The following is a 461,373-nucleotide window of genomic DNA, read 5'->3' as shown; positions in this document are numbered from 1 at the left end:
GCCGAGCGACGCGACCGGCGCCGTGCGGGAGTCCGAGTCCGAGGTCGTCGCCGGAATCGACCACGCGGTGGTGACCGAGCACGCGGACATCATCTCCGAGTCCTACGGCTACACCCCGCGGCCCGGCCGGTACGCGGTCTTCTACGCAGCGAACGACGCCGCCATCGCGGCGGGCGTGACCGTCGTCGTGTCCTCCGGTGACAGCGGCGACTCCGGCACGGTGTCCTCGCCGGCCACCGACCCGCTGGCCATCGCCGTCGGCGGTACGAACACGCTGCGCCTCCAGGCGCAGGCCACCGGCTTCTCCCGGTGGACCAACAACAACATCACCCCGCTGTCCTCGGGCGGCACGACGCCGAACAACCGCTTGGTCGACCTGGTCGCCCCGGGCTACGGCGGTGAGGCCGCGTGCAGTCCGACCGGCAGTGACTGCCCGGCCAACACGCAGACCGAGGCCTTCGGCGGCACGAGCCAGTCGTGCCCGCTGGTGGCCGGCGCCGCCGCCGACGTCATCCAGGCGTACGCCGACACCCACCACGGCGCCAAGCCGACTCCCGCGCTGGTCAAGGAAATCCTGACCAGCACCGCGACCGACATCGGCGCGCCCGCCGACCAGCAGGGCGCCGGCCTGCTCAACGTCGACGCGGCCGTCAAGGCCGCCCAGCAGGAGCCCGGCGGCACGCTCTCCCACCAGGGCAAGCCGTCCGACGCCGGCCTCGTCGTCACCTCGCCGACGCAGCTCGACATCACGGCCAAGGCCGGTCCCAGCACGCAGTCGGTGACGCTCTTCAACACCGGCCGCAAGGACACCGAGGTGCGCGCCGCCTACCGCTCGCTGGGGCAGGCGCGGCAGATCGGCCGGACCGTGACCGAGCCGGTGAGCGCTCCCGACCCGGGTCTGCCGGTGCCGGCCCAGGGCGCCCGGGCCGCGGCGCCGATCACGTTCGAGGTGCCGAAGGGCCTGGACCGGCTCAACGCCGACATGCTCATCGCGGACCCGACGAACTCCACGGTCCTGTCGTACACGCTGATCGACCCGAAGGGCGCGCTGACCCAGATCTCGTACGACTACGGCACGGCCCCGACCCGGGCCGGCCGGCTGGGCACGGTGTCCGATATCCAGCACGTCGAGGTCACCGCACCGGTGCCGGGCAGGTGGACCGCCCAGATCCTGTGGGCCAACGGCCGCGCCCACTTGCAGGAGCCGCCGAACGTGCCGGGCACGTTCACCGGCGACATCTCCTTCCGGGTCACGGGTCAGCACTACGTGACCAGCCGGGCGGCGCGTCCGGTGCGGATCAAGGCCCACTCCAGTGCCACCGTCCCGCTCCGGGTGTCCTTGCCGACGGCGCCCGGTGACCACCCGGAGTCGATCGAGTTCGTCGCGGACAACGGTGGCCGGACCTCCGTGCCGGTCGCCCGCCGGACGCTGATCCCGTCGGCCGGCGGCGCGTTCGACACGACGATCACCAGCAGCGTCGGACGGCAGGTCGGCCAGATCAGCACGTTCAACCTGGACGTGCCGGCCGGCAAACAGGACCTGGACGTCAGCTTCACCACGCCGGACGCGAGCCCGGACAACCCGATCACCTTCTGGCTGCTCGACCCGGCCGGCGCGGTCGTGCAGCAGGTTCCGGCGAATGCGGTCACCGACGCGGCGGGCAACACGACCGCCGCGGCGAACCTGGTCGCGCCGAGTCCGGCCGCGGGACGGTGGGAGATCGACGTCGAGCTCAATCTGACCACCAGCGGCAAGGAGTTCACCCAGCTTGTCCACGGCGTGGTCGGGTACGACCAGCCGCCGGCCCCCGCCGTCAACTGACGGCAGCAGACGGCAGCGCACGGCACGTCATAGCCGGTGGCCGGGAAGCCTTCGCCTCCCGGCCACCGGCCGTCACCCGCTGGTGGTCGCCTCGTCCGATCCGGCGGACCAGGTGCCCGGGACCGTCTTCCGGCTGACGCGTGAGGAACTGGCAGCGGCCGACGCGTACGGGGTGGACGGCTACGCCAGAGTGGCCGTCACCCGGTCATCGGGGACGACGGCGTGGGCCTGCCTCGGGGCGGCCGGGGCCGCACGGCCCGCGACGGACTGATGCCGGGTCCGCCCCGGGTCCGGGCTCTCGGCCCCCGCTCCCGCTGACGACCAGCACGCCCCCGTCCGGCGGGATGCGCCACATCACGCGTCCGCCGGGTGAAGATGAGTCCACACGCCTCCGGCGGGAGCGCAACAGGACGACGGGCTCTTGGTCGATCCTCCGGCCGACCGCCCCGCGGACCGCGGTTTTCCGTCTCTTCCGCCAGTGGCGCGGCGGCCCGGCCCGTTGCTTGACTGGGCGGGTCAGCGGTCCGTGCGAGCCGGGGACCGACGGACGGGGAACGGGAGGGGGAACGGCATGGACCTCAACACCGTGCTCGAGGTGTGCGACGGGCGCGAGCAGGCGCCGTGGCGCCCCGGCGACGCGTGGCTGGCCGGCGGCACGTATCTCTTCTCCGAGCCGCAGCCGCGGCTGCGGCGGCTGCGGGATCTGAGCCGGATGGGCTGGGAGCCGTTGGCGCGGCTGCCGGACGGCTCGCTGGAGATCGCCGCCACCTGCACGATCGCCGAGCTCTCCCGGTTCGGGAAGGCGCTGGACGCCCGGGCGGCGCCGCTGTTCGAGCAGTGCTGCCGTGCCTTCCTCGCCTCGTTCAAGATCTGGAACATGGCGACCGTCGGCGGGAACCTCTGCAACGCCCTGCCCGCCGGCCCGATGATCTCGCTGGCCGCGGCGCTCGGCGGGCGCTGCGCCCTGCTCGCCCAGGACGGCTCGCGGCGTGTCGTGCCGGCCGCCGGCTTCGTGACCGGGCCGGGTACCAACGACCTGGCCGAGGGCGAACTGCTGCGCTCGATCATCCTGCCGGCCCGCGCCCTGGCGGCGCGCACCGCCTTCCGCCAGGCATCGCTCTCCGCGCTGGGCCGCTCCGGGGTCCTGGTGATCGGCGTCGCCGACCCGCTGGACGGATCGCTCGCGGTGACGATCACCGCCTCGACCGTACGGCCGTTCCGGCTGCTGTTCCCGCAGCCGCCCGCGGCCACCGCGCTGCGGGCGGCGATCGAGGGGGCCGTCGACGAGGCCGAGTGGTACGACGACCTCCACGGGCTCCCGGCCTGGCGCCGCCATATGACGCTGCGCCTGGCCGAGGAGATCCGGTCCGAACTCACCGCGAGCGGTGGGCGATGACCATCGACAAGCCCCGCCCCGACGAGGACCCCCCGGCCGCCGAGAGCACCTGCGAAGGCGGTGTCCCCCGGGTGCGGGGCACCGGCTTCGAGATCCGCGTCAACGAGCAGCGGTCCGACGTGCGGCCGCGCCCTGGTCAGTGTCTGCGCACCTACCTGCGCGAGCGCGGCTGGTTCGGGGTGAAGAAGGGCTGCGACGCCGGGGACTGCGGGGCTTGCACGGTGCGGGTGGACGGCGAGCCCGTGCACAGTTGTCTGTATCCGGCGGTGCGGGCCGACGGGCGCAGCGTCACCACGGTCGAGGGGCTGGCCGGGGACGGCGGACTCCACCCGGTCCAGCAGAAGTTCCTCGACGCCCAGGGGTTCCAGTGCGGGTTCTGCACCGCCGGTTTCCTGATGACCTCCGCCGCCCTCGACGACGAGCAGCTCATGGACCTGCCCCAGGCGCTCAAGGGCAACCTGTGCCGCTGCACGGGATACCGGGCGATCGAGGACGCCCTGCGCGGGGTCAAACATGTGGAGGCCCCCGGTGCGGGAGAGGCGGTCGGGCGCAACCTGCCCGCTCCGGCCGGCCCGAAGGTCGTCACCGGCACCGCCCGCTACACCTTCGACATCGACGTGCCCGGCCTGCTGCACATGAAGCTGCTGCGCTCGCCGCACGCCCACGCCCGGATCACCGCCATCGACACCGCCGCGGCGCTGCGGGTGCCCGGCGTCCGGGCGGTGTTCACCCACCACGACGCACCGGACCGGCTCTACTCCTCCGCCCGGCACGAGCACCCGGAGGACGACCCGGCCGACACCCGGCTGCTCGACGACACCGTGCGGTACGTCGGGCAGCGCGTCGCGGCGGTCGTCGCCGACAGCGAGGCCGCGGCCGAGGAGGGCTGTCGCGGGATCGAGGTGACGTACGAGGTGCTGCCGGCCGTACTCGATCCGGAACAGGCCATGCGGCCGGGCGCGCCCGTGGTCCACGCCAAGGACGCTCGCACCGCCAGGATCGCCAGGCCGCCGGACAACGTCGCCGGTGAGGTGCACGGCGAGGTCGGCGACGTGGCGGCCGGTTTCGCCGCGGCCGACGTCGTGTACGAGGAGACCTTCCGCACCCAGCGGGTGCAGCACGCCAGCCTGGAGACGCACGGCGCGGTGGCCTGGCTGGAGCGGGCGGACGACGGCGCGGACCGGCTGACCGTGCGGTCGAGCACCCAGACACCGTTCCTGACCCGGCGGGCGCTGTGCGTGTTGTTCGACCTGCCGGAGAGCCGGGTGCGGGTGGTGGCGGGCCGGGTCGGCGGCGGATTCGGCGGCAAGCAGGAGATGCTGGTGGAGGACATCGTCGCCCTCGCCGTGCTGCGGCTGCGGCGGCCGGTGAAGCTGGAGTACACACGTGCCGAGCAGTTCCACGGCGCCACCACCCGGCACCCGTTCACCGTGACGGTCGGGCTCGGGGCCCGCCGCGACGGTGTGCTCACCGCGATGCGGCTGCGGGTGGTGTCCAACACCGGGGCGTACGGAAACCACGGCCCGGCCGTCCTGTTCCACTCCTGTACGGAGTCCATGTCGGTCTACCGCTGCCCGAACAAGAGGGCCGACGGCTACGCGGTGTACACCAACACGGTCCCGGCCGGGGCGTTCCGCGGCTACGGCCTCGGCCAGGTGACCTTCGCCATGGAGTCCGCGCTGGACGAACTCGCCCGCGGGCTCGGCGTCGATCCCCTCGTCCTGCGGGAGCGGAACATCATCGGCCCCGGCGAGCAGATGGTCGCTCCCGGCGGCGAGGAGGAGGATCTGCAGGTCGCCAGCTACGGCCTCGACCAGTGCCTGGACGTCGTCCGCACCGCGCGCGCCGAACCCGCGCCGCGGGCCCCGGCGGGCTGGCTGGTGGGTGAGGGCGCGGCGCTGGCGATGATCGCCACCGGTCCGCCCGGCGGCCACATCGCCGACGCCCGTGCCGCCCTGCTGCCCGACGGCAGCTACGATCTCGCGGTCGGCACCGCCGAGTTCGGCAACGGCACCACCACCGTGCACAGCCAGATCGCGGCCGGTGAGCTGCGCACCACCGCGGAACGGATCACCATCCGCCAGTCGGACACCGATCTCGTCCGCCACGACACCGGCGCCTTCGCCTCCACCGGCATCGTGGTGGCGGGCAAGGCCTCGCTGCGCGCCTGCCAGGCCCTCGCGGAGTCGATGCTGGGGTTCGCCGCGGCGCACCTGGGGGTGGAGCGGGCGCGGTGCGCCCTGACGAAGGAGGCGGTGACGGCCCCCGGCGGGCGGCGGCTGCCGCTGGCGGACCTGTACGCGGCGGCGCACGCGGCCGGCCGGGAACTCGCCGCGGACGGGCACTTCGGGGGCACGCCGCGGTCGGTGGCGTTCAACGCCCAGTGGTTCCGCGTCGCGGTGGACCCCGGGACCGGGGAGATCCGTATCCTGCGCAGTGTGCACGCGGCGGACGCCGGACAGGTGATGAACCCGATGCAGTGCCGCGGCCAGGTCGAGGGGGGTGTCACGCAGGCGCTCGGCGCGACGCTCTTCGAGGACGTGCGCGTCGACGAGACCGGGGCGGTCACCACCACCGCCTTCCGGCAGTACCGGCTGCCCGCTTTCGCCGATGTGCCCCGCACCGAGGTCCATTTCATGGAGACCGCGGACGCCATCGGCCCGCTTGGCGCCAAATCGATGAGCGAGAGCCCCTTCAACCCGGTGGCTCCCGCGCTGGCCAACGCGCTGCGCGATGCCACCGGCGTGCGGTTCACCGATCTCCCGCTGACCCGCGACCGCGTCTGGCTCGCGATCGACGGCCGGGAGCGGTCTGCCTGGTAAGGTGCCCGGCCGACCCGCGGAGGCCTCGGCTGGGTGCGGGGAGCAGCCGGGGCGCCGACGCTAGGATCGCGCGGGTGGACATGGCCGCTGAGGGAACACCGGACAGTCGCCGCAAGGACAGCGCGGAGCTGCGGTTCGGACGGGCGCCGGGAGCGCTGCCGCTGCTCGGCCACGCCGTCGAGCTGCTGCGCCGGCCGCTGGCGTTCATGGAGTCGCTGACCGCCCACGGCGATCTGGTGGAGATCAGGCTCGGCCCCCGGCCGGCGTTCGTCCTGGCCCATCCGGACCTGGCCCACCGGGTGCTGACCGACTTCCGCACCTTCGACCGCACCGGGGCGGTCTACGACAGGTCACGCGCCGCCCTGGGGTCCGGGCTCGCCACCAGCACCTACGAGGACCACCGCCGCCAGCGGCTGATCATGCAGCCGGCCTTCCGCCACGAACATCTGCGCGGCTACGTCGAGGTGATGCGGCAGGAGATCGCCGAGGCCATGACGCGGTGGCGGGACGCCGGCCAGGTCGACCTGGTCGAGGAGGTCTTCACCCTCACCAACGCCGTCTCCCTCAAGGCCCTCTTCTCCTCCAGCGTCGGCGCACGGGACGCGGAGGAGCTGCGGGAGGCGTTCGACCTCTTCCTGCGCGGCATCTACGCCCGTGCGGCGCTTCCGCTGGTGGGCCGTATCCCGTCGCCGGCCAACCGCAGGTACGCGAGGGCGCTCAGCCGCTGGCGGTCCATCGTCGCGCGGCTCATCGAGGGTTACCGGCATGACGTGGGGGGACGCGACGACCTGATGGCCAAGCTCGTCGCCGCGCGGGACGACGAGCAGCAGGCCATGTCCGACGAGGAGCTCTCCGACCAGGTCGCCGTGCTGCTGCTCGCCGGCGGCGAGACGACATCGGCGTCGGTGCTCTGGACGCTGCACCTGCTGGCGAACCACCCCGGTGTCCTGGCGGCGCTCCGCGCCGAGACGGGGGCGGTGCTCGGCGGCGAGGTCGCCGGGTGGGAGCACCTGCGCCGGCTGGATCTGACCGCGCGGGCGGTACGGGAGGCGATGCGCCTTTATCCGCCGGCCTGGATCCTGCCGCGCACGTGTGTCCGCGAGGTGGTCCTCGCCGGACACACCCTCCCGGCGGGCAGCATGGTGGTCTTCAGCCCCTACGTGCTGCACCGCCGGGCCGACCTCTACCCGGAGCCGCACACCTTCGACCCGGACCGGTGGCTCCCTGCGGAGGACGGCGGCGCCCCGCACCGCGCCTCGTACCTCCCGTTCGGCGCGGGTGCGACCAAGTGCGTCGGCGAGGACTTCGGGACCGCGGAGGCCGCGCTCATCGTCGCGACGATCGTGGAGTTCTGGGACCTGTCCGCGCTGGCCGGCACGCCGGTGTCCCCGGCCGCGAGAGCGGTGCTCGTGCCCAGGTCGCTGCCGGTGCGGCTGACGCCCCGGCGCTGACGCCGCCCGCCGGCGAGTGAACCCTCGGCGCCGGGAGGTACGTGCTTGAGGTGTGGACGACACCCGGTACGAAACGATGACCGCTCATGCGCGCGCCGCCTATCCCTGCCGGCCGGGCACCCCATGACCGGCGGCGGAAGCGGCGACCCGCGGGGGCACGGGGCCGCGGCGGTACGCACCCGGCGCGGCTGTCCGGCGGACCTGGACCAGGTCAACGCCCTTCACGGGCGGTGCACTCCGTCCAGCCTCAGCTCCCGGTACCACGGCGCCCTGCGGCGGATCTCCCCGGCCGACTGGCGGCGCCTGGTCGACCCGGCCCACGGCGTCACCTGGGTGATGCAGGAGGACCGCTGCCCGGACGACGTGATCGCGGTGGCGCACCTGATGAGGACCGGCGTGGACGGGGTGGCCGAGTTGGGGATCCTCGTGGAGGACTCCCGGCAGGGCCGGGGGCTCGGCACCCGGCTGGTCGGGCAGGTGCTCGACCACGCCGCCGCGGCCGGCTGCCACACGGTGACCGCCACGGTCCAGGCGGGCAACGTGCCCATGCTGCGTATCGCGCTCGGATTCGGGGCGCCCCGGCCCCGCGGCGCGGCCGTCATGGACCTCCGGATCCCGGTCGGGCCAGGCGGTGTGCCGGGGTCCGCGAGCAGGTAGCCGCCGGGGCGGCAGGCGTCAGACGCGCCAGCTTCTGACGTGGTCCGCGGCTTCGAAGAGGCCGGCCTTGCCGGACCGGATGTCGCGGACCAGGTCGACCAGGGCCCCGTACGGGGGGTCGATCCCCTCGCCGGAGGCGTGCATGTAGGCCGCCGTCACCTGGCAGGCGTAGAGGCTGTTGCGGTACGGCAGGGGTTCCAGGCGCACCAGCGTGTGCAGCAGCGCCGCCGCCCGCCAGGCGGCGTCGGGCCCGGCGGTGTCGTGGCGCGGGATCTTCGTCCGGTGCCGGGCGGCGGCCGCGACCAGCGCGGAGTAGTCGGCCACCGACACGTCCTCGGGCAGCGCCTGCTCCTGGACGTCCAGCAGCCAGGGCACATCGATGTAGAGCAGCATCAGGCCGCTTCGGCTCCCCCGGCGCCCGCGGCGGCGGGCGGGACCTCGTCGGGGAACGCCTCGTCGAACTCCGCGCGGTGCTGGTCGCCGAAGGCCGCGGCGTACCGGACGAAGAGGGCGCGCTGGCGTTCCCGGAGCGGCAGGTCGTGCACGTACTGCTTGAGCGACTTGCCTTCGGCGGCGGCGGCGGCCCGTACGGCGGCCAGTTCCTCGTCGCTGAAGTTGATGTTCAATGCGGGCATGGCTCGATGGTACCGGATTGGTACCCGGGTGGGGCGGGGCCGGCTCGGTGTCAGGCGGGCTGGCCCTCCGGACTCTCGGCACTCTCGGAGTTCTCGCGCACCGCCGAACGACCGGGGGCCGTCACCAGCGCCACGCCCACGGCCAGACCGAGCGCGGGCAGGACCGGGAACCGGCCGTCGTACGCGAAGCCCCGCACGGCGAAGCGGGTCAGCGCGGCGACGCTCGCCGCCAGGCCGAGCCACAGGGTCCAGGAGCGGCGCGACCGGGCGTCCGGCCGCGTCCGCTCGTACACCAGCGTCAGCCGGCGCTCCAGCGGTCGCAGCGCCACCAGCACGCCGGCCAGCACGATACCGAGGATCAGCAGCCACGGCGCCCGCAGCCCCCACCACGCCCCGGACCCGAACGCCGGCTCGGGCGCGAGCCCGGTCAGGTAGAAGGCGGCGGCGACGATCAGGACCGGCAGCATGTGCCACAGGTACAGCGTCATGCTGGCGGCGCCCACCGGCCCGACCGCGCGCCACACCCGCGCCCGGTCGAGCAGCCGCCGCGCCGCCGGGGCGGCGAGCAGGCACAGGCCGACCTGGGCCACCACCCACGCCAGCATGGCCGCCGACGGCGGGTTGGTGTTGCTGGGGTCCTGCCCGGTCACCAGGATCAGGCTGACCGGGAACGGCCCGAGGGTGATCAGCCCGGCGAAGGCCAGTCCGCCACCCGCGGCCATCGCGGCCGGGACGGGCCGGCGCTCCGTCAGCAGGCCGTCGCGCCAGCAGAAGCCGAGCTGGTAGGCCACGCCCCACACCAGTACGTAGTTGAGCAGTCCGGCATACGGCGCGTCCACCGTCACCACCAGCACATCGGCGGCCAGCGCGACGCCGCCCAGCACGACCGGCAAGCGAAGGCCCCAGCGGCGGTGCGCCGCGTGCAGCGCCGGCGTCAGGGCGCTGAGGATCAGATACACGGGCAGGAACCAGAACTGCATCGCCATCGCCCACCCCACCAGCGCGAGGGTGTCCCGGTCGACGCCGACCGCCGAGCAGATGCCGACCGCGAGCAGCACCAGCCCGCTGTAGACGGCCGCCGGCAGCAGCAGCCGCAGCGCCCGCCGGCCCACCCACCCGGCCGGCCTATCGCCCACCGCGCGGGCCCGCGCCCAGGAGCCGCCGGCCGCGTGGCCCCCGGCCAGGAAGAAGAGCGGCATGACCTGGAATCCGAGGGTCAGCCACTGGGTCCAGCCGATGGTCGCCAGCAGCTCGGGCGCGGTGATCTCCCCGCCGGGCGCCCTGACCAACGCGGTGATCAGCCAGTGGCCGAACACGACCAGGACGATCGCCCACGCGCGCAGGAAGTCGACGTAGCGGTCTCGGCTCATGCTCCGTCATGCTGCCGCAGCGCCGGGGCAACTATGGCGGGAAGCCGAGGCCGTAACCAATTCGTGCCCCGTGCACCCACCGTGCGGCGGGCCCCCGGCCAAGATCGTCCAGGGCCCGGACCAGGCGCCGCGCCGCACCGGTCCCGACACCCTGTGCACCCTGTGCACCCTGTGCACCCGTCGATGGTGCGGCCCTCGTAGCCCGCCGAGACGATCGCGGTCGGACGGCGCGCCGGCGGATCGGTCAGCGGTTCTCCAGCCATGATCACGATCGTGGTACCGCCCGCGGGCGGACGGAGGGGTGATGCTCCGAACGGATCGTTCGGCGGCCCCCGGAGTGGGGACCGGGGCGGGAGCGGGGTAACGTCGCGGCGTGATTCGCGTTCTGCTCACCCGTCGCTGGGTGCTTCTGACCCTGGTGTTCATCGCCATGGTGTTCGCCATGTACCGGCTGGGACTGTGGCAGTTCCACCGCTACCAGCAGACCAATCGCAGCAACCACCGGATCTCCCTGGCCATACACGCGAAGCCGGTCTCCGTCGAGACCCTCACCCGGCCCGGCGCGACGGTGCCGGCCGACCAGCGCTACCGGCCCGTCACGGCGACCGGGCGTTTCGACACCCGGCACCAGTTCGTGATCAGGCGCCGGACCAACGCGGACGGCACCATCGGCTTCTTCCTGGTCACTCCGCTGATCACCTCGGACGGCGACGCGGTGCTGGTGAACCGGGGGTGGGTCGCGCCGAACGACGAGGACGGCGCCGCCTTCCCGGCCGTCCCGAAGACGCCGGCCGGGACGGTGACCCTGACCGGGCGGTTGCAGCCGGACGAGACCTCGCACCTCAGCGGCATCCGTGAGGTGAAGGGGCTGCCGCCGCGCCAGTTCATGCTGATCAGCAGCCAGGAGCAGGCGAAGTCGCTGCCCGAGCCGGTGGTGGGCGGCTACCTGGAGCTGGCCAGGAGCAGCCCCGCGCTGACCCGGGCCGAGTCGGCGCAACTGGTCCCGGCCCCCGGCGCCAACAGCCAGTCCACCAGCGACGCGGCGATCGTCGGCCAGGGTGTCCACCTGCCCTACGCGATCCAGTGGTGGCTGTTCGCGCTGATGGTCCCGGTCGGCTGGTGGATCCTGCTCCGGCAGGATCTCAAGGACCCCGAGAAGACAGGCCCCGCCGCCCCCGCTCCGGCCGAGCCGGAAACCGTCCAGGGTTAGGGCCTGGGGCAGCGGCCCGGGTCGCGGCCGGTCACGCGCGGCCCGTAGGCGGCAGGGTGAATCCGGGTTCCCGGCCCCAAGCGGGCAAGGTTCGATCATCGCAGGCCAACGCCGCGAACGCAGGCAGGCACTTTGAGGGCGACCACGGTCTTTGTGCCTGTTTGAGTTTTTAGGGTGCCCGACTGGTGGCATGCTTCACGCTGGGACTGTGGGACCACTGATCTTGGGGGTAGTCGCATGTCATCGTTGGCAAAGAACCCGGGCAACGCGGAATTCGGCGGTGCTCGAGTCGCTCGCCAAGTGGCTGCCGTCATAGAAGGTCTGCTGGCCGAACAGGGTCTTTCGCACGCCGATCTGGCGAACAGGCTGGGCGTGACGTCCGCCCGGGTACGGCAGATACTGGCCGGTGAGGCCGATCTGACCGTGCGTTCGCTGGCGATGCTGGCCGAGGGGCTGCGGGCGCAGGTGGAGATCCGGTTCCTGCCCCGGCCGGCGAACGGCGCCCGGGCCGACCAGGTCCACGAAGGACATCAGGGACACCAGGGACACGACGGGGACGAGGGCGCCGGCGAGGACGACGGCGCGCGCCAGGGCACGGTGCTCGCCAGGGGCCGCTGACCCCGGTCAGCGGCGGCGGCGCAGCAGAGCACGCGACTCACGCTGTTGCGGCATGGCCGGATGGCGGAAGGCGGTGTCCGGCGCCGCCTCCTGGCGCAGTCGCCGCAGGATCGCGTCCTCACTGCGCCGCCCGTGGTCGTAGACCAGCGCCAGCACCTGCTTGCAGCGGGTCAGCGCCACCGTGTGGACGCGTCGGTACTCGCTCTGCTCGGTGGGCGTACGCGGCCGGGGGTCGTCGGCCGGCCGGGAGCGGCGGCAGGCCGCCTCGATCCGCTCGTGCGTCTCGGCGGCCTCGGTCAGGGCGGTGACAGCGGCCGCCAGCCGCTCCCTGGCGTCTTCGTAGACCTTGGCGTCGAAGCGGGGTTCGATGTAGGACTCGGTGACCTCGTGGACGAAGCTCCGCATCTGGTGGAAGTCGGTGAACCCCGCGAGCAGGTCCTCGCACCAGCGGGCCCGGTCCAGCCGCATCCGGTCGTCCAGCCGTTCGATCACGAACGCGATCCCCAGGGACATCACCTTGGCCAGGGGTCTGACGCTCTCGGTGTGGTGGCGGGTGCGCGGCGCGACCCCGATGCCGGCCACCACACCGGCCGCGACGGCGGGCAGGCTCTGGGTCTGGCAGAGGACGACGTTGGTGGTGACGGCCACGGTGGTCATGCAGGCGACGGTCGCCACCGTCAGGCAGGCAGCGTACCGGGAGCCGAACAGCCGGCCCTTGCCGGCGTAGCGACGGGCCAGGGTGAGCCAGGAGAACCCGGCGCTGAGCACGGCGGTCAGGCAGGCGTAGAGGATCAACGGGGTTTCAGGCGAGGCCAAGGCGACCCCCTGGACGCGGTGCGTGTCCGGTCGGCACGGCCGAGAGCCGTGACCGGGCCGGCCATCGCGGGCCGGGCTCCCCCGGCGGGTGGATGGAGGGTGTGAACGTCCCTGTCGATGAGGCGGCGCGGCCGGGCCGGACCGACCCGGTGGCCGGGTCGGCGGGCCCGCGCCGGCCGCGGGAGCGGCGGGCGTATGCCCGGCCGGGCGTCGTCCCGCGGGCCGGCGGCGCACGCGGTCGGCGGGCACGGCGAGGCGCCCGGCAGCGTGCGGTGGACCGGTGCGAGCCGGTCGGCGGCGGGGCCGCCGGCCGGTCGGCCGGGAGGATCTCCGGCCGGGTCGGGGAGCGCCCCGCCGGGAGGGAGACCGCGGCCGGGTGCCGGGCCGCGCAGAAAGCTCCGCAGGCGGCGGGCGATCCGCTCGGGGGTGTAGCGGTGCCGCGCGGTGTCCTCTCCCATGGTGAGCGCGTGGCCGATCACCGACCAGGTGAGCCGCTGGTCGCGGGCCTGGGCGACGATTCCGGCGGTCACGCACTCGACGTGCCGGGCCAGCTTCGCCGAGGCGTGCAGGGCGTCCAGCGCGTTGCCGGGGGCGGACACGGTACGGGTGAGCCTACGGACGTCCTCCTGGAGCGCTGTGACCATCTCCTCGACGGTCCGGTCGAGGTTGGGGTGTTCGGGCCCGGCCGGGGCCGCCGCCCTGTGCCGGCCGCGGTGCGCCGCCTGACGGCACGCGGTCGAGCAGAAGGCGGCACGCCGGCCCCGAGCGGACTGCTCGAACGGTGTGTCGCAGCGTTCGCAGACCACGGGCTGACGGTTGAACATCAAGGGCGCGTCTCCTCACTGTCACGAAACGGGGCTCCCCGGAAGAGGAATCGAAGGTGCCGAGGGACAGGGCAGGCACCCGGCGGAGGCGGGCAAGCGTGCGTCCGGGCCGGGCGGCCATGGGGAGCCGGGGAGGCCAAGGGGACGACGGGGCAACGCCGCTTCTTCGAGGTGGCGTGGCCCGGGCCGGGCCGCCGCGCGGGCAGGGGTGCCTGACGATCGTTCGGGCGCCGCCGGGGGTTGCCGCATGAAGTGGCCTCCCTGCTCGGTGTCCGGCGGAGACGCGCGGGCCTCTGGGTGTTCTGGGCTCTTGCCGAAGTCCCGGCGTTCCACCGTGAAACGCGTCGATATACCGTACAGGGCTGGAATACTCTCAAATCGCCCTGACTCGGCGCATTCTACCGCCGCTCACGGGCGTACCGGACGATTCGTCGCCGACGATCGGTCAACGTGGCCCGTTTTCCGTTACCGCCCGGCGAGCCCGGGGGCTGGTCTGGTAGGGAGCGACCGGGTTTCCAGGAGGCGGACGCGGCCGCCGATGTCGATCGTGCCGCCGGCTCCGGGGGCGGTGAGGATCTGCGAGCCGCCGCCCTGGCTGATGTTGAGGGACCGGCCCAGCCGGTGGGTGAGCAGCAGCGCCGCGGCGCCGGTGGCCTCGTCCTCGTCGATGCCGTCGCCGCGCCCGGGGAAGCCGCGTGCCCGCACCCGTCCGGCGGCCTCGTCCTGCCAGCTCCACGCGTAGAGCCACTCCCCCGCAGCCGGCACCTCCAGCGCGTCGACCTCGGCGGGGTCGCGGTACTGCCGCAGGGTGCGCGGGGGCGCCCACTGGGCTCGGGCGGTTATCCAGGTGAACTCGCCGTCGTCGCGGACGAAGACCTCGCCGACCGCCGGCTCCAGGACCTCGAGGTCGAGCAGCCAGGCCGCGCCGACGAGTGGGTGGCCGGCGAAGGGCAGCCGCTGTCCCGGGGTGAAGATGTCCACCACGCCCCGCTCGGGGTCGTCCACGAACACCGTCTCGCTGAAGCCGAGTTCCGCGGCGAGGGCCTGCCGGGACGCGTCGTCGGGGAAGCGCGCGCCGTCGCGCACCACGCCGAGGGCGTTTCCGTGGCTCCCGCCGGGTCCGCAGAAGACCCGCAGGACGTCGACGCTGACGGCGGGCGCGGTGCGTGGGTAGTTCACGGAAGCATTAAACAGGCGGGTGCCGTCACCCGTACGCCCCGCCGAGGTGGGCCTGTTCACCCCATCGGGAGGCCTAGCGTGGACCACGACGGGCAGGCGAGCCGGACAGGGGCCGGTACCGGGTCCGGAAAGGCCCGGCCCGATCGGCCGAGCCCCGGCGGGTACGGAGAAGTCTCCGGCGGGGAAGTCGCCGGCCGACCAGCGGAGGAGTGCGCGGCGTTGAGGATCGATCTGTCCGGCAAGACGGCCCTGGTCACCGGGTCTTCGCAGGGTATCGGGCTGGCCATCGCCGAAGGCCTGGCGGCGGCTGGCGCCCGGGTGGTGCTGACCGGCCGCAACGAGGACCGGCTCGCCGAGGCGGCGGCGCGCCTTCGCGACGCGGGTCCTGAGGCGACGACGGTGGCGGCGGACATCACCTCGGACGAGGGGCACGCGCGACTCGTCGCGGCGGCGCCGGATGTGGACATCCTCGTCAACAGTCTCGGCGTCTTCGGTGCCCGCCCGGCGCTGGAGATCACCGACGACGAGTGGCGCCGCATCTTCGACACCAACGTCCTGACCGCGGTCCGGCTGACCCGGCACTACCTGCCCGGCATGACCGCCCGCGGCTGGGGCCGGGTGCAGTACCTCGCCAGCGACTCCGCGGTGGCCGTTCCGGTGGAGATGATCCACTACGGCATGACCAAGACCGCGCTGCTCGCGGTGAGCCGCGGCTTCGCCAAGGCGGCGGCCGGCACCGGCGTCACCGTCAACAGCGTCATCGCCGGGCCCACGCACACCGGCGGTGTGGAGGACTTCGTCCACCAACTGGTGCCGGGCGATCTGCCGTGGGAGGAGGCGCAGCGGACCTTCATGCGCGAGCACCGTCCGACCTCGCTGATCCAGCGGCTGATCGAGCCGGTGGAGATCGCGAACATGGTGGTGTACCTGAGTTCTCCGCAGGCGTCGGCCACGACGGGCGGCGCGCTGCGGGTCGACGGCGGCTACGTCAACTCGATCCTTCCCTAGGCCGTGTCTGACAAATAGCGTCGTCCGCCCGCAGGGCGGGGCCCGCGGCGTCTGGTGCGTGCGCTCGCAAGGCGGAGGGTCGTCCTCGTAGTGGGCCTACTCGGACGACTCCGACAACGCAGCGAGCGTGCGTGCCAGGCGTCGCGGGGCAGGCGGGATTTGTCAGACACGGCCTAGGGGGCGTGCGCCGGCGCGCGCCCGCCGGGGCCGCGGCCGACCCGGGCGCGCGTCTGGAGGGGACGTTGTGAGCGACGTGATCCTCGTTACACGTCACGGTCGGCGCGCGGCGTCCGCCGGGTGGCGCCGACGGATCACCGGTCGCCCCGGGTCGGCGCGGTGCGTCGGCAACGTACCAGCTCAGTGGTGTTTTGCCCGCCCTTGGATGGCCGGGTGCCGGATCCGGCGGCTCCCGCCGGGGAAGCCCGGAGCAGACCGGCCGCCGGTGGGCGACGGAGCGTACGAGGCGCGCGGAGGCGTGTACGGGGCGCAAAAGGGGCAGGCACCCCATACAGCCGTGTGCGCGTTTGCGAGCGGCTGCTCCGAGGAGGAAGTCATGATGTGGGCCCACCCCGCTGTTCTGCGGGAACTGATCGAGCGTTACGAGCGCCTGAGTGACCAGGTCGGCAGTGGCGACGCGACCCCACAGGTGAGCACCCGATTGCGGGACACCGCTTACACCCTGTGCGTCTCCACCGGCACGCGCGATGTGGACGCGGCGCTCGCCGCGGCACGGAGCCGGCTTGTCGTGGCCGAGGCGGCCGGCGGCCAAACCGCCGGCGCGGCCTGAGCCGTCGCCCTTCGAACTCCCTGGGTCCCACGGTGCCGGCATCGGCGGCGGCGCCGCGGGACCCAGGGAGTTCTTCATGCCCTGCTCAGGTGGTCTCGGTACTCGCGACCGGAGCCGGGGCGGTTCTCGCGCTCGCCCGGCTGACCAGCCAGGTCAGCGTCCAGGCGCCGGGTCCGGTGATGGCCAGCAGCAGGAAACTCCAGCAGAACAGGACGGAGAGTTCGCCGCCGTTCTGGATCGGCCACACCGCGTGCTTCTGGTGGACCGTGAAGTAGGCGTAGGCCATCGAGCCGGAACTGACCACGGCGGCGACACGCGTGCCGACTTCTCCGATGCCGAGGAACACCAGGATGCCGCCGGTGAGCTGGATCAGTCCGGCCCACCAGCCCGGCCAGGCGCCGACGGAGGGCTTGCCGCCCTCCGGGCCGCCGAAGGCGCCGAGCACGGTCGCCGCTCCATGGCAGACGAAGAGCAGACTGATCACCATGCGGTACAGCGATAGGACGGACGGGTGGGCGTCGTCGAGTTTCTGGCCGACGTCTAGCACAGGATCTCCTACGAGTCGGGTGCGGCGCTAGCGAGCTGACAGCACGACCGGCGGACCTGACGGAGTGCCAGGGCCTGCGGATCACGGTCCGTGCACGGTTTTCTACGCAGCCGATACCCGTGGTGTTCAAGTGACTGGATGATATTTCCAGCCAAATCCGGAACCCCGCGCCCGCGAGGCGGCGGAACCCGTTCTGATCGCATCACCGCAGGTCAGCGCGCCAGTGTAGGAGCGGGCCGGGGGGCGACCGCGCGACCGGCCCCGGGGCATCGGCTGCCGCAGGGAGGGCGATCGAGCACGCTCACAGGGCGGCGGCCAGCGACTTTTCACCGGTGATCCGTGACACCCTGGGACGGATCGGACACAGCGGGTACGCGTCGGCGCCCGTGGCCGGTTTACCGGTCCCGGGACGGCGGTCGGGATCGTGACCGCGGCCCGCCGAACGAATGGTGTGAGGGCGGGCGGTGGGGTGCGAGCTGAGGCATGATGACCGCATGGCAAGCGATGGGGGTGAAACGGCCCCCGGCTCCCCGCCGCGCGACATGGTCGCCGACCGGTACCGGATCACCGGGAGACTGGGCCGCGGCGGCATGGGTACGGTGTGGCAGGCCACCGACGAGCTGCTGCGGCGTCAGGTGGCGGTCAAGGAACTCCATCTGCCCGACACCGGGTTGTCCGCGCGTCAGGCCGCGCTGCGGCGGGAGCGCGCACTGCGGGAGGCGCGCACGGCGGCGCTGATCCGGCACCCGCACGTGGTGGTGGTGCACGACGTGGTCGAGCACCAGGGCCACCCGTGGATCGTGATGGAGCTGGTCGACGGGCTCTCGCTGGCGCACCTCCTGGACAAGGACGGGCCGTTGCCGCCGCGTGAGGCGGCCAGGGTCGGCGCCGCGGTGGCCGGCGCGCTGCGGGCCGCTCACGCCAGCGACATCCAGCACCGTGATGTGAAGCCGGCCAACGTCCTGGTCGAGCACGGGACCGGCCGGGTGGTGCTGACCGATTTCGGCATCGCCCGGCTGCCCGGCAGCGGCACCATCAGCGAGACCGGCGCCTTCATCGGCTCCCCCGAGTACACCGCGCCGGAACGCATGTCGGGACGTGGCACCGGTCCGGCGTCGGACCTGTGGTCGCTGGGCGCGCTGCTGTGCGCGGCGGTGCACGGGGAGTCGCCGTTCCACCGGGACTCCATCGGCGAGATCGTGCACGCGGTGGCGATCGACGCCTTCGTCCCGCCGGAGGAGTTGGGGCCGCTGCTGCCGGTGGTGCTCCGGCTGCTCGACCGCGATCCCGAGCGCCGGATGGGCTCGGCCGAGGCGCAGCGGCTGCTGGCCTCCCTGGCGGAAACCGGGGCGGAGCCGGTGGTGGCGGCGGTCGAACTCCCTTTATCCACGCCGGAGACGACCGAACCGGACGCGGCACCTGAAGCCGCGCCGGAAGCGGACGCGGAGCGGACACCGGACGGATCGCCTTCGCGGCGGCGGGAGTCCACCGGGGACGCGGTCGGGAACGTCAGCGGGAACGCCGTCGGCGGTGAGATCGAGGCGGTCGCCGGCCGGCCGGTGGTGCCGGGCGCGCCCGGGCGACCCTCCTCCCGCGCCCGCGGGGTGCGCGATGCCCGGTCCAGGGGCGGCATCCAGATGATCGCCGTCGGCGCGCTGGTCGTCATCGCGGTCAGCGCGGGCGCCGGAGCGACGTATCTGGTGAGCCGGCACAGCTCCGGCGACGGCCGGACACCGACGGCCGGGCCGAGCGCCTCCTCCCCGGCCCCGGCTTCGACCGCCCCCTTCCGGACGCGGGGCGGCTCCTTCCCACCGCCGGACGGCAGGTTCCCGCCGCCGATGGGCTGGAACGGCCCGCCGGGTCCGCCGCCGGACGGCATGGGGCCACCGCCGGGAGCGCCCGGCACACCACCGTTGCCCGCGGGCTTTCATCTCGTCCACGATCCGGCGGGCTTCTCCGTCGTGCTGCCCGGCGGTTACGTCCGCGATCCGGAACCGCCCGACATCTTCTACTGGTCGGCCGACCACTCCTTCCGTTTCGGCGAGAGTTCGGGCCGACCGGACCCGCACGGGGCGTACGCGGCGCTGCACCGGCGCCACCTCGCCGGACCGAAGACGTATGTCGCCTACCGGGACGGTGTGGTGACCACGACCGAGGAGCACGGGCAGCAGGCCGCGCTGTGGGAGTTCACCTACGACCACGCGGGTGCGCGCCGCGCCTTCGAGCTGTGCTGGACGGAGAACGGGCGGATGTACGAGATCTCCTTGTCCGCGCCGATCGCCCATGTCGAGCAGGCCCGGAGCGCCTTCGACACGGCCCGGGCCACTTTCCGCGCCGGCTGATCCGGGTCGGCCCGGGACGATCAACTGGGCCCGGCGGGGTCGGAGTCGGGGGCGCGGGGCCGCGCTGTCAGGGGTCACGGGTACCGTGGAGGACGTTCGATCGGGCTGTTCGGGGAGGGGACATGGGGTTTTCCGGCGACTTCGTACTGGCCCGCAGCGATCGCCCGCTGCACGCCCTGCCGCCGCTCGCCGTGGAGAGCGCCGCGGGCGGGCAGCCGGGCGAGGGATTGCGTCCGTGCGCACCGCGGCCCGGCGGCTGGCAGACCCTGCGCCTCGGCGAGGGAGTGATGACCGGCAGTCGGTCCGCCTGGCTGCGGGGCCTGGTGACGGTGACCGGCGCCCCCGCCATGGTCGCGACGGTCTTCGACAGCGACGTCTGCCAGGTCTGGGGAGCGGCTCCGTCCGGCGCCTCATGGACCGCGTTCCTCGATCCGGTGCTCGCCGCGGACTACGCGATACCGATGCCCGGGCCCGAAGAGGTGCGCGCCGCCGCGGGCGGGATCGCCGGCTGGGCGGCCGAGGCCGGCTTCACCGCCGACCGCGAGGCCCTGCTCGCCGTGCTGACCAGGCGGGCCGACCCGCTGGTCGAGGACCTCTTCTTCGCACTCGTCGACGCCTGCGGCCTGCCCCCGGCGGACCCGGAGGGATCCGCCGCCGACCGGCCGGCCGGCGCCGCGCACCCGGGCCACCAGCCGGAGGAGAGCTGTCCGCGCGGGCCCGGGCTGGGAGCGGCCGTGCGCGGCCTGCCGCGTGACGGGCATCTGGTGCTGGACTGCGCGGGCGACGAGCAGTGCTACGCCCAGGTCTGGCTGCGGCCGGACGGCAGCTACCAGTTGGAGTACCGCGACTGCGACCCGGCAGAGCACTACTGGACGCGGACGGCGTCGGTGGAGCAGGTCGTCACGGCCCTGACCGGCTGGGCCGAGGGCGAGACCGCCTGGCGGAATTCGTTCCAGTGGACGCCGCTCGCCCCGTGGTTCACCGAACCTACGGCGTGACGGGGACGGTTCGCAGGGTCACACCCGCCGCGGTCAGCGCCTCGATCTCCCGGCGCGGCGCGCTCTCCTCGGTGACCACGGTGTGCAGAGCGGTGACCGGGGCGACGAAGGCGAGCGCGGTCCGGGCGAGTTTGGCCCCTTCGGCGACCGCGATGACCCGGCGGGCGGAGGCGATCGCGGCCCGTTTGGTGGCGGCCTCGGCGAGATCGTAGGCGGTGAGTCCGTCGGCCGTGGTCAGCCCGCAGCAGCCGAGCACGGCGGTGTCGAAGCGGAGCGCGGCCAGAGACGCCTCGGTGAGCGGTCCGGTGAGGCCGAGTTCGCCGGGACGGGGTTCGCCGCCGGGCACGAGCAGCCGCAGCAGCGGGGCACCGGTGAGAGCGTTCAGGGCGTGCAGCGAGAGCGGCATGACGGTGAGCCGCCGGTGCTGGAGGGCGCGGGCCACCTCCAGGCAGGTGGTTCCGCTGTCGACGAGCACCGTCTCACCGTCGGCGATCATCGCGGCCACCTCGGCGGCGAGCAGGCGCTTGGCCTCGATCCCTTCGGTGGCGCGCAGGGCGAAGGGTGGTTCCTCGCCGCGCAACAGCAGGCTGCGGGCGCCGCCTCGATACCGTTCGAGCACGCCCTGCTCGGCCAGGATCTCCAGGTCGCGGCGGACGGTCATCTCCGAGGCGCCGGTCATGGCGGCCAGTTCGGCGACGCTGAGCCGCCCCGCCTCGCCCACCGCCTCGGCGATCCGCCGATGTCGTTCGGTACTCACCATGGCCCCCATTGAACACCGAACACCACCGCTCACCATGGTTGTTCAAAGTGCCCCTTAACGAACATCTATGATGTGCGTTATGTTCGCCGGCATGCAGAGTTCCCTCCGTGCCGCGCGGATCGCCACCTTCGCCTACTTCGCTCTGAACGGACTCGTCCTCGGGATGTGGGTGGTCCACATCCCGGTCATCGAGCACCGGGCCGGGATCAGCCACGCCGTGCTCGGCTCGCTTCTGCTGCTGCTCGGCGGCGGGGCCTTCGCCGGTATGCAGCTCGTCGGTCCGCTCGCCGACCGCTTCGGTGCCCGCAGGGTGGTGCCGGCCAGCGCCGCGCTGTGTGCCGCCGCCGTCGTCCTGCCGGGGCTGGCGACCAGCGGCTGGGCGCTGGGCGCCTCGCTGCTGGTCCTGGGGCTCGGCAACGGCTGCCTGGACGTCAGTATGAACGCGCACGCCGTCCAGGTGGAGCGCGCCTACGCGCGGCCGGTGATGTCCGCCTTCCACGCGGTCTTCTCGCTGGGCGCGGTCGCCGCCTCGCTGATCGGCGCGCGCACGCTGAGCTGGGGGTGGAGCGCTTCCGCGACGCTGGGCGGGACCGCGCTGCTCGGTGTGGTCGCGGCGGCCGCGGCCGCGCCGGCGCTGCTGCCCCGCGAGCCGGGAACCGCGGTGCCACCCGGCGCCGCGGACACCGGCGGACCGGTGAAGCCGGCCCGTCGCCGTACTCCCCCGCGCATCTGGGGGCTGGCCGCCGTCGCCCTGATGGTCATGCTCTGTGAGGGGGTCGCCAACGACTGGAGTGTGCTCTCGGTACGGGACGTGCTCGACGCCTCCGCTGCGACCGCCGCCCTCGCCTACGGCGCCTTCTCCACCGCCATGACCGCCGGCCGGCTCGTCACCGACCGGGTGGCGGCCCGGTTCGGCCCGGTCGCGGTGGTGCGGGTGGGCGCCGCCACGGCGGCGGTGGGGATGGCCGCGGTGGTGTTCACCCCCTGGATCCCGCTCGCGCTGGTCGGCTGGACCGTGTTCGGGATCGGTCTTTCCGGGTGTGTGCCGCAACTGTTCAGCGCGGCCGGGCACAGCGACCAGGAGGCGGCGGGCGCCAACGTGTCCCGGGTGGCGGGCCTCGGCTATCTCGGCATGCTCGCGGGGCCCGCCGTCATCGGCGCGCTGACCCGGCTGATGCCGCTGAACGTGGCCTTCGTGCTTCCGCTGGCGTTCTGCGTGGTCGCGGCCTCGGCGGCCGGGCTGCTGGCCGCCCCGTCCCCGCTGACGGGGCGGCCGTCGACCGGCGCCGCCGACCCGGCCGATGCGAGCGACGCCGCCGACGCCGTACAGGCCCCGGCTTCCTGACCGGCGCGGGCGGCCCCGTACCCGAGCCGCCCGGGGCCTTCACAGCCGGCCGAACCGGCCCAGCCGACTGAGGGGTTCTTCCGTCGGCCGGTCGGTCAACCGCTGACCGGCGCCGCCTTGGCCGCCTCGACCGTGGGATAGATCGTCAGTACCTGGTCCATGCCGACGATGCGGATCAGCCGTTCCAGAACCGGCCGGGGAGCGGCGATCCGCAGATCGGTCTGTCGGCGGATCGCGAGCAGCACCCGCAGGAAGCTGGAGTCGCCGAAGGTGATCCCGCTGGCGTCGAGGACCACGGCGGGCCCGGCCAGGGCGGCCCGCTCGAGCTGGAGGGTGAGCGGCAGCAGATTGTGCAGGTCAAGCTCGCCCTGCGGCACCACCACCTCGATGTCCTCTTCGCTGGTCGTCGGTGCGGGGGCGTCCTCGTTGATCGTCATGCGCGGGAGTATGCCCCCGGAATCCGGATTCAAGGCGGCCCACCGGATCCGCCTTTCACCATGACGGGAGTGACGGGGGTCGCGTGCCCCGGCGGGTGTGCGGCCGGATGGGGAGGGTACGCGCCATGTCGCCCGTGGCCGGCCCTCGACAGACGGTCCGCCGGACGGGCGATGGACTGGTCCGGCGGTGCGGATGTCGCCGCCCACCGGATCGGGCGGCCCTTGGGAGGCGACGGTTTTGCGCATCAGCGAGGTCTACGGCGGCGAGACGACGGCCATCCCCGCCGCGAGAAGACTGGCCGCGGGATTCTTCGGCCGCGTTCACTCCGAACGCGCCCTGGCGGTGTCCGCGCACGCCGTCGAGACCACGCAGCTCGTGGTCAGCGAGCTGGTCACCAACGCGGTCCGGCACACCGCGGGGCCGTGCCGGCTCGATCTGGAGCTGGTCGACCACGCGGTGGACATCACCGTGTGGGACACCTCGCGGACCGCCCCCGGCATAGCCGACCCCGACCCGGCGCGGGTCGGGCGGCACGGCATCGAGGTGGTTCTCGCGCTGTGCGGCGCGGTGCAGGTCACCCACCAGGCGTTCGGAAAGCAGATCAGCGTACGGGTCGCGCTGGAGCCGGCCGGCTGACCGCGATCCGCACGGCCCCGCAACGCCCGCGGGCCTCTCGGAGCGCGCGCCGGCGAAGGCCGCGTGAGGATGGAGGGGCCAGGGGCCGCCGACGAGGGGATCACGCGATGAGCCGAGCCGAATCGCAGTACCCGGCGCGCGAGGAGTACCTGCCCATCGCCGAGCACGGCCTCATCGGCGATCTGCGCACGGTCGCCCTGGTGGGCACCGACGGGCGGATCGACTGGTTCTGCGCGCCGCGATTCGACTCGCCGAGCGTCTTCGGCTCGCTGCTCGACTCCCGCAAAGGCGGCCACTGGACCATCCGGCCGATGTGCCAGACGGCCAGCACCCAGCAGTTCTACTTCCCCGAGACCAACATCCTGGTCACCCGGATGCTCACCGAGGACGGGATCGTGGAGATCCAGGACTTCATGCCGGTGGTGCGCGAGCACGATCCGGCGCACCAGCAGCGACTGGTCCGCCGGGTGGTGGGGATCCGCGGCCGGATGCTGATGGAGGTGGAGATCGCGCCGCGCCTGGACTACGGCCGCGGCCGGCACGACACCATCCTGCTGCCGTCCGGTGTGCGCTTCCGCGGGGACCAGCTCGGCGTCACCGTGCACAGCGACGTACCGCTGCGGGCGGAGGGCGACGACGCGCGCGGGACGTTCAGCATCGACCAGGGCCAGACGATCCTCTTCGTCCTGCACACCGGGGAGCCGTCCACCGCGCCCGTCGGCGACCCGGAGACGGCGGACGCCTCCGGGGTGGACGAGGATGCGGTGGAGGCGCTCTTCCACGGCACCATCGCCTTCTGGCACAAATGGCTGCGCCAGTGCACGTACACCGGGCGGTGGCGGGAGATGGTGGAACGCTCGGCGCTCACCCTCAAGCTGCTCACCCACGAACCCACCGGGGCCATCGTGGCCGCGCCGACGCTCGGTCTGCCGGAGCAGTTCGGCGGTGAACGCAACTGGGACTACCGCTATGTGTGGATCCGGGACGCCGCCTTCTCGCTGTACGCGCTGTTGCGTCTGGGGTTCACCGAGGAGTCGAAGGCGTTCATCGCGTGGCTGACGACCTGCCTGCGCGACGCGGACGGCGGCGACAACGGGCCGCTGCGGGTGCTCTACTCGATCGACGGCCGGCCACGTGTGCCCGAGGAGATCCTCGACCACCTGGAGGGGTACCGGGGCTCGCGTCCGGTACGGATCGGCAATGACGCCTCGGGGCAGCTCCAGTTGGACATCTACGGCGAGCTCATCGACTCGATCTATCTGTTCAACAAGTACAGCGTGGGCATCTCGCACGACAGTTGGACCGACCTGTGCACCATCGTGGACTGGCTGCTCGACAACTGGGAGCGGCCGGACCACGGCATCTGGGAGACCCGGGCCGGCCAGCAGCCGCAGACGTACTCACGGCTGATGTGCTGGGTGGCGGTCGAGCGGATGATCCGGATGGCCCGGCAGCGCGGTCTGCCCGGGGACATCGTGCGGTGGGGGCAGGTCAGGGACCGGATCTACCACGACATCATCGACCACGGCTGGGACGACGAGGCCGCCACCTTCGTCCAGCGGCTCGGCGCGGGGCCCGACCACGAGGCGCGGCCGGTGGTGGACGCGGCGCTCCTGCTGCTGCCGATGGTGAAGTTCCTGTCCCCCGACGACCCGAGGTTCCGCGCCACGATGGAGACCATCGAGGAGCAGTTGGTGATGGACAGCCTGGTCTACCGGTACGACCCGACGATCTCGCCCGACGGCCTGTCCGGCGCGGAGGGCACCTTCTCCATCTGCTCGTTCTGGTGGGTGGAGGCGCTGACCCGTACCGGGCAGACCGAACGGGCCAGGCTGGCGCTGGAGAAGACCTTCACCTACGCCAACCACGTCGGCCTCTACGCCGAGCAGATCGGGGTGACTGGTGAACACCTGGGCAACTTCCCGCAGGCGTTCACCCATCTCGCCCTGATCAGCGCGGCGACGAATCTGGACCGGGCGCTGTCGTGAGCGGGTGGCCGCCGTCGCCTTCCACCACGATCCGCTCCGGGGCGGCGTCCTCGTCGCGCTCGTCAGGCTCGTCGCGCTCGACTATGGTCACGTCGATCTCACCGTCGCCGGTGGTGTCGAACTGGTAGAGATCGGCCTTGCCGTCGCCGGTGGTGTCGGTCATCCACACGTCGGGCTTGCCGTCCCCGTTGGTATCCGCGCTGAGCAGCACATGGTGCTCGTCCCCGCGGGTCTCGACCGCCTCTGCGTCATTGTTCATGAGGGCCTGTTGCCCTGCGGCCGAGGGGGGAAACCGGCCCGGTGCCGGCAATGGTCACCCCTTCGGCCCCGTTTCGGGAGCTGTCCGGCGGCAAGGCGCTTCCTGTGAGTCGGAGTGACCGGCCGACCGAAGACCCCGGCCCGCTTGGAAGGCATGAGGGAAGCCATGTGCGCAGACCAATGGGGGCCCGATCAGCCGCTCCAGGACGGGCCGATGATATCCCCGCTGTCCCCAGCATCCCCACCCTCCGGATCGCCCCTGACGTCCGGAACATCTCCCGCGGCGGCGTGGTCCGCCGCCGCGACGCGATCCGACACCGAGGGTCCGCCGGATGACGCGGCGGGTGTCCGCAACCGGGTCAGGCAGGCGCTGCTGGGCAGCGGCGAGCGGTGCGATCTGCGGCCCGCGCAGGACGCGCTGCTGGTGGCGTCGGAACTGGCCACCAACGCCTTGATGCACGGCGGCGGTATCACCGGCTTCCGGGCGCAGGTCGTCGCCGACGCCCTGGTGCTGGCCATCAGCGACCGCGCCGACGCCGGCCCGGTCAGACGTCTGCCGGGCGATCACCGGCCCGGCGGGTTCGGGTGGCCGATCATCGAGCATCTCGCCCGCGAGGTGGTGGTGGAGCCCGGTCCGGCCGTCGACGGAGCGACCCGTGCCGCCGGTGCCGGGGGGCAGGCTCCCGCTTCCGGCCGCCCGGTGGGCAAGACCATCACTGTCACGCTGCCCTTGCGCTGAGCCGGCCGCGCCACGTCCCAGCGGTTCGGCCCGGGTGTCCTTCCCGGGGGCCGGGCAGTACCCCTCAGCGGTGGTCCGCCGGGCAGCACCGCGTCGTAGCGTGGGAAGCATGACCGATCCCCACTCCGCAGCACGCGACAACGGCGAGCTACGGGAGTTCCTGCGTACCCGGCGGGCCCGGGTCACCCCCGAGGAGGCCGGGCTGGCTCCTGGCCCCGGCACCCGCCGGGTGCCGGGGCTGCGCCGCGAGGAGGTCGCCCAGCTCGCTGGGGTGAGCGTCGACTACTACGTACGGCTGGAGCGCGGGCGCGGGGTGAACGTCTCCGAGGCCGTCCTGGACGCGATCGCCCGCGCCTTGCGCCTGAACACCGACGAGCGCGAGCATCTCTTCGCACTGGCCAGGCCCCGTCGCGGCACACCACGCCCGTTGCCCCCGCAGCGGGTGCGCCCCGGGCTCTACCGGGTGCTCGACACGATGACCGAAGTGCCGGCGCTGATCACCGGCCGCCGTACCGATGTACTGGCCACCAATCGGCTGGCCCGCGCCCTCTACACCGACTTCGACGCGCTGCCGCACCGCGAGCGGAACATGTCCCGCTTCGTCTTCCTGGACGAGGGGGCCCGCGAGCTGTACGCCGACTGGGAGGCCGTCGCCCGGGCGAGTGTCGCCTCGCTCCACCTCTACGCCGGGCAGCATCCGCACGACCCGAGGCTGGCCGAACTGGTCGGTGAGCTGTCGGTGCGCGACCCCGACTTCCGCCGCTGGTGGGCCGATCACGATGTCCAGCGCCGCACCACGGGCACGAAGCACTTCCACCACCCGCTGGTCGGCGATCTCACGCTCGGCTACGAGGCCCTCGCCGTCGTCGGCGACCCCGAGCAGGTGCTCGGGATCTACACCGCGGAACCGGGCAGCGCCTCCCAGGAGGCGCTGCGGCTGCTGGCGAGCTGGACCAGCGAGGCCGCCGTCCCGCACCGGCCGGGCCTGTCGGCATCGGGCTGACGCCCGCGCTCGCTCGCCGGGGCCCCGGCCGGTGGTTCAGGCCGGTGGTTCAGGCCGCCGGATTCTCGGCCGGCCGGCTCGGCAGAGCGTCCGGGCGGGGGGCGATCTCGGGGCGGCGGTCGCGGTAGGCGGGCCTTCCGAAGAGCAGCCGCTGGATGAGGAAGCCGAGCGACAAGGTGACCGCGCCGCCCACCGCGTCGGCGAGGAAGTGGTTGCCGGTGGAGAGGATGACGGTCAGGGTGGCCAGCGGGTAGAGGGCGCCGATCACCCGGATCCAGGTGTGGCGGGCCAGGAAGGCCACGGTGAGGCCGCTCCAGGCGGCCCAGACGATGTGGACCGACGGCATCGCCGCGTAGAGGTTCGACACCGTCGAGACATGGCCCGAGCCCCAGGAGCCCCAGGTGTGGTGGGTGACCACCGTGTCGATGAATCCCTCGTCGGGCAGGAAGCGGGGCGGGGCCAGCGCGAAGAAGGCGAAGCCGATGAGGGCCAGCAGGGTCGCGCAGTACAGCGCGGTGCGCCCGGCCCGGTAGTGGTCGGGGCGGAAGGCGTACAGCCAGATCAACACCAGCGGCGTGACGATGAAGTGCAGCGTCGCGTAGTAGTAGTTCATGCTGACGACCAGCCACGACACCTTGTCGACCGCGTGGTTCAGCGTCAGCTCGAAGTTGACGTGCAGCAGCCGTTCCGCGTGCCAGATCTCCCGTGCGCGGTGCAGGGCCGCGCTCCGGTGGGAGGGCACGTAGCGCCGGGTCCGGCTGTACGCCAGATAGAGGCCCACGGTGAAGACCAGCTCCACCAGGAGGTTCGGTCTGCCGGTACGGCGCAGGCGGTCCGGCAGCAACGGCCCGAACTTCGGATGCTGTTCGGATGGCGGCGGACGGTCTGCGACGGTCTCGACCGGGCGCGTCGCGGTCACAAACGCTCCCCTCCTCGCACTGCTCATGGCTCACGGCTCTTCCGGTACGACACCGGACAGGCGCCGCGCGCATGACGCGGTCTCTTCCGAGGGGCGCCCAGACGACCCGCAAGACAATACATCGGTGAGCGAAGCCCGCCGTCAGTGCCCTGTTCATCTCGCGGCTGAAATCTCACCCATTTGTCCCAACAACTGCGCGCCGTCGCCCGCGGTCGGGGTGACGGCGGTGAGAGCGGTGACCGTGGTGACCACGGTCGCGGCCGGGCCCCGGAAAACGGTTCGGCTGCGGCCCGGGACGGTCCCGGACGTCCGGCAGCGGTCCGGCGGGCCGGGGATCTCACCCGTCCGTCGTGTGTCGCCGGGCTCCCCCGGTGGCCCGCGGGGCCTTCGGGCGCGGCCGGTCCGGTTGAGTCACGCCCGGTTCGGTGCGTCACGCCCGGTTCGGTGGAAGGGTCACCGCGCCGCTCGGGTGGGCCACCCGCGCCGTCAGCCGGACAGAGCCGAGCAGGCCGCCCAGGCCAGTGCGAGCGTGGCGGCGTCCTCCAGCAGGGCGGCCGGCCAGTCGGGCAGGCCGCGGTCGGCCGCGGCCTGCCGCCACCGGGCACCGGCCCGCGCGCCGGCGAAGGCGGCGGTCGCGCCGATGGCGGCGGCTGGCAGCAGCGGCAGGGCGGGCGCGCCGGGCCGCTCCCGCGCGGCCAGCAGCGTGGCGGCGAAGGCGCCGAGCGCGAGCCGGGGTAGGAGACCGCCCGGTGCCAGCCGGCTCGGGGTACGCGGCAGCTTGTCGCCCACGAGTTCGCCGAGCGCCGCCGTCACCGAGACGGCGGTGGCCTTGCGGCCGGCCAGCAGCGAACCGGGGCGGCCGGTCGCCGAGGAGTCGGTGGTCAGCGCGACCGCGGCCACGCCCGACTGGCTGCGCAGGCCGGACACCAATCCGATGAGTCCGGCGCTCGCGAGCGCCTTCGCCGTGCCGCCCCTCGCGGGGCCGCGGGCACCCCGCGCCCAGGGCACCGTCCCGGGCAACCGTGATCCGACCATGCGGAGGTCATGCCCGGCGAGCCGGGCCGCTAACACCCGCGCGGCCCCGAACACTCGGTCGGCCGCGATTTCCCGTGGGCCGACGCGAACCGCCGGGTACGGCCGTTCGGATGAATCTGCGCCGGACCTCCGGTGAATCCGGGCGCGGCGCGGAATAGCGCGCTGCCCGCGGCTGGTTGCGCCCTGCATGACTCTTGAGACGTACGACCGCTTCGGCCGGGTCGGTATCTGGTCCGGCGCGCTGACCGGGAGCGCGGGGCGGGACGCCGCGGCCGAGCTGGAAGAGCTGGGTTACGGCACGATCTGGCTCGGCGGTTCACCGGACTTCGGGGACGCGCTGCCGATCCTCGACGCCACCGAGCGGATCACGGTGGCGACCGGGATCATCAGCATCTGGGAGCAGGACGCCGCCTCGGTGGCGGCGGAGATCGCGAAGCTGGACGGCCCGACGGGTGAGCGGTTCTTTCTCGGGCTGGGGGCCAGCCACGAGTCGCTGACGCCCGGCTACACGCGTCCGTACTCGAAGATGGTGTCCTACCTCGACGAGTTGGACGCGGCCCCGGTGCCGGTGCCGGTCGAGCGGCGGGTCCTGGCCGCGTTGGGGCCGAAGATGCTGAGGCTCGCGGCGGAGCGGTCGCTGGGCGTCCATCCGTATCTCGTGACGCCCGAGCACGTCGCGCAGTCCCGCGCGGAGATCGGCCCGGAGGTGCTGCTCGCGCCGGAGCTGGGCGTGGTGCTCGACCCGGACGTGTCGCGGGGGCGGGAGGTCGCGCGGCGCGCGATCGCCCGGTATCTGTCGCTGCCCAACTACACCGACAACTGGCTGCGCCGCGGCTTCGCCGAGGACGACCTCGCCGACGGCGGCAGCGAGCGGCTGGTCGACGCGCTGTACGCGGTGGGCGATCTGGAGACGATCCTCGCCCGGGTGGCGGCCTTCCACGCGGCGGGCGCTGACCATGTCGCGCTCCAGGTGCTGCCCGCGACGCCGGGCCTCCCGTACGCCGAGTGGCGCGAGCTGGCCGCCGCGCTTTCTCTCTGAGGACGGGGTCCGCTGCCCGCCCGCGCCGGGGCGGTCCGCCCGGGGCGGGCGCGGCGCGAAACGGTCCGAGGGTATGCGCGGCGCCGGTCGGGGAAGACGTTGGACCTGCACCTTCCGCCGCACAAGGAGTCGCCCGATGCCCCACATGCCGCATCTGCACCACACACCCCACAGCCTGCTTGAGGACCAGGAGGCCCTCAAGCACTCCCCCGTGTACGACATCGACGGGCAGCGGGTCGGCACGGTGACCGAGGTGTACCTGGAGTACGCGAGCCGCCGCCCGGAGTGGCTGGCCGTGCGGCTGACGCCGCCTGGGCCCGCCGACACCTTTGTGCCGCTCCAGGGCGCCGAGCCGGCCGAGGGGGGCGGGCTGCGGCTGCCGTACACGCTGGAGCGGCTCGCCGGGGCGCCGCGGGAGAACGCGGACCAGCACCTGGGGCTCGACCAGGAGCAGGAGCTGTACCGCTACTACGGTCTGGCGATCCCGGAGGTGGAGCCGTCCGGTGCTCCCGGTGTCGGCGACCAGCGGCCGAAGGTGCCGCTGACCGAGGACGAGGAGCTTCCGGAGGTGGCGGAGCTGTCCCCCGAGACCTCGCCGGAAGAACCGCGGCTGCGGCTGTACGTCCCCGAGGGACAGGAGCAGACCCCCCATGACCCCGCCGCGGCGGGCGAGGGCGGCGACGAGGCGCGCTGATCGCTCGGCGGCGGTCGTGGCGGGCCCGGACCCGCGGCGACCGCCGCCGCCGTCTCGGGGCGGGGTCATTGGGGGCTGCTGACCGTGCCCGGCGGCCCGTCGCGGTGCGGCCCCGGGCATCTGGTGAGACGTTGGCGGTTATGCCGCCCCGGTCTCTGCTCCCCGTTTCGCTTCTGCTGCTGACGCTGGCCACCGGAGCGGTCAACGCCATCGCGTTCCTGGCTCTGGGCGGGGTGTTCAGCAGCGTGATGACGGCCAATCTCGGGCTGATCGGCCTTTCGGCGGCCAGCCGTGACGCGATGCTCGCCATGCAATCGGCGCTGGCGCTCGCCGGGTTCGCGGTCGGGGTGCCGATCGGCAGCCGGTTCACCGCGGCCGGTTTCCGGTGGGCGGGGGCGCGGGGCGCGCTCGCGGCCGAGCTGGTGATTCTCTGCGGGGTGCTGGCCGGCTGGGCCGCGCTGGGCGGCGAGCCGCACGGCGGCGCCCGGCACGCGCTGCTCGCGGCGAGCGCGATGGCGATGGGCTGCCAGAGCGGCACCGTCCAGGTGACGGGTCCGGCCGGGATGTCGACCACCTTTGTGACCGGCTCCCTCACCCAGGTGATCGGCGACGTGGCGACCGGCACGTTCCGCGCCGGCCAGGCCCTGCTGATCCTGATGCTGCCCCTCGGCGCCCTGCTCGGCGGCCTCGCCGTGATCCACGCCCGCCAGGCCGCCCCGGCGGTCCCGGCGGCCTTCGTGGCGGCGGCCCTCGCCTCGACCTGGCGGACCTAGAAGGCTGATGAAGATCTTGTTGGGGGCTGTCCGGCCGTGGGCCGGGCGGCCCCCAACAAGATCTTCATCAGCCTTCTAGGGTCTGTTCCGCCGCCCGCGCTCCCCTGCCGCATGTGCCGTCATGCCACGGAACCCGTGGACGTGCTGGGCGGTAGCCGGCGCGGACGGGGGTAACCGCAGCAGCGACGACCCCCTCGCACGCTCTTGAGGAGCCCCATGTTCCCTTCCCACCGCCTGCGCCGCATCGCCCGACGGGTTTTCGGGTGGGAGCGGCTGCGCCCGGCGCAATTGGCGGCGATGAAGGCCGTGTTGCGGGGGCGGGACGTGATCGCGGTGATGCCGACCGGCGCGGGGAAGTCGGCGATCTACCAGGTGCCGGGGGTGCTGCTGAAGGGGCCCGTGGTGGTGGTCTCGCCGCTGGTCGCGCTGCAACGGGACCAGGTGCGCGGCCTGGTGGAGCGCGGCGGCGCGCGGGCGGCGGCGGTCAACTCCGTACAGCGGCGCGCCGACAACGAGCTGGCGTGGGAGCGGCTCAGCGCCGGGGAGATCGACTTCGTCTTCCTGGCGCCTGAGCAGCTCGCCAAGGACGACGTGGTCGAGCAGTTGGCGGCGCTCCGCCCGGCGCTGTTCGTGGTGGACGAAGCGCACTGCGTCTCGTCCTGGGGCCATGACTTCCGCCCGGAGTACCTGCGGCTGCGGCACGCGGTGGAGCGGCTGGGCCGGCCGCCGGTGCTCGCGCTGACCGCCAACGCCGCCGCGCCGGTACGTGCCGAGATCGCCGAGCAGCTCGGCATGCGCGAGGTCCAGGAGATCGTGGCGGGCTTCGACCGGCCCAACATCCACCTGGAGGTGGTGCCGTTCCAGGACGACGCGGCCAAGCGGCGGTTCGTCGTGGAGCGTGCCGCGGCCGAGCCGAAGCCGGGGATCGTCTACGCGGCGACCCGCCGGGACGCGGAGGCGTACGCCGCCGAACTCGCCGAGCTGAACCTGTCGGCGGCGGCGTACCACGCGGGGCTGCGGGCGGGTGAGCGGTCGGCGGTGCACGACCGTTTCACCGCGGGTGAGCTGGATGTGGTGGTGGCGACCTCGGCGTTCGGCATGGGGATCGACAAGGCGGACGTACGGTTTGTCCTGCACGCGTCCGTGCCGGGGTCGCTCGACGCCTACTACCAGGAGATCGGCCGCGCCGGGCGGGACGGGGAGCCGGCCCGGGCGGTTCTCGCCTACCGGTCGCAGGATCTGGGCATGCAGCGCTTCTTCGCGGCCGGCGGCGCCGACGCCGGGATCCTTACGAAGGTGGCCGACGAGATCCGGGGCGGGTCGGGGCCGGTGGCCGCCGCCGATCTCCGCACGCGGTGCGATGTCTCGGCGACCCGGCTGTCGGCCGCGCTCAACCTGCTCGAACAGGCGGACGCGGTACGGAGCGCCCCGGAGGGGAGCGTGTGGGCCGAGCCGGGGCTGGACGCGGCGGCGGCCGTCGAGCAGGCGCTGCGCGTCGCCGAGGGGCATCGGCTGCTGGAACGCTCCCGTGTCGACATGATGCGGGGGTACGCCGAGACGACGGGGTGCCGGCGGCGCTTTCTGCTCGGGTACTTCGGCGAGGAGGTGCGGGTGCCGTGCGGCGGGTGTGACATCTGTGCGCCGGGGCGGGCGGAGCGCGGCGAGCCAGGACCGGTCGAGCGCGCCCCGGCGGCGCCCGTGGCGGCCGTGCCCGCCGCCCGCCACCCCTATCGGCCCGGCGTGCGCGTGGCGCACACCCAGTGGGGTGAGGGCGAGGTGATGAGCGAGGACGACGGCAAGGTCACGGTGCTGTTCACTTCGGTCGGCTACCGCACGCTCTCCCTCTCGGTGGTGACCGAGAACAAACTGCTCACAACGGTGACCGGCGGCCGCTGACATTGCCGGTCCGGCGCGCCGTACGGGCCGGCCGGACCCTCGTGGCGGGCTCACGGTGGTGGTCGGCGGACGCCGAGGGCGGACGCCGGCCCAGCCCGCACCAGAGAGCGGCACTCATGCCGGGGCGGCTGTTCGTACGGTCTGCCGGGGCGGATCGGTCCGGCGGGTCGACGGGGCGGCGGGCTCGGGCTGTGGTCCGCCGGCCCGGACGCCTTCGCCGGGCTGGCGGGAAAGCAGCGCCTGGGCGGTGGCTCTCCTACCCGCAACCTCCGGGGGCCTCCTCCGCCGGGGCGGTCGGCGGAGGGCGGACTCGGGTGGGAAGGTCTCAGCCGCGGCCGAGGAGGCGGGCCTTGGACTGGCGGAACTCCTCCTGGGTGATGGCCCCGGTCTGGACGAGGTGGGACAGGCGGGCGATCTCCTCGGCGGTGTCCGCCGCGTCCTGGGCGGGGAGGGCGTCGCCGCGGGCGGCGGACACCGCGCGCTCGACGGCGACCTTGAGCTCGGCGAAGTGCGGCTGTTGTCCGGCCCGGAAGGCGACGGCGTTCTCGGCGGCCGCCGTCTTCGCCGCGTCGCGGCCCATACGGGCCAGGCCGCGGGTGTGCTCGGTCTCGAACCGGATGGAACCCCTGGCCAGGCCGGCCGGCTGCCAGCCGATCGCGACGATCTCCGAGACGTGCAGGCGGCGCTCGACCGCCTCGGACCCCCATCGGCCCAGTCCCCCGCCGCGGATGATCGTCAGATGCTCGCCGTCGAAGACGACCCGCCCGCCCGCGCCCTTCACGTCGATGGTGTCCACTCTGCCCCCTGACGTGTCGTGGACTGGTCATCATTTCACGTACATGCCGGTGATGGCGGGGTATGGGGGGTAATTCGCCACCCCGGGCCCCATCGGACTCCTCGGGAAGGACGCCGAGGCCGGGCCGGCCGTATCCGGACTAAAGTGGAGGCACCGCTCCGGGAAGGCGGTGGGCGCTCCCCCGCGGACTCGGCTCCACCCGGACCCGGGCTCCCGCCGGGCGCCGGCCCGCGGACCCCACCCCCCACCGGGCGGCCCTACCCAGGCCGGACCGACCGGAGGATGACCCGTGGTGACCTATTCCCTTCCCGTGCCGCCGGACCGGCCGACCCGGGCCGACGCGCGGCGCAACTACGACGCCTTGCTGGCGGCGGCCCGGGACACCTTCGCCGAACTCGGCTCGAAGGCGCCGCTGGAGGAGATCGCCCGGCGGGCGGGCGTCGGCATCGGCACGCTCTACCGCAACTTCCCGAACCGCCAGACCCTCTTCGACGCGGTCTACGTCCACGAGGTCGAGGTGCTGTGCGCCTCCGCCGCCGGGGCCGGCGAGATGGCCCCGTGGGACGGGCTGGAGCGATGGCTGCGCGGCTTCGTCGCGTTCATCACCAACAAGCGCGCCTTCACCGAGGAGATGGCCCGGCAGTCGCCGGTCGTCCGCGAGTGCCGCGCCGCCATCTACGCCGCCGGCGGCCCCCTGCTGCGCCGCGCCCAGCAGGCGGGAGGCGCGCGCGCCGACGTGGAGATCGACGACGTGCTGCGGCTGCTGACCGGCATCGCGCTGCTGGACTTCCCCGGCGGCCGCGGCCAGATCGACTTCGTCGCGGCGGTGGCGATGGACGGTCTGCGCTATCCGCCCGCGCTCCGCGGAACCGCCGCCGCCGACGGGTGAGCCACCTCGCGCTTCCTTGACCGGAGGCTTCCCTCCGCTATAGTGGAGATATGCCTCCGGTAAGGCGGAGGTGCCCCTCCGATCCAGCGCCGACCACGTCGCTCCGTCTGGGGCCGGAGCGGGAGCCCTCTGAGGAAGGACAGACCGATGGCCAGGACCTGGCTGATCACCGGCGCGTCGCGGGGCCTGGGCCGCGCGCTCGCCCACGCCGTTCTGGAGAACGGCGACCGCCTGGTGGCGACCGCCCGCCGCCCGCAGGACCTCGCGGAGTTCACCGGCCGCTACGGAGACCGGGTACGGGCGGTGGCACTCGACGTCACCGACGTGGACGCCGCTCAGGCCGCGGTGCGGACCGCCGTGGAGGCGTTCGGCGGCCTCGACGTGGTGGCCAACAACGCCGGATACGCCAACAGCGGCGCCATCGAGGAGACGTCGATCGAGGAGTTCCGCGAGCAGATCGAGACCAACCTCTTCGGCGTCATCAACGTCACCAAGGCCGCACTGCCGGTCCTGCGCCGGCAGCGTTCCGGGGTGTTCCTCCAGTTCTCCTCGATCGGCGGCCGCGTGGGCGGCACCCCGGGCCTCGCGCCCTACCAGACGGCGAAATTCGGCGTCGAGGGCTTCTCCGAGGTGCTGGCGGCCGAGACCGCGCCGCTGGGCATCAAGGTCGTCATCGTGGAGCCGGGCGGCTTCCGGACCGACTGGGCCGGTTCGTCGATGCGGATCGACGCCACCGGCGAGGACTACGAGGAGACCGTGGGGCTCATGCACCGCTACCGGCTCGACACGGCCGGCAACCAGCCCGGCGACCCGGACCGCGCGGCGCGGCTGCTGACGCGGATCGCGGCCCTCGCCGATCCGCCCCGCCGGCTGCTGCTCGGCACCGACGCCGTGGCCATCGCGCTCAAGGCCGGCGACGCCCGCCAGGACGAGTCCAGGACCTGGGCTGCGGCCGGCCGGGCCACCGACTTCGCCAGCGAGATCGACCTCGTGCTGACGCCGGTGACCGACCTGCTGGACCAGGCGGGCTGACCGGCTCGTCGGACGCCGCGTGGCTCGCCCCCGCTGGACCGGGGGGCGAGCCACGAGCATGCTGGAAAAACAGGATTCCCCGCGTTTCCGCCCGGAAGCGCCGGGACAGATCTTCCGGGACGTGACGGAAGCCCGGTTGCGCGGAGGAAGGACGCCGGAACATGCCGATCATCTCGCGCGGGTTCCATGGCCGCAGGCCGGAGTCGGGCCACAAGCTCCCGCCCGGCCAGTACGAGACCTTCGATTTCCCGGTGCTGTCGGCCGGGCCCACCCCCCGGGTGGCCCACGACGACTGGGAGTTCACCGTCACCACCGAGACCGGCGCCCGCCACCGCTGGGACTGGGGCGACCTCATGGCGCTGCCCGTGGAGAGCCCGACGGTGGATCTGCACTGCGTGACGAAGTGGTCGAAGTTCGGCACCCACTGGCAGGGTGTCTCCCTGGACGTCCTGCTCGAGGACGTGGAGACCGCGGCGGACTACGCGCTGGTGCACTCCTACGGCGGCTACACCACCAACCTGCCGCTGGAGGACCTGCTGGACGGCAAGGCGTGGATCGCCCACCGCTTCGACGGCGACGAGCTGGCCGCCGAGCACGGTGGGCCGGCCCGGCTGCTGGTTCCGCACCTGTACCTGTGGAAGTCGGCCAAGTGGGTGCGCGGCATCGAGCTGCTGATGGAGGACGAGCCCGGGTTCTGGGAGAGCGCCGGCTACCACGACTACGGAGACCCATGGCGCGAACAGCGGTATCAGGGCGACTAGGGGCGCGGCTGCGCTGGCAGGCCGCCTCCCTGGTGGAGCGGCAGGCCGAGTCGCCGTCGGCGCAGACCCTGGTCTTCGACGTGCCCGGCTGGGCCGGGCACCTTCCCGGCCAGCATGTGGATGTCCGGCTGACCGCCGAGGACGGATACAGCACGCAGCGCAGTTACTCGGTGGCCTCGGCGGCCGCCGGGGACCGGGTGGAGCTGACCGTTCAGCGGGTGCGGAACGGCGAGGTCTCCCCGTATCTCGCCGACGAGCTGGCCGTCGGGGACGCGGTGGAGATCCGCGGACCGGTCGGCGGCTGGTTCGTCTGGCGTCCGGAGCAGAAGGAGCCGGTGCTGCTGGTGGCGGGCGGCTCGGGTCTCGTTCCGCTGATGGCGATGGTCAGGGCCCGGGCGATGCTCGGCAGCATGGTGCCGTTCCGGCTGCTGTACTCGCTGCGCGAACCGGCCGACCGGCTGTACGGGGCCGAGCTGGACCGCGGCTCGCCCGGTCTGGACACCACCTACGTGTACACGCGTACCGCGCCGCTCGACGGTGTCCGGCCGGCCGGGCGACTGGCCGCCGAGGACCTGGTGCGGTGGGGGTGGCCCGCCGACCTCGAACCGACCTGCTACGTCTGCGGGCCCACGGGTTTCGTGGAGTCGGCGGCCGGGCTGCTGGTGGCGCTCGGCCACGACCCGGAACGTATCCGCACCGAGCGCTTCGGCCCCACCGGAGGATGACATGGACCCCAGCACCGAGGCGGCGCGGGACGACTACCAGGACGGCAACACGCTGGCCGGCCCGCTCTCCGAGATCTTCGCGGTCGACCTGACCGCCGCACTCTCCCGCTGCGTGCACTGCGACAGCAGGGGCCCGGTGGCGGGCTTGCGGGTCTACGGGCGGGGGCCCGGCCTGGTGGCCCGCTGCCCGGACTGCGGCGGCGTGGTGCTGCGGATCGTCCGGGCCGGCGGTACGGCCTGGCTGGACCTGCGCGGCACGGTCGCTCTCGGCGTGCCCCTCGACACCGTGTGACGGCGGGGCGCGCGCCGCGAACGTGCGATGCTGTGCGTGCTCCGACCTGGCAGGGGAACGCGACGGCACGATGACGAAGATCGGCAGGACCCGCAGAGGCATCTGGGACCGGTACGCGGCGTCCGACCCGGGGCTGCTGCGCTTGGTGGCGGGGCTGCGAACCGTCGGGGCGGTCGCCGTGACGCTGCTGGCCCTGCGGATGCTGGGCATCGGCGTGACCGAACTCGTGGCCGGCGCCCTGGCCGCGGCGGTGGCCACCATCGCGATCCGGGACAGGCGGGTGTCCGACCAGGCCCTCACCCTCGGTCTCGCGCTGCCGGCCTCGCTGTTGTCGGTGACGCTGGGTTCGGTACTCAACCCGCATATCGTCGCCGGCGACATCTTCTTCGTCCTGCTGATCTTCGCGGCGGCCTATCTCCGCCGCTTCGGCGACCGCGGCGGCGCGGTGGGTCTCGTCACCTTCCAGAGCTACTTCCTCTCGCTCTTCGTGCACGCCACCGTCTCCAAGCTGCCCGGGCTCTATCTGGCGGTCGCCATCGCCTTCGCGGGCAGCGCGATCATGCGCTTCGCGCTGATCCCGGAGTCCCCGGAGCGGACCCTGGGCAGGCTGAGCCTGGCGTTCCGGGCCCGCACCGGGCAGTTGATCGCCACTCAGCTCGATGTCCTAGAAGCGGAACCGGACCGGTTGGAGGGTCTGGTGGCGGATCTCCGCAAGGACACCGCGCGCCTGCACGAGACGGCGCTGATGATCCAGACCAGGCTGGACGACGGCAGTGTGGACGAGGCGACCGCGTCGATCCTGCAACGGCGCGTCGCCGACGCCGAGATCGCCGCCGAGCGGCTCGGCGTCCAGGTGCTCGGCACCAGGACCGAGACGCGCGGCCCCACCCTGCTGCTCCATCTGCCGCAGGAGCGGGCCGCGGAGCCGGGCTGGCGCCCCCGCGACCAGGACGGCGAGCTGCGCGTGCTCCACGACGAGGTACGGGCGCTGTACGGGCAGGTGACCCGCGCCGGGGACGAGGACGGCGGCGCGGGGACCGGCCTGGTCCGCGACCGGCTGCTCGCCTATCGCGCCGAGGAGAACGTGCCGCGGGCCGCGCCGGCCGTCCAGGAGGCGTTCCGGGCCATCGGTGAGACCACCCGCGCGGTGCTGGCGCTGGGGACGGCGCTCGCGGGGCCGGGGGACGAGTCCGGCGACGCGCCGGAGACGGTCCGCTCCCGCGAGGAGTTCGAGGCGGAGGACGTGTCGCTCGCCGGGGAGGCGGCGGCGGAGCCCACCGGCCTGGACCGGGCCACCACCCGGGTGGCGATCCAGGTGGCGGTGGGCTCCTCGCTCGCCATCGTGGGCGGTGAGTTCCTCTCCTCGCAGCGCTGGTACTGGGCGGTGCTGACCTGCTGGGTCGTCTTCCTCAACAGCCTGTCCAGGGGCGAGATCCTGATCAGGGGATACCGCCGGCTGACCGGCACGATGGCCGGCGTGCTGGCGGGTGTGCTGCTGGCCGGCGCCGTGGGCCGGCACACCTGGACGGCGTTCGCGCTGGTGCTCGCGCTGATCTTCGCGATGTTCTTCACCGCGGCGCTGTCGTTCACCCTCACCTCGTTCTTCGTCACGGCGATGCTCGGCCTGCTCTACTCGCTGCTGCACACGTACAGCCTGTCCGTCCTGCTGCTGCGGGTGGAGGAGACGGCGCTGGGGGCCGCCTGCGGGATCATCGCGGCCCTGTTCGTGCTGCCGGTCCGTACCGACCTCCACACCGACGAGCTGCTCGTCACCGCGCTGACGAAGCTGCGGGACGTCACCACCAGCGCGGTCGGGCAGCTCAGCGGCGCGCCGCCGGTGGATCTGCTGGACCTGGCCCGGGAGCTGGACACCGCGCTGGACGAACTGCGCACTTCCACCCGGCCGTTGACGTATCCCTTCACACCGCTGCGGGTGCGGCGGCGCACGGTGCGCTATCTGGTGGCGCTGCTGGAGACCTGCGCTTACCACACCCGGTCGCTCGCCGCGACGGCCGAACTGGTCCCGTACAGCCGGAGTATCGCGGCCGATCCCCGGCTCGAGGCGGTGGGCCGGCGCATCTCCCACAACATCGACGTGCTGATCGCCTCCGTCCAGCAGGAGGAGCGGGGCGAGGAGCCGACCGGCGGGATCGAGACAGGCCCCAGCATCGCCTCCATGCTGGAGGATTCGGGGTCGGCGGCCCGCTCGGGTTCGGTCACCCACCGGGTGCTGCGGCATCTCCAGCGGCTCGACGAGGCGGTGGTCGGCCTGGCCCGGCCGCTCGGCGCGCGGCTGCTGGACGGGAGCGCGCGCCGGGCGCGGAACTCGGCCTGAACCAGGCCGGATCGCGCTCGCATGAGCAGCCGCGCGGTGGGGTACTTAGCCGGTGGGCGTTCCGTCGAGGGCGTCCCCCGGGCCGCGGACCAGCGGCTCGTGACAGCGGACCAGAGGGACAGACAGTGGCCAGTGGCACGGTGAAGTGGTTCAACTCCGAGAAGGGTTACGGGTTCATCGCCCAGGAGGGTGGCCCCGACGTCTTCGCTCATTACTCCCAGATATCGGGCACGGGCTACCGCGAACTCCTTGAGGGCGAGGCCGTGACCTTCGATGTGGCCCAGGGCCAGAAGGGACCGCAGGCGGAGAACATCGTCCGCGCGCACTGACTCCTGCCGCACGGCGCCGCCCGCGGTGTCGGGGCCCGACCGGCCCCACCGCGCGGCGGCGCCTGCTCAGTGCGGAGCGCGCAGGGTACGGCGGACCGGCGGGCCCGGCTCGGTACGGGCGATGCGGGAGACCGCCTCGGCGAAGGCGGCGAGGTCGATCCCGCGGAGGTGGTCCATGACATGCCTGCGGACGCCGGCGAGATGCGTCGGCCAGGCCTCTTCGAGCCGTTCCAGGCCGGCCGGGGTGAGCTTCGCGATCTGGCCGCGCCCGTCGGACTCGGCCCGGACCCGCTCGACCAGTCCCCGCCGGGACAGCCTCTCGACCACCCGGGACACCCCGCTGACGGTGATCGACACATAGCCGGCCAGTTCGCTCATCCGCAGCGAACGGCCGGGCGCCTCGGACAGGTTCATCAGGACCGAGTACTCGGTCCCGTTCAGTCCCTGGGACTCCAGCAGATCCGCGTCGAGGACCCTCGGGATCACCACGACGGCCCGGCTGAGCGCACGCCAGGCGGCCTCCTCCTCCGGAGTGAGAGGGACGACCGGCTCCTCGTCGGATGAACTTGTCATGCACTCACGGTACTTGCGTGATCCGGCAAGCACAACGAAGAGTGACGCGGAGGGCCCCTGCGGCAGGTGAGCCGCATGCGCTTGGATGTGGGCGTGACTGTTCATGACACTGCTCGGCAACTGCCCGAGATCGCCGTACTCCGCGACCACTGCCGCTCGTTGGCGACCTTGGAGGCGGTCCTCAGTCCGGAGTGGGAGTACCGCTATCACTCGTTCGACTCGCGATGGTCGGACACCGAGGAGATGGCCTCGATGCGCAACGGGTCCGGCGACGAGTACTCCATCGTCTTCTCGTCGGCCGGCGCCTATGTGCGCGGCCACGCCCACGAGTCGGCGATGAACCCCTACCGGGAGGGTGCGCCGTGGCCGGGTGTGCTCGACGAGGTGCCGCACGTGTTCCGGTCGTGCGTGGCGGAGCCGGCGTTCGCGGACGAGGACGGGATGCCCGTCGTCACCGCCTGCCTGTGGCGCGAGGCCAAGGACGACACGTGGCACGCCGGGACGATCGACTTTCCCGAGGACAGCGCGGGCGACCCGGACGGCTCCGGCTACCTCTTCCAACTGCTGACGGACCGTTCGGCGGAGGCGTTCCGGCGGTTCGCCGAGGACTACTACCAGATACCGGTCGAGTTGACGGCGGTCCGGCATGTCTACACGCTGAGCCCACTGACGGACCAGGTGATCAGGGCCCTCAATCCGTCGGTCACCCCGGCCGATCTCGCCGCGGATCTGTCGCGGATCGGCTACCCCGCGGGCTGAGCCCGGCCCGGCCGCTCACCGCCGGCCCACGGCCGCGCAGACCGCCGCCGGCCCACGGCCCGCCGTTCCGCGAGGACAGCCGGCCGGGCGGTCAGTGCAGGCAGATCGACAGAATGCAGACGTGGTCGGGCGCCGTGGTGGCCGGGGACGTCGGCGGCCGGGTGCTCGGCGGCGCCGTGGTCGTGCCGCGCGCGCTCGTGGTGGACGGCGACGCCGGAGTACGGGACGGCGGGGCGGGGACGGCGCCGGACGCGGAGTGCGCGGCGGCGCCGGTCGACGCGGACGTGCCCGCGGAGGTCGGGGCCAGGGCAGTCGTCGTCGGCGCGGTACGGGACGTGGAGGTGCCCGCGCCGCGGGCGGCGGACGGGGACGGTGCCTCGCCGGCCGGCCGGGGCGGTGTGGGGGACGTGGGGTCCGGGGCGGACACCGGAGCGGGGCCCTTGGCGGAGCCCGCGGAGACGGCGGCGAGGGTCAGGCCGCCGCCGAGGAAGGCGACGGCGGTCGCGACGACGGCCCGCCGGCGGTTCCTCTTCCGGCGGGCGGTCTGCACGCGTCGGCCCGCGCGGCCCTCATGGAGGACGGGGAGGGCGGGGAGAGCGAGTCGGGCGGGGAGGACGGAGGTGCCGTCTTCTGGTGCGGCTGTCCTCTCGCGGACATCGGGCCCTGGTTCCGGCTCGGCGTGGTCGGACGCGGACTCGGCGGGCTGATCGTCTTTCCCGGGCGCGGTGTCGGCCGATGCGGCGGCCGGCCCGGCCTCGATGGCCCGCGGTATCTCCACCGGTCCGGTCCTGATGGCCGCGGGTATCTCCGGTGCGCCGGGTCCCGCGAGCGCGGGTGCGTCCGGGTCCGGGTCCGGGTCCGGACCTGGGCCCGCAAGAGTTTGCGCCGCTGCTCCGGCGGGCGCGGGCGGCGGCCCCCCGGTGTCGTCGTCCGGACGGGCTTGCGCCCGGCTCAGGCGCCGCGCCGTCCTGGCCTTCGCGATGGCGCCCTTCGGGTCGATGTCGGGGGCGTAGGCGCCGCAACCGGGGCACACCAGGGCACCGTTCAGGGTCCGACGGCAGGTGAAGCAGTAGTCCATTCGCGGTCTTTCTGTGCCGGCTGCGCCGCCAGGGAACATCAGGGAACGGGAGTCGTGCTCACGTTCGCCCGCGAGCGGGCAGCCGGTAACGCTAACAGCCCGGCCGGGAAAGAGCGGGTCATAGTTGTGACGCTTCTGCAAAGATCGCGCCGCGCCCACGTGTCCCGCGGCGGCGGGCCGGACCGGGGCCGTACGGCTGAGGCGCCCCGCGTTTTGTCGGGGGGTCGCGCTACGGTTGCCGGGATAACCGGCAAGACACTCAGGACACTACGGGAGCGGGAGAGAACGGCATGGAAGGTCCGGACGAGCCTGTCCTGGTCCGCGTGAGCCGACCGGGCGGCCGCTGGTGACCGCCCGGGTGCCCGGCCACCGGCTGCACATCGCCGTACCCCCCGGCGCCGCCCTCGGCGAGGGCCCGACCTGGGACGCGGCGGCCGGCCGGCTGATCTGGGTCGACATCCTCGGCGCCGAGGTCCACACCTACGACCCGGCCACCGGACACCGTACGGTGCTGGCCACCGGCAGCCATGTCGGGGCCGCGAAGCCCCGCGCGGCCGGTGGCCTGGTCGTGAACCTCCGGGACGGGGTGGGGCTCTACGACACCGACGGCACCTTCCGCTGGCTGCTTCACGAGCCGGTCCCGGGGCGCCGGGCCAATGACGCCGCGGTGGACGAGCGGGGCTTTCTGTGGGCGGGCACGATGCGCTACGACGGACGGCCCGGCGGCGGCACCCTGAGCCGGGTCGCGCCCGACGGGACGGCCGTGGTGGTCCTCGACGACGTCACGGTGAGCAACGGCACCGGCTGGAGCCCCGACGGCGGGCTGATGTACTACGTGGACACGCCCACCGGCCGGGTCGATGTGTTCACCGTGGACCCCGGCAGCGGACTGGTCCGCGACCGGCGGCCGTTCGCCGTCGTGGAGGAGGGTGCCGGTTCCCCCGACGGCCTCACCGTGGACGCAGACGGCTGTGTGTGGGTCGCGCTGTGGGACGGCGGCGCGCTGCGGCGCTACACGCCGGGCGGCGCGCTGGACCGGGTGGTCGAGGTCCCGGTCGAGCGGCCCACCGCCTGCGCCTTCGGCGGGCCGGAACTGCGCGACCTCTACATCACCTCGGCCGCCGGTCCGGCCCCGCACGGGGCCGGCGGGACGCTCTATGTGCTCCCGGACGCCGGGCAGGGTCTGCCCGGCCATCCGTTCGCGGGCTGAGCGCGGGTCGGCACCAGACTGTTCCAGGGGCCGAACGGGAGCCCCCCGCACCACCGCGCCGTCACCGACGGCGTCGCCGGGGCGGCTTCGTCGGCCCCCTAGCCGATGGGCAGATGGCTCTTCACGCTGTCGGTGACGCTGTCGGCGGTCGAAGACAGGCCGTCCCAGGCGGCGTGTACCCGCTCGGTCGCCGCGTCGCTCGCGTGGCGGGCACCACCGCGGGCGCGGTAGGCCACCGAGGGCTTGCCGTGGGTGTCGGCGGCGGCGAGCAGCAGACCGCCCAGCATGGAGAGGTTCTTGAGGAAGTGGACCCGCTGCCGGGCCCGTTCCTCGGGATCCTCGATCGTCCAGTAGGGGTGCCCCGCCAGTGTGGTCGGCACCAGGGTCGCGGCCAGCGCGAGCGCGGACGCCCGGGGGAAACGGCCCAGGGCGAGCAGCGTGCCGGCGCCGAGCTGCACCGCTCCGTTGATGGCGACCAGTTGCTTGGGGTCGTTGGGCAGCCGCTTGACCCGTTCGGCGATGGGGAGCGCCACCGGGGCGGCGGCCGGGGCGACCGCGCCGGGATGACGCAGCGTCGTGTAGCCGCCGGCGAGGAACATCGAGGCGAGCAGGGGGCGGGCGAGTCTTCTGAGAACGGCCATGGGGAGCGGGTTCCCCTGGGCGGGCCGCGCACACCCGCGCGGGAAGCCGCGGCCGTCGCGTGCCACCCGAATGGGCTCCGGCGGTTCCGGCCGGGTCCGGCGGCGCGGGCGGTTCCGCGTTCAGCGTCGCGAGCCTGGCGTAGGCCCGGGCGGTGACGGCGGCGGCTCCTGTACTGCTCCCGGTGCCGGCGTTGCCGTCGTCGTCCGCACCTTGCTCGAAGATGTCGTCAAACTCGGGGCCGGCGAAATACTCGGCGATTGTGGCGTGCATCCCCTGGCGGCCGGCAGTGAGCAGTGCGGTCAGCACCGCCCGCGCCGCGTCGGCCGCCGCCGCCGAATCCGCCGGGCCTCCCCCGGCCGCGGCACGCCCCCGATCAGGCGGCCCGGTCATCCGTCCGGCACCGGATGCGCCCGGACGTAGTCCAGGACGTCCCGCGGCGTGGCGATGCGGTCGAGTTCCTGGTTGGCGATCGGGATGTTCAGCCGCTCCTGGAGAGCCTCGGCGAACTGCACCATCGCCGGTGAGTCGAAGCCGAGTTCACGGAACGAGCGGTCGAGCAGGCCGTCACCGGTGGTCGGAAGGGTCCGGGTGTGCGGCAGACACTCCCGCATCAGTTCCGCGAGTGCGCCGACGGATAAGGTTTCCAGAGCTCTGCACCCCCGCGGCCGGGCTCTGGGAACCTTCACCGCTGGTGGCCTGCCGCGCCCTCTCTTGTCGTTGACGGCGAGACGTCGTGTCCATGCTCAGCCACGCCGCGGTGCGGCCGGCCGGGAAGTGGCCCATGGATTGTGCCGTCGGCACGTGCCGGGGGGACGCGCCGCACGGTGTCGGCCAGTACGCCGAACCGGGCGGCCGACTGGGGTCGGCCGCCCGGTGCCGGCGGTGGTGCTGACGGTCGCGTCAGTGGGCCTGCGCTACGCGACGTCCACCCAGTCCAGGGTGCGCTCGACCGCCTTCTTCCAGCCCTTGTAGCCGTCTTCGCGCTGCTCGTCGGTCCAGCTCGGCTCCCAGCGGCGCGACTCGTGCCAGTGCTCGCGCAGCTCATCGGTGTCCCGCCAGAAACCGGTGGCGAGACCCGCCGCGTAGGCGGCTCCCAGGGCGGTGGTCTCGGCGACGACCGGCCGGCTGACCGGGACGCCGAGGACATCGGCCTGGGTCTGCATGCACAGCTCGTTGGCGGTGACTCCGCCGTCCACCTTGAGCACGTCCAGGTGCACCCCGGAGTCCTGCTCCATCGCCTCGACCACGTCGCGGCTCTGGTAGCACATGGATTCCAGCGTGGCCCGGGCCAGGTGGCCATTGGTGTGGAAGCGGGCCAGGCCGACGATGGCGCCGCGGGCGTCGGACCGCCAGTAGGGCGCGAAGAGGCCGGAGAAGGCCGGTACGAAGTAGATCCCGTCGCTGCTGTCGACGGTCTTCGCGAGCCGCTCGCTCTCCGGGGCGCTGCTGATGACGTGGAGCTGGTCGCGCAGCCACTGCACCGCCGAGCCGGTGACGGCGATGGAGCCCTCCAGGGCGTAGACCGTCGGGGCGTCGCCGAACTTGTAGCAGACGGTGGTGATGAGCCCGTGCTCCGAGCGCACCGCCTCGGTGCCGGTGTTGAGCAGCAGGAAGTTGCCCGTGCCGTAGGTGTTCTTGGCTTCGCCGGGGGCGAAGCAGACCTGGCCGACGGTGGCCGCCTGCTGGTCGCCGAGCACGCCGGTGATCGGTACCGGGGCGCTGAGCGGCCGGGAGGTGCGGGTGGTGCCGAAGGCCTCGGGGTGCGAGGACGGGTTGATCTTCGGCAGCATCGCGCGGGGGATGCCGAAGATCTCCAGCAGTTCGTCGTCCCAGTCCAGCGTCTCCAGGTCCATCAGCATGGTGCGGCTGGCGTTGGTGACGTCGGTGGCGTGGATGCCGCCGTTGGGGCCGCCGGTGAGGTTCCACAGCACCCAGGAGTCGGTCGTGCCGAAGATGGCGTTGCCCTGCTCGGCGGCCTGGCGGACGCCGTCGACGTTCTCCAGGATCCACTTGATCTTGCCGCCGGAGAAGTACGTGGCCGGGGGCAGCCCCGCCCGGCGGCGGATCAGATCGCCGTGTCCGTCCCGCTCCAGCGCCTTGGCGATGGAGTCGGTGCGGGTGTCCTGCCATACGATCGCGTTGCCGTACGGACGCCCGGTGCGGGGATCCCAGACGACGGTGGTCTCGCGCTGGTTGGTGATGCCGATGGCGGCGAGGTCGGACGCGGAGATCCCGGCAGAGCGCACGGCGTTCTGGATGGCGACGTTGGTGCGCTCCCAGATCTCCACCGGGTCGTGCTCGACCCAGCCGGCCCGGGGCAGGTACTGGGTGTGCTCCAGTTGGTGCTTGGCCACTTCGTTTCCGTCGTGGTCGAAGATCATGAAGCGGCTGCTGGTGGTCCCCTGGTCCACCGCGCCGACGAAGTCCGCCATGGCTTGCTTCCTCTCGTGGGTGTGCGGTCGTGGTGGTCAGACCTGCTCAGACCTGCTCAGACCTGCGAGGTCTCGGACCGGGGCGCACGTCCGGGCGGCTCGGGGGCCGCGCCGGGCAGGAAGAACCCGATGAGGACCTTGTAGATGAGTCCGCCGATCAGCGCGCCGACGAGGGGGCCCGCGATCGGCACCCAGAAGATGAGGTTGCCGAATTGATCTCGCCAGGCGTGGTGATAGCCGGTGATGTAGCTGGCCAGTCGGGGGCCGAGGTCACGCGCCGGGTTGATGGCGTATCCGTCGTCGGTGCCCCAGGCCATACCGATGGCGACAACCGCGAGACCGACGATGAAGGGGCCGATGTTGGCTCCCGGCGGGGTGTTCAGCACGTCGGTGATGGCCAGGATCACGATCAGCAGGATCGCGGTGCCGATGATCTGGTCCCGGAAGGCCCCCAGCTCGTGCACGCCGAAAGCGGTCGACCCGTTGCCCGGGAGGGTGGAGAAGACCGTCTGGGTCTTGATGGTGTGGCCCGGGTCCGCCCTGGCCAGCACTTCGCTGTAGTTCCAGCGCACCAGCAGCGCGGCGGTGAAGGCGCCGAAGAACTGGGCGACCCAGTAGGGCAGGACCTTTCTCCAGGGGAAGCCCCGATAGGTGGCGAGCCCGAGGGTCACCGCCGGGTTGAGGTGGGCACCGCTCAGCCGCGCCGCGACGTAGACGCCGAGCATGACGCCGAGCCCCCACGCCCAGGAGATGCTGTCGTGGTCGCCCAGCCCGCCGGGCGGCTTGGTCAGGGCGCCGCCGGCGGCCACCTGGGCCACCACGCCGGTGCCGAAGAGAATCAGGATCATGGTGCCGGCGAATTCGGCCGACACCTCACCGATCCACGCAGAACCACGTAGACGTGCTGTCATTGATGCCCGCTTCCCGCCGGTCGTACGGAGCCGGCTGGCTCGTGTTGCCCCCGGTTTTCCCTTCACACTGGAGCACGCGGCGGGGTCTTCAGCACGTCGGGTTGGGCCCTTAGAAGGACATGCGGCCGGCGGGTCCCAGGTCATGCCGGGCGCGGCGCGGACAGGTGTCCGGGCGGGGATCCAGGTGGCCGGATCCGGCCTTCTCGGCTCATCACCCGTTCCTGGTAACGGAGTTCGGGTAGGCGAGCGGCACTGCCGGTCGAACCTCGGACCGGATGACCGATCAGGACACCCGAAGGAATGGGGACACGTATCATGACGAAGGCCAAGAATCCGGCGAAAACGCACGCGAAGGCGGCCACCGCGGCCGGGAAGACCGTCAAGGGCGCGGGGAGCGGCAAGGCGGGGAAGACCGCCGCGGCCAGCGCGCTGTCCCAGACGCCGGGCAAGGGCTCGACCGGGTCGAAGACCACGGGGTCGAAGCCGGCCTCGGCGGCCGGCACGACGGTGAAGAGCGGCAAGGCGTCCAAGACCGAGAAGACCGCGGCGGCCAGCGCCCTCGCGCAGGCGCCGCACAAGGAGAAGGCCCCGGGAAAGAAGGCGCTCACGGAGGCCGCCAAGGTGCTGGGTGACAAGAACTCCACCAAGGCGGAGCGTTCCAAGGCGGCCGGCACCCTCGCCCGGGCGGGCTCGCACGGCGCGAAGTGATCGGTGGTCCGAGCCGGCACGTGCCGCTCGCCGACCCGCGGCCGTGCGGTGACCCGTACGGCGGACGGCGCGGCACGGGTCGCAGCGCGGCGCCTCGCGGGCGGCCGGGATCGCGCCCGGCCGCTCCGCTCGCGGTCGCGGCGCCGGTTCCCGGCCGTTCCCGGCCTTCGGGGCCGCACCTGGCCGCTCGGGCCGCCGGCACCAGGCGAACCGCGCCGATCAGGTGACCCGCGGGCCATGCTGGGCAGGCGAGGCCTATGAGCGGTGCGAGTGATATGAGTGGCATGAGCGGGCTTGAGGACGATCTGCCGACCGAGACGTATATCGGCCCGGCGAGCGTGGTGACGAGCAGCGGGGTCATCCCGGTGGAGGCCGAGCTCTTCATCCGGCGGGCCCCGGCCGGGGCGACCGCGCTCAGGACCTGGTCGGGGCAGCTCGAGGCGCCACCGGACGTGAATCTGTTCGCGGTCGGCACCAGCCCGTGCACGCTGCGTCTGCCGGACGGCCGCGAGGGCACCTTCGCGCCCGGTGCGGTCACCGTGGGGACCGGCGTCATCCCGGTCACCGGCCGGGGTCTGGCCCCGTTCGGCGCCGAATGACCGGGACCGGATAACCGGCCTCATCCAACCGGCCTCATCGGTTTGGCCGACGATTCAGCGGCAAGGCGCATGGTCGGGACGGATGGGACAGAAAGCAACTGCTGAACAACCGCAGGGAGTGAACAGCATGTCTGAGCACGAGAAGACCGACGCCAAGGTGGAGCAGGCCAAGGGCAAGGCCAAGGAGACCGTCGGCCGCGCCGTGGGGAACGAGTCCATGACCGCCGAGGGCCGCGCCGAGCAGGCGAAGGGCGACGCCCGGGAGGCCAAGGAGAAGGTCAAGGACGTCTTCAAGGACTGACCGGACGATCGTCTGATCGCCGGTACACGCGGAGGGGCCGCCGGGATTCCCGGTGGCCCCTCCGCGTTCCCGTCGGCGCTTCCGCAGTGCCGGGGCCCGGACCCCCGTCCCACGGAATACCGGCGTCCCGAACCCCGTTCCGTGGAAGCCGGACGGAATCCGAACCGTGCGGCGGGAACAACAACGACAGGGAGGACCGAGATGGCCGCGCAGACGCAGAAGGCCGTGCTCGCGGGCGGATGCTTCTGGGGCATGCAGGACCTGATCCGGCGGCAGCCGGGGGTCCTCGCGACCCGGGTCGGCTACACCGGTGGCGACGTGCCGAACGCCACCTATCGCAACCACGGCACCCACGCGGAGGCCATCGAGATCGCCTACGATCCCGAGAAGACGGACTACCGCGCGCTGCTGGAGTTCTTCTTCCAGATCCACGACCCGAGCACGAAGAACCGCCAGGGCAATGACATCGGCCTGAGCTACCGGTCGGCGATCTACTACCTGGACGACGAGCAGAAGCGCGTCGCCGAGGACACCATCGCCGATGTGGACGCCTCGGGACTGTGGCCGGGCAAGGTCGTCACCGAGGTGGAGGCCGCCGGCCCGTTCTGGGAGGCCGAGCCGGAGCACCAGGACTACCTGGAGCGCTACCCCGACGGATATACCTGCCACTTCCCGCGCGCCGGGTGGAAGCTGCCCGTACGGCAGCGGGGCTGAGCAGGGACGCCGCGCCCTGAGAAGGGGGCGGCGGAGCGGCGGCCCGCCCGTGGGGCGTGTCTCCCGGGGCAGGCGGCGGCAGCGGGCCGGACCGGCGGAGCGGCGGGCCCCGGCCGCGGCGACGGGCGTCAGGGCCGCTGGGTCAGCAGCAGGATCGCCACGTCGTCCAGGTGACGGCCCGCGTCCAGCTCGCGGGTGACCGTCGTGAGATGGTCGATGAGCGGCTGTCCCTGCGGCTCCGGGGCGTTCTCGATGATCGAGATCAGCCCCTCGGTGCCCAGGCGCCCGTTGCCGGGTCCGGTGTGGCCCTCGGTCAGACCGTCGGTGTAGAGCAGCAGCGCCGCCTCGGGCGGCAGATCGAGCCGGGCGGTACGCCAGTCGGCGATGCCCGGGATGAGGCCGAGCGCGACCCCGCCGGGCGCCGGCAGCGGCTCGGCCTTCCCCGCTTCGATGAGCAGCGGGGTGTCGTGCCCCGCCAGGGTGACGTCCAGCCGGCGGCCACGGGGCTCCAGCGAGAGCGTCGCGACGGTGGCGAACATCGCCGAGTAGGTCCGCTCCGCGACCAGGATCTGCTCCATCAGCGCGAGCAGGTCGCTGCCGCGGTGACCGCCGAGGATCAGGGTCCGCCACGCTATCCGCAGACACACCCCGATGCCGGCCTCGTCCGGCCCATGGCCGCTCACATCGCCGATCACGGCGTGCACGGTGCCGTCCGGGGTCTCCACGACGTCGAGGAAGTCGCCGGCCAGCAGTGCGCCCTCCCGCCCCGGCAGATAGCAGGAGGTGGGGGTGACCGAGGTGCCGCCGAGCATCGGGACGGGCAGCAGGCTGCGCTCCAGCCGGCTGTTCTCCTGGGCGCGGTGCTGGTTGACCCGCAGTTCGGCGGCGGTCCGCTCGGCCTGCTTGCGGTGGACCGCGTACCGCACCGCCCGATCCAGCAGTTCACCGCTGACCGACCCCTTGACCAGGTAGTCCTGGGCGCCGGAGGCGACGGCCTCGATACCCGCCCGCGCCTCGGCCAGTCCGGTGAGGACGATGATCGCCGCGGCCGGGCAGGCGTTCTGCAGCCGGGTGACCGCGCCCGTACCGGACGCGTCCGGCAGATGCAGATCGAGCAGCACACAGTCCGGCACCCGCCGCCCGACGCTCGCCATGCCGTCGGCCAGCGTCTGGGCCCACTGGAGCTCGACGCTGAGCGAGGTGTCGGCGAGGTACTCCTCGACGAGCAGCGCGTCGCCCGGGTCGTCCTCGATGAGCAGGATCCGGTAGCTCACCGCGGTGAGCTGCGGGGTCTCCGCGGTCTCGCCCGCGCTCATCCGGCCACCACCTCGGGGGCGCCGTCCGCCGGAGCCGCGGCGGGTCCTGACAGGGTGAAGGTGAAGCGGGTGCCGGGTGTGTGCTCGTTGTCGATGGCGATAGTGCCGCCGTGGAACTCGACGATCTTCTTGCACAGCGCCAGGCCGATCCCGTTGCCCGGATAGGCGTCCCGGGTGTGCAGCCGCTGGAAGATGACGAACACCTTGTCGGCGAATTCCGGCGCGATCCCGATGCCGTTGTCGCTGATCGCGAAGGACCACAGGCCGCCCTCACGCCGGGCGGACAGATGGACCCGGCAGGGGCGCTCCGGCGAGCGGAACTTGATCGCGTTGGAGACCAGGTTCTGCAGCAGCATGCCCAGTTGGGTGGGGTCTCCGGTGACCACCGGGAGCGGGTCGTGGGTCACCTCGGCGCCGGCCTCGCCGACGGTGAGGCTCAGCGAGTCGGCGATGCGCTCGAAGAGCTGCTCCAGGTCGACGGTCGCGGAGTCGGAGTGCAGCCGGCCGACCCGGGAGAAGGCCAGCAGGTCGTTGATGAGGGTCTGCATCCGGTTGGCGCCGTCGACGGCGAACTCGATGTACTGCCCCGCGCGGTCGTCGAGCTGGTCGCCGTAGCGGCGCTGGAGGAGCTGGCAGAAGCTCGCCACCTTCCGCAGCGGCTCCTGGAGGTCGTGCGAGGCCACGTAGGCGAACTGCTCCAGCTCGGCGTTGGAGCGGCGCAGATCGGTGGCCTGTTCGTCCAGCCGGGAGCGGGCCGCGTCGCTGAAGGCGAGTTCGGCCACCAGGCGCTCGCGCATCGATTCGACGTCCTGGGCCAGGCTGCGCAGGTCGGCCGGGCCGACGGCGGACACGGTGTGTGCGAAATCTCCCTCGGCGACCTGCTGGACGTCCGTGGAGAGCCGGCCGAGCGGGAGCGTCACGCCGCGCCGCAGACCGGCGAAGACCAGTCCGGTCATCACCAGGATCAGCAGGGCGATCAGCGAGAAGATCCAGTTGCGGAACTCCCTGGCCGCGCGCAGATCGTTCCTGGCCTTGGCGCTCGCCTGCTGGAGCGTGTTCTGAAGCCGCGAGGAAGCCGAGCGGACCTTGTCGAAGTCCTGCTTCCCCTCGTCGGCCCGCGCCGCGGCGACCGGGATGGGGCCGCCGCCGGGTGCCGCCGCCACCGGCAGCGCGAACCGCTGCTGCCAGCTCCGTGCCTGCTCCAGGAGCTGCCCGAGATCCCCCCGCGAAGCCCGGTCGTGGCGCAGCAGGGTCCGCAGCCGCTCGGTGCTCTGTCTCTGCAGGATCAGTCCCGAGGTGTACGGCTCCAGGAACGACCGCTGTCCGGTCAGGCCGTAACCGCGGACGCCGGTCTCCTGGTCGGTGAGGGACTTCTCCAGCTGCACCGCGGCCACCAGCGCGGGGCTGCTCTCGTCCACGAGGTGGTTGGAGATCTGGGTGGACCGCGCGAACACCCAGGCGCCGGTGATGGACAGGCCGGCCAGCACCACGAGGGCGACGCAGGCGCCCACCGCGAGCCACCTGCGGGTCGTCCAGCCCACCGGGCGGGCGGCCGGTCTTCCCGCCGGCGGCCGGGCATGGACCTGCCCGGCCTCGTCCGTTGTTATCACGCCCGTCACTTCAGACTCCTCGATGCCAGCGCGCCGCGCAGCGGCGAAACCGTGGTGCCGTTCGACCGACCACGGCCGCGCCATGTTACCGAGCGGGACAATGTCGGTTGTCACCAGCGTCGACCGACTCTAAGGTGAGCGGGTGCCACCTGAGCAGTCCACTCCGCAGCTCGACCACGGCGCACTGACCGCCCTGGCCGAACGGGCCGTTGAGGATCTGGCCCGGCGACTCGCCGCGGAGGCCTTCCCCGCCCGGCACGCCGCGGTCGCCGCCGGGGTTGCGCACGACCGCGGGACCGGTGCCGGGGACCCGGCGGAGGGGGCCGGCGGCAGCGGAGTCGTCGCGGGGGTGGTCGGGACCGCGCGGGCCGCGGGGAGCGGGATGACCGCTGAGAACCGTGAGGTCCGTGAGAGCGGGGACGCAGCCGCGGCCGTGGCCGGCGAGAGCGCCGAGGGTGACGGGGCCGAAGGGGCCGAAGGGGCGGACGCCGGAGAGCCCGATCCGCGGGCCGACGATCCGCTGATCCGCCTCCAGGTACTGTCGTACATACTCAAGGCGGTGGACAGCCGTGCCGCGTACGAGGCCTCGGCCGCCGCGCGGCAGGGTGCCACCTATCCCGATCTCGGCCGCGCCTGGGGGATCACCCGCCAGGGTGCCCGTCGGCGCTGGCCGGGACTGGTCTTCACCGCACGGCCGCCGTCCCGTCCCGTGCCCGCCCGGACCAGCAGGAGTGTCGCCGTGAACGCCCTTCTCCCCACCCGCACGTTCAGTGTCCTGCTGGTCGAGGACGACCCGGCCGACGCGCTGCTCGTCGAGGAGGCGCTCACCGACCGGGGCGTGGCCACCCGCGAGATCCGCCGCGCCATCGACGGCATCGCCGCCCTGGAGCACCTCAGGTCGCCGGCCAACCAGCGTCCGGACCTGATCGTGCTGGATCTCAACATGCCGCGGATGAACGGCCGCGAGCTGCTCGCCGTCCTCAAGGACGACGAGGAGCTGCGGACGATCCCGGTGGTGGTCCTCACCACCTCCGCGACCCCGGACGACATCGCCGGGGCCTACAGCCAGCACGCCAACGCCTACGTCACCAAGCCGGTCAACCTGGACGACTTCCTCGAAGCGGTCCGCGGCATCGACGACTTCTTCTTCGAGACGGCCACCGTCCCCGACCAGGACTGACGGCGAAGGCGCGGCCCGTCAGCGGGTCCAGCGGATCAGCCACTCCCCCGCGGCGGCGTAGAGGCGTTCGCGGTTGACGCGCCGGGCCAGGTCGTGGCCCTCGTCGCCGAAGAGCAGCAGCTCGGCGGGGACACCGCGGGTCCGGGCGGCCCGGACGAACTGCTCGGACTCCCCCGGCGGCACATTGGTGTCCAGCGCGCCGTGCACGGCGAGCACCGGGGTACGGAGCGCGTCGATGTGGGTCATCGGGGAGAGCAGCGCGAGCAGGTCCTCGTCATGCACCGGGTGCCCGTACTTGACGGCCGCCGACTCGGCGATCCACGGCTCGGTGCCGGCGAAGAAGGTGGCGAAATCGGACATGCCACACACCGCGACCCCGGCCCGGAAGAGCGCGGGGTGCCTGACCAGGGCCGACATCACCAGGTAGCCGCCGTAGGACCGGCCCATGACGGCCAGCCGGTCGGGGTCCGCGAGTCCGGCGGCGACCAGGTGGGCGGCGCTGTCGGCGACGTCGTCGACGGCGGCGAGGCGTCCGGCGCCGAGGTCGGCGGTCATGAACGCCCTGCCGTGTCCTGACGATCCGCGGACGTCGGGGGCGAAGACGTGCAGCCCGTGGGCGAGAAGCGCCTGGTAGAGGGGGTCGAGCACCGGGCGTTCCTGGCTCTCCGGGCCGCCGTGCAGGTGGACGACGCAGGGCCCGGCCGCCCCCGCGCCGGGAGCCCGGTGGAACCAGCCGGTCAGCGGGGTGCCGTCACGGGCCTCGAACTCCAGCAGCGTGGGCGGCTCGGGCGCCGGGCCGCGGGCCCCGGGAGATGTCCAGGCCGTACGCAGCGCCCGGCCCGCGGCGGTCGTGGTCCACACGCCGGGCTGCCGCACCGAGCCGGAGAGCGACAGCAGCCAGCCGCCGGCCGCGTCGGCGTCCGCCCGGGTCACCACCTCGTGCGGCAGCGGGATGGCGCGGACCTCGGCGGGGGCGCCGTCGGCGCCGAGCACGGCGCTTTCCAGGACCGTACGGCCCCGGTGGTTCCAGGCCAGGGCGGCCCGCCGCCCGGTCCGGTCGGCGGCGAGGAGTTCCAGGTCGGCGTCGGGCCGGGCGGTGACGGACCTGATCCCCCCGTGGCCGCCGTCGGGCGTCAACTCGACGGCGACCAGCGCCGCGTATTCGCGGTCCTCGTCCGTCCGCAGCCAGAGCAGCCGGGAGTCCGGCGAGAACCGGCCAATCCACGGGTCGCCGTCGGCGGCGGGCAGCAGGCAGGTCTCGCGGCCGTCCAGGGCGTCCATCACGACCGCCTCCCGGTGACCGCGCGGACCGCGCCGCAGCAGGAACCAGCGCCCGTCCGTACTGACGTCGACCACCCGCAGCGTGGCGGAGCCCGCCTCGACCGCCACCCGCCGGGGCGGGCGCAGTCCGTCGGGGTCCACCAGCGAGGCCACCAGCACGCCTTGCGAGGCGTCCTCGGCCAGGCCGGCGAGCCGGTCGGCAGGACCGATCGCGTCGGCGCCGAGGGGCTCGTGCCCGGCGGCGGTCGGCGGCGGGACGCGATCCGCGGCGACCGCCTCGGTGACGGCGAGCGCCGCGCCGTCCCTGGTCCAGCAGCCGAAGTGGGCGGCCGCGAGGGTGCCGGCGCCGGCCAGGTCGTGGCGGCCGGTGCCGTCCGGGCGCACGCAGCGCACCACGGTGTGCTCGCCGCCGCCCGGCGCGGCGGTGTAGGCGATCCACCGGCCGTCGGGCGACCAGCTCACCGTGTACACCGGATCGGGGCCGGGGTCGAGCAGCCGGGGCGCCGGGTCGTCGGGCACCGCGAGCCAGAGCTGCGGTGTGCCGTGCCGGTCGCAGACGAACGCGGCGGACGGTCCGGCGGGATCGGCCGCCGCCTCCCGGCAGCAGTGGTCCCGGGTGCCGGGGGCGTCGTGCGGGCGCGAGGTCCCGGCGGGACGGGAGGTGATGCTCATGCGACTCCGTGGGTCTGAAGCCAGATCTCCAATAGCGCCGCCTGCCACAGGGCGTTGGCGCCGAGCGTGGTCCGGTGCTCCTCGGGGGCCGACAGCAGCTCCCGCAGGTAGTCGTCGCGGAAGATGCCCCGGGCCTTGGCGGACGGCGCCGACAGGGCCTCCTGGACGCGTTCGAGCACCGGCCCGGCCATATGGCGGATCGCCGGGACCGGGAAGTAGCCCTTGGGCCGGTCGGTGATCTCCACCGGCAGCAGCGTACGGCCGGCGGCCTTGAGTACGCCCTTCCCGCCGTCCGCGAGCTTCAGCTCCGGCGGGCAGGCCGCGACGAGTTCGACCAGTTCATGGTCGAGGAAGGGCACGCGGGCCTCCAGGCCCCAGGCCATGGTCATGTTGTCCACCCGCTTGACCGGGTCGTCGACCAGCATGATCTCGGTGTCGAGCCGGAGCACCGCGTCGAGCGCGGTGTCCGCGCCGGGCCGGGCGAGGTGGTCGCGGACGAAGTCCCCCGAGACGTCCAGGGCGGTCGGCGGGCCGGCGTCGAGCATCCGGCCGAGTTCGTCGTGCGGCCGGTCCACGAAGACCTTCGCGTAGGTGGCGGCGGCGTCCTCGCGCGGGATACCGGCCATGGGCGGGTACCAGTCGTATCCGGCGAAGACCTCGTCGGCGCCCTGCCCGCTCTGCACCACCTTCACATGCCGGGAGACCTCCCGGCTGAGCAGGTGGAAGGCGACCGCGTCGTGGCTGACCATGGGTTCGCTCATCGCCGCCACGGCGTCGTCCAGCGCGTCGGGGAGGTCTGCCGAGGGGACGACGATGCGGTGGTGCCGGGTGCCGTAGCGGCGGGCGACGATGTCGGACCAGTGGAACTCGTCGCCCGCCTCGCCGCCTTCGCTGTCGAAGCCGATGCTGAAGGTGGCCAGGTCCTTCGCGCCGGACTCGGCGAGCAGCGCCACCACGAGGCTGGAGTCGAGGCCGCCGGAGAGCAGCACGCCCACCGGCACGTCGGCGACGGTACGGCGGCGGACCGCGGTACGCAGCGCGTCGAGCACCGCGTCGCGCCAGTCGTCCGCGTCCATACCGGCGTGGGCGTCCTGCCGCCCGTACACCGGCGCCCAGTAGCGGTGGTCGTGTTCGGTGCCGTCGGGTTCGACGACGCGGACGGTGGCGGGCGGCAGCTTCCGTATCCCCGCCAGGATGGTGAGCGGGGCGGGGACGACGGAGTGGAAGCTGAGGTAGTGGTGGAGGGCGACCGGGTCGAGGGCGGTGTCGACGTCGCCGCCGGCCAGCAGCGCGGGCAGCGAGGAGGCGAAGCGCAGCCGGCCGGGGCGGCGGGCGGTGTAGAGCGGCTTGATGCCGAGCCGGTCGCGGCCGAGGACCAGCCGCCCCGAGGCGTGTTCCGTGACGGCGAAGGCGAACATGCCGGCGAAGCGGTCGACGCAGTCCACCCCCCACTCCCGGTAGGAGCGCAGCAGCACCTCGGTGTCGGAGGCGGAGTGGAAACGGTGTCCCGCCCGCTCCAGTTCGGCCCGCAGCGCCCTGTGGTTGTACAGGCAGCCGTTGAAGACGACGGTGAGACCGCTTTCCGGGTCGGTCATCGGCTGGGCGCCGCGTTCGGACAGGTCGATGATCTTCAGCCGCCGGTGGCCGAGGGCGATGGCGCCCTGCGACCACAGGCCCCGCCCGTCCGGCCCGCGGGCCGCGAGACGGTCGGTCATCCGCTCGACGGCGGCCAGGTCGGGGCGGGTGCCGTCGAATCTGATCTCACCGGTCAGACCACACATGTGCACCTCCGAGGGGGGCGGCTCATCATGAGTCGCCGCGCAGTATCCAGGTGTCCTTGGCGCCGCCACCGCGTGAGGAGTTGACGATGAGGCTGCCGCCGGCCGCGACCCGGGTCATGGCCGCCGGCAGCACCGTGGGACTGAGCCCGACGGCGCCGAGTCCGTCGCCTTCCCGCTCGTTGCAGACGAACACCCGCAGGTCCACGACGCGTGGTTCGAGCCGTTCGCCGTCGAAGGTGGGGTGGCTGGTGAGCTGCACCACGTCCTGGGCCACCCAGTTCTGCGGCGAGACCAGCAGCTCGGCCCTGAGCCGGGCGAGTTCCTCGGGCGAGGCGTGCGGGCCGATGACGACGCCGGCGCCGCCCTGGCCGTCGACCGGTTTGACGACGAGTTCGGCCAGCCGGTCGAGCACCTCGTCGAGCACACCGGGATCGCCCGGCAGCATCGTGGGCACCTGGCCGAGCAGCGGCTCCTCACCGAGGTAGTAGCGGATCAGCCGGGGCACCAGCGCGTACAGCGCCTTGTCGTCGGCGATGCCGTTGCCCCAGGCGTTGGCGAAGGCGACGTTTCCGGCCCGGGCGGCGGCGGTGAGGCCGGGCCACAGCGGTCCGCCGTCGGCGCCGATCGCCTTGGCCAGGTCGTCCTCGTCGATCCGGCGGTAGACGACGTCGAACGGGCGGTCGTCGACGGGCGCGCCCTCGGGACCGGTGCGGCCGGCCCTGACCGCGTGCACCCGGCCGTCGCGGACCACCAGGTCGTCCGTGGTGTGCAGGGCGAAGCCCATCTCCTTGGCGAGGGTGCGGTGTTCGTACCAGGCGGAGTTGCCGGGGCCGTCGCTGAGCACCATCACCCGCGGGTCGGCGCCGGGCGCGGCGCCGCGCAGCGTACGGGCCAGGATCGCGGCGACGTCGTCGACGCCGGCCACCGTGGGCCACGGCCGGACCGGACCGAGCCGCCGGGCGGCGAGGGCGTAGGCGATGCCGGAGGGCACCCGGAGGTTGTCCTCAAGCACCAGCCAGCCCTTGGTGGCGTCCTTGACCAGGTCGATGCCGGCCACGCCGATCCGGATCAGGCCGGGCCGGGAGAGCAGGGCGCCTTCCCTGGCCGCCTGCGGCTGCGGCAGGAAGCGGGCCGGGACCACCTGGTCGCGCAGGGAGGTCTGTTCTCCGTAGGCGTCGTGCAGGAACGCCTCAAGCGCGCGGACCCGCTGGATCAGGCCGCGTTCGAGCATCGCCCACTCCTCGGCCGGTACCAGCCGGGGCACCACGTCGAAGGGGAAGAGCTGATGGGTGTCGTCACCGTCGGTGCGGAAGACCACCTCCTGCGCCCGCTGCTTCTTCTGCTGGGCGCGGATGGCCCGTTGCAGCCCCCCGACGCCGGACCGGTCGAGTTCGGTGAGCATCGGCCGGTAGAGCGGCCGTACCTCGCCGGCCAGGTCGACCATCTCGTCGTGGTCGGCGCGGTAGCCGCGCAACAGCCCGCTGTGGTGCGCGGCATGATCGCTGCCGCGCTCGCCGCGGGTCTGCGCGACCAGCATCTCGACCGCCGCGGGCAGCCCGTCGGACTCGGCCACCCGCCGAACCCGGTGCGCGGCGCTGCCCAGGCCGAGTGCCTCCTCGGTGAGTTCCACCACATCGGTCCAGTCCCCGATGCGTTCGAGCGCGGGCCGCAGCCGGGTCACCAGCGACCGTACGACGCGGGGCGCCGGACGGGGCACTCCGTCGGCGGGGTGGACCAGGTCGCCCTCGATGCCGGAGCGCGCCGCCCGCCAGGTCGCGGCGCGCAGCCACTCCAGGCGTTCGTCGCCGCGCTTGCCCTCGGCCACCGCCTCGCAGGCGTCGACCACGAGGGCGCGGAAGAGGCCGGCGATCATCACCGCGGTCTCGGCGCGCGGCACGGCGTCGCAGATGCGCAGTTCCAGGGTCTGGAGGTGGGCGGACGGGCGGACATCGTAGTAGACCATGCCGGCGTCGCTGATGACGCCCGACCTGACCAGTCCCGCGATCACCTCGTCGTAGTGCTCGGCGGAGCGGAAGTGCCCGGCGGGGCCCGTGGTGGGCCAGCGCTGCCAGAGCAGGGTGCGCCAGCTGGCGTACCCGGTGTCGGAGCCGAGCCAGAACGGTGAGCTGGTGGAGAGCGCGAGCAGCGCGGGCAGCCACGGCGCGACCAGGCTCATGGCCATGATGCCGGTGTCCCGGTCGGGTACGTCGACATGCACCTGGAGCCCGCAGATGAGCTGCTCCTCGGCGACGACCCGGTAGTTCTCGGTCATCCGCCGGTAGCGCGGGTCGGCGGTGGCGTCGATGGTGCCGAGCCGGGCCATCGGGGCGGTGCCGGCCGCGACGACGCCCAGGCCGAGCGGTTCCGCCGCGGCCGCCAGGGCGCGCCGCGACGCCTGGATGTCCTTGAACAACTCGTGGAGCGATTGGTGCGGCCTGCTGTTGGCCTCCACGATCGACTGCTGCAACTCGGTGGTGAAGCCCCGTTCGGGCAGCCGGTCGAGCAGCGCCCTGGCTTGGGGTACCAGGGTGCCCGACTTGAGCTCCACGACATGGAATTCCTCTTCGACTCCGACCGCGACGGCCACGCCGTCTCCTCTCGACGTCAGATCCTCACGCTGGGGTCACCGGCGTCGGACATCAGAGGTGTCTCCTGCCCCGCCGGCATGGCTGTGCACGTGGGGTCGTTGACCGCACCCGGTAACGAGCGGTGACCAACCGCCTTGGTCGCCGCCTCGTTGCGGTGGACTACCGGAGTGCCCGGTGCGAATGCGATCGAGCAGTCGCTGTCCGAGACAGTCTCGGGCCGGCGGCCGCTTGATTCAAGAGCGCCAGGAATGCTGGGCGGTGAAGCCCAGGAGTTCCTGGCCGCGGCGGATGGAGAAGGGCACGGCGAAGCCGTCGAGGGGCGCGTCGAGGCGGGTGGTGGGGTGGTAGCGGCGCAGGAGTTCTTCGGTCGGTTCCAGGGCGGTGGTGTCGGGGGCGGCGACGTTGATGACGGTATGGCCGGTAGCGCTGGTGTGACCGGTATCACCGATCCGACTGGCCAGGCCGGTTGGGCCCGTCGAGCCGGCGAGCGGCGCGGTCAGCGCGGCGCCGACGGCCCGGGCCGCGTCGCGGGTGTCGAGCCAGCCCCACAGCGAGCCGCGGTCGTACCCGGGGTCCTGGTGGACGCGGGCGATGTGCTGTCGCAGCCGCTCGCCGGTGCCGAGGAAGGGGAAGCGCAGGCTCACGACGGTGGTGCCCCAGCGGCGGACGGCCGCGTCCGCGACGATCTCGCCCAGGTACTTGGACAGGCCGTAGACGTCGTCGCCGGCGAAGGGGTGCTCCTCGGTGACGGGCACGCCGCGCGGGGACGCGCCGTGCCGGGAGAAGGCGAAGCCGAGAGCGGAGAGGCTGGAGATGTTGACCACCCGGCCGACGCCGTGCCGCCCCGCGGCGTCCAGCACGCGGTAGGTGGCCTGCACGTTGTTGCCGAACACCTCGTCGTGGGGCGCCGAGTTGGGCGACGGGATGGCGGCCGTGTGGACGACCGCGTCCATCGCCTCGACCGCGGTGTCGAGCAGCCCGGGGTCGAGCAGCTCACCGGTGAGCACCTCGTCGGCGGCGTCCGGATCGACCGGAGTGCGGTCGTGGGCCCGCACGCTCCACCCCTCGCTCCGCAGCCGGGCGACCACTTCGCGCCCCAGCGCGCCACCGGCGCCGGTGACCAGAACCTTCACGCTGAACTCCCTCCGCGCGCGGCCGGACCGCCCCCGGATGAAACCCGGCGCCCGGCATGGTGCCGGGAATTTAACATGCCCCTAGCATCGACCCGTTGTTGTTGACCGGCGGGCCGGCGATCGAGGGGTCCGCCCACTGATGCGCACCGGAGGGTGAGATGACCGGATCCGACCCGAATCGGCTGCTCGACGCGACCGGCGGTCTGCCGCAGGCGATACCGCCGTGGCCGTCCCGCGACGGACTGCGGGTCACCGCGGTCAGGGCGATCGTCACCGCGCCGGAGGGCACGCCGCTGGTGGTGGTCCGTGTCGACACCTCGGAGCCGGGTCTGTACGGGCTGGGCTGTGCCACCTTCACCCAGCGGTACGCCGCGGTGGTCGCCGCGGTCGACGAGCACGTCGGCCCACTGGTCGTCGGACGGCATCCGGCGGACATCGAGGACATCACCCGGTCGGTGCACTACTCGTCGTACTGGCGGAACGGCCCGGTGCTGAACAACGCGCTGTCCGGCGTCGACCAGGCGCTGTGGGACATCGCGGGCAAGCGCGCCGGGATGCCGGTGTACGAACTGCTCGGCGGTCGCAGCCGGGCCGCCGTCGAGGTGTACTCACACGCCGCGGGCGGCACCGTCCCGGAGACGCTGGAGGAGGCGGCGGCGCTGCTGGAGCAGGGCTACCGGCACATCCGGCTTCAGGTCGGCGGGCCCGGGCTCGGTACGTACGGCGCTCCCGGCACCCTCGGCGGCTACCCGCGCTCCCCGCACCCGGACGGCTGGGACGTGGCCCGCTATCTGCGGGACACGCCGGGGCTGTTCGCGGCGGCGCGCGAGCGGCTCGGCGACGAGGTGAGCCTGATGCACGACGTGCACAGCCGGCTGACGCCCAAGCAGGCGGTCGTACTGGCACGGGCCCTGGAGCCGTACCGGCTGTCCTTCCTCGAGGACGTGATCCCGCCGGAGTTCTACGACCGGCTGCCGGAGGTACGTGCGGCGTCGCCGGTGCCGATCGCGGTCGGCGAGCAGATCGGCTCGGTCACCGACGCGGTCCGGCTGATCCGGGACGGCGGGATCGACCTGCTGCGGCTGCACACCTCGGCGGTCGGCGGCCTCACCCCGACCCGCAAGCTGGTGGCGCTGGCCGAACTGGTCGGGGTGCGGACCGCCTTCCACTCCCCCGGCGACATATCGCCGGTCGGCGTGGCCGCCAACCTCGCGGTGGACATCTCGACGCCGGCCTTCGGCTACCAGGAGTCCCACCCGTACAACGACGCGACCCACGAGGTCTTTCCCGGCACGCCCGTGGTGCGCGAGGGGCATCTCGCGCCGTCGGAGGCGCCGGGGTGGGGCGTCGAACTCGACGAGAAGGAGGCGGCCAAGTACCCGCCGACGAAATTCCTGCACGAGCGGTGGTCGACGGGGGTGCGCCGGCCCGACGGCGGCCTCGACGCGCCCTGAGGCACGCGCGGGCAGGCGGCTGCGGGCGCGGGCCGGGGCGGTGAGCCGCCGGTCAGGCGGTCAGGCGGTCAGGCGGTCAGGCGGTCAGGCGGTCAGGCGGTCAGGCGGTCAGGCGGTCAGGCGGCGGATCTTCACCGTGCTGTCCGTGCGGACGTCGGGCTGTCCGTCCGGTCGGCGCTGCTCCGTGGTGTGCTCCGCGCAGCGCAGCACCTCCCAGGCCCCCTCGGCCAGTTCGAGGGCGGCCAGCGTCTCCTCCGGCGTGGGGAAGCGCACGTGCTCGTGGTCGGGCCCGGCCTCCCAGTGCGGGAAGCCGGCGTGGCTGACCACGAGCAGCGTGCCGCCGGGGGCGACCGCGGCCACCGCGGTGCGCAGGATCTCCTCGCGCGGCATGTCACCGCGTGAGTGGAGGTAGCACGCGGAGATCAGGTCGAAGGTGCCGGCCGGGAAGGTCTCGCCGAGGGTGTGCCGCTGGAAGGTGACGCGGTCGGCCACCCCTTGGGTCCGCGCGTGTTCGGCGGCGCGCCCCAGCGCGACCTCGGTGATGTCCACCGCGGTGACCTGCCAGCCGTGCTCGGCCAGCCAGATCGCGTCGGCGCCCTCACCGCAGCCGAGGTCGAGCGCGCGGCCGGGCGCGAGGCCGGTGATCTCCCGGACCAGCGCCGCGTTGGGCCGCCCGCTCCAGATGCGGTCGCTCTCGCGGTAGCGCTCGTCCCAGAACCGCTGGTCGGTGGCGCTTTCGGCCATGGTCGGCCTCCTTCGGGGTATGCCGGATGTCAACAGCGGTGGACCAGGATCGACACGGGTCGACACGGGTCGTCACGGGTCGACAGGTGTTTACCTCGGTCTCACCGCTCTCATCGGTCAGCCTCGGACGGCCGGGCACGATTTGACAAGCTCCGTTGCCGTATCGGCAAATGGTGGGGATGACGGACGACGAGGAGTTCTCGGCGGTGCTGGCCGCCGTGGGGCCGCGGCTGCGGGCCCTGCGGCAGAGCCGCGGCATCACCCTGGCGGAGCTGAGCGAGACGACCGGGGTCTCGCTCAGCACCCTGTCCCGGCTGGAGTCCGGACTGCGCAAGCCGACGCTCGAGCTGATGCTGCCGCTGGCCAAGGCGTACCGGGTACAGCTCGACGAGCTGGTCGGCGCGCCGCCGACCGGCGACCCGCGGATCCATCCGCGCCCCTTCACCCGGGACGGCCAGACCTTCGTCCCACTCACCCGCCACCTCGGCGGGATGCACGCCTACAAGCAGATCATGCCGCCGTCGAAGAACCCGGACGCCCGCCCGCGGCAGTCCACCCACGAGGGGTACGAATGGCTGTACGTGCTGGCCGGGCGGCTACGGCTGGCCCTCGGTGAGCACGATCTGATCCTCACCCCCGGCGAGGTGGTGGAGTTCGACACCCGCACACCGCACGGATTCGGCAATCCGGGGCCGCTGGCGGTGGAGTTTCTCAGCCTCTTCGGGACCCAGGGGGAACGGATGCACGTCAGGGCGCGCCCTGCCGAGGGCTGAGCCGGCGGGTCGGCAGAAGGGTGGGGGCGGACCGGTACGACGGCGTGTCGTCGGGTAGGCGCCTGACAAGGGACGCGCCGCGTCGGCACGGCCGGGCGGTCGCGGCCCCACGCATCGTGTCACCAGTGGAAGGAGCGGCCCATGCAGGCGGTACTCGACGGAACGGTGCTGGCGGAAGCGGACGATGCCGATGTGGTCACCATCGAGGGCAACTGGTACTTCCCGCCGGACGCGGTGACCTCGCAGGCCCTGAACGAGAGCGACACGCCGTACACCTGCCCGTGGAAGGGCAAGGCCCAGTACTTCGACGTGCAGACCTCGGAGGCGCTCCACCCGGACGCCGCCTGGTCTTACCCGGAGCCCCAGGCGTCCGCGATCGGACGGGTCGGGCGCGACTTCACCGGTTTCGTGGCTTTTGACAAGCAGGTGACCGTCGGCTGACCCCGACGCCCGGGGACGCCGGGAGCACGGCGGCCCCGGGCCGAGGAGCGTGCGGGTGCGGGAGGTGGCCGCCGGCCGTACGGCGGCCGGCGGGAGGCCCGGGATTCTCCCCTTTGCACGGACTCATCCGCGCCCCCTCCTCGACGCGCCGAGACCCCCGGTAACCCCCTCGGCGCATGCGTTTTACCTGATCACACGGTGACGTGGTGACCGATTTTCGGGGATTCGCTCATATTGGAGCCACTCGGCCACTGGTTGCAGGACAAACAACCTGCTAATCAGACTCCCCAACGACCACATCGTGGGCTTAACTTATGGCTCATGACCACCCCCCGCGGTTCGTACGGTGGCGGCTACGGCGGCTACTACCCCTCGTCTTCGTCCTTCCCGGACACCCCGATCTACGACAGCCTCGTCGCCGAGCGCGGCACCCCGCAGATCGCTCCCATCCGCGTACCGTCCGCTTACACTCCGTACGAGTCGGGCAGTTACAACAACTCCTACGGCGGCGGCAGCAATCTGCCGGCGCTGCCCGCCGCGCTGCCCGCGCTGCCGCCCGGTCCGTCCGCGCCCTCGCAGTATCCGCAGGCACAGCCGCCGATGCCGAACTCGATGCAGCACTCCATGCCGAGTCCCGCGCAGAGCCCGATGCAGAGCCCGACGCAGAACGGATACCAGCAGGGCGGCTACCCGCAGCAGCAGCAGCCGACCGCGTACATCCCGCAGCAGGCGCCGGCCCCGCGGACCGGTTACAACGGCTATGGCAACGGCGGGGGTTACCAGGGGGCGCCGCAGCAGGCCCCGCAGCCCGCGCCGACCGGGTACGAGGCCGCCCGCCCGGTGCCGCCGCGTCCGACCCAGTCGCGGCAGATGCCCGGCGGACATCCGGAGGAGCAGTACCCCCGCCGCAACCTCGGTCTGGGCGTTCCCCCGCAGCAGCAGGGCGGGGGCTATTACCAGGGCTGATCCTTCCCCGGGCGCCATCGGCGAGGACGACGGCGGCACCGTCCCCCGTACCGCCGCCCCTGGTCATCACACACCCGGTACGACCGTCCGCGGTCCGCGTGCCGCATGCGTACCCGGTTGTCAGGTCACGTTGCCGCGCGGTGGCGGTGAGGGCGAGGTGGTCGTCGAACCGTGGGGGCTCGCGGGCGACCGCCGCTGAACGCCGCTGGACCGCGCACGAGAAAGCCCTGGAACGGCGGGAGGATGCCCGTATCGCAACGCTGAGCGCCGAACCCGTGGGGGGTGACGGCGTTCGGCCGCGAGCACCGGGCCGGTGACACCGTGAGCCGCGCCGACGGCTTTCCGCCGCTGCTCACTTCCGGCCCCCGGCCCGCCGCGCTCAACGAGCCGATGGCAGAGGGCGATCGGACCGCGAGGGCCCGCCGCCGATAAACCGGTTCAGGCCGAACATCGTCGTGGCCGGGCACCCGTCCCCTGGGCCGACGACGGCCCGCGCCGGGCGCCGATCGGCGCCCCCGAATTCCCGCTGGCCCAACCCCGCGTGCGCGGTGGGGTGACCAGGACCGGCCAGTTGACAGGGGTGCTCCGCGAGGAACCGCCGCACACACCGGCCCGGCGTCGCGGGTTCGGCGCCCGGCTGGTTTTCGGCCAGAATCTGATTCCCGGGCATTCCGGAACCCTGCGGGCCGGTGACCCGTTCTTGGTGGTGGAGTAGCGCGCCTGTCGCGCGCCGTGCATGAGTCGCTCCGTTCGCGGTAATCGAACGGTTGTGAAGGGGGTGGCTGCGAGTGAGCCGGTCAGGGAGCCCGTCAGCGCGTCGCCGCGGGAGACTGCGGAAGTTCGGGTGGCGGTGGCGGCGCAACAGCCTGCGCCGGCGCACCGATGTCGTCGAGACGTGGCTGGGCGTACTCACCACGCTGCTGTTCTGTCTGGCTCCCGCGTTCGGCTGGTGGGCGGGGCAGTCGGTGGACCGCACCCTCCAGCGGGTGGTGCGCACCCAGCGCTCCGAACGCTATCTGGTGACCGCGACCTTGGCGCCGGCCGCCAAGGCGTCGGGCGGCGCGGCGGCCGCGTCGGCCGCGTCGGCCGCAGCTTCGTCGGGGAGGACCCGGGAAAAGGCGTCGGACCCCGAGAGCCGGCCGGCCGGTGCCGGGCGCGGCGATGTGCTGCGCTGGACCGCGCCGGACCACTCCACGCACACCAGCACGGTCTCGGTGGATCTGGAGGTCTGGCACCGGGGCCGGATCCAGCTCTGGACCGACCGCGCGGGCCGGCTGGTGCCCCCGCCGCTGGACGCGGCGACCGCCGCGACGCATTCGGTGCTGGCCGGTACGGCCGCCGCCGCCTCGGCCGCCGGTCTGGTGCTGATCGTCCGCCAGGTGCTGATGTGGCGTCTGATGCGCCGCAGACTCGACGGCTGGGCGCAGGAGTGGGCCCGCGTCGGCCAGGACTGGGGCCGGGCCGGCGCCGGCGGATGACTTCCGGCCGATCACCGGAGGTCCGGGCGTCAACACGGAGCCTCGGCGCGCGCTACGGTTGCATCCCCGGTCGGCCGACGCAAGAGGTGGGGGCAGAGCAGCCCGATGGCACATGGCGTGGTGCAGGTCACCAATCAGAACAGCTCGCGGTGGCGCCGCCGCACTGGTGAGTACGAGACTCTCGCCGCCGCGCTCGCGGCGGCCGGCGAGGGTGATGTGCTGTCGGTGAGTTCCGGCACCTACCGGGAGAACCTGGTGCTGGAGCACGCGGTGACCCTGCGCTGCGCGGACGGTCCCGGCACCGTGCGGATCGCGCCCGCCTCCGGGGTGGCGCTCACCGTGCGGGCCGCCGCCACCGTGCAGGACCTGCTGGTGGAGGGTCAGGACACCGCGTCGGCCGCGCTGCTGGTGGAAGGCGGCACCCCCGAGCTGTCGGGCCTGCGGATCAGCACCCGCTCGGCCGTCGGCCTTGAGGTGCGGGACGGGGCGCGCCCCACCGTGCGGCGCTGCTCGGTGGACAACCCCGCCGGGCTCGGCATCAGTGTGCTGGGCGGCGCGGGCGGCCTGTTCGAGGAGTGCGAGGTGGTCGCCGCCGGCCAGACCGGTATCTCGGTACGCGGCGGGGCGGGGCCCCGGCTGGAGCGCTGCCGGGTGCACCACACCTCGGGCGCCGGCCTCTCGGTGACCGGTGAGAACAGCTCCCTGGAGGCCGTCGGCTGCGAGGTGTTCGAGATCCGCGGCACCGGGGTGCAGATGTCGGCACGGGCCACCGGGCACTTCACCGACTGCCAGGTGCACCGCACCACCGGGGACGGCATCACTCTGGACACCGACGCGGTGCTGTCGCTCGCCGACTGCGACATCCACGACATCCCGGAGAACGCGATCGATCTGCGGGCCCGTTCGGTGCTCACCCTCACCCGCTGCGCGGTCCACCGCTTCGGCCGCAACGGCCTCTCGGTGTGGGACCCGGGCACCCGCGCGGACGCCAACAGTTGCGAGATCCACGACAGCACCGGGGACTACCCGGCGGTGTGGGTGAGCGACGGCGCGGTCGCGATACTGGACTCCTGCCGGGTCCACGACGTGCCCGACGCGCTCTTCGTACTGGACCGCGGCTCACGGGCCGACGTGGTCGACAGCGACTTCTCGCAGATCCGCAACACCGCGGTGTCGGTGAGCGACGGGGCCGCCATCCAGCTCGACGACTGCCGGATCAGCAAGGCCGCGACCGGTGCCTGGTTCCGCGACCACGGCAGCGGCGGCACCCTCGCCCAGGTCACCATCGACGAGACGGCGACCGGGGTGATCGTCACCAAGGGCGCCGATCCGTCGCTGGAACGCTGCACGGTCACCAACCCGGTGGAGTCCGGGGTGTACGTCTCCGCCGAGGGTCGCGGCACCTTCACCGGCTGCCGGATCACCGGCAGCCGCGGCTACGGCTTCCACATCATCGACGGCTGCCGCTCCACCCTGACCCGCTGCCGCACCGAGCGCTGCGCGCGCGGTGGTTACGAGTTCGCCGAACCCGGTCCGGTCACCGAGGACTGCACCAGCGACCAGGCGGCGCCCGCGGAGGCCCCGCTCCCGGTGCCGTCGGCTCCGCCGGCCGACGGCGGGGTGCTCGGGCACGCCACCTCCGCGCAGTCGTACGGCCTGCTGGGCGGCGTACCGCAGCAGCGGAAGGCCGACGAGCCGCAGGCGGCGCCGCCGGCCCGGGAGAGCGACGTGGTGCTGGGCGATCTGGACGCGCTGGTCGGTCTGGACAGCGTCAAGCGCGAGGTGCGCACCCTGATAGACCTGATCTCGGTGGGCCGCAGACGCGAGCAGGCCGGCCTCAAGGCACCGTCGGCGCGCCGGCATCTCGTCTTCACCGGTTCGCCCGGCACCGGCAAGACCACGGTGGCCCGGCTCTACGGGGAGATCCTGGCGTCACTGGGCGTGCTGGAACGCGGCCACCTGGTGGAGGTGTCGCGGGTGGACCTCGTCGGCGAGCACATCGGCTCCACCGCCATCCGTACCCAGGAGGCGTTCGAACGGGCGCGCGGCGGGGTGCTGTTCATCGACGAGGCGTACGCGCTCGCACCGGAGGACGGCGGCCGGGACTTCGGCCGGGAGGCCATCGACACCCTGGTGAAGCTGATGGAGGACCACCGGGACGCGGTGGTGGTGATCGTGGCCGGATACACCGAGGAGATGGCGCGTTTCCTGGCCTCCAATCCCGGTGTCGCCTCGCGCTTCTCCCGGACGATCACCTTCGGTGACTACACCTCGAAGGAACTGCTGCGGATCGTGGGCTCCCAGGCGGCCGAGCACGAGTACCGGCTCGGTGACGACACCGGCGAGGCGCTGCTGAAGTACTTCACGGCGTTGCCGAAGGGTCCGGCGTTCGGCAACGGGCGTGCGGCGCGGCAGACGTTCGAGGCGATGGTGGAGCGGCACGCGGTGCGGATGGCGCATGTCGACGAGCCGACCCACGAGGAGTTGCAGCTTCTCTACCCGGAGGATCTGCCGGAGTTGCCGTGACCGGCCCGCCAGGTCCGCGGCGGCCGCACCCGGTGCACCGGGGAGGGCGCGCGTGGAAGGATGAGCGCAGCGGGGGCGCTACGGCAGGGTGCGACGACAACGGATAACGAGACGTACGAGACGGGGTCACGGGTGAGCGACAACCAGAACCTCCTCGCCGAGCAGCGGCGGGCCCTGATCCTGGACGAGGTACGACGACGCGGCGGGGTCCGGGTCAATGAGCTCACCCGGCGGCTCAATGTCTCGGACATGACCGTGCGCCGCGATCTGGACGCGCTGGCCCGGCAGGGCGTGGTGGAGAAGGTGCACGGCGGCGCCGTGCCGGTGGTCGAGGCCAGTAGTCACGAGCCGGGCTTCGAGGCCAAGTCGGGGCTCGAACTGGGTGCGAAGGAAGCCATCGCCCGCGCCGCGGCGCTTCTGGTCCCGCCGGGCAGCGCCATCGCGCTGGCCGGCGGCACCACCGCCTTCGCCCTCGCCCACCATCTGCTCGAGGTGCCCGATCTGACGGTGGTCACCAACTCGGTACGGGTCGCGGACGTCTTCCAGTCAGGGCAGCGGCGGCCCGCCGGCCAGGGCGACGCCTCGGCGACCGTGGTGATCACCGGCGGAGTGCGTACGCCGTCGGAGACGCTGGTGGGCCCGGTGGCGGACCGGGCGATCCGCTCGCTCCACTTCGATCTGCTCTTCCTCGGTGTGCACGGCATCTCGGTGGAGGCGGGTCTGTCCACGCCGAACCTGGCGGAGGCGGAGACCAATCGGCAGTTCGTGCGCTCGGCCCGGCGGGTGGTGGTGATCGCCGACCACACCAAGTGGGGGACGGTGGGCCTGAGTTCGTTCGCCGCCCTGGAGGACGTGGACACGCTGGTGACGGACGCGGGCATCCCGGAGGTGCTGCGTGCGGAGATCGCCGAGCATCTGGCGGATCTGATCGTCGCGGGCGAGCCGGGCGAGCCCGGCGCGGAGGGCACAGAGCGCTGAGCCGGCCCGGGGGTCCCGGGTGGATCGGCCGGTCCGCTCCCGGTCCGCTCCCGGTCCGCTCCCGGTCCGCGCCCGCCGACGACAGGTGGGCCGCTTACTCGCGGGCCGCGGCGGTCGGGGTGGCCGCGGCCGAAGCGGTGCGGCTCCGGCCCGCGTCAGGTAGCGCGCCCGCCGGAGCCAGCCGTACCAGCCGCGCCGGGACCTGCGCCGCGGAGCCGTCGTGCCAGCCGTTGCCGCGCACGAAGGACCAGCTCCGACCGGGCGCGAGCACGATCAGCACCAGGATCACCACCAGCACGATGCCGAGCAGAGCGCGGACCCGGCCGCGCCGCCGGAGCCTTCTCTCGGCGGCGTCGGTGGCGCCGGATCGCCAGGCAGAGGAAGTGGACGACCGGCCGCGCCGCACGAGACCGGCACGGGTGATCGGCAGGCCCCGCCACCGCCGGCGCCGCTTGCTCGCGGCGGCCGCCCGTTCCTCCTCCTCGCGCAGCCGGCGCGCGACGAGCCTGGCCCGCGCGGAGGGCTCTTTGGGCGCGCTGGCCCGGATGTCACGCTCGTTGTCCTGGAGGAACTGATCCCACACATCGTCCGGGATGGCCGGTTCCCCTTCGGGGGCGGGTGATGAATCGGTGGTCACGGTGCTCGTCCCGTCTCGTCAAGGCGTGGTTGAGGACGGCGAGCCGGTCGCCTGGCGCCCCCCACGGGCGAATCAACAGTTCCGAAGCCACTATTACCGCCCGAACACACGAACCCACAAATCGCGACCGCGGCGGGCCGTACCGGCGGCACTCCGGCGGCACTCGGGGGGGTCGGGGACTGTTCGGGCGGCGGGACCGGCCGAGCCGGCCACCGTCAGCGGTATTCGGCGAGCCTCGGCCGTACGGCGAGCAGGACCAGCGCCCCGGCGAGGCCCAGCGCTCCGGCGGGGAGCGCGGGCCAGCCGTCCAGCGCGCCCCCGGCGTCGGTGGCGTGCGTGGTGAAGTCCGCCAACTGCCGCCCGGCCAAACGGTCGAGGGTGGTGGCGAAGTCCCAGAAGTCGAAGGCGACATCGCCCCGGCCGATCTCGGTGAGCACCCTCGCCGCCCCGTCGGTGTCGCCGGACTTCTTCAGCGCCCGCAGCCGGGTGTCGTCGGCGCGGAAGTGCCCGTAGCGGACCAGCACGTCCTGGTAAGCGGGTCGTTCCGCCGCGGTGGCGAAGCCGTCCGGCGACAGAAGGGTGTCGAGTCGCTTGGTCAGCGCGGTGAACTCGACGGCGTCGGCGGCGCCGAAGGCGGAGCCGTGCACGAACCAGCGGCTCTCGGTGGCGGCCGCCTGGGCGGCTACCGCCCTGGCCTCGGCCAGCCGGGTCCAGGGTCGCAGTCCCTGGCTCACGGCGGTGTCCACGGCGCCGGCGCAGGCCGTCATGGCCAGGGTGCCCGCCAGCGTCGTCACCAGCACGGCGACGGTGGCGACAGCGAGCGGCGGGCTGATCAGACGCCGGTAGTCGCGGCCGAGTCGGCGCTGCCACCCCAGCAGGAAGAGCAGGGTCGCCAGGCCGAGCAGGGCGACCGCGAGCGTCCACCGTACGGCCGCGTCGTGGACCCGGGCGTGTCCGGCGGCGGCCTGCCGCTGGTAGGCCGCGGCGAGCGCGGTGGCGGCCGGCAGCAGGTCGTCCCGCATCACCTGGCCCGCCTGGACGTTCATGGAGACGGCGACGCTCGGCGGCCGGCCCGCCTTCCGGTCCGGCCGCAACTCGTCCACGTAGGCGGCGCGACCGCTGAGGTCGTCGTACCGGCCGAGGGCGTCGAGCAGCGCGCGGGCCTGCGCGCCCTGGTCCCGGTCGGCGCCCAGCTGGCGCAGCAGGTCGCTGATCTCGGCGCGGCGCTGCTGCGCGGTGATGAGGGCGACGAGTTTGTTGCCGACGTCCACCCCGGGATCGGCCTCGGACTCCCCCGGCGCGAGGGTGTCGGCGCGCTGGGCGTCCAGGTCGGCGAGGGTGAACCGCAACTGCTCTGCCGCCGCCGCCCGTTCGGTGACGGCGGTGCGCAGGGCGTCGGTGTCGCGGCGGACCTCGACGGAGCCGATGACCGCCAGTGTGCCGAGCGCGCCGAGCAGCAGCAGGGCGACTCCCGTGCGTATCCCCAGCCCGCGCGGGCCGGCGCGCCGGGTGAGGCGGCGGGCCGGCCGGTACCTTTCGGCGGGAGGTGACACCGCCCCCGAGCTTTCCCCCACCCGCTCCTGACGGTGCGTCACCTGTGGCGTGGTCATGGGGCGACGCTAGGGTCGGTCCGCGAAGGCGGGGCGACCTGAGGGCGACCTCCCGGCGTCCTCGGTGTAACGGAACCGCTACGAGGTGCGACGTATGACGTACCGTCAGACGGCTGGGGTCGGCCGACCCGCCGCTACTCGGCGGCGCGCTCCGGCTCGGGCCGGTCGGCCCCGTCGCGGGCCGGACCGGGCCGGGGCGGATCCGGCCGCCACAGCGGGTGCTCGGCACGGATCCACCAGCGTGCGACGTAGCCGGTGCGCAGGCCGCTGCGTGCCTCGGGGTCCTTCGCCGCGAAGCGGACATGGCCGGCGATCGCCACCACGATGAGCAGGAAGAGCCAGTCGTGGACGAAGGTGGCGCCGGTGCGCCAGAACAGCGGGGTCATCCGGGGGAACCACATGATCAGCCCGGTGCCGGCCATGACCAGGATCGCGCCGACGGTGAAGGCGGCGTAGAGCTTCTGCCCGGCGTTGAACTTGCCCGCCAGGCTCGGTTCGCGTCTGCGGCGCCGCAGCGAGACACGCAGCCAGCGCCAGTCGTGCGGGAAGAACCGGCCGAGCCGCCCGGCGTCGGCCCGGAAGGCCCGGGAGACCAGGCCGAGCAGCGGGGGCAGCGGAAGCGCGATGCCCGACCACTCGTGCACGAGGAGCACCAGCCGGCGGCGGCCCACGATCTCGGCGAGCGGCGGGAAGTACAGACTGGCGGCGGTGAAGACGCAGATCCCCATCAGCCAGGCGAGCGAGCGGTGCACCCATGTCTCGGCGCGGGTGAAGCGCCGTACCCCGTTCGCCGCCCTGGACGCCTCGATCCGGGCCATCGACTCATGAAGTCGGGTCATCATGCCGGCCGTTCGACTTGCCGACCCACCCATCCACGTCATATCCGTAGCGCTCCCAGTAACCCGGTTCGACGTCCTTGGTGACCGTGATACCGGACAGCCACTTCGCGGACTTGTAGAAGTACATGGGCGCCGCGTACAGCCGCACCGGGCCGCCGTGCGCGGCGGTGACGGGCGCGTCGTTCATGGTCAGCGCGACCAGCATGTCACCGCGGCGGGCCTGGTCGAGGGTGAGGCTCTCGGAGTACACCCCGTCGAAGCAGGTGAAGCGGACGGCGGTGGCCTTGTCCCGCACTCCGGCGGCGTCCAGCAGCGTGGACAGCCGCACCCCGGAGAAGGCGGTCTTCGGCACCCGCCAGCCGGTGACGCACTGCACGTCGTGGACCATCCGCACCTGCGGCAGCGCCCTCAGGTCGGACAGCTTGTAGGACAGGGGCTTGTCCACCAGCCCGCCGATGGTGAGGCGGTAGTCGGCCTCGCCGCGGTGCGGGATGGAGTCGGACACCGAGTAGAAACGGAATCCGCCGCCACCGGGCAGCAGATCGGTGAGACCCGTGGGGTCCTTGGTGGTGACCGAGGCCAGGATCGTGTCGAGCCGGCCCTGCACGCTCGCGCCGACCGCCACGCCCGCGGCGCCGAGACCGAGCATGCCGAGGACCAGTCTGCGGCCCACGGGAGTGCCGCCCGCCTTCTCTTCGGGGTCCTGCTGCGAGAGCGGCTCCGGCGTCTTCACCGGTCCGGTCCTATGGTCGTCCATGGGCCGATTCGAGCACGTCCGCACCCTGCTGGCCAGGGGCAGTCGCGAATCGTCAGACTTTCGTCATATCCGCGCGTCCGCGACGGCCGCCAGCAGACCGTCGAGCGCCCGGTTGAAAGCGGCCGGGCGCTCCAGGTTCGGCAGATGCCCGGCGCCTTCGATCACCGCCAACCGGGCGCCGGGGATCCGCTCCCACAGGAACTCCGCGTCCGCGACGGGGGTGAAGACGTCCTCCCGGCCGACCGCGATCACCGTCGGTACGTCGACACCGGCCAGCGTCCCGCTGTAGTCCGGCCGCTCGGCCCGGCCCCTGAGTGCGGCGGCGGCCCCCTCCGGCGGCGCGGCGAGCATCATCGTGAGCACATGGGCGGCGACCTCCGGCAGCGCTTCGACGTTGGCCGGTGTGATCATGGAGTCGAGCACGGTGTGCGCGTATCCGGCCATCCCTTCGGCCAGCAGCCGGTCCGCCCGGTCGTTCCGCTGCCGCTTGCCCTCGGGTGTCTCCCCCTGGGCGAAGGTGTCCGCGAGCAGCAGTCCCGCCACCCGCTCGGGGAAGAGCCGCCACAGCTCCAGCACGATCTGTCCGCCCATGGACAGCCCGCCGATCACCGCGCGCTCCAGTCCGAGGACGTCGAGCAGCCCGACCAGATCGCGCGCGAAGGTCTCCAGCGGCGTCTTCCCCGGTACGACGGTCGTCTCTCCGTATCCCCGCAGATCGGGCACCACCACGCGCGCCCCGCGCCGGGCGAGTTCCCGCGTCTGGGGGCGCCACATCGTCCGGTCGAAGGGATGCCCGTGCACCAGCAGCACGGGCGGACCGGCCCCGGCGCCGTCCCCGCCGCCACCGGTGTCCTCGTACGCGATGGTGATGCCGTGGACGAACGCGGTTGCCACCTGGGTGTTTCCCCCCTGTCGAGCGATGAACTCGATGCTATGGCCCGGTATTCGGCGGGACAATCCACGGATGGGCGACGATGTTCGGGGAGTTGACGGGCCGCCAGCCGGGTGATTCGGCCCGCTCCGGGTCGGCGCGCCGTGCGCCCGGCCCATGGTGCGGCCGAGGGTGCGGCGGTGACCCATCTCACTCTCGCGCTCCCTCCGGCCACCCGCCGCGTGGGCCCCACCGCTGCGGGTCAGGACAACCTTCAACGACGTGATCCCCCGGCCAAACACGCGATTCCACCAATCGGAGATCCCGCGGAACGTCACTTCCGGGAGTTGCGCCGCGCTCTCGGCCGGGTCACCCTGAATTAAGCATCACGGAGTACTGCAGCAGTCACTCTACGCTTTGTCGCTCAGGTGTTCCCATTGGAGCGGCGCACGGCCGGGTTCCGCATGCGCGGGGACCGGTTCTCGCCGCGGAGGGAGTCGCAGCCGTGATCATGCAAGTCGACCAAGCCGATCCAAGCGCCAGGGAGTGTGCGCTGGAACTCGAAGCGCACCCGTACCGGATCCAGCAGATCCGGCGCATCGTCTCAGCCCAGCTACGCTACTGGCGTCTCGACCCGCTCATCGACGCGGCGTCGACCGGCATCAGCGAACTGCTCGCCAACGTCCATCGCCATGCCAGACCTGACAAACGGTGTGCGGTGACGCTCACGCTGGCGGTCGACCGTCTCACCGTAGCCGTCAAGGACCACGATCCGCGGCTGCCGTATCCGCAGCCGATGGAGCCGACCGCCACCACGGGGCGCGGTCTGGCCATGGTCGAGGCGCTGACGGACGGCTGGGGTACCGACCTGCTGCCGGGGGAGGCGGGCAAGGTGGTGTGGTTCGTTCTGCACACCCCCAGCGCGGCGCCCACCCTGGTCCCGCTGAAGTCGGCGACCGTACCGCTGGAGCGGATCGCTCCGGAGCGCGTGGCGGTCGCGGCCGTCGCTTGACGATCGCGTCCGGCTTCCCGCCCTCCGCGGCTCGCACACCGTAGTTCCACGACCGGTCGAAGCGGACCGGCTGGCGCCTCCCGCCGACGGAGACGGCAGCCGGTCCGCGGTGTTGCGGCGCGCGGCGGCGACCGGACGGGACGCGGACCGCACGCGGCCACGAGCCCCCGGCACGGATGGCGCGGGGCGCTTCCGTAACCGGACCGGCCGGCCGGCGGGTTTCACCCGGGGCCGCGAGATCGTCGCGATCTTCACCCGATCGGCCTAACGGAGGACCGTGGTGGCGGCGTTTGCCGTCGGCGGCGGCTCATGAGGGCGTAGCCGACCGGCGGGCGGGCCGCCGGCCAGCAACGCCGGATAGGTAGGCCCGGCTAGATGATGCTGCCCTTCCTCCGGCGCGGGTCGCGCCCGAAGTGCTCATCGAGGACGGACAGCCGCCGCCAGTACTCGTCCTCGTCGATCTCCCCCGCCGCGAACCGCCGCGCGAGCACCGCGATCGGCGAAGGCTCCCCCGCGACCGCCCGGCCCGGCCATCCGCCACCCCGCCCGCGCCACTCCGTGCGCCGCACCACCGTGACCACGGCGACCACGGCGACCACCGCGAACCCCCAGACCACCGGAAAGACCAGCACCCACGGCCCGGGCCCGCCACCATGCCACGCCAGGTTGTCCATCGCTCACCATCTCCCCACTCCCCCGCCCAATCCGACACCCCGAGCCTGACCCCCCACCGCCCCGAAGTCGTCCTCCCCCCGGCGACACCGCATCTCCTCCACCGGAAGCACCCACCCCCTACCTCGCCGCACTGCGTGCGCCAGCCGCATAGCCCAGCAGGGGAGAACAGACAGCCGGGGCACGGCCCCCGAACCAGCCCACCCCGCCCCGCACCCGGCGCCGGCCGCACCTCCCGGCCGGGGAGAACAGACGGCCGGGGCGCGCCCCCGTGGGGGCAGCCGTATCGCCCCGCGGGGAGCCCGCGGCTCCGGTGTCAGAGGGTGGCCCTACCGTGGGAAGCATGTGGCGCTGTACGGGGGTTCGGTGGTGGGGTGGGGCGGCCGGGTGGGGGTGGTGGGATCCGGAGCGGGGGGAGCGGACGAGTCCGCTGCGGGTGGGCGACGCGTTGTCGCTCACGCCGGGACCGGGGGCGATACGACGGTGCGTGGGGGTGTGGCGGGCCGGCCGGTGGACGCCGTGCCCGTACGAAGCGGCGCTGCCGCACGACGCCAGGCGGGACCAGTGCGAGTCGTGCGCCGCGCTGGACCGTTCCTCGTCCGTCGCGGCGGACACCCGGGTGGATGACCCGCGCCCGTACGCGGTCTACCTCGCCTCCTTCGGCCCCGGCCTGCACAAGGTCGGGATCACCGCGGTGGCCCGCGGTACCGCCCGGCTGCTGGAACAGGCCGCCGTGTGTTTCACCTTCTTGGGCGAGGGCCCGTTGATGACGGCGCGCCGCACGGAGGCGGTGCTGGGCGCCGCGCTGGGCATCCGCGACCGGGTGCCCGACTCGGCGAAGCGCGCCGCCCGGCACACCCTGCCGGAGGCACCGCACCGGGCGGACGAACTGCGGCGGCTCTACGACGACGTGACGGCCGTCCGGGACCGCCTGCCGGACTCGCTGCGGCTGCGGTCCTTCCACGCGGTGGACCACGGAGCTCTCTTCGGCCTGCCCGCCGCGCCCCCGACCGCCGGGATCACGGCGCTCGCCCCGGGCCGTACGCTCGCCGGCACGGTCCGGGTGGTCGCCGGCCACGACGTGCAAGTCGAGACAGCCGGCGGCGTCCTGCTGCTCGACACCCGGCTGACCGCCGGATGGCCGCTGCGCAAAGGCCCCGCCGACGCCGTTTCCGACGTACCGTCCGCGCCGCTCGGGCGCCCGGCGGAGGCACCCGAGCCGCTCTTCTGACCACCGCGCGCCGCCAGCGAAGGCCGGGCCGGCGCGCACGGGAGTCCGCCGGCGTCAGCCGCCGAGCACCGCCAGCGGATCATCGAGCACCGGCTGCCAGGCCAACTCCGCCGCCCCGACCAGGCTGTTGTGGTCGAGCGCGCAGGCCAGCACGGGCACGCCCCCGCTGCGTCCCCACAAGCTGTGGTCGGCCACCACGGCCCGCAGCGCCTCGGGGTCGGCGTCCAGCAGGTGGCGGTGCAGGCCGCCGAGCAGGATGCGGTCCGGGTTGAGTACGTTGACCAGCCCGGCGAGCCCCCTGCCGAGCCGGTCGATCAGCACCCGCGCGGCCGTCCGTACCGACGGGTCGGCGTACTCCTCCCGGAGCAGGTCGATGGACTGCTGGAGCAGCGAGACCTCGGGGCCGGGGGTGCGGCCCGCCGCCTCCACGAAGGCCAGCGGGTCGGCCTCGACATCGAGGCACCCACGGCTGCCGCAGTGGCACGGCCGCCCCTCGGGCAGCACCGTCAGATGGCCGACCTCCAGGGCGAGCCCCGAACTGCCGGTGTGCAGACGGCCGTTGAGTACCAGCGCGCCACCGACGCCGCGGTGCCCCGAGGCGACGACAAGGAGTTGCTGAGCGTCCCGGCCCGCGCCGTGCCGGTGTTCGGCGAGCGCGGCGACGTTGACGTCGTTGCCGACGAAGGACGGCACCGGCGCGCCGTCGGGGCCGAGGACACCGACCCGGGCGATCTGTTCGGTGAACACCTGGCGCACCGGCGCGCCGGCCGGCCAGGCGAGGTGCAGGGGGTTGAGCGCGGTGCCCTCGGGTTCCGCGACCGCCGACGGCACGGCGAGTCCGGCCCCGACGCACACCCGGCCGGAGGCCCGCAGCAGGCCCGCGCCCGCCTCGACGACCGCCCCCAGCACCTGCGCCGGGTCGGCCGGCACCGTCATGGCGCCGGGCGCGGTGGCCACGATCTCCCCGCCGAGTCCGACGAGCGCGGCCCGGAAGCCGTCCGCGTGCACCTGCGCGGCGAGCGCCACCGGCCCGCCGGGGGCGACCGCCAGCCGGTGCGAAGGACGGCCCTGGGTGCCCGCCGGGCCGGTGGGCCGGGTGTCGACCCTGATCAGACCGAGCGCCTCCAGCTCCGCGGCCACGGCTCCCGCCGTGGCGCGGGTCACGCCCAGTTCCGCGGTGAGCAGCGCGCGGGTCGCCGCGTGGCCGGTGTGCACCAGGGAGAGCGCGGGGCCGAGCGCGCCCCGGCCTCGCTCAAGCCTTGTCCGAATCTGTGTCACCCCCCTATTCTGACTTTGTGCCGACGCTAAACAAAATAGGGACTGTTCTCGCGGCGTTTCCCGCGTTTCCCCGATCCCACCACACTCCCGCCACGGATCCCGCCTTGCGACGGCTGCGGATCGCCCTCACCGTCTTCTTCGCCGTCGACGGTTTCCTCTTCGCCGGCTGGGTGGTCCGCATCCCCGCCATCAAGGCGCAGGTCGGCGCGTCGGCCGGACAGCTCGGCCTGGCACTGCTCGGCGTGTCCGCGGGGGCGGTGGCCACCATGGTGATCACCGGGCGGTTGTGCCGGATCTTCGGCAGCGAGCGGGTGACCGTCGGCACCGCCCTCCTGCTCTCGCTGAGCATCGCCCTCCCGCCGCGCACCCATTCGGCCCTCGCCCTCGGCCTGGTGCTGCTCTGCTTCGGCATCTCCTACGGCGGTCTGAACGTCGCGATGAACAGCGTCGCGGTTGACCTGGTGGCCGCGCTGCGCCGACCGGTGATGTCCGGCTTCCATGCCGCGTACAGCCTGGGCGGCCTGGTCGGCGCGGGTATCGGCGGCCTGCTCGCCCCCCATCTCTCCCCCGCCACCCATCTGTTGCTGCTCACCCCGATCGGTCTGATCACGGTCGCGGTGGCCGGACGCGTCCTGGTGGCGCATCCTCTGCGCGGCCGGACCGCGACCGGGTCCACGGCCGCCGAGCCGGCCGACCAGGGACCGGCGTTCGGGGAGCCGAGGGCCCACAAGCCGGCGCCCGGCGAGCCGAAGGCCGCTTCCCCGCGTCCGGCCCAGGAGACGGCGCGAGGTCAGCAGACCCTACTCGATCAGGAAGCCCGGGGCGGCGGAACCGGCACAGCGGGGCGGCCGGGCCCGGCCGCTCAGCCGGTCACGGCCGCTCGGCCGACCATCCGGCCCGCCACCGCACCGGCCCATCCCTCCGCGCTGCTGGTGACCGTCTTCGGCCTGATCGCGGGCTGCTCGGCGTACGGCGAGGGCGCGCTCGCCGAGTGGGGCCCGCTGCACATCCAGCAGGACCTGCACGGCGGTTCGGGTATCGCGGCGGCCGGCTACGCCTGCGTCGCGCTGGCCATGGCCGTCGGCCGGCTCTTCGGCACCGCGCTGCTGGAACGGCTCGGCCAGACCCGCGCGCTGGTACTCGGCGGGCTCACCGCGTGCGCCGGGATGCTGATCGGCGCGCTGTCGCCGGCGATTCCGCTGGTGATGCTCGGCTTCGCGGTCACCGGCCTCGGGCTGGCCAACCTCTTCCCGACCGCCATCGCGAGGGCCGGGCAGCTCACCGGCCCGAGCGGCGTGGCCGCCGCCTCGACCCTGGGGTACGGGGGGATGCTGCTGGGACCGCCGTCGATCGGCTTCCTCGCCGACGCGCTGGGGCTGCCGACCGCGCTGCTCACGGTCTCGGTGCTGGCCGCCGCGGCGGCGGGCATCGCGCACGCCGTGCGCAAGGGCGGCGCGGTGGCGTAAGAGCGGGGGTGTGCGGGCCGGCCCTGCAAGACGGTCGACCATTGGTCCGGGCAGCCGGACAGGTCACGCCGCCGGGCGGACCGTTCGGGCGGGCAGCCGGACCTTTCGGGTGAAAGAAGTACCTCGGCGGGGGCGGTGAGCGCGGGGCGGATCAGTCCCTCGGCAGCATCCGCTCCAGTACGGCGCGATGCCCGGGCCTTGCCTTCTCGTAGCGGTCGCGGCCCGCCTCGGTGAGCCCGACCCGCACGCCGCGCCGGTCCTCGCTGCACACGCCCCGGTCGACCAGGCCGTCCTTCTCCAGGCGGGCCACCAGCCGGGAGAGCGCGCTCTGGCTCAGATGCACCCGATCGGCGAGCTCCTGGACGCGAAAGGTGCAGCCGCCGTCGTCCGCCTGTCCCCCGGCGAGCACGTCGAGCACCTCGAAGTCGCTGGCGCACAGGCCGAACGGGTGGAGTTCGCGGTCGATCTCGCATGCCGTGCGCGCATGGATGGCGAGGATCTCCCGCCATTCCGTCACGAGCGCCCGCTCATCGTTGTCGCCGGTCATGCCGTGAGGGTAGCAGGAAACCAGCCAATATGCACGATCATTAAATGCGCTTGCATAACATGCGCGTGCATGTAAGTCTGGCGCCCATGACCTCTCCGTCAATCACCGTCCCCCGTAGTGAAGAGCGGTGGAGCGCCTTGCAGTGGGGCACGCTCCTGGTGCTCTGCGCCGCGCTGTTCCTCGACGCCCTCGATGTGTCGATGGTCGGCGTGGCGCTGCCCTCGATCGGCTCCGACCTGCACCTGTCCACGTCGTCGCTCCAGTGGGTCGTCAGCGGCTACATCCTCGGCTACGGCGGCCTGCTGCTGCTCGGCGGCCGCGCCGCCGACCTGCTGGGCAGGCGCCGCGTCTTCCTCATCGCGCTCGCCGTCTTCGCGGTGGCCTCGCTCTTCGGCGGCCTCGTCGACTCCGGCGAACTGCTCATCGCCTCCCGTTTCGTCAAAGGCCTGAGCGCCGCGTTCACCGCCCCGGCCGGCCTGTCCATCATCACCACCAGCTTCGCCGAGGGGCCGGTACGCAACAAAGCACTCACCATCTACTCCAGTTGCGGCGCCACCGGCTTCTCCATGGGCCTGGTGCTCTCCGGCTTCCTCACCGAGGCGGGCTGGCGCTGGACGATGCTGCTGCCCGCGCCGGTGGCCGTGATCGCCCTGGTCGCCGGTCTGAAGCTGATCCCCAAGACTCCGCGCGACCGTACCGAAGGCCGCGGCTACGACCTGCCGGGAGCCATCACCGGCACCGGCTCCATGCTGCTGCTGGTGTTCACCGTGGTCTCGGCCTCGGACGCCGGCTGGGCCTCGGCCCGCACACTGGGCTCCTTCGCCGCGGTCGCGGTGCTGCTCGCCGCCTTCGTCGCGGTCGAACAGCGGACCGCCCATCCGCTGATCCGGCTGAGCGTGCTGCGCTCCTCGGCGCTGGTGCGCGCCAACCTGGGGGCCGCCACCTTCTTCGGCTCGTACGTCGCCTTCCAGTTCCTGGTCACGCAGTACCTCCAGAACGTGCTCGGCTACAGCGCGATGCAGACCGCGCTCGCCTTCCTGCCGGCCGGTTCCCTGGTGGCGATCCTGTCCACCCGGATGGGTCCGGTGGTGGACCGCTTCGGCACCACCCGGGTGATCGCGGCCGGCTTCACCTCCCTGGTCATCGGCTACGTCCTCTTCCTCCGCATCGACCTGCACCCGAGCTACGCGGCGGTCATCCTGCCCTCGATGCTGCTGCTCGGCGGCGCCTTCGCCACGGCGTTTCCGTCCCTGAACATCCAGGCCACCAACGGCGTCAAGGACGAGGAGCAGGGCATGGTCTCCGGCCTGCTCAACACCTCCTTCCAGGTGGGCGGCGCGATCTTCCTCGCGGTCGTCACCGCGGTGGTGACCGCCCAGGCCGGCAGCCACCCGGCCGGCAAGCAGGCGGTACTGGACAGCTACCGGACCGGCCTGTGGGTCGTCACCGGCATCGGTCTGGCCGGACTGCTGCTGACCCTGTCCGGAGTGCGGCGGCGTCCCCCGTCCTACGGTGTCCTGGTGGCATCGTCCGCGGACCGTGACGCCCGCCGCGAGGACGAACTCAACCGCGGGGCCGCCGAGAAGCTCGTGACCCGCGACTGAACTCCCTTGATCCGCCCGGTACTCCGGCCCCGCGCGAACGGAAAACGTGCGGGGCCGATCGGTCTTCCCATGGCACACTTGACGGGCCGTCGGGGGACGAGGCGGGAGGAATCGGGATGCGCAAGGCGCGTACGCGGGACCAACGGGACGCGGTCACGGTCGAGATGGTCTTCGCGGCCGCCACCGGGATGCTGCTCGCCGCGGCGGGCTTCGCCGCGATGATCAGCCCGGTGCTCGCCGACGCGGCGCACGGCACGGCGCGCGAGGGGTGGTACACCGGAGCGGTGGTGCTGGCCACCGGGCTCTTCTGCGGGCGGGTGGCGCTGACGCTGCGGCGCTTCGAGCGGCAGAACCGGCTGTGGTGGGCGGAGCCGACGGCGGGTCAGCCCAGCCAGCCGGGGCGGACCAGCCCGGACTCATAAGCCATCACCACCAGTTGGGCACGGTCTCGGGCACCGAGTTTCACCATCGCCCGGCTGACGTGCGTCTTGGCGGTCAGCGGGCTGACGACGAGACGGCGGGCGATCTCCTCGTTGGAGAGCCCGATCCCGACCAGGGCCATCACCTCGCGCTCCCGCTCGGTGAGCCGGTCGAGCGCGAGCGCGGCCGCCGGCTCCCTGGAGCGGGCGGCGAACTCCGCGATGAGCCGCCGGGTCACGCCCGGCGAGAGCAGCGCGTCGCCGCCGACCACGGCGCGTACCGCGCGCAGCAGTTCCGCCGGTTCGGTGTCCTTGACGAGGAAGCCGGAGGCGCCCGCCCGGATCGCCTCGAAGACGTACTCGTCGAGCTCGAAGGTGGTGAGGATGACCACCTTCACCCCGGCGAGAGCCGGATCCCCGGTGATCGCGCGGGTGGCGGCCAGACCGTCCATCAGCGGCATCCGGATGTCCATCAGCACCGCGTCGGGGGTCAGTTCGCGGGCCTGGCGCAGCGCGTGCCCGCCGTCGGCCGCCTCGCCCACCACCTCGATGTCGCGCTGCGCGTCGAGCAGCGCCCGAAAGCCCGCTCTGACCAGGGCCTGGTCGTCGGCGAGCAGCACCCGGATCATGAGCGTCCGCCGGCGGAGGCAGCCCTGGCCGGGCGGTCAGGGCCGGCGGCCGTACGCTCCCCGGCCCGGGCGGCCGTCGCGGTGGACGGCGCCGGTGACCCGGGCCGGTCGGCGGTCCGTCCGTCAGGAGGGTCGGTCACGGCGCAGGGCAGGGTGGCGCTGACCCGGAAGCCGCCGTCCGGGCGGGGACCGGCCTCGACGCTCCCGCCGAGCGCGGCGGCCCGCTCCCGCATGCCGGCCAGTCCGTTGCCGCTTGCCTGCCGGACGCGCTGGGCGGCGGGTCCGTCGTCGTCGATCCGCACCTCGACGGTGCCCGTTCGGTAGCCGAGGTGGACGCGGGCCGACCGGGAGCCGGAGTGCCGCACGGTGTTCGTCAGCGCCTCCTGGACGATCCGGAAGGCGGCCAGGTCGGCGCCGGGGGGCAGCGGACGGCGGTCGCCCGCGATGGTGACGTCGGCGGCGAGGCCGGCGAGGCGTGCCTGGGCGAGCAGTTCCGGCAGCCGGTCGAGGCCGGGAGCGGGCGTCCTGGGCGCCTCACCGGGGGCCCGCAGGGCGCTGAGCACCTGCCGGACCTCGCCGAGTGCCTCCTTGCTCGCGGCCTTGATGGTGGTGAGCGCGGTGCGGGCCTGTTCCGGGTGCTCGTCGATCAGCGCCAGGGCGACCCCGGCCTGGACGTTGATCACCGAGATGCTGTGCGCGAGGACGTCGTGCAGCTCGCGGGCGATCCGCATCCGCTCCTCGTCCGCCCGGCGGGTTTCGGCCTCGGCGCGTTCGCGGCGCTCCCTGGCGAACTGCTCGCGGCGGACCCTGAAGAGTTCGGCGGCGGCGAGCACGGCGAGCAGCCAGGCACCGGACCCCGAGACCTCCAGCCACGACATGCGGTGGTCGCCGGCCGGCGGCAGCCACCGGAAGAGCCACTCGCCGACGAGCACATGGCCGGCGAAGACCAGCGCGGCGGTGATGAGCACGCCGCGGCGGTGCCCGGCGGCGACCGCGCCGAAGAAGGCGACCACCAGTGCGGCGAAGACCGGGCCGTAGGGATAGCCGAGTCCGACGTAGAGGAGCGTGACGGCCCCGGTCGCGGCGGCCACCGCCACCGGCAGCCGCCGCCGCGGGAGCAGCAGCGCGGGGCCCGCCAGCAGCAGGGCGCAGCCGACCGGGTCGAGCTGGACCCGGTCGGCCTGGTGGCGTCCGGCCACCGCGGAGCCGAGCAGTTGGACGACGGCGAGGGCGAGCGGCGGCAGCCAGCCGGGACGTGCGGCGGCGGGGAAGCCGCGCCGCGGCGGCCCCGGCGGTTCCTCGTACGTCATGTGCCTCACGCTAGTGCCCTCCCGGCCGCTGCCCCGCCGCCTCCGTCGCGTCGGCTGCTGCCTCCCCGCGCCGCTGCCCGCCGGTCGCGCCGCCGCCTCCCCGCGACGTTAGACCGCGTCGGCCGGGCCGGCGTCCGCCCGGGGGCGGCCGGGCGGCTGCTCCGCGGGGAGTACCGGGAACACGTCGAGGCCGACCTGGCGGGCCAGGGCCGCCGCCGCCTGGTCGAAGAACGCCGGGCGCTCCCCCACCACGTTGTTGAACTGGCCGAAGATCTCGAAGCTGACAATGCCGAAGAGCTGGGCCCAGGCGGCGACGAGGGCGGCGACGGCCGGGACGGGCAGTTCGGGGGCCAGGGTGGCCGCGAGGTGGGCGATGTCGGTACGGACCGGCCTGGCCAGCGGGCGGCCCTGCGGTTCGCCGAGCCGCCCCGCTTGATGGGCGTCCCTGATCACCCGGACGAGGGCGAGCGCGACCCGGGAGGCGGGGGCGATGGTGTCGTCGGGCGCGCTGTAACCGGGCACCGGAGAGCCGTAGATGAGGGCGTACTCGTGCGGGTGGGCCACCGACCAGTTCCGGGTGGCGCGGCAGACGGCGAGCCAGCGGTCGACGTGGGCCGCGCCGGCGGCGCCGGCCAGGGCGGTCTCGGCGGCTTCGCCCACCGCGTCGTAGGCGTCGATGATCAGCGCGGTGAGCAGGTCGTCCCGGCTCGGGAAGTACCGGTAGAGGGCGGAGGAGGCCATGCCCAGCTCGCGGGCGACGGCTCGCAGCGACAGATGGGTCGCGCCCTCGGCGGCGAGCTGCCGCCTGGCCTCGTCCTTGATGGCCGCGGTCACCTCGACGCGGGCCCTTTCCCTGGCTCCTCTGATCACGCTCATGTCACCGAGTGTGCCACAGCCGGCGATCGCCGATCGGAGAAGAGAGCGTCGTCGTAAAAAGAGATCAGGGGGTGAAAAACAGAGCGCTGCTCTTGCACTCCACCGGAAGACCTGAGACGCTGTTCTCAACAGAGAGCACCGCTCACAGATGAGGAGCAGATCATGGCACAGGTCATCGAGCACATCGTCAAGCCGGTCAAGGCGCAGGAAGGGTCGAAGCAGCGCACGTCGAGCGAGGGGACGTCGAGCGCGGGCGCGTCGGGGCAGGGGACGTCGGACCAGTCGCTGCACGTGAAGAAGCCGGGCTGGTTCACCGTCCACGTCGCCAATCGCACCGTGGCCTGGCTGACCAGGCGCGGGTTCAGCGTCTGGGGCTCCCGGGTGCTGGCCGTGCGCGGCCGCAAGAGCGGCGAGTGGCGGCGCACCCCCGTCAATCTGCTGACACTGGACGGCCGCCGCTATCTGGTGGCGCCCCGCGGCCATGTGCAGTGGACACACAACATGAGGGCGGCCGGCGGCGGCCAGCTCCTGCTCGGATCACACGTGGAGGAGTTCACCGCGACCGAGGTCCCGGACGACGAGAAGCCGGCCATCCTGCGGGCGTACCTCAAGCGCTGGAAGGCCGAGGTCGGCGTCTTCTTCGACGGGGTGGGCCCGGATTCCACGGATGCGGAGCTGCGGGCGATGGCCCCCAAGCACCCGGTCTTCCGAGTCCACGCCCTCGACGGTGAGTGAGCGGACACCGCGGCCCGGCCCGACCGGCCCGGCCACGACCGCGCCGAAGGGCCGCCGGACCGGTCAGGCCCGGTCCACGGTCCCCAGCGCCCGGCGGGCGAGCGGATGGTTGCGGACGAGTTCGGCGAGCGAGAGCTTGCCCCGGGTGATCCCGACGAAAGCGCGCCAGGCCGGCGGGAAGGTGGTGAGTGCGGCATGCAGCAGCCCGGGACGGCGTTCGAAGAGCGTGAGCATACGGCGGCCGACCCCCATCTCGACACCCAGTCCGGCCTTCACCGCGAAGGCGTAGTTGAGGGCCTGACGGCGGGCGTCCACCGCGTCGTGGGACTCGGCGATGCGCACCGCCCACTCCCCGGCGAGCCGGCCGGAGCGCAGCGCGTAGGAGATTCCCTCCCGGGTCCAGGGTTCGAGCAGCCCGGCGGCGTCACCGCACACCAGCACCCGGCCCCGGGACAGCGGCGAGTCGTCCGCGCGGCAGCGGGTGAGATGGCCGGAGGAGACACTGGGCTCGAAACCGGCCAGGCCGAGCCGGGCGATGAAATCGTCGAGATAGCGCTTGGTGGCACCGCCGTCACCGCGAGCCGAGATCACACCGACGGTGAGCGAGTCGCCCTTGGGGAAGACCCAGCCATAGCTGCCGGGCAGCGGCCCCCAGTCGATCAGCACCCGTCCGGCCCAGTCCTCGGCGACGGAGGCCGGCACCGGGATCTCGGACTCCAGCCCGAGGTCCACCTGGTCCAGCTTCACCCCGACATGGGCTCCTATCCGGCTCGCACTGCCGTCGGCGCCCACCACCGACCGGGCGTAGACCACCTCTTCGGCCCGCTTGCCGTCGGAGCCGACGATCACCGCGACGGTGCGGCGGTCGGGCACGCCGGGCCCGTGCTGCTCGACCCGGGAGACGGTCACCCCGGTACGCACCTCGGCGCCGGCCGCGCGGGCGGCGTCGACCAGCCCGGCGTCGAACTCGGGCCGGTTGATCAGCCCGAAGAGCATGTGCCGGGACCGCTTGGTGCGGGTCAGCCTGCCGTTGAGGCTGAAGGTCACCGCGTGCACCCGGTCGCGCAGCGGCAGTTCGAAGCCGGGCGGCAGCGCGTCCCGGGAATAGCCGATGATGCCGCCACCACATGTCTTGTACCGGGGCAGCTCGGCTTTCTCCAGCAGCAGGACCCGGCGGCCGGTCACAGCCGCCGCATGGGCCGCCGAGGCTCCGGCTGGGCCCGCGCCGATCACCACGACGTCCCAGACCGAGGAGGTTTCGCCGTCCCCGGCACCGCTGTCCTGCGCCTGTGCACCGCTCACGTCTGTTTCCGCTCCCGCTCAACCCGTTCGGCTGTCTTCGCTGTTCAGCCGCATCCTATTGCGCCCGCCGCCGACAGCTCGCTGTGGCACCATCGGCAGCGAGCCGACACGGTCGCAAGCGACCGCGACGAGCGCAAGATTTCCGTACGTCCCTGCTAGGAGAGTCCTATGTCCGTTCCGCTTGCCGACACCGTCGCGTCGCTGATCCCCCGCGCGCGGACCGAGCTGGCCGAGCTGGTGTCGTTCGCCTCCGTGGCCGACGAGCGCCAGTTCCCCCGCAGCGAGTGCGAGAAGGCGGCCGCCTGGGTGGCGCAGACGCTGCGGGCGGAGGGCTTCCAGGAGGTGGCGCTGCTCGACACCCCCGACGGGACGCAGTCGGTCTACGGTTATCTGCCCGGCCCGGCGGACGCGCCGACGGTGCTGCTCTACGCACATTACGACGTGCAGCCGCCGCTGGAGGAGTCGGCGTGGCTGTCGCCGCCGTTCGAGCTGACCGAGCGGGACGGCCGCTGGTACGGGCGGGGCGCCGCGGACTGCAAGGGCGGTCTGCTGATGCACCTCACGGCGCTGCGGGCGCTGAAGGAGCAGGGCCGGGTCCCGGTCAACGTCAAGGTGATCGTCGAGGGCTCCGAGGAGCAGGGCACCGGCGGCCTGGAGCGCTATGCCGAGGAGCACCCCGAGCTGCTGGCCGCCGACACCATCGTGATCGGTGACTCGGGCAATGTGCGGGTGGGGGTGCCCACGGTGACGTCGTCGCTGCGCGGCATGGTGGCGATGGAGGTCCGGCTCACCACGCTGAGCGGCAATCTGCACTCGGGGCAGTTCGGCGGGGCGGCCCCGGACGCGTTGGCGGCGCTGATCGCCGTGCTGGCGTCGCTGCGGGACGAGACCGGCGCCACCACGATCGACGGACTGGACGCCGCGGGCCAGTGGGCGGGGACCGCCTACGAGGAGACCGACTTCCGCCGGGACGCCGGGGTGCTGGAGGGGGTCGGACTGATCGGCACCGGCAGCATCGCGGACCGGCTGTGGGCCAGGCCGTCGGTGACGGTGCTCGGTATCGAAGCGCCGCCGGTGGTCGGCGCCACTCCCTCGGTGCAGGCGACCGCGGCATCGCTGGTGAGCCTGCGGGTCCCGCCGGGGATGGACACCGATGTGGCGGCCAAGGCGCTGGTCGACCACCTCGTCGCGGCGGCGCCCTGGGGCGCGAAGGTCGAGGTGACGCAGCGCGGCAGCGGCCGGGCGTTCGCCGCCGACACCAGCAGTCCCGCCTATGCGGCGATGGCCGAGGCGATGCGGGAGGCGTACGGCGAGGAGATGGCGGAGGCGGGCCAGGGCGGTTCGATCCCGCTGTGCAACACGCTGGCCACCCTGTACCCGCGAGCGGAGATCCTGCTGATCGGGCTGAGCGAGCCGGAGGCGCGGATCCACGCGGTCAACGAGAGCGTCTCGCCGCGGGAGCTGGAGCTGATGTCGCTGACCGAGGCGCTGTTCCTGCGGCGTTACGCCGCGTCGCAGTCGGCGGGGCTCGGCGTGTGAGAGCGGCCGTGCGGGTGCGCCCGTCTCCGCCGCCGCGCGGGCGGTCGGCAGAAACGGGCGGATAGCGGCGGGCTCGGCGCCCGGAGGCGGAGCGGGCCGTCACTGAGCCGGGTGGCCCGCTTCGAGGTTGAGCGGGCGGCCCTGTTCGCGGGCGCGCAGCGCCCAGCGGAGCCGGTCGAGGCGCTGCGGTGGCAGCAGGTCGGCCGCCTCGTCCTCGGTGACGAACCGCCAGTCGCGCAGTTCGGCGCCGGGGAGCAGCAGCCGGCCGATGTCGGCGTGGGGTACCCGGCCGCCGTCGAAGAGCAGCCGCAGGCCGCCGTGGGCCGGGGGCCGGGGTGGTTCCCAGTCGACGACGAGGAGTTCGAGGCCGCGGGTGAGTTCGATGCCGAGTTCCTCGGCCACTTCGCGGCGGCCGGCCGCGGCCGGGGACTCGCCCCGTTCGACGATGCCGCCGGGGAACTCCCAGCCTGGCTTGTAGGTGGGATCGACGAGCAGCACCCGGTCGGCGTCGTCGAAGAGCAGTACCCCGGCGGCGACCGTCTCGGCGCGCGGTTCGGGGGTCTGGACGATGCCGCAGGACCCGGCCCCCCGGTCGATCGCCTCGGTCAGCGCCAGCGCGGTCTGCCGGGGCGTCAGCCCGGCGGTGGTCAGCAGATACGCGTCCCGTACCAGCCAGGAGAGCGCCTCTTTGTAGTCGGCGATCCGGTCCAGGGCCCAGCGGCGGGCGAGCTCGTCGCTCGGTTGGTCGTCGGGGTGGTCGGTGCGGGCGGCGATCCGCGCCCGCAGGATCGTTTCTCCCGGCTCGAGCACCACATGCCGGACCTCGATCCCCCGAGCGGCGAGGCCGCCGAAGATCTCGTCCCTGTGGTCCTGCCTGAGCAGGGTCATCGGGGCGATCAGCACCCCGCCCACCTCGGCCAGCAGCGCGGCCGCGGTCTCGACCACGAGTCTGCGCCAGATGGGAAGTTCTTGGTACGCGGTGACTTCCTGAAGTCTCTGCCCGGGCAGCAGCCGACACAGACAGCCGCCGAGGACCTCTGGTTCGTACAGGGTGCTTGCCGGTATCAGGTCAAGCATTTCCCGTGCCGCGCTGGTCTTGCCCGCCCCGAACGCCCCGTTCACCCAGATGATCACGGTGCCCCCTTCTCCGTAGACCCCTACGAATTGCCCGGATCATCGGCATCGGCAAACGCGACCGCCCGCCGTGGCCATGACCCGCGTCCCCCGCGCGCCGCCGGGCATGCGGGCGGAACGTTCCCCCGGCAACGGGCGTCGGCACGCGCGCCCTGCCTACCCGCGGACTGCCGCCCGCCGCCCCCGGCGGCCGACCGCTCCCCCGATGGTGCTTGGGCCTGCGTCCGGATCTCCATGGGGCAGGGGCGGGGTCCGGTGCGTGCGGAGCCAAGGCCGAGGAGGGAGGCGACGCGGTGGGGGAACCTCCCCTGCCGCCAGGCCCGGGGGCCGTCGCCCGGGGCCGCCCCCGGACGACGCCCCGGGCGAGAGGACGGGTCCGGGGGCATCTCGGCGGCAGCAGCGGGAGGGCGCGGCGGGCCCCGCGACGCCGCGGGGATCCAGCCGGCAGGCCCTACACCCCGGCCGTGAAGGACTCCAGGTTCAGCGCCTGCGCGGCGGCCGCCGCCGCGCCCACCAGGCCGGCGTCGGTACCGAGTTTGGCGGGGACCACGTCGACACCGGCGGCGAAGGAGAGGGTCGCGTACCGGGTGAGGTGCTCGCGGAGGGGGTCGAAAAGCAGGGGTCCGGCATTGGCGACTCCGCCGCCGATGACCGCGACATGGATCTCCACCAGGGTCGCCGTCGCGGCGATTCCGGCGGCCAGCGCCTGGGCGGCGCGGTCGAAGGAGGCGAGGGCGAGGGGGTCGCCCGCCCGGGCCGACGCGGCGACGGCGGCGGCCGTGGCGTCGGTGCCGGCCGGTGGCCGCCAGCCGGACTCGACCGCGCGGCGGGCGATGTTGGGGCCGCTGGCGATCCGCTCCACGCAGCCGCGCGACCCGCAGGGGCACAGGTCGCCGTCGAGGTCGACGCTGATGTGCCCGATATGGCCGGCATTGCCGGTGGGCCCCGGCAGCAGCGTGCCGCCGAGCACCAGCCCGCCGCCGACGCCGGTGGAGACGACCATGCACAGCGCGTTGTCGTAGCCGCGGGCCGCGCCCTGCCAGTGCTCGGCCGCGGTCATGGCCACCCCGTCGCCGGTGAGGACGACGGGCAGGCCGCCGGTCGCCGCGGCGATGCGGGGGACGAGGGGGAAGTCGCGCCAGCCGGGCACGTTGACCGGGCTGACCGTGCCGTGCGCCGCGTCGACCGGTCCCGCGCTGCCGATTCCGACGGCGACCACGTCCGGCCACTGCGCGGCCGCCCGCAGCTCCGCCAGCACCTCGGCGACCGCCCCCATGACGATCTCCCCGTGGTGGGCCGAGGGCGTCGGCCGCAGCGCCCGTACCACCAGCCGGCCCTCCGCGTCGACGAGCGCCCCGGCGATCTTCGTACCGCCGATGTCCAGTGCGGCCACGAGTGGACCGGTCGCGGCGAAGGACTGCATCGTTCGGGGCTCTCCTCTTGGTCGTTCGCCCGGCCTCGTCGCGGCCAGGGCGCAGCCGGCTCAGCGCGGCTTTCTTCTCGGGTCATTCTCCCGGGATTCCGCGGTAACGGTCCCGGAGGTAGTCTCGCCTAGCTCTGACAACGTTGTCCATCACTTGCCACAGGGAATACTACGAACCGTGACCCAGACACCCGGCCGTACCCCCCGCCCCACCATGAAGGACGTCGCCGCCCGGGCCGGCGTCGGCCTCAAGACGGTCTCCCGGGTGGTGAACGAGGAGCCGGGCGTCACGCCCGACACGGTGGCCCGCGTGCAGGCGGCCATCGACGCGCTGGGCTTCCGGCGCAACGACAGCGCGCGGCTGCTGCGGACCCGGCGCACCTCCAGCGTCGGCCTGGTCCTGGAGGATCTCGCCGACCCCTTCTACGCGGCGCTGAGCCGCGCCGTCGAGGATGTGGCGCGGGCGCACGGGGCGCTGCTCTTCACCGGGTCGAGCGCCGAGGACCCGCGGCGGGAGCAGGAACTCGTGCTGGCCTTCTGCGCCCGCCGGGTGGACGGCCTGGTGGTGGTGCCGGCCGCCGACGACCACCGCTATCTGCTCCCGGAGATGGAGGCCGGGGTGGCCACCGTCTTCGTGGACCGGCCCGCGGGTCTGCTCGACGCGGACGTGGTGCTCACCGACAACGCGGGCGGCACCCGGGAGGGCGTGGCGCACCTGGTCGCCCACGGCCACCGCCGGATCGGCTTCATCGGCGACCAGGCGGTCATCCACACCGCGGCCGAACGGCTGCGCGGCTACCGCGAGGCGATGGCCGAGGCGGGGCTGCCGGTGCGGCCCGAGTGGTGCGCGATGGGACCGACCGATCCCGGGCAGGTGCGGGCCGCGCTCGATGTGATGCTGTCCGGGCCCGAGCCGGTCACCGCCCTCTTCGCCGGCAACAACCGGGTCACGGTGACGGCGGTCCGGGTGCTGTCCGCGCTGCCGCGTCCGATCGCCCTGGTCGGCTTCGACGACTTCGAGCTGGCCGATCTGCTCAACCCGCCGGTGACGGTGGTCGCGCAGGACGCGCCGGGCCTCGGCCGGAGCGCGGCCCAACTGCTCTTCCGCCGCCTCGACGGCGTCGGCCCGGGTCCCGACGGGGACGAGCCGACCCGGATCGAGTTGCCGGCCCGGCTCATCCCGCGCGGCTCCGGCGAGATCCCGCCGTCCTGACCCGTCGGCGCCGCCCCCGCCCGCTCGGGCGCCGCGGCCCGCGTCCGGTTCCCGTGGAGGCACCCGGCTTCCCCCTCCAAGGAATCTCCGCCGGCTTCCCGCTGACGACCCCGGGCGCCCGCGCCCAGGCGGCCCGGCCCATGCGGCCCCGGACGGGGACCGGTCTACGGACCGGATCCGCTACCGTCCCGCGAGCCCGTCCAGTTCCGCCCGGCTCAGGCCGGTCCGCCCGGTGACCTCGGCCGGGTCCAGCGCGCCGCAGTCCAGGCCCCGGCGCAGAAAGCCGCTGAGCGCCCGCGCGGTGGCCGGCTCGTCCAGCACGTCGCCGCCGGCCTTCGCCACATAGGCGGCGAGCCGGGCCGCGGCGGCGTCCAGGCCCTCCCGGTAGAAGGCGTAGGTGGCGGCGTACCGCGTGGGCAGATGGGCCGGGTGCATGTCCCAGCCCTGGTAGTACGCGCGGGCCAGCGACCGCCGGACCAGGCCGTAGTGCAGCCGCCAGCCGTCGTGCACCCGCTCGGTGGAGCCGACCGGCAGCACATTGGTGGAGCCGTCGGACAGGCGCACCCCGGTTCCCGCCGCGGCGACCTGCATGACGGCTTTGGCGTGGTCGGCGGCGGGGTGGTCCGGCGACTGGTGGGCGGCGCTGATGCCGCAGGCGGCGCTGTAGTCGAAGGTGCCGTAGTGCAATCCGGTGGCGCGGCCGGCCGCCGCCTCGATCAGCCGGGGGACGGTCGCGGCGCCGTCCGGGCCGAGGACGGACTGGGTGGTCTCGATCTGGATCTCGAAGGTGATCCGGCCGGCCGGCAGCCGCGCGGCCCGCTCGAACTCCTCGCACAGCCGGACCATTGCGGCCACCTGCGCCGGGAAGGTCACCTTGGGCAGGGTCAGGACCAGTCCGGCCGGCAGCCCGCCGCCGTCGAGCAGCCCGGTGAGGAAGAGGTCGAGGGTGCGGATGCCCCGGTCGCGCACCGCGGCCTCAAGGCACTTCATCCGGATGCCGATGTACGGGGGCGCGGCCGAACCGGCCGGGCCGACCGGACCGGACAGGGTTTCGGTGACCGTACGGGCGGCGGCGATCGCGGCCGCGTCCTCCTCGGCGTCCGGGCGCGGCCCGTACCCGTCCTCGAAGTCGATCCGCAGGTCCTCGACCGGCTCACGGCGGAGTTTGGCGCGCACCCGGTCGTGCACCTCGGCGGCGAGCCCGGCGGGCAGGCCGAGTACGGCGCCGAGAGCGTCCGCGTCCGGCGCGTGGGTGTCCAGTGCGGCGAGCGCGGCGTCCCCCCAGTCGCGTACGGTCCTGGCGGTGAAGGCGTCGGCGGGGACGTAGACGGTGTGCACGGGCTGCCGGGTGCCGGGGTCGCCCGGGTAGCGGCGCGCGAGTTCGGCGTCGGTGGCGGCGAGCGAGGCGCCGATGTCCGTCCGCACGGTGTCCGCGAGCGTCGTCACGGTCCGCATCAGCGCCTCCTCAACAAACCGTTGAAGCCGAAGCTAGCCGGGGACGTGGCGGAGGGTCAACAGGGCCTCGCCGCACCCGGACGCGAACCCGCCGAACGGCCGGACCGTCGGACCGTCGGACCGTCGGACCGTCGGACGCACGATGGTCCCCGAACACCCGGGCGGGGCGTTCGGGGACCATGGCGGGGAGCGGGCCCGGGCAGGTCCGGGCGGCGCAGCCGGCTGCGGGGGTTCCGGTCTGCGGGGATCAGCCCTTGCGGGCCTTGACCTCCTCGGTGAGCTGCGGGACGACCTGGAAGAGGTCGCCGACCACGCCGTAGTCGACCAGGTCGAAGATCGGCGCCTCGGCGTCCTTGTTGACCGCCACGATGGTCTTCGAGGTCTGCATGCCGGCCCGGTGCTGGATCGCGCCGGAGATGCCGTTGGCGATGTAGAGCTGCGGCGAGACCGACTTGCCGGTCTGGCCGACCTGGTTGCTGTGCGGGTACCAGCCGGCGTCCACCGCCGCGCGCGAGGCGCCGACGGCCGCGCCCAGGGAGTCGGCGAGCTGCTCGATGACGGAGAAGTTCTCCGCGCCGTTGACGCCCCGGCCGCCGGACACCACGATCGCGGCCTCGGTGAGCTCAGGCCGCCCGCTGGACGTGCGCTCGGTGCGCTGGACGACCTTGGTGCCGGTGGCGAGGTCGCCGAAGGTGACCGCGAGCTGCTCGACGGTGCCGGCGGCGGGGGCCGCCTCCACGGGGGCCGAGTTGGGCTTGACGGTGATCACCGCGGTGCCCTTGCTGACCCGGGACTTGGTGGTGAAGGCGGCGGCGAAGACCGCCTGGGTGGCGATCGGACCCTCGTCGCCCGCGGCGAGGTCGACGGCGTCGGTGATGATGCCGGAGCCGAGCCGCAGGGCCAGCCGGGCGGCGATCTCCTTGCCCTCGGCGGAGGAGGGCACCAGCACGGCGACCGGGGAGACGGCGGCCGCGGCCGCCTCCAGTGCGTCCACCTTGGGGACGACGAGGTAGTCGGCGAACTCCGGGGCGTCGGCGGTCAGGATCCGGACGGCGCCGTGCTCGGCGAGTACCGGGGCGGCGGTGTCGGCGCCGGGGCCGAGGTGGACCGCGACCGGCTCACCGATCCGGCGGGCCAGGGTCAGCAGTTCGAGGGTGGGCTTGCGGACGGCACCGTCCGCGTGGTCGACGTAGACGAGGACTTCAGCCATGGGAATGCACTCCTGCGAAAGGTCTGCGGGGCGTGGGCGGGCGGGCCCGGGACGCTGATCGGACGGATCAGATGAATTTCTGCGCGGCCAGGAACTCCGCGAGCTGCTTGCCGCCCTCGCCCTCGTCCTTGACGATCGTGCCCGCGGTGCGTGGCGGACGCGCGGTGGCCTCCTCGACGGCCGTCCAGGCGCCGCCGAGACCGACCTCGGCCGGGTCGATGCCGAGGTCCGACAGGTCCAGGGACTCCATCGGCTTCTTCTTGGCGGCCATGATGCCCTTGAAGGAGGGGTAACGGGCCTCGCCGGACTGGTCGGTGACCGAGACCAGCGCCGGCAGCGACGCCTCGAGCTGCTCGCTGGCCACGTCGCCGTCCCGGCGCCCGGTGACCTTGCCGTCGGCCACCGCGACCTCGGAGAGCAGGGTGACCTGCGGGACGCGCAGCCGCTCGGCGAGCAGCGCGGGCAGGACGCCCATGGTGCCGTCGGTGGACGCCATGCCGGTGACGACCAGGTCGTAGCCGATGTGCTCGATGGCCTTGGCGAGGACCAGCGACGTACCGATGACGTCGGTGCCGTGCAGCGCGTCGTCCTCGACGTGGACCCCCTTGGCGACACCCATCTGCAACGCCTTGAGCACCGCTCCCCTGGCGTCCTCCGGGCCCACCGTCACCGCGGTGACCTCCGCGTCGTCCGCCGCCTCGGCGATCTGCAGCGCCTGCTCCACCGCGTACTCGTCAAGCTCCGACAGCAGGCCGTCGACCGCGTCGCGGTCGGTGGTCAGGTCCTCGGCGAAGTGACGGTCACCCGTGGCGTCGGGCACATACTTCACTGCGACTACGATCCTCAAGCTCACGCCTGCTCTCCTACTGCTTCGTCCTGCACGTCTTCGTGAACTGCCCCGGACAAGACCGCCGGCCGGCCGGTGAAGAACCGGATGACGCCCCGTAACGGCAGCATAGGCGCCTGCGGCGGCGGTCCCCGGCCGGGGCGCGGGAACTGCTCCGACCGAGATATTACTCGCCAGTACACAGACGCGCCGACGCATCCGCAAGGCCCCCGCGGTGTGACCTGGCCGACGCGACAGGGTGTCATCGCCCGTGACCGGAAGTGACCGACGGAGTGGGCGGGCGCGGCCTTTCCCCGGCCCGCGCACAGCGACGGGGCGGGGCGGGGCGGGCCGGGGAACCGACGCCGCGTGGGTCCGCCGGCGGACTCAGTGCGGGAGCCGGTGGAAGTCGCCCTGATGGTAGAGGAGCGGACCGCCGGGACCGGCCGGATCGCCGGCCACGGCGTGCGCGATGACCAGCCGGTGGTCGCCGGCCGGCACCAGTGCCGCGACGCGGCCGACGAGCCAGGCGGAGACCCCGTCGAGCAGCGGCGCCCCGTAGGGCCCCACCGACCAGGCGGTGGGCGGGGCGAAGCGGTCCGCCCCGCTGCGGGCGAAGACGGCGGCCAGCGCCTCCTGGTGCTCGCCGAGTATGTGCACGCCCACGAAGGACGCCTCGGCGACGGTCGGCCAGCAGGAGGAGCCGACGCTGATGCCGAAGGAGAGCAGCGGCGGTTCCGCCGCCACCGAGGAGAGCGAGGTGGCGGTGAAGCCGACCGGTCCGTCGGCGCCCATGGCGGTGATCACCGCGACGCCGGCCGCGTGCCGGCGGAAGACGGAGCGGAAGAGCGCCGGGGCGACTCCGGCGTCCCCGTACCGGTCGCTGCCGGATCCCAGATCGATGGGCGCGGTCACATGAAGTCCTTCTGGGCGAGCGGGTCTGCGGCGGGCGGGTCGAAGACGCTCATCAGCCCCGACAGCGCGCGCTGGCGTGACGTCCGAGGTCGACGTCGATGCGCGCGTGGAGCAGGGGGTCACCGGACATAACGTCAGAGTGACGATCCGGCGGGCGAACCGTCAAGGGCCGCTCAGCAGATGGAATGACCGTCACACCGGCTCAACCGCCACACCCAGGGCCGCGATCACATCGGCGCGACGCGGCTGGCCGGCCGCTCGGCGGACGACGGCGCCATCGGCGGCGAGCACCAGCACGGTCGGTGTCTTGAGCACGTTCAGCCGCCGGACCAGTTCGAGATGGGCTTCGGCGTCCAGCTCCGCATGCCGCACCCCGGGGACCATGTCCGACACCTCGCCGAGGACCCGCCGGGTGGCCCGGCAGGGCGCGCAGAAGGCGCTGGAGAACTGGAGCAGGGTGGCCCGCTCGCCGAGCGGTTCACCCAGGTCCTCGGCGGTGAGCCGCTCGGCGCTGTCCTTCGCCCGCACTCGGACCCTCCCGTCCCCGCGCCGGTGCACGACGCCGTAAACACTCGCCGAGGCGAGCACCGCCAGGCACACGATCAGTCCTGTCGGCACCGCGCCTCCCGGCCTCTTCGCTCGCTGCTGATTCCCGCTGTTGCCTGCTGTTCCCTGCCCGGCCCCGCTGGTTCCTGCCCCGGGCGCCGCCCGTGAAGCCGGCGGAGCCACCACCGTTCGATCGGTTGCAGCGTTCACGCGCCCGCAATGATTCCCGTCGGCGGTCCGACCGCGACGCGCGTCATGATTCAGGTCATGGAGATCGATGTTCGAGGCCCCCGTTTCGGCGCCGCGCTGACCACCGTGGTGCTGGCGATCGCGCTGGTCACCGGCAACGGGTGGCTGCTCGCCGTACAGACGGTGTTCTTCGCCGTGGGCGCCGTCGCGGGTGTGCGGAATTCGCCGCACGGCTGGGTTTTCCGCACGCTGATCAGGCCGCGGATCGGGCCGCCGCCGGCCACCGAGGACGCGGCGCCGCCGCGCTTCGCCCAAGCGGTGGGACTGGCCTTCGCGGCGGTCGGCGTGCTCGGCTACCTGGTCGGGCCGCAGTGGCTGGGCGTGGCGGCGACCGCGTGCGCGCTGGCCGCCGCCTTCCTCAACGCGGCCTTCGCCTACTGCCTCGGCTGCGAGATGTACGTCCTGCTGAAGCGGGCGACCGCCTGACCGCCGGGGGCCCGGCGGCCACCAGCGGTTCAGCCGCCGTCTCCGCCGTCTCCGCGGTCACCGCGGTCACCGCGGTCACCAGGGTCACCCCGCGTACGCGCTCAGCTCCTCGCCGATCGCCGCCGCGAAGCCGTCCACGTCCTCTTCCGTGGTGTCGAAGGCGCACATCCAGCGCACCTCGCCCGTCGCCTCGTCCCAGAAGTAGAAGCGGTAGCGCTTGCGGAGCCGCTCGCTGACCTCGCGGGGCAGGATCGCGAAGACGGCGTTGGACTCGACGGGCCGCAGCACCCGTACCCCTTCGATCCGCGCGACCGCCCGCGCCAGGCGGCGGGCCATCGCGTTGGCGTGCCGGGCGCCGCGCAGCCAGAGGTCACCGGTGAGCAGGGCCTCGAACTGTACGGACACGAACCGCATCTTGGACGGGAGCTGCATGCCGGCCTTGCGCAGATACGGCACGCCGCGGACCCGGTCGGGGCTGAGCACCACCACGCACTCGCCGAAGAGCAGACCGTTCTTGGTGCCGCCGAAGGAGAGGATGTCCACCCCCGCCTCGGTGGTGAAGCGGGCGAGCGGCAGATCGAGGAAGGCGGCCGCGTTGGCGAGCCGGGCCCCGTCCAGGTGCACGGCCATGCCGAGCTGGTGGGCGTGGTCGCAGACCGCCTTGATCTCCTCGGGGGTGTAGCAGGTGCCGAGTTCGGTCGTCTGGGTGATGGAGACGACCTGGGGCTGCGCCCGGTGTTCGTCGGTGAAGCCGAACGCCTGCGCGTCGATCAGCTCGGGGGTGAGCTTGCCGTCCGGGGTGGGCACGGTGAGCAGCTTCAGACCGCCGACCCGCTCGGGGGCACCGCACTCGTCGGTGTTGATGTGCGCGGACTCGGCGCAGATCACACCGCCCCAGCGTTCGGTGACGGCCTGGAGCGCGGTCACGTTGGCGCCGGTGCCGTTGAAGAGCGGGTGGACCTCGGCGGTCGGCCCGAAGTGGCAGCGGAAGACCTCCTGGAGGTGTGCTGTGTACGCGTCCTCGCCGTAGGAGACCTGATGGCCGCCGTTGGCGAGGGCGAGCGCGGCGAGGACCTCGGGGTGCGCGCCCGCGTAGTTGTCACTGGCGAATCCGCGCACCCGCGGGTCGTGACGCCGTTCGGCGTCCGAGGCGGGCTGGTCGGTCACGGTCGGGGCGTCAGCCACTGTCGGGTCCCGTTCACTTCCGTAGGGCTCCGGTTCCACAGCGCCGCGACGGCCTCGGCGAGGTCCGCCGCGTCGGTGTAGCCGGCGAATTTGGCGTTGGGCCGCTGGGCCCGCATCTCATCGTGCACCAACGCCTTGATCACCAGCACAGTGGCCGCCGTGGTGAGCCCGTTCTCCCCGCTCAGCTTGCGGAAGGAGTCGCCGAGGGCGAGCGTCCACGCCTCGGCCGCGGCCTTGGCGGCGGCGTAGGCGGCGTTTCCGGCGGTGGGTGCCGCGGCGCCCGCCGCGCTGATCAGCACATAGCGGCCGTCCGGGCTGCGCATGAGTCCGTCGTGGAAGGCGAGCGAGGTGTGCTGGACGGTACGGATCAGCAGTCTGTGCAGCAGATCCCAGTCGGCCAGATCGGTCTCGGGGAAGGAGGCCGAGCCGCGCCAGCCGCCGACGAGGTGGACCAGGCCGTCGACCCGGCCGTGGTCCTTCTCGATCCTGGCCGCCCAGTCCTCGGTGGCCTCCGGATCGAGGAGGTCGACGATCTCACCGGTGACCTCGGCGCCCGGCGCCTCGACGCGTGCGGCGTCGACCGACGCGGCGAGGTGCTCGGGATCGGCGTCGGCCGCGATCACCTGGGCGCCGGCCCGCGCCAGCCGCTTCAGTGCGGCGCGCCCCGCCGCGCCGCCGGCGCCCGCCACCGCGACCACCGCGCCTTCGAGACCGCCCGTGTACGTGTCGGTCGCCATCTCCGCCTCCTCGGCCGCTCCACTCACGCGGCACTCCGGACGGCGGTGCCGCCGGTGATGCCCTTGGTCGAGGCGATCACCTCGCGCAGCTTCTTCGCAAGGGCCTCGTAGAACATGCTGAGCGGAAACTCGTCCGGCAGCACGTCGTCGACCAGCTTGCGCGGCGGGAGCGACAGGTCCAGGGCGCCCGGGCCCTTGGCCCACACGGAGCCGGGGTGCGGCGAGAGGTACGTCGCGACCAGGTCGTAGGCGGCGAACCAGTGCACGAGCTTGGGGCGGTCGATGCCGTCCCGGTAGAGGGTCTCGATGTCGGCGCAGAGCTGGTTGGTCACCCGGGGCGCGAGCTCCCAGTCGATGTGCAGGGTGTTGTCCGTCCAGCGCACGGCGCCGTGCTTGTGGAGGTAGGCGAAGAGGAGCTGTCCGCCGAGGCCGTCGTAGTTGCGGGTCCTGGCGCCGGTCACCGGGAAGCGGAAGAGCCGGTCGAAGAGGATCGCGTACTGCACTCCCAGGCCCATCGGGTGGCCTTCTGCCTGGAGCTTGACCGCCTCCTTGAAGGAGGTGAGGTCGCAGCGGAGCTCTTCCAGGCCGTACATCCAGAAGGGCGCGCGCTGCTTGATCATGAACGGGTCGAACGGCAGGTCGCCGTGGCTGTGGGTGCGGTCGTGGATCATGTCCCAGAGCACGAAGGTCTGCTCGGCCAGCTGCTGGTCCTCGACCAACCGGGAGGCCTCCTCGGGCAGTTCGAGGCCGAGGGTGTCCACGGCGGCGGCCGTCACCGCGCGGAAGCGGGCCGCCTCGCGGTCGCAGAAGATGGCCCCCCAGGTCCAGCGCTCGGGCGCCTGCCGGACGGCGACGGTCTCCGGGAAGAGCACGGCGGAGTTGGTGTCGTAACCCGGAGTGAAGTCTTCGAAGGTGATCGGTACGAAAAGCGGGTTGTCGTACCGAGTGCGCTCCAGCTCGGCGAGCCATTCCGGCCACACCACCCGCAGCACGACGGCTTCCAGATTGCGGTCCGGGTTGCCGTTCTGCGTGTACATCGGGAAGACCACGAGGTGCTGGAGGCCGTCCCGGCGGTCTCCGGCGGGCCGGAAGGCGAGCAGCGAGTCGAGGAAGTCGGGTACCGCGAAGCCGCCGTCGGACCAGCGGCGCAGATCGGTGACCAGCGCCTGGTGGTAGGCCGCGTCGTGCGGGAGCAGCGGGGAGAGCTGTCCGATCGCGTCCACGACCCGGTCAAGGGTGCGCGCGGCGTCGTCCCGGGTGGGCGCGTCGTCGGCCGCGAAGTCGATCGAGCCGTCCTTCGCCTGCCAGGGCCTGATGGCCTCCACGGCCTGCTTCAGCACCGCCCACTGGGGATGGTCGATGACGTCCGCGCCGGATATCCCGTCTTTCCCGGACGCTCGCGGCGTAAGAACTTCGGCCATGACCCCACCTCCACAAGAGAAACTGCCGTCACGACACCGTATCCATGTCGTCGGCGCCGCATCAAGAGGAGCCTGTGGAGATCGTCCGGTCACGGTCGCCACAGGCCGCTGTTTTTCCCGCCTCATTCCCGAATGGCGCAACAAAAGTTGCGTCAGATGCCCGTTTGATGCTGGGCCGGGCAGGCGGGCGACGGGCCTGCCCCGGCGGGGCGAGGGGCGGCCGGTACGCCGACTCGTCATGGCGCGTTCCGCGTCCCGGTCGCCTCCGCTCGCTAGGGTGCGGGCATGAGCTTCCTCACCGTCGGCCACCGGGGCGTCATGGGCGTCGAACCGGAGAACACCCTGCGCTCCTTCCGCCGCGCCGAGGAGGCCGGCCACGACCAGATCGAACTCGATCTGCATCTCAGCAAGGACGGCGCGCTGATCGTCATGCACGACCCGGACGTGGACCGCACCACGGACGGCGGCGGACTGGTCCGCGATCTCACACTGGCCGAGATCCGCGGCCTGGACGCCGGGCTCGGCGAGCACGTCCCGGTCTTCGAGGAGGTGCTGGAGGCGGTGGGGCGGCCCATCCAGGCCGAGATCAAGGACGTGGCGGCGGCCCGGATCCTCGCGGCGGTGCTGCGCGAGCGCGGCGAGACCGGCCGGGTGAGCGTGCTGTCCTTCCACGACGAGGCCCTCGCCGAGATCCACACCCTGCTGCCCGAGGTCCGTACGGTGCTGGTGGCCGAGGAGTCGGGGCCGCACATCGTGCCCCGCGCCCAGGCGGTGGGCGCCCGGCTGGTCAGTCTGGACCTGCGGCAGCTCAACCTCGACACGGTGCGCCGCTGCCACGACGCCGGCATCGCGGTCATGGCCTGGACCGTCAACACGGCCCAGGAGTGGGCGCTGGCCCGCGCCCTGGGCCTGGACGGCGCGGCCACGGACCTCCCCGCGGAACCGGGCGCGTGACGCGCCGGCGGTCCGGGCGCGCGGGGTGACGCGGGGTGACACGGGGTGACACGGGGTGACACGGGGTGACACGGGGTGACACGGGAGCGGACCGCCGGGGCGGCGAAAAGGCCGGCCCGGCTGCTGGTCAGCCCAGCTTCTTGGTGAGCAGCTCGAACTCCAGGTCGTCCCGGGTCGGGCGGCCGAACCGCTCGTCGCCGTAAGGGAAGGGGCTCATCTCACCGGTGCGGAGGTAACCGCGGCGGACGTACCAGGCGATCAGATCCGTACGGACCGATATCACCGTCATGTGCACCGCGGCGACGCCCCATTCCTCGGCGGCGAAGCGTTCGGCCTCGGCGATGACGGCCCTGCCGAGTCCGCCGCCCTGGGCGGTCGGCCGCACCGCGAACATCCCGAAGTAGGCGTGGTCAGCGCGGCGTTCGAGGCGGCAGCAGGCGACGAGGTCGCCGTCCCGCTCGACCACGAGCAGCCGGTTGCCGGGCTTGCCGATGACGTCGAGGACGGACTCGGGGTCGGTGCGCTGCCCCTCCAGGATGTCCGCCTCGGTGGTCCAGCCGGCCCGGCTGGCCTCCCCCCGGTAAGCGGACTCGATCAGCGCGACAAGCGCCGGAACGTCATCGGGGACGGCGGGGCGGAAGCGGAGCGGGCCTGCGGTTTCCATGCGCGAAAGGCTAGCCTCATCGCCCGCCGGGTCCGACGCCGCCTCCCGGCGCACGGGCCCGGACCTGGGGCCTCTCCCCTGGGCAGCGGGGGAGCGTGCGGATATAGTGTGCACTCCCCTGAAGTGACCCAACGCGCCCGGGTATGCACCCTTCGTGCCGGGCAGCCTTTCGCGGATCGCGCTTCACGGGTGGCCCGCCGGAAGCGGAACGCAGGGAGAGGCAGGGGGGTGCCCGATGCACGGAACACCGCTGGTGGCTTGGCTGCTGGTCGGGCTCGGCGCCTCGGTCGCGCTCTCCTGCCTGCTGCGTCGGGAGGCGAGAGCCGAGGCGGTGACCGGGGCGGGCATGGCGGTGATGGCGGTGCCGCTGTCCGTCTTCGACCCCGGCCCGTGGGGAGCGGCGGTGCTGGCCGCCGCCTTCGCCCTCGCCGCGCTGCACTCACTGCTCGGCCGGGCCCCGCACCGGGCGCACCACGCGGTGTGTTCCGGGGCGATGATCTACATGGCGGTGGCGATGGCCGCGGCGGGCTCCGGGCCCGGCGGGCACGCCGCCCACCTCGGCGCCGGCGTCCCGCTGCTGACCGGTCTGCTGTTGTGCTACTTCACCGTCTATGTGGTGCGCACCGGGCTGACCCTGGCGCCCGGCGCGACAGCGCACCCCGCGATATCCGCGGCCCACTCCGCGTCGCCGGCCGGGGGTGTGATCCGGCTGCGGCACGCACCCGAGGTGGCGCTCGCCTGCCGGGTGTCGATGGCGCTGGGGATGCTCGCGATGCTGCTGGCGATGTGACCCGGCCGCTCGATCCGGGCCGATGAGTGATACGTCACATCGGCACGGCGCCGCACCACGGGCCGAGGGGCGGCTCCTAGGGTGATCACATGATGGTCCCGTTGGTGCTGCTGGTCCTCGGCGCACTTGCGGCGGCGACGGCGCCGCGACTGCTCTCCCGTGCCGACTGGCCGGAGCGCGAACCGGTGCTGGCCCTGTGCGTGTGGCAGTGCGTGGTCGCCGCGGTGCTGCTGTGCTGCGTGCTGGCCATGGCGCTCACCGCCTCGGCGGCCTGGGCGGCCGTCCGCGGAAACGTCTTCGCCTTCGCGCCCCGCGGTGTGGTGGAGGCCTACGGACTGCCTGGATACGGCCGCTGGTCCGGCACGGTCGCGGTGGGTCTCGCGCTGGGCGGCGCGTGGACGGTGGCGATGCTGACCCGGGAGATACGGGGCGCGCGGTCACGCCGTCGGCAGCGGCGGATCGAACTGCGGGCCCGTGCGCCGCGGTTGCCCGGCGAGATGGTGCCGGCCGGCGAGCGGCTCGTCGTCCTGGAGGACGTCCGCTCCGATGCCTGGTGGCTGTCGGGCGCCCAGCCGCAGTTGGTGATCACCACGGCCGCCTTGCGGCGGCTCAGGGGCCGCAGCCTGGACGCGGTGCTCGCCCATGAGCAGGGCCACGCCCGCGCCCGGCACGATGTGCTGCTGCACTGCGCCGGGGCGCTGGCCGGCGGCTTTCCGCAGGTGCCGGTCTTCGCCGCCTTCCGCGACCAGGTGCACCATCTGGTGGAGCTGGCCGCCGACGACACGGCCTCGCGCCGCTTCGGGCGGCTGGCCACCGCGCTGGCGCTGGTGGAACTCAACGAGGGACGGGCGGTGTTCGGTCCGGGTCCGGCGCCGTTCGGCGCTCTGCCGGGCCGGGTGAACCGCCTGCTCGACCCGGGCCCCCGGCTGACCGTGGGCCGGCGGCTGCGCGTGACCGCCTTCGCCCTCCTCGCCCCGGCCGTCCCGCTGGTGATCGCCTTCGGCCCGGGCCTGCACGCCCTCACGTGACCAGCCGTCGGCGCCGGACGTCGGGGGCGGACGTCGGGGGCGGTGCGGTGCGCTGGTGGCGGCGGCGACAACGACGAGAGGGGCGGCCCTCAGGTGGCCGGCACCGCATCCGGGATCAGCCCGCACCCATGCAGACCGAACCGGACCCGGCGATCCCCTGTTCCGCCGGGTCCGGCGTTCGTGCCCCCATGGCCCCCGTGGATCCGGCGCCCCCGTCGGCCCCCGGTTTCCCCGTGCCCCGCGGGACCTCTGGCCCTGCGGGGTGCGCTGAGTATATTGGCTCCGAGCCAGTCAACGCAGGAGTAAAGCATGTCCCCTCGCAGCGCATCGGTCAATGAAGCGATGCGTCAGCGTTCCCGGGAACGGTTGCTGCGCGCCACCGTGGAGTTGGTCGAGGAGCGCGGCTACGAGGCCACCACCCTCGCCGGCATCGCCGAACGCGCCGGTTCCGCGCGCGGGTTGGTCTCGTACTACTTCTCCGGCAAACGGGCGCTGTTGCAGTCCGCCGTGCACCGCCTGATGAGCGAGGAACTGGCGGCCGCCCTGGCGCGCGAGCCGCGGACCGCCGACGGCCGGGAGCTGCTGGCCAGGGCGGTCGACGCGATCCTGGCGCTGACGCGGACTCACACCACCTTGATGCGCACCCACATGGCCTCGATCCTCCAGGAGGAGGGTTTCATCCAGTGCCCTGAGCAGCAGCGCCTCGCCCAACTGCTGCGCCAGACGGTGGCGGACTGGGGCGCGCAGCAGCCGGAGGAGGAGTACCGGCTGCTGCGGGCCCTGCTGATGGGTGCGACGGTGGCGCTGCTGCTGCCGGGCGCTCCGATGCCGCTGCACCGGCTGCGGGCCGAACTCTTCCAGCGCTACGGACTCGACTGGACCGCGGGGACGCCGCCGCCGGACGACGAGGCCCGGCGTCCCGACGCGTGAACCCCGGTGTCGCGATCCCCGGCGGGTCTCAGCCCTGCCCGAGCCGTTCCGCCTGGGCGTCGGCGGCGGCCAGCACCCGGTCGAGCAGGCCGGGGAAGAGCCGCTCCAGATCGGCGCTGCGCAGGGTGTTCATCTTCGAAGTGCCCCGGTAGACCTGGCTGATGACGCCCGCCTCCCGCAGCACCCGGAAGTGATGGGTGCTGGTGGACTTGCTGACCGGCAGCGGTACGTCCGAGCAGGACATCTCCCCCCGCTCCCCCGCGAGCCGGCGGACCACGGTCAGCCGCATCGGGTCGGACAGGGCGTGCAGCACCTCCGCCAGCCGGATGTCCTCGGTGGGCGGATGCTCCAGCGTCCGGTCCGGGGTCACCGGATCCGGCGGGGCGGCCGACGGGGGCGAGGTGCTCATGAAGACCATATTACGAGACCTCTCGTAGTTTGACGGATGCCGTACTACGACGTCTATCGTAAGACCGGAAGAACCTCCGAGCCCGAGGAGCCTGCTGTGAGCGCACTGTTCGAGCCCATCACACTGAGGTCCCTGACCTTGCGCAACCGCGTCTGGATGGCGCCGATGTGCCAGTACTCGGCCCATCCGGACGGCCCGGACCAGGGGGCGCCGAACGACTGGCACTTCGCGCACTACACGTCCCGCGCCGTCGGAGGCGTCGGCCTGGTCCTCACCGAGGCCACCGCCGTCAGCCCGGAAGGCCGGATCAGCCCCTGGGACCTCGGCGTCTGGAACGACCGCCAGGTCGAGGAGTTCAGCCGGATCGCCCGATTCCTCGACGAACAGGGCGTGCCCTTCGGGATCCAGCTCGCCCACGCCGGACGCAAGGCGTCGACCGACGCGCCCTGGCACGGTGGCGGCCCGGTCGGTGAGCCCTACGGCTGGCCGACCGTCGGCCCGAGCCCGATCGCGTTCACCGAGGGCCACCCGGTGCCCGAGGAGTTGTCGGCGGCGGGTATCGCGGCGGTGGTGGCCCAGTTCGCGGCCGCCGCCGAACGCGCGCTGGCCGCCGGCTTCAAGGTGGCCGAGGTGCACGGCGCGCACGGCTATCTGATCGGCCAGTTCCTCTCCCCGCACAGCAATCACCGCACCGACGGTTACGGCGGCTCCTTCGAGAACCGGATCCGCCTCGCGCTGGAAGTGGTCGACGCGGTCCGCGAGGTCTGGCCGGACGAACTGCCGCTCCTCTTCCGAGTCTCGGCCACCGACTGGCTGGAGCACGGCGGCTGGACCCCGGAGGAGACGGTCCGGCTCGCCAAGGAGCTGCTCGTGCGCGGGGTGGACCTGCTGGACGTCTCGTCCGGCGGCAACGCGGCCGCTCAGCGGATCCAGGCCGGCCCCGGCTACCAGGTGCCGTTCGCCGCCCGGGTGCGGGCCGAGACCGAGATGCCGGTCGCGGCGGTCGGCGAGATCACCGACCCGCGGCAGGCCGAGACGATCGTCGCCGGCGGCCAGGCCGACGCCGTCCTGCTCGGACGCGAGCTGCTGCGGCGCCCCACCTGGCCGCTGCTGGCGGCCGCCGAGCTGGGTGCGACTCCCCGGGTGCCCTCGCAGTACGCACGGGCCTACCCCCGCCCGGCCCGCTGAGCCGGGCAAACGGAAGGCGGGACACGCGGCGGCACGGGTAGCTCTCCGCTACCCGCGGGGGTGACGCGAGAGGCACGCACGCCCCCGCCGCCGCTCACCCCGCGCCTCGGCGTGCCCGTCCACGGCCCCGCAGGCACCGGCACGGCTCGGTCGGCACCGGTCGCAGGGGCGTGCGGGCACGGATAGCGTTGGTACATGCCTGCGTGGCGTGCCCCGGTCGAGCGCCTTCTCATGCGGCCGTGGGGCCGTGTGCTGGTGGCGGTGCCGCTTGCGCTGATCGTGCTGATCTGCCTCGCGGACCTGCTGGCCCCGTCGAGCGTCCAGCTCGGCTCCCTGCTGGTGATCGCCCCGGCTCTCACCGCCGCCTTCACCGGACCCCGGCTGACCGCCCTGGTGGGAGCCCTCGCGGTCGGCGCCCTCGAAGTGATCGACGGCACGAGGGCCGGGCTGACCACCGCCAACCACATGGCCCAGCTTCTCGCCTTGGTGGCACTGTCCGCCCTCATGGTGGGTGTCAGCTACGTGCGCGAGCGCCGCGCCCATCAGCTCCTGCGCACCCGCTCGGTCTCCGAGACCGCGCAACGCGTCCTGCTGCGCCCGCCACGCCCGAGAATCGGACCGCTGCGGGTGGCCTGGCTCTATCTGGCCGCCGAGGACGAGGCGCAGATCGGCGGCGACCTCTTCGCCACGGCCCGCGGACCCGGGCTCTCCACCCGCGTCGTGATCGGCGATGTGCGCGGCAGCGGCATCACCTCCATGGGCGAGGCGTCCGTGGTGCTCGGCGCCTTCCGCGAGGGGGCTCACCGCCACGCCTCGCTGCCCGGCCTCGCCACCGCTCTGGAGGACAGCGTCTGCCGCGAGACCGAGGAGGTCTCCGACACCCGCCCCGACCCCGGTGAGCACTTCGTCACCGCGCTCCTGCTCGACATCCCCGACCACGACCCGAAGGTCAGCATGGTCAGCTGCGGCCACCCGCCGCCCCTGCTCGTCCACGACCGCCGGGTCAGCGTCCTGGACCCCACCACGCGTACGCCGCCGCTCGGCCTGTGCGTGCCCGCCGCGCCTCACCGAACCGACACCTACGCCTTCGAAACCGGCGACATCATCCTGCTCTACACCGACGGCGTCATCGAAGCCCGCTCACCCGCCGGCGACTTCTACCCCCTCGCCGAACGGCTCGGCGCCCTCACCGCGACCACCCCCGACACCCTGCTCCGCGACATCCATCGCGATCTGCTCCGCCACATCGGCGGCGAACCCACCGACGATACCGCCCTCCTCGCCATCCAGCGGCTGCCCGACTGACCGCCGGCCGAGCGGATGTCGCGGGCCGGGACTCCGGGGCCTGATGGGGTCCGCGGCCGCTCGGGTCAGAGCTGGTCGTGGCGGGGTGTCCCGTCGGCCGGGACCGACCGGGGCGCGGCCACCGGAGCGCTCGGGGTCTTCTCCCCGGCCTCGATCGCGACCGTCAGCCGGTTCTCGGTCGGCGGCAGCGGGCAGGTCGCCAGGTCGGTGTAGGCGCAGGGCAGATTCACCGCCCGGTTGAAGTCGATCCGCACGTTCCCCCGCGCGTCCGGCGGGTCGATGGACAGCGACCGGTTGGCGGCGTAGGTGGTCACGCCGGAGGTGGCGTCGGTGAGCAGCACGAGCAGGCCGCCGGCCGCCCGGCCGTTGAAGGCGGTCAGCCGGTGGTTGACGCCGTCGAGTTCGAACTCGACCTGGCCGGGGGCGTCGTAGACGTGCTGGAGGCCTTCGACGGCGGCGCCCACCGTGGTCGGCCGGGGCGTGTCGAAGGGGAGATAGCGGCCGGTGCGGGACCAGCGGGGGTCCGGGGCGTAGGTGGGGGTGCCGTCATAGGCGAGCCGCAGTGCGTTCTCCGGGTGCCGGGGGCGGATGATGTCGTATCCGCCGCGCCTGGCGACCTCGATCACCGCGTCGCCCGCGACCGGGAAGAGGCTGCTCCGCTCCCGGAGCACACCGAAGTCGTGCCGGCCGCGCAGCGGTTGTCCTTCGAGGGCGAGTTCCTCGTCGGCGGAGAGCTCCACCACCACGCCGTCCTCGGTGCTCGACCAGGCGCCGGGCGCGTCGGGAAAGCGGCGGGGGGTGGCGTCCAGCCAGTGCAGCCCGGTGATGGCGAGGAAGCCGTGCGGGTCGGCGCGTACCTTCTCGTGCCGGGCGTGCCACCGCTCCCACTCCTGGACGAAGGCGGCGCGGTCGGTCTCTTCGGCTTGTACGGACATCAGGACTCCTTGACTTCCCTTGCCGGGCGGTACGCGGGGGGAGCGCGCCCACGCGGGCGGCGAAGAGTGTGATGGGGCGGGGTGCGAGGGTGGAGCGAAGCAGGTGCGGCCGGGGCCGGGTCAGCCGGCGGTGCGCGGCACGGCGGCGGTCCGCGGGCCGGGCGTGGGCAGAGCCCTCGATCCGCCCGGACACAGGGCGGCGGCGACGCGCTGGGGGTCGATGTGCCGTCGCGAGAACGGGGCGAAGGTCGGCAGCGACCGCTGTCCGGTGTTCCGCACCGCGTCGCCTCCCCGTCTCTTCGGCGTCTCTTCGGCGTCTCTTCGGCTCGCACCTGGTGGAACTCACCAGCGCCGAGCCGCGGTCGGCTCGGCCGGATCTCCACCTGGGGCGCCCCGGCGGGAGAGTGCGCCGCCGGTCCACCGGCCCGGGCTCACCGCTGCCACTCATGACCTTCGAGCACCGTAACTCCGGCGCGCGGTCGAACACAATCCCCTCCGGCCCGGCCCCGCGCTCCGGCCGGGCGGATCGTCCCGGCCGTCACCGACGCGGTACGGACAGCCGCCCGCCCCGCCCCTGATCCGCGGGCGGGGCGGGGTGTTCGCCGGGCTCGCGACCCGGCCCGGCTCAGTGTTTGTGGTGGCAGGCCTTCTCGTAGTTGGCCAGCGCCAAGCCCAGCGCGAAGAAGGTGGGCGGCCACTCGCCGACGAAGGTGCTCAGCCGGTCGGCGCGCTCCTCGCCCTTCTTCTCGATCCGCAGCGACGCCTGCCAGGTGGCGATCGAAGCGAGGATGGAAGCGAAACCGGCGAGGTAGGCGTGCTCGGATCGCAGACCCTTCTCGTGCAGCATTCGGACCAGCATGGGGCGCCTCCCGGGGGTTGATGGTGACCTCCACGATGGGCCGCGACCGGAGCGGGCGCCCGGTGAGCGGGGCAAAGGGGTGAATCCGGCGAGCGGATCGCCGTCCGTGACAGGGCCGTTGACCCAGTAGAGTGACGGATCGTGACTGCGCGACCATTGCACGAAACCGTCGAGGCCGGCTGGGCCAAAGCGCTGGAGCCCGTGGCGGACCGGATCGCGGCCATGGGGGACTTCCTCCGCGCCGAGATCGCGGCCGGCCGTACGTATCTGCCGGCGGGGGCGAACGTCCTGCGCGCCTTCCAGCAGCCGTTCGACGACGTACGGGTCCTGATCGTCGGCCAGGACCCCTACCCCACCCCCGGGCACGCGGTGGGGCTGAGCTTCTCCGTCGGAGCCGACGTGCGCCCGCTGCCGGGGAGCCTGGAGAACATCTACCGCGAACTGTCCGCCGATCTCGGGGTGCCGCGGCCGTCCAACGGCGATCTGACCCCCTGGACCCGGCAGGGCGTCCTGCTGCTCAACAGGGCGCTGACCACCGCCCCGAAGCGGCCCGCCGCGCACCGCGGCAAGGGCTGGGAGGCGGTCACCGAGCAGGCGATCAGGGCGCTGGCCGGCCGGGGCCGGCCACTGGTGTCGATCCTGTGGGGCCGGGACGCGCGCAATGTGCGGCCGCTGCTCGGCGAACTGCCGGCGATCGAGTCGGCCCACCCCTCGCCGATGTCCGCGGACCGGGGGTTCTTCGGCTCCCGGCCGTTCAGCCGCGCCAATGACCTGCTCATCCGGCAGGGCGCCGAGCCGGTCGATTGGCAACTCCCCTGACGGTGGCCCACGATAGGCTGCCCGGGTGACGACGCATCCCAACACCCCGGCGGGCTGGTACGCCGACCCCCAAGGCTCTCCCAACCTGCTCCGCTACTGGGACGGCTCCCGGTGGACCGAGCACACCAACCCCGGTCAGATCCCCCAGCAGGGCGGACAGAAGCCGCCCGGCGGCGGCAGCGCCTGGGAACTGGACGTCAGCAAGGCGCCGGACCCCACGAAGGTCCAGCACCAGGTGCGGCAGCAGGCCGGCGTGGCGCCGACCAACTTCGGCGGCGGCGGTCTCTTCACCGAGCCGGTCCTGGTGGTGAACCAGAAGGCGAAGCTGATCGAACTCGTCAACGAGTACACGGTCTTCGACCAGAACGGCCGCACCCTCGGCTCGGTCGTCGAGGTCGGTCAGAGCACCGTCAAGAAGGTGCTGCGGTTCGTCTCCAGCGTCGACCAGTTCCTCACCCACAAGCTGGAGGTGCGGGACGCCGCGGGGCAGCCGCAGTTGGTGCTGACCCGGCCGGCCAAGTTCGTCAAGTCCAAGGTGCTGGTGGAGCGGCCCACCGGGGAGCCGCTGGGCGAGATCGTGCAGCAGAACGCCTTCGGCAAGATCAAGTTCGGGCTGATGTACAACGGGCAGCAGATCGGCGCGATAAAGGCCGAGAACTGGCGGGCCTGGAACTTCGCGATCGTCGACCACACTGACACCGAGATCGCCCGGATCACCAAGACCTGGGAAGGTCTGGCCAAGACCATGTTCACCACGGCGGACAACTACGTGCTCCAGATCCACCGGCAGCTCACCGACCCGCTGCTCAGCATGGTGGTGGCCTCCGCGCTCACCGTGGACACCGCCCTCAAGCAGGACTCCCGCGGACTCGGCTGAGCGGTGACCGGGTCCCCCCAGCGCCTGTCCGGCGCTCCCGGCACCGGCTGGGTGCTGGGTGTCGACTCCGGCGGCTCCGGCGTGCGCGTGGCGCTGGCGCGCGCCGACGGCTCCGGGACGACCGCGCCGGCCGTCTCGGACCGGCCCGCGCCGGTGGGTGAACGGGGCATCGAGGCGGCGAGCCTGCTCGGTCTGCTGCTGCCGCTCGCCGAGCGGCTGATGCGCGAGGCGGGCGCGCCGCGGATCTCCGCGGCCTGTGTGGGCGCCGCCGGGATGGCCTCGCTCGGCGACGACCTGCGCGCCCGGCTGCCTGCGGCGCTGTCCGACGCGCTGGGTGTGACGGAGCTGGCGTTGGCCGGCGACGCGGTGACGGCGTACGCCGGGGCGCTCGGTCTGCGGCCGGGCGTCGTGGTGGCGGCGGGCACCGGGATGATCGCGCTGGGCACCGGCGGCGACGGTCAGGGCTGGCGGCGCGCTGACGGCTGGGGGCATCTGCTGGGCGACGACGGCGGCGGTGCCTGGATCGGCCGGGCCGGGCTGGCCGCGGCGGTACGGGCCCACGACGGGCGGGCCGGCGGTTCAGGGCCGCTGCTGGCGCGGGCACGGGCGCTGTTCGGGCCGGTCGAGAAACTGCCGGGGCAGCTCTATCCGCGCCCTGACCGGCCCGCCGTGCTCGCCTCCTTCGCCCCGGAGGTGGCGGCGTGCGCGGCTCAGGACCCGGTGGCGGCCGGGATCCTGCGCCGGGCCGCCGCGCACATCCTGGAGTCGGCCGCCGCGGTGCGGCCGGCCGCCGGTCCGGTCGACGTGGCGTTCACCGGCGGTCTGTTCAAGATGGGCGAGCCGCTGCTGGCCCCGCTGCGCGAGCAGGCGGCGCGGCTGCTGCCGGAGGCCGCGCTGGTACCGGCGGCCGGCGATCCGCTGGACGGCGCGGTGCTGATCGCGGGCGCGCTGCACGGCGGGCGGTTGACGCTGCCCACCGATCCCGCGCTGCTCAGCCTCATCCGGTCAAGCAGGCTCGTCCGGTCAGGCTCGTCCGGCCAGCCTCGTCCGGCGACCGAGCGTGACCGGTGAATGACCGGCGAATGCCCGGTGAATCGGACAGTTCTGGACAGGTCTGACCCACCTCGTACCCGCCCGAACACGTTGGCTGCTCAAGGCGTTAGCATGCGTCGCCATGAGCACTGCACCAGGGCCCGCCTCCGGCCTCCCCGTTCGAACGCCGCGCCAACAGCCTGGCCGCCACCGCCGCCCGGAGGCGCTGACAGCGCCTGAGGGCGCGCCGGTGCTGGTCCTCGCCGTCCCCGGCGCCCCCACCGCCGCGGCGCTCAGCCTGGCCGAGGAGGTCGTGAGCATCGCCCGCTCCGAACTGTCCGGCCTCGACCCGCGGATCGCGTTCGTCGACGGCGAGGATGTCGACCAGGACGAGTTCCCCGGTCTGCGGGGCGTGCTCGACCAGGTGGCGGCGGAGCGGCCGGGCGAGGACACCTCGGCGGTCGTGGTGCCGCTGCTGGCCGGGCCGGAGGCGTCCGTGCTGCGCCGGATCCGGCAGGCGATCGCCGACAGCAAGGCGCAGGTCGAACTGACCGACGTGCTCGGCCCGCACCCGCTGCTCGCCGAGGCCGTGCACGTACGGCTGGCCGAGGCCGGCCTCGCCCGGGCCGACCGGGCACGGCTGTTCACGGTCGCGACGGCGGCCGACGGCATCATCCTGGCCACGGTCGGCGGCGAGGAGGCGGCGCAGGCGGCCGGGGTGACCGGGCTGCTGCTGGCCGCACGGCTCGCGGTACCGGTGCTGGCGGCCGCGCTGGACGAGGACGGGGCGATCGCGCACGCGGCCGAGGAGTTGCGCTCCTCCGGTTCCGCCACGCTGGCGCTGGCGCCGTATCTGATCGGCCCGGAGATCGCCCCCCAGCTTCTGCACACCGCCGCCGCGGAGGCCGGCTGCTCGGGGGCGGACGCGCTCGGCCCCTACCCGGCGGTCGGCAAGCTGGTGGTGACGCAGTACGCGGCCGCGGTGGGCATTGTGCGGGAGGAGACCTCACGGGCGCAGGCGCAGTGAATCCCTGACGGTCCGTACCCGGAGGCGGGCGGCCCCACTCGGGGGACCGCCCGCCTCCGTGTGTGCGAGCCCGACCCAGCGGGCGTGCGGCACCCGGCCGCTCAGCCGAAGAGGACGCAGGAGACCGCGGGCAGCTCCAGCGAACCGGCCTGCTTGGGAGTGCCGGTTGCCGGGTCGACGTCGAACCAGGTGATGTCGCCGGAGCGTTCGTTGGCGGCGTACAGCCGGGTGCCGGCCGGGTCGAGGGTCAGATGGCGCGGCCAGTCGCCGCCGCAGCTCACCGTTTCGAGGAGTTCCAGGCTCTCCCCGTCGTCGTCCACCGAGAGCACCGCGATGCTGTTGTGGCCGCGGTTGGCCACCCAGACGAAGCGGCCGTCGCGGGAGACCACCAGTTCCGAGGGGTAGTTCTCGCCTTCGGCGCCCTCGGGCAGCACCCTGGTCTCGGCGAGCGGGCGCAGACTGCCCTTGTCCGCGTCCCAACGGCACACGGTGACAACGGAGTCGAGTTCGTTGATCACATAGGCGTGGGCGCCGTCGGGGTGGAAGGCGAGATGGCGGGGGCCGATGCCGGAGCGCAGGCCGAGTTCGCGCTCGATCTCCAACTCGCCTCCGGCGGCGTCAAGTTCGCAGACGCGCACCGAGTCCGTGCCGAGGTCGACGCTGAGCGCCCAGCGGCCGCTGGGGTCGGGCAGCACCGCGTGCGCGTGCGGGGCCTCCTGGCGCTCCTGGTCGGGGCCGTCCCCCTCGTGCTCCAACACCGAGCGGACCGCGCCGAGCGCGCCGTCGGCGCCGAGCGAGAGCACGCTGACGCTGCCGGTCGCCGCGTAGTTCGCGGTGAGCAAGTGCCCCTGGTGGACGCTGAGATGGGTCGGGGAGCCGCCGCGGACCGGTACCGGGGCGCCCAGCAGGCGCGGCGCGGCCGGATCGGCGAGGGAGAACGCGGCCGCCGCGCCCTCGGGTTCGGTCTCGCTGACCGTGTAGAGGGTCCGCCCGTCGGCGGACAGGGTGAGGAAGGAGGGGTTCGGCACCTCGGCCGTGTGCCCGAGCGCGGTCAGCGCCCCCGTGTCCGGGTCCACCGTGGCCGCGGTCAGCCCGCGGCCCCCCGCCGACGTGAACGACCCGATGTAAACGTGCCCGGCCACTGCCGTACCTCTTCCGCCTGATGTCTGTACGGCGGCTGAGAGTAGTACCTGGCGGCGGTCGCGTCGCCGCCGGGGCCCGCGCGGCTCGGGCCGCGAGCCGTGCGTGTGGGGGGTTGTGCGGTGATACGGCCAGGTCGGCATGGACCGTACCCGAGGTGACGGCGCCGGCGGCGGCCCGCCCGACGTGCGCGGGGGGAGCCGGTTTCAGCCACCGTGCACAGGTGTTCGGGACCGCACCCCGGGCCGGTCCCGCGCCGCACCGCGGCGGGGCGGGCGCCGGGCCACCGGCGCCGGGCCGTGCGCGGCGCCGGAAGCCGCGCTGTGGGGCGGTGGCGCGAACTGGTCACCCACCGCTGGGCCATCGGTACCGTGCGTATACCGGTGATTCGATCATGAGGAGACAAGGGCCCATGCCTGTCGATGCTTTGGACACGCGCATCCTGCGGCTGCTGCTGGCCCAACCGCGCACCAGCGTCCGGGAGTACGCCCGCATTCTGGGGGTGGCCCGGGGCACGCTCCAGGCGCGGCTCGACCGGCTGGAGCGGGACGGGGTGATCACGGTGGCCGGCCCCCGCATATCACCGCAGGGGCTCGGCCACCCGGTGCTGGCGTTCGTCCGGATCGAGGCCACCCAGGGGTCTCTCGACGAGGTCGGGGAGGCACTGGCGACCGTCCCCGAGATCATCGAGGCGTTCTCCGTCACCGGCGGCGGCGATCTGCTCACCCGGGTGGTGGCGCGGGACAACGGACATCTGGAGGACGTCATCCAGCGGTTGATCCAGCTTCCGGGGGTGGTGCGTACCCGGACGGAGATCGCGTTGCGCGAGCGGGTGGCGCACCGGGTGCTGCCGTTGGTGGAGGCGATCGGCCGCAGCGCCGCCCGGCCCGAGCAGCCGACGGCCAAGTAGGCCCCCGGCCGGACTCCTCGGACTCCCTCCGCCGGCCGGAGCCGTGGCCGAACATCCTTCCGGGTCGTCCTCTGGCGGACACGCGTAGAAGCGCGCATCATGGCTTTTCGCCACTGGGTGCACACCCGCATCAGTGGTCCCTGATGTCATGTACTGGTCACCTCGTACCTCCTCCTTGCAGTACCTCTTCCCGTACGTGAAGGAGTTCGACATGGCTTGCGGATCGACCAGCCTGTGGGCGGGCGAGAGCACGTGGTTCTGCTGCGGCGGAAGCTGGGGGCCGTGCGGCAGCGCCGGCACCGGTTCCTGCGGCACCTGCCAGTCCGACGCCCACCAGGCGGCCTGGCCCAACGCCTCCCAGGCGTGCTTCGACATCACCCGCCCGGACCTGTGCGGTGAGTCCATCGTGCGGCGCGGCTGCGGCTCGGTGATGAACGTCAGGCACCAGTGCTCCGGAGCGACGGTGTGCGTCACCGTCTCCGACTGCGGCCCGCGCACCAAGAGCTTCTGCGGCGAGTCCACCTGCTGCGGCGGCGCCTGCCGCACCAACCGCGTCATCGACCTGACCCCGGCGGCCTTCTCCGCGATCGGCAATCTCAGCTCCGGGATGCTGCCGGTCTACATCTACGAGTGACCCGCGGCCGGCCGGCGGACGCGGGGCGGGGGCGTGGGAAGTGCGGGCAGCGCACGAGCACCACCCGACGGCATCCGATGAGAGCTGATCGAACCCGATAGACCCCGATCGACCCCGATGGAACCTGTCAGGACCTGCTGGAACCCGATGGAACCCGATGGAACCCGATGGAAGGAGAACCGCCATGAGCGGGCCATCCGGAGGCGGCCTCGACCGCCGCCGCTTCCTCACCACCGCCGCGCTGGGCGGCGCGACGATCGTTGGCGCCTCCGCGCTCGGCGGTCTCGACGCGGACGCGGCCTTCGCCGCGCCGATGCCCTCGCTCGACCCGGCCATCGCCAAGTCCGCCTTCGCCGAAGGCCGGATCACCGCGATCAACGGCACGGTGCTGGAGGTGGCGGGCTCCTACGGGGACCATCACCTCATCCAGTTGACCAACGCCACCAGCGTCTGGAAGCTCCGGCCGACCACGGCCGAGGCGATCCGCGTCGGCGACGGACTCTACGCGCGGGGCGTGGACATGCCCGACGGCACAGTGGCCGCCGACGCGGTGTGGGTCAACATCGTCAATCTGCACTGCACGATCCGCGGCATCGCCAAGGACCGCCTGCACTTGGCGCACGGCGACCACGACCACGCCGTCGTCGGCCGTATCGTCCCCGAGACGACCACCGCCTCGTACGTGGGCGGCGCCCTCACCTCGGACCTGTCCCGGGTGCGGATCGGGCAGTCGGCGCAGATCCTCGGCGCCTGGCGGCCGGAGGACGACTCGGTGGACATCGCCCGCGTCACCGTGGGCCACTGAGGAGGCGGCTGTGCTGATGGCGTTCTCGGCGTTCTCCGTCCTCCCCGACCTGGCCCCACTGCTGTGCGGGGCACTGCTCGCGGCCACCGGCTCGGCCAAGCTCTTCGGCCGCCGCACCGCCCGGCTGGCGGCCGGCACCGTACTGGTGCGGGTGCTGAACGACGGCCGGCGGGCCACCCTGGCCCTCCGTACGGTGGGCGCCGCCGAACTGGCCCTCGCCGCCGGTCTGCTGGCAGCGCCGGCCCCGCTGGTACCCGGCGTCGCCACCGCGCTGCTCGGGGCCGCCTTCGTCGGCTATCTCGGCTATGCCAAGGCCACCGCGCCGCAGTCCTCCTGCGGGTGCGGTGCGCGGGCCCAAGGCCCGATCGGGCCGCGCTCCTTCGCACGGGCGGCCCTGGTGCTGCTCGGCGGGGTGGCCGCCGCGGCCGGGCACACCCCGTGGTGGTCGCGGATGACGGACCGGCCGTCGGCGTCCGCGAGCTGTGTACTGGCCGCCGCCGCCCTGCTGTTCGCCCTTTCCGCCGACCTCGACCGCTTCTGGCTGCTGCCGCTGCGCAAGCTGCGGGTGCGGGTGTTCGGCCATCCGCTGCCACCGGGTTCCGGGCAGCGGGTGCCGGCCGCCGCGTCGGTGCAGCTCCTGGAGCGCTCGCTGGCCTGGCAGGCCGCGGCCCCGATCGTCCGTTCGGCGCTGCTGGACTCCTGGGACGACGACGGCTGGCGGGTGCTGCGCTTCACCGGCGTCCACCAGGACGTCCGCGGGGCCAGGCCGGTCACCGTGCTGTTCGCGCTCGACCGTGACGCCACGCTGGACACGACGCCGAATCCGGCGGTACGGGTGTCGGTGATCGACGACCGTACGGAGGAGGTCGTGCCGATCGATCTGCTCCGGGCGGTGGGGCTGAGGACCGCGCTGCCGCTGGCCACCTGAAGGCGGCCGGCCGGCCGAACGGGCGGCGGAGCCCGTGGCGCCGTGCCCCACGCCCATGCCGTGGGGCACGGCGCGACGGGCTCCGCCGGTTCGCCGGGTCACTCCCCCGGCGTCACTTCTTCGCGCGGCTCGGCTGCACCCGTTTGGGCTCGCCCTTCACCTTGGGATGCTCCGGCGGGTAGGGCAGGTCGCCCAGGCCGTGGTCCCGCTCGTCACGGGCGGCCAGTTCGAGGGCCGCCTCCAGCCGGCTCGCCTGCTCGTCCATCCCGGCGTGCACATCCCCGATCTCCGCGAACCGCGTCGGCATCGTCGCCAGGTCGAAGTCCTCGGGCACCGCGTCAGGCACCTCCTCCCAGCGCAGCGGCGCGGACACCGGGGCGTGTCCGAAGGGCCGTACGGAGTAGGCGCTGGCGATCGTGCGGTCCCGCGCGGTCTGGTTGTAGTCCACGAAGATCTTCGTACCGCGCTCCTCCTTCCACCAGGCGGTGGTGATCCGCTCCGGGTCGCGGCGCTCCAGCTCGCGGGCCACCGCGATCGCCGAGCGCCGCACCTGCGGGAAGGTCCATTCGGGCGCGATGGGTACGAAGACGTGCATCCCGCGCCCGCCGGAGGTCTTGGGCCAGCCGGTCAGGCCCAGCCCTTCGAGGACGTTCCGCAACTCCAGGGCGGCGCGCACCGCCTCCGCGTACGCGGTGCCCGGCTGCGGGTCGAGGTCGATACGCAGCTCGTCCGGATGCTCGGTGTCGCCCCGCCGCACCGGCCACGGATGGAAGGTTAGGCATCCGAGGTTGGCCGCCCACAGCACGGCGCCGGGCTCGGTGGGACACATCTCGTCGGCGTGCCGGCCGCTGGGGAAGGCGATCCGTCCGGTCGGGATCCACTCCGGGAGGTTCTTGGGGGCGCGCTTCTGGAAGAAGAACTCGCCCTCCACCCCCTCGGGGAACCGCTGGAGGGTGGTGGGCCGGTCGCGCAGCGCCCGCAGCGCGCCGTCGCCGACGCTCAGGTAGTAGCGGGCGACGTCCCCCTTGGTGAACCCGCGCTGCGGGAAATACACCTTGTCCGGGTTGGACACCCGGACGGTCCGCTCGCCGACGGTGAGTTCCAGCGCCTCTGCCATGCCGTCCACGCTAGGCCGGAGCGCCGCGGGCCGCGCGGCGGCGATCGGCCTGGCGAAGGGAGGCGGGGCGCGGCGGGGCGCGGCAGTGAGTCGCAGGGCGCGGCGAGCCCGGCGGGCACGGCGCGGCCCCGGCCCGCACAATCGCCCTCATGGACCTTCCTGTCATGCCGCCGGTGCGGCCGATGCTGGCGAAGGCGGCCAAGGCGATCCCGCCGGGCATGCAGTACGAGGCCAAGTGGGACGGCTTCCGGGCGATCGTCTTCCGCGACGGTGACGAGATCGAGCTGGGCAGCCGCTCGGGCAAGCCGCTGACCCGTTACTTCCCCGAGGTGGTGGCCGCGCTGCGGGACCGGATCCCGGGGCGCTGCGTGCTGGACGGCGAGATCGTGATCGCCCGCGAGGGACGGCTGGACTTCGAGGCGCTGTTGGAGCGGATCCATCCGGCCGATTCCCGGGTACGTCTGCTGGCGGAGAGCACCCCGGCCGGTTTTGTCGCCTTCGACCTGCTGGCCCTCGGCGACAGATCACTGCTGGCGACGGCTCAGCGGGACCGCCGCGAAGCCCTGGCCTCGGCTCTGCGGGACGCCACCGCGCCGGTCTTCACCGCGCCCGTCACCGAGGACATCGAGTTGGCCCGCGGCTGGTTCGACCGGTTCGAGGGCGCGGGGCTCGACGGTGTGATCGCCAAGCCCCCGGAACTGCCGTACCGGCCGGGCGAGCGGGTGATGGTCAAGGTCAAGCACGAGCGGACCGCCGACTGTGTGGTGGCGGGTCTGCGGCCGCACAAGAGCGGCCCGGTGGTGGGTTCGCTGCTGCTGGGCCTGTACGACGGCGCCGGGCGCCTCCAGCACGTCGGTGTGTGCGCCTCCTTCCCGATGGCCAGGCGGCGGGAGCTGATGACGGAACTTGAGCCGTTGCGGATGGCGACCGCCGAGGGGCATCCGTGGGAGGCGTGGGCCAGTGCGGAGGCGCAGGCCACCGACCGGCTGCCGGGCGGCCCGAGCCGGTGGACCGGCAAGAAGGACCTCTCCTGGATCCCGCTCCGCCCTGAGCGGGTCGTCGAGGTCGCCTACGACCACATGCAGGGTGCCCGCTTCCGGCACACCGCGCAGTTCCGCCGGTGGCGCACCGACCGCGAACCGGCGGAGTGCACGTACGCCCAGTTGGAGGAGCCGGTGAGCTACGACCTCACGGAGGCGCTCGGCGGGGTGTGACGGCCACCCGGGTGCCCGACGGATCGGCGGCGGGACGGCGACGCGGCCGACCCGGCGAAGGGCGGCCCGGCGCGGGGCCGACCCGGTGGGGGGCCGACCCGGTGGGGGGCCGACCCGGTGGGGGGCCGACCCGGCAGGATCCGGTCAGCCGAGGAAGCTGAGCCGTACGTTCCGCCGCGGGTTGTCCACATTGGTGTCGACGAGGACGACCGACTGCCAGGTGCCGAGTTCGAGCCGGCCGCCGATCACCGGGAGGGTGGCGTGCGGCGGTACGAACGCGGGCAGCACGTGGTCGCGGCCGTGCCCGCGGTGGCCGTGGCGGTGCTGCCAGCGCTCGTCGGCGGGCAGCAGGTCGCGCAGGGCGGCGAGCAGGTCGTCGTCGCTGCCCGCCCCGGTCTCGATCACCGCGATCCCCGCGGTGGCGTGCGGGACGAAGACATTGAGCAGTCCGTCGCGTCCCTGGGCCGCCTCGCGGAGGAAGGACGCGCACGCGGCGGTGAGGTCGTGCACCGTCTCGGCGGAGCCGGTGCTGATGTCCAGGACGCGGGTGGTGAAGGTGTCGGCCATGGCTCCATGGTCACCCACCATCCGGCCATCGAGACGCCATTGACCGGCCGACAGGCCACTCGCTACGTTCGGCGCATGTCACGTCCCTGCCTGCTCACCACGCGCGGTCACATCGACCTGCTGCGGGTGGCCTCGGCCGCGTGTACCACCGGCCGCTGACGTACGACTTCGCGCTCTCCCCGTAGTCCCGCCGCCCCGCCTCCCGGCCGGTCTTCGGCCGGCAGCGGCCTCCGGGCCCCGCCGGGATCCGCGGCCGGATCCACGCTCCGCTCCGGACGCACCCCAACGGAGGCGATCCACCGAAAGGCCCCCCATGTCCGTCCATCTGCACTGGTTCCTGCCCACCGGAGGCGACGGCCGCACCCTGGTGGATCGGCACGCCTACACCGACGGCGGTGTGAAGCGGTCCCGGATCACCCCGGTGAGCGGCATCCGGGCTCCCGACATCGAGTATCTCGCCCAGATCGCCCGGGCCGCCGACCAGTTGGGCTTCGAGGGGGTGCTCACCCCGACCGGTACGTGGTGCGAGGACGCCTGGCTGACCACGGTGGCGCTCTCCCAGCACACCGAGCGGCTGAAGTTCCTGGTCGCCTTCCGGCCGGGGGTGATCTCCCCCGTGCTCGCGGCCCAGATGGCGGCCACGTATCAGCGGATCACCCGCGGCCGGCTGATGCTGAACGTGGTGACCGGCGGCGACGCCACGGAGCAGAGGCGTTTCGGCGACCATCTCGACCACGACAGCAGGTACGCCCGCACCGCGGAGTTCCTGTCGGTGGTACGCGGGGTCTGGGCGGGTCAGCCCTTCGACTTCGAGGGCGAGCATTACCAGGTGCGGGGCGGACTGACCGCGCTGCCGCCCGACCCGTTGCCGCCGATCTTCTTCGGCGGCTCCTCCCGGGCGGCCGGCCCGGTCGCGGCCCGGCACAGCGATGTCTACCTCACCTGGGGTGAGCCGCCCGAGCAGGTCCGGCGGAAGATCGACTGGATCCGTTCGCTGGCGGAGGCCGAGGGCCGCACCGTCCGCTTCGGCATCAGGCTGCATGTGATCACCCGGGACTCGGCGGCCGAGGCATGGGCGACCGCCGACCGGCTGCTCGCCGACCTCGACGCCGACACGGTGGCGGCGGCCCAGGAAGCACTCGGCCGCAGCGAGTCGGTCGGCCAGCAGCGGATGCTGGCCCTGCACGGCGGGCAGCGCGACAAGCTGGAGATCGCGCCGAACCTCTGGGCCGGCGTCGGTCTGGTCCGCGGCGGGGCCGGTACGGCCCTGGTCGGCAGCCACGCCGATGTGGCGGACCGCGTCGAGGAGTACCACGCGCTGGGCGTCGACCACTTCGTGTTCTCCGGTTATCCGCACCTTGAGGAGGCGTACTGGTTCGGTGAGGGCGTCATCCCGGAGCTGGCGGCGCGCGACGCGCTGGCGCCGCTGCCGGCCGGGTCCGGCGGGGCGCCCGGCGCCGGCGGCCGGGCCTCGGCCGCGCCGCTGCTTCTCGCCGGCGGGCGGTAGCCGGGGCGAGGGCGCGCCGCAGGAGCGGCCACCCGGTGGCCGGCCGGCTCGCGCGGCCTTCCGCCCCGGCTTCCTGACGGCCCGTCACGTGACCCGTCGTCCGGCCCGTCGTGTGGTCCGGCTTGCCGTCCGGTCGGCCGGACCCGGAACGGCTGTCCGGGCGATTGCCGCCGACGGTGATTGGTCTGTACCATTCAGCGCCTTGGGACACCGCCCCTCCTGTGCCGCACCCCGAAGGGGGCCACCGACATGAACGCGTTGCACCGGCTCGCCGCGCTCGTCGACTCATGCCTGCTGCCCTCCATCGCCGGGCGCGGCGGCCGGCTGCCGGACTGGCTGCTGCGCGGCCTGGAGCGCGGCACCCCGGGGGCCGCCGTACACGCTTACGGTCCGGCCGCCCGGGCCGCCACCGATGCCCTGCGGGCCGCCCTCCCCGACGCGCTCACCGGTCACCCGGGTCCGCGCCGGGCCGGCGGCGGCAGCGCCGCGGCGGCCGAACTCGTGGCGGCGGGCGCCAATCTGCACCTGGGCGTACGGCCGGGGCCGCGCGCCGACGAGACCCGGGTCTTCGTCACCGACCTCCAGACCCACGGGGTGGCGGCCGCCCTCGGCCCCTTCACCGGCACCGGCAGCCTGCGCCCCTTCGCCGAGGGCGCCGCGGCCGGTGTGCGGGCGATCATCGCGGGCCACTCCCCGATACCCGGCGGCCTTCCCGCGGCGCTCAGCCCCCCGGCGATCACCGGCATCCTGCGCGGCGAACTCGGCTACGGCGGGGTCGTCGTCAGCGACGCGCTGGACGCGCCCGCGATCATCGACGGGTGGGGGGTGCCGGGCGCGGCCGTCCTCGCCTGGATCGCCGGGGTGGACCTGCTGCGCCTGGGCCCGGCCAGCGGCGAGGGCATCCACACCGCCATCCACACCGCCGCCGCCCGCGCCGTCTTCGACGGCGACCTCCCCGTCTCCCGGCTCGAAGAGGCGGCGGAACGCGTCTCCCGGCTGCGGCGCTGGGCGTCGGAGCCCCGGATGCCGGCCTGCTGAGCACCTGCGGCCCGGCGCCGGGGCCGCCGGCGTACGCGCGGTGCGGGGGAAGCTTTCCCCGCCGCACGTGGTTGGACGGGACATGAACGGTGCGGGTGACGTGCGGGACATACGTGACGCCGCTGGCGGGCGCGAGGTCGAGGTGGCCGTGGTCGGCGCCGGCCAGGCGGGTCTGTCGGCGGGCTACTTCCTGCGCCGGGCGGGTTACCGGCCCGGCGCCGACTTCGTCGTCCTGGACCACTCCCCCGGGCCCGGCGGCGCCTGGCAGTACCGCTGGCCCTCGTTGACCTACGGCAAGGCCCACCGCGTGCACGACCTGCCCGGACTGCCGCTGGGGGACGCGGCGCCCGGACGGCCGTCCTCCGAGGTGGTGGGCGAGTACTTCGCGCGCTACGAGAGCACCTTCGACCTGCGGGTGCGCAGGCCGGTGGACGTCCGCGCGGTGCGGGCGGGTGTCGACGGCCGGCTGCTCGTCGAGACCGACGCGGGCGCCTGGTCGGCCCGGGCGCTGATCAACGCCACCGGCACCTGGGACCGGCCCTTCCTGCCGTACTACCCCGGCCAGGAGACCTTCCAGGGGCGGCAGTTGCACACCGCGGGCTACCGGGGAAGCGCGGAGTTCGCCGGCCGGCACGTGGTGGTGGTCGGGGGTGGCACCTCCGCCGTGCAGTTGCTGATGGAGTTGGCCGAGGTGGCCCGCACCACCTGGGTCACCCGCAGGCCGCCGGTCTTCCGCGACGTCCCCTTCGAGGAGGACTGGGGCCGCGCGGTCGTCGCCTCCGTCGAGGAGCGGGTGCGGCAGGGCCTGCCGCCGCTGAGCGTGGTCGGCGCGACCGGACTGGCGGCGAACGACGCGGTCCGGGACGCCCAGGCGCGCGGAGTGCTGCGCCGGGAGCCGATGTTCGAGCGGATCACCCCGCACGGTGTGGCCTGGGCGGACGGGCGCGCCGTGGACGCCGACGTCATCTTGTGGGCGACCGGGTTCCGGGCCGCGCTCGACCATCTGGCCCCGCTGCGGCTGCGCGAACCGGGCGGCGGCGTCCGCGTCGAAGGCACCCGGGTGGTGAAGGACCCGAGGATCCACCTGGTCGGCTACGGCCCCTCGGCGAGCACGATCGGCGCCAACCGGGCCGGGCGGACCGCGGTGCGCGAGATCAGGGAGTTGCTTTCGGCCGCCCGGGATTCAGGCGGTCCCCGGCTCACCGCGCCCACACCGGAGAGCGTCGCCCTTTAATCGTGGACACGACGCACGCCGAGGGCCGGCAGCGATAGCCGCTGGTAGGGCGACCGCGGTAGCGAAATCCACGTCGCGTGAGCCCCAAGAAACATCGGATGTATGCTTCCCAGTGGCTCACGCCTGCGGCAGTATGGGCCCATGTGTGATCGACGACTGCCCGGCCGGGCCACGGCCGCCGGGGAGCACCCGTGCGTGTAGCCCTCTTCGTGACGTGTGTGAACGACCTGATCTATCCGGACACCGGACGCGCGGTGGTCACGCTGCTCGAGCGGCTCGGTGTGGAGGTCGGCTTCCCCACCGCCCAATCCTGCTGCGGACAACCGCAGTTCAACACGGGCTACCGGCACCAGACCGAGCCGCTGGTCCGCCGGTACGCCGCCGCGTTCGAGGGGTACGACTACGTCGTGACGCCGTCCGGTTCCTGCGCGGCCATGGTGCGCGACAACTACCCGCTGATCGCCGAGCTGGCCGCGGCCGAGGGACGACGGGACGACGGGCTGGCCGAGGCCGCCGCGACCGCGGCGCCGAAGACCTATGAACTCACCGAGTTCCTGGTGGACGTGCTGGGTGTCACGGACGTGGGCGCGTACTTCCCGCACACCGTCACCTACCACCCCTCCTGCCACGGTCTGCGGCTGCTCAGGCTCGGTGACCGGCCCCGGCGGCTGCTGGCGGCGGTGCGCGGACTGGAGTTGCGGGAGCTGGAAGGGGCCGAGGAGTGCTGCGGGTTCGGCGGCACCTTCGCGGTGAAGAACCCGGACGTCTCGGTCGCGATGGGCGAGGACAAGGTGGGCCACGCGGTGGACACCGGCGCCCAGGTGCTGTGCGGCGCGGACAACTCCTGCCTGATGCACCTCGACGGCATCATCAGCCGCGGAAAGGTCCCGCTGCGGGCCGTACACCTCGCCGAGATCCTCGCCGCCACCGAGGAGGAGCCCTACCGGCCGGCCCGCCGGCTCCCCGCCCCGCAGACAGGAAAGATCCGATGAGCGGTACGTTTCTGGGGTTGCCGTCGTTTCCCGAGGCCGCGCGGGTGTCGACCAAGGACGCCCAGCTCCGCGCCAACCTCACCCACGCCACCCACACCATCCGCGCCAAACGCGCCACCGCCATCAGCGAACTCACCGACTGGCCCCAGCTCAGAGACGCCGGCGCGGCCGTCAAAGACCACACCCTGCGCCACCTCGACCACTACCTCCTCCAACTCGAGGAAGCCGTCACCGCCGCCGGCGGCACCGTCCACTGGGCCACCGACGCCGACGACGCCAACCACATCGTCACCCGGATCATCAAAGCCACCGGCGAAACCGACGTCATCAAAGTCAAATCCATGGCCACCCAGGAGATCGGCCTCAACCAGGCCCTCCAGCGGGCCGGGATCACCGCCTACGAGACCGACCTCGCCGAACTCATCGTCCAGCTCGACCACGACGAGCCCTCCCACATCCTCGTCCCCGCCATCCACAAGAACCGCGCCCAGATCCGCGACATCTTCACCACCCAGATGAGCCACTGGGGACGCCCCGCACCCGCTGACCTCACCGACCGCCCCGCCGACCTCGCCGAAGCCGCCCGCCTGCACCTGCGCGAGAAATTCCTCACGGCGAAAGTGGCCATCTCCGGCGCCAACTTCATGATCGCCGACACCGGCACCCTGGTCATCCTCGAATCCGAGGGCAACGGCCGCATGTGCCTCACCCTCCCCGAGACGCTCATCTCCGTCGTCGGCATCGAAAAAACCATCCCCACCTTCCAAGACCTCGAAGTCTTCCTCCAAACCCTCCCCCGCTCCTCCACCGCCGAGCGCATGAACCCCTACACCACCATGTTCACCGGCACCCACCCCGACGACGGCCCCCGGGCCTTCCACCTCGTCCTCCTCGACAACGGCCGCACCGACACCCTCGCCGACACCACCGGCCGAGCAGCCCTGCGATGCATCCGCTGCTCCGCCTGCCTCAACGTCTGCCCCGTCTACGAACGCGCCGGCGGCCACGCCTACGCAACCCCCTACCCCGGCCCCATCGGCGCCATCCTCACCCCCCAACTCCACACCACCACCTCGGAACTCGAGGCCTCACTCCCCTACGCCTCCACCCTCTGCGGCGCCTGCTACGACGTCTGCCCCGTCGCCATCAACATCCCCCGCATCCTCGTCCACCTCCGCGAACGCGTCGCCCAAGGCGCCCCCGCCACCACCATCGACGGCGTCCCCACCACCCTCAAACCCCACAAGGGCCACACCACCGAACACGCCACCATGCGCGCCGCCACCTTCACCCTCAACCACCCGGTTCTCTACTCGACCGGTCAGAAGCTCGCCACCCTCACCCGCCACCTCCACCCCCGACACCCGCCCACCACCGCCGCGAAGAACTGGACCAACACCCGCGACCTCCCCCGACTCCCCCAGCAGACCTTCCGCCAATGGTGGAAACACCACCAAAAGACCACCACCCCCGGCACGGAGCAGAACACCGACGGGCCCACCACCGACGAGGGCACCCAGCCATGACCACCAGCAGCCGCGACGAAATCCTCCGCCGTATCCGCGACGCCCTCGGTGACAGCGCCCCGCGCGGCGACACCTCAGCCGAAAACCGCGCCGCGCGGGCCCGAGCCGACGCCGCCGCCCTCCCCCGCGACTACCTCACCACCCACGCCGACCGCACCCCCCGGCAGACCACCGACCTGCTCGCCCACAACCTCACCGACTACCGCGCCCACGTCCACCACACCAACCCCCGCGACCTGCCCGCCACCATCGCCCGGCTCCTCACCCGGCACGGCACCCAGCGGGCGGTCACACCGCCAGGACTCCCCGAAGCCTGGCTCACCGCTCTCCACGACACCGAACTCGTCACCGCCACCGACACCACCACCCCCCAAGAGCTCGACGCCGTCGACACCGCGATCACCGGCTGCGCCCTGGCCATCGCGGAAACCGGCACCATCGTCCTCGACGCCTCGCCCGATCAGGGACACCGCCGCATCACCCTCGTCCCCGACCACCACGTCTGCGTCATCCATCCTGGTCAGATCGTCGAGTCCCTGCCCCAGGCGATCCCCCGGCTCGACCCCACTCGTCCCCTCACCTGGATCAGCGGTCCCTCCGCCACCAGCGACATCGAACTTGAGCGGGTCGAAGGCGTCCACGGCCCCCGCACCCTCGACGTCATCCTCGTATCGGCTCCGGAGGAGTGAGCGGGCGCGGCCGCCGGGTCAGGGCGCGGTCGTGGTGGCGAGTTGGGTGCCCCGCTTGAGCAGAGCGGCGTACCGGCCGTCCTGCGCGATGAGATCGTCGTGGGTGCCGCGTTCCACGATCCGGCCGGCGTCGAGGACGGCGATCTGGTCGGCGTCGCGAATGGTGGAAAGGCGGTGGGCGATGGTGATCGTGGTCCGCCCCGCGGACAGTGCGTCGATGGCGTCCTGTACGGCGCCCTCGGTCCGGGTGTCGAGCGCGCTGGTGGCCTCGTCCAGGATGAGGACCGGCGGGTCGCGCAGGATCGTCCGGGCGATGGCGAGGCGCTGCTTCTCGCCGCCGGAGAAGCGGTATCCGCGTTCGCCGACGAGCGTGTCGTAGCCGTCGGGCAGACTCGCGATGTGGTCGTGGATCTGGGCGGCCTCGGCGGCCGCCCTGATCTCCTCGTCGGTCGCGTCGGGCTTGGCGAAGCGCAGGTTCTCGGCGACCGAGGCGTGGAAGAGGTAGGTCTCCTGGGAGACGACGCCGACCGCCGTGGCCAGTGTCTCGAAGCTCAGATCGCGGACGTCGACGCCGTCCAGCGTCACCCGGCCGCCGGTCACGTCGTAGAGCCGGGGCACCAGATAGCTGAGGGTGCTCTTGCCGGAGCCGGTCGCGCCGACCACGGCGAGGCTGCCGCCCGCCGGGAGGGTGAGATCGATGCCGCGCAGGGTGGGCTCGGCGCCGGGTTCGTAGGCGAAGTCCACGTTCTCGAAGCGGACATCGCCGCGTACCGGTTCGATGCGGACCGGGTCGGGCCGCTCGGTGATGTCCACCGGCAGATCGAGGTATTCGAAGATGCGCTGGAAGAGAGCCAGTGAGGTCTGCACCTGGACGCCGGTGGCGAGCAGTGACACCGTCGGCCGGAACATGCCCTGCTGGAGCGAGACGAAGGCGACCAGGGTGCCGATGGAGACGGCGGGGCCGCCGTGGCCCGCGGTGAGGCCGGCCGCCCAGTAGAGGAGGGCGGGCATCGCCGACATCACGATGCCGATCACCGCCATCCGCCAGCGGCCCTGCATGTTGGAGCGCACTTCGAGGTCGACCAGGCGGTCGGACTCGGTGCTGAAGTCGCGGGTCAGTGACGCGCCGCGGCCCATGGTGCGGCCGAGCAGGATGCCGCTGACCGACAGGGACTCGGTGACGATCGCGGACATCGAGGCCATCTGCTTCTGCCGGTCGGTGGCGATCTTCTTGCGTTCACGGCCGACCTTGCGGGCGATCCAGATGAAGACCGGGAGCAGCAGCAGCGAGACCACGGTCAGCCGCCAGTCGAGGGCGAGCATGGCCACGACCGAGGCGATCACCGCGGTGAGGTTGGAGACCAGCGAGGTCGCGGTGGAGGTGACGGTGGCCTGCATACCGCCGATGTCGTTGGCGATCCTGGACTGCACCTCGCCGGTGCGGGTGCGGGTGAAGAACGCCAGTGACATGCGCTGGAGCCGTTCGTAGACGGCGGTGCGCAGATCGTGCATGACGCGCTGGCCGACGGTGGTGGAGATCAGCGTCTGGACGACGCCGAAGACCCCGTTGGCCACCGCGGTGGCGATCATGCCGAGGGCCAGCAGGGCCAGCAGCCCGGTGCGGCCCTGCGGGATGGCGGTGTCGAGGATCGCGCGCAGCAGGAAGGGCGAGGCGACCGAGACGAGGGAGGAGAGGGCGACCAGCAGTCCGACGACCGCGAGCCGGCCCCGGTAGGGGCGGAAGAGCCGCATGATGCGGCGGACGTCGGTGGGGGCATCGGGTTTCTTCTTCGGTGGCGACCACCGGTTGACGAGATCGTTTTCGGGGCGCAAGGGGCTCCTTGTGGGCTCAGATACGTGCCGACTCATGGAGTATAAGTCATTGTTACCTAAGCTCACAATGAACGAGGTCCCTGCTATCCTGAGGGCATGGATTCGCGCACCACCGCAGCCGAGCGCATACCGGCAGAGGCCACCCCCGATCAGATCACCGGACGGCTGGCCGATCAGCTCCTGGCGCTGAGCCGCCGGCTGCACCGCTCACAGCGCTCTCTGATGGAGCCGCTGGGCATCACCCCCGCCCAGTCCCGGCTGCTGCGGGTGCTGGCGCACTGCGACGAGCCGCCGCGGATGGCCGACCTCGCGCAGCGGCTGGATGTGGTGCCGCGGGCGGTGACCACACTGGTGGACGCGCTGGAGGACCGGGAGCTGGTACGGCGGCTGCCGGATCCGCACAGTCGGCGGGTGACCAGGATCGAGCTGCGGGAGCGGGGCCGCGAGGCGCTTCAGGAGCTGCGGCTGGCCCGCCGTACCGCGGCGGCCGAGCTGCTCGGGCCGCTCAGCGACGAGCAGCGGGCGGCGCTGACGGCGCTGCTGGACGTATTGGACGAGCCGGAGCCGCCCGCGCACCCCTGACCGCCGCCCCCCGTCCGCCGGTCGGGCCGGCGGACGGGGGGCGGGGGCTCTGGGTCTGGGGCTGGGGGTCTGGGGCTGGAGCCTACAGGTCGGCCGACCCCCGGACCCGGCGCATCTAGTACTTCGGGAACTTCGGGGCCTCGTGTCCGGTGGGACCGTCCTGCTCCACGATCTGCGGGCCTATCTGCGCCGTGCAGGAACTGCACCGCTTCGCGGCGGCCGGGACCGGCGTCAGGCACTCCGGGCACTCCCGCATCGGCGCCGCAGCGGCCTTCGGGAAGAACCTGTCCTGCAGGCGGTTCATCGGCAGCACCACCAGGAAGTAGATCACCGCGGCCACGATCACGAAGCTGATCACCGCGTCGATGAACTTGCCGTAGGGGAACACCACCCCGGAGGACTTGAACGTCTCGTTGCTGAAGTTGCCCGTGGAGCCGGAGATCAGGCCGACGACCGGGGTCAGGAACGCCGTGACGAAGCCGTTGACCAGAGCGGTGAAGGCGGCGCCGACGACGATGCCGACCGCGAGGTCGACGACGTTGCCGCGCAGCAGGAAGGTACGAAAGCCCTTCATGGGTGGGGGTCCCCTCTGTGGTTCAGGTTCTTTGTTCAGGGTTGCGAGGGACCACAGTGTGCCGTGTCTCACCGCCGGGAGGCCAACCGGCCCGGCCGGCCACCTGGTGTGCGGCCCGGGCCGTGTTCCGGTCCGGGCCGCACACCCGCAGGTCAGTTGCGCCAGGTGTCGCTGAGTGCGACCTTGCCGGTGGCGGGGACGGTGGCCGTCCGGTTGGCGCCCGATTCCCAGGTGACGTTCCCGGCGCCGTCCTTGCGGATGTACTTGTACTGGAAGGCCGTTCCCGGGGCCAGGGTGACGTCGAGCTTCCAGACCGGGTAGCTCGCCGAGGAGAGCGGCAGGGCCTTGGCCGGGTCCCAGGTGCCGAGGGTGGCGTTGTCCCCGACGACGAAGATGTTCTGGCCGAAGACGGTGGTGGCGTTCACCGCGAACGAGGCGCCGGCGCCCGGAGTGGGTGTGGTGCCGCCGCTCGTGCCGCCGGTGGTGGTCCCGCCCGGGCACGGTCCGCCGACATAGAGGGCCACCGCGTCGTCGGCCCCGATGGTGGCGGTGAAGCGGCCGTCGGAGCCGACGGTGTAGCGGACCCCGCTGTGCTGGACGTCGCAGTAACCGCCCGCGGGCAGCGAGGTGGTGAAGGTCGAGGTGAGCGCGCCGCTCTCGTGGTTGATCGCGACGTAGCCCTTGCCGCCGCGGCCGAAGGCGATGGCGTTGTTGCCGTTGCTCCACCAGTTGGTCACCGCGGTGCCGGAGACGGCGTTGCGGAAGCCGACCATGCCGGCGATCTGCGGCCAGGCGTGCTGGCACTTCCAGCCGTCGCTGTAGCAGGCGTTGACGGTGCCGCCAGCCGGAGGACCGGCGTCGAAGTCCGAGAACTCGTAGCCGGAGTAGACGTTGGGCGAGCCGTACGGCCACGCCAGCAGGTAGACGTTGGCGAGGGTGTAGGTCGCGCCGTTCTTGTAGGAGAGGGTGGAGCCGTTGCGCTCGGTGTCCCAGTTGTCGACGAAGGTGCGGGTGTTGCCGCTCGGCAGGTAGCCGGCGCCCCAGGAGGCGCCCCAATTGCTCAGCGAGGCGATCCGGTCGCCGGTGAAGACGCGCTTGAGGTCGTAGGCGCCCTGGAAGGCGTCGACGTCGCCGGTCCCGGTGTACTCGGTGGGCTGGACGGCCTCGCCCGCGCCGTAGATGACCTCCTGTGCCCAGAAGACGCCCGGATTGGAGAGTTTCGACCTGATCGCGGCGAGGTCGGTGTCGGCCATGTGCTTGGCGGCGTCGATCCGGAAGCCGTCGACTCCCATGGAGAGCAGGTTGTTGAGGTACCCGGCGATGGTGGAGCGGACGTAGTCGCTGCCGGTGTCGAGGTCCGCGAGGCCGGACAGCTCGCACGTCTGGACGTTGGCGCGGTTGGTGTAGTCGGAGATGCCGGTCCGGCAGCTGTGGAAGTCCTGGTCCTGGTAGTAGCCCGGGTAGTTGTACTTGGTGTACGAACTGCCCCCGGTGCCGGTACCGGAGCCCGCCGACATGTGGTTGATCACCGCGTCGGCGATGACCTTCACCCCCGCGGCATGACAGGTGCTGACCATGTTCCGGAAGGAGGTGGCGTCACCGAGCCGGCCGGCGATCTTGTAGCTGACGGGCTGGTAGGACGTCCACCACTGCGGGCCCTGGATGTGCTCCTGGGCCGGCGACACCTCGACGAAGCCGTAACCGGTCGGGCCGAGGGTGCTGGTGCAGGCCTGGGCCACCGAGTCGTACTTCCACTCGAAGAGTGTCGCGGTGACGTCCTTGGTCCCGGGCGGGGTGGCCGCGGCAGGCTGTTGCGAGCTGACCGCGACCAGCGCGGTGACCGCTGTGACCGCGGCCAGCGCACCGCTGATAACACGGGATCTCATGGGCGGCTCCTTCGGTGAACGGGCACGGAGGTGCCCTCGAAGGCAGCCACGCGCCTGGCCGCCGGGGTGGGGCGGGAGCCCGGTGCTACGGGTCCCGGTGCCCAGGAGCTTCTCGCCGTGGATGCGTACACGTCAATAAGTGCCGCGGAAGAAGTTTCACCCTCTTACTGCAAGCCGTTGCCGGGCGGCTGCCCGCCCTGCTGTCTCAGCCCGCCAGGTGTGCCCGGTCGCCCATCACGATCACCGGGTGGTCCGCGGGGGTGAGGGTGCGCAGCAGATAGCGCATCGCGTCCTTGCTGACGGTGACACAGGCGGAGGTGCCCACGCCGTGGTCCAGGTGCAGCCAGATCCCGCCGCCCTTGGACTCGCCCCGCGGGCGGGTCGGATCGGCGGGTGAGGTGCCGACGACCCGGTTGTAGTCGATGGCGATCACGTAGTCGAAGTCGTGCTGATAGCTCTTCGGCCAGGACGCGGGCGTGGTGAACGCGGTCGAGCGGTGGTACGGAAGCCGCGCGCCGGGGTCGGCGAGCAGGCCGCCGGCGTCGTGCAGGGTGAACACACCGATCGGGCTTCTCAGGTCGTCCTCGTGGTGCTGCGGGGTCCAGCCGTGGATGGCGTTGTGCGACGGCCAGGTGGGTCCTGGCTGCCAGATGCCGTCACCGGTCCGGGTGAACAACGCGACGGTGGACCGCGAGGTGGTCGGGCTCGCTCCGTAGACGACGATCGCCTGCCGGGCGGCGGCGGGCACCTGCGCGGACATCGTCGGGCCGACGCCGGGCAGCGTCCGGCCGGGGGTCGGGGTGGCGCCCGGCGACGCCTTCGCGGCGGCTCCGCCGCCGACCGAGGGGTGCCCGGCCGAGCCCTTGGCACCAGCCGTTCCCGTACCGCCGCCGGTGCCGCCGCAGCCCGCCAGCAGCAGGACGCCCGCCGCCGTCACCGCCGCGAGCGTCGTCCCGCGTGCGCGCACCGTGGTCGCCGCTCCTCGCATCGCCGTCCCGCCCTCCACTCGTCACGCTCGTCACAACAGGCCACCAGCCGCGGCCCATCCGGGGCGCCGCCCGGGACCGGCCACCGGAAAACCGGTTGACCCGGCGCGGACCGCGACGCGAACCTTGCACGGCGCCTGACCACTCCCGGCAGGGTTTCTCCTGATACGCCCCACCGGTCCCGGCTTCCGCCTCGTTCGCACCCACCCGAGGACATCATGCCGTCCCTGCGCAGTCTTCCCCTCTCCGACCCCGGCGTGCCGGACGTCCGCTCGGGTTTCCGATTCCTTCTCTGGCTGGAAGCACGCCAGTGGCGGGGCCAGTTGGCGGCCACCGCCTGGGGCACGCTCTACATGGCCGCGGTGGCGTCCTTCCCGCTGACCGTCGGTACGGCGGTGCAGGCCGTCGTGGACCGCTCGGGCCACCGGCTGGCGGTCGCGGGCGCGGTGATGCTCTCCCTCGGGGCGGTCGCCGCGCTGGGCGACACGATGCTGCACCGCACCTCCGTCACCAACTGGATCAGCGCCGCCGCCCGGGTCCAGCAGTTGCTGGCCCGGCAGACCGTCGAGCTGGGCTCGGTGCTGGCCCGGCGGGTCGCGGCGGGCGAGGTGGTGGCGGTCAGCACCGGCGATGTGGAGAAGATCGGCTGGTTCGTCGAGGCGCTGGCCCGCTTCACCTCCGCGCTGCTGGCCACCGTCGGGGTGGCGATCGCCCTGCTGGTCTACCAGCCGGCGCTGGGGGTCGTGGTGGCCGCTTCGGTGCCGGTGCTGGCGGTCGCGGTGCTGCCGCTGCTGCCCGCGGCCACCAAACGGGCCGACCTCCAGCGGGAGAAGGCCGGCCGGGCCACCGAGCTGGCCTCCGACACCGTGGCCGGGCTGCGGGTGCTGCGCGGTATCGGCGGCGAGGAGCTCTTCCTCGACCGCTACCGCCGTGCCTCTCAGCAGGTACGCGCCGCGGCCGTGCACAGCGCCCGGATGTGGGCGCTGATCTCCGCTCTCCAAGTGGTGCTGCCCGGACTGCTGCTGGTGGGCATCGCCTGGTACGGGGCCCGGCTCGCCCTCGACGGCCGGATCTCGGTCGGCGAACTGGTCACCGTCTACGGCTCGGTGGCCTTTCTGCTGGTCCCGCTGCGCAACTTCGAGGAGATCGCGATGGCCTGGTCGTTCTCCCGGCCGTCGGCGAAGCGCGCCGCCCGGGTGCTGTCGCTGCGCCGCCCGGGCCCGCGGCCGGCCGGATCGGACACCGAGCACGGGCCGGTGCCCGGCGCGCGGTACGCGGCCGGGGAGCTCCACGACCCGGCGTCGGGACTGTGGGTCCCGGCCGGACTGCTGACGGCGGTGGTGTGCGGGGACCCGGACGAGGGCGGCCGGCTCGCCGACCGGCTCGGTGGCCACAGCCCCGGCGCGAGCGGGGACGAGGTCTCCGCGCTGCTCGGCGGACAGCCGCTGGACGCCATGCCGCTGGCCGTCGCGCGCGCCGCCGTACTCGTCCAGGACAAGGATCCCGTCCTGCTGTCCGGCACCCTGGCCGAACTGCTCGACGTGCCCTCCTCCGGCGCGGTGTCCATGGCGGCGGCGCTGGCGGCGGCGCAGTGCGGCGATGTGCTGGACGCCCTGGCACAGACCATGGCCGGACCGGACGCGGACCGCGGCGACCCGATGCGGGCCCGGATCACCGAACGGGGACGGTCCCTGTCCGGCGGCCAGCGCCAGCGGCTCGCCCTGGCCCGGTCGCTGGTCGCCGACCCGGAGGTGCTGGTGCTCGACGAGCCGACCTCGGCGGTGGACGCGCACACCGAGGCGCGGATCGCCGCGGCGCTCAAGGAGGTGCGCGGCGGCCGTACCACCGTGGTCCTCACCTCCAGTCCACTGGTGCTCGACCGGGCCGACCGGGTGGTCTTCGTCGACGACGGGGCCGCGACCGCGGTCGGCCGCCATCACGAGCTGCTGCGCGACCATCCCCGCTACCGGGCCGTGGTCACCCGGGAGACCGAGGACGGCAGCGGGCCGGTTCCCGCCATCTTGTCCTTTGAGGAGTCCGCATGATCGGCGTGCCACCACCGCACTACGATCCGGCCGCGCCGACGACGAGCACCACCTTGCCGGTGGGGTCCCCTGCCACGGTCCGCGGCTACGTACGCGAGCTGGCCGGGCGGCACCGGCGCGCCTTCGTGGTGCTGCTCGCGGTCAACACCGTCACCGTGCTGGCCTCGATGGTGGGTCCGTATCTGCTGGGCGGGATGGTGGAGGACCTGGCCACCGGCGACCGGCACATCGCGCTCGGGCGGACGATCGCCCTGTTCCTGACCGCGCTGGCGGTGCAGGCGTTCTTCGTCCGGATCGTCCGGATGCGCGGCGCCGTGCTCGGCGAGACGATGCTGGCCGACCTGCGGGAGGACTTCCTGGTGCGTGCGGTGGCGCTCCCGCCGGGGGTGCTGGAGCGGGCCGGCACCGGTGATCTGCTGTCGCGCATCACCACCGACATCGGCCGGCTGTCCAACGCGATGCGCGAGGCCGTGCCGGAGCTGGCGATCGCGGTGGTGTGGACGCTGCTGCTGCTCGGCGCGCTCACCGTGACCTCGCCGCCGCTCGCGCTGGCGGTCCTGGTCGCGTTGCCGTTGCCGCTGATCGGCTGCCGCTGGTACTTCAGGCGCGCCCCGAAGGCGTACCGCTCAGAGGCGGCGGGCTACGCGGCCGTCGCGGCGGCGCTCACGGAGTCCGTGGACGCCGGCCGCACCATCGAGGCGCACGGCCTCGGCAACCGCCGCGAGGAGCTGTCCCGGCTCCGTATCGGACAGTGGGTCGCCTGGGAGCGCTACACGATGTGGCTGCGCAGCATCCTCTTCCCGGTGGTCAACTTGACGCACACACTGGTCCTGACCGGTGTGCTGATGATCGGCGGCACCTTCGCGCTGCACGGCTGGGTGAGCGCGGGCGAGCTGACCACCGGCGCGCTGTACGCCCAGATGCTGGTCGATCCGGTCAATCTGATGCTGCGCTGGTACGACGAGTTGCAGGTCGCCCAGGTGTCGCTGGCCCGGCTGGTGGGGGTGCGGGAGGTCGCGGCGGCCGACGGTGACGAGGGCCTGACGCCGAAGGGCCGTGAACTGGCGGCCGACCGGGTGCGGTTCGGGTACCGCGCGGGCACCGACGTCCTGCACGGTGTGACCCTGACGATGCCGCCGGGCACCCGGCTGGCGCTGGTCGGCCCCTCGGGCGCGGGCAAGTCGACGCTGGGCCGGCTGCTGGCCGGCATCTACGCGCCCCGTACCGGCGAGGTCACCCTGGGCGGCGCCCAGTTGGCCCGGATGCCGGCCGAACGGGTCCGCCGGCATGTCGCGCTGGTCAACCAGGAGCACCATGTGTTCGTCGGCACCCTCCGCGACAATCTGCGGTTGGCGCGGGCGGAGGCGGCCGACGACGAGCTGTGGGCCGCGCTGGGCGCGGTGGACGCGGCGGAGTGGGCCAGGGCGCTGCCCGACGGTCTCGACACCGAGGTCGGTTCCGGCGGGGCGGTGCTCACCCCGGCGCAAGCCCAGCAGCTCGCCCTGGCCCGGCTGGTGCTGGCCGACCCGCACACCCTGGTACTGGACGAGGCGACCTCGCTGCTCGACCCCCGGGCGGCCCGCCATCTCGAACGCTCGCTGGCCCGGGTCCTCGACGGCCGTACGGTCGTCGCCATCGCCCACCGGCTGCACACCGCGCACGACGCGGACGTGATCGCGGTGGTCGAGGACGGCCGGATCAGCGAGCTGGGCAGCCACCACGACCTGGTCGCCGCCGAGGGCGCCTACGCGGCGCTCTGGCGTTCCTGGCACGGATAGGGAACCACACGGATAAAAAGGCAACGGACAAGAAAGCAAAGGAGCTGACCGGCTGCCTGGAGGGGTGGCCGGCCACCAAGGGGTCGGGTCAGCCGAAGACGCCGAGGGCGGCGAGGGCGCTCGCACCGCCGACGACGAAGAAGGCCGGGGTGAGGATCTTGATCTCCACCCGGCTCCCGGCGCGGAACCGCATGAACTTGGGCGGGCCCAGCGGGTACCAGCGTCGGCGGCCTATCGGTATCGGCCACAGGACCGGGCAACCGGAGACCGTCAGGGCGTCGCCGATGCAGTGCACCAGTGAGCCGAGCAGGATCGGCAGGCCGATCCACAGGTAGTGCTGGCCCGGGCTGTTGAAGAGCCACTCCTTGCCGTTGCCGGGATCGTCGAGGATGTCGACGAGCACCCAGGCGCTGGTGGCGCCGAGCAGCCAGACCAGGACGTCGCTGGAGACCCGGGCCTGCCGCCAGAGCAGGCCCTCGACGGCGAGCACCATGTGGACGAAGAGGATCGCCAGCACCGCCCAGCGTCCGCCGACGAGCGCCGCGCCGGAGCAGCCGGCGCCGAGGAGTACGGCCCACGGCCAGGTGTGGGTCAGGGTGCGGTGGCCGCCGTTCCGCCGCGGGTCGCCCTTCCCGCGGGTCGCCGAATAGGTGGCGTGCCCGAGGGCGTCGATGGCCTTGCACAAGGCGCGCGACACAGGCCCGAAGGCGCGCGATATGGTCGCCGCCTGGTGGTCGAGATCGGGGGCGAGGGCGGCGCCCGCGCAGATCAGCGCACCGACCACAAGGGTCGGCCACGGCATCGGGTGGCCCAGGCCGTCTGCGATGGCCCCCACTCCCAGCCAGGCCGCCGCTCCGGACAGTGAGTGCGCAGGTCCCATCATGGTGGTGCTCGTCCCCCCTTTTCGGCCGCCCTGAGGCGGAGTTGACGCTCAGTCGAGGGCACACCCTACCGGTGATGATCACGGCCTCGTCCCGCCGGCTGCGCCTCCGGCGCCGTGGACGGGCAAGATGGTGGGGTGACCCTTATCGATCAGCTCCCTCCCGACCCCGATCCCGATGCCCTCTTCGAGGCGTTCTCGACGTGGGCCGAAGGCCAGGGCATCACTCTCTACCCGGCCCAGGAGGAGGCGCTCATCGAGGTGGTCTCCGGCGCGAACGTGGTCCTTTCCACCCCCACCGGCTCCGGAAAGAGCCTGGTGGCGGCGGGTGCGCACTTCGCCGCGCTGGCCCGGGACGAGGTGACCTTCTACACCGCGCCGATCAAGGCGCTGGTCTCGGAGAAGTTCTTCGACCTGTGCAAACTCTTCGGCACCGAGAACGTCGGGATGCTCACCGGCGACGCGTCGGTCAATCCGGACGCGCCGGTGATCTGCTGCACCGCCGAGGTGCTGGCGTCCATCGCGCTGCGGGACGGCAGGAACGCCGATGTCGGCCAGGTGGTGATGGACGAGTTCCACTTCTATGCCGAGCCGGACCGCGGCTGGGCCTGGCAGATCCCGCTGCTCGAACTGCCACAGGCGCAGTTCCTGCTGATGTCGGCGACGCTCGGTGACGTCTCCCGGTTCGAGGAGGATCTGACCCGGCGCACCGGGCGGCCCACCGCGGTGGTGCGTTCCGCGACCCGGCCGGTACCGCTGAGCTACGAGTACCGCACCACGCCGATGACCGAGACGCTCACCGAACTGCTGGAGACCCGTCAGTACCCGGTCTACATCGTGCACTTCACCCAGGCGGCGGCGGTGGAGCGGGCGCAGGCGCTGATGAGCATCAACATGTGCACCCGGGCGGAGAAGGACGCGATCGCCGACCTGATCGGCAACTTCCGCTTCACCACCGCCTTCGGCCGCAATCTCTCCCGGTACGTGCGGCACGGCATCGGTGTGCACCACGCCGGGATGCTGCCCAAGTACCGCCGGCTGGTGGAGAAGCTCGCCCAGGCCGGCCTGCTGAAGGTGATCTGCGGGACCGACACCCTGGGGGTGGGCGTCAATGTGCCGATCCGCACGGTTCTCTTCACCGCCCTCGCCAAGTACGACGGGCAGCGGGTGCGGGTGCTGCGGGCCCGGGAGTTCCACCAGATCGCCGGCCGCGCCGGGCGGGCCGGCTTCGACACCGCCGGCTTCGTGGTGGCGCAGGCCCCTGAGCATGTGATCGAGAACGAGAAGGCACTGGCCAAGGCGGGCGACGACCCGAAGAAGCGGCGCAAGGTGGTGCGCAAGAAGGCGCCGGAGGGCTTCGTCAACTGGTCGGAAGCCACCTTCGAGAAACTGATCGCGGCCGACCCCGAGCCGCTGACCTCGCGGTTCCGGGTGACGCACACCATGCTGCTGTCCGTCATCGCCCGTCCGGGCAACGCCTTCGAGGCCATGCGGCGGCTGCTTGAGGACAACCACGAGGACCGGCGGGCCCAGTTGCGGCACATCCGCCGGGCCATCGCCATCTACCGCTCGCTGCTGGACGGCGGGGTGGTGGAACGGCTGGCCGAACCGGACGCCGAGGGCCGCATCGTCCGGCTCACCGTCGACCTCCAGCAGGACTTCGCGCTCAACCAGCCGCTGTCCACCTTCGCGCTCGCCTCCTTCGAACTCCTCGATCCCGACTCCCCCTCCTACGCCCTGGACATGGTGTCGGTGGTGGAGTCCACCCTGGACGACCCGCGGCAGATCCTCGCCGCCCAGCAGAACAAGGCGCGCGGCGACGCGGTGAGCGCGATGAAGGCCGACGGGGTGGAGTACGAGGAGCGGATGGAGCGCCTCCAGGACGTCGGTTACCCCAAGCCGCTGGAGGAACTGCTCCTGCACGCCTACGGCGTCTACCGCAAGAGCCACCCCTGGGTCGGTGACCACCCGCTGTCGCCCAAGTCCGTGGTCCGCGACATGTACGAGCGGGCGATGACCTTCTCGGAGTTCGTCTCGTACTACGAACTCGCCAGGACCGAGGGCATCGTCCTGCGCTACCTGGCCGGCGCCTACAAGGCGTTGGAACACACCGTGCCGGACGATCTGAAGTCGGAGGACTTCCAGGATCTGACGGCGTGGCTCGGTGAGCTGGTCCGGCAGGTGGACTCCAGTCTGCTCGACGAGTGGGAACAGCTCGCCAACCCCGAGGTGGAGACGGCCGAGCAGGCCGCGGAACGGGCCGACCAGGTCAAGCCGGTCACCGCCAACGCCCGGGCCTTCCGGGTGCTGGTCAGAAACGCCCTCTTCCGCCGGGTGGAGCTCGCCGCCCTGGAGAAGTACAACCTGCTCGGTGAGCTCGACGCGGACACCGGCTGGGACGCCGACGCCTGGGCGGAGGCCATGGACGCGTACTGGGACGAGTACGACGACCTGGGGACCGGACCCGACGCGCGCGGCCCCAAGCTGCTGCTGATCGAGGAACAGCCGCAGCTCGGTCTGTGGCGGGTCCGGCAGACCTTCGCCGACCCCAACGGCGACCACGGCTGGGGGATCTCCGCCGAGGTGGATCTGGCGGCCTCCGACGAAGAGGGCCGCGCGGTGATCCGGCTGACCGATGTCGGGGAACTGTGAGGTGACCGAGAACGCGCGGGACGACACGGACCGGACGGGCAGCGCCGCCGACGGACTGGTGGAGCTGCTCGACCTGGAGCGGATCGAGGAGGACATCTTCCGCGGGCGCAGTCCCGAGGAGCGGTTGCAGCGGGTGTTCGGCGGCCAGGTCGCGGGCCAGGCCCTGGTCGCGGCCGGCCGGACCACCGACGGCAGCCGTCCGGTGCACTCGCTGCACGCGTACTTTCTGCGGCCGGGCCGCCCCGGTGTGCCCATCGTGTACCAGGTGGAGCGGGTCCGGGACGGACGCTCCTTCACCACGCGGCGGGTGGTGGCCATCCAGCAGGGTCGGACGATCTTCAACCTGACCGCCTCCTTTCATCAGTCGGAGCCGGGCTTCGAGCACCAGATGCCGATGCCCGGCGTACCGGGCCCGGAGGAACTGCCGACGCTCGGCGACGAACTCCGGGCCCACCTCGGGGTGCTGCCGGAGGCGCTGCGACGGATGGGCCGCCGGGTCGCCTTCGACATCCGCTATGTGAACCGGCTGCGCTGGACCCCCGAGGAGATCGAGGGCGCCGAGCCGCGCAGCGCGGTGTGGATGCGCGCGATCGGTCCGCTGGGGGACGATCCGCTGGTGCACACCTGCGCGCTCACCTACGCCAGCGACATGATGCTGCTGGACGCGGTGCGGGTGCCGATCGAGCCGCTCTGGGGCCCCAGGGGCTTCGACATGGCGTCGCTCGACCACGCAATGTGGTTCCACCGGCCGTTCCGGACCGACGAGTGGTTCCTCTACCAGCAGGAGTCACCGATCGCGACCGGTGCCCGCGGCCTGGCGCGCGGTCAGATCTTCGACCGCGCGGGGCGGTTGCTGGTCTCGGTGATGCAGGAAGGGCTCTTTCGCAAGATCGGGAGCTGACCTGCGGCGCGGGAGCAGCCGGCCCAGCCCCCGGCGCGCCGGAGCAGCGGCGTGGCGGGGCGGCCGGGTGCCGGGCGGTGGCTGCGGCGGTGGCTGCGGCGGTGAAGTCGACGTCAAAAGCGACGACGTTGACCACGCCGAGGAAGCCGAGGAAGCCGGCGAAGACGACGACGGGACCGCCGGCGGCCTGCTCGACCGCGGGGTCGATGACCGGCCTGACGGCCGGATCGACGGCTTGGGCAGCGCCGGAGGGCCCGAGCCCGGTCGCGAGGAGGGCCGTGGCGCCGGGCGCAGCGCGCGGGCCCTGCCCAGGGCGTCGGCGAGCGCGAGCAGGCCGAGGGTGATCTCCTCCGGATGGTCCGCGACCGTCACCTCCCTGATCCGTGTCGCCGAGGCGCGGCCGACCCGGCCGGGCGGCAACTCCCCACGCAGCTTACGCAGGTGGGTGCGGTCGAAGGCGTCCGGCACCGCGTCGGCGACGATCTCGGGACCCAGCAGCGCCGCCCAGACCGCGGCCTCCTCCCACGCGTCATGCGCGTCCCGGACGAGTTGGGCGGTGCGGCGGGCCCGCCAGCGCCGCGGCCGCTGGTCCTCGCCGGCCGCGACCGCCTCCCGCAGGTCCTGCGGCAGGGGGCCGTGCAGCAGCTCCGGGTGGGTGTCGCCGAGCTCGGCGACCTCCCACGCCAGATACATCCAGACCACCGCCTGGTACTGATTGACGTACCAGCGCAGCGGGTGCGCGTATCCGGCCCGGGCGAGCCGGACGAAGCGCTCCCGGCCGACCCCGAGCAGCTTCGCCGCCTCATCGCTGCTCACGAGGCGCAGCCGGGCCAGCAGCGGCTCCGGATGGCCCTCCGCCGAGCGCAGCCGGGCGACCGCCTCGGCCGGCACCTTCCACTGTCCCGGCCCGCAGACCACACTCGGCACCTCGCCGGTCTGGAGCGCCACGTCGAAATCGTCGTGGTCGAGACCCAGCTCCTCCCTGGCACGCGTGAGGGTCAGCAGCGCGGGTGCGACCGGCCCGGTGTCGGCCGGCGGCGCCTCCGGCGCCCTCGCCGCCCCGCCCGACCCGCTCGCCCCGGTCGAACCGCTCGATCCGCTCTCCCGGGCAGCCCCGGTGCCCCGGGCCGTCGTGGCCGCCGCCGCCGTTTTGGTCGCCGGTGCCTTCCGCGCCGACCGGACCGTCTTCATCGTCATGGCCATCATTCCCCCGCATCCGTTCAATCACTGACAGTGACCAATCTAATGAGCGAGACGACCGGCCGTCGGCGGCCCTGTGGATAACTCCCGCCGCTCCGAACGGCTCAGAAGGCGATCCGGACCGTTGCGGCGGGAGGCGCTCCATGGGGTCGGAGAGCGCCCGAGTGGAGGAGGAGGCGTCAGCGGCCGCGCGGTGCGTACATGATGACCCCCACCCCGGCCAGCGTGATCGCCGCGCCGATGATGTCGAACCGGTCCGGCCGGTAACCGTCCGCGACCGCCGCCCACAGCAGCGAGCCGGCCACGAACACCCCGCCGTACGCCGCGAGGATCCGGCCGAAGGAGGCGTCCGGCTGAAGCGTCGCGACGAAACCGTAGAGGCCCAGGGAGACGACGCCCAGCGCCACCCAGCCGATCCCCCGGTGCTCCCGCACTCCCTGCCAGACCAGCCAGGCGCCGCCGATCTCCAGGAAGGCGGCGACGACGAAGAGGAGTACGGAACGCGGGCTGATCATGCGACCATGATGCATGGCCACCAGCGACCCCCTGGACGCCGGGCCCGCCGCCGACGCCGCGCGGACCGGAGCCCGGGAGAGGCAGCGGATCAGGGAGTTCTTCGCACCGAAGGCGGCCGGCTGGGAGAAGCGCTTCCCCGACGACACCCCCGCCTACGCGGCGGCCGTCGCCGAGCTGGGACTGCGGCCGGGCGACCGGGTACTGGACGCCGGCTGCGGCACCGCGCGAGCGCTGCCGCTGCTGCGGGCGGCGGTCGGCGCGGCCGGCACGGTGCTCGGCTGCGACCTGACCCCGGAGATGCTGCGGGAGGCGGCGTCGCTCGGCCGCACCGACGCGGGAACGCTGATCGAGGCGGACAGCGCCCGGTTGCCACTGCGGGACGCCGGGCTCGACGCCGTCTTCGCGGCGGGTCTTGTGCACCATCTGCCCGACCCCGCCGCGGGCTTGCGGGAGTTGGCCCGGGTGACCGGGCCGGGCGGCCGGCTGGCCCTCTTCCATCCGCTGGGCCGGGCCGCCCTCGCCGCCCGACGGGGGCACTCGCTGCGAGCCGACGACGTACGCGCGCAGCCGCGCCTGGGCCGACTGCTCGGCGACGCCGGCTGGGAACTCTCCCTGCTCGACGATTGCGCGGCCAGGTATCTGGCCGTCGCGGTCAGACGCCGGGACTGACGTCGCGGGACCGCCCGGCGGATCGACCCCTGAGCGCGTGCGTGGGCCGCGGGACGCCCCACGGCACCCGGCGCGGGCACCCGGCCGCCCACCGGCCCGCCACCCCACCGGATCCCGGCGCCCGCCCACCTCTCGACGGCGCGGTTACCGGCTGGTTAGGGTGCGCGGACGGGGATGCGCGGCGAGGCGAGGGAGACACCGGATGGGCGCCGAGGACACCGAACACGCCCGGAACACCGAGAGCGCGAAGGAGCCACAGGACGCCGGGATCGCCGGGAAGGCTGGGGACGCCGGGATCGCTGATGACACCGACGCGCTGTTCGTGCTGACCGCCGCGATGCTGACGCCGGGCCGGTACCCGGGCGTACTGGGGGACGACTATCCGTCGGCCTGCGCGGAGTTGGACCTCGCCCCGGTGGAGACCGGCTACGGGCTGGTGTTCGGCCAGGACGGCGCCGGCGTGCGGTGGACGGTGGCGACGACGGACACGGCCACGGTCGCGTGCGCGCTCGCGGCCTGGGACTGCGGTCTGGCGTACGACCTCTCCCCCGACGAGAACAGTCTGGCCGCCTCGCTCCCGGGCTGGCCGCTGCCGGTGGCGGTGGCCGCACCCGGTGTGCCCGCTCCGCACGACCCCGACGAGGGGACAGCCGGCCGGCCGCCGCTCGCGCCGCCCGACGCCTCCGTATGGGGTCCCGCCCAGCGGCGCATGGGCGCGGACGAGATCGCGGTCCGCTGGCACGAGTGGCGGGGCCGGTCGGCTCCGGAAAGCGCGTCCCGGCCGGATCCGGCTCCCGAGGCCGAAGGCCGCGCACCGGCGCCCGCGGCGGAGCACCAGAGCAAGGCCCCCTCCGCCGAACTCTCCACCGCACCCGCTGCACCCGCTGCACCCGCCACACCCGATACCGAGCCCACCGCACCCGCCGCGGCCCAGCCCCCCGCCATCTCCCACAGCGGCGTACGCCGTGCCCTCGCCGCCGCCGAGGAGTATCTGCGGCGCCCGCCCCCCGCCGGCCGGGTGCGGAGCGTCCACGGTGCGGTGCGGGCCGACGGACCCGGCTGGAGCCTGGTGGCGCGGATCGACGACATGGCGTTCGTGCTGCTGGACGAGGCTCCGGGCACGGTCCTGCCGGTCGGGCGCGGAACCGCGCTTCCGGCCCTGCTGGAAGCCCTCGGCAAGCTGGCCGCGACACCGGCACCCGCACCGGCTCCGCCGGCCGACCCGGGCCCGCCCACTCCCGCCACCGCCACCGCCCCGAGCTCGGGCCCCGCAGCCGCCGTCACCCCTTCCTGATGTCCGCGGCGACCGCGTCCGCCGCCTTGCGCGCGGCCACCAGCACCGGATCCCAGACCGGGGAGAAGGGCGGCGCGTAGCCGAGGTCCAGATCGACCAGCTGCCCCACCGTCAGGCCGGCGGTGAGCGCGACCGCCGCGACGTCGACGCGTTTGGCGGCGCCCTCCCGGCCGATGATCTGCACCCCGAGCAGCCGCCCGGTACCGCGCTCGGCCAGCATCTTGACGGTCATCCGGGCGGCGTCCGGGTAGTAGTGGGCCCGGCTGTCGGACTCGATGACGACGGTGACGAACTTCAGCCCGGCGGCGCGCGCCTGGGACTCCTTCAGACCGGTACGGGCCAGCTCCACGTCGCAGACCTTGCTGACCGCGGTGCCGACGACCCCGGGGAAGGTCGCGTACCCGCCGCCGATATTGGTGCCGATGATCCGGCCGTGCTTGTTGGCGTGGGTGCCGAGCGCGATGTGCTGGAGGGTGCCGGAGACGAGGTTGAGCACCTCCACGCAGTCACCGCCCGCCCATACCCGCTCGGTGCCGCGTACCCGCATCGAGCGGTCGGTGAGCAGGCCGTCGTGCACGCCGAGCGGCAGTCCCGCCGCGCGGGCCAGCGCGGTGCTGGGGCGTACGCCGAGGCCGAGCACGACGATGTCGGCGGGGAACTCCCGGTCGTCCGTGGCCACCGCGCGGACCCGGCCGTCGGGGCCGGTCAGCACCTCCCGTACGGCGGCGTCGGACGCCACCCGGACGCCGAGCCCTTCGAGCTCCTCGCGGACCAGCCGCCCCATGTCCGGGTCAAGGGTGCTCATCGGCTGCTCGGCACGGTCGACCAGGGTCACCTCAAGACCGTGGCGCAGCAGCGCCTCGGCCATCTCCACCCCGATGTAACCGCCGCCGACCACCACGGCGCGCCGTACCCCCTCCGGGCCGAGTCCGCGCAGGACGGCCTCGCCGTCGTCCAGGGTCTGCACGCCGTGGACGCCGGGGGCGTCGATGCCGGGGACGGCCGGCCTGACGGGTACGGCGCCGGTGGCGATCACCAGGTGGTCGTAGCCGGTCCACTCCTCGCGGCCCTCGCCGTCCCGGGTGCGGACGCGCCCGGCGGCGGTGTCCACCTCGGTCACCTCGGTGCCGAGCCGCACGTCGATGTCGTGGGCGCGGTGCTGCTCCGGACTTCTGGCGATCAGGTCCTGGGGGCCTTCGGCGTTCCCGCCGATCCAGTACGGGATGCCGCAGGCGGAGTAGGACGTGTAGTGGCCGCGTTCGAACGCGATGATCTCCAGGGCGTCCGCGGCCTTGCGGCGGCGGGCCTGGGAGGCCGCGGACATGCCGGTGGCGTCACCGCCGATCACGACCAGACGTTCCGTCATCTTCGGCGGGTCCCCTTCGGTACGGATGTCGGTGCGGATGGTCGCGGGTCGTCCGTGCGGACCGTGTCCGTACGGCGGTACGGGTCGGGTGCGCTACGGCTCCAGGTCGCACTTTACGTGGATGGGCGCCGGCTGCCCCGCGCCCGGCGTGGGCGTCGGGCGCCGCGCCGCCGCGTCGTCCCGGTCAGCGGGTGCCCGGACCGACCGCCCCCGCGGTCCGGGCGAGCCGGGACCTGGCCTCCATCAGCGCGAACCCCAGCAGATTCAGCCCCCGCCAGCCGGCGGGACGCGTGGCGGCCTCGTCATCGGCCGCCAGTCCGATCCCCCAGATCCGGTCACGGGGACTGGCTTCCACGAGGACGCGGCGGCCGGTGGCGAGCAGGAAGGCCAGCAGCTCGGGGTGCCGGCCGAACTTGTGCACGCTGCCCTCGACGACCAGCGCGAAGCGCTCCCGCGCCCACCGGTCCTCGTCGAAGCCGCGGACGGCGCGGCCGGCGTCCTTTGCCGCTTTGGGGTGCACGGCGGCCAGCACGCGGCGCTCGGCGTCGGGGTCGCCGAAGAGGCGGGCCTTGCCGGCCATCATCCAGTGTTCGGCGGTGGGGTAGCAGGCGCCGTCGACCGTGAAGGGAGCGGGCCACCACTGACTGAGGCAACCGGGGCCGACACTGCCGTCGGGGCACGGACGGTGCCCCCAGAAGTGCAGGTACTTCACCCGGGCGCCGGTGGCGGTGAGCGTGGCGAGCTCCGCCACCGAGCGGACGGCGGCCGCGCCGCCGGCCTCGTCGGGCGGCGGCCCGTCGGCCGGCGCGTCGGAAGGCATGGGCGTCAGACCGTTTCGAGCGGGCGGTGCGGAGCGGCCGGGAGCTGGACGAGGACGGCGTCTTCCGGACGGATCACGCCGTCCGCCAGCACGACGCCCATGATGCCGCCCTTGCGGACGATGGCGCCCGCTTCGTCGCGGCCGATGACCCGTTTGAGCAGGCCGCTGCGGAACCGGTCGATCTGGAGGCAGGGGTTGCGCAGCCCGGTGACCTCGACCACCGCGTCCGGTCCCAGCCGCAGCCGGGTGCCCACGGGGAGGCCGAGCAGGTCGAGACCGCGTGTCGTGACGTTTTCCCCCAGGTCGCCGGGGGCTATCTCGTATCCGGCCGCGCGCAGCTCGTCGAAGAGTTCGGCGTGGATGAGGTGGACCTGCCGCAGGTTGGGCTGGCTCGGGTCCCTGGCGACGCGGGAGCGGTGCTGCACGGTGACGCCAAGGTGCGCGTCGCCTTCCACCCCGAGGCCGGTGAGCAGCGTGATGCTGTCGCGGGTGGGCTTGCTGAACCGGTGCCGGGCGTCGCGGCTCACCGCGACGACGGTACCGGTGGCGCCGATGGTGCCGTCGGTGGCGTTCGTGGCGTCGGTCATGGCTGATCTCCCCTCGCAGCGGATGCTCGCAGCGGATGCGCCCGCCCAGCCGCACCCTACCGAGGGGCAGCGGCTGTCAGCGACCGATTTGTCGCCGGCTGACCCGGCGCAGCCGGCGCCGCTGCGAGGAATCGAGGGTCAGGTACGCGGCCACGGGCACTCCCACGATGATCAGGAAGCTCACCCACCACGGCACCCAGATGAGCAGGATCAGGCCCACCACCGCGCCGCCGACCGCGAGTTTCGCTCTGCTTGACATCTGCCAGCCTCCATACCGCGGCGGCCCGCGCCGCTCGCACACTGTCTCTACCCAGTGAAACGCGTCGCGGACCGCCCCAGTTCCCCCCGGCCCGGTGGCCCGGGAGGATTTTCCGCTGGTCAGCCCAGTTCGGCCGCCGTGAAGGAGGTGGCAGGGGCCGTGGTCCGAAGCGGCGAGAGCAGCCGCGGCGCGGCCGGGCGGTCCGCCGTCCGCAGCCCGCCCGCGCCGCCGGCCAGCGGCAGCCGCAGCACCGAGTGCTCGAGGTCCACCGTCACCTTCGGGGTGGTGTCGGGCGGCAGGATCAGTCCGCCGTCGGTGCCGGCCACGATCAGCGCCAGCCGGTGCCCGGCGGGTACGACGTGGTCGGTGGCGGCGAGCTGGATGGTGATGGTGTACGGCTTGCCCGGGGTGAGCGCCACACCGTGGTCGGGCGACCGGTAGTGGCCGAGGTCGGCCCAGCCGCGGCTGAACACCGTGTGGTCGACGCTCTCGCTGTCGGCCGCCGTGTCGAGGTAGCACGCGCTGTCACCGGCGGTGCTCTCGCCGTAGCAGGAGCGGGTGTCGAGGGTGGTGATGCCCTCGCCGCCGCCGAGGAAGTCGCGGATGGTCGCGGGGCCGAGGTCGACCAGGACCGCGGACAGGTGGGCGCTGGTGGTGGAGGAGGCGGCGGTCACCGTGACCGTGCCGCCGCCGGAGATCCGCAGGTCCTTGGCCAGTACCCCGGTGGTGAAGGAGGTCTTCTCGGGGGTGGCGGTGTCGGCCGAGGCGGCCCAGTCCTCCTCCCACAGGTCGGGGTCGTCGGTGAAGGACTCGGTGCCGGCCTTGGGCCGCCCGGTGCCGAGGGTGCCCAGACCGTCATCGGCGCCGGCGCCGACCCCGGCGCCGAGGCTGAGAGCGGTGTCGCGGGTGCCGGCCGGCGGCCACACGCCGTCGGTGGTCCAGTGGTCCACGCTCCGCTCGATGTCGGCCATCGGCTCCCGCTGGATGCCGTTGTCCACGCCGAGCAAATAGTGGTCGAACCAGCGCTGGAGGGTCGGCACCCAGGCCGAGCGGCGGTAGTCGAAGGGGTCGACGTGGCCGGTCTGCGACAGCCACACCTTGCGCTCGACGCCGTGCTCGGAGAGCGCCTGCCACCACTGGCCGAAGTTCTTGGTGCGGACGTTGAGGTCCTGCGTGCCCTGCACCGCGAAGACGCTGGCGCGCACCTTGCCGGCGTCCTTGAAGTAGTCCCGGGCGTTCCAGAAGGAGGTCCAGTCGCCGTCGCGGGGCGAGCCGTCGATGATCTTCTGCTGCTGCCCGGCGCAGGCGGCGTGGGCGCCGTCGCTCTCCACGTAGTCCGACAGCCACTCGGGACCGTCCTGGAGCGGCGCGCCCTGCTGGAAGTAGTAGTCGTACCAGGAGGAGATGGAGCTGATCGGCACGATGGTCTTCAGGCCTTTCACCCCGGTCGCGGCGACCCCGTTGGCGATGGTGCCGTCCCAGCTCTTGCCGATCATGCCGACGGCGCCGGTGGTCCAGGTGGCTTTGACGCCGTGGCCGCCGGCCCTGGCGCTGTAGCCCTTGGCGCGGCCGCCCAGCCAGTCCACCACGGCCTTGGCCGACTGGATGTCGGAGGGGCCGCCGATGTCGACGCAGCCGTCGGACCGGTCGGTGCCCGCCAGGTCGACCAGTACGGTCGCGTAGCCGCGGGGCACGAAGTAGTTGTCGTAGAACAACGGCGCCTGGACGATGGCGCCTGCCGCGTCGTAGGTCTTGATCTGGCTCTCGTTGCCGCGTCCGCAGCAGGAGTAGTACGGGCTGGCGTCCATGATGACCGGCACCTTGCGGCCGGCCTTCGCGGGTTCCGCGGGCCGCACGATGTCGACGGCCACCCGGTCGGTGCGGCCGTCGCCGTCGCCGTCGAGACCGGTGTCCACCCAGACGGCTTCGCGGATGGCGTCGGCGTAGGAGTAGTCGGGCTGGCTGAGGCCGTGCCGTACGGTGCCGCCCCCGGGGCCGGCCGCGTGGGCGGTGGCACCGGGGGCGGTGAGTACGGCGGCGAGAGCGGCAACAACCGCCAGCAGCAGGGAGATCCACGGATTGCGGGAGGCCCGCGTCTTTGAGATCACCCGGGGAGGCTAACGCCTGTTCGGGTCACGTCAACAGGGCCGCCGGCGGCTACTTGCCTCCCGTCAGCCCCGCCCGCCGCAGCGCGTCCGCCATCGCACCGCCCGGTGCGGACTGCCCGGACCCCGAGCCGCCGCCGCGCCGACCGCCCTGGCCGCCGGGGCTCTGACCCACCTGGCCACCCTGACCGCCCTGGCCGCCCTGACCGCCCTGCCTGGTGCCGCGATTGCCCTGCCGCGGCGGGGTGTTGCCCTGCCGCTCGCCGCCGCCCCGCTGCCGGGGGCCGCCCGCCGTCACCTCGTCGTCCAGCCGCAGCGTCAGCGAGATCCGCTTGCGGGGCAGATCGATGTCCAGCACCTTGACCCGGACGATGTCGCCGGGCTTGACGATCTCGCGCGGGTCGGACACATAGGAGTCGGAGAGGGCCGAGACGTGCACCAGGCCGTCCTGGTGCACACCGACGTCCACGAACGCGCCGAAGGCGGCCACATTGGTGACCACGCCCTCGAGCAGCATGCCGGGGCGCAGGTCCTTCATCTCCTCCACGCCCTCCTTGAAGGTCGCGGTCTTGAAGGCGGGCCGCGGGTCCCGGCCGGGCTTCTCCAGTTCGGCGAGGATGTCGGTGACGGTGGGCAGACCGAAGGTCTCGTCGACGAAGTCCTGCGGGCGCAGGGTCCGCAGCACGCCGCCGTTGCCGATCAGCTCCCTGATGCCGGTGCCCGCGCCGGCACTCATCCGCCGCACCACCGGATACGCCTCCGGGTGCACGCTGGAGGCGTCCAGCGGGTCGTCGCCGCCCTGGATGCGCAGGAAGCCGGCGCACTGCTCGTACGCCTTCGGGCCGAGCCTGGCCACCTCCTTGAGGCCCTTGCGGGTACGGAAGGGGCCGTTGGCGTCGCGGTGGGCGACGATGTTGGCGGCCAGCGACTCGGTGATGCCCGAGACCCGGCGCAGCAGCGGCACCGAGGCGGTGTTGACGTCCACGCCCACGCCGTTGACGCAGTCCTCGACGACCGCGTCGAGCGAGCGCGACAGCTTCACCTCGGACAGGTCGTGCTGGTACTGGCCGACGCCGATGGAGCGCGGGTCGATCTTGACCAGTTCGGCCAGCGGGTCCTGGAGGCGGCGGGCGATGGAGACCGCGCCGCGCAAGGAGACGTCCATGCCGGGGAGTTCGGCGGACGCGTAGGCGGATGCCGAGTAGACCGAGGCGCCGGCCTCGGAGACCACGGCCTTGGTCAGGTTCAGCTCCGGGTGGGCCTTGATCAGTTCGGCGGCGAGCTTGTCGGTCTCGCGGGAGGCGGTGCCGTTGCCGATCGAGATCAGGTCGACCCGGTGGGCGGCGGCGAGCCGGGCGAGGGTGGCGAGCGACTCGTCCCAGCGGTTGCGGGGCACATGCGGGTAGATGGTGTCGGTGGCGACCACCTTGCCGGTGTCGTCGACCACCGCGACCTTGACGCCGGTCCGCAAGCCCGGGTCGAGACCCATGGTGGCGCGGGTGCCGGCCGGCGCGGCGAGCAGCAGGTCGCGCAGGTTCGCCGCGAAGACCCGTACCGCCTCGTCCTCGGCCTCCTGGCGGAGCCGGACCCGCAGGTCGATGCCGAGCCGGACCAGGAAACGGGTCCGCCAGGCCCAGCGCACCGTGTCGGCGAGCCACTTGTCGGCGGGGCGGCCGCGGTCGGCGATGCCGAAGTTCTGGGCGATGCGCCGCTCGAAACTGGTCGGCCCCTCGGCGGGCTCCTCGGGCTCCAGGGTGAGGTCGAGCGCCTCCTCCTTCTCGCCGCGCAGCATGGCGAGCACCCGGTGGGAGGGCAGTTTGGCGAAGGGCTCGGCGAAGTCGAAGTAGTCGGCGAACTTGGCGCCGGCCTCCTCCTTGCCCTCACGCACCTTGGCGACGAGCCGGCCGCGGGACCACATCCGGGTGCGCAACTCGCCGACCAGGTCGGCGTCCTCGGAGAAGCGCTCGGTGAGGATGGCCCTGGCACCCTCCAGCGCCGACGCCGCGTCCTCGACACCCTTGTCGGTGTCGATGTAGGAGGCGGCCCGGGTCCGCGGGTCGAGGGAGGGGTCGGCGAGCAGCGCGTCGGCGAGCGGTTCGAGCCCCGCCTCGCGGGCGATCTGCGCCTTGGTGCGCCGCTTGGGCTTGAACGGCAGATAGATGTCCTCCAGGCGCGCCTTGGAGTCGGCGGCCATGATCTGCGCCCTGAGGGCGTCGTCCAGCTTGCCCTGGGATTCGATGGACTCCAGTACGGCGGCGCGCCGTTCGTCGAGTTCCCTGAGGTAGCGCAGCCGCTCCTCCAGGGAGCGCAGCTGCTCGTCGTCGAGGGTGCCGGTGGCCTCTTTGCGGTAGCGGGCGATGAAGGGCACGGTCGCCCCGCCGTCGAGCAGGTCGACGGCCGCCCGCACCTGCCCCTCGCGTACGCCGAGCTCCTCGGCGATCCTGGCCTCGACCGACCGCACAACCGACGTCGTCACGATGCTGAACCCGCTCTCTTCGCTGGACTCCTGCCCGCATTATCCAGGTCGGCGCAGCTTCTTCTGGAACCAGTGGTCGGCGAGGTCGTTGTCGTTGTAGGGCTCGATCTCCGCGTAGCCGTGCCTGGCGTACAGGGCGCGGGCCTCGACCAGGTCCTTGCGGGTGTCGAGGCGGATCCGGTCGGCGCCGAAGTCGGCGGCCGCGATCCGTTCCGCCTCGTCGAGCAACCGCGCCGCGAGGCCTTGGCCGCGGACTTCGGGGCCTACGTACAACCGGGTGAGTTCCACGGTGGCGGTGTCGAGGACCCGCAGGCCGGCGCAACCGACCGGCGCGCCGTCCCGGCGGGCGACCAGGAACTCGCCGGTGGGGCGGACCAGGTCGTCGCTCGGCATCTCGGCGAGCACCGCGGTGACCTCGGCGTCGGTGGTGGGGCGGCCGTAATAGCGGATGATCAGTTCGGTGTAGTAGCGGCGCAGCAGGTCCGCGGATTCGGGCGCGGACACCGGGTGTGTCGCCACGGTCCAGCCGGCGGTACGGGGCGGGTTCGTCGTCACACCGTTCATCCTGGCAGCGGACCCGCCGGGTTATCGCCCGGTTTTCCGGCCGGCCCGCCGCCGAGGGGACAGGTCAGTCGGTGAACCGCTCCCCTGCCGCCGCCTTGGCCGCCAGCAGGGGCGGCGGGGCGAACCGCTCGCCATAGGCCGCCGCCAACTCCCGGGCCCTGGCGGTGAACCCGGCGACTCCGCCGGGGTAGCCGTTGATGTACTGGAGCACCCCGCCGGTCCAGGCGGGGAAGCCGATGCCCAGCAGCGAGCCGATGTTGGCGTCGGCGACCGAGGTGAGCACGCCGTCCGCCAGCAGCCGCACGGTGTCGAGCGACTCGGCGAACAGCATCCGCTCCTGCATGTCGCGGAACGGGATCTCCACCGGCGGCCGGCCGGCGCGGTCGCCCGGCCGGCGGCTCGCCGGGTCCCCGAAGTGCTCGGCCAGGCCCGGCCACAGCCGGACGCGGCGGCCGTCCTCGTAGTCGTAGAAGCCGGCGCCGCCGGCGCGGCCCGGCCGGCCGAACTCGTCGACCATCCGGTCGATGATCCGCTCGGCCGGGTGCTCCTGCCACTGGCCGCCGGCCGCCTCGACCGCCTCACGGGCCTCGCGGCGGATCCCGCGGGGCAGGGTCAGGGTCAGTTCGTCCAGCAGGGCCAGCACCTTGGCGGGGTAGCCGGCCTGGGCCGCGGCTTGCTCCACGGAGGCGGCGGCGACGCCCTCGCCGACCATGGCGACGCCTTCGTCGATGAAGCGGCCGATGACCCGGGAGGTGAAGAAGCCGCGGGAGTCGTTGACCACGATCGGGGTCTTGCGGATCCGCCGCACCAGGTCGAAGGCGCGGGCCAGCGCCTCGTCACCGGTGCGGGCGCCGCGGACGATCTCCACCAGCGGCATCTTGTCCACCGGTGAGAAGAAGTGCAGGCCGACGAAGTCCCGCTGCCGCCGCACGCCTTCGGCGAGCAGGGTGATGGGCAGGGTGGAGGTGTTGGAGCACAGCAGCGCGTCGGGGGCGAGGACGGACTCGATCTCCTGGAAGACCTTGTGCTTGAGCGCCGCGTCCTCGAAGACCGCCTCGATCACCGCGTCGCAGCCCGCGAGGTCGGCGGGGTCCGCGGTGGGGCTGATCCGCGCGAGCAGCGCGTCCCGCTTCTGCGGGGTGGTGCGGCCGTTGGCGAGCGCCTTGTCCAGGAGGGCGGCCGAGTGGGCTTTGCCGCGCTCGGCGGCCTCCTGGGTGACGTCCTTGAGGACCACGTCGATACCGGCCCGCGCACAGGAGTAGGCGATGCCCGCGCCCATCATGCCGGCGCCGAGCACCGCGACCCTGGTCACCTGACGGGCGGGGATGTCCTTGGGGCGGCCCGCGCCGGAGTTGACGGCCCGCAGATCGAAGAAGAACGCCTGGATCATGTTCTTCGCGGTGGGGCCGCAGGCGAGCCCGGTGAAGTAGCGGGCCTCGATGGTGAAGGCGGTGTCGATGTCCACCTGGGCGCCTTCGACGGCCGCCGCCAGGATGTCGCGGGGCGCGGGATAGGGCGCGCCGGCGAGCTGCTTGCGGAGGTTCGCCGGGAAGGCGGGCAGGTTGGCCGCGAAGCCGGGGCTCTTGGGGGTGCCGCCGGGAATCCGGTAGCCGGGGGCGTCCCAGGGCTGCCTGGCCTCGGGGTTGGCGCGGATGAAGGCGCGGGCCCGCTCCAGCAGGGCCGCGGGCTCGGTCACCACCTCGTGGATCAGGCCGGCCTCCAGGGCGCGCCGCGCCGTGTACTGGCGGCCTTGGAGCAGCACCTTGAGCAGCGCGTCGGCGATGCCGAGCAGCCGTACCGTACGGACCACACCGCCGCCGCCCGGCAGCAGGCCGAGGGTGACCTCGGGGCAGCCGATCCTGGTGCCGGGGGTGTCGAGGGCGACGCGGTGGTGGCAGGCCAGGGCGAGCTCGTAACCGCCGCCGAGGGCCGCGCCGTTGACGGCCGCGACCACGGGCTTGCCGAGGGTCTCCAGCCGCCGCAGACCGCGCTTGATCCGCATCGAGCCGGCGAAGATCGCTTCGGCGTCGTCGGGGGTGGCGCGGATCAGGTCGCGCAGGTCGCCGCCGGCGAAGAAGGTCTCCTTCGCGGAGGTGACGATGATGCCGGTGATCTGTTCGCGGTCGGTCTCGAGGCGGTCGAGTACGGCGTCGAGGGAGTCGGCGAAGGCCGCGTTCATGGTGTTGGCCGACTGGCCGGGGTCGTCGAGGACGAGGGTGACGATGCCGTCGGCGTCCTGCTCCCAGCGGATGGTGGTGGACTCGCTCATGTCGGGTGCTCCGTTGGATCCGTAGGAGGTCAGGAGAGGCGTTCGACGACGGTGGCGACGCCCATGCCGCCGCCGACGCAGAGGGTGGCGAGCCCGTACCGCTGGTCGCGGCGCTCCAGTTCGTCGATGAGGGTGCCGAGCAGCATCGCGCCGGTGGCGCCGAGCGGGTGGCCCAGGGCGATGGCGCCGCCGTTGACGTTGACCTTGTCGAGGTCGACGCCCATGTCGGCGGCGAAGCGCAGCACGACCGCGGCGAAGGCCTCGTTCATCTCGATCAGATCGATGTCGTCGATGGTCAGCCCGGCTTTGGCCAGCGCCTTGCGGGTGGCGGGGGCGGGGCCGGTGAGCATGATGGTGGGCTCGGATCCGGAGACGGCGGCGGCGGCGATCCGGGCCCTGGGGGTCAGCCCGTAGCGCTCACCGATCCGCTCGTTGCCGATGGCGACCAGCGCGGCGCCGTCCACGATGCCGGAGGAGTTCCCCGCGTGGTGGACATGGTCGATCTTCTCCACCCAGTGGTACTTCTGCAGGGCCACCGCGTCGAAGCCGCCGGCCTCGCCGATCGTCGCGAAGGACGGCTTGAGGCCCGCCAGCGAGTCGGGAGTGGTGCCGGGGCGCAGGTGCTCGTCGTGGTCGAGGACGGTCAGGCCGTTGCGGTCGAGTACGGGGACCACCGAGCGGGCGAAGCGGCCCTCCTTCCACGCCTCGGCGGCGCGTTCCTGCGAGCGGGCCGCGTAGGAGTCCACGTCGTGCCGGCTCCAGCCGCCGAGGGTGGCGATCAGGTCGGCGCCGATGCCCTGCGGGACGAAGCCGGTCTGAAAGGACGTCATGGGGTCCATCGCCCACGCGCCGCCGTCGGAGCCCATGGCGACCCGGGACATGGATTCGACGCCGCCGGCCAGGATCAGGTCCTCCCAGCCGGAGCGGATCTTGGCGGCGGCCAGGTTGACCGCTTCGAGCCCTGAGGCGCAGAAGCGGTTCTCCTGGACGCCCGCCACGGTGTCGGGCAGCCCGGCGGCGATGGCCGCGATCCTGGCGATGTCGGAGCCCTGGTCGCCCAGCGGGCTGACCACACCGAGCACGATGTCGTCGACGGCGGCCGGGTCGAGGGAGGGGAAGCGGCGCCGGAGTTCGTGGATGAGGCCGACCACCAGATCGATCGGCTTGGTGCCGTGCAGGGATCCGTTCGCCTTGCCGCGCCCGCGCGGGGTGCGTACGGCGTCGTAGACGTAGGCCTCGGTGCTCAACGTCGTGCCTTTCGGTGAGGGTGCGGGCGGGGCGTGCTCACGTGCTTGCGCGGTCGCTACGGCCGGGGCACGGTCTCCGGCCGGGTCGGAGCGCCGGCCGGCGCGGGTAGGTCCCAGTCTCCGGCGACCTCGGCGGTGTGCTGGCCCGGGCGCGCGGGCGGGCGGCGCAGGGCGGTCGGGGTCGCGGAGAAGCGCGGCGCGGGGGCGGGCTGGACGATGCCGGCGTGCTCGGTGAAGGTGCCGCGGGCGGTCAGGTGCGGATGGCCGGGCGCCTGCGCGAGGGACAGCACGGGGGCGACACAGGCGTCGGTGCCGTCGAAGACGCGGGTCCAGCCGTCACGGGTGTCGGTTGTGAACCGGGCGGCGATCGCCGCCCTGAGCTCCGGCCAGCGCGCCGGGTCGGCGCGTTTGCCGGCGTCCTCGGCGGACAGGCCGAGCAGCGAGGCGAACTCGTCGTAGAACCGCTGCTCCAGGGCGCCGACCGCCATATGGCCGCCGTCCGCGGTCTCGTAGACGCCGTAGAACGGGGCGCCGCCGTCCAGCAGGTTGGTGCCCCGGCGGCCCGGCCAGGCGCCGGCGGCGCGCATCCCGTGAATCATGGCGGTGAGGTGGGCGGCGCCGTCCACGATGGCGGCGTCGACGACCTGGCCCTGTCCGTGGGCGCGGGCGTGGTGGAGGGCGGCCAGGACGCCGGTGACGAGGTAGAGGGAGCCGCCGGCGTAGTCGCCGAGCAGGTTGGCGGGTGCGGCGGGCGGCAGGTCGGCGGGGCCGGTCAGCGCGAGGGCCCCGGTCACCGCGATGTAGCCGAGGTCGTGCCCGGCGGTGGCGGCGAGCGGGCCGTGCTGGCCCCAGCCGGTCATCCGGCCGTAGACGAGCCGGGGGTTGCGGGCCAGAGCGGTCTCGGGGCCGACGCCGAGGCGTTCGGCGACGCCGGGCCGGTAGCCCTCGATCAGGATGTCGGCGCGCTCGGCCAGGTCGAGGACGGTGCCGGGGCCGTCGTCGCTCTTCAGGTCGACCAGGACCGAGCGTTTGTTGCGGTTGGTGACGTCGTACGCCGGGTCGATGCCGAGGCCCGGGCCGCCGGGCCGGTCGACGCGGATGACGTCGGCGCCCAGGTCGGCGAGCAGCATGGCGGCGAAGGGGGCCGGGCCGATCCCGGCCAGTTCGACGACGCGGACGTCCGTCAGTGGTCCGGGCACCGGGGTGGCCGGCGGCCGGTCCGGCGGTCCTGACGTCACCTCAGTGATGCTAGGAACGTGTTCCGGTCTTGGCAAGGGCTGACTGAGCGCTCGCTCAGTCAGCCCCGATGCCCCGCGAGGTGTCGGTGACGTCCGGATGGCCGGGGACGGAAAGGGGAACGGCCCGCCCGCGCCCGGGTGGGCGGGGCGGGCCGTCACGGCGCGCGATCAGGCGGATGTCTCGGCGGAGGAGGCGGCCTTGTCCAGTTGGAACGCCTCGTTGCCCTGTCCGATACGGGCGTGCGCGGCGGGGCTCTTGACCCGCAGCACCGCGCCGTAGACCAGGCCGGCGAACGCGGCGAGACCGATGATGCCGGGCAGGATCCAGCGCAGCCCGTGGCCCGGGTCGACACCGAGCAGCACCTTGAAGTCCTTCACCGCGTAGAAGGCGATGACCAGCAGCGCGATGGCGGAGACGGCGGAGGTGATCAGCCGCCAGGCCTGGACCCGGGCCGCGCCGCGCTTGAGGAAGAACACGATGATGGCGATGGAGGAGATGGCCATCAGCAGCACGATGCCGAGCGCCCCGATGTTGCCGGCCCAGGTGAACAGGCGCATCATCGGCGCGAACGACGGGTCGCCGCCCGGCTTGTTGTCGGTGATCGCGAAGGCGGCCACCACGACCAGCGCGATCACGGTCTGGATCAGCGAGCCGACGATGGGGGCGCCGCCGGAGTTGGTGGTGCGGCTCACCGAGCGGGGCAGCAGCCCGTCGCGGCCCATGGCGAACGCGTAGCGGGCGACCACGTTGTGGAAGCTGAGCAGCGAGGCGAAGATGCCGGTGATGAAGAAGACGTTGAGCAGGTCGGTGAAGGTGTTGCCGATCCTGGCCTGGTTGAGGTCGAAGATCATGGTCGGGCTGTGCTGCGCGGCGCTGACCACGTGCGAGGGACCGGCCGCGACGGTGACCGCCCAGGCGCTGATGGCGAAGAAGAGGGTGGCGAAGCCGACGGCGAGGAACATCACCCGGGCCACCACCCGCTGCGGCTTGCTGGTCTCCTCGGCGTAGACCGGGGCCTGCTCGAAGCCGGTGAAGGCGGCGATGCAGAAGCAGAGCGCGGTGCCGAAACCGGCGCCGGTGATGCTGTGGGGGCTGAAGGCGTGCAGCGAGACGCCCTGCGGGCCGGGGTCGGACAGGAAGCTGATGTCGAAGACCACGATCAGCGCCGTCTCGATGAGCAGCAGCACACCGAGCACCTTGGCGTTCACATCGATCTTCAGCGCGCCGAAGACGCCGGCGATCACCACGCCGCCGAGCGCCGGCCACCACCAGTCGACGTTGTGCTGCCAGTGCTCGGCGATCTGGCTGGAGATCTCGAACCCGAAGATCCCGTAGATGCCGCACTGGAGGATGCTGTAGGAGGCGAGGGCCACATAGGAGGCCGCGGCGCCGACGGTGCCGCCGAGACCGCGGGCTATGTAGGCGTAGAACGCGCCCGCGTTGTGCACGTGCCGGCTCATCTCGGCGTAGCCGAAGCTGAACAGGATGAGCACGACGCCGAGGATGAGGAAGATCAGCGGCACACCGACGATGCCGACCGCGGCGAAGGTGGTGGGCACCACGCCGGCCACCACCATCATCGGCGCGGTGGCGGCGAGCACCGACAACAGGAGGCCCGGAGTACCGATCCGGTCCGCGCGCAAAGCGCGCTGTTCACCCTTGAACGTGCTGATCTCGGTGGTACTGCCCGTCAGCATGGCTGCGGTTCCTTCCGGTGGAGGCGATACGGGTTCGGGACTTACGAGGAACCGAAGCCGAGCGCGTAGTTGCGCGCGGCGCGGAATGTCTTCTTGGGGTCGCGGTCGAGGTACGACCAGGGGACCCGGGTCGCCACCGCCCCGATCCGGTTGAACAGGGCGGCGGCGGCCACCGTGTCGCCGGAGTGGAACTTGGCGAAGGCCAGATAGTTCAGGTCGAGCGCGAGGCGCGGATGGGTTCGCCGGTCCCAGTCGAGCCACCAGTCGAAGGCCGCCCGCAGGCTGGTACGCGCCCGCGGGCTGGTCCAGTACGGCAGCCGGGCCGGATCGGCGGGCAGCGCCTTGGTGTCGGCCAGCACCCGGTACCGCTCGACGAGGGCGATCAACGGCAGGACGGCGAGCGGCGATCCTTGCCCGGCCTCGCCGGCGGCCCACTCGGCGAACTCGTACACCTCGTGGAACGGGTCGTCGCCGTCGGTCTTCTGACGCTCCGCCAGACACTGGGTCATCAGGTAGTGCGCGTGGTGGTGGCCGCGGTGCCGGCCCCGCACCTGGTCGAAGGCGCGCACCTGCTCGTCGTCGGTGCCGGTGCGGCGGGCCAGGATCAGCATGCCGAGCCACGGCGTCGGGTCGCTCGGCGTCATCCTGGCCACCCGCAGACAGGCGTCACGGGCGGAGTCGGCGCTCTGCTTGCCCGTGGCGGCGCGGAAGACGGCGGCGGAGGCGGCCAGCGCGGCGGCGTCCAGGCTCTCCGGCTCGGCCAGTTGCCACTCCTGGGCCCACGCGGCGGTGGTTTTTCCCTCGCCGAGCACAACCAGTCGGTGGCCGCGGCTGTCCCAGTCGTCGCCGGTCCTGGCGAGGAGCGAGCGGACCTCGTCCCAGCGGCCCTGGGCCAGTGCCGCCCGGGCGGCGACGAGTTCCTCGTCGCCGAGTGCGGGGTCGAAAGCCACATCGTCCTTGCCCCGCGTGAAGCGGAAGGGTGGCGGCGGTGGGGTCATCCGCGGGCAGCCCTCCACGGCAGCGCGTTACGTCGAGTGATCGCGAACAGCCAACCGGTAGGCGGCCGTCGACTACAAGTCCGGATCTGTTGTCTCGCTGTAGTCCCGTATCGTGGAGGGGGTTTGGGACGCGAATCAGCGCTGGTGGCGGCGTCCGGCTGGCGTTGGCGGCTCCGTTCCTGATAGTTCCTGATATTCGAAAGCCTGACCGCGGGCGGGGCTGGGGCGCGCGGCGGACAGGGGCGGCAGGTGAACGGCACACAAAGGCGCGCAAAAGCATGCAAAGGCACGAACGGCACTGATCGGGCACTGAACGGCTGACCGGCACCCACCAGCGGGGTGCGGCGACTGCCGTGCGGCGGGGACCGGGTGGGGAATGGACGGCAGTACCGTGGCAGGAGAGGGCGTCTCCGCGTCACCGCATCCGCTCGCGTATGTGCGGCGAAGACACGGCTGGAGCTACCAGGATCTGGCCCGGGTGATCGCCGACCATGCCCGCGCGCTCGGGGTGCCGATGGCGGCGCGCCGGGAGAAGGTGTGGCGGTGGGAGCACTGGGGGGTGGTGCCCGAGGCGGACAGCCAGCGCGCGCTCGCCCGTGCGCTCGGTATCCCCTTCCGCGAGCTCGAGTCGCGCCCCTGGCCCCGGTGGCTGCCGGCGCACGGCGGGATGCCGGATGGCCTGCCCTGGACCCCGGCCGGCAGCCTTGACGCCCTCAGCACGCTGGTGGACGGCGGCGGTTCGGACCCGCGCGGCTTCCCGATCGCCGACGAACAGGCACTCCTGGACGCGATCGCCGACTGGGACGCGGCGGGGGCGGAGGCCGGGCGGGCGGCGGACCCCCTGTACGCCGGGCAGGCGCCGGATCCGCCGCTGGTGCCGGCCGGCGGGGGTACGCACTCCCCCGTCCAGGCCCGCACACCGCTCCAGGCGCCGCCCCGGCTTCAGCCGAACGGCTGGCCGGGCGGGCGCGGTCCGGCGCTGCCGAGCGGCGACCGGCTCTCGGCCGGGCCCGGTCCGGGGCTCGCCGGCCCTTCGTCCCCATCGCGCCCGGTGGGGCGGGCGTCGGGGCAGGACCACGAACCCGGGCCCGTGACCACCGACGGACCGGTCGTGGTGGACGAGCCGGTCGTCGCCTGGCTGGAAGCGGGGGTGCTGGGGCTGCGCCGGCTCGACGACCGGCTGGGCGGCGCCGCCGTACGGCACCGGGTGGAGGCGGATCTCCGCCTGGTGTGCGGGCTGTTGAGCCGTGGTCTGGCGGCCGGCGCCGCCCGTACCCGGCTGCTGCGGGTGGCGGCGGATCTGGCACAGCTCGGTGGCTGGGCGGCCACCGACACCGGGCGGCACAGCGCGGCGCAGCGGCACTATCTGACCGGTCTGCGGCTGGCGCACAGCGCGGGCGACCGCGGCATGGCGGTGGCGCTGTGGGGCGGGCTTGCCCTTCAGGCGGTGATCGCCGGCCGCCCCCGGGACGCGGTGGCGTCGGCGGAGGCGGCGGTGCGGGCGGCGGGCGGCGGACCCCCGGTGGTACGGGCGCTGGCCGCCAGCCGGCTGGCCAGGGCGCACGCGGCGGCCGGCGCCGAGGGGGCCTTCCGGCGGGCGGCGGCCGAGGCCGAACGCCGGCTCGACACGGCGGGGGCGAGCCCGGGCCCACCGTGGCTGTACTGGTTCGGCGCGGCCGAACTCGCGGCCCAGAACGGCCAGGCGCTGCTCGACCTCGGGCTGGCGGCCGAGGCCAGGCCGCTCCTGGAGCGGGCACTGGCCACGCAGGATCCGGTCTTCCCGCGCGACCGCAGTCTCTACGCGGCCCGGGCCGCCGAGGCGCTGGCGCTCACCGGCGACCTCGACGGCGCCCGGGCGCTGGGCCGCGAAGCCGCCCGGCTCTCCCGCCAGTGCGGCTCACCCCGGCTGGCCGCCGCCCTGGACGCGCTCAAGCCGCACCTCGACACCCGCGGCTGACCGGCCGGCGCGGCGGCGCGGACCCGCCGACGTACCGGCGGCGGGTCAGACGCGGCGCAGCCGGACGACCGGGATGTCCCGGTCGGTCTTCTTCTGGTAGTCGGCGTACGGGGGATACACCTCCAGAAGGTGCGGCCAGACCCGGGCCTTCTCCTCGGGCGAGAGCACCTCCGCGCGGGCGGTGAAGCGCTCGTCGAGCACCCGCAGGTGCACCTCGGGGTTCTCCTGGAGGCTGAAGAACCACTGCGGGCTGGTGGGGGCGCCGCCCTGGGACGCGGTGACCAGGTAGTCGTCACCGTCCCGACCGTAGATCAGCACCGTACGGCGCCATTCGCCGCTGCGCCGTCCCAGGTAGTCGAGGAGCAGACAGGGCGAGCCGTTGAGGTCGGTGCCCTTCGCGCCGTTCGACTCCTCGTAGAGGTGGGCCTGCTCCGACACCCATCCCGCGGGGCTCTGTTTCACGGTGGCAGGGTCGTACTCGGTCATCGGCGTGCCTCCATCGGATCAAGGACTTCCGGCGTCCGGCCACGGCCGCCGCGTGGGCGGAGCCGGTCGCCGCTCCCTCGTCTGCCCCGCCCCGGCCGCTTCACAGCCCCGGGGCTCCCCAGAGCGGGAACCAGCGCGACAGATCGTTCTCCAGCCGCAGGTCGTCGCCGACCAGCGCCTTCACCTGGAGCTCCAGCGCATTGTCCCGCTTCTCGTCCGGCAACGGGGCGAACGGGTAGAAGGAGCCCCGCTTGTAGAGGTAGACCAGCGCCAGCGAGCGGCCCGCGGGGTCCTTGAATCCCACCAGGGAGCAGAGGAGCTGCGGGCCGAAGCCGTGCTCCTCCAGGGCGGAGTTGACCGCGTGCAGATCGGTGACGAGGTCGGTGACCGCTTCCGGATCGTGCCGGCTCAGCAGCCAGGTGTAGCCGTAGGAGTCCTGGCTGGTCTCCACCGGGACCAGCGCGTCCAGATCCTGCCGCATCTCGGCGAAGGCGCCGCCCTCGACCGCCGCGAAACACACCGAACCCAGTCCGGTGGGCCGCAGCTCGCTCGCGGCCCGCAGGGTGATGGCGGCGGAGCTGAGGCCGAAGAGCTGGTCGAGGTCGGGGCGGACCGGCTTGGTGCGGCCCAGCAGCACATCGAGCAGACCCATCAGCGGCGGTCCAGTTCGAGGGTGATCCGGCCGAGCTGCTCAAGGCGCTGCTCGAGGGTGGGGTGGGTGGAGAACAGCCGGGAGAGGGAGCGGCCGCCGGCCAGGGCGGGCGCGAAGTAGAACGCGTTGAACGGCTCCGCCTTGCGCAGGTCCTCGGTGGGGATGGCGGCCATCTGCCCGCTGACCTTGGTGAGGGCGGCGGCCAGCGAGGAGGGGCGGCCGGTGAGCAGCGCGGCGCTACGGTCGGCGGACAGCTCCCGGTAGCGCGACAGCATCCGGGTGAGCAGGAAGCTGATCACGTAGACGACGGCGCTGACCAGCGGGATGAGCACCGCGAGCGCGGCGGTGCCGGGGTCGCGGGCCCGCCGGAAGCCGCCCCACAGCCCGATCCGGGTGACGATTCCGGCGAGGATGCCGAGGAAGGAGGCGATCGTCATCACGGCCACGTCCCGGTGGGCGACGTGGGACAGCTCGTGCGCGATCACCCCTTCCAGCTCGTCGGGCTCCAGCCGCCGCAGCAGGCCGGTGGTGGCGCAGACCATGGTGTTCTTCTTGTTGCGCCCGGTGGCGAAGGCGTTGGGCACGTCGGAGTCGGCGATCGCGACCCGCGGCTTGGGCAGATCGCCGAGCGCGCAGATGCGGTCCACCACGCCGTGCAGCTCCGGCGCCTGCTCGGGGGTGACCTCGTGGGCGCCCATGCTGAAGGCGGCGATGCGGTCGCTGAACCAGAACTGGGCGATGAAGAGAACGGCGGCGATGACGACGATCAGCGGCCAGGAGCTCTGGAGCAGGGCGATGAGCGCCCCTACGAAGACGACATAGAGCAGTCCGATCAGGAACATGGTGACGACCATCCGGCTGGTCAGTCCCTTGTCCGACGCGAAGCGGTTACGGTTCATGGCCCCTCCCGAGACGTGCGGGGCGCGGGTCGCCAGTCCGCGGCCCGACATACTCCGTAGGTGAATACGTCCGTTGCTGCCGTATCTACCCAATGGTGCAACGACGAGCACGGCCCGACCGGTTCCGCTCTCCGGGTGACTTACCGGAGTTTTAATCTTCGCCGGCCGGGCGGCTCAGCGGCTCACGTCGAGTACGAGCTTGCCGACGGTCTGCCTGCCGCGCAGATCCTGGTGCGCGCGGGCCGCCTCCGCCAGCGGGTAGACCCCGCCGACCTGCGGTTTCAGCCGCCCGTCGGCGACCATGGCGAGCAGCTCGGCCATCGGCTCGCGGTACATGCCGGGGCGGGCCAGGCAGTGGGCGAGCCAGAAGCCGACCACCGATCGGGAGCGGCCCATGAGCTGGGCGGCGGATATCGGGGTCGCCGCCACCCTGGACGCCATGCCGTAGGTGACGAGCCGGCCGAAGGGGGCGAGGGCGGCGAGCGAGGCGTCGAAGACCGGCCCGCCGGTCATCTCCAGCACGATGTCGACCTTGCGGCCGCCGTTCGCCTCGACCAGGCGGTCCTTGAGGCCCTCCGGGTCGGCGTCGATCGCCGTGTCGGCGCCGAGTTCGAGGGCCAGCTCGCGTTTGTCCTTGGTGGAGGCGGTGGCGATCACCCGCCCGGCGCCGTACGCCTTGGCGAGCTGGACGGCGAGTGAGCCGGTCCCGCCGGCCGCCGCGTGCACCACGACGGTCTCCCCGGCGGCCAGCCGGGCGGAGGTCCGCAGCAGATGCCAGGCGGTGATGCCCTGGACGACCAGGGCGAGCGCCTGGGCATCGGTCACGGTGTCCGGCACATCGTGCGCGAGCTGCTCGTGCGCGACCGCCTTGGCCGCGTAGCCGCCGTTGTCGCTGAGCAGCGCGACGACCCGGCGGCCGTCCGGGGTACGGCCGACCACCTCGGCGCCGGGGACCATCGGCAGCGAGGAGCGGGAGAGATAGGAGTTCTCCACGGTGTGCGTGTCGGCGTAGTTGATGCCCGCCGAATCGACCTGGATCAGCAGTTGTCCGGGCCCGGCCACCGGCTCGGGCAGCTCGGCCTCGCGCAGCACCTCGGGGCCGCCGAACTCGGTGATCTGGATGGCGCGCACTGAGGACTCCTCCGGGTGGGGGCCGCGTTTCCTACCGGCCGGTAGGACACCACCAGAGACTACCGACTAGTTGGTATGGAGTACATGGCGTCCGGCGGCTCCGCCGCGAGCGGCTCTCCTCACGCCGCCGGGACCGGCCGGACGGGCGGCGGGCCGGTGTAGCGGGCGGACGGCCGGATGATCTTGCTGTCCGCGGCCTGCTCCAGGATGTTGGCGCTCCAGCCGACCGCCCGGGCGGCGGCGAAGGTCGGGGTGAACATCTCGCGCGGCAGCCCGCACAGCTCCATCACCACACCGGCGAAGAACTCGACATTGGTGTGGAGTTCGCGGCCGGGCTTCAGCTCGGCGAGCACCGCCTCGGCACGCGCCTCGACCTGCACCGCGAAATCCACCAGGTCGCCGCCGAAGCTCCTGGCGATGCCCTTGAGCATCCGCGAGCGAGGGTCCTCCGTGCGGTAGACGGGGTGGCCGAAGCCCATGATCCGGTCGCCGGCCAGAATGCGTTCGCGCAGCCAGGCGTCGATCCGGTCCGGGGTGCCGATGGCGTCGAGGGTGTCGAGCGCCCGGCTGGGCGCGCCGCCGTGCAGCGGGCCGGACAGCGCGCCGATCGCCCCGACCAGGCAGGCCGCCAGATCGGCGCCGGTGGAGGCGATCACCCGGGCGGTGAAGGTGGAGGCGTTGAAGCCGTGGTCGACGGTGGAGATGAGGTAGTGCTCGATCGCCCGCGCCTTGGCCGGGTCGGGGTCCCGCCCGGTGAGCATGTACAGATAGTTGGCCGCGTACGGCAGGTCGTCGCGCGGCTCGACCGGCTCGAGCCCCTGGCCGAGCCGGTGCAGCGCGGTGAGCAGCGTGGGTACGGCGGCGCAGGCCGCCAGCGCGTCGGCCCGGCGCCGCTCCGGCTCGATGTCGTAGAGCGGGCGGAAGCCCGCGGCGGCCCCCACCAGTGACAGCGCGGTCCGCAGTCCGGTGAGCGGTCCGGAGAGCGCGGTGGCGCGGGCGATGGCGGGGAGCGCGTCCCGTACGGCGGGCGGCAGGTGGCGCGGCGCGGCGGTCTGCGCGGCGAAGGCGGCCCGCTGGGAAGCGTCGGGCAGCGTGCCGAAGAACATCAGCTGCCAGACGTCCTCGAACGTGCGCTTCTCCGCCAGTTCAACAGCGGAGAACCCCCGGTAGTGGTAGAAGCCCTCGGTGCCGCGGACGTCACCGAGCGCCGTCTCGGTGACGATCACACCTTTGAGACCTCGGGGTACGTCGATGGCGGTGTTGTGCGCTGCGGTCGGCATTGCTTCCTCCTTGAGCCAATGACGTGACTGTCCATGGTTGATTAGCTGCTTGTCAACATTGATTACGCGTTGACTGAATCAATGTGTATGGAGCCCTCCGGCCCGCTACGGTGAGCCCATGACGAAGGGATCGGCGGGTGTGGCCGACGACGACCGCGGCGGGACGGGCGGCCGGATCGACACCCGGGAGGCGGCGCGGCGGCTCGGGGTCAAACCGGAGACGCTCTACGCGTACGTCAGCCGCGGCCTGCTCGGCAGCAGGCGGGCGGCGGGCGGCCGGGGCAGCACCTTCGACCCCGCCGAGGTCGAGGCGCTCGCCCGACGGGGCCGGCCGGCACCGACGGAGCCGGCCGGCGGGGCCGGAGGCGCGACGCCTGGCTCAGCAGAGGCCGCGAGGGCGGCCGGCGGGGCCGGTGGAGCGACGGGCGGGGTGGCGGGCGGCTGGGCCCGGATGCGGACCGGGATCACCCTGATCGACCCCGACCGCTACTACTTCCGCGGGGTCGACGCGGTCGCGCTGGCCGAGGCGTACGCCTACGAGGAGATCGCCGAGTGGCTGTGGACCGGGGTGCTGCGCCGGGGCGTACGGTTCACCGCTCCGCAGCAGTCCCTCAGCGCGGCGCGGCGGACCGCCGGATCGCTGCCCGCCGACTGCGGCCCGATGGACCGGCTGCGGGTCGCCGTCGTCGCCGCGGCCACCACCGACCCGCTGCGCTTCGACCTGTCGCAGGAGGCGGTGCTCGGCTCGGCCCGCGCCCTCATCCCGACCCTCGTGGACGCGCTGCCCTCGGTGGGCCGCCCGCCCGGCGGCAGCGGACCGCTCGCCGCGCGGCTGTGGCCGAAGCTGACCGCGCTGCCCCCGGACGAGGCCTCCCTGCGGGTCCTGGACGCCGCGCTCGCCCTCCTCATCGACCACGACCTGGCCGCCTCCACCCTGGCCGCCCGGGTGGCCGCCTCGGCCCGCGCCCATCCGTACGCGGTGGTGTCGGCGGGGCTCGGCGCACTCGACGGACCGCTGCACGGCCAGGCCAGTGCCCTGGCCCACCGCCTGCTCACCGAGGTGCTGGAGCGGGGCGGCGCGGGACCGGTGGTCGCCGAGTATCTGCGGGCCGGGCAGCGCATCCCCGGACTCGGCCACGGCGTCTACCGCGCGGAGGATCCCCGGGCCCGGCTGCTGTTCGCACTGCTCGCCCGGGTGCCCGCCGCCGAGCCCGCGCTGGCCGCCGCCCGCGACGTGGTGGCGACCACCGCCCGGCACAGCCCGCTGCACGCCAATGTGGACCTCGCGCTCGGTGTGCTCTCGGTGTCCTTCGGGATGCCCATGGAGGCGGGCGAGACGGTCTTCGCGGTCTCCCGGACGGCCGGATGGATCGCCCACGCGCTGGAGGAGTACGGCGAGCGGCCGCTGCGGATGCGGCCGAGCGGGTCCTACGACGGCCCGCGGCCCGCGCAGCCGCTGCCGTGAGCGGGGGCGGGGCGGGTCCGGGCACGGGTCCGGACGGATGAAAAAGAGTGCGGAAGAGCGGAAGACCGGGCCCCCGGCCGACCGGAATTTCCGGTGCGCGGCGCTCGTTGGAGCATTCATGAGCACTGTGGAGCTGACCAAGGAGAACTTCGACGAGGTCGTGTCCTCTCACGACTTCGTCCTCATCGACTTCTGGGCCGACTGGTGCGGGCCGTGCAAGATGTTCGCGCCGGTCTACGACAAGTCGTCGCAGACGCACCCGGACCTCGTCTTCGCGAAGGTCGACACGGAGGCGCAGCCGGAGCTGGCCGCGGCCTTCGAGATCCGGTCGATCCCCACGTTGATGATCGTCCGTGACAACGTGGCCGTCTTCGCCCAGCCCGGCGCGCTCCCGGCGCCCGCCCTGGAGGACGTCATCGCCCAGGCGCGCGCCCTGGACATGGACGAGGTGCGCAAGTCCGTGGCGGAGGCCCAGAGCAACGGCTGATCCCGAGCGCGCAAGACCCACACGGGGGCCCGCGGCGGCGCCGGACCTCGGAAGTCGGCACTGACTGCCGAGGACGGCGCCGCCGCTTTGTGCTGTCCGGCTCCGGACCGGCGGCCCCGCGGCGGAGCTGCCCCGCCGCGGACCCGCTGTGCCGTGGCGGATCGTGGTCCACGCGCGCCCGCCGGTGGCGCGGCCACGACTGTCAGAGGGTGCGCCTAGGCTCGGGAGCGTGATGGGAGACGTGGTGCGCGGCGGGCGGATCGCCGTGGTCGTGGATCCCGTCGGCTCGGGTGGCAGGCTGTGGCGGATCGGTGCGGACGGGGAGCCGCTGGGGACGCGGGAGTGGGTCGGGGATCTGGCCGCCGAGGTGGACCGGCTGGAGCGGGTGGCGGGGCCGCGCTGGATCTGGGCGGCGACGGACGAGATCTATCCGGGGCTGCTCGACCGCGGGGCGCGGCGGGTGGCGCGCTGCCATGACGTGAGACTGGTCGAGTCGCTGCTGCTCGGCCAGGAGGGCCGGCACCGGCACCCCAGGGCGCTGGGCGCCGCGTGGGCCAGGCTGCACGAGCTGCCGGAGCCGCCCGACACCGCGGAGCCCGGCGTCGAGGACCAGCCGGTGCTCTTCGCCGCCGACCGGCACCATCTGCCGCCGGACACCGATCCGCTGGCCGCGCTGATCGCGGTGCACGCGGGCCAGCAGCGCCGGGTGGCGGCGGGCGGGCATCCGGACCGGATGCGGCTGCTGTGCGCCGCCGAGTCGGCCGGCGCGCTGGCCGCCGTCGAGATGGGCCGCGACGGCCTGCCGTGGAGCGCCGCCGCGCACGACCGGCTGCTGACCGGGCTGCTCGGCCCCCGGCCGGCGGGCGGCGCCCGGCCGGCGCTCCTCCAGGAGCTGGCGCTGCACGTCCAGGAGGCCCTCGGGCAGGCGGTCAATCCCGACTCCCCCGCCCAGGTGCTGCCCGCCTTCGCGCGGGTCGGCGTACCGCTGCTCACCACCCGCTCGCACGAGCTGCGCCGGGTCGAGCACCCCGCGGCCGCCCTGCTGCTGCGCTACAAGGAGCTGTCGCGGATCCACGCGGCCCACGGCTGGGCCTGGCGGGAGCGGTGGGCGCAGGACGGCCGTTTCCGGCCGGAGTACGTGGCCGGCGGTGTGGTGACCGGCCGCTGGGCCACCCGCGGCGGCGGGGCGCTGCAGATTCCCCGGCTGCTGCGGGGCGCGGTGGTCGCCGACCCGGGGTACCGGCTGGTGGTGGCCGACGCCGGCCAGTTGGAGCCGCGGGTCCTGGCCGCGATGTCGCGGGACCCGGGCCTCACCCGGGCGGCGGCGGCCGGCGATCTGTACGCGGCACTGGCCGGGGACGCCTTCGGCGGGGACCGGGCGCGGGCGAAGATCGGACTGCTCGCCGCGATGTACGGGCAGACCGGGGGCGAGGCAGGACAGCCGCTCGCGGTGATGCGGCGCCGTTTCCCCAGCGCCCTGGCCCTGTTGGAAGCCGCGGCCCGTACGGGTGAGGCGGGCGGGATCGTACGCTCGCAGCTCGGACGTACCTCCCCCGCGCCGTCGGCCGACCGTTTCCTGGACGCGTCCGCCGACCCCGAGGACGGTCTGTCCACCGACCGGCGGGCGGCCCGCTCCTGGGGGCGTTTCACCCGCAACTTCGTGATCCAGGCCAGCGCTTCCGACTGGGCGCTGGCGATGCTGGCCGCCTCGCGCCGCCGGCTGGCGGAGATCGGCGAGGAGCCGAGGCTGGTCTTCTTCCAGCACGACGAGGTGATCGTGCATACGCCGGCTCCGCTCGCGGAGGCGGTGGCGGCGGCCGTGACGGCGGCGGGCGACGAGGCCCGCCGCCTGGTCTTCGGCGCGACGGACGTGCCGTTTCCGCTGGAGACCCACAGCGTGGAGTCGTACGCGGAGGCCAAGTAGCGCGGTGCGGCCCGGCTGTCGGGGCTGGTGGGCGCTTACTTGTCGGCGGCGGCGTCGGAGTCGGCGACCGCTGCCGCCGAGTCGGCGTCGTCCACCAGCTTCCGCATCCGGGCCACTTCGGAGGCGGCGGGCGCCGGTGAGGTGCGGCCGGCCGTCGCCCCGGCGGTCCCGGACGCGGCTCCGTGGTGCTGCTGTCCGCAGCCGGTGAGCAGGGCGAGGGCCAGGGCGGCGATCGGGAGCGCCAGGAGCGGCCGGGTCCGCCGGGTCACTTGGCGGCCTTCGCGCCGCCGGCGGCCTGGGTGCCGCACCAGGTGCGGACAGTGGCGAGGTCGGCGCTGCGGCGGTTGAGGGTGGGGACCAGGGATGTGCGGAAGGTCAGCTTGTCCTTGAGGTAGGTCTCCACGGCCGTGTGGCCCTTGGCCGCCGCGTTGTCGACGCGCCGTTGCAGCCGGGCGACGGAGCCGCGCACGGTGGCCGGGCCGTTGAGGCGCCGCAGGGCGCGGTCGATCCGGGCCTCGGTCTTCGGCAGGCGCTTGCACAGCGCGCGGGCGCCGTCACCGGTGGGGGCCTTCGCCGTCTTCGAGGGGGCCGCCTGCGGGGTGGCGGTGTCGGCCGCGGCCGTTCCCCCGACAGTGAGCAGGGCGGCGGCGACGGCCGCGGCCACGGTGACCGCGGTTCGGGTACCGCGGACGCTACGGGTCGTACGGGTGGTCTGCATTGTGGTCCTCCTCCGGATGGTCCGGCGCGGTTGCCCGGCCGGCATGACGGGGAGCGTAGGAAGCGTTTTTGTGGAAACTTTGTGACCCCCCGGGGCCCGGCGCGTCGGCCCGGCGATCAGCCGGACGTGGTCGTCCCGGTCAGCCAGTCGCGCTGGCGGGGCAGCGGACCCGGGGCACGCGGGAGTTCGAGGACGAAGCAGGCGCCCGGGCGGCCGTCGGGACGGTCGGTGGCGGTGACGGTCCCGCCGTGCAGGGCGGCCTGCTGTCCGACGAGGGCGAGGCCGAGGCCTGAGCCCGGGCTGTCGGGGCGGCGGTGGAATCGGTGGAAGACGTCGGCGCGGGCGGCGACGGGGATCCCGGGACCGTGGTCGGCGACGGTGAGACGGACGGAGGTCCCGTCCGGGGACGGCGCGAGCAGCACTTCAACAGGGCCGGGGCCGGCCCCGTGGACGGCGGCGTTGGCGAGCAGGTTGTCCACGGCCGAGCGCAGACCGGGCGGCCACCCCGGCACCACGCAGGGTCCGGCGGCCCCCGTCTCGACCGTGAGGTGCGGGTGGTCACGGCGCAGGTCGCGGACCGCCGCGTCGACCAGGTCGGTGAGGTCGACGGGTCCGAAGGCGTCGGCTTCCACCAGGTCGCCCTGGGCGAGGGTGCGCAGCATGACGAGCAGGCCGAGCAGCCGCTCGTGCCCGGCCCGCAGATCCGCCACGACCTCGGCCCGTTCGGCCGGCTCCGGCGCGGGATCACCGGCCAGGACGTCGAGGTCGATGCGCATGCTCATCAACGGGGTGCGCAGTTCGTGGGAGGCGGCGGCGGAGAAGGAACGCGCGGTGGCCAGCGCCTCGGTGGTCCGGGCCGCCTGCTCGTCGTAGCGGGTGAGCACGGTTTGCAGGGTCCGGGCGAGGTCGTCGATCTCGGGCACCCGGGTGGGGGTGTGGTCGAGGCGGGCCGCGCTGGTCCGGGGGTCGAGGCCGGCGGCCCGGCGTTGCAGGAGCAGCAGCGGCCGGGCGAGGCGGGTCGCGGCCAGCCAGGCCGCCGCGCCGGCCACGGGGGCGGTGAGCAGCGCCACGGTGAGCACGCGGCGCCGCACCTGGGTGATCTGCGCCTGGCCGGCGGTGTCGGCGGCGAAGAGCCACAGCGTGCCGGTCGCGGCGGGCCGCACCCCGCGGACCGGGACGGACAGCACCCGCCAACTCTGCCCGCCGGCCCGCACGGTGACCGGCCGGGCGGCCGACCCGGCGGCGGGCAGCGGTACGGAGTCGGCCGGCTGCGGACCACCGGAGACGGTGTCCCCGGGGCCGACGACACGGATGCCGACGTCGAGGGCGGCGGTGAACAGGTGGCGCTGCCGGGCTTCTTCGACGCTGGGCGGGCGGTTGTTGGCCATCGCCCGCAACAGGTCGCGCGCGGCGGGCTGCACCTCCGCGGCACGCTGCCGCAGATGCGCGTCGGCCTGCCGGTGCACATCCCCCGCGACCAGCCGCACCATGATCCACCCGGATCCGGCCACCAGCAACGGCACCAGCACCCCGACCGCCAGCCCGATCCGCCCGGAAAGCCGCACCCGCCCACCTCCTCCCGCCACCCCCATTACCTACCACGCCCTCCGACGCCGCCCCCGGCCGCCCATCAGCCGGCCGCGCCACCCGCCGCCGCGGCACGGCGCTTCGGCGGAGTGATCGGCGCGGCGGGCAGGGGCGGACCGGCTCAGTCCCGGCCGCCCGGCCCGGCGGCCGGCCGGAGCACGAAACCGACGCCCCGCACCGTGTGCAGGAGGCGGGGGCGGCCGCCGGCCTCCAGTTTGCGCCGGAGATAGCTGACGAAGGTGTCCACGGCGTCGGTGCGCACGTCGAAGTCGTATCCCCAGACCCGGTCCAGGAGTTGATCGCGGGTGAGGACCAGGCCCTCGTTGCGGGCCAGCACCTCGAGGAGTTCGAACTCGCGCCGGGTCAGGTCGAGCGCCGTGCCGTCCCGGCTTGCGGTGCGGGCGGCGGGGTCGAGGACCAGGCCGCAGGCGCGCACCTGGTCGTCGGGGCGGGGCGGACGGCGGCGCAGCAGGGCATGCAGCCGCAGCACCAGCTCTTCCAGGGCGAACGGCTTGACCAGATAGTCGTCGGCGCCGGCCTGGAGTCCGGCGACCCGGTCGGCGACCTCGTCGAGGGCGGAGAGCACCAGGACCGGCAGATCGCTGCCGTGGTCCCGCAGGGTGCGGCAGACCTGGATGCCGTCGACGCCCGGCATCGAGATGTCCAGCACGAGGATGTCGGGCGGGGTGCGGTCGAGGAGTTCCAGCGCGGCGGCGCCGCCGTCCGCCTCGGTGACGGTGAAGCCCCGCAGGCGCAGCCCCCGGCCGAGCGAGCGGCGGATGGCCGCGTCGTCGTCGACCACCAGCACCCGGCCCACGGCGTCGCCGCGCCCGCCCGTCACCGCCGCACCGCCACCTTCGCCGGTCCCGTCCCCGTCGTCACCGCCGCACCGCCACCTTCGCCGGCCCCGTCGTCATCCCCGTCGTCGTCGGTGTCATGCCCGCTTCCCCCCCGCATACCTCCGCCCCCCGGCCGTACCGCATGGTCGCATCGCGGGAACCATGACCGGACGGCGGGGGGCGGAGAGCTGTGTCACCCGGGGATACCGGACCCTGCCGGGCGGCAGGGGTCAGGCCTCAGCCGTGGTACTGGGCGAAGGTGCGGGTGAAGTCCCAGGCCTGCTGGGAGACTCCGGAGCAGGTGTCGTCGTTGGGGTAGCCGCCTGGGCAGGGCCGGTCCCGGTTGGCCGACCAGAAGGTCAGCCGGGCCAGGTGGTGGGCCTGGGCGTAGGCGAGGATGGTGCGGAAGTCGGCGACGGTGACCGTCTCGTTGTCGTCGGTGATGCCGTTCATGGACGAGATGCCGCTGTGCCGGTACGCCTGGTCGTCGGTGTAGCCGTAGGCGTTCTTGACCGCGTTCTTCAGGCCCTCGGCGGCCTGGGTGGTGAGGTTGCCCATGTTCTGGCCGGCGCCGCCGAAGTCGAAGGGCATGATCGTCCAGCTGTCCACGGTGAGCCCGGAGGCCGCCGCCTTGTTGATCAGGCCGGTGTCGGGGCCGCTCTGTCCGGTGCCGATGGTGACGTAGACGGCGATGCCGGGGTTGTTGGCCTTCACCGTCTTCAGCGCGTCGACGGTGCGCTGCTGCACGGTGCCGCTGCTGTAGGCGTCGGCCTCGATGTCGATGTCGATGGCCTTCAGGCCGTAGGCGCTGATCACCTTCTGGTAGGCGCCGGCGAGGGCGCTCGCGCTGGTGCAGGACTGCTCCAGCTTGTTGCCGCTGTATCCGCCGAAGGAGGGGACGACGTCGCCGCCGGCCGCGCGGACCTTGTTGATGGTGGTCTGGTCGACGCCGCCGGCGAGCGGACGGCTGCCGTCCCACTGCGGGTTGCAGGTCCCGTTGCTGAGCACGAAGGCGAGGGTGAACCACTTGACGCCGGTGGCGTTCATGACGGTGGTCGGGTCCGGCGGGTTGCCCCAGCCGTTGTAGAGGTAGGGGGCCACGGCCTGGACGCCGCCGCCGGCCGGCGGGCTGGTCGGCGGTGGGGTGGTGCCGCCGCCGGTGGGCAGCGTCCACTTCTGGTTGGCGGCGGCGGTGCAGTCCCAGATCTGGAGCCGGGTGCCGTTGGCGGAGCTGGGTCCGGTCGCGTCCAGGCAGCGGCCGGAGCCGGCGTTGACGAGTTCCCCGCCGGTCGCGGTCCACTGCTGGGCGGCGCTGCCGTTGCAGTCCCAGAGCTGCACCCTGGTGCCGTTGGCGGTACCCGCCGAGGTGACGTCCATGCACTTGCCGAGCGAGCGCAGGGTGCCGTCGGAGCCGACCGTCCAGCTCTGCGCGGTTGTGCCGTTGCAGTCGTAGAGCTGGACCGCGGTGCCGTTGGCGGTGCCGGCGGCCGCCACGTCGACGCACTTGCCGCCGTAGCCGGTGATGGCTCCGCTGACGTCGGCGCCGGACGCGCTCTGGGCGACGCCGAAGGCACCGAGGGCTCCCGCGGCGAGCGCCGCGGCGGCGAGGAGGCTGGTGGACTTCTTCATCGGGCGGGTCACCGTCCACTTCTGGTTGGCGCTGTCGGGGCGAGGGGGCACCTGGTCAGCACGAGGCAAGATTGCCATGCCCCTGACACACGGTCATGTTCAGTTCACGCTGGGGAGCTTCTCTCAACTCTTAGTTCAGGACGTGATTTAAATGGGGCGCGCCGAAGGGCGTCAAGACGTCCGGCAAAGGTCCGTACCTTAAAGTTCGCGGTAGCGGACCAGGGCGGCCAGCACCAGCACACCGGGCACCAGCGGCAGCCACGCCGTGAACAGCCGGTATCCCAGCACGGCCGAGGTCGCGGCGACCATCGAGGCGCCCGCGGTCACCAGCGCCAGGCCGAGCGCGGCATCGAGCGAGCCGAGACCGGCCGGCGTCGGCAACCAGCCCGCGGCGGTGCTCGCGAAGAGGTAGGCGATCACCACTCCGCTCACCGGCACGGGGGCGTGCACCGCGCGCACCACCGCGACCATGACGCTCGCGTGCATCATCGGAAAGGCGAGCGAACCTCCCCACAGCGTCAGCACCCGGCCCCGGTCGCGGTGCAGGGCCCGCAGATCCTCGGCGACCGATGACAGGAAGGCGCGCAGCCGGGTGCGCGCCAGCCGGGCACACCGCGGCAGCAGCAGGGCGGCCACCAGCAGGACCGCCGCCACGCCGGTGATCAGCAGCGGGTATCCCGGCAGCACCAGCCCGCTCGGCGCGAGCCGGTGGAAGTGCAGGGCGTCGGGGAAGGCCAGCATCAGGGTCAGCAGCAGCGCGACCCGGGAGACCGCGGCGGCCCCGGCCCGTACCGCGAGCGAGGTCACCGAACGGGCCGGGGTGAGCCCGTGCCGGATCAGGAAGCGCAGACTGACCGCGTTGCCGCCGACCCCCGCCGGGAGCACGTGGTTGGCGGCCGAGGCGGCGAACTGCGAGGCGAGCAGCCGCAGCGGCGGCAGCTTCTCGACGACCGCCCCCTGGAGCGCGGTGGCGGAGCACACCCAGGTCATGAAGGCCGCGAGGCCGGCCGTCGCCAGCCAGCCGTGGTCCGCCGAACTGAGCCGTACCGCACTGGAGTTGATCAGCGGCCACTGCCTGGCCAGAAAGAGTCCCACCAGCACCATCGGCAGCAGCACCGCGGCCGTCCGCACGGTGGTGCGCTGCCAGGCCGACCGTCCCGGGACACGCTGCCAGAGGGTGTCCTCGGTACGGGTGACGGTCACGGGGACTCCTCGTCGCGGGAGGTACGGCGGTGGGGGCGCCGTGAGCGGGACTCTGCGTGGCGGGAAGGACGGGGTTTCCAGATTAGGCGGCTCTCCGCCCCGCGACCTACCCGCGCACGGCCACACGGGTCAACACACTCAGTGAACCGGGCGCGACCAACAGGTGCTTCCCGGCCATCCGGGCCACCCGCGACACCGTCCGGTGCCGGGTCCACGGGGGTTCCCGGGTGGGCTCGGCTCTCCCGGGAACCCCCGTGGACACGGCGCCGAACCCCCGGCCGGCCTGCTCGTGGATTCGCTCGTTCGATGAGTCCGCGCGGCGCGCGGAGGGCGTCAGCGTCACCTTTTCGGACGTATCCAAGTGGTGGACGGGTGACGCCGGACATGGCGAGCCGCCGGCCCGCGACGAGCGCGCGGACCGGCGGCTGCTTCCTTCAGCGCGACTCCCGGCGGTGAGAGGTCCACCGGAAGCCGTTCTCGGGGGTCAGTGGATCAGGACGGAGCCGTCCACTGCTGGTTGGCCGCTCCGGTGCAGTCCCAGATCTGCAATCGGGTGCCGTTGGCGGAACTGGGTCCGGTCGCGTCGAGACAGCGGCCGGACTGCGGATTGACCAGGGTGTTGTTGGCCCCCTTGCTCCACTGCTGGGAGCCGGTGCCGTTGCAGTCGTACAACTGCGCCTGGGTGCCGTTGGCGGTGCCCGCCGAGGTGATGTCCAGGCACTTGCCGAGCGCCTGGAAAGTGCCGCCGGTCGCGGTCCACTGCTGGGCGGCGCTGCCGTTGCAGTCGTAGAGCTGGACCGCGGTGCCGTTGGCGCTGCTGCCGGCCGCCACGTCGGCGCACTTGCCGCCGTAGCCGGTGATGGCCCCGGTGTGGCCGGTGCCGCCGCCGGTGCCGGTGCCCTGGGTGCCGGCCCAGGTGAAGGTGGCCGAGGCGCCGCCGGGCAGGCTGTACGAGAAGTTCTCGTTGCCCCAGTTGACCCGCACGGTCTGGGCGGAGGACGACTCGTTGTAGGCGATGAGCGCCTTGGAGCCGTCCGGGTTCTTCCAGGCGACGTTGCGGACGGTCGCGTTGTCGGTGGAGGCGATCCGGGTGGCGCCCGGCTTCACGAACTTCGTCAGATGACCCATCGTGTAGTACTCGATGGTGTAGTCGACCTGCCCGCTGCGGCTGTCACCGTTGTGCACGGTGACCAGTCCGGTGCAGGTACCGCAGCCGCCGTTGTGCGGGCCCATGTTCTGATCGACCGCCAGGCTCCACTTCACCCAGCTCTGCCCGTAGTTGCGGGTGTAGTCGATCAGGTTCTCCATGTCCTCCTTCTGCTGGTTGCCGATCCAGGTGCCGCCGGAGTGCTCGGTGTCGAAGGCCGGGACGTTGGGGTACTTGTTGTGGATCGTGGTCTGCTCGCCGACGTCGCCCTCGTACCCGTGCCAGGCGATACCGCCGAAGTTCGGGTCGTTGCGGATCGCCGCGTCGTCCACGGTGGGCGCGGCGTAGCTGTCGTACGAGTCCCAGTTCCAGTCCAGGGCCAGCACCTTGGTGGACAGCCCGGCCGTGTGCAGGGCGGGCAGCAGGTTGGTCTTGGTGAAGTAGGCGAGACCGGAGCCGTTCCACTGGGCCGAGGGGTAACCACCGCAGCAGGTGGGCTCGTTCTGCACCGTCACGTAGTCGATCGGCACGCCCTGGGCCTGGTACGCCTGGAGGTACTTCACGAAGTACTGCGCGTAGGCGGCGTAGTACTGCGACTCGAGCCAGCCCTGGCTGTAGGCGTCGCTGTCCTTCATCCACGGCGGCGGGGTCCACGGGGTGGCCATCACCTTGACCGCCGGGTTGAGCTGGCGGGCCTGCTTGGTGAGCGGGAGGACGTCGGTGAGGTCGTGCGCGATGGAGAAGTGCGCGAGCGTCGGGTCGGTCTGGCCGGCCGGCATGTCGTCGAACGTGTAGTTGCCCCGGGCCAGGTCCGAGGCGCCCATCGGGTTGCGCAGGAAGTCGATCCCGATGCCGTTGACCGGGTCGAAGAGCTTCTGCATCACCGTGGCGCGGGTGGCCGCGGAGAGCGCGCCGCTGGAGTTGAGCAGATAGGCGGCGGTGTCGGTGAAGGACGCGCCGGCGCCGGTGAACTGCTGGTATTGGGTGTTCTCGTCCACCGTGACCTGCTGGCCGGCGCCGCCGGTGCCGGCCGCGAAGGCGACCGGCGTCTGCTGCTGGAGGCCCTTGCTGACGGTGCGGCCGCCCGAGTCGCTGGTGGTGGTGAGATAGACCTGCACGCTCTCGCCCGCGGCGTGCGCCGTGGCGGGCAGGACGAGCGTGGGGGTGAAGGCCGCCGCCGCGGCGGCCAGGACTCCGAGGAGGGTGCGTCGCCAGGTGAATCTGCCCGCGCGTGGGCGGGTCGCTGAGCTCATGGTCGTTTGCCCCTTCGGCAGTGGCATGGGCCTGACATGAACGACCGTGCAGTGAGGGGGTCTGCACGCTTGTTTCATCACTTGTTTCATGGCTTATATCGCGTCGTGATTTAACTAGCGGGCCAGAGGGCCGTCAAGGCATCCGGCAGGGTGAGAATTACTGAAACACCGTGGAACAAAGGCGCGTTGAGCGTTACCGGGCGGGTGACCTGCGGAGTATTGGTCCAGACCGATGACCGCGTCGGGCCCGGCCCGGGGGCGGCGGACGGCTCAGTGGGGGGCGGCTCAGCGGCGGGCGGGCGCGGGCGCGGTGCTGCCGCGCGGCACCAGCGCCGGCGCGTCCAGCAGGATGTCGTCCACCTTCTCGCCGTCGATCAGCGCGAGCAGCGCCCGCACCGCCCGCTCGCCGTACTCCGGCACCTGGCGGCTGACCGCGGTGAGCGCCGGCCGCACCAGCCGGCACAGCTCGCTGTCGTCCCAGGCCACGACGGAGAGTTCGGCCGGCACCCGGATGCCCATCTCCTGGGTGACGCCCAGCGCGGCGACCGCCATCACGTCGTTGTCGTAGACGATCGCGGTGGGCCGGGCCGGACCCGACAGCAGGCGGCGGGTGGCGCGGGCGCCGTCCTCCCCCGAGTAGTCGGTGTGCACCGAGGTGATCTCGGGCAGCGAGAGTTCGGCCGCGCACTCCTGGAATGCCTCGCCCCGCTCGCGGGTGTGCACGAACTTCGCGGGGCCCGCCACCCGGGCGATCCTGCGGTGTCCCATGGCGGCCAGATACGCCAGGGTCTCGCGGACGGCGCCGGCCTCGTCGATCCACACCGAGGGCGTCCCGGTCGCGTCGGCCGCGTGGCCCACCACCACGGCGGGCAGGCCGAGTTCGGCGAGCAGGGCGGGCCGCGGGTCGCCGTCCCGCAGATCGACCAGGAGCACCCCGTCCACCCGGCGCTCGCCCCACCAGCGCCGGTACGCGGCCTCCTCGGCCCCGGCGTCGTCGGTGACCTGGAGCAGCAGCGCGGTGCCGGTGGCGGCGAGCCCCTGCTCGACGCCGGAGACCAGCCGCATGAAGAACGGCTCGATGCCCAGCACCCAGGCCGGCCGGTCGACCACCAGACCGACGGCGCCGGCCCGCCCGTCGGAGAGCGCGCGGGCGGCGCTGCTCGGGTGCCAGCCCATCCGCGCGGCGATCTCCACGACCCGGCCGCGGGTCTGCGCGGAGACCCCCGCCTTGCCGTTGAGCGCGTACGACACCGCACCCTTGGACACCCCCGCGGCTTGGGCGATGTCGGCGATGGTGGGACGCTTGGCCGGGCTCATACGTCCTGCGCCTCCTCCGGGCTCTGCGGACCGGCGGCGACGATCCGCCCGCGGTGGTGATCGGCCTTCACCTTAACAACACTGAACGCCTCGGCGGGCAACGGTCCGAGACGGGGTCTTACCGTGGCATAAAAGCCTCAACCGGTTCAGTACCATGTTTCCGCGGGCGGCGGATAGGGCGACCACGCCGGTGCGCGGTCCTTGTCGATGAGCGCGGCCCGCACCCCCTCGTGGAAGTCCGGCTCGTGGGCGACCCGGCGGGCCAGGTCCAGCTCGCGCGCCAGGCACTCCTCGAGCGTCGACCCGGCGCCGGCCCGCAACAGGTCGAAGGTGACGGCCAGACTCATCGGCGACGCCGACTCAAGAGCCGCGAGGGCCTCGTCGGCCCACGCGCGGTCCTCGTCCCGGGCGAGCCGGGCCCGCAACTCGGCGAGGTCGGGCGCGGTGAAGCAGCGCTCGATCGCGGCACGGTGCCCGTCCGCGCCGGACGCGGGCGCGGCGACGGCGAAGCGGTCCAGCGCCTGCGCGGGCGCGGCCCCGGCCAGCAGGACGGCTTCCAGCGCCGGGAGTTCGGCGGCCGGCACGTAGTGGGTGGCGAGTCCGCAGCTGACGGCCGCCGCACCGGGGATCCGCAGGCCGGTGAGGCCGAGGTACCAGCCGACCGCGCCCGCCAGCCGCGGCAGGAAGTGGCTGGCGCCGATGTCCGGGAAGAAGCCGATGCCGGTCTCCGGCATGGCGAGTATCGCGCGCTCGGTCACCACCCGCGCCGAGCCGTGCACCGACACGCCGAGCCCGCCGCCCATCGCGTAGCCGTCGATGAGCGCGGTGTACGGCTTGGGGTAGCGGGCGATCAGCAGATTGAGCGCGTACTCGGCGGAGAAGTACGCGAGCACGGTCGCGTCGTCGCCCCGCACCCCGGCGTCCCGCATCGCCCTGATGTCGCCGCCGGCGCAGAACGCCTTGGGCGAGGTACTGCGGATCAGCACCGACCGCACGGCCCGGTCGTCCCGCCACTCCTGGAGCGCCTCGGTCATCAGCCGGACCATCGTGAGGTCAAGGGCGTTGAGGGCGGCCGGCCGGTCGAGTTCGATCACCCCGGTGCCCGCGTGGACGCGGGTGGTGACGGGCGGGGCGGTCGTGTCCATGGCGCTCCAGTCGGTCGTACGGTCGGTGGCCGGCCGGTGCCAGAGCGGCCGGCGCCCCCATCCAAACACCTGCCGGGGGCCGCCGACACGGCAATCCCCGGGCGGCGACAACGGTCGCCGCTGAGCGCGCCGCGTTGGTAGGCTCGCGGCGAGCCGTGACTGGCGCGCTGGGATGGGGTCAACCATCGGGGAGCGGCTCGGTACGCCGTCAGTGAGTGCCGTGCGCCTGGGCCGTCCCGTTTCCGAACCCGCTTCGAACCGGAGGACCCCCATGGCCCGACAGCCGTCCGCTGTTCCCGCCGCAGTCCCCTCAAGTGCCCCCGCGACTGTCCTCTCGGATGTCCGCTCCGCCGTTCCGTCCGGCGGCGCGCCCGGCGCCTCGCAGACCCCCGAGTCGATCGCCTACCGCAGCGCGCTCGACGTGATCCGGGGGGTGGAGCCGCGGATCGCCGACGCCATCGCGAGCGAGCTCACCGACCAGCGCGAGATGCTCAAGCTGGTCGCGAGCGAGAACTACGCCTCCCCCGCCGTGCTGCTCACGATGGGCAACTGGCTGAGCGACAAGTACGCCGAGGGCACCGTCGGCCGCCGCTTCTACGCGGGCTGCCGCAATGTGGACACCGTCGAGGCGGTGGCGGTCGAGCACGCCCGCAACGTCTTCGGCGCCGCCCACGCCTATGTGCAGCCGCATTCGGGCATCGACGCCAACCTGGTCGCCTTCTGGGCGGTGTTGTCCCAGCGGGTGGAGGGCCCGGCGCTGGCGAAGGCCGGGGTGCGGCAGGTGAACGACCTGACCGAGCGTGACTGGGCGGCGCTGCGGGCGGAGTTCGGCAATCAGCGGATGCTCGGCATGGCGCTGGACGCGGGCGGCCATCTCACGCACGGCTTCCGGCCCAATATCTCGGGCAAGATGTTCGAGCAGCGCGGTTACGGCACCGACCCGGAGACCGGGCTGCTCGACTACGACGCGCTGCGGGCCTCGGCCCGCGAGTTCCGGCCGCTGATCCTGGTGGCCGGCTACTCCGCCTACCCCCGGCTGGTCAACTTCCGTCTGATGCGGGAGATCGCCGACGAGGTCGGCGCCACCTTGATGGTGGACATGGCGCACTTCGCGGGTCTGGTCGCGGGCAAGGTGCTGACCGGCGACTTCGACCCGGTGCCACACGCCAACATCGTCACCACCACCACGCACAAGTCGCTGCGCGGCCCGCGCGGCGGGATGGTGCTGTGCGACGACACGCTCGCCGAACACGTCGACCGGGGCTGCCCGATGGTGCTCGGCGGTCCGCTGCCGCACGTGATGGCGGCCAAGGCGGTGGCGCTGGCGGAGGCGTCCCGGCCGGAGTTCGGCACGTACGCGCGGGCCGTGGTCGACAACGCGCGCTCACTCGCCGACGGCCTGCTGGAGCGCGGCGCCAAGCTGGTCACCGGCGGCACCGACAACCACCTGGTGCTGATCGACGTGTCCGGTTACGGGCTGACCGGCCGGCAGGCGGAGAACGCGCTGCTGGACGCCGGCATCGTGACCAACCGCAACTCGGTGCCCCAGGACCCGAACGGTGCCTGGTACACCTCGGGCATCAGGATCGGCACCCCGGCGCTGACCAGCCGCGGCCTCGGCGCGGCGGAGATGGACGAGATCGCCGGGCTCATCGACACGGTGCTGACAGGGACAAGCGCGGCGGCGGCGCCCAAGGGCGGCCTGTCCAAGGCCCACCACGTGCTGGACCCGGCGGTGGCCGACCAGGTCGCACGGCGGGCGGCCGACCTGCTGACCGGCTTTCCGCTCTACCCGGGGATCGATCTGAGCTGAGCCGAGGCTCCGCGAGCGTGGGCGGGGTGGGTCCGGCGCGGTCGGCGCCGGGCCCGGCCGCCCGCGCTCGACAGCCCTCTACTTTTCGGCCTGCCGGCCTGCCGGCCTGCCGGCCTTCCGGCCGCGGGTCAGCCGAAGGACCACAGGACGCCGTGGTCGAGGACGGTCAGGACGACCACGACCGCGAGGTCGGCGACGCCCAGCGCCAGGCCGAGCAGGGCGCGGCCCCGACGGCGGGTGCCGCGGGCCAGCGCGACCAGGGCCAGCACCACGGCGGCCGGGCCGAGCACCAGGTTGAGCACCAGCAGTCCGGGCAGGCCGAGCAGGAAGGACGCGACGGCCATGCCGTCGGCGTCGCCCGTGCCGGCCTGGTCGGTGCGCGGTGTGCCGGTGTTTCGCCGCGCGCCCGGGAGCGTGCTCCCGGCGCGGGTGGTCGCGGTGTTCACGGTGGTCCTTTCCTGGCGGTGGTCGGGTACGGAGGTCGGTCGTGTCGGAGGCGATCCGTCCGCCGGGCCGGGCCGGGGATACCGGCGCCGACCCGGGCGGCCGGGGCGGCGGTTCAGCCGCGTCGCCGGCCGAGGCGTTCGCGGACGGCGAAGGCGGCCAGCCAGAGGGCGATCACGGCGGCGGCCACGGTGAAGGCGGTGAGCGAGGTGTGGGCGGCGGCGCCCATCAGGATGCCCAGGCCCAGCAGGAGGACGACGAGGCTCATATCGGCTGCTCCTTCGCGGAGTCGGCTTTTCGGCTGACAGTTGTTCACTGACTTCTCCAGGCTAGCGTGGCCAAAGTCGGAGAACGGTTGTTTACTGAATGACATGAGTCACATCGACCGACCCGGCGCGGCCGGGATCCCGCCGAGCGGGCCGGAGCGCGCCGGGCCGTCCGCGAACGGCGAAAACCGCGGCGATCCGGCCGCCGCCGACATCCAGCCGGCCGGTGCCAGGCACCCGGGCGTCCGTCAGGCGCAGAAACAGCAGACCCGCCAGGCCCTGCTGGACGCGGGGCTCCGGCTGCTGGCACACCAGAACCTCAGCAGCCTCGGGCTTCGCGAGCTGACCCGCGAGGTCGGAGTCTCCCCCGCTGCCTTCTACCGGCACTTCCCCGACATGGCGGATCTCGGGGTCGCGCTGGTCGGGGAGGCGCTGGGCAGCCTGCACACCGCGGTCCGGGAGGTGATGGCCGACGGCTCCGCGGACCCGGCCGGGAGGATCGACCGCTCGGTGACCATCATCGGGACGTATGTGGACGAGCACCGCCCGCACATCCGCTTCATCGCGCGGGAGCGGTTCGGCGGTGTCCTGCGGGTCCGCGAGGCGATCGCGGCCGAACTGCGGGGCTTCGCCGACGAGGTGGCGGCCGGCCTGGCCGGGCAACCGCTCTCCGACGGCTGGCCCGCCGACGATCTGCGGGTGCTGGCGGAGCTGTATGTCGACCACATGGTGATGACGGCGACCGCCTTTCTCGAAGTGCCGCCCGGCGACACCGGGCGGCGGGACCGTGTGGTGAACGCCGCGGGCCTGCGGATGCGCATCATCGGTATCGGACGCGCACACTGGCTGGACGCCGAGACGTAGGGGCGGCACGGCTTTCCGTGTCGCGACATAGAGTCACCAACGGGGCTCCGCTTTCCGGCCGACGCCCTGACCTGGTCAGATCGCCGCCCCGGCGGGCATCGGCCCGGCCATGGGGGCGTGCGCACCTGTCCCGCACGCCCGCAATCTCGGCTTTCGTGGGTGCGATCGGCGAGGCCGCTACTACCCTGAGTCGCCAGCAGGGTTGGTGGCGTCGGACCCGGGAGGGCCGCATGGACCCAGAGCCCGCACGGACGGTGGAAGTCCTACGATCCGGTGGCCGGCCGGACGAACAACTGGCGCGGTTATTGGCCCGCGCGGAGAACGGCCCACACGCGGCCCGGCACCTGGCCGAGGTGAGATCGGCGCTGATGCACTACTGCGGCCTCCAGTCGTGCCGGAATGCCAAGGGGCCGCCGCGCCGACTGGAACGGCGCACCTTCCGGCACAGTTTCCTGCTGCCGGACGGTGAGGTGCGGGTGCTGTGGGAACTGGAGCACAACACCGGACCCGACGAGCGGCTGCGGCACGCGGTCTTCGCCGACCGCGAGGGTCTGGCGCTGGCGGAGTGGGAGGTCGACACGGCTTTCGGCTCCTCGGCCGGACCGGAGGAACCGCCCGCGTCCCGACCGCGACCGCACCCGCGGGGCAGGGCAGGTGCCGGTGCCGGTGGGGCAGGTGCCGCCGGCGGCCCCGCGCCGACCGGGTACGACGGCGAACCGGGCGGCATGGTCGAACTACCGGGCGCCGGGCGGGAGGGGTTCCGCCACTCCTACACCGAGGGCGATTCGCCCGACCACGCCTGGCGGCTGCTGCGCCGGGCCGCCAACGCCGGCGCCCCAGGGCCGGATGTGCTGCTGCGGCTGCGCGCCGCGATCGCCCACGACATCAGCATCGTCGCCCGGCGCAGCGCGGCCATCAAGGGCCGCACGGTGTCCTGGTCGCTCTACGAGCACGCCTTCCTGCTGCTCGACGGCAGCGAGTTGAGCCTGTGGGAGATCGACCACACCCGCACCCCGGACGGCCACCCGGTCTGCGAGGTCTACCTCTCGCGGGACGCCGCCCTGGACACCGCGGTCCGCCATATCGAGGCGGGCAGCTAGCAGGTCGGTCAACTGGTGGGTACGGCGTCCTCGTCGGTGGCGGTCGCGGCGGGGGCGCCGTCGGCGGCCGGGTGGGCGTACCGGGCGCGGCGAACCGCGGCGGCCAGGGCTTCAGCGCCGATGACCTCCTCGTGGGTGCCGGGACTGCCGCACGCGAAGGCGCCGGAGACCGAGCCGGCCCGTACGCATGCCGCCGGATCGGCGCCCGAGAAGCGGGCGTGCAGAAAGGCCGTCAGGAAGGCGTCCCCCGCGCCGTTGCTGTCCACCACCGGCCGTTCCGGTACCACCGCCGGAAAGCGCCGCGGCTCCTGCTCGCCGCGCGCGAGCACCCGGCATCCGGCGGCGCCATCGGTGGCCACCACCAGTTCGGCCCGGCCGTGGGCCAGGATCTGCCGCATCACCGCCGGAATGCGCTCTCCGACGGCCGCGGCGCTGAGGAACACCAGGTCGGCCCCGTAGGCCCAGGGGTGCGCCGACGTATCCTCGCCGTCCCAGGCGTGCAGGTCGGTGGAGACGGTACGACCGAGACGGTGGGCATCGGCGAACACCTCCTGGGCGTGCGCCGAGCGGGAGATGTGCACATGGCGGGCGCGTTCGAGATACGGGAGGTAGAAGGCGCGCGGCAGCCGCAGCCCTTCCGGGTGACGGCCGTCGTAGAAGGAGAAGCGGCGGCCCTCGCGGTCCACCAGATTGACGCTGCGCGGGGTGCCGGCCGGCGCGGGGAGATAGCTGAAGTCGAGCCCGGTGGCGGCGTACCGGTCGAGGATCAGCCGGCCCTGCGGGTCGTCACCGAGGTAGTCGATGAACTTGGTGGTCAGCCCGAGCGCCTGGAAGCCGAGGGCGACGCCGTTGCCGGTGTGGGCGACGTAGTCCCGGATCGGCGGGACCAGCACGGCGTCGCCACCGGGCACGGCGAGCCGGTCGACCGGGACGATCGTGTCGACTCCGGTGCCGCCGACCACCAGCACGTCGTAGGACGGCTCCTGACGGGGGTCGGATCCCTGCGGGGGAAGGGCGTTGGTCATCGGTGGACTCCGTTCGGTCGGGTTCTTGCCTTCGTACGGCGGGAGTTCGGCGCCGGGACGCCGCCGCGATCAGCCGTCGCCCGGCCGGGGGTCGTCGCCGTGCTGCCGGCGCCATTCGCGGTCGTGTTCCTCCTCCTCCGCGGTGCGCGGCATCAACGACAGCCGGAACAGCGGCGGTACGGGTCCGACGCGGCCGGCCCGCCGCCAGGCGATGATCACGGTCAGTCTGGTCATCCGCCGGGATACGTACAACAGCAGGAACGCGAGCGGGAGTTCGGCGAAGGCAGCGGTGAGGAGCGCGCCGGTCAGCTCACCGCTGTTCCAGTCGAGCACGATGTCGAACCAGGCGTCGCAGCACAACAGGGTCGCCGTCACCATCGCCCACGGGATGAAGATCTGGAGCCGGCGCCAGGCGCACAGCGCGGTGACGCCGAGCGCGGCGACCAGCGCGATGTCGAAGCCGACCCAGGCCGGGCGCCACTGGTCCACCACGTGGCGGGTGGGCAGGCTCGCCGAGAGGTAGCCGACCCAGGGGATGAGGAAGAGGAAGCTGCCGGTGATGACGGCCAGGAACATCCGGCGCAGGTGCCGCACATGCGGATCGCTGGGTGGGGGGACCTCGGGCTGCATGCGGCTCACTCTGCCGGATCACCGCTCTGCCGGAAGCTGTCGCTCGCCGGTTTCCCGGCGGTTTCCCGGCTGTCTCCCGTCGCCCGCGCCGTCCCGTCATCGGCGCGCCGTCCCCGCCGTCCCGTCATCGGCGCGCCGTCCCCGCCGTCCCGTCGCTCGGCGCCGTCTTCCGGCCGGGCCGCCGGTTATCGGCCGCCGGCCGTGAGCAGGCCGTGCACGGCGAGGGTGGCCGCGCCGAGGGCCACCGCCTCGTGGCCGAGGCTGCCGAGTTCGAGGCGGGTGCCCTCGGCCATGTAGGCGAGGCTGTGGCGGCGCACGGCGTCGCGGACGGCGGGGAGCACGGCGGGGCCGAGCGCGCTGCTGAGCCAGCCGGAGAGGATGACGCGGTCCGGGCTGAGCAGGTTGATGAGGTTGGCGACGCCGATGCCCAGGTACTCGGCGGTCCGGTGCAGCGTGTCGGCGGCCGGGCCGGGCCCGGCGGCGGCGTCGACCAGGGCGGCGATCTTCCGCTCGACGCCGGCGGCGGCCAACCGGGGGGCGCCCGGGGTCCGTTCGTAGTGCCCCAGGATGGCCTCGGCCCCGACGTACGCCTCCAGGCACCCGTGCGATCCGCAGCGGCAGGCGGCGCCGCCGGCCTCGATGACGGTGTGGCCCCACTCGCTGGTGGTGCTGGTCACCCCATCGGGCGAACCGGTCGCCACCGCGGCGCCGACCCCGACGGCCAGCAACCCGACGATGGCCCGTTCGGCGCCGCGCCCGGCGCCGCGCCACATCTCGGCCTGGCCCAGCGTGCGGGCGCAGTTGTCCAGATGCAGCGGCGCGGCGACGTGCGGCCGCAGCAGCCCTTCGAAGGGCACCCCCGACCAGCCCAGGGTGGGGGCGTGCACCAGGCCGTCGGGCAGCACGGTGCCGGGCACCCCGACACCGATCCCGAGCAGTGCCGCGCTGTCGGCGCCCGCCTTGGCGGTGACCTCCTCGATGCCGGCCGTCACCAGCCCGGCGAGCAGCTCCGGTTCCGGTCCGCCGTCGTCCATCGGGAAGGTCGCGGTGGCCAGGGTGTCAAGCGTCCAGTCGAAGAGGCCGACCTGGACATGGGTCTCACCGATGTCCACGCCGACCACCCGCGCGTACCCCGGGCGTACCTCCAGCAGGGTGCGCGGCCGGCCGCCGTCGGAGTCCAGCAGGCCGGCCTCGGCGACCAGGCCGTCCGCGACCAGGCCGGTGACGACGTTGCTGACGGTCGCGGAGCTGAGCCCGGTGGCCAGCATCAGGTCGAAGCGGCTGGCGGGGCCGTGCAGATAAAGCCTGGTCAGCACGGAGGTGCGGTTGTGCCGACGGAGATCCCTCGTCGTCCGGCCCACGTCGCGCCTCACCGGCTCCCCCTCCCGTATACGGCCATGGTGCCAGATCGGAGCTCACGGCACGTCACGGCACATCACCGAGGCGATACGCGCGTCGCGGGCGTCTCCGGTGCCGCAGGCGGGGGATCATCCCCGGCCCGGCCCCCGGTACAGGTCGAGTTCGCCGTCGAGTTCGACCGCGAGCACGGTGGCGTACGGGTCGTTCTCCGCGGGGGTGGGCGCGTCGATCCAGAGCACGCCGGGCACCTCGTGCAGGCCGCCGGTGACGCGGTGGCCGAGCGCCGTGCCGGTGCCGAGCACCGTGACGCGCCGGACCGCGTTGCGCAGGCCGCGTACCGAGACCGTCTCGCGCGGCGCGTCGAAGCAGGTGAGATAGAGGGTGCGGCGATCGGCGGACAGGGTGCTCGGACCGTAGTGGTGGCCGGCCGGCAGGCCCGCGACCGTGCCGTACACCGCGGGGGCGTGCCGGGCGATCCACGCGCCGAGGCATTCCAGCCGCACGGTCTGCTCCCCAGTGATCGTGCCGTCCGCGCGGGGGCCGACGGCGAGCAGCAGATTGCCGCCCGCGCCGATGGTCTCGGTGAGGTAGCGGACCAGTTGGCCGGCGGATTTGTGGCTGTGGTCGTGGCCCTGGTAGCCCCAGGACTCGTTGACGGTCAGGCAGAGCTCCCAGGGACCGTCGGGGGCCTGGAGCGGCACGCCCTGTTCCGGCGTGGCGTAGTCGCCGTGGCTCAGCATGCGGGCGTTGAGCACGGTGTCGGGGTTGACGGCGAGGATTTGGTCGGCGAGTGCGTCGATCCCCCACTGCTCCTCGGCGCGTTCCCATTCGCCGTCGAACCACAGCAGGTCGGGGCGGTAACGGGTGGTCAGCTCGTTGACCTGGGCATCGCGGTAGGCGAGGTAGCGGCGCTAGGCGGCGGGGTCCTCGGCGCCCGGGGCGGGGGCGCTGAGGGGATTGTCGTTGACGGGGACCGGAGCGGTGTCGGGGTGCGGGTGGCGGACGCTCGCGTAGTCGGGGTGGGACCAGTCGGAGTGCGAGTAGTAGAGGCCGACCTTCAGCCCCTCCGCACGCAGGGCGTCGGCGTAACCGGCGATCAGGTCGCGTCCCGCCGGGGTGTCGCGGACCACCGAGAGGCCGGGCTGCGCCGTGTCCCAGAGCGCGACGCCGTCGTGGTGGCGGGCGGTGAGCACCGCGTAGCGGGCGCCGGCCCGGGCGAACAGCTTCGCCCACCGCGCCGGGTCGTACGCGGCGGCGGTGAATCCGGCGAGCTGCTTCATGTACTGCTCCCGGGTGAGCCGGCCGTCGTAGAACGACCAGGACTCCGCGACCCCGTCCACCGCGTAGATCCCGTAGTGCAGGAAGATGCCGAGCTTGGCGTCGGGGAACCAGGGTCGCATGGGCATGGCCGCGTCCTCACGGAGACGTTTCACGGGAGCAGTTCCGTCGGCGCCGGTTTCAGCGGCGCCGACGCATCGGAACCGACTCGCCGGGGGTCGCGCCGGGGTACTCGGACCCTAATCTCCGCCCGGGCCGGTGATCAATGCCGGGCGGGCGTCCTCCGTGGTCAGGACACGGAGGACGCCCGGTCTCGGGGTGCGGACGCCGGCGGTCAAGGTGGCGCGGCGTCAGGAGGGTGGTCAGGAGGTGGTCAGGGGTGGTTGATCAGGGGTGGTCAGGGGTGGTCAGGGGTGGTCAGGGGTGGTCAGGCGGTGGGAGGGGCGGGCGTGAGGGGGTGGGAGAGCGGTTGCCGATGGGCGGACGGGCCGGCCTGCGCGGCGTACGGGCCGGGGCGCGGCTGCCAGCGTCCGTGGCGCGGGGACCAGTGCTGGAGGGATCGCGCGGCGATCGGGATCTCGGCGACCACCTCTTCGCCGGGCCCGGCGGTGACGGCGGCGTATCCGGCCAGCCGGGGGCCGCCGTCGTCGTACGGATCGGGGCCGGTGGTCAGATAGAGCTGGACGACCTCGCGGCCGGGGCGGGTGCCGGTGTTGCGGACCGTGACGCGGGCCAGTGCGGCGGGGACGGTGTCCGGGCCGGCGGCCGGGGCGGGATCAGCGGCCGGGGCGAGGCCAGGGTCCGCAGGGGTCGGGAGAGCGATCTCCAGCCGCTCGTAGGCCCAGGTGGTGTAGCCGAGGCCGTGGCCGAACCAGTAGGCGGGCTCGGCGCCGGCTCGGCGCCAGGCGCGATGGCCGATGTACGGGCCCTCCTCGTAGCGGAGCACACCGTCGACCGGGGTGGTGGACGGCAGCGGCGCCCCGGAGAGCGCTCCCCAGGTGGTCGGCAGCCGGCCGCCCGGTTCGGCGTGTCCGAACAGCACGTCGGCGAGGCCGTGGCCCGCCTCCTGGCCGGGGAACCAGCAGAGCAGTACCGCCGGTGCGCTGTGCCGCCAGGGCAGTTCGACCGGGCCGCCCGAGTTGACGATCACCACCGTACGGGGGTTGGCGGCCACCACGGCGGCGACGAGTTCGTCCTGCCGGCCGGGAAGGGCGAGCGACGCGCGGTCGAAGCCCTCGCTCTCGATCTCGTCGGTGGTGCCGACCACGACGACGGCGGTGTCCGCGCCCCTGGCGACCTCGGCGGCCTCGGCGATCAGCGCCTCCTCGTCGCGGCGCGGCGGATCGGCGGCCAGCGCCACGGCCTGGCCGAGCCCGGCCTCCCAGCGGCGGGTGGCGGTCAGCAGCAACTCCTCCCCGGCGGCGGCCTGGTGGCCGGCGGTGCGGAAGGGCGGGGTGACGTGCAGATAGGTGGGGTCCTGGGACTCCGGGGTGACATAGGTGTCGAGCAGCGACCGCCCGTCGGCGGTCAGCGAGATCGGGCCGAGGCCGATCACCGAGAACCGCCACTGCCCGGCCCGGTCGGTGGTGACCAGCGCGCTCACCTCGACGGCGGCGGCGGTGACCGCGAGTTCCGGCGCGTCTCCCGACTCCAGGACGCGCCCGCTGAGCCGGTGTTCCGCGTGGATCTCGGTGCCGTCGGCGGCGAGGTAGCGGACCAGCACACCGGGGTCGCCGGTGCGCGGGTCCCGGGCGTTCCCGGTGTGCACGGGGGTGGGCCGGGTGGTGAGGACGGCGCCCTCGGCGTAGACCACCTCCGTAGCGGTGGTGGAGAGCGCTTCCCGGATACCGGCCAGCGGGGAGACGACCGCTTCGGGGAAGACCGAGGCGCTGCCGCCGCCTTGGAAGCGGGCGGCGGCGGCGTTGGGACCGATGACCGCGATCCGGCGGGGAGCCGGGCCCGCGTCGGACGTCAGCGGAAGCAGGTTCCCCTCGTTGCGCAGCAGTACGCACCCCGCCGCGACCGCCCGGCGCAGCAGCCCCCGGGGGTCGGCGGGGCCGGGCGGGGCGGGCGGCGCCGGCAGCGTCTCGAGGGCGCCCACCCGCGCGGCGAGCCGCAGAATCCGCCGGACCTTGTCGTCGATCGTCTTCTCCGGCACCCGGCCCTCGCGCACGGCGGCCAGCAGGGGCTCGCCCCAGCGCGGTTCGGGCCCCGGCATCGCCAGGTCCTGCGGGGCCAGCGCGGCCGCCTCGGTGGAGCGGACGGCGCCCCAGTCGGAGACCACCACCCCGTCGAACTCCCACTCCCCCTTGAGGGGTTCCGCCAGCAGCGGGTTCTCCGACATGGTGGCGCCGTTGACGCCGTTGTAGGCCGACATCACCGCCCAGACCCCGGCCCGCACCGCTGCCTCGAAGGGCGCCAGATAGAGCTCGCGCAGGGTGCGCTGGTCCAGCCGGGCGTCCAGCGTGAGGCGTTCGGTCTCCGAGTCGTTGGCGACGTAGTGCTTGGCGGTCGCGGCCACGCCGCCGCCCTGCACTCCCTTGATGTAGGCCGCCGCCGTCCGCGCGGTGAGCAGCGGGTCCTCCGAGTAGCACTCGAAGTGCCGGCCGGCGCCCGGCGCGCGGTGCAGGTTGAGCGTGGGGGCGAGCAGGACGCCGACGTCCTTGCGGCGCGCTTCGGCGGCGAGCAGCGCGCCGAGCCGGGTCACCAGCTCCTCGTCCCAACTCGCCGCGAGCGCCGTCGGGGAGGGCAGCGCGAGTGAGGTGTCGCGCTCGTCCCAGCGTTCGCCGCGCACGCCGGCCGGGCCGTCCGAGACGCCGACGGCCCGCAGTCCGATGGCCGGTTCGGCGTGCAGCCGGAAGGAGGCGGCGCCGGAGAGCAGCCTGATCTTGGCGGGCAGGTCGAGGACGGCGATCAGCTCGTCCAGTTCGGCGACGGTCGGCGCGGAGCGAACCGCGGTGGGCTCCGAGTGGACGTCGGTCGGCGCCGAGCGAACCGCGGTAGGCGCCGAGCGGCCGGATGTCGCGGCGTTCGGCGCGGCCGTCGTTTCGGCGGCCACCGGTTCAGCGGCCGTGGCGGTCACGGCGGTCGGGCCGGCCGTGCCACGCGCGGCGGGCGGCTCCGGTGCCCCGCCGGGCTGCGGCGGGGAGTCCCGGGGCGGCGGGGACGCGGGGGTGATCATGGTCATCCCTTCGGGCCCCGGCACGCGCCGTCGTGCTCCGACGGCTCGTCGGCTGCGTGGGGCCGCGTGATCGGAGGACGGCGGGCGGGCGCCCGGCGGTCTGCGCGCGGTTGCGGCTCCGGGGTGCCGACTGCTGCGGTGCTGCGACCCCCCGCTACGGGAGAGCGCTCTCCCACTCAGGTACCTTCAGCTCCCCTGGCACCACCTGTCAACCCCGCCGCCGCCAGACCCCGGTGACACCCCGCCAACCACCCCCGCACCCCGGCCTGCGGCGGCACCCGAGCCACCACCAGGCGGAACCTCCGTCGCCCCAGCCACCCCATATTTGTGATTCCGCACCAAATCAGCGGCGGCCAAGCGGCGTTCACTCACCCCGTTACGGTTCGATCCCTTGACACCCCGGAAATCCAGCAGCAACCATCGGGGCGACTGAGAGAGCGCTCTCCCATGCCTCATGCCGTCACCCGGGCCGCGCCCTCCCCCCACCCTCGCACCGCAGGAGACCGGCATGAGAGCCTCACCCTCAGCATCCGCCCGGCGCCCCGGTTCCCTCCCGCCACCGTTGCGCGTGCTCCTGCTCGGCCTGCTCGCGGTGGGCCTGGCGCTGTACGCACTGGCGGTCCCCACCCCGTCCGCGCACGCCGCGGAGACCCTGCTCTCCCAGGGCAGGCCGGCGACCGCTTCGAGCACCGAAGGCGCGGGCTATCCGGCCTCGGCGGCCGTCGACGGCAGCACCACCACCCGCTGGGCCAGCGCGTGGAGCGATCCGCAGTGGCTCCAGGTCGATCTCGGCTCCTCCTCGACGCTCAGCAGAGTGGTGCTGAACTGGGAGAACTACGCGACGGCGTACCAGATCCAGGTCTCGGACAACGCGACGAACTGGACCACCGTCTACACCACGACCACCGGCGCCGGCGGGGTGCAGAACCTCACCGTCAGCGGTTCCGGCCGCTATGTCCGGCTGTACGGCACGCAGCGGGTCAACGGCTACGGCGACTCGCTGTGGGAGTTCCAGGTCTACGGCACGGCCGGCACCGGCACCTCGGGCGGCACCACGACCGGTACGACGAGCGGCACCACCACCGGCACGACAGCGGGGACGACGTCCGGTACGACGAGTGGCGCCACCGGCGGCACTACCGGCGGCACCGGCACCCCGCCGCCCGGCAACTGGACCACGCTCTGGAGCGACGACTTCAACGGCGCGGCCGGTGCGCCGCCCGCCAGCGGCGACTGGATCATCGACACCGGCACCGCCTACCCCGGGGGCGCCGCGAACTGGGGCACCGGCGAGGTGGAGACCGCTACCAACTCCCCGGCGAACCTGGGCCTGGACGGCGGCGGCCACCTCAACCTGACCGCGGTGAAGTCGGGTTCGTCCTGGACGTCGGGCCGGATCGAGACCCGGCGCGGCGACTTCGCCGCGCCGGCCGGCGGCCAGTTGCAGATCTCGGCGACGCTGAAGCAGCCCGATCCGGCCAAGGCACTCGGCTACTGGCCGTCGTTCCGCGCGATGGGCGCGGCCTACCGGGGCAACACCGAAGCGTGGCCCGCGGTGGGTGAGAGCGACATCATGGAGGACGTCAACGGCCGCGGCCAGCTCTCGGCGACGCTGCACTGCGGTACCGCGCCCGGTGGCAACTGCGCCGAGTACAACGGTCTGACCAGCGGTCTCGCCACCTGCTCCGGCTGCCAGTCCGCCTACCACACCTACTCCGAGATCATCGACCGCACCACCTCGGACGAGCAGATCCGCTGGTATCTGGACGGCAAGCAGGTGTGGCAGGTCAGCGAGTCGCAGGTGGGCGTGTCCACCTGGAACGCGGCGGTGCACCACGGGCTGTATCTGGACTTCAGCCTGCGGATCGGCGGTTCGTACCCGAACGCGGTGTGCGCGTGCACCTCGCCGGGCGCCGACACCTCCTCAGGGGGGACGCTGAGCCTGGACAACGTGACCGTCTCGCAGACCACCGGTACCGCTCCGGCGCCGCTCACCGACCCGTCGGTGCCGACCGCGGCGAGCAATGTCCATGTGACCGGGTCGCAGGGCAACTGGCAGCTCACCGTGGACGGAAAGCCGTACCAGGTGAAGGGCATGACGTGGGGTCCGGCCACCAGCACGGCCGACGCCCATATGCGTGATCTGAAGTCGATGGGCGTCAACACGCTGCGCACCTGGGGCACCGACGCGAGCAGCAAGCCGCTGCTGGACGCGGCCGCCGCCTACGGGCTGAAGGTGATCAACGGATTCTGGCTCAACCAGGGCGCGGACTACGTCAACGACACCACGTACAAGAACAACACCCTGAACGACATCAAGAACTGGGTGACCACGTACAAGAACCATCCCGGTGTGCTGATGTGGGACGTGGGCAACGAGGTCATCCTCACCACCCAGGACCACTACACCGGCGCGGCGGTCGAGCAACAGCGCGTCGCCTACGCGAAGTTCGTGGAGCAGGTGGCGCAGGCGATCCACGCCATCGACCCGAACCACCCGGTGACGTCGACGGACGCGTGGACCGGCGCCTGGCCGTACTACAAGCAGTACACGCCGTCGCTCGACCTGTACGCGGTCAACTCCTACGGGGCGGTGTGCGGCGTCAAGCAGGACTGGGTCAACGGGGGGTACACCAAGCCGTACATCGTGACCGAGTCGGGTGAGGCCGGCGAGTGGGAGGTGCCGAACGACGCCAACGGGGTGCCGACCGAGCCGACCGACACCCAGAAGCGGGACGGCTACCTCTCCGCCTGGGGCTGCGTCAGCGGGCACACCGGGGTGGCGCTGGGCGCGACCCTCTTCAACTACGGTGAGGAGAACGACTTCGGCGGCATCTGGTTCAACGTCATCCCCAGCGGCTGGAAGCGGCTGACGTACTACGCGGTGGCGAAGGACTACGGCGGTACGCCGCAGGCGAACACCCCGCCGGTGATCGGCTCGATGTCGCTGAGCAACACCGCTTCGGTACCGGCCGGCGGCACCTTCGGCGTGACGGCGGCGGCGACCGATCCGGACGGCGACGCGATCCGCTACCAGTTGATGTACTCCTCCAAGTACGTCGACGGGGCGACCGGGCTGCACCAGGTGGACTTCACCCAGACCGGGGACGGCCGGTTCACCGCCACGGCGCCGAAGGCGCTCGGGGTGTGGAAGGTGTACGTGTACGCCTACGACGGGCACGGCAACGTGGGTGTGGAGACCCGGTCGTTCCGGGTGGTGGCGCCGACGGTGAGCGGCACGAACGCGGCGCTCGGCCGGCCGACCACGGCGTCGTCGTACCAGGCGACGGGGGACGGCGCGCCGTTCCCCGCGTCGAACGCCACCGACGGCCGGTGGGAAACCCGGTGGGCGAGCGAGTGGGCCGACGCGGAGTGGATCCAGGTGGATCTGGGCCAGGTGACCGCCGTCAAGCACATCCAGCTCGGCTGGGAGTCGGCCTACGGGAAGGCGTACCAGGTGCAGGTCTCCAATGACGGCGGCACCTGGACGACGGTCTACTCGACGACGACCGGGACGGGCGGCGTGGACACCTTCGACGTCAGCGGGTCCGGCCGGTATGTGCGGGTGTCCTTGGGCCAACGCGGCACGGCGTACGGCTACTCGCTGTACGAGTTCGGCGTGTACGCGTAGCCGGGGGCGCCGGGAGATGTCCTTCGCGTCCCCCGCGGGGGCGGGTGGCGCGGGGGCCTGGATGGGGCGGGGTGCGGTGGGCCTGTGGGGGGTCGCCGCACCCCGCCCCATCTGCGACGTGCCCCGGAGAGCGCTCTCCTCTCTGGTATACATGGGGCATGACCAGCAGCCGTCCTGCCCGCCCCCACCAGCCCACGCTGGAAGACGTCGCGCGGTCCGCGGGGGTGTCCCGGGCCACGGTGTCGCGTGTGGTGAACGGGACCCGCAATGTGGATCCCGAGATCCAGCGGGCCGTTCAGCAGGCGGTGGCCGAAACCGGCTATGTGCCCAACCGGGCGGCCAGGACGCTCGTCACCCGGCGCACCGACTCGGTGGCCCTGGTCTTCTCGGTGCCGAACCACCAGGCGGCCGACGACCCTTTTATGCGGCAGGTGTTCAGCGATCCGTTCTTCGGCCGGGTGGTGGGCGGTCTGCTCACCGTGCTGCGCCCCCGGGGGGTGCACCCGGTGCTGATGCTCGCCGACTCCGAGGACGCCCGGCACGAGCTGATCGCCAATCTGCGGCAGGAGCACATCGACGGTGTGGCGCTGGTGTCGATAGCGCCCGGTGACTCGCTGCCGTTTCTGCTGACCGAGGCGGGGGTGCCGACGGTGCTCTTCGCCCGCCCGCAGACGCCCATCCCGATCAGTTACGTGGATGTGGCCCAGCAGTCCGGCGCGCGGCAGGCCGCCGAGTTGCTGCTGTCGCGCGGCTGCCGCCGGATCACCACCATCGCGGGTCCGTACGACTCGCCGGCCGGCCAGGATCGGCTGGCCGGTTTCCGCGCCGCGATGGCGGAGCACGGGCAGGCCTTCGTGCCGTATGTCGAGGGCGGTTTCACGCAGGAGGGCGGGGAGCAGGCGATGCGGCAGCTCCTGGTCGAACATCCGGACACCGACGGGGTGTTCGTCGCCAATGATCTGATGGCGCAGGGCGCGCTGCTGGTGTTGCGCGACCAGGGGCGGCGGGTGCCGGAGGATGTCGCGGTGGTCGGTTTCGACGACAGCAGCGCGGCCCTGGCGTCGCGCCCGCTGTTGACGACGGTGCGGCAGCCGGTGGAGGACATGGCCGCGGAGATGGCCCGGCTGCTGGTGGCGCTGATCGACGACGCGGAGCGGCGGACGCGTTCGGTGATCTTCAAGACGACGCTGGTTCGGCGCGCGTCGGCCTGAACGGCGGGGTGTACGGCCCGGGTCGGCGGGCCCGCGGCCGGTGTCAGGACTCGTTGGGTACGACGATGGCGGTGGCCACGTAGTCGGCGCGGGCGATCCAGCGGCCGGTGAAGACGTCGGGGCCGACGCCCTCGGCGAGCAGCGGCCCGGGGATCAGCAGGCGCGCGGTGTAGGTGCCGCGGGCCAGGGCCGGCGGGTGCGGGTGCGTGCCGCTGTCGGGCGCGCCGGCGTCGCGTCCGGCCGGCGGCTCCGGGTCACGGGTGAAGAGGAGTTCGGCCTCGCCGAAGTCGAGCATGCGCCGGTGGAAGGGGTACCAGGCCTTGTAGACGGTCTCCTTGGCGCTGAACAGCAGCCGGTCCCAGCGTATGTCGGGGTGGCGTGCGCTGAGCGCGGTGAGGCTGTCGCTCTCGGCGCCGGTGGCGAGGATGACGTCGAGGACGCCTTGGGGCAGCGGGCCGTGGGGTTCCGCGTCGATGCCGATGGTGAGGATGTCGGTCGCCCGGGCGACGGCGGCGGCCCGGTAGCCGTCGGTGTGGGTGATGCTGCCGACGTATCCGGCGGGCCAGACGGGGGCGCCGCGTCGGGCCTCGCGCGGGATGGGCCCGGGCGGTACGCCGAGCACGGCGAGGGCGGCGCGGGCGCAGGCACGGCCGGCCGCGTATTCGGCGCGGCGTTTGGGGACCGCCTTGGCGACGGCTTCGGCCTCTTCGGGGTGGAGCGGGGCGTTGTCCAGCGCGTGGCCCTTGACGGTGCGGGTGACGACCTGGGCGGGCACCAGTTCCTCGATCACCGGCTGGTCTCCCGCGGCCCGGTCAGGATGGTCCGGGGCCCCGCGGGTCCCGCGGGCCGGCTGCCCCATTCCCGGGGGTAGCCGAGCGAGACCTCGGTGAAGCGCACGCCGTCGCGCCAGATGACGCGGGGGATGTGCAGATGGCCGTAGACGACTTCGGTGGCCCGGTAGCGGAGGTGCCAGTCCTCGGTGAGTTCGGTGCCGCACCACAGGGCGAAGGAGGGGTAGCGGAGTACGGCGGTCGGTTCGCGGTGCAGTGGCCAGTGGTTGGCGAGGACGGTCGGCAGGTCCGGGTCGAGGGCGGCCAGCCGCTGTTCGGTGTGGGCGACGCGGGCCCGGCACCAGTCGTCGCGGCCGGGCAGCGGGTCCGGGTGCAGGAACCTCTCGTCGGTGCAGATCACGCCGAGGTCGAGGGAGTGGGCGAGCGCCTGTTCCTTGGTGGTGGCGCCGGGGGTGCCGTCGCGCCAGGTGTAGTCGTAGAGCAGGAACAGCGGGCAGACCGCGACGGGGCCGCGCGGGCCGTCCCAGATCGGGTAGGGGTCCTCGGGGGTGATGACGCCGAGGTCGCGGGCGGTGCGCACGAGGTGCTGGTAGCGGGGCTCGCCGCGCAGGGTGAGCGGGTCGTCGGGCGGGGTCCACAGCTCGTGGTTGCCGGGGAGCCAGATGACGGTGCGGAAGTGCCGCTTCAGCGTGGTCCATGCCCAGTTGATGTCCGCGAAGCGTTCGCCGACGTCGCCGGCGACGAGCAGCCAGTCCTCGTCGGTGGTGGGCCGCATCGCCTCGACGATGGCGCGGTTGGCCTCGTATCCGACGTGCAGGTCGCTGATCGCGAGCAGTTGGGGTCCGCCGGCGCCGGTCAACCCGGTACCGTCCGTCCGCATGTCGGTGTCCGCACCCGATGATTCTTCCAGAACGGGCCGACCCGGCCAAGCCCTTTCCCGGCGGGGCGGGCGCCGGTTCCCCGGCCCGCGGCGGGCCGCCGAGGGGACGGCCGATCAGCGTCCTGGGCGAATGGTCGGTAAAGATGAGTTCAGGCAACAGCGGCGTGCTCCGGGGGCCGCCCGCGCGGTGGTCCGCGCCGTGCGCGTGGCGGATATTGCGTTCGGAGGGGGCGGATCCGCCGTCCCTGGCTAGTCGCGGTCGATGAGGACCGCGCTGCCCTGGCCGACGCCGACGCACATGGTGGCGAGGCCGCGGTGGGCGGCGGTGCGGGTCATCCGGTGCAGCAGGGTGGTGAGGATGCGGGCGCCGGAGCAGCCGAGGGGGTGGCCGAGGGCGATGGCGCCGCCGGTGGGGTTGACGAGGTCGGGGTCGATGCCGAGCAGGCGTACCGAGGCGAGCGCCTGGGCGGCGAAGGCCTCGTTGAACTCGGCCTCCTCGATGGAGTCGATGGTGCGGCCGAGCCGGCTCAGGACGCGCTCGGTGGCGGGTACGGGTCCGGTGCCCATGACGTCGGGGTGGACGCCGGCGCTCGCTCCCGCGGCGTAGCGGCCGAGGGATTCCAGGCCGAGTTCGTCGAGGGCCTCCTCACTGACCAGGAGGAGGGCCGCCGCGCCGTCGTTCATGGGTGAGGAGTTGCCTGCCGTGACGGTGCCGCCGTCGCGGAAGACGGGCCGGAGCGCGGCGAGGCGCTGCGCGGTGGTGTCCTCGCGGATGGATTCGTCGGCGGTGACCTTGATCCCGTCGGGGCGGGTGACCGGCACGATCTCGGCGGCGAAGAGTCCGTCCGCGCGGGCGGCGGCGGCGTTGCGGTGGCTGCGCAGGGCGAAGGCGTCCTGGTCGGCGCGGCTGATCCGGTGCCGTGCCGCGACCTCCTCGGCGGTCTCGCCCATCGAGAGCACTCCGTGCAGCTCGCGCATCCGGGGGTTGGTGAGCCGCCAGCCGAGCCGGGTGTCGTGGGTCTCGATGGCGCGCGGGAGAGCCTCGTCGGGGCGGGGCAGTACGAAGGGCGCGCGGCTCATGGATTCGGAGCCGCCGGCGATCACGATGTCCGCCTCGCCCGCGGCGATCGTGCGGGCGGCGCTGGTGACGGCCTCCATGCCGGAGGCGCAGAGCCGGTTGACGGTGGCACCTGGCACGGTGTCCGGGAGGCCGGCGAGGAGCACCACCATCCGCGCGATGTTGCGGTTGTCCTCCCCGGCCTGGTTCGCGGCGCCCCAGTAGACGTCGTCGATACGGGCCGGGTCGAGCGCGGGCACGCCGTCGAGCAGGCCGCGCAGCGCGGTCGCGGCGAGGTCGTCGGGCCGCACCTGGGAGAGCGCTCCACGGAGCCGGCCGATCGGGGTGCGGCGGGCGGCGGCGAAGTGGACTGGGCGCATCGCTGGCTCCTCGAAGGGCTGGTCACTGTGGGCACGCCTCGCCTTCGCAAACTAGCACTGCCAGTTTACGAAGGCGAGAGGCCCGGACGGCGCGGAGCGGCATGGCGCCGGCCACCGGTCCGCCGGCGCCGAAGACCGTCGCGTCGCTCGCCGCGCGGCCTTCGGCGGGTACGGTGCGCCGGTCGCCCGAGGTGCGCCGCCCGCCCGCCTCAGCCCGGCGCGCGCCGCGAGGGCCCGAGCAGCCGCAGCCGCTCCAGCTCGCGGCGGTCCCGCTTGGTGGGCCGGCCGGCGCCGCGGTCGCGCAGGCCGAGGGCGAGCACGTCCTGACGCGGAGGCGGCGGCGGGCTGTTGTCCACGTACGACTCGGCGGCGACGGGGGCGCCCACCCGCTTGCCCAGCAGCTTCGCGACGATGACGACGCGTTCCCGCCCGGCGTGGAAGAGGCGGACCTCGTCGCCGACCCGGAGCGCCTGGGCGGGCTTCACCCGCTCACCGTTGATCTTCACATGGCCGCCGCGGCAGGCGGTGGCCGCCAGTGACCTGGTCCTGGTGAGCCGTGCGCACCAGATCCAGCTGTCGACGCGTACGCTGCCGCCGGTCGCGAACACCTGGCCGGCGCCGCGCGGCGGCCGCTCCCGCTCCTGCGGCGCGGCCTCGGCCCCGGTGTCCCGCGGGTCGGCATTCGGTCCTGTCTCCTGTACCGCCATGCCCCGAGCCTACGACGTGCGGGCGCCCGGCCGCCGGGCCATTTCGGCCGGCGCCCCGTCAGGGAGCTCTTCCGCCGTCCCGGCTCGCCGCTGCCGCCGGCCGGGCGCGGTCAGCGGCCGTAGACCGCCACGAAGTCCCGGGTGGCCTGGACGTAGTAGCGGTCCGGCGGGTCCTCGAAGTCGAGCAGGTTGGTGGGCTTGGGGTCGCCGGGGTCGTGGCTGCCGTCGTAGGACATGAAGGAGGGCCAGGCCCTGTTCATGTCGAGCGGCATCGCGCGGACCGCGCCGGCCCGCTGCATGAGGTGGGCGAGGGTCTGCGCGTTGAGTGCCTGGCCGACCACCATGATGATGTCGCCCTGGGCGGTGACACCGACGCCGGATCGGGGGACGAACATGCCGCCCTGGTCGCTGACGCCCCACTTGGAGTCGTCGCCGATGTCGGGCACGACCCTGCCGCCGTCGACCATCAGCTCCAGGCACTGCCGGACGCCCACCACGTCGGGGGTCATCCGGACGTCGCGGCCCCAGACACCGATCTTCAGGGAGCCGTCGCGGTAGAAGACCTCGGACGCGGCGCCGTCGCGCAGTTCCCCCGCCGTCTTGCCGTCGAGGTAGAAGCCGCCGCGGGAGCCGCCGTCGGTGACCCGGAAGCCGCCGTTCCAGGTGGCGACGAGGCCGGCGCGTCGGTCTTTGGGGATGGTCGGCGGCACGTCGAAGGTCCCGCCGGGTTCGCGGAAGCCGGGGTGGAGCTGGAAGCGGGAGTATTTGCCGCTGATCCAGGCGATCGCGGCCTCGTAGGAGGTGTGGGCGGAGTCGGGGCGGACGTAGGTGCCCTGCACGATGGGCTCGCCGTGGGCGCGGGCGAGGGTGCGGTAGACGCCTTCGCCGGGGAGCGCCGGGCTGACCAGCGATCGCATCGCCGTACGCATGGCGACCAGGGGCTTGGCGGCCACATGGGCGGGGGCGGGGCCGACGGCGGGGCCGGTGGCCTTCATCCGGGCGAGTGCTTCCCGGGACAGCGACCCGCCCACCTTCGGCGGGTTCATCCGGTACTGCCAGTCCTCCAACTGGTTGACCACAAAGCCGAGTTCGTGGTCGCGGGCCCATTCGGCGAGGCGCGCCGCGGTGCTGTCCCTGCCGGGATAGGTGAGGGCCTGGCCGATCGACCAGCCGAGGGCTCCCGCGCAGATCACACAGACGCCGAGCGCGCCGCGGACGACGCGTTTGCGCCGCAGGCGCCGCGCCGGGGTGAGGTCTCTCTTGTGCTTCCACGGCAGCAGCCTTCTGCGGCGGCGCCGGGCGGGCGCGGGGCCGCCGGCCGGCTCCTCGCCGTCCGGGTCCGGTTCCGCCGGCCGCTGCGCGACACCGCCCTGGCTCATGGTGCTCCTTTCGCGTACCGCCCCGCCGCCGGGCGCGACCCAGAGAGTCTTCGTATTGTCCGATTTGCTGGTTTTATGACCCATGGTCGATCCGGCTAACCGCTCTTCCGCGAAGAAGCACCCGGCCGCCGCACGCGCCCGCCCGGTCCGCCCTTCGCCGGCCGTCCGGCCCTTCCAGGCTGCCCGGCTGCCTGGATGCCCGGCTGCCCGGCTGTCTGGGTGCCCGCCCCTGCTCCCCCGGGCGCAGCGCCGGTGCCTCCCCCGCGACGACGCCCCGGCCGCCGCGCCGCCGCTACCGTCCGGTGTCCCCAGCACCGTGAGGAGCCACCGCCATGTCCGTCGTACCCGTGCCACCGCTGAGCCCGGCCGGGCCCGTGAGGTCCGCCGTCCGCGTCGTCGCCGCCGGTTTCCGGGCCGCCCGCGCCGCCCGGCCCGCCGAGCGGCTCAGTTACGCGACCGGGAGCGCGCTGGTCGCCTCGGGCCTGTTCCATCTGCTGGTCTTCCTGGTGGCCGGCGGCCCCTGGGACGGGCCGGTCTCGTGGCGCAAGCCGTTCACCTTCGGCGTGTCGTTCGGGCTGACGCTGATCGCGATCGCCTGGGTGACGTCGTACGTCGAGATCGCCGGGCGGACCCGCGCCGTACTGCTCGTCCTCTTCGCGGCGGACTGTGTGCTGGAGGTCGCCGGGATCACCGTCCAGGCGTGGCGGCACGAGCCGTCGCACTTCAATATGACGACGCCGGCCGACACGGCGATCGCCCTGTCGCTGGCGGCCGGCGGCGCGCTGCTCGTGGTGGTGCTGACCTGGTTCGCGGTGGCCGCCTTCCGGCACACCCCGGCCGGGCCGCCCGAGATGCGGCCGGCGCTGCGCGCCGGGTTCGCGATGCTGCTGGTCGGGCTCGCCTCGGGCGCGGTGATGATCGCCCGCGGGGTGGCCGACACCCGAGGCGGCGGCCAGGAGGCCGCGTACCACTCGACCGGGCCGCTCAAGCCGCTGCACGCGGTGACCCTGCACGCGGTGCTGGTGCTGCCGGCGCTCGCCTGGCTGTTGGCGCGGACCTCGTGGCGGGAGCGGACCGCCCACCGGGTGATGCTGGGCGCCGGCTGGCTCTACGTGGCCGCCGCCGTCGGAGCCCTGGGCTGGGGACTGGCCACGGCGTAGGGTGGCGGCTCGCCCGGTGGGGCGACGGGGAGGACCGTATGACCGCGCACGACGGGCGGACCGGGCGGGTGGCGGAGTCGCTGTCCCGTGCGGGGGTGCCGGCCGACCGGATCACCGGGTGGGCGCCGCTCGCCGGCGGCACGTACAACGACCTCTACGGCGTCGAACTCGTCGACGGGGTACGGCTGGTGCTCAAGGTGCCGCCGTCACCGGACCTGCCGCGGCTGACCTATGAGCGCGAACTGCTGCGCGGCGAGGCGCAGTTCTACGCCTCCGCCGCCGTCGCCGGGGTGCCCGCGCCACGGGTGCTGCACAGCGAACCGGACGAGGCGGGACCGGGATCGCCCTTCCTGCTCATGACGCACTGTCCGGGGACTCCCTGGGCGCTGGGGGCCGGCGCACCGGCCGGTGCGGAACGGGACCGGCTGCGGTCCCGGCTCGGGGCGCTGGTGGCCCGGTCGCACACGGTGCCGGGGCCCGGCTTCGGCTATCCGTCGGGCAGCACCGGTCCGCTCACCGACCGTTGGGCGACCGCCTTCGCGGCGATGACCGACGCGGTGTTGGCCGACGCGGAGCTGCACCGGCCGTGGCTGCCGCGCGACGTACCCTCCATCCGGGCGGCTTTGGCGGCCGCGGCGCCGGCGCTCGACGAGGTGCGGACACCGGCGCTGGTCCACTTCGATCTGTGGCCGGGCAATGTGCTGCTCGACGGCGCCGAAGGCGAGCGGGAGATCAGCGCACTCATCGACGGTGAGCGGATGGTGTGGGGCGATCCGCTGGCCGACTTCGCCTCGCTCTCGCTCTTCGACACCGCCGCCGAGCGCGACGCGGCGTTCCTGGCCGGATACGGCGCGGGTGGCGGCCGGACGGATTTCGACGCCACGGCACTGCGGCGGATCGCGCTCTACCGCTGTTATCTGTATCTGATCATGCTGGTCGAGGTGGCGCCCAGGGGCAGCGACGCCGATCGCCGCCGGTGGGTGCGGGAGTTCGTCGGGCCGCGGCTTGAGGCGGCGCTCACCGCGCTCCTCTGACGGGTGAGTTATGACGTCACATTGACGCCGGAGCGGCACCTTTCGGCCATCGCGGGACGGGGTGTACCGGGATGCGTGGTCGACGCGCGACCGGTCCCGTCGGCCGGACCGGGTCGGAGAGCGCGATCAGCGATGGCCGGTTCTGGTCAGCGGCGCGGCGGGCTCTGCGAGGATCGCCAGCGCGCGGCCGATCGGCGGGGCAAGCCCTCGCCCGACCGTTCCCCGCGGCGCCGGCCGCCCTGACAGGCCCGGTCCCGCCGGAGACCCGGTACGGCGAGCGATGACGCGGAGCGGCGGTGGTGTGCGGACCACTGCCGCTCCGTGTCGTCCGGGCGCGGGTTCATCACCCTGTACGTCGACTGCCGCCCCTGGACGGCCACCGCTCACGCCCGCCGTTCCCGGGACCGGCGGCGGGTGAGGCCCCGGCCCGGTCCCGGCTACGGCTACGGCTACGGCTACGGCTACGGCTACGGCAGGGTGGCCACGACCGCGGCGTAGGACAGACCCGCGCCGTAGCCGAGGAGGAGTGCCGTGCTGCCCGAGGCCGCCGCGCCCGAGGCCAGTACCGCCTCCATGGCCTGCGGGACGGAGGCGCCGGAGGTGTTGCCGTTGGTGACGATGTCCTTGGCGACGGTCACCCGGCCGGGCAGCCCCATCGAGCGGGTCATGCTGTCGATGATCCGCTCATTGGCCTGGTGCGGGATGAAGGTGTCGAGCTGGTCGGGGCGGACCCCGGCCTCGTCGAGCGCCTGCCGGGCGACTTTGGACATCTCGTAGACCGCCCAGCGGAACACCCGCTGACCATCCTGCCGCAGGGCCGGGAAGGCGTGGCCCGGCTCCTTCTTGAGCACGTCCCAGGGCACGCTCTGGCTGATCGCGTCGGCCTGTCCGCCGTCCGCGCCCCAGACCGCCGGGCCGATACCGGGGGTGTCGGACGGCCCGACGACGACCGCGCCGGCGCCGTCTCCGAAGATGAAGGCGGTGGAGCGGTCGGTCAGGTCCAGGATGTCGGTCATCCGCTCCACGCCGACCACCAGGACGTGGCCGCCGCGCGCCCGCACCGCGTCGGAGGCGAGCACCACACCGTGCACGAAGCCGGCGCAGCCGGCCGAGATGTCGAAGCCCGCCGCCCGGGTGGCCCCGAGCCGGTGGGCGATCTCGGTGGCGATCGCCGGGGTCTGCATGAGGTGGGTGAAGGTGGCCGCGATGACGCAGGTGATGTCGGCCGGGGTGATTCCGGCCGCGGCGATGGCCTTGCTCGCGGCCTCCTCCGCCATGACGCCGAGCGTCTCGTCCGGGGCCGCCCAGCGGCGGGTCCTGATGCCGGTCCTTGACCTGATCCACTCGTCCGAGGAGTCGATGTACCGGCAGACCTCGGCGTTGTCGACGATCCGCCGGGGGCGGTACGCGCCGACGCCGAGGATCCGGGTGTGCCGGGCGCCGACGGGCACGGTGATCTCAGCAGTCATGGAAACCTCTCGGACCATCGTCGGCTCAGGCGGCCGGTTCGTCGGGTCGGGTCTTACGGCGGGCGGCGCCGCTGTGGCACTGCCCTTGGGAGCCAACCGCGAAAGCTCCCCGGGACTTCCGGGTCTTCATATGATCTCCCCTCCATGATCTCTCGCCCAGCGGGGAAAAGAGGACGGCGCTCCGCCAAAGGATCAGTTAAGGCCAGGCGGGTCCGGCCGCGCCACCTCGGCGGCACGTCGGTGGTGGGCGGGGGTGGGTGGGGTGGTCGGCGGCGGCGTGCCGGGCGCGGCCCGGGGCCGCCGCGCGCCGACGCCTCGCACCGCTCTCGGACCGCGCCGGGTTGCGGTGTGCCGGCGCTGGGGGCGGCCGGCGCCGCGCCCGTACGATCCACTCGCCCCGTAGCCGGCCGCCGCCTGCTCGCCGCGTCCGGGGGGCCGGCGCCGCGACGAGCGGATCGCGCCCGAACGCGAGGCCGAGGCGTCACCGAGCAGGCGTTTTCCCACCGGCGCGGCGCGGTCGTGGGCCACGGCGTCCGGCCCGGCGGCCGCGAGGAGGGCGCTGAGGGCGAGCTGGCGACCCAGGCGGGAACGTGTCCAGATCTCGTCGGTCTCCTCGCGCCGCCGCCGCGGGCCGAGTCCGAGGTCGCGGACCTCGCGGACCTCGCCGAGCGCGGCGAGCGAAGGCCTCCGGCAGGTGACGGTGGAGCCGGGGCGGTGCGTCGACGGACAAACCGGGGGCCGAGAGCGGCGCGTCCCGTACGACGGGACAGGACGTCGAACGGGAGCCGAGGCGGGCCGCGAACTCGGTGACGGCGGCCGGGCCGACCCGGGACGCGGTCAGGTCGAGGGCCGGGGGGATCCGGCCCGCCGCGGCTGCCGGGGCCGGTCCGGGTGGTCACGGCGCCCAGCCGCGCGGGCCCGCTTCCTCCCGACGAAGCTCGCTCTCTCCGGCGGAATGCCGCCCCGCACGGCGACAGCCCGCCACCGCCCGTGGACGGACGGAAACCGGAGCGGCAATCGGTGAACGTCCGGTTCGGGGCTTGCCCGTCGTCCGCTCGGCGTCGGGCCCATTGCCAAAGCGCCGCGGCGGGCCGCACTTTGGTGGGGCCCGGGCCGTCGGCCCGGGCGCGCGGTCCACCGACGCGCCCCGGGTGCTGGAAGGAATCGCCGTGTTCCGCAGAGTTCTCGCGTCCCTGACAGCCGTCACCGCGCTCGGCGGCGCGGCGCTGGGGTCCGGCGCCGGCCCGGCCGCGGCGGACGGCGCCGGGCCCTCCGTGCCGCCGCCGACGGCGTGTGCGCGGGTGATCCGGATCAACGACCTGACGTTCGACCCGGCCCGGGTCACCGCGGGCGAGACCTCCGACCTCACGCTGGACGCCACCAACTGCACAGGCCAGTCGCAGGCGGTCACCGAGACCTGGGCGGGAACCTGGCTCTCCGCCACCACGACGGGTGTCCCGGCCGGCTGCCCGGTGATCGACCCGCTTCCCCGCCAGGTCACCTTCGCCCCGCACGCCCGGACGTCCACGGTGACCGGCTATCTGGTCTTCGCCGGCTGCGCCGCGGCCGGGCTCCGGGGCACGGTGACCATCGAACAGGCGGGGGTACAACTGGCCCGGCAGAGCGCCGTACTGCTGATCGATCAGCCGTGAGACATCGGGTGACCGGCCCGGCACTCCCTCTGGCTGACGAGCCCCGGCGCTGACGGGCACCGTCCCTGGAAGCCTTCGGAGATCTTCGGAGGTCCTTGGAGCGTTTCGCCGCCGACCGCCGCCGTGCCGGACTCCCCCGGTACGACGGCGGTCGGCCGTTTGTCCGACCCCGTCTGACGGTGTGTCCGCCGCCGCCGGTGGAAACGTCCGTATCAGCGCCCCGCTCCGACCGCCCCGTTGAAGGTGTGAGTGTCGTCGCAGCGCGCAGAAGGATGAGGGCCGATCATGGTGGCCCAACCGTCGACGCCGAGGAGTGGCCGTATCAGCAGCGCCGCGCGCACAACTCCCACTTCCTGGCAGGGCGACCGGAAGCGAACATGTTCCAACACCGCTGGCACATCACGGTCCGACAACGCATCCGGATGAGAACGTTGACGGCCCTCTGCATGTGGCGTAGAACTACCCTGCAGTTGCGATGGCGTTTCATCTTGGTGACTTCTGTTGGAAACGGATCGGCTCTAGAGCCGCTGGAACCTCCGATCCCCGCCAGCATTTTCGCCTTCCGCTTCTTGGATACGCCCACACACACATGGAGGCACCATGTCGGACGTCGAGTCGTCGGGCAGCAGCACGGAAACGGGCCTGTCCCCGACGCGCAGAAACCTGCTCAGGGGGGTGGCCGCGGGGGCCGGGCTGGCCGCCGCCGGGGGCCTGCTGGCCGCCTGCGGTTCGGACAGTGACGACAAGGGCAGTAAGGACAAGGACACGTCGTCCGGCGGGACCGGCCAAGTGGCCGGAGCCACGGTGACGTTCGGATCCAATTACTCCGACCCCGCCGTCAAGTCCGCCTTCGCCGCGCTGACCACCGCCGCCACCGCGTCGACCCAGGTCAAGGTCAAGATCAACACGGTCGACCACAACACGTTCCAGGAAAACATCACCAGCTATCTCCAGGGCACCCCTGACGACCTCTTCACCTGGTTCGCCGGGTACCGCATGCAGTACTTCGCGGCCCAGGGCCTGGCCCAGCCGATCGACGACGTGTGGGAGAAGATCGGCGGCAGCTTCAGCCCCGCGGCCAAGAAGCTGGCCACGGGTCTTGACGGCCACCAGTACCTGGTGCCGATCTACAACTACCCGTGGGTGGTCTTCTACAACAAGAGCGAGTTCAGCAAGCGCCACTACTCCATCCCCACCACCTGGGACGAGTACGTGGCACTGGCGAAGAAGATGAAGTCCGACGGCATCATCCCGATCGCCTTCGCCGACAAGGACGGCTGGCCGGCGCTCGGCACCTTCGACATCCTCAATATGCGGATCAACGGATACGACTACCACACCAAGTTGATGAAGCACGAGGTGCCCTGGACCGACCAGGGTGTGCACACCGTCTTCCAGCACTGGGCCGAGATCCTGCCCTACACCCAGAGCGGCGCGAACGGCCGTATCTGGCAGGACTCCGCCAAGGCGCTGGAGACCAAGCAGGCCGGCATGATGTTCCAGGGCACCAACCAGGTGGCGGCTCAGTACGTCACCGACAAGGCGGACCTGGCCGACCTGGACTTCTTCACCTTCCCCGCGATCAACCCGCAGTGGGGCCAGGACTACATGGACGCCCCCACCGACGGCTTCATGCTGAGCAAGAAGGCGAAGAACACCGACGCCGCCAAGGCGATCCTGGAGTACATCGGGACCGGACCGGCCGAGAGCCAGTACCTCAAGACCGACCAGTGGGACGTCGGTCTGGTCAGCGGCCTCCAGGTGCCGACGTACAACGCGATCCAGAAGAAGTCGGTCGAGGAGATCGGCAAGTGCAAGGCGGTCGCCCAGTTCATGGACCGTGACGCCGACCCGGCGATGGCCACCGCGATGATCTCGATCATCCAGAAGTTCATCGACGACCCGAGCACCGGAAACATCGCCTCCCTGCAGAAGAGCGCGGAGTCCCAGGCGAAGGCGATCTATTCCTGATGAGTTCCGCCTCCCAGGTGCGCGACCCGGCGGCGGCGACGACCGGACCCCAGGACGGGGGTCCGGTTCGACGCCGTCGCCGCCGGAGCATCCGCACACTGACCGCCCGTGACCGCGTCGTGGTGGCCCTGCTGCTCGGCATACCGCTGCTGCTCGACCTCACGTTCGTCTGGTTCCCGGCCATCGGCACGGTGCTGCTGTCGTTCACCAAGTGGAACGGCGTGGGCAGCCTGCACACCAAGACCTGCAAGCCGAACCTGCCATCGATCCTCAACAACGGCTGTGTGTACGGCATACAGAACTACCACCAGGCCGTCACGATCTATCCGCAGTTCTGGCCGGCCGTCCGGCACAACCTGCTCTGGCTGGCCGTCTTCGTGGTGATCGCCACGCCGCTCGGCATGCTCTTCGCGGTGCTCCTCGACCGCGGCATCAAGGGCAGCCGGATGTACCAGAGCATCCTGTTCCTGCCGGTGATGCTGTCGCTCGCGCTGGTCGGCATCATCTGGGAGTTCGTGTACTCGCAGGACTACGGCCTGATCAACACGGTCATCGGCCGTAACCACAACGGCAATTCCATCGACTGGCTCGGCAACCCGCACCTCAACTTGTGGGCCGTCCTGCTGGAGGCCACCTGGCGACAGGCGGGCTATGTGATGGTGCTGTACCTGGCCGGGCTCAAGGCGGTCGATCCGACGCTGCGCGAGGCCGCGCTGGTGGACGGCGCCAATGCCTGGCAGACGTTCTGGCGGGTGATCTTCCCGGTGATGCGGCCGATCAACATCGTCATCATGGTCGTCACCGTCATCGAGTCGCTGCGCGCCTTCGACCTGGTCTACATCACCAACAAGGGCATCAACGGCCTGGAGTTGCTGTCGGTGCTGGTGACCTCGAACATCGTCGGTGAGACCCAGCGGGTCGGCTTCGGCTCCGCCCTGGGCGTGGTGCTGCTGCTGATCTCGCTGGTGCCCATCACGATCTTCCTGTTCCAGACCTTCCGGCGAGAGGAATCGCAGTGAGCGCCGACACCCTTCCGCGGCCGCGGACGGCGTCCTCGGACGAGAGCGGCCCGGCGGGCCGGCGCAGGCCGTGGGGCCAGGCGGCCTCGCAGGCCTTCCTGATCGTCGCGTGCGTCCTGTGGATCCTGCCGATCCTCTTCGCGCTCTACGTGGCGGTCCGGCCGTACTCGGACACCCGCAAGTACGGCTACGTCTCGCTGCCGCACCACCTGACGTTCAAGAACTTCAGTGACGCGTGGACCCAGTCGGACATGGGGCACTTCTTCTGGAACTCGGTGCTGATCACGGTGCCTTCGGTGGTGATCGTGCTGGCGCTGGCGTCCGGCGTGGCGTTCGTGCTCACCCGGATCAACGTCAAGGTCAACGTCTTGCTGCTGATCCTCTTCACGGCCGGCAATCTGCTGCCGCAGCAGGTCATCATCACCCCGCTGTACCGGATCTACCTGAAGATCCCGCTGCCGCACTTCCTGGCCGGCAGTGGTCTGATGTACAACTCGATCTTCGGTCTGATCGTCATCAACGTCTCCTTCCAACTGGGCTTCTGCGTCTTCGTGCTGAGCAACTACATGAAGTCGATCCCGGCCGAGATGTACGAGGCGGCGCTGGTGGACGGGGCCGGCCTGTGGACCCGGTACTGGCGGCTGACCCTGCCGCTGTGCCGTCCGGCGCTGGCGGCGCTGGCGACGCTGCTCACCACCTGGATCTACAACGACTTCTTCTGGGCGATCACCCTGATGTCATCGGGCGACAAACGGCCGGTCACCTCGGCCCTGGCCAATCTCCAGGGGCAGTTCGTCAGCAATCAGAACATGATCGCCGCCGCGGCGATGATCGCGGCGATTCCGACGCTGGTGGTCTACGTCCTGCTCCAGAAGCAGTTCATCGCCGGCCTGTCGCTCGGCGCGACCAAGGGCTGAGTACGGCCAAGGGCTGAACGCGGCCAAGGGCCCGGACCCTCACCGGTCCGGGCCACGCCGCGTGCCGAACCATGCCGTCGCGCCGCGGCCGTTGGGGCCGTCGGGCCGGGCGGCCTTGACAGGGGGAATGCGGATCGCTTTACTTCCGGCAACGCCGAATGGAGCACTCGGCGCAGAGGTACGCCCAGCCGGTGGCCGGCGAGAACGCCGCAAGCCCGGACTAAGTCGCCAGGATGGCTGTCAGCTTCCGAGGCGGGGACGTATCCACCATCATCCGGAGACCGATGATGCGCATCAACCTCCTCCGTACCCCTCGCCGTCGATGGACCGCCGCACTCGCCGCCACCGCCGCCGCGGCGGCGCTGCCACTGCTCGGCTCCCCGTCGGCCGGCGCGGTCGGCTCCGTGCCGCTGCCGCCGGCGCACGCCGGGTTCGACTACCAGATCGGCGGCCCCTACACCCCGCCCGCCGGTGTGTCGGTGGTCAGCCGTGACCACGACGCCCCGCCGGCCGCGGGGCTCTACAACATCTGCTACGTCAACGCCTTCCAGACCCAGGAGGGCGCGGAGAGCGACTGGGACGCCGACCTGCTGCTGCACAACGCCAAGGGCAAGGTCGTGAAGGACCCCGACTGGGACGAGGCGATACTCGACATCCGCACCGCGGCCAACCGGCAGCGGATCGCCGCCAAGGTGGACGGCTGGATCGACCAGTGCGCGGCCAAGGGCTTCCAGGCCGTCGAGCCGGACAACCTCGACACCTTCGACCGCTTCCCCAGCTATCTCACGCAAGGCCAGGCGGAGGCGTACATCCAGTTGCTGTCCGCCCACGCGCACGCGAAGAACCTGGCGATCGCCCAGAAGAACACCGCGGAACTCTCCGCCGACCACGCCGTCAACGGGCTGGACTTCGCCGTCGCCGAGGAGTGCGCGGACTACAACGAGTGCGGCGACTACACCGCGGCCTACGGCAACGAGGTCTTCGTCATCGAGTACACGGCCAAGGGCCTGACGAAGGCGTGCTCGGGCTGGGGCGGCACGCTGAGCGTCGTGCGCCGTGACGTCGACGTCGTGCCGCAGGGCACCAGCGGATACGTCCGCAAGACCTGCTGACCCGCCGGCTCCCCCGCATCCGTCCCCTGGAGGACCGATGGCTCTCGGCCGTTCCCTTCCCGTCGGACCGCCGTCCCCCGCCGCCCGTGTGTCGCGGCGCGGGGTGCTGCGGCGCTGCTCCGGCGTGGCGCTGGCCGCCGTGGCCGGGGCCGCGCCGGCCGGGTGCGGCGCGGGCACCGGCGACGGGGTCGGCGCCGACGGCCGCGTCACGATCGAGCTGTGGCACGGCCAGACCGATGTGGGCCGCGCGGCCATCGAACGGCTGGTCAAGGTGTTCAACAGCACCCATCCGAAGATCCGGGTCAGTCCGGGCGCGGGTGTGCTGGCCGACTCCATGCTCCAGAAGGTGACCGCGGCGCTGGCCTCCGGCTCCTACCCGGACATCGCCTACGTCTTCGGCTCGGATCTGGCCGGGATCGCGCGCAGCCCGCGGGTGGTCGATCTGACCGGCACCGTGGGCGAGTTGCCGGTTCCGTGGCGCGACTACTGGACGCCGGCCCGCGAGGCGGTCACCGTCAACGGCCGGGTCCGGGCGGCGCCCGCGCTGCTCGACTCGCTGGCCGTGGTGTGCAACGAGAAGCTGTTCGGGGCCGCCGGACTGCCGCTGCCCCGGGCCGGCTGGACCTGGGACGAGTTCGTGGCGACCGCGGCCCGGCTCACCGACGCGGGCCGCGGTGTCTTCGGCACCGGCTGGCCCGGGGTCGGTGACGAGGACACCGTGTGGCGGCTGTGGCCGATGGTGTGGGACCTCGGCGGGGAGGTGATCGCGGCCGACGGGAAGGGCGTCGGCTTCGCGGAGGTGGGCCCGCGGGCCCTGGAGACGGTCGCGGCACTGGCGCGGGCGGGAAGCGTCTACATCGATCCCAAGCCAGGGACCGAGCAGATGTACCAGGTCTTCAACTCCGGGCGGATGGGCATGGTCGTCACCGGTCCCTGGGGGCTGCCCGACATCATCACCGCGAAGATCGACTACCACGTGGTGCCGCTGCCGAGCTACAGCGGCCGGCCGCTGACGATCTCCGGGCCCGACACCTGGACCGTCTTCGACAACGGCTCGGCCCGGGTCAAGGCCGCCCGTACCTTCGTCAGTTGGCTGATGGCGCCGGCCCAGGACGTGCGCTGGGACGTGGAGGCCGGCAGTCTGCCGCTCAGCCGGGCCACCGAGAAGCTGCCCGCCTGGCGCGCGCGGGAGTCCGGCACCCCGGGGATGCCGGTGTTCACCGAGTCCCTGGAGACCGCCCGGGTCCGGCCGGCCCACCCCGCGTACCCCCAGATCTCGGCGGCGCTCGGCCAGGCGATCGTGTCGGTGCTGCTGGGCCGGAGCACCCCCGCCAAAGCCATGCGTCGCTGCGCCGAAGAGGCCAACGCAGCCCTGCTCATTCCGCGTTGAGGAGTCCGCGATGCCCACGCTGCCCGCCCCGCTCACCCTCTCCGACACCGACCGGGTCCGGCTGCGCTCCCGGCGCCGCGGCCGCCGCCGGGAGACGGCCACCGCCTGGGCGTTCATCTCGCCCTCGGTGCTGGTCATCCTCGGGCTCAGTGTCGTGCCGGTGATCTGGTCGCTGCTGCTCTCCTTCAAGGCCGACGACCTGGTCACCCCGAGCCGCTGGGTCGGTCTCGACAACTACCGGGCGCTCAGCCACGATCCGCACTTCCGCCAGGCGGTGGGCAACACGCTGCTCTACACGGCGCTGTACGTGCCGCTCAGCATGGGTCTGGGGCTGGCGCTCGCGCTGGCCCTGAACCGGCGGATCCGCTGGGTCGGGCTCTACCGGACGCTGATCTTCGTGCCGTTCGTGATCTCCGACACCGCCCAGGGCGTGCTCTTCTCCTTCATCCTCGATCCGCAGTTCGGCGCGGCCAACTCGGTGCTGCACACACTGCACGTGTCCGCGCAGGGGTTCCTCACCGATCCCGGACAGGCGCTCTACGTCCTGGTGGGCGTCTCGCTGTGGAGCGGCACCGGGTTCTGCGTGGTGATCTATCTGGCCGCCCTCCAGGACGTGCCGCAGACCCTGCTGGAGGCGGCGAGACTGGACGGCGCGGCCCGCCGGCACCTGCTGCGCCATGTGGTGCTGCCGGCCCTCACGCCGGTCAGTGTCTTCCTGCTGCTGTGGCAGACCGTGGGCGCGCTCCAGGTCTTCGATCTGGTCTACGTCACCACCAAGGGCGGGCCGATCGGCTCCACCACCGTCGTCGTCTACTTCATCTGGCAGCAGGCGTTCCAGAACTTCACCGCGGGATACGGCGCGGCGGCGGCGTACGTGCTGGCGCTGGCCCTGCTCGTCATCGCCGCCGCGACCCGGCTGGCACGGCGGCGCGCCAACCCCCGCCTGGAAGGAGCAGCCCGATGAGGCGGATGTCGCCGGCGCCGGCCGTGCCCTTGCCACCCCAGTCGTCCCAGCCGACCCAGCAGCCCACGTCGCCACCGGCCGGCGGCGCCGGGCGGCGGGACGCGCCGCCCGGTTCGCGGCCGGCCGCCGGCTCAGCGGGCGGTCGGCCGCGGCTGCCGTTCAGCCCGTGGCATCTGCTGCTCGTCCCGCTCGCGCTGCTCTTCGCGCTCCCGCTGATCTGGCTGCTGCTCAGCTCGGTGATGAGCGACGCGGAGATCAACCGCTTCCCGCCGGCCCTGTGGCCGTCCGGGATCGATCTCGCCGGCTACCGGTACGTGCTCGGCAACGCGATGTTTCCGCGCTGGTTCGCCAACTCGCTGATCGTGTCGCTGGTCGCGGTGGCCGCCAATCTGCTGTTCGGCTCCTTCGGCGGCTACGCCTTCGCCCGGATGCGGTTCGCCGGATCAGGGCTGCTGATGGCGCTGATGCTGGCCACGATGGTGGTGCCGTTCCAGCTCACGATGATCCCGACGTTCCTGGTGATGAAGCGGCTGGGGCTGATCGACACCCTCGGCGCGCTGATCGTGCCGTCCCTGGTCACGCCGTTCGCGGTGTTCCTGCTCCGGCAGTTCTTCCTCTCGCTGCCGAGGGAGCTGGAGGAGGCCGCCTGGATCGACGGCTGCTCACGGCTGCGGGTGCTGTTCCTGATCGTGCTGCCGCTGTCCCGTCCGGCGCTGAGCACCGTGGCGGTGCTGACGTTCCTGTCCACCTGGAACGACCTGACCTGGCCGCTGATCGCCCTCAACCACGACACCCACTACACCCTGCAACTGGGCCTGACCACCTTCCAGGGCGAGCACCACACCAAGTGGTCCGCGGTGATGGCGGGCAACGCCATCACGGTCGCGCCCGTCCTGCTCGCCTTCCTGGCCGCGCAGAAGTCCTTCGTCCAGTCCATCACCTCCAGCGGGCTCAAGGGCTGAGCCGCACCCGCCCGCCCGCACCGCTACCCGCACCTCTACCCGGGCCTGCGCCGGTACCTCCACCGCCACCACCACTTCCACGGGACAACGGATGCCGTACGACTTCGACCTGCTCGTCATCGGGGACGCCAACCCCGATGTGGTCCTCGGACCCCTCGACGCCCCGCTCGCCTTCGGCCAGCGGGAGCAACTCGTCGACTTCGGTCTGCTCACCCTCGGCGGTTCGGCCGCCATCATGGCCTGCGGCGCCGCCCGGCTCGGTCTGCGCACCGCCTTCGCGGGCCGGGTGGGTGACGACGACGCCGGGCGTTTCGTACGCGACGCGCTGGCCGCCCGCGGGGTGGACGTCAGCGCGCTGCGGCTGGATCCCGGGCTGCCCACGCCGCTGACCGCGGTGGTCAACCGCCGCGAGGACCGGGCGATTCTCACCGCGGCCGGCACCCTCGCCGCCACCAGCGGCGACGACGTGCCGGCCGAACTGCTCGGCGGGTCGCGGCATGTGCACGCCGCCTCGTACTTCCTGATGCCGAAGCTCGCCGACGCGCTGCCGGAACTGCTGGCCGCCGCCCGCGCGGCCGGCGCCACCACCTCGGTGGACACCAATGACGACCCGAGCGGCCGCTGGGATCCGCCCGGCTTCGACGCGCTGCTGGCCGCCACCGACATCCTGCTGCCCAACGCGGCCGAGGCGCTCGCCCTGGCCGGTCCCGGCGCCTCGACCCCGCAGCAGGCCGCCGCCCGGCTCGCCGCGCGCGGCCCGCTGGTGGTGGTCAAGAACGGCGCCGAGGGGGCGCTCGCCCACGACGGCCGCACGGTGACCCGCACCGCCGGCACCCCGGCCGAGCCGCGCGACACCGTCGGCGCGGGCGACAGCTTCGACGCCGGTCTCGTCGCCGCCCTGCTGGCGGGCCTGCCGCTGGCACGGGCCCTCGATCTCGCGGCCGCCTGCGGCGCCCTGTCCACCCGGGCCTTCGGCGGCACCGCCGCCCAGCCCACCTGGGGCGAGGCGCTGGCGGCCGTCCCACGCAACGGAGAGAACCAGTGATGACAGCCACAGCCACAGCCACGAAGATCGCGTTCATCGGCGCCGGCAGCGTCGTGTTCACCCAGGGCCTGCTGGCCGACCTCTTCGCCTTCCCGGAGCTGAAGGACGCGCACATCGCGCTGCACGACATCGATCCGGAACGCCTCGCCACCGCCGAGGGCGCGGCCCGCCGGATCGCCGACGAGCGGGGCGCGGCACCGCGGATCACCGCGCACCCCGACCGGCGGGCGGCGCTCGCCGACGCGGACTTCGTGATCAACATCATCCAGGTCGGTATGCGCGAGGCGACCCGCACCGACTTCGACGTGCCGGCCGGCTTCGGCGTCCGCCAGACCATCGGCGACACCCTCGGGATCGGCGGGATCTTCCGCGCGCTGCGCACCTTCCCGGTGCTGAAGGCGCTCGGCGCCGACATCGCCGAGGTCTGCCCCGACGCGTGGCTGCTCAACTACACCAATCCGATGGCGATGAACGTCCAGTACCTCGCCCAGGCCACCGGGCTGACCCGGGTGGTGGGGCTGTGCCACTCGGTGTACTGGACGATGCGGGATCTGTCGGAGCTGCTGCGGGTGCCGTACGAGGAGGTGAGCTACCTGGCCGCGGGCGTCAACCACCAGGCGTGGGTGCTGCGTTTCGAGCACGGCGGCGCCGACCTCTACCCCCGGCTCGACGCCCTCGTCGAGGAGGATCCGCAGCTCCGCCGCCGGGTGCGGATGGACATGTACCGCCGGCTGGGCCACTACCCGACCGAGACCAGTGAGCACTCCGCCGAGTACGTCCCCTGGTATCTGCACCATGCCAGCGAAATCGACCGGTTGCGGCTGCCGGTCGGGGCCTATCTCGGCATCGTGGACGAGAACGTCGCCAGCTACGAGCGGACCCGCGACGCGCTCGCGGCCGGCGGGCCGCTGCCGGTGGAAGGGACCATGGAGTACGCCCCGCAGGTCATCCACAGCATCACCACCGGCGTTCCCAGGACCGTCTACGGCAACGTGCCCAACCACGGCCTGATCGACAACCTGCCCGCGACCGGCACCGTCGAGGTGCCGTGCCTGGTGGACGCGTCGGGCGTGCAGCCGACGAGGATCGGCGCGCTGCCGGCCCAGTGCGCGGCGCTCAACCGCACGTACCTCAGCATGAACGACCTGGTGGTCAGGGCGGCTCTGCACGACGACCCGCGGTCGATCCGGCAGGCCGCCATGGTCGACCCGGCGACCGCGGCCGCGCTGCCCGTCGAGCGGATCTGGGAGCTGTGCGACGCGATGGTGCGCGCCCATGGCGAGCTGCTCCAGCCGGGCCTGCGGGTCCAGCTCGGGCGGTGACGGGCCGCGCCGCCGGCCGGCTACGGCTCCTGCTCCGGCTTTGATCGGGTTTAGCCGTTTCTCCCGGGGCCGATCGTCGACATATCGGCGTCGGCGACCGATTGCCGTCGGCGGGGCCCGCTGAAAGCGCCTTCATGTGGGGTTGGCAGCAATTTGGTTACATAAGGAGCCGGTCGGCGTCGGCTTATTGACGCGCCGACACGGCCCCGGTTGACTCGCCGCACTTGGGCCGCGGCGTTGCGGCCTCGTTCGGGGAGGCGGCGTTCGATGAACGCGTTGACGCGTCGGATGGTCGTGGGGACAGCCGTGGTATCCATGGCGTTCACCTTGGCGGCGTGCGGCAAGGCCGGCGACGACAAGAACAGCGATGGGAGCAAGAGCAAGGGCAAGGTGATCGGCCTGCTGCTGCCGGATACGGTGACCGCCCGCTACGAGCGCTTCGACCGGCCGCTGATCCAGGCGAAGATCAAGGAACTGTGCGCCGACTGCACGGTCGACTACGCCAACGCCGGCCAGGACGCCACCAAGCAGGCGCAGCAGGTCAGCAGCATGATCGCCCGGGGCGTCAAGGTGCTCATCGTGGACCCGCAGGACGCGGTGGGCATCAAGTCGTCGGTGCAGGCGGCGGTCGACAAGGGCATCAAGGTGGTGGCCTACGACCGGCTCGCCCAGGGCCCGGTGTCGGCGTATGTGTCCTACGACAACGAGAAGGTCGGCGAACTCCAGGGCCAGGCGCTGCTCGACGCCCTGGGCGCGAAGGCGACCCCGAAGTCCAAGATCGTCATGATCAACGGGGACGACGCCGACCCGAACGCCGCGCAGTTCAAGGCCGGCGCCCACCATGTGCTCGACGGCAAGGTGGACATCGCCTACGAGCAGAGCGGGCTGTGGAAGGACACGGTGGCCAACCAGAAGGTCACCGCGGCCATCACCTCGATCGGCAAGAACAACATCGCCGCCGTCTACTCCGCCAACGACACCATGGCGGGCGGTATCGCCACCGCGCTGCGCGGCCAGGGCATCCATGTACCGCTGACCGGTCAGGACGCCGACCTCGCCGCGATCCAGCGGATCCTGGTGGGCGACCAGACCGCGACCGTCTACAAGGCGTACAAGCCGGAGGCGGACGCCACCGCGGAGATCGCGGTGGACCTGCTGAACGGCAAGGACTTCTCGTCCGTCGCCGACTCGACCAGCACCAGCGGTTCGGGCAACAAGGTCCCCTCCAAGCTGCTGACGGCCGCCTCCGTGACGAAGGCGAACATCCAGGAGACCGTGGTCAAGGACGGTCTGTACACCGCAGCCCAGATCTGCACCGAGGAGTTCGCCCAGGCCTGCAAGGCGGCCGGCGTCCAGTAGCCGGGGCCGGTCGGCCGGGAACGGCGGCGGCCGGGGCCCGCGGCGCGTGCCGCGGGCCCCGGCCCTTGTGCCCGGTCGTTCGGTCAGTTCACCTGGTCCCGGGTTCCCGTCATGGGGGCCCGGTCAGGGGAAGTTGACGACGTTGCTCGGTGTGGTGTTGGAGGCGGTGACCGCACCGGTGTCGTTGATGACATGGGTGATGGTGCCCACGCCGCCGAGCGAGACGGTCAGCGCGTCGTGGAACTTCACGCCCGAGGTGTTGGGCACCTCGAACGCGTGATAGCTGTTCACCGCCGGATTGACGTTGAAGTAGCAGTAACTGCCGAGCCCCCATGCCTCATGGGTGGTGACGGAGGAGCCCACCTTGTAGGCGGCGTAGCCGTTCACCGAGGCGGAACTCATCCAGGCCGCCTGGTTGGGCGGGTCGTACGGCATCTCGTTCTGGAAGAAGATCGTCTTGCCGCCCTGGCCGTTCCACACCACCTCGTACTTCTGGTAGTGCTCGACGAACAGGCCGGTGGCCAGCACGTTGGCGCCGTTGACGGTCAGGCCGTTGTCGGCGGTGTTGGACGTCCAGCCCACGCCGGTGCCGTGGTCGGCGCGCCAGGCCCAGATGTGGTCGATGATCGTGTTGTTGCTGTTGACGATCAGGCTGCTGGTCGCCTTGCCGACGTGCTCGCCGCCGATCCGGAAGAAGACGTCCTGGATCGTGGTCGGGTTGGCCGCGTGGCCGGCGGAGGAGCCCGAGGGGCCGACCGTCAGCAGCGCCGCCGAGTTGGTGGTGCCGGCGTCGAAGAGCAGACCCTTCAGCCGTACGCCGTCCACGTCGGCGACCTGCATCGCGTTGACGCCGTTGTCCGGCACGAAGGTCGGGTAGCCGATGCCCAGGACCACGGTGTTGGCCTTGGTCACGTTGAGCGTCTGGCTCAGGTGGTAGACACCCGGGGTGACGAACAGGTTGCAGCCCTGCGCGAGCGCGTTGTTGATGGTCGCCGCGGTGTCACCGGACTTGACCACGTAGAACTGGCTCATCGGCAGCGAGCTGCCGGGGGTGTTGCCGTTGGCCCAGCTCGGACCGGACGCGTTGGTCCGCAGCGAGGGCAGGAACACCCGGTACTTGTTGCTGCTGTCGAGGTACAGATACGGCACGTCGCGGGAGACCGGGGTGGTACCGAGGGTGGTCTCCGGCGGATTGGGGAAGGTGTTCGCCGGGGCGCCGGCCACGCCGGAGAAGACCATGTTCCACACGCCGCCGGCCCAGCTGCCGAAGCTGCTGTCCCGGGTGTACCACTGCTGCTGCGAGACCGAGGCGGTCTGCCCGCTGACCTTGGTGTCGGCGATGTAGCCGCCGCTGGCGTAGCCGTAGCTCGCCGGGTAGAGGTTGAGGCCGCCGTGGACGTCGATCCGGCGGAACGGCGCGGCCTGCGCGACGGCCCAGCGGTCGGCGCCGCCGGACGGGTTGATCGCCAGGTTCTCCGCCGAGCGCCAGAAGTTCTGGGTGGCGTTGCCCGCGTCGGAGGCGTTGAAGGCGTCGACGGTGACGTCACCGTTGATGGTCACCTGGTCCGGGCTCTGGCCGAGGCCCGCCACCGAGGTGTAGAAGCCGACGTTGTCCTCGACGTTGTACGTGCCCGGCTTGTAGAGGTCGGCCACCCGGTTCTCGCTGAACTGCGCGGTGTTGGTGTCCTTCATCTGGTTGAACTGCGCGTCGAGCTGGGACTGGATGGCGGCGTTGCCCATCGACGGGTCGAAGATGTGCACGTTCGACCCGAAGTTGGGCGTGTCCGACTGCGTCGGGCAGCCGGTCGGCGTGGTGGTGCTGATGGTGAAACTCGCGGTCGCCACGGCGGAGGTGGCCGAACCCGACTTGGTGGCGACGGCCTTCAGCGTGGTGGTCGCGGCGACGCTGACCGCACCGCTGTAGGTGGGCGAACTCGCCGTCGGCGTCGAGCCGTCACTGGTGTAGTGGATCGCCGCGCCCGTCGTGGCGTCGGAGATCGTCACGCTCTGGGCGCTGCTGAAGGTGCCGCCCGACGGGCTGAAGGTCGGGGTCGCGACCGTGCCCGGCGGCGGGGTGGTGGTGCCGCCGCCACCCTGGGTGTACGTGAAGTGCGGGGTGTCGTACTGGGGGCCGCTCTTCTCGTAGGTGAACCAGTACTCGAGCGCCGAACCGGTGGTCAGCGAGCTGACGGTCCAGGTCCAGACGCCCGCGGTGTTGGTCATCCGCACGTTCTGCTGGTTGGTGCCGCCCACCAGGTAGTGCACGTCGACGTACGCGGCCGTCGTGGTGGGGGTGAAGGTGATCTTCGCCTGCGTCGTGCTGACCGCGGTGACGCTCTGGGTGTAGTCCGAGGAGTCCGCCGAGGCGCTGCCGATGGTCTGGGTGAGGCCCAACAGCCCGGCGAAGGCGAGGATCAGTGCCGCCAGCAGGGCGGTGGCCCGCCTGCGGGGGCGCTGTTCGGGCCCACTGCGGCCCTTGGAGACGGTACTGCGCATAAGTGGGTTTCCTTTCACCCGGGTTCGCGAAGTGAACACCCGGGTTAGCGCGTTATTTGTGGGGGTGGATCGCGCTCTGCACAACGTATTCAGGGATGAAGTTCCATCGTGCCCTTGGATTCAGCCTGTTGAAAACGCTCTCACTCTGCGGATCGCGGGAGTCTCCGATCCGTAAGGCAGTGTCAAGTGGACCCGGCGAGCAGTCAAGGAGATACGCGGGATTCATGCGCCGAACGGGCCGGGGCGCCGTGTCCCGGCCGGCCGCCGCGGGGCGGTGGGGCGGCAGGTGGAGGGGCGGCGGGCGGCGGGCGGCCGGGCCGCCGACGGGGGCGGCCGGAGGCCGGAGGCCGTCGGAGGGTCCAAGCCCCCGACCGCGCACTTGCGTTGGAGTGCACTCCACTTCCTAGCGTGGGGGCATGACGACACCTCAGACGACACCGCAGCAGAGCATCGGCTCGGAGTTCGGGGCGCGCAGCACCGCCGCCGACGTACTGGCCGGCCTCGACCTGTCCGGGAAGCTGGTGCTGATGACCGGGGGCTACTCCGGCATCGGCCTTGAGGCCACCCGGGCGCTCACCGCGGCCGGGGCGCACGTGGTGGTGCCGGCCCGCCGCCCCGAGGTCGCCCACCAGGCGCTGGCCGGGATCGGCGGTGTGGAGGTCGCCGGCCTCGACCTGGCCGACCAGGCCGGGATCGCCGCCTTCGCCGAACACTTCCTCGCCTCCGGGCGCGACATCCACTACGTCATCGACTGCGCGGCCGTCATGGCGTGCCCGCAGGCGAGCGTCGGCGCCGGCTGGGAGTCCCAGTTCGGCATCAACCACCTCGGCCACTACGCCCTGGTGAACCGGCTGTGGCCGGCCATCGCCCGCGGGCGGGGCCGGGTGGTCGCGGTCTCCTCCGGCGGCCACCGCCGCTCCCCCATCCGCTGGGACGACATCGACTTCACCGGCGGCTACGACAAGTGGCAGGCGTACGGGCAGGCGAAGACCGCCAACGCGCTCTTCGCCGTGCACCTGGACGCGCTCGGCCGCGACGCCGGGGTGCGGGCCTTCTCCGTCCACCCCGGCGGCATCCTCACTCCGCTGCAACGGCACCTGTCCAGGCAGGAGATGGTCGACTTCGGCTGGATCGACGCCGAGGGGAAACTGCTGAACACCAGCTTCAAGACGCCCGAGCAGGGCGCCGCCACCCAGGTGTGGGCGGCCACCTCGCCCCGGCTCGCCGGTCTGGGCGGGGTGTACTGCGAGGACTGCGACATAGCCCCGCTCGCACCCGACGACGGCCCCTCGACCCCGGGTGTCCGCTCCTGGGCGGTCGATCCGGAGCAGGCCGCCCGGCTGTGGGCGCTGTCCGCGGCGCGGACCGGGGTGGACGCCTTCGCCTCCTGACGGACGGCGTTCCCGGTGCCCCGCCCCGGCGGGCCGCGCGGGCGGGTGCGAGACTGCGACCACCTACACGTAGTCCCCGTACGCCCGGGTCGGCCAGGCAGGGCGGCCCGACGGGGCGCCGGACAGGAGGATCATGCCGGAAGCGGTGATCATCGGCAGCGAGCGCAGTGAGGTCGGGCTGCCGACCGGAATGGACGTGCTGCGGCGCGGCGGCTCGGCGCTCGACGCGGTCGAGGCCGCCATGCGGCGTTGCGAGGACAACCCGGCCGACCACTACGTGGGCACCGCGGGGCTGCCCAACGCCCAAGGCGTGGTGGAACTCGACGCCTCGCTGATGCTCGGCTCCGGCCGGCAGTTCGGCGCGGTGGCCGCGCTGCGCGGCTACCCCAACCCGATCTCGGTGGCGCGGGCCGTGCTGGAGAAGCTGCCGCAGCACAGCCTGCTGGCAGGCGAGGGGGCCGCGCTCTTCGCCGAGGAGTGCGGTTTCAGCACGGCCGACCTGCTGACCGACGCGTCGCGGGAGCAGTGGCGCAAGCAGGTGACGCAGTCCAGGGAGTCGGTGGAGGGCGAGAACACCGCCGCCACCGACGGCGACGCCCGCTACCGGGAGAGCGCGCTCGCGCTGATCCGGCGGCTGGCGCCGCACGACGGCCCGTGGGGCACCATCAACATCATCGCGCTCGACGCCTCGGGCGAGATGTGCGTCGGGGTGTCCACCTCCGGCTACCCGTACAAGTACCCGGGCCGGGTGGGCGATTCGGCGCTGCCGGGCGCCGGCAACTGGTGCGACCTGCGGGCCGGCGGCGCCGCCTGCACCGGCCGCGGCGAGCTGAGCATGCGCGGCGGGACCGCCCGGACGATCGTCGACCTGCTGGCGGCCGGCCAGGACCCCTCCGACGCGTGCCGGACGGCGCTGGCCGACGCGGCCACCCTGCCCGACGACTTCCGCTCCGAACTGCGGGCGCTGGCCCTCACCCCCGACGGCCGGCACGGCGGGGCCGCCGGCCAGCGGGGCAGCGTCTACGCGCTGATGACCGACGCGTCCGCCGAACCCGAGTTCCGGCCCCGGAGCGTGCTGTGAGAAGGAGCGTGCGGTGAGGATCTTCGTCTCCTCCGACATGGAGGGCACCGCCGGAGTGGTGGACTGGTCGCAGTGCCGCCCCGGGCAGTCCGAGTACGAGTACTACCGGCTGCTGCTCCAGGAGGAGGTCAACGCGGCCATCGAGGGCGCGCTGGTCGGCGGCGCGACGGAGTTCCTGGTCAACGACTCGCACTCCACCATGGCCAATCTGCGCCCCGACGCGCTGGCCGGGCGGGCGCGTTATCTCTCCGGCCGCCACAAGCCGCTCTACATGATGCAGGGCCTCGACGCGTCCTTCGACGGCGTCTTCTTCGTCTCCTACCACGGCTCGATGTCCGGCGCCCGTGCCACGCTGTCGCACACCTACAACCCGGCGGCGATCAGCGAGGTACGGCTCAACGGGGTGCTCGCCGGGGAGAGCGGCATCAACGCCCTGGTGGCGCTGGGGCACGGGGTCCCGGTGGCGCTGATCACCGGTGACGGGACGACGGCGGCCGAGCTTGAGCCCTTCTCCCCCGGGACGCTCGCCGCGGTCGTCAAGTCGTCGGTGTCGCGGTTCGCCGCCGACAGCCTGCACCCGGCGCGGGCCCGCGAGGTGATCCACGAGGCGGCCCGCCGGGCGGTGGCGTCGCTGGCGTCGGCCGAGGTGCCGCGGATCGAGCTGCCGGCGACTTTGACGGTCCGCTTCCGCAATCCGGACCTGGCGGAGATGGCCACCTGGATCAACGGCGTCGAGGCCGATCCGGCCGACCCGGTGGCGGTCCGGGTCACCGACGACGACCCGATCCGCCTCTACCGCACCTTCGTCACCGTGGTGCTGCTCACCCGCGGCATCGCCGAGTGATCCGGGCGGCGCCGCGGACCCGCCGTGGGGGCGGTGGTACGGCGCCGCGGCCCGGCCGTCACCTGCGGCGGTCGCGGGGGTGTGCGGCACCCTCGGCGGGCCGTCCGCTCACTGGGTCGGGAACTCGGTGACGCGCTCGCCCTTGGGCCGCGGCCCCATGATGCGCCGTTCGGCGGCGGTGATCGCCACGTCGTTGATGCTGGCCTCGCGTCGGCGCATCAGGCCGTGCTCGTCGAACTCCCACAACTCGTTGCCGTAGGACCGCCACCACTGCCCGCTGGCGTCGTGGCACTCGTACTGGAACCTGACCGCGATCCGGTTCCCGTCATACGCCCAGAGGTTCTTGCGCAGCGCGTACTCCAGCTCCCGCTTCCATTTGGCGGCGAGGAACTCGACGATCTCGTCGCGGCCGCTGAGGAAGGTGTCGCGGTTGCGCCAGACGGAGTCGGCCGTGTAGGCGTTTGCGACCTTCTCCGGGTCCCGGGTGTTCCAGGTGTCCTCGGCGGCCTGGACCTTGCGCAGCGCGGAGGCGTGGTCGAAGGGCGGGAGCGGGGGGAGGTCGGTCATGCGCATCTCCTGAGAACCGGCGTGACTTGCCAGGCTAGGAAGGCAGCGCTGTCGAGGTCAACGCGGAGCGCCGTGCGTACCCCCGAAGGAGGCGGCCCGGCGCTTCCGGCGTACCCCGCGGCGCGTACCCCGGAAGAGCCGGGGCCCGGGAGGCCCGGGAGGCCCGGAGAAGGAGCACGGCCCGGGAGGAGAGCACGGGCCGGGATCCGCCGCCGGGCCGCGGTCACCAGCCGGTCAGCAGCAGATGGTTCACCAGCAGCGCGATCGCGGCCTGGGCGATGAGCCAGCCGCGCCGGTCGCGGCGCGGGAGCAGCGCGGCGGCGGCCGGCAGCCAGAGGGTGAACGGCAGCCAGATCCGCTCGGTCTCCGCCTTGCTCATGCCGGAGAGGTCGGCGGCGAGGATCGCCAGCAGGAACGCGCACGGCAGCAGCGTCTCCGCCACCGCCCCCGGGTGCTGTCCCCGCCGCCATCGCCGGACCGCCGCCGGCGCGCCGGCCAGCGCGCGGCGCAGCCCCGCGACCGAGGCGAGACCGGCCGCCACCACCACCGTGCCGAGATCGCCCCACACCCAGTACGCGTAGGGGCGCACCCCGCCGTATCCCTGCGCGTAGCGGGTGCGCAGCAGGCCGTACCCCTGCCACCAGTCGAAGCCGGCCCGGGTGAAGACGGCCGCGACGGCGGCGAAGCCGAGCACGGCGAAGGGCAGCGGGCGTACCGCGCGGGCGCAGAGCAGCACGGCGAGCGCCGGGATCGCCAGCAGCACCAGCCCGTAGGACAGATAGACCGCGGCGCCGAGGAGCAGCCCGCTGCCGAGTCCGGTGACCGCCGTCCGCCAGCGGGACGCCGAGGTCGCCGCGACGGCCAGCAGCGCCAGCGCCCAGGCGGCGACCGCGGCGAACCAGCCGTCGGCGGAGACGCCCACCCACACGGCGCCGGGGGCGAGCACGAGGAACGGGGCGGCGGTCCGCGCCCGGTCCTCGCCGGCCAGGGCGCGCAGCACGACCAGCGCGGCGGCCGCCACCGAGCTGCCGGCGGTGACGCAGAAGGCGCCCGCCGGGCCGCCGCCGCCGAGACCGATCCGGTCGAGTCCGACGAAGGTGAGGACGGCGCCCGCCGGATGACCGGCGATGTGGGTGGCCCAGTGGTCGGGCGAGTACAGCAGGATGTGCTGGGTGAAGCCGCGCAGCGCCGGCCCGGCGTCGGCGAAGCGGGCTACTCCGCTCAGGTACTCCCCCGGTGTGGTCAGCCGGTCGGCGACGCCCTGCCGCCAGCCGTCGACCAGGGCCAGCGACCAGGTCCACGCCATGGCCGCCGCCCAGGCCGACCAGGGCAGCGCCCGCCAGGGCAGCCGGGCGGCGAGCGCCGGGCCGTGGGCGACGGCCAGCGCGCCCACCGTCAGCGCCGCCGGGGTGCCGGGCCCGAAGTGCGGCCGCCAGTACGCCTCAAGCGGCGGCCAGGGCACCCGCAGCAGATAGTCGTCCCGGTTGAGGTAGGCGCCGACGCCGGCCAGCACCGCGAAGAGCAGCACCGCCGCACCGGCCGCCGCCAGATCGCGCCGCCCCACCCGGGCGCGCGGCCGGTCAGCGGCACCCGAACGGGTGGCCGGCCCGTGCGGCGGCGAGGGGGTGAGCGTCACCCGCCCACCCTAGGCAGCGCGGCAGGCGCCGATCACGCGGCGCGACGGCCGCCGGGATTTCCGTCACGAGTCGGTACCGCGGAAACCGACCGGAACCGCCCTAATGTCCCCGCCATGAACGTTCCCACCCGCCGCCCGCCCTTCGGACCGTGGCGCAGCCCCCTGCGGGGGCCGTGGCTGACATCGGTGTTCGGCCTGGTGCTGCTCGTCGGCCTGCCGCTGGTCCTGGTCACCGGCCTGCTGTCGTACGCCGCCTACAACCCGGGGCTCTCGCCGTCCAACGACAAGACCCCGGACAAGGGGCTGCTGGGTTTCTACCTCTTCGCGTGGCCCACCGATCCGTACTGGCTCTACCGCCTCACCCAGGGGGTGCACATCACGCTGGGCGTCGTGCTGGCGCCGGTGCTGCTGGCCAAGCTCTGGTCGGTGGTGCCCAGGTTCTTCGCGCTGCCGCCGGTGCGTTCGCTCGCGCACGCGCTGGACCGGCTGTCGCTGCTGCTGCTGATCGGCAGTGCGCTCTTCGAGTTCGTCACCGGGCTGCTCGACATCCAGTTGGACTACGTCTTCCCCGGCTCCTTCTACCCGCTGCACTTCTACGGCGCCTGGGTGTTCTTCGGCGCCTTCCTCGCCCATGTGGCGCTGCGGCTGCCGCGGGCCGTACGCGCGGTGCGCGGCCGAAGCCTGCGCGCCGAACTGCGGACGCCCAGGTCGAGGACGCGGCCGGAGCCGCTGGACGACACCGGGCTGGTGTCGACCCGGCCGGCCGCGCCCACGGTGTCCAGGCGCGGCGCCCTCGGCCTGGTGGGGCTCGGCTCGCTGACCCTGCTGGCGCTGACCGCGGGCCAGAGCATCGGCGGCTCACTGCGGCGGACGGCGGTGCTCGCCCCGCGCGGCCGCAACCCCGGCTCCGGTCCGAACGGCTTCCAGATCAACCGGACCACCACCGCGGTCCACATCAGGCAGCGGGATCTGGGCGAGAGCTGGCGGCTGACCGTGCGCGGCGCCGACCGCTCGGTCACCCTCACCCTGGCGCAGGTCCGCGCGCTGCCCCAGCACCGCTCGGCGCTGCCCATCGCCTGTGTGGAGGGCTGGTCGACCGACGACCAGGAGTGGGAGGGGGTGAGGCTGCTCGACCTGGCCGGGCTGGCGGGCCATGAAGACGACCCGCCGGGTGTCTTCGTGGAGTCGGTGCAGCTCGCCGGGTCCTTCCGGGCGGTGGCGCTGCGCGCCAACCAGGTGCGGGACCCGCGGTCGCTGCTGGCGCTGCGCGTCAACGGCGCGGTGCTCTCCCCCGACCACGGCTACCCGGCCCGCGTCATCGTGCCGAACGCGCCGGGCGTGATGAACACCAAGTGGGTGCGGCGGCTCAGCTTCGACGCGACGACCTTCGGGGAGCGGTGATGCGCGCGGCGTGGCGGTCGGCCGTCCGGGCGGTCACGACGGGGGCCGCGGCCCGGCGGTTCCGGGGCCTGTACGGGGAGTCGCCGCTGCATCTGCTGATTCTGTTGCTCTCCTTCGTGGTGTGCGGTTACGCCGCCGCCCGGCTGCTGGAGGGCGACTGGCCGGCGATCGTGGGCTGGTTCGTGGGGGCGGCGCTGCTGCACGACCTGGTGCTGGTGCCGCTGTACGGCGGCGCGGACTGGCTGCTGCACCGGGTGCTGCGGCCCCGGCGGCCGGCCGCCGGCACCGGATCGGCCACCGATGCCGATGCCGAGACCGACGCCGAGACCGGGGGCCAGGCCGGCCCCCGGATCTCGGTCGCCAACCACGTGCGGGTGCCGGCCTGCCTCTCGCTGCTGGCGCTGCTGGTGTACTGGCCGCTGATCTCCCAGGGCCGGCGGAGGTATTTCCTGCTGGCCACGGATCTCACGCCGGACGCCTTTCTGCCGCGCTGGCTGCTCACCACGGCGGCGCTGTTCATCGCGTCCGCGGTGGTGTTCGCCCTCCGGCACTGGCGGGTCCGGTCGGTCCGTCGCCGGAACGGCCCAGCGGCGGACCCGTCGAGGAGGTGAATTCCGCGCCGACCCGTGGCGCGGGCGCCGGGAAGCGCCTACGGACGGTCATCGGCACCTAGGGTCGCCGCATGCGTGTACTCGTCACCGGCGGCGCGGGCTTCATCGGTTCGCACATCGTCGCCGCCCTCACCGCCGCCGGCCATCAGCCCGTCGTGCTCGACGCCCTGCTGCCGTCCGCCCACGCGTGCCCCCGCCGCCGCCTGACGCCCCGTGGATCCACGCGGACGTCCGGGACGGCGCGGCCGTGGCGGCGGCGCTGCGGGGAGGTGGACGCGGTGTGCCACCAGGCCGCGTGCGGCCGGCCGGCCGGGCGCTCCCGCCGATCCGCCGGGCCCCGTCTCGCCGGATCCAGCCTCGCCGGTCCGGGGGCTCGGCGAGGCGGCCCCTGCGTCCCCGCTGCCGCCCGTGTCCCCTGTTCCGCCCGGCTCCCCCGTTCCCGCTGCCGGAGGTGACTGACGTGATCCCACCGACCGCCGATGTCGTACTGCCCTGCCTCGACGAGGCGACGGCGCTGCCCTGGGTGCTCAGCCGGATCCCGGCCGGCTGGCGGGCGATCGTCGTCGACAACGGCTCGACGGACGGCTCCGCCGCGATCGCCGCGGACCTCGGCGCGGTGGTGGTGCGCGAGCCGAGGCGCGGCTTCGGCGCCGCCTGTCACGCGGGACTCGAAGCCGCCGGGGCGGAGTTCGTGTGCTTCTGCGACTGCGACGCCTCCCTCGATCCCGCGCTGCTGCCCGCCTTCGTCCGGGAGGTCGCCGACGGCCGCTGCGAGCTGGTGCTCGGCCGCCGCCGGCCGGAGTCCGCGGCGGCGTGGCCGCCGCACGCCCGGGCCGGCAATCTCGCCGTCGCCCGGATGCTGCGCCGCCGGACCGGTCTGCGCCTGCGCGATCTCGGTCCGCTGCGGGCGGCCCGGCGCGAGGCGCTGCTCGGCCTCGGCCTGACCGACCGGCGCAGCGGCTATCCGCTGGAGATGGTGGTGCGGGCGGCCGACGCGGGGTGGCGGGTCACCGAGCGGGACGTGCCCTACCGGCGGCGCGCCGGCCGGTCCAAGGTGACCGGCACCTGGCGCGGGACCTGGCACGCCGTCAACGACATGCGCGGTGTGCTCGCCGCACCGGCCGATCCGCCGGCCGGTCCGCCCGCCGATCCGCCGGCCGGTCCACGGGCAACGGAGCCGGCGGGTGCCCGGTGACGACCCTGCTGGTGATCGCCAAGGAGCCGCGGCCGGGCCGGGTCAAGACCCGCCTGACCCCCGCGTACACACCGCGCGAGGCCGCCCGGCTCGCCGAGGCGGCCCTCGTCGACACGCTGGCCACCGTGCTCGCCGCGCCGGCCACCCGCCGGGTGCTGGTCCTCGACGGGACGCCGGGGAGCTGGCTGCCGCCGGGCATCGAGGTCGTACCGCAGGCGGCGGGCGGACTCGACTTGCGGCTGGCCGCCGCCTTCGGCCGGTGCCGCGGCCCCGCGCTGCTGATCGGCATGGACACCCCGCAGGTCACCGTCGAGATACTGCGACCCGCCCTGGAACCGGCCGGCTGGCCGCCGGACTCCGCGTGGTTCGGCCCCGCGGTGGACGGCGGCTTCTGGGCGCTCGGCCTGGCGGAACCGGATCCGGCGCTGCTGGCCGGCGTGCCGATGTCGACGCCGGAGACCGGCGGCCGGCAGCGCGAGCGGCTGGTCTCGGCCGGGCTCACCGTACGGGAGCTGCCGCCGCTGCGGGACGTGGACACCGCGGCGGACGCGGCACTGGTCGCGGCGCTGGCGCCGCACACCCGGTTCGCCGCCGCGCTGGCCCGGCTGACGCCGGCGGGGGTCCGGTGAGCGTCCCGCTGCGCGTCACGCGGTCCGCGCTTCCCTCGGCCAAGCCGGCCGACCGGTGGAGCGCGGACCCGTACACCCGGGCGCTGCGCACCGGGCGCGGCCCGCTCTTCCTCCAGCGGGCCGACGGCCTGCTGCTGCCGCTGGACGTCGAACGCTGGTGCGCGCGGGCCGACGCGGCGGACCGTACGGTGCTGGCCCGCTGCCGGGGGTCCGTGCTGGACATCGGCTGCGGGCCGGGACGCCTGGTGGCCGCCCTGGCCGAGCTGGGGCGTCCCGCACTGGGCATCGACGTCAGCGCGGAGGCGGTCAGGCGGGCGCGGCGGTCGGGGGGCACCGCGCTGGTCCGCTCGGTCTTCGAGCCGCTGCCGGGTGAGGGCCGCTGGCGGACCGCGCTGCTCATCGACGGGAATGTGGGGATCGGCGGGGATCCCGCGGCGCTGCTGCTGCGGATCGCCGGGATCGTGCGGCCGGCCGGCTCCCTCATCGTCGAGACGGCCCCGGCGGCGGCGGACGAGGACCTCGACGAACGCGTGCGGGTCCGTCTTGGCGACGGGGGCGGTGCCGGTGCCGGTGCCGGTGCTCAGGGTGAGGCTTTTCCCTGGTGCCGGGTGGGCCCCCGCGCCCTGACCCGCCATGCCGCGGGGGCCGGCTGGACGCCGACGGGCACGTGGACGGCTCTTGGCCGTCGCTTTGTCGCCTTACGGCTCGCCCGAGCGGGGCCCTGGCGGGCGGCCTCTCCGGGGGGCGGCCGCGGAATGAGATCGCGGTCGCGGACCGCAGGCGGGGCCCCTGACGGGGCAGGGCGTGGGGGGTGCGGACCGGATGCCGACTGACGGCCCGTGGGGGGGTTGCTCGCGCAGTTCCTCGTGCCCCTAGCGGGGCGGGGCGTGGGGGGTGCGGACCATTGCCGACGGACGGCCGGTGGCGGGTTGCTCGCGCAGTTCCTCGCGCCCCTAGCGGGGCAGGGGGTGGGCGGCGCGGGCCGGATGCCGACTGACGGCCCATGGCGGGTTGCTCGCGCAGTTCCCCGTGCCCCTAGCGGGGCGGCGGGGGCGTCGGATACCCCGGCGCGCTCCCCGTATGCGGATGTGGCTGCGATCGGCGAAGGGGCGGATATCGCCGACATGGCGGGCCGTAGGGCGGGCAAGCGGCCCCTCGGAGGTTGATGACCATGGGACCGTTGCTTGTCGTTCTTCTGCTCGCGCTCGTTCTCTTCGGCGCCGGGTTCGCGGTGAACCTGCTCTGGTGGGTCGCCGTCGCGGTGCTCGTCGTATGGCTGGTGGGCTTCGTCGCCCGTTCGCCGGGTGCCGGCGGCGGCCGCGGCCGCTGGTACCGCTGGTAGCTCCCCGCCCGACCCCAACGGTGCCCCGCCGGAAGACCCGGCGGGGCACCCCGCTTTGTGCTTCCCGTGGCTGCCCACGCCGATGCGTACGGCGGCGTTCGCGCGAGGGTGAACGGGCCCCGTCAGGGGCACGAGGAACTGCGCGAGCGACCCCCACCGGCGGGCAGTCGGCAACGGCCCCTACCGCCCGCCCCCTGCCCCGTCAGGGGCCTCATCGCCACTCGGTCGTATGACTCACCCTCCGGTGGGCGGCGTCGTACTCGTCCACCGCGGCGATCGTGCGGCCGGCGGGGATCGCGACCACCCAGCCGCGGAACGCGGTGCCGGGGACGGCGACCACCCGGCCCGTCAGGGTGCTCCCGCCGGTCAGCGTCACCACGCCGTGGGAGGTGCCCGCTGCGGGGTGGGAGACGAGGAGCCGCGAGCCGCTGGTCCCCCTCTGGTAGAGCCCCCACAGCCCGGCGGAACCGGCTTCGCCGGGATCGCGCGGACCGTCCACTCCGTCACAGTCCGACCAGGGGCCGCCCTGGTGGTCGATGCGCACGCCGCCGATGAGCATCCGCTGGCACAGCAGCGAGGTCTTCTCCGGCTGGGTGGGCACGCCCGGAATCCGGGGGCCGCGGCGCTCGCCGGGCTCTCTCGGGTCGGTCGGATAGAACTCCGCCGTCACCGACCAGGGACGGCCGTCCACCGTGCCGTGGCCGATCAGCGCGGTCCAGGGCACCGGGGTGGGCGGTGTCGGGGCCGGGCGGTGGGTGGCGGTCGGCGGAAGCTGCCGCACCGTGCCGGGGGCCGGTCCGTCGCCGAGCCGCGACAGCGGCACGGCCAGGCCGGCCGCGACCACCGCCGCGCTCGCCGCCAGCACGGCGGCACGGCGGCGCAGGCGCCGCGCGCGTCCGACGGCCACAATCCGGGCGACGGGCGCCGGGGAGGGGGTGTAGGCGTCGACCGAGCGGACGAAGGCGGCGCGCAGTCGCTCACCCTGCTCCTGCTCCGGGTTCATCGGGCGTCTCCAAGGGTGCCGGCCGGCAGATGGTCCGCGAGAGCGGGATGCTGCCGTAACTTGGCCAGCGCGCGGGATGCCTGGCTCTTCACCGTACCGACCGAGCAGCCCAGCATGTGGGCGACCTCCTCGGCCGACTGGTCTTCCCAGTAGCGCAGCACCACCACGGCCCGCTGACGCTCCGGCAGGTCCGCCAACGCGCGCATCAGGACGTCCCGTTCGTCCCCGGCGGGCAGCGCGCCGGCGTCTGCCTCGGCGGAGGTCTCCGGCAGGAAGGGCAGCAGGAGGTGGACGACCCGGCGTTTGCGGAACCGGCTGCGGCTGTTGTTCACCAGCGACCGGCGGACGTAGTGCTCGGCGGTCTCCGGCCGCACCTTGCCCCAGCGGGGGTAGACCTTCGCCAAGGTGGTCTGGACCAGATCCTCGGCCTCGTGGAAGTCGCCGGTGAGCAGGTAGGCGGTGTGGGCGAGCGCCCGCCAGCGGGCGGTGACGAAGCGGGTGAACTCGGCGTCCGGCCCGTCGTCCGCTGTGGCGTGGTGAGGGTCCTGCACGGAGAGCTGTCCCGTCGTTCGTACGGCGCCGGCGCCGAGCGGTCCGGCGGCTGCGGTTGCGCGGTGAGCGGTGAGCGGTGAGCGGTCAAGCGATGGTGCGACGGAGCGGTTGAGCGGTGGGACACACCGCGGCCGGTGATCACTTCAGGGTGGGAGACGAGGAGCCGTGAGCCGCCGGTTCCCTCGGTCCGCCGGTCGGCTCGACTCCCGGTAGGTCACGCCCGGACGGCGTGCGACGGGCCTCGGCGATCTGGCCGGAAGTCGGTGTCCGTGCTCGGATGATCCCCGGGCGGTATGGACACGGGGCGCCCCGATGTGGTTTATCGGACGGGGGCCCCTGACCGTCAGGGAGTTGACCCCAGGGGGAGAGAACCCGGTGAACAGCATCAACAAGGGGACCGGGAGAGTCCAAGTACAGGTCAAGTGGGACCCGAGCCCGCTCGGCGCGCCGCCCAGCGATCTCGACATCATCGCCGCGACCTATCCGACGGGCGATCGTTACGGTGCGCCCGCGTACCTGGTGCACTTCGACAGCAGGTCGCCCGACGGCACCATCACGCTCAACCGGGACAGCCAGACCGGCCAGGGCCTCGGCTACGACGAGGTGATGACCCTCGAACTGGACCGTCTGGCGGCGCAATTCGGCCGAGTCGTGGTGGGTGTCGCGATCCAGCAGCGCGGCGGCCGGATGACCTTCGGCGATGTCGCGGGCACCGGTTTCCGGATCGCGGAGGGCTATACGAGGCTGTCCGAGGGCGACTTCGGGGTCGTCTCGGACGCGACCGCGGCCACCGTCGCCGAGTTCGTCCGCGACGCGTCGGGGGCGTGGGCGTTCCATGACCACGTCCGCGGCTTCGAGGCCGACCCGGACGAGTTCGCCCGGGTGATGGGCGGCCTCAGGCCCTGACATTCCGCGGGTGCGGACCGCTCACGCCGCTTGGGCGGCCCGCACCCGTCCCTTCCGTACCGCCTTGACCAGCGCCATGTGGTCGCGTTCGTTCTGGTCCGCGTAGCTCTCGGCGAAGCGTGCCACCGCCCGGTCGAAGACGTCTCCCCCGCCGAGGTAGGCGGCCATGGCGACGCGGTCCCCGGATCTGGCGTGGGCGCGGGCGAGGGTGGCGCCGCAGAGTTCGCCGAAGAGCCGCATACCGCGCGGCTCCATCAGTGACGGCTCGGCGATGCCCTTCCAGTCCCGCAACTGCCGTACGTAGAAGTCCCGCTCCTTGCCGTCGATGCCCCGGGTCCGCTGCCAGCCGAGGAAGATGTCGCTGGTGGCCTGCATCAGCCGCTGGCCGGCCACGACCCGCTCGCCCTCGGTGGCGTGGACGGAGGCACCGGCGTGGGCGGCGAGCACCGAGGTGTCCGCCTCCTTGGCCTGGAGGAAGAGCGGGTCGTCGCCGCCGCTGCCCAGCAGGAGCACGATCCAGCACCGGGTGCCGACGCTGCCCACGCCGACGACCTTGCGGGCCATGTCCACCACGGTGAACTGCTCCAGCAGATACTGCCGGTCGGACGGGAGACTTTGCCGGTAGCCGTGGAGCAGCTCGTTGATCCCGTGCTCCAGCTCCGAACGCTCGGCGTCGGGCAGCAGGTCGGCGATCGGGGTGATCAGCGGCGGGGCGGGGGTGATCCGGCGCTCTCCCGCCACCACCCGGGTGAGCTTCTCGAAGGCCTGGAGGTTGTCGCGGGTCCTCGCCTTGGCCATCAGCTCGGAGACCCGCTTGCGGCCGCGGCTGTGCAGCGAACCGGAGACCAGGGCGCGCAGTTGCCCGGTGTCCTGCTGGGCGTACCACACGTCGAGGTTGCCCATTTCGGCGAAGCGGCGGATCCGCTCGCGGTAGGAGCGTACGGCGGCCAGCACCACGCGTTCGCGTTCCCGGTCGGTGTAGCCGTTCTCCCGGCCGGCGATGACGAGGCTGGCGGCCAGGCGTTTGACGTCCCACTCCCAGGGCCCGGGCAGCGTCTCGTCGAAGTCGTTGATGTCGAAGACCAGGTGCCGCTCCGGGGAGGCGAGCAGCCGGAAGTTCACCATGTGCGCGTCACCGCAGAGTTGGGTCCGCAGCCCGGAGGACGGGGTGGTCGCCAGGTCGGCCGCCATGACGGCCGCCGCGCCCCGGTAGAAGCGGAACGGCGACTCGGTCATCCGGCCATAGCGGATGGGCACCAGCTCGGCGACGCGGGTGGCCGACTGCTTCTCGATGGCCTCCACCGGGTCGAAGCGGTCGGCGGCCGGCTCGAAGTCGCCGTGGGCGGATCGCGGCGCGGTGGCGCGCGCCGCCCGGCCCCGGGCGGCCCGCTCCCGGGGGGAGGTCCACCGCCGATCCGGCCGCTCGCGGGTCGGTGTCGTCATCCCGGTGCCTCCTCGGTGGCTCGGCCGCGCCTTCGCGCGGTCCCTCCATCGTGCTGGCGAACGCCGCGATCCGCGCTGCGAGCCGCTCGCCGCGGTCCGGTCCGGCCGGTCCGGGCGATCCGGCGGACACGTGCCGTCGTCATAGTCGGGAGCAAAGAGCCAATAACCGAATCAATGCTCGGAAAGCCTCAGAAAGGACAGACCACCAGTAAGAGGCCCCGCAGTTACGGTGGTAACATCGTCGCGCCTGCTTCCTTGGTCCAAAACGCGAGATGTGCATAAATCCCCGGTTGTCCCCCGATGGAAATCGAGAGCCTTCCGACGGCCCTGCGGCCATGCACTGAACCTCCTTTAGGGGGCGCGTCTCGACTACCCGCAGGACACCGCCAGGAAAGAGACTCATGGATAATTTTTTGCAGGATCCAGCGTTGTGGTGCCTGATCGCGGCCGTGCCGACAGGCGCCGTGATTATCCGTAGGAACAGGAGGGTCATTTCGTCGCAGGCCGACCAGTTAACTCAATGGGAAAGCCGGCTCGCCGACCAGACGGCGGACCACGCGCAGTCGATCGTGGACGCCGAGTCGGCCGCCGAGGAGCGGACCAAGACGGTGCTGAAGTCGGCCACCCGGACGCTTCAGAGCCTGGCCGGTGAGCAGCAGGTGGTGATCGAGAACCTCCAGCGGAAGTACGGCGGCCACCCGGTGCTGCACGAGCTGCTCGAGGTGAACCACGCCAACGCGCAGTTCGCCCGCCGCGCCCAGGCGATCGCGGTGATCTGCGGTGGCTTCCTCGGCCGCCGCAAGGACGCGGCGAGTGTCTACGACGTCATCCGCAGCGCGCAGGGCCAGATCCGCAACTTCGAGCGGGTGCACATCAGGTCGCAGAGCGCCTTCGGCGTGGAGGCCAAGGCGATCAGCGGTGTCGCGCTGGCCGTCGCCGAACTGCTGGCGAACGCCGCCAACTACTCGCGCCCGGACACCGCGATCGAGGTCAACATCCAGCCCGTGCACAACGGGCTCTGCGTCATCATCGACGACTTCGGTGTCGGCATGAGCGACGAGCAGCGCCAGAAGGCCGGCCGGCTGCTGTCGGGCGAATACATTCCGGCCATGTCGGAGCTGGGCAACCCGCCGCAGTTCGGCTTCCCGGTGATCGCCGAACTCTCCCGGCGTTACGGCTTCAGTGTCGATGTCAGCAGCACGTCCCCGTACGGAGGTGTGCGCGCGGTGGTGAGGCTTCCCGAGGACCTTCTGACCGAGCAGAGCGTGGAACCGACCGCGAGCGCGCCGGTGATCACTCCGGTGAGCTCGGGCGGCGGCGCTCCGGAACCCGCCGGTCTCACCGCCAACGGCCTGCCCAAGCGGGCCTCCCGGCAGGCGCCGATGTCGATCGTCCGGGTGGCCGCGGCGCCGGACGACAGCCCGTCCGACGATGACAGCGCGGTCGCCGCCGCCCGCATGGCCGCGCTTGCCCACGGCACGCGTTCCGGCCGCCAGCCCACCGCCGCATACCGTGAGGGGTCGGAAACACAGTGACCACACAAGATCTGTCGTGGATGCTCGAGGACATTGTTTCCAATGTGTCGGGGGCGCGCCACGCCATTCTGCTCTCCGCCGACGGCCTCCGCCGCGGTGCGACCAGTGGTATGAGCGCCGACCTGGCGGACACCATTTCGGCGGCCATGAGCGGAATGCAATCCCTCAGCCGTGCCACCGGCCGGTTCGCCGGCCCGGACGACAATCCGAAATGGCAGCAGACGGTCATTGAGTTCAAGCACGGCTGGATATTTTTGATCGCCGCCGGCCAGGGCGCTTACCTCGCTGTCGCCGCCGCTCCGGACATCGATATGCAGGAGATCACTTTCCGTATGCACCAACTTGTCTCCAAGCTGGGTAAGGAACTCATGACGCCGCCTCGTGAGATGGCTGACAACAAGTGACGGACGAAGCGGATCTGGATCTGACCGGCGAGTTAGTCCGGCCGTATGTCATCACCAACGGCCGGGACCTGCCCTCCGACGAGACCTTCTCGATGACCACCCTGGTCATGGCCGTCGAGAACGCCTCGCAGAGCAGGGTCCTCGCCCCGGAGAGCCGGCACATCCTCGATCTGTGTTCCGGCGGCTATCTCTCGGTCGTGGAGGTGGCCGGGCACACCGGGTTGCCTCTGGGAGTCGTCCGAGTGCTCCTCGCCCAGTTGGCGGAGAGCAGCCTTGTCCAAACGCGTGCAGCGGTTCCCCGAGCCCAGCGCACCGACAGAAAACTTCTCGAGGATGTACTCAATGGCCTCAAGGATCGCTTCGGAGCGTGATGGCGTGTACGTAGGGTCACAGGTGCACACTCTCGTCAAGGTGCTCGTCGTCGGTCATTTCGGCGTCGGGAAAACCACCTACATCGGGAAGATCTCCGAGATCGAACCGCTGCGTACCGAAGAGGTCATCACCCAGGCGAGTACGGGAATCGATGATCTCTCCGGCACGCCGGACAAGAACACAACGACGGTCGCGATGGATTTCGGGCGGCTGACGCTCAGCGACGACCTGGTCCTCTATCTGTTCGGCACCCCGGGCCAGGAGCGTTTCAAAGAGCTGTGGGAGGACCTCTCCATCGGCGCCCTGGGCGCGCTGGTACTGGTCGATCCGAAGAGGCTGGGCGAATCCTTCCCGGTCCTCGACCTGATCGAGCAGTACGCACTGCCGTGTGCCATCGGCGTGAACCACTTCGACGGCACCAAGCCCTATCCCATCGACGAGATCCGCGAGGCCTTGAATCTCCCGGTGGAAACGCCCGTGGTCCCCTGCGACGTGCGTGACCGGAATTCCGCGGTCCAAGCCCTGATCACGCTCGTGACCTATCTGCAGTCCCGCCTCGACGAGGAGTCCCCCAATGCATCAGTCCGCCGGTAGCCACGAGCCCCCGCCCGGCTGCCCCGCACACGGCAGAACGCCGTTGTACGGTCCGGAGTTCGGCGCCGACCCGGAGGGCTACTACGCCTACCTCCGGGAGTTCGGTGCGACCGCCCCCGTCGACATCGCCCCCGGCGTCCCGGTGGAACTCGTCACGAGCTACTCCGCGGCCCTGCGCATCCTGCAGAACCCCAGCACGTTCGTCCGGGACTCGCGCCGCTGGCGCGACCTGAACGAGGGCCGGATACCCGCGGACAGTCCGGCGCTGCCCATGATGGGGTACCGGCCCAACGCGCTCTTCTCCGACGGCGCCGCGCACGCCCGGCTGCGCAACGCGGTGACGGACAGTCTGGCGACCGTCGACGAGCACCGGTTGACCCGGCTGGTGCAGCGGGTCGCCGAATACCTCATCAGCCAGTTCAGCAGCCGCAGCATCGGCAACGCCGATCTGGTGGCCGACTACGCGCAGCAACTGCCGCTGCTGGTCTACAGCGACCTGTTCGGCTGCCCCGCCGACATCGGTGACCGCATCATCCTCGGCATCTCCGGCATCTTCGAGGGCTCCGACGGCGCCAACGAGGTGCTGGGCGGCGCCCTCATGGAGCTGATCGCGCTGAAGCGGCGTCATCCGGGCGACGATGTGACGTCCCGGATGATGCAGCACTCCTCCGGGCTCTCGGACGCCGAGATGGCCAACCAGCTCGTGACGCTGCTCTCCGGCGGTACGGCTCCGCTCCAGTCGCTGATCAGTGTCGGCTCGGCGCTGATGCTCGGCGACGACCGCTATGTGCAGACGCAGAGCTCGGCCGGCCTGCTGGTCGAGGACGCGGTCAACGACGTGCTGTGGAACTACGCCCCGATCGCCAACTACGCCGTCCACTACCCGGTGCACGACGTGGAGTTGGACGGCAAGGTGCTCAAGGCCGACGACCCGGTGGTGATCAGCTTCGCGGCCGCCAACACCGACCCGGCGCTGGCCCAGGACCGGGCGCTGTCCGGCGGTCGCGCGCACCTCGCGTTCGGCGCGGGGCCGCATGTCTGCCCCGCCAAGGACCCGGCCATGGTGATCGCCGTGACGGCCATCGAGACGCTGCTCAACCGGCTGCCCGACATCGAGCTGCGGATCGATCTGAAGGACCTGAGCTGGGTGCCGGCCCCGTGGAGCCGTTCCCTGATCACCCTTCCGGTCCGGTTCACGCCCAGGGCTCCGCAGGTCCGGCAGGCGCCGCAGAGCGCGGGCTCCGGCGCGGGCGCGGGGCGGCCCTCGGCACCCGCCGCGTCGGCCAAGAACACCCGCTGGAGCAAGTTCCTCACGTGGCTCAACGGAGGCGTGTGACCTATACAACAGTCTGCCACCGGGGCACCGTTGTATGCGCTTTTAACCAGGTGGGTAGGGACGACCAGCCCATCTACGTGATCCCTTGAAGGAGCCGTCCTCGTGGAGCCCGCGACAACTCCGCACATCGACCGGCGTTCAGTGGTATCGGTCTTCTCCAGACTTCGGACCTCGAAGGGGCAGACCAACCCTTCCCCGCTGTACGGGGAACTCCGGACGATGGGCGGCATCATCCCGGCTCCATGGGGCGGGTACCTCGTCACCTCCTTCGACCTGTGCGACCAAGTCCTCCGGGACCGGGACTGGCTGGAGCCGGACGCCCGGTGGCGGGCCCGCCAGGGCGAGGGGACGCGCTGGAACGCGGTCTCCTCCCGGGAGATGAGCAGGACGCTCGCCGGGCTCAACCCGCCGGACCACACCCGGGTCCGGCGTTCGGTGGGCACCATGTTCGACCGGACCGCGCTGCTGGCGCTGCGGACCTCCATATCCGACATCACCGGCGGCCTGCTCGACCGGCTCGCCGGCCGCCTCCACGACGGCGAGGCGGACTTCCACGACCTGGTCAGCGAGGAGCTGCCGGTGCTGACCATCGGCCGCTGGCTCGGGCTGCCGGCCGCCGACTACCCCTACTTGCGCGAGCTCACCCACGACCAGGTGTTCGCCCAGGAGCTGCTCCCCTCGGCCAGCCAGCTCGCCCGCTCCGACGCGGCGACCAAGCAGCTCCGCTCCTACTTCACCGCCCTGGTCCGCGAACGCCGGGGGCGTCCGGGCGCCGACCCGATCTCCGGCTGGATACGTGTCTGGGACGCGATGGAGGCCGACCGCGAAGCCGCCGACGAGGGGGTCTACTTCCTCGCCCTCTTCGTCCTGCTCGCGGCCCTGGAGACGACCTCGACGCTGCTGTCCACCATGATGTGGCTGCTGCTGAAGCACCAGCGGCAGTGGGACTGGCTGCGCGCCCACCCCGACCATGTGCCGGGAGCGGTCGAGGAGGTGCTGCGCTACGACTCCCCCACCCATGTCATCTCCCGGGTGGCCGCCGCCGACGGCGTCCTGGCCGGCTTCCCGGTGGCCGCGGACGAGATGGTGCACCTGATGGTCGGGGCCGCCAACCACGACCCGGACAAGCACCTGGACGCCCACCTCTTCGACGTCCGCCGCCGGGCCGCCCACCTCAGCTTCAGCGGCGGCATCCACTACTGTCTCGGCGCGCCGCTGGCCCGCCTTGAGGCCCAGACCCTGCTGCACGGCATGCTCAGCCGCTTCCCTTACGCCACCCTGGTCCGCGAGCCGGTATGGGCGCCGCGGGTGGCCTTCCGCCGCATCATGTCGCTGCCGATAGCCCGAGTCTGAGGTGTCCGTGACCCCCGAAAGCCCAGCCGTCAGCGCTGCCCCGGAGTTCCCCGCCAAGGAGCTGCGGATCACCCGCGCCGGCCCGGTGCTCCACGCCGAACTCGACAGCCCCGGAACCGGCAACGCGCTCACCGACGCCACGCTGGACGATCTGCTCGCCCTGCTGGAGGGTGTCAGGACCCGGCCGGAGATCCGTGTCCTGGTGCTCTCCGGCGCGGGCGGCGACTTCTGTGTGGGCGCCGACCGGGGCGAACTCCAGTCCTCGCTCGTCGCCGATCCGGGCGGGGCCGAGCTGCGCGGACTCGCCGAGAAGGCCCGCCGCGTCTGCGAGGCCCTGGAGAGCACCCACGCGGTGACCATCGCCCGGCTCCAGGGCAAGGTGATCGGCGCGGGGCTCGGCCTCGCGCTCTTCTGCGATCTGCGCGCCGCGGCCGACGACTGCCTCTTCCGGCTCCCCGAACTGGCGCTCGGGCTGCCGCCCGCCTGGGCCGGCATGCTGCCCCGGCTGCTCGCGGAGGCGGGAGCGGCCAGGATCCGGGAGCTGATCATGACCTGCGCGACCTTCGACGCGGCCACCGCGGCCGGCCTGTCGATCGTCCACAAGGTCGTCCCGGCCGGCGAGCTCGACAACGCGGTGGACGCGTGGGTCAGCCCCCTGGTCCGCCGCCCTCCCGAGGCCCTGCTGCTGGCCAAGGTCATGTTCAACGCCTACGCCAGGGCGGGGCGTCTCATGGACGGCTCGCTGCTCGATCCGCATCTGTTCTCGGCGGCACTGGCTGCCCGGCAGCACGGGGGATAGGTTTCCTGGCATGGCCTGGAAACGAACGTTCAACCGAGCGCTGACCGGACTCACCGGCTACGAGCTGCGCCGCGCCAAGCGGCCCGCGGCCGCTTCGCCTCCGGGGCGCGCGCGGTCCGCCCAGTCGGCCCGGCCGGCCCAATCGGCCCAGTCAGCACTGCCCGTGCCCCCCAAAGCGCCGGCCCCGCCGAAGCTGCCGGCCGACTACGACGACGAGGCGCGCCGGATCATCACCGAGGTCAGGCCGTACACCATGACCTCGCCCGAGCGGCTGAACGCCTTCATCCTGGCCGTCAGGTACGTCAACCGGCATCGCATACCCGGCGCCATCGTCGAGTGCGGGGTCTGGCGGGGCGGCAGTATGCAGGCCGCGGCGCAGACCCTGCTGTCGGTCGGCGAGAGCGACCGCGACCTCTATCTCTTCGACACCTTCGAGGGCATGCCGCCGCCCACCGACCGCGACCTGCGCCGCGACGGCGAGGCCGCCGCCGACCTGCTGGCCAAGCAGGGGAAGGACCGTCCCATCTGGGCCGTCGCCACCCTGGACGACGTCCAGCAGGGCTTCCGGCAGGTCCCGTACCCGCGGGAGCGGGTGCACTACGTGCAGGGGCTGGTCGAGGAGACCGTCCCGGCCGCCGCTCCCGAGCAGATCGCGATCCTCCGGCTGGACACCGACTGGTACGCGTCCACCCGGCACGAGTTGGAGCACCTCTACCCGCGACTGGCCTCCGGCGGGGTCCTCCTCATCGACGACTACGGCTGGTGGCAGGGGTCGCGGGAGGCGGTCGACGAGTTCCTGGAGAAGACCGGCGCGCGTCTGCTCCTGCTCCGGATGGACGAGGGCCGGGTCGCGGTGAAGCCGTAGCGCCACCGCTCGCGGGCGATCGATTGTTTCGCCGGGACGTCCGGCGCGCCAAGGCGCTGTTACGGGTTCGCCGATTTCCGGGCGTGAACCCGACACGGCGGTAAGCCGCCAACGGGCCGCGTTGACCGGGCGGACGGCCCACCGGGATCTTGTGTTCACCCCGTGTCGGCCAACCTGTGAACGGCGGCGCGGTCCAGCACCATCGGATCCCTCTGGAGACGTCCTTTGCCCGCGATACCCCCGCCTGCGCCCGATCCGGCTGGGAGCGCTCCCAGGCGTGTTGCCGCGAGATCCGCGGCCACCGCCGTGCTCGCGCTCCTCGCCCTGCTCGCCGTCCTGCTGCCGCAGAGCGCCGCCGCCGACTCCGCCGCCACCGGCGCCCCGTCCGGCGGCGTCGCCGCGGAACCGCTGTGCGGCGCCGCCAAGCCCGGCTCGTTCACCTGCTTCTCCTTCCGCCGTACCGATGTCCGCCGGGCGCTCGGCCTTCAGCGGGCCGGGGCCGCGACGGCCCCCGACGGCCTCTCACCGGCCGACCTGCACTCGGCGTACAGCCTGCCCACCGACGGCGGGGCCGGCGCCACCATCGCGATCGTCGACGCCTACGACGACCCGACCGCCGCCGCCGACCTGGCGGTCTACCGGCAGCAGTACGGGCTGCCCGCCTGCACCGCGGAGAGCGGCTGCTTCCGCAAGGTCGACGAGCGCGGCGGGGCCGACTACCCGCAGCCCGACGACGGCTGGGCCGGCGAGATCTCGCTCGACCTCGACATGGTCTCCGCGATCGCCCCGGAAGCGAACATCCTGCTGGTCGAGGCGGACGACACCACCATGGACTCGCTGGGCGGCGCGGTGAACACCGCGGTCGCGCTCGGCGCGCAGTACGTCTCCAACTCCTACGGCGCCTACACCGACGACCCGAGTGAACCGGCCGCGGACGCGGCGTACTTCGACCACCCCGGCACGGCCGTGGTGTTCTCCTCGGGCGACGGCGGCTACGGCGTCAGCTACCCGGCCTCCTCCCCCTATGTGACCTCCGTCGGCGGCACCTCGCTGACCCGCGACGGCAGCGGGCGCGGCTGGCAGGAGTCGGTGTGGAACTCGGTCGTCAACCACAGTGACGGCAGCAGCACCTGGGGCGCCCCCGGCTCCGGCTGCTCGGCGGTCGAGACCAAGCCCGCCTTCCAGACGGACGCGGGCTGCACCGGCCGGACCGTCGCGGACGTGAGCGCGGTCGCCGACCCGGAGACGGGTGTCGCGGTCTACAACTCCTTCTCCGACGGCGGCTGGAACGTGTACGGCGGCACCAGCGCCTCCGCGCCGATCGTCGCCGGCGCCTACGCCCTGGCGGGCCGCCCGGTCGCGGGCACCTACCCGAACTCCTACCCCTACCAGACCCGTTCGGCGCTGAACGACGTGACGACCGGTGACAACGCCAGTTGCCCGCAGTCGGCGCAGTGCGGTTTCGGCACCACGCCCGACTGCGATCCGGCCTATCTGTGCGCCGCGCAGCCCGGCTACGACGCGCCGACCGGTCTCGGCACCCCCAACGGCCTGGCCGCCTTCAAGCCGGGACCGCACGCCTCGGTGCACGGCACGGTGACCGACGCGGCCACCGGCCGGCCGGTGGCCGGCGCCGCCGTCGACGTGGGTGACTACCACACCACCACCGGGAAGGACGGCGGCTATCGGCTGGACATCCCGGCCGGCGACTACCCGGCGAAGGCCGGCGCCTTCGGCTACGCCGACCTGGACCTCGGCACTCTCGACCTGCCCGACGGCACCGACCTGGCCAAGGACATCGCGCTGACGGCGGTGCCGTCGCAGAGCGTCTCCGGCACCGTCAAGGACAGCGGCCACGGCTGGGGCGTCTACGCCAAGATCACTCTGGACGGCGTGCCCGGCGAGACCTTCAGCGACCCGGCGACCGGCGCCTACCGGATCGCGGTGCCGATGAACCGCGACTACACCCTGCACGCCGATCCGCTCGTCGCCGGCTACCAGCCGGTGACCCGGACCGTCACCGTGGCCGCCACGCCGCTCTCCGGAGTGGACCTGGTGCCGGACCTCAACAGCCACGGCGCCCTGCCGGCCGGCTACCGGATCGGCTACCACGGCGGTGAGCAGCAGCACTTCGACGCGGCGACCACCCCCGCGGGCTGGACGGTGAAGAACAACACCCCGGCCGGCGGCTGGCAGTTCGACGACTCCCTCAACCGCGGCAACCAGACCGGCGGCACCGGGCACTTCGCCGGTGTCGACGACTTCGCCCTCGGCTGGGCGCCGGTCGACACCGAACTCATCAGCCCTTCCTACGACTTCAGCGCGGAGAAGACACCGCAGCTCGACTTCGAGAACGCGCTGCCCTCGCTCTACCGGCTGGACGGCGCGGTCGCCGACGTCGATGTCAGCACCGACGGCGGCGGCGACTGGACGACCGTCTGGCACCACGAGGACATCGTGCCGGGCCCCTCGCACGAAAGCGTGCCGCTGGACGCCTACGCGGGTAAGTCCTCGGTCCGGATCCGCTTCCACTACACCGGCAGCCTGACCGGTATCTGGGAGGTGGACGACGTGGCCATCGGCACCCGCAGCCTCCAGGCGCTGCCCGGCGGTCTGCTCGTCGGCCACGTCACCGACGCCAACACCGGCGCCGGAGTGCCGGGCGCGACCGTGACCAGTGTCGCGGCGCCCGCCGACACCACCCGCGCGGTGCTCTCACCCGGTGACCCGGCGGTCGCCGACGGCCTCTACCGGCTCTTCTCCGGTCTCACCGGGAGCCGCGGCTTCACCGCCGATCTGGCCGCCTTCGGCTACCCCGCGGTCACCGGCAAGGTGAAGGTCGTGGCCGACCAGGCCACGACGCTCGACTTCGCCCTGCACCCGGGGAAGCTGACCGCCGCCGAGTCCTCGCTGTCGGCCTCGGTCGCCTGGGGAAGCACCAAGACGGTGAGTGTGACGCTGACCAACAGCGGCGGCTCGCCGGTCGACCTCACCCTCGGCGAGCAGGATCTCGGCGGCGCCGCCACCGCGGCCGCCGTCTCGCCCGGCACCTCGGCGCCGACCCGGATCACCCCCGACTCGGCCGCGCCGCGCGCCACCGGGAAGACCGCCTCGGTGACCGCCACCAGGTCCGCGGCGACCACCGCGGCCCAGGGCTGGCGGTCGCTCGCCGATCTGCCGACCGCCGTCTCCGGCGGCCTGGCCGCGGTGAACGACGGGGTGCTCTACGCCGGCCTCGGCGCCACCGCGGGCGGCACCTGGAGCAAGGACTTCTGGTCCTACGACCAGGCCGCCGGCGCCTGGCACCCGCTGGCCTCGCCGGTCACCAAGCGGTTCGCCCCCGCCTACGGCTTCATCCGCGGCAAGCTCTATGTCGCGGGCGGCCGTGACGAGGCCGGCCGGGGCATCCCGGGCGGCGAGGTCTACGACCCGGCCACCGACACCTGGGCGCAGATCGCTGACGCGCCGATCGGGTACGGCGGCTCCAGCTTCGGTGTGGCGGGCGACCAGCTGTACGTCATCGGCGGCTGTGACATCGCCATCGGCTGCGGCACCACCGATGTGCAGATCTACCACCCGGCCACCGACACCTGGTCGATCGGCAAGCCCTACCCGGAGCCGATCTCGTACTCCGCGTGCGGCACCGTCGAGGGGACGCTGACCTGTGCCGGCGGCGCCTACGAGCCGGCCGACGGCGCGGCCCGGGACACCGCGGACACCTACCGGCTCGACACCGCGACCGGAGCCTGGAAGCGAGTCACCGACGCCCCGGCGCCCTTCTGGGGCGGGGCCGGGACCAGCGCGGACGGCCGGCTGCTGGTGGCCGGCGGCGCGCAGGTCGAGACCGCCAGCACGACCGGTCAGTCCGCTGCCTACGACCCGGCCGCCGACTCCTGGTCGGCGCTGCCGGGACTGCCGCAGCCGCTGCTGCTAGCGCAGGCCGCGCCGGGCTGGTACGTACTCGGCGGCGAGAGCGCCGACGGCTCCACCACGGCGTCGGCGGAGCAGCTTCCCGGCTGGGACGCCGCGCACCCGGACGTGCCGTGGCTGTCGGAGAGCGCCACCTCGCTCACCCTCAAGGGCGGCAGGTCCGCCACGGTCAAGCTGACCCTCGACGCCTCCGCGATGGGTGCGGCCGACTACGGCGACCACCGGGCCGCCCTGGTGGTCGACAGCGACTCCCCGTACGCGTCGCTGACCGTCCCGGTCACCATGTCGGTGACCGCGCCGGCCGGCTGGGGGCAGCTCTCGGGCACCGTCGCCTCCTCCGCCGACGGCACACCGCTGCCCGGCGCGGTGGTGGAGGTCGACTCCAAGAACGGCGGCACCGGCCTCACCACCGACGCCCAGGGCGGCTACCGGCTGTGGCGGCCGGTCTCCGACGGCGCGCTGACGGTCATCGTCGCCGCTGACGACTACCGGCCGGCCACCCGTACGGTCAAGCTCGTCAAGGGAGGTGCGGTCACCGCGGACTTCGCGCTGGCGCCGCGGTAGCGGCACGCCGGGTGACCGGCGGTGCGGGATCGGGGCCGCGACGACTGTCTGACGGTGGTCGCGGCCCCGACGCGCGGGCGGCTCAGCGCTGCGGCTGCCACCAGCCGCGGCCGGCCGCCAGGACCCCGGCCTGGAACCGGCTGCCCGCGCCGAGCCGTACCAGCAGCGCCTGCACCCGGCGCTGCACCGTCCGCAGGCCGATGCCCAGTTGGCGGGCGATCGCCTCGTCGGACAGGCCGACCGCGAGCAGCGACAGGATGCGCCGTTCGTCCTCGGTCAGCGCGCCGGCCGGCTCGCTCTCGGTGATCCCCGCGGTCACATAGAGCTGGGCCTGCTGCCACAGCGTCTCGAAGAGCGCCGACAGCGCGTCCAGCAGCGCCGAAGGACGCACCAGGATGCAGGAGTCGAGCACTTGGGGGGTCGCCACCAGCGGGATCAGCCCGGCCTGCTCGTCGGAGAGGATGATCTTCATCGGGGCGTGCGGCAGGATCCGCACCTCTTCGCCGTGGGCCAGGTCGTGCTCGATCCGCCCGATGGTGCCGGGCAGGGTCAGATTGTCCTGGCCGTAGATGAAGCGGGTACGCACGCCCCGGGAGTGCACGTTGGCGCTCGAGTTCACCGAGGAGCCGTCCTTGGCCTGCGCGTACGGCGGTGCGTCGATGCCCCGGACCTCGCGCTCGGCGCTGTTGAACAACTGCTGGCCGCACCGGGCCACCCCCTCGGGTCCGGTGATCACCTCGATCAGCGCCGCCGCGTCCTGCCCGATCCGGCCCTTGCGGTGCTTCTCCGCGAGCCACTGGGTGAGCGCGCGGACCCGTCGGATGTCCCGTTCGCCGGCCAGCAGGAGCACTTCGATGGCGTGCTCGGGGGGCAGCGCCGTCCACCGGGTCGGTTTGCCGGACAGCCGGGATATCAGCCCCCGGTCCTCCAGCCGGGTCAACGCGCCCTTGAGGGTGTCGTGTTCGACGCCGCTGCGGCCCACCAACTCGTCCATGCCCAGCGCGGGCCCGTCCAGCAAAGCGAAGTACGCCGTCTCCTGCCAGTGATCCAGTCCCAGCACCTCCAGCAACGTGCCACCCCTCCCTGTGCATGCCTCACCCACCTCGCGACCCCATCCTGCCCCGAGTCCCCCGGGTCCGACACCGTCGGGGTCAGTGGGCTTCGTCGCAGGTCGTCGCGGGTCGTCGGGGCCCATCGCAGGCCGTCGCGGGCGGTCGCGGCCCGTCGCGGGCCGCCGGGGATGGGACCGGGGAGGGAGCCGTCCGGCTGCGGCCGGGTCAGCCCAGGGTGGAGGCGGAGACGCGGGGCCGGCCGGCCCCGATGAAGAAGATGCCCGGGTAGCCCGCGGTGGAGAAGCCGTGGCTGGGGTTTCCGGTCAGGGTCGAGGACTCGATCGCCAGGGTGCCGCTGTGGTCGTTGCTGACGTAGAAGAGCGCGCCGCCGCCCTCCTTGGCGTCGTTGTGCTTGATGACCGAGCCGGCCACCCGGACGGTGTACTGGTTGCCGTCGGTGTAGATCGCCCCGCCGCTGCCGCCGCCCGGCGTGCCGCCCCTGGCCGGGTTCGCGCCGTCGCCGATGGCGTTGTTGTAGCTCAGCACGCTGTTCAGCACCACCCAGGAGACACCGATACTGCTGAGCGCCCCGCCGTTGGAGCAGGAGCCGCCCTCGCCGGGGGCGCCGCCGAAGGTGCTGTCGGTGATGTAGACGGGCAGCCCGTGGTACTGGTCGAGGACGCGGATCGCCGCGCCGCCGAGGTCCGGACCGGTGCTGTCGCAGCGGTTGCGTACGAAGCGGGTGTGCACGGCCTTGAACCGGCCGCCCCTGACGAGGATCGCGCCGCCGCCCCCGCCCTCGGCGGTGTCGCCGGTGGAGTTTCCGTCGGCGAAGGTGATGTTCTGGACGGTGAGTTCGGGTTCGCTCTGGTCCTGGCAGTGCGAGGTGGTCCAGCCCTGTGCCTGGTCGCAGGTGTCCATGTAGAGGATGCGCCGCTTGCCGCCGCCGCTGAGCGTGACCTTCCCGCCGCCGTCCAGCACGACCCGCGGCGCGGCCGCGTTGACGACCTTCGCGGTGGCGGCCATGGTGATCACCACCGGCCGCGGGCCGCAGGAGAAGGTGATCACGCCGCCCGCGGCGACGGCGGCGACCACGGCGGCCGATGTGCAGCTCGCGGCGGTGCCGTGGCCTATCGTGCGGGCCGGGTGCGAGGTGTCGACGGCGGACGCCTCGGCGGGCACCGCCGCGTGACCGGCCGGATTGCCGGCGTCGAGCGGTCCGCCGGAGGCCGTGGCCGGGCGGGTGGGGGGAGCGGTTCTGCGCGGGCGGCTGGCCGGCTTGCCGATCCCCGCCACCACGGCGGCACTCGGGGTGGCGGCGGCGGCCGTGGGGGTGGGGCGGGTGGTGGACCCGGCGCTGGGCGTCGGACCGGCGGACGCGTCCGCCCCGCCGGAGGGGGTGCCACAGCCCGCCAGCAGAACGCCGGTTGTCAGGCAGCCGAGCAGAGACAGTGCGGCGCGCGTGGACGACATCGCCCGATGCTAGCCGGTGCCGGTGCGGCCGTGTCGATCGGCCCGGACCGGGCGGGCACCGTGAGGCGGCGGCCCAGCCGGGGCGGAAAGGGCCGTTCCCGCCCCACCTGTCGGTGCGGGGCGGGAACGCCTGCTACACAATCAGGTTGTGACGGCCCGTCAGGCCGTCGCCACCGCGAAGATGTGCATGTCACCGCCGGTCGTGGTGGCCGGCAGGGTGACACTCGCGAGCTGCTTGCCCGCTTGCAGCGCGATGGGCGCCGTCGCGAAGACGTCGGTGCCCACCGGATCGGTCGTGCCGTCCAGTACGTCGCGGTAGGTGGTGTGCACCGCCACGACGTTGTCGAAGGAGGGCTGCGCCGAGCCGCCGCCCAGCGTCCAGTCGCTGAAGCCGATCTGGGCCTGCTGGGTCGTGCCGTCGGTGTAGGTGAGGGTCACCGCGCCACTGGTGTCGCCGAAGGCGGCGCTGCCGAGCAGACTGAGCTCGGTGTGGCCCGCCGAACTCGCGGAGACGTCGAGCACCTGGTCACCGCCGCCGACCACGATGTTGTCGGGGGCGCCGGGGGTCACCTGGGGCCAGGCGAAGTCGAATCCGGCCGCGGAGACCGTACCGCCGGGGGTCACTCCCGCGTCGGCGAGCGCCTTGGCGGAGTAGCTCCAGCCGCCGCCGTCGAAGTCGGCCGTCGGGTTCGCGTCGTCGGCCGAGATGCCCGCGTTGTTGACGTACCAGCTCACACTGCCCCGCACTCCGACCGTCACCGATAGCCAGGTGGTGGGCACCGTGCCGCCGTGGGCCGAGGTGAGCGTGAACGGGATGGCGTAGACACCGGATTTGGTGCCGGCCGCGACGGAGACGGTGAGCTTCGCGGTGGTCGCGCCCTCCTTCGGCACGGTGACGTCGCCGGCCGCGGGCTTCAGGGTGATGCCGGCCGGCGGGGCCGCGGTCCAGTGCACGCGGACCTTCTTGTCCTGGAGCGTGGAGAGGCTGAGCGCGGTGTCGGCCGAGCCGCCGGTCTCGATCTTGACGTGGTTCGGGTCGGTCGCGGCGAAGAAGGGGACCTCTCCGTCGCGGAAGGAGGGCGGCGCGTCCTTGGGAGAGCTGCCCCACGCGGTGTTCGGGGTGGCGCCCAGGGTGTAGTCGAGGGTGCCGCCACGGGTGACGAAGGAGGCGGGGACCCACGGCTTGTCCGACGTCTTGCCGTTCGTCCGCAGGCCGCGCACATAGAGGTTCTGCGCGGAGGCCTGGGGCGCGTTGACGGTGATGGTGCGGCCCAGCCCGGTGTGCACCACCGCGTGCGGGAAGAGCGGCGCGGTGAGCACGAGGTCGGCGCGGCTGGGGACCTGGGGGTACATGCCCAGGGCGGAGAAGACGTACCAGGACGACATGGTGCCGGCGTCGTCGTTGCCGGGGATCCCGCCGGGGGTGTCGGTCCACAGGCCGGCCACTTCGGCGCGGACCGTCTCCTGCGTCTTGTAGGGGGCGCCCAAGTAGTCGTAGAGGTAGGGGGCGTTGATGTCGGGTTCGTTGGTGGGGTCGTAACGCGTCTGGTCGTCGGCCGAGAGGTCGAATGCGCCGTCCGGGGTGCGGAAGAAGGCGTCGAGGCGGGCGATGGCCGCCTTGTCGCCGCCCATCGCCTGCGCCAGGCCGGCCACGTCGGAGTAGACCATCCAGGTGTAGCGGGCGCTGCTGCCCTCGACGAAGCCGTTCCCGGTGTCGGGGGTGAAGGTCGTGCCGGCCCAGGAGCCGTCCGCCTCGCGGTCGCGCATGTAGCCGCCCTGGGCGGTGGCGTCGGGGTCGAAGACCTTGCTCCAACTGCCGCTGCGATCGGCGAACTTCCGCTGGTCCGCGTGGTCTCCGACGCTGCCCGCCAGTTCGGAGATGCCGAAGTCGGCGGCGGCGTCCTCCAGTGTCTCGGCCGCGCCGCCCCAGCAGTGGCAGTTGTCCGAGGGGACGTAGCCCAGCTTGAGGTACTGGTCGAGCGCCGGGCGCTGGCCCACGCATTCGACGTTGCAGCCGGCGCTGTCGGAGTCGTTCGCGGTGGGCACGGTGGCGGCCTTCACCAGCGAGGCGAGCGCGCCCTTGACGTCGAAGTCCTTGCCGCCGAAGGCGTAGATGCCGGCCAGCGCGGCGTCCGAGGGGTCACCGGACATGATGCTGGTCTTGCCGTTCTCCAGCAGCCACCGGTCCCATTCGCCGCCGCGCTGCTGGGCGTAGTTGTAGAGGGATTGGGCGTAGTCGCTGCCGATCCGCGGCTGGAGCAGGGTCAGGAGCTGCACCTGGGCGCGGTACTGGTCCCAGCCGGAGAAGGTGCCGTACTGCGCGTGCTGCCCCTTCGCCAGCTTGTGGGTGAGACGATCGCCGCCGAGGTACTGGCCGTTGACGTCGCTGGTGAGGGTGGGCTCCAGCATCGAGTGGTAGAGCGCGGTGTAGAAGGTGCTCAACTGGTCGGCGGCGCCGCCGGAGACCTGGATCTTGCGCAGATCGGCGTCCCATGCCGCGGTGGCCTGCGCGTGGACGTCCGCGAAGCTCTCGTGCGGCGGGTTCTCGGCGCGGAGGTTCGCCTCGGCGCCCGCCGGGCTCACATAGGAGATCGCCACCTTGGCCTGCACCTTGGCGGTGCCCGGCGCGAAGGTGACATAGGCGCCGGAGCCCTTGCCCGACACCGGGTTCCCGTTGGCGTCGTAGCCGGTACCGCCGGAGGCGGCGGTGGCGCCCGCGGTGAGCGCCGCGTCCTTCCAGGTGCCGACCTTGGCGAAGGGCTGGTCGAAGTGGGCGGTGAAGTAGAGGGTGTAGACGTCGTGCCGGTTGTTGGCGCTCTGCGGGCCGCAGAAGTTGCCCGCGCTGACCGAGCCGGTCACCGTCCGGGCCGCGGCGTCCACGCTCACGGTGGCGGCGGTGCTGCCGCTCTCGGAGTTGGACGTCCGGAAGAGCATGCTGGCCGGCTTGTCGGCCGGGAAGCCGAACTCGCCGGTCCCGGTACGTGCGGTCGTGGTGAGTTCGGCGCTGGCGCCGCTGTCCAGCCCGACCTTGTAGTAGCCGGCCTTGGCGGTCTCGTTGGCGTGCGAGAACGTGGCGGCGTAGGTGGCGTCCTTGGTGTCGGCGCTGGGCGAGGAGGTCACATCGCCGACGTACGGCAGGATCGGGATGTCGCCGTTGGCCCCGGAGCAGCCCACCCCGTTGAGATGGGTGAGGCTGAAGCCGCGGATCTTCGTCGCGTCGTAGCGGTAGCCGCCGGGCGCCGGGGTCGAGAACTGGTCGCCGGTCGAGTTCTGCGGGCTCCACGCCAGCATGCCGAACGGCACGACGGCGCCGGGGTAGGTGTTCCCGGCGTTCGAGGTGCCGATGAGGGGGTTGACGTACGTGACCGGGTCGCCGGTCGCACCGGCCGGCGCGGCCGTCGCGGTTCCGGCGCCGAGGCCGCCGGCCATGAGGGCGGCCACCGCGGTGACCACCGCCGCGACCACGCCTCGGCGGCTGCCGGACCTGCGGCTCGTCCGGTCCATGGATCTGTCGTGCACCATTCCTGCCCTTCGGGGGTGCGGAGGCAGACCGAACCCGGGGGAAGAGGTCGTCACCCGGGGTGAGTTGCGTCGGTCCGACAACGTTGTCAAAGGATCAACAAGAGATGTTCCTCTCGGGGCCGGAAAGGTGTCAAGGGTCGGCGGAGGATAAGGAGGGTTGGAAGACGCCGAGGACGACCGGGGAAGACCGGGGAAGCCCGATGTTGTAAGGGAAGTACGGGGAGTACGGGGAGCTGCCTGGGGCTTGGTCCGGTCGGCCGCCCCGCGACCCCCGGGTCCGGGCGCGGGGCGGCCGATCGGGCGGACCGTCAGTCGGCCGTCAGCCGGACGCAGGTGTCGGCGGGCACCGGTCCTTGGTCCGGCGGGCCGCTGGACAGCGGCACCCGGTGGCCGGTCGGCAGGGCGACCGGCCCGGGTCCGGAATTCACCAGGCAGCGGAAGCCGTCCTCGCGGGCGAAGGCGAGCCTGTCGGCGGTGGTGGGCGGCCGGACACCGGAGGCGAGGTCCGAGCCGGCACCTGACGGGATGTCGTAGCCCGCCCGGGCTCGGCCGCCCAGTCGACGACGGGCTCGTGCCGCGGGGTCAGACGTCGGTGCGCACCAGCCGCCAGGCCGCCCCCACCAGTGCCAGCGCGGCCCACCCGGCGAACACGGCCAGCCCTTCCACCGGGCTCAGCAGCCCGGGGCCGTGCTGGAGGGCGAAGATCGCGGAACCCGCGTTGCCCGGCAGGTAGGGGCTCATGTCGTCGCAGACATTGCTCGGCAGCACCTCGATCAGCACCGGCAGCAGCATCAGACCGACCACCAGCGTGGCGATACCGCCGGCGATGGACCGGATGAGCGCGCCGAGCGCCACCCCGACGACGCCGACCAGGGCGAAGTAGCCGCCGGCGCCGAACAGGCAGCGCAGCACGCCGGGTGCGGACAGGTCCGTCGCGATGCGGGTGCCGGCCAGCGGATGCCGTCCGCCGAGGAAGGAGAGGAACACCGCCGCCGTGGCCAGCACCAGCACCACCACCGCGTAGACCACCGTCTTCGACCACAGCATCGGCAGTCTGCGCGGCACCGCGGTCAGCGTGGAGCGGATCATCCCGGTGGAGTACTCGCCGGCGGTGAGCAGCACCCCGAGGACGCCGATGGCGAGTTGTGCCAGCCCCTGGCCGCCCAGCGCCACCCCCACCGCGTCGGTGGGGCGGCTGGGGCCGAGATGCCGGGTGCCGGGGTCGGAGCTGTAGTGGACGGCGGACAGGACGCCGAGTCCGATCAGGAAGAGCAGCGCGAGGCCGAGGGTGATCCAGGTGGAGCGCAGGGCCCAGAACTTGGCCCACTCCGCGCGCAGCACCCGTGGGCCGGTGACCCGGTAGGCGGGCCGGGCCGTCAGCTCGGGCGGGGTCTCCAGGACGGCTTGGCCGCTCACACCGGGCTCCTCGCGGGGTGGGCCGGCGAACCGGCGGTGTGGGGTGCGCCGGGATCGCTGTGGTACTCCACCGACTCGCCGGTGAGCGCCATGAACGCCTCCTCGAGCGAGGCGGCCTGCGGGACCAGCGCGTAGACGGCGATGCCCAGGTCGGCGGCGGTCTGGCCGATCTCGCGGGCGGTCCGGCCGGCCACGGTGAGCTCCTCGGCGCCGGGCTCGCCGGTCACGGTGACCTCGGGGCCGGCGATCGCGGCGCGCAGCCGGGCCGGTTCCGAGCAGGCCACGGTGACCGTGCCCCGGCCGCTCTCCGCGATGAACCCCTCGACCGTGGTGTCGGCGAGCAACCGCCCCCTGCCGATGACGACGAGCTGACTCGCGGTCAGCGCCACCTCGGCCATCAGGTGCGAGGAGACCAGCACCGTACGGCCCTGCGCCGCCAGCCCCGTGAGCAGATGGCGGATCCACCGCACACCTTCGGGGTCCAGGCCGTTGACCGGCTCGTCGAGCATGATCGTCTCGGGGTCGCCGAGCAGCGCGGCGGCCACCCCGAGCCGCTGGCTCATGCCGAGTGAGAAGCTGCCGGCGCGCTTGCGGGCGACACTGGTGAGGCCGGCCAGTTCGATGACCTCCTCGACCCGGCGCCGCGGGATGCCGTGGGTGAGGGCGAGCGCGCGCAGATGGCCGTACGCGGTACGGCCCGGGTGCACGGACTTCGCCTCCAGCAGGGTGCCGACCTCCTGGAGCGGGGCGCGGTGCTCGGCGTAGCGCCGGCCGTTCACGGTCACCGTGCCGCTGGTCGGCGCGTCCAGACCGACGATCATGCGCATCGTGGTGGACTTCCCGGCGCCGTTGGGTCCCAGGAAGCCGGTGACCGCTCCCGGCTTGACGGTGAAATCGAGGCCGTCGACGGCGATCCTGGCGCCGTAGCGCTTCACGAGCTGGCGTACTTCGATCATGGACCGGCCCTCCGAGTCGCCCTAGCCCCGCACCGACGGCGGTCTTGCCGATGTCCACGCTAAGGCCCGCCGGGCGTGCTGTCCTCGCGGGCGACCCCGTACTTCGCCGCTGGTCAGCGGCCGGTTCGGTCATTCGGGTGAGGCCGCGGGCCGGTCGGCGGTCAGCCGTCCGGGGAGGGTGCGGGGAGCCCGCGCGGGACCCGTACCGCGGGCGAGGCGGGAAGGTGGTTCTCACCGGTCGCGCGGGGGCTGTTAAATGGCGCTTGATCTGTGGGCCGACGGGGGGCATGTGGTGAAGCGGTACGGACGGGTGACAGGCGGGGCGCGGATACCGGGGACGGTCCCGGCGCGGTTGATCGGGGTCGCGGCCGCGTCGGCGCTGGCGCTGGCACTCACCGGCTGCGGCTCGTCCGCGGGCGACGACGCGAAGGCCTCGACGGTGTCGGCGTCGGCGCCCGGGGCCACCGTCCCCGGCTCCGCCACCACCGCCCCGTCGGTCACCCCCTCGGCCGCCGCCACGACGCCCGCCGCGCCGGTCGCCGGGGACTACGACCCCGCGCGTGACGCGGCGGCCGACATCGCGGCGGCCCGCACCGCCTCGGCGAAGGACGGCCGGCCCGTGCTGATCGACTTCGGCGCGAACTGGTGCCCGGACTGCGTGGTGCTCGGGAAGACCTTCACCCGTCCTTCGACGGCGGCGCTGCTCGGCAAGTACCACCTGGTCCGGGTGGACGTCGGCGAGTTCGACCACAATCTGCGACTGACCGCGGGCTATGTGAACCTCCAGACCAGCGGTATCCCGGCGCTGGCCGTGGTGGACGCGAAGGGCCACCTCGATGTGGCGACGGACCAGGGCGAGTTCGCGAACGCGCGCAGCATGCCGGAGTCCCAGGTCGACGACTTCCTGAAGAAGTGGGTGTGAGCGGACCCCGGCCGCGCCACCGGTCCGCCCGGCCCGCGAGCCGGGATCCACGCACCGGCCCACGCCCGGACCATCGCCAACGACCCGTGTCGCGTTGGTTGTTGGCAGCGGCGCTGCTCTGCGCGGCCGTGGCGGCCACGGGGTGCGGCCGGCCCACCGCCGCTCCGGCTCGGACCAGCGCCTCCTTCGCCGACGGCGGAGTCTTCGTGACCGTCACGCTGGAGAGGTCCACCGCGCACACCGTGGCGGTGACCGCGACACTGAAGCCGCAGCAGCCCGGTTTCCACCTCTACAGCCTGACCCTTCCCGACCAGGGCGTGGCCGGCCTCGGCATCCCGACCCGGCTCGCGGTGGCGCCGCCGCTCAGCCCCGTCGGCGCGGTCACTGCCTCCGACCGGCCGTACGGCCTGCGGCTCGACGGTCTCGACGTGACGCTGCCGGTCTATCCGGACGGTCCGGTCACCCTCCACCTCACCACCCGGCTCGCCGCCACCGACGACTCAGCGCCCGCCCGGCTGCGGGTCACCTACGGCGCGTGCTCCCCCGCCCGTTGTCTGGCACCCGTGCGGGAGCACCCGGTCACCCTCGCCGTCCCGCAGATCTGACCGGCGCGCCGCACCGGCGAGGACCCGGCACCGCTACGGCACCGCGACGTGGCGGTCCCCGCCGGGAACGCCCGGCGGGGACCGCCACCTTCGCCCGGTGCCGGGCCGGTCGGTCAGCTCCTGGCCACCGTCCGGGGCACGTTGTAGCCCTCGACCCGCACCGCTGGACGGCCGGAGGTGAGCGCCTCGGCGGGCCAGGAGAGCGTCACGGTCCGCGACTCACCCGGCAGCAGCCATACGTAGTTGTCGCTGTAGAGCGTCGGCAGCACCCGGTCGCCGCTGCGGTCGTCCAGCAGCGAGAGCCGGACCATCGCCGCGACCGCCGAGCCGCGGTTCTCCACCTTCGTGGTGAGGGTGCGCCGCTCCCCCGACCCGGTCACCTTTCCCGCGGTGGCCGAAACCCGCACCGGCTTGGCGCTGTTGAGCGCCTTCATGTCGGCCGCGTCGCGGTAGCGCCAGTAGGTGTTCTCCGACAGCACCCGGCCCCGGCTGTCCGCCAGGCTCAGCCGCAGCAGGTGGAAGTCCGGCAGATCATCGGTGAAGGCCGCGGCGAACGCCTGCGTGGTGGCCGACGAGGCGACGTCCAGCGTGGTCGTGCGGGTGGCGCCGAGCCGGCGTCCGCCGAGATCGAACACGCGGGCCGTCACGGTCGCGCCCTTGAGCGCCGCCGAGGTGTGGTTGACCGCGATGACCTGCCACTTGTCGGGGTCCGCCTGGACGTGGACGGCCTCGCAGCCCTTGCGCGCCCCGTAGTAGGTCCCGTTGACGTCGAAGTCGTAGTCGTAGGTCTGCCACACCGTGCTGTGCCACGCGGGGTGGGACATCCACAGCATCAGCCCGCTGGCGTCCTGCCACAGATTGGCGTTCCACGCCTCGAACATGGCCCGGGCGTTCTCGTAGTTGACGAACTGCGCCTTGCGGGTGAAGTCGTCGAGTCCGGTGGCGGTGTCGAGGCGGGTCTCGATGGCCGCCTGGTAGTTCTGCGGCGCCTGGTTACCGCGGGTGCTCCAGTCGTGGTAGTACCACGCGCCGCCGATCGGCCACTCCGGCTGGTCGCCGACCATGTGGCGGGTGCTCTCCGCGGTGGAGACGACCGGCATGCCGATCTCGGTGTGGAAGCCGAAGCTGCCGCTGCCGTATGTGGCGGGCGCGTAGTAACGCTCCGGCTCGACCCAGCCGTAGGGGCCGCCGCCGGTGATGATGCCGCCGGCCGAGTTGTTCTGGTAGAGCACGCCGGGCGCCTGCGACTCGACCGCGGTGCGCATACCGGTGTCGATGGCGGCCGGCGGGTTGCCCTCGTTGGCCCCGCACCACACCACCACACAGGGGTGGATGCGGTAGCGCAGCACGGTGTCGGCGGCCAGGTCGTTGTAGGCCTGGTGGTCCGGCGGGTCCATCGCCCAGGCGTTGGGGAAGTCGTTCCACACCAGGATGCCGAACTCGTCGCAACTGGCGAAGAACTCCTCCCGGTCGCTGGAGGCGACCCAGTTGCGGATCATCGTGAAGTTCATGTCGCGGTGCATCCGCACCGCCGCGTCCATCCGGGCGGCGGGCATCCGGCGCAGCAGTTCGTCCCAGCCCCAGTTGCCGCCGCGGCAGAAGACCCGGACGCCGTTCACACTGATCTTCAGCGGTTCGGGCGCGTTGTCGACGCTGGCGACGTCCGTCCAGGTCCTGCCGTCGTCCGACACCTGGATGACATAGGTCTTCGGGTAGGCGGCCTCCCAGACGATGACGACCCGGTCGAAGGTCACCGAGGAGCCCAGGTCGACCTGGATCCACTGGTTGTCGAGGTAGTCGGAGGACCAGCGGGAGTTGGGGTTGCCGTCGGTGGCGTTGGCCGCCACGTTGCCGGGGTCCTCGGTCGAGGCGGTGACCGCCTTGTGCAGCGCCAGGTCGGTGCCGGGCGAGGCGCTGTCGATGACCGACAGGGTCCACAGCGAGTTGCCCCAGCTCGTGGCACGCGCGCCGCCGCTGATCCGTACGTAGCGGGCGGTACGGGCGGTGAAGTCCTCGGTCTGGAGGCTGGCGTCACCGCCGTTGAACGGCAGTGGCACCGCGGTGTTGTCCACGGACTTCACATCGGTCCACGCGGAGCCGTCGGTGGAGACCTGCACCACGTACGTCTGCGCGTACGCCTGCTCCCACACCAGGTCGACCCGGTCGAAGGAGACCGCGGAGCCCAGGTCGACGGCGATCCACTGGTCGTCGTCGAAGGAGGAGGACCAACGGGTCGCGTCGTTGCCGTCGGTGACGTTGCCGGGCTGGTCGGCCGGGTCGTCCACCGACGAGGACGTGGCCGTCTTGTGCAGCGCCAGGTCGGTGCTCGGCGCGGCGCTGTCGAACACCGACAGGGTCCACAGCGACGAGCCCCAGCCGGTGGCGCGGGTGAGACACCTGACCCGTACGTGCTGGGCCAGTTGCGGGCCGACGTCGAGGCTCTGGGTGTAGGCGTCGCCGCCCGCGGTGAAGGGCAGCGGGGTGTCGTACTCGTAGCCGAACTGGCGGATACCGAAGCGGGTGGTGCGCCGGTCGCTCCGCGCGCCGCCGACGGACGCGGTCAGCGTCAGCTCGTGCAGATCGGGGGCGCCGTAGCCGTTGGGCCACCACAGCTTGGGGTTGCGCACCCGCAGGCCGCTGAAGGCGGTGGGGGCGAAGACCACGTCGACGCTCTGGCCGGCCGGCACGGTGACCGTCCGCGACACCCGTACGTCGTCGAAGGAGGCGTCGACCGTCACCTTCTGGTCGGCGGTGTCGGCGTTGCGCACCGGGACGGTGATGGTCAGTTCGGCGCTGCCGGTGTCGGGCAGGTTCGGCAGCTTGGTGTCGACCCGGGGGTCGCCGATGACCGCGTGGCCGGTCGAGCGGAGCCGGACGTGGTTCCAGATGCCGCTGACGCGGTCGCGCACGGCCGGCATCCAGTCCCAGCCGGACGAGGCCAGGTAGGTCGGCGAGTTGCGGTTCATCATGGTGGCGCCGGCGTCCACGAAGGACAGCCCCTCCGGGCCCTTGTCGCCGGGGCTGCCGGGGAAGGGCATCGGGGTGATCTTCACCGCCAGCGCCTGCTCGCCGTGGGCGGCGAGCAGCTTGGTCACGTCGTGGGCGGACCGGGCGAAGGGGTAGGTCATGGTGCCGGCCTGCTGCCCGTTGAGCCAGATGTCCGCCTGGTGGTTGACGCCGTCGAACTCCAGCCAGACGTGCCGGCCGGCGCCGGTGGGCAGATCGTGCGGCAGCTCGAAGCCACGGCGGTACCACCAGGAGTGCCGGGAGAGCGCCTCGGGGACGCGCAGATTGTTCAGACCTGACACCGGGTCGGGCAGGTGGCCCTGGTCCACCAGCGAGGTCAGTACGGTGCCGGGCACGGTGGCGGGCAGCCATGAGCTGGTGTCCACGGCGGTACGGGAGAGGTCCGCGCCCTCGCCGCCGGCCCAGTCGTCCATGGTGAGCGTCCAGCCCGACTCCAGCGGGACCGTGCCGTCGGCGGCGACCCGCAGCTCGGGCGCCTGGTGGTCGTGGGTGCCCCAGTCGGTCCAGCCGGTGGCGGCGGGCCGGTGCCCGGCAGCCGTGCCGAACACCTCGAAGCCGTTGAGCCCCAGCGGATTGGCGTTCGACCGCTTGCGCACGGTCAGCCGCACCCAGCGCGCGACGACCGGCGTGGCGAGCGGGATGTCCACGACGCCGCCGGTCCCGGAGGTGGTCCGGTAGACGCTGGTCCAGGAGTGGCCGTCCCGGGAGGTCTCGACCACGAAGTCGACCGCGCAGCTCGACAGGATCTCCTGGCCGGTGGTGCTGTCCCGCGGATTGCCGCTGGTCGAGGGGGTGAAGACCGGGTCGTTGACGGTGGCCTCGAAGGTGAGCCGGACGGAGTCCACCGAGCAGTCCGCCTGGAGGTCGACGGATATCCACTGCGGGTCGCCGTCGGCGGCGCGCCACCCGGTGCCGCGCACACCGACCGTGCCCACCTTGTCCACGGCGAACTCGCCCGGCGTGGGCGCGTAGTCCGTGGAGGAGACCGAGACCGGTCGGTAGGAGGCGAGTTCACCGCGCGCGGCGGGCCCACCCGCTCCCTTGCCCGATTCGGCCGCGAAGCTGGTTCCCGGCAGCGCGACGCCGAGGCCGAAGCCGGCGAGCAGGGTCGAACCGGTGGCGACGACCGATCGGCGGGACGGGTGTGACGACTGATTCGACATGTGCAATGGGTCCAATCCCAGGTGAGCCGACGGAGCAAGTGGCTCGGCGCGGGGCGCGGAGTTCGCCTGACAACGTTGCCAAAGGCTGTAATCCCCGTCGGCTTCTTGTCAAGACCTGTCGCGGTGACCGTTGCGAAAGGGGCTGCCGACTCCGGACGAACCGGATGTTTCACCCCGACACTCCGGACGAATGACACATGAGGCTCCGGGCCTTGACGAACCGTCGCGAGCGACGGTTGACTTCGCTGAGACGTCGCGGTCCCGTGGGCCCCGCGCGGCCTCGCGGGGCCCAGCCGCCGTCTCGGCCCCGCGCCGCGCCCCCGGGACCTTCGGCGATCCCGCCGGCCACCGCCAGCCGGGGTGATGACGGCGGGCGCCCGCGGTGACGGTCCGTCACCTACGAGCACATGCGAGCCGCGCGGTGCCAGCGCCCGCGGGCACCCGGTCGCGACGGGCAAATGGCCGCGAACCTTCACCGGTACGAGTGCACCGCGCCCCGTGGTGGGCGGTGCGAGCCGGCCGCGGCGTTCCGGACGGCCAGGGTGTCGCGGAGGCGCCCGCGTGCGAGTGGGCACGGTGCGCAGCACCCGCTGATACCCGTTCCGCCTCGTCACCCCGAAGGGCTGGCCCATGCCGAGCAAGACCCGTGTGTCCCGCCGGCGGCTCCTCGCCGTCTGCGCGCTGCTGACCCTGACCGGCTGCTCCGACTCGGGCGGCGGCTCGGGCGCGAGCTCCACCGCCTCCGCGAATGTCTCTTCGAGCGCCTCGGCGGCGGGCAGCAGCGGCAGCGCCCACCCGGCGACCATCATCATCCAGAACTTCGCCTTCAAGCCCGCCAAGATGACGGTGGCGCCGGGCACGAAGGTCACCGTGATGAACAAGGACTCGACCACCCACACGCTGACCGCCATCACGGGCAAGGCCTGGAACACCGGCGACATCGCCGCCGGCAAGAAGAAGACCTTCACCGCGCCGAAGAAGACCGGGAAGTTCGACTACATGTGCACCATCCACCCGTTCATGAAGGGCACCCTGACGGTCAAGTGACACCCAACAGATCCCGTCACGCGAAGGAATCCGCCACGCCCTCGGCCTGGCGCCGCCCGGCCGGCGTCCACCTGCTGTACTTCGCGATCCGCGCGGTCGCGGCGGCGGGCCTGGCGGTGGACGCGTATGTCCACGCGTCGCTCGCCCCGCAGTACGACCTGGTCTCCGCGGACATCAGCGAGGGCGACCTCTTCCGTCTCGAGGCGGGCTTCGCCGCGCTCGCCGCGCTGCTCCTCCTGGTCTGGCGCCGCCCGATCACCGCGGCCTTCGGCTGGCTGGTCGCCGCCGGCGGCCTCGCGCTCCTGCTCATCTACCGGTACGACAACGTCGGCGCGTGGGGCCCCTTCCCCAACCTGTACGAGCCCATCTGGAGCAACGACAAGGTGGTGGCGGTCGTCGCCCAGGCGGTCACCATCGTGGCGACCACCGTCCTGCTGGTCATCGAGCCGCACCCGCGGCTGCGCCGCCGGCGCCCTCCGCGGGTCCACTGAGCTTCTTCCTTTGTCCGCCTTTGTCCACCGCGCGCCACGGAGCGGGCGGCCGGCCGCGGGCGCACGACCACGCCGGGTCGAGCTCATCAGCTCGATCGCGAGACTCCGCGAGCCCGGCTGACCGTGCCACGGGTCCGGCGGCCGGCTTCCGTCGTCCGCCGCCGCGGCCCGTTTCCGTCCTCAGGCGGCGGTCCGCCGGCCGGGCGCTCGACCACGGTCTCCGCCGATGTCAGGCACCGAGGAAATGGATGCCCGGCGGCGGGTGCATGAGGAAGTCGTGGTGGGAGATGTTCCAGGCGTAGGCGCCCGCGAGGCCGAAGACCACCCTGTCCCCCGCGCGCAGCCCCGGTGCCGCGACGTGCCGGGCGAGGACGTCCTTGGGGGTGCAGAGCTGCCCGGCGAGGGTGACCGATCGGCCCTCGACGGCGGGGCGGGGCCAGGGATGGGGCCACTCCTCGACCGGGAGGACGACGCGGGGCTGGTCGTGGCCCTTCGCCGCCGGGGTGCGCAGATGGTGGGTACCGCCCCGGACGATCGCGAAGTCCTCGCCGTGGCTGTGCTTCACATCGATCACCTCGGTGGCGTACCAGCCGCAGTACGCGGTCAGCGCCCGGCCCGGCTCGATCCGCAGCAGCGGTCCCGGATGGGCGGCGAGGACAGGGGCGAGGCCGACGCCGTAGGCCGCCCAGTCGAACCGGGCGGTGGGGTCGGCGTAGTCGACGTCCATGCCGCCGCCCACGTTCACCTCACGCAGGGTGAGGCCGTGCCGGGCGGCGAGCGCCGCCGCCCACTCCACCACGCGGGCCGCGACGGCGACCAGCCGAGGCGCCGGCAGGCCGCTGGCCAAGTGGGCGTGCACACCGAGCAGTTCCAGGCGCGGGCTGCTTGCGCCGGTGAGGCGGCGCACCACCGCGTCGGCGCGGGCGGGGTCGAGTCCGAAGGGGGTCGGCCGGCCGCCCATGGCCAGCGCACCCGGCTCCAGCAGCCCGCCGGCCACGGTCAGGTTGAAGCGGAGCAGCACCCCGACCGGCCCGGTGGCCGCGGGGGCCGACGCCGCCAGGTGCGCCAGCACCCGCAGTTCGTGCTCGCTCTCCACATGGAAGCGCCGCACCCCGCGGCCGAGGGCGGCGGCGATCTCCGCCGGGGTCTTCCCCGGGCCGCCGAAGGCCAGCGGACGGCCGGGCGACACGGCTGCGACATGGGCGAGTTCGCCGCCGGAGGACACCTCGTAGCCGTCGACGAAGGGGGCGAGGGCGGTCAGGATCCGCGGCTCCGGGTTGGCCTTGGCCGCGTAGTACAGCTCGACCCGTTCGGGCAGCGCGGAGCGGACGAAGGCGGCGTGCTGGGCGAGAGCGGTCAGGTCGTAGAGATAGGCCGGCAGTTCGGCGGCCGGCAGCGAGAGGGCCAGATCCCTTACGGCGGCGGTGGGGGCCGTCATCGCGCCGCCCGGCAGTCGGGCAGGGCGCCGGCCGGCAGCACGTCCCCGGCGAGCGGCGAGGGCAGCCGGATGTAGCCCGCCTCCCGGTCGGCGGCGCGCTGCCAGCGGGTGGTCAGGTTGGCCTTGGCGGGGAGCGGGGCGCCGGCCAGCAGGGCGTCCAGCGGGGGCCGGCGGCCGTGCCGGTCCGCGTGGGCCCGCAGGGTGCGGCGGACCTCGGCCCACAGGGCGGGCTCGGCCGCCGGGTGCAGATCGGCGAGGGCGGCGAGCATCTCGGCGACGTTGTTGACCAGCAGGCAGTAGACGAGCCGGTCCCAGCCGCGCTCGGCGTCATAGGTGAGCGGCTCCGCGACCGCCGTGGGCAGCGCGGCGAGGGCGGCGGCGTGGTGTTCGGGGAGCAGCTTGGCTCCCTCCAGGTCGCGGAAGAGGATCCGGACCGGGCGGCCTTCGGCGTCGACGCAGACCAGCACGTTCTGCAGGTGGGGTTCGAGCACCAGCCCGTGGTCGAAGTAGGCGGCCAGCACCGGCGGCACGAGCAGCGCCAGATACCGCCGCCACCAGCGCAGCGCCGCCGGGAGGTCCGCGCCGGCCAGCAGGGCGGAGATGTGGCCCGGGCCGGTCGGGTACTCGTCGGCGACCGCGGCGGCGAGCAGGGCGGTCGCGCCCGTCGGCAGCCGCTCGGCGAGTCCTTCTCTGACGATCACGCCGAAGCCCTCGATCAGGGCCGGATCCGGCCGCCCGTCGGGTCCCGGCAGGCCCAGGGTGCGGTAGGCCGGCTCGCGCAGCAGGTCGCTTCCCGGGAAGCGGACCGCCAGGTCGGCGAGGGCGGGGCCGAGCAGCCGGGTGAGGGCGACAGCGCCGGACAGCTCGTAGCTGGCGTTCTTGCGCACGCAGTTGGTGATGCGGACATTCAGGCTGAACTTGAGGAAGGCCGCCCCGTCGTAGAGGGTGCGGACGGACGCGGTGGCGGCGAAGGGGACGCCGCCCGGTCCCAGGTCCAGCACGTCGCCCCGGCGCAGCGCGGCCCGCAGCGCGGGGTGCCGGTGCAGGAGGCGGTACTGCCAGGGGTGCGCGGGCAGCAGCCGGTAGCCGGCCGGTACCGGCGCCAGCCGGTCCAGCGGCTCGGTCGCGCCGGCCGCCGCGCTCTCCTCGACCACCAGCGGCTCCCGTACGGCGAGCAGGCGCAGCGGGAAACCGGCCGCGGCCTCGGGGGCGTACGCGGCCCAGGTGGTGGCGTCGCCGCTGCGGGCCTTGGGGGTGGGGTGGAAGCGGTGGCCGTAGACCAGCGACCGCTCCGAGGCGAGATAGCCGGCGTGCGGGTCGCCGGGGGCCGCCACCGGGCGGGGCACGGTGAGGGCGGCGGCGACCCCGCGGTGGCTCGCGGCGACCTGGTCGAGGAACTCGTCGTTGGGCACGCCGGTTCCGGCGGTCAGCTCGGTGTGGGTGAGGTCGGCGAGGCGGCGCCAGCCGATCGCGGTCCAGCCGTCCGCGGCGCACTCGGCCACCGGCCCGGTGAAGCGGTGCGCCCCCAGCAGGGAGGTGCGGCGCAGGGCCACCCGCAGTCCGACTCCGGTCCGGGGCAGTCGCATCAGCAGATGTCCGTCGATGACGGCGGTGCGGTGCTCGGGGCCCGACACCTCGCGCAGCAGGCAGTTGAGCAGGGTGTGGGCCACCGCGAGGTCGGCGGTGGGCAGTTCACCGCGGCCGGCCGGGCCGTCGCTGTCGCGGCGGCCGGCTCGGCCGGTGACCGAAGGCAGCGTCATCCGTGCCTCCGCGGGAGGTAGTTGGGGCCGGTGGTGTAGTGCTTGTTGATGTCGGACGCTCCTGAGCGTGTCTTGGTGAGCAGCGTGCCCGCGGTCACCATCGCCTTGACCGGCAGGCGCGGGGCGTCCAGCACCGCGGCGCGCAGGACGGCGCCGGGCTGTCCCGGCCGGTCCCCGAGCCGCCGGAAGGACGCGTCGAGCCGGTCGCGTACGAGGTCGAGCGACCGGTCGAGCGGGGCCCGGCCGTGCCGGGCGAGGGCGAAGGCGAAGGCTCCCGCGCACAGGTGGACGGTGATGGTGGTGAAGAGGTCGAGCACCGGCCGGTCGTTGTCGACGAAGGTGCGCGGATCGTCGAACTCCCCGGGCTCCGGCGCGTCCGCGCCGAGCCGGTCGAGCAGCCGGACGCGGTTGATCCGCGGCCCGTCGTCGTCCTTGAGCAGCAGCCGGACCCGGGTACGGCCCGCGTGCTCGTCCAGCAGCAGCGAGATGTTCTGCTGATGGGATTCGAGGGCGATGCCGTAGCCGAACAGGGTGGTCTGCCAGTCGAGCAGTGGGGTGAGCACGGCGTCGAGGAGGGCGACCGGGTCGCCGCTGAACCAGCGGTCGGCGAGGTGGTCGATGACGAGGCGGCCGTCGGGGGCGCGGCCGAGCAGCGCCGCCAGCGGGAGGACGGCGCAGTCCTCCAGGCCGTGCGGATAGCGGCGTACCAGGACGGCGAGGAGTTCATGGCCCGCGTGGGCGTAGCGCGTCTCGTCGGCGTGCAGGATCCGGCCGCGGAAGCGGGGTTCGCGGGCGGTCACGGTCTCCAGCAGGCGCTGCGCGGCGGCGCCGTCGGTGAGCGTGCCGGGTTTGACGGTCCGCCGGTTGAGCAGGCCGAGGCTCGAGGTGGCCAGCGGCAGTTTGAGGTGCACGTGGGGAGAGCGGACGAGGGCGACGGTCCGCATCGACAGGGTCGGCGCGACCTCCACCCGCTGCCGGTCGGCGAGCACCGCCCGGGCCGCGGGACCGGTGGCGCGCAGGGCCTGCCGCAGCGCTTCGTCCGCGGTCAACGGGTGGACGGGGAGGGCCAGATGGCTGCCGTCGAGGGCGGGCAGTCCGAGGTCGGCAAGGGTCGGCCAGCGGGCGTCGAGCCGCTCTCCTCCGGTGCCTCGCACCGTGACCGCGTCGCGGGGCAGCGCCAGCCAGCGGAGGGCGAAGCGCGGGGCGAACTCCGGTGCGTAGCGCGGCAGTCGGTCGAGCGGCACACCGGGGCGCGCGGCGCCGGTCGGATAGAGGGGGTGGCCGGCGCGCGCGGCGAGGGTGTCGAAGGCGAGCGCCCCCGACAGGCCCCGCCAGTCCGCGAGTTCGCCGCCGTGCCGCGCTTCGAGCACGGTGGTCACCTCGGCCGCGGTGGCCGCCTGAAGCCGTAAGGTGGCGAGCGCGTCCTGGTACTCGCGGGTGAGGGCGGCGAAACCGGCGCGGTCCTCGGCCGCCGCGAGTTCGCCGAGCGCGGCCAGGATCTCGGCGGCGCCGGTGAGTCTGCGACCGTGCGGGGCTGTGCGCAGAAGGGGCAGCCGGGCCGCGTACTCGCTCTGGAACCCGTCCGCCCGGACCGGCAGCAGCAGCGCCGTCCCGTCGCTCGCGCCGGGCACCCTCAGCCACCGGCCGTCCGCGCGCTCCTCGACCGTGCCGCGGCTGCGCAGGCCCACCGCGTCCTCGCGCAGCAGGGCGCTGAGCAGGCGCAGCAGCAGTTCCTCCGCGGCGGTTCCGGCGGCGGGACCGGTCTCCGTCATGGGGTGATCTCCCAGCGGGCGCCGGCGAGGAAGCCGGTGACGGCCCGGTCCACGGCGTCCTGGTCGGGTCCGATCGCCCGCACCACGCCGAGCAGATCGCGGTTGGTGTGGTGGAGCGGGTGGCTTTCGCCGGTACGGCGCAGCGGACGGTAGGTCAACCGCACCTGGTCGACGGTCAGTTCGGCGGGTTCGGGGGCGGCGGTGAGGGTGCCGGCGCGGCGCGCGCAGGGGTAGTCGAGCCGGGCCGCCCAGCCCCTGCGCGCGCCCAGGTCGGCCGGCAGGGACTCCCCCAGGTGCACCCGCAGGATGAGCTCGAAGAGCGGCACCTCCAGCAGGTCGGCCAGCAGCAGATCGCACTGGTCGCCGATGGCGCGGTAGTTGACCTCGATGATGCGGGCGCGCCCCTCGTGCACCACGAACTCGGTGTGGCAGGCCCCGAAGCCGACGCCGAGCGCGTCCAGTTGGGCCAGCACCTGGTCGACGGCCGCCACCGGGTGGGCCGGGACGAAGGTCAGCCGCTCCTCCACGAAGTAGGGCGGCGGGGACAGCCGGGTGCGGAATCCGCCGAGCACCTGGCGGCTCCGGCCGTCGCCGAGCGTCTCCAGGGTGCGCAGTTCGCCGGGCAGGTACTCCTCGACGACCAGCGCGGCCCCGGGGCGGCGGCCCTGGATCTCCTGGCAGCGCCGTACCAGGTCGGCCGGGCCGTCGACCCGTACCACGTCCTCGCTCGCCACCCCCTCGCGCGGCTTGACCACACAGGGGTACGGCACGTCCGTGCCCGCCGGCGCGGCGGCCGGGTCCTGACCCGCGGCCAGTTCCCTCGACCAGACGTGGTCCAGGCCGGCCGCGGCGAGCCGGCGGCGCGTCTCCGCCTTGTCCTTGGTGCGCAGCGCGGCCTGCCAGCTCTTGCCGGGCAGACCGAGGTACTCGGCGGCCAGCGCGGCCGGCGTCTGGAGGTGGTCGCTGTTGGTGAAGAGCGCGCCGGGCGGCCGGTGGCCGGCGATCCGGGTGATGACGGCCCGGAAGTCGCGTACGTCGCACTCCAGCACCTCGACATCGGTGTCCGCGCCGTAGACGGCGTGGTGGGCGGCGGGCTGGTCGGTGAGGAGAGTGACGTCCAGGCCGAGCCCGCGGGCCGCGGGCAGGAAACCCTCGGTGACCGAGTCGGTCGGGTTCAGGGCCAGCAGGTACAGCAGCATGACATGTTCACTTCCGAGCACGGAGCCGTCGGGCCGGCCGTCGCGGGGCGGCGGCCGGCCGGGAATGCGATGAGACTAGGTTAGGCATGCCTAAGCCTGTCAATTCTTCTCGGCGTGCCCTCGGTTGGCCGCCATGGCCTCTGGCATGATGAGGTGAGCCTTACCTCATTTCGGTGATCTCGGTGGTCGTCCCCGGCCGCCGCGATCGCCCTCGGCCGCGCCCGGATCCCCCCGGGTCCGGCCCCTTTTCGAACCAGCCGAACCAGCCGCACCAGCAGAACCGGCCCGCATCACCCTTTCGCACCAGCCGCATCACCCGTGTGCACCATCCGATTCACCCCTTCGAGCCACTCAGACCAGCGGCGTTGAGGAGTACCCGTGTCCCCCTGGGCAGACCCGTCGACCCGTCCCGCCCCCGGCCGCACCGTGCTGCCCGCCTCGACGTACCTGCGGCTGACGGCCCTGTGCCCCGCGCTGGCGGTCGATGTGCTCGCCCCCGGCACCCCGGTCGGCGCGGGCTGGGCGGACGGAGCGGCGCTGGCGGCAGACGCCGGGGTCCTGGACCGCCGGCTCGAACAGGAGGCGGCGCGGGTCCGGGAGCTGTACGGGCGGGCGGCGCGGGCCGACGTCGTCGCGACCCGGGTGTTGCACGACTATCTCTGGTCCGTCTGCCTGCTGATGAGCGGTCCGTGGTATCTCGATCGGCGGGTGCCGCTGATCGCGCCGGGCGATGTCCGGATCGAGTTGGCGACCGGGCGGCTCGCCGTCGTGCCCGGCAGTTTCGACTGCCTCGGCGACGACCCGGCGGCCGGGGTGCCCGGCGTGCGCGGGCCGGCTCAGGAGGAGGCCCTGCGGGGCGGGCTGCGGTCGGCGGTGGCCGAGCATGTCCGGCCGCTGCTGACCGCGCTCGGCCCGCGCGTGCGGCGCGGCCCGCGGGCGCTGTGGGGCATGGTCGGCGATGACCTGGTGGCCGGGATCTGGCACCTCGGCGCCGCCCTGGGCGAGGAGTGGCAGGCCGTGCGGCTGGCCGGCGAACTGCTGCCGGGACCGGTGCCGCCGTTTCCCGGCGGCGCGGACTTCAGGCCGCTGACGGACCGTACGGGACGGGCCGGCCGCGCGGACCGCGGCGGCTGCGCTGACCGCGGCGGCCTTGTCAGCGCGGCCGGTTGTGCCGGTTGTGCCGGCTGTGCCGGTTGTGCACAGCCGACCCGGACCCGGCTCGGCTGCTGCCTGCACTACACGATTCAGCCGGCGGAGACCTGCGGCACCTGCCCGCGGCTCCGCGACGCCGACCGGCTGTCGCTCATCGCCACCGAGGCGGCCTCGGCATCCGCAACCTCCGAGAGGTCCGAGACGTCCGAGGGATCAGCCGGATTCGCCGAGCCCGCCATCACCGCCTGAGCCGTTGGACCCCGGTACCCGGCAAGCCCCGGGCCCGTGTTGACCCGGGCACGCGGCCGGCCGACCGCCCGTCCGCCGGACCGGTCCACCCGCCGGGGACACGGCGCCCGGACCGCACTCCCGGGCACCGTGCCCGGCGCGATCAGCCGGTGGCCGGCCGGTAGGTGTAGACGGTGGTGGCCACCGCGCACACGCTCGGCGAGACGATCTCCACCCGGAGCAGCCGGGCGGCCGGGTCGTAGTCGACGCCCTCGGTCTCGAAGCTACCGGTGCAGATGCTCGACCGCGGCACCTGGAAGAGCGTGCTGACCCGGCCGGTGACCGCCGTGCCGTCGAGCGCGTGCGCCAGGTCGACCTGGAGGACGTCCTTGGCGGCGTCGTCCGAGGCGCACACCAGCCGGGTGGCCGACACGAAGTCGCAGCCCTGGACGTCCTGGACGCTCCGGTCGAGGGTGATCGGGGCGGCCTGCGCGAGGGCGCCGCCGGTCGCCGGAGTGCTCGGGTTGGTCAGCGGGGCCGGGAAGACCTGGAGGCGGTCCACGGTGTTCCACTCCCCCGCCACCAGCCATTGGGCGTCGGGGGACACGGTCGCGAAGGAGTTGTTGAGCAGCTCGCCGGCGTCCAGCGGATGGGTGTAGTCGTAGGTCTGCCCGGCCGGTGTGGTGACCTCGAACAGCTTGGATGTGGCGCTGTCGCCGCCCTGGTAGGCGTCGAAGACGTAGCCGCCGGCGATGTCCGGGTCGCCGACGTGGTTCCAGCCGGTGACCCGCAGGCGCAGCGGAATCGAGCCGAGTCCCCGGGTCAGCAGTGAGCCGTCCGCCCGGCTGGCGATCCCCTCGCCGCCGGTGAGCGAGCTGACCGAGGAGGTGCCGGTTCCCACCCAGCCACTGGGGGAATCGGCGTGTGCGGTGGCGGTGCCGAGCGCGGTCAGCGCGGCGGCGGCGAGCAGCAGCGCGGCGGCGCGGCGGCCCAGTGCGGTTGCGGTCAACGGAACCCCCAAGACGGGTGGGTGGACCGCCCCCACACGGGCGGCGGCCCCGGGCGTCAGCGAATCTAACGGCGGCCTGCCCCGGTCCACTACGGCTCGTACGCCAACTCGGCCTGAACTCTGCGCTGTTGGCGCGCGGCGACCCGGGTCACCCGGGTCACCGACACGGCGCACGGCGTCACCGCGACCTGCGCCCGGTCCGGGCGGACCCGGTCCGTTCCGCCCGCCGGCCGCGGCTCGCCCAGGCGCGGCGGCCGGCGGCGCCCGGCGGCGGCCGGCGAGAATAATCGAGTGGCCGGATGTGATCCGGTGCGTAGGGTGCGGGGATGGCCGACACCTTCCACCCGCCCGCCGACAAGAACATCACCAGCCCGGCCCGGTTCCTGGCCTGGCTGGTGACGAGTCAGCCCTGGCGGGTCGCCGCCGGCGCCGGGCTCGGCAGCCTGTGGATGGTCGGACTGGCGGTGCCGCCCTACCTGTTGTCCCGCGCGATCGACGGGGGGCTGCGGACCAGGGACACCGGCACGCTGGTGGGGTGGACGGCGGCGCTGCTGGCGATGGGCACGTTCAACGCGGTCGTGGCCATGGCCCGCCACCGGACGATGACGAAGGTCCGGATGGACGCGTCGTTCCGTACCGTACGGGCCGTGATGCGGCAGGCCACCGCGCTCGGGGACACCCTGCGGCGCCGGCTGACCACGGGCGAGGTCGTCGCCATCGGGGTGGGCGATGTGCAGACGATCGCCCAGTCCATGACGGTCGTCGGCCCGGGCGTGGGCGCCGTCGTCTGCTACGGCGTGGTGGCCGCGCTGCTGCTGTCGATCTCGCCGCTGCTGGCCGGCATCGTGCTGGCGGGCGTGCCGCTGCTGGTCGGCACGGTCGGGCCGTTGCAGCGGCGGCTGCGCGACGCCGACAGCGGATACCGCGACCGGCAGGGCGCGTTGACGGTGATGCTGGTCGACGTGGTGAGCGGGCTGCGGGTCCTCAACGGTCTCGGCGGCAAGGACGTCTACGCGGCCCGCTACCGGGACCTTTCCGGGCAGGTGCGCGACCAGGGCTACCGGGTGGGCGCCGTGACCAGTTGGGTCGGCGCGCTCTCCGGCGGCCTGCCGGCGCTCTTCCTGGCCCTGGTGACCTGGCCGGCCGCCCGGATGGCGGCCCAGGGCTCCATCGGCATCGGCGACCTGGTGGCCGTCTACGGCTACGCGGCGGTGCTCGTCGTCCCGGTCGCCTTCCTCGTGATGAGCGGTTCCGAGGTCGCCCGGGCGCTGGTCTCCGCCCGGCGGGTCACGGACTTTCTGGGCCTCCGGCACCACCATCCGGAGCCTGGCGGCATGGTGGCGGCGCCGCCGGGTCCCGCGGCGCTGCACGACCCCGTCTCCGGCGTGCGGGTCCGGCCCGGCGCCTTCACCGCACTGGCGGGCGGCCGGCCGCGCGACGGCGCCGAAGTGGTCGAGCGGCTGGGCCGTTTCGCCCGCTCGGACGCCGAGTGGGGCGGTGTCCCACTGGGTTCGATCGCACCGGACCGGTTCCGGGCACGCGTCCTGGTCGCCGACAACGACGCCGTCCTCTTCAGCGGGACGCTCCGCGAGGTGGTGGCCGGCCGGTATCCGGTGGACGACGACGCCGTACGGACCGCGATCCGCGCCGCCGCGGCCACCGACATCGTCCAGGCGCTGCCGGCCGGGCTCCACTCGGAGGTGACGGCCGGCGGCCGCAACCTCTCCGGCGGCCAGTGCCAACGGCTGCGGCTGGCACGGGCGGTGTACGCGCGGCCGGAGATCCTGCTCGCCGTCGAGCCGACCTCCGCGGTGGACACCCACACCGAGGCCGCGATGGCGGCCGGGCTGCGGACCGCCCGCGCCGGTCTGACCACCCTGGTCACCAGCGTCTCGCCGCTCGTGCTCGAACAGGCCGACACCGTGCTGCACCTGGTGGACGGCGCGGTCGCGGCGAGCGGCACCCACCACGAACTGCTGCGGACCGAGCCCGGTTACCGCGCCCTGGTCTCCCGCGCCGCCGAGCGGGAGGAACCGCCGTCGGCGGCCGAAGAGGAGGTGGCCGGATGACCACGCCGCTGCCCGTCGCCGGCACCGCCCACCTGCGCCACGCCGTGCGGGCCGAACTCGTCGGCGAGAAGGGCTCGTTGGCCGGAATATTGCTGCTCAACGCGCTCGCGGCCGGCGCCGGCCTGGTCGGCCCCTGGCTGCTCGGCACCATGGTCGACACCCTCAAGGCGTCCACCGGCGCCGCCGCCGTCGCCACGGTGGACCGGCTCGCGCTGATCGTCATCGGCGCCACCCTGGCCCAGATCGTGCTCGCGCGCTACGCGCTCCTGCTCGGCGCGCGGTTCGGCGAGCGGACCGCAGCCCGGATCCGCGAGCGGTTCCTCGACCGCGCCCTCGGGCTGTCCCCGAGCGTCGTCGAGCGGGCGCCGACCGGCGATCTGGCGGTGCGCGGGACCACGGACGTCGACACGGTCGCCAGCACCCTGCGCGACGCCGCGCCCGAGGTCTTCATCGCGGCGGCGCAGTCGCTGTTCATCATCGGCGCCGTCCTGGTCCTCAATCCGCTGCTCGGCGTGTGCGGGCTGACCTGCCTGGCCGCCGTCGGGGTCGCGCTGCGCTGGTACCTGCGCCGGGCCAGGAGCGCCTATCTCGCCGAGGGCGCGGCCAACTCCGTGCTGGCGGAGGTGCTGGCCGCGACCGCGACCGGCGCCAGGACCGTCGAGGCGCTGAAGTTGCGGCCGCACCGGCTGGCGGTCTCCGAGGCGGCGATCGCCGAGGCCCGCGTGACGCGGCTGCGGACCCTCTGGCTGCGCTCGGTCTTCTACCCGGCGGTCGACTTCTCCTACGTCCTGCCGGTCGTCGGCGTCCTGCTCGTCGGTGGCGCGCTCTACGACCGCGGGGCCGCCGACCTCGGCGCGGTGGTCGCCGCCGCGGTGTATCTGCGCCAGCTCATCGGACCGCTGGACACCGTGCTGATCTGGATCGAACAGCTCCAGAGCAGCGCCGCGTCCTACGCCCGGGTGGAGGGCCTGGCGGCCGTTCCGGCGGCCGGTCCGCCCACCGGCGCCGTGCCGGCCGACGACCGGATCGAGGCCGTCGGCGTCACCTACGCCTACCCGCCGCACGGTGATGTGCTGCACGGGGTCGATCTCGACGTGCGCCCGGGTGAACGGCTCGCCGTCGTGGGCCCCTCGGGCGCCGGCAAGTCCACCCTCGGCCGGCTGCTGGCCGGTGTGGACCGGCCGGGCGGCGGCTCGGTGCTGGTCGGCGGGGTGCCGGTGGCGGACCTGCCGCCGGACCGGATGCGCCGGCACATCGCCCTGATCACCCAGGAACACCACGTCTTCCACGACACCCTGCGGAACAACCTGCTGATCGCCAGGCCCGCCGCGGGCGACGCCCGGCTGCGTACCGCGCTGGCGGCGGTCCACGCGACCTGGCTCGACGATCTGCCGTACGGCCTGGACACCGAGTTGGGCGGCGACGGCCACCTGCTGGACGGGCCGCAGGCCCAGCAGCTCTCGCTCGCCCGGGTGATCCTGGCCGACCCGCACACGGTGATCCTCGACGAGGCGACCGCCCTGCTCGACCCGACCGCGGCCCGGACCACCGAGCGCGCCCTGGCGTCGGCGCTGCGCGGACGTACCGTCATCGCGATCGCCCACCGGCTCCAGACCGCACACGACGCGGACCGGATCGCCGTCATGGCGGCCGGCGTCCTCACCGAACTCGGCACCCACGACGCGCTGGTGGCCGCCGACGGCGGCTACGCCGCGCTCTGGCGCTCCTGGCACGGCGAGTGACGCGAGCGGCCCGGGCGACGCCGCGGCGCGGGCGACGCGGGCGGCCCGGTATCCGCCGGCCCGGTGCCGTGGCGGTCATGGGCGCGGGGCCCGGCCGGATACGGTCTCCCCCGGCCGGGCCCCGCGCCAAGCGGTCGTCTACTGGGCGGTCAGCGTGCCCAGCAGGCCGTGCTTCTCGTCGCCGGGTCCCGCGCTGAACCAGACGCTGTCCGGACCGCCGGCCACCGCGTCACCGGTGATCAGGCCCCACAGCTTGTCGATCCGGACGGTACGCCCCCGGGTGTCGGTCAGCGTGCCGCGGAAACGGCCACCGGCCGGGTCGAAGGCGTGGATCGTGCCGTCGCCGAAGTTGCCGACGAGCAGATCGCCGGCGAAGCGGCCGAACCCGGCGGGGGCCACGACCAGGCCCCACGGCGAGTCGAGGTCGCCGCGGGAGGCGATACGGTCGACGAAGCTGCCGTAGCCGGTGAAGCGGTCGACAAAGCCGTGCCCGGCGCCGGGGACGTCGAACTGCTTGGCCGCGTCCTGCTTGGCGTAGGTGACGTAGACGCTGCCACCGAGCACCTGGACGTTGAACGGCGCGTAGTCCTTCGGCAGGGACGGGTCCCGGAAGAGGCCCGCGACGTCCAGCTTCTGGAAGGCGGAGTTGAAGACGTCGACGCGGTTGTCGTGGAAGTCCGCGGCCAGCAGCAGCGGGCCGAACGGGCTGCTGGACAGGGTCAGTCCGGTGTAGGCGGCGCCGGGGACGGCCGCCGCCTGTACCGCCTGGGTGCCCGACGCGCCGGCCCAGGCGGAGATGGTGCCGCCCACGGTGGCGAAGAGGAAGGACGCCGGCGTGGTGGTGCCGGGCACGTCGAATCCGGTGCTGGAGTTGAAGGTCTGGCCGGTCACCGGACCGCCGGGGACCTTGACCACCAGCGGCGCGGCGGTCGCGGGGCCGCCGTTCACCGCCCCGGAGTAGAGGGTCGAGGTCGACGTGCCCGCGTTCGACACCCACAGCGGCGAGTTGGGCCCGCGCGACAGCCCCCAGGCGTTGATCAGGTTGGGGTCGGTGAGCTGCGCCTTCCCCGGCTGGTCGGACACCAGGTCGGTACGGGTCACGCCGTGCGCCGACGGCGCCGAGTGGTGTCCAGCCGGCCCGGAGTGGGCGTCGGCCGGTCCCGCCGCGACCAGCGACACGGCGGTCGCCGCCACGGCGGCCGTCAGCGCGGCGGCGGATATGAGCGTCTTCGACATGCGGTAACTCCCTGAACCGAGTACAGAGCCGTCCCGATATACGGGGATCGCGGCCGATTGACTCACCGGTGCCACCGAAATCTCCGCCCGCCCGGCTCGGGCGCCGCCGGTTAGGCCCGCTGTTTGCGGAACCTGGAGAACAGCGGCGGAGAGTGGTAGCCGGTGGAGGTGCCGCTGATCCAGCCCGCGAGGTCGGGGGCCGCCGGGCGCGCGCCGCCGGCCAGGTACAGCCCGAGCAGCAGCACCCCGGAGACCACCGCGAAGATGAGCACGATCAGCACGCTGAGGTGGAAGCCGTTCTGCAGGCTGCTGCGGGTGATCGCCAGGTGCACCAGCACCGGGCCCACGAGGAACGCGGCCTCCGACCGCAACAGCTCGACCAGGGCGAAGGTCGGGCCCAGTTGGAGCGCGGACACCGAGAAACCGGCGAGGAACAGGCCCGGTGTCACACCGGCGCCCGCCCCGTATCCGAGGAAGAGCGCGGCGACGGCGGTCACGGGAGCGGCGTTGGAGGAGCTCATGCCCAGCAGCACCCCGGCCCCGATCACCACGCTGATCAGACCGGACAGCGCCAGATAGGGCGTCCACTTGGTCGTCACCACCTTGCGGAAGAGCACGGCGGAGATCGTCACGCCCAGCAACTGGGGCGCGATGAGCAGACCGGTCTTGACCGGTGAGTAGTGCACCTTGTTGATCAGATAGACCTCGATGAGTTCGAGCAGCGTGGTGAAGGCGGCGCCCACCACCATGGCGTTCAGCGTGCCGGTGACCGGCAGCGTGTTGCTGATCGGTTTCATCGGCATGAGGGGTCGGGCTTTTCGGTACTGCCCCACCACCAGGGTCAGGCCGATCAGGATGCCGACCACGACGGGCACGATGAACTCGGGGTCGCTGAACTTGCCGCGGGTCAGCCATGACACGCCGAAGAAGGGCAGCGTGGTGGTGCCGAGCGCGAGCGGGATGGCGAGCCAGTCGAAGGGCTCCCTCGGCGCCGGGGGCAGATTGTTCATGAAGGTCATGGCGCCGATGGTGAGCCCGATGAGGGCGAGCACGGAGACCGAGAGGTACAGCCACCGGAAGCCCCCGTAGCTGCCGACCAGTCCGCCCGCGACCGGCCCGGCGGTGACCATGCCGAAGAGCCCGAGGCTGATGACGGGCGCCGTGGTCGGCACCCGGTCGATGCCGTGGGTGGTGATCAGCGGCGGCAGGGCGACCACGAGCAGCATGCCGGTGAACAGACCCTGGAGGACCAGGCCGGTGGTGAACTGCCCGAGGGAGGTGGCGGTCAGCGCCAGGACGGAGCTGACCACGAAGCCCACCTCGCACACCAGGTAGACCGCCCGCTGCGGAAACCGGTTGGCGAGGTCGGCGGACACGACCGCGCCGAAGGCGTAGGCGGCGTTGGACATGCCGCCGCTGAGTTGCAGTTCGAACGGGGTGGCGTGCAGATCTCTGAGCAGTCGCGGTTCGAAGAGGGTCAGCGCGGTGGTGAGGATGAGGAAGGGGCTCAGCGCGAGCAGTGCGAGGACCACCGCGGCGGCGTAGTTGCCCCCCAGAGGGAGCCACTTGGGCTGGGCAGGTACGAGGGAGTCAGTAGAGATGGCCGCCTCCGAGGTCGTGGTGGGCAGTGGCGCACCCCGCACCCCCGGACACGCGCCAGGCGCCAGGCGCCGACGGCGGTGGCGCGCCCGTGATGCATGTCCGATTTGTCCAGACTGCCCGCTCAGCGTACGGACCGGCCCCGGCGCTTCGCGTTTGCGACACGCGGCCGACGGCGGCGATCCCCGATGACCTCGGTGCTGGTGCCGCGCGATGACCTGGGCGGTCATCGCGCGGCGGACCCGGGTGACCCGGGTGACCCGGGTGACCCGGGTGACCCGGGTGACCCGGGTGACCCGGGTGGTGGTGTCAGCGCGCGTTCGCGGTGACGGTCGAGCTCAGGGTCAGGCCGCCGGTGAGCGGCAGGTTGCGGGAGGAGTCGCCGACCAGGATCTGGTAGCCGCCGGCCGCGGCGACCCAGCGGTTGGACGTGGTGCTCCAGGAGGCCAGATCGTGCGTGGTGACCGTGAAGGTGACGGTCGCCGAGGCCCCGGGGTCGAGGGAGACGCGCTGGAACCCCTTGAGCTGGTGGGGTGGCTCGCCGGCCGCGCCGGGATCGCCGACGTAGAGCTGCGCCACATCGGCCCCGGCCCGGCTCCCGGTGTTGGTGACGGTCGCGGTGACGGTGGCCTGGCCGTTGCTCAGGGCGCCGACGTGCAGATTGCTGTAGGCGAAGGAGGTGTACGAAAGACCGAAGCCGAACGGGAAGAGCGGGGTGACGTTGTTGGCGTCGTACCAGCGGTATCCGATGTCCAGGCCCTCGGAGTACGTGACCGCGCCGTTGGTGCCCGGCCACTGGGCGGTGGTGTTCGCCGGCACCTGGGAGAGCGAGGTCGGGAAGGTGACCGGCAGGTGGCCCGAGGGGTTCACATCGCCGAAGAGGAGCGCGGCGATGGCCTCGCCCCACTCCTGACCGTCGTAGAAGCCCTCGAAGACGCCCGCGACCTGGTTGAGCCAGGGCATCAGGATGGCGGAGTTGTTGTTCAGCACCACGATGGTGCGCGGATTGGCCGCGGCCACCGCCTGGATGAGGGCGTCCTGGTTGCCCGGCAGGTTGAGCGAGGTGTTGTCGGCCTCCTCGTGGCCGTAGTTGTCGCTGGCGAAGACGACGGCGACGTCCGAGGACTTGGCGAGGGCCGCGGCCGACGCCTGGTCGCTGCCGTCGTTGTAGGCGACCTTGGTGCTGGTGCCGGCCAGCCGGTTCTGGATCCCGATGATCGGGGTGTAGGTGCCGGTGCTGGTGACGGTTCCGCTGCCGCCGCCGATGGTCTGGGCGCCGGGTCCCGCGTCCTGGCCGATCACCGCGACCGAGGAGAGGGTGGCGGCGTTCAGCGGCAGGGTGCCGTTGTTCTTCAGCAGCACCGTGCCTTCCTCGTCGCCCTTCAGCGCGACCTGGGCGTGCGCCGGCGCGGCGACGATCGCGGTGTTGGAGCCGGTGGGCGCCTTGTCGAACATGCCGAACCGGAACATCTGGGTGAGCACCCGGGAGACCATCGTGTCCACGGTGGCCTGGCTGACCTCGCCGTTCTGGACCGCCTGGACGAGGTAGTCGGCGTAGTAGTAGCCGCCCGGCATCTCCACGGTCAGGCCGGCGTTGGCGGAGTCCACGGTGGAGTGGATGGCTCCCCAGTCGGAGGTGACGAAGCCGGTGAAGCCGGCCTGCTGGTAGAGGCCCTGGTTGAGGATCTCCGGGTTCTGGCAGGACGGGATGTTGTTGACGTTGCTGTACGCGCACATCACCGCGGCCGCGCCGCCCTGTTTGATGGCGGTCTGGAAGGCGGGCAGGTAGATCTCCTGCAGCGTCCGCGGGTCGACGTCGATGGTCCCGGCGGGCTGCTCGATGTTGTACGCCGCCGCGTGCTTGACCTCGGCCATCACGCCCTTGCTCTGGATGCCTTCGACGTCGGCCGCGCCCATCTGGCCGGAGAGGTACGGGTCCTCGCCGAAGGTCTCGTACGAGCGGCCCCAGCGCGGGTCGCGCACCATGTTGACGGTCGGGCCGAGCGCCACGTTCACCCCCTTGCCGGCGAACTCCTCGCCGACCGAGGTGCCGTACTGCTGCTCGTACGCGGGGTCGAAGGTGGCCGCCGAGACCAGCCCGGACGGCATCTGGGTGACACCGCCGAGACCGTCGCCGACGCCGGCCGGGCCGTCCTCGAAGTTGACGTCGGGGATGCAGAGCGACGGATTGCCGATGATCTTCCCGATGTAGTCGGGCGCGTCGGTGCCGTGCAGCATGGCGACCTTCTGGGCCAGCGTCATCTGTCCCATGAGCTGGGCCACCCGGGTGGTGGTCGCCGCGGTGGAGTTGAGCCAGGGGCAGCTGCCCGGCGCCGGCTTCGAGGGCGGCGGCGGGATGGTGGCGGTCACCCCGCCGACGGTGCGGACCTGGAACTCCCAGAGCGCGTAGCCGTATCCGGTGGCCCTGGTGGTGCCGTACATCCGGATGTAGCGGCCGGTGCCGGAGACGGTCAGGGTCTGCTTGCCGCCGGTGCCGGTGGTGGTGGAGTAGATCGGGGTCCAGGCGGTGCCGTCGTTGGAGAGCTGGATCTGGAAGGCGGTGGCGTAGGCGTTCTCCCATTGCAGCACCACCTGGCAGACCGGCAGCGCGGCGCCGAGGTCGACCTCGAACCACTGCGGGTCCGCGTACGCGCTGGCCCAGCGGGTCACGGTGCTGCCGTCGACGCCGTAGGGAGCGGCGTAGGCCTGGTTGCCGTCCTGGACGGAGGACACGGTCGCCGGGTGGCCGAGTGCGGCGTTCGCCGTACCGCAATTGCCGTTGCCGCCGCCACCGCCGGTGGTGCCACCGGTGGTGCCGCCTGTCGTGCCGCTGCCGCCGGTACGGACCTGGAACTCGTAGAGCGAATAGCCGTAGGCGGTGGCCCTCGCGGTGCCGTACACCCGGACGTAGCGGCCGGTGCCGGAGACGGTCAGGGTCTGGGTCCCGCCGGTGGCGGTGGTGGTCGAGTAGACCGGCGTCCAGGTCGTGCCGTTGGTGGACACCTGGATCTGGAAGGCGCTCGCGTAGGCCGTCTCCCACTGGAGCACGACCTGGCAGATCGGCACGCTGGAGCCCAGGTCCACCTGGAGCCACTGCGGGTCGCTCGGCTGGCTCGACCAGCGGGTGCCGGTGTCGCCGTCGACCGCGGCGGACGCCGGGGTGCCGCCGTTCTCCGTCGAGGAGGCGGTGGCGGGCTGGTCGAGGGCGGCGTTCGCCGTACCGCAGGTGGTGCCGCCGCCTCCGCCGCTCGATCCGTAGACCTGGAACTCCCAGAGGGAGTAGCCGTAACCGGTCGCTCGGGCGGTTGCGTAGACGCGGACATAACGCCCGGAACCGTTTACGGAAAGCGTCTGCGTGCCGCCGGTGCCGGTGGTGGTCGAGTAGACCGGGGTCCAGGTCGTGGCGTCGGCGGACACCTGGATCTGGAACCCGGTCGCGTACGCCGCTTCCCAGCGCAGGACGACCTGGGAGACGGTCGCGGTCGCGCCGAGGTCGACCTGGAGCCACTGGGGATCGCTCGGCTGGCTCGACCAGCGGGTGCCGGTGTCGCCGTCGACCGCGGCGGACGCCGGGGTCCCGGCGTTCTCCGTCGAGGAGGCGGTGGCGGGCTTGCCCTGGGAGAGCAGCGTGGGGTCGGCGTGCGCCGAGCCCGCCGCGCTGAACAGCGCGGCGATCAGGGCGAGTACGGCGGCGGGGACGAGCCACACCGAGCGGAACACGCGGGCCGTACCCGGCACCCGGCGCGTTCGTGGTGTGCCGGGCCTGACCCGATGAGTGGCATACATGAATCTCCCTCACAGGTGGGATGGGGGGCGGGAGAACGTGAGGAGCGGGGAGAGCGGGGCGCCGGGTCACGAACGGCGGCGCACACGCCGCCAGGCCAACGGGAGAGCGCTCTCCAGTTGGGAAGTGAACACGCGCTCCGTGATCACGTCAACCCGTCCGACCCAAGTTCACAGCTACGCGGTCGGCTGCGCCGAGCCTTCCCGACGAGGGTCGCCCCTCGGAGGGCGGGCGTCGGCCCGCGGCGTGACTGCCGCCGGGGGCCGGCGCGCATCGAGCCTGGGCGCACCCACCCCGGCTGGGTCCCGGCGGCCCGCGGCGTGACTGACGGCGGGTCAAGCACACCCGGTTCACCCGTTGGGTGGAAAGGACGTTGACCGCGTGCGCGTCGCGGTCCTTCGAATGGCGCAGGCTCGCGGAGACGGTGTGTCCGGCGTCGGCGAGCGGCCGTGCGCTCATGGCGCCGAAGCCGCTGGAGCCACCGGTGGCGATGCCGGTCTTGGACATGACGCGTCTCCTGGAGACGGCCGGACACCCCTGGGCGCCCCGGGGGCTCGACAACGGCCCGTCGGGGCCGCACCGGCCCCGGCCCGCACCGCCCGGCGCCGATATGCCGTTCCCGCCCGCGCCGGAGAGGATGGGCGAGGGGCGCGGCGGTACGGGCGCATCCCGGAGGGACGCGGACCGGCTCGTACCCGAACGAGGGAGAACGCGAGATGGACGAACTGCTGGAGCGCGTGCTGGACACGCACGGAGGACTCAAGAAGTGGTGGAAGGCGCTCGGCGCGAGCCTTCAGCTCACCGTGGACGGGCCGTTCTGGGCCCCCCGGGGCGGGTCGCGGATCCGCCGCCCGCAGATCGTCACCTTCGACCCCCGCCGGGTGAACATCACCTTCACGCCCTTCCTCGGCGAGGACACCACGGCCGTCTTCGACGTCGGCACCTCGGTGGCCGTGCAGCTCAACAACGCCCGCGGTGAGGTGCTGGAGCGGCGGGAGCAGCCGGAGAGCGCGTTCCCGCCCTTCCAGGACGACGTCGCCTGGGACGCGCTGAGCCTGGCGTACTTCCTCGGCACGGCGAACTGGAGCGCCTTCGTGGAGCCCTTCCTCTTCACCTATCCGGGGGTGGCGGCGCACGAGATCGAGCCGTGCCGGGAGGACGGGCAGACCTGGCGGCGGCTGGCGGTGACCTTCCCCGCGTACTACCCGACCCACAGCCGCGAGCAGGTCTTCTTCTACGACTCCCACATGCTCCTGCGCCGGGTGGACTACGCGCCGGCCGTGCTGGGCAACACCCTCATGGCCGAGTACAGCTACGACCCGCAGACCTACGACGGCTTTGTCTTCTACACCCGCCGCGAGGTCCACTTCCGCAACGACGAGGGGATCACCGACTGGAGCTCCACCCCGATCACGATCGGCGTGGACTCCGTCGCGGTGGACTGCCGCTGACCGGCCCCCCGCGGAGTGCCGCGGGCCAGGCGGGGCCCGGTCCTCACGATGTCCCCGGCGCCCGGCACGTCCGGTTCGGCGGGATTATCCTGATAGGCATGCGGACCTGTGGGCCGTGTCATGGGTGAGCCGCGCGCCGCCCCCGGCACGGCGGGTCGGCGGGCTGACGCCCCGGCCGGCCACGAGGGTCCCGGCGACCCCGGTGCTCCGGGCGGTCGGCGGGCCGGCCGGGACGCGCGGATCGAGGCGCTGAGCGGCGCGGTGGAGGATCTGGCCGGCCGGTTCGCGCTGCAACCGCTGCTGCGGCGGATCCTGCGCCGGGCGGTGAGCCTGCTGGGGGCGGGCGCGGGCTCGATCAGCACGGTCGACGAGAGTGCCGGTACGTACGCCAAAGTGGCCTCCCTCGGCATCGGCTGCCAGGAGGGCCGGGTCTTCCCGCTCGACGAGGAGGCGGGGACCTGCGGAGCGGTGGTGGCGGCGCGCGGCCCCCGGCTCTTCGACAGCTATCGCGAGGTGCCCGGCGGCCATGTGGACCCCGGGGACCGGGAGCGGCTGCACGCCACCCTCGCGGTGCCGATCGAGTGGCACGACCGGATCATCGGGGTGTGCGTCGTCTTCGGCACCGATCCGGCCAAGCGCTTCGGACCCGAGGACGTCGAACTGCTGCGGGTCTTCGCCAGCCACGCCGCGATCGCCATCGCCAACGCCCGTCTGCACCAGGACGCCGAGGAGCGGGCCCGCGGCCTGGCGGTCAGCGCCGAACGCGAACGGGTGGTGCGCGATGTGCACGACACGGTGGCCCGGGCGCTCGGCTCGATCCTGCTGTCGCTCGAAGCGGACGACAGCGCGGCGCCGGCCGCCTGTCTCGACGCCGCAAGGGCGGTGGCGCGCGCGGCCCTGGCCGACACCCGGCGCACCGTGCTCGGCCTCGGTCCCTCGCTGCTCGGGCCGCGGTCGCTGGACGAGGCCATCGCGACCGAGCTGGCCTGGGCGCACTCGACGGCCGGCATCAGGACGGATCTGGTGGTCACCGGCGAGCATCCGCCGCTCGGCGCGGAGGCCGGGGCGCACGCGCTGCGCCTGGTGCAGGAGGCGCTGACCAATGTGGTCGCCCATGCCCGGGCGGAACTGGTCAGGGTGGGTGTGATGTACGGGGCGGACGATGTCGCCGTGGTGGTCGAGGACGACGGGCGCGGCTTCGACCCGGCGGACAGCGGGGTACGGAGCGGCGGCCGCGGTCTGACCGGCATCGTGGAGCGGGCCCGGCAGGACGGGGCGGATCTGCGGATCGAGTCGACACCGGGCTGGGGCACCAGGATCCGGGCCCGTATCCCCTACGCGGCGGGCGACCGCCGGGACGAGGGCGCGATCACGCCCTGGCGGGTCCTCGTCGTGGACCGGCGGGCGGTGGTCAGGGCGGGCTTGGCGCGGCTGCTGACGCAGGGCCAGCCGGAGATCGAGGTGGTGGGCGAGGTCGGCGAGGCCGGCCGGGTCATGGCGGCGGTGCGGCTCCTGGAGCCCGATGTCGTGCTGCTCGACCTGAGGATGCCGGGGCTGGACGGCGCCCGGCTGACCTCGTACATCCGCTCGGCGAGTCCCGGCACCGCGGTGCTGATCACGACCGACGACCTCGGCGACGAGCTTCTCAAGGAGGCGGTGCACGCGGGGGCCCGCGGCTGCGTCGGCTCCGAGCTGGACGGCCCCGGCCTGGTCCGCGCGGTGCTGGCCGCGACGCGGGGCGACGCGATGCTCACCGAGCGGATGCTGCGCGGCTTCACCGACCGGGACCGGCCCGCCGCCGATCCGCTCACCGAGCGGGAGCGCGAGGTGCGGGCCCTGGTGGAGCGGGGTCTGCCGGACAAGCGGATCGCGGCGCTGCTGGCGATCTCGGTGAAGACCGTCGAGAAGCATGTGGGTGCGGTGCTGCGGAAGACCGGGGCGCCCAACCGCACCGTGCTCGCGCACCGGGCGGCGGGGCGCTGAGCACGCTCCGCGACACCGGGCCGGGCGCGCCCCGGACCTGGGCGCACGGCCGCGTGGTGGGGAATTTCCTACCCGTGACTGGGGGAAACCCCTCCTGACCTGCGGACTTCATCGGGTTAGCGTGGAAAGGGCCAGCCGAACCTGAGCCACGGGAGTCGATGTGTCTGTCGTGCCGCTGACCAGCATTGTGTCCGACGCGTTCGAGAAGCGGTACGGCGTGCCGGCCATCAACGTCGTCAACGATCTCACTCTGGAGGCCGTGCTCGCCGCGGCCGTGGAGAAGTCGTCGCCGCTGATCGTGCAGACCTCCGTCAAGACGGTCAAGTCGATCGGCTACGACGAGTTCTACGCGCTGTGGCGCTCGATGACCGCGGGCATCGAGGTGCCGGTCACCCTGCACCTGGACCACTGCCCGGATCGCGAGGTGATCACCCAGTGCCTTCGGCACGGCTGGAACTCCGTGCTCTTCGACGCCTCACGGCTGCCGGTGGCGGAGAACATGCGGCAGACCGTCGAGGTCGTCGCCGAGGCGAGGGAGTACGGCGCCGGCGTCGAGGGTGAGATCGAGTCCATCACGGGTGTGGAGGACGGGGTCGGCACCGACCGGGCGGCCGACCAGGAGTCGCTCGACGTGGCGCTGGAGTTCCTCGACACCACCGGCGTCGACGTCTTCGCCCCGGCGATCGGCAACGCGCACGGCAGCTATAAGCAGGCTCCCGTACTCGACACCGAGCGGGTCACGGCCCTGGTGGAGGCGCGTCCGCTGCCGATCGCGCTGCACGGCGGCAGCGGCCTGTCCGACGAGCAGTTCCACGACCTCATCTCCCGCGGGTGCGCGAAGGTCAACATCTCCACGGCCCTCAAGGAGACCTTCATGAAGTCGAGTCTGGCCTTTCTCGAAGAGGCGGCCCGGCGGGAGAAGTGGGATCCGCCGTCGCTGTTCCGGTCGGTGCGCGGTGACGTCTTCGACCTGGCGGCTTCACTGATGACGCTCTTCGGCAGCGCGGGACGGGCGAGGTGATGACCGTGCCCGCACTGGTCTTCGACTGTGACGGCGTCCTCGCCGACACCGAGCGCTACGGTCATCTGCCCGCTTTCAACCAGACGTTCGCCGAGTTCGGCCTGCCGGTGGAGTGGAGCGACGCGGAGTACGCGGAGAAGGTCAGGGTCGGCGGCGGCAAGGAGCGGATGAGGACACTGCTGACGCCGGAGTTCATCGCGAGGACCGGGCTGCCGAGCGACCCGGACGCGCTGGACGCGGAGGTCGCCCGCTGGCACGAGCGCAAGACCGAGATCTACACCCGGATCATCGCGAGCGGATCCATTCCGCGCCGGCCGGGTGTGCGGCGGCTCGCGCGCGAGGCGCACGCCGCCGGCTGGCCGCTCGCGGTCGCCTCCACCTCGGCGGAGCCGTCCGTGCGCAGTGTGCTCGACCTCGCGATGGGCGGCGAACTCGCCGCCGCCTTCGAGGTGTTCGCCGGGGACGTGGTGCCGCGCAAGAAGCCGGCGCCGGACATCTACGACTACGCCGTCGAGCGGCTCGGCATGGACGACGGCGCAGTCGGAGATGTCCTGGTGATCGAGGACAGCCGCAACGGGATGCTGGCGGCGGTGAACGCGGGCCTGACTTGTCTGGTGACCACCAGCGCCTACACCGGCGCGGAGGACTTCACCGGCGCCGGTCTGGTGGTCACCACGCTCGGCGATCCGGCGCCGGACGCCGCCACCACGCACGTGCTCGACGACCCGCTCGGGGCCGGTCCCGGGCCTTACGTGACCCTCGACGACCTCGCGTTCCTGCTGTCGGCCCCGCCGGGACCCGGCTGAGAACGGGCAGGGCTCCGGCACCTTCGAGCACCGTCAGGCACAGGGAGAGACATGTCATCGCAAGGGACGAACGACCTTGAGTTCACCGTCAGGACCATCGCCCAGACGTCGGTCGACAACGAACGGGAGTTCAGCGAACTGGACGCCGTCGTCGGCGACGGTGACCTCGGCCACTCGCTCGCACGGGGGTTCGAGGTGGTCCTCGCCGACTGGGACAGCTTCGACCGCGCCAGCCCCTCGGTCTTCCTGAAGAAGATCGCCCTGGTCATCTCCCAGCGGGTCGGCGGGACTTCGGGACCGCTGTGGGGCACCGCCTTCCTGCGGGCGGCCGGCGCCGTCAACGACCGTACGGAGCTGACCGGCGACGACGCGGTGGCGATGCTGCGGGCCGCCGCCGAGGGGATCAAGACCCGCGGCAAGTCGGACCTGGGTGACAAGACACTGCTGGACGCGCTGATCCCGATGACCGACGCGCTGGAGAGGGAACTGCACGGCGCCCGCCACGAGGACGCGGCCGAACTGGCCAGGAGCGCCGCCTCGGCGGCCCGCGGCGCCGCCGAGGCGACCACCCCGATGCAGGCCATGCGGGGCCGGCCGAGCTACACCGGCGAGCGCAGCATCGGCTCGCCCGACGCGGGGGCGATGGCGGTCGCGGTCATCGCCGAGAGCGTCGCGGACGCCTGGGCCGCACGGGCCTGACGGCGCACCGGAAGAGAACGGAAAGAGCTGGGAGATCCACCATGAAGAAGTTCGTCAACGACCCGAAGAACTATGTGGCGGAGATGTTGCAGGGGCTGGCGCTGGCCAACCCGCAGACGCTGCGCTACGTACCCGAGTACAACCTGATCATGCGGGCCGACACCCCGAGCGACGCGAAGATCTCCATCGTCCAGGGCTCCGGTTCCGGGCACGAGCCGTCGCATGTGATGAGCGTCGGCAAGGGGATGCTGGACGCCGCCTGCCCGGGTGACGTCTTCGCCGCGCCGCCCACCGACTACGTCGTGGAGACGATCAAGCGGGTCGCGTCGCCCAAGGGCGTGCTGCTGCTGGTCAACAACTACACCGGCGACAAGATGGCGTTCGAGATGGCCGAGGAGTTCGCGGAGGCCGAGGGCACCAAGGTCCGCACGCTGTACATCGACGACGACGTGTCCGTCCAGGACTCGACGTACACCGTCGGACGGCGTGGTGTGGCGGGCAACTTCTTCGTGATGAAGGCGGTCGGCGCGGCGGCCGAACGCGGCGCCGAACTCGACGAGGCCGTCCGCATCGGCGAGAAGGTCAACTCGGTCACCCGCACGATGGGCATGGCGCTCACCCCCTGCACCCCGCCGGCCAAGGGCTCCCCGCTCTTCGAACTGCCCGAGGACGAGGTCGAGATGGGTGTCGGTATCCACGGCGAGCCGGGACGCCGCAGGGAGAAGCTCCAGGACGCCGACGAGATCGTGCGCGAACTGCTCGGCGCGGTCGTCGACGATCTGCCGTACGCCTCGGGCGACCATGTCGCGTTGATGGTCAACGGCCTCGGCGGCACCCCGCTGAGCGAGCTGTACCTGCTGTACGGCCTGGCCCACCGCCAACTGGGCGACCGCGGCATCGACATCCGCCGCAGCTACGTGGGCGACTACTGCACCTCGCTCGACATGGCCGGCGCGTCCATCACCCTGGTCCGCCTCGACGACGAGATCGCCGAACTGCTCAACGACCCGGCGGAGACGGCGATTCGCGTCTTCTGACCGCGCCGCCGCCCGCTCGGCCCACCCGGCGCCACCGCGCGCCGGCACGGCGCCCGGGTCCCCGCCCGCACCAGGTCATCGCACCGGTGCGGGCGGGGACCCGGGCGCCGGCGCGCTGCTCACCCAATGGCGGGACCGGCTCCGCGAGGCGGCTTCCCTCGGCCCGTTCCTGTGCTTACCGTGGGCGGATGCGATCGACCTCCCGCGTATGCGCCGGGTGCCAGGTCCGAATAGCCCATGGCCCGCTCCTTCGCGGCTGACGAATGACGGCTGCCGGCTGAGCGCCGCGCCCTCACTTCGTCGGGACTGGCTCTTCCGACCACGGACCGCGCGCACGCCGACGACACCGGCGTCGCCCGCGGCCACCCGGCTTGCAAAAAACGAGGGAACCCGAGTGACGTTCGCCAAGGAGAACACCGCCACCGAGCAGGCCCCGGAGAAGAAAACGGAGTTCCGGGCCGGAAAGGTGATGGTCGCGTGGCTGACCACCACCGACCACAAGACCATCGGCAGCCTGTACCTCATCACCTCCTTTGTCTTCTTTCTCATCGCCGGCCTGCTGGCGATGGTGATGCGCATCGAACTGGCCCGCCCCGGACTGCAACTGCTCTCGACCGAGCAGTACAACCAGCTCTTCACCATGCACGGCACCATCATGCTGCTGATCTTCGCGACGCCCCTGTTCGCCGGATTCGCCAACTGGATCATGCCGTTGCAGATCGGGGCGCCCGACGTCGCCTTCCCGCGGCTGAACGCCCTCGCCTACTGGCTCTATCTCTTCGGGTCGCTGATCGCCGTCGGTGCCTTTTTCACGCCGGACGGGGCGGCCGACTTCGGCTGGACCGCCTACCAGCCGCTGGCCGGCCCGCTGCACTCCACCGGCGTCGGCGCCGACATGTGGAACATGGGCCTGGCCTTCTCCGGCTTCGGCACCATCCTCGGCTCGGTCAACTTCATCACCACGATCATCTGCATGCGCGCCCCGGGGCTGACCGTGTTCCGGATGCCGATCTTCACCTGGAACACCCTGCTGACCGCCGTGCTGGTCATCATCGCCTTCCCGGTGCTGGCGGCGGCGCTGCTGGCCGCCGAGGCCGACCGGAAGTTCCACGCGCACATCTTCGACGCCGCCAACGGCGGGCCCATCCTGTGGGAGCATCTCTTCTGGTTCTTCGGGCATCCGGAGGTCTACATCATCGCGCTGCCGTTCTTCGGCATCGTGACGGAGGTGCTGCCGGTCTTCGCCCGCAAGCCGGTCTTCGGCTATGTGGGCCTCATCGGCGCGACCATCGCCATCGCCGGGCTCTCGGTGACCGTCTGGGCGCACCACATGTTCGTGACGGGCGTGGTGCTGCTGCCGTTCTTCTCTTTTATGTCCTTTCTGATCGCCGTGCCCACCGGAGTGAAGTTCTTCAACTGGATCGGCACGATCTGGCGGGGCTCCCTGTCCTTCGAGACCCCGATGCTCTGGTCGCTCGGCTTCCTGGTGACCTTCCTCTTCGGCGGGCTGACCGGGGTGCTGCTGGCGTCGCCGCCGCTGGACTTCCACGTCTCGGACTCCTATTTCGTGGTGGCCCACTTCCACTACACCGTCTTCGGCACGGTGGTGTTCGCCATGTTCTCCGGGTTCTATTTCTGGTGGCCCAAATTCACCGGGAAAATGCTGGACGAACGCCTGGGGAAGATCCATTTCTGGACGCTCTTCGTGGGATTCCACACCACGTTCCTGGTGCAGCACTGGCTCGGGGCCGAGGGAATGCCCCGGCGCTACGCCGACTATCTGGCGCGCGACGGCTTCACCGGGCTGAACACCCTGTCCACCATCGGGGCGTTCCTGCTGGGCTCCTCCACGCTGCCGTTCCTCTACAACGTCTGGAAGACCGCCCAGTACGGCCGGCGCGTCGATGTCGACGATCCCTGGGGATACGGGCGGTCCCTGGAGTGGGCGACCTCCTGCCCGCCGCCGCGCCACAACTTCGTCACCCTGCCCCGGGTGCGCTCGGAGTCGCCGGCCTTCGACCTCCATCACCCGGGGATCGTGGCCGTCGAGGAGGCGCAGCACGGCGGCCGCCGGGACGTGCTCGAACCAGGAAAGGGCCTCGCCACGCCCAACTCCGACGAGGGCGACGATCAGGACGGGAGGATGAAGTGACCGCGGACCGCGGCGCCGCCGCCGAGGACGACCTGGCCGCCGGGATCGCGGAGGTCGAGGGCTATCTGCTGGCGCAGGCGGAGATCGGCGCGGCGCGGCGGGAGGCGGAGTCCTTCGCCCGCCTGCTCCCCTGGCTCACCACCGCCCAGCGCGAGGACCTCACCCTGCGCTACGCGCAGGAGCGGCTGGCGCAGTCCCGGATCCGGCTGCGGGCGGTCGCCGAGCGCTGCCGGGAACTGGAGGAGCAGTACGACACCCGGTACCTCGCCCTGCGGCAGCGACTGCTGTGCACCTGCGTGGCGCTGCTGCTGACGGCGCTCTCGGTGTGCGCGGCGCTCTGCGCGCTGGCGGTCGACGGGACCGGCTGAGAGGCGGCGACCGGCGCGCTGCCCGGGCGGGGTCCGGGCAGGGTCCGGGCGGGGGGCCGAGCGGGTTCGGGCGGGGGGCCGAGCGGGTTCGGGCGGGGGGCCGAGCGGGTTCGGGCGGGGGGCCGAGCGGGTTCGGGCGCGTCCCGAGCGACAGGCGAGCGTCTAACGAGCGATGAGCCCGCCACGGGGCCGCAAGACCGGCTTAAGCCACCTCTCACACACTCGGCACATCATGTTTACCCGGCTGCCTCCCGGACCCCCGCCGGCGGGCAGCCGGCGCCATGTCCGGGCCAGGGCCGCCCGGCCTCTCCGCCGGCTGTCGCCGCCGGCCTGACCGGGGATTCCACCGGGCCCGCCTACCGCGCCCCGAAGGAGCGGAGCCGGCGTTTGTCCGCGCGCGCCGCTCGGCCCGGGATGCGGTTCGGCGGGATGAGGCCAGACTGGGGAAGAGGGCCCGGAGGCGTCACACAGTGATGCGGTGCTCCAGGGCAGCGCGCTGTCCGCGCCCCTTCTGCCATCGACGGGAGTCGATGAACCGACCGTCAGGGGAAAACGACCACGGCCGCACTCGACAGTGAGAAGGCGAAGCGTGATGGGTGAATCCAAAAACGTCGGTCTGGCTGCCGCCGTGGCCGGAGGCTATCTGCTCGGCCGGACCAAGAAAGGGCGGGTGGCCCTCGCCGCCGCGGCCCTGCTGGCAGGCAAAGGCCTGAGTCCGCGCAAAGCGGTGGTCGGCGGCATCCGGAAACTTCCGGGCGTGCCGGGAGGCTCGGACAACGGCGAAGAGGCCGGCGAGAAAGAGGGCAAGGGCGGTAAAGGGGGAGCCCACCAGGGTGCGGTCGGACGAAAGGCCCGCGGTGTGGCGTCGTCGGCTGCCAACCGCGGCCTGACCGCCCTCACCAGCGCTCTGCACGAACGCACCCTCGGCTTGGGCGACACGCCGGAACCCGACGAGCCTGATGAGCCGGACGAGGACGAGGAGTCCGAGGAAGAGCCCGCCGAGGACCAGGAGCAGGACGAAGAGCAGGAAGAGCCGACCGACGAAGAGGACGCCGAGGACGCCGAGGACGCTGAGGAGGAGCCGCCGAAGCCCCGGCGGAAGAAGGCGGCTCCCACGAGGACCTCCGCACCCGAGAAGCCGGCGCCGGCCGGAAAGCGCTCGGCGAAGCCGTCCCCCACTGCCGGAAAGACCGCGGCGAAGAAGAGCCAGCCCACCAAGAAGTCGGCCTCGCGGCCTCGACGGGAGAGGTGACCGGACATGGCAGCCGACCAGGAGAGCAGCGCGACCGACCAGAGCCCCATGGATCTGCTGAAGCAGGAAGTCCGCCAGTACCTCGGCGCCCGGGCCAAGCACCTCGCGAAGCGGGCGGGCGGCAAGCTGGCCGACGCGACCGAGAAGCTCACCGGTGACGGCGGCGGCACGCTGCCGGAGATGGGCTCACGCGTCCTGCGCGGCGAGTCGCCGGTGAAGGCGGTGGCCGGAGCGAAGACGAAGGAAGCCAAGGAGAAGGTCACCGGAAAGGTGAAGGAGGCCGTCGGCGGTGGCGGCGGCTCGGGCGGTGGCGGCGGCGGTGACGATCTCACCAAGAACCCCAAGTCCAGCCATGTCATCGAGACGATCGACGTCGGGGTCCCCCTGCGCTTCGCCTACGACCACTGGACCGAGTTCGAGACCTTCAGCGATTTCACCAAGGGCGTCCGCCAGGTCGAACGCGGCGAAGAGACGACCACCGAATGGACGGTCAAGATCGGACCGTCGACACGCAATTGGAAGGCGACGGTACAGGAACAGATTCCTGACGACCGGATTGTCTGGACGACCGAGGGTGCCGCCGGGAACACGCAGGGCGCGGTCAGCTTCCACGAGATCACCCCCACGCTCACCCGGATCGTGCTCGTCATGGTGTATCTCCCGTCCGGGATCGTGGAGAAGACCGGAAACATCTGGCGTGCACAGGGTCGGCGGATCCGGCTCGACTTCAAGAACTTCCAGCAGTTCGTGACCTTTGTCGGGGAGGAGGCGGAGGGCTGGCGGGGTGAGATCCGGGACGGCGAGGTCGTCAAAACCCATGAAGACGCGATGGCGGAGGAGGAGGAAGAGGAAGGCGCCGAGGACGACGAAGACGGCGAGGGCGAGGAGGACGAGGAAGATCTGGACGAAGAAGACGCCGCCGACGACGAGGACGACGAGGACGCTGACGAGTAGCTGTGAGGGGTAAAGGGGTCAACCATGGATGACGACGCGGAGATAGTCGACACATCGGAGGAGTTCGACGCACAGGAGCCGGACGACGACTCCGAGGAGATCGCCGAGGGTACACTGGTCAACCCCGACGAGGAGCCGGACGTCCTGCTCGACGTCCCGACCCTCCACGTCGACGAGATCGAACTCGAGGTCGAGGACCTGCGGGCGCGGGTCTCGCTCCAGGCCGAGGTGCTCGATCTGCTCAAGCTCAACGTCGGCGTGGATGTGGCCCTGGGCCGGGTACATCTCGACATCAACGGCGTGGAGGCACAGGCCCTGCTGAAGGTCCGCCTCGACAACGTGGCCGCGATCATCGGCTCCGTGCTGAAGACGATCGACCGCAATCCGCAGATCCTGGAGCAGCTCACCTCGTCCCTCGGCTCCACGGTCGAGTCGGTCGGCCAGGGTACGGGCGAGGCTGTCGGCCAGCTCGGCCAAGGTGCGAGCGGCGCGGTGGAGAACGTGGGCGAGGGCGCCCGCGGCGCGGTCCAGGACGTCGGTTCCGGCGCGGGACAGGCCGTCGGCGACGTCGGTTCCGGAGCCGGCAAGGCAGCCGAAGAGGTCGGTTCCGGAGCCGGCAAGGCAGCCGAAGACGTGGGCTCCGGAGCCGGCAAGGCGGCGGGCGACGTGGGCTCCGGAGCCGGCAAGGCGGCGGGCGACGTGGGCTCCGGAGCCGGCAAGGCAGCCGGCGACGTGGGCTCGACCGCGGGCGAGGCGGTGGGCGACGCGGGTTCCGCCGCGGGCAAAGCCGCCGGAGGCGCGGGCGACGCCGCCGGGAAGGCGGCCGGCGAGGCAGGCTCCGCCGCGGGCAAGGCGGCCGGGGGCGACCAGCCGGCGGCCGGTCAGGCGGTGAGCGAGGCGGGCGACGCGATCGGTAAGGCCGGCGACGACCTCGACGAAGACGTGGAGGATGTCATCGAGGGCAGCGCCAAGGTCGTGGCGGACGCCGACCGGGACACCGGCGAGGAAGCCGGGGAAGCCGAAGAAGCTGAAGAAGGCGCGCAGGGCGGCGACGCCGAGCAGGGCGAGGAGGGCGAGGAGGAAGAAGCCGCCGAGCCCGCCCGTCGGCCCGCCGCCAGCGCGCGGGACAAGGCCAAGCGGGCTCAGGCGAAGCGGGCCGGCAGCGCACGACGGCGTGCCGCGGCCGACGACGGCCCCCGCCGCCGTACCGCGTCGAGCCACCGGCACGCGACCCGGACCCGGGAGAAGGCGGGCTCGGGCGGGTCCGACTCCAAGCCCCCCGGGCAGCGGCGCCCGCACCGGGACCGCCCGTCGTGAGTCACCCGTCCGGCCGGTGGCACCGGATCTGACGCGGACACGGATCTGCCCCGGAGGGCGTCGGGATACGACGCCGCCGGGGCAGATCCGTGTCGTGCGGGCCCCTCATCAGGGCCGAGGAGCCGTGGAGCCGTGGTGCGCGAGGCACCCCGGGCCCGTCAGTGCATGACCGCCGGGACCATGGTCTCCTCGTCGGCGCCTTCGGAACTCGACGCGAGCTTGGTCGAGCCGGGGCGTCCGACGTTGATGAAGACCAGGGCGATCAGGGCCGCGACGGCCTCGATGCCGACCGCCCACCAGATGGCGTGGCTGTAGCCGTGCACCAGCGCCTGCGACTGGAGCAGCTTGGGGCCGCCCGCACCCGCGGTGTGCCCGGCGAGGTACGTCGCGGTCGCGGAGGCGGCCACGGTGTTCAGCAGCGCCGTGCCGATGGCACCGCCGACCTGCTGGGAGGTGTTGACCATCGCCGAGGCGACGCCCGCGTCCCGCGGCTGGATGCCGTGGGTGGCCAGCGACATGGCCGGCATGAACGCGGTGCCCATGCCGAGGCCGAGCAGCACCAGGGACGGCAGGACCACGCCCGCGTAGGACGAGCCCACCTGGAGCCGGGTCAGCAGCAGCATGGCGACGGCCGCGACCGCGAAGCCGGGGGCCATCAGCACCCGTGCGGGCAGCCGGGTGACCAGTCGGGTGCCGATCTGGGTCGAACCCACCACGAAGGCGGTGACCATGGGCAGGAACGCGAAGCCGGTCTTGATCGCCGAGTACCCCTGCACCACCTGGAGGTAGTAGGTCAGGAAGAGGAACACACCGAACAGGCCGATGATGGCCAGGCCCAGCGAGGCGAAGATGCCGCCCCGGTTGCGCTCGGTGACCACCCGCAGCGGCAGCAGCGGCGCCTTGACCTTCGACTCGACCAGCGCGAACGCGGCCAGCAGTAGGGCGGAGGCGACGAAGAGGCCGATCGTCGAGGGCGCGGACCAGCCGCTGGTCTCGGCGCGGGTGAAGCCGTAGACCAGGGAGATCAGGCCGAGCGTGGACAAGATGACACCGGGGACGTCCAGCGGGGAGCGGTTGCGGCCGCCCTCGGGCTCACGGATCACGAAGTAGGCGCCGAGGGCGGCGATGATCGCGAACGGAACGTTGACGAAGAAGGTCCAGCGCCAGTTGAGGAACTCGGTGAGCACGCCGCCGAGCAGCAGGCCCACGGCGCCACCGCCGCCGGCGATCGCGCCGAAGATCCCGAAGGCCTTCGCCCGCTCCTTGGCGTCGGTGAACGACACCGCGAGCAGCGAAAGCGCCGACGGGGCGAGCAGCGCGCCGAAGGCGCCCTGGGCGGCCCGCGAGCTGAGCAGCATCGCCTCGTTGCCGGCCGCGCCGCCGATCGCGGACGCGAGGGCGAAGCCGGTCAGGCCGACGACAAAGGTGCGCTTGCGTCCCCACAGGTCGGCGATCCGGCCGCCGAAGAGGAGGAGACCGCCGAAGGCGAGCGCGTAAGCGGTGATGACCCACTGCTTGTTGGCGTCGGAAATGTCAAGGGCGTGCTGTGCGCTGGGCAGCGCGATATTCACGATCGTCGAGTCGAGCACGACCATGAGCTGGGCCAGCGAGATAAACACCAGCGCTGTCCAGCGCCGTGGGTCGGGAAGCCGGGTTTCGGCCGTTTGAGACATACGTGCGTCCACCTAGGGGTGTGAAAAAGGAAACGTGCGCGGGCACGTGTGATAGCAAGACTCAAGAAGTCAGGGTGTGGCTACCGGAGGTGGTCCCACGAAATCCCTTGCGCCGGGAACCGGGCCGCGCGGCGGCCCGGGACGGCGGTTTACGGGTAGGTACAGGATTGGTCCGAGCGGCGTCGGTGGAGATCCTCGACGGCGACCGGCGGGCCGGGCAGTTCCGAGGGGTGGAGCGGGGCGCAATCGATCTCGGAAGCGGTCCGCAGGCCGTCGAGGAACATCTGGAGGTGCCGGTGGCCGGCCGCGTCGGCGTCGACGCACTCGATGCCCGGCAGTGGCCGGGCCAGATGGGCCAGCGCCACCACGAGATCCCCCAAGGTGACGTCGGCGCGCAGCTGTCCGGCCCGCCGCGCGCCTTCCATCAGGTCCTCGACGGTGTCCTCAAGGCGCTGACGCGCCGCGACGACGTCCGGCGCGTGCTTGTCGACCCCGCCGACGAACATCCCGCACAGCACGCCGATCCGCTCGTCCACCGCCGCGTGCGCGAAGCGGCGCAGCGCGCTGAACGGATCGGCCTCCTGGGCGGCGGCCGACTCGGCGTGTTCCGTGGTGCGGACGATGACGGAGATGAGGACATCGTGGATCAGCGCGCGCCGGTCGGCGAAGTGCCGGTAAAGGGTGGCATTGCCAATACCGGCCCGCCGGGCGATCTCGTCGAGCGGGGCCTCGGGGCCGAACTCGACGAAAATCTCCCGGGCCGCCGTCACGATGCGGTCCCGGTTGCGCAGGGCGTCCGCTCGCATACCGGGAACGCGGCGCACTCGTGTGTCGGCAACGGTGGTCACGACGGACACTCCTTCCATCAGCCGGGAATTCGTCGGTGATCGCATCCGCGCCGGGGAGGCTCCCCGGCTTTCGGTTACGTGGGTGCAAACGGGGATGCCCTCCCCGGATATTTCGGCTCACCGATGTGACCTGCGCCATATCACCCGGTCGGCGGGAAATTCACCGCCAGGTCAGTGGGGGCGGCGGGTCAGTGGGGCGGCGGGGGCGGCCCGTCGGTCTCGGCCGGCATGGGCCGCGCGGCCGCCCCGCGCAGTTCGAGCCGGGTCTCCTCCGCGTCCAGTGTCTCCTGGACCCGGCGCAGCACGGAGTCGTCGATCCGGTGGGTGTTCCGCAGCTCGACCAGGGCCTGCCGTTTCACCGCGATCAGGGCCCGGCGCAGTTCCAGCTCGGTGTGCTGGGCGGACTCGTCGGCCGTCCGCAGCGTGTCGGCCGTCTGCCCCAGCTCGTCGGCGAGCCGGTCCACCACCTCGGAGGAGGCTCCGATACCGGCCGCCAGCCGCGGCAGCTCGTCGAGGGCGACCTCCACCACCCTGCGCCGGGCCAGGATCTCCTCGTCGTCCGCCGCGGGGTCGGCCGGCAGCCGGGCCCAGCGGACCACGGCGGGAAGTGTCTGCCCCTGGAAGACGAGCGTCACCACGATGACCATCGCGGTGATGAAGACGATCGCGTCGCGGCCCCTGAGGGGTGATCCGTCGGCGCCGAGCCTCGGCACGGCGAGCACCGCCGCCAGCGAGACGGCGCCGCGTACCCCGGCCCAGCCGAGCGGCAGCCGCTGTCTTGCGCCGACCCGGCGGGCCCGCTGCTGCGGACGCCGGTCGACGGCGCGGATCAGGTACGGGGTGATGTTGAGATACGCCAGCCGGGTGGCGATCACCGTGCCGCTGATCGCGGCCGCCGATGCCACCGCCCGGCCGGGTCCGAGCGAGTGCAGGCCGGAGACGGCCTCGGGGAGCTGGATCCCGACCAGCACGAAGAGGGCGCGGTTGAGCAGGAAGGAGGTGACGTCCCAGAACGAGAACACCTGGAGGCGGCTGCTCGCCCGGATCAGCAGCGGACTCGCCCAGCTCATGATGAGCCCGCACACCACCACGGCCAGCACCCCGGAGACGCCCGCCTCCTCGGCCGGCAGATACGCGGCGAAGGGGGTGAGCACGCTCAGCCCGCTCTCGATTCCGGTGTCCTCGATCCGGCGCCGGACGAGGATCACCAGCAGGGCGACACCCGCGCCGATCGCCAGCCCGCCGGCGTAGCTCAGGGCGAACCGCCCGATGGTCTCGCCCCAGCCGAAGGAGTGGCGGCCCACCGCGATCCCGACGGCCACCGAGAAGACGACCAGCGCCGTACCGTCGTTGACCAGGCTCTCCGCCCGGACGGTGGTGAGCATCCGGCGGGGCATGCCGCGCGCCACGCCCGCCACCGCGGTGGCGTCGGTCGGGGCGAGGACGGCGCCGAGCACGAAGGCCATGGTGAGGGAGAGGCCGAGGCCGTGCGCGGTCTCGGCCACCGTCACCACGGTGATGATGACCAGCCCCACCGACAGCAGGACGATCACCCGGAGGTTGGCCCGGATCTGCTGGACGGAGATCGTCAGTGTCTCGGCGTAGAGCAGCGGCGGCAGAAAGATCAGCAGCACCAGGTCGGGCGGCACGTGCAGATCGCGGAAGTGCGGGATCAGACCGATCAGCACCCCGCCGGCCAGCAGGAGCACCGGCTCGGTGAGGTGCAGTCGCCTGGCCGCCCAGGACAGGACGAGGACGGCGGTCAGCAGGACGACGACGATCTCCAGCCCGATCACCGCGCCGCTCCCCCGTCCAGCGACAAGTGGGGCCGGTGGGGCACGTAGCGCAGGTGGCGCACCGGCCGTTACCCTTCCGGCGCCGCCACGCCCTGGTTCACGGGGTGACGACCATACGGAACCGGGCGGCTCCCGACTTCATCCGCTCGTAAGCGTCGTTGACGCCTTCCAGCGGGACCGTCTCGGTCATCGGGCGGACGCCGGCCAGTGCGCTGAAGCGCATGGTGCGCTCCACCTCGCTCGCCGTGCCCGAGGGGTGGCCGGCGAGGCTCTTGGAGGGCTGGACGAGCTGGTTGGGGGTGACGCCGGTCGACTCGGGCGACAGACCGACCAGGACGAGTTGGCCGTTGGGCGCCAGGCCCGCCACGCCGCCCGTGATGGCCTTGACGCTGCTCGCGGTGCTCAGCACCACCCGGGCGCCGCCGAGCGCCTGTAGCGCCTGCGCGGTGTCGGCCGCGGAGTTGTCCAGGTAGTGGTGGGCGCCGAGCCGCAGCGCGGTCTCCCGCTTGTCGGCGCCGCGGGCGACCGCCACCGTCTCGAAGCCCGACTTGGCCGCGTACTGGACGCCGAGGTGTCCAAGGCCGCCGATCCCGATCACCGCGACCAGGTCACCGGCCCGGGCCTCGCTGCGGCGCAGGCCCTCGAAGACGGTGACACCGGCGCAGCCGAGCGGCGCGGCGTCGACCGCGCTCAACTCCTCGGGGATACGGCACAGGGCGTTGGCCGGCGCGACCATGTGGGTGGCGAGGCCGCCCTCGTAGCTCACGCCCGGCACCTGGAGGTGGAGGCAGTGGATGAAGTCGCCGTCCCGGCAGTGGCGGCAGTAACCGCAGTGGCCCCCGAACCAGCCGACCGCGACCCGCTCGCCGGCCTCCCAGTGCTCCACGCCCTCGCCGAGGGCGTCGATCCGTCCGGCCACCTCGTGTCCGATGACCAGCGGAAACCTCAGCCCCGGCACCAGGTTGCTGACGAACAGGTCGTCGGTGTGACAGAGGCCGACCGCCTCGACGGCGACGCGTACGTGGCCCGGGCCCGGTTGCGGCAGTTCGCGTTCGACGATTGCAAAAGGGCCGCCCGGCTCGGAAAGCTGGGCCGATCGCATGGACGTCGCGGACGTCATGGAAGTCGTGGAAGTCATGGAAGTCACCGAATCATCCGATACACCTCGAAAACCGGACAGGCTGCACGGCATTAGATCACGCCTCATCCGCTGATCATCCCTTCGCGCGGCGCGTCACGGCTGGATTTGCTCCGGCGAAAGGGCGAGGATCGGCATCATGACCGATGCGGCAGTGAACTACCCGTCATTGATCGTGCCGGTCGGGCATGTCGAACCGGCGCCCCGGCGGGTCCGGGGTTTCATCGAGGGCCTGCCGGTGTTCGACACACAGCGGGCGCTCTATGTGTGGGAATGGCCCGCCTATCCCCAGTACTGCGTTCCGGTGGACGACCTCGCGGCCGGTGTCACGCTGGCGGACGAGGACAGGGCCGGCCATCTGGGTCCGGGTCCGGCGCGCCGCCACGCCCTGCGGCGCGGCTCGCTCACCCGGCCGGGAGCGGCCTGGGTCTGGGCGGACGGCGCGCCCGAGGCGCTGGCCGGCACCGCCCGCTTCACCTGGGACGCCGTCGACGAGTGGTTCGAGGAGGACGAGCGTATCTTCGTCCACCCCAGGAGCCCGTACACACATGTCGACGCGCTGCGCTCCAACCGGCCGGTGCGGATCGAGATCGAGGGCACGGTCGTGGCTGACGCCCCTTCCACGGTGATGGTCTTCGAGACGGGCCTGCCGACCCGTTACTACCTCGACCGGGTCTACGTCGACTGGACCCGGCTCGACCCCACCGACACCGTCACCGCGTGCCCCTACAAGGGAACGACCAGCGGTTACTGGTCCTTCGGCGGCGGCGATGAGCGGCATACGGACGTGGTCTGGGCGTACGACTTCCCGACCCGGCAGTTGGCCCCGATCGCGGGCCTGGTCGCGTTCTACAACGAGAAGGTCGATCTCTACCTGGACGGCGTTCTGCTGCCGCGTCCCGCGCCGGTGTCGCGCGCCGCCTGGGAGGCGAAGCACCGCACCTGACGCGGCGGGTCCGGCTTCTGGACGGGCTCGGGGACCGGAGGGTTCGAAGACCGGCAGGCCCGGGAGTGCCGGGGTTCAGGAGCCCGGCGGCATCGACTGCTCCGACCAGACCGTCTTCCCGTCGAGCGAGAAACGGGTGCCCCACCGCAGGCTCATCCGGTCGACGAGGACCAGGCCCCGGCCGCTCTCGTCCTCGGGCCCGGCGAGCCGCGGCCGGGGCGGCCGGGCCTCGGCGTCGGAGACCTCGCAGACCAGGACCTCATGGCGGATCAGGCGCAGCCGGATGGGTGCGGCGCCGTGCAGGACGGCGTTGGTGACCAGCGCGCCGACGATGAGCTCGGTGGCGGGGATCAGCTCCGTCAGGCCCCACGCCGCCAGTTGGCGGGCGGCCGTCGCCCGGGCGTCGCCGACCGCGGCGGGCTCGTCGGCGAGGTCCCAGGAGGCAACCTGATCGTCCTTCAGGAAGTGCGGACGGGCCAGCAGCAGCGTGGCGTCGTCGGCGATCGCGCTGACCGCCATGGTGCCGAACACGGCGTCGCCGAGCTCCTCGAGCGGGGCGTCGAACGGTGTGAGGGCGGCGGCGAGCCGGTCGATCCCGAAGTCGATGTCGTGCTCGCGGGTCTCGACCAGCCCGTCGGTGTAGAGGACGATCGTGGCGCCCTCGGGGAGTTCGAGCTCGGTGCACTCGAAGACGAAGAGTCCGAGGCCCAGCGGAGCGCCCGGGGGGACGTCGGGACGGATCACGCCGCGGGCCGGGTCGACGATCAGCGGCGGCGGGTGGCCGGCCCCGGCCACTTGGAGGCGTCTGGTGATGGGGTCGTAGACGGCGTAGAGACAGGTGCCCCCCAGTCCGCCGCCGAGCAGGGCGGTGGGTTCGGCGTCCCCCTCGTTGAGGCCGATGACCGTGCGGTCGAGCCGCGCCAGCAGTTCGGCGGGGGCCAGGTCCAGGTCGGCGAGGGTCCGTACCGCCGTTCTGAGCCGGCCCATCGTCGCCGCGGCGTTGATACCGTGCCCGACCACGTCGCCGACGACCAGGGCGGTCCGGGCGCCGCTCAGCTTGATGACGTCGTACCAGTCGCCGCCCACCCCGGCCAGGTCCGCGGGCAGGTAGCGGGAGAGGACCTCGAGCGTCGGGCCGCCGTCCAGGTGGCGCGGCAGCAGATTGCGCTGGAGGGCGAGGGCGGCGGCGCGCTCGCGGGCGTATCGGCGGGCGTTGTCCAGGCTCAGCGCGGCCCGGGTGACGAGCTCTTCCGCGAGCAGCCGGTCGTCCTCCTCGAAGGGCACCGGGTTCTCGCTGCGTACGAACACCGCGACGCCGAGCACTTCGCCGCGCGCCCGGACCGGTGTGATCAGCAGCGAGTGCATCCCGCTCTCCCGGATGACCCGGCCCCGGCCGGGGTCCTCGTCGATCCAGGAGCCCGGTGTGGTGTCGAGGACCGGCTGGAGGATGGACCGTCCGGTGCGCAGGACCTCGACGAAGGGTGAGGACGGCGGCACGTAGATCGCCTCCCCCCGGGACCAGAGCGACTCGGCGGCCTGGTGGATCGAGGCGGCGCCGGCCCGCCGGAAAACCGCCGTCAGGCCGGCCTGCTCGTCGAGGCGTTCCAGCGGCTCCTCGCCCAGCGGGACGGCCTCCGCCAGGTCGACGGTGACGAAGTCGGCGAGCAGCGGGACGGCGTAGTCGGCCAGTTCCTGCGCGGTCCTGAAGACGTCCAGGGTGGTGCCGATCCGGGTGCTGGCCTCGCTGAGCAGGTCAAGGCGCGCCCGCGCGCGGCGGCTCGCGGTGACGTCCGCCCGCAGCCCGATGACGCCGAGCGGGGCGCCGTCGGCGCCGTCGAGCCGGTAGAAGGAGACGGTGAAGGTGTGCTCGCGGTGCGGGCTGTCCCACGGGGTCAGCCGGTTGAACTCGTAGTCGAGGGCGGGGACACCGGTGTCGAGGACACGCCGGATCGCCGCCTCGAAGGGCGGGGTGTCGAGCACACCGGGCAGCACGTCATCGATCCGGCGCCTGATCCACTGGTCGCGGGGGATCCTGTTCTCGGTCACGGTGGCGTCGTTGACCCAGATGTAGCGGAGCCGAGGGTCCCAGACGATCACCACCAGCGGCGAACGGACCATCAGCGCCTCGGAGACCGCGGCGTTCCACGTCGCCCGGTCGACCGCGTCCTTGCCGGACGCCGACAGCAGCCAGCCCGCCGGGGCGTGACCGCTCCCGCTCCCGCCCTCGGCACGCGCGTGGGCATCGGCGCCGGCTCGGGCACCGGGATCAGCGTCGGCATCGGCGCCGGCACCGCCCGAGAGCGCGGCGGCCCGCACGTCGAGGGGGACCACCCGGCCGTCGCGGTGCCGGGCCCGCACCCGGCCGGACCAGCTTCCCCCGGCACCGAACCGAGCCAAGAAGGCGCGCACCGGGTCCGGTCCGCCGTCCCCGCCCTCGACCAGCGCCGCCACGGGCCGCCCCACCACCTCCGCGGCGGACCAGCCGAGCAGCCGCCGCGCGTCGTGCGTCCACCCCGTCACGACCCCGTCGGCGTCGAGCACCGCCACCGCCGCGGTCATCGGTTCGAAGGCTCCGGGCCCCTTGCCGAACAGCACGTCCCCGGGGTCGTTCATCGCAGCCATCGCAGCCATCCCATGGGCGTCAGTTCCCGACCTTCCCTCTCCACCGCGAAGTGGACGCGAACGACCGCGAGCCCGGCGCGACCCCGGCGGGCCGGCGAGCACGCCGCTCACCCGCGCGGAACCGCGCTTCCGGCGCGGCCCCGTCCCGGTCCGCCGACAGAGAGCAACCTCTCATGGGGGACCCGGCATCCGCTCGCCGACACGGCCCGGTGCGACTCACCGGGCGCCGGCCGGCGCGGGGCACGCCGGCCGCCCGGAGCCGGGCCGCGCCGGACGGCCGGGGAGCCGCGCCGATCAGGCGCGGTGTCGCGGCCCGCTCCGCGCGTCCCGCCCGGTTACGGTGGACGGGTGAACGGAGCACGGCGGGCGGAGACCGGACCACCGGCGCCGGACGATGAGCCCGGCGGCCCCACGGGGCCGTCCGCGCGGTCCCGGCTCAGCCCGCTGAAGCGGGTGCTGCTGGCCACCGCGGGCGGTTTTCTGCTGGTGATCGGCGCGGCGCTGCTGATCCTGCCCGGCCCCGGACTGCTGCTGGTGCTGGCCGGCCTCATCCTGCTCTCGCGGGCCGTGCCCGCGGTGGCCCGGTTCGTCGAACCGGTCCGCGGCCGGGCGATGGTGGCCGTCGAGGGGAGTGTGGCCTCGGTCTGGCGGATCGCCGGCTCCGTACTGGCCGGTCTCGCCCTCATCGTGGCCGGCGTCATCGTCGGCCTGCGGCTGCTGTCCTGGCTGCCCTTCGACGGCTGGAGCACCGGGGCGAGCCTGATCCTGTCCGGCTTCATCCTCTTCGGTCTGCTCGGCTGGAGCTACCGCCGGGTGCACGGCTCCCCTTCCGGCCGGTAACCGCGGCCGCACGGACCCGTGACTCACAGGATTTAGTTTCTGTTTCAAACATCTCTTTCCGCTCCGCCCGGGACCCGGAAAAGCGGTCGGGAGCGGATGGTTGGCCCGGATTCGCGGGGCATTGGCGCAGCCGCGATTTTCACCTCGCCGGAACACCGCGGAAACAAGAATATGGCCCCCGATTCCGGCTGCTCACACGGTACTTCCGGTGGGCTTCCGTTCGATATTCGGTGCGATCTACAGTCTGTTCGCGCCATCATTCCCCCCACGGTTCGCGACTTTCCTTCACACTGCACGAACGAGGACAGGAACGCCCGTCGATGTCAGCAGACCGATCTGCCTCCTCTGTCGCCGCCCCCGCCACTCCCCCGGCTCCCACGGCTTCCCCGGCTCGCCCCGCTCTCCCGACTCCCGCCGCCGACTGCGCACCCCCACCCCACGCCCCCGCCGTGCCCGAGCCCCGGTCCGGCCTCAGCCGTCGCGCGGTGCTCGGCGGCGCGGCCGCCGTGACCGGAGCCGCCGCGGTGACCGCCGCGAACGCGGCGGCTCCGGTCGCGGCGGCCGCCTACTCCGGGCAGACCTCCGGCCCGGGGACCGCCTCCTATGAAGCCGCCTTCCCCTCCGTCGGATCCATCAGGAAGCGGTCCCGGCTGGTCGACTACGAGGTGGTCGAACTCGCCGCGCTGATGCGCGCCCGGGTCGTCACCGCGGTGCAGGTGACCACGGCGTACCTGGACCGTATCGACCGCTTCAACGGCCCCTTCGAGACCTACGGCGACAACGGCGCCTACAACGCCTTCGTCCGGATCGACCGGGCCGGCGCGCTGGCCGAGGCCGCCGCCGCGGACGCCAGGTTCTCCCGGGCCCGCTACACCCGCGAGCCGCTTCCGCCGCTGCTCGGCGTCCCCTTCGGCATCAAGGACTCGGTCGCGGTCAAAGGCCTGGACGCGAAGGACGGCAGCCACGCCTTCGACGGCAACACCGCGCTGCGCGACGCCACGGTGGTGCACCGGCTGCGGGAGGCTGGCGCGGTCATCCTCGGGCACACCGTGTGCTCGGCGTTCTCCGGCTCGATCACCGGCACCTTCGCGGGCAACGCCTGGCACCCCGCCTACGTCCCCGGCGGTTCCAGCCAGGGCTCGGGCGTGGCGACCGTGGCACGGCTGGCGGCGGCGTGCATCGGCGAGGAGACCGGCGGCTCCATCATGATGCCGTCGGCGGCCAACGGCGCGAGCGGCATCAAACCCTCGCTCGGCACCGCCCCGATCGCCGGGCTGATGCCGCTCTCCCCCGGCTACGACGTGCTCGGTCCGATCGCCCGCTCGGTGCGCGACGCGTCCCTGATCCTCTCGGTGATCCTCGGCCCCGACCCCGCCAACGACCCGCTGACCCTCTCCGCGCCCGATCCCTTCCCCGCCATGCCGCTGGCAGCCCGCAAGGGCCGCAAGCCGCTGTCCGGCCTGACCATCGGCATCCCGCAGACCGACTGGATGCGCACCAGCGCCGGCGTCAGGACCGGCACCTCGCCGCAGGATCTCTACGACGCCGACCACCTGGCCGCTTTCGGGCGCCTGAAGCAGCAACTCACCTCGCTCGGCGCGCAGGTGAAGGAGTTCCCCGGCCTCGACGTCACCGTGCCGGCCAACGACCCCTACTTCGCCAGCGCCGACGTCCTCGCCACGGTCGACGGCTCGCCGGTCTCACCGTCCTCCGCCGTGCTGAGTCCCAACCGGTACGAGATCCGCTACTGGGACGCGGTGAAGGACTTCGCCGCGACCCGCCCGGCCGGCCAGGCCGCGGCCCTGCTGGCCCAGTACGGCCGGCTGGCCCCCGGCGAGAGCGCCGCCTCCTTCGAGTCGGCCACCCGCTTCGGCGGCGCGGTGCCCGCCTCGGTCCGGGTCGAGGGCGAGCGGCGGCGCCGCACCCTCCAGGCCAACTACCAGGCCGCGCTGGACGCGGCGGGCGTGGACTTCATGCTGGTGATGTCGCTCGGCGCCCAGATCGGCCTGCGGGCCGGCGGCGGCTTCCCGGTCTACCGTGCGTACTACCAGCTTCCCAACGCGCTGACCTGGCCCATGGTCTCCTTCCCGATCGGCTACGACAGCACGGTCGGGCTGCCGATCACCGCGCAGTTCTGGGGCCCGAGGTTCAGCGAGCCGGAGATCGTCCAGGCCGCCATCGACTACCAGGACCACTACCCGCAGTACCACAACGCGGCGCCGCCCGACCCGGTCTTCACCGCCGCGCCGAAGGTCGCGCCGCGCGTGCTGACGGTGGAGCCGGCCACCCCGCCGGAGCTCTCCAACGACCCGCTGGTCGCCGAGGAGGCGCTGCGATGAGCTTCCTCACCGTCGGCTGGGGTCCGGTGATCAACGCGGGTCTGCCGCCGCGGCATCCCGGCGAGGGCGACACGCCGATCGCCACCGTGGGCTGGCTGCCCAAGCTCGGCACCGCCTTCTACCCCTATCCGCACGACGACCCCGACGCGGAGCCCGCGGCGGCCCGCTGACCCGGCGTCCGCCACGCCGGACGGTCCGGCCGGGCGCCGCGGGACGGGCGGGCGGCGCGGGACGGGCGGGCAACCGGGCGAGCCGGATCAATTCGAGACGACGCTGAGCGGACAGCCCCGCTTCCAGGGCCTGTTCGACGGCTCGGGGCAGGAGCCCGCCTCGGTCGCGGACTACGCCGACGTGCGCACCGTCGCCCAGCAGCCTGCCTCGCTGCGCGCGGACATCACCACCTTCCAGCAGGCCTCACCGCTCACCGTCGCCCAGGGAGCGGTGACCGCGACGGTCTGCGCCAGCAAGTACGGCCGTACCCTCCCCGAGCCGCTGCCCTACTGCACCAACCCGGGCAGCACCTCACCAACCAGCAGGTCCCGTACTGGACCCCCGCCAACTACGCGCCGAACGTGCCGCTCAACCCGACGACCCATCTGACCTGGACCGGCACCGACGGTTCCGTCGCCGTCACGGTCCCGCGGGGCCGCGATGACGTGTCGCGCTACGCCGAGCTGACGGTGGACATGTCGCCCGACGAGAGTGTGGCCACCGGCACCGACCGGAGGCTGGGCGTGACCGACGCCACCGGCCACACCAGGAGCGATCTGGTCGCGCACCTCAACCCCTGGGGTGTGACCCGGATGCCGGCCAGCGCCTCGACCAACCTCGGCAAGATCGTGCTCCAGCAGGTCCATGTGCCCACCTCGGCGCTGAAGAAGGCGGGCCTGGACCTGCGCCGCCTCACCCGGGTCACCTTCACACCCGCGGTCGGGGCGGAGGCAAGGCGACCGGCGGCGCCTATCTCTCCGACCTGTCCTTCGACAGCAGGGGCATCGGCGCCGCCTCCGTCCACCCGCGACGCACCGTCAACGTGGCGGCGGCCACGGCGGAGGAGGGCGCGGCGCCCGGCACGGACACCGTCGCCGTCTACCTCTCCCGGCCGAGCGCCACCCCGGTCACCGCCTATCTGACCGTCATCGGCTCCACCACCGGCAAGGTCGGCGTCGCCATGCGGCAGGTCGCCTTCTCCCCCGGCGTCCCCCGGCGCCACTGCCGGACGGTCCCGGTCCCGGTCACCGGCGACACTCTCGCCGGCACCGGGCCCACCACCGCCTACAAGATCGCCGTCTCCGACGCGGCGGGCGCGGTCCTCGGCGGCCACGACTTCGCCGCCGTCACCGTCCGCGAGGACGACGGGCTCACCGGGACGGCGACCCCCGTGCCGCCGGTCGGCGCCCAAGGCGACGCGTGCGCCGAGTTCCGCGCCCTCTCCCACCCGGGCCGGGCGACGGTGTCCGACTCAACCCCGGCTCCCGGCGGGACGGTCTCCGTGCGGGCGACCGGCTATCGCGACGGGGAGAGCGTCTCCCTCACCCTGGGACCGGCGACCCTGGCCACCGGGCTCGCCGACGCCCGCGGCGCCGTACGCCTCACCGCCACCCTGCCGGCGGACCAGCCGTACGGCACCGCGCTCCTCACCGCGCTGGCGCCGGCTCGGGCCACTCGACCACGGCGACGGTCCACGTCGCCCGGCCGTACGGGGGTTGGCGGCACTGACATCCGTGCCCCGTACCGGGGGGTGAGCCGGCGGCTCACCCGAAGCGCCGGTCAGTAGGACGGACCCGTACGACAGACCCCGCGTGCGACACCTCCGGGTGCCGCGCGCGGGGTCGCCTGTGTTCCACCACGTCGGACCGGACCGGCGCTCGCCGCTGCCGACGGGCGCCGCCGTCCGGCGGCCTCAGGCCGGGACGGTGAGGCGTACGCCGAGGATCGGGATGTCCACGTCGCCGCGGGCGTCGGTGTGCCAGCGCCAGTGCGCGCCGTTCGCCTCGCCGCACACCAGGCCGGTCCAGCCGGCGCCGCCCGGCCCGCAGAGCGCGGCGAGTTCGGCCGCCTCGCGCTCGGTCGGCGGGCCGGCCATGACCACCAGGCCCCTGACGGGGCGGCGGGAGGCGGCGCCCAGGATGGTGCCGCGCGCGGCGGCGGCGCGCCGGGAGACCCCGCGCTCCGCGACCCGGCCCACCGGTGTCAGGCCCGGCGGCAGCGGGATGGGCGGGGCGCCGTCGGAACCCTGGAGCACGGTCACCGGGGTGTTCGGCCGGTTGCGGGCCGTTTCCGCGAGCAGATTGCGGATCACGTCGCTCGCCACCCTCCGGTCGCCGGTCACGCTGAGCACACCGTCGAGCCGGCTGAGGTCGACGAAGACGGGCGCGCCGTCCGTGTCGACACCGGCCCGGACCAGACACGCGGCGGGATCAGCGGCGACGCCGTTCCACCGGCCGTCCGCCGGGCCGCCCGCGCGCCGCCAGCGCGTGTCGTCGACGTAACTCCAGGGCTGGTCCATGGTGTCGTTGGCGGTGAGCCAGACGGTCATGCCCTCGGGGTCGACGCGCAGCGCGTGCACCGGCTTGTCCGGCCGGTTCCCGGCGGGGGCGAACTCGCCCAGCGTGCCGTAGGCGCGGCGTACGGACTCGGCGTCGGTCGCGAACCGCCGGCCCACCGAGCGACGGGCCTCCAGGGTGCGCCTGCGCGCGGCCGGTTCGCCGAGTTTCGCGACGACCCGGCCGACTCCGCCGAGCCACCTGCGCACCCGCTGCCGGGCCACGATGGCCGCCGTCACCAGGGCCAGCACAATGGCGCCGATCAGTGCGAGCGCGGCCGGCAGCGGAATCGACAGGATCGTCGTCTTGGTGGTGGTCGTGGTGGTGCCGGGGGAACCGGTGGCCCCACCCGAACCGGCCGCCGTACCGCCGGACGTGGCGCCGGTGCTCCCGCTCGCGCCGCCCTGGCCGTTCTGGCCGTTCTGGCCGCCCCCGCCGCCGGAGGTGTCCTTGGCGAGTCGCACGTCGGGGCCCGACGCGTCGGACGGCAGCCGCAGGATCCAGCCCGGGTGCAACGGGGCCGAGGGATCGGTGAGCGCGCTCCCGTCCGGCTGGGCCCGGCCCTTGTTGAGGTCGAAGATCTCGTCGGCCCGGGACTGGTCGCCCAGGGTGCTCGCGGCGACGGACGGCAGGCCGGCGAGCGCCCCGCCGGTCCGCGCCGGGTCCTGGACCACGAACACCTTGACCAGCGCGCCGCTGTCGTCGGCCCGGGCCGGCGCGCTCACCGCGGCCGCGGCGACCAGGGCGAGCAACAGCACCGCGACCGCCCGCAGCAGCCCGCGTCCCGCGCCTCCCGCCCGGTGTGCCGTGACGGATATCGGCGGGCTGACCGCCGTGGCGACGACGCCGTTGCTCATCTTCTCCCCAGGTGCTCCGGACACTTCTTCACCACGTACACGGGACCGCGGCGGAAAGAGTTCGAAAAATCGACTGAACGGTTCGTGAGGTGCCGTCCGTGTAGGAGGCGAACACGCGGACCATCCCCCGCGGGGTGGACGGCTCAACAGAGCGATCCCACCGTCACGATCATCAGCAAGGAGCACCACCATGCCCGACTACAAGGTCAACTCCGATGAGACCGCCTCCACTTCGCAGGCCCTGCTCAACGACTTCTCGCAGCTTCAGGACAAGCTCTCCGAGGTGAAGAGCAAGATCTCCAGCCTGCTCTCCAACGGCTACAGCACCCCGGCCGCCCAGCAGAAGTTCTCGCCGTTCTTCGACGAGTTCGCCAAGGGCTTCGACCAGGTCAACCAGGGCCTCCAGGGCATCGGCCAGTACGTGAAGTCGGTCGGTGACGCGTTCTCGCAGACCGACGACCAGCTCGGCGCCAACCTCGGCTGACCCCAACCCGCCGTCCCCGCCCCCTAGCAGGAGAGAGACGATCACCCGTGCGATTGAACGTCAGCGTTCGTGACCCGCTCGACGAGGGGGTGTCCACCGCAGTCGTCGTCGACACCGAGCCCTCCGCGCGCGCGGGCCGGTTCGCGGCGGAGCTGGCGCGCGCCGTCGGGCTGCCCTCGGCCGGCGGCCGGCCGGCCGACCAGGCCGCGGAACCGGCCCTGTTCATCGGCGCCGACGCCGTGGACCCGCAGGCGACTCTCCGGGCGGCCGGCATCCGGGACGGCATGGACCTCGGTCTCGGCTCGCCCGTACCCACGGAGGCCGAGCCCGAGGGCCGTACCGAGATCCGGGTGGTCTCGGGGGCGGGCGCGGGGACGGTCTACCGCCTCGTGCCGGGTGACTACGACATCGGCAGCGCCGAGGTGTGCCGGATCCGGCTGGCCCCCGGCACCCCGCCGGTCGCCGCCCGGGTCCGGGTCGGGATCGACGGCGCCGCCGAACTGCTCAGCGCCCAGATGGCGCTGGTCGACGGCAAACCGGCGGAGGGCGGGGGACGTTGGCGGGAGGGCAGTCAGCTCGCCGTCGGGGACATCCTGCTGGAACTGACGTCGCGTCAGTCTGCGCGGGCCCCGCTGACGGCGGCCCAGGACGGGCTCGGCCTGGAGTTCAACCGGCCGCCGCGCTTCCTGCCGCCGTCGGCCGGCGCCCGCTTCCGGCTGCCGACGCCTCCGGTGAAGCCGGACAAGCGGCCGATCCCGCTGCTGCCCATCCTGCTGCTGCCGGCCGGCAGCGCGGCGATCGCCATCTTCGTCACCAAGACCTGGACCTTCGTCTTCATCGCCCTGCTGTCGCCGATCGCCGCGCTGGTCAGCCAGTTCGGCGGTCGCAAGCAGGCGATGCTCAAGTATCTGGAGCGCAAGAAGGAGTACGAGGAGGTGCTCGCCCGGATCCGCGCCGACATCGAGGTCGCGATCCTGACCGAGCAGCACAATCTGCGGCTGTCGCTGCCGGATCCGGCCTCCCTCCTCCAGATGGCCGCCCAGCCCTCCGAGCGGCTGTGGGAACGCCGGTGGCAGGACCCCGACTTCCTCTCCGTGCGGGTCGGCACCGCCGATCTGCCCTCGTCGGTGAGCGTCGAGGACCCCACCCAGGACGAACACCGCAGGACCACCGTGCCGGGGCTCAACCAGGTCCCGGTCTCGGTGGCGTTGCGCCGGGCCGGGGTCGCGGGCATCGCCGGGCCCGGCGCGGCCCGCGTCGCCGGCTGGATGGCGGCCCAGGCCGCGTCCCTGCACAGCCCCGCCGATCTGCGGATCGTGGTGCTGGCCGGACCTGACGGCGAGCAGGACTGGTCCTGGACCCGCTGGCTGCCGCACGCCCAGGCGCAGGGCGAGGACGCCTACTCCCTGGTGGGCAGCACCACCGACTCGCTGGCGCGGCGGATCGGCGAGCTGGGACAGCTCGTCCAGTCGCGGATCGCCGCGGGTCCCGAGCTGGTCAGGGGCGGCGTCAGCGGCTACCCCGACATCCTGGTGGTGCTCGAACAGGCCCGCAGGGCACGGTCGTTGCCCGGTGTGATCTCGCTGCTGCGCGACGGGCCCTCGGTCGGTGTGCACACCATCTGCATCGACCGTGAGGAGCGGCTGCTGCCCGAGGAGTGCGGCGCGGTCGTCGTCACCGAGACCGACACCCCCGGCTCCTGCCGGGTGCGCACCGGCTCGGGCGCGGCGCTGCCCGACGTCCGCACCGACTCCCCCGAGGCCGGCTGGTACGAGGCGCTGGCCCGTTCGCTGGCACCGCTGCGGGGGGTGGGCGACAGCGACGAGAGCGCGCTGCCCGGCTCGGTCCGGCTGCTCGATCTGCTGGGCCTCGAACCGCCGAGCGCGCAGGCCGTGGTGGCCGGCTGGTCGCTCGGCGGCCGCAGCACCCGGGCGGTGCTCGGCACCGGTTACGACGGTGAGTTCTCGGTCGACCTGGTCCGCGACGGCCCGCACGCGCTGATCGCCGGCACCACCGGTTCCGGCAAGTCCGAGCTGCTCCAGACGCTGGTCGCCACCCTGGCCGTGGTCAACCGGCCCGACGAGATGACCTTCGTGCTCGTCGACTACAAGGGTGGCAGCGCCTTCGCCGAATGCGCGGACCTGCCGCACACCGTCGGTCTGGTGACCGACCTCGACACGCATCTCGTGGAGCGGGCGCTGGTCTCGCTGGGCGCCGAACTGCGGCGCCGCGAGACCCAGTTGGCCGAGGTGGGCGCCAAGGACATCATCGACTACCTCGACAAGCGGCAGCGCGGCGGGAATGTGCTGCCGCCGCTCCCCCGACTGCTGCTGGTCATCGACGAGTTCGCCTCCATGGTCCGTGAACTGCCCGACTTCATCTCGGGTCTGGTCAACATCGCCCAGCGCGGCCGGTCGCTCGGCATCCACCTGGTGCTGGCCACCCAGCGCCCCGGCGGCGCGGTCACCCCGGACATCCGGGCCAACACCAACCTGCGGATCGCGCTGCGCACCACCGACACCACCGAGAGCCGCGACATCATCGACGCGCCGGACTCCGGTGACATCTCCCCGGCCAACCCCGGCCGTGCCTACGCGCGGCTCGGTCCCTCGGCGCTGCTGCCGTTCCAGTCCGGGCGGGTCGGCGGACGCCGGCCCGGCGGGCGGAGCGAGCAGGAGACCGAGGTGCCGGTGCGCGCGGCGGCGGTGGCCTGGCGGGACCTGGGCGGCCCGCTGGTCGGCGGCCCGGCCCGCGCGGCCGGTCCGGCCAGGACCGAGGCCGTCACCGACCTGGCCGTGCTGACCGCCGCCGTGGCGGAGGCGGCCCGCCTCGCCGAGGTGCCCCGGCAGCCCAGCCCGTGGCTGCCGGCGCTGCCCGACGTGCTGGAGTGGACCGTACCGGAGGCGCCCGGGCCCGCCGCCGATCGGCCGGGCGCCCTGCCCGCGGTCGCCTACGGTCTGGTCGACCTGCCCGCCCGGCAGGCCAGGGCGCCGCTCACCTTCGACCTGGACCGGGTCGGCCATCTGCACATCGTCGGTTCGCCGCGCAGCGGGCGCTCGCAGACGCTGCGTACCCTGGCCGCGGCCCTGGCCCAGGCACACGGCGCCGACGACGTGCACCTCTACGGCGTCGACTGCGGCAACGGCGCGCTCAACGCGCTGACCGCGCTGCCGCACTGCGGCGCGGTCGTCGACCGCAACCAGGTGGAGCGCCTGGGCCGGCTGCTGGACCGGCTGAACACCGAACTCACCACCCGGCAGGGCGTGCTGGGCGCCCGCGGCACCGCGGACCTCACCGAGCTGCGCACCACCCAGCCGCCCGAGCGGCGGCTGCCGCACATCGTGCTGCTGGTCGACCGCTTCGAGGTCTTCGAGCGGGAGTTCACCGCCTACGACAACGGCTCGCTGATGGAGCGGCTGGTCCGGCTGCTGCGCGACGGCGCCGGCGTCGGCATCCATGTGGTGCTGGCCGGTGACCGGGTGCTGGGCAGCAGCCGGTTCTCCGGCACCACCGAGGACAAGATCGTGCTGCGGCTCAACGACCGGCAGGACTACTCCTCGGTCGGCGTCCCCACCAAGTCGGCGCCCACCGCGCCGGTGCCCGGCCGGGGTCTGCGCACCGCCGATCTGACCGAGGCCCAGATCGCGGTGCTCGGGTCCGATCTGGCCGGCACCGCCCAGGCCCAGGTGCTCACCGATCTGGGCCGGGCGCTGACGGAGCGGGAGGCGGGGGTGCCCGCCACCCGCCGGCCGCTGTCGCTCGACGTGCTGCCGGACCGGGTCTCGTACGCCGAGGCGGCCGCGCTGCACGGGCCGACCGGGATGATGCGGCCGATGGTGGCGATCGGCGGCGACACGCTCGCCTCGCTCGGCCCCGACCTGGCGGACCTACCCACGTTCGTCATCGCCGGGCCGCCGCGCACCGGGCGCAGCACCGCGCTCCTCACCGCGGCGCTGTCGCTGCTGTCGGTGGGCACCGGGGTGATCGTGCTGGCGCCGCGCCGATCGCCGCTGCGCGAGCTGGCGGGCCGGCCGGGCATCGCGACCGTCATCACCGACGCGGAGGTCTCCGTCGAGGAGTTCCGCAAGGTGCTCGGCAATGTGCCGGAGTCGAACGCGGTGATCCTGATCGACGACGCGGAGCTCTTCATGGGCTCCGAGATCGAGTCCGATCTGGCGCTGCTCGCCCGCGGCGGCGCCGGCAACGGCTGGGGCGTGGTGGCGGCGGGCAACGCGGAGTCGCTGTCGCTGAGCCTCGGCGGCTGGATGGGTCAGATGAAGCGGAACAGGACCGGCATGCTGCTGTCGCCGCAGACCCTCAGCGACGGCGATGTGATCGGGGTCCGGCTGAGCCGCGGTGTGGTCGGCCAGGCCCCGCAGCCGGGCCGCGGCCTGCTGCACCTCGGCGACGGCGCGCTGCTCGCGGTGCAGGTCCCGCTCTCGGTGGTGGACGAGTAAGGCGCGGCTGAGCGGCGGCCGATCCGCCGCTCGCCCGATCCACCCACAAGACGAAGGACGGCCGGGCCCTCTCCGCCCGGCCGTCCTTCTCGTTTCATCTCATCCGGCGGTCACGAACCGGAACGTGCTGGTGATCGCGTCGAAGAGGTCGTAGACCTCCTCCTTCAGCGGCAGGTTGGGGCTGGCCAGGGTGACCACGAGGAAGTCCTCGGTGCTGCCGGGCACCGGCATCATCGTGTGCATCGTCAGCAGCTTCACATCGATGTCGCCGGTCAGCCGGGTGACCTCGGTCCCCGTCACCCGGGCCACCGTGCCGACCTGAGGCACCTTCACCGAGGCGATCACCCGGTCCTTGGGCGCGACCCCGTCGGCGGACGAGACACCGAGCTGGGCGGAGAGCACCGGCAAGGTGAGCTCCGAGCCCTTGGGCGTGGTGACGGCGAAGACCATGCCGTACGCCATGAACAGCCCCTCGTCGTACAGGGTGGCCGTGCCGGCGGCGAGCAGCGCCCCGTGCCTGCGGGCCGCCCTGCTCACCTCGCGGCCCTGCCGGAACATGTCGTTGATCCGGGCCTTCTGCCGCGGGTCGTCGGTGGTGGCGAGCGCCTTGGCCCGGGTCCTGGCCATCTCTTCCCCGCTGAGATCGACCTGGTCCCACAGCTCGGGGACGTCGAGGACGAATCGCCGCGCGCTGTTCACTGGCCGCCCTGCCCGTCGTCGAGGTTCCGCGCGGCGTCCTGGTCCGTCTTGTCGAAGGCGTCCAGAATGCTGCCGATGGCGTCCTTGACGCCCTGCACCTGCTTCTGGAGCTGGTGCTTGCCGTCGTTCCACTTGTTCTCGAAGTTCTGCGCCGAGCCGTGGGACAGCTCGGGGCCGAAGGCCGCGTCGAAGTCGAAGGTGTGGTGCCCGATGTCGATGAAGTCGTGCACGAAGCCCAACATGTTCTGTGCTTCGCGCAGCTCGTCGCCGGGTATGTTGACGTCCTGAGCCATCCCGATCCCTGGTCCGATCGCTTCCGGTGATTCCTTGCACAAGGGACACGGCGGCCGTGGGCTCATCGTTCAAACCGCCGGCGGTGGCCCGGCCCGGCCCCCGGTCGGCCGACGGCACAAAAACGGCACAGATTCGACACCGCCCCCTGCCTACGGTCTTCCTCAGAGACGACTCAGCCCTGAGGAACCACGACCAATGAAGACATGCGCGGCGGTCCCCCACTCCCCGGCACATCGCTCCGAACTCCTGATCACCCTGTTCGTGGAGCACAGAAAGGCGCTGACCGCCTACGCGGAACGGCTGCTCGGCGACCACCACCTCGCCGAGGACATCGCCCAGGAGGCACTGATCCGGGCCTGGCCGCACACCGACCGGCTCTACAGCACCGAGGGATCGATCCGCGGCTGGCTGCTGAAGGTGACCCGCAATCTCGTCATCGACCGGCTGCGCAGCGCTTCGGTGCGCTACGAGACGATCGGCTCGGACAGCCACGAGATGACCCAGCGCGACCACACGGACGCGGTCCTGGCCTCGGTGGAGTCCGCCCGGCTGCTGCGGCTGCTCTCCCACGAGCACCGGGAGGTGCTGGTGCACACCTATCTGTGCGGCCGCACCGTGCAGGAGACCGCCGGCATCCTGGGGGTGCCCGCCGGCACCGTCAAGTCCCGCCAGCACTACGCCCTGTCGAAGCTGCGGTCGCGCACCCGGGCCGGTGCGCTCTGAGCCCGGGACGTCGGCTCGGAAAGATCACGGACCCGGTGAACCATCCCGCGCCGCGCTCCGTGTAGGACATGTGAGTCTCTCTCCCCTCCGCTCCGGCACGCGCCGCCGCCAGGGCGCGCCGCGTGCCGCCGTGCTGGCCGCCGTCCTCGTCCTGGCCGCCGTCGTCACCGGCTGCACCAGAACCGTCACGGTCACCGGCACGGCGTCGCCCGCCGCCCCGTCGAGCGGCGCGCCCGCCGCTTCCGCACCCGCCGCCGCCCCGGCGTCCCCGACCGGGCAGGCCGCCACCACCGCGCCCGGCGGCAACACCGGGCTCCAGGTCATCGACAGCACCGCCGCCCAGAACGGCCTGAACGGCAACGGCGGCACGGTCACCGGCGCCACCGTGCAGGAGGCGCCGCCGGTCTGGGTGCAGCTCTCTGCGGTGCGGTCGGCGCAGCTCGGGGCCCATCTCATCGACATCAACGAGTCGACGCTCTACCGCTTCGACAAGGACAGCGCGCAGCCGTCGGTGTCCAACTGCGCCGACGCCTGCGCGACGCGGTGGCCGCCGGTGACCATCAAGGAAGGCGGCAACGTCTACCTGGCCGGTGTCGACCCGAAGGCGGTCGGCGCGATCCGCCGGGCCGACGGGCAGGTCCAGTTGACGGTGGGCGGCTGGCCGGTCTACCGCTTCGCGCAGGACACCCGGCCGGGCGACACCAAGGGCCAGGGTGTGGGCGGTACCTGGTTCGCCGTCGATCCGACCGGCGAGAAGGCGCGGCCGTAGCGGTGTCCCGGGTCGCGGCGGGCGGGTCAGCGGGACGGAGCTGCCTCCTCCAGCGACGGCAGGCTCTCCAGCCGCTCCCGCACGCCCGCCGCGTCAGGATGGCCGAGGCCGTCGTACAGCTCCAGCGCCCGGCGCCAGACCACCGCGGCCTGCCGCGGATCGGAGCTCGCCTGGTGGCTGTCGCCCGCGTGCACCAGGGTGTCCGCCTCCAGCGCGGGATCCCCGGTCCGCTGGTAGAGGTCGATCGCGTGCCCGTAGCCGACCAGCGCCTGCCCGTAGTCGCGCAGATGGTGGTGGGCCCAGCCGATGCTGTCCCAGGCCGCGGCCTCACCGCTGCGGTCCCCGATCTCCTGGTGCATCAGGACGGCCTTCTCGCAGTGGACGAGCGCCGACTCGTACTCGCCCATGAGCAGATGGGTCCAGCCGATCTCGTTGAGGATCATCGCCCGGCCGCTGAGGTGGTCGGTCCGCTCGTACCGGTCCGCCGCGCGGCGGTAGTGGTCCAGGGCCCGGTGATGGTCCTTCATGACGTTGGCGAGGAAGGCGGAGTAGCGGTGGGTGCGGCCCTGTCCGATGGGGTCCGCCAGCCGGCCGAAGAGGGTCTGGGCCTGCGACAGACAGCGCTGGGCCTCGTCGAAAGCGCCGAGCCGGCAGGCGGCGAAGCCCAGGCCGCGCAGCGCGTGGGCCTGGCCGGCCAGGTCTCCGGTACGGCGGGCCGTCTCCAGCGCGGTGGACTGGATGTGGTGCTGCTCCTGCCAGCGGCCGTGCCGGTCGAGGAAGATCTCCATGGTCGCGGCGAGCTGCCAGCAGGAGTCGTCGCCCTTCACCGCGTACCGCGCGGCCTGTTCCACCATGGCCAGCAGCACGTGCCGCTCGCGCCGGCACCAGTCGGAGGCCTCGGACTGTCCGCCGAAGGTCTGCGGGAAGACGCCCGCCGACACCGGCGGCAGCGGCACCCGGTCCCGGTGCGGGGCGAGCAGCGCGTCGGCGGTGTGCGTGCTGCGCAGATAGTGCTCGATCATCCGCCGGCGGGTCGCGGCGCGCGTCTCCTCGTCGTCCTGCCCCTCGCACAGCTCGGCGGCGTAGGCGCGCAGCAGTTCGTGGCTGGTGAAGCGGCCGGGGGTGTGCTCGCTGAGCAGATGGTGCTCGACGAGTTCGGCGAGCTGCCGGCGCACCTCGCGCGGCGGCACTCCGGCGAGGCTGGCGACCGCCGGTGCCGCGATGTCGGGGGCGGCGTGCAGGCTGAGCAGCCGGAACAGCCGGGCGGCGGCGGGGCTGAGCGCTGTGTAGGACCAGGAGAAGATGCTGCGGGCGTCGGTACGGGTGTCGCGGGTGGCGAAGGCGTCCAGATTGCCCTGGCTCTCCCGGAGTTCGGCCGCGATGGCGGCCAGCGAGAACGTCGGGTGCAGGATGGCGCGGGCGCCGGCGATGGCGAGCGCGAGCGGAAGGCGCCCGCAGAGGTCCACGATGGCCTGGGCGGCGGCGAGTTCGGCGGTCACCCGCTCCTTGCCCAGCCGCTGGACGAGGAGTTCGACGCCTTCGGCGGGGGTCAGCAGACCGAGCGGGATGAACCGGGCGTTGTCGGCGACGATCAGCCCGTCCAGACGGTGCCGGCTGGTGATGATGGCCAGGCAGCCGCCCGCCGCGGGCAGCAGCGGCCGCACCTGTTCGGAGTCGCGGGCGTTGTCGAGCAGGATCAGGAACCGCCGGCCGGCGAAGAGGCTGCGGTAGAAGGATGCCAGCGCGTCCGGGTTGTCGGGCACCCGGCCCGGCTGCACACCGAGGGCGTCGATCATGTCCCGCATGGCCTCGTCGGGGCTCAGCGGCGGCATGGCCGGGTGGAAGCCGCGCAGGTTCACATACAGCTGGCCGTCGGGGAAGCGGTCGGCGACCGCGTGCGCCCAGTGCACGGCCAGCGTGGTCTTGCCGACGCCGGCCATCCCGCTGATCGCCCCGATCACCACCGGCGCGTGGATGCCATGGCCGTCCGGGCCCAACAGTTCGTGTGAGCGGGCGAGTTCCGCCACCCTGCCGACGAAGGAGGGAATGTCGGCGGGCAGTTGGGCGGGGCGGACGGCGAGCTTGGCCGGCTCCGAGCCGCCGGGTCCGCCAGGACCGCCCTGGTCCCGGGTGTCGGCGGGCCGCTGCCGCGGTGTCTGGCGGAGCACCCGCTCATGGGCCGCGCGCAGTTCGGGGCCGGGGTCCATGCCCAGCTCCGCCGAGAGGTCGGCCCGGACGGAGCCGAAGAGCTCCAGCGCCTCCGCCTGCCGGCCGGACGCGGCGAGCCCGGTGACGATCCTGGCCTGGAGGGCCTCGTCGAGCCGGTGCCGGCCGGCCGCGGCGCGGCGCAGCGCGGCGAGGACGTCCTCGGTGAAGGGCGAGCCCTCCCAGCAGATGGCGTCGGCGGCCTCCTTGGCGGCGGCGACGTACTCGTGCTCCACCGCCACGAAGACGGGGTGGCTCCGCAGCCGGGGCATACCGCGTACGGTGACCGGTCCCTGCCACAGGCGCAGCGCCTCGGCGAGCGGCCGGACCCCGTCCTCCGCCGCGCCCGCGCCGATCGCCCGCCGGCCCTCGGCCCGCAGTTCGCGGAAGCGGGCCAGGTCGAGCGCGGTGGGGCCGGCCGCGAGCCGGTAGCCGCTGCCGGTGCGGACCACATGGCCGCCCTCGGCCCGGGGCGGCAGGCCGGGTTCCAACAGACGGCGCAGTCCGCCGATATGGCGGTGCACCACATTGACGGCGCTGTCCGGCGGGTCGTCGTCCCAGAGCAGGTCGACGGCTTCGTGCACGGTGACGGGCCCCGGCGCGCGAACCGCGAGCAGGGCGAGCAGGGCCTGCTGCTTCGGTGGGCCCGGCGTCAGTTCCTGTTCGCCACGCCACACCCGTATCGGTCCGAGGACCGCGTACCGCACTGCCGTCACCATCGCGCGAAGATCCCTGCCACTGTCCTTCTGATTGCCTCGTGGTCCTGCCCGGAGCGTGGTCCTGCCCAGGGCACGCCGGAGCCGACGGCGAGCGGGACATCGAGGTGGCCGGGATGCGGAGGGAGCGAACGAGGTCGCCCCGGCCCCGGTGCGCTGCCCGCCGAGCGTCTCCCGTGTTCAGGAATCGAACGATACACCGCTACTCGCGGGTTATCCGGGTGGTCGGCGAGCTACCGGTGAGTACCGGGATGGGCGTTGCGTCCGATTCGCCGGGACCTGGAATTCCGCCGGCCGCGCGCCGTCAGCCGCGAACCGCTCGCCGTGCCCGAACCGTTTCAACCGCCGATCATGCGTGAACTCTTGACACTCCAGAAACATCGGAGCAACTTCTCAGCTACGTGGGAGAGCGCTCTCCCATCGTCGTGCCAAGGAACAGCGCACCCCCCACCGGTCCGGCCCTCTTACTGGAGGTTCCGTGAGATCCCGCAGTCGTCCCCCCACCCCGGCACGCCGGCCACGCCGTTCGGCCAGGGCCGCGCTCGCCGCCGCCCTGTCGATCCTGGTCTCCCTGCTGATCTGGGGCGGCCCGTCCACCACCCGTGCCCACGCGGCGGACGCCCTCATCTCGGGAGGGCGGCCGACCGTGGCCTCCTCCGTCGAGAACGCGGGCACCCCGTCCGCCGCCGCCGTCGACGGCAACTCCACCACCCGCTGGGCAAGCGCCTGGAGCGATCCGCAGTGGCTCCAGATCGACCTCGGCGCCATGGCCACCATCCACCAGGTGACGCTGACCTGGGAGGCCGCCTACGCCTCCGGTTTCCAGATCCAGGTCTCCCCGGACGCGATCGCCTGGACCAGCGTCTACTCGACCACCACCAGCACCGGCGGCACCCAGACCCTGAACCTCAACGCCAGCGGGCGCTACATCCGGATGTACGGCACGGCTCGCGCCACCGGCTACGGCTACTCGCTCTACGAGTTCGCGGTCTACGGCAGCGTCGCCGCCCCCACGACCGGCTATGTGCTGGCCAACCCCCAGGTCACCGGGGTGACGCCCTCCACCTACAACCCGCCGCACGCCTACTTCCACGAGTTCCAGGCGAACTGCGGCGCGATGAAGGAGCTGCCGGACGACCCGATCGTGTTCCCCGGTCAGGCGGGCGCCTCCCACATGCACACCTTCCTGAGCAACACCTCCACCAACGCGAACACCACGCTGGCCTCGCTCAACGCCGGCACCACCACCTGCAAGGCGCCCGGTGACAAGTCGGGTTACTGGATGCCGACGCTCTACAACGGCAGCCAGGTCATCCGGCCGGTCGGACCGCAGGTCATCTACTACAAGACCGGCATCAACGACTACACCAGCGTGCGGCCTTTCCCGCCGGGCCTGCGCTTCCTGGTCGGCAGCCCGACGGCCACCTCCACCCAGTTCCGCACCGACCCGGGCTGGGTCGAGGGCTGGGAGTGCGGCGACTCGTACGGCAGCGTCGACTTCCCGCCGACCTGCGCGGCCGGGACGCAGCTCAACATCCGCTATCAGGCACCGAGTTGCTGGAACGGGCTCTACCTGGACACGCCGGACCACAAGAGCCACATGGCGTATCCGATCAACGGGGTCTGCCCGGCCGACCACCCGGTCGCGCTGCCGATGATCGAGTTCAAGATGGCCTTCCCGGTCAGCGGCGACATGTCCCAGGTCCATCTCTCCAGCGGCCGGGGCTTCTCCTTCCACTACGACTTCTTCAACGCCTGGGACCCCGCCACCCAGGCCGCCCTCGTCACCCACTGCGTCGTCGGCGGTCTCCAGTGCGACGCCCGCGGCTACGACGAGACTCAGCCGGCGAAGGGCGCCGCGCTCAACGAGCAGTACCAACTGCCATAAGGAGGACGTGTGTCCAACCCCTCGCCCCGGTGGCTCTCGGTCATCGCCGTCGTGGCCCTGGCCGCCGGAGCGGCGGGCTGCGGCTCGTCATCACCGCGGGCCGGCGGCCCCTCGACCAGCCCGCCGGCGAACCTGGCGACCGTGCCCGTGACCGCCCCGCCCGCCGCCGCCACGACCGGCGCGGGCCCGACCCCCGCGACAGCGATCATCTGCGGACAGGAGGCCTGGTCCGAGATCTCGGGGGCGCTCGGCGCGACCCCGGTCGAGCCGCTCAAGCCGACCTGGCGGGACCGCCTCTACACCTGCGCCTACCGGTACGGTCCGCACAGCGCGATGACCCTGTCGGTGAAGGAACTGATGGATCCGGCGGCCGAGACCGCGTATTTCACCGCCCGGCGCCATGCGGCGGGCCCGGCCGCGACCGCCCTGCACGGGCTCGGTGACGACGCCTTCGGGCTGCCCGACGGCAGTGTCTACGTCCGCAAGGACCTGACGGTACTGCGGGTCGACGTCTCGGGTCTGCCGGCCAGGTTCGGCGCTCCCCCGCGCACCCGGCGCCAGGTGGGCCTCACCGTGGCGACGACGGTGATGCTGTGCTGGAAGGAGCTCTGACCTTCGAAGCCGTACGCGATGCCGCCGGGCGGGGCCGATCCGCTGTCCTTCCCCGCCCGGCGGCGGCGCTCACTCGGCGCCGACGCCGCTGAACCGGCCGATCATCCGCGCCCTGAGCCGGAACGGCACCACGCCGAGCGGGCGGAAGAACCACCGCGCGTCCAGGCCGACGGGGTTGCGGAAAGGTATCCGCTTCCGGTCGGCGAGGGCGACGATCGCCTTGGCCCCCACCTCCGGCTCCCGGCCGGAGACCTCCACCAGCCGGCGGGCCGAGTCCTCGAAGCGCTCGTGCAGCCGCTCGTAGGGGCTGTCAGGGCCTCCCTCGGTCCGTTTCGCGTTCTCCCAGATCGCGGTGCGGTAGGTGCCGGGTTCGACCACCGCCACCGAGATTCCGAAGAGCCGGGTCTCCACCGCGAGGGACTCCATCCAGCCCTGGAGCGCCCGCTTCGAGGCGACATACGCGCTCAGGGCGGGGCTCGCGGCATAGGCCGCCACGCTCGTCACCGTCATCACCCGCCCGGAGCGGCGCTCCCGCATCGCGGGGAGGACTTCACGGGTGAGGGCGCAGGTGCCGAAGAAATTCGTCTCCATGACGCTGCGGAAATCGGCGTCCGGCTGGACCTCGAAGAATCCCGAGGCCGCCGATCCCGCGTTGTTGAGCAGCAGATCGAGCCGATCGCCGCAGTCCCCCAGGACGAATTCCACCGCCTTGTGGATGCTGTCCTGGGAGAGCAGGTCCAGTTGTACGACGGTAATACGATCGGCGACCGGTCCTGCCTCATCCAATAAACCGGTGCCCTGGGTGGTGTCGCGCATGCCCGCGTAGACGCGCCAGCCTTTACGGGCGAAGGCCACCGCCGCGGCCCGGCCGAGGCCGCTCGATGTTCCCGAGATCAGCACGTTCTTTTCGGCGCTCATCAGTTCTCCCGCCCGATGGTGGTTCGGCTGACACGGCCGATACGGCTGATACGGCTGATGTGAATGATGCGAATGATGCGAATGACACGGCCGGTACGACGGCGCGGCGCGCTCACGCCGGCGCCCCCTCGCGCGGCCCGCCGTCCCCGGCCGGCACGTAGACCTCGACGTCCACGATGTCGGCGAGCGCCAGCAGTCCGGTCATCTGCTCCTTGTACTCACCGGTTTCGAGGATCGCCCCGTAGACGTCAGTGCCCGCCCACCATCCGACATGACTGAAAAACCGGGTGTCGGAGGTGGCCCGCAGGAGGTAGCAGTCCAGGAATCCCGGCTGTGCGCGCATATGATTTTCATGCGCCTCGAAGAGCCTGTCGAACTCTTTTTCGTCACCAACCACGGAAAATCTTGTCATAACGGCGATTTTTCCTGATACGCCATCAGTCGGAAGATCTATCACGACATGCCCCTTTCTCGGCCACACGGCGGAATCAGTTAACCGCATACAGTGACGCGACACCAGAAGCCTTTTGAGCCGTTCTGGTCATGATCACCGACAGCGGTCGAAAGAGGGGCCGATCCCCTAAAGACCCCGCTTTACCAGGCGAAATAAGGGAGTTGTCGTACACGCGTCGCGGCGCCGGTCGCGGGGTTATGGGCCGGAACCAGCCCGTCCGGTTTGGAATGGGGCGCCGCGGCCGAGGGGATCACCGCGCGGGCGGGTGGTCCGGGATCAGTACGGCCGCGCCGTTGACGCGGTCACCCGCCAGATCGGCGAGGGCCTCGTCGACCCGGCTCAGCGGATACCTGGTGACCGTGGGGCGCAGGCCGATCCGGGCGGCGGTCGCCAGGAAGTCCCGGCCGTCCTGCCGGGTGTTGGAGGTGACGCTGCGCAGCTCCCGCTCCTGGAAGAGGCGCTGGTGATAGGTCAGCGCCGGGATGTCGGTGAGGTGGATGCCGGCCACCGCGAGCGTTCCGCCGCGGTCGAGAGCCGCGAGCGCCACCGGCACCAGATCGCCCACGGGGGCGAAGAGGATCGCCGAGTCGAGTGCCTCGGGCGGCTCGTCATAGCCGTCCCTGGCCGACGAGGCGCCGAGTTCCAGGGCGAGGCGGCGGGCGGCGGCCGAACGGGTGAGCACATGGACGGTCGCCCCCTCCGCCAGGGCCACCTGGGCGATGAGATGCGCCGAGGCGCCGTAGCCGTAGATGCCGAGCCTGCCGCCGGGCGGCAGCGCGCTGCGGCGAAGAGCGCGGAAGCCGACGATGCCGGCGCACAGCAGGGGCGCGAGTTCGGCGGGGTCCGCCTCCTCGGGCAGGGCGTAGGCGTACTCCTCGGGCACCAGCGTGAGGTCGGCGAAGCCCCCGTCGGCGTCCCAGCCGGTGTACTGCGACCAGGGGCACAGGTTCTCCCGGCCCATCCGGCAGTAGCGGCACACCCCGCACGTGCCGCGCAGCCAGGCGCCGCCGACCCGGTCGCCGAGCCCGAAGCGCGAGGCGCTGTCACCGGTGGCGATCACCCGGCCGACGATCTCGTGGCCGGGGACGGTGGCCGGCCGGTGCGGCGGCAGATCGCCCTCCGCGAGATGCAGATCGGTACGGCAGACCCCGCACGCCTCCACCCGCACCACCAGATCGCGGGGCCCCGGCTCGGGCACCGCGCGGCTCACCCGGGCAAGCGGTCCAGAAGCGATCGGCCCCGGCCGTGTCACGGCCCAGCCGCTCAGCTCTCTCTTCGTTCCCTGCCCCATGCGTCCAGGGTGCGGCCGGGCGACCGGAGCGGCAATCCGTGGCACCCGGCGTCACGCGGGGGTCGCGCCGGATCCGTCCCGCTCGCAGGTGGGGCGGACGGCGCGGGGGCCGGCAGAAAGGGCACCAGAAACGACACCGGAAACGACACCGGGAACGGCGCCTGGGAAAGGTCCTGGCGGCCTCAGCGGCGGCGCAGGCTGGAACCGCGGACCACCAGTTCGGGCTGGAGCACGGTCTGCCGGTGCCGGTGCCCGGCGGGATCGCCCATCGTCTCCTCCAACAGCATCTCGGCCGCCAGCCGGCCCATCGACACGGCCGGCTGCCGGACCGAGGTGAGCGGCACGGCGGCAGCGGCGGCGAACTCGATGTCGTCGTAGCCCACGATCGCCATCTCGTCCGGGACGCTGATCCGGGCCGCGAACATCGACTGGAGCACGCCGAGCGCCAGCAGGTCGTTGGCGCAGAAGACCGCGGTCGGGCGGTGGCCGAGGCCGAGCAGGCGTGAGCCGGCGTCCCGGCCGGCCGCCACATCGAGGCGCTCGGCGGAGACCTCGATCAGCGCGTCCGCCGGCAGCCCGGCCTCGGCGAGAGCGGTCAGCGCGCCCGCCCGGCGGTCGCGGACCTGCGGCATTTCCGGCGGCCCGCCCACGTAGACGATCGTGCGGTGGCCGGCCGCGATGAGGTGCTGTGCGGCGAGCCGTCCGCCGGCGACGTCGTCCACCGACACCGAGCAGACGGCCGGGTCGGCGGAGACCCGGTCCACGAGCACGAAGGGAATGCCCTGGCCGCGCAGGGCGTCGAGGCTGCGGCCGGTGGCGTCGGCGGGGGTCACCAGCACGCCGCGGACCCGCTGTTCGGCGAAGAGCGAGAGGTATTCGCGCTCCTCGCTGACGCTCTGCGCGCTGTTGCACACCATCACCCCGAGTCCGGCGGCCCGCGCGGTGCGCTCGGCGCCGCTGGCGACGGCCACGAAGAAGGGGTTGCCCATGTCGAGGACGAGCAGCGCCATGATCCGGCTGGCGCCCGCCCGGAGCTGGCGGGCGGACTCACTGCGCACGTAGCCGAGCCTGGTGATCACCGACTGCACCCGGGTCCGGGTCTCCTCGGCGACCAGATCGGGGCGGTTGATGACGTTGGAGACGGTGCCCACCGAGACACCCGCCTGCCGTGCCACATCCTTGATCCCCACCATGGATCCCACACTCCGTCCCGCATCCACAGCCGGGTATCCGTGCCCGGACCAGCGCCCTGTGGGATCACGCTGGAGACCCGCACACTGAACCTATTCAATCACAAGGATGTCCGCAGCGACCTTGCGGAAAAGGTCTGTTGTCACCTTCACGGCTAACCGAGAATGAATCGCTTCAGGGCAGGTGTCGCCGCGCTGCCGGCCAGTCGAGGCGGAACACCCCGCTGAGCGGAACCATAGCCGCACCGGCCGCTTCACCGGGCCGCCGGCCCGCGCGGGGCGGGCCGGCGGCGGTGCCCGGCGGCCGGCGGTGATGCCCGGCTCAGAAGTCGAACTGGGCGATGTTGGTCCGGTCGAAGACGGTGGGCTTGCCGAGCACCACCACGCTGTCCGTGCCGATGGTGAAGCTGCCCAGGTCACCGGCGGTGAAGGTCTGGCCGGGGGCGCCGCTGATCTGTCCTGAGGAGAGGGCGACCGCGGTGTAGCCGGCGAGGGCGCCGAGCTTGGCCGGGTCCCACAGTTCGAAGGACTTCACCGTGCCGTTGTTGACGTAGGCGCGCATGTCGTTGGGCGTGCCGAGGCCGGTGAGATGGACCGTGCCCTTGTACTTGGAACCGCTCAGATACTGGGCGGCGGCCTTGATGCCGACCGTGGTCGGGGAGATGATCCCCTTCAGGTCCGGGTACTGCTGGAGCAGGCCCTGCGTCTGCTGGAAGGACGTCTGGGCGTCGTCGTTGCCGTAGGCGACCTTGACCAGCTTGATGTTCTTGTAGGCGGGCTTCTTCAGCTCGTCCTTCATGAAGCCGATCCAGGTGTTCTGGTTGGTGGCGGTCTGGGCCGCCGAGAGGATCGCTATCCGGCCCTTGTTCCCGATCTGCTGGGCCAGCAACCGCACCTCGGTCCGGCCGAGGTCCTCCGAACTCGCCTGGGAGACGAACACGTCGCGGCAGTTCGTGTTGGTGTCGGAGTCGTACGTGACGACCTTGACGCCGTTCTTGCGGGCCTGGTTCAGCGCGGTGCACAGTGCGCCCGGGTCCTGGGCGGACACCGCGATCGCGTTCACCCGCTGCTGGGTGAGGGTGTTGACGTAGGAGACCTGGCCCGAGGTGTCCGTGCCGCTGCTGGTGCCGACCTCCTTGTACTTCTCCCCGAGCGCCTCGACGGCCTTCTTGCCGCCGTTGTCGGCGATGGTGAAGTACGGGTTGTTCACCTGCTTGGGCAGGTAGGCGATGGTCAGGCCCTTCTTGGCCGCCGCGCCCGGATCGACCGAGGCGGTCGAGACGGCCGAGGGCGCGGAGCTGCCGGAGCTGGAGTTCTTGGTGGTCCCGCCACAGGCGGCGGCGCCCACCGCGACGATGCTGACGGCGGCGACCGCGGCCGCGATGCGGCGGACGGGGGCGGTTCTGGGTGACATACGGGTTCCTTTCGCTGCCGCGGCACGGCAGATGACCGGGGGGCCGAAGCGGATCCGGCCGCGCCGGAGCCGAACGGGAGAGCCGGGAAGAGCGACGAGAAAGCGAGAAGTGAACCGGAGGGTGAGCCGGGGATGAGCCGGGGGTGACTCGGGAGGTGCGGGCGGATCAGCCGGCGGCGAGCGCCGCCGGCGCAGGTGCGGGGACCGCCTTGTGCCGGGCCCTGGACCGGCCGATCCGGCGGGCGGCCCGCGGCGCCAGGACGGAGATCACCAGCAGCACACCGGTGACCACGGTCTGGGACTGGGCGGAGACGTTGACCAGGCTCATCACGTTCTGGAGCGCGCCGAGCAGGAAGACCCCGGCGATGGCGCCGCCGAGGGTGCCTTTGCCACCGTCGAAGTCAATGCCGCCGAGCAGCACACCGGCGATGACGGACAGTTCGAGCCCGGTGGCGTTGTCGTAGCGGGCGCTGGCGTAGTGCAGCGCCCAGAAGACGCCGGTCAGCGCGGAGATCGTGCCGGTGGCGACGAACATCGACAGCTTGAGCCGCTTGACCCGCAGACCGGCGAAGCGGGCTGCCTCCTGGGAGGCGCCGACGGCGAAGAGCGACCGGCCGACGGGCGTGGCGTGCAGCACGGTCACCGCGATGAGCAGCAGCGCCGCCCAGGGCACGGCGGCCTGCGGGACGAAGCTGCCGCCGATCCGTCCGGTGCTGAAGTCCAGGTACCGCTGCGGGAAGTCGGTGACCGAGTCGGAGCCGAGCACGATCTGGGCGATGCCCCGGTAGGCGGCGAGGGTGCCGATGGTGACCGCGAGCGAGGGCAGTCCGAGCCGCGTCACCAGCAGGCCGTTGACCAGGCCGCAGACGACGCCGAGCAGGACGCACAGCGGGATGATCGTCTCGATGGCCATCCCGGCGTTCCAGAGCTTGCCCATGACGGCGCCGGACAGGCCCACCGTGGAGCCCACCGACAGGTCGATCTCGCCGGAGATCACCAGCATCGTCATGGGCAGGGCGATCAGCGCGATCGGCAGGGTGTTGCCGATCAGGAACGACAGGTTCAGCGCGTTGCCGAAGTTGTCCACGCAGGCGAACGAGCAGACCAGCAGGACGACGAGGAGAACGCCGACCACGGTGTCCCAGCGCAGCGCGTCACGGCTCCGGGTGGCCCACGTGGCCCTGGCTGTCCGCGGATCGGCCGTCCCGGCCGGGCGCGGGGCGGTCCTGGCGGGGTCAGGCATGGTGGGCACTCCTTGTCTGTGCGGCCCTCGTGCGCGGCAGGCTCGCGATCCGCAGCGCGACCACCCGGTCCACCGCGATGGCCAGCAGCAGCAGGACGCCGTCGATGGCCTGGACCCACACGGAGCTGACCCCGATCGAGGGCAGCACGCTGTTGATCGAGGTCAGCAGCAGGGCGCCGAGCGCGGCGCCGTAGAGGCTGCCGGAGCCGCCGGTGAAGGCGACCCCGCCGACCACCACGGCGCTGACCACGGTGAGTTCGTAGCCGGTGCCGGTGCCGGAGTCGGCATTGCCGAAGCGGGCGAGATAGAGGGCGCCGGCCAGTCCCGCCAGGGCGCCGCACAGGATGTAGGCGGTGAGGACGCGCTTGCGGACCGGAACACCGGCCAGCCGGGCGGCGTGCGGGCTCGAACCGAGGGCGTACAGGTCGCGTCCGCTGCGGTAGCCGCGCAGATAGGAGGCGGCGGCCACGAGGACGGCGGCGGTGAGCAGCGCGAGGTAGGGGACGGCGCCGAGACCGTTGTGGCCGAGGTCGGTGAAGCCCGACGGGAGATCGGCCGCGGTGATCTGCCGGGAGCCGACCCAGATGGAGTCCACGCCGCGGATGATGTACAGGGTGCCGAGGGTGACGACGAGGGCGGGCACCTGTCCGAGGCTGACCAGCAGGCCGTTGACGATGCCGAGGCCGGCGCCGAGGGCGACCGCGAGCAGCACCGCGATCGCCGGGTCGCCGCCGCCGTGCAGGAAGTCGCCGGCCGCGAAGGCGGTGACGCCGAGTGTCGAGCCGACCGACAGGTCGACGTTGCGGGTGATCACCACGGTGGCCTGGCCGATCGCGACGAGGACCAGGATCGTCGCGTTGAGCAGCAGGTCCTTGATGCCCTGCTGGGAGAGGAAGGCGCTGTTGTCGAGCTGGGTGGCGCCCAGCATGACGACGAGCACGACGGCGATGGCCAGTTCGCGGACTTTCAGCACCCGGTCGATGAGGTGCCGGGAGCCGGCGCCGTCCGGGGGCGCCGCGGCCGGCGCGGGGTTGGCGGTCATCGTCATGCCGCGGTCCTTCCGCGGCCGGTGGCCGCGGCCATCACCGATTCCTCGGTGGCGTCCGCGCGGGGTATCTCGGCGGTCAGCCTGCCTTCGCGCATGACCAGGACGCGGTCGGCCATCCCGAGGATCTCGGGCAGGTCGGAGGAGATCATCAGCACCGCCAGGCCGTCCGCGGCGAGCTGTGAGAGCAGCCGGTGCACCTCGGCCTTGGTGCCGACGTCGATGCCGCGGGTGGGCTCGTCGACGATCAGCACCCGGGGGCCGGTGGCCAGCCACTTGGCGAGCACCACCTTCTGCTGGTTCCCGCCGGACAGGGTGCCGACGGCGTCGGCGAGCCGGGCGTACTTCACCTGGAGCCGTACCGCCCAGTCGACGGCCCGGTCCCGCTCGGCGCCGCGGATCATCAGGCCGGCCCTGCTGGTGGTGCGCAGTCCGGTCAGGTTGATGTTGCGGGCGACGGACATCTCCATCACCAGGCCCTGTTCGCGCCGGTCCTCCGGGACGAGGGCGAGTCCGGCGGCCATCGCCAGGCTCGGCGCGCCGGACTTGAGCGGCCGGCCGGCGACCTCCACCTGGCCGGCGTCCCAGCGGTCGACGCCGAAGACGGCGCGGGCGACCTCGCTGCGTCCGGCGCCGACGAGGCCGGCCAGGCCGACGATCTCGCCGCGCCGCACCTCGAAGGAGATGTCGGTGAAGACTCCCTCCCGGGTCAGCCGCCGTACGGAGAGGGCGACGTCGCCGAGGCGCGTGTCCTGCTTGGGGTACAGCTCGTCGAGGTCGCGGCCGACCATCCGGCGGACCAGGTCGTCCTCGGTGAGCCCGTCGACCGGCTCGCTGGCGATCCGGGTGCCGTCCCGCAGGGTGGTGACCCGCTGGCAGAGGGCGAAGACCTCCTCCAGCCGGTGCGAGATGAACAGGACGGCCGCGCCGCCTTCGCGCAGCGCCCCGACCACGCCGAAGAGCCGGGCCACCTCGTTGCCGGTGAGGGCCGCGGTGGGTTCGTCCATGATGAGGACCCGGGCGTCGAAGGAGAGCGCCTTGGCGATCTCGACCAGTTGCTGGTCGGCGATGGACAGTCCGCGGGCGGGCCGGTCGGGGTCGAGGTCGACGCCGAGCCGCTGGAAGAGTCCGGCGGTGGCGCGCCGGACCGCCTTGTGGTCCACCCGGCCGAGCGAGCGGCGCGGCTGGCGGCCGACGAAGATGTTCTCGGCGACCGAGAGGTCGGGGAAGAGGGCCGGCTCCTGGTAGATGACGGCCACGCCGGCGTCGCGGGCGTCGGCCGGGCCATGAAAGACCACAGGGGCGCCGTCGAGCCGTACCGTGCCCGAGTCCGGCCGGTGGACTCCGGCGAGTGCCTTGATCAAGGTCGACTTTCCGGCGCCGTTCTCACCCGCGAGGGCATGGGCCTCTCCGGCGTACAACTCCAGCGACACATCGCGGAGGGCGCGTACGGCTCCGAAGGATTTGCTCACCCCCTCCAGCGCGAGGACCGGAGTCCGTTCCGGTGCGGGGTCGGTCATGGTGTCTCCTCGGTCTCCCGGTCGATGACACGAGTGAAATGTTTCAATGGAGTTGCCGGGACGTTAGCCCCGCCCGGTGGGGTCGTCAAGGGTGCCCGGACCGGTCAATCGCTGACCAGACGTTCAGAACCTCCGCGCCGGACGCCGGACGTCGGCCTCGATCAGCCGTTATCGATCAATGACACGATTCAATAACGCCGCCATCGGGCCGGGACCGGCCGGCCCGGCCGGCACTAGCATCAGCGCTGCCCGAGCCGCCCGAACCCCCCTCGCCCCCACATCGCCCGGCCACCCCCGACACCCCCCGTTCTCGCACCGGCCAACACCCGTCGCACCGCTCGCGGTTCATTGACAGTGACCGGCCGCCGCGGTTACGGTGACCAATTAAATGAAACGATTCATAGAGGTTGCCATGACAGACTTGTCAGCCGTGAAGGCGGCGCTGAAGTCCCAGCGGATCGAGACGCCTTCATGGGCGTACGGCAACTCCGGGACCCGTTTCAAGGTGTTCCGGCAGGAGGGTGTCCCCCGCGATCCGTACGAGAAGCTGGACGACGCGGCCCAGGTCCACGCGGCGACCGGCGCGGCCCCTGTGGTGGCCCTGCACATCCCGTGGGACAAGGTCGACGACTACGCGGCACTCGCGGCGTACGCCAAGGAGCGCGGGCTGACGCTGGGCGCGATCAACTCCAACGTCTTCCAGGACGACGACTACAAGCTCGGCTCGGTGACCCACCCGGACGCCGCCGTGCGCCGCAAGGCGCTCGGCCACCTGCTCGGATGCGTCGACATCATGGACGCGACCGGCTCCCACGACCTGAAGCTGTGGTTCGCCGACGGCACCAACTACCCCGGCCAGGACGACATCACCGCCCGCCAGGACCGGCTGGCCGAGGCGCTGGCCGCGGTGTACGAACGGCTGGGACCCGATCAGCGGATGCTGCTGGAGTACAAGCTCTTCGAGCCGGCCTTCTACACCACCGACGTGCCGGACTGGGGCACCAGTTACGCGCACTGCCTCAAACTCGGCCCCAAGGCACGGGTGGTGGTGGACACCGGCCACCACGCGCCGGGCACCAACATCGAGTTCATCGTCGCCTTCCTGCTCCGGGAGCGGAAACTCGGCGGCTTCGACTTCAACTCGCGCTTCTACGCCGACGACGACCTGATGGTGGGCGCCGCCGACCCGTTCCAGTTGTTCCGGATCATGCACGAGGTGGTCAAGAACGGCGGTCTGGCGGCCGGGGCGGGGGTGGCGTTCATGCTCGACCAGTGTCACAACATCGAGGCCAGGATCCCGGCGATCATCCGCTCGGTGATGAACGTCCAGGAGGCCACCGCCAAGGCGCTGCTGGTCGACATGGACACGCTGACCGCCGCCCAGCGGTCCGGAGACGTCCTGGACGCGAACGCCGCGCTGATGGACGCCTACAACACCGACGTACGTCCGCTGCTCGCCGAGGTCCGCGCGGAGCGGGGGCTCCACCCGGACCCGATGGCCGCCTACCGGGCGACGGGGTGGCAGCAGCGGATCGAGACCGGGCGGGTCGGCGGCACCCAGGCGGGCTGGGGCGCCTGACTTCCGGGCGTCCGCACGCCCCGAGAACCCCGGCAGCCCGAGAAACCACGGCACCCCGGCACCCCGGCACCGGAAAGGACATCCGCATGGCATCCGCGACCCATCCCGACGTCAGCGCACTGCTCGAACGCTCGAACCGGCTCGGTTCCGACCCGCGCAACACCAACTACGCCGGCGGCAACACCTCGGCCAAGGGCACCGCGCCCGACCCGGTCACCGGCGCCGAGACCGAGCTGATGTGGGTCAAGGGTTCCGGCGGTGATCTCGGCACGCTCACCGAGCCGGGTCTCGCCGTGCTGCGGCTGGACCGGCTGCGGGCGCTCGCCGAGGTCTACCCGGGTGTCGAGCGCGAGGACGAGATGGTGGCCGCCTTCGACTTCTGTCGGCACGGCGGGGGCGGCGCGGCGCCGTCCATCGACACCGCGATGCACGGCCTGGTCGACGCCGCGCACGTCGACCACCTGCACCCCGACTCCGGCATCGCGCTCGCCTGCGCCGCCGACGGCGAGAAGCTCACCGCGGAGTGCTTCGGCGACACCGTGGTGTGGGTGCCCTGGCGCCGCCCCGGCTTCCAACTCGGCCTGGACATCGCCGCCGTCAAGCGGGAGAACCCGCGAGCCGTCGGCTGTGTGCTCGGCGGCCACGGCATCACCGCCTGGGGCGCGACCAGTGACGAGGCCGAAGGCAACTCGCTGCGCATCATCCGCGCCGCCGAGGCCTTTCTCGCCGAGCGCGGCAAGCCTGAGCCCTTCGGACCCGAACTCGCCGGCTACCAGCCGCTGCCCGAGGCCGACCGCCGGGCCAGGGCCGCCGCGCTCGCACCGCTGATCCGCGGCCTGGCGTCCACCGACCGCCCGCAGGTCGGCCACTTCACCGACTCCGCCGAGGTGCTCGACTTCCTCGCCCGCGCCGAACACCCCCGGCTGGCGGCGCTGGGCACCTCGTGCCCCGACCACTTCCTGCGCACGAAGGTCCGCCCGCTGGTGCTCGACCTGCCGGCCGGCGCACCGCCGGCGGAGGCAGCGGCCCGGCTGCGGGTGCTGCACGAGGAGTACCGCGCCGAGTACGCCGCCTACTACGAGCGCCACGCCTCGGCCGACTCCCCCGCCATGCGCGGCGCCGACCCGGCGATCGTGCTCATCCCCGGTGTGGGCATGTTCAGTTACGGCAAGGACAAGCAGACCGCCCGGGTGGCGGGCGAGTTCTACGTGAACGCGATCCATGTGATGCGCGGCGCGGAAGCGGTCTCCAGTTACCGGCCGATCGAGGAGTCGGAGAAGTTCCGCATCGAGTACTGGGAGTTGGAGGAGGCCAAGCTCCGGCGGCTGCCGGAGCCGAAGCCGCTCGCCGGCCGGATCGCGCTGGTCACCGGCGCCGGCTCGGGCATCGGCAAGGCCATCGCGCACCGGCTCGCCGCCGAGGGCGCCTGTGTGGTCGTCGCCGACCTGAACGCGGCGAACGCGGTAGCGGTGGCACGGGAGTTGGGCGGCCCGGACAAGGCGGTGGCGGTGCCGGTCGACGTCACCTCGGAGCAGCAGATCGCCGCGAGCTTCGCCGAAGCGCTGCTCGCCTTCGGCGGCGTGGACCTGGTGGTCAACAACGCGGGCATCTCCATCTCCAAGCCGCTGCTCGAGACCACCGCCGGGGACTGGGACCTCCAGCACGCCATCATGGCCCGCGGCTCCTTCCTGGTCTCCCGCGAGGCCGCGCGGGTGATGATCGAACAGCGGCTCGGCGGGGACATCGTCTACATCGCCTCCAAGAACGCGGTGTTCGCCGGCCCCGACAACATCGCCTACTCGGCCGCCAAGGCCGACCAGGCCCACCAGGTGCGGCTGCTCGCGGCCGAACTGGGCGGCCACGGCATCCGGGTCAACGGCGTCAACCCCGACGGCGTGGTCCGCGGCTCCGGCATCTTCGCCGGCGGCTGGGGCGCGCAGCGCGCCGCCGTCTACGGCGTCGAGGAGGCGAAGTTGGGCGAGTTCTACGCCCAACGCACGCTGCTCAAGCGGGAGGTGCTGCCCGAGCACGTGGCGAGCGCGGTCTTCGCCCTCACCGGCGGCGACCTCAACCACACCACCGGGCTGCACATTCCGGTCGACGCGGGGGTGGCCGCCGCCTTCCTACGCTGAGCGCGGGGCGCGCCCGCGCGCGTCCGCCCCTCACCCGCACCCACCCGTCGCACGTCACCTGTCATCTGTCGTCTGCCAGTCATCTGTCAGTCACCTGTCGCCGCCAAGGACATCACCGTGACCACCACCGCCGCGCCCGCCGCCGCCACCACCGCTTTCGCCGCCGCCGACCTCGGGGCGACCAGCGGCCGGGTGGTGCTCGGCGTGGTGGGCCGGGACCGGCTGGAGCTGACCGAGCGGCGCCGCTTCCCCAATACGCCGGTCCGGCTGCCGAGCGGTCTGCACTGGAACCTGCCGGGGCTGTTCCAGGAGGTGCTCGACGGGTTGCGGGCGGCGGCCCGGAGCGGACCGGTGGCGTCGGTGGGCATCGACACCTGGGCGGTGGACTACGGGCTGCTGGACGCGGACGGCGCCCTGCTCGGCCTTCCGTTCCACTACCGGGACAGCCGTACGGCCAAGGTGGCGGAAGAGGTGCGCGACCGGCTGGGCGCGCGCGAACTCTACGCGGCCACCGGGCTCCAGCACCTTCCGTTCAACACCGTCTTCCAGCTCGCCGCCGCGCGGCGGAGCGTGCAACTGGGTGCCGCACGCACCTTGTTGCTGGTGCCCGATCTGCTGGCGCACTGGCTGTCCGGGGGGATCGGCGCTGAGCTCACCAACGCCTCGACCACCGGACTGCTCGACGCCAGGACCGGGACCTGGTCGTCCGCCATCGCCGGCGCCATCGGGCTCGATCCCGGGCTGCTGCCGCCGCCGCGGCAGCCGGGGGCGGTGATCGGCGGCCTGCTGCCGCACGTCGCGGCCCACACCGGCCTGCCGGCGAGCACCCCGGTGGTGGCGGTCGCCTCCCACGACACGGCCTCGGCCGTCATCGCGGTGCCGGCCGCCGAGGCGGGTTCCGCGTACATCTCCTGCGGTACGTGGTCGCTGGCCGGCCTGGAGCTCGACGCGCCGGTGCTGACCGAGGAGTCCCGGGCGGCGAACTTCACCAATGAGCGCGGTATCGACGGAACCGTCCGCTATCTGCGGAACATCATGGGCCTGTGGCTGCTGGAGGAGTGCCGGCGTGTCTGGGCGGCGCGCGGGGTGCCGACCGAACGGGACACGCTGCTCGGCGAGGCGGCGCGCGCCGAGCCGTTCGCCGCGCTGATCGACCCCGACGCCCCGGAGTTCCTCGCCCCCGCCGACATGCCGGCCGCCATCACCGGGTACCTGGTGCGGACCGGGCAGCGGCCGCCGGCCGGACCGGGCGCGCTGGTGCGCTGCGTTCTGGAGAGCCTGGCGCTCGCCCACCGCCGGGTGCTGCGGCGGGCCGCCGAACTCGCCGGGCGGGACATCACCCGGGTGCACCTGGTCGGCGGCGGCAGCCGCAATGAGCTGCTGTGCCAACTCACCGCGGACGCGACCGGGTTGCCGGTGGTCGCCGGGCCCGCCGAGGCCACCGCGCTCGGCAACGTCCTGGTCCAGGCGCGCGCCCACGGGCTGGTCGGCGACCTGCCGGAGATGCGGCGTCTGGTCGCCGCCACCCAGCCGTTGCGCCGCTACGCGCCGGGCGGCGACCCACGGGCCTGGGACGCGGCCGCCACCCGGCTCGACCCCCGCTGACGGCTCCCGCCGCGGACCGGCCGGGCCGTCGCCACCCCGCAGAACCGGCCGGGCGTCGGCGTGGACGTCCCGATGGACCGGCCCCCAGTCCCCCGTCCTCGGATCGGACCGAGGCCCGTTCGGCGATCCGCGGATACATGCAGGCGCCCGCTAACGGGCACGGCCCGAACCGGGCGATCACCGCGCACCACTGGGTGACAGCCGCCGCGCGACCGCGCGCATCCGCCCGCTGAACTGGCCCGAATCTCGTTCCCGGGCCGGGCAGAACCGGGCCCTTTGTGATCTGTTACGGACCCTGGACCGGCGCGGGAGCGGCGGTATAAATCTTCTGCGAGCGATAACCGGGCAGGCCGTTGCCCGAATCGGCGGACGAGCGGGAGAGCGAGGTGGCGGTCATGCGGGCCCAGGAACGCCAGCACCGCATCCTCGCGCTCGCCCGCCACCAGGGTCAGGTCGAGGTCACCACGATGGCCACCGACCTCGCGGTGGCGCCGGAGACCATCAGGCGCGACCTCGGCGCGCTGGAGCGCCGGGGACTGGTCCGCCGCACCTACGGCGGGGCGTATCCCGTCGAAGGCGCCGGCTTCGAAACGGACCTGGCCCAGCGGGTCACCCTGCACGTACCGGACAAGCGCCGGATCGCCGCCGAGGCGGTCAAACTGCTCGGTGAGGCCGAGACGATCTTCGTCGACGAGGGCTACACCCCACAGATCCTCGCCGCGCTGCTGCCGGGCGACCGGGCGCTGACCGTGGTCACCGCCTCGCTGTCGACGGCGGCGGCGATCGCGGACTCCCCCAACACCACCGTGTTGCTGCTCGGCGGCCGGGTCAGGGCCCGGACGCTGGCCACCGTCGGCTCCTGGGCCTGCGCGATGCTGTCCGGCTTCGTCATCGACCTGGCGTTCCTCGGCTCCAACGGCATCTCCCGCGAACTGGGCCTGACCACACCCGATCCGGTCGTCGCCGATGTCAAGGCGAAGGCGGTGGCGGTAGCGCGCCGACGGGTGTTCATGGGCCACCACAGCAAGTTCGGGGCGAGCAGCTTCTGTCGCTTCGCCGACGTCGCCGACTTCGAGGCGATCGTCACCGACACCGGTCTGTCCAGCGCCGAGGCACACCGCTACGCCCTGCTCGGCCCCCGCGTCTTCAGGGTCTGACCCAAGGCACCCGACCTCCCGTATCCGCCGCCTCCCCCCACTCCACCTCGCCCGACTCCACCCCACTCCACTCCGCCCCCGCAGTCCGCGGCACCTCTCCGAACTCCCCGGCTGCCCTCCAGCCAAGAGGCCGGTTCGTGCTGCCCGCTGCCCGAAGCCCCCACCCCCAACTCCGGTTAGGAAAGGGACGCATCATGACGCGCACCTCGAGAACCACCCGCCGCGTACTGCCGACGGTCGCCCTGGCCGTGTGCGGCACCCTGCTCGCCGCTGCCTGTTCCGGCGCCGGCGGTGCCGGCGGCTCCGGGTCGCACTCCCTCAACGTGCTGATGGTGAACAACCCGCAGATGGCGGACCTGCAAAAGCTCACCGCCGCCAACTTCACCAAGTCCACCGGGATCAAGGTGAACTTCACCGTGCTGCCGGAGGACGACGTCCGGGACAAGATCACCCAGGACTTCTCCAGCCAGGCCGGGCAGTACGACGTGGCGACCATCAGCAACTACGAGACGCCCATCTACGCCAAGAACGGCTGGCTGTCGCCGCTCACCACGGAGGCGAACGCCGACGCGTCCTTCGACCAGGGCGACATCCTGCCCGCGATGCGCGAGTCGCTGACGTACCAGGGCCAGGTCTACGCCGAGCCGTTCTACGGCGAGTCCTCGTTCCTGATGTACCGCAAGGACGTGCTCGCGGCGAAGAACCTCACCATGCCCGCCCATCCGACCTGGACCCAGGTCGCCGACCTGGCCGCCAGGACCGACGGCGCCCAGCCCGGTATGAAGGGCATCTGCCTGCGCGGCCAGCCCGGTTGGGGCGAGATGATCGCGCCGCTGACCACGGTGGTGAACACCATGGGCGGCACCTGGTTCGACAAGGGCTGGCAGGCGCAGCTCACCGGCGCGGGCTTCGAGAAGGCGACCAAGTTCTACGTCGGCCTGGTGCGCGCCCACGGCGAGGCCGGCGCTCCGCAGTCCGGCTTCACCGAGTGCCTCAACGACCTGGAGCAGGGCAAGGTCGCCATGTGGTACGACGCCACGTCCGCGGCCGGTTCGCTGGAGGCCAAGGACTCCCCGGTCGCCGGAAAGCTCGGCTACGCGCCGGCGCCGGTGGAGCAGACCAAGAGCTCGGGCTGGCTCTACACCTGGGCCTGGGGTGTGCAGAAGGCGAGCAAGCACCAGGAGGACGCCTGGAAGTTCATCTCCTGGGCGTCGGGCAAGGGCTACGAGAACCTGGTCGGCAAGCAGTTGGGCTGGTCCCGGGTCCCGGCCGGCAAGCGCACCTCCACGTACGCCAACCCCGCCTATGTGGCCGCGTCCTCGGCGTTCGCCAAGCCGACCCTGGCGGCCCTGGAGGCGGCCGACCCGGCGAGCCCGGGTGTGCAGCCGCGGCCCGCGCCCGGCATCCAGTTCGTGGGCATCCCGGAGTTCACCGATCTCGGCACCCGGGTCTCCCAGCAGCTCAACTCGGCCATCGCCGGGCGGACCAGTGTCGACAGCGCGTTGAAGTCGAGCCAGTCGCTCGCCCAGAAGGTGGCCGACAAGTACGCGGGGAAGTGACGGGGCCCGTGAGCAGTCCTCTTCTCACCCGACGCCTGCGCTCCCCGCGGCCGGCGGCCGGCCGGGCGGTCTCCTCCCCGCCGCCCGCCCGGCCCCGCGGCGCCTGGGCGCGGCGCGCCCCGCTGCTGCCGGCCCTGCTGTTCATGATCGTCGTCACCCAACTGCCGTTCGTCGGCACCCTGGTGATCTCGTTCATGCGCTGGAACGCGCTGGACCCGGACGATCGCGGCTTCGCCGGGATCGCCAACTACAAGGAAGAGTTCACCGATCCCCAGTTGCGCTCCTCACTGTCCACCACCGTGGTGCTGACGGCGACGGTGGTCGTGGTCAGCCTGCTGCTCGGCCTGGGCCTGGCGCTGCTGCTCGACCGCAAGTTCATCGGCCGCGGGGTGGTGCGCACCTTGCTGATCACGCCGTTCCTCGTGGTGCCGGTGGCGTCCGCGCTGCTGTGGAAGCACGCGCTCTACAACGCCACCTACGGCCTGCTCAACGGCACGCTGACGTGGGTGTGGAGTCTGTTCGGCAGCGACGCGGCGCCGCAGCCTGACTGGCTGTCGGTGGTGCCGCTGCTGTCGGTGGAGGCGTCGCTGGTGTGGCAGTGGACGCCGTTCATGATGCTGATCCTGCTGGCGGGGTTGCAGAGCCGCCCGGGGGACATCATCGAGGCGGCCACGGTGGACGGGGCCGGCGCGTGGCAGGTCTTCCGCTATCTGACCTTTCCGCATCTGCGCCGCTACCTGGAGCTGGCGGCGCTGCTCGGCACGGTCTACGTGGTGCAGAACTTCGACGCCGTCTTCACCCTCACCTCGGGCGGCCTGGGCACCGCGAACCTGCCGTACACCGTCTACACCACCTTCTACCAGGCCCACGACTACGGACAGGCGTCCGCGGAGGGCGTGATCGTGGTGGTGCTGTCGATCATCGTGGCGACCTTCGCCCTGCGTACCGTCTCGTCGCTGTTCCAGGAGGAGATCCGCTGATGGCCGCCACCGTGCCGACCTCGCCCGCCGTGAGCGCCGCCCCGCCGGTGCCACGGGTGTCCGACCCGCGCCGCCGCGCCCGGCGGGGCAGTGCCCTGCTGGGGCTGCTGGCGTGGGTGTGCGGGATCGTCTTCTTCCTGCCCTTCGCCTGGATGGTGCTCACCTCGCTGCACAGCGAGCAGGACGCGGGCACCAATCCGCCGAGCCTCGGGGCGGCGCTGACGCTCCACGGCTACCGGGAGTTCTTCGGCGCCGGCACCGGCGTCAGTCCCTGGCCGCCGCTGATCAACTCGCTGACCGCCAGCGTGGCTTCGACGGTGCTGGTGCTGGTGCTCGCGACCCCGGCGGCGTACGCGCTGTCCATCAAGCCGGTGCGCAAGTGGACCGACGTGATGTTCTTCTTCCTCTCCACGAAGATGCTGCCCGCGGTGGCCGGACTGCTGCCGGTGTACCTGATCGCGAAGAACACCGGGCTGCTGGACAACATCTGGCTGCTCGTCATCCTCTACACCTCGATGAACCTGCCGATCGCGGTGTGGATGATGCGGTCGTTCCTCGCCGACGTACCGGTGGCGATCATGGAGGCGGCGTCGATCGACGGCGCCGGGCTGCCGACGATCCTGGTCAGGATCGTGGCCCCGGTGATCGCGCCCGGCATCGCGGCGACCGCGCTGATCTCCTTCATCTTCAGCTGGAACGAACTGCTCTTCGCCCGGGTGCTGACCGGGGTGGTGGCCGGCACCGCGCCGGTCTTCCTCACCGGCTTCGTCACCAGCCAGGGGCTGTTCCTGGCGAAGGTGTGCGCGGCCGCGGTCTGCATCTCCCTGCCGGTGCTCGCCGCCGGGTTCGCCGCCCAGGACAAGCTGGTCCAGGGCCTTTCCCTAGGAGCCGTCAAATGAAGGCAGCCGTCATCAGCTCCCCGGGCACGGTGGCCGTCGAGACCGTCGACGATCCGGCGCCCGGCCCGTCCGACGTGGTGGTGCGGGTGGCCGCCTGCGGCCTGTGCGGCACCGATCTGCACATCCTCCAGGGCGAGTTCGCGCCGACCCTGCCGATCGTGCCCGGTCACGAGTTCGCCGGCGAGATCGTCGCGGTCGGCGCGCAGGTGCGCGATCTCGCGGTCGGCGACCAGGTGGCGGTGGACCCTTCGCTCTACTGCCACGAGTGCCACTACTGCCGGCTCGGCCGCGGCAACCTCTGCGAACGCTGGGCCGCGATCGGGGTGACCGTGCCCGGCGGCGCCGCCGAGTACGCCGCCGCGCCGGCCGCCAACTGCGTCAAACTGCCTCCGCACGTCCGCACCCAGGACGCCGCGCTGATCGAGCCGCTGTCCTGCGCGGTCCGCGGCTACGACATCCTGCGCAGCCAACTGGCCAGCCACGTACTGATCTACGGGTCGGGCACGATGGGCCTGATGATGCTGGAACTGGCCAAGCGGACCGGCGCGGCCACGGTGGACGTGGTGGACATCAACGCGGAGCGGCTGGTGACCGCGAAGGCGCTGGGGTGCAGCGCCGCGGCCACCGGCGCCGACGAGATCGAACGGCCGCGCGGCTGGGACGTGGTGATCGACGCCACCGGCAACGCCCAGGCGATCCAGGACGCGCTGGGCCGGGTCGGCAAGGGCGGCACCTTCCTCCAGTTCGGTGTCGCCGACTACGCCGCCCGCGCGGTCATCGAGCCGTACCGCATCTACAACCAGGAGATCACCATCACCGGTTCGATGGCGGTGCTGCACAGCTATGAGCGGGCCGCCGAGCTCTTCGCGGCCGGCGTGCTCGACCCGGAGGTGTTCATCAGCGACCGGCTGCCGCTGACCGACTACGCGGCGGCGCTCGACCGCTTCCGGGCCGGCGAGGGCCGCAAGATCCAGGTGAACCCCTGACCGAGCCGCCGTACCGCCGGTGACGAGCCGCGGCGGCAGGGGGCCCGCGGCGGACGGCCCGGGCCCCCGCACGATAATGCCGTGGTGATCCACGAAAGAGACGGGCAGGCCGTGACCCCGGCCCTGCCCGCGTCCCCGACGTCCCCGGCAGCCCGGATGGTGACCGATGTGCTGGCGCCCGCTCATGTGCTGGTGGCGCTGCTGCTCGTCGTGGGCTGGCACTGCGGGCGGGAAACCGGGGTCGCGTGGGCGGTCGGCGCGGGCGGGGTGGCCGTCGGGATACCGCTCGGTGTCGTCCTGGCGGGGGTCCGCGCCGGACGGTACACGGACGTCCATGTGCGGGTCCGCGGCCAGCGCGCGGTACCGCTCACGGTGGCGGTGGTGTCGGCGGCCACCGCGGTGGTGCTGCTCGGCGTGCTGGGCGCCCCGCGTGAACTCGTCGTGCTGCTCTGCGCGATCGCCGCGGGGCTCAGTGTCGGCGGCCTGATCACCGTCTGGTGGAAGGTGTCGGGCCACACCGCGGTCGCCGGCGCGGCGACCGTCATCCTGACCGCGCTCTACGGTCCCGCCCTGCTGCTCCTGCTGGCGCCGGCCGCGCTCGTCGCCTGGTCGCGCCTGGTGCTGCGCGACCACACCCCGGCCCAGACCGTCGTCGGCTTCCTGGTGGGGGCCGTCGTCTCGGGCGCGGTGTTCGTCCCGCTGTACCGCTGAGGCCGAGTCAAGGGTGGACCCGTTCGGGTGGTGAAGCGGTGACTGCCGGGGCAACCGGCACGGCCGCCACCGGTCCCGTGGTGCTGACCGCGGCGTAGCCCGGCACGGCCGAACCGCCTGGAGCAAGGGCCGTGTCATGCCGGTCCAGGGTGTGAACAGTCACGGTATGGTCCGTTTTGCCCGCGGCTACCACGACCACCGCGAAGGATCGACGACCATGACCGTTCTCACCCTCCAGCAAGCCACCCGCCACGTCGAGGCCGGCCTCGCCAAGGCCCGCGAGATGGGCGTGTCCATGAACATCGCCGTGGTGGACACCGGCGGCCACCTGCTGCACTTCTCCAGGATGGAGGACGCCTGGCTGGGCTCCGTCGACATCGCCATCAAGAAGGCGAGGACGGCGGCGTTCTTCAAGATGCCGTCGTCGGCGATCGGGGAGCTCTCCCAGCCGGGCGGCTCCCTCTACAACATCGAGGTCACCAACGACGGCCTGGTCTCCTTCGGCGGCGGGCTGCCGATCACCGACCCCGAGGGCCGGATCATGGGCGCCGTCGGGGTCTCCGGCGGCGCCGTTCCCCAGGACGTGGCGGTCGCCGAGGCCTGCCTGGCGTGACGGGACGAGCCGGCGCCCACTCCCTTCACTCGTTCAACCATCGTTGGTCAGACGAGACTTGAGGGTTGACAACCGAGTGTCAAAACAGCACCCTTACTCTCGTAAGACGAACATCTATCCATGTTCGTTCTGATGAGGGGTGCAGTGAAGATCACCATCTCGGTCGAGGATCCCACCGAGCATTTCCAGCAGCGACTGCTGGCACTGCTGGCAGAACACGCCGCCGACGTCCATGTGGACACCGAGTGGACGGTCGAGCGGGCCGTCCGCTATTACCTGTCGCTGCCGCTCAACGCCCGCCGGATCGTGAAGGAAGCCACGATCCGCGACGGCTACGTGCCGGCCGACGAACTCCGCGAGGACGGCGACGGCAGTCTGCGCGGCCACAGCGCCGCCCTCAAGCGAGCGGTGGAGCGCGGCGTCCGCAACCGGTGGTGGCCGGAGGGCATGGAGGCGCCGATCACCCCGCAGGGGCCCGGGTTCGGCAAGGTGCGGGGGTACTGCCTGCGGCGGAACCTGGTGGATGTGTTCTTCGCCGCCATAGCCGAGGTCGGGCTGATGTCGCAGCGTGACGCGCTGGAGCGGGCCGTCCGCGCGGGTGGCGGCATCTGGGACGCGGAGCGCACGGTCAAGGCACTCGCCGAGGCCGGTGTCACGGTGGACGACAGCCGGGCGCGGCAGCTGCTGGGCGACCTCGCGGACCGCGGGCTGCTCGCCAGGAACGAGGCGAACGCCGAGAACGCCGAGAACGGCAAGGACAGCAAGAACGCCAGGGACGCCAGGGACGCCAAGGACGCCAAGGACGCCAAGGACGCTGCCGTCTACGAAGTGACGGACATCAAGGAGGACCGATCCGCGCTATGACCATGACCCCGGCAGAACTTGCCGCCCTGCCCACCGCTCCGACCCTCTCCAGCACCCTGGCCGAAGCCACCCGTTACGTCGGCGAGGGCCCCCTCCCCGCGCTGAGCAAGAGTGTGTACGGCTCGGCCGACCCGGCCAACTACGCCGCCTTCACCACCCCCGAGCACACCGTCGCCCTGGGCACTGCGCTGATCGCCACCGCACGTCGGCTCAACCCGGCGCTCGGCAAGGAGTGGCCCGACTCCTCCTGGAGCACCGGCCGGTTCTCCGCCACCGTCAAGGACGCGCGAGACGCCCTGATCGCCTGGGCGAAGGACCACACGCCGGCCGAACTCGCCACCCTCTTCCGCATCGCCGCCCATGAGGCCAGCCGCGTCGAGCACTGAGATCACCCCAGACCGCCTCGGAGCCCCTGCGTCAGGCGGGATCGAGCCCGCGCGGGTCACGCGGGGTGCCGCGAGCATGACCGGAGGGTCACCGCGTCGACCAGACGGAGGTGAGATGGCCGCGCTCGACGTCCTCCGACCGGCCCCGGGGCGCGGGGTCAGCGCTCTCGGGGGGCTCGACAAGGGCAGCGAACGGCGTCCGGTTTCGCCGTGCCGAACGGCCCGAACGGCCAAGATGCGGGGTTCCCGGCGGTTTCACGACAGCTCAGGACAGTGCCCGCCATCCCACACGCAGCGGCTTCGGCGGTGCGACGCTTACCGCCCGGACGCCGGTCCGCTACCCTCTCTTCCACCCTCTCACCGGGAGTCCGCCTGTCAAGGCGGGTCATCCCGTGCCGCCCCCCGACGCACCGAGAACCGGGCAGTCTAAGCTTCCTCCGCAACGGCTTGTGCGCGTGTGTCCGAATGCAGGCCGACTCATGCCCAATCGCGAAGGGTATTCGGCGCTTTGATACGTATGGAGTCAGTTACCAAGCGGTATCCTGACGGTACGACCGCTGTTGATCACTTGTCGATGGAGATACCCGACGGTGCCATCACCGTGCTGGTCGGCCCGTCCGGCTGCGGGAAGACCACCACCCTGCGCATGATCAACCGGATGGTCGAGCTGAGCGAGGGACGGATCCTGCTCGACGGGGCGGACATCCGGGAGCAGCCGGTCAACGCGCTGCGCCGGTCGATGGGCTACGTCATCCAGAACGCCGGGCTCTTCCCGCACCGCACCATCGTGGACAACATCGCCACCGTCCCCCGCATGCTCGGCTGGGACCGCAACCGGGCCCGTACCCGGGCGACGGAGCTGATGGAGCGGGTCGGCCTGGACGCCTCGCTGGCGTCGCGCTACCCGTACCAGCTCTCCGGCGGGCAGCAGCAGCGCGTCGGTGTGGCCAGGGCGCTCGCGGCGGATCCGCCGGTGCTGCTGATGGACGAGCCGTTCTCCGCGGTGGACCCCGTGGTCCGCAAGGGGCTCCAGGCGGAGCTGCTGCGGATCCAGGGCGAGCTGGGCAAGACCATCGTCTTCGTGACCCACGACATCGACGAGGCGATCCGGATCGGCGACATGATCGCCGTGATGCGGACCGGTGGCGAACTGGTGCAGTTCGCGCCGCCGGACGAGCTGCTGTCGGCGCCGGCCGATGACTTCATCGAGGACTTCCTCGGCACCGACCGGGGCATCAGGCGGCTGTCGTTCTTCTCCTCGGCCGGCCTCGAACTGACCACCGCGCCGGTCGTGGCGGTCGACTCCACCGCCCAGCAGATAGCCGAGCGCACCGCGCTGGGCCCGCGCTACCTGCTGGTCACCGACACCGACGGCAAGCCGCTCGGCTGGGCGGAGCCCAAGGACCTGACGGCGGGCGGCGGGAGCGTCCCCCGCGAGCGGCTCCTGTCGTACGGGCGGCCGTTCGAGATCGCCCGGCAGTCGCTGCGGGACGCGCTCGACTGCGCGGTGCTCTCCCCCACCGGCTGGGTCGTCGCGGTGGCGGCGGACGGGCGGGTGCAGGGCGTCGTGTCGCAGGAGTCGATCGCCGACGCCATCCGCGGCGCCCACGCGGAGCGCGCCGCGCAGGCGGCCGAGCGAGATGCCCGAGCGAGCCGATGAGCGGCTTCTTCGACATCCCGAGCGATCTCCAGCACTCCTATGTCGGCCTGATCGGGCTGCACCTCAAGGAGGCGCTCGTACCGGTGCTCGGCGGGCTCGTGGTGGCCCTGCCGCTCGGTCAGCTCTGCGTCCGCTTCCGGTGGCTGTATCCGCCGGTGCTGTGGGTGACGACGGTGCTCTACGCGATCCCGTCGCTCGCGTTCTTCGTGGTGCTCATCGACTACACCGGCGCCACCGAGACCACGGTGATGATCCCGCTCGCCGTCTACAGTCTGGTGCTGCTCGTCCCGGCCATCGTGGACGGCGTCCGGTCGGTGCCGGACGAGACGCTGGCCGCCGCCACCGCGATGGGGTTCGGGCCGGTCCGGCGCTATGTGCTGGTGCAGTTGCCCATCGCGGTGCCCGCGATCATCGCCGGACTGCGGGTCGCGGTGGTGTCCAGCATCAGCCTGGTCAGCGTCGGCGCCCTGATCGGCAATCAGGGCGCGCTCGGCAATCTGCTCGCCGACGCGCAGCTCTACCACCGCACCAATCTCGCGGTGAACTCGGTGCTGACCACGGCGGCCCTGGCGATCGTCTTCGACGCCCTGCTGGTCCTGCTGCGGATCGCGCTCACCCCGTGGATGCCGCGCGGCAAGGCGGGTGGGGCCCGGCGCGCCGCCGCCGTCAGCAGCTCCGAGACCGTGGCACCCGCCCTGGAGGACGCAGCCCGATGAACGTCCTGCACTTCGTCAACGCCTTCTTCAGCGACGGCTCGCACTGGCACGGCTACGACGGCATCCCCCGACGCCTGCTGGAACACATCGAGTACAGCCTGATGGCGCTGGGCATCGCCGCCGCGATCGCGTTGCCGGTCGGTCTGATCACCGGGCACACCGGGCGCGGCGGCAACGCGCTGCCGCTGATCGCCGCGGCGGCCCGCGCGCTGCCCAGCTACGGTCTGCTGGTGCTGATGGCCGTGGTGCTCGGCATCGGCCTGACCCCGGTGATGATCCCGCTGGTCGCGCTCGCCGTCCCGCCGATCCTGGTGACGACGTACGAGGCGATCCGCACCGTCGACCCGGCGCCGGTCGACGCGGCCCGCGGCATGGGCATGGACTCCAGCGCGATCCTCTTCCGGGTCGAACTGCCGGTCGCGCTGCCGCTGATCCTCAGCGGGCTGCGCTCGGCCGCCATCCAGGTCATCTCCACCGCGTCCATCGCCGCTTATGTGAGTCTGGGCGGTCTTGGCCGGTACGTGATCGACGGCCTCTACCAGCGCAACTACGAGAAGGTGGTGGGCGGCGCCACGCTGATCGCCGCTCTCGCGGTGGTGACCCTGGGGCTGTTCTCGCTGGTCTCGCGGTTCGTGGTGTCGCCTGGGGTCAGGCGCGGCTGAGCGGGGCGCGAACGGCGAACCGTAAGAGATCAGCCGTGAGAGATCAGGAGATACGCCGGCCGGCCCGGGAGTCCCGGGCCGGCCGGCGTTCACGTGCACGCGGTGGGCGTCCGCCTTCGGCTCGAAGGCCCGGTCAGCCGCCGGTCCGGCTCAACGCGACGTCCAGCACGATCAGCAGCGCGTCGCGGACCGAGCCGCGCTCACGGGCGTCGAAGGCGATGACCGGGACCTCCTCGGCGACGTCGAGCGCCCAGCGGACCTGGTCGAGCTCGTGCTCGATCCGGCCGTCGAAGGCGTTGACCGCGACGGCGAACGGGATCCGCTTGTGCTCGAAGTAGTCGACCGCGGCGTGGCAGTCGTCAAGACGCCGGGTGTCGACGATCACCAGGCCGCCCAGCGCCCCCTGCACGATGTCGTCCCACATGAAGCCGAACCGCTCCTGGCCGGGTGTGCCGAACAGGTAGAGCTTCAGGCCGGCGTCGATGGTGATGCAGCCGAAGTCCATGGCGACGGTGGTGGTGGTCTTGTCCGGGGTGTGGCTGAGGTCGTCCACGCCCGCCGCGACCTCGGTGATGTCGGCCTCGGTGGTGAGCGGCACGATCTCGGAGATCGAGCCGACGGTGGTGGTCTTGCCGACGCCGAAACCGCCGGCGATCACCATCTTGACCGGCAGCGGCGGCCGGGTCGCGGTCTGCCGGGCGACGGTGCCGCGCAGTGGTTCATTCGGTGTCACGGAGTGTCCCCCGGGAGTCGGGGATGGCGCGGAGACCATTGATCACCCTTTTCAGTACGGACGCGTCCTGTGCGGTGTCGGTGTTCGGCACGTACACCGCGAGTTCCCCGCTGGACTGAAGGTCCTCGGCGAGTACCCGGACCACGTTGAGATGCAGCTTCAGCCGGGCCGCCGCCTCCGCGAGCGACTGCGGCACCCGGCAGAGGGCGACGATGTCGTGCCGCTCGAAGGACAGCAGGTCGAGCCCCGCGATACCCGCCGCGGTCGTCACGACCTGGGTCTCGACGGGCATCGGCGGCCCGGTGCTGGCGCCCGTCACCCGGCCCGCGGTGACCAGGAACGGCCGGATGGCGGGCGCCCGCCCGACCGGGCCGGCCGACGACCCCGGGAACGGGTCCTCGCCGTCTGGCGTGCCGCCGGCCGCGGTCATCGGCATCCCTTCCTCGACCCCTCAGCCTTCGGACGGGTCACCTCGTCGACGCGGAACCGACGCTGTTCTTGAGTTCGAGCACGAGTTGCGGGCTCAGCGCCGCGCCGACCCGGTTGGCGAACAGGGTCATCTCGTAGGCGATGTTGCCCAGCTTCGCCTCCTTGGAGGAGACGACACCGAGCACCGCGCCGCTGCCGATCGCGGAGACCAGCACATGGCCCTGCTCCAGATCGATGATCACCTTGTTGAGGCCGCCGAGACCGTAGTTCCCGCTCGCGCCGGCCGCCAGGCTGGTGATGCCGGAGACGATCGCCGCCAGCCGCTCGGAGTCGGGGTGGTCGCGCAACTGCGAGACGGCGATCAGCAGTCCGTCGGAGGACACCGCGATGGCGTCCACGACCCCCGCCGTCTCGGTGGCGAATCGGTTCAGCAGCCAGGTGAAATCGGCTGCGGCGGCACGCAGATCGGCGGGCCCGCCCTGCCCTGCCGAGGTGTCACCTGTCGGCGTAGTCACTGTTCGGCTCCTTCCGGGGACCCTGCTCCGTTGATCGTTCTACCAGTATCCGCCGCCCCAGCGGCATCGCGGTGCGCCCGCTCCACCGCGGCCTCGAAGTCGTCGAGCTCCGAGCGGACTTCCTCGGCGTCGACCGGGCGGACCGGCTGGCGCGCGGCGCGCCGGTCGGCCTCGCCCAGCGTCGTCCTGAGCGTGGCGCCGCGTACCCGGCGCCGCAGCGGGAGCCCCGCGCCGTCATCGCCCCGCGGCCCGGCCGCCGGCGGACCCGCGGTGGCGCCGCGCGCCGGGGGTTCGGCCGCCGCGGCGGGCCCCCGGTCGGACGGCACCCGCCGGGGCAGCGGGGTGAGGCCCTGCCGCGGCTCGGCCGGCGGCAGTTCACCGCGGGCCGCGCCGGACGCCCCCACCTCGGGCCGGGGCCGCGGCACCGCCGCCGGCAGCGCCGAGCGGTGTTCCGGCAGCGGGACCTTGGCCGCGCCGACCCTGGCGCGACCGTCGGCCGCGCCGCCCGGCCGCCCGCTGTCGTCGGAGGAGGAGAACGGGCTCATGAGGAGCATCAGGGCGGCCGGGATCGCCACCTGACTGGTCACGCCGCCGCCCGGGGTACGGGCCAGGGTCACCGTGATGCCCCAGCGGCGGGCCACGCTGCCGACGACGAACAGACCGAGCACCTTGGTGGGTGCCAGGTCGAGCCGTTCCCGGCGGATCAGCCGGGCGTTCTCCTCGTCGAGGCGTTCTGCGCTCATACCGAGGCCGTGGTCGGCGATCTCGATCAGCGCGCCGTCGGTGCCGTTGCGCACCAGGACCTCGACCGGGCTGTGGGCGGGGGAGAACGCCACCGCGTTCTCCAGCAGCTCGGCGAACATCAAGGTGAGGTCGGCGATGATGTCGGGGGCGACGGTGACGTCGGTCTCGGCGAGCAGGGAGACCCGCTGATAGCCCTCGATCTGTCCCAGCGCGGCCCGCACCACATTGGTGAGCGTGGTGGGGCTGGCGTCGAGACCGGCCTCGCGGATGCCGGCCAGCAGCATCAGGCTGTCGGCGTTGCGCTGCAACCGGACCGCGAGGTGGTCGATCCGGTAGAGCCGGTCCAGCAGGGCCGGATCGGTCTCGCCGCGTTCGAGGGCGTCGATCAGCGCGAGCTGACGAGCCGTCAGGTTGGCCACCCGGCGCCCGACGTTGCCGAACATCTCGGCCACGTTGCGCCGGCTGAGCACCTGGCGTTCGAGCAGCGCGGCCGCGGTGCCCTGCACCCGGTTGAAGGCCACCGCCAGGTCGCCGAGCTCGTCGCGGGCGGCGACCGGCACCTCGCGCAGCCGCAGCGGGCCGGCGTAGGCGGCGTCGTCGTCGGCCACCCGGGCGAGTTCCTCGCCGGTGATCTCCGCCACCTGGGCCGCGGCCCCGGTGAGCGCCTGCACCGGCCGCACCACCGAGCGGCGCATCGCCACGGTGAAGACCAGCCACAGCACGAATCCGACCAGGGCGCCGATGAGCAGCCAGGTGGCCCGCCACCACGCCGCGTTCGAGGCCCGGTCGGCGCGGCCGGCCACCTGGTCGATCAGGGCGCCGGTGATACGGAGCCGGGCCTGTGCCTGCCGCTGGTAGGCCGGGTACTCCTGGAGCGCCTTGTCGAAGGCCGCCCGCACCTGGCCGGGGGACTTGGCCACCAGGGCGCTGGGGTCGATCTGGAGCCCGGCGTACTGGAGCGCGATCTCGTTCCAGGAGGTGTTCTGCTCGATCCCGGCGAGCCGGGCGGCCTGGGTCTGGCTGGCGAACCGGCCGAAGCGGGCGTTCTGGTAGGCGTACTGCTGGGCGTAGCCGACCGCGCCGACGAATTCGATGAGCGCGTTGGTGTCACCGGTCTGCGCGGAGAACACGCTGGTCTCCAGCGAGCTGTGCGCGGCGTCCGCGCGCAGCAGCGAGTCCAGCAGGTCGCCGGTGACGGTGGCGGCCACGCTGGAGCGCTGGTCGAGGCCGAGGCCGTCGATCAGTTCGTCCACGATGGCGGTGTAGGCCGGGTCGATGTTGTCGGCCGGCAGATAGCTCTGCTCGATGGTGGAGCGCAGGCTGCTGAGGCCGTTGATCTCCTTGAGCACCTGCGCCTCGGCCGCCGGCAGCCGTGCGCCGAAGGTGGTGCGCACCCGGTTGACCTGGGTGTCGACCGCGGTCCTGGCGCCGAGGTAGTCCACGATCGAGGGGCGCCGGCCGGCGGTGGCCGACTCGTAGCGCACCGAGAGCAGTACGGCCTGCTGGTGCTCGGTCTCCAGCCGGTCGATGAGTTCGGCGATCTGCCGGCTGTCGCGGACCAGTCGGGCCGCGGTCGCGGCGTCCCTGGCCTCGCCGGTCAGACCGGTGATCACGTAGGCGAGCAGCAGCAGGATCACCACGAGCGGCGCGCCGACCAGAACGTTGAGCTTGCGGCGGAACGGCCACCTGTCGGCGAACCCCCGCGCGCCACCCCTGGTAGACGGTCCGAGAACCGGGCGTGCCGGAGCGACCACCTCGTCCACGGACACCGAGCCTCCTGCTTGACCTAGCCGACAACCGTGCGCGGCCGAGGCGCGTGCCGACTTCCGCCGCCCGTCGTCCCGCCGGCTGCCCGCCTGTTCTATGGACGGAAACGACCGGCTGGGCGCGGTAGTTGTTCGTGCCCCGTGACCAACGTCCGGGAGACTACCTCGTCTTCGCCGCTGCCACCCGACCGGATCGTCAAGACTGGGTTACGGACCGGACGCGGTCAGGTTCGGCCATGTCCGCTCGAACCGGCATTTCATCAAGATTCGGGCAGTATGCCGATCGTAATCAGGCCGCTATTGACGGAGATCGAACCGGCTGGATTGGATCGATGGGCAACACCCGCGTGAGCACATCCACACCTTGTCCGATTTATCTAAACTATCCGAAATCTCCCAACCCAGAAGCGGAAACCGTGACTTCTCCCGTGAACAGCGCCTGGTCCAGCCCGACGCGCGTCCGCTTGGCCGGGGTGGCGGTCGCAGCCGCCGTAGCAGCAGCGCTGACGGGCTGCTCCTCGTCCTCCTCCGACAGCCCGAAGGACCCGCTGGCCGGGGCCAAGGCCGGGGGCGACACCGTGGTCGTCGGCTCGAACAACTTCGCCGAGAGCATCCTGATCGGGGACCTCTACGGAGAGGCTCTCAAGGCCAAGGGCATCAAGGTCGTCTACAAGCCCAACATCGGCAGCCGTGAGACCACGTACGGGCTCCTCAAGAACGGCACGCTGACCGTGCTGCCCGAGTACAACGGCGCCCTGCTGGCCTACCTCGACAGCAAGGCGACGCCGACCTCGGAGGCCGCCACCGATGCCGCGGTCAACGCGAAGCTCGACCCCAAGCTGACGCTGCTGAAGCCGGCCCCGGCGCAGGACAAGGACTCCATCACGGTCAACGCGACGACCGCCGCGAAGTACCACCTGACCACGGACTCCACCATCGCCGACCTCGCCCCGGTGGGCAAGGACATCACCATCGGCGCCTCGCCGGAGTTCCAGACCCGCCAGCAGGGCCTGGTCGGCCTGAAGTCGGTCTACGGCCTCACGCCCAAGTCGTTCAAGGCCCTCGACGCCGGCGGCCCGCTCACCGACGCGGCCCTGAAGAACGGCAACATCCAGGCCGGGGACGTCTTCACCACCGACCCGACCATCGCCAAGGAGAAGTTCGTCACGCTCCAGGACCCGAAGAGCCTCTTCGGGTTCGAGAACGTGATCCCGCTGGTCTACAAGTCCGGCCTGTCGCAGGCGGGCGTCGACGCCCTCAACGCGCTGTCCGCCAAGCTCGACACGGCGGCGCTGCTGGACATGGACGCCCAGGTGCAGAGCGAGAGCAAGGACCCGCTGGCCGTCGCCAAGGCGTGGCTGACGTCCGTCGGCCTGGGCTGAGCACCGGCACCCGACGGGGGACACGATGGGGACGGCATCAGAGATACCGAGACAGCGGACGAGCCACTCGCAGCGGACGGACCCGTCGAGCCGGACGGCCCAGGCGAACCAGGCGGACGCGTCCGCTGACGAGACGTCCTTCGTGGTGCTCGACGGCGCCGGCCTCGACGCCGACGCCGTGGCGCGGCTGGCCGACCACCGCGCCGTCCCCATCGCTCCGCCCGAGGCCGCGGCCCGGGCGGAGCACTCCTGGCACACCGCGCGTGAGCTGGCGGCGGCCGGCCGGATGTACGGGCGTGACACCGGGGTCGGCGCGAACCGGATGGTCTTCCTCAGCGAGGAGGACCGGGTGGGCCAGGATCTGCGGCTGCTGCGCAGCCACGCGGGCGGCGTCGGCGCCCTGCTCCCCACCCGTCAGGTCCGGGCGATGCTGGCCGTCCGCGCCAACCAGGTGCTCGCCGGGGGCTCCGGGCTCCAGCCCGCCATGGCGCAGGCCCTCATCGAGGCGCTGCGGCTCGGTGTCCACCCGGCGGTCAACGAGTTCGGCGCCGTCGGCACCGGCGATCTGACCGCGCTCGCCCAGACCGGACTCACCGTCATCGGCGAACGGCCCTGGCTGTCCGACGAGGGAGTACTGCGACCGGCCGGCGCCGACGGCCCGGCGGCCGAAGGTGGCGCCGCCCTGGCCGTGCCCGCGCCCGTGGTGCCGGCGCACGGCGACGCCCTCGCCCTGATGAGCAGCAACGCGCTGACGCTCGGGCAGGCGGCACTGGTCTGCCACGACATCGACATCCTGCTGCGGGCCTCGCACGCGGTGGCCGCCCTCTCGCTGGCCGCCGTGGCCGGCTCGATGGAGGCGTACGCGGCACCGGTGCACGCGGTCCGGCCGTATCCCGGGGTGGTGCACGCGGCGGCGGAGGTACGCAGGCTGCTCGGCGCCCCGGAACGGCCGCGCGCCACCGGCCGGCGGATCCAGGATCCGTTCGGCTTCCGTGCCTTCCCGCAGGCGCACGGCCCAGCACTCGAAGCGGCCACCGCGCTGCGCTCGATCCTCGCCGTCGAGATCAACTGTCCGTCGGAGAATCCGCTGATCAGCGATGACGGACCGGACGGCGCCCCGGCGGCCTACCACCACGGCGGCTTCTTCGCCGCGCCGCTGGCGCTGGCGCTCGACCAGCTCTGTCTCGCCGTCCTGCAGACCGGCCAGCTCGCCGCGGCGCGGCTGTCGGCCTTCGGCGACCCCGACATCACCGGTCTGCGCTCCTTCCTGGCGGAGGGTCCCGCGGGCAGCTCGGGCATGATGATCCTCGAATACAGCGCGAACTCCGCCCTCGCCGAGATCCGGGCCTGCGCCATGCCCGCCTCCAGCGGTCACACGGTGCTCTCCCGCGGTCTGGAGGAGGCGGCCAGTTTCGCCTCCCAGGGGGTCCGGCAGGCGATCCGGGCGGTCGACGCCTACCGGCTCGTGCTCGCCTGCGAACTGGTCGCGGCGGTCCGGGCGTTGCGTCAGCATCCGGCCCCGCCGCCCGCCGCCCCGGTGTTCGCCGTCCTCGACGGGGGTCTGTCGCCGCTCGCCGAGGACCGCCCGCTGAGCGCCGACGTGGCCGCGGCGGCGGACCTGCTGCCGACGCTCGCCGCGCTCTGAGGAGCCGCGCCGTCTTCGGTGCGGGCAGCGCGGGGCGATCAGTCACCGCTCAGCTCCGGCAGCACGCTCTGCCGGTAGAAGTCGAAGAACTGCCGCTGGTCCGGGCCGATCTGATTGACGTACACCTCGTCGAAATCGGCGTCGACATACGCGAGGATGGCCCGCAGATGCTCCTCCGGGTCGTTTCCGAAGGTGCCGGCCGCGGCCGTCATCTCCGGGCTGACCAGCGTGGTGGCCTGCTGGAAGTGCTCAGGGGTGGGCAGGATCTGCGGCAGTTCGCCGGGCAGTTGCTCATTGGGCCACAGCCGGTGCACGGTCTTGACCGCGCGGTCGCGGTCGCTGTCCCAGCAGACCTTGAGCCCGCCGAGCACCGGCTTGTCACCGCCGCCGCCGCGCCGGAACTGACCGACCAGATCGGCGTCCGGCTGCATGGTCACGAAACCGTCGCCGATCCGGCCGGCGAGCGCGGCGGACTGGGGGCCGAAGCCGGACACGTACAGCGGCGGCGGAGTGGCGGGCAGCGTGTAGAGGCGGGCGTTCTCCACCGTGTAGTGGTTACCGTGGTGGGTGACGGACTCACCGGTGAACAGCCGGCGGATGACCTGCACGGCCTCGTCCAGCATCTGCATACGGGTGGTGGCGTCGGGCCAGGCGTCACCGAGGATGTGTTCGTTGAGGGCCTCCCCGGTGCCGACGCCGAACCGGAACCGCCCCTCGGTGAGGACCGCCGACGTCGCCGCGGCCTGCGCGTTGATCGCGGGGTGCATCCGTACGGTCGGGCAGGTCACCAGGGTGGTCACCGGCAGCGAGGTCACCTGGGCGAGGGCGCCGATCATGGACCAGACGAAGGAACTCTGGCCCTGCTCGCCGTTCCAGGGATGGAAGTGGTCCGAGATGGCCAGCGCCCGGAAGCCGGCCTGTTCCGCCATCCGGGCCTGTTCGAGGAGTTCCGCCGGGGTGAACTCCTCGCAGGACATGAAGTAGCCGTACGTGGTCATGATTTTCCTTCCCTGCGCGGATCGGCGCGGGCCGGCCGGGCCCCGCGCCGATCCGCGCCGGTCCTCGCCGCACCCACCCGAACAGATAACCCGGGACTTCGGTACCCGGGTACCCGGCGCGCCGCGCCGACACGCCTGGCCGAGCCGAGCCGCGGCCACCTGCGGCGGCACGCTCCGCGGCGTGCGCTCTCGGTCGGCCGTCCGGGCAGCGCGGTCGTATACGCTCCACGCAGATGCCCGCGGCCGGACGCGTTCCGCCGCATCGCACCGGTCGTCGGTCCGGAGGCCGAGGGAGGAAGCGACGTGACCACACGGCCCGGCGACGACTCCTTCGACCTGGACCGGGCCCTCCAGGAGACCCTGGACCGGCTGACCCTGGTGGCCAACGCATCCGAGGCGCTGTCCAGCACCCTGGAGCTGGAGCCTGGGCTGCGGCGGCTGTCCCGGGTGCTGGTCCCGACACTGGCGGACTGGTGCGCGATCGACCTGCTGGAGGAGAGCGGGGAGCTGCGCCGGGTGGTGCTCGAACACCGTGATCCGGACGCGCTGCCCGCCGGTTTCCTCGAAGCGGTCCTTCCCCCGGCGGCCGCCGGCTCGCAGGCGCCACTGGCGCGGGCGCTGCGCGGCGCGGGTCCGCTGAAACTGGCCGACTTCCCCGCCCCCGAGGACGCCACCGACGACCTGGACCGGATCGAGTTGCAGACCTTCCGGCAACTCGGCGCGCACAGCGCGATCCTGATCCCGTTGCGGGCGCGCCGGCGGGTGCTGGGCGTGCTCACCCTGGTCCGCGGCGGGCCGGGCCCGCTGGACGAGGACGAACGGCTGCCGCTGCTGGAGGACCTGAGCCACCGCATCGCCATCACCGTGGACAACGCCCGGCTGCACGCCCAGGTCGCGCGGACCGCCGAGCGGCTCCAGCGCGCGCTGCTGCCCGACCTGCCGAGGCAGGGCCCGCTCGGCATCTCCGCCCGCTACGCCCCCGCCCGGACGAGCGCGGAGGTCGGCGGCGACTGGTACGACTCCTTCTCGCTGCCCGACGGCGCCATCACGCTGATCATCGGCGACATCACCGGCCATGACCTGAAGGCCACGGTGGCGATGAGCCAGATGCGCAACATGCTGCGCGGCATCGCCTGCGACCGCAAGGAACCCCCGGGCAAGATCCTGGCCCGGCTGGACGCGGCCAACGACATCCTCTATCCGGGCCAGACGCTGACCTGCCTCTACGGCCTGATCACCAAACCCGGGACCGAGGAGCCGTGGCTGCTGTCCTACGGGACGGCCGGGCACCCGCCTCCCCTGCTGGTGACCGACGAGGGCGACACCCGTTTCCTCACCGGCGGCCGTAGTCCGCTGCTCGGCATCGCGCCCGGCATCGTCCGCTCCGACGCCACCGAGTCCCTGCCGTCAGGCTCCACCGTGCTGCTCTACACCGACGGGCTGATCGAGCGCAGGGGCGAGACGCTCGACGACGGCATGACCCGGCTGCGCCAGCACGCCGCCGCGCTGGCCAGGGAACCCGTGGACACCTTCTGCGACGAGCTGATGACGGGCCTGGGCGAGGAGAACACGGACGACATCGCCCTGATCGCGGTCCGGATCCCGCGCACCACCCCCGCCCGGTACACCGCCACCGCCGAATGAGGCGGCACCTGAGCCGGGCCGGGTGCGGCGGGTGCGCCCCGCTCCCCGGGGTAGGCGTACTCCGCCGCGCTTCCCCGGGCAGGCGGCATCGAGCCGTCCCACCCGGTTGTCAGTCAGCAGATCCCGAGCAGCCTCAGGAGTACGTCCGATGGTCGATGTCCAGCGTTCCTTCCTCGTCCCCCGGCCGCTGCCCGAGGTCGTGGCCTATCTGGCGGACTTCTCCCACGCGGTGGAGTGGGATCCCGGCACCCAGGAGTGCGACCGGACCGACTCGGGGCCGGTGGCCGAGGGTTCGCAGTGGCACAACGTCTCGCTGTTCCGGGGCCGCCGCACCGAACTGACCTACCGGCTGGCCCGCCGCGAGGAGGACCGGCTCACCTTCGTCGGTACCAACAAGACGGCCACCTCGACCGACGACATGACCTTCCTGGCCGAGGACGACGGCACCCGCGTCACCTACCACGCGACCGTCCGCTTCCACGGCCTCGCCCGGTTCGCCGACCCCTTGCTGCGCCGGGAGTTCGAGCGTCTCGGCGACGAGATCACCCGGACGATGCCGGCCGCCGTCACGGACGCCCTCCCGGCGTGAGCAGCCCGGCCAGGTGATCGCCGAAGCCGCCCCGGGCCCGGGCCCTGAGCCGGGCCGAGGTGCGGACCGGACAGTCCTCGGTGCGCAGGACCCGGTGGCCGCCGGCGTCCAGCGCGGCGACCAGCGCGCGGTCCTCACCGACGTGCAGCGGCGGGAAGCCGCCGATCGCGCGGTAGGCGGCGGCGGTCAGCCCGAGGTTGGCGCCGTGGATGTGCGGATGGCGCCACGGGGACCCGTCGGACGGGCGGGTGGCCGCGTACCGCACATCGTGGCGGGCGGCGAGTGACGCCGGGGCGGTCACCGGCAGGCTGACGGTGCCGACGACGGCCTCCCAGCCCTCGGCCGCCCGGGCCAGGTGGTAGGCGAGCCAGTGCGGCGGGACGACGCTGTCGGCGTCGGTGACCGCGATCCAGGTGCCGTCGGTTTCACGGGCCGCGACGGCGGGGTCGGCCGACGCCGCGGGGTCGGCGAGGTCGGCAGGATCGGCAGGCACAGCGGGGTCGGCCGGATTTCCGACGGCCCGCAGTGCCCGTCCGACGCCGGCCGCGCGGGCCCGGCCGGGGTTGCGGACGTTCGTCGTGACGACCAGCGCCCCCGATCGACGGGCGACCTCGGCGGTACGGTCACGGCAGGAGTCGGCGACCACCACCGTCACGACCCGCACGCCGGCCAGGTCCGGGTGCCGCCCGGCGACCGCGATCGCGTTCAGTGCCGCGGGCAGCAGCGCCTCCTCGTTGTGCGCCGGTATGACGACCGCGATCGTACCGACGCTCACACCAGGCCTTCCCGCTCGGCGGGGCCGGCCGGCCGGCGGCCGTCGGGCAGGGCGCGGCCGTGGACCTGAAGGACGAAATCCGGCTCGCGATGGTCGGTGAGCAGGCTGAGCCCCGGCACCCGGGCCAGCTTCTCCGCGATCTCGGAGCCGGTGGACAGGTGCTCGGGTACCGGGTGGTCCCAGTGCACGGTGACGAGGGTGCCGCCGGGTTCCAGCGCGGCGACCGCGCGGTCCACGAGGCGGTCCCGCGCCGCGGTGTCGAAGTAGTAGAGCAGTTCGGACAGCACGATCAGATCGAAGGTGCCGTCCGGCCACTCGTCGGGGAGCGTCAGCCGGCGGACCGTCACGTGCCCCAGGCCGCGGGTACGCCGCCGGGTGCTGTCCACCGCCGAGGCGACGCGGTCGGCGGCCAGCAGGGCGTCGCAGCGCTCGGCGAGCCGCCGGGTCAGCTCGCCGACCGAGCAGCCCGGTTCGAAGGCGCTACGGTAGCGGGGCTGCGGCAGCGCGGCGACGGTGAGGTCGTACTTGCGCCGCTCGTACCAGCGTTCCGCCAGCCGCCAGGGGTCCGCCGCGCCCTGGTACTGAGCCTCGAAGTACGCCGCGGGCGTGCTTTCCCGCGGGGCCGGCCCGGCGGCGGCGCCGGTGGGGCCACCGGCCGCGGCGTCCCCGGGACCGGTAGGGGCCGTGGCGCTCATGCGAAGACCACCTCGACGTCCCGCAGGTGGTGGGCGATCTCCGCCGGCGGCAGGATCGCCGCGTCCTCGGGCGCCGGGCCGAGGGGCCGGACCTGGCTGACGAAGCGTTCGACGGCGGACCGCTTGCGGGCCAGCGCCGCGTCCGGCAGGTCCACCCGTTGGGCGGAGGCCCACGGCACCCGCGGGTCCTCCGGGTGGGCCCAGTGCCACATCCACACCGGATACATCAGGCACCGCACGGAGGCCGTTCGGGCGGCGGCCAGCGCGGCCCGGCCGGCCGCCTCGTGATCACCGTGCACGTCCCCGATCCAGGGCGCGAGCAGCAGCTCCGCGCCGCTCAGCAGCTCACTCAGGGACCCGGCGACCTCCTGCTCGTGCCGGGCCACCTCGGTGTCGGGGACCTTCAGCCGTACGACCTCGGCGGCGGCGGCCAACGTGTCCAGCGCCGAACGGAGTTCGCCGGCCCGTAGCTCCGCGAGCCGCTCGCCGGTGATGGCCTTGCTGTCGGCGTGGGACCGTTCGCCGTCGGTGACGGACACCACGGTGAGGGACACACCGGCGTCGGCGAGCAGCGCCATCGTGCCGCCGGCGCCGAGCACCTCGTCGTCCGGGTGGGCGGCGACCACGACGACCCGCCCGGCGGTGGGCAGCTCGAGCTCCGGCAGTTCGCGCAGGCCGCGCCAGGACCGCCAGTGGCTCTCGTCGGTCCCGGGCGCCTGGATGGGGTTGGCGAAGGCGGGCCAGCGTCCCGCCGGCGGCGTCACGCCGTGTCCTTGCGGGCGACGAGGCCGCCGAGTTCGGCGAGGTTGCGCTCCGCGTGGTGCTGGCGGATGTAGACCGCCAGGTCCGCGGTGTCGCGGGCGTGCCGTTCATCGTGACAGAGCGGTCCTGCCCCGGTGGCCCGGCCGACGTGGGTCAGGACGTCGGCGCAGACCGACTCGACCAGGGCGCGGACCCGCAGGCTGCGCACCCGGGCCCCGCCGTCGGCGTCGAAGGGATCGCGGTCGATCTCCTCGGCGGCCTGCCGCAGCACGGCGCCCGCGGCGTGCAGCCGCATGTCGACGGCGCCGAGGTGGGCGTCGGTGATCGGGTCGGGGCCGCGCCCGGCCGCCGCCTCCAGCAGCACGCGCGCGACCGCGCGGGCGCCGCCGTACCAGCAGGCGGCCACCCCGATGCCGCCGTGCTGGAATCCGGGCCTGGTGAGATAGCCCTCGACCTCGCCGACGGGGGTCGCGGGCACCGCGTCGAACCGCACGTCCGGCGTGTCGCTGCCGGCCATGCCGACCGCCTGCCAGGTGCCCTCGACCGGCCGGCATCCGGGGGTGGCGCCGTCGCTGCCGTCGCTGCTGTGACTGCTGTCGCTGCCGTCTTCGTCCCCGGCGCCGGTGGCGGCCGCGAAAAGCCGGCGGCCGTCCGCCGCCTCGGCGGTCACCAGCGCGTGGGTGACGCTGTGCGCGCCGGAGCAGTACTGCTTGCGGCCGCTCAGCAGCCAGCCCCGTTCGGTACGGGTGGCGGTGAGCCCCTCCCCCGGCGGTTCCGCGGCCCAGACGCCCCAGCGCTGCCCGGCCCGCGGCGGCGGCCCGTCGAGTTCGGCCAGGATCGCCACGGCGTCGACATGACCCTCGACCAGCCGCGCCAGGCACAGATCCCGCTCCGCGACGCGGGTCAGGGCCTCGAACCGCTCGCCGGTCCGGCCGGAACCGGGCAGGGGGCACGCCAGCGCCCCGGACGCCAGGTCCGCCACGGCCGCGGAGAAGGCGGCCGCGGTCTCGCGCCGGGCCCGCTGGGCGGAGAACCCGGTTCGCGCTTCGGCCGGGTCCTCCCCCGTCGGCGAGCCGGCCGCATGGTTCTGGTGGGCTGTGCTGTGCATCCGTGGTGCTCCTTGGCGCGCGGCAGTCTCTTTTCTCCGCCCTCACCTTGACCCGGGGCGGGGACGTACGCATCCGCGTGCCCGGCAATCGCGTCCCTACGCAATTCCGGCGCAATTCCGGGCGAAGCGCCGGACCACGGTCGGTCACCCGGACGGACACGGAGCCTTCTGCTTGCCGCTGACTCGAACGTTTCAACGCGGCCGACGCGCGCTGCGGGAAAGCGGGGCCGGCCCCGCCGGCCGACCGGGCGGCTTGACCGGCGGGCACTGGTGCGGGGGCGGGCGGCAGCGGTGTCCGTCCTGTCTCTTGACGCCTCCAGCCGCCTCTCATACATTTCCCGTGCACGGGGTCAATGAATCGTTTCACTCATACGTTTTTTCTTCCCCGCCCACTTTCTGGAGGGCTTGAGCCGTGGACGCTTTCCCCCTGCTCGGACACCGCTCCTCCCGCGCCGGACACCACCGAGCGCGCGTTCTTCTGCTCATCGCGGCGGTGTGCGCGGCCGTCGGGCTCTCCACCGCTCCCGCCGCCACCGCGGGCGCTGCGGGCGCTGCGGGCGCTGCCGCCGCCGCTGGCCCGGCCGCCGGCGCTCCCCTCGGCCGTTCGGCGGGGGACGCGTACATCTACGCCCCCCACACCCGCACCCTCCACCCGGTGGCCGTGCAGGGATACTCCGGTTCCGTCACCTCGCCGCAGAACGTGCTGTCCGGAGCGCCCACCCGTATCTCCGGGGCCGACTCCGCCCTGGTGCTCGACTTCGGCAAGGAGGTCGGCGGCCTGGTGACGCTGACCTTCGGCGGGGCGAGCGGCAGCGGCAGGCAGCTCGGCCTGGCCTTCAGCGAGTCGTCGCTCTACACCGGCCGGACCAGCGACCTCAGCAGCGGCACCGTGTACTCCGGGACCGGCACCGACGGCGCGCTCCAGGCGACGGTGAACGGCGCCGGCACCTGGACCATGCCGACCGACAAGCTGCGCGGCGGCTTCCGCTATCTGACCGTCTTCCTCTCCTCGTCCGGCTGGGTCGACCTCAACGGGGTCTCGCTCGCCTTCACCGGGGCGGCGGGGATGAGCGACCCGAGCGCGTACACCAACTACTTCTACTCCAACGACGCGCTGCTCAACCGGATCTGGTACGCCGGTGCCTACACCGTGCAGATGGACACCATCGACCCGGGCACCGGGCGGGCCTATCCGCCGCCGTCCGCCGGGTGGGAGAACAACGCCCTCATCGGCTCGGGCGCGGGCATCCTCAGCGACGGCGCGAAACGTGACCGCGCGGTGTGGCCGGGCGACCTGGGCATCTCGCTGCCCACCGCATACGTGTCGACCGGCGACATCGCCTCCACCAGGAACGCTCTGAACAGCCTCTACCAGCACCAGAACGCGTCGACCGGTGAGCTGGAGTACGGCGGCCCGGCGGTCAACTTCTACGGCTCGGACACATATCACACCTGGACGCTCGTCGGGACGGCCTCCTTGTACACCTACTCCGGCGACCGGGCATGGCTCGACTCCGTCTGGAGCCGCTACAAGCTCGGCATGGCCTTCATCACCGCGAAGATCGACGGCGCCGGCCTGCTCAACGTCACCGGCGCCAACGACTGGGCACGCGGTGGCCAGGGCGGGGAGAACATCGAGGCCAACGCCATCCTCTACGCGGCCCTGCTGGGCGGCGTCGGACTGGCGCGGGCCGAGGGCGACACCGCGGCGGCGGCCGGCTGGCAGCAGCAGGCCGCCACCCTCAAGTCGGCGGCGAACCAGCGGCTTTGGAACAGCGCCATCGGCCTCTACCGCGACAACCCGACCAGCACCCTCTATCCGCAGGACGGCAACTCCCTTGCCGTCTGGTACGGGTTGACCGACAGCCCCGCCAAGAACACCGGTATCGCGCGCGCCCTGGCCGCGCGGTGGAACAACGTCGGTGCCGCGAGCCCGGAGAAGGACGGCGGCGCGATCGGCACCTTCCCCGGATCGATGGAGGTGCAGGCCCACTTCGTGGCCGACGACGACCTCGACGCGCTCACCCTCATCCGGCGCGAGTGGGGTTACATGCTCAGCAGCCCGACGGGCACCGGCAGCACCTTCTGGGAAGGCTTCCGCTCGGACGGCTCCTTCGACTACGGCGGCACGTACATGAGCCTCGCGCACGGCTGGGCCACCGGACCGACGTCCGCGCTGACCTCGTACGTCCTGGGGCTCTCGCCGACCGGCACCGCGAGTTACGACTTCGTGCCGCACCCCGGCGACCTGACCCATGCGGAGGGCACGATCGCCATGCCGCAGGGCAAGGCGACCGGCTCCTGGGACTATGACTCCGCCGCGGGCACCCTCGCCGGGCAGTTGACGAGTCCGGCCGGGACCACCGCCAGGATCGGCGTGCCGACCTACGGAGCGTCGGGCGTCAGTATCTCCGTCAACGGGGCCGCCGTGTGGAGCGGCGGCACCTTCCACCCGGTGCCGGGGATCACCGGCGGCTCCACGGACGGCGGCTACGTCTACCTCACCGGGGTGGCGGCCGGGAGTTACACGGTCGCCGCCACCGGAGTCGGCGCGCCCGTCCCCTTCGCCACCTCGGTGACCGGCCCAGGGCTGCCGGCCGGCTACACCCTCTGCGCCGCCGAGGGCGGAACGTGCACACCGACCGGCACCCAGGTGCTGGCCTACGGCGCCGGCGGCTACACCTACAAAGCGGTCAGCGGACCGACGAGTTGTTCGAGCGCGGCCTTCGGCGGCGCCGACCCGGCGTACGGCGTGCTGAAGTCCTGCTACCTCGCGCCCGCCGGCGGCCCGTCCGGCTACACGGCGTGCGCCGCCGAGCACGGCACCTGCGCGGTCAGCGGCACCCGGGAGGTCGCCTTCGGCGCGGGCGGCGCCTTCCGCTTCCAGGTCGTCACCGGCGGCGTCCCCTGCACGAGCGACGCCTTCGGCACCGACCCGCTCGCCGATGTCGCGAAGAGCTGTTACGTCGCCCCGGCCGGAGCGCCGCCGGGAGGCTGGACCGCGTGCGCCGCGGAGAAGGCCGTCTGCGCCGTCACCGGTGCGCAGCCGATCGCCTACGGCGCCAACGGGGCGTTCTGGCTGGGCCGGTCGAACGGCGCCACCACCTGCGGCAACGACACGATGGGCGTCGATCCCGTCTTCGGGGTGGCCAAGACCTGTTACGCGCCGGCCGGCGCCCCGGCCGGGTATCCGACGACCTGCTCGGCCGAGAACGGCACCTGTTCCTTCACCGGCCGGCGGACCGTGGCGTACGGCGCGGGCGGCGACTACCTCTACGCGACGTTCACCTCCGGCGCCCCCTGCACCAACACCGCCTTCGGCGGCGACCCGATTGCCGGCGTCGCCAAGTCCTGCTTCACGACGTCGACCTGAGCGGGACGGCGGGGGCGGGGCGGACCGTGGGCCTCCCCGCCCCCGCCGGGCTCAGCCGGTGCAGGCCGCGGTGCCGCTCGGTGTGCCGAGGCCGGTCGGGCCGTCGTCGCCGGCCTTGCCCACACACGCGCCGACCGTTGCATAATCCCCTATGACAACGATCTCCACGCCTGACGGGCGCCTGCTGGACCTGGCCGTCTCGGGTCCCGCCGACGGCACACCGCTGATCTTCCACCACGGCACCCCCGGCGCGGTGCCGCCGGCCAGGTCGCTCGAACGCGCCGCCCACCGCCGGGGGTTGCGGTTCGTGACCTACTCCCGGCCCGGCTACGGGGCCTCCACCCGGCTGCCGGGCCGCTCGGTCGCCGACGTGGCGGCCGACGTACGCGCGGTGCTCGACCATCTCGGTGCCCCCCGCGCCCTGGTCGGCGGCTGGTCCGGCGGCGGCCCGCACGCGCTGGCCACGGCGGCCCGGCTCGCCGACCGGGTGGCCGGGGTGCTGTGCATCGCGGGCGTCGCGCCGTACGGGCTGCCGGAGTTGGACTTCATGGCCGGGATGGGCGAGCTGAACATCGTCGAGTTCGGGCTGGCGGTGAAGGGCGAGTCGGCGCTGCGGCCGTATCTGGAACAGGAGGCGGCGGAGCTGCGCGACGCGGACGCCGCCGGTCTGCACGCCAACATGGCCAGCGTGCTCTCCGCGGTGGACCGCGCGGTGCTCACCCACGAACTCGCCGAGGACACCGCGGCCGGATTCGCGGAGGGACTGCGGCTCGGCGTCGACGGCTGGCTCGACGACGACCTCGCCTTCACCAAGCCGTGGGGTTTCGCCCTGGACGAGATCACCGTGCCCGCCTTCGTCTGGCAGGGCAGCGAGGATCTGATGGTCCCCTTCGCCCACGGGCAGTGGCTCGCCGCCCATGTCCCCGGCGCGGTGGCCCATCTGGAACCGGGCGAAGGCCATCTCTCGGTCAGCGTGGGCGCCATCGACCGCATGCTGGCCGAACTGGTCGAGGTGCTCTGAGCGCCGGCCGCGCGGCTGCGTTGGGCCGTTGGGCGCGGTCCATTGAGCGGGTGGCCTGTTGGACGGCGGGCGGTGGGAACCCGGCACGGGCGGCTAGGAATCGAGCGCGTCCGGTCCGTTCGACTCGTCCTTGAGGGCCACCCCGGTGACCCGCAGCTCCCGGGCCCGGCGCATCAGGGCCGCCAGTTTGGCCGCCGCGGCCTGGTGGGAGAGTCCCAGCGGCGGCCGGATGTTGGACAGGCAGTTGCGGTCGGCGTCGGTGGTGCGTCCGGGCACCGGGGCGTAGGTGAGATAGGCGCCCAGCGAGTCGGCGGCCGACATGCCGGGGCGTTCGCCGATGAGCACCACCGCCATCGGGACCCCCATGGCGTGCGCGATCGCGTCGCCGAGGGCGACCCGGGCCTGCTCGGCCAGGACGACGGGGGCGGGGCGCCAGCCGGCCAGCAGCGCGGTGGTCTCGCGGACCACCGCCGCCGCGTGGTCGTGGACGGCCCGGCTGGACAGGCCGTCGGCGACGACGAACACCACGTCCCAGTCGCCGCGCGGCAGACCGGCCCGCTCGTCGCCGCCGAGCCTGCGGCCCAGGTCCGGGCGTTGCAGATAGGTCAGCCGGTCCGGGGCGGCGCTGCGCACCCGGACGGTCGGCACACCCGGCAGCGCGGCGGCCACCGCGTCCGGGTCGAAGGGCGAGTGGACGGCGTCGCGTGCGGCGGCGTGCGCGGCCTGGAGCGCCAGCCGGTGCCGGGTGGGCAGCGCGGAGCCCGCCCGGCCGAGGCCGATCCGCGCCTGGGTGCGTTGGCGCAGCGCGGCCCACATCGCGCGCTCGGCGGCGGGACCGGCCGGTACGCGGGGATCGACTGCCGCGTCCGGCTCCACCGCCGCCGGGAGCGGGCTCTCCGCGGGCGCCGGCCCGTCACCTCCTCCTTCCACGTCTCCTTCCACGTCTCCTTCCCCTGCTCCCTCCACTTCTCGTTCTCCTGCTGCTTCTCCTGCTTCTCCTTCTAAGGCGGGGCCGGCCATGTCGCCGCCCGGCGGGCCCGCCTCGGCCGCCCGGTGCGCGCTCATCGGCCCGCCCGGCCGGCCGGTCCGCTGACGATCGCCGTCAGCGGATGCCCGGTGCCGGTCACGTCCCGTATCCGGCCCAGCTCGTCGAGCAGGCCGGCACCGCTCAGCCAGGCCTCGAACTCAGGCGCCGGCCGCAGGCCGAGCACCTCCCGCAGATACAGCGCGTCATGGTACGAGGCCGACTGGTAATTGAGCATGATGTCGTCGCCGCCGGGTGTGCAGATCACGAAGGACGCCCCGGCGACACCCAGCACGGTCAGCATGGTGGCGATGTCGTCGTCATCGGCGTCCGCGTGGTTGGTGTAACAGATGTCCAGCCCCATCGGCAGCCCGAGCAGCTTGCCGCAGAAGTGGTCCTCCAGCGCCGCGCGGAGGATCTGCCGGCCGTCGTAGAGGTACTCCGGACCGATGAAGCCGACCACGGTGTTGACCAGCAGCGGCTCGTAGCGCCTGGCGACCGCGTACGCGCGCGCCTCCACGGTCTGCTGGTCGATGCCGTGGTGGGCGTCCGCGGACAGGGCGCTGCCCTGGCCGGTCTCGAAGTAGAGCGCGTTGCGCCCGACGGTGCCCCGGCCCAGCTCCCGTACGGCGGCGTACGCCTCGTCCAGCAGGGCGAGCGTCACCCCGAAGGAGGCGTTCGCCGCCTGGGTGCCGGCGACGGACTGGAAGACGAGGTCGAGCGGGGCGCCGCGCTCCATGAGATCGATGCTGGTGGTGACGTGGCAGAGCACACAGGACTGGGTGGGGATGGCGTAGCGGCCGATCACCTCGTCGAGGAGGGTCAGCAGATCGTGTACGGCCCTGGGGCTGTCGGTGGCCGGGTTGACGCCGATGACGGCGTCGCCGCTGCCGAGCAGCAGGCCGTCGAGCAGGGCGGCCGCGACCCCGGCCGGATCGTCCGTGGGGTGATTGGGCTGGAGGCGGGTCGCGAGCCGCCCCGGCAGCCCGATCGTGGAACGGAAGGCGGTGACCACCCGGACCTTGCGGGCGGCGGCGACCAGGTCGGAGTTGCTCATCAGCTTGGAGACGGCGGCGGCCATCTCGGGGGTGATGCCCGGGGCCAGCGCCGCCAGCGCGGCATGACCGGCCGCGTCGGAGAGCAGCCAGTCGCGGAACGCGCCGACCGTCAGACCGGCGACCGGTGCGAAGGCCGCCGCGTCGTGGCTGTCCAGGATCAGCCGGGTGACGTCGTCCTTCTCGTACGGGATGAGCGGCTCGGCGAGGAACCGCGCGAGCGGCACCTCGGCGAGCGCCAGCCGCGCCGCGACGCGCTGCTGCGCCGACTCGGCGGCGAGCCCGGCCAGCCGGTCGCCGGAGCGCTCGGGGCTCGCCGCGGCGAGCAGCGGCCCCAGGCCGGCGAAGTGGTGGCGCCGCCCGCCGAGGGTGGCGGCATACCCGCTCACGTCCGGCCGCCGATCATCGCGTGCTCCATTCCGTCGAACCTAGGAGAGCCCGGCCGTCCGGTCCATCCCGCGGCCGCGAGTTAACGCAGACTTTCCCTCCCACGAGGCGGTTGACGCGGAGTTAACCCGCCGGCACGCCACGCAGTCATCTGGAGGGCCCAGCATTCCGAAGCGCGGCATCCCGCGGCAGAACAGGCACCTGACCATGGAGAGGGGCCATCGATGGCAGTGCACGAGGACTTGGCGCCGACCGCGGCCGACCCGCCGGTCGTACCGCACCGGCTCGCGACGGGCGCGCTCGGCTTACCCGGGGTCATCTTCTGCATCGTCACCGGCGCGGCGCCGATGACGGCGATGCTCTTCAACGTACCGGTCGCCGTGCAGGGCGCGGGATACGGCGCCCCCGCCGCCTTCCTGCTGGCCACGGCGGCGCTGACGATCTTCTCGGTCGGATACATCGCGATGAGTCGGCGGGTGACGTCAGCGGGCGGCTTCTACACCTTCGTGACCCGCGGCCTGGGCCGGATCCCGGGCGTGGGGTCCGGTGTGCTGATCGCCCTGTGCTACATGCTCTTCTCCGCGTCGGTCATCGGGGTGATGGGGTATTTCGCCGCCACCAGCATCGAGTCCTGGACCGGGGTGCGGATCCCGGTCTGGGTCTACATGTTCGCGGCGCTGGCGGTCATGACCGCCCTCGCCTGGTTCCACATCGAGCTGACCACCAGGATTCTGGGCGTCTCCCTGGTCCTGGAGGTGCTCGCCCTGGTGATCCTCTCGGTGGGGGTCTTCGTGCACGGCGGCGCGCACGGGCTCTCCGCCAAGCCGATGAACCCGGCCGAGGTCTTCGGCAACGACAGCGCGGCCCATGTCTTCGGCACGGCGGCGGCCGGTGTCGCCCTCTTCGCGGCCTTCTGGTCCTGGGTCGGCTTCGAGATGGCGCCGAACTACGCCGAGGAGTCACGCGACCCGCACCGTATCGCCAAGACCGCCACCTACGGGTCGGTGATCGGGCTCGGCGTGCTCTACATGATCGTCTCCTACGCCTTCGTCTCCGGCTGGGGCCTGCCGGAGTCGGCGCGGGCGGTCAAGGACCAGTTCAGCGGCAGGTACGACTCGGCGTTCTATCCGCTGGCGGAGACCTTCGTCGGCCACTGGCTGATGGTGCTGATGCAGGTCCTGGCCATCGTCAGCCCGTTCGCCTGCGCCATGGCCTTCTACAACACCGGCGCCCGCTATCTCTTCTCGCTGGCCCGCGAAGGGGTGGCGCCGGCGCCGCTGGCCCGCACCTCCAGGCACCACAGCCCCGCGGCGGCCTCGATGACCTGCACGGTCCTCGTCGGCCTGATCGTGCTGGGCTTCAGCCTCTACGACGGCAGCACCGAGGGCGCGCTGCTGAAGCTCGGCACCTGGGCGCCCCTGATGGGCGTGCTGGGCATCCTCGGCGTCCAGGCGCTCACCTCGTTCGCCATCATCCGCTACTTCCTGACCACGGCGCGTGACGGCTTCCACTGGTTCACCACCCTGGTCGCGCCGGTGATCGGCGCCGCCGCCATGGTCGGCGCGTGCTGTCTGCTGATCGAGAACCGTGCCGTACTGGCGGGCAACGGCGAGGTGCCCTTCATCAAGTACCTCCCCGAGGTGATCCTGCTGATGTTCGCCGTGGGCCTCGGGATCGCCCTGTGGCTGCGGGCGCGGCGGCCGGAGCAGTACGCCCGGCTCGGCCACTTCGACCACGCCGACCCGGTGGACTCCCCGGCTGACGGGCGGACCGCCCGCGGCGAGCCCTCTCCGGCGGCCTGAGACCGATCGGACACACCGAAGGGCGGCGGGACCCTGGAGGTCCCGCCGCCCTTCGTCAGTCACCGGCGGAAAGGCCGGCTGTGCCGGTCGGGTGCGGCCGATCAGTACGCGGAGTTCACGTTGTCCATCGAGCCGTACCGGTCAGCCGCGTAGTTACAGGCGGCGGTGATGTTGGAGACCGGGTTGTAGATGTTCCACGACGTTCCCGGCACGTGGTAGCGGCTGAAGGTCGGGTTGATCACCTGGAGCAGGCCCTTGGACGGAATTCCGTTCTTGGCGTTGATGTCCCACAGGTTGATCGCGTTCGGGTTACCACTCGACTCGCGAATGATGTTGCGGTGGATGCCGCTGTAGCTGCCCGGGATTCCCTTGGCGTGCATGATGTCCAGCGACTGCCGGATCCAGCCGTCGAGGTTGTTCGGGTAGGTCTTCACGGCCGGCCGGGGCGCCGCGACGTGCGCGGGCCTGGGGGCGGACACGGCGACCTTGACGGCCTGGTGCCGCGGGGCGGGCTTGGCCTTCGGGACGGCCGGGGCCGCGGGCTTCTTGGCCTCGGTGACGCTCTTGGCGGCGGCCGGGGCCTGCTTCTTCGCCGCGGCGGCCGGGGCGGCCGGGGCCTGCTTCTTCGTGGTGGCGCTGTGGATGGCGCTCTGCGAAGCCATACCGGATTGCGCGCCAAGCGGCTTGACGTGCTGACCGGTGGAGACCGAGAACCCTGTCTTCGCGCCGGCCGCGGTCGCCGAGCCCGCCCCGGCCGTTGCTTCCAGTCCGGTGACTGTCAGCACCAGTGCGCTGGCGGCGAGTGCGCCGGCCGCGATCTTGCGCTTCTTCGACAGCCGGTTGAACTTCGAGAACGTGGGGAGCTTGTTCGGGATCGTGGGGAGCTGCATACGGGGCTTACCTCTTCCGTTGAGCGGACCCGTGAATTGTTAGTTGTTTCGGATTCACGGGTCAAAGGTCGCGACTACGAAGAGGATTCGTAGTCGGACCGAAAAGGGCGGCGCTATGGGGCGCACACCCTGTCAACGGCGGGGATTCGGCTGTTACTAAGCAGCTTCATATGTGACGCACGTCCTATAAACGGAATCACAAGGGGGCGCTTCCGCCGTCGCTTTGTGTGAGAGCGGGTGCGCTTTATGTGGCGGTTCCGCCGGTTCGCCCACCGGGTCGCGCCGCCGGGTCACGCCCGCCGGGCCACCCGTCGTCCGGGGTCGACCAGGGAGGTACCGACCGGGATGTCCGACCCGGGCGGCCTGGGCGGCCGGGGCAGCCGCTTCTCACTTCTGCCGGGATCCTCCGGAATGGCGGTGATGTCACCGTTCGGGAAAGAGCTTTCCTAGTAACTTTGCTTGCGCCCCCGGCCACCCCGGGCTAATTTGATGCCGCACCACGGGGATAACGCCTGCCGGTCGGAGAATATCTTTTCCGAGTTCACCGGCGCGGCGCGCTCCGCCGCTAGCGTCACATCCGTCGTTCCCGACGCGAGGAATCCGCGCGCGGAACCTCGCCCCGTTCGCTGTTGAGGAGTTGGTGTGCGCAGCATGCTGTCACGGCCGAAGAGCGCCCGAGAATCCCGAGACCTCCGAGGCCCCCGAGAAATCGGCGGACCCGGCGGACCCGGCGAGAGGGCGTCCGGCCCGAGGCGTCGCAGGAGGCTCCGGCGGTCCGCACTGGCCAGTGCCCTCGGTGCGGCGGCGCTGGTCATGGCGCTCCCGGCCAACGCGAACGCCAGCGTCCTGCAACTTCTGCCGCAGAACGCCGACGGTCTCGAACAGTCCTTCTCCCCCGCGTACGACTACGACACCGACGGCTGCTACGCCACCGCGGCCATCGGCGCGGACGGCACCATCAACCCCGGCCTGAAGCTGGGCGGCGATGTCAACGGGCACTGCCACGACTACGCCCAACTGGCCAACGCCAACACGTATTCGCGCGAGAAGTGCAACAACGACTGGTGCGCGGTCATCTACGCGAGCTACTTCGAGAAGGACCAGGCCACGCTGGGCCCCGCGGCCATCGGGCACACCCACGACTGGGAACACGTCGTGGTGTGGATCAACAACAACCAGGTCCAGTACGTCTCGGTGTCGCAGCACTCCGGCTACCAGGTGGCGGCCGCCTCGTCCCTGCGCTTCGACGGAACCCACCCGAAGGTCGTCTACAACAAGGACGGCGCCTCGACCCACGACTTCCGCTTCGCCAACAACAACGACGAGCCGCCGGAGAACGCGACCGGCGGCTGGTTCTATCCGCGCCTCGTCGGCTGGAACGGCTACCCCGCCGGTTTCCGCGACAAGCTGCTGAGCGCCGATTTCGGCGCGGCCACCATCAAGATCGGTGACGGTGACTTCGAATACGCCCTCGCCCACTCGATGCCGGCCGGAATACCCTTTGACCCCAACGCGTAATACGTCTGATATCCCGCCGTCGGCGGACAAGAATGGCCGGCCGGTCCCTGTCCCGCAGGGGCCGGCCGGCCATTGCCGCAGCCATCGGTCGCACAGCCGCGTAGCCGAATAACCGCATAGCCACGTAGCGGCATAGCGGCTCCTTGCGACCTGCTACCGGCCGCCCGCGATCACCTCGGCTGCGGCGACACCGGAGGCGGCGGTCGCACCGTGGGTGAAGATCTGGACGGCGCCGTGGGCGGAGGGGGTGGGCAGTCCCATCTCGACCACGATCGCGTCAGGGCGCGCGGCGGCGAGGTCTTCGAGGGCGCGGCCCATCCACTTGTTCCGGGTGGCGTCCCTGACGACGACGACCATCGGGCGCCCGGCGGCGGGCGCCAGCGCGTACTCCTCAAGGACGGCGGGGCCGCTCTCGAACTGCTGGTGGTGCACCCGGACGAAGGTGGTTCCGGGCAGCCGCTCCCGCAGCGGAACGGCGACACCCCACGGCGTCTCCTTGCCGATGGCCAGATTGGTCGAGGGCACCAGCTCGACCACGTGCGGCGCGGCGGTGAGCGGCAGCACGTCCTGGACCGGGCCGGTCACCTTGACGGCGCGCCGGGCGGCGACAAAGCCGATGTCCCCGTTGACGGGGTCGACCGGCACGGCCCCGGCCAGGTCGGTCGACCAGTCGGCCAGCGCCTTGACCCGGTCGGACGCCTCCACCAGCCGGGCTTCGAGAAGCTCTCCCGAGGTCACGGCGGCGGCCAGGGCGCCGGTCAGCAGCGCGACGGTTCCCTCGTCGGCGTTCTCCCCGCCGACGCAGATGGCGTCGGCGCCGGCCACCACGGCCTTCACCGTGGCGCCGTCGATACCGTACTGACCGGCCACCGCGCCCATCTCGATGGCGTCCGTGACGATCAGGCCGGCGAAGCCGAGTTCCTTGCGGAGCAGGTCGTTGAGGATGCGGTGACTGAGGGTCGCCGGGTAGTACGGATCGTAGGCGGGCACCAGCAGATGGCCGCTCATCACCGCGCGTACACCGGCCGCCAGCGCCGCCCGGAACGGCGGCAGGGCCTGGGCGGCGATCTCCTCGATGTCGGCGTCGTAGCTCGGCAGTCCGTGGTGGGAGTCGACGGCGACATCGCCGTGGCCGGGGAAGTGCTTGGCGCAGGCGGCGACCCCGGCCGACTGGAGGCCGCGGATCCATCCCGCCGCGTGCCGGGAGACCACGGCGGAGTCGACGCCGAACGACCTGACCCCGATGATCGGGTTGTCGGGGTTGGAGTTGACGTCCACGCTGGGCGCGTAGTTGAGGCTCACCCCGGCGGCGTGCAGCTGGCGGCCGAGATCACGGGCGACCTTCTCGGTCAGTTCGACGTCGTCGACGGCGCCGAGGGCGAAGTTACCCGGCCGGGTGGAGCCGGTCGAGGACTCGATCCGGGTGACGTCCCCCGCCTCCTCGTCGATCGCGATGATCAACGCCGGGTTCTCGGAGCGCAGTTGGGCGGTCAGCCGGGCCACCTGCTCGGGCGAGGCGATGTTGCGGGCGAAGAGTACGACGGATGACAGGCCGTCACTGATGTCACGCAGCACCCACTCCGGCGCCTCGGTGCCCACAAAGCCCGGTTGCAGGATGGAGAGCGCGAGTCGTCGCAGCTCCTTGCTGTGTGTGCTGGAGGACATCCGCTGGGGCCTTCCGGGTAGTGTCGACTTGTCGATCACACGGCGCTTTGGTACAGACCAATGGATACTGGCTCAGCCCGATCCGCAGTGTCAAGAAGATCGCCCGCCCCGCCCAGGTCGGGTCCATACCTGCCGAAGGCGGGAAGACACGACCTTCCGCCCAAGCCACACAGTTGTGACTGTACGTCAACGGGCAACCTGTGAGACGGCCTTGACGAGCCCGTCTGATGAACTCTCCGGTTGACACGTGCAGATGGTCTAATCCATTTTAGAAGAACGCGAGTTCAGCAAGGGATGTGTGCGGACTGCCCCTGGCGGATGAGCAAGTTGGCCCGGCGGAACATGAGGACACGTTTAGTGTCCACGGATCCACGGGCTGTCATGAACGCCAAGCCCAAGGGGCAAGGGAGCAAGAAGCCGGTGCCGTATCCGCGAAGACCCGCGACCGCCGTATGCGAAACGGTTCCGTCCGTTCCCCACTTCGCCCGAAATCCATCGCTGTGTGTGCCAACTCCCGCACCCACCGCGACATATCGGCACCGCGCAACGGTTCCGTACGCGCGCTGACCGCAGCGCGGCAGCGGTTCCCCGCCCGTTCGGCGCGCCGCGTTCAGCACGATTCAAGCCTTGGAGCACTTCTATGTCGGCGGCTGACCGTTATCTCCATCGTGCCCCGTCGAGCGTCCCGTATTTCAGCGCGGACGCCGACACCTATCTCGCCAGGACACCACTGCGGGAGCTCCGTAAAGAACAGAAACTCCGGGTGCTCACCGAGGAGGACTTCGCCCGCTGGCAGACCTACGGTTATGTCGTGGTGAAGGAGGCGATCCCCGCCGCGGCGGCGAAACGCCTGCTCGATTTCACCTGGGACTTCCAGGGACTCGATCCCGGCCGGCCCGACACCTGGTATCAGGAGCGCGAGTTCCGTACGGATCTCGACCGGGAACTGCACATCTACGGATTCGTCGAGGCGTACCACCACCAGCTCATGTGGGACAGCCGGCAGGCGCAGCGGGTCTACGACGCCTTCGTCGACGTCTGGGACTGCGAAGAGCTCTGGGTGACGCTGGACCGGCTCAACCTCAACCCGCCCAACGTCAAGAACCGCGACCGGGCGCTGATCGCCCCCACCGAGCGGGGCTTCGACATCGACCTCCACTGGGATGTCGACACCTCGCTCGGCGTACTGCCGCAGCGGGTCCAGGGCATCATCGCGCTGAACGACACCACCCGGGAACTGGGCGGCTTCCAGTGCTCGCCCGAACTCTTCCACCGCTTCGAGCGATGGCGGGCGCTCCAGCCCGAGGGCCGCGACCCGATCCGGCCGGCCATCGACCGGGCCGAGTTCCCCGTGGTCCGGCCGGAGCTGCACGCCGGTGACCTGCTGATCTGGAACGGTCTGCTGGCGCATGGCGTGGCGCCCAACACCTCGGCGGACGGGGTACGCGCCGTCCAGTACCTCTCGATGATGCCCGCCCTGGAGACCCACCAGGAACTGCGGCAGTCGCGTGTCGAGTCATGGCGGAACCTCAGCACCCCGGACTGGAACGCCACGCTGGTCGGTGACGCCGACAAGCACGAGTCCCTCCGGTACGGCACCGCGGAACTGACCGATCTGGGTGCCAAACTGCTCGGCCTCTCCTCCTGGAGCAAGGACCTGGAGCCGTCGACCGGAGAGCGGACATGCGCGCGATCTGTCTGACGCTTCCCACCAACCGGCCGTGCGCCACGACGATAGCCGCGGTGGGCGAGGAAGCGGCCTACGCCGCCGGGCACTTCGGGGTCGAGGTCCATCTGCTCGTGCTGGACTCGGCAGAGCCGCCCGCCTTCGCCGAGCACGCCCGGGTCGTCCGCGAGCTGCCCGCGGCGCCGAACGTGCGGGTGCACCACCTCGACGAGCCGGCGCAGGCCGATTTCCTGCGCCGGGTGGTCCGGCGGGCCGGTCTCGCCAAGCCCGATCTGCTCGTCGATCTCATGCTGCCGTCGCGGGTCTCCTACGGCGCGTGCACCAACCGGGCCTTCCTGATGGCGGCGGCGCTCGGCTGCGAGTCCGTCCATCGCCGCGATTCGGACAGCACCTACCAACGCGCGGACGGGGCACCGGTCTTCCCCATCCACCACGAGCTGATGTCGCTCGGCAAACGCGCCGCCGACGCGGCGGACGGCGTGCACGAGGTCGCGCTCGACCGGGCGCACGCGGACAAGCCCGTGGTGATGGTGGGCAGTTCCTTCGTGGGCGAGATGTCGGTGGACATCGGGGAGATGTACGAACTCGACCGCGACGTCTACGAGGACGTGGTCGGTCTGTGGGCGCCCGCCGACTGGTCGGCGGCGGAGAAGCGGGCCCTGGTGGCGGAGTCCTTCCGCGGCGCCGGCAGCACACCCTTCACCCGGGACCATTCCACGCTCGGCCTCGTCGATCCCATGCGGGTCGACATGTGCAACATCGCTTTCCACCAGGTACAGGAGCAGGTGCCGCTGCCGCCGGCCACCGACACCATCGGCAGCGACTACTTCCTCATCCATCTCGTCCACGACGCCGCCTTGCCCGGTGTGCTGCACAACCGTGACATCGTCAACTTCTATACGAAGGAGCGGCGAACCGACGCGGGATTCGCCGCATACCATCTGCGGTTCACCAAGTTCTTCCTCTCGATGCTCTACTTCAATTTCATCTACCGGGAGATGGCGGCGGCCGGCCCGGCCCTGCTCGACGATCAGCACCGGGTGCGGATCTCCGCTGTCACCGAGATGGTGTGGGAGAGCGGGCGACTTGACCAGACGGAGAACGTGCGGCGGCTGGAAAGCCTCGACCGCTCCTATCGGAAGCTTGGCGGCCGCTACGCCGAATTCGCCGAGAGTATCGCCGCGCGCCGTGGTGAACTGCTCGACGAGGCACGGCAGGACATCAATGACTTCGCGTTGTTGATCGAGGCGTGGGCACCGATGGTCCGGGCGAGCAGAGCCACCGGTCTCCGGTTCCAGCGGCAGCCCGACTGAATTCCTCGACCATGCACGAAGACATCATGAACGCCGAGAGCGCCGAGTACCGCACCGACGACGGGAAGAACTACCGGAAGACCGCCCTGCACACCGCGCTCGCGGCCGCGACGGAGGACCGGATCATCTTCGATCTGGCCGGAATCGAAGCCCGCTGTGCGTCACTGCTGCGGGAACTCCCCGACGTCTCCGTTCGCTTCGCCATGAAAGCCTGTCCGGTGGACGAGGTGATCACCTGCCTGGCGAAGAAAGGCGTCGGCGCCGACGCGGCGAGCCCCCGGGAGATCGCGCAGGCGATCGCCTGCGGTGTGCCCGTCGACCGGATTCATTACGGCAATACGATCAAGTCCGACCAGGACATCGCCGAGGCCCACCGCCTCGGTATCAGGGTCTTCGCCACCGACAGTCAGGAGGACGTGGCGGCGATCGCGGTCCACGCGCCGGGCGCCCGGGTCTTCTGCCGGCTGAGCACGGACGGGCAGGGGGCGCTGTGGGGCCTCAGCAAGAAGTTCGGCTGTTCGGTCGACGAAGCGGTGGTTGTGCTGGAGCAGGCCCGGGACACGGGCCTGGTACCGGCCGGGCTCTCCGTACACGTCGGTTCGCAGCAGATGTCGGCGCAGGCCTGGCGGCGGGTGTTCGACAACCTTGTGCACGCCCTCGAACTCATGGGCCGGCGAGGAATCACGCTCGACCACGTCAACCTCGGCGGCGGCCTGCCGGCCTTCGGTTACCTCGACAAGCGGGGCCACCGGCTCGACCCCCCGATCGACAAGATGTTCGCCGTCATCCGGGAGGGGATGCAGCGCTGCCGCGAGGTGTCGGGGCACCGGCTGGACTTCGTCATCGAGCCGGGGCGCCACCTCGTCGCGGACCACGGCGCCATCCGGGCACGTGTCTCCCGGCTGACCACCCGGCGCGGCCCGGACGGCGAACCCCGGTACTGGCTCTATCTGAGCTGCGGGAAGTTCAACGGCCTCTACGAGATGGACGAGTTGCAGTATCCGCTGGTCTTCCCCACCCACGACGACACGGATCGGGTGCCGGCGGTCGTGGCCGGCCCGAGCTGTGACAGCGACGACTCCTACTCCCCCGAGTACGGCCTGGTGAAGGTGCCGAAGGGGGTGGCGTCGGGGGATCCGGTCTGGGTGCTCTCCAGCGGCGCCTACGCGATCAGTTACATGACGCGGGGGTTCAACGGCTTCAGCCCGCTCCCCTATTCGTGCCTGCCAGGACAAGGGGAGCGGTAGATGCCCGACGACACGCGGATACGGCACGTCGCCGACACCGACTGGGAGGCGATCGTGGCGCTGGAAGCGGCCGCTTACGAGCCGCTCGGGCTGTCGGAGGAGCGGACCGTGCTGGAGTCCAGGGTGCGCGCCTCGCCCGACACCTGCTTCGTGCTGTTCTTCGAGGAGCGGCTGGCGGGCTATCTGCTGGCGCTGCCGTACCCGATGTTCGCGTACCCGGATCTGACCCGGACGGAGGAGACCGTCTTCCGTTCGGACAACCTGCACCTGCACGATCTCGTCGTCGCCGAGGATCTGCGCGGCAGGGGGCTGGGCCGGAGTCTCCTCCACCGGCTCGCCGCGAGCGCCGGGGCGAGCGGGTACGAGCGGATCTCGCTGGTCGCCGTCGGCGGCAGCGATGTCTTCTGGGCGGCGAACGGATTCGTCGCACGGCCCGAGGCCGTCCGCGCCGGGAGTTACGGCACGGACTCGGTGTACATGTCCAGGCCGGTGCGGGCGGTCCGCGCCGGGCAGCCGGAGCCGACCAGCGCTCGGTCGCGCGGTTCGTCATCGCAACACGAAGAGGGCTGATGCACATGTTCCGCGTCCACGATCCCTTCCGGCGGGAACAGGTGGCGATCGCCGCCCTGTTCAGCTCGCTGGGTTTCCAGTACGCCACCTGGGCATCGCGGCTCCCGACGATCAAGGCACACCTGGGTCTGAGCGCGGCCGAGGTGGGTCTGCTGCTGATGGCCACCGGGGTGGGGGCGGTGGTGTCCTTCCCGCTGGTGGCCATGTTGATGAGGCGGCTCGGCTCCCGGCGCCTCTCGCTCTTCTCCGCGCTCGGGCTCGCGATGGTGCTCGTCGTGCTGGCCGAGGCGCCGGACTACCCGGTCGCGCTGCTGATCATGCTCTGTGACGGGGTGCTCGTCGGGGGCCTGAACGTCGCCATGAACGCTCAGGGGGCGGCGCTGGAGGCCAAGCACCAGCGCAATGCCATGGGCAAGCTGCACGCGACGTTCAGCGGCGGTTCGCTGGGCGCGGCCCTGCTCGCCTCCGGGATGAACGCGCTGACCTCGACCATGGCGGTGCATTTCGCGGTGGCCGCCGTCATCCTGCTGCTGCTGGCCGGCTACGCGCGGCCCGGGCTGCTGCGGGAGGACCGGCCCGCCGAGGTGGCGGAGGCGGCCGAGGCGGCCGTATCCGGTGAGGTGCGGGAGCCCGGTGAGGTGCGGAAGAGCCGCGGCAGATGGACCGTGCCGACACGTATGACGCTGTGGATGGGCGGCGCCATGGCCTTTGGCACGGTCACCGAGGGCGCCATGAACGACTGGTCCGCCATCTACCTGCGGGATGTCGCCAAGGCGTCGGCGGAGCTGGCCCCGATGGGCATCGCGGTCGTCTCGGTCATGATGGTGCTGGCCCGCGTCTTCGCCGACCGCTGGCGGAGCCGCTGGGGTGACGGACGGGTGGTCCGGGTGGGCAGTGCGGTGGCCGGGCTCGGCCTGGCGCTCGCCCTGCTGAGCGGCGGGGTGGTGCCGGCCCTGATCGGGTTCGCCTGTGTCGGTCTGGGTATCGCCGCGGTGACTCCGTGTGTCTACGTGGCGGCGGCCGCGCAGGGCTCGGACGCGCTGACCCTGGTCGCGACCATGGGCACGACGGGTCTGCTGGCGGGACCGCCGATCATCGGTTTCATAGCCAACGCCAGTGGACTGGTGTGGGGCCTGAGCGCGGTCGCCGCCGCTGCCGTTCTCGTCTCCGTGTGCGGTTCCCAGATCCGCTGGACCACGGCCTGACCAGCGTGTTCGTACCGGACCCCGCGTCGGGCGGGGCGGGGGTCACCGGGCCGGCTGTCATCGCCGGCGCTTCCCGGCATGCGGAATGGGTACCCGAAGGGCTCATGTACCTCACATCCAGCCGCACGATCGGAGGACCGCCATGGCGACCGCCCGTCCCAGGCCCGACAATCCCCACCTGGCGGACGAAGGGCTGAGTGTCCCGGAGGACGCTCTGCAGCGGCCCGGCCAGACCCCGCCCGCCGAGTCGGGGGTGTCCTGCCTGGACGCCCCGGAGCGCAAGTCGCTCAGCCGGGGCTGGGGCCCGGTGCCGCTCACCTTGATCCTGGTGGTGGTCGCGGTGTTTCTCGCCGGGCTGCTCGGCCGGGCGATCGAACTGATGGTCTGATCCGCCGGATGCCCGGCTCCCCGGCCGGTGGTCCGGCCGGGGAGCGTGCGGGCCGGTCAGGACGGCAGGCTCCACTTCTGCGCGCTCGACCCGTTGCAGGTGTAGAGCTGCACCTGGGTGCCCTGGGTGGTGGAGGAGTTCGGATCGTCCAGGCACAGCCCGGACCCGGGGTTGACCAGTGAACCGTCCGCCCCGGCGGTCCACTGCTGGGCGCCGGTCCCGTTGCAGGTGAACAGTTCGACCAAGGTGCCGTTGGTGGTGCCGCTCTTGGTGACGTCCAGGCACTTGCCGAGGGTCCGCAGGGTGCCGTCGGTGGCGATCGTCCAGTCCTGGGCGTAGGTGGCGTTGCAGCCGAAGATCCGGACGGGGTTGTTGTCGCCGGTGGCGGAGTTGGCGTCATCGAGACACACCCCGGTCGCCACCGCGGACTTGACCGGACCGACCCGCGGTGCGGGCGGCGGAGCCGCGTTGCCGGCGTAGGACGGCGGGGCGGCGGCCGGGGCGGCCGCCCAGGAGGTGTTGGCGCTGGTGCCGAGGGTGTAGCTGAGGGTGCCGCCGGAGGTAATGGCCGAGGTGGGGGCGTAGGCGTTGTTCCACGCCGATCCGTTCCAGCCGGCCGACTGCACATACGGTGCGTTGTCCGCGGCGCCGTTGCCGTTGATCGTCAGGGTGTTGCCCGAGGGCAGGGTGACGACGGCCTGGGTGAACAGCGGTGAGCCGAGTGCCAGATCGGAGGTCCCCGGTGTCTCGGGATACATGCCGAGGGCGGACCACACGTACCAGGCGCTCATCGCGCCGAGGTCGTCGTTGCCGTCCGCGAGGCCGCCCGGGGTCGCGGCCCAGATCTGGTCCTGGATCGCCCGGACGGTGCCCTGGGTCTTGTACGGTTCGCCGGTGTAGTCGTACTCCCAGGGCAGTTCGATGCTCGGCTCGTTGCCGACCCACGCGTAGCCACTTGCGCCGGTGAAGCTGCGCAGGGTGGTGTCCAGGTAGTGGTTCATCGCGGTGGCGCCGCCTTTGGCGCGGGCCAGCCCGGCCAGGTCGAAGGGCACCATGCCGGTGTAGATCCAGGAGTCGGCCTCGACCATGTCGGTGCCGCTGGTCGGGTCGAAGCCGCCGGTCCAGGCACCGGAGGCGTTGCGGGGCTCGACGAATCCCGAGGCCGGGTTCAGTACGTTGCGCCAGTCCTGCGAACGGTTGAGATAGGTCTGCTGGTCGCCGGTGTCACCGAGCGCCCCGGCGAAGGCGGAGACGGCGAAGTCGGCGGTGTCGTACTCCAGGGTGGTGGCCACCGGTCCGTAGAAGTTGCAGCAGCCGTAGCTTCCGTCGTGCGGCATGTATCCCGGGGTGTTCAGGTAGTTGAGTCCTGGCCGGTCGCTGTTGGCCCGGCCGGCCTCGGCCACCATGTCGGTCAGCGCGGTCGCGCGGTCGAAGGCGGTGGCGCCGAAGGCCCGGTAGTCGGCGAGGATCGCGTCCGCGGGGTCGCCGACCATCACATACGACTCGCCGTTGTTCTCCGACCATTTGGGGAACAGGCCGGTCTGGGCGTAGTCGTCGACCATGGACTGGGCGGTGTCCGACGCGGCCTGCGGACCGACCAGGGCCTCCAACTGGGCCTGGGAACGGTAGATGTCCCAGCCGGAGTAGTTGGCGTAGGCCGCGTTGTGTCCTGAATCGACGGTGTGTGTCGTGCCGTCGAAGGCGTAGTACTGGCCGTTGGTGTCGCTGATCACGTTCGGGTGCAGCAGCGAGTGGTAGAGCGCGGTGTAGAAGCTCTGCTGCTGCGCGGTGGTGCCGCCGGCGATCCCCACCGGCCGAGCAGGGTGTTCCAACCGCTCTGCGCCGCGCTGCGGGTGGCGTCGAAGTTCCAGCCGGGTTTCTCCGCGGCGCGGTTGGCGACCGCGTTGGCGGTGGAGACGTAGGAGATGCCCACCTTGGCCTGGACGACCGGGTTGGCGGTGGTGTTGAAGGTGACATAGCCGCTGGAGGCCGCCGCGTCCGGCGTGACGGCCCCGGCGGAGGCGCTCTTCGAGGCGGTCGCGGGTGGCGTCTTCCCGTGCAGCCGCGGCTTGTTGGGTGTCTCCGCGGCGTTCTTCGAGAGGTGCTTCGCGGGCTTCGCGACGGGTGTGCCCGCGGTCTTCGCGGCGGCCGCGCCCTGGGCGGTGAACGGCTGGTCGAAGACCATGTCGAAGTAGACGGTGTAGGTGTTCCCCGCGCCGCAGAAGTGGCCGCTGGTCGCCTGGCCGCTGACCTCGGTGCTGGAGACGCGGGTGAACTGCGTCGCGCTCGCGCCACTCTGACTGCCCGGCAGCTTGAAGATCAGGTTGGCCTGGGTGGACGAGGGAAGGGTGAAGCGGGCCATGCCGCTGCGGGTCGTGGTGGTCAGTTCGGTGGTCACCTGGTTGTTGAGCGCGACCTTGTACGAGCCCGCGGACGCCGACTCGTTGCTGTGCGAGAAGGCGTCGGTGGCGCCGGTGTTGACCGCCCCGACGGTCGGCAGGACCGGCACGTCACCGCCGGCGCCGCAGCCGGGGCCGGCGAGATGGGTGAGGCTGAAGCCGGTGATGGACGAGTCCTTGTACTCATAACCCCCGCCGTCCGGCCGGGAGGGGGTGTCCGGGCTCCACTGCACCATGCCGAACGGGACATCCGCGCCGGGGAAGTCGTCCGCCTGGTTCGAGGTGCCGATGAACGGGTTCACCACGGTGGCCGGGGAGGACACCAGGGCCGGTTTGCCGGCCGCGAGGGCGGGTGTGACGTTGCCGCGCGCCCGGCTCGGCGGCACCGGGCCGCTTCCGGACCGGTCAGCCGGCGGCGTTGAGGAGGTCCAGCACGCTCTGCTGGCAGCCGTAGTCGCTGGCGCCGCTGCCGCCGGCCCAGTGCGGGCCGTACTGGTCCAGGGCGTTGCGGTCGTGGGCGTAGGCGCTGTTGGCCCAGGTGGTGAGCGTGGCGGCGTAGGGGTGGTCGGTCAGTTGGGAGTTGAGCCGGCCGAGCCCCCGGACGTAGGCGCCCTTGAACGACGGCCCGTCACCGGTGCAGCCGTCGCCCTCGCCCGGCTCGCGCAGCACTCCGTTGGTCGACAGCCTGGTGGTGGAGGCGCCGGCCAGGGTGCGGGCGGTCGTCAGCAGACCGGAGTCACCGGTCGCCCGGTAGAGCTCGGTCAACCCGCCGAGGACCACCCCCTGGTTGTAGGTCCAGGTGGGCTGGCCGTTGTTGGCGCACGAGGCGTTGAGGCCGTCGTTGACCATGTGGTCGCCGTTGATCATCCCGCTCTGCTGGAACCAGTTCCACTCGTTCCTGGCGCGGGTCAGATACGTGGTGTCGCCCGGCAGGCGGTTGTGCAGCGCCGCGGTCAGCTGGAGGAACAGCTCGTTGGTGATCGCGTTCTTGTACGTACTGTCCTCGGCCCACCGGACGCCGCCGCCGCACGTACCGTCCCAGTACGCGAACATGTGGTCCGCGTCGGTCCTGGCGGTGGCAAGGTAGCGGCTGTCGCCGGTCAGGTCGTAGGCGTCCACCCAGGCGAGGCCCCACCAGCCGGTGTCGTCCAGGTAGTTGTTGGTGAAGTTGCCCTCCTGGGCGCCGAGGTTGGCGTCGTAGGTCTGGCCGATGGCGTACTCGTAGCTGGGCATGCCGCTGATCCGGGCGTTGTCGATGACGGCGGTCAGCGCGTTGGCGCCGGTCCACCAGCCGTTGCCGCCGAAGAGCTTGGTGGTGCGGTCGTAGGACATCATCAGCGCGGTGGCGGCGGCCGTGCTCCGGCTCCAGGCGTTCCAGGTGGTGCGGGCCCAGGGCGTGCACGCGATGGCGCCGCTCACCTGACCGCAGGCGCGCAGCGCGCCGACGCCCAGGTTGTTCCAGTCGTCCACGTTGTACATCAGGGTGCGCCAGCCGCCCTGCCCGGCGGGCACGACGGTGTCACCGAGTTTGCTGCCGTTGCTCCAGGTCCGGCCGCCGTCCATGGAACGGTCGAGCCACACCTCGTCGCCGGCCGCGCCGTTGCCGATCGAGGCCCAGCCCATCGCGTCGGTGTCGTCGATGTGCAGGGTGAGGGTGCGCGACGAGAGGGCGGCGGTGACCGGCACCCGGTCACCGGGACTGAGGGCGGGGTCCCGTGTGTCACAGTACTTGTTGCAGATCGCCGCCGCGGCGGCCGGTGTCACGGCGCCGTCGGCGGCGCCGATGGACATCGTTGTCAGACCAAGGGCGAGAAGAACGGCGGCAATCGATCGGGGTGCTCGCATGGGGGGACTCCCAGAACTTCGGACGCGTGGGGGCGCCTTTTGAGTGGGGGAGGAGCAGGAGAAGCGAGGAGTGCGGGAGGAGCAAAGGGTGCGGGAGAGGCGGGAGAGCAGAGGAGAGCGCTCTCCGCGAAGTTAGCCAGGCTGCCGGGGCACGTCAATGGTCCCCACAAGCAGTCGGACCAATGTCGCTTTTGGCGCATTCGCCATCACCCGCTGTCCTGGGCGGCGTGGGTGCGGCGGCGGCGGAAAAGCCACCGCTGAGCGGGAGCCGCCGGGCGGGATCGGCGCGGAGCCGGGCACCGTCTCACCAGCGGGTTGCGCGGATCGTCCGGCGGGCCGGGTCGGGGTGGGACGCTCGGCCGGGCACCGGGGGCCGCCGCTTCGGATCATCCGATGACTGCGCCGCGGGATCGGCCCCTGCATGCTGCCGCATGGGCGCGTGGCCTGGGACAGCGGCTCAGCCAACCGCGTCCCCAACCTCACCGGGCAATACACCTAGGGCAGCCGCCGGGCTGCGGACCGCTCCAGCCACGCGACGACGTGGTCCACGTAGCTGTCGACGTTCGACAGGGGTCTGCCGGCGAGCACCGCGACGAGGTGCTCGACTCCGAACGTCTCGTCCCACACCCGGGCGCGACGGTAGGTCTCGCCGTCGACGGCCTGACGGACGTTCTCCCACCCGTGCCAGGCCATGCAGGCCGCGTCGATCGCCGGATCGAACGGCTGGGCCAGGTCCCAGTCCAGCACCCCGATCAGCTTCCCGTCCTTGCTCCAGTGGACGTTCTCGGCGCCGAGGTCACCGTGGACGAGACAGGCCGGCACCGGCTCCAGGGCGATGGCCTCGTCGAGGCGTCGCCGGCCCTCGTCCCGCCATCGCCGGGGCAGCCGCGGGACGACGTCCTCGGCCAGGACGTCGGCCCACCCATGACCGCTCGGCTGCCCGCCCGGGGTGCCGAGCACGGCTTCGAGCTCCGGGGTGAGGGGAAGCTCCCGCAACGCCCGGAGCAGCCCGCCGATCTCGGCGGGATCGCCCTCGCCCTCGGGCAGTCCGCTGCCGTCGACCCACGAGACGGCGACGGCGGCGCGGGCACCGAACATCGTCACCGGCGTCAGCGGTTCCGGAACGGCGAACGGCAGCCCGGATGCCGCGATGACCCGCAGCGCTTCCATCCGGCGCGGCAGCGTCTCAGCCGCGGTCGGGCGCCGGCTGATCCGTACGGCCGCGACACCGGGGATCAGAACGACGTGGTGGTGGTTGCCGTGGGCGGACAGGCGTGCGGCGTCCAGCGACATCCCCGGCATGAGCGCGTCGACGATCTCCAGCAACTCGGCGGGAACCTCGTCGCTCACGTGCCTGCCTCCCTCTTGGCCAACCGGCCGGCCCACCCGACGTACGTCAGAGCCCGCTGCGGGCGCTTCACATTATCGGGCCGCCATGGCGCACCGGGTCCCCTCCCGGGCGCGATCGCGGTCAGCCGACGGTGGGGGCGAAGGGGCCGCCCGCGCCGAACACCGACCGCGCGAAGTTCGCGCCGATGCGGCGGGGTCCCACGAGGACACGTTCGCCCGGATCGCCGGTGGCCTTGAACCGCGTGAGCAACCCACCGCCGGTCGGTGGCCCGGCAACGACAGCAAACAGCCCCGCCGCCCGGCCGGTGACGACCCGCGGCGCGCCGTAGCTGAGCGCGGGCCCCCGGGGGCACCGCCGACCGCAAAGTCAACGCGAGCAACCACGACACGGCGGGAGACGGCAACGAATCGCAGGGGCAGTACGAGCCCCGCGAGGGGCCCTCTGGCGACGCCTCGCCGCACCCGAATCGCCAGATACGCACTCCGAACCGCGCACGTTCGAGGCCGACAAGGTGAAAGACCGGACAGATCCTTACCCGTTGACGTCGATGGTCGAAATGTCCCTCGAACTTGATCGCCTGAGGTGGAGAGCTAATATTGCCCGAGGTTTTCGGGCATGGGGCCCGCTCCGAGGCGGTGGTGGTGGTTGTGACGGTTGTCGGTCGAGTGGTCCGGTTCGACAGTGCGCGGGGTTATGGGTTCATCGCTCCGGACACCGGTGGCGAGGACGTGTTCCTGCATGTGAACGACATGCTCTTCGGCGAGGAGCAGGTCCGCCAGGGTCTCGCTGTCGAGTTCGAGATCGAGGAGGGCGACCGCGGTCCCAAGGCGTCGTCCGTCCGGCTGGCCCATGACGCCGGCGGCAAGGGTTTCACCGCGCCGGTGTCGCCGCGGCCGATGGCCGACAGCGAGGTGATGTGCGATGTGCTCACCGCCGACGAGTACCTCAGGGAAGTGACCGAGCTGCTGCTTCAGGCGGCGCCCTCGCTCACCGGCGGCGAGATCCTGAGCGCGCGGGCGAGCCTCGCCCAGAGCGCGAAGCGGCACGGCTGGACCGAGGGCTGACGCACGCCGGGCCCGCGTCTTCCTTGGCCGTCCCTTGGCCATCCCTTGGCCTGGCCACACGCATGGCCGGCCGGGGCGGGGTAACTCGCCAAGAGTGATACGTATCGGACTGGTTGTTCTGTCGGTGGTGGCGGCCCTGGCGGCGGTGGGCGCCGCCGGGTGGGTCTCGCCGTGGTGGTGGATCGCGGCCGCGGTGCTCGTACCGCCCGCGCTGCTCGGGGTGTGGGACCTGCTCCAGCGCAAGCACTCGGTGCTGCGCAACTACCCCGTGGTCGGGCACGCCCGTTTCCTGCTGGAGCGGATCCGCCCCGAACTCCAGCAGTACTTCATCGAGCGGAACTTCGACGGCCGCCCCTTCGACCGGGACGTCCGCAGCATCGTCTACGAACGGGCGAAGGGCACCGACGCGGAGGAGCCGTACGGCACCGAGCGCGATGTCTACCAGCCCGGCTACGAGTTCCTCGTTCCCTCGATGGCGCCCCGCCCGGTCCCGAAGGAGCCGCCGCGGGTACGGATCGGCGGTCCCGACTGCACCCGCCCGTACGACATGGCGCTGCTCAACGTGTCGGCGATGAGCTTCGGCTCGCTGTCGTCCAACGCCGTGCTGGCGCTCAACGGCGGCGCCGCGGCGGGCGGTTTCGCCCAGGACACGGGCGAGGGCGGTCTGTCGGAATACCATCTGCGGCCCGGCGGCGACCTGGTCTGGGAGATCGGCACCGGCTACTTCGGCTGCCGCACCTCCGACGGCGGCTTCGACGCGGGCGAGTTCGCCGACAAGGCGGCGCACGACCAGGTGAAGTGCGTGTCCCTCAAACTGTCGCAGGGCGCCAAGCCCGGCATCGGCGGCGTGCTGCCGGGCGCCAAGGTCAACGCGGAGATCGCCCGGGTGCGGGACGTCCCCCAGGGCCGTACGGTCATCTCTCCCCCGTACCACCAGGTGTTCTCCACGCCACGGGAACTGGTCCGCTTCATCGCCCGGATGCGGCAGCTCGCCGACGGCAAGCCCACCGGATTCAAGCTCTGCCCCGGCTCCCGGCAACAGTTCCTCGCCGTCTGCAAGGCGATGCTGGAGGAAGGTGTGACCCCCGACTTCATCATCGTGGACGGCGCCGAGGGCGGCACCGGCGCCGCCCCGCTGGAGTTCGCCGACCACGTCGGCACCCCGCTCACCGAGGGCCTGCTGACCGTGCACAACTCGCTGGTCGGCGTGGGTCTGCGGGACCGGATCAAGATCGGGGCGAGCGGCAAGATCGCCACCGGCACCGATCTGGTCAAGCGGCTGGTGCAGGGCGCCGACTACGGCAACGCGGCGCGCGCCATGATGTTCGCCGTCGGCTGCATCCAGGCGCAGCGCTGCCACACCAACGCCTGCCCGACCGGCGTCACCACCCAGGACCCGCGGCGCGCGCGGGCGTTGGACGTCGGCGACAAGACCGCCCGGGTCCAGCGGCTGCAAGAGGCCACCGTGGCGAGCGCCCTGCAGATCATGGCCTCGATGGGCGTCACGGACCCCGCGCAGTTGCGTCCGCACATGCTGCGCCGGCGGCTCGACCCGTACACCGTGCTCTCCTACGAGGAGATGTACGAGTGGCTCTCCCCCGGCCAGTTGACGGCCGAGCCGCCGGACTCCTGGGCGGCCGACTGGAAAGCCGCCGACCCCGACCGCTTCACCGTCTGAACCGTCCGAACTGTCTGAACTGTCTGAACCGTCTGGACCCCCCGAACCGTCCGAACTTTCCGAACCGTCCGAACTTTCCGAACCGTCCGAACCTTCCGTACCGGAGGAATCCATGGCCCGAACCGTCGCCCGCGTCATCGTGGACGCACTGACCGAACTCGGGGTCCGCCAGGTCTTCGGGGTCGTCGGTGACGCGCTCAATCCGCTCACCGACGCCATCCGCACCACCGAGGACCTGGAGTGGATCGGCTGCCGGCACGAGGAGGTCGCGGCCTTCGCGGCCAGCGCCCAGTCCCAGCTCACCGGCGGCCTCGGCGTGTGCATGGGCACCGTCGGCCCGGGCTCCATCCATCTTCTCAACGGCCTCTACGACGCGGCCAAGAGCCGCACCCCGGTGCTGGCCATCGCCGGTCAGGTGCCGCTGGCCGAGCTGGGCAGCGACTACTTCCAGGAGGTCGACAACGACGCCCTCTTCAGCGACGTGGCGGTCTTCCGGGCCACGATCACCTCGCCCGACCAGCTCCCGCTGATGCTGGAGACCGCGGTCCGCAACGCGCTGGGCCGCAAGGGGGTGGCCGTACTCACCGTGCCAGGGGACATCGGCGACCGGGAGCTGACCGCGGACCGGCCGGCCCGCTTCTCGCTGAGCTCACCGGTGACGCGTCCCGAGGAGTCCGCGGTGGTGGCCGCCGCCGAGCTGCTGGACCGGGCGGAGCGGATCACGCTGCTCGTCGGCCAGGGGGCCAGGGCCGCCCGCGCCGACGTGCTGGCGCTGGCCGACCGGCTGGCGGCTCCGATGGTGCTCACCTTGAAGGCCAAGGAGGGCTTCGAGGACCACGGCAACGCTTTCCAGGTGGGCCAGACGGGACTGATCGGCAACCCGGCCGCCGCGTCGGCCATGCGGGACGCCGACACGCTGCTGCTGCTGGGCACCGACTTCCCGTATCGCGACTGGTATCCGGAGGGCCGTACCGTCATCCAGGTGGACACCGAGCCCGCGCACATCGGGCGCCGGGTCCCGGTCGAGGTCGGCCTGGTCGGTGACGTGGGAGCGACCGTGCGCGATCTGCTCCGCCAGCTGTCCGCCAAGGCGCCGGGTGACGAGGGCGCGCGTGACCGCAAGCATCTGGACAAGGCGCGCGAGCACTTCGAGGGCTGGCACGAGGGCCAGGCACGGCTCGCCGACCCGGGCCACGACACCGGCCCGCTCGGGCGGGTGCGGGCCGCGTTCGACAACCGCGAGCACGGCATCCGGCCCGAGGCGCTGGCGGCCGCGGTGAACCGGGTCGCGGCCGACGACGCCGTTTTCACCTCGGACACCGGGATGGCCACCGTGTGGCTCTCCCGGTTCGTCGAGATGCACGGGAGCCGGCGGCTGCTCGGCTCGTACAACCTCGGGTCGATGGCCAACGCCATGCCGCACGCGCTCGGCGCGCAGTGCCTGGACCGGCGGCAACAGGTGGTGGCCTTCTGCGGCGACGGCGGGCTCAGTATGCTCCTCGGCGACCTGATGACCCTCAAGACCCAACAACTGCCGGTGAAGCTGGTGGTTTTCGACAACCGCAGGCTCGGCATGGTCAAGCTGGAACAGGAGCAGGTGGGGCTGCCGGAGTTCGGTACGGTGCTGGACAATCCCGATTTCGCCGCGGTGGCCACCGCGATGGGCATCACCGGTATCCGCGTCACCGACCCGGACGAGCTGGACACGGCCGTCCGCCGGGCCTTCGACACGCCGGGGCCGGTCCTGCTGGACGTACTCACCAACCCCGACGAGATCGCGATCCCGGCCAAACCGACGGTGGAACAGGGCTGGGGGTTCGCGGTGGCCAAGGTCAAGGAGATCGTCCGCAGCCACGGCGACACGGACGGGAAGTGAGCGGGGCGCCGCCGGACGGGAAGTGACCGGGCGACCGGATCAGCGCTCGCGAGCCGCCCCGCCGCCGGTCAGAAGTCCCGGCCGCGGGGCGCCGGTCCGTAGCCGCCGGGCGGCTGGGCCGCCTTGCGGCGGAACTGCCGCAGCCGGGCGGTGAGGAACTGGATCACCGGGGTGCGGTCCCGGTGCCGGCGCTCGTAGCGGAGGAGGAGGGCGAGCTGCTCCTGGTCGAGGCCGCGGGAGTGGCTCTCCACCGCGAGCCGGGAAAGGTGCTTGTAGTCGGCTATCGGGAGTTCGGCCGTCTCGGGCCCTGGAAGGTCGCCGTCAAGGAATTCCACTGAAGTCACCTCAAAGTTCACCTTACCGGCTCCCCCGGAAAACAGCCCGCGAAACGCCTCCGGATGCGGGGTCCGGCGGGGTGGAGGACCGTGGGAAGAGCGGGACGCGCGCTGTCATGGGTTCCACCGCACTCCCCCGAGGGGCATTGGCTATGGACAACAACATCCGGGCGGCGCTGGCCGCCGGCGCCGCGACGGGCTACGTCGCCGGCCGGAGCAACAAAGGGAAGCTCGCGATCGGCCTGCTGTCTCTGGCGGTCGGCAGCGGCCTGGATCCGGTGGCGCTGATCGGCCGGGGGGTCAGACGACTCGCCGAGGGTGAGCAGTTCGAACGGTTCAGCGAGTCCCTGACCGAGAGCCTGCGGCAGCGGACCCGCTCGCTGCTGCCGGCCGAGGAAGCGGACCGGCCGACCCGCCGAGAGGGCGCGGACACCGAAGAGGGCGCAGAGGGCACAGCACCGGACCAGGAAGCCGAAGACGCCCAAGACGCGGACGACACAGAGGACGCGGAAGAAGAGCCCGAGGCGCCCGAAGAGCCGGCGGCGGACGAAGAGCCCGCGGACGCCGGAGAGCCCGAGGACGAGGAAGAGCCCGAGCCGGCGGCGCCCGCCAAAGCGCCGGCGCCGCGGCCCGCTCGCGGCGGCGCCGGGCGGGCGAAGAAGCCGGACGGCCCGGCCGCCCGGGAGGCCGGGCCGAAGAACCCGCCCGCCGAGCGGGCGAAGGAGCTGGCCCGGGCGAGAAGGGCGAAGGAGTCGGCGCAGGCGGGGAAGGCGCGGGTGGAGCGGACCGCCAGGGAACCGGGGCCGAAGAATCCGCCCGCCGCGAAGGCGAAGGCCGTGGCGAAGGCCCGGAAGGAAGCGGAGCAGCGGAAGGAAGCGGAGGAGCGGCCGTCCACCACCAAGCGGGTGGCGAAGCGGCCGCCGGTCCGCCGTATCCGGCCGAGCTGACGTCCAGCGACCGGGGGCGACCGGGGCGCCCCGACCCGTCACGAACGGCAAGCGGTCACGACCCACAGTGAGGACCAGCCAGAGGGCCGGCCTCGGCGGCCGAGACGGCAGGTGAGCGGGGTCCCCGAGCGGGCAGGCGCGCAGCAGACCGCACGAGAGAGGAATGACCATGTCGGAGAATGACCTGAAGGGCCGCAGCGTCCTGGCGATCGTCACCAACTACGGGGTGGAGCAGGACGAACTCGTCGTCCCGGTCGAGCATCTGCGGAAGAACGGAGCGATGGTCGACATCGCCGCGCTCTCCGATGAGCCGATCCGGACCCTGGTCGGCGACAAGGACCCCGGCAAGACGATCGAGCCGACCCTGACCCTGGCGGAGACGGATCCGAACGCGTACGACATGCTGCTGGTGCCCGGCGGCACACTGAACGCCGACGCGCTGCGGCTGAACGACCTCGCCATCGAGACGGTCAGGACCTTCACCACCTCCGGGCGGCCGGTGGCGGCGATCTGCCACGGTCCGTGGGCGCTGGTGGAGGCGGGCGCCGTCCAGGGCAAGACGCTGACCTCCTTTCCCTCGCTGCGGACCGACATCAGCAACGCCGGCGGCTCCTGGCGGGACGACTCCGTGATCAGCGACGACGCCGGCGGATGGCGGCTGGTCACCTCGCGTACGCCGCACGATCTGGACGACTTCCTCCGCGAGGTCGAGGCGGCGCTCATCACCTCCCCCTGACGTCCCCGGCCGTCCGACCGGCCCCGGGAGCCGCCGCCGCGGCGGCGGCTCCCGGGGCCTCGGCGTCCGCGGAATAACGTCACCTTTTCCACCCCCGGAGTTCGCATAGCGGACTCCACGCCCAGCAGAAAAGCCGATTCCGGCGAAACCGTCGCATCCGCCGTACGCGCCTTGACGTAACACGCGCCCCGGCACTTGAATCAGGGCGCAACCGGATCACCGCTTCGGAAGTGCTCAGCACGGTGCACGGCACAGAACTGTGCGACCCCATTCGCGATCCTTCCGTACCTCACCGATGAGCGAAGCGGCCCGGACGGGCACTGAGTTCGGCTGTAGCACAGCGGAACCCCCCACCACTCGGTCCGCCGTCGCGCAAGGACCCCAGGTCCCGCGCACCTCTCCTCGGAGTCATCAGCAATGTCACTGTCCCACCGCAGGAAGATCTGGTCCCGCCGCAGGGTCGTCAGCACCGCCGCCGGCGGTACCGCGGCCGTCGCCCTCGGCGCGCTCGGCGTCGCGAAGGCCGCCACCACGTCCACCGCCTCCCCCGCCGCGAGCGCCGCGGGTGACGTGGTCGGCAAGATCACCGTCGGCTACCAGGGCTGGTTCGCCGCCAAGGGCGACAGCGCCCCGATCAACGGCTGGTGGCACTGGTCCCAGGACATGAGCAAGGCCCCCTCCCCGTCGAACACCGGCATCAAGGCGTGGCCCGACATGCGGGAGTACGCGCACAGTTACCAGACCGGGTACGCCAACCTCGGCAACGGCCAGCCCGCCACCCTCTTCTCCTCGTACGACCAGCAGACCGTGGACACCCACTTCCAGTGGATGAAGCAGTACGGCATCGACACCGCGGCGCTCCAGCGGTTCAACCCGGTCGGCGGGGAGGGCCCGACGCGCGACGCGATGGCGACCAAGGTGCGCTCGTCGGCGGAGTCGCACGGCGTCAAGTTCTACATCATGTACGACGTGTCCGGCTGGACCACCATGCAGTCCGAGATCAAGACGGACTGGACCAACAAGATGAAGGCCCACACCGCCTCGTCGGCCTACGCCGCCCAGAACGGCAAGCCGGTCGTCTGCATCTGGGGCTTCGGCTTCAACGACAACAACCACCCCTTCGACGCGACCGCGTGCCTGGACGTCATCAACTGGTTCAAGTCGCAGGGGTGTTACGTGGTCGGGGGCATCCCCAAGGAGTGGCGGACCGGCGGCCAGGGCACGCGGACCGGCTTCAGCGACGTCTACCACGCGTTCAACATGATCTCGCCGTGGATGGTCGGCGCCATCGGCAACGCGGGCGATTCCGACAACTACTACCAGAACGTCAACCTGGGCGACCAGGCCGAGTGCAACGCGCACGGCATCGACTACCAGCCGTGCGTCCTGCCGGGTGACGTATCGGTCCGGCAGCGCGCGCACGGCGACTTCATGTGGCGGCAGTTCTACAACATGGTCCGGGTCGGCGCCCAGGGCATCTACATCTCGATGTTCGACGAGTTCAACGAGGGCAACCAGATCGCCAAGACCGCCGAGACCCAGGCGACCGTGCCCACCGACTCCGGCTTCCTGGCGCTGGACGAGGACGGCACCGCCTGCTCGTCGGACTACTACCTGCGGCTGACCGGCGACGGCGGCAGGATGCTCAAGGGCCAGATCGCGCTGACCGCCACCCGACCCACCCAGCCGGTCGTCTCCGGCGGGACCACCCCGCCCACCTCGCCGAGCACCGGCACCGGCACCGTGGTCAGCCTGCGCGCGGGGATCAACAACGACTACGTCACCGCCGACAACGCGGGCGCGGCGGCCCTCATCGCCAACCGCACCGCCATCGGCCAGTGGGAGCAGTTCGACCTCCTCGACGCCGGCAGCGGCAACACAGCCCTGCGCTCGCACGCCAACAGCCGTTACGTCACCGCCGGTTCGTCGCCGCTGATCGCCGACAGCACCACCCTCGGCCGCGCCCAGACCTTCACCCTCGTCCACAACACCGACGGCACCGTGAGCCTGCTCGCGATCGCCAACAACCAGTACGTCACCGCGGAGAACGCCGGCGCGGCCGCCCTGGTCGCCAACCGGACCGCCATCGGACCCTGGGAGAAGTTCACCCTCGTCACCGACTGATCCGCCCTCAGGTGGTCCTGGCCAGCGCCACGTTGAGTTTGAGGACGTTGACGTGGCGCTGGCCCAGGAAGCCCAGCACCCGGCCGTGGGTGTTCTCGGCCACGAGCCGGCGGACGACCGAGGCGGGCAGCCGGCGGACCCTGGCGATCCGGGCGACCTGTTCGTCCGCGTAGGCCGGCGAGATGTCGGGGTCGAGTCCCGATCCCGAGGCGGTGACGGCGTCGGGGGGCACCTGGCTCGGGCGGACGCCGTCAAAGGCCGCGATCGCCGCCCGGCGGGCCCGGACCGAGGCGATCAGCTCGGGGTTGTTCGGGCCGAGATTGGAGGCGCCGGAGGCCAGCGGGTCGTAGGAGCCGGCCGACGGCCGGGGCTGGAAGAACCTCGGGTCGGGTCTCGGCGCCGTGCCGGCGGTCTCGGGGGTATCAGGGTCACCGGGGCTGCCGGGGTTGCTCATCGGCAGGTCGAAGTTCTGGCCGAGCAGGCTGGAGCCGACGGCCCGGCCACCCCGGTCGACCATGGAGCCGTTGGCCTTGTGGCTGAACGCGCCCTGGGCGATACCCGTGACGACCAGCGGATACGCGACGCCGGTGAGCAGGGTGAACACCACCAGCATGCGCAGGGCGGCCAGCAGGGTGCGGAGCGTCGCCGGAAGGGCGTTGAACATCGCGGCGGCCTTTCTCTACTGCTGCCATTTCGGGCAGCTTCCTCGGCTTCCGGCAGCTTCCTCAACTTCCGTCGGCGTCCGGCGGCGTCCGGCGGCTTCTCGTCAGCTTTTCGTCAGCGCAGTCCGGGGATGAACTGGATGATCAGGTCGATGACCTTGATACCGGCGAACGGCAGCACCAGGCCGCCGAGGCCGTAGACCCAGATGTTGCGGTTGAGCAGTTGCGCCGCCGAGGACGGCCGGTAGCGGACGCCGCGCAGGGCGAGCGGGATCAGCGCCACGATGATCAGCGCGTTGAAGATGATCGCGGAGGCGATCGCCGACTGCGGGCTGTGCAGCTTGGTGATGTTGAGCTGGTTGAGCCCGGGAAAGGCGACGGTGAACATCGCGGGGATGATCGCGAAGTACTTGGCCACGTCGTTGGCGATGGAGAAGGTGGTGAGCGCGCCCCGGGTGATGAGGAGCTGCTTGCCGATCTCCACGATCTCGATCAGCTTGGTGGGGTTGGAGTCCAGGTCGACCATGTTCCCGGCCTCCTTGGCGGCCGAGGTGCCGGTGTTCATGGCCACACCGACATCCGCCTGGGCCAGCGCGGGCGCGTCGTTGGTGCCGTCGCCGGTCATCGCGACCAGCTTGCCGCCCGCCTGCTCCCGGCGGATCAGCGCCATCTTGTCCTCGGGCGTGGCCTCGGCGAGGAAGTCGTCCACACCCGCCTCGTCCGCGATCGCCCGGGCGGTCATCGGGTTGTCACCGGTGATCATCACGGTGCGGATCCCCATCCGGCGCAGCTCGTCGAAGCGTTCGCGCATACCGGCCTTGACCACGTCCTTGAGGTTGATCACCCCGAGCACCGAGGCGCTGCTCGCCCCCTCCCGGGTGACGACCTCGCCGACCACCAGGGGGGTGCCGCCGCTGGAGGCGATGCCGTCGACGATCGGGCCGACCTCCTGGAGCGCGGATCCGCCGTTCTCGCCGATCCAGTGCATCACGGCGGCGGCCGCGCCCTTGCGCAGCAGCCGGCGGCCGCCGTCCTCCACCAGGTCGACGCCACTCATCCGGGTCTGCGCGGTGAAGGGCACGAACTCAGCCTGCCCCAGCTCGCCCTCGGCCCGGGCCCGCAGACCGTAGCGCTCCTTGGCGAGGACCACGATGGAGCGGCCCTCCGGGGTCTCGTCGGCGATCGAGGACATCTGGGCCGCGTCGGCCAGCCGCTGGATCGGTACGCCGCCCACCGGCAGGAACTCGGCGGCCTGCCGGTTGCCGAGGGTGATGGTGCCGGTCTTGTCCAGCAGCAGGGTGTTCACGTCGCCGGCCGCTTCCACCGCCCGGCCGGAGACCGCCAGCACGTTGCGCTGCACCAGCCGGTCCATGCCGGCGATGCCGATCGCGGAGAGCAGCGCGCCGATGGTGGTCGGGATGAGCGCCACCACCAGGGCGACCAGCACCACGATGGACTGCTCGGCGCCGGCGAAGACCGCGAACGGCTGCAAGGTGACGACGGCCAGCAGGAAGACCACGGTCAGCGAGGCGAGCAGGATGTTCAGCGCGATCTCGTTGGGCGTCTTCTGCCGGGCGGCCCCCTCTACCAGCGCGATCATCCGGTCGATGAACGTCTCACCGGGCTTGGAGGTGATCTGGACGACGATCCGGTCCGAGAGCACCTTCGTGCCGCCGGTCACCGCCGAGCGGTCACCGCCGGACTCCCGGATCACGGGCGCCGACTCACCGGTGATGGCGGACTCGTCGACGGACGCGACCCCTTCGACGACATCGCCGTCACCAGGGATGACCTGCCCGGCCTCGACCACCACATGGTCGCCGAGCCGCAGGTCGGCGGCGGGGACCGCCTCCTCGGTGAGGCCGGCCGTCTCGCGCCGGTAGTCGGTGAGCCGTCTGGCCGTCGTCTCGGTCCTGCTGCGGCGCAGCGTCTCGGCCTGCGCCTTGCCGCGGCCCTCCGCCACCGCCTCGGCAAGGTTGGCGAAGACGGCGGTGAGCCAGAGCCAGACGGAGATGACCCAGGAGAAGACGCTCGGGTTCTTGATGGCCAGGGCCGTGGTGAGCACGGCGCCCACCTCGACCACGAACATCACCGGATTTTTGGCCATGACCCGCGGATCGAGCTTCTTCGCCGCCTCGGGCAGCGAGACGAGGAGCTGTTTCGGATCGAGCAGGCCGCCGGAGACGCGGTGCTGTGAGGCCGTGTCCTGCCCGACCCCGGGTGGCGGCGGGGGGTCGACGCTGCTGGGGGCCATCAGTGCAGGCCTTCCGCGATCGGGCCCAGCGCGAGCGCGGGGAAGTAGGTGAGGCCGACGACGATCAGGATCACCGCGGTGAGCAGCCCGACGAACTGTGGCCGGTGGGTGGGCAGCGTGCCGGCGGTGACCGGGGTCGGCTGCTGCGCGGCGAGCGAACCGGCGAGCGCCAGTACGAAGATCATCGGCAGGAAGCGGCCGAAGAGCATCGCAAGACCCAGCGCGGTGTTCCACCAGTTCGACGTCACGGTCAGCCCGGCGAACGCCGAGCCGTTGTTGTTGGCGGCGGAGGTGAAGGCGTAGAGCACCTCGGAGAAGCCGTGCGGTCCGGAGTTGAGCATGTTCGCCCGCTCACCGCGCAGCGACATGGCCGTTCCGGTGCCGACCAGGACGATGGCGGGGGTGATGAGGATGTAGAGCGAGGCGAACTTGATCTCGCGGCTGCCGAGTTTCTTGCCGAGGTACTCGGGGGTGCGGCCGACCATCAGACCGGCCACGAAGACGGCGATGACGGCCAGGATGAGGATGCCGTAGAGACCGGAGCCGGTGCCGCCGGGGGCGACCTCGCCGAGCATCATGTTGAAGATCGTCATCCCGCCGCCGCCGGGCGAGAAGGAATCGTGGAAGGAGTTGACCGCGCCGGTCGAGGTCAGGGTGGTGGACGCGGCGAAGAGCGCCGAGGCCCAGACGCCGAACCGCTGTTCCTTGCCCTCCAGCATGCCGCCGGCCAGGTGACCCGCGGTACTGCTGACGCTGTGCAGCTCGTTGACGGTGATGATGGCGAGCGAGGCGGTCCAGATGAGCCCCATCACGGCGAGGATCGCGTACCCCTGGCGGCGGTCGCCGACCATCGTGCCGAAGGTGCGCGGCAGCGAGAAGGAGATCACCAGCAGGAGGTAGATCTCCAGCCAGTCGGTGAACGCGTTGGGGTTCTCGAAGGGATGGGCGGAGTTGGCGTTGTAGAAGCCGCCGCCGTTGGTGCCCAGTTCCTTGATGGCCTCCTGCGAGGCGACCGGACCGCCGGTGATCGTCTGCCGGTCGCCCACCAGCGTGGTGATCCCGTGCGCGCCGTGCAGGTTCTGCAGCGTGCCGGACGCGACCAGCGCGATGGCGAAGACGAAGGCGAGCGGGAGCAGCAGCCGGACCACGACGCGGGTCAGATCGACCCAGAAGTTGCCGACCCGGTCGGTGCGTTCCCGGGTGAAGCCGCGGATCAGCGCGGCGACCACCGCGATGCCGACGGCCGCGGAGACGAAGTTCTGCACCGCCAGGCCCGTCATCTGCACCAGATAGCCCATGGTGGATTCGCCGGAGTACGACTGCCAGTTGGTGTTGGTGACGAAGGAGGTGGCGGTGTTGAACGCGGTGGCCGACGCGACCGCCTTCATCCCGACGGCCAGCGGGAAGTGGCTTTGCAGCCGCTGGAAACCGTAGAGGAAGAGGACCGACATCACGGAGAAGGCCAGCACGCTGCGCAGATACACCGTCCAGCGCTGGTCGGCCCCGCCGTTCACCCCGCTGAGCCGGTAGAGGACCCGCTCGGCCCGCAGATGGCGCGGCGCGGTGAGCAGATGGGCGATGTAGTCGCCCAACGGCCGGTACGACAGGGCCAGTGCGACGACCAGCGCGACGATCTGGAGCAGCCCGGCCAGCGTGGGGTCCACTAGAAGCGCTCCGGGAAGATCAGCGCCAGCACCAGGTAGACCAGCAGCCCGCTCGCCACGACGAGGCCGGCGATGTTCTCCCCGCTCACAGCTTCTCCGCCCCCTTGGCGATCAGGCCGAGAACGGCGAAGACCGCGATGGTGATGACGAGGTAGATCAGATCTGCCATGTGCGGAGCATCCCGGTGGTCGTGGGCGGAGGTCCGTCGGAGCCCCGCCCGGCCGGAACCGGCGGCGCTCCGTGCACAAACCTTGCCGCAGCGTGGTCGCCGCACCGTGTTGCGGCAGCCTGGGAGCCGCCATCCGGCCTATCGACACCACCGGACCCGCGCGCCGGCCCGCCCGCACGCGGTGGCTCCCGACAGGCGGGACGGACGGCGGTGTGCCAGGGTGGACGCACCTGCGTGCTGCTGTTCGCACGGCGACTCACCAGGGCGGCGGCTCACCAGGGCGGGGGCACGCCAACGCGGCCACCGCCGAGCCCACTTGACTCCGGACGGGAGGGGCCGGGGCCATCTTGTCGCCGGGTCGGGGCCGCCATAGGGTGTGCGCACATTTGTGTGGTCGTGTGATCGACGTGATCGCGTTCGAATCTGCCCCTTCGCTCCAGGAGTGCACGTGCCCGCTGTCCACCCTCCCGCTTCCGGCGCCCGGTCCCGTCGCGGCTCCCTCCGCTCCGGATTCCTGGGGACCACGATCGCGCTCCTCGCGGTCGGCACCTTCGCTCTGTCGACCGAGAGCACCGCGGTGGCCGCGGCGCTCGGCGACCGGGGCGCGCCGGGCCAGGGCGATCCGTACTTCCCGCTCTCCGGGAACGGCGGCTACACCACCCGCCACTACGACCTGGACCTCGCCTACGACCCGGCCGGCCGGGAACTGGACGGCACCGCGACGATCACCGCCCGGGCCACGCAGCGGCTGACCCGTTTCGACCTGGACCTCTCCGGCCTGACCGTACGCGGGATCCGGGTGGACGGCCGGGCGGCCCGCTGGACCCGGGACGGCCAGGAACTCGTCATCACCCCCCGCACGGCGCTGCGGCGCGGCCAGGTCTTCCGGGTCGAGGTCCGCTACGGCGGGGTGCCGGCGAACATCACCGACCCCGACGGTTCCGCGGACGGCTGGATATCCACCGACGACGGCGCGTTCGTCGCGGGTGAGCCGCAGGGCGCGATGTCCTGGTTCCCCGCCGACAACGCCCCGCTCGACAAGGCGTCGTACACCTTCGAGATCACCGTGCCGACCGGGTACACGGCGGTCGCCAACGGAGTGCTGACCTCGCAGCGGAGCAACGGCGGGAAGGGGAGCAAGGCGGGCAAGGCCGGCACCACGACGTTTCGCTGGAACGAGGACCGGCCGATGGCGTCGTACCTCGCCACCGCCACGGTCGGGAAGTTCGACGTCCAGCGGTACACCACCGCCTCCGGCATCCCGGTCTACAACGCGGTGGACCCCCGCGAGGCGGCCGGCGCCGCGCCGGCCCTGGCGCGGATACCGGCGATCCTCGACTGGGAGAGCAAGCTCTTCGGCCCCTACCCCTTCGCCGCGGCGGGCGCGATCGTCGACCACGCCCCGGATGTGGGTTACGCGCTGGAGACCCAGACCAGGCCGCTCTACGACCGGGCGCCCGATGTCGGCACGGTGGTGCACGAGACCGCGCACCAGTGGTTCGGCGACTCGGTGAGCCTGACCAGTTGGCAGGACATCTGGCTCAACGAGGGCTTCGCCACCTACGCCGAGTGGCTGTGGGACGAGCAGCACGGCGGCCCCACCGCGCAGGCCCGCTTCGACGGCTACTACGCCCGGGCGGCCACCAGCAGCCTCTGGGCCTTCCCCACCGCCGACCCCGGCAAGGGGGAGAACATCTTCGCCTCGCCGGTCTACACCCGGGGCGCGATGGCGCTGCAGAAGCTGCGGACGGCGATCGGTGACCCGGACTTCTTCGCCATCCTCAAGTCCTGGGCCAGGATCCACCGGTACGGCAACGGCACCACCGCCCAGTTCGTGGCGCTGAGCGAGAAGATATCCGGCAAGGACCTCGGCGCCCTCTTCCACACCTGGATCTACACCGCGGGCAAGCCCGCCCAGCCCTAGCCGGTCCAGCCGTAGCCCGCCTGGTCACGGCCAGAACAGCCCACTGCGCCTGCCGGCCGCGCAGGGGGCTCCGGCCGACCCAGGTACGGCAGGGCGTGGGGGGATCAGGCCGGCGGGGCGGCGGGCGGCATCGCGTCGCGCCGGACGGCCACCATGGCGACGTCGTCCATGAGGGGGCCGCCGGTGTGGCGGCGTACCGAGTCCAGGATGTGACCGATGAGGTGTTCCGGCCCCTGTCCCGCCCACTGGCCGGCCTGGCCGGTGAGGTCGAAGAAATTCCCGGCGGGGTCCCGCGCCTCGATCACCCCGTCGGTATAGACCAGAAAGGTCTCCCCCACCCCCAGGCGGAAGTGGTCCACCACGTAGTCGGCGCTGTTGCGGCTGTTGAGGCCGAGCGGCGGGGAGTGACTGCGCTGATGGGTGGAGCCGGTCATGGTCCGGCCGATCAGCAGGGGCGGGTAATGGCCGCAGTTCACGGCCTTCACGGTGCCGATGTCGAAGGAGATCTCGAGAAAGAGCGCGGTGACGAACCGCTCCCCCGCGGTGTCGTCGGTTTCGCCGACGTCCGCGAAATGCGTCTCCATGCTCTCTTCGAGATACGCGGCCAGTTCCGGCAGATCGGCCGCCCTTGGCGCGGCCTCCCGGAATCCGCCCAGCAGGCTCACCGCGTCGTCGACCGCCGGAAGTCCCTTGCCCCGGACATCACCGATGACGAAGCGCAGCCCGGTCGGCGTACGGACCACGGCGTAGAGGTCGCCGCCCATCCTCGCCCAGGGCTGGGAGGAGTGGTAGACCGAGGCGATCCGCAGCGGACCCATCCGCCGCGGCAGCGGTCGGAGCAGGACCCGCTGGACGGCGTCGGAGACCGCGCGGACCTCGATGAGTTCCCTGAGGTTGCGTTCGCGTACGCCGCGCAGCGCGATGACAAAGGCGGTGACGAAAAGGATGGCGATCACATGGATCGCCGGAATGGCGGTGTACCAAATGCCGTCCAGCACATCCAGCAGGATCGCCGCGCCGCAGGAGACCGCGGCCACCAGGGCGGTCAGCCGAATACCGCACGCCGCCGCGGTGATCGTCGGCGGGGCGACCAGGAGCGACGCGAGATGCTGGTCGGGCCGCAGCAGCAGCCCGAGCACGAGAATGACGACCAGCAGCACGACGGCCACGCCCAGGGGGCCGTCGCGCATGAAAACGGCACCGTCGTCCGCGGCCCCGAATTGACGCCGCACCCCGAATGTCGCGGCTCCCCAGGTTTTGAGGCGTCGGGGCACGACCTTGGCCTTTCCCATTGGGTCAGGGTATTTCCTTTCCGCCGACCCGGCGACCCCGTTTATCGAACCCATGTTCGATGAACGCGCCCTGAGAGCCAGAGTTCTTCCGCAGCGGTGGGCGGGGGACATCCGCCGTTCACGGGGTGGTCTCCGAGGGACGGCTTGCTGGAGCCAAGTTATATAGACAACTTGGCTCACCCGGGTGTCGCCGCGGCGGCACCCGGGCGGAGAGGAACCAACACCGTGTCACCCCTCTCAAGCTCCGCCGCGTCCGGCAGCGCCGTCGCGCTCACCTCGCCCACCGCCCCCCAGCGGGGCGACAAGCTGACGTTCACCTGGTCGACGGACGCGCCCGACCCCAAGAACTGGATCGGCGTCTACGACGGCGACCGCGAGCCGGGCACCGGCAGCGCCCTCGTCTGGGCGTACGTCACCACCGCCGGCGGCGCGTTGACGCTCGACACCTCCGGGCTGACCGGCGGCCCCTTCACCGCGTACCTGCTCGCCAAGGACGGCTACGGCGTCCTCGCCCAGACCCAGCCGTTCAGCTTCGCCGGCCAGCCGGCCGGCGACGCCCTCGTCCTCAGCGACCCCACCCCGTACGAGGGCGACCAGGCCACCTTCCACTGGACGACCGACGCGCCCGACCCGAAGAACTGGGTCGGTGTCTACGACGGCAGCCGGCTGCCGGGCACCGGCTCCGCGCTCGCCTGGGAGTACACCCCCGCCGCCTCGGGTGACATCACCATCGACACCTCCGGGCTGACCGGCGGCCCCTACACCGGCTATCTGCTCGCCAAGGACGGCTACGGCGTCCTCGCCCAGACCCAGCCGTTCAGCTTCACCCCCCGCCCGGTGATCCCGCGCCCGCACGCGGTGGTGGACGCGCTGACCACCGCGCCGCAGACCGCGGGCACCGCCTTCTCCGTCGGCCTGGCCGGCCTGTGGATCAGGCCGGAGGGCAACGCGGCCGGCGCTCCCGCCTTCAAGCGGGTGGCCGGCGACCCGTGGCTGTCGGTCGCCGCGGACGGCACGGTCAGCGGCAAGGCGCCCGCCGCCGGGTCGAAGACGCCCGGACAGGTGGTGGTCGCGGTCACCGACAGCGCGGTGGGCAGCGACACCGTCACCGTCCAGGTGCCGGTGCGGGCGAGCCGGGACCGGCTCCAGCTCAAGGTCGCGACGGTGAACCTCTGGGACGCCGGCGCGCACATCGACGGATTCCTGGAGAAGCAGCTCCGGCTGGTGCTGACCCAGGGCCTCGATGTCGTCGCCCTCCAGGAGAGCGGCCCCACCGGGGCCCAGGACCTCGCCAAGGCGCTGGGCTGGCAGGTGTACCAGGCGGGCGGCGGCCTCGGCATCGTCAGCCGCTACCCGCTCACCGACCCGGCCGCGCCCACCTCCGCCCGGCCGGCCGCCGCCGCGACGGTGCGCCTGCCGGGCGGCCGCGCGGTACGGGTGTGGACCGCCCAGCTCGACGAGGCCGACTACGGACCGTACGGCGTGCCGGCCGGCCGGACCGCCGCGCGGATCGAGGCGGCCGAGAAGCTGACGCTCCGCTACGCCCAGGCGCAGGCGCTGGTGGCCGCGATGCGGCGGGACATCGCCGCCGCATCCGATGTCCCGGTCCTGCTGGGCGCCGGCCTCGCCTCACCGTCCCACCTCGACTGGACCAGCCGGACCTCGTCCGCGCACGGCGGGGTGGGCCGGGTCCGCTGGCCGGTCACCGAGCTGCTGGAGCAGGGGCGTCTGGTCGACGCGTTCCGCGCGGCGAACCCCAACCCGGCGAAGGCCCCCGGCGTCACCTGGTCGCCGGTCCGGCCGCGGCACGACGGCGGCGGCGCCGAGCCCCAGGACCGTATCGACCAGATCCAGTTCGCCGGGCAGCTCAAGGTGGCCGAGGCGCACAGCCTGTTCACCGGATGGCCGCGGGCGGTCCCGGGCACCGCCGCCAACGGCTGGCCCTCCGACCACGCCGCCGCCGTCGTCACCTTCGTCCTGTCCTCCCGCGGCTGACCCCCCGAACACCCGTAAGGAACGAACTCCCATGACTGAGATCAGCCGCCGCGCCTTCATCGGCACCGCAGCCGCCGGAGCGGCCGTCGCGGTCGGGCTCCCCGGCACCGCCGACGCCACCGAGAACCACGGCGACCACGGCAACCCGCACGGCAGCATCGCCGACGTCAAGCACGTGGTGATCCTGATGCAGGAGAACCGCAGCTTCGACCACTACTTCGGCACCCTGAGCGGCGCCCGCGGCTTCGACGACCGGCAGGCGGTGCGACTCCCCACCGGCGACTCGGTGTTCCAGCAGCCCGACCACAGCCGCGCCGAGGGCTATCTGCGGCCCTTCCGGATGGACACCACCCGGTACAACGCGCAGAACGCCGGCGGCCTGGACCACGGGTGGGACAGCGGCCACACCGCGGTCAACGGCGGCGCCATGGACAAGTGGGTCGCCGCCAAGGGCGAGCGGACCATGGGCTACTTCACCCGCCAGGACATCCCCTACCAGTACGCGCTGGCCGACGCGTTCACCGTCTGCGACGGCTACTTCTGCTCGCTGAACGGGCCGACCGACCCCAACCGGCTCTATCTGTGGACCGGCACCGCGGGACCCGGAGTCGACGGCACCACCGGTCCGTTCACCGACAACACCGTGGTCACCGAGAACCCGGTGGCGGACTGGACGACGTACGCCGAGCGGCTGGAGAAGGCCGGTGTGAGCTGGCGCGTCTACCACAACCCGGATGGCTCCGACGACCGCAACGGCGACTACGACGACAACGCGCTGTCGTACTTCAAGCAGTTTCACGCCTTCCCCGCGGACGACCCGCGCTACGTCAACGCCATGACGAAGTTCGATCTGACCGCCTTCGACCAGCACTGCAAGGACGGCACGCTGCCGACCGTCTCCTGGCTGGTGGCGCCGTACCTGTTCTGCGAGCACCCGGCGGCCAGCCCGGACTACGGCGCCCACTGGGTGGACACCGCGCTCACGTCGCTCTTCGCCAACCCCGACGTGTGGAAGCACACCGTCTTCCTGCTGATGTACGACGAGAACGACGGGTACTTCGACCATGTGATCCCGCCGTACCCGGAGCCGGGGACGAAGGACGAGTTCGTCGACGGCAAGCCCATCGGCCTGGGCAGCCGGGTGCCGCTGTGGGCCGTGTCGCCGTGGTCGCGCGGCGGCTGGGTCAACTCGCAGGTGTTCGACCACACCTCGGTGGTGCGCTTCCTGGAACGTGTCACCGGGGTCGCCGAGCCCAACATCTCCGCCTGGCGGCGCCAGGTCTGCGGCGACCTCACCACCTGCTTCGACTTCACCAGGCCCGACTACACCATTCCCGCCCTGCCGGACACGGTGGCGCTGATGGCCAAGGCCGACGCGGGCGCCTCGCTGCCCGCGGTCACGGTGCCGGCGGAGCAGAGCGTCGCCGTGCAGGAGAAGGGCGAGCGGCCGCACCGCCCGCTGCCGTACCGGCCGTGGGCCGATGTCACGGTCGACCGGGCGACCGGCAAGGTCACCTGCACGCTGACCAACGACGGCACGGCGGCCTTCCACTTCACCGTGCTGCCGAACGTCGCCCTGCCGTACACGGGGACGCCGTTCACCGTCCCGCCGCGCTCGTCGCGCACCTATGTCTGGGACGCCACGGCGACCGACGGCCGCTACGACTTCAGCGTGCACGGCGCCGACGGCTTCGTCCGCCGCTTCTCCGGCACCGTCGTGCGCCGGCAGCAGGACGACGTCGCGGTGCCGTCGGTCCGGGCCACACTGCGGGCGGACGGCCGACCGGAGAAGGCGTCCGTCGAGCTGGACCTGCGCAACGACGGCGGCGCCGAGGTGGCCTTCACGATCACGCCGAACGACTTCGCCGGCCAGGCCAGGACGGTCCGGGTGAAGGCCGGTGGCCGCGCCCGGTCGACCTGGGACACCGACGCGGGACGGTACGACTTCACCGTCACGGCGGGTACCGGCACCCGGTTCGCCCAGCGGTACGCGGGGACCGTGCACCCGGCGTGACCCGGCGCCGGCGGGGCGGGGCGCCGCGCCCCGCCCCGCCGGCCGGGCTCCGCTTACCACCGACTTACCACCGACCGCGGTGTCCCGGCGACCGGACCGCGCCACCCGGGTGAACGGCGGACGCGGCGCAGGCCGCTGCCGGTTGCCCCACCCGCGTGAAGGGCCGGGCCGTCCGGGTGACTTCCGTGAACGTCGCCCATCCCTGGAGACGCCCGTGCCGAACGCTCGGTGACCGGATCGACAGCCGGATGTTCACCGGCCGTCGGCAGACATCATCGAGCAGTGGAGTCATCATGAACCAGAAGTGCAAAGGCGCCGTACTGGCGCTCCTGACCGGCGGGATCATCCTGACCGCGGGTGGCGTCGCCGCCGCCGACTCCGACGCGACGGGCATCGCGGCCGGATCGCCGGGCGTGCTGTCGGGCAACGTCATCCAGCTCCCGATCGGCATCCCCACCAACACCTGCGGCAACGCGTCCGGCCTGACCAGCCTGCTCAGCCCGGCTCTCGGCAACACGTGTGCCAACGTCAGCACCCGGGGCGGCTTCGCGCCCGAGATGAGAAGCGGCCACCGCGAGTGGCGCGGCTACCAGGCCCCCCGTGATGACGAGATGGCGAACACCTGGGGGAACCACGGCGGGTCCGACACCGGCTTCTAGCCCGACACCCGCGGGCGCCGTCTGACCGTGGCCCCGGTCCCGGTTTGCCGGAGCCCGCTCGGCTCGGGCGGCCGGCAGCTCGTCTCCTGACGCCGCCACCGCGGCCGCCGGCCGCGGCGCCGTCAGGAGACGAGCTGCTGGCCGCCGTCGATGTCGTAGGTCGCGCCGGTGAGCGCGTCGTTGACCATGATGTGGACGGCGAGGGCGGCGACGTCGGCCGGCCCGACGACGCGGCGGATGGGAAGGGTGGCGCGCAGCTCCTCGCGCCGGGCGTCGAGCTGGTCCCCCAGCAGCGAGGCGGACAGCGCGGTGTCGACGAATCCGGCGGCGATGAGGTTCACCCGGATCGGCGCGAGTTCGAGCGCCAGATTGGCGGTGAGGGCGGGCAGCGCCGCGGTCATGGCGGAGACGACGGACATGCCGACGGCGGGCCGCCGGCCGCCGGTTCCGCCGATGAAGAGCAGGGTGCCGCCGGCCCGCGTCTTCGCCCGGCTGAAGACGGCGACCGCGAGGATCATGGCGAGGTGGTCGCCGAAGTCACGGCGGACCTCGGCGAGATCCAAGCTCTCCAGCGGCGCGTAGGACGGGCCGCCCGCGGTGACCAGCACATGGTCGACCGGTCCTGGCAGCTCCTGGAAGAACCGCTGGAGCCGGTCGGTGTCGTTGGCGTCGAACGCCGCCGTGCTCAGCGGTTCCAGCTCCCGCGCGGCCCGCGCCAGCCGTTCGGGGTCGCGGCCCACCATGACCAGCCGGCCGCCGTCGGCGCGCACCCGGCGGGCGGTCTCCAGCCCCATCCCCGAGCTGGCGCCGATCACCACGACGGTCTGATCGGCGAGGCCGCCCTGTCGGTGGGTGCCGGGAATCGATGCGGTGCCGGTCATCCGTGCCTCCGGGGTGTCCGTCGCGGGTCCGTGGTCCGCTCCTCATGCTCCCGCCTCCCCCCACCGAGCGCCCGCCGGGCGGCGGCCGTTCGGGGGGTCATTCGCCGGGATCGTCCTGGGCGGAGTCGGCCCGGCGGATCGCGGGACGGAAGCGCAGGCCCACGGCGAAGAGCATCGGAATGATGCCGAGCCATACGTAGGAGGCCGCGTCGGTGCTGAAGGGGGCGACGGCGGCGGACACCGCGAGGAGCACGAACACGCCGACGGTACGCAGCAGGATCCACCGGCCGTAGGCCGCGGGCAGCCGATCGCCGAAGTGGCCGAACCGGTGGAGCCGCTGCCAGAGCAGGACGAAGGCCAGGGCGACGGCCATGACCGAGAGGTCGAAGAAGACGATCGCGGTGGCGTTGGCCCCGTACCGCCCGACCAGGGCGGAGGGAAACGGCAGAAAGGCCACCAGCAGCAGGAAGACCGCGTTCAGCCGCCCCACCCACTCGTCATGACGGCCGGTCAGCCGAAAGAGCCTGCGGTGCTGCTGCCAGAAGGCCGCGATGATGGCGAAGGTGGCCGCGTAGCTGATGAACTGGCCTTCCAGTCCGGACAGCGCCGTTCGCAGCTCGCCGGAGGCGGTCCGGTCGGCGATCCGCGGTACGGGGATCCGCAGGACGAGCACGGTGAGCGCGATCGCGAAGACCCCGTCGGTCAGCGCCGTCAGCCGGCCGAGAGAGTGCTCGTCCTCCGTCACACCGCCCCGCCGCTCGCCGGTCCCCGTCCCGTCCGGTGACCCGAGCTTCCCCGCGCGGGCCCCCGCGGGCACGCCATTGCTCCGGACGAGGGCGCGCCGCCGAGGTGGGCACCCTCCTGCGGGATGGCGGAAATCGTTCCCGTCTAGACTCGGTTCGAACGGTGGCGAGGACACGCGGCCCGCGGTCACCTCCGCGCTCTCGACGGTGGCGCCGCGCGGCCGCTGGGGGGCGTCTCACCTCCTCACCGTCTTGTCCGACCCGTCGGCCAGGGCTTCACCTGCGCGTCAACCCCAAATCACCGGCGCTCGGTCCGGTGGCGGATGACGTCCAGCTCTTCTCCGACCGGCACACCAACGAGAGGTTCTCGTGCACATCCATCCGGCGGGCCGGCTGATACCGGTGGCGCAACCGCATATGACGGTCGCCGTCAAGTGGAATTCCGGCTCGAACGCGCTCATCCTCGCCTGCGCCGAACTCCTGCTGCTGCTTCTGCTGCTGTTGCGCTGGGCGGTCCGCAGACAGGGCGGCTGGCGGCACGCCCGGCGCCGGCTGAGCCGGCAGATCCGGCTCACCTTCGGCGCGTTCTCCGACCCGGTACGGGAGTTCCTGCGCTTCCGGGCGACCGTGCGGCACCTGACCCGGCTGCTCGCCACCGCCGAGCCGGCCACCGTGGCCCACCGGGCGCTCGACGACGTCGACACGGCCGTCACCCGTACCGCGCCGGACGCCTTCGGCTTCGCCGCGACGGTCCGGCCCGCCTCCCGCCGGGCCGGCGGCGACGTGACCGTACGCGTGGCGGGCCGCGGCGTGCCGGCCGCGGCCGATCCCTGGGTGGCCGACGGCCGCCCGCTGCACTGGCGCGCCGGCACCACGGCGGTGCTGGAGCGGGCCGGGCAGCGATCCGACGCGGACGAGGGCGCCCAAAGCGCCGCGCAGCCGCGTGTGTTGGTGCCGCTCGGGCTGGACGGCGAGGCCATGGTGCTCATCGATCTGCTGCGCGGCCCCGGCATCCTGAGCACCTACGGGGACCGCCGGGCGAGCCGCGCCTTCGTGCAGGCGGTGGCGGCCTATCTCGACCTGCCGGGCGGCAGCGCCGAGGTCGTCGTGGCCCGCGGTGTGCACCCGCGCTTCGACGGACCCGACCTGGATTCCCTGCTGGCCTCCATGGAGGGCCTCGCGCCGGAACGGACCCGGCCGCTGGTCCTGGTGTGCGCCGCGCCCGACGCCGGGCAGGCGGCCCGGCTGGCCCGGATGGCCACCGCCGGTCTGCTCTGCGCCGTGGTCGTCGGGCCGGTGCCCGCCCACCGCTGGGAGATCCGGGTGAACTCGCGCGGCCGGACGGAGACCCCCGGACTCGGCATCGAGACGGACGCCGCGCCGCTGGGCCCCGCGGTGGCCAGGACGGCCAGAAGGGCCGGCGCGCTCAGGAAGAGCGGCGCGGGGAAGGGTGCGCCGGGCCGTACGTCCCCGGCCGGCCCCGCCTCGGGGTCCGCGGCCCGGCCCGCCGCGGCCCCGTCCGTACCGTCCGCCCCCTCCCCTGGGTCCCCCGCGCCCTCCTCGTCCCCGGTGCCTCCCGTTTCCCCCGTCTTCGCGGATCCCGCCCCCGAGCCGGAGCCGGCCGGCTCCCCCGCGCCGGCCTCGCCGCGCTCCACCACGGCGCCGACCCCACCCCGCGCCGCGGGCGCGTCCCGGGTGCGGAAGGCGCCGGCCGCTCGCCGCGCGGCCCCGCCCCGGGCCGTACCGCCGCAGCCGTCGATTGAACCGCCGGCCCCCGCCATCCGTGAACTGTTCGCGGAGCCGGAGATCACCGGTGTCTCGGCGACCGGCACCCGCGACGCAGCCTCGTACGCAACCACCGAAGACGAAAGGCCGAACGGGTCGTGAAGCTCCTGGTCACCACCGTCGATGGCGATCGGCGCGAGCACCGCGACGTGCTCGTCAACGCGGCCGCCGGCACCTCGGTACGGCGACTCGCCCCCCAACTGCTCTCCGCCCATCGCGGCACCGCGCCGGCCGGGCCGACGGGGCCCGGCGCGTCCGACACCGCCGGGGACATCGCGCTCTACCTCGGCGACCGGCTGCTCGACCCCGACACCACCCTGGCGTCGGCGGGCATCCGTGACGGCAGCACCATCGGCATCGGACAGCCGGCGCCCCGGGCCGGCACGCTCTACGGCCCTGAGCGGCACGAGATGCCGACCCCCAGGAGGCCGGACTCGGCGCCCGTCGTCGAGGTGCAGGTGATCGGCGGTCCGCAGGCGGGCCGGGTGCATCTGCTCGGCATGGGAACGCACCTGCTGGGCCCGGTGGAAGGCTGCTCGGTCCACCTGACGGGCGACGGCGTGCCCGAGGCGGGGCTGCGGCTGACGGTCCGGCCGGACGGCCATGTCATCACCGTGCTCCCCGACGACGACACGCAGGTGCGGCTTTCCCTGCCCGAGGCGCCGCCGCCCCGGCCGCGCGCCGACGTGGTGGCGCTGCCGCCGGAGCCGGTGCCGGACCCCGCCGAGCAGCCGGCCGAGGATCCGGAGCTGCCGCGCGGCTGGACGCTGTGGCCGCTGGACGGTGAACTCGTCCTGGGCGAGCACTTGCTGCGGGTGGCAAGGCCCACTCAGGCGGACGCCGCCGTGGTGCCGTCCGCCAAGGAGGCGGGCCTGGACTTCAACCGGCCGCCGCGGCTGCTGCCGCCGCTCCAGCCGGAGACCTTCCGGCTGCCCGGTCCGCCGGAGCCGCCGAAGCGCCGGCCCATCCCGTTCCTGGTGATGATCGCGCCGATGTTCCTCGGCTTCGGCATGGTCTTCTTCTTCCACTCCTACTTCTTCCTGGTGTTCATGCTGCTCAGCCCGATCATGGGCTTCGGCAACTGGATCAGCGGGCGGCGCGGCGGCCGCAAGGAGTTCCACCAGGCGCTCGCCAACTACCGGCTGCGCCGGAAGTCGCTGGAGAGCGACGTGCGGGCCAAGGTCGACGCCGAGCGCCGGGTGCGGATCGCGACCTCCCCCGATCCGGCGGTCGTCGGCCTGATGGCCGTCGGGCCGGGCACCCGGCTGTGGGAGCGGCGCCGCAGCGACCCCGACAGCCTCATCCTGCGGATCGGCACCACCAAGCAGCAGTCGCTGCTGCAACTGGACGACGGCTCCCGCGAGGACAACCACCGCACCGCCTTCTGGCAGATCCCGGACATGCCGATCGGTATGGACCTCGCCGGCAGCCAGGTGGTCGGCATCGCCGGCGCGGAGGAGCCCGCCAGGGCGCTGGCCCGCTGGGCGGTGGCCCAGGCGGCCGTGCTGCACAGCCCGCGCGACCTGAAGATCTGCGTGCTCACCGACCGTGGCGCCGCCGAGTCGTGGGAGTGGGCCCGCTGGCTGCCGCACGCCAGGTCCGGCCTCTCCTCCTCGCAGGAGAACGCCCCGGTCATCCTGCTCGGCAACGACCCGGAGACGGTGGCCAACCGGGTCACCGAACTCATCAACGTGATCCGCAACCGCACCCTGGCGCAGCAGGCGACGCTGCGCGGCGCGCTGCTCAGCGAGCCGGACCTGCTGGTCGTGCTCGACGGCGCCCGGGAGCTGCGCGATGTGCCGGGCATGGTCCAGGTGCTCAAGGAGGGCCCGGCGCGCGGCATTTACCTGCTGTGCGTCGACCGGGAGGAGCGGATGCTCCCGGAGGAGGCGAGCGCCGTGGTGTCGATCGCCAAGGACACCCTCACGCTGCGCCGTACGGGGCTGCCCGATGTGCCGGGCATCCGGCCCGACTACGTGACGGCCGCGTGGGCGGAGCGGCTGGCCCGGGGGATCGCCCCGGTGCACGACGTCACTCCCGACGCGACGGGCGGGCTGCCGGACCGGGTCTCGCTGCTGGATCTCCTCGACCTGGAACCGCCGGCCGGTGAGGTGGTCGCCGAGCGCTGGAACCGGCGTCCGGCCTCCACCACCGCCCTGGTCGGTCAGGGCTTCGACCGGCCCACCTCGCTCGACCTGGTCAAGGACGGTCCGCACGCGCTGATCGCGGGCACCACCGGCTCCGGCAAGTCCGAGTTCCTCCAGACCTTCGTGGCGTCACTGGCCGCGGTGAACCGCCCCGACGAACTGACCTTCGTCCTGGTCGACTACAAGGGCGGCAGCGCGTTCAAGGACTGCGTGCGGCTGCCGCACACCCTCGGCATGGTCACCGACCTGGACAGCCACCTGGTCCAGCGGGCGCTGGCGTCGCTGACCGCCGAACTCATCCGCCGCGAGCACATGCTGGCCCTGGCGGGCGCCAAGGACCACCCGGAGTACCGGGCGCTGCGGCGGCGGGACCCGAAGCTGCCGCCCATGCCGCGGCTGCTCCTGGTGATCGACGAATTCGCCACCCTGGCACGGGAGATCCCCGACTTCATCCCGGGACTGGTCGGTATCGCGCAGCGGGGCCGTTCGCTCGGCCTGCACATGGTGCTCGCCACCCAGCGTCCCGCGGGTGTGGTCACCAACGACATCCGCGCCAACACCAATCTGCGGATCTCGCTGCGCGTCACCGACGTGACCGACAGCACCGACGTCCTGGACGTGCCCGACGCGGCGTCCATCTCCTCCAGCACCCCGGGCCGCGCACTGGTCCGGCTCGGGCACCGCTCGGCGATGAGTTTCCAGACCGCCTTCGTGGGCGCGCCGCGCCCGCGGGCGGAGCAGACCGCGACCGGCGCGGGCGGCCAGGGCCGTCACGGCGCCGACGACGAGGCGGGCGGCGGTGCGGCGGGCACCCTCACGGCCGCCATCGGGGCGGTCGAAGACGCCGGGGCCGCCGAGCCCACCGAGGTGTTCGACAACGAGTCGACGCTGTGGACCACCCCGCTGCCCTGGCAGCGGCTCGGCCGCCCGGTGCAGGCTCCGCAGGACGACGAGGACGACTTCCCCGACCTGATCGACGACGAGGGGCCGACCGATCTGATGGCCCTGGTGGACGCGATCCTGGACGCCGCGCGGCTGGCCGGGCACGAACCGCAGCCCAGCCCGTGGCTGCCGCCGCTGCCGCTCGCCCTCGACCTGGACGACCTGCCGGAGCCCGCGCCGCCGACCGGCGACGGGCGGCTGGTGCCGGCCGCGTGGGCCCGCGAGGACCTGCCCGGGCTCCAGGCGCAGCCGCCGGTGCTGATGGATCTCGACGAGTTCGGGCATCTCTACGTGCTGGGGATGCCGCGCTCCGGCCGGTCCCAGGCGCTGCGCACGATCGCGTCGGCGCTGGCCCGCGCCAACTCCTGCGCCGATGTGCACTTCTACGCCGTGGACGCGGCCGGCGGCGCGCTCACCGCGCTGTCCGCGCTGCCGCACACCGGCGCGGTGGTGCCCCGCTCCGACATCGAGCGGCTCAGCCGGACACTCAACCGGCTCACCGCCGAACTGGTGCGCCGCCAGGAGCTGTTGGCGACGCATTCGGCGGGCACCCTGACCGAGCTGCGCGGGGTGCTGCCGGCCGGTCAGCGGCCCGCGCACATCGTGCTGCTCATCGACGGCTGGGACACCCTCAACGCGCTGGTCGTCGACATCGAGGACGGGCGGATGGTCGCACAGGTCGCGATGTTGCTCCGGGAGGGCGCGGCGGCCGGCATCCATGTCATCGCCTCGTCCGAACGGGCCCTGATGGGCGGCCGGATCGCGGCTCTGAACGACAACCGGCTGCTGCTGCGGATGAACGACGCCGGCGACTACGTGATGCACGGCATCGAGCGCCAGCGCATCCCGTCCTCGGTCGCCCCGGGCCGCGGCTTCCGTACCGACGGCGGCACCGAGTTGCAGGTCGCGGTGTTGCCGGCCGGCCCCAGCGGCCAGGAGCAGGCCGAGGCGCTGCGCCGGATCGGGGCCGAGGCGGCCCGCCGCGACCAGGGCGTGCCGGAGGCACTGCGCCCCTTCCGGATCGAGAGCCTGCCGACGGCGATCTCCTTCAAGGACGCCTACGCCCGCACCGGCGCGGGTGAACGGCTGCCGCTGCGGGGCCTGGTGGGTCTCGGCGGCGACGATGTGTCCCCGGTCTGGGCGGACTTCTCCGGGATCGCCTCGACCTACGTCATCGCGGGACCGCCCGGATCCGGCCGCAGCACCGCACTCGCCTCGCTGGCGGTGTCGCTGCTGCGCGGCCGTACGGGCGTGGTGGCCCTCACGCCGCGGGAGTCGCCGCTGCGCGCGCTGCACGGGCGCGCGGGCGCGGCCGTCATCACCTCGCTCAGCCCGACCGAGCAGGACCTGACGGCCGCGCTCGAGCAGGTCGGCGGCGGCCCGGCGGTGATCCTGGTGGACGACGCCGACCTGCTGGCGATGACGCCGGCCGACACCATGCTGCGGGACATCGCCACTTCGGGCCGTGACCGGTCCCTCGGGCTGGTCTGCGCCGGGCCGGCCGAGGCGCTGGTCTCGCCGCTGAGCAGTTGGCTCGGCCAGGTACGGCGGTCCCGCAAGGGGCTGTTGCTCTCCCCGCAGAGCATCGGCGAGGGCGACATCCTGGGGCTGCGGCTGCCGCACAACGTGATCCGGGTCAACCGGGTGCCGGGGCGCGGCTACACCACCGACGCGTCGGGCAGCCTGCTCACCGTGCTCGTACCGGAGACCGTGCCGGCCCGCGACGCGGGCTGAACCCGGGCCGGCCCGGGCAGCCCGGTCAGCCCGGGCAGACGACGGAGGGTGCCGCGACATGCGCGGCACCCTCCGTCGTGGCTGCCGAGGCTCAGCTGCTCTGGTTGATCTGGTTCGCCATGGTGGTGTCCATGTCGTTGATCTGCGTCTTGATGTCGGTGAACTGCTTCGCGAAGTCACCGATCTTGGTGACGATCTGCTGGAGCTGGGTGGTGAACTGCTCGTAGGCGTGCTGCATGGCGGGGCTGGTCTGCTGGAGGAACAGGCCGTCGCTCAGCAGGTTGTCCACCGAGTTCTTCAGTGTCAGAAGCTGCGGATTGATGTTGCTCACCGCATTGTTCAACTGCGAGGAGACGGTGTCGATCTGCGAGTATTCGAGCTGCACATTCGCGTTGGGCATGGGTTTTCCTTAACGTGTCGAAAGGCTGGGGTCATTTGTAGAAATCGTGGCCGCCACCGCCACCACCGCCACCGCCACCACCGCCACCGCCACCGTGGTCGGAGTCGTCGTGGTGCGGGGTGGTGTCGGTCCACGTCGGGTTGGGGCCGTTGACGCCCGTCCCGGTGTACGTCGTGGTGGTGGTCTTGCCGTCGGCGCCGGTGGAGACGTCGGTCTTCGTACCGGTGCCGTCGGCGTTGCCGGTCACCGTCTCGACGGTGCTGCTGCCGTCCGGGTGGTTGACCGAGGAGGTGTAGCTTCCGTTGTCGCCGAAGCTGGTGTGCTCGTGGTACTGGAGGCCGCCGCTGCCGTCGGTGACGGTGGTGTCGTTCGAGGTCAGGTTGCCGTTAGCGTCGTAGACCGACGTCGTGTTGTGCTGGCTGCCGTCCGGCGCGGTGTACTGGTAGCCGGCCGGCTCCGTGCCCGGCGCGTCCGGGGGTTTGTTCGGGTCGGCCAACGGCACTTGTTTCTCATAGGGATTGCCGTTGTCGTCGAATCCGTGGATTGTCACGAACGTGTGCGACAGCTTGTTCCAGTTGTCGTACGCCGACTTCTTCATCTCCCACATGCTGTGGGTGAATCCGGCGGCTTGTTCATTGCCGGTCGCGGCATACCCCGCGTCCTGGTCGAACCACTGCTGGGCGACGCTCGTATAGGTGCTGCTCAGCGATTCCAGCAGGTCCCAGGCGTGTTTGAAGGCCCCGCCCCACGCCTGGTAGTACCAGTCGATGGAGATGGAGGCGTCCGCGCCGACCTCGTTGGGCGGATAGTAGTGGTTCGCCGTACGGGCGTCCGAAATCTTGTGTTTGAGGGTTTCGGTGTCCTTGCCCAGTTGGTTCAAGAGCTCGTAGTCGATGACTATGTCAGGCACGCCGCGATCCTCCACTCCCTGGCGTACGGCTCACAACCCGGTACACGTACCAAGGCGTCCGGGCGTTCAACCGACCCGGGCGCCGTGACGCGTGTCATGTGGGCGATGCTAAACCGTGGGGGGCGGTGAACCATTCGGCCCCCGGTCTCGTAGATGATGTAGTCGGTACGGATCACCCTCGGAGGGGATACATGGCACGGCCAGGCGACTGGAGCCCCCTCGGGCTGCACGGAGATCCCACACCGGGTGATCTCGACGTCCTTCAGTCCGTGCACGACCAGATGTCGGGCCTGGGCGACCTGGCGGGCGAGGTCAACTCGGGCCTGGACCGGGTGCTCAACCAGTCGACGGACAGCTTCATCGGCAAGACCGCGGAAGCGGTGCGCAAGAAGATCGACGGGCATCTGAAGAAGTTCATCGCCTCCGTCGGCGACTCCTTCGGCGTCTCGGCGCCGGCCACCCTCGACTACCTCAACGCGGTGCGGGAGGCGCAGGCCAAGGCGGACCAGGCGCTGGCCGCGGCCCAGGGGCTGCCGAAGGACGACCCGAAGCTGGAACCGCTCAAGACCCAGGTGAGCGAGGCCCGGGAGGCGTACGGCGCCGCCGCGAGCACGTATGCCAACAAGCTCTCCGAAGCGTCCCACATGATCCAGCAGCCGATCAGCGGCTGGCAGCTCTTCCTCCAGGCGCTCGGCATCCTCGCCATCATCCTGGCGATCCTGGGCGCGATCTTCGGCGGCTGGGTCGGGCTGATCGCCCTGGCGGTGAACGTGGCGCTGCTGATCAAGACGGCGGTGGAGTTCGCCGAGGGCAAGGCGAGCGTGCTGGACCTGGTGCTGGCCGTGATCGGCGTGCTCTTCCCCTCCACCAAGGGCCTGAACGTGGGCCAGTTGTCCAAGGGGCTCTTCAACACCCTCAAGAACCTGCCCAAGATGGCAGGCGAGGGGCTCAGCGACATCGGCCGCGGCGTCACCCACTTCTTCACCGACCCCGGCAGCTTCAGAAGCGTGTTCAGCGGCGTGACGTCGCTGCCCGGACTTGTCATCCGCGGGCTGACCGCCATCGGCAACATCGCCCTCAACGCGGGCAAGGTCACGCTGGGCGCGCTGAAGCTGATCGGCACCACCTTCCGCAACGACTTCCGGCTCGCCACCATCGGCACCACCAGCTCGCTGGGCAAGATCGGTGTCTACGCGATGAGCTTCGGCAGCCGCTTCGTGGTCAGCGCGACGCTGCCGCTCGACTTCTTCGAACTCGGCATCGGCGCGCGGGCCGCGATCAAGGTGGGCCTGGGCACCCGGCTGAGCACCCCATGGGCGCACCTGGCGCAGCCGGTCGTCGGCGGCGGGCTGCACGTCGGTGCCCTCGCCGGGGAGCACTTCGGCGCCCACACCGGGAGCGGCGGGACGGCCGGCTTCGGCGGGCTGGACCACAGCGCCTTCAGCGGCCTGTCCGGTACCGGGCTGCCGGGCCTGCACAACGCCGGCACCCCCGGCCTCGGTTCGCTGCACGGCCTCAACACCGGTGTGAACGTGGGCGGTCTGCACAACCTGTCCAGCGTCCAGTCGATCCACCTGGGCGCCGGAGTCACCCCCTCGTCGCTGAGCCACGCCATGTCGAACGTCGGCGCGGGGGCGAGCGCGGTGGACCACCTCACCGCCTTCGACCACGCTACCGGCTTCGACCGCACGGCCGCCGGCCTGCTCGAGCCGTCGGCCACCCACTTCGGCGCGGGCCACATCTCCGCGACGCACATCGGCTCCTTCGACACCACCGGTGTGAACGTCGGTTCCGCCACCTCGCATCTCGGGGGCGCGAGTCCGCACGGCGGCCGGGTGGACCTGACGGGAAGCGCAACCGGGCTGCACACCGCGATCAGCGACAGCATGTCCGGGATCCGCGGCGCGGCCGGGCACGCCGCGGACTTCCACGCCCTCGGCATATCCGAGCTGAAGAGCATCGTGGACGGCGATGTCAACGTGGTGCGGATGACACCGGACGGCATCACGATGCACGTGGGCGCCCAGGCGGGCGAGCCGACCGCGCTGCACATGAACTTCCAGACCATGTCGCTCACCAACGGCGCCGGCCACCAGGTCGTCGTCGCACCCGAGGCGCACGCCGTGCTCGGCACCTCGGACGCCAAGGCGGCCAGCGGGCAGACCCTCACCTCGGCCCCGCCGCCCACCGCGGTCCGTGACGCGACGCCGACGCCGACGCCGTCGTCTTCGGCGTCGGCGTCGGCGACACCGTCCACCGTGACCCCGCATGTCACCTCGAACGCGACCACCACCGCGCCCGCGCACGGCGCGGACGAACTCTCGGGCACGGCAGGCACGTTCACCGGCGGCGCCGACCTCGCCGAGCACGGCGGCGCCCTGGGCGGCGACGCCGGGCGGTTCGCCGAAGGGCCCGGTGCGCACTCCACCAGCGTGCGCGGCGACCAGTTCGGCGTTTCGGCCCATGACCGGCTCGACCTCGCGGGGCGGCGCGACGGCACCGGCGACACCGCCGGATCGGCCGCCCCGGCGGTACGCGAACCCGGGGGCGCCGCCGAGGCGGTGGCCGTCGCCGTCACACCGGACCATGTCGCCCTGCGGCCCGGTCCGCGGCCGCAGGCGCACCCCGGCGCCTCGGGCGCCGCCCGCCCGCCGCGCAGCAGGTTCGAGGCCGTCACCGGCGGGGTCGGCGGCCGGATCGGCGCGGAGCGGTTGTCCGCCTGGAACAAGTACGAGATGGCCACGAGCGAGGCCACGCGCGCGGAGAGCGCCCTGCACGACCTCGGCGGCGGCATGGAGAAGCCCTCGGAGACGGTCGACCAGGCCGCCGCGAAGCTCGACGCCCACCAGGCGGGACTGGGCGTCGACGCGGCCCGTCAGGACCTGGCCAGGCTGCACATGGACGTGGACGCCATCCGGGCCCGGCTGGACGGTCTGGCGACGCCGAAGACCAAGCCGGGTTCCGGCCTGGCCTCCTCGGCCGGGCACGACGGGGACGCGGCGCACGCCGCCACCTCCGGCGAGCAGGCGAGCCTCGACAAGCTGGCCAAACTGTCCGCGCCGACCGGCACGGGCGAGCGGTCCCTGACCGGGACGCCGCTGTCGACCGCCGGGCACGACGGAGACGCGACCGGCTCCCTCGGCGCCGACGAGCGGGTGCGGTTCGACACCCTTGGGAAGTTGTCGGCGCCCACCCACACGCCGGAGCGGTCCCTCATCGAGACCGCTCCCTCGGCGCCGACCGACGCGCCGGCCGCCGGGATCTCCCGGGTCGCCGACTGGTACGTGGACCGGCTCGACGGCATCGCGAAGGACGCGGGCATGTCCCGCGCGGACCGCTCGCCGCACACCGAGGGCATCGACGAGGCCGCCAGGGCCGGCGACTGGACCGGGGTCACCCGCCGGTACGCCGAGTTCCGCGACCGGGTCGAGATCGCCACGCTCAACCAGCGGTTCGACGCTTTCGAGGCCCACCTCGACCAGGGATTCGACCGGCTCGGCGAGCTGGGCGTGGCCCGCCACGACTGGCAGCTCAAGGTCGACGCGGTCCACGACGCCCGCCGCACCGGCGACATGGACCTCCAGAACGCCGCGCTGCGCGACTACACCGCCTTCGTCGAACGCCATGTGCCGGCCGAGGTGCTGACCGGCAAGGACGCACCGCGGGCGTTCGACACCGAACTGCGGCGGGTGCTCGGCGACCTGAACAGCGCCAAGGGACCGGGCGACTACGTACGGCTGCGCGAGGAGCTCGGCGGCCTGCTGGCGGACAACGCGCTCCGGGACCGGCTGGACGCCCTCGGCAGCCACCTGGGCGACGAGGAGGCCGCGCTGAGCGGACGGGTCGCCGCGGCCGGCAGCCCCGAGGAGGGTGACAAGGCGCTCCGGGCGCTGCACGACTTCCGCGAACAGCGCGACCTGGCCGACCGGCTGGACCGTCTCAGGTCCGACCGCGTCGGCACCTCCGACACCGCCCGGATCTCCGACGCCTCGGACCACGCCGGCACCCCCTCCCCCGGCCTCCACGAGCGTCTCGACGCCCTGCACGGCGCCCCCGACGCGCACGAGACCGAACTGCGCCGGCTGGTCGACGACGCCCCCACCGAGGCCGACGCCGGCCACGCGCTGGAGAATCTGCACGCCTACCGGGAGGAGAAGGCCCTCCAGGAGCGTCTCGACGCCCTGCGCGGCTCGGGACCGGGCGACGACCACCTCGGCGGCGGGTCCTTCGAACCCGTCCACACCGACGAGCGGGAACTCGCCGCCCGGCTGGACGGCCTGCGGGCCCCCGGTACGGACCCCGACCACGTCGGCGGCCCGGCGGACGGCGCGCACGCCGCCGACGCCGACGACCTGGCCGCCCGGCTGGACGCGCTGCACCGCGACGGTGGCGACCTCCGGGTGGCCGAACTGCACCAGCAGGCCCGCGAGGCCGGGACGGTGGAGGAGCTGGCCGCCGTCCACCAGCAGCTCGACGCGCATCTGAACCACCAGGAACAGCTCCGCCTTGAGCGGGTGCGGGACTACCGCGAGCGGATCGACACGCTGCGCGAGGAGCGGACCGGGCACCTGCTGACCGGCCGCTTCGACGCGGCGGATCGGGTTCGGGTCGAACTGGACGGTCTGGAGCGCGAGCTCGACGCCTCGCTCAGCACGGCGGAGAAGAAGGCGTCGCTCGTCGCCGAGCTGGGCAAGGGCGTCGACCGGCCGGAGGCCGCCGGGCACCTGGACCGGATCGTCGACCGGGGCCTTGAGGTGACCACCGCGGCGCACGCCGGCGGGACGGGCCAAAGCTCCCACACCTTCGAGGAGTTGGAGCGCTTCTTCGACTCCCTGCCGGACATGGGCGCGCATCCGCTGCCGCACTTCCGCGACGACGACCCCCCGCTGCCCGGGGACATTGGCCCCGGGCGCGGCGGCGACGAGGCGGGCGACCTTACGCTGCCCGACTCCCCGCACACCCCGCCCGGCCGCGCCGAGGCCACGGCCGGGGACAGGAGCGGCGCGCAGACCCCGCCGCCGCGGATCTCCGAGCCGGGCTCTCATGAGCTGCGGCTCGAAGCGCCGAAGGAGCGCCCGGCGCCCACGGCGCCGGCCGCCACCTTCGACGTGGCCGCGCATCCCGTACCGACCGCGCTGGACAGGGACGAGCTGCTGGCGGCCAGGGCCGGGGACGAGCACCTGCCCGAAGGTGGGTCGGGGCACTCCTCGGTGCATGACGTGCCGTCCGAGACGGTGTCGACGCACCCGGAGGTCCACGGCGGATCACCTTCCGTCGTCATCCACGACGGCGCGGCGCCCGGGCGGGCGGCCGTCGACCGCGATCCGCGCTGGGGTGAGCTGCGGGCCGGGGCGACCCCGGCGCCCCGGGAGCACCGGTGGGTCGACCCGGTGTCGCATCCGATGGGGCCGGGCGCGCACGCGCCGCGGTACGAGGTGCACTCGGCGTTCGACGTCCGCCGGTTCGAGGTCGGCGGCGCCATGGTGACCGATCTGACGGTCCGGGTGGATCTGGTCGGCGCGGCCGGCGTCACCTCGCACGAGGTGGACACGGTGTGGGACCGGGCCGCCGCCGGGATCGACCGGGTCTTCAACGCCCCCGGTCACCGGTTGGCGGGCGGTGATCTGCTGCATGTGACGCTGGAGCGGGCCGACACGGTGGCCGCGGCCGACGGCGCGAAGCTGTCGGACGCCGGTGACCTGAACAGGGGCGTGGGCGCGGGCGCCCACGTGCGGGTCACCGTCGGCGGTCCCAGGACGCCGATGAACCAGCACCACTGGTCGGTGGACGCCACCGACCAGGATCTGGCGCACGAGCTCGGCCATCAGCTCGGTCTGCGCGACGAGTACCGGGACCCGACGGCCCCGCACCGCCCCGAGATCGACGGCAGCCTGATGGGCGACTACCACCTCCCCGCCCCCGACGGGCTGGCGCAGGGCGGCCTGCGCGGCCGCTACCTCGACCTGCTGCACACCCACATCGGCGAGGCCGGCCACGCTGTGCCGGTCCACGGTGCGGGCGGCCGCGCGGCGGACGAGGTGCCGGGAATCGCCCCGCACACCCGCCACGACGCCCACGTCAGTGGTACGGGCCTGACCGGTACCGCCGTGTCGCCGCGCGCGCCCCGGCCGCAGACCGACTCCGCGGTGGCGGTCGGCGGTTTCACCGCGGCGCCGAAGGAGTTCCTCGCCGAGCACCAGATCCTGCTCCGGATGGACGAGGGCATGCGCGCCCGCACCCCCGGGGCCGACCTGGACTACGGGGCCTTCCTGCGCTGGGTGGACCGGCAGGACCGGCACTGGTTCTCGCTGACCAGGACGGCCGAGGAGGCCGGCGCCGGGGAACACGCGGCCTTCGTGCTGACCCCGGCGGTGGAGAAGTACGCCCACGAGTTCGCCCACGACACGGAACTGCGGGGCATCCTCGGCGACCGGGAGCTGCCCGCCGTCGGCGCCGACGAGGAGTACATCGCGGCGCACTACGTGCCGTACTTCCAGGGCAAGACGGCCAACCCGGAGGCCACCGTGGGCCACCGGGTGATCCCCTTCGGGCGCGGCGGCGACTTCAACCCCGACTTCGTCTTCACCGGAGCGATGAACGGCTGCGCCTTCACCGTGACCGCGGGGCGGGACGCCGACGGCTTCACCGCCTGGCACTACCAGTCCCCCACCAGCAACCTGGCGGACGCGGAGCGGTTCCGGCTGGAGCGCCGTCCCACCGACTGGTTCGGCGACGGCGAGTACCAGAGCCCCGACCCCGGTGCCATCCCCGAGACCACCAACATCATGTGGCGCGGCGACAACGGCTGGGAGTTCCTCAGCCAGGAGAACCATTCCGGCCTGCACAACGCCGCCGAGACGTCGCTCCACCGCTTCCAGCACCGGCCGGTCCGGTTCACCCCGGGGCACGAGTGGTCCTTCACCACCGGCATCCACCTGCGGAACGCGGAGGAACGGCTGGCGCGACTGGAGCGGTTCGAGCTGGAGAAGGCCGACACGATGCGGGCCGACAAGGGCGGCCTCCACCTCCAACTGGCCTTCTACGCCGCCAAGCTCCAGGCCGAGCAGGACGTGGCGGTGCTGCGCGGCGTCACCGGGGCCGCGGACCTCGCCCGGCGCGTCGACGGCCTCGGCAAGCACCACGAGCTGACCGGCGCCGTCATCGCCGAGCACCTCACCAGGCACGACGCCGCCCAGCTCGCCGAGGAGAAGGCGCTCTGGTCCTGGCAGAAGCTGCCGGGCGACGTGCTCTGGCAGCGCGGGCAGATCCAGAACCTGCTCAGCGGTCTCGACCCGTCCCGGTGGCTGGGCGCCCTGACCAGGGAGGCCAAGGCGTTCGAGGGCCCGCCGCCGGCCGCCGCGTCCGGCGCCGCCACCCACTCCGAGGGCGTCTCGCCCCGTGCGCCGACGGCAGGGACCACGGCCGCGGCCGAGCCGGTGCGGCTGCGCTGGGCGCCGCCGGTGAAGACCGACAGCGGCACCGTCGAGGGCGAGTGGAAGCAGCACGACGGCGGCGAGGCGGCTGCCGGACTGTCCTGGTCCGAGTGGAAGGGGATGGAGCACCGGCAGCGCGTCCTGCACGATGTCACCGTCGACACCGACGAGTTGGCACAGGCCGACCTGCACCAGTTCGCCGATCTGCTGACCAGGGGCGACAAGCCCGATCTGGCGGAGCGGATCCTGGACCGCGCCGCCCGGCTGGACACCGCGGCCAGGACGGCCGGATTCCCGCCCGCCACCGTGCACCAGGTCATCTGGCAGGGCCACGAGATCGTCGCCTTCGGCTCCGAACTGCGGGCAAAACTCGGCACGTTGCTCGGCCCGCGGGCGGCCGGACACCCGCTCTCGCCGACCGAGGCCGACGAACTCCGGGCCATCCGCGACAGGTTGGACACCGCCCTCAGGGGCCATGTCAAGGACGCGACCCCGTACGGCGGCCTCTACACGCTGCGCAACGACTACGGCCCGCTGGTCGGCACCGCCGACTGGCTGCTGGAGAACCCCGGGGTGCTGGACCGGGCCGCGGACAAGGCGGAGCACCCGGTGCCCGCTCTGGGGCTCAACGCCGACCTGAAGAAGCTGGTGACGCGGCGGGTGCAGCGCTACCGCAGCGACAACGCCTACGCCGACGTGCCCACCGGCAGCCAGTGGAACCTCACCGAGGCGCGCCGACCGGGAACGCTGCCGAAGGAGGAGCGCACCGACTTCGTCCGCGACCTCTCCCAGCAGAACATCACCCGGCTGCACGACGAGATCGATCCGGTGCTGACCCGCGACGAGCGCTACCGGACCCTCGTGGACTCCCTTCAGTCGCTGCCGTACCGCATCAAGCACTCCACCCCCGCATATCACGCGATCGCCAACTCCGGGGTGCTCTCGTCCCAGGGCGACCTGGCCCGCCGGGACGCGAAGTTCCTGGCCTCGGGCAAGAGCAGCGACGCCAACACCAGCAACCTGGGCAACGACGACTTCGCCTTCTTCCGCGTCGAGGCGAACGACAAGCCGATGCTGACCCGTTACGGGCCGACCACCCTCGTCTTCGACGCCAAGCTGCTGGGGCGCTACGACGGCTGGGTGTCGCTGCACGACCAGCTCGAACCCCTGGACCGCCCGGCGATGCGGGAGCTGAGAGCGCCGGTCCAGAAGCTCGACGCCGGGTCCGAGGGGGCCGACGGGACCGCGAAGGCGGCAGAGGGCGGGCAGGCTCCCCAGGCCGACGGGACCGCGGCCGCCGGGGACACCGTGGTGCGAACCACCGCCTACGGCAAGGGGGTCGGCGATCCCGGCACCAAGCGGCACTGGGTGAACACCTACCCGGGCCGTACCGGCGCGGCGAAGAAGGCCACGGTCGAGTTCGAGCAGGAGGTCTTCTTCGGGGACCAGTTCGTCGAGGGGCTCTCCCTGTCCGTGGTCCGTGAAGTCCTCCGGATCGGCGGCCCGTTCGAGGAACACGCCCTGCGGCTCGGCGCCGCGCTCGCCGACGCGACCGACACCGCGGCGGCCGACAGCGCGCGGACCGCCCTGGCGGATCTCGTCTCCAGCCTCTACCGGCCGGAGGCGAAGTTCGGCTCAGGTCTCCCCGTCGACCCCCGGCCGATGCCGCCGGGCGTACGTCCCCTCGGCACCACCCGGTTCGAACCGCTGACGGTGCACAATCCGCACGGCGACGGTCGCTATCTGCCCGACGGCAGCCTGGACCCGGTGGCGTTCACCGCCGCGCGGATGGCGGACCGGGCCGCCGACGCGGTGCGGGAGGGCGACAAGGCGCTCGCCAACGGCACCACCGTCGACAACGGCGTCACCAGGGTCACCAACCGCGGCCTCAAGGACGCCGTCCGCGCCTACGAGCGTGCCCAGGGCGCCGCCCGGAAGGCCGTGGAACGCACCGAGAAATTCCTCGAGGTCTCCGACGGCGACCGGGCGAGGCTCGCGGAGAAGCTGCTCGACGAGCACCGCGGCAAGTTGAGCGACATCGACGACAAACTCGCCCGGCTCCGGACGAACGACCCGTCCGCCAAGAGCCAGAAGGCTTCCGGCGCCAACGGCTCGCAGGAGGCGGGCCCCTCCACCGCGACGGTCGCCGGCCCGAAGAAGCTCTCCGCCGCGGCGCTCGCCAAGCAGGCGCAGAAGGCGGAGAAGCAGGCCAAGCGGCTGCTGAACCCCGAAAAGGCGGCACGGGCCAAGCTGGAGGCCGAGAAGCGGGCCAGGACGGAGGCAGAGGCGGAGACCGCCCCCGCTGCCGACGAGCCGGCGCAAGCGGCGGCCCCTGCTCAGCCGGCGGCCGTCCCGCCCTCGGCCCCTCAGCACATGACCCGGTCGGCATCGGCCGACGCCCACGCCGGCCCCGATGGCAGCCCGGACCGTACCTCCACCGAGCCCCCGCTCGGCGCGGCCGACCCGCGGTGGCGGGCGGCCCGCGCGGCCGCGGAACCCGTCAGCCGCGAGCACCGGTGGGTCGACCCCGTATCGCTCCCCCACGGTCCCGGCCCGCGGCGCACCGCCCCCCGCTACGTGGTCAGCTCCGCCTTCGACGCCCGCCGTTTCGAGGCGCGCGGGGAGACGATCACCGACCTGACCGTACGGGTGCACCTCACCGGCGGCGAAGGGCTCTCGGCGGGGGACCTCGACGCCCTGTGGCGCCGGACCGAGGACGGTGTGGCGCGGGTCTTCAACGCGCCCGGGCACCGGCTGCCCGGCGGCGACCTGCTGCACGTCACCGTGGAGCGCGCCGGATCGGCGGACCACGCCCATCTGGCCGTGAACGTCCAGGGTCCGGGGACGCACTCCGCGCAGCACACCTGGTCGTCGCGGGCGTCGTCGCAGGAACTCGCCCATGAGATAGGCCACCAGCTCGGGCTGCGCGACGAGTACCGGGACGCCACCGCGCCGCAGCGCCCGGCCGTCACCGGCAGCCTGATGGGCGACTTCCACCGCGCCGCCCCCGCCGGGCTGGCCCACGGCGGCCTGCGCGACCGCCACCTGCACCTCCTGCGGGCCGTCATCGGCGACCTCGACCACCCGGCGGCGACACGGGAGACAGCCCCGGCCGGCGCCCCCGGCAGCCTCGGCGCCGACCCGCGCGGCCCCCAGCCGAACGGCGAGCCCGCGCCGGGGACGGTGGCGGAGGGCAGCCGCTCGCTCGACCGCGTCCGGCCCGCGCCGCCGGAGCGCGCGCCCGAGCCCCTCACCGTCGAGTCGCTGCTGCCGCCGCCGCCCGCCCGGATGACGCACACCGGCCAGCTCAGCGCCGCCGACCGCATCCTGCCGTCCCGGCACAGCGCGCAGACCCTCACCGACGATCTCGTGGGCGGCCTCGCCGGCGTGCTCGGTGCCGGCCAGCGCGAGCGGCTGCGCGCGGAGTGGGGGCCGGAGGTGGCCACCGAGATCTGGCCGGCCCTGTCGGCGATGACCCGCGGCGAGGTCCGCACCCTCACCATGGACGTCGGCGGCTGGACCGGCGAGGTCGAGGTGTCCGCCAAGGTGGTCGGCGCCGGCCTGGTCGAGCACGGCGCCACCCTGGACTCCCTGGAGTTCGAGGACGGAAGCGAGTCCTTCAGCCGCGGCGGATTCCAGCGGGAGAGGCGTTCCGGCGTCACCGCCGGCCTCCTCGTCAAGGGCAAGGCCGCCGAACACACCGACCTGACCGGGCAGTTGTCCGGCAACTGGATGTGGGCCGACTCCCGTCGCGTCGCGAGCGGCGGCCGGATGTTCAGCCGGACCAAGACCGCCGAGCCGGCGCTGAAGGTCGGCGCCGAGATCCAGCTGGAGTTCGACTTCGCCAAGGTCCGCGGCAGGCTCGGCGCGCGCTTCGAGCCGGCCGGCGCCGGTGACGGCGCGCGCGGCACCCGGCTGCGGCTGCCGCTGCGGATCCCGGTCGCCAGCGCCGCCGCCGAGTCCGGCGCGCTGCCCGACCTGGCAGGACAGCAGCACTTCCGGCCCCCGCTCCGGGTCGAGCAGACCCTCGCGCTCGGCGGCTCCGACACCGTCCGGGACCTCTTCCTGGTGGACGCCCGGGGCGAGCGCACGGCGGGCCGGCTCAGCTCGGCGCTGCTCGGCGACCCCGCCGACCCGGCCTCGCTCGCCGCGTTCGGCCGCCTCGCCTTCGGCGCCGACTGGAAGCGGATCAGGAAGGTGGTGCTGAGCCGCCTCGGGTCCCTCGACGTGCTCCAGTTCGAACTGAAGGGCCTCACCGCGGGCGAGGTCCTGGAGATCGACCTGGGCGGGGACGCGGGGACCCTGCTGGTCACCGCAGAGGTCGCCTCGATGACGCACCGCCGGAACACCGGCCGGACGGAGTTCAACACCGGCTCCGACATCACCCGGGTCTTCGCGCACGGCCAGAGCGCCGACCGGTCGGTCCGCGCCGCGGTGACCGCGCAGAGCGCCGACCTCGGCGCGGGGCCCGGCAGCATCACCGGCGCCGTGCAGGGTGAGTACGACAGGGAAGGGCTCGCCGTCCGCCAGGAGTCGGTCCGTACCGGCACCGCGGTCAAGACGAAGGTGCCCGGGGTGGTCTTCGACGGCGTGGCGACGCTCGTCTTCACCCACCGCCGCACGGTCGGTACGACCCTGGCTCCGGTCACGGCGCCGGTCACGGCTCCGGCCACCACGACGGGGCCCGTCGGGGCGAGCGACGCGGTCGGGGGCGGCGCGCCCGCCACCGCCGACGGCGCCGGCCGGCCGGTGCGAGAAGCCAGGGCGAAGGTCGGGTTCCAGGTGCTCGTGGACGCCGCCGAGGCACGACCGGTTGCGGCGGCGGCGGTCTTCTCCGCCGCCGAGCGGCCCGCGGGACCCAAGCGGATGGCGGCCACCCCGGTCGAGGCCGGGGACATCGCCTGGCGCCCCACCGACCAGGTCTGGGCGGGGCTGCCGGCGCACACGGTGGTCTACGACGTGCTCACCGGTGAGGAACAGGAGGCAGGCCGACCGGCCACACAGCGGCTCAGCGCCCTGGTGGACAGCCTCGGCAGCGGCTACTTCGGCTCCGACTGGGCCGAACTGCGCCCGGCCGCGCAGGACATGGCGACCCGTGAGCAACTGGCTGCGACGCTGCCCCCGATGACCAGGAACACCACCGCCCGCAGCGCCCCGCTCCCGACACCGCTGCACACCGATGCCCAACTGGCCCTGACCGCGCGGCTGGAGTCGCTGGAGTTCCTGCGCACGCTCGACGGCGCGGAGGTCAACCTCCTCAGCGACGTGACGGACGACGCGGCCGGCCGGCTGAACTCGGCCGTCACCCACGGCGAGTGGCTTCAGGGCGGCGTGCAGCCCGATCTGACCGACGGCATCACGCTCGGACTGCACGCGCCCGGTGCGGCCATGGCCCATCGGGAGCGCTCGGGCGCCGGGGTGTCCGGCGGCACCGGCAGTGTGGCGAGCGCCAAATTCCCCGAGCAGATGGTGGCCTACATCGCCCGGGTCGCTGTCGCGGCGACCCTGGGACGACCGGGGGACAAGGCGGCCAGGAGCGGCCGGACCGAGATCCGCTTCGTGGTGGCCTTCCCGAAGTCCCACACGCGGGACTACCAGGTCGGCGAGGACGCGGCCGGCCCGCAGGTCTTCACCCGGCCGGCCCCCGCCGCCGCCTCCGTCCCCGCCGCCCTCATACCCGCCGCTGAGGCCACCCCCACGCCGAAGACCGCCGCCCCCCTGGAGTTCCAGCCGCCGGAGCGGGTGAGCGGCGGCAAACGGATCGGCACCGGCGACGTCGTCCTGGAGATCTCCGACCAGGCGGCCGTGGTCAAGGCGCTCAAGGAAGAGCTCTCCGGCGCCTTCGGCGACCGGTGGGACCAGGTCGAGAGCGACCTCGGCCTGTTCTTCGACGGGGCCGTGACACAGCCGAAGACGGCCGGCCTGACCGCCGGGCAGACGTGGGGAAGCACCTTCACGGCCGGCCAGGTGACCGCCGACATCCGGATCACCGCGGCGGCGGCCGAGATGACCGAGTATCTGCGGGTCGAGAAGAACTTCGAGTTCGAGCAGGGCACCGAGTCGGGCGCCGCGGTGAGCAGTTCGCGGGAGAGCACCTCGCGTCGCACCACGTGGCAGCGGTTGGTGCTGAAGGCCCCGCACACCGCGGTGAACCTGACCGGGCTGCGCCACTACGACACCCTCAAGGGGCGCACGCTCGACCTCCGCACCGGTGTGGTGGCCAAGAACAAGACGGTCGAGCCGGCCGCGCTGTTCAAGGGCCGGATCACCTACACCGTCGAGGTGCGGGTCTCCCGCGCGGTGCCGGGCCTCGGCAGGACCCGGACGCTCACCGTCGGCACCGAAGGACGGTTCGCCTTCCCGGTCCGCGATCTGCCGGTCGATCCCACGACCCGGCTGGTCCCCCGCCCCGAGCAGCGCTACCGGCCGCCGAGCCGGATCGAGGAGGCCCTGGTCCTGGGGGCCAGTGACATCGTGCTCGACGTGCTCCCGGCGCACGCCGTGTCCACCGTACGGCCGACGGCGGCTACGACTACGGCCGCGGCCTCGGACCGGGAGACGGCCGCGGACCGGGAGACGGCCGCGGACCGGGAGACGGCCGCGGACACGGCCACGCAGCCGCGGGACATCGTGGAGTCCGTACTCCGGCAGCTCGATCCCTCGGGCCCCGGGGTCTTCGGATCGGACCGGGCATGGCGGAAGGCGCGGCTGAAGCTCAAGGACCGGCTGCCGGCCGCCGAGTTCCAGCGCCGCCTCAGGCCGATGATGGCGGGCCAGCCGTGGACCGTCCGGGTCGACGGCCGGCAGGTGATCATCAGCGCGAGCGTCCGGAAGATGGCGCACAGCGCCAACACCAAGGCGACCGAGTTCAACACGGCCACCGTCGGCGTGGCCGGCGGCGGCCGGACGGAGCAGGACCTGGGCGGTCCCCAAGTGGTCGCCACCGCCACCAGCCTGACCGTGGTCGGCACCTCCGACCCGCTCGGCGGCCTGCCGGCCGAGGTCTTCGCCGGCGCCACCGTCGCCCACACCACGCAGGTCGAGAACATCGCGGAGACGGTCACCGCGACCCGTACCGCGGCGGGGACCAAGTCCAAGGTGCCCGGCAGTGTCTTCGACGGCGTGGCCCGGCTGCACTTCGAGTTCCGGGCCCCGTGGCGGCCGTTCGGGCAGGCGGTCGACCAGCGGGTGGCGCCGGAGGCCCGCGCGGCCCGGCGGCGGATCGACGCCCTCCGTACCGCGCTCGACCGGCGCCCCGGCCCCGGGTCGGCGGAAGCGGTCGAGCCGCGGCGGGAGCTCGACACCGCGCTCCAGGACCAGTTCGACCGGATCCGGGCGGCCATCGCGGCCAAGCAGGCCCGGGCCGGCGCGGCGACCGCGTACCCGGCGATGACCAGGAGGGCGTTCGGCGTCCGCAAGCGCGTCTTCGGCGACGCCGAGATCGGCTTCCAGGCCCTCGTGGAGAGCGCCGACGCGGTCAAGGTCGCCACGGACGCGGAAGCGCGCTTCGACGCCTCGCAGCCGCGTACCCCGCGTCCCCGGCCGGCCGCGAGCGCGGACCCGGCCGACGGCGTCGCGATCCCGCGGCCGCCGGAGTCGATCTGGCGGCAGGGCATGTCCGGCGGGCAGCTCGTCCGCGACCTGCCCGACGTGGGGTCGCTGCGCAGCCTGCTCGACGCCGAGGGGCGCAAGGCGTACGGCGGCGGGTGGACCGGCGTCACCAGCGGCGGTGAACGGCGCGGCGATCTCGTCATGGCGGCGTTCCCCAAGGACCGCCTGATGGCCGGTCTGCCGCGGATGACCCGGGGCGAGGAGCTGACCAGCGAACCCTTCTGGCTGAACGGCCGGCGGGCGTGGGTCTCGGCGAAGGCCGAAGTGGTCGGTCTCACCCATCTGCGGGCCGAGCCGAAGGCCGAGGTGGCGCTGGCGACCGAGAACTCCTCCCAGTTCAGCCGGCGCGCCCTGCATTCGCGGCAGGTCTACCTGCTCGCCCAGCTCGGCGCGCTGGCGAGCGCGGTCCACAGCAAGCTGGGGGCCGCGGCCACCTTCGGCGGCGGTCAGCGGCGGCGGACCCGCAGCGAACAGTCCACCGGCGGGCGGACGTTCAGCAACGCCAAGATCCCGACGCCGCTCGAACACTTCGACGGCAGCGTCAAGTTCACCTTCGCCTTCCACCACGGCGACGAGAGCCGGCAGGCCGCGGGCGTCGTCCCGTTCGGCATCTCCGTCCCCGTCGCCGAGATCACCGGGCACCACGCCGCTGCCCCCGGTCACACCTTCCTGCCGCCGGAGCCGGCTCAGACGCCCGAGGACACGGCGACGGAAGAGGTCCTGGCCACGGACAAGGTCGTAAATCCGGAGACGGTCCGCGCCACCGACGAGGCCCTGGACGCCGCGGCGCCCGTCGTCCCCCGGCAGGAGCGGAAGAATCAGGAGGAGCAGGAGGAGATCGTGCTTCCGCCCAGCAGCCGGCCGCCGCTGCCCACCATCCGCGAGGAGGCGGAGCCGGAGTCCGACGGCGAGGACGTGCGAACGCCGGCACCGGCGCCGCTCGTCCAGCCCCAACGCGTCGGCGAACCGCGACCGTTCGCGGAGCCCGCGCGCCCCGAGCCTGCCGCCGACTCCTTCGCCACCGTCCGGGAGCGGTATCCGGCGCCCATCGCCCGGCATCCCTTGTGGACCATGTGGGGCCACAACGGCCCGACCCCCGGCACCTCGTCGTACGCCGTCGAGTTCCCCGCGCTCGGCCTGCGCGGTGTCTACGCGCCGCCCGCCTCGGGACAGGGCATCGGCGAGTGGCACTGGCGGGTGGCCGGCTCGGCCGAGCCGGTGGCCGCGACCCCGCTGACCCTGCGTTCGCTCCGGCCGCTCGCCCCGGCCGAGCCGAAGGGGACGGCCGGGACCGCGAGCGCGGCCGAGACCGTCGTCGGCACGGCGGATCTCGCCGCGCAGCCACGGCTCGCCGCCGACGCGGCCCGCGCCCGGCTCGTCGCCGCACTGGACGCGGCCCCCTGGAGCGCCGGCCTGCGATGGCGCGGCGACAACGACGACCTCTACGTCTTCGCTCCCGCCGGGTCCGCCGCACCCGACGTGGTCTTCGGCGCCGGTCTGCGGCCCTGCGGTGACGAACTGGTCCATGTCGCGGCGCACGTGCGGGACGGCGGCAGCCCCGGCAGCGCCTGGCTCACCGCGTCCCGTGACATCCAGTGGCTGCGCGCGCAGGCGCCCGCCGCGGAGGGCGGCGCCGAGGCCGCTGTACTGGGCCGATACGGTTGGCGGTACGACATCGCGGCGCCCGGGGGCGTGGACGTCAACGAGACGCTCGACCTCGCCGCCCCGCACCCGGAGCGGCGCGAGATCCTCTACCCGGGCGGGGTGGACAGCCGGTACATCCGCGGTGCGCAGCGCCTGGAGCAGGGCCGCGCGGCCGGCCCCTACACCACCAATCCCGGGTTCGTGGACTCACGAGCGTCCGGCATCGCGACGGAAGGAACGGCAGGGTGACCACCGCCGTACATCGTGTTCAACCCGGCGCTCGGCGCGGCGCCTTCCGCACCATCACGGACGCGGTGCGCGCGGCGGTCAACGGCGACGAGATACGGATCGCTCCCGGCGACTACCAGGAGCGGCTGCTGATCGACCGGCAGGTCTCCCTGGTGGCCGAGGACGGCCCGGGTACGGTGCGGATCGTGCCGGTGACCCCGGGCCTCGCGGCGCTCGAACTGTCCACCTCCGCCACGCTGAACGGTGTCACCGTGCTGGGCGCGGACCGCTCCCGCCCCCTGGTGCTGGTCATCGCGGGCACCGCCGAACTCCAGGACTGCGACATCGCGGGCGGCCGGCTGGAGGTCGTCCGCTCGGCCTCGCTGCGGATGACCCGCAGTGTGGTGCGGGACGCCGAACTCGCCGGTGTGCACGCCGACACCACCGGGACCGTCTGGATGACCGACGGGCTCGTGGAGAACATCGAGGGCACCGGGGTGGTGCTGGCCGGCGCGGCGCGGGCGCACCTCACCGACTCGACCGTCCGGGCCGTCAACGGCTCGGGCATCCGGGTGCGCGGTGAGGCGCGGGCCGAGATCCGCCGCTGCGAGATCGCGGCGCCCGGCCGCAACGGGCTGCTGGTGGAGGAGCGGGCGGGCGTGGTGCTCGACGGCTGCCGGGTCAAGGACGCGGCGGCCGAGGCGGTCCGGGTGCTGGGCAGTTCGCCCCGCGGCGAGGACGAGGCCGACGGCGGCGGTGTGCTGATCACCGGCGGCGAGGTGTCGGGCGCCGGTTCGGTGGGGATCCTGGCCGCCGGTTCGGGTGACGTGCTGGTCTCCGAGTGCGGTGTCCGGGACAGCGCGGGGGCCGGCGTCGCGGTGGACGGCGCCGCGCGGATGGAACTGGTCGACTGCCGGATCACCGAGTCGGGCGCCTCCGGGGTGGTGGTGCGCGGCTCCGCCAAGGTCGTCGTCTCCGGCAGCACGGTGCGCGGCGCGGCCGGCAACGGCATCCTGGTCGCCGAACGGGCCGAGGTGCGGGTGACCGGCACGGTGGTGCGGGACTCCGCCTTCAGCGCCGTCCACGTCGCGGGCGAGGCGATCGCCGAACTCACCGCGCTGCGGGTCGAGGGCACTCCGGAGCACGGCATCGGGGTCGCCGAGCGCGGCCGGCTGACGGCGGAGGACTGCTGGGTCGCGGACTGCGGCCTGTCCGGGCTGCACCTGGACGGTTACGCGACCGCCACCGTGGGCGGTCTGACCGTACGCCGCGGCCGCAACGGCGTCACCGCGCAGTCCCTCGGCCAGGTGCGGATCCAGGACACCCGGATCTTCGCGGTCGAACGGGCCGGTCTCACCTGCGGCGCGGACGCCTCCCCCGAGTTCACCGACTGCCGGGTGACCGGCGCGGGCACGGCCGGCATCGTCGTCGCCGAGAAGGCGACACCGCGGCTGCGCGAGTGCGCGGTGAGCGACACCGAGGGCTCCGGCATCGTCGTGGCCCGCGACGGCGACCCGACCGTGGCGCGGACCACCGTCAAGGGCAGCGGTAAGAACGGCCTGTTCGTCGCCGAGCACGGGCGGGGTACGTACGAGGACTGTGTGCTGTCCGGTACGGACTACCCCGCGGTCCATGTCGCCGCCGACGCCCGGCCGGTGCTGCGGCGCCTCCTGGTCCAGGACACCGCCGAGGACTTCAGCGTGGACGAGGGGGCGCTGCCGACGGTGGAGGGCTGCGTCTCCCAGCGGGTCAAGTCCGCGGTGTGGCCGGACCGTGCCGCCCCGGCCGGCCAGCCGCCCGCCGGCGCGGCGCGGCCCGCGGCGGCCGGCCCGCACGGCACCCCGGCCGCCGCGGCACCCGACGCCGAGCGGGACGGCGGCGGCGAGGTGGTCGTGCAGGAGGAGAACCTGGACGACCTGCTCGCCGAACTCGGCCTGCTGGTGGGCCTGGAGCGGGTCAAGCACGATGTCGCGTCGCTGGTCAAGCTGATGCAGATGGTCCGCCGCCGGGAGGAGGCCGGCCTGGCCGCGCCGCCGCTGAGCCGGCACCTGGTCTTCGCCGGCAACCCCGGCACCGGCAAGACCACGGTGGCCAGGCTCTACGGCCGTATCCTCACCGCGGTCGGCCTGCTGAGCCGCGGCCACCTGGTGGAGGCCGACCGCTCCTCGCTGGTCGGTGAGTACGTCGGCCACACCGGGCCGAAGACCCAGCGGGTCTTCGAAGAGGCGATGGGCGGCGTTCTCTTCATCGACGAGGCGTACTCGCTGACCCCGGCGGCCGGGTCGAACGACTTCGGGCACGAGGCGATCGCCACCCTGGTGAAGCTGATGGAGGACCACCGCGACTCGGTGGTGGTGATCGTGGCCGGCTACCCGGACGAGATGGAGCACTTCATCGACTCCAACCCCGGTCTGGCGTCCCGCTTCAGCCGCACCCTCCAGTTCGAGGACTACGTCACACCGGAGTTGGTGAGCATCGTCGAGCACCACGCCGAGCGGCACCAGTACCGGCTGACCGATCCGGCCCACGAGGCGCTCACCGCGTACTTCGAGGCGATGCCCCGCGGCGAGCGGTTCGGCAACGGCCGCTCCGCCCGGCAGACCTTCCAGGCGATGACCGAGCGGCAGGCCTACCGGGTGGCGGAGATGACGGCGCCGGAGGAGGACGACCTGATCACGCTGCGCCCGCAGGACCTTCCCGACTGGCCCTGAGCCACCGCCGACCAGCACCACCCACTGCCGACCGCCGACCAGCACCGCCCCCCACCACCCACCGCCGACCACCACCTGCCTCGGCCGGACCACCGCCGGACCGAACCACCGCCGCACGGCCCCGCGCGACGGCCCACCTCATGTTCCCCGCTCCCCCGCACCCGGAGAGACCCTCATGACGTCCCCCTCCCAGCCCGACGGGCCCGAGTCCGCGTCGCCGCCGGCGGCGCCGACCGGGTCGCAGGACGAGCCGCTGCCCGGCGGCCCTTCCGGCAGCGACCCGGAACCGGGTCACGGCATCCTGGCGGCCGACCACTCCTACGCCGCCGGCTTCGCCCGCCAGCACTACTTCTCCGGTGCGCGCTTCCTGAAGCCCGGGCGCCGGGTCGCGGTCGCCGTCGGCGGGGTGGCGGCCGTCGCGGCGATCGGCGTCGGGGTGGCCACCGCCCTGCCGCACTTGGGCGGCGACGACCATGTCGACGCGCAGCCGGCCGCCTCGGCCAAGCCCCTCGGCGCGCACGCCACCACCGCGACCGACAGCCCCACCGCCACGGATGGCTCGCCGGGTGCCCCCAAGTCCCCGGTCAAGCACCCGCCGGCCAAGCCGCCGGCCGGCCAGGGCGCGAACGCGCCGGTCAAGGCGCCGGCCGATGCCCTGCCGGCGATCCCCGGCGCCCCCCGACAGCCCGCCGTGCCGTCGGCCACCACCTCGGCCACGCACCCGAGCACGGGCAAACCGCCCGCCAAGCCGTCGGCGCCGTCCCACCCCATCACCTTCCAGGGCGCGTTCGTCGTCAACTTCGCGTCCAGCCGGTGTCTTGCCAGCCAGGGCGGCTCGCACAGCGCCGGCACGCTGATGGTGCTCGCCGACTGCGACAAGAGCGACCCGTCCCAGGGGTGGGCGTTCGCCTCCGACGGCACCGCCCGCGACTTCGGCGGCACGATGTGCCTCGATGTGGCGTCCCCGGGCAACGGCGCGGCGCTCCGGCTCGCCGCCTGCTCGGCCGGCCGCGCCGCCAACCAGTCCTTCGTCCTCAAGACCTCCTACGACCTGGTCGACGTCCAGCCGGACCTCTGTGTGGACGCCAAGGACAAGAACACCGCGGCCGGCACCGTCCTCCAGACCTGGAGCTGCGCCGGCACCGCCAACCAGAAGTGGCGGATGCCCTGATCCGATGGGCGCCGTACGGGCCGCCGTCTCGTCCCCGGTGACGAGGCGGCGGCCCTTTCCCGCTCGGGGCGCCGTACGCGCGGCCCGGCAGGCGAAAGACAGGCGAACGGCAGACCGCCGGGCCGGGCGGATCGCGGCGCTTTCGTCACCGAGCGTGTTCGCGCCGTCTCGCGAGAGGGTCGCACCAGGGTGCCCGCGGGCAGCCGCCGGAGCGGGGCGCGGCGGCCGTCTCGCGGGGGGACGCCGCGGGCGCCGGTGGCGGTCAGGCTACCCTGGACAGGGGTTTTGCCTGCGGTCCGGTCTCCGGCCGGTCTCCTGACCGTCTCCTACCGTCTCTTTGAGTGCCGGGTCGCAGGCCGCGCGACCGGCCACCGGGCCGTACCCGCCCGATCCGTGGTGAACGATCCGTGAGGACGGTCCGTGTGTCTAACCGGGGTCGTCGGCAGGGCCGGAAGATATTCGGGCCCGGTCCGCCGGAGACGGCCTTCGAGCCCCGGCCGGTCCGCCTCTTGGACGGCGGCAACGGACCGGTCGGGGCGCCCGGGAGGGCGGCCGGCATCTCCCGGCACCACGCCTGATGCCCTCTGTGCGTCGGCGTGGGCGGAACAGCGGTCCTGAAACGCTCGGGGCGGCGGCGACACGGCGGTGAGGAACGCGGATGGCTGAGAAGACGATGAAGGACCTGCTGCGTCCACCCGGGGATTCCGACGGCTCCGGCCGGTCCCTGCTGGTGGGCCCCGAGGCCGGTCTGCTCGCGGTGCTCGACGCGTACGAGGCGCTGGCCCACGCGGGCGCCGAGCAGACCTGGGAGGCGTTCACCGCGGCGTACGACTGGACGTCCCCGGTCGAGCGGGCGCTGCCCGCCCCGGACGCGGCGGGACTGCTGCCGACGGCCACGCCGTACGACACCGGCCGGCTGGTGTCAGGACGCTGGGAACTGCCCGGCGGCGACCGGCAGGACCGGCGCTGGCTGACGCTTCCGGTGCCGCCCGCGGCGGGCACAGCGGACCCGTCCCCGGCGTGGCTCTTCGCCGTCCCGGCCGAGGCGCTGCTGCGGTACGGGACGCGGGTGCCGACGGCGGACGGCTTTACCATGGAGGTCGTCGACTTCTACGTGCCCGCCGGGCTGTCCCGCCCGGCCGCGGCGCCGGGGAACCGGGTGGTGACCGCGGAGTTCGTGGGCGTCGGCGTGGCCGCGATGGCGCTGGGCGCGACGCGCCGGATGGCCGCCCTCATAGGCGACCGCGCCGCCGAGGAGGAGCTCGCCGGACTTCTGACCAATGTGCGCAAGGCGCTGCGGCAGGTGCTGGGGGCGCGGGCCCGGTGGGTCACAACGTCCCACGGTGCCGCCTCCTGGGAGCGGGATCTCGGCGTCGCCCTGAAGCGGGTGGAGGCGGTGGCGCGGCACGCGATGGCGGTGGCCTACGGCGCCTCGTCGGAGTCGTTCGGTGCCGGCGAGGGGACGGGAACGGGCGATGGTGGCAACGAGGAGGCGAAGCCACTGGCACTCTGGAGTGCGTCACTTCTCCAGAACCTGCGGTTCTCGGCCGATCTGCTGCCCGAGGACCGTCTGCCCGATCCGGATATCCAAAGGAACTCCTCCGCATGACCGTCATCGCGTATCAAGGCGAACCCGGCTCCAACTCGGCCACCGCGGCCGCCGATCTCTACCACGACGGCACGGGGCTGCCGCTGCGTACCTTCGAGCAGGCGATGGAGGCCGTGGCACAGCGCAACGCCGACGTGGCGGTGATTCCGGTGGACAACTCGGCCGCGGGACGCGTCGCCGACGTGCACCACCTGCTGCCGGAGTCCGGGCTCTCCATCGTGGCCGAGTACTTCCTGCCGATCCGTTTCGCCCTGATGGCGCCGCCCGGGGCGACCGCCGAGCAGCTCGCGTTCGTCCGCAGCCATGTGCACGCCCTGGGGCAGTGCCGGAAATTCCTGCGGGAGGGCGGCTGGCGCACTCTGGTGAGCGACGACACGGCCGGCTCCGCACGCGAGGTGGCCGCGCTCGGCGACCCGCGGCACGGCGCGCTGGCGCCGCCCGCGGCGGCGGCCCTGTACGGCCTGGACGTGCTGGCGGACGGGGTCGAGGACGAGCACGACAACACCACGCGCTTCATCGTGCTGGCGCAGCGGGCGGTCCATCCGGAGGTGACCGCGGGGCCGGTGGTGACGAGCCTGTTCTTCACCGTGCGCAACATCCCCAGCGCCCTCTACAAGGCGCTGGGCGGCTTCTCCAGCAACGCGGTGAACATCACCAAGATCGAGAGCTATCAGATGGGCGCCGGACTCCAGGCGAGCCGTTTCTACATCGAGATCGAGGGCCATGCCGAGGAGCCCCGGGTGGCGCTCGCCCTGGAGGAACTCGCCTTCTTCTCCACCGAGGTACGGAACCTGGGTGTCTACCCGGCGCACCCGCACCGGCTGAGCAGCCGCGCGGTGTGACGGCGCCCCGTCTGCGCGGAGCGGGTCTCAGGCGTAGAAGGGGATGTTGGCGGCGGCCCACACCGCGAGTTCGCGGGCGCAGTGGGTCACCGTCTCGCGCCAGGTGCGGGCCGCGCCGTCGCCGGCGTCGTCGCTGACGTGTTTGACGATCCGCAGCCGGAGACCGGCGTCGTGTGCCACCGACGCGAGCGCGTAGCCCTCCATGTCGACCAGCGGGGCCCGGACGGCGAGGCGTTCACGGCTGGCCTCGTCGGCGATGAAGGAGTCACCGGTGGCCAGGGTGGGTCCCTCGGGGTCGGCGAGGGTCAGCGGGGCGCCGAAGGTCTCACCGGTGAGGGCCCGCAGGGTGTCGGTGTCGAGGTCGTGCTGGATGACCGTGCCGATGAGGTGGGTGCCGGTCCAGCCGGGGCGCAGCGCCCCCGCGGTGCCCAGGTTGACGATGCCGTCGGGCGACGGGTGGCCGGCCAGGACCGCGGCCAGCGCGCCGGCCGCGTTGACCTTCCCCATCCCGGTCAGCAGCACCGGCAGGCCCGTCTCCAGATACTGCGCCTCTTCTTTCACCGCCAGCACCAGCAGGGGGCGGTCGGCGGTGATCTTCCCTATCAGTTCCATGCGATCACGGTACTTCGGCGTCCCGCGCAGGTCAGCGGTAACCCGCGGATACGGGCCCCGGGCGGGGCTCATGCCGACGGGCGGGCCCGATACCTACACTGGCGCCCATGACGGCACGCTTCAGCACGGTACGGATCGACGAGGCTCCCGAGGTCACCGCGCCGGACGGGTCCGCGGTGCGGCCTTTGTGCGTCCTGCCGGGGGCGGCGAGCTTCGCGCGGTTCGAACTCGCGCCCGAGCAGGTCTCCCAGGCGGTGTCGCATGCCACCGTCGAGGAGATCTGGTTCGTCGTGAGCGGGGGTGGCGAGATGTGGCGGAGCCAGGACGGCCGCGACGAGGTGACCGCGCTCGAACCGGGCGTCTGTCTGACCGTACCGCTGGGCACGACCTTCCAGTTCAGGGCAGGGCGGGACGGATTGCGTGTGGTGGCGGCGACCGTGCCGCCGTGGCCGGTGGACAGCCCGGACGAGGCGAGGCCCGAACAGGGCCGCTGGTGACGGGAGGCCGGTCCGCCCGGCACGCCGGGGCTCTCGTCGTGGCTCGCCTGTCCCGGTGGGACGAACCACCGGCCGCTCGCGCCGCGGGCCGCGCGGAGACCTTTCCGATCGGCATACGGAATTCCCGCTTCCACAATGCGGTAGCCGGACTTCTCCGGTCCGCGGCGAAGGGCCGTACACGGCCTCCCGCCTTGGAAAAAGCGTGGGAGTGGGACCCCGCGGACCGAAGTCGCCGCGATAGTTCGGCAGCACCATTTCCTGCGACCGGATACGTTGCTTTCTTATCCGTCCGTGCCCCTCGCCGTGCGCGGCGGACAGTCCGGTGAGCGTTTATGACAAGTCGACCACGAGGAGACGATCGACCCGGGCGGCCGGCGAAACTCAGCAGGCCTTCTCCGGAAGAAAACCCGGCAGGAACCTGCCACCGGCTCCGCCGTCGTGGTGGAGGCACTCGCGCACGCTGAGCAGGCCGAGCTCGGCGGCTTTCAGGCCCGCCTCGAACCGGGTGCTGACGTGCAGGGATTTCATGATCGCGGCGACATGCCGCCGGTAGGTGCGGACGGACACGTTCATCACCCGGGCGGCGGTGTCGTCCTTCATCCCGGCGCCGAGCATGCGCAGGACCTCCGTCTGGGTCGGGTCGAGCCGTAGGGACCCGGTGGCGCCCCGCGGCGGGACCAGGTCCGTGGCGTGGTCCCACAGGGTCTGCTGGAAGCGGTGCAGGGCGTCGGTGGCCTCCCGGCGGGCGACCAGGATCTGCGGCCGCTCGTCCCGCCCACCGGTGTGCACCAGGGCCAGTTCGGCGGCCAGCAGGGCCAGATTGGGCACCGGCCCGGCGGAGAAGCGGATGTCGGCCCCCCGGGCCGAGAAGTGGGCGATGAGGGGCTGGGCGTCCTGCTCCAGTGCGGTGGACTCGGTGAGCAGCAGCCGCAGACCATGACCGCGCCCCAGGATCTCGGTCCGCATGAACGCCGACAGGTCCGAGGCGGGGCGGTTGACCGCCTCCGCGGCGAAGCGGCCGGTCAACTGCACACTCCGGCGCGGGGCCGGAAGCTGGATCAGCGCCCGCTGCAACACCTCGCAGACCGCGCCGGGATCGCAGATCGTGACCAGTTGCGCGGCCCAGGAGTTGCCGAACTCCCGCGCGTTTTCTCTGACTTCCCCATGCCGATCAACCACCCGCATGACTTCTCCCCCGATTCGGACGCCGATTCCCCGATATCCGGCGGCGCCGTTGGATTGTCACACGGACAGTGGCGCGGGGTGCGCCACCTTTCATTCGGTCATGAGGGTCGCCCGCGGAGCGGGCCGGCCGCGGTGCTTGGCGTCATCGCCTTCCACCGCCCGCCGGGTCGAATCGGCCCTGCCGCCCGGCGTGCCGATAAAAGGGTTCACCGGGGTGCCTTTCCGGAGCCCGGACGGCTCTCCCGCGCTCGCTTCGTCTCCCTGCGAAAGGAGCCGCTCGGACCGGGCACGTGGTCCGGGCCGGCGGAACGGCGCCGCCCGCGCCGCGCTCAGCCGATCGCGTAGAAGCCGTCGCCGTCCAGATAGCGGGTCGTCAGGGCGTCCCTGGCCACGGTGCTGGCGGTCTCGTGCAGCAGGAAGACGCGCAGCGGGAACGTCCAGTCGTCGACCGACCGGTGGATCTCGCCGCCGGGTGTCACCCGGTACAGCACCTCGTGGAAGCTTTCCAGGGACCGCAGGCGGGACAGCTTCGGAAATCCGACGAGGGTGCCCTCGACGGGCGAGACCATGTTGACGATCCTGGCGTGCCGGCGCAGTTCGTAACCGGTCCGCCAACGCGCGGCGAAACGCGCGGGATCGGCGTACGCGTCCACCGTCCAGTCCAACTGGCTCTCGCCGATGGCCGCGCCGGCCGGCACGTGCACGTCGGCGCCGCAGACCCGGGCGCCCGTCTCGATCAGCCGCGGGCCGTGCGGCGTCAGCTTCAGCTCGCTGTGCGCGGCGCCGTCGCGTATGCCGAGGGCGTCCAGGACGCGGCGGGTGTGCTCGACCAGCCGGTCCTGCTCCGGGCCGCGCCGGGGCAGCAACTCGGCGCCGGCCGGCAGGTCGTGGACGCCGTTGGCACTGAGGTGGTGCATCTTCCAGATGTCGCAGACGTGGTGCCTGCCGTCCAGGCTCACGGTGTTCACGATGTACTCGCCGCCGACGAGGTATTCCTGCGCCAGCACCGTGTCGTTCTGCTGGCCCAGCGCGCTCGTGGTGCCGATCAGGGCGCGGAACGCCGCCCGGACCTCGGCGGCGCCGTCGCAGAAGTGGATGCCGTCGCTGCCCGCGCTGCTCACCGGCTTGAGCACCACCCGGCCTTCGGCCTTCTCGTACCAGGCCAGGAGGGTGGCCAGGTCGCCGGTGCGGATCTGGTCGGCGGCGGGCACACCGGCCGCCCTGACCGTCTCGACCATCAGGTACTTGTCCCGGCGGGCGCGGCTCAGCGCGGTTCCGTTGCCGGGCAGGCCGAGTTCCTCGCTGAGGATGTCCGCGAGCGGTACGGCGCGTTCGACGCCGGCCAGCAGCCCCGTCGGCTCGTGTTCGGCGACGGCCGCGAGCGTCCGGGCGATGTCCCCCGCGTGGATGATGTTGTCGGCGAAGTCGGCCGGCCGGAAGCTCGCCGCGTACGCCGCCGGTATGCCGGGGGTGCTCTGGACGTGGACGCAGTCCAGGCCCCGCGCGCGGAAGAGCGGTGCGAGACAGCGCGCGCTGGCGTAGGCGTCGACGAGGACCACCGTGCGCGGAGCGGCATCGACACTCATGGTTCCCCTGTCCTGTTGTCGTGCCGGCTGGTCTGGCTGGTCTGGCTCGTCAGAGCGCCGTGCGGGTGACCGGGTCACCGAACCTCATCAGTTCGCGGTAGGTCTCCGCCCGGCCGTGCCGCATCGTCCGGAGGGTGGCGATCGCGCTCTCGGCGGAGTCGTCGCCCTGCACGATCGAGGAGTCGTCCCCCACCAGAGCCGCGGTCACGATGATGTGCCGCTCGATGTCCTGGAGGTCCGCTTCGAGCAGGGCGCCGCGGGCGACGGCCAGTTCGGGGTCGGCGGCGGCGAGTTTGCCGAAGGACTCGGGCGAGACGGCGACGAGCCGGCGCATCGCCTTCCGGAAGGCGCGGTGCTCGGGCTGGGTGCGGCCGGTGAGGGCGACCGGTACGGCCGGCGGCTGCATCGTCGGCCGGACCTTCGCGTCGTAGCACGGCGCCGACATGTCCCCCGAGTGGATCATCGCGGCGGTGAAGCCGCGCACGCACCCGGTGGCCTCGCGCAGCGCGTCGAGCGCGGTGTCCCGGTCGCCGTCGGTCAGCGCGGTGACGGCTTCGGACACCGCGTCCGCCGCCGCGAGGTTGAGGACGAAGTAGAAGTGGTGGGTGATGACCCAGCGCGTCAACTCGTCGCCGCCCGGGGCACCGGGGGTCCGCGGCCGCGTCGGCGCCGCGGCCGGCCGCGCGGCGGGGGCATTGCCACCCGGCAGCAGGCCGCTGAGCAACTGGACCATAGAACGGACCTCGGCGGCGCGGTCGCCCAGACCGAGCCGGGCGGTCCGCAGATCGACCAGCGTCCGGGCGATGATCGTGGTGACCTCGGAGACGAGATACGCGTCGTCGATTCGGGCCGTCCTGACCCCGAAGTAGGTGTGGTTGGGCACGATCGGCTTCAGCGGCCCGGTGTCCATGGGCGCGACCATCGCCGCGATCGCGAGCCGGCCGACCTGGTCGACCGCCCGGTCCATCGCCTCCGTGAGGCGGTCGCCCGCGCCGTCCGGGCTCAGCAACTCGGCGCGCAGGCCGGTCAGCGAGGCGATGGCCCCGGTCAGTGCGGTCTCGACCGGTGCGGCGGGGCGGGTGCGGGCGCGCACCACGTTGTTCTCGGGAAGAACCACGACAGGGAGGTCGGGGCAGGCGGCAGACACGTAGATCACCTCAAGGTCTTCGTCACCGGAGCGGGCGGAACGGCGGAACAACCGGGAAGCCGTGCTCCCGGGGAGTTGAGCACCAGGGCCGCGAGGCGCGGCGGGCGTGGGCGGCGGGCGATCGGGGCTCACGATCGGGGCTCAGGACGTGGCGCATCCCCGCACCTCTTTGAGGAACTGCCCGAGATACCCGTCGTGCGGGAGATACGGGTCCCTCCACCACTCGGGCACCCTGCCGTGCAGGACGGTGCGGATGCCCGGTGTGCCCAGCGCCTCCTCGACGAGCGAGGCGTCGCCGGTGCGCAGCGTCAGGGCCAGTGAGTTGTCCAGCGGCCCGATCCCGTCCGACCGCCGCCAGGGCGCCACCCACACGCAGGGGAAGGGCAGTTCGGTCCCGAGCCCCGGATGGTCGGCGCCGTCCACGCACACCACCGCGGGCCGCAGCGCCACGGCGTCGTCCTCGACGGCGGGCAGCGGACCGTCCGGGTAGTGGCGCGGCGCCAGGTCGGTGGCGCCCGCGGCGACCCGGTCCAGGACGGCCCGGAGAGCCGCCGCCTCCTTGCGCGGGCGCACCGGCAGGACCGCCCGGTCGTCGGTCACCGGGTGGACCGGCAGCCGGGCCAGTCGCTCGGCGAGCGCGTCGGCCAGTGCCCGGTGGTCGCCCGAGGTGAGCACCGCCGTGGTGTTGGTGCAGCGCACGCCGCCGTCGCCGGCGATCTCGGTGACCAGGTGGTCAAGCGTCTCGTCGTCCAGCGGCTTGTTCGCGGGCTCGTCCAGCAGGATCTTGCTCCGGCCGGGGCCGCGTACCAGGACCCGGTCGTTTCCGCGCAGCCGGGCGACCGCGGCCTCGCTGCCGTAGACCAGCGCCAGGTCGGCCGAGTTCACCAGCGCGTCCGCGGTGGCGTGGGAGCCGGGGAGCAGGGCGACCCAGCCGGGGTCGAGCCCGGCGGCGAGCAGCGCCCGCACCAGCCGCAGCGGGGTGACCGGATCGCGCGTACCCGGCCGCACCGCGACCCGGTATCCCATGGCGACGGCCTGGAGCCAGGCCCCGTGGGTGCCGGGGTGGTTGCTCGGCGCCACCACGCCGAAGACGGAGCCGCGGCGCACCCAGCGTGCCGTACGGCCGGCGCCGACCGGCGCCTGCCGGGCCAGGATCGCGCCGAGCGCGCCGAGCGCGCCGAGGTCGTCGCGGGTACGGCCGAGGGTGCGGCGGGCCACGCCGATCGGGACGCCGGAGGCCAGTGCCTGGACCCGGCAGTACTCCTCGGGCGGCTGACCGCCCAGCGTGGCCTCGGCGAAGAGCCTGCCCGCCTCGGCGAGGACCGCCAGCCGCTCGTCCGGCCCCATCCGCGGGGCCTGGCGCATGGCCCGTACGGTCATTCCGGTCACCAGGGCGGGAGCCTCGTGGACGGTGGCGAGCGACTCGCCGTTCACCCCGTGCAGGACGCGGGTGTCCCGCGAGCCGCGCTCCTGTCCGCCGCGGATCACGGGTACGGACAACGACACGTCAGACCAGCTCCTCAGGTGCCGGCCAGGTGAGCCCGCCGGTGTCGGCCGCGTCCCGGGTCGGGGCGCGGAACTGGGTGCGCTCCTGCTCCGTGACGGGGTGACCCATCGCGTAGCGCAGACCGGCGGTCTGGATGGCCCGCGGCGGACAGCCCTCCAGATAGACGCCGGCCTCCCGGTGCTCGTACACCGCGTTGCCGACCAGCACCACCGCGCCGCGCAGCTCGGGCAGCCGGGCCACGGGTCCGGAGACGATCGTCATCTCACCGGGAAAGCCGAGCAGTTCGTCGCGCAGCAGATGCATCGCGGCGGCCAGCCAGCGGCGGCAGTCGTCGCAGGCCGTGTCGGCGTGCACGTGGATGCCCTGCCGCGGCGGGGTGAGCCCCACCGGGGCGCGGGCGATCGTGAACGCGACCTCCTCGACGCGGGCTCCCCTGACCTCGATGGCGGCGGGATCACCGGGCCCGAGACCGCGCCCGGCGGCGTCCCGCAGATAGGCGAGTTCCCACGGCCCGACGCCGGCCACGGCCGCCATCGTGGTGTCCAGCGCGACCGCGTTGCGGGAGGCGGCGATCAGGCCGACCTCGCGGGAGGCTCCCGCCATCGGGTAGTTCCCCTCGATGACGGTCATGGCGTCGCAGACCACGAGGTGCTGGGGCCGGAGCTGGTTGAGATCGACCAGGGCCTCCTCGACCCCCGCCATGTGCACGATACGGGTGGTGAATCCGGGCAGCAGGCCGACCAGGTTCTTCATGGCATTGGTCAGCACCACACTGGAATGGGTCCGCAGCTGCGGGGCGCCGATGAAGAAATCGCAGTCCATGACGATGTCGGGCAGCGCGATGGGCAGCCGCAGCGAACGAGCCCCTGGTATCTGCACGATACGCAGCGGCCGGTCGTCGAAACTGACCACCTGCGCGTAGCGGTGGACGGGATGTCCGGCCAGGATCTCTTTGAGTACCTGGGTGCGCTCGGCGACGATGACTTCCGCCCCGCGCGCCGAGGCCCGCTTCGCGACGGCGAGCAGGAGTTCAGGGCTGGTCCGGAATCCCGGTTTCCGCTGGAACATATTGGGCTTGACAACGACCCGGTCGCCTTTGCCGATGTCCTTCAGCGGGTCACCGAGCAGTTCCCATACGGTTTCCACCGCCTCGTCCACGGCGGCAGCGGTCGTTGCGCCGACCTTTGCGAGTGCGACGGCCGTGAGATCACCGGTCACCATTACTCCTCACCGTACGGCACCGTGGGACAGAAACCCCCGGGCGTATTCGACGCGTATCCGACACGTATTCCGACTGGTATTCCGGCGGGTATTCCGACGGATATCCGGCGCGCTCAGAAGGGCCAGCCGTCGAAGATCACGGCGCGGGCCGGCGCGGCCTCCACACCGGAGATCTTGACCGGCAGCGCCATCAACTGGACCACCGGGCCGGTGGCCTGATCGAGGTTCTGGATGTTCTCCAGGATGGGGATCCCGGCGCCCAGCAGCCGGCGGTGCACCTGGCCGCTGCGGTCGTCGGGGCGCTCGGTATCTTCTCGCGGTCCTCGTAGAAGTGGTAACCCGACTCCACATGGGTGCCGTTGTGCGGAAAGATCCGCAGGTCCGAGAAGGTACGGCCACCGCCGGCCGGGTCCGTCCGCGGGGTCATGGCTTTGCGGATATCGAATTTCGGATACCAGGCCGCGTCGTAGGAGGGCATGCCCTGGTACCAGCCCTGGCTGATATCAATCATCTTCATGATCTGCTCCATTGCTCGACCGGCCCGGTGATCACCTCCGCAACGGAAGCGGCGCGGCCATCACAGCATGCGGACAGGGGCCGGTCAACGCGCGTCGACAAGGGTGACAACATCCTGCCAGGGCCCGCCGGATAAGGGGTTTCCCTGGCTAATCTGCAAGCGAAGGTCGCCCTCCCCGGACCGGTCGGGGACGGCGGTTCGGGGATCATTGATCGGCGGCACCGGCTTTCGGTCGGTGGGCCGCAGAAATTCACGTACGACACCCGATGGGAAGGTGCTCCATGATCGTGGAAATGCGTCCGCGAGCCACCCGTGAACAGTTGGATTTCGTCGTCGGACTTCTCCAGCACCATGGTCTGGCTCCGGTGTCCAGCACCATCGCGGATATCATGACGCTCATCACCGAAGGAAGCGGAACGCCCGATCTGGCGGCCGCGGTCGAGAAGTCACCCGGTGTTGACCGCGTCGTGGTGGTGCCGGGCGCGCAGCGCCTCACCAGTCGCGTCTTCCGCCCCGAGGACACCCGGGTGAAGGTCGGATCGGGCGCCGAAACGGTCTTCGGCGGCCCGGAGTTCGCGGTGATCGCGGGCCCCTGCGCGGTGGAGAGCATGGCGCAGATGAACGCGGTGGCGGATGCCGTGGTGGCGGGCGGCGCGGTCATGCTGCGCGGCGGGGCCTTCAAACCCAGGACATCGCCGTACAGCTTCCAGGGCTTGGGGCTCGCCGGGCTGGCCCTCCTCGCCGAGCAGCGCAGACGGACCGGGCTGCCGGTCGTCACCGAGGTGGTCACGCCGGGCGATGTGGAATGCGTCGCCGAGGAGAGCGACATGCTCCAGATCGGGACGCGCAACATGCAGAACTTCGATCTGCTGCGGGCGGCCGGCGCGTCGGGACGGCCGGTGCTCCTGAAGCGGGGCATGGCGGCGACGATCGAGGAGTGGCTGCTCGCCGCCGAGTACGTGATGCACATGGGGAACGGTGATGTGGTCCTGTGCGAGCGCGGCATCCGCGGTTACGACCGCGGTACCCGGTTCACCCTGGACCTCAGCGCGGTGGCGGAGGCGAAGCGGCTCACCCATCTGCCGGTGATCGTCGATCCCAGCCACAGCACCGGGCATCCCCACCTGGTCGGGCCGATGTCGCTGGCGGCGGCGTCCTGCGGCGCCGACGGCCTGATCATCGACGTTCACACCGACGCGCGCAACGCGTTGTGCGACGGCGCCCAGGCGCTGACGGGGGACGAGTTCTCGACCCTGATGGGCCGGCTCAAGCCCGTGGTGGAGGCGGTCGGCCGCACCCTGTCACCGCCGCACTCCCACTCCCTCGCCCAGGTCTAGCCGACCCGCGACGCTCAACCCGTCTTGTGGAGAGAGAACATGTTCGACACCCTGAACAACTCGACCAGCCCCGGCAACCCCCACGACCCCGGAAACCCCGGTAGCTCCAGGAACCCCGGCAACCCCGGCAACCCCGTCGAGCCCTTCACCGCGGACCTCGCGCCCGAGGACTTCGTCCGCGCCGCGATGCACTGGCACTTCTCCCCGGCGACCGGCTCCCCGTACTGGGTGAAGCGTGCCGCGGAACTGGACTTCGACCCGCTGACCGACGTGCGTACCTGGGACGACCTGGATCTCTTCCCGGACGTCAGCGAGGACTGGCGGGACATCCCGGTCGACGCGCTGGTCCCGGCCGGCATCGGCCGCAGCGGCTGGGACTTCCAGGTCTTCGACAGCGGCGGCACCACCGGGCGGCCCAAGCGCATCGTGGAGTCGCGATCGCGCCGGGGCGGCGTGCTCTGGGTGAGCGAGGTCCTCGCCGAGCACGGCGTCCCCGGCGAGGGCGACGGCCACTGGCTGCATCTCGGCCCGACCGGACCGCACATCGTCGGCCGCTCCATCGGGCTGCTCGCCCAGTTGCGCAGCACCTTCTGCCACTACATCGACTTCGACCCGCGCTGGGTCAAGGGCAGTGTGCGGCACGGGCGGAAGGACGAGGTGGCCCGCTATGTGCGGCACATCCTGGCCCAGGCCGAGGACGTGCTCTCCACCCAGCCGGTCTCGGTGCTCTTCGCCACCCCGCCGGTCCTCGAAGCGCTCGCCGCCGACGAGCGGCTGCTCGACCTGGTCCAGCGGAAGGTGCGCGGCATCATCTGGGCGGGCACCAGCGTGAGTCCGGAGACGCTCCGGGTCTTCGAGGAGGAGGTCTTCCCGCAGGCCGCGGTCGTCGGCCTCTACGGCAACACCATGATGGGCATCGCCCCGCAGCGCCCCCGGGCGGACACGCGGGCCGCGCAAGCCGGGCAGGCTCCGCGGGCCGGGCAGGCCCGGCAGGACGCGCAGGCCGGGCCGGCCGCCGCACCCCACCGCCGGCCGGCCGCCGAGCGCTGCGTCTTCGTACCCTTCCACCCCTTCAGCCGGGTCCGGGTGGTCGACCCCGAGCACACCCGCACATCGGTGGGGTACGGCGAGCGCGGCCAGGCCAGGATCAGCCTGGTCTCCCGGGACCTGCTGCTGCCCTGGACCCTGGAGCGCGACGCGGTGCTCCGCGTCGAACCGACCGCCGGCTATCGGCAGGACGGGCTCGCCGACATCCGGCCGCTCACCGTGGACGGCGGCCAGGTCGCCGTGGAAGGGGTGTACTGAGCATGCCGTGGACCCCCGCGCCGGTCATCTCGCCCGAGGGACCGGGCGACGTACTCGGCCACGCCGACCACCAGGGCCTCCTCGCCACCTGCGAACAGGCGCTGGCCAGGGCGCGCCGGCTCCATCGCCCGGTCCTGGCGAGCTGGGCCGGCGAGCTGAACCGCGCCGACCCCGTGGCGATCTGGGGCGCCGCCCGCCGCAGCACCCAGCGCTCCCTGCTCTGGCAGTCTCCCTGGGACGGCGGCTCCCTCGTCGCGATCGGCTCCGCGCGCGATCTGCGCGGCCGGGGTACGCGGCGGGTCGCGTCGGTGCGCGCCGCCTGGCAGGCGCTGGTCCCCGACCTTGTCAGCGGTGGCACCGCCGCGGTCTCGCTGCCGGCCGGCGCGGGCCCGCTGGCGGTCGGCGGCTTCTCCTTCCACGCCGAGAGCGGCTACGAGATGGGCCGGCTCCCCGACGCCCTGATGTGGGTGCCCGCCTGCCAGATCCGTGGCACGGTGCGCGCGCCCGGCACCGAGGACCGGCCGGGGCCGGCCGAACTGCGGCTCAACGCTGTCCTGTTGCACGACAGCGACCCCGAACAGGTGGCGGGCGGTCTGCGCTACCTCGCGGCGTTGTGCCTCACGCCGGACCCCGGCGCCGAGCAGCGGACGCCGGTCCCCCGGGCGGCACGCACCTGCCACAGCGTCGAGCTGCCGTCCGCCGCGGCCTGGCAGGATCTGGTCAGGTCCGCCACCGGCCGGATCCACGCGGGCGACTTCGAGAAGGTGGTGCTCGCCCGTGAGCTGCGGGTGACGGCGTCCGCGCCCTTCGACGTACCGGCGGCGGTGGACCGGCTGCGCGGCGCCAACCCCGGCACCACCGTCTTCGCGGTCGACCACGAGGAGTACACCTTCCTCGGTGCCACCCCGGAGTACCTGGTCCGGGTCGGCGACCGTACGGTGCACGCGCTGGGACTGGCCGGCACCACGCCGCGCGGCGCGACGCCGGAGGAGGACGCCGCGCTCGAACGCGAGTTGGTCGGCAGCGCCAAGATCCGGCACGAGCACGACGTGGTCGTCACCATGCTGCGTGACGCCCTCGGCGACGCGTGCGCCGACGTCACCGCCGAGACACCGCCCCGGGTGGTGAAGCTGGCCAATGTGCAGCACCTGTCGACCAAGCTCCGCGGCACGCTGGCGGCGGACTCGACGGCGGGCATCCTCGACTTCGTCGAACGCCTCCACCCGACACCGGCCCTCGGCGGCCATCCCCGCGAGGAGGCGCTGAGCTGGCTCGCCGCCAACGAGGGGCTCGACCGGAGCTGGTACGCGGGCGTGGTCGGCTGGGCCGGCCCCACAGGTCAGGGCCAGTTCGCGGTCGCCATCCGCTCAGCGCTGCTCGACGGCCCCTCCGCGTCGCTCTACGCCGGCTGCGGTCTGGTGGCCGACTCCGATCCCGCGGCCGAGTACGCGGAGACCTGCGCGAAGCTGCGGCCCATGCTGTCCGCGCTGGAAATCGAGTGACCGCCGTGCGGCTTCCGAACTCACTGGTCCCTCTGGACACTCTGGCCCCTCCGACTTCTCTGACCGCCTTGGACCCGCTGTCTCCGCCGGCTCCCCCGGTCTATACAGACTCGTCGGCTTATCCGAACTCGTCGGCTTATCCGAACTCGTCGGCTTATCCGAACTCTTCGGCCTCTTCTGCCTCCTCGACTGCCGCCGACCCCGTCCTGGTCCGCCGGCTCGCGGCCCTCCACCGCGCGCTGACGGAACTGGGCTCGGTCGTGGTGGCGTTCTCCGGCGGCGCGGATTCGGCGCTGCTGCTGGCCGCCGCGGTCCGCGCGCTCGGCCCCGACCGGGTGCTCGCCGCCACCGGTGGCTCGGCGAGCCTCTCGCGCCGCGAGCGGGGCGCCGTACGGGAGATCACCGGGGCGCTGGGCGCCGAGCACACCTTCGTCGCGACCCATGAGCTGGACGCGGCGGGATACCGGGAGAACTCCCGCGCCCGCTGCTGGTTCTGCAAGGACGAGCTGGTCACGCGGCTGCTCGAGGTGGCCGCCCGGCGCG

The 461,373-nt window shown here is 72.6% G+C and carries 377 protein-coding genes, 3 pseudogenes and 1 riboswitch (2 of these 381 cut by a window edge); of the genes and pseudogenes, 205 read left to right on the top strand and 175 right to left on the bottom strand.

All coding sequences use genetic code 11. The features are described 5' to 3' along the window. The 6 genes from OG519_RS33625 to OG519_RS33600 all read left to right on the top strand — a co-directional run. Positions 1 to 1,822, top strand: partial view of a S8 family peptidase gene (locus tag OG519_RS33625; RefSeq protein ID WP_405592223.1) — the 3' portion only. Its footprint begins 806 nt before the window's first position; 1,822 of the gene's 2,628 nt are visible here — the last part of the coding sequence; its start codon lies off the left edge, out of view; it ends in the stop codon at positions 1,820 to 1,822. 82 nt (positions 1,823 to 1,904) lie between these two features. Beyond that, positions 1,905 to 2,093, top strand: coding sequence for a hypothetical protein (locus OG519_RS33620; protein ID WP_405592221.1), 189 nt, complete (start codon positions 1,905 to 1,907; stop codon positions 2,091 to 2,093). A gap of 300 nt (positions 2,094 to 2,393) precedes the next feature. Beyond that, positions 2,394 to 3,218 (top strand): FAD binding domain-containing protein, encoded by an 825-nt coding sequence (locus OG519_RS33615; RefSeq protein ID WP_405592219.1) that lies wholly within the window; start codon positions 2,394 to 2,396, stop codon positions 3,216 to 3,218. Beyond that, positions 3,215 to 6,040, top strand: coding sequence for a molybdopterin-dependent oxidoreductase (locus OG519_RS33610; protein ID WP_405592217.1), 2,826 nt, complete (start codon positions 3,215 to 3,217; stop codon positions 6,038 to 6,040). Before OG519_RS33615 ends, OG519_RS33610 begins: the two co-directional genes overlap by 4 nt. Positions 6,041 to 6,120: 80 nt before the next feature. Then, the gene (locus tag OG519_RS33605) at positions 6,121 to 7,491 is read left to right on the top strand and encodes a cytochrome P450 (RefSeq protein WP_405593179.1); all 1,371 of its coding nucleotides are present in this window, start codon (positions 6,121 to 6,123) and stop codon (positions 7,489 to 7,491) included. 123 nt (positions 7,492 to 7,614) lie between these two features. Beyond that, positions 7,615 to 8,148 (top strand): GNAT family N-acetyltransferase, encoded by a 534-nt coding sequence (locus OG519_RS33600; protein WP_405592215.1) that lies wholly within the window; start codon positions 7,615 to 7,617, stop codon positions 8,146 to 8,148. Positions 8,149 to 8,166: 18 nt separating this feature from the next. Here the strand turns inward: OG519_RS33600 and OG519_RS33595 are convergent, their stop codons facing one another. Genes OG519_RS33595 through OG519_RS33585 form a run of 3 tightly spaced genes read right to left on the bottom strand, consistent with a single transcriptional unit; the run spans position 8,167 to position 10,153 of the window. After that, the gene (locus tag OG519_RS33595) at positions 8,167 to 8,541 is read right to left on the bottom strand and encodes a toxin Doc (protein ID WP_405592213.1); all 375 of its coding nucleotides are present in this window, start codon (positions 8,539 to 8,541) and stop codon (positions 8,167 to 8,169) included. Further along, entirely contained in the window at positions 8,541 to 8,783 is a 243-nt protein-coding gene (locus tag OG519_RS33590) for a hypothetical protein (RefSeq protein WP_405592211.1), read from the bottom strand. The genes OG519_RS33595 and OG519_RS33590 overlap by 1 nt, the downstream gene beginning before the upstream one ends. Before the next feature lie 50 nt (positions 8,784 to 8,833). Beyond that, a complete protein-coding gene (locus OG519_RS33585) occupies positions 8,834 to 10,153 on the bottom strand; it encodes an acyltransferase (protein ID WP_405592209.1) in 1,320 nt (439 codons plus the stop codon). 373 nt (positions 10,154 to 10,526) lie between these two features. Here OG519_RS33585 and OG519_RS33580 point away from each other — a divergent pair, with 373 nt between their 5' ends. Beyond that, positions 10,527 to 11,363: an SURF1 family protein gene (locus tag OG519_RS33580; protein ID WP_405592208.1), complete on the top strand. Its 837-nt coding sequence runs from the start codon at positions 10,527 to 10,529 to the stop codon at positions 11,361 to 11,363. A gap of 300 nt (positions 11,364 to 11,663) precedes the next feature. Further along, positions 11,664 to 11,981 (top strand): helix-turn-helix domain-containing protein, encoded by a 318-nt coding sequence (locus OG519_RS33575; protein WP_405592206.1) that lies wholly within the window; start codon positions 11,664 to 11,666, stop codon positions 11,979 to 11,981. A 6-nt stretch (positions 11,982 to 11,987) separates the two neighbouring features. Here the strand turns inward: OG519_RS33575 and OG519_RS33570 are convergent, their stop codons facing one another. The 3 genes from OG519_RS33570 to OG519_RS33560 all read right to left on the bottom strand — a co-directional run bounded on the left by OG519_RS33570 (position 11,988) and on the right by OG519_RS33560 (position 14,800). Beyond that, a complete protein-coding gene (locus OG519_RS33570; RefSeq protein WP_405592204.1) occupies positions 11,988 to 12,797 on the bottom strand; it encodes a hypothetical protein in 810 nt (269 codons plus the stop codon). After that, positions 12,773 to 13,621: a hypothetical protein gene (locus OG519_RS33565; RefSeq protein ID WP_405592202.1), complete on the bottom strand. Its 849-nt coding sequence runs from the start codon at positions 13,619 to 13,621 to the stop codon at positions 12,773 to 12,775. Before OG519_RS33565 ends, OG519_RS33570 begins: the two co-directional genes overlap by 25 nt. A gap of 465 nt (positions 13,622 to 14,086) precedes the next feature. After that, on the bottom strand, positions 14,087 to 14,800 hold the full coding sequence (locus OG519_RS33560) for a PhzF family phenazine biosynthesis protein (protein WP_405592200.1): 714 nt from the start codon (positions 14,798 to 14,800) through the stop codon (positions 14,087 to 14,089). Between the two features lie 219 nt (positions 14,801 to 15,019). Between OG519_RS33560 and OG519_RS33555 the strand changes: the two genes are divergently transcribed. After that, on the top strand, positions 15,020 to 15,808 hold the full coding sequence (locus OG519_RS33555) for an SDR family NAD(P)-dependent oxidoreductase (RefSeq protein ID WP_405592198.1): 789 nt from the start codon (positions 15,020 to 15,022) through the stop codon (positions 15,806 to 15,808). A gap of 553 nt (positions 15,809 to 16,361) precedes the next feature. Further along, the gene (locus OG519_RS33550; protein ID WP_405592196.1) at positions 16,362 to 16,595 is read left to right on the top strand and encodes a DUF5133 domain-containing protein; all 234 of its coding nucleotides are present in this window, start codon (positions 16,362 to 16,364) and stop codon (positions 16,593 to 16,595) included. 85 nt (positions 16,596 to 16,680) lie between these two features. Here the strand turns inward: OG519_RS33550 and OG519_RS33545 are convergent, their stop codons facing one another. Beyond that, positions 16,681 to 17,142: a DoxX family protein gene (locus OG519_RS33545; protein ID WP_405592194.1), complete on the bottom strand. Its 462-nt coding sequence runs from the start codon at positions 17,140 to 17,142 to the stop codon at positions 16,681 to 16,683. 494 nt (positions 17,143 to 17,636) lie between these two features. On the opposite strand from OG519_RS33545, the gene OG519_RS33540 reads away from it, so the two are divergent. Both OG519_RS33540 and OG519_RS33535 read left to right on the top strand, forming a co-directional pair. Beyond that, on the top strand, positions 17,637 to 19,484 hold the full coding sequence (locus tag OG519_RS33540) for a serine/threonine-protein kinase (protein ID WP_405592192.1): 1,848 nt from the start codon (positions 17,637 to 17,639) through the stop codon (positions 19,482 to 19,484). Positions 19,485 to 19,606: 122 nt separating this feature from the next. Beyond that, the gene (locus OG519_RS33535; RefSeq protein ID WP_405592190.1) at positions 19,607 to 20,482 is read left to right on the top strand and encodes a hypothetical protein; all 876 of its coding nucleotides are present in this window, start codon (positions 19,607 to 19,609) and stop codon (positions 20,480 to 20,482) included. Here OG519_RS33535 and OG519_RS33530 read toward each other — a convergent pair. Beyond that, on the bottom strand, positions 20,472 to 21,242 hold the full coding sequence (locus OG519_RS33530) for a DeoR/GlpR family DNA-binding transcription regulator (RefSeq protein WP_405592188.1): 771 nt from the start codon (positions 21,240 to 21,242) through the stop codon (positions 20,472 to 20,474). The genes OG519_RS33535 and OG519_RS33530 overlap by 11 nt on opposite strands. A gap of 91 nt (positions 21,243 to 21,333) precedes the next feature. On the opposite strand from OG519_RS33530, the gene OG519_RS33525 reads away from it, so the two are divergent. After that, positions 21,334 to 22,587, top strand: a complete 1,254-nt coding sequence (locus OG519_RS33525; protein WP_405592186.1) for an MFS transporter — start codon at positions 21,334 to 21,336, stop codon at positions 22,585 to 22,587. Positions 22,588 to 22,682: 95 nt separating this feature from the next. Here the strand turns inward: OG519_RS33525 and OG519_RS33520 are convergent, their stop codons facing one another. Further along, a complete protein-coding gene (locus OG519_RS33520; protein WP_405592184.1) occupies positions 22,683 to 23,024 on the bottom strand; it encodes an STAS domain-containing protein in 342 nt (113 codons plus the stop codon). Positions 23,025 to 23,262: 238 nt separating this feature from the next. Between OG519_RS33520 and OG519_RS33515 the strand changes: the two genes are divergently transcribed. Together OG519_RS33515 and OG519_RS33510 are read left to right on the top strand one after the other, a co-directional pair. Then, positions 23,263 to 23,661 (top strand): ATP-binding protein, encoded by a 399-nt coding sequence (locus OG519_RS33515; RefSeq protein ID WP_405592182.1) that lies wholly within the window; start codon positions 23,263 to 23,265, stop codon positions 23,659 to 23,661. A gap of 107 nt (positions 23,662 to 23,768) precedes the next feature. Beyond that, positions 23,769 to 25,649: a glycoside hydrolase family 15 protein gene (locus OG519_RS33510; RefSeq protein ID WP_405592180.1), complete on the top strand. Its 1,881-nt coding sequence runs from the start codon at positions 23,769 to 23,771 to the stop codon at positions 25,647 to 25,649. On the opposite strand, the gene OG519_RS33505 is transcribed toward OG519_RS33510, so the two are convergent. Next, positions 25,612 to 25,908 carry a hypothetical protein gene (locus tag OG519_RS33505; protein ID WP_405592178.1) on the bottom strand — a complete coding sequence of 99 codons (297 nt, stop codon included), beginning with the start codon at positions 25,906 to 25,908 and terminating at the stop codon, positions 25,612 to 25,614. The two genes, OG519_RS33510 and OG519_RS33505, sit on opposite strands and share 38 nt — an antisense overlap. A 213-nt stretch (positions 25,909 to 26,121) precedes the next feature. On the opposite strand from OG519_RS33505, the gene OG519_RS33500 reads away from it, so the two are divergent. Both OG519_RS33500 and OG519_RS33495 read left to right on the top strand, forming a co-directional pair. Beyond that, the gene (locus OG519_RS33500; protein ID WP_405592176.1) at positions 26,122 to 26,646 is read left to right on the top strand and encodes an ATP-binding protein; all 525 of its coding nucleotides are present in this window, start codon (positions 26,122 to 26,124) and stop codon (positions 26,644 to 26,646) included. Between the two features lie 109 nt (positions 26,647 to 26,755). Continuing rightward, positions 26,756 to 27,649, top strand: coding sequence for a helix-turn-helix domain-containing protein (locus OG519_RS33495; RefSeq protein WP_405592174.1), 894 nt, complete (start codon positions 26,756 to 26,758; stop codon positions 27,647 to 27,649). Between the two features lie 49 nt (positions 27,650 to 27,698). On the opposite strand, the gene OG519_RS33490 is transcribed toward OG519_RS33495, so the two are convergent. Together OG519_RS33490 and OG519_RS33485 are read right to left on the bottom strand one after the other, a co-directional pair. Beyond that, complete coding sequence (locus tag OG519_RS33490) at positions 27,699 to 28,568, bottom strand: phosphatase PAP2 family protein (RefSeq protein ID WP_405592172.1); 870 nt, start codon at positions 28,566 to 28,568, stop codon at positions 27,699 to 27,701. A gap of 486 nt (positions 28,569 to 29,054) precedes the next feature. Then, on the bottom strand, positions 29,055 to 29,603 hold the full coding sequence (locus OG519_RS33485; RefSeq protein ID WP_405592170.1) for a hypothetical protein: 549 nt from the start codon (positions 29,601 to 29,603) through the stop codon (positions 29,055 to 29,057). Between the two features lie 187 nt (positions 29,604 to 29,790). On the opposite strand from OG519_RS33485, the gene OG519_RS33480 reads away from it, so the two are divergent. The 4 genes from OG519_RS33480 (at position 29,791) to OG519_RS33465 (ending at position 34,005) form a co-directional block, all read left to right on the top strand. After that, positions 29,791 to 30,642 (top strand): LLM class F420-dependent oxidoreductase, encoded by an 852-nt coding sequence (locus OG519_RS33480; protein WP_405592168.1) that lies wholly within the window; start codon positions 29,791 to 29,793, stop codon positions 30,640 to 30,642. A gap of 136 nt (positions 30,643 to 30,778) precedes the next feature. Continuing rightward, positions 30,779 to 31,336: a PRC-barrel domain-containing protein gene (locus OG519_RS33475; RefSeq protein ID WP_405592166.1), complete on the top strand. Its 558-nt coding sequence runs from the start codon at positions 30,779 to 30,781 to the stop codon at positions 31,334 to 31,336. 140 nt (positions 31,337 to 31,476) lie between these two features. Next, on the top strand, positions 31,477 to 32,109 hold the full coding sequence (locus OG519_RS33470) for a DUF1275 family protein (RefSeq protein ID WP_405592165.1): 633 nt from the start codon (positions 31,477 to 31,479) through the stop codon (positions 32,107 to 32,109). Positions 32,110 to 32,325: 216 nt separating this feature from the next. Further along, on the top strand, positions 32,326 to 34,005 hold the full coding sequence (locus OG519_RS33465; RefSeq protein WP_405592163.1) for a RecQ family ATP-dependent DNA helicase: 1,680 nt from the start codon (positions 32,326 to 32,328) through the stop codon (positions 34,003 to 34,005). 325 nt (positions 34,006 to 34,330) lie between these two features. On the opposite strand, the gene OG519_RS33460 is transcribed toward OG519_RS33465, so the two are convergent. Beyond that, the gene (locus OG519_RS33460) at positions 34,331 to 34,801 is read right to left on the bottom strand and encodes a DUF4429 domain-containing protein (RefSeq protein WP_405592161.1); all 471 of its coding nucleotides are present in this window, start codon (positions 34,799 to 34,801) and stop codon (positions 34,331 to 34,333) included. A 289-nt stretch (positions 34,802 to 35,090) separates the two neighbouring features. Between OG519_RS33460 and OG519_RS33455 the strand changes: the two genes are divergently transcribed. From OG519_RS33455 to OG519_RS33425, 7 genes are all read left to right on the top strand, one after another. Continuing rightward, the gene (locus OG519_RS33455) at positions 35,091 to 35,690 is read left to right on the top strand and encodes a TetR/AcrR family transcriptional regulator (protein WP_405592159.1); all 600 of its coding nucleotides are present in this window, start codon (positions 35,091 to 35,093) and stop codon (positions 35,688 to 35,690) included. Positions 35,691 to 35,837: 147 nt separating this feature from the next. Continuing rightward, on the top strand, positions 35,838 to 36,722 hold the full coding sequence (locus OG519_RS33450; protein ID WP_405592157.1) for an oxidoreductase: 885 nt from the start codon (positions 35,838 to 35,840) through the stop codon (positions 36,720 to 36,722). 161 nt (positions 36,723 to 36,883) lie between these two features. Then, the gene (locus tag OG519_RS33445; protein ID WP_405592155.1) at positions 36,884 to 37,483 is read left to right on the top strand and encodes a sulfite oxidase-like oxidoreductase; all 600 of its coding nucleotides are present in this window, start codon (positions 36,884 to 36,886) and stop codon (positions 37,481 to 37,483) included. Next, positions 37,453 to 38,208, top strand: a complete 756-nt coding sequence (locus OG519_RS33440; protein ID WP_405592153.1) for a ferredoxin reductase — start codon at positions 37,453 to 37,455, stop codon at positions 38,206 to 38,208. The genes OG519_RS33445 and OG519_RS33440 overlap by 31 nt, the downstream gene beginning before the upstream one ends. Before the next feature lies 1 nt (position 38,209). After that, positions 38,210 to 38,500, top strand: a complete 291-nt coding sequence (locus OG519_RS33435) for a DUF6510 family protein (protein WP_405592151.1) — start codon at positions 38,210 to 38,212, stop codon at positions 38,498 to 38,500. A 70-nt stretch (positions 38,501 to 38,570) separates the two neighbouring features. Continuing rightward, the gene (locus OG519_RS33430; protein ID WP_405592149.1) at positions 38,571 to 40,835 is read left to right on the top strand and encodes an FUSC family protein; all 2,265 of its coding nucleotides are present in this window, start codon (positions 38,571 to 38,573) and stop codon (positions 40,833 to 40,835) included. A gap of 125 nt (positions 40,836 to 40,960) precedes the next feature. Then, positions 40,961 to 41,164, top strand: a complete 204-nt coding sequence (locus OG519_RS33425) for a cold-shock protein (protein WP_386427174.1) — start codon at positions 40,961 to 40,963, stop codon at positions 41,162 to 41,164. Between the two features lie 66 nt (positions 41,165 to 41,230). On the opposite strand, the gene OG519_RS33420 is transcribed toward OG519_RS33425, so the two are convergent. Further along, positions 41,231 to 41,737 (bottom strand): MarR family winged helix-turn-helix transcriptional regulator, encoded by a 507-nt coding sequence (locus OG519_RS33420; protein ID WP_405592147.1) that lies wholly within the window; start codon positions 41,735 to 41,737, stop codon positions 41,231 to 41,233. A gap of 93 nt (positions 41,738 to 41,830) precedes the next feature. Here OG519_RS33420 and OG519_RS33415 point away from each other — a divergent pair, with 93 nt between their 5' ends. Further along, entirely contained in the window at positions 41,831 to 42,496 is a 666-nt protein-coding gene (locus OG519_RS33415) for a hypothetical protein (protein WP_405592145.1), read from the top strand. Positions 42,497 to 42,587: 91 nt separating this feature from the next. On the opposite strand, the gene OG519_RS33410 is transcribed toward OG519_RS33415, so the two are convergent. Beyond that, positions 42,588 to 43,574 carry a hypothetical protein gene (locus OG519_RS33410; RefSeq protein ID WP_405592143.1) on the bottom strand — a complete coding sequence of 329 codons (987 nt, stop codon included), beginning with the start codon at positions 43,572 to 43,574 and terminating at the stop codon, positions 42,588 to 42,590. Positions 43,575 to 43,920: 346 nt separating this feature from the next. On the opposite strand from OG519_RS33410, the gene OG519_RS33405 reads away from it, so the two are divergent. Then, complete coding sequence (locus OG519_RS33405) at positions 43,921 to 44,784, top strand: SMP-30/gluconolactonase/LRE family protein (RefSeq protein ID WP_405592141.1); 864 nt, start codon at positions 43,921 to 43,923, stop codon at positions 44,782 to 44,784. Positions 44,785 to 44,882: 98 nt separating this feature from the next. On the opposite strand, the gene OG519_RS33400 is transcribed toward OG519_RS33405, so the two are convergent. The 4 genes from OG519_RS33400 to OG519_RS33385 form a co-directional block, all read right to left on the bottom strand. Continuing rightward, entirely contained in the window at positions 44,883 to 45,425 is a 543-nt protein-coding gene (locus OG519_RS33400) for a DoxX family protein (protein WP_405592139.1), read from the bottom strand. A 387-nt stretch (positions 45,426 to 45,812) separates the two neighbouring features. Continuing rightward, positions 45,813 to 46,037, bottom strand: coding sequence for an acyl carrier protein (locus tag OG519_RS33395; protein WP_405592137.1), 225 nt, complete (start codon positions 46,035 to 46,037; stop codon positions 45,813 to 45,815). A gap of 303 nt (positions 46,038 to 46,340) precedes the next feature. After that, entirely contained in the window at positions 46,341 to 47,858 is a 1,518-nt protein-coding gene (gene glpK / locus OG519_RS33390) for a glycerol kinase GlpK (RefSeq protein ID WP_405592135.1), read from the bottom strand. A 56-nt stretch (positions 47,859 to 47,914) separates the two neighbouring features. Beyond that, entirely contained in the window at positions 47,915 to 48,769 is an 855-nt protein-coding gene (locus OG519_RS33385; protein WP_405592133.1) for an MIP/aquaporin family protein, read from the bottom strand. A gap of 315 nt (positions 48,770 to 49,084) precedes the next feature. On the opposite strand from OG519_RS33385, the gene OG519_RS33380 reads away from it, so the two are divergent. From OG519_RS33380 to msrA, 4 genes are all read left to right on the top strand, one after another. Next, the gene (locus OG519_RS33380; protein ID WP_405592131.1) at positions 49,085 to 49,477 is read left to right on the top strand and encodes a hypothetical protein; all 393 of its coding nucleotides are present in this window, start codon (positions 49,085 to 49,087) and stop codon (positions 49,475 to 49,477) included. Between the two features lie 284 nt (positions 49,478 to 49,761). Then, positions 49,762 to 50,076 carry a hypothetical protein gene (locus tag OG519_RS33375; protein ID WP_405592129.1) on the top strand — a complete coding sequence of 105 codons (315 nt, stop codon included), beginning with the start codon at positions 49,762 to 49,764 and terminating at the stop codon, positions 50,074 to 50,076. Between the two features lie 127 nt (positions 50,077 to 50,203). Continuing rightward, positions 50,204 to 50,377 carry a CsbD family protein gene (locus OG519_RS33370; RefSeq protein ID WP_405592126.1) on the top strand — a complete coding sequence of 58 codons (174 nt, stop codon included), beginning with the start codon at positions 50,204 to 50,206 and terminating at the stop codon, positions 50,375 to 50,377. Positions 50,378 to 50,578: 201 nt separating this feature from the next. Continuing rightward, positions 50,579 to 51,091 (top strand): peptide-methionine (S)-S-oxide reductase MsrA, encoded by a 513-nt coding sequence (gene msrA / locus OG519_RS33365; protein WP_405592123.1) that lies wholly within the window; start codon positions 50,579 to 50,581, stop codon positions 51,089 to 51,091. Between the two features lie 128 nt (positions 51,092 to 51,219). Here msrA and OG519_RS33360 read toward each other — a convergent pair whose 3' ends face one another. Then, a complete protein-coding gene (locus OG519_RS33360) occupies positions 51,220 to 52,407 on the bottom strand; it encodes a PP2C family protein-serine/threonine phosphatase (RefSeq protein ID WP_405592120.1) in 1,188 nt (395 codons plus the stop codon). Further along, the gene (locus tag OG519_RS33355; RefSeq protein WP_405593177.1) at positions 52,404 to 54,017 is read right to left on the bottom strand and encodes an ATP-binding protein; all 1,614 of its coding nucleotides are present in this window, start codon (positions 54,015 to 54,017) and stop codon (positions 52,404 to 52,406) included. Before OG519_RS33355 ends, OG519_RS33360 begins: the two co-directional genes overlap by 4 nt. Before the next feature lie 142 nt (positions 54,018 to 54,159). On the opposite strand from OG519_RS33355, the gene OG519_RS33350 reads away from it, so the two are divergent. Then, complete coding sequence (locus OG519_RS33350) at positions 54,160 to 55,197, top strand: response regulator (protein ID WP_405592117.1); 1,038 nt, start codon at positions 54,160 to 54,162, stop codon at positions 55,195 to 55,197. A gap of 18 nt (positions 55,198 to 55,215) precedes the next feature. Here OG519_RS33350 and OG519_RS33345 read toward each other — a convergent pair whose 3' ends face one another. From OG519_RS33345 to OG519_RS33330, 4 genes are all read right to left on the bottom strand, one after another. Further along, positions 55,216 to 57,150, bottom strand: coding sequence for a S9 family peptidase (locus OG519_RS33345; protein WP_405592114.1), 1,935 nt, complete (start codon positions 57,148 to 57,150; stop codon positions 55,216 to 55,218). Further along, the gene (locus OG519_RS33340) at positions 57,147 to 58,931 is read right to left on the bottom strand and encodes an N-acetylglutaminylglutamine amidotransferase (protein ID WP_405592111.1); all 1,785 of its coding nucleotides are present in this window, start codon (positions 58,929 to 58,931) and stop codon (positions 57,147 to 57,149) included. The genes OG519_RS33345 and OG519_RS33340 overlap by 4 nt, the downstream gene beginning before the upstream one ends. Positions 58,932 to 58,956: 25 nt before the next feature. Then, on the bottom strand, positions 58,957 to 61,518 hold the full coding sequence (locus OG519_RS33335) for a glutamate--cysteine ligase (RefSeq protein ID WP_405592108.1): 2,562 nt from the start codon (positions 61,516 to 61,518) through the stop codon (positions 58,957 to 58,959). 234 nt (positions 61,519 to 61,752) lie between these two features. Next, complete coding sequence (locus OG519_RS33330; RefSeq protein WP_405592105.1) at positions 61,753 to 62,652, bottom strand: NAD-dependent epimerase/dehydratase family protein; 900 nt, start codon at positions 62,650 to 62,652, stop codon at positions 61,753 to 61,755. A gap of 158 nt (positions 62,653 to 62,810) precedes the next feature. Between OG519_RS33330 and OG519_RS33325 the strand changes: the two genes are divergently transcribed. Then, complete coding sequence (locus OG519_RS33325; RefSeq protein WP_405592102.1) at positions 62,811 to 64,106, top strand: enolase C-terminal domain-like protein; 1,296 nt, start codon at positions 62,811 to 62,813, stop codon at positions 64,104 to 64,106. 108 nt (positions 64,107 to 64,214) lie between these two features. On the opposite strand, the gene OG519_RS33320 is transcribed toward OG519_RS33325, so the two are convergent. Then, the gene (locus OG519_RS33320; protein WP_405592099.1) at positions 64,215 to 64,850 is read right to left on the bottom strand and encodes a class I SAM-dependent methyltransferase; all 636 of its coding nucleotides are present in this window, start codon (positions 64,848 to 64,850) and stop codon (positions 64,215 to 64,217) included. A 179-nt stretch (positions 64,851 to 65,029) separates the two neighbouring features. Between OG519_RS33320 and OG519_RS33315 the strand changes: the two genes are divergently transcribed. The 6 genes from OG519_RS33315 (at position 65,030) to OG519_RS33290 (ending at position 72,012) form a co-directional block, all read left to right on the top strand. Next, positions 65,030 to 65,623: an XRE family transcriptional regulator gene (locus OG519_RS33315; protein ID WP_405592096.1), complete on the top strand. Its 594-nt coding sequence runs from the start codon at positions 65,030 to 65,032 to the stop codon at positions 65,621 to 65,623. Between the two features lie 141 nt (positions 65,624 to 65,764). Further along, a complete protein-coding gene (locus tag OG519_RS33310) occupies positions 65,765 to 66,064 on the top strand; it encodes a DUF427 domain-containing protein (RefSeq protein ID WP_405592093.1) in 300 nt (99 codons plus the stop codon). 321 nt (positions 66,065 to 66,385) lie between these two features. Continuing rightward, positions 66,386 to 67,030, top strand: a complete 645-nt coding sequence (locus tag OG519_RS33305) for a DUF6643 family protein (protein ID WP_405592090.1) — start codon at positions 66,386 to 66,388, stop codon at positions 67,028 to 67,030. Positions 67,031 to 67,818: 788 nt separating this feature from the next. Continuing rightward, positions 67,819 to 68,508, top strand: a complete 690-nt coding sequence (locus tag OG519_RS33300) for a hypothetical protein (RefSeq protein WP_405592087.1) — start codon at positions 67,819 to 67,821, stop codon at positions 68,506 to 68,508. Positions 68,509 to 68,613: 105 nt separating this feature from the next. Then, the gene (locus OG519_RS33295) at positions 68,614 to 71,034 is read left to right on the top strand and encodes a right-handed parallel beta-helix repeat-containing protein (RefSeq protein WP_405592085.1); all 2,421 of its coding nucleotides are present in this window, start codon (positions 68,614 to 68,616) and stop codon (positions 71,032 to 71,034) included. A 132-nt stretch (positions 71,035 to 71,166) separates the two neighbouring features. Next, positions 71,167 to 72,012: a DeoR/GlpR family DNA-binding transcription regulator gene (locus OG519_RS33290; protein WP_405592082.1), complete on the top strand. Its 846-nt coding sequence runs from the start codon at positions 71,167 to 71,169 to the stop codon at positions 72,010 to 72,012. A gap of 94 nt (positions 72,013 to 72,106) precedes the next feature. Here OG519_RS33290 and OG519_RS33285 read toward each other — a convergent pair whose 3' ends face one another. From OG519_RS33285 to OG519_RS33265, 5 genes are all read right to left on the bottom strand, one after another. Beyond that, complete coding sequence (locus OG519_RS33285; protein ID WP_405592079.1) at positions 72,107 to 72,649, bottom strand: hypothetical protein; 543 nt, start codon at positions 72,647 to 72,649, stop codon at positions 72,107 to 72,109. 215 nt (positions 72,650 to 72,864) lie between these two features. Then, positions 72,865 to 74,259, bottom strand: coding sequence for a hypothetical protein (locus tag OG519_RS33280; RefSeq protein ID WP_405592076.1), 1,395 nt, complete (start codon positions 74,257 to 74,259; stop codon positions 72,865 to 72,867). A 134-nt stretch (positions 74,260 to 74,393) separates the two neighbouring features. Further along, positions 74,394 to 75,101: a cytochrome b/b6 domain-containing protein gene (locus tag OG519_RS33275; RefSeq protein ID WP_405592073.1), complete on the bottom strand. Its 708-nt coding sequence runs from the start codon at positions 75,099 to 75,101 to the stop codon at positions 74,394 to 74,396. Further along, positions 75,082 to 75,855: a molybdopterin-dependent oxidoreductase gene (locus tag OG519_RS33270; protein ID WP_405592070.1), complete on the bottom strand. Its 774-nt coding sequence runs from the start codon at positions 75,853 to 75,855 to the stop codon at positions 75,082 to 75,084. The genes OG519_RS33275 and OG519_RS33270 overlap by 20 nt, the downstream gene beginning before the upstream one ends. Before the next feature lie 63 nt (positions 75,856 to 75,918). Continuing rightward, on the bottom strand, positions 75,919 to 76,749 hold the full coding sequence (locus OG519_RS33265; RefSeq protein WP_405592067.1) for an alpha/beta fold hydrolase: 831 nt from the start codon (positions 76,747 to 76,749) through the stop codon (positions 75,919 to 75,921). Positions 76,750 to 77,237: 488 nt separating this feature from the next. On the opposite strand from OG519_RS33265, the gene OG519_RS33260 reads away from it, so the two are divergent. Further along, complete coding sequence (locus OG519_RS33260) at positions 77,238 to 77,738, top strand: ATP-binding protein (RefSeq protein WP_405593175.1); 501 nt, start codon at positions 77,238 to 77,240, stop codon at positions 77,736 to 77,738. A gap of 371 nt (positions 77,739 to 78,109) precedes the next feature. Here the strand turns inward: OG519_RS33260 and OG519_RS33255 are convergent, their stop codons facing one another. Further along, entirely contained in the window at positions 78,110 to 78,412 is a 303-nt protein-coding gene (locus OG519_RS33255) for an SHOCT domain-containing protein (RefSeq protein ID WP_405592064.1), read from the bottom strand. Between the two features lie 485 nt (positions 78,413 to 78,897). Here OG519_RS33255 and OG519_RS33250 point away from each other — a divergent pair, with 485 nt between their 5' ends. Next, positions 78,898 to 79,641, top strand: coding sequence for a DUF2797 domain-containing protein (locus OG519_RS33250; protein WP_405592061.1), 744 nt, complete (start codon positions 78,898 to 78,900; stop codon positions 79,639 to 79,641). A 54-nt stretch (positions 79,642 to 79,695) separates the two neighbouring features. Here OG519_RS33250 and OG519_RS33245 read toward each other — a convergent pair whose 3' ends face one another. After that, positions 79,696 to 80,919 carry an ROK family protein gene (locus OG519_RS33245; protein WP_405592058.1) on the bottom strand — a complete coding sequence of 408 codons (1,224 nt, stop codon included), beginning with the start codon at positions 80,917 to 80,919 and terminating at the stop codon, positions 79,696 to 79,698. Between the two features lie 17 nt (positions 80,920 to 80,936). On the opposite strand from OG519_RS33245, the gene OG519_RS33240 reads away from it, so the two are divergent. Further along, positions 80,937 to 82,385: an MFS transporter gene (locus OG519_RS33240; RefSeq protein ID WP_405592055.1), complete on the top strand. Its 1,449-nt coding sequence runs from the start codon at positions 80,937 to 80,939 to the stop codon at positions 82,383 to 82,385. A 151-nt stretch (positions 82,386 to 82,536) separates the two neighbouring features. On the opposite strand, the gene OG519_RS33235 is transcribed toward OG519_RS33240, so the two are convergent. Then, positions 82,537 to 82,932 (bottom strand): MarR family winged helix-turn-helix transcriptional regulator, encoded by a 396-nt coding sequence (locus tag OG519_RS33235; RefSeq protein WP_405592052.1) that lies wholly within the window; start codon positions 82,930 to 82,932, stop codon positions 82,537 to 82,539. Positions 82,933 to 83,018: 86 nt separating this feature from the next. On the opposite strand from OG519_RS33235, the gene OG519_RS33230 reads away from it, so the two are divergent. Together OG519_RS33230 and OG519_RS33225 are read left to right on the top strand one after the other, a co-directional pair. Then, positions 83,019 to 84,536: an MFS transporter gene (locus tag OG519_RS33230; protein ID WP_405592049.1), complete on the top strand. Its 1,518-nt coding sequence runs from the start codon at positions 83,019 to 83,021 to the stop codon at positions 84,534 to 84,536. A gap of 116 nt (positions 84,537 to 84,652) precedes the next feature. Beyond that, complete coding sequence (locus OG519_RS33225) at positions 84,653 to 84,958, top strand: DUF6332 family protein (RefSeq protein WP_405592046.1); 306 nt, start codon at positions 84,653 to 84,655, stop codon at positions 84,956 to 84,958. On the opposite strand, the gene OG519_RS33220 is transcribed toward OG519_RS33225, so the two are convergent. The 3 genes from OG519_RS33220 to OG519_RS33210 form a co-directional block, all read right to left on the bottom strand. After that, complete coding sequence (locus OG519_RS33220) at positions 84,919 to 85,584, bottom strand: response regulator (protein ID WP_405592043.1); 666 nt, start codon at positions 85,582 to 85,584, stop codon at positions 84,919 to 84,921. The genes OG519_RS33225 and OG519_RS33220 overlap by 40 nt on opposite strands. Continuing rightward, a complete protein-coding gene (locus tag OG519_RS33215) occupies positions 85,581 to 86,894 on the bottom strand; it encodes a sensor histidine kinase (protein WP_405592040.1) in 1,314 nt (437 codons plus the stop codon). The genes OG519_RS33220 and OG519_RS33215 overlap by 4 nt, the downstream gene beginning before the upstream one ends. Positions 86,895 to 87,002: 108 nt before the next feature. Continuing rightward, positions 87,003 to 87,770 carry a TetR/AcrR family transcriptional regulator gene (locus OG519_RS33210; protein WP_405592037.1) on the bottom strand — a complete coding sequence of 256 codons (768 nt, stop codon included), beginning with the start codon at positions 87,768 to 87,770 and terminating at the stop codon, positions 87,003 to 87,005. Positions 87,771 to 87,932: 162 nt separating this feature from the next. On the opposite strand from OG519_RS33210, the gene OG519_RS33205 reads away from it, so the two are divergent. Next, the gene (locus OG519_RS33205; RefSeq protein ID WP_405592034.1) at positions 87,933 to 88,505 is read left to right on the top strand and encodes a nitroreductase family deazaflavin-dependent oxidoreductase; all 573 of its coding nucleotides are present in this window, start codon (positions 87,933 to 87,935) and stop codon (positions 88,503 to 88,505) included. 63 nt (positions 88,506 to 88,568) lie between these two features. Here the strand turns inward: OG519_RS33205 and OG519_RS33200 are convergent, their stop codons facing one another. After that, a complete protein-coding gene (locus OG519_RS33200; RefSeq protein ID WP_405592031.1) occupies positions 88,569 to 89,807 on the bottom strand; it encodes a geranylgeranyl reductase family protein in 1,239 nt (412 codons plus the stop codon). A 168-nt stretch (positions 89,808 to 89,975) separates the two neighbouring features. Between OG519_RS33200 and OG519_RS33195 the strand changes: the two genes are divergently transcribed. Continuing rightward, on the top strand, positions 89,976 to 91,346 hold the full coding sequence (locus OG519_RS33195; protein ID WP_405592029.1) for a dipeptidase: 1,371 nt from the start codon (positions 89,976 to 89,978) through the stop codon (positions 91,344 to 91,346). Positions 91,347 to 91,445: 99 nt separating this feature from the next. On the opposite strand, the gene OG519_RS33190 is transcribed toward OG519_RS33195, so the two are convergent. Both OG519_RS33190 and OG519_RS33185 read right to left on the bottom strand, forming a co-directional pair. Beyond that, the gene (locus OG519_RS33190; protein WP_405592026.1) at positions 91,446 to 92,480 is read right to left on the bottom strand and encodes an NUDIX domain-containing protein; all 1,035 of its coding nucleotides are present in this window, start codon (positions 92,478 to 92,480) and stop codon (positions 91,446 to 91,448) included. A gap of 451 nt (positions 92,481 to 92,931) precedes the next feature. Then, positions 92,932 to 93,903, bottom strand: coding sequence for an ROK family protein (locus tag OG519_RS33185; RefSeq protein ID WP_405592023.1), 972 nt, complete (start codon positions 93,901 to 93,903; stop codon positions 92,932 to 92,934). 214 nt (positions 93,904 to 94,117) lie between these two features. On the opposite strand from OG519_RS33185, the gene OG519_RS33180 reads away from it, so the two are divergent. Then, positions 94,118 to 95,116, top strand: a complete 999-nt coding sequence (locus tag OG519_RS33180; protein ID WP_405593173.1) for a LacI family DNA-binding transcriptional regulator — start codon at positions 94,118 to 94,120, stop codon at positions 95,114 to 95,116. A 180-nt stretch (positions 95,117 to 95,296) separates the two neighbouring features. Here OG519_RS33180 and OG519_RS33175 read toward each other — a convergent pair whose 3' ends face one another. From OG519_RS33175 to OG519_RS33155, 5 genes are all read right to left on the bottom strand, one after another. Continuing rightward, entirely contained in the window at positions 95,297 to 96,571 is a 1,275-nt protein-coding gene (locus OG519_RS33175) for a DUF6986 family protein (protein WP_405592020.1), read from the bottom strand. Between the two features lie 247 nt (positions 96,572 to 96,818). Beyond that, positions 96,819 to 97,781, bottom strand: coding sequence for an electron transfer flavoprotein subunit alpha/FixB family protein (locus OG519_RS33170; RefSeq protein ID WP_405592017.1), 963 nt, complete (start codon positions 97,779 to 97,781; stop codon positions 96,819 to 96,821). Positions 97,782 to 97,848: 67 nt separating this feature from the next. Next, entirely contained in the window at positions 97,849 to 98,634 is a 786-nt protein-coding gene (locus OG519_RS33165) for an electron transfer flavoprotein subunit beta/FixA family protein (protein WP_405592014.1), read from the bottom strand. A 360-nt stretch (positions 98,635 to 98,994) separates the two neighbouring features. Beyond that, entirely contained in the window at positions 98,995 to 99,522 is a 528-nt protein-coding gene (locus OG519_RS33160; RefSeq protein ID WP_405592012.1) for a flavin reductase family protein, read from the bottom strand. A gap of 192 nt (positions 99,523 to 99,714) precedes the next feature. After that, the gene (locus OG519_RS33155) at positions 99,715 to 100,140 is read right to left on the bottom strand and encodes a thioredoxin family protein (RefSeq protein WP_405592009.1); all 426 of its coding nucleotides are present in this window, start codon (positions 100,138 to 100,140) and stop codon (positions 99,715 to 99,717) included. A gap of 195 nt (positions 100,141 to 100,335) precedes the next feature. Between OG519_RS33155 and OG519_RS33150 the strand changes: the two genes are divergently transcribed. Continuing rightward, positions 100,336 to 100,743, top strand: coding sequence for a DUF4395 domain-containing protein (locus OG519_RS33150; RefSeq protein WP_405592007.1), 408 nt, complete (start codon positions 100,336 to 100,338; stop codon positions 100,741 to 100,743). Positions 100,744 to 100,827: 84 nt separating this feature from the next. Here the strand turns inward: OG519_RS33150 and OG519_RS33145 are convergent, their stop codons facing one another. Genes OG519_RS33145 through OG519_RS33135 form a run of 3 tightly spaced genes read right to left on the bottom strand, consistent with a single transcriptional unit; the run spans position 100,828 to position 104,086 of the window. After that, positions 100,828 to 101,928: a threonine aldolase family protein gene (locus OG519_RS33145; protein ID WP_405592004.1), complete on the bottom strand. Its 1,101-nt coding sequence runs from the start codon at positions 101,926 to 101,928 to the stop codon at positions 100,828 to 100,830. Then, a complete protein-coding gene (locus OG519_RS33140) occupies positions 101,907 to 102,665 on the bottom strand; it encodes an SDR family NAD(P)-dependent oxidoreductase (RefSeq protein WP_405593171.1) in 759 nt (252 codons plus the stop codon). Before OG519_RS33140 ends, OG519_RS33145 begins: the two co-directional genes overlap by 22 nt. Before the next feature lie 23 nt (positions 102,666 to 102,688). Then, positions 102,689 to 104,086, bottom strand: coding sequence for a DUF6421 family protein (locus OG519_RS33135; protein ID WP_405592002.1), 1,398 nt, complete (start codon positions 104,084 to 104,086; stop codon positions 102,689 to 102,691). Between the two features lie 285 nt (positions 104,087 to 104,371). On the opposite strand from OG519_RS33135, the gene OG519_RS33130 reads away from it, so the two are divergent. After that, positions 104,372 to 105,040, top strand: a complete 669-nt coding sequence (locus tag OG519_RS33130; RefSeq protein WP_405591999.1) for a glycerophosphodiester phosphodiesterase — start codon at positions 104,372 to 104,374, stop codon at positions 105,038 to 105,040. Between the two features lie 127 nt (positions 105,041 to 105,167). On the opposite strand, the gene OG519_RS33125 is transcribed toward OG519_RS33130, so the two are convergent. Next, positions 105,168 to 105,704 carry a GNAT family N-acetyltransferase gene (locus OG519_RS33125; protein WP_405591996.1) on the bottom strand — a complete coding sequence of 179 codons (537 nt, stop codon included), beginning with the start codon at positions 105,702 to 105,704 and terminating at the stop codon, positions 105,168 to 105,170. A gap of 235 nt (positions 105,705 to 105,939) precedes the next feature. Here OG519_RS33125 and OG519_RS33120 point away from each other — a divergent pair, with 235 nt between their 5' ends. From OG519_RS33120 to OG519_RS33110, 3 genes are all read left to right on the top strand, one after another. Continuing rightward, complete coding sequence (locus tag OG519_RS33120; RefSeq protein ID WP_405591993.1) at positions 105,940 to 106,494, top strand: DUF5134 domain-containing protein; 555 nt, start codon at positions 105,940 to 105,942, stop codon at positions 106,492 to 106,494. Positions 106,495 to 106,583: 89 nt separating this feature from the next. Then, positions 106,584 to 107,522: a M56 family metallopeptidase gene (locus OG519_RS33115; protein WP_405591991.1), complete on the top strand. Its 939-nt coding sequence runs from the start codon at positions 106,584 to 106,586 to the stop codon at positions 107,520 to 107,522. 309 nt (positions 107,523 to 107,831) lie between these two features. Then, the gene (locus OG519_RS33110) at positions 107,832 to 108,452 is read left to right on the top strand and encodes a TetR/AcrR family transcriptional regulator (RefSeq protein WP_405591989.1); all 621 of its coding nucleotides are present in this window, start codon (positions 107,832 to 107,834) and stop codon (positions 108,450 to 108,452) included. A gap of 28 nt (positions 108,453 to 108,480) precedes the next feature. Here OG519_RS33110 and OG519_RS33105 read toward each other — a convergent pair whose 3' ends face one another. Continuing rightward, positions 108,481 to 108,861 carry an ArsR/SmtB family transcription factor gene (locus tag OG519_RS33105; RefSeq protein ID WP_405591986.1) on the bottom strand — a complete coding sequence of 127 codons (381 nt, stop codon included), beginning with the start codon at positions 108,859 to 108,861 and terminating at the stop codon, positions 108,481 to 108,483. Between the two features lie 96 nt (positions 108,862 to 108,957). On the opposite strand from OG519_RS33105, the gene OG519_RS33100 reads away from it, so the two are divergent. Together OG519_RS33100 and OG519_RS33095 are read left to right on the top strand one after the other, a co-directional pair. Further along, positions 108,958 to 110,049, top strand: coding sequence for an NADH:flavin oxidoreductase/NADH oxidase (locus OG519_RS33100; protein ID WP_405591983.1), 1,092 nt, complete (start codon positions 108,958 to 108,960; stop codon positions 110,047 to 110,049). Positions 110,050 to 110,244: 195 nt separating this feature from the next. Beyond that, positions 110,245 to 111,354, top strand: a complete 1,110-nt coding sequence (locus tag OG519_RS33095) for a PP2C family protein-serine/threonine phosphatase (RefSeq protein ID WP_405591981.1) — start codon at positions 110,245 to 110,247, stop codon at positions 111,352 to 111,354. A 65-nt stretch (positions 111,355 to 111,419) separates the two neighbouring features. Here the strand turns inward: OG519_RS33095 and OG519_RS33090 are convergent, their stop codons facing one another. The 3 genes from OG519_RS33090 to OG519_RS33080 form a co-directional block, all read right to left on the bottom strand. Continuing rightward, the gene (locus OG519_RS33090; RefSeq protein ID WP_405591978.1) at positions 111,420 to 112,289 is read right to left on the bottom strand and encodes a DUF1684 domain-containing protein; all 870 of its coding nucleotides are present in this window, start codon (positions 112,287 to 112,289) and stop codon (positions 111,420 to 111,422) included. Between the two features lie 120 nt (positions 112,290 to 112,409). Continuing rightward, the gene (locus OG519_RS33085) at positions 112,410 to 112,568 is read right to left on the bottom strand and encodes a hypothetical protein (RefSeq protein ID WP_405591975.1); all 159 of its coding nucleotides are present in this window, start codon (positions 112,566 to 112,568) and stop codon (positions 112,410 to 112,412) included. Positions 112,569 to 112,914: 346 nt separating this feature from the next. Continuing rightward, the gene (locus OG519_RS33080; RefSeq protein ID WP_405591972.1) at positions 112,915 to 113,148 is read right to left on the bottom strand and encodes a hypothetical protein; all 234 of its coding nucleotides are present in this window, start codon (positions 113,146 to 113,148) and stop codon (positions 112,915 to 112,917) included. Positions 113,149 to 113,289: 141 nt separating this feature from the next. Here OG519_RS33080 and OG519_RS33075 point away from each other — a divergent pair, with 141 nt between their 5' ends. From OG519_RS33075 to OG519_RS33060, 4 genes are all read left to right on the top strand, one after another. Then, positions 113,290 to 113,967, top strand: coding sequence for a uracil-DNA glycosylase (locus tag OG519_RS33075; RefSeq protein ID WP_405591970.1), 678 nt, complete (start codon positions 113,290 to 113,292; stop codon positions 113,965 to 113,967). Positions 113,968 to 113,992: 25 nt separating this feature from the next. Beyond that, positions 113,993 to 114,844, top strand: coding sequence for a phospholipid scramblase-related protein (locus tag OG519_RS33070; protein WP_405591967.1), 852 nt, complete (start codon positions 113,993 to 113,995; stop codon positions 114,842 to 114,844). A gap of 3 nt (positions 114,845 to 114,847) precedes the next feature. Continuing rightward, positions 114,848 to 115,915: an N-acetylglucosamine kinase gene (locus OG519_RS33065; protein WP_405591964.1), complete on the top strand. Its 1,068-nt coding sequence runs from the start codon at positions 114,848 to 114,850 to the stop codon at positions 115,913 to 115,915. Positions 115,916 to 116,018: 103 nt separating this feature from the next. Beyond that, positions 116,019 to 116,903: a sirohydrochlorin chelatase gene (locus OG519_RS33060; protein WP_405591961.1), complete on the top strand. Its 885-nt coding sequence runs from the start codon at positions 116,019 to 116,021 to the stop codon at positions 116,901 to 116,903. Positions 116,904 to 117,004: 101 nt separating this feature from the next. On the opposite strand, the gene OG519_RS33055 is transcribed toward OG519_RS33060, so the two are convergent. Then, positions 117,005 to 118,045, bottom strand: coding sequence for a lactonase family protein (locus OG519_RS33055; RefSeq protein ID WP_405591958.1), 1,041 nt, complete (start codon positions 118,043 to 118,045; stop codon positions 117,005 to 117,007). A gap of 410 nt (positions 118,046 to 118,455) precedes the next feature. Between OG519_RS33055 and OG519_RS33050 the strand changes: the two genes are divergently transcribed. The 4 genes from OG519_RS33050 (at position 118,456) to OG519_RS33035 (ending at position 121,320) form a co-directional block, all read left to right on the top strand. Further along, positions 118,456 to 118,953: an Lrp/AsnC family transcriptional regulator gene (locus OG519_RS33050; protein WP_405591955.1), complete on the top strand. Its 498-nt coding sequence runs from the start codon at positions 118,456 to 118,458 to the stop codon at positions 118,951 to 118,953. Between the two features lie 148 nt (positions 118,954 to 119,101). Further along, a complete protein-coding gene (locus OG519_RS33045) occupies positions 119,102 to 119,587 on the top strand; it encodes a hypothetical protein (RefSeq protein WP_405591953.1) in 486 nt (161 codons plus the stop codon). Between the two features lie 184 nt (positions 119,588 to 119,771). Beyond that, a complete protein-coding gene (locus tag OG519_RS33040) occupies positions 119,772 to 120,392 on the top strand; it encodes a cell wall protein (protein WP_405591950.1) in 621 nt (206 codons plus the stop codon). A 16-nt stretch (positions 120,393 to 120,408) separates the two neighbouring features. Next, positions 120,409 to 121,320, top strand: a complete 912-nt coding sequence (locus tag OG519_RS33035) for a MauE/DoxX family redox-associated membrane protein (RefSeq protein WP_405593169.1) — start codon at positions 120,409 to 120,411, stop codon at positions 121,318 to 121,320. A gap of 112 nt (positions 121,321 to 121,432) precedes the next feature. Here OG519_RS33035 and ligD read toward each other — a convergent pair whose 3' ends face one another. After that, positions 121,433 to 122,437: a non-homologous end-joining DNA ligase gene (gene ligD, locus OG519_RS33030; protein WP_405591947.1), complete on the bottom strand. Its 1,005-nt coding sequence runs from the start codon at positions 122,435 to 122,437 to the stop codon at positions 121,433 to 121,435. 149 nt (positions 122,438 to 122,586) lie between these two features. Here ligD and OG519_RS33025 point away from each other — a divergent pair, with 149 nt between their 5' ends. After that, on the top strand, positions 122,587 to 123,651 hold the full coding sequence (locus OG519_RS33025) for an ATP-dependent DNA ligase (RefSeq protein WP_405591945.1): 1,065 nt from the start codon (positions 122,587 to 122,589) through the stop codon (positions 123,649 to 123,651). Positions 123,652 to 123,795: 144 nt separating this feature from the next. Here OG519_RS33025 and OG519_RS33020 read toward each other — a convergent pair whose 3' ends face one another. Continuing rightward, positions 123,796 to 124,218, bottom strand: coding sequence for a secondary thiamine-phosphate synthase enzyme YjbQ (locus tag OG519_RS33020; protein ID WP_405591942.1), 423 nt, complete (start codon positions 124,216 to 124,218; stop codon positions 123,796 to 123,798). 313 nt (positions 124,219 to 124,531) lie between these two features. On the opposite strand from OG519_RS33020, the gene OG519_RS33015 reads away from it, so the two are divergent. From OG519_RS33015 to OG519_RS32990, 6 genes are all read left to right on the top strand, one after another. After that, positions 124,532 to 125,725, top strand: coding sequence for an LLM class flavin-dependent oxidoreductase (locus OG519_RS33015; protein WP_405591939.1), 1,194 nt, complete (start codon positions 124,532 to 124,534; stop codon positions 125,723 to 125,725). Between the two features lie 249 nt (positions 125,726 to 125,974). Continuing rightward, positions 125,975 to 126,763: a glycoside hydrolase family 3 N-terminal domain-containing protein gene (locus OG519_RS33010; protein ID WP_405591936.1), complete on the top strand. Its 789-nt coding sequence runs from the start codon at positions 125,975 to 125,977 to the stop codon at positions 126,761 to 126,763. A gap of 82 nt (positions 126,764 to 126,845) precedes the next feature. Further along, the gene (locus OG519_RS33005) at positions 126,846 to 127,997 is read left to right on the top strand and encodes an NAD(P)-binding domain-containing protein (protein WP_405591933.1); all 1,152 of its coding nucleotides are present in this window, start codon (positions 126,846 to 126,848) and stop codon (positions 127,995 to 127,997) included. Positions 127,998 to 128,188: 191 nt separating this feature from the next. Continuing rightward, the gene (locus OG519_RS33000; RefSeq protein ID WP_405591931.1) at positions 128,189 to 128,989 is read left to right on the top strand and encodes a (Fe-S)-binding protein; all 801 of its coding nucleotides are present in this window, start codon (positions 128,189 to 128,191) and stop codon (positions 128,987 to 128,989) included. After that, a complete protein-coding gene (locus tag OG519_RS32995) occupies positions 128,986 to 130,515 on the top strand; it encodes a lactate utilization protein B (RefSeq protein ID WP_405591929.1) in 1,530 nt (509 codons plus the stop codon). Before OG519_RS33000 ends, OG519_RS32995 begins: the two co-directional genes overlap by 4 nt. Beyond that, positions 130,512 to 131,204, top strand: a complete 693-nt coding sequence (locus OG519_RS32990; RefSeq protein WP_405591927.1) for a lactate utilization protein C — start codon at positions 130,512 to 130,514, stop codon at positions 131,202 to 131,204. Before OG519_RS32995 ends, OG519_RS32990 begins: the two co-directional genes overlap by 4 nt. A gap of 18 nt (positions 131,205 to 131,222) precedes the next feature. Here the strand turns inward: OG519_RS32990 and OG519_RS32985 are convergent, their stop codons facing one another. Next, positions 131,223 to 133,073, bottom strand: coding sequence for an ABC transporter ATP-binding protein (locus OG519_RS32985; protein WP_405591925.1), 1,851 nt, complete (start codon positions 133,071 to 133,073; stop codon positions 131,223 to 131,225). Between the two features lie 60 nt (positions 133,074 to 133,133). Here OG519_RS32985 and OG519_RS32980 point away from each other — a divergent pair, with 60 nt between their 5' ends. After that, positions 133,134 to 133,619 (top strand): MarR family winged helix-turn-helix transcriptional regulator, encoded by a 486-nt coding sequence (locus OG519_RS32980; protein ID WP_405591922.1) that lies wholly within the window; start codon positions 133,134 to 133,136, stop codon positions 133,617 to 133,619. A 115-nt stretch (positions 133,620 to 133,734) separates the two neighbouring features. Here the strand turns inward: OG519_RS32980 and mscL are convergent, their stop codons facing one another. From mscL to OG519_RS32965, 3 genes are all read right to left on the bottom strand, one after another. Beyond that, positions 133,735 to 134,193 (bottom strand): large conductance mechanosensitive channel protein MscL, encoded by a 459-nt coding sequence (gene mscL / locus OG519_RS32975; protein ID WP_405591920.1) that lies wholly within the window; start codon positions 134,191 to 134,193, stop codon positions 133,735 to 133,737. A gap of 152 nt (positions 134,194 to 134,345) precedes the next feature. Next, positions 134,346 to 136,079 (bottom strand): carbohydrate-binding module family 20 domain-containing protein, encoded by a 1,734-nt coding sequence (locus OG519_RS32970; RefSeq protein WP_405591918.1) that lies wholly within the window; start codon positions 136,077 to 136,079, stop codon positions 134,346 to 134,348. A 205-nt stretch (positions 136,080 to 136,284) separates the two neighbouring features. Then, complete coding sequence (locus tag OG519_RS32965; RefSeq protein ID WP_405591916.1) at positions 136,285 to 137,067, bottom strand: hypothetical protein; 783 nt, start codon at positions 137,065 to 137,067, stop codon at positions 136,285 to 136,287. A 216-nt stretch (positions 137,068 to 137,283) separates the two neighbouring features. On the opposite strand from OG519_RS32965, the gene OG519_RS32960 reads away from it, so the two are divergent. Beyond that, on the top strand, positions 137,284 to 139,110 hold the full coding sequence (locus OG519_RS32960) for an ABC transporter transmembrane domain-containing protein (protein ID WP_405591914.1): 1,827 nt from the start codon (positions 137,284 to 137,286) through the stop codon (positions 139,108 to 139,110). Further along, positions 139,107 to 140,888: an ABC transporter ATP-binding protein gene (locus tag OG519_RS32955; RefSeq protein ID WP_405591911.1), complete on the top strand. Its 1,782-nt coding sequence runs from the start codon at positions 139,107 to 139,109 to the stop codon at positions 140,886 to 140,888. The genes OG519_RS32960 and OG519_RS32955 overlap by 4 nt, the downstream gene beginning before the upstream one ends. Before the next feature lie 88 nt (positions 140,889 to 140,976). Here OG519_RS32955 and OG519_RS32950 read toward each other — a convergent pair whose 3' ends face one another. Beyond that, positions 140,977 to 141,771: a metal-dependent hydrolase gene (locus OG519_RS32950; protein WP_405591908.1), complete on the bottom strand. Its 795-nt coding sequence runs from the start codon at positions 141,769 to 141,771 to the stop codon at positions 140,977 to 140,979. Between the two features lie 135 nt (positions 141,772 to 141,906). Here OG519_RS32950 and OG519_RS32945 point away from each other — a divergent pair, with 135 nt between their 5' ends. Together OG519_RS32945 and OG519_RS32940 are read left to right on the top strand one after the other, a co-directional pair. Then, positions 141,907 to 144,420: a DEAD/DEAH box helicase gene (locus OG519_RS32945; RefSeq protein WP_405591905.1), complete on the top strand. Its 2,514-nt coding sequence runs from the start codon at positions 141,907 to 141,909 to the stop codon at positions 144,418 to 144,420. Position 144,421: 1 nt separating this feature from the next. Continuing rightward, positions 144,422 to 145,321 carry an acyl-CoA thioesterase gene (locus OG519_RS32940; protein WP_405591902.1) on the top strand — a complete coding sequence of 300 codons (900 nt, stop codon included), beginning with the start codon at positions 144,422 to 144,424 and terminating at the stop codon, positions 145,319 to 145,321. Here OG519_RS32940 and OG519_RS32935 read toward each other — a convergent pair. Next, positions 145,208 to 146,518 carry a DUF6397 family protein gene (locus OG519_RS32935; RefSeq protein ID WP_405591899.1) on the bottom strand — a complete coding sequence of 437 codons (1,311 nt, stop codon included), beginning with the start codon at positions 146,516 to 146,518 and terminating at the stop codon, positions 145,208 to 145,210. The two genes, OG519_RS32940 and OG519_RS32935, sit on opposite strands and share 114 nt — an antisense overlap. Positions 146,519 to 146,700: 182 nt before the next feature. Beyond that, entirely contained in the window at positions 146,701 to 147,036 is a 336-nt protein-coding gene (locus OG519_RS32930) for a YnfA family protein (RefSeq protein ID WP_405591897.1), read from the bottom strand. A 13-nt stretch (positions 147,037 to 147,049) separates the two neighbouring features. On the opposite strand from OG519_RS32930, the gene OG519_RS32925 reads away from it, so the two are divergent. Next, entirely contained in the window at positions 147,050 to 147,706 is a 657-nt protein-coding gene (locus OG519_RS32925; RefSeq protein ID WP_405591895.1) for a class I SAM-dependent methyltransferase, read from the top strand. Positions 147,707 to 147,974: 268 nt separating this feature from the next. Further along, the gene (locus tag OG519_RS32920; RefSeq protein ID WP_405593167.1) at positions 147,975 to 149,000 is read left to right on the top strand and encodes a hypothetical protein; all 1,026 of its coding nucleotides are present in this window, start codon (positions 147,975 to 147,977) and stop codon (positions 148,998 to 149,000) included. Here OG519_RS32920 and OG519_RS32915 read toward each other — a convergent pair. The 12 genes from OG519_RS32915 to OG519_RS32860 form a co-directional block, all read right to left on the bottom strand. Further along, a complete protein-coding gene (locus OG519_RS32915; RefSeq protein ID WP_405591892.1) occupies positions 148,987 to 150,366 on the bottom strand; it encodes an FAD-dependent oxidoreductase in 1,380 nt (459 codons plus the stop codon). The two genes, OG519_RS32920 and OG519_RS32915, sit on opposite strands and share 14 nt — an antisense overlap. A 184-nt stretch (positions 150,367 to 150,550) precedes the next feature. Then, a complete protein-coding gene (locus OG519_RS32910; RefSeq protein ID WP_405591889.1) occupies positions 150,551 to 151,186 on the bottom strand; it encodes an NADAR family protein in 636 nt (211 codons plus the stop codon). A 5-nt stretch (positions 151,187 to 151,191) separates the two neighbouring features. Continuing rightward, positions 151,192 to 151,773: an MOSC domain-containing protein gene (locus tag OG519_RS32905; protein WP_405591886.1), complete on the bottom strand. Its 582-nt coding sequence runs from the start codon at positions 151,771 to 151,773 to the stop codon at positions 151,192 to 151,194. 76 nt (positions 151,774 to 151,849) lie between these two features. Further along, positions 151,850 to 152,032, bottom strand: coding sequence for a hypothetical protein (locus tag OG519_RS32900; protein WP_405591883.1), 183 nt, complete (start codon positions 152,030 to 152,032; stop codon positions 151,850 to 151,852). Positions 152,033 to 152,151: 119 nt separating this feature from the next. Then, positions 152,152 to 154,140: a Xaa-Pro dipeptidyl-peptidase gene (locus OG519_RS32895; protein ID WP_405591880.1), complete on the bottom strand. Its 1,989-nt coding sequence runs from the start codon at positions 154,138 to 154,140 to the stop codon at positions 152,152 to 152,154. 49 nt (positions 154,141 to 154,189) lie between these two features. Further along, positions 154,190 to 156,613, bottom strand: a complete 2,424-nt coding sequence (locus OG519_RS32890; RefSeq protein WP_405591877.1) for a Tex family protein — start codon at positions 156,611 to 156,613, stop codon at positions 154,190 to 154,192. Positions 156,614 to 156,652: 39 nt separating this feature from the next. Then, positions 156,653 to 157,177: a GNAT family N-acetyltransferase gene (locus OG519_RS32885; protein ID WP_405591874.1), complete on the bottom strand. Its 525-nt coding sequence runs from the start codon at positions 157,175 to 157,177 to the stop codon at positions 156,653 to 156,655. 64 nt (positions 157,178 to 157,241) lie between these two features. Further along, positions 157,242 to 159,446, bottom strand: coding sequence for a 3-hydroxyacyl-CoA dehydrogenase NAD-binding domain-containing protein (locus tag OG519_RS32880; RefSeq protein WP_405591872.1), 2,205 nt, complete (start codon positions 159,444 to 159,446; stop codon positions 157,242 to 157,244). 29 nt (positions 159,447 to 159,475) lie between these two features. Further along, positions 159,476 to 160,693 carry an acetyl-CoA C-acetyltransferase gene (locus tag OG519_RS32875; protein ID WP_405591869.1) on the bottom strand — a complete coding sequence of 406 codons (1,218 nt, stop codon included), beginning with the start codon at positions 160,691 to 160,693 and terminating at the stop codon, positions 159,476 to 159,478. Positions 160,694 to 160,749: 56 nt separating this feature from the next. Continuing rightward, the gene (locus OG519_RS32870) at positions 160,750 to 161,931 is read right to left on the bottom strand and encodes a CaiB/BaiF CoA transferase family protein (protein ID WP_405591866.1); all 1,182 of its coding nucleotides are present in this window, start codon (positions 161,929 to 161,931) and stop codon (positions 160,750 to 160,752) included. Positions 161,932 to 162,099: 168 nt separating this feature from the next. After that, entirely contained in the window at positions 162,100 to 163,629 is a 1,530-nt protein-coding gene (locus tag OG519_RS32865; protein ID WP_405591863.1) for an APC family permease, read from the bottom strand. A 41-nt stretch (positions 163,630 to 163,670) separates the two neighbouring features. Beyond that, positions 163,671 to 164,627, bottom strand: coding sequence for a hypothetical protein (locus OG519_RS32860; protein WP_405591861.1), 957 nt, complete (start codon positions 164,625 to 164,627; stop codon positions 163,671 to 163,673). Between the two features lie 376 nt (positions 164,628 to 165,003). On the opposite strand from OG519_RS32860, the gene OG519_RS32855 reads away from it, so the two are divergent. Beyond that, positions 165,004 to 166,584, top strand: coding sequence for a hypothetical protein (locus OG519_RS32855; protein ID WP_405591859.1), 1,581 nt, complete (start codon positions 165,004 to 165,006; stop codon positions 166,582 to 166,584). 45 nt (positions 166,585 to 166,629) lie between these two features. On the opposite strand, the gene OG519_RS32850 is transcribed toward OG519_RS32855, so the two are convergent. The 5 genes from OG519_RS32850 to OG519_RS32830 all read right to left on the bottom strand — a co-directional run bounded on the left by OG519_RS32850 (position 166,630) and on the right by OG519_RS32830 (position 171,032). After that, positions 166,630 to 167,070, bottom strand: a complete 441-nt coding sequence (locus OG519_RS32850) for a nitroreductase family deazaflavin-dependent oxidoreductase (protein WP_405591856.1) — start codon at positions 167,068 to 167,070, stop codon at positions 166,630 to 166,632. A gap of 100 nt (positions 167,071 to 167,170) precedes the next feature. Beyond that, complete coding sequence (locus OG519_RS32845; RefSeq protein WP_405591853.1) at positions 167,171 to 167,722, bottom strand: hypothetical protein; 552 nt, start codon at positions 167,720 to 167,722, stop codon at positions 167,171 to 167,173. Further along, on the bottom strand, positions 167,722 to 168,621 hold the full coding sequence (gene htpX / locus OG519_RS32840; RefSeq protein ID WP_405591850.1) for a zinc metalloprotease HtpX: 900 nt from the start codon (positions 168,619 to 168,621) through the stop codon (positions 167,722 to 167,724). Before htpX ends, OG519_RS32845 begins: the two co-directional genes overlap by 1 nt. Positions 168,622 to 168,795: 174 nt before the next feature. Next, positions 168,796 to 169,752 (bottom strand): zinc-binding alcohol dehydrogenase family protein, encoded by a 957-nt coding sequence (locus OG519_RS32835; RefSeq protein WP_405591847.1) that lies wholly within the window; start codon positions 169,750 to 169,752, stop codon positions 168,796 to 168,798. A 119-nt stretch (positions 169,753 to 169,871) separates the two neighbouring features. Further along, complete coding sequence (locus OG519_RS32830; RefSeq protein ID WP_405591844.1) at positions 169,872 to 171,032, bottom strand: citrate synthase; 1,161 nt, start codon at positions 171,030 to 171,032, stop codon at positions 169,872 to 169,874. Between the two features lie 118 nt (positions 171,033 to 171,150). On the opposite strand from OG519_RS32830, the gene OG519_RS32825 reads away from it, so the two are divergent. The 3 genes from OG519_RS32825 (at position 171,151) to OG519_RS32815 (ending at position 174,908) form a co-directional block, all read left to right on the top strand. After that, on the top strand, positions 171,151 to 172,497 hold the full coding sequence (locus tag OG519_RS32825; RefSeq protein ID WP_405591841.1) for a citrate/2-methylcitrate synthase: 1,347 nt from the start codon (positions 171,151 to 171,153) through the stop codon (positions 172,495 to 172,497). Between the two features lie 118 nt (positions 172,498 to 172,615). Beyond that, on the top strand, positions 172,616 to 172,984 hold the full coding sequence (trxA, locus tag OG519_RS32820; protein ID WP_405591838.1) for a thioredoxin: 369 nt from the start codon (positions 172,616 to 172,618) through the stop codon (positions 172,982 to 172,984). 232 nt (positions 172,985 to 173,216) lie between these two features. Next, on the top strand, positions 173,217 to 174,908 hold the full coding sequence (locus OG519_RS32815; protein ID WP_405593165.1) for a bifunctional 3'-5' exonuclease/DNA polymerase: 1,692 nt from the start codon (positions 173,217 to 173,219) through the stop codon (positions 174,906 to 174,908). Between the two features lie 35 nt (positions 174,909 to 174,943). On the opposite strand, the gene OG519_RS32810 is transcribed toward OG519_RS32815, so the two are convergent. From OG519_RS32810 to OG519_RS32770, 9 genes are all read right to left on the bottom strand, one after another. Then, complete coding sequence (locus tag OG519_RS32810; RefSeq protein WP_405591836.1) at positions 174,944 to 175,177, bottom strand: hypothetical protein; 234 nt, start codon at positions 175,175 to 175,177, stop codon at positions 174,944 to 174,946. Beyond that, a complete protein-coding gene (locus tag OG519_RS32805; protein WP_405591833.1) occupies positions 175,174 to 175,626 on the bottom strand; it encodes a hypothetical protein in 453 nt (150 codons plus the stop codon). The genes OG519_RS32810 and OG519_RS32805 overlap by 4 nt, the downstream gene beginning before the upstream one ends. A gap of 116 nt (positions 175,627 to 175,742) precedes the next feature. Further along, entirely contained in the window at positions 175,743 to 177,191 is a 1,449-nt protein-coding gene (locus tag OG519_RS32800; protein WP_405591830.1) for a sensor histidine kinase, read from the bottom strand. Between the two features lie 143 nt (positions 177,192 to 177,334). Continuing rightward, positions 177,335 to 178,054, bottom strand: coding sequence for a response regulator transcription factor (locus OG519_RS32795; RefSeq protein WP_405591827.1), 720 nt, complete (start codon positions 178,052 to 178,054; stop codon positions 177,335 to 177,337). A 235-nt stretch (positions 178,055 to 178,289) separates the two neighbouring features. After that, positions 178,290 to 179,681, bottom strand: a complete 1,392-nt coding sequence (locus OG519_RS32790) for a ricin-type beta-trefoil lectin domain protein (protein ID WP_405593163.1) — start codon at positions 179,679 to 179,681, stop codon at positions 178,290 to 178,292. A gap of 198 nt (positions 179,682 to 179,879) precedes the next feature. Next, positions 179,880 to 180,884, bottom strand: a complete 1,005-nt coding sequence (locus OG519_RS32785; RefSeq protein WP_405591825.1) for a YbhN family protein — start codon at positions 180,882 to 180,884, stop codon at positions 179,880 to 179,882. A 492-nt stretch (positions 180,885 to 181,376) separates the two neighbouring features. Beyond that, positions 181,377 to 183,284 carry a ricin-type beta-trefoil lectin domain protein gene (locus tag OG519_RS32780; RefSeq protein ID WP_405591822.1) on the bottom strand — a complete coding sequence of 636 codons (1,908 nt, stop codon included), beginning with the start codon at positions 183,282 to 183,284 and terminating at the stop codon, positions 181,377 to 181,379. A 285-nt stretch (positions 183,285 to 183,569) separates the two neighbouring features. Continuing rightward, positions 183,570 to 184,601 carry a LacI family DNA-binding transcriptional regulator gene (locus tag OG519_RS32775; RefSeq protein WP_405591819.1) on the bottom strand — a complete coding sequence of 344 codons (1,032 nt, stop codon included), beginning with the start codon at positions 184,599 to 184,601 and terminating at the stop codon, positions 183,570 to 183,572. Positions 184,602 to 184,747: 146 nt separating this feature from the next. After that, entirely contained in the window at positions 184,748 to 185,746 is a 999-nt protein-coding gene (locus tag OG519_RS32770) for an enoyl-CoA hydratase/isomerase family protein (protein WP_405591816.1), read from the bottom strand. A gap of 145 nt (positions 185,747 to 185,891) precedes the next feature. Further along, a riboswitch (ZMP/ZTP riboswitch) is annotated at positions 185,892 to 185,985 on the top strand. A gap of 32 nt (positions 185,986 to 186,017) precedes the next feature. Between OG519_RS32770 and OG519_RS32765 the strand changes: the two genes are divergently transcribed. After that, positions 186,018 to 187,559 carry a glycine hydroxymethyltransferase gene (locus tag OG519_RS32765; protein WP_405591814.1) on the top strand — a complete coding sequence of 514 codons (1,542 nt, stop codon included), beginning with the start codon at positions 186,018 to 186,020 and terminating at the stop codon, positions 187,557 to 187,559. Positions 187,560 to 187,687: 128 nt separating this feature from the next. On the opposite strand, the gene OG519_RS32760 is transcribed toward OG519_RS32765, so the two are convergent. Next, positions 187,688 to 188,005, bottom strand: coding sequence for a DUF4190 domain-containing protein (locus OG519_RS32760; protein ID WP_405591811.1), 318 nt, complete (start codon positions 188,003 to 188,005; stop codon positions 187,688 to 187,690). A gap of 113 nt (positions 188,006 to 188,118) precedes the next feature. Then, positions 188,119 to 188,271 (bottom strand): hypothetical protein, encoded by a 153-nt coding sequence (locus OG519_RS32755; protein ID WP_405591808.1) that lies wholly within the window; start codon positions 188,269 to 188,271, stop codon positions 188,119 to 188,121. Between the two features lie 103 nt (positions 188,272 to 188,374). On the opposite strand from OG519_RS32755, the gene OG519_RS32750 reads away from it, so the two are divergent. Both OG519_RS32750 and OG519_RS32745 read left to right on the top strand, forming a co-directional pair. After that, positions 188,375 to 189,133, top strand: coding sequence for a TetR family transcriptional regulator (locus OG519_RS32750; RefSeq protein ID WP_405591805.1), 759 nt, complete (start codon positions 188,375 to 188,377; stop codon positions 189,131 to 189,133). Between the two features lie 230 nt (positions 189,134 to 189,363). After that, the gene (locus tag OG519_RS32745) at positions 189,364 to 190,233 is read left to right on the top strand and encodes a DUF6227 family protein (protein ID WP_405591802.1); all 870 of its coding nucleotides are present in this window, start codon (positions 189,364 to 189,366) and stop codon (positions 190,231 to 190,233) included. Positions 190,234 to 190,241: 8 nt separating this feature from the next. Here the strand turns inward: OG519_RS32745 and OG519_RS32740 are convergent, their stop codons facing one another. The 5 genes and pseudogenes from OG519_RS32740 to OG519_RS32720 all read right to left on the bottom strand — a co-directional run bounded on the left by OG519_RS32740 (position 190,242) and on the right by OG519_RS32720 (position 197,706). Beyond that, positions 190,242 to 191,258, bottom strand: a complete 1,017-nt coding sequence (locus tag OG519_RS32740; RefSeq protein WP_405591799.1) for a carbohydrate kinase family protein — start codon at positions 191,256 to 191,258, stop codon at positions 190,242 to 190,244. A gap of 69 nt (positions 191,259 to 191,327) precedes the next feature. Continuing rightward, complete coding sequence (locus OG519_RS32735) at positions 191,328 to 191,888, bottom strand: hypothetical protein (protein WP_405591796.1); 561 nt, start codon at positions 191,886 to 191,888, stop codon at positions 191,328 to 191,330. Positions 191,889 to 192,073: 185 nt separating this feature from the next. Beyond that, positions 192,074 to 193,204: an ROK family protein gene (locus tag OG519_RS32730; RefSeq protein WP_405591794.1), complete on the bottom strand. Its 1,131-nt coding sequence runs from the start codon at positions 193,202 to 193,204 to the stop codon at positions 192,074 to 192,076. Positions 193,205 to 193,375: 171 nt separating this feature from the next. After that, positions 193,376 to 194,653: pseudogene (locus tag OG519_RS32725) on the bottom strand (alpha-L-fucosidase). A gap of 299 nt (positions 194,654 to 194,952) precedes the next feature. Continuing rightward, on the bottom strand, positions 194,953 to 197,706 hold the full coding sequence (locus OG519_RS32720) for a glycoside hydrolase family 3 C-terminal domain-containing protein (RefSeq protein WP_405591791.1): 2,754 nt from the start codon (positions 197,704 to 197,706) through the stop codon (positions 194,953 to 194,955). A 454-nt stretch (positions 197,707 to 198,160) separates the two neighbouring features. On the opposite strand from OG519_RS32720, the pseudogene OG519_RS32715 reads away from it, so the two are divergent. From OG519_RS32715 to OG519_RS32705, 3 genes and pseudogenes are all read left to right on the top strand, one after another. Next, positions 198,161 to 198,700 (top strand): annotated as a pseudogene (locus OG519_RS32715) (discoidin domain-containing protein); the annotation flags it as partial. A 957-nt stretch (positions 198,701 to 199,657) separates the two neighbouring features. Continuing rightward, positions 199,658 to 201,337, top strand: coding sequence for a discoidin domain-containing protein (locus OG519_RS32710; protein ID WP_405593161.1), 1,680 nt, complete (start codon positions 199,658 to 199,660; stop codon positions 201,335 to 201,337). Positions 201,338 to 201,495: 158 nt separating this feature from the next. Continuing rightward, positions 201,496 to 202,548, top strand: a complete 1,053-nt coding sequence (locus OG519_RS32705) for a LacI family DNA-binding transcriptional regulator (RefSeq protein ID WP_405591788.1) — start codon at positions 201,496 to 201,498, stop codon at positions 202,546 to 202,548. Positions 202,549 to 202,591: 43 nt separating this feature from the next. On the opposite strand, the gene OG519_RS32700 is transcribed toward OG519_RS32705, so the two are convergent. The 5 genes from OG519_RS32700 to OG519_RS32680 all read right to left on the bottom strand — a co-directional run bounded on the left by OG519_RS32700 (position 202,592) and on the right by OG519_RS32680 (position 207,742). Next, positions 202,592 to 203,338 carry a 4'-phosphopantetheinyl transferase gene (locus tag OG519_RS32700; protein ID WP_405591786.1) on the bottom strand — a complete coding sequence of 249 codons (747 nt, stop codon included), beginning with the start codon at positions 203,336 to 203,338 and terminating at the stop codon, positions 202,592 to 202,594. Next, positions 203,335 to 204,219 carry a metallophosphoesterase family protein gene (locus OG519_RS32695; protein WP_405591783.1) on the bottom strand — a complete coding sequence of 295 codons (885 nt, stop codon included), beginning with the start codon at positions 204,217 to 204,219 and terminating at the stop codon, positions 203,335 to 203,337. The genes OG519_RS32700 and OG519_RS32695 overlap by 4 nt, the downstream gene beginning before the upstream one ends. Before the next feature lie 249 nt (positions 204,220 to 204,468). Further along, positions 204,469 to 205,656, bottom strand: coding sequence for a thiolase family protein (locus OG519_RS32690; protein ID WP_405591780.1), 1,188 nt, complete (start codon positions 205,654 to 205,656; stop codon positions 204,469 to 204,471). Between the two features lie 209 nt (positions 205,657 to 205,865). Then, positions 205,866 to 206,363, bottom strand: a complete 498-nt coding sequence (locus OG519_RS32685) for an RNA-binding S4 domain-containing protein (RefSeq protein WP_405591777.1) — start codon at positions 206,361 to 206,363, stop codon at positions 205,866 to 205,868. A gap of 110 nt (positions 206,364 to 206,473) precedes the next feature. Beyond that, positions 206,474 to 207,742, bottom strand: a complete 1,269-nt coding sequence (locus OG519_RS32680) for a phosphodiester glycosidase family protein (protein WP_405591774.1) — start codon at positions 207,740 to 207,742, stop codon at positions 206,474 to 206,476. 332 nt (positions 207,743 to 208,074) lie between these two features. On the opposite strand from OG519_RS32680, the gene OG519_RS32675 reads away from it, so the two are divergent. The 3 genes from OG519_RS32675 to OG519_RS32665 all read left to right on the top strand — a co-directional run bounded on the left by OG519_RS32675 (position 208,075) and on the right by OG519_RS32665 (position 210,434). Next, on the top strand, positions 208,075 to 208,902 hold the full coding sequence (locus OG519_RS32675) for a hypothetical protein (protein WP_405591771.1): 828 nt from the start codon (positions 208,075 to 208,077) through the stop codon (positions 208,900 to 208,902). A gap of 38 nt (positions 208,903 to 208,940) precedes the next feature. Beyond that, positions 208,941 to 209,936, top strand: a complete 996-nt coding sequence (locus OG519_RS32670; RefSeq protein WP_405591768.1) for a phosphotransferase family protein — start codon at positions 208,941 to 208,943, stop codon at positions 209,934 to 209,936. 321 nt (positions 209,937 to 210,257) lie between these two features. After that, positions 210,258 to 210,434 carry a hypothetical protein gene (locus OG519_RS32665; RefSeq protein ID WP_405591765.1) on the top strand — a complete coding sequence of 59 codons (177 nt, stop codon included), beginning with the start codon at positions 210,258 to 210,260 and terminating at the stop codon, positions 210,432 to 210,434. Here OG519_RS32665 and OG519_RS32660 read toward each other — a convergent pair. Then, positions 210,404 to 211,405, bottom strand: coding sequence for a beta-ketoacyl-ACP synthase III (locus OG519_RS32660; RefSeq protein WP_405591763.1), 1,002 nt, complete (start codon positions 211,403 to 211,405; stop codon positions 210,404 to 210,406). The two genes, OG519_RS32665 and OG519_RS32660, sit on opposite strands and share 31 nt — an antisense overlap. Before the next feature lie 1,169 nt (positions 211,406 to 212,574). Between OG519_RS32660 and OG519_RS32655 the strand changes: the two genes are divergently transcribed. From OG519_RS32655 to OG519_RS32605, 11 genes are all read left to right on the top strand, one after another. Further along, on the top strand, positions 212,575 to 213,057 hold the full coding sequence (locus OG519_RS32655) for a hypothetical protein (RefSeq protein ID WP_405591760.1): 483 nt from the start codon (positions 212,575 to 212,577) through the stop codon (positions 213,055 to 213,057). A gap of 600 nt (positions 213,058 to 213,657) precedes the next feature. Next, complete coding sequence (locus OG519_RS32650) at positions 213,658 to 215,028, top strand: ABC transporter substrate-binding protein (RefSeq protein WP_405591757.1); 1,371 nt, start codon at positions 213,658 to 213,660, stop codon at positions 215,026 to 215,028. Beyond that, positions 215,028 to 216,047 carry a carbohydrate ABC transporter permease gene (locus OG519_RS32645; RefSeq protein WP_405591755.1) on the top strand — a complete coding sequence of 340 codons (1,020 nt, stop codon included), beginning with the start codon at positions 215,028 to 215,030 and terminating at the stop codon, positions 216,045 to 216,047. Before OG519_RS32650 ends, OG519_RS32645 begins: the two co-directional genes overlap by 1 nt. Positions 216,048 to 216,145: 98 nt before the next feature. Then, positions 216,146 to 216,964, top strand: coding sequence for a carbohydrate ABC transporter permease (locus OG519_RS32640; RefSeq protein ID WP_405593159.1), 819 nt, complete (start codon positions 216,146 to 216,148; stop codon positions 216,962 to 216,964). Positions 216,965 to 217,251: 287 nt separating this feature from the next. Further along, positions 217,252 to 218,076, top strand: coding sequence for an endo alpha-1,4 polygalactosaminidase (locus OG519_RS32635; protein WP_405593157.1), 825 nt, complete (start codon positions 217,252 to 217,254; stop codon positions 218,074 to 218,076). Positions 218,077 to 218,113: 37 nt separating this feature from the next. Further along, entirely contained in the window at positions 218,114 to 219,466 is a 1,353-nt protein-coding gene (locus tag OG519_RS32630) for an ABC transporter substrate-binding protein (protein WP_405591752.1), read from the top strand. A 10-nt stretch (positions 219,467 to 219,476) separates the two neighbouring features. Next, positions 219,477 to 220,430, top strand: coding sequence for a carbohydrate ABC transporter permease (locus OG519_RS32625; RefSeq protein WP_405591750.1), 954 nt, complete (start codon positions 219,477 to 219,479; stop codon positions 220,428 to 220,430). Next, on the top strand, positions 220,427 to 221,392 hold the full coding sequence (locus OG519_RS32620; RefSeq protein ID WP_405591747.1) for a carbohydrate ABC transporter permease: 966 nt from the start codon (positions 220,427 to 220,429) through the stop codon (positions 221,390 to 221,392). The genes OG519_RS32625 and OG519_RS32620 overlap by 4 nt, the downstream gene beginning before the upstream one ends. Positions 221,393 to 221,483: 91 nt before the next feature. Continuing rightward, complete coding sequence (locus OG519_RS32615) at positions 221,484 to 222,437, top strand: carbohydrate kinase family protein (protein WP_405591744.1); 954 nt, start codon at positions 221,484 to 221,486, stop codon at positions 222,435 to 222,437. Then, positions 222,437 to 223,759: an alpha-glucosidase/alpha-galactosidase gene (locus OG519_RS32610; RefSeq protein ID WP_405591742.1), complete on the top strand. Its 1,323-nt coding sequence runs from the start codon at positions 222,437 to 222,439 to the stop codon at positions 223,757 to 223,759. Before OG519_RS32615 ends, OG519_RS32610 begins: the two co-directional genes overlap by 1 nt. Before the next feature lie 267 nt (positions 223,760 to 224,026). Further along, positions 224,027 to 225,118, top strand: a complete 1,092-nt coding sequence (locus OG519_RS32605; protein WP_405591739.1) for a sugar ABC transporter substrate-binding protein — start codon at positions 224,027 to 224,029, stop codon at positions 225,116 to 225,118. Positions 225,119 to 225,241: 123 nt separating this feature from the next. Here the strand turns inward: OG519_RS32605 and OG519_RS32600 are convergent, their stop codons facing one another. Further along, a complete protein-coding gene (locus OG519_RS32600; RefSeq protein ID WP_405591736.1) occupies positions 225,242 to 227,614 on the bottom strand; it encodes a chitobiase/beta-hexosaminidase C-terminal domain-containing protein in 2,373 nt (790 codons plus the stop codon). A gap of 416 nt (positions 227,615 to 228,030) precedes the next feature. Between OG519_RS32600 and OG519_RS32595 the strand changes: the two genes are divergently transcribed. From OG519_RS32595 to OG519_RS32585, 3 genes are all read left to right on the top strand, one after another. Continuing rightward, complete coding sequence (locus OG519_RS32595) at positions 228,031 to 229,005, top strand: SDR family NAD(P)-dependent oxidoreductase (RefSeq protein ID WP_405591734.1); 975 nt, start codon at positions 228,031 to 228,033, stop codon at positions 229,003 to 229,005. A gap of 133 nt (positions 229,006 to 229,138) precedes the next feature. Further along, positions 229,139 to 230,086 (top strand): N(4)-(beta-N-acetylglucosaminyl)-L-asparaginase, encoded by a 948-nt coding sequence (locus tag OG519_RS32590; RefSeq protein WP_405591731.1) that lies wholly within the window; start codon positions 229,139 to 229,141, stop codon positions 230,084 to 230,086. 13 nt (positions 230,087 to 230,099) lie between these two features. Next, positions 230,100 to 230,930: a M55 family metallopeptidase gene (locus OG519_RS32585; protein ID WP_405591728.1), complete on the top strand. Its 831-nt coding sequence runs from the start codon at positions 230,100 to 230,102 to the stop codon at positions 230,928 to 230,930. 108 nt (positions 230,931 to 231,038) lie between these two features. Here the strand turns inward: OG519_RS32585 and OG519_RS32580 are convergent, their stop codons facing one another. Together OG519_RS32580 and OG519_RS32575 are read right to left on the bottom strand one after the other, a co-directional pair. After that, positions 231,039 to 231,497, bottom strand: a complete 459-nt coding sequence (locus OG519_RS32580) for a nuclear transport factor 2 family protein (protein WP_405591725.1) — start codon at positions 231,495 to 231,497, stop codon at positions 231,039 to 231,041. Positions 231,498 to 231,720: 223 nt separating this feature from the next. Next, positions 231,721 to 233,133, bottom strand: coding sequence for a hypothetical protein (locus OG519_RS32575; RefSeq protein WP_405591723.1), 1,413 nt, complete (start codon positions 233,131 to 233,133; stop codon positions 231,721 to 231,723). 114 nt (positions 233,134 to 233,247) lie between these two features. Between OG519_RS32575 and OG519_RS32570 the strand changes: the two genes are divergently transcribed. The 7 genes from OG519_RS32570 (at position 233,248) to OG519_RS32540 (ending at position 238,311) form a co-directional block, all read left to right on the top strand. Continuing rightward, positions 233,248 to 234,534 carry a molybdopterin-dependent oxidoreductase gene (locus OG519_RS32570; protein WP_405591720.1) on the top strand — a complete coding sequence of 429 codons (1,287 nt, stop codon included), beginning with the start codon at positions 233,248 to 233,250 and terminating at the stop codon, positions 234,532 to 234,534. Further along, positions 234,534 to 235,145: a hypothetical protein gene (locus OG519_RS32565; protein WP_405591717.1), complete on the top strand. Its 612-nt coding sequence runs from the start codon at positions 234,534 to 234,536 to the stop codon at positions 235,143 to 235,145. The genes OG519_RS32570 and OG519_RS32565 overlap by 1 nt, the downstream gene beginning before the upstream one ends. A 71-nt stretch (positions 235,146 to 235,216) precedes the next feature. Then, positions 235,217 to 235,600: an NAD-dependent epimerase/dehydratase family protein gene (locus OG519_RS32560; RefSeq protein WP_405591714.1), complete on the top strand. Its 384-nt coding sequence runs from the start codon at positions 235,217 to 235,219 to the stop codon at positions 235,598 to 235,600. Positions 235,601 to 235,605: 5 nt separating this feature from the next. Further along, the gene (locus OG519_RS32555; RefSeq protein ID WP_405591711.1) at positions 235,606 to 236,340 is read left to right on the top strand and encodes a glycosyltransferase family 2 protein; all 735 of its coding nucleotides are present in this window, start codon (positions 235,606 to 235,608) and stop codon (positions 236,338 to 236,340) included. Beyond that, on the top strand, positions 236,337 to 236,969 hold the full coding sequence (locus tag OG519_RS32550; protein ID WP_405591708.1) for a DUF2064 domain-containing protein: 633 nt from the start codon (positions 236,337 to 236,339) through the stop codon (positions 236,967 to 236,969). The genes OG519_RS32555 and OG519_RS32550 overlap by 4 nt, the downstream gene beginning before the upstream one ends. Beyond that, positions 236,966 to 237,802, top strand: coding sequence for a class I SAM-dependent methyltransferase (locus OG519_RS32545; protein ID WP_405591706.1), 837 nt, complete (start codon positions 236,966 to 236,968; stop codon positions 237,800 to 237,802). Before OG519_RS32550 ends, OG519_RS32545 begins: the two co-directional genes overlap by 4 nt. Positions 237,803 to 238,140: 338 nt before the next feature. Beyond that, complete coding sequence (locus OG519_RS32540; RefSeq protein ID WP_405591703.1) at positions 238,141 to 238,311, top strand: hydrophobic protein; 171 nt, start codon at positions 238,141 to 238,143, stop codon at positions 238,309 to 238,311. Positions 238,312 to 238,522: 211 nt separating this feature from the next. On the opposite strand, the gene OG519_RS32535 is transcribed toward OG519_RS32540, so the two are convergent. Together OG519_RS32535 and OG519_RS32530 are read right to left on the bottom strand one after the other, a co-directional pair. Further along, positions 238,523 to 239,314 (bottom strand): hypothetical protein, encoded by a 792-nt coding sequence (locus tag OG519_RS32535; RefSeq protein WP_405591701.1) that lies wholly within the window; start codon positions 239,312 to 239,314, stop codon positions 238,523 to 238,525. Next, entirely contained in the window at positions 239,311 to 239,865 is a 555-nt protein-coding gene (locus tag OG519_RS32530) for a SigE family RNA polymerase sigma factor (protein WP_405591698.1), read from the bottom strand. The genes OG519_RS32535 and OG519_RS32530 overlap by 4 nt, the downstream gene beginning before the upstream one ends. 313 nt (positions 239,866 to 240,178) lie before the next feature. On the opposite strand from OG519_RS32530, the gene OG519_RS32525 reads away from it, so the two are divergent. After that, a complete protein-coding gene (locus tag OG519_RS32525) occupies positions 240,179 to 240,772 on the top strand; it encodes a TerD family protein (RefSeq protein WP_405591695.1) in 594 nt (197 codons plus the stop codon). A 21-nt stretch (positions 240,773 to 240,793) separates the two neighbouring features. Here the strand turns inward: OG519_RS32525 and OG519_RS32520 are convergent, their stop codons facing one another. Beyond that, complete coding sequence (locus OG519_RS32520; protein WP_405591692.1) at positions 240,794 to 242,215, bottom strand: DUF2252 domain-containing protein; 1,422 nt, start codon at positions 242,213 to 242,215, stop codon at positions 240,794 to 240,796. A gap of 401 nt (positions 242,216 to 242,616) precedes the next feature. Here OG519_RS32520 and OG519_RS32515 point away from each other — a divergent pair, with 401 nt between their 5' ends. The 9 genes from OG519_RS32515 to OG519_RS32475 all read left to right on the top strand — a co-directional run bounded on the left by OG519_RS32515 (position 242,617) and on the right by OG519_RS32475 (position 253,967). Beyond that, entirely contained in the window at positions 242,617 to 243,750 is a 1,134-nt protein-coding gene (locus OG519_RS32515) for an ATP-binding protein (protein WP_405591689.1), read from the top strand. Between the two features lie 20 nt (positions 243,751 to 243,770). After that, entirely contained in the window at positions 243,771 to 244,154 is a 384-nt protein-coding gene (locus OG519_RS32510) for a roadblock/LC7 domain-containing protein (RefSeq protein ID WP_405591686.1), read from the top strand. Then, positions 244,151 to 244,525, top strand: coding sequence for a DUF742 domain-containing protein (locus OG519_RS32505; RefSeq protein ID WP_405591683.1), 375 nt, complete (start codon positions 244,151 to 244,153; stop codon positions 244,523 to 244,525). Before OG519_RS32510 ends, OG519_RS32505 begins: the two co-directional genes overlap by 4 nt. Beyond that, complete coding sequence (locus OG519_RS32500) at positions 244,497 to 245,120, top strand: GTP-binding protein (protein ID WP_405591680.1); 624 nt, start codon at positions 244,497 to 244,499, stop codon at positions 245,118 to 245,120. The genes OG519_RS32505 and OG519_RS32500 overlap by 29 nt, the downstream gene beginning before the upstream one ends. Further along, positions 245,101 to 246,456: a cytochrome P450 gene (locus tag OG519_RS32495; RefSeq protein ID WP_405591677.1), complete on the top strand. Its 1,356-nt coding sequence runs from the start codon at positions 245,101 to 245,103 to the stop codon at positions 246,454 to 246,456. Before OG519_RS32500 ends, OG519_RS32495 begins: the two co-directional genes overlap by 20 nt. A 102-nt stretch (positions 246,457 to 246,558) precedes the next feature. Further along, positions 246,559 to 247,809: a cytochrome P450 gene (locus OG519_RS32490; RefSeq protein ID WP_405591674.1), complete on the top strand. Its 1,251-nt coding sequence runs from the start codon at positions 246,559 to 246,561 to the stop codon at positions 247,807 to 247,809. 1 nt (position 247,810) lies between these two features. Next, positions 247,811 to 248,608 carry an enoyl-CoA hydratase/isomerase family protein gene (locus OG519_RS32485; protein WP_405591671.1) on the top strand — a complete coding sequence of 266 codons (798 nt, stop codon included), beginning with the start codon at positions 247,811 to 247,813 and terminating at the stop codon, positions 248,606 to 248,608. Positions 248,609 to 248,618: 10 nt separating this feature from the next. Then, positions 248,619 to 249,473, top strand: a complete 855-nt coding sequence (locus OG519_RS32480) for a TylF/MycF/NovP-related O-methyltransferase (protein WP_405591668.1) — start codon at positions 248,619 to 248,621, stop codon at positions 249,471 to 249,473. A gap of 306 nt (positions 249,474 to 249,779) precedes the next feature. Next, complete coding sequence (locus OG519_RS32475) at positions 249,780 to 253,967, top strand: carboxypeptidase regulatory-like domain-containing protein (RefSeq protein ID WP_405591665.1); 4,188 nt, start codon at positions 249,780 to 249,782, stop codon at positions 253,965 to 253,967. An 82-nt stretch (positions 253,968 to 254,049) separates the two neighbouring features. On the opposite strand, the gene OG519_RS32470 is transcribed toward OG519_RS32475, so the two are convergent. The 5 genes from OG519_RS32470 to OG519_RS32450 form a co-directional block, all read right to left on the bottom strand. Further along, entirely contained in the window at positions 254,050 to 255,027 is a 978-nt protein-coding gene (locus OG519_RS32470) for a helix-turn-helix domain-containing protein (protein ID WP_405591662.1), read from the bottom strand. 217 nt (positions 255,028 to 255,244) lie between these two features. Continuing rightward, positions 255,245 to 256,492 (bottom strand): hypothetical protein, encoded by a 1,248-nt coding sequence (locus OG519_RS32465; RefSeq protein ID WP_405591661.1) that lies wholly within the window; start codon positions 256,490 to 256,492, stop codon positions 255,245 to 255,247. A 159-nt stretch (positions 256,493 to 256,651) separates the two neighbouring features. Next, complete coding sequence (locus tag OG519_RS32460) at positions 256,652 to 259,996, bottom strand: GH92 family glycosyl hydrolase (RefSeq protein WP_405591659.1); 3,345 nt, start codon at positions 259,994 to 259,996, stop codon at positions 256,652 to 256,654. A gap of 600 nt (positions 259,997 to 260,596) precedes the next feature. Beyond that, a complete protein-coding gene (locus tag OG519_RS32455; RefSeq protein ID WP_405591656.1) occupies positions 260,597 to 261,430 on the bottom strand; it encodes an ABC transporter permease in 834 nt (277 codons plus the stop codon). Further along, positions 261,427 to 262,386: an ABC transporter ATP-binding protein gene (locus OG519_RS32450; RefSeq protein ID WP_405591653.1), complete on the bottom strand. Its 960-nt coding sequence runs from the start codon at positions 262,384 to 262,386 to the stop codon at positions 261,427 to 261,429. The genes OG519_RS32455 and OG519_RS32450 overlap by 4 nt, the downstream gene beginning before the upstream one ends. 256 nt (positions 262,387 to 262,642) lie before the next feature. Here OG519_RS32450 and OG519_RS32445 point away from each other — a divergent pair, with 256 nt between their 5' ends. After that, on the top strand, positions 262,643 to 263,308 hold the full coding sequence (locus OG519_RS32445; protein WP_405591650.1) for a thioredoxin family protein: 666 nt from the start codon (positions 262,643 to 262,645) through the stop codon (positions 263,306 to 263,308). Between the two features lie 101 nt (positions 263,309 to 263,409). Beyond that, positions 263,410 to 263,913 carry a hypothetical protein gene (locus OG519_RS32440; protein WP_405591647.1) on the top strand — a complete coding sequence of 168 codons (504 nt, stop codon included), beginning with the start codon at positions 263,410 to 263,412 and terminating at the stop codon, positions 263,911 to 263,913. 113 nt (positions 263,914 to 264,026) lie between these two features. Here OG519_RS32440 and OG519_RS32435 read toward each other — a convergent pair whose 3' ends face one another. Beyond that, positions 264,027 to 268,103, bottom strand: coding sequence for a discoidin domain-containing protein (locus OG519_RS32435; protein ID WP_405591645.1), 4,077 nt, complete (start codon positions 268,101 to 268,103; stop codon positions 264,027 to 264,029). Positions 268,104 to 268,733: 630 nt separating this feature from the next. On the opposite strand from OG519_RS32435, the gene OG519_RS32430 reads away from it, so the two are divergent. Beyond that, entirely contained in the window at positions 268,734 to 269,150 is a 417-nt protein-coding gene (locus tag OG519_RS32430) for a cupredoxin domain-containing protein (protein ID WP_405591642.1), read from the top strand. Further along, positions 269,147 to 269,641 carry a hypothetical protein gene (locus OG519_RS32425; RefSeq protein ID WP_405591639.1) on the top strand — a complete coding sequence of 165 codons (495 nt, stop codon included), beginning with the start codon at positions 269,147 to 269,149 and terminating at the stop codon, positions 269,639 to 269,641. Before OG519_RS32430 ends, OG519_RS32425 begins: the two co-directional genes overlap by 4 nt. Before the next feature lie 229 nt (positions 269,642 to 269,870). Here the strand turns inward: OG519_RS32425 and OG519_RS32420 are convergent, their stop codons facing one another. From OG519_RS32420 to OG519_RS32405, 4 genes are read right to left on the bottom strand one after another with little or no spacing between them, the layout of a single operon-like run. Further along, positions 269,871 to 271,079, bottom strand: coding sequence for a type III PLP-dependent enzyme (locus OG519_RS32420; protein WP_405591637.1), 1,209 nt, complete (start codon positions 271,077 to 271,079; stop codon positions 269,871 to 269,873). Continuing rightward, on the bottom strand, positions 271,076 to 272,839 hold the full coding sequence (locus OG519_RS32415) for an IucA/IucC family protein (RefSeq protein ID WP_405591634.1): 1,764 nt from the start codon (positions 272,837 to 272,839) through the stop codon (positions 271,076 to 271,078). The genes OG519_RS32420 and OG519_RS32415 overlap by 4 nt, the downstream gene beginning before the upstream one ends. Next, positions 272,836 to 274,611, bottom strand: coding sequence for an IucA/IucC family protein (locus tag OG519_RS32410; RefSeq protein WP_405591631.1), 1,776 nt, complete (start codon positions 274,609 to 274,611; stop codon positions 272,836 to 272,838). The genes OG519_RS32415 and OG519_RS32410 overlap by 4 nt, the downstream gene beginning before the upstream one ends. Then, the gene (locus OG519_RS32405; protein ID WP_405591628.1) at positions 274,608 to 275,810 is read right to left on the bottom strand and encodes an acetyl-CoA carboxylase biotin carboxylase subunit family protein; all 1,203 of its coding nucleotides are present in this window, start codon (positions 275,808 to 275,810) and stop codon (positions 274,608 to 274,610) included. The genes OG519_RS32410 and OG519_RS32405 overlap by 4 nt, the downstream gene beginning before the upstream one ends. Positions 275,811 to 276,188: 378 nt before the next feature. Here OG519_RS32405 and OG519_RS32400 point away from each other — a divergent pair, with 378 nt between their 5' ends. Further along, the gene (locus OG519_RS32400; protein ID WP_405591626.1) at positions 276,189 to 277,211 is read left to right on the top strand and encodes a (2Fe-2S)-binding protein; all 1,023 of its coding nucleotides are present in this window, start codon (positions 276,189 to 276,191) and stop codon (positions 277,209 to 277,211) included. Between the two features lie 142 nt (positions 277,212 to 277,353). Here OG519_RS32400 and OG519_RS32395 read toward each other — a convergent pair whose 3' ends face one another. Further along, entirely contained in the window at positions 277,354 to 278,199 is an 846-nt protein-coding gene (locus OG519_RS32395; protein WP_405591623.1) for a hypothetical protein, read from the bottom strand. 326 nt (positions 278,200 to 278,525) lie between these two features. On the opposite strand from OG519_RS32395, the gene OG519_RS32390 reads away from it, so the two are divergent. Both OG519_RS32390 and OG519_RS32385 read left to right on the top strand, forming a co-directional pair. Next, a complete protein-coding gene (locus tag OG519_RS32390) occupies positions 278,526 to 280,268 on the top strand; it encodes an ABC transporter transmembrane domain-containing protein (protein ID WP_405591620.1) in 1,743 nt (580 codons plus the stop codon). After that, positions 280,265 to 282,010 (top strand): ABC transporter ATP-binding protein, encoded by a 1,746-nt coding sequence (locus tag OG519_RS32385; protein WP_405591618.1) that lies wholly within the window; start codon positions 280,265 to 280,267, stop codon positions 282,008 to 282,010. Before OG519_RS32390 ends, OG519_RS32385 begins: the two co-directional genes overlap by 4 nt. Before the next feature lie 138 nt (positions 282,011 to 282,148). Here OG519_RS32385 and OG519_RS32380 read toward each other — a convergent pair whose 3' ends face one another. The 3 genes from OG519_RS32380 to OG519_RS32370 form a co-directional block, all read right to left on the bottom strand. Further along, positions 282,149 to 283,246, bottom strand: coding sequence for a TIGR03118 family protein (locus tag OG519_RS32380; RefSeq protein ID WP_405591615.1), 1,098 nt, complete (start codon positions 283,244 to 283,246; stop codon positions 282,149 to 282,151). A 110-nt stretch (positions 283,247 to 283,356) separates the two neighbouring features. After that, positions 283,357 to 284,778, bottom strand: coding sequence for an MFS transporter (locus OG519_RS32375; RefSeq protein ID WP_405591612.1), 1,422 nt, complete (start codon positions 284,776 to 284,778; stop codon positions 283,357 to 283,359). Between the two features lie 376 nt (positions 284,779 to 285,154). After that, complete coding sequence (locus OG519_RS32370) at positions 285,155 to 288,565, bottom strand: discoidin domain-containing protein (protein WP_405591609.1); 3,411 nt, start codon at positions 288,563 to 288,565, stop codon at positions 285,155 to 285,157. A 780-nt stretch (positions 288,566 to 289,345) separates the two neighbouring features. Here OG519_RS32370 and OG519_RS32365 point away from each other — a divergent pair. The 11 genes from OG519_RS32365 to OG519_RS32315 all read left to right on the top strand — a co-directional run bounded on the left by OG519_RS32365 (position 289,346) and on the right by OG519_RS32315 (position 301,669). Then, on the top strand, positions 289,346 to 290,080 hold the full coding sequence (locus OG519_RS32365; protein ID WP_405591606.1) for a hypothetical protein: 735 nt from the start codon (positions 289,346 to 289,348) through the stop codon (positions 290,078 to 290,080). A gap of 120 nt (positions 290,081 to 290,200) precedes the next feature. Continuing rightward, positions 290,201 to 292,063 carry a response regulator gene (locus tag OG519_RS32360; RefSeq protein ID WP_405591603.1) on the top strand — a complete coding sequence of 621 codons (1,863 nt, stop codon included), beginning with the start codon at positions 290,201 to 290,203 and terminating at the stop codon, positions 292,061 to 292,063. A gap of 160 nt (positions 292,064 to 292,223) precedes the next feature. Next, on the top strand, positions 292,224 to 293,084 hold the full coding sequence (locus OG519_RS32355; RefSeq protein ID WP_405591600.1) for a class II fructose-bisphosphate aldolase: 861 nt from the start codon (positions 292,224 to 292,226) through the stop codon (positions 293,082 to 293,084). Next, the gene (locus tag OG519_RS32350; protein WP_405591598.1) at positions 293,084 to 293,890 is read left to right on the top strand and encodes an HAD-IA family hydrolase; all 807 of its coding nucleotides are present in this window, start codon (positions 293,084 to 293,086) and stop codon (positions 293,888 to 293,890) included. Before OG519_RS32355 ends, OG519_RS32350 begins: the two co-directional genes overlap by 1 nt. Positions 293,891 to 293,941: 51 nt before the next feature. Further along, on the top strand, positions 293,942 to 294,589 hold the full coding sequence (gene dhaL / locus OG519_RS32345; protein WP_405591595.1) for a dihydroxyacetone kinase subunit DhaL: 648 nt from the start codon (positions 293,942 to 293,944) through the stop codon (positions 294,587 to 294,589). A 41-nt stretch (positions 294,590 to 294,630) separates the two neighbouring features. Then, entirely contained in the window at positions 294,631 to 295,626 is a 996-nt protein-coding gene (gene dhaK, locus OG519_RS32340) for a dihydroxyacetone kinase subunit DhaK (protein WP_405591592.1), read from the top strand. Positions 295,627 to 296,095: 469 nt separating this feature from the next. Further along, the gene (ctaD, locus tag OG519_RS32335; RefSeq protein ID WP_405593155.1) at positions 296,096 to 297,778 is read left to right on the top strand and encodes a cytochrome c oxidase subunit I; all 1,683 of its coding nucleotides are present in this window, start codon (positions 296,096 to 296,098) and stop codon (positions 297,776 to 297,778) included. Continuing rightward, positions 297,775 to 298,146, top strand: a complete 372-nt coding sequence (locus OG519_RS32330; protein ID WP_405591589.1) for a hypothetical protein — start codon at positions 297,775 to 297,777, stop codon at positions 298,144 to 298,146. The genes ctaD and OG519_RS32330 overlap by 4 nt, the downstream gene beginning before the upstream one ends. Positions 298,147 to 298,738: 592 nt before the next feature. Further along, a complete protein-coding gene (locus tag OG519_RS32325) occupies positions 298,739 to 299,398 on the top strand; it encodes a hypothetical protein (RefSeq protein ID WP_405591586.1) in 660 nt (219 codons plus the stop codon). A gap of 6 nt (positions 299,399 to 299,404) precedes the next feature. Continuing rightward, positions 299,405 to 300,352, top strand: coding sequence for an SRPBCC family protein (locus OG519_RS32320; RefSeq protein WP_405591583.1), 948 nt, complete (start codon positions 299,405 to 299,407; stop codon positions 300,350 to 300,352). Positions 300,353 to 300,376: 24 nt separating this feature from the next. Continuing rightward, positions 300,377 to 301,669, top strand: coding sequence for a hypothetical protein (locus OG519_RS32315; protein ID WP_405591581.1), 1,293 nt, complete (start codon positions 300,377 to 300,379; stop codon positions 301,667 to 301,669). Between the two features lie 158 nt (positions 301,670 to 301,827). Here OG519_RS32315 and OG519_RS32310 read toward each other — a convergent pair whose 3' ends face one another. The 4 genes from OG519_RS32310 to OG519_RS32295 all read right to left on the bottom strand — a co-directional run bounded on the left by OG519_RS32310 (position 301,828) and on the right by OG519_RS32295 (position 307,124). Next, positions 301,828 to 303,342: an MFS transporter gene (locus tag OG519_RS32310; RefSeq protein ID WP_405591578.1), complete on the bottom strand. Its 1,515-nt coding sequence runs from the start codon at positions 303,340 to 303,342 to the stop codon at positions 301,828 to 301,830. Between the two features lie 149 nt (positions 303,343 to 303,491). Then, on the bottom strand, positions 303,492 to 304,208 hold the full coding sequence (locus OG519_RS32305; protein WP_405591575.1) for a TetR/AcrR family transcriptional regulator: 717 nt from the start codon (positions 304,206 to 304,208) through the stop codon (positions 303,492 to 303,494). Between the two features lie 170 nt (positions 304,209 to 304,378). Further along, on the bottom strand, positions 304,379 to 305,986 hold the full coding sequence (locus tag OG519_RS32300) for a Na+/H+ antiporter (protein ID WP_405591572.1): 1,608 nt from the start codon (positions 305,984 to 305,986) through the stop codon (positions 304,379 to 304,381). A 97-nt stretch (positions 305,987 to 306,083) separates the two neighbouring features. Beyond that, complete coding sequence (locus tag OG519_RS32295; RefSeq protein ID WP_405591570.1) at positions 306,084 to 307,124, bottom strand: alcohol dehydrogenase catalytic domain-containing protein; 1,041 nt, start codon at positions 307,122 to 307,124, stop codon at positions 306,084 to 306,086. A 139-nt stretch (positions 307,125 to 307,263) separates the two neighbouring features. On the opposite strand from OG519_RS32295, the gene OG519_RS32290 reads away from it, so the two are divergent. After that, positions 307,264 to 308,070: a DUF427 domain-containing protein gene (locus tag OG519_RS32290; protein ID WP_405591567.1), complete on the top strand. Its 807-nt coding sequence runs from the start codon at positions 307,264 to 307,266 to the stop codon at positions 308,068 to 308,070. Between the two features lie 75 nt (positions 308,071 to 308,145). Here OG519_RS32290 and OG519_RS32285 read toward each other — a convergent pair whose 3' ends face one another. After that, the gene (locus tag OG519_RS32285) at positions 308,146 to 310,683 is read right to left on the bottom strand and encodes a SpoIIE family protein phosphatase (RefSeq protein ID WP_405591564.1); all 2,538 of its coding nucleotides are present in this window, start codon (positions 310,681 to 310,683) and stop codon (positions 308,146 to 308,148) included. Positions 310,684 to 311,040: 357 nt separating this feature from the next. Here OG519_RS32285 and OG519_RS32280 point away from each other — a divergent pair, with 357 nt between their 5' ends. From OG519_RS32280 to OG519_RS32255, 6 genes are all read left to right on the top strand, one after another. Then, on the top strand, positions 311,041 to 311,532 hold the full coding sequence (locus tag OG519_RS32280; RefSeq protein WP_405591561.1) for a PGPGW domain-containing protein: 492 nt from the start codon (positions 311,041 to 311,043) through the stop codon (positions 311,530 to 311,532). Between the two features lie 449 nt (positions 311,533 to 311,981). Continuing rightward, positions 311,982 to 313,871 (top strand): amidase, encoded by a 1,890-nt coding sequence (locus OG519_RS32275; RefSeq protein ID WP_405591558.1) that lies wholly within the window; start codon positions 311,982 to 311,984, stop codon positions 313,869 to 313,871. After that, positions 313,868 to 314,041: a hypothetical protein gene (locus OG519_RS32270; protein ID WP_405591556.1), complete on the top strand. Its 174-nt coding sequence runs from the start codon at positions 313,868 to 313,870 to the stop codon at positions 314,039 to 314,041. The genes OG519_RS32275 and OG519_RS32270 overlap by 4 nt, the downstream gene beginning before the upstream one ends. Before the next feature lie 181 nt (positions 314,042 to 314,222). Then, positions 314,223 to 314,471 (top strand): hypothetical protein, encoded by a 249-nt coding sequence (locus OG519_RS32265; protein WP_405591554.1) that lies wholly within the window; start codon positions 314,223 to 314,225, stop codon positions 314,469 to 314,471. After that, entirely contained in the window at positions 314,444 to 315,004 is a 561-nt protein-coding gene (locus OG519_RS32260) for a hypothetical protein (protein ID WP_405591551.1), read from the top strand. Before OG519_RS32265 ends, OG519_RS32260 begins: the two co-directional genes overlap by 28 nt. Beyond that, on the top strand, positions 314,905 to 315,648 hold the full coding sequence (locus tag OG519_RS32255) for a hypothetical protein (RefSeq protein WP_405591548.1): 744 nt from the start codon (positions 314,905 to 314,907) through the stop codon (positions 315,646 to 315,648). The genes OG519_RS32260 and OG519_RS32255 overlap by 100 nt, the downstream gene beginning before the upstream one ends. A gap of 126 nt (positions 315,649 to 315,774) precedes the next feature. Here OG519_RS32255 and OG519_RS32250 read toward each other — a convergent pair whose 3' ends face one another. Further along, positions 315,775 to 317,298: a hypothetical protein gene (locus OG519_RS32250; protein ID WP_405591546.1), complete on the bottom strand. Its 1,524-nt coding sequence runs from the start codon at positions 317,296 to 317,298 to the stop codon at positions 315,775 to 315,777. Between the two features lie 166 nt (positions 317,299 to 317,464). Between OG519_RS32250 and OG519_RS32245 the strand changes: the two genes are divergently transcribed. Next, complete coding sequence (locus tag OG519_RS32245; RefSeq protein WP_386428068.1) at positions 317,465 to 317,758, top strand: WXG100 family type VII secretion target; 294 nt, start codon at positions 317,465 to 317,467, stop codon at positions 317,756 to 317,758. Positions 317,759 to 317,805: 47 nt separating this feature from the next. Continuing rightward, positions 317,806 to 322,215 carry an FtsK/SpoIIIE domain-containing protein gene (locus OG519_RS32240; protein ID WP_405591543.1) on the top strand — a complete coding sequence of 1,470 codons (4,410 nt, stop codon included), beginning with the start codon at positions 317,806 to 317,808 and terminating at the stop codon, positions 322,213 to 322,215. A 99-nt stretch (positions 322,216 to 322,314) separates the two neighbouring features. Here the strand turns inward: OG519_RS32240 and OG519_RS32235 are convergent, their stop codons facing one another. Together OG519_RS32235 and OG519_RS32230 are read right to left on the bottom strand one after the other, a co-directional pair. After that, positions 322,315 to 322,914 (bottom strand): hypothetical protein, encoded by a 600-nt coding sequence (locus tag OG519_RS32235; RefSeq protein WP_405591540.1) that lies wholly within the window; start codon positions 322,912 to 322,914, stop codon positions 322,315 to 322,317. Next, on the bottom strand, positions 322,911 to 323,207 hold the full coding sequence (locus OG519_RS32230) for a hypothetical protein (protein WP_405591538.1): 297 nt from the start codon (positions 323,205 to 323,207) through the stop codon (positions 322,911 to 322,913). The genes OG519_RS32235 and OG519_RS32230 overlap by 4 nt, the downstream gene beginning before the upstream one ends. 196 nt (positions 323,208 to 323,403) lie before the next feature. Here OG519_RS32230 and OG519_RS32225 point away from each other — a divergent pair, with 196 nt between their 5' ends. Together OG519_RS32225 and OG519_RS32220 are read left to right on the top strand one after the other, a co-directional pair. Next, entirely contained in the window at positions 323,404 to 323,931 is a 528-nt protein-coding gene (locus OG519_RS32225) for a sigma-70 family RNA polymerase sigma factor (RefSeq protein ID WP_405591535.1), read from the top strand. A gap of 70 nt (positions 323,932 to 324,001) precedes the next feature. After that, the gene (locus tag OG519_RS32220; protein ID WP_405591532.1) at positions 324,002 to 324,700 is read left to right on the top strand and encodes a hypothetical protein; all 699 of its coding nucleotides are present in this window, start codon (positions 324,002 to 324,004) and stop codon (positions 324,698 to 324,700) included. Between the two features lie 26 nt (positions 324,701 to 324,726). On the opposite strand, the gene OG519_RS32215 is transcribed toward OG519_RS32220, so the two are convergent. Then, complete coding sequence (locus OG519_RS32215) at positions 324,727 to 327,624, bottom strand: AfsR/SARP family transcriptional regulator (protein ID WP_405591530.1); 2,898 nt, start codon at positions 327,622 to 327,624, stop codon at positions 324,727 to 324,729. 475 nt (positions 327,625 to 328,099) lie between these two features. On the opposite strand from OG519_RS32215, the gene OG519_RS32210 reads away from it, so the two are divergent. Beyond that, positions 328,100 to 329,509, top strand: a complete 1,410-nt coding sequence (locus tag OG519_RS32210; RefSeq protein ID WP_405591527.1) for a DUF1996 domain-containing protein — start codon at positions 328,100 to 328,102, stop codon at positions 329,507 to 329,509. Positions 329,510 to 329,518: 9 nt separating this feature from the next. Further along, positions 329,519 to 330,121, top strand: a complete 603-nt coding sequence (locus OG519_RS32205) for a hypothetical protein (protein ID WP_405591524.1) — start codon at positions 329,519 to 329,521, stop codon at positions 330,119 to 330,121. Positions 330,122 to 330,190: 69 nt separating this feature from the next. Here OG519_RS32205 and OG519_RS32200 read toward each other — a convergent pair whose 3' ends face one another. The 8 genes from OG519_RS32200 to OG519_RS32165 all read right to left on the bottom strand — a co-directional run bounded on the left by OG519_RS32200 (position 330,191) and on the right by OG519_RS32165 (position 339,196). After that, on the bottom strand, positions 330,191 to 331,039 hold the full coding sequence (locus OG519_RS32200) for an SDR family oxidoreductase (protein WP_405591521.1): 849 nt from the start codon (positions 331,037 to 331,039) through the stop codon (positions 330,191 to 330,193). 112 nt (positions 331,040 to 331,151) lie between these two features. Next, positions 331,152 to 331,451: an antibiotic biosynthesis monooxygenase family protein gene (locus OG519_RS32195; RefSeq protein ID WP_405591518.1), complete on the bottom strand. Its 300-nt coding sequence runs from the start codon at positions 331,449 to 331,451 to the stop codon at positions 331,152 to 331,154. A gap of 292 nt (positions 331,452 to 331,743) precedes the next feature. Next, complete coding sequence (locus OG519_RS32190) at positions 331,744 to 332,760, bottom strand: zinc-dependent alcohol dehydrogenase family protein (RefSeq protein WP_405593153.1); 1,017 nt, start codon at positions 332,758 to 332,760, stop codon at positions 331,744 to 331,746. Positions 332,761 to 332,966: 206 nt separating this feature from the next. Beyond that, positions 332,967 to 333,986, bottom strand: coding sequence for a LacI family DNA-binding transcriptional regulator (locus OG519_RS32185; RefSeq protein ID WP_405591515.1), 1,020 nt, complete (start codon positions 333,984 to 333,986; stop codon positions 332,967 to 332,969). A 310-nt stretch (positions 333,987 to 334,296) separates the two neighbouring features. Further along, positions 334,297 to 335,388, bottom strand: a complete 1,092-nt coding sequence (gene rhaS / locus OG519_RS32180; RefSeq protein WP_405591512.1) for a rhamnose ABC transporter substrate-binding protein — start codon at positions 335,386 to 335,388, stop codon at positions 334,297 to 334,299. A 166-nt stretch (positions 335,389 to 335,554) separates the two neighbouring features. Beyond that, a complete protein-coding gene (locus OG519_RS32175) occupies positions 335,555 to 336,631 on the bottom strand; it encodes an ABC transporter permease (RefSeq protein ID WP_405591509.1) in 1,077 nt (358 codons plus the stop codon). Further along, the gene (locus OG519_RS32170; RefSeq protein ID WP_405591506.1) at positions 336,624 to 337,679 is read right to left on the bottom strand and encodes an ABC transporter permease; all 1,056 of its coding nucleotides are present in this window, start codon (positions 337,677 to 337,679) and stop codon (positions 336,624 to 336,626) included. The genes OG519_RS32175 and OG519_RS32170 overlap by 8 nt, the downstream gene beginning before the upstream one ends. Then, entirely contained in the window at positions 337,676 to 339,196 is a 1,521-nt protein-coding gene (locus OG519_RS32165; protein ID WP_405591504.1) for a sugar ABC transporter ATP-binding protein, read from the bottom strand. The genes OG519_RS32170 and OG519_RS32165 overlap by 4 nt, the downstream gene beginning before the upstream one ends. Positions 339,197 to 339,608: 412 nt before the next feature. On the opposite strand from OG519_RS32165, the gene rhaI reads away from it, so the two are divergent. From rhaI to OG519_RS32090, 15 genes are all read left to right on the top strand, one after another. Beyond that, positions 339,609 to 340,775, top strand: a complete 1,167-nt coding sequence (rhaI, locus tag OG519_RS32160; RefSeq protein WP_405591501.1) for an L-rhamnose isomerase — start codon at positions 339,609 to 339,611, stop codon at positions 340,773 to 340,775. An 86-nt stretch (positions 340,776 to 340,861) separates the two neighbouring features. After that, positions 340,862 to 342,907, top strand: coding sequence for a bifunctional aldolase/short-chain dehydrogenase (locus tag OG519_RS32155; RefSeq protein ID WP_405591499.1), 2,046 nt, complete (start codon positions 340,862 to 340,864; stop codon positions 342,905 to 342,907). 117 nt (positions 342,908 to 343,024) lie between these two features. Beyond that, on the top strand, positions 343,025 to 344,512 hold the full coding sequence (locus OG519_RS32150; RefSeq protein ID WP_405591497.1) for a rhamnulokinase family protein: 1,488 nt from the start codon (positions 343,025 to 343,027) through the stop codon (positions 344,510 to 344,512). Between the two features lie 395 nt (positions 344,513 to 344,907). Next, the gene (locus tag OG519_RS32145; protein WP_405593151.1) at positions 344,908 to 345,669 is read left to right on the top strand and encodes a DeoR/GlpR family DNA-binding transcription regulator; all 762 of its coding nucleotides are present in this window, start codon (positions 344,908 to 344,910) and stop codon (positions 345,667 to 345,669) included. A 194-nt stretch (positions 345,670 to 345,863) separates the two neighbouring features. Beyond that, positions 345,864 to 347,228, top strand: a complete 1,365-nt coding sequence (locus OG519_RS32140; protein WP_405591494.1) for an ABC transporter substrate-binding protein — start codon at positions 345,864 to 345,866, stop codon at positions 347,226 to 347,228. A gap of 143 nt (positions 347,229 to 347,371) precedes the next feature. Then, entirely contained in the window at positions 347,372 to 348,208 is an 837-nt protein-coding gene (locus OG519_RS32135; protein ID WP_405593149.1) for a carbohydrate ABC transporter permease, read from the top strand. Beyond that, positions 348,208 to 349,107, top strand: a complete 900-nt coding sequence (locus OG519_RS32130; RefSeq protein ID WP_405591491.1) for a carbohydrate ABC transporter permease — start codon at positions 348,208 to 348,210, stop codon at positions 349,105 to 349,107. Before OG519_RS32135 ends, OG519_RS32130 begins: the two co-directional genes overlap by 1 nt. Further along, complete coding sequence (locus tag OG519_RS32125; RefSeq protein WP_405591488.1) at positions 349,104 to 350,093, top strand: zinc-dependent alcohol dehydrogenase family protein; 990 nt, start codon at positions 349,104 to 349,106, stop codon at positions 350,091 to 350,093. Before OG519_RS32130 ends, OG519_RS32125 begins: the two co-directional genes overlap by 4 nt. A gap of 84 nt (positions 350,094 to 350,177) precedes the next feature. Further along, entirely contained in the window at positions 350,178 to 350,804 is a 627-nt protein-coding gene (locus tag OG519_RS32120) for a phosphatase PAP2 family protein (RefSeq protein ID WP_405591485.1), read from the top strand. Positions 350,805 to 351,021: 217 nt separating this feature from the next. After that, positions 351,022 to 351,417 carry a heme-binding protein gene (locus OG519_RS32115; protein WP_405591482.1) on the top strand — a complete coding sequence of 132 codons (396 nt, stop codon included), beginning with the start codon at positions 351,022 to 351,024 and terminating at the stop codon, positions 351,415 to 351,417. A gap of 132 nt (positions 351,418 to 351,549) precedes the next feature. Then, positions 351,550 to 352,281: a hypothetical protein gene (locus OG519_RS32110; RefSeq protein ID WP_405591479.1), complete on the top strand. Its 732-nt coding sequence runs from the start codon at positions 351,550 to 351,552 to the stop codon at positions 352,279 to 352,281. Then, on the top strand, positions 352,278 to 352,667 hold the full coding sequence (locus tag OG519_RS32105; protein ID WP_405591476.1) for a hypothetical protein: 390 nt from the start codon (positions 352,278 to 352,280) through the stop codon (positions 352,665 to 352,667). Before OG519_RS32110 ends, OG519_RS32105 begins: the two co-directional genes overlap by 4 nt. A gap of 508 nt (positions 352,668 to 353,175) precedes the next feature. Then, the gene (locus tag OG519_RS32100; RefSeq protein WP_405591473.1) at positions 353,176 to 354,327 is read left to right on the top strand and encodes an ABC transporter ATP-binding protein; all 1,152 of its coding nucleotides are present in this window, start codon (positions 353,176 to 353,178) and stop codon (positions 354,325 to 354,327) included. Continuing rightward, the gene (locus tag OG519_RS32095; RefSeq protein WP_405591470.1) at positions 354,324 to 355,043 is read left to right on the top strand and encodes an ABC transporter permease; all 720 of its coding nucleotides are present in this window, start codon (positions 354,324 to 354,326) and stop codon (positions 355,041 to 355,043) included. Before OG519_RS32100 ends, OG519_RS32095 begins: the two co-directional genes overlap by 4 nt. Next, positions 355,040 to 355,705: an ABC transporter permease gene (locus tag OG519_RS32090; RefSeq protein WP_405591467.1), complete on the top strand. Its 666-nt coding sequence runs from the start codon at positions 355,040 to 355,042 to the stop codon at positions 355,703 to 355,705. Before OG519_RS32095 ends, OG519_RS32090 begins: the two co-directional genes overlap by 4 nt. Before the next feature lie 133 nt (positions 355,706 to 355,838). Here OG519_RS32090 and OG519_RS32085 read toward each other — a convergent pair whose 3' ends face one another. Genes OG519_RS32085 through OG519_RS32070 form a run of 4 tightly spaced genes read right to left on the bottom strand, consistent with a single transcriptional unit; the run spans position 355,839 to position 359,895 of the window. After that, complete coding sequence (locus OG519_RS32085) at positions 355,839 to 356,438, bottom strand: GTP-binding protein (protein ID WP_405591464.1); 600 nt, start codon at positions 356,436 to 356,438, stop codon at positions 355,839 to 355,841. Continuing rightward, positions 356,425 to 356,874: a DUF742 domain-containing protein gene (locus tag OG519_RS32080; protein WP_405591461.1), complete on the bottom strand. Its 450-nt coding sequence runs from the start codon at positions 356,872 to 356,874 to the stop codon at positions 356,425 to 356,427. Before OG519_RS32080 ends, OG519_RS32085 begins: the two co-directional genes overlap by 14 nt. 31 nt (positions 356,875 to 356,905) lie before the next feature. Further along, on the bottom strand, positions 356,906 to 357,382 hold the full coding sequence (locus OG519_RS32075) for a roadblock/LC7 domain-containing protein (RefSeq protein WP_405591458.1): 477 nt from the start codon (positions 357,380 to 357,382) through the stop codon (positions 356,906 to 356,908). Then, a complete protein-coding gene (locus tag OG519_RS32070) occupies positions 357,379 to 359,895 on the bottom strand; it encodes an ATP-binding protein (protein WP_405591455.1) in 2,517 nt (838 codons plus the stop codon). Before OG519_RS32070 ends, OG519_RS32075 begins: the two co-directional genes overlap by 4 nt. A gap of 413 nt (positions 359,896 to 360,308) precedes the next feature. Between OG519_RS32070 and OG519_RS32065 the strand changes: the two genes are divergently transcribed. Together OG519_RS32065 and OG519_RS32060 are read left to right on the top strand one after the other, a co-directional pair. Further along, positions 360,309 to 361,274 (top strand): ABC transporter substrate-binding protein, encoded by a 966-nt coding sequence (locus OG519_RS32065; RefSeq protein ID WP_405591452.1) that lies wholly within the window; start codon positions 360,309 to 360,311, stop codon positions 361,272 to 361,274. Between the two features lie 25 nt (positions 361,275 to 361,299). After that, positions 361,300 to 362,919: an aromatic amino acid ammonia-lyase gene (locus OG519_RS32060; protein WP_405591450.1), complete on the top strand. Its 1,620-nt coding sequence runs from the start codon at positions 361,300 to 361,302 to the stop codon at positions 362,917 to 362,919. 38 nt (positions 362,920 to 362,957) lie between these two features. Here the strand turns inward: OG519_RS32060 and OG519_RS32055 are convergent, their stop codons facing one another. Beyond that, the gene (locus OG519_RS32055) at positions 362,958 to 363,917 is read right to left on the bottom strand and encodes an LLM class F420-dependent oxidoreductase (protein ID WP_405591447.1); all 960 of its coding nucleotides are present in this window, start codon (positions 363,915 to 363,917) and stop codon (positions 362,958 to 362,960) included. Between the two features lie 303 nt (positions 363,918 to 364,220). Between OG519_RS32055 and OG519_RS32050 the strand changes: the two genes are divergently transcribed. Both OG519_RS32050 and OG519_RS32045 read left to right on the top strand, forming a co-directional pair. Further along, positions 364,221 to 365,561, top strand: a complete 1,341-nt coding sequence (locus OG519_RS32050) for a PP2C family protein-serine/threonine phosphatase (RefSeq protein ID WP_405591444.1) — start codon at positions 364,221 to 364,223, stop codon at positions 365,559 to 365,561. 148 nt (positions 365,562 to 365,709) lie between these two features. After that, positions 365,710 to 366,150, top strand: coding sequence for an SRPBCC family protein (locus OG519_RS32045; RefSeq protein WP_405591441.1), 441 nt, complete (start codon positions 365,710 to 365,712; stop codon positions 366,148 to 366,150). On the opposite strand, the gene OG519_RS32040 is transcribed toward OG519_RS32045, so the two are convergent. From OG519_RS32040 to OG519_RS32025, 4 genes are read right to left on the bottom strand one after another with little or no spacing between them, the layout of a single operon-like run. Further along, positions 366,128 to 366,925, bottom strand: coding sequence for a glycosyltransferase (locus tag OG519_RS32040; RefSeq protein WP_405591439.1), 798 nt, complete (start codon positions 366,923 to 366,925; stop codon positions 366,128 to 366,130). The genes OG519_RS32045 and OG519_RS32040 overlap by 23 nt on opposite strands. After that, a complete protein-coding gene (locus OG519_RS32035) occupies positions 366,922 to 367,620 on the bottom strand; it encodes a class I SAM-dependent methyltransferase (RefSeq protein ID WP_405591436.1) in 699 nt (232 codons plus the stop codon). The genes OG519_RS32040 and OG519_RS32035 overlap by 4 nt, the downstream gene beginning before the upstream one ends. Beyond that, positions 367,617 to 368,384 carry a PIG-L deacetylase family protein gene (locus OG519_RS32030; protein ID WP_405591433.1) on the bottom strand — a complete coding sequence of 256 codons (768 nt, stop codon included), beginning with the start codon at positions 368,382 to 368,384 and terminating at the stop codon, positions 367,617 to 367,619. The genes OG519_RS32035 and OG519_RS32030 overlap by 4 nt, the downstream gene beginning before the upstream one ends. Beyond that, positions 368,381 to 369,490, bottom strand: a complete 1,110-nt coding sequence (locus OG519_RS32025; RefSeq protein WP_405591430.1) for an acyl-CoA dehydrogenase — start codon at positions 369,488 to 369,490, stop codon at positions 368,381 to 368,383. The genes OG519_RS32030 and OG519_RS32025 overlap by 4 nt, the downstream gene beginning before the upstream one ends. 412 nt (positions 369,491 to 369,902) lie before the next feature. Between OG519_RS32025 and OG519_RS32020 the strand changes: the two genes are divergently transcribed. Both OG519_RS32020 and OG519_RS32015 read left to right on the top strand, forming a co-directional pair. Beyond that, the gene (locus OG519_RS32020) at positions 369,903 to 372,863 is read left to right on the top strand and encodes an MGH1-like glycoside hydrolase domain-containing protein (RefSeq protein WP_405591427.1); all 2,961 of its coding nucleotides are present in this window, start codon (positions 369,903 to 369,905) and stop codon (positions 372,861 to 372,863) included. A gap of 151 nt (positions 372,864 to 373,014) precedes the next feature. Next, positions 373,015 to 373,884, top strand: a complete 870-nt coding sequence (locus OG519_RS32015) for an alpha/beta fold hydrolase (protein WP_405591424.1) — start codon at positions 373,015 to 373,017, stop codon at positions 373,882 to 373,884. Between the two features lie 93 nt (positions 373,885 to 373,977). On the opposite strand, the gene eutC is transcribed toward OG519_RS32015, so the two are convergent. Further along, positions 373,978 to 374,760, bottom strand: a complete 783-nt coding sequence (eutC, locus tag OG519_RS32010; protein ID WP_405593147.1) for an ethanolamine ammonia-lyase subunit EutC — start codon at positions 374,758 to 374,760, stop codon at positions 373,978 to 373,980. Between the two features lie 185 nt (positions 374,761 to 374,945). Next, positions 374,946 to 376,352 (bottom strand): ethanolamine ammonia-lyase subunit EutB, encoded by a 1,407-nt coding sequence (locus OG519_RS32005; RefSeq protein WP_405591421.1) that lies wholly within the window; start codon positions 376,350 to 376,352, stop codon positions 374,946 to 374,948. Between the two features lie 222 nt (positions 376,353 to 376,574). Between OG519_RS32005 and OG519_RS32000 the strand changes: the two genes are divergently transcribed. After that, complete coding sequence (locus tag OG519_RS32000; protein ID WP_405591418.1) at positions 376,575 to 378,152, top strand: APC family permease; 1,578 nt, start codon at positions 376,575 to 376,577, stop codon at positions 378,150 to 378,152. Between the two features lie 101 nt (positions 378,153 to 378,253). On the opposite strand, the gene OG519_RS31995 is transcribed toward OG519_RS32000, so the two are convergent. Continuing rightward, entirely contained in the window at positions 378,254 to 379,042 is a 789-nt protein-coding gene (locus tag OG519_RS31995; protein ID WP_405591415.1) for a transglycosylase SLT domain-containing protein, read from the bottom strand. An 813-nt stretch (positions 379,043 to 379,855) separates the two neighbouring features. Between OG519_RS31995 and OG519_RS31990 the strand changes: the two genes are divergently transcribed. Further along, entirely contained in the window at positions 379,856 to 380,560 is a 705-nt protein-coding gene (locus OG519_RS31990) for an NPP1 family protein (protein ID WP_405591412.1), read from the top strand. A 153-nt stretch (positions 380,561 to 380,713) separates the two neighbouring features. Here the strand turns inward: OG519_RS31990 and OG519_RS31985 are convergent, their stop codons facing one another. Further along, positions 380,714 to 382,225, bottom strand: coding sequence for a glycoside hydrolase family 3 protein (locus OG519_RS31985; RefSeq protein ID WP_405591409.1), 1,512 nt, complete (start codon positions 382,223 to 382,225; stop codon positions 380,714 to 380,716). Positions 382,226 to 382,865: 640 nt separating this feature from the next. On the opposite strand from OG519_RS31985, the gene OG519_RS31980 reads away from it, so the two are divergent. The 6 genes from OG519_RS31980 to OG519_RS31955 all read left to right on the top strand — a co-directional run bounded on the left by OG519_RS31980 (position 382,866) and on the right by OG519_RS31955 (position 388,635). Next, a complete protein-coding gene (locus OG519_RS31980; RefSeq protein WP_405591407.1) occupies positions 382,866 to 383,927 on the top strand; it encodes a phytanoyl-CoA dioxygenase family protein in 1,062 nt (353 codons plus the stop codon). Then, positions 383,909 to 385,225 (top strand): DUF6271 family protein, encoded by a 1,317-nt coding sequence (locus OG519_RS31975; protein WP_405591404.1) that lies wholly within the window; start codon positions 383,909 to 383,911, stop codon positions 385,223 to 385,225. The genes OG519_RS31980 and OG519_RS31975 overlap by 19 nt, the downstream gene beginning before the upstream one ends. A 26-nt stretch (positions 385,226 to 385,251) precedes the next feature. After that, on the top strand, positions 385,252 to 386,472 hold the full coding sequence (locus OG519_RS31970; protein ID WP_405591402.1) for a type III PLP-dependent enzyme: 1,221 nt from the start codon (positions 385,252 to 385,254) through the stop codon (positions 386,470 to 386,472). Then, positions 386,473 to 387,042: a GNAT family N-acetyltransferase gene (locus tag OG519_RS31965; RefSeq protein ID WP_405591399.1), complete on the top strand. Its 570-nt coding sequence runs from the start codon at positions 386,473 to 386,475 to the stop codon at positions 387,040 to 387,042. It begins immediately after the preceding gene. Positions 387,043 to 387,047: 5 nt separating this feature from the next. Beyond that, entirely contained in the window at positions 387,048 to 388,247 is a 1,200-nt protein-coding gene (locus tag OG519_RS31960; protein WP_405593145.1) for an MFS transporter, read from the top strand. A 142-nt stretch (positions 388,248 to 388,389) separates the two neighbouring features. Then, complete coding sequence (locus tag OG519_RS31955; protein ID WP_405591397.1) at positions 388,390 to 388,635, top strand: DUF6480 family protein; 246 nt, start codon at positions 388,390 to 388,392, stop codon at positions 388,633 to 388,635. A gap of 56 nt (positions 388,636 to 388,691) precedes the next feature. Here the strand turns inward: OG519_RS31955 and OG519_RS31950 are convergent, their stop codons facing one another. The 4 genes from OG519_RS31950 to OG519_RS31935 all read right to left on the bottom strand — a co-directional run bounded on the left by OG519_RS31950 (position 388,692) and on the right by OG519_RS31935 (position 394,229). Then, a complete protein-coding gene (locus tag OG519_RS31950; protein ID WP_405591395.1) occupies positions 388,692 to 390,446 on the bottom strand; it encodes a lectin in 1,755 nt (584 codons plus the stop codon). After that, on the bottom strand, positions 390,365 to 391,420 hold the full coding sequence (locus OG519_RS31945; RefSeq protein WP_405591392.1) for a hypothetical protein: 1,056 nt from the start codon (positions 391,418 to 391,420) through the stop codon (positions 390,365 to 390,367). Before OG519_RS31945 ends, OG519_RS31950 begins: the two co-directional genes overlap by 82 nt. 19 nt (positions 391,421 to 391,439) lie before the next feature. Then, positions 391,440 to 392,825, bottom strand: coding sequence for a glycoside hydrolase family 76 protein (locus tag OG519_RS31940; RefSeq protein ID WP_405591389.1), 1,386 nt, complete (start codon positions 392,823 to 392,825; stop codon positions 391,440 to 391,442). A gap of 549 nt (positions 392,826 to 393,374) precedes the next feature. Next, entirely contained in the window at positions 393,375 to 394,229 is an 855-nt protein-coding gene (locus OG519_RS31935) for a phosphotransferase family protein (protein WP_405591387.1), read from the bottom strand. 642 nt (positions 394,230 to 394,871) lie between these two features. Here OG519_RS31935 and OG519_RS31930 point away from each other — a divergent pair. The 3 genes from OG519_RS31930 to OG519_RS31920 all read left to right on the top strand — a co-directional run bounded on the left by OG519_RS31930 (position 394,872) and on the right by OG519_RS31920 (position 398,848). Beyond that, entirely contained in the window at positions 394,872 to 395,294 is a 423-nt protein-coding gene (locus tag OG519_RS31930) for a cold-shock protein (RefSeq protein WP_405593143.1), read from the top strand. A gap of 94 nt (positions 395,295 to 395,388) precedes the next feature. Further along, positions 395,389 to 396,972, top strand: a complete 1,584-nt coding sequence (locus OG519_RS31925) for an FMN-binding glutamate synthase family protein (RefSeq protein WP_405591384.1) — start codon at positions 395,389 to 395,391, stop codon at positions 396,970 to 396,972. A 112-nt stretch (positions 396,973 to 397,084) separates the two neighbouring features. Continuing rightward, positions 397,085 to 398,848, top strand: a complete 1,764-nt coding sequence (locus OG519_RS31920; RefSeq protein WP_405591383.1) for a thiamine pyrophosphate-dependent enzyme — start codon at positions 397,085 to 397,087, stop codon at positions 398,846 to 398,848. Positions 398,849 to 398,916: 68 nt separating this feature from the next. On the opposite strand, the gene OG519_RS31915 is transcribed toward OG519_RS31920, so the two are convergent. After that, complete coding sequence (locus OG519_RS31915) at positions 398,917 to 399,192, bottom strand: hypothetical protein (RefSeq protein ID WP_405591380.1); 276 nt, start codon at positions 399,190 to 399,192, stop codon at positions 398,917 to 398,919. Positions 399,193 to 399,335: 143 nt separating this feature from the next. On the opposite strand from OG519_RS31915, the gene OG519_RS31910 reads away from it, so the two are divergent. From OG519_RS31910 to OG519_RS31900, 3 genes are all read left to right on the top strand, one after another. Next, the gene (locus OG519_RS31910) at positions 399,336 to 400,130 is read left to right on the top strand and encodes a hypothetical protein (RefSeq protein ID WP_405591377.1); all 795 of its coding nucleotides are present in this window, start codon (positions 399,336 to 399,338) and stop codon (positions 400,128 to 400,130) included. A 169-nt stretch (positions 400,131 to 400,299) separates the two neighbouring features. Beyond that, complete coding sequence (locus OG519_RS31905) at positions 400,300 to 400,866, top strand: DJ-1/PfpI/YhbO family deglycase/protease (protein WP_405591374.1); 567 nt, start codon at positions 400,300 to 400,302, stop codon at positions 400,864 to 400,866. Between the two features lie 417 nt (positions 400,867 to 401,283). Further along, positions 401,284 to 402,990 (top strand): xylosidase, encoded by a 1,707-nt coding sequence (locus OG519_RS31900; protein WP_405591372.1) that lies wholly within the window; start codon positions 401,284 to 401,286, stop codon positions 402,988 to 402,990. Between the two features lie 7 nt (positions 402,991 to 402,997). On the opposite strand, the gene OG519_RS31895 is transcribed toward OG519_RS31900, so the two are convergent. From OG519_RS31895 to OG519_RS31875, 5 genes are all read right to left on the bottom strand, one after another. Then, a complete protein-coding gene (locus OG519_RS31895) occupies positions 402,998 to 403,654 on the bottom strand; it encodes a potassium-transporting ATPase subunit C (RefSeq protein WP_405591369.1) in 657 nt (218 codons plus the stop codon). 113 nt (positions 403,655 to 403,767) lie between these two features. Beyond that, positions 403,768 to 405,906, bottom strand: coding sequence for a potassium-transporting ATPase subunit KdpB (kdpB, locus tag OG519_RS31890; protein WP_405591366.1), 2,139 nt, complete (start codon positions 405,904 to 405,906; stop codon positions 403,768 to 403,770). Further along, positions 405,906 to 407,570 (bottom strand): potassium-transporting ATPase subunit KdpA, encoded by a 1,665-nt coding sequence (kdpA, locus tag OG519_RS31885; RefSeq protein WP_405591360.1) that lies wholly within the window; start codon positions 407,568 to 407,570, stop codon positions 405,906 to 405,908. Before kdpA ends, kdpB begins: the two co-directional genes overlap by 1 nt. Then, positions 407,570 to 407,659: a K(+)-transporting ATPase subunit F gene (kdpF, locus tag OG519_RS31880; protein WP_405591358.1), complete on the bottom strand. Its 90-nt coding sequence runs from the start codon at positions 407,657 to 407,659 to the stop codon at positions 407,570 to 407,572. Before kdpF ends, kdpA begins: the two co-directional genes overlap by 1 nt. Beyond that, entirely contained in the window at positions 407,656 to 407,844 is a 189-nt protein-coding gene (locus OG519_RS31875) for a hypothetical protein (protein WP_405591355.1), read from the bottom strand. Before OG519_RS31875 ends, kdpF begins: the two co-directional genes overlap by 4 nt. Before the next feature lie 451 nt (positions 407,845 to 408,295). Here OG519_RS31875 and OG519_RS31870 point away from each other — a divergent pair, with 451 nt between their 5' ends. Beyond that, positions 408,296 to 409,663, top strand: a complete 1,368-nt coding sequence (locus tag OG519_RS31870; RefSeq protein WP_405593141.1) for a M1 family metallopeptidase — start codon at positions 408,296 to 408,298, stop codon at positions 409,661 to 409,663. 104 nt (positions 409,664 to 409,767) lie between these two features. Here OG519_RS31870 and OG519_RS31865 read toward each other — a convergent pair whose 3' ends face one another. Continuing rightward, a complete protein-coding gene (locus tag OG519_RS31865; RefSeq protein ID WP_405591352.1) occupies positions 409,768 to 410,853 on the bottom strand; it encodes a PP2C family protein-serine/threonine phosphatase in 1,086 nt (361 codons plus the stop codon). A gap of 327 nt (positions 410,854 to 411,180) precedes the next feature. Between OG519_RS31865 and OG519_RS31860 the strand changes: the two genes are divergently transcribed. From OG519_RS31860 to OG519_RS31850, 3 genes are all read left to right on the top strand, one after another. Then, the gene (locus OG519_RS31860; RefSeq protein WP_405591349.1) at positions 411,181 to 412,950 is read left to right on the top strand and encodes a hypothetical protein; all 1,770 of its coding nucleotides are present in this window, start codon (positions 411,181 to 411,183) and stop codon (positions 412,948 to 412,950) included. Between the two features lie 31 nt (positions 412,951 to 412,981). After that, entirely contained in the window at positions 412,982 to 414,964 is a 1,983-nt protein-coding gene (locus OG519_RS31855; RefSeq protein ID WP_405591347.1) for a phosphocholine-specific phospholipase C, read from the top strand. Positions 414,965 to 415,257: 293 nt separating this feature from the next. Beyond that, the gene (locus OG519_RS31850; protein WP_405591344.1) at positions 415,258 to 415,623 is read left to right on the top strand and encodes a chaplin; all 366 of its coding nucleotides are present in this window, start codon (positions 415,258 to 415,260) and stop codon (positions 415,621 to 415,623) included. 122 nt (positions 415,624 to 415,745) lie between these two features. On the opposite strand, the gene OG519_RS31845 is transcribed toward OG519_RS31850, so the two are convergent. Continuing rightward, positions 415,746 to 416,504 (bottom strand): SDR family oxidoreductase, encoded by a 759-nt coding sequence (locus OG519_RS31845; RefSeq protein WP_405591341.1) that lies wholly within the window; start codon positions 416,502 to 416,504, stop codon positions 415,746 to 415,748. A gap of 97 nt (positions 416,505 to 416,601) precedes the next feature. Beyond that, a complete protein-coding gene (locus OG519_RS31840; protein ID WP_405591338.1) occupies positions 416,602 to 417,249 on the bottom strand; it encodes a TMEM175 family protein in 648 nt (215 codons plus the stop codon). Between the two features lie 367 nt (positions 417,250 to 417,616). On the opposite strand from OG519_RS31840, the gene OG519_RS31835 reads away from it, so the two are divergent. After that, a complete protein-coding gene (locus OG519_RS31835) occupies positions 417,617 to 419,134 on the top strand; it encodes a hypothetical protein (RefSeq protein ID WP_405591336.1) in 1,518 nt (505 codons plus the stop codon). Then, a complete protein-coding gene (locus tag OG519_RS31830) occupies positions 419,131 to 423,855 on the top strand; it encodes an FtsK/SpoIIIE domain-containing protein (RefSeq protein WP_405591333.1) in 4,725 nt (1,574 codons plus the stop codon). The genes OG519_RS31835 and OG519_RS31830 overlap by 4 nt, the downstream gene beginning before the upstream one ends. 91 nt (positions 423,856 to 423,946) lie before the next feature. Here OG519_RS31830 and OG519_RS31825 read toward each other — a convergent pair whose 3' ends face one another. Then, positions 423,947 to 424,255 carry a hypothetical protein gene (locus OG519_RS31825; protein ID WP_405591331.1) on the bottom strand — a complete coding sequence of 103 codons (309 nt, stop codon included), beginning with the start codon at positions 424,253 to 424,255 and terminating at the stop codon, positions 423,947 to 423,949. 31 nt (positions 424,256 to 424,286) lie between these two features. Beyond that, the gene (locus OG519_RS31820) at positions 424,287 to 425,165 is read right to left on the bottom strand and encodes a hypothetical protein (RefSeq protein ID WP_405591328.1); all 879 of its coding nucleotides are present in this window, start codon (positions 425,163 to 425,165) and stop codon (positions 424,287 to 424,289) included. Positions 425,166 to 425,356: 191 nt separating this feature from the next. Between OG519_RS31820 and OG519_RS31815 the strand changes: the two genes are divergently transcribed. The 5 genes from OG519_RS31815 (at position 425,357) to OG519_RS31795 (ending at position 448,414) form a co-directional block, all read left to right on the top strand. Further along, positions 425,357 to 442,102 carry a hypothetical protein gene (locus tag OG519_RS31815; RefSeq protein WP_405591326.1) on the top strand — a complete coding sequence of 5,582 codons (16,746 nt, stop codon included), beginning with the start codon at positions 425,357 to 425,359 and terminating at the stop codon, positions 442,100 to 442,102. Beyond that, complete coding sequence (locus tag OG519_RS31810) at positions 442,099 to 444,792, top strand: right-handed parallel beta-helix repeat-containing protein (RefSeq protein ID WP_405591323.1); 2,694 nt, start codon at positions 442,099 to 442,101, stop codon at positions 444,790 to 444,792. The genes OG519_RS31815 and OG519_RS31810 overlap by 4 nt, the downstream gene beginning before the upstream one ends. A 175-nt stretch (positions 444,793 to 444,967) precedes the next feature. Further along, positions 444,968 to 445,963, top strand: a complete 996-nt coding sequence (locus OG519_RS31805) for a ricin-type beta-trefoil lectin domain protein (protein ID WP_405591320.1) — start codon at positions 444,968 to 444,970, stop codon at positions 445,961 to 445,963. Between the two features lie 658 nt (positions 445,964 to 446,621). After that, the gene (locus OG519_RS31800) at positions 446,622 to 447,572 is read left to right on the top strand and encodes a hypothetical protein (RefSeq protein WP_405591317.1); all 951 of its coding nucleotides are present in this window, start codon (positions 446,622 to 446,624) and stop codon (positions 447,570 to 447,572) included. Then, positions 447,569 to 448,414 carry a prephenate dehydratase gene (locus OG519_RS31795; protein ID WP_405591314.1) on the top strand — a complete coding sequence of 282 codons (846 nt, stop codon included), beginning with the start codon at positions 447,569 to 447,571 and terminating at the stop codon, positions 448,412 to 448,414. The genes OG519_RS31800 and OG519_RS31795 overlap by 4 nt, the downstream gene beginning before the upstream one ends. Positions 448,415 to 448,441: 27 nt before the next feature. On the opposite strand, the gene OG519_RS31790 is transcribed toward OG519_RS31795, so the two are convergent. Beyond that, positions 448,442 to 449,026: a nucleosidase gene (locus tag OG519_RS31790; protein ID WP_405591311.1), complete on the bottom strand. Its 585-nt coding sequence runs from the start codon at positions 449,024 to 449,026 to the stop codon at positions 448,442 to 448,444. Positions 449,027 to 449,133: 107 nt separating this feature from the next. Here OG519_RS31790 and OG519_RS31785 point away from each other — a divergent pair, with 107 nt between their 5' ends. Continuing rightward, the gene (locus OG519_RS31785; protein WP_405591308.1) at positions 449,134 to 449,523 is read left to right on the top strand and encodes a cupin domain-containing protein; all 390 of its coding nucleotides are present in this window, start codon (positions 449,134 to 449,136) and stop codon (positions 449,521 to 449,523) included. 381 nt (positions 449,524 to 449,904) lie between these two features. Here OG519_RS31785 and OG519_RS31780 read toward each other — a convergent pair whose 3' ends face one another. The 7 genes and pseudogenes from OG519_RS31780 to OG519_RS31750 form a co-directional block, all read right to left on the bottom strand. Continuing rightward, the gene (locus tag OG519_RS31780; RefSeq protein ID WP_405591306.1) at positions 449,905 to 450,708 is read right to left on the bottom strand and encodes a response regulator transcription factor; all 804 of its coding nucleotides are present in this window, start codon (positions 450,706 to 450,708) and stop codon (positions 449,905 to 449,907) included. Between the two features lie 329 nt (positions 450,709 to 451,037). Continuing rightward, positions 451,038 to 452,294: an ATP-grasp domain-containing protein gene (locus tag OG519_RS31775; RefSeq protein ID WP_405591303.1), complete on the bottom strand. Its 1,257-nt coding sequence runs from the start codon at positions 452,292 to 452,294 to the stop codon at positions 451,038 to 451,040. Between the two features lie 49 nt (positions 452,295 to 452,343). After that, a complete protein-coding gene (locus OG519_RS31770; RefSeq protein WP_405591301.1) occupies positions 452,344 to 453,450 on the bottom strand; it encodes a hypothetical protein in 1,107 nt (368 codons plus the stop codon). Between the two features lie 132 nt (positions 453,451 to 453,582). Beyond that, positions 453,583 to 454,947, bottom strand: a complete 1,365-nt coding sequence (locus OG519_RS31765; RefSeq protein WP_405591298.1) for an aldehyde dehydrogenase family protein — start codon at positions 454,945 to 454,947, stop codon at positions 453,583 to 453,585. 1 nt (position 454,948) lies between these two features. Next, entirely contained in the window at positions 454,949 to 456,166 is a 1,218-nt protein-coding gene (locus OG519_RS31760) for a DUF362 domain-containing protein (protein ID WP_405591296.1), read from the bottom strand. 116 nt (positions 456,167 to 456,282) lie between these two features. Then, positions 456,283 to 456,447 carry a hypothetical protein gene (locus OG519_RS31755; protein ID WP_405593219.1) on the bottom strand — a complete coding sequence of 55 codons (165 nt, stop codon included), beginning with the start codon at positions 456,445 to 456,447 and terminating at the stop codon, positions 456,283 to 456,285. A 74-nt stretch (positions 456,448 to 456,521) separates the two neighbouring features. Further along, positions 456,522 to 456,647: pseudogene (locus tag OG519_RS31750) on the bottom strand (cyclase family protein); the annotation flags it as partial. A gap of 332 nt (positions 456,648 to 456,979) precedes the next feature. Here OG519_RS31750 and aroF point away from each other — a divergent pair. The 4 genes from aroF to OG519_RS31730 form a co-directional block, all read left to right on the top strand. Continuing rightward, on the top strand, positions 456,980 to 458,023 hold the full coding sequence (gene aroF, locus OG519_RS31745) for a 3-deoxy-7-phosphoheptulonate synthase (protein ID WP_405591293.1): 1,044 nt from the start codon (positions 456,980 to 456,982) through the stop codon (positions 458,021 to 458,023). A gap of 39 nt (positions 458,024 to 458,062) precedes the next feature. After that, positions 458,063 to 459,328: a phenazine biosynthesis protein gene (locus OG519_RS31740; RefSeq protein ID WP_405591291.1), complete on the top strand. Its 1,266-nt coding sequence runs from the start codon at positions 458,063 to 458,065 to the stop codon at positions 459,326 to 459,328. Positions 459,329 to 459,330: 2 nt separating this feature from the next. Further along, positions 459,331 to 460,830: an isochorismate synthase MenF gene (locus OG519_RS31735; protein WP_405591288.1), complete on the top strand. Its 1,500-nt coding sequence runs from the start codon at positions 459,331 to 459,333 to the stop codon at positions 460,828 to 460,830. A gap of 260 nt (positions 460,831 to 461,090) precedes the next feature. Then, positions 461,091 to 461,373, top strand: partial view of an ExsB family transcriptional regulator gene (locus OG519_RS31730; protein ID WP_405591286.1) — the 5' end (the start) only. It continues 497 nt past the right edge of the window; only the first 283 of its 780 coding nucleotides appear in the window; its start codon is at positions 461,091 to 461,093; the stop codon falls past the right edge of the window.

This window comes from Streptomyces sp. NBC_01190, from assembly GCF_045039895.1.
Taxonomy (GTDB): domain Bacteria; phylum Actinomycetota; class Actinomycetes; order Streptomycetales; family Streptomycetaceae; genus Actinacidiphila.
The sequence above is the reverse complement of the archived record's forward strand: the minus strand, read 5'-3'. Positions and strand labels throughout refer to the sequence as shown.

Coding starts and splice junctions, on each gene's coding strand:
- OG519_RS33615 (WP_405592219.1), top strand. CDS start 2,394: ATGGACCTCAACACCGTGCTCGAGGTGTGCGACGGGCGCGAGCAGGCG.
- OG519_RS33610 (WP_405592217.1), top strand. CDS start 3,215: ATGACCATCGACAAGCCCCGCCCCGACGAGGACCCCCCGGCCGCCGAG.
- OG519_RS33605 (WP_405593179.1), top strand. CDS start 6,121: ATGGCCGCTGAGGGAACACCGGACAGTCGCCGCAAGGACAGCGCGGAG.
- OG519_RS33600 (WP_405592215.1), top strand. CDS start 7,615: ATGACCGGCGGCGGAAGCGGCGACCCGCGGGGGCACGGGGCCGCGGCG.
- OG519_RS33595 (WP_405592213.1), bottom strand. CDS start 8,541: ATGCTGCTCTACATCGATGTGCCCTGGCTGCTGGACGTCCAGGAGCAG.
- OG519_RS33590 (WP_405592211.1), bottom strand. CDS start 8,783: ATGCCCGCATTGAACATCAACTTCAGCGACGAGGAACTGGCCGCCGTA.
- OG519_RS33585 (WP_405592209.1), bottom strand. CDS start 10,153: ATGAGCCGAGACCGCTACGTCGACTTCCTGCGCGCGTGGGCGATCGTC.
- OG519_RS33565 (WP_405592202.1), bottom strand. CDS start 13,621: ATGTTCAACCGTCAGCCCGTGGTCTGCGAACGCTGCGACACACCGTTC.
- OG519_RS33550 (WP_405592196.1), top strand. CDS start 16,362: ATGATGTGGGCCCACCCCGCTGTTCTGCGGGAACTGATCGAGCGTTAC.
- OG519_RS33540 (WP_405592192.1), top strand. CDS start 17,637: ATGGCAAGCGATGGGGGTGAAACGGCCCCCGGCTCCCCGCCGCGCGAC.
- OG519_RS33535 (WP_405592190.1), top strand. CDS start 19,607: ATGGGGTTTTCCGGCGACTTCGTACTGGCCCGCAGCGATCGCCCGCTG.
- OG519_RS33530 (WP_405592188.1), bottom strand. CDS start 21,242: ATGGTGAGTACCGAACGACATCGGCGGATCGCCGAGGCGGTGGGCGAG.
- OG519_RS33525 (WP_405592186.1), top strand. CDS start 21,334: ATGCAGAGTTCCCTCCGTGCCGCGCGGATCGCCACCTTCGCCTACTTC.
- OG519_RS33520 (WP_405592184.1), bottom strand. CDS start 23,024: ATGACGATCAACGAGGACGCCCCCGCACCGACGACCAGCGAAGAGGAC.
- OG519_RS33510 (WP_405592180.1), top strand. CDS start 23,769: ATGAGCCGAGCCGAATCGCAGTACCCGGCGCGCGAGGAGTACCTGCCC.
- OG519_RS33505 (WP_405592178.1), bottom strand. CDS start 25,908: ATGAACAATGACGCAGAGGCGGTCGAGACCCGCGGGGACGAGCACCAT.
- OG519_RS33500 (WP_405592176.1), top strand. CDS start 26,122: ATGATATCCCCGCTGTCCCCAGCATCCCCACCCTCCGGATCGCCCCTG.
- OG519_RS33495 (WP_405592174.1), top strand. CDS start 26,756: ATGACCGATCCCCACTCCGCAGCACGCGACAACGGCGAGCTACGGGAG.
- OG519_RS33485 (WP_405592170.1), bottom strand. CDS start 29,603: ATGGTCGGATCACGGTTGCCCGGGACGGTGCCCTGGGCGCGGGGTGCC.
- OG519_RS33480 (WP_405592168.1), top strand. CDS start 29,791: ATGACTCTTGAGACGTACGACCGCTTCGGCCGGGTCGGTATCTGGTCC.
- OG519_RS33475 (WP_405592166.1), top strand. CDS start 30,779: ATGCCCCACATGCCGCATCTGCACCACACACCCCACAGCCTGCTTGAG.
- OG519_RS33470 (WP_405592165.1), top strand. CDS start 31,477: ATGCCGCCCCGGTCTCTGCTCCCCGTTTCGCTTCTGCTGCTGACGCTG.
- OG519_RS33465 (WP_405592163.1), top strand. CDS start 32,326: ATGTTCCCTTCCCACCGCCTGCGCCGCATCGCCCGACGGGTTTTCGGG.
- OG519_RS33450 (WP_405592157.1), top strand. CDS start 35,838: ATGGCCAGGACCTGGCTGATCACCGGCGCGTCGCGGGGCCTGGGCCGC.
- OG519_RS33445 (WP_405592155.1), top strand. CDS start 36,884: ATGCCGATCATCTCGCGCGGGTTCCATGGCCGCAGGCCGGAGTCGGGC.
- OG519_RS33440 (WP_405592153.1), top strand. CDS start 37,453: ATGGCGCGAACAGCGGTATCAGGGCGACTAGGGGCGCGGCTGCGCTGG.
- OG519_RS33435 (WP_405592151.1), top strand. CDS start 38,210: ATGGACCCCAGCACCGAGGCGGCGCGGGACGACTACCAGGACGGCAAC.
- OG519_RS33430 (WP_405592149.1), top strand. CDS start 38,571: ATGACGAAGATCGGCAGGACCCGCAGAGGCATCTGGGACCGGTACGCG.
- OG519_RS33420 (WP_405592147.1), bottom strand. CDS start 41,737: ATGACAAGTTCATCCGACGAGGAGCCGGTCGTCCCTCTCACTCCGGAG.
- OG519_RS33410 (WP_405592143.1), bottom strand. CDS start 43,574: ATGGACTACTGCTTCACCTGCCGTCGGACCCTGAACGGTGCCCTGGTG.
- OG519_RS33400 (WP_405592139.1), bottom strand. CDS start 45,425: ATGGCCGTTCTCAGAAGACTCGCCCGCCCCCTGCTCGCCTCGATGTTC.
- OG519_RS33395 (WP_405592137.1), bottom strand. CDS start 46,037: ATGCGGGAGTGTCTGCCGCACACCCGGACCCTTCCGACCACCGGTGAC.
- glpK (WP_405592135.1), bottom strand. CDS start 47,858: ATGGCGGACTTCGTCGGCGCGGTGGACCAGGGGACCACCAGCAGCCGC.
- OG519_RS33385 (WP_405592133.1), bottom strand. CDS start 48,769: ATGACAGCACGTCTACGTGGTTCTGCGTGGATCGGTGAGGTGTCGGCC.
- OG519_RS33380 (WP_405592131.1), top strand. CDS start 49,085: ATGACGAAGGCCAAGAATCCGGCGAAAACGCACGCGAAGGCGGCCACC.
- OG519_RS33375 (WP_405592129.1), top strand. CDS start 49,762: ATGAGCGGGCTTGAGGACGATCTGCCGACCGAGACGTATATCGGCCCG.
- OG519_RS33370 (WP_405592126.1), top strand. CDS start 50,204: ATGTCTGAGCACGAGAAGACCGACGCCAAGGTGGAGCAGGCCAAGGGC.
- msrA (WP_405592123.1), top strand. CDS start 50,579: ATGGCCGCGCAGACGCAGAAGGCCGTGCTCGCGGGCGGATGCTTCTGG.
- OG519_RS33360 (WP_405592120.1), bottom strand. CDS start 52,407: ATGAGCGCGGGCGAGACCGCGGAGACCCCGCAGCTCACCGCGGTGAGC.
- OG519_RS33345 (WP_405592114.1), bottom strand. CDS start 57,150: ATGAGCATCACCTCCCGTCCCGCCGGGACCTCGCGCCCGCACGACGCC.
- OG519_RS33340 (WP_405592111.1), bottom strand. CDS start 58,931: ATGTGTGGTCTGACCGGTGAGATCAGATTCGACGGCACCCGCCCCGAC.
- OG519_RS33325 (WP_405592102.1), top strand. CDS start 62,811: ATGACCGGATCCGACCCGAATCGGCTGCTCGACGCGACCGGCGGTCTG.
- OG519_RS33320 (WP_405592099.1), bottom strand. CDS start 64,850: ATGGCCGAAAGCGCCACCGACCAGCGGTTCTGGGACGAGCGCTACCGC.
- OG519_RS33315 (WP_405592096.1), top strand. CDS start 65,030: ATGACGGACGACGAGGAGTTCTCGGCGGTGCTGGCCGCCGTGGGGCCG.
- OG519_RS33310 (WP_405592093.1), top strand. CDS start 65,765: ATGCAGGCGGTACTCGACGGAACGGTGCTGGCGGAAGCGGACGATGCC.
- OG519_RS33305 (WP_405592090.1), top strand. CDS start 66,386: ATGACCACCCCCCGCGGTTCGTACGGTGGCGGCTACGGCGGCTACTAC.
- OG519_RS33295 (WP_405592085.1), top strand. CDS start 68,614: ATGGCACATGGCGTGGTGCAGGTCACCAATCAGAACAGCTCGCGGTGG.
- OG519_RS33280 (WP_405592076.1), bottom strand. CDS start 74,259: ATGACCACGCCACAGGTGACGCACCGTCAGGAGCGGGTGGGGGAAAGC.
- OG519_RS33275 (WP_405592073.1), bottom strand. CDS start 75,101: ATGATGACCCGACTTCATGAGTCGATGGCCCGGATCGAGGCGTCCAGG.
- OG519_RS33270 (WP_405592070.1), bottom strand. CDS start 75,855: ATGGACGACCATAGGACCGGACCGGTGAAGACGCCGGAGCCGCTCTCG.
- OG519_RS33260 (WP_405593175.1), top strand. CDS start 77,238: ATGCAAGTCGACCAAGCCGATCCAAGCGCCAGGGAGTGTGCGCTGGAA.
- OG519_RS33255 (WP_405592064.1), bottom strand. CDS start 78,412: ATGGACAACCTGGCGTGGCATGGTGGCGGGCCCGGGCCGTGGGTGCTG.
- OG519_RS33235 (WP_405592052.1), bottom strand. CDS start 82,932: ATGACCGGCGACAACGATGAGCGGGCGCTCGTGACGGAATGGCGGGAG.
- OG519_RS33230 (WP_405592049.1), top strand. CDS start 83,019: ATGACCTCTCCGTCAATCACCGTCCCCCGTAGTGAAGAGCGGTGGAGC.
- OG519_RS33225 (WP_405592046.1), top strand. CDS start 84,653: ATGCGCAAGGCGCGTACGCGGGACCAACGGGACGCGGTCACGGTCGAG.
- OG519_RS33220 (WP_405592043.1), bottom strand. CDS start 85,584: ATGATCCGGGTGCTGCTCGCCGACGACCAGGCCCTGGTCAGAGCGGGC.
- OG519_RS33215 (WP_405592040.1), bottom strand. CDS start 86,894: ATGACGTACGAGGAACCGCCGGGGCCGCCGCGGCGCGGCTTCCCCGCC.
- OG519_RS33210 (WP_405592037.1), bottom strand. CDS start 87,770: ATGAGCGTGATCAGAGGAGCCAGGGAAAGGGCCCGCGTCGAGGTGACC.
- OG519_RS33205 (WP_405592034.1), top strand. CDS start 87,933: ATGGCACAGGTCATCGAGCACATCGTCAAGCCGGTCAAGGCGCAGGAA.
- OG519_RS33195 (WP_405592029.1), top strand. CDS start 89,976: ATGTCCGTTCCGCTTGCCGACACCGTCGCGTCGCTGATCCCCCGCGCG.
- OG519_RS33185 (WP_405592023.1), bottom strand. CDS start 93,903: ATGCAGTCCTTCGCCGCGACCGGTCCACTCGTGGCCGCACTGGACATC.
- OG519_RS33180 (WP_405593173.1), top strand. CDS start 94,118: ATGAAGGACGTCGCCGCCCGGGCCGGCGTCGGCCTCAAGACGGTCTCC.
- OG519_RS33175 (WP_405592020.1), bottom strand. CDS start 96,571: ATGCGGACCGTGACGACGCTCGCGGACACCGTGCGGACGGACATCGGC.
- OG519_RS33170 (WP_405592017.1), bottom strand. CDS start 97,781: ATGGCTGAAGTCCTCGTCTACGTCGACCACGCGGACGGTGCCGTCCGC.
- OG519_RS33150 (WP_405592007.1), top strand. CDS start 100,336: ATGGAGATCGATGTTCGAGGCCCCCGTTTCGGCGCCGCGCTGACCACC.
- OG519_RS33140 (WP_405593171.1), bottom strand. CDS start 102,665: ATGGCGACCGACACGTACACGGGCGGTCTCGAAGGCGCGGTGGTCGCG.
- OG519_RS33135 (WP_405592002.1), bottom strand. CDS start 104,086: ATGGCCGAAGTTCTTACGCCGCGAGCGTCCGGGAAAGACGGGATATCC.
- OG519_RS33130 (WP_405591999.1), top strand. CDS start 104,372: ATGAGCTTCCTCACCGTCGGCCACCGGGGCGTCATGGGCGTCGAACCG.
- OG519_RS33125 (WP_405591996.1), bottom strand. CDS start 105,704: ATGGAAACCGCAGGCCCGCTCCGCTTCCGCCCCGCCGTCCCCGATGAC.
- OG519_RS33120 (WP_405591993.1), top strand. CDS start 105,940: ATGCACGGAACACCGCTGGTGGCTTGGCTGCTGGTCGGGCTCGGCGCC.
- OG519_RS33115 (WP_405591991.1), top strand. CDS start 106,584: ATGATGGTCCCGTTGGTGCTGCTGGTCCTCGGCGCACTTGCGGCGGCG.
- OG519_RS33110 (WP_405591989.1), top strand. CDS start 107,832: ATGTCCCCTCGCAGCGCATCGGTCAATGAAGCGATGCGTCAGCGTTCC.
- OG519_RS33105 (WP_405591986.1), bottom strand. CDS start 108,861: ATGAGCACCTCGCCCCCGTCGGCCGCCCCGCCGGATCCGGTGACCCCG.
- OG519_RS33095 (WP_405591981.1), top strand. CDS start 110,245: ATGCCTGCGTGGCGTGCCCCGGTCGAGCGCCTTCTCATGCGGCCGTGG.
- OG519_RS33090 (WP_405591978.1), bottom strand. CDS start 112,289: ATGTCCGTACAAGCCGAAGAGACCGACCGCGCCGCCTTCGTCCAGGAG.
- OG519_RS33080 (WP_405591972.1), bottom strand. CDS start 113,148: ATGCTGGTCCGAATGCTGCACGAGAAGGGTCTGCGATCCGAGCACGCC.
- OG519_RS33060 (WP_405591961.1), top strand. CDS start 116,019: ATGAGCACTGCACCAGGGCCCGCCTCCGGCCTCCCCGTTCGAACGCCG.
- OG519_RS33050 (WP_405591955.1), top strand. CDS start 118,456: ATGCCTGTCGATGCTTTGGACACGCGCATCCTGCGGCTGCTGCTGGCC.
- OG519_RS33045 (WP_405591953.1), top strand. CDS start 119,102: ATGTACTGGTCACCTCGTACCTCCTCCTTGCAGTACCTCTTCCCGTAC.
- OG519_RS33040 (WP_405591950.1), top strand. CDS start 119,772: ATGAGCGGGCCATCCGGAGGCGGCCTCGACCGCCGCCGCTTCCTCACC.
- OG519_RS33035 (WP_405593169.1), top strand. CDS start 120,409: ATGGCGTTCTCGGCGTTCTCCGTCCTCCCCGACCTGGCCCCACTGCTG.
- ligD (WP_405591947.1), bottom strand. CDS start 122,437: ATGGCAGAGGCGCTGGAACTCACCGTCGGCGAGCGGACCGTCCGGGTG.
- OG519_RS33025 (WP_405591945.1), top strand. CDS start 122,587: ATGGACCTTCCTGTCATGCCGCCGGTGCGGCCGATGCTGGCGAAGGCG.
- OG519_RS33020 (WP_405591942.1), bottom strand. CDS start 124,218: ATGGCCGACACCTTCACCACCCGCGTCCTGGACATCAGCACCGGCTCC.
- OG519_RS33015 (WP_405591939.1), top strand. CDS start 124,532: ATGTCCGTCCATCTGCACTGGTTCCTGCCCACCGGAGGCGACGGCCGC.
- OG519_RS33010 (WP_405591936.1), top strand. CDS start 125,975: ATGAACGCGTTGCACCGGCTCGCCGCGCTCGTCGACTCATGCCTGCTG.
- OG519_RS33005 (WP_405591933.1), top strand. CDS start 126,846: ATGAACGGTGCGGGTGACGTGCGGGACATACGTGACGCCGCTGGCGGG.
- OG519_RS32995 (WP_405591929.1), top strand. CDS start 128,986: ATGAGCGGTACGTTTCTGGGGTTGCCGTCGTTTCCCGAGGCCGCGCGG.
- OG519_RS32990 (WP_405591927.1), top strand. CDS start 130,512: ATGACCACCAGCAGCCGCGACGAAATCCTCCGCCGTATCCGCGACGCC.
- OG519_RS32985 (WP_405591925.1), bottom strand. CDS start 133,073: ATGAGTCGGCACGTATCTGAGCCCACAAGGAGCCCCTTGCGCCCCGAA.
- OG519_RS32980 (WP_405591922.1), top strand. CDS start 133,134: ATGGATTCGCGCACCACCGCAGCCGAGCGCATACCGGCAGAGGCCACC.
- mscL (WP_405591920.1), bottom strand. CDS start 134,193: ATGAAGGGCTTTCGTACCTTCCTGCTGCGCGGCAACGTCGTCGACCTC.
- OG519_RS32970 (WP_405591918.1), bottom strand. CDS start 136,079: ATGAGATCCCGTGTTATCAGCGGTGCGCTGGCCGCGGTCACAGCGGTC.
- OG519_RS32965 (WP_405591916.1), bottom strand. CDS start 137,067: ATGCGAGGAGCGGCGACCACGGTGCGCGCACGCGGGACGACGCTCGCG.
- OG519_RS32960 (WP_405591914.1), top strand. CDS start 137,284: ATGCCGTCCCTGCGCAGTCTTCCCCTCTCCGACCCCGGCGTGCCGGAC.
- OG519_RS32955 (WP_405591911.1), top strand. CDS start 139,107: ATGATCGGCGTGCCACCACCGCACTACGATCCGGCCGCGCCGACGACG.
- OG519_RS32950 (WP_405591908.1), bottom strand. CDS start 141,771: ATGATGGGACCTGCGCACTCACTGTCCGGAGCGGCGGCCTGGCTGGGA.
- OG519_RS32935 (WP_405591899.1), bottom strand. CDS start 146,518: ATGACGATGAAGACGGTCCGGTCGGCGCGGAAGGCACCGGCGACCAAA.
- OG519_RS32930 (WP_405591897.1), bottom strand. CDS start 147,036: ATGATCAGCCCGCGTTCCGTACTCCTCTTCGTCGTCGCCGCCTTCCTG.
- OG519_RS32925 (WP_405591895.1), top strand. CDS start 147,050: ATGGCCACCAGCGACCCCCTGGACGCCGGGCCCGCCGCCGACGCCGCG.
- OG519_RS32915 (WP_405591892.1), bottom strand. CDS start 150,366: ATGACGGAACGTCTGGTCGTGATCGGCGGTGACGCCACCGGCATGTCC.
- OG519_RS32910 (WP_405591889.1), bottom strand. CDS start 151,186: ATGCCTTCCGACGCGCCGGCCGACGGGCCGCCGCCCGACGAGGCCGGC.
- OG519_RS32905 (WP_405591886.1), bottom strand. CDS start 151,773: ATGACCGACGCCACGAACGCCACCGACGGCACCATCGGCGCCACCGGT.
- OG519_RS32900 (WP_405591883.1), bottom strand. CDS start 152,032: ATGTCAAGCAGAGCGAAACTCGCGGTCGGCGGCGCGGTGGTGGGCCTG.
- OG519_RS32885 (WP_405591874.1), bottom strand. CDS start 157,177: ATGAACGGTGTGACGACGAACCCGCCCCGTACCGCCGGCTGGACCGTG.
- OG519_RS32880 (WP_405591872.1), bottom strand. CDS start 159,446: ATGAGCGAGTCCACCACCATCCGCTGGGAGCAGGACGCCGACGGCATC.
- OG519_RS32865 (WP_405591863.1), bottom strand. CDS start 163,629: ATGCTGACGGGCAGTACCACCGAGATCAGCACGTTCAAGGGTGAACAG.
- OG519_RS32860 (WP_405591861.1), bottom strand. CDS start 164,627: ATGACCCCACCGCCGCCACCCTTCCGCTTCACGCGGGGCAAGGACGAT.
- OG519_RS32855 (WP_405591859.1), top strand. CDS start 165,004: ATGGACGGCAGTACCGTGGCAGGAGAGGGCGTCTCCGCGTCACCGCAT.
- OG519_RS32850 (WP_405591856.1), bottom strand. CDS start 167,070: ATGACCGAGTACGACCCTGCCACCGTGAAACAGAGCCCCGCGGGATGG.
- OG519_RS32845 (WP_405591853.1), bottom strand. CDS start 167,722: ATGGGTCTGCTCGATGTGCTGCTGGGCCGCACCAAGCCGGTCCGCCCC.
- htpX (WP_405591850.1), bottom strand. CDS start 168,621: ATGAACCGTAACCGCTTCGCGTCGGACAAGGGACTGACCAGCCGGATG.
- OG519_RS32830 (WP_405591844.1), bottom strand. CDS start 171,032: ATGCCGACCGCAGCGCACAACACCGCCATCGACGTACCCCGAGGTCTC.
- OG519_RS32825 (WP_405591841.1), top strand. CDS start 171,151: ATGACGAAGGGATCGGCGGGTGTGGCCGACGACGACCGCGGCGGGACG.
- trxA (WP_405591838.1), top strand. CDS start 172,616: ATGAGCACTGTGGAGCTGACCAAGGAGAACTTCGACGAGGTCGTGTCC.
- OG519_RS32815 (WP_405593165.1), top strand. CDS start 173,217: ATGGGAGACGTGGTGCGCGGCGGGCGGATCGCCGTGGTCGTGGATCCC.
- OG519_RS32805 (WP_405591833.1), bottom strand. CDS start 175,626: ATGCAGACCACCCGTACGACCCGTAGCGTCCGCGGTACCCGAACCGCG.
- OG519_RS32790 (WP_405593163.1), bottom strand. CDS start 179,681: ATGAAGAAGTCCACCAGCCTCCTCGCCGCCGCGGCGCTCGCCGCGGGA.
- OG519_RS32780 (WP_405591822.1), bottom strand. CDS start 183,284: ATGAGCTCAGCGACCCGCCCACGCGCGGGCAGATTCACCTGGCGACGC.
- OG519_RS32775 (WP_405591819.1), bottom strand. CDS start 184,601: ATGAGCCCGGCCAAGCGTCCCACCATCGCCGACATCGCCCAAGCCGCG.
- OG519_RS32770 (WP_405591816.1), bottom strand. CDS start 185,746: ATGGACACGACCGCCCCGCCCGTCACCACCCGCGTCCACGCGGGCACC.
- OG519_RS32765 (WP_405591814.1), top strand. CDS start 186,018: ATGGCCCGACAGCCGTCCGCTGTTCCCGCCGCAGTCCCCTCAAGTGCC.
- OG519_RS32755 (WP_405591808.1), bottom strand. CDS start 188,271: ATGAGCCTCGTCGTCCTCCTGCTGGGCCTGGGCATCCTGATGGGCGCC.
- OG519_RS32750 (WP_405591805.1), top strand. CDS start 188,375: ATGAGTCACATCGACCGACCCGGCGCGGCCGGGATCCCGCCGAGCGGG.
- OG519_RS32745 (WP_405591802.1), top strand. CDS start 189,364: ATGGACCCAGAGCCCGCACGGACGGTGGAAGTCCTACGATCCGGTGGC.
- OG519_RS32740 (WP_405591799.1), bottom strand. CDS start 191,258: ATGACCAACGCCCTTCCCCCGCAGGGATCCGACCCCCGTCAGGAGCCG.
- OG519_RS32735 (WP_405591796.1), bottom strand. CDS start 191,888: ATGCAGCCCGAGGTCCCCCCACCCAGCGATCCGCATGTGCGGCACCTG.
- OG519_RS32720 (WP_405591791.1), bottom strand. CDS start 197,706: ATGATCACCCCCGCGTCCCCGCCGCCCCGGGACTCCCCGCCGCAGCCC.
- OG519_RS32705 (WP_405591788.1), top strand. CDS start 201,496: ATGACCAGCAGCCGTCCTGCCCGCCCCCACCAGCCCACGCTGGAAGAC.
- OG519_RS32695 (WP_405591783.1), bottom strand. CDS start 204,219: ATGCGGACGGACGGTACCGGGTTGACCGGCGCCGGCGGACCCCAACTG.
- OG519_RS32690 (WP_405591780.1), bottom strand. CDS start 205,656: ATGCGCCCAGTCCACTTCGCCGCCGCCCGCCGCACCCCGATCGGCCGG.
- OG519_RS32685 (WP_405591777.1), bottom strand. CDS start 206,363: ATGGCGGTACAGGAGACAGGACCGAATGCCGACCCGCGGGACACCGGG.
- OG519_RS32680 (WP_405591774.1), bottom strand. CDS start 207,742: ATGAGCCAGGGCGGTGTCGCGCAGCGGCCGGCGGAACCGGACCCGGAC.
- OG519_RS32675 (WP_405591771.1), top strand. CDS start 208,075: ATGTCCGTCGTACCCGTGCCACCGCTGAGCCCGGCCGGGCCCGTGAGG.
- OG519_RS32670 (WP_405591768.1), top strand. CDS start 208,941: ATGACCGCGCACGACGGGCGGACCGGGCGGGTGGCGGAGTCGCTGTCC.
- OG519_RS32660 (WP_405591763.1), bottom strand. CDS start 211,405: ATGACTGCTGAGATCACCGTGCCCGTCGGCGCCCGGCACACCCGGATC.
- OG519_RS32650 (WP_405591757.1), top strand. CDS start 213,658: ATGTCGGACGTCGAGTCGTCGGGCAGCAGCACGGAAACGGGCCTGTCC.
- OG519_RS32645 (WP_405591755.1), top strand. CDS start 215,028: ATGAGTTCCGCCTCCCAGGTGCGCGACCCGGCGGCGGCGACGACCGGA.
- OG519_RS32635 (WP_405593157.1), top strand. CDS start 217,252: ATGCGCATCAACCTCCTCCGTACCCCTCGCCGTCGATGGACCGCCGCA.
- OG519_RS32630 (WP_405591752.1), top strand. CDS start 218,114: ATGGCTCTCGGCCGTTCCCTTCCCGTCGGACCGCCGTCCCCCGCCGCC.
- OG519_RS32625 (WP_405591750.1), top strand. CDS start 219,477: ATGCCCACGCTGCCCGCCCCGCTCACCCTCTCCGACACCGACCGGGTC.
- OG519_RS32620 (WP_405591747.1), top strand. CDS start 220,427: ATGAGGCGGATGTCGCCGGCGCCGGCCGTGCCCTTGCCACCCCAGTCG.
- OG519_RS32615 (WP_405591744.1), top strand. CDS start 221,484: ATGCCGTACGACTTCGACCTGCTCGTCATCGGGGACGCCAACCCCGAT.
- OG519_RS32610 (WP_405591742.1), top strand. CDS start 222,437: ATGACAGCCACAGCCACAGCCACGAAGATCGCGTTCATCGGCGCCGGC.
- OG519_RS32605 (WP_405591739.1), top strand. CDS start 224,027: ATGAACGCGTTGACGCGTCGGATGGTCGTGGGGACAGCCGTGGTATCC.
- OG519_RS32600 (WP_405591736.1), bottom strand. CDS start 227,614: ATGCGCAGTACCGTCTCCAAGGGCCGCAGTGGGCCCGAACAGCGCCCC.
- OG519_RS32595 (WP_405591734.1), top strand. CDS start 228,031: ATGACGACACCTCAGACGACACCGCAGCAGAGCATCGGCTCGGAGTTC.
- OG519_RS32590 (WP_405591731.1), top strand. CDS start 229,139: ATGCCGGAAGCGGTGATCATCGGCAGCGAGCGCAGTGAGGTCGGGCTG.
- OG519_RS32580 (WP_405591725.1), bottom strand. CDS start 231,497: ATGACCGACCTCCCCCCGCTCCCGCCCTTCGACCACGCCTCCGCGCTG.
- OG519_RS32570 (WP_405591720.1), top strand. CDS start 233,248: ATGAACGTTCCCACCCGCCGCCCGCCCTTCGGACCGTGGCGCAGCCCC.
- OG519_RS32565 (WP_405591717.1), top strand. CDS start 234,534: ATGCGCGCGGCGTGGCGGTCGGCCGTCCGGGCGGTCACGACGGGGGCC.
- OG519_RS32560 (WP_405591714.1), top strand. CDS start 235,217: ATGCGTGTACTCGTCACCGGCGGCGCGGGCTTCATCGGTTCGCACATC.
- OG519_RS32540 (WP_405591703.1), top strand. CDS start 238,141: ATGGGACCGTTGCTTGTCGTTCTTCTGCTCGCGCTCGTTCTCTTCGGC.
- OG519_RS32535 (WP_405591701.1), bottom strand. CDS start 239,314: ATGAACCCGGAGCAGGAGCAGGGTGAGCGACTGCGCGCCGCCTTCGTC.
- OG519_RS32525 (WP_405591695.1), top strand. CDS start 240,179: ATGTGGTTTATCGGACGGGGGCCCCTGACCGTCAGGGAGTTGACCCCA.
- OG519_RS32520 (WP_405591692.1), bottom strand. CDS start 242,215: ATGACGACACCGACCCGCGAGCGGCCGGATCGGCGGTGGACCTCCCCC.
- OG519_RS32515 (WP_405591689.1), top strand. CDS start 242,617: ATGGATAATTTTTTGCAGGATCCAGCGTTGTGGTGCCTGATCGCGGCC.
- OG519_RS32510 (WP_405591686.1), top strand. CDS start 243,771: ATGCTCGAGGACATTGTTTCCAATGTGTCGGGGGCGCGCCACGCCATT.
- OG519_RS32500 (WP_405591680.1), top strand. CDS start 244,497: ATGGCCTCAAGGATCGCTTCGGAGCGTGATGGCGTGTACGTAGGGTCA.
- OG519_RS32495 (WP_405591677.1), top strand. CDS start 245,101: ATGCATCAGTCCGCCGGTAGCCACGAGCCCCCGCCCGGCTGCCCCGCA.
- OG519_RS32480 (WP_405591668.1), top strand. CDS start 248,619: ATGGCCTGGAAACGAACGTTCAACCGAGCGCTGACCGGACTCACCGGC.
- OG519_RS32465 (WP_405591661.1), bottom strand. CDS start 256,492: ATGTCGTCCACGCGCGCCGCACTGTCTCTGCTCGGCTGCCTGACAACC.
- OG519_RS32460 (WP_405591659.1), bottom strand. CDS start 259,996: ATGGACCGGACGAGCCGCAGGTCCGGCAGCCGCCGAGGCGTGGTCGCG.
- OG519_RS32450 (WP_405591653.1), bottom strand. CDS start 262,386: ATGATCGAAGTACGCCAGCTCGTGAAGCGCTACGGCGCCAGGATCGCC.
- OG519_RS32445 (WP_405591650.1), top strand. CDS start 262,643: ATGGCGCTTGATCTGTGGGCCGACGGGGGGCATGTGGTGAAGCGGTAC.
- OG519_RS32435 (WP_405591645.1), bottom strand. CDS start 268,103: ATGTCGAATCAGTCGTCACACCCGTCCCGCCGATCGGTCGTCGCCACC.
- OG519_RS32430 (WP_405591642.1), top strand. CDS start 268,734: ATGCCGAGCAAGACCCGTGTGTCCCGCCGGCGGCTCCTCGCCGTCTGC.
- OG519_RS32420 (WP_405591637.1), bottom strand. CDS start 271,079: ATGACGGCCCCCACCGCCGCCGTAAGGGATCTGGCCCTCTCGCTGCCG.
- OG519_RS32415 (WP_405591634.1), bottom strand. CDS start 272,839: ATGACGCTGCCTTCGGTCACCGGCCGAGCCGGCCGCCGCGACAGCGAC.
- OG519_RS32410 (WP_405591631.1), bottom strand. CDS start 274,611: ATGACGGAGACCGGTCCCGCCGCCGGAACCGCCGCGGAGGAACTGCTG.
- OG519_RS32405 (WP_405591628.1), bottom strand. CDS start 275,810: ATGCTGCTGTACCTGCTGGCCCTGAACCCGACCGACTCGGTCACCGAG.
- OG519_RS32390 (WP_405591620.1), top strand. CDS start 278,526: ATGGCCGACACCTTCCACCCGCCCGCCGACAAGAACATCACCAGCCCG.
- OG519_RS32385 (WP_405591618.1), top strand. CDS start 280,265: ATGACCACGCCGCTGCCCGTCGCCGGCACCGCCCACCTGCGCCACGCC.
- OG519_RS32380 (WP_405591615.1), bottom strand. CDS start 283,246: ATGTCGAAGACGCTCATATCCGCCGCCGCGCTGACGGCCGCCGTGGCG.
- OG519_RS32365 (WP_405591606.1), top strand. CDS start 289,346: ATGGACGAACTGCTGGAGCGCGTGCTGGACACGCACGGAGGACTCAAG.
- OG519_RS32360 (WP_405591603.1), top strand. CDS start 290,201: ATGGGTGAGCCGCGCGCCGCCCCCGGCACGGCGGGTCGGCGGGCTGAC.
- OG519_RS32350 (WP_405591598.1), top strand. CDS start 293,084: ATGACCGTGCCCGCACTGGTCTTCGACTGTGACGGCGTCCTCGCCGAC.
- dhaL (WP_405591595.1), top strand. CDS start 293,942: ATGTCATCGCAAGGGACGAACGACCTTGAGTTCACCGTCAGGACCATC.
- dhaK (WP_405591592.1), top strand. CDS start 294,631: ATGAAGAAGTTCGTCAACGACCCGAAGAACTATGTGGCGGAGATGTTG.
- ctaD (WP_405593155.1), top strand. CDS start 296,096: ATGGTCGCGTGGCTGACCACCACCGACCACAAGACCATCGGCAGCCTG.
- OG519_RS32325 (WP_405591586.1), top strand. CDS start 298,739: ATGGGTGAATCCAAAAACGTCGGTCTGGCTGCCGCCGTGGCCGGAGGC.
- OG519_RS32320 (WP_405591583.1), top strand. CDS start 299,405: ATGGCAGCCGACCAGGAGAGCAGCGCGACCGACCAGAGCCCCATGGAT.
- OG519_RS32315 (WP_405591581.1), top strand. CDS start 300,377: ATGGATGACGACGCGGAGATAGTCGACACATCGGAGGAGTTCGACGCA.
- OG519_RS32310 (WP_405591578.1), bottom strand. CDS start 303,342: ATGTCTCAAACGGCCGAAACCCGGCTTCCCGACCCACGGCGCTGGACA.
- OG519_RS32305 (WP_405591575.1), bottom strand. CDS start 304,208: ATGGAAGGAGTGTCCGTCGTGACCACCGTTGCCGACACACGAGTGCGC.
- OG519_RS32295 (WP_405591570.1), bottom strand. CDS start 307,124: ATGACTTCCACGACTTCCATGACGTCCGCGACGTCCATGCGATCGGCC.
- OG519_RS32290 (WP_405591567.1), top strand. CDS start 307,264: ATGACCGATGCGGCAGTGAACTACCCGTCATTGATCGTGCCGGTCGGG.
- OG519_RS32285 (WP_405591564.1), bottom strand. CDS start 310,683: ATGAACGACCCCGGGGACGTGCTGTTCGGCAAGGGGCCCGGAGCCTTC.
- OG519_RS32270 (WP_405591556.1), top strand. CDS start 313,868: ATGAGCTTCCTCACCGTCGGCTGGGGTCCGGTGATCAACGCGGGTCTG.
- OG519_RS32245 (WP_386428068.1), top strand. CDS start 317,465: ATGCCCGACTACAAGGTCAACTCCGATGAGACCGCCTCCACTTCGCAG.
- OG519_RS32230 (WP_405591538.1), bottom strand. CDS start 323,207: ATGGCTCAGGACGTCAACATACCCGGCGACGAGCTGCGCGAAGCACAG.
- OG519_RS32225 (WP_405591535.1), top strand. CDS start 323,404: ATGAAGACATGCGCGGCGGTCCCCCACTCCCCGGCACATCGCTCCGAA.
- OG519_RS32215 (WP_405591530.1), bottom strand. CDS start 327,624: ATGGTGACGGCAGTGCGGTACGCGGTCCTCGGACCGATACGGGTGTGG.
- OG519_RS32200 (WP_405591521.1), bottom strand. CDS start 331,039: ATGAGCGCCGAAAAGAACGTGCTGATCTCGGGAACATCGAGCGGCCTC.
- OG519_RS32195 (WP_405591518.1), bottom strand. CDS start 331,451: ATGACAAGATTTTCCGTGGTTGGTGACGAAAAAGAGTTCGACAGGCTC.
- rhaS (WP_405591512.1), bottom strand. CDS start 335,388: ATGTCACCCAGAACCGCCCCCGTCCGCCGCATCGCGGCCGCGGTCGCC.
- OG519_RS32175 (WP_405591509.1), bottom strand. CDS start 336,631: ATGCCTGACCCCGCCAGGACCGCCCCGCGCCCGGCCGGGACGGCCGAT.
- OG519_RS32170 (WP_405591506.1), bottom strand. CDS start 337,679: ATGACGATGACCGCCAACCCCGCGCCGGCCGCGGCGCCCCCGGACGGC.
- OG519_RS32165 (WP_405591504.1), bottom strand. CDS start 339,196: ATGACCGACCCCGCACCGGAACGGACTCCGGTCCTCGCGCTGGAGGGG.
- rhaI (WP_405591501.1), top strand. CDS start 339,609: ATGACAGACTTGTCAGCCGTGAAGGCGGCGCTGAAGTCCCAGCGGATC.
- OG519_RS32155 (WP_405591499.1), top strand. CDS start 340,862: ATGGCATCCGCGACCCATCCCGACGTCAGCGCACTGCTCGAACGCTCG.
- OG519_RS32145 (WP_405593151.1), top strand. CDS start 344,908: ATGCGGGCCCAGGAACGCCAGCACCGCATCCTCGCGCTCGCCCGCCAC.
- OG519_RS32140 (WP_405591494.1), top strand. CDS start 345,864: ATGACGCGCACCTCGAGAACCACCCGCCGCGTACTGCCGACGGTCGCC.
- OG519_RS32135 (WP_405593149.1), top strand. CDS start 347,372: ATGATCGTCGTCACCCAACTGCCGTTCGTCGGCACCCTGGTGATCTCG.
- OG519_RS32130 (WP_405591491.1), top strand. CDS start 348,208: ATGGCCGCCACCGTGCCGACCTCGCCCGCCGTGAGCGCCGCCCCGCCG.
- OG519_RS32125 (WP_405591488.1), top strand. CDS start 349,104: ATGAAGGCAGCCGTCATCAGCTCCCCGGGCACGGTGGCCGTCGAGACC.
- OG519_RS32115 (WP_405591482.1), top strand. CDS start 351,022: ATGACCGTTCTCACCCTCCAGCAAGCCACCCGCCACGTCGAGGCCGGC.
- OG519_RS32110 (WP_405591479.1), top strand. CDS start 351,550: ATGAGGGGTGCAGTGAAGATCACCATCTCGGTCGAGGATCCCACCGAG.
- OG519_RS32105 (WP_405591476.1), top strand. CDS start 352,278: ATGACCATGACCCCGGCAGAACTTGCCGCCCTGCCCACCGCTCCGACC.
- OG519_RS32095 (WP_405591470.1), top strand. CDS start 354,324: ATGAGCGGCTTCTTCGACATCCCGAGCGATCTCCAGCACTCCTATGTC.
- OG519_RS32090 (WP_405591467.1), top strand. CDS start 355,040: ATGAACGTCCTGCACTTCGTCAACGCCTTCTTCAGCGACGGCTCGCAC.
- OG519_RS32080 (WP_405591461.1), bottom strand. CDS start 356,874: ATGCCGATGACCGCGGCCGGCGGCACGCCAGACGGCGAGGACCCGTTC.
- OG519_RS32060 (WP_405591450.1), top strand. CDS start 361,300: ATGGGGACGGCATCAGAGATACCGAGACAGCGGACGAGCCACTCGCAG.
- OG519_RS32055 (WP_405591447.1), bottom strand. CDS start 363,917: ATGACCACGTACGGCTACTTCATGTCCTGCGAGGAGTTCACCCCGGCG.
- OG519_RS32045 (WP_405591441.1), top strand. CDS start 365,710: ATGGTCGATGTCCAGCGTTCCTTCCTCGTCCCCCGGCCGCTGCCCGAG.
- OG519_RS32035 (WP_405591436.1), bottom strand. CDS start 367,620: ATGAGCGCCACGGCCCCTACCGGTCCCGGGGACGCCGCGGCCGGTGGC.
- OG519_RS32025 (WP_405591430.1), bottom strand. CDS start 369,490: ATGCACAGCACAGCCCACCAGAACCATGCGGCCGGCTCGCCGACGGGG.
- OG519_RS32015 (WP_405591424.1), top strand. CDS start 373,015: ATGACAACGATCTCCACGCCTGACGGGCGCCTGCTGGACCTGGCCGTC.
- OG519_RS32000 (WP_405591418.1), top strand. CDS start 376,575: ATGGCAGTGCACGAGGACTTGGCGCCGACCGCGGCCGACCCGCCGGTC.
- OG519_RS31995 (WP_405591415.1), bottom strand. CDS start 379,042: ATGCAGCTCCCCACGATCCCGAACAAGCTCCCCACGTTCTCGAAGTTC.
- OG519_RS31990 (WP_405591412.1), top strand. CDS start 379,856: ATGGCGCTCCCGGCCAACGCGAACGCCAGCGTCCTGCAACTTCTGCCG.
- OG519_RS31985 (WP_405591409.1), bottom strand. CDS start 382,225: ATGTCCTCCAGCACACACAGCAAGGAGCTGCGACGACTCGCGCTCTCC.
- OG519_RS31980 (WP_405591407.1), top strand. CDS start 382,866: ATGTCGGCGGCTGACCGTTATCTCCATCGTGCCCCGTCGAGCGTCCCG.
- OG519_RS31975 (WP_405591404.1), top strand. CDS start 383,909: ATGCGCGCGATCTGTCTGACGCTTCCCACCAACCGGCCGTGCGCCACG.
- OG519_RS31970 (WP_405591402.1), top strand. CDS start 385,252: ATGAACGCCGAGAGCGCCGAGTACCGCACCGACGACGGGAAGAACTAC.
- OG519_RS31965 (WP_405591399.1), top strand. CDS start 386,473: ATGCCCGACGACACGCGGATACGGCACGTCGCCGACACCGACTGGGAG.
- OG519_RS31960 (WP_405593145.1), top strand. CDS start 387,048: ATGTTCCGCGTCCACGATCCCTTCCGGCGGGAACAGGTGGCGATCGCC.
- OG519_RS31955 (WP_405591397.1), top strand. CDS start 388,390: ATGGCGACCGCCCGTCCCAGGCCCGACAATCCCCACCTGGCGGACGAA.
- OG519_RS31940 (WP_405591389.1), bottom strand. CDS start 392,825: ATGTCCATCGGCGCCGCCGACGGCGCCGTGACACCGGCCGCCGCGGCG.
- OG519_RS31920 (WP_405591383.1), top strand. CDS start 397,085: ATGGCCCGAACCGTCGCCCGCGTCATCGTGGACGCACTGACCGAACTC.
- OG519_RS31910 (WP_405591377.1), top strand. CDS start 399,336: ATGGACAACAACATCCGGGCGGCGCTGGCCGCCGGCGCCGCGACGGGC.
- OG519_RS31905 (WP_405591374.1), top strand. CDS start 400,300: ATGTCGGAGAATGACCTGAAGGGCCGCAGCGTCCTGGCGATCGTCACC.
- OG519_RS31900 (WP_405591372.1), top strand. CDS start 401,284: ATGTCACTGTCCCACCGCAGGAAGATCTGGTCCCGCCGCAGGGTCGTC.
- OG519_RS31895 (WP_405591369.1), bottom strand. CDS start 403,654: ATGTTCAACGCCCTTCCGGCGACGCTCCGCACCCTGCTGGCCGCCCTG.
- kdpB (WP_405591366.1), bottom strand. CDS start 405,906: ATGGCCCCCAGCAGCGTCGACCCCCCGCCGCCACCCGGGGTCGGGCAG.
- OG519_RS31865 (WP_405591352.1), bottom strand. CDS start 410,853: ATGCGCGACGGCCCCCTGGGCGTGGCCGTCGTGCTGCTGGTCGTCATT.
- OG519_RS31855 (WP_405591347.1), top strand. CDS start 412,982: ATGACTGAGATCAGCCGCCGCGCCTTCATCGGCACCGCAGCCGCCGGA.
- OG519_RS31850 (WP_405591344.1), top strand. CDS start 415,258: ATGAACCAGAAGTGCAAAGGCGCCGTACTGGCGCTCCTGACCGGCGGG.
- OG519_RS31845 (WP_405591341.1), bottom strand. CDS start 416,504: ATGACCGGCACCGCATCGATTCCCGGCACCCACCGACAGGGCGGCCTC.
- OG519_RS31825 (WP_405591331.1), bottom strand. CDS start 424,255: ATGCCCAACGCGAATGTGCAGCTCGAATACTCGCAGATCGACACCGTC.
- OG519_RS31815 (WP_405591326.1), top strand. CDS start 425,357: ATGGCACGGCCAGGCGACTGGAGCCCCCTCGGGCTGCACGGAGATCCC.
- OG519_RS31805 (WP_405591320.1), top strand. CDS start 444,968: ATGACGTCCCCCTCCCAGCCCGACGGGCCCGAGTCCGCGTCGCCGCCG.
- OG519_RS31800 (WP_405591317.1), top strand. CDS start 446,622: ATGGCTGAGAAGACGATGAAGGACCTGCTGCGTCCACCCGGGGATTCC.
- OG519_RS31795 (WP_405591314.1), top strand. CDS start 447,569: ATGACCGTCATCGCGTATCAAGGCGAACCCGGCTCCAACTCGGCCACC.
- OG519_RS31790 (WP_405591311.1), bottom strand. CDS start 449,026: ATGGAACTGATAGGGAAGATCACCGCCGACCGCCCCCTGCTGGTGCTG.
- OG519_RS31785 (WP_405591308.1), top strand. CDS start 449,134: ATGACGGCACGCTTCAGCACGGTACGGATCGACGAGGCTCCCGAGGTC.
- OG519_RS31780 (WP_405591306.1), bottom strand. CDS start 450,708: ATGCGGGTGGTTGATCGGCATGGGGAAGTCAGAGAAAACGCGCGGGAG.
- OG519_RS31775 (WP_405591303.1), bottom strand. CDS start 452,294: ATGAGTGTCGATGCCGCTCCGCGCACGGTGGTCCTCGTCGACGCCTAC.
- aroF (WP_405591293.1), top strand. CDS start 456,980: ATGCGTCCGCGAGCCACCCGTGAACAGTTGGATTTCGTCGTCGGACTT.
- OG519_RS31740 (WP_405591291.1), top strand. CDS start 458,063: ATGTTCGACACCCTGAACAACTCGACCAGCCCCGGCAACCCCCACGAC.
- OG519_RS31735 (WP_405591288.1), top strand. CDS start 459,331: ATGCCGTGGACCCCCGCGCCGGTCATCTCGCCCGAGGGACCGGGCGAC.